Here is a 457818-nt window from a genome sequence, read left to right on the forward strand (position 1 = left end):
AGCCGCCGATTAACAACGAGCAGTTCCGGCGCGAACTCGACGATCTCGAGGAGCGATACGATGAGTGATACACAACGGTATCGACGAGAGAGTTTTAAACAACGTCGATGAGAGACAACAACCATGCCCCACATCTGTGATGACTGCGGTGAGGAATTCGATACGCTGTCTGGTCTTCGTCTGCACGAGTGTCCGGAAAAAGAATCTACCGGCGCCGAAGACATGTTCGAGGATCGGACAAAAGAGATCAGCAAACAGAGGCGCAAAACCGAGCGGCGAGTGAAACGGGCGGCCAGCGAGGAAATGACAGACGCTATAGAACAGGCACAGCAGGGCGACGAGATGGCCGTCTACCAGGCCCTCGCACAGTACGAACAGCGTCTCTCCGATGAGTGGTCACAGCACGAAGAGGGGGATTACTGGGGATTCCATCGAGTCTTCTTCGGCCCCGTAGTCGAGGGTCTCGAAACGATCGTTGATCGCGAAGGGTGGCCGTTTCTGCTCGATGTACTCGACGCCTACTGGCCCGAGGTCACGTACGACTTCGATACCTATTCCGAACACGAGGCGTTCGGTGGGGCGGAGCGGGGTGATTTCGATGAGTACCCACACGTCAGTCATGTGCTCGCAACTGTGACTGGCAAGCAACTAGTCCGGACGCGCCGTGCCGACGGTGTCGCGGCGATTCCCGCCGAAGCGCTCGATTATCTGCTGCTGTTCCATCGCCACCCTGGAGACACACAGCCCTGGATCGACTCGATGAGTTACGGCTGGGGGATCGGTCATCCCGACCACCCGTTCGAGGACTATATCGAAATGATCGTCGACGGCGAATACGAGATTTGGGCCGGCACGGCTATCGAACACGCCATACACGCCGATCAGCACGCCGCGACGACACTCCTCGAAGACCTGTTTGCGGCGGACGTCGTTTCGGACCCCGCACAGTTACTCCACATAGTCGGCACGATCGACCGTGGTTACTACCCTGATTCGAGTGACCACTGGGACTGGGAAACCCTGTACCCCGAGTTCCACGCGGACGGTTTCGACTGGGACCCCGCGGTTCGGGACCGACTGGAGTCCGTCGTCGTCGATTGTGGTCTCGCTCGACAGTTGCCGGACAACTGGGAGTTCACCGATATCGTTCTGTAAAAGTTTGAGTGTCTCGCCGGACATCTCCTCGGTATGAACGATGACACAGACTGGAACGGGATCGGCCCAGAAGACCTCCCGGAAGGTCTCGAGATCGATCCTGCCGAGTTCGAAGCGGTCTCCGAAGAGATGGCGGTTATCGACGACGCGATCGACGCACTCTCCGCCGAACAGATGGAGACAATCGAGGAAGTTCTGGAAGGGCTAGACGGCAAGGCGGTCGTTCCCGAGCGGGACGCGCTCTTCGCGGACCTCGATACGACGCCCGAAGAAACCCAGGAAGCCCTCGATATCCTCCTCACGGAACTGGAGGGGTCCGATATCGACCTCGGCGGGGGACCGGGCGACGACCATCCGGCGGTGCTGGATACCGAACAGGCCGAGCGCTTCCTCGAACTGTACGGTCGACTCCTCGTCTACGTCAACGATCGGTTCGACGTCGTCGTCGGAATCGACACCTACGAGGAGTTCAGCGAGGCGTTTCTGGACGAGATCTATCCGATCCGTGAACGGTTGTACGAGGGAGATGCCGAGGCGATCATCGCGGACTTTCTCGCCGAGAATCCCGCGGGGCTGTCCGAGTCCGAGTTAGAAGTGCTCAGAGGATGGCGTGATTACGAGTTCTGTGAGTTCGCCGCCGTCGTCGAACACCGCGAGGAGGATACCGTCTTCGTGGAACCCGAAGCGCCTCAAGCATTCGCCGTGACTGCGATCCACGACCCGTTCGAGCAGCAGTTCCCGGAGCCAGCGCTACCAGTGATACTGAACGACCTGGTGATGCTCCCGTTCGAGGGCGAAGTCGTCCCTGACGGGTGGCTGCTGTCCGAACCACTCGGTCCGATGATGCTCGACTTCCTCGATATGGACATCGAGACGGCGTACGGGGAGGCCAAACACAGTCACGGAATCGCCGAGTCACTCCCTCCAGGCGAAGGCTCGGCGACGAGTGACGCCGAACGCCTCCGCTTCTACACGAAAAACGAGGAGAACCGCGAACGCTTCGCCGACGAGATCGAACAACTCAGAAACCGGAGCGACGAACTGGCGGGAATCTACCACGAGCAGATGGGGAAGGCACAGGCACGACGACTCGGGCGCGAATTCCGCGATCTCGACCTGCGGGAAGCCCACGTCGCCATTTATGATGGACAAGTCGTCGCGACCGCACCCACCGAGGACGCACTCAAGGAGACGTTGTCTTCCATTATGCCCGAGGACGTCGTCGACCATCCCTATATTTATCACTACGATCCCTGATCTCGTCGAACGCTCGGTATCGGAAAGTATTGATACCGTCCTGACATACGGCCTCCTAATGAGCGATGTAGACCAGTACAAGACCTATCGGGAGATCGGAACACAACTGAACAGCGACATCCTCGAAGCGTACTCCGACCGCAAGCTGATCGTAGAAACTGCATCCGAACTGGACATCGAATTCGACGGGCCGAACCTGGCCTACGAGTTCGAGTCACAGATGCCAGCCCACTTCGAGTTCGCGCTGTACGAATACCGCCGGGACGGGGCCACTACGGCGGAGCGATACCTCGAAGCGGAACGCTGGGGGAGCGAAACCGAACGGGACATTCTCGAAGCCACCGTCGACGCCGATCCCTCGCTGTTCGAGGTCGAATCCATCAGCGACTCAGGCCCCCGTCTGACGGTAACCGACTTGCTGGACGACCGAGAAGAACGCGCGCTGTTGGATGTCAATCTCAGCCGAACCGCAGAGCCAGGGGTCGTGCTGTTTTTCAGACCCGTTCGCTACGACGAGTTCACAACGACCTCGGGCGTCTCGTTTCCGTTCCCCGGCGAGGAGAAAGAGCAACTGCTGGACGAGCACGGCCGCCGGATAGATCCTGACGCGTCGAAAGCGGTGTCCCGCCAGCGGTTCGTCGCGTTCCACGACCTGTATCGTGACCACGGCATCCACATCCAGTACCGGTGATCAACAATGAGCGAGCCAACAGACCGATTCGTCGTCGAGATTGGAACCGGAACGGTCGCGCACATCATCGATATGGACGCCGACCAAGACGAGACGGACTCTCGCTTCTCGCTCGGACTCAGTGGTCCCGGCGAGAAGATGTGTAGTCGAGGGAACCGCCATCCGGGAGACAAGCGAGTCCCGTTTGTGGAGTTTCTCTCCCATCATGACATCGACAAATCAGGATTCGAGGGCGATGCACCTGACGAGATCTGCTCGTACTGCTGGTCGAACACACGTGAAGCAGTGGGGAGAGAGCAGGATCCTGACGACCGATCAGAGCAGATCGGCACTGTCGGGTATCGCCTCCGGTGGAAGCAGAAAGGGCGTGCACGCGAGGAATGGTACGATATCGTCGTCAGACCGGAGACGACGATGGCGGAACTGGACAGACTCGTGTGTCGAATCTCCACGCTCGACGACTTCCACCTCCGGATGTACGGCCTCGAAGACGAATACCTGGATTCCAGTCTCAACGTGCTTCCCGACCACCAGTGCGAGGAGACGGGAGACCGGACATACACGAAAGCGAGTGAGATGACGATTGCTGACGTCGCCGAACGGGCCCGACTCCGAAAGGGCGACAGACTCAGTCTGGTCTATGACTTCGGGACGCCCTCACACTACTACTGCCTCGTCAAGGAAGTCTACGAACCAGACAGACTCGACGAGGTGCTCGACGGCGACGTAATCACGTCGACCGACACGGCTGCAATCGTCACGGAGAAACGACCGTGACACAGGAGACAGACCAAGAGCGGGACAAACGCATTCGAAGGGAGGTACTCACCGACGCCTACACCACAAGTGAGCGGGCAATCAGCTGGTGCTATCACCTCGAACGCGAGATGGGATTTCCGTTCCGGGCGCGGTGTATCGAGGAGCGAACGATCTCACCACTGCGCGAAGGGGAACAAGTGCCTGTCGTCGGAATGACGGACGAAGTCGTCAGCAGCAGCGAGATGTTCGTCCTCGTGGAGTGGGAGGACAGGGAGTTCGGCGTGCCGCTGTCACAGCTCGAAGTGCTCGACGTGGATCAGGACACTCGGGACGCAGTCGACGACTGGCACTACTGGAACGGCGACGGCGGCCGATTGGGCTGAGTGCCGATCAGTCGGGGTCTGTTTCGACCGGAGAGGCGTACTCCTCAGCCAGTTCGACTACGTCGTAAACGTGCATCCCAGTTTTGAACCACAGCACCCGATCTGCGGCGTCTCCGAAGTCCGCGTCGGAACAGTCCAGTCGTTTCGAGACAGCTAACACGAAGTTATCGGCCTCGACCTGCCGAATCTTCGCCAGTTTCGACCGCAGATACTCCGGCGTCCAGAACCCGACGATTTCCATGATCGCGCGCCGTCCGTCGGGATGTTCGATAGCGAAATCCGGGATCATCACTTCGGAGCCGAGGTCGAAGACGTCGTCTTCGCGCTGGAGGTCCCATTCGGTTGTCGCCCGATCCCACTTCCGGGCGAGCGTGCGCTCGACGTCGCTGTCGAACCGCTTTCCGGTGCTGTAGTGGGAGACGAGGCCATCGGTGTGGTCGAGCGTGAACTGATTGGTGTCTCTGGCCGACTCCTCGCCGATGATCTCGGCGCGCATTTCCCATCGGTCACACAGAGGGAGCGCGGGCAGGAAGTTGGCCATCCGAATGCCGTACTTCTGGGATTGCCGAAACAGGGAAACTGGCCCGTCGAGTTCGGCCTCGTAGCCCGCTGCCAGGTCGGTACTCGCGACGCGGGTCCCGTCCTCGTCGATGGGGTAGATCCGGTGCATCAATCCGAACAGCTTCAGATAGCTGAACACCGTTCCGAAGTTGTCCCACACCCGGATGTGCATCGTCGAGGCGTCGTAGAGCACGGCCTGTGCCAGTGCCAGATTGTAGCGAGCTAGCAACCAATCGACCGTCTGGTCGTGCTGGTCGTACGTCTGCTTGCTGTTCCCCGTGAGTTTCGTCGTTGTCGTCGTGGATGCCTGTCTGTCGTTGTCGTCACGCACCGACTGGTCGCCGAACCGAACCAGCCGTCTGTTGGCCGCCAGATCCGCGTACATACCCCGATAACACTCCTCGAGTGAGATTCCCAACTCGTCGGCGACCGCACTGTAGACTTCCAGTTTCTGGGTGTCTTCTCCGAGTGTGGGCTGGCGAACGATCGGGTAGCGATCGCTGGCTCGCTCGAACAGTCGCTGCCTGATCTCTCGTGGGTCAACAGCCGCCTGTTGCTCGAACTCACACTCGTCTCTGAGGAGTTTCGCCAACCCTTGGACGATCTTGTAGTCGGTATCGTCCACGGTCAGTTCGTCGATGGCGTCGTCCAGTTCTCCCTTCGGGTCACTGAGGTGGTCCTCGAACAGCGCGATCAACGTGGCCGCTGTCTCTCGGTACCGCTCGTCGGAGATATCGATGAACAGCGGGCGAACTTCACCATCACGTGTCCGCGACCGGGCGAGATCAGCCGTCAGCACTGCTACTCACCCCATCGCGTCGTCGCTGGGAAACGTATGTCTCCATCGTGTCGGTCGTGATGATCTCGTAGAGCCGTGCTGGGTGGCGGTCGTCGGTCGGGCGGAGGATGCGGCCGAGTCGTTGGGCGTACTGGCGTTTCGATGCGCTCCCGGAGAGGATGATACCGACATTGGCCGCTGGCACGTCGATACCCTCGTCGAGGACCTGCGAGGTGGCGAGCATCGAGTACTCGCCGCTGCGAAACCGATCGAGGATCTCGGTGCGTTCGTCGGTGTCGGTCTGGTGTGTGATACACGGGAGGATGAACTCCCGGGAGATGTCGTAGGCGAAGTCGTTGTTGGCGGTGAAGACGATAACACGGTCGTCGTGGTGGCGTTTGAGCAGAGTGTCGAGCGTATCGAGTTTCTTCGACGCCGTCCGGGCGATGCGCTCGGCCCGTTGCTTTGCGACGAGCGCACGTCGCCCCTGCCGGTCGTAAGACGTACGCTTGAGAAACTCGGCGTACCCCTGTTCGTTCCAGAGATCGAAGTCGTGACTGTCGACGTAATCCCGGTATATCTGGTACTCCTCGTCGTATTCAGTCCGTTCCGCTGGCGTGAGATCGACGGACATCTGGATGGTTTCGTACTCACTGAGAAACTCTCCGGCGAGGTTGTCAACATCTTCCTCGTAGACGACCGGCCCCATGCGGTCTTCGAGCAGTGCCTCTCGTCCGTCGGCGCGTTCGTAGGTCGCCGTTAGCCCGAGCCGGTAGGGTGCAATCGTCATCTCGGGAATCTGGAGGTACGTCTCGGCCGCCAAATGGTGGGTTTCGTCGGTGATGAGCAAGCCGAACCGGTCGCCGTACTCGTCGATATACCGGTAGGCGCTGTCGTAGGTAGTGACTGTGAGCGCGCCGATATCGTGACTCCCGCCACCGAGGACACCGACCTCGCCGGTGAGTTGCTCGCCGAACGCGTTGGTGAGCGTGGCGTGCCACTGGTTCATTAGATCGATCGTCGGGGTGACGACGAGCGCGCTGACGCCGGCGTCGGCGATCGCCTGCAATCCGAGGAACGTCTTCCCGCTGCCGGTCGGGAGGACGACTGTGCCCTGCCGGTCGTGCGCACGCCACGAGTCGAGTGCGGCCTGCTGATAGTCACGCGGTTCGATCTGGAGTGCAGGCGTCAGGGAGAGATCGGTGTACGCGCTGGCAGCGTCTTCGACCTCGTGGCTGAATCCGCTGTCGAGGGTGGCCTGGCTACCGCCATCGCTCCACTGCTCAGCCCACTCAAGGAGTGCCCGATATCGGTACGCTTGGGCGCGGTGCGTATCGACGCGGTCGTCCCACTCTGCGTGTGGAACTGTCTCGGGTGTATCGTAGAGCAAGAGCGTTCCGTCGTCGAATTCGATCCGCATTCGGTACGTGGACGCACGACCGTCAGACGATTCAATCTGTCGGGAGTTCCGTCGAGGGACATAGCGCCTGACAACAGCCAGTGAGAGACGGCGTCACGTTTTCGGGACGTACCATAGTAGACAAACACAAGACATGGACTACCCGACTCGAGACGAAATACGATCGCTCTGTACCGATCAGTCGTTCGAGCGCGGTGTCAACTATTACCACCAAGATCGGGTGCAGGAACTGGATATCGACGGCGACGAGATCAGAGCCACCGTTCGGGGATCCAACTACTACGATGTCGCGATCGACCTCGTAGACGATGCGGTCCGGTCGCGTTGCAGTTGCCCGTACGACTACGCGGGCGACTGCAAACACGTTGTCGCAGTTTTGCTCACCGTAGACGACCGAGACACTGAGACGGTGAGCGATCCCGAACCCGAGCGAGATGAAACAGTCGACGTCGAATCGCTGATCGAAGAGACGACACCCGTGGACCTCAGAGCGTTTCTGCTCGACATCGTTTCCGAGGATCGAGATATCCGCGACCGCTTTGTCGCATTCATTGGAGAAGACACCGGCAAGACCGTCTACGACTACAAACAGGAGATCGATCGACTGTTCGACGACGCTGTCAGCCGCCGAGGGATGGTCGAACACGACACGCACATCGACTTCTCGCAGTACACCGACCTCGCGGAGACACATCGAGAACGGGGCCACGTCGATACGGCGACAGGTATCTATCGAGCGGTTTCCGAGGCGATACGCGAGAATCTGGACCGGGTTGACGACAGCAGCGGCCACTACGGCCGTGAACTGGAGCGCGCTATCGAGTCGTATGCAGAGACGGTCGCAGAACAGGAGTTCGACCACGAGCGAAAGCAGCCGTCCATCCAGTATCTCTGTGCGGAGTTCGTCGGGGCAGACTACGGCTTCGCCAGCGACTACTATGACAACGCACTCCGAACGCTCTGCACGACGGACGCGGACCTCGAATACTGGCTGGAGCAACTCGACGCACACGTGTCCGGTGTCACGCTCGATGTAGTGCTGTCGGGAGAGTTGTCCTCGAAAGCGGACGTCCGACAAGATGTAACTGCGGACAGCGTCGATACATCCGACGGATCAGCGAGAGACGACGAGTCGACTGTCCACTCCGAGCGGACGGACGACGTTCTCTACGTATCCGATTTCACCGATGGTCCGCTCAGCACTGACGATTTCACTGGTGGAACGCTCGGCGTCGAACACTTGGCTGTTGGAACACTGCAATTCGAGTACTTCGTCGGTGACGCGTTCGAGAAGTTACGCGTCGATGAACCGACGACCGTCGAGAGACACACCGCTAGCGTCGAGCCGACCGAATCAGGAACGACTGACACGGAGATCTCGTCGTCACTCCAGAAGCGGCGGATATTCTCGACCTACGTCTACATCCTCGAGGAACTCGGCGACGAAGACGCCCTCTCGCAACTCTACGAGGAGATCTACCTCGAAAGCAAGCGCTTCTGCGAGGAGTACGCCCGACAACTGATCAACGAAGGTAAGCAAGCCCGTGCGATCCAAGTCATTGAAAACGGTATCCATACGTTCCGATCGGCTCGTGAGCTCCGTTGGCTCGCTGCCGACCTCTACGAAAACCGGGACATGGACGAGTACCGTGACACGCTGAAACAGTTGTTTCTTGACCACACGGAGTGGGCAGCGTACGATGACCTGAAGTCGGTCTGTGACGATCAGGAGTGGCAGTCGATCTACGAGGAATTCGAACAGCGCTTCCAGAGAGACGATCGAAAGGACCTCGTCGCGCTGTACGTCCACGACGACGACCTCGAAAAAGCGTTCGTCGAACTGAGAGAGAACACAAACCTCTCGTCAGTTCGCCAGTATCGTGATCCAGTCGCAACTACCGCGCCCGCCGAGTACTTCGAGCTCTACCGGGAACTGCTCGTCCCGTTTGCCGCCGGCGACACCGGCCGGCGACACTACCGAGACATCGCCGACCACTTAGAAGAGATGCGAGGGTTGGTCCCCGAAACCCGGTTCGAGGAGTTCGTCGATTTCCTCAAAGACAAACACTCGAACCGGCCAGCGTTCCTGGACGAACTGGAGAAAGCCGGGTTCTGATCCGCCTCGTGCATCCAATCGTTTCGCCGCGAATATTTATGCCAGATACCGGCCCCAAACGCGATAGATGGACGAGACACGGCACGACAATGCCATACCTACCACGGTACTACGAGATACGCGCGAACAGCGGCCTTGGACGTTCGACGGGTGTGCAGTCGAGACGCGAGATGTGACGCTCTCGACCGCCGATTACGCCGTCCCGGCTGCCTGTACGCACGACTCGAGCTCGGACACCTACCATCCGCGATTCGCGGTCGAACGCAAATCCGGAGACGACTTCCTCACCGCACTCACATGGGAACGGGACCGATTCACCTCCGAGCTACGGCGGGCAGCCGAGTGGCCACAGCCCCTCGCGGTCGTCGTGGAGACATCCTGGGAAACCCTCCTCCGGAACCGGGGCTGTATGTCGTGGCGAGACATCCATCCGAACCAGATGGTCGGCACCCTCTCAGCGTGGACTCGTCACTACAACGTTGCGTTCCGTTTCTTTGAGTCCCGACGACGTGCCGAACTGTGTGCGTTTCTCCTCCTCGTCCGCCACAGTCTACGACGGGAGCAAATCTGACATGACACTCACTCGGCCCAGAAGGTCCGCTGTCGATCTTCGATCTCTGCGAGAACCATCGACAGCACGTCACGCCACTCCACCGGATGTGACGCGTCGTCGCCGGGTGTCGGCGCGTCCGGACCCGGGTGGACGTTATCACGCGTGTTGTGGTCTGTGGGATGGCGATCGCACCGATGGTCGAACTCACCATCCCGGTGCTCTTCGTGGTAGTGCAGCGAGAAGTCCCCGTTCTCGAACCACACCACTTCCAGGCGAGCGCTCTGCACGCGCTGCGGATAGAACCCGGGATCGTACCGACAGACGACGCGATCCGGCGCGAATTCCGGCTGGCGTTCGACCCCTGTGAAGCGGTCGTCGGTGATGAATCGCTCTTCGATAGCGTTCAGGCGATCGAAATCGATCGGGGCACCGCTGACATCGTCGGTCGAACCGGCGTCGTCGCTTCCGCCACTCATGCGACAGTACGTCGATCGACAGTGCCGTCCGAGTCAGTCTGTAGCGCTCGTTCGAGCAACGTAATCCGACGGCGAGTCGTTTTCCACGCAGAGACATCCTGCCACACTGACTCGACAGACCGCCCAGTATCAGCTGCGTGGGTAGTGATAGCTACTGCATCCGGCGAGGCGACGCCAAACGTCTCAGCGAACGACTCGTCACGCTCTGCCGCATCGTCCAGAAACGCGAGGAGTTCGTCCTTATCGTACCTGTTCTGAAGTTTCTGGATACGCCGCCAGTTCAGGTACGCTTGGTTCCGCTCGTACGTCGCGGGAGAGTCGGTGACCCGCGTGACGATTCCCATGCGCTCGAACCACTCCAAGTACTCCCGAGCGGCGTCTACTCCGTGTCCCGCACGGTCGCCCACCTCACTCGCCGTCGCGGGACTATCGAGTCCGAGTACGGCGTCGAAGAAGTCGTCCCGTGTGCGGTCCCCGGAGACCAGCTCTTCGGGAGCGGCGAGCTCGTCGAAATCAGGCGCGTCCCAACGCTCGTCGGCGTCCGCCTTTAGTTCGGGGCGTGGATCTTCCATACCGGACGTACGCTCCACAGACGGAATAAATCTTCGTGAGCTTGGGATATTTCCAGAATTCGGTTCGGTAGGATAGACACCTACGTGATTTCACGTTCTATTTATCGAACTATCGAAAGGAAAGACTACACACCAAGACAATGTCGTCTTGGGCTTTAGGGTAGTGTGCTAGAGCCAAGGGCCGGATTTGAACCGGCGATGGGCGGCTCTGCAGGCCGCTGCGTTAGGCCGGACTCTGCCACCTTGGCGCAGTGGATATTCCGTGATCAGCCAAGTTATGGATTGTGGTCCGGCCCATTCCCCCTGGAAGGCGATGGGCGGCTGTCGCACGCGATGAAAGAGCGTGCGACGTCGACAGACGAACGAAGTGAGTCTGTCGGAACTGCAGGCCGCTGCGTTAGGCCGGACGCTGCCACCTTGGCGTAATTTCGTCTAGCCCGAGCGACCCAATAAACATAGCGGTCTGACTGCAACCCACCGCTACGACTCATCAAGCCCCCCACAAACAATACGAATTCAACCACATTGTTCAAAATATAATAACGTTCTTGACCGAATATCACGTAAACGGTCGTAATGACATCGAACAACCGATTGTTCGGACTGATCGACGCAGGGGACTGGCGACTGATTGCCCTCGGCACGGGCCTGGTGGTCGGAAGTCTCCTGTTGGCCGGGTGGTTCCTGACCACCGGTGACCTCCCGGGCGGATTCGCCACGCTGTTGTTGACTGTTTCGGGCGCGCTGTTCGTCGCGATCGGATCCTCCGAGTCCTCGCGACCGAGCGCTTGACCGTCAGCTGAATTCTCTCTGCATTGTTCTGGAGCACCCTGTAGCGTTGCCACTCTCGACAGCAACTCCGTGTATGAAATGCAAAAATCCCACCCGAGAGTGTTGTCACTCTCGGATGGGTTGAATGAAGTATGAATGGAGGCGGCGAACCGGATTTCCCAGAGACTCTCGTACTCCAGTACTCGCCGGAACGCAGGCGGGCTTAACTTCCGTGTTCGGAATGGGTACGGGTGTTGCCCCGCCGCTATGGCCGCCTTAACGCCGATCCGTGGAATCGAACCACGCGAGGCCAGCGATCGGTCGATGCACAGCCAGTGTACGTGCGATCCAGATTGCGCCTGGACGCGACTACGTCGCGTTCACATGCGGTATGAATGGTGGCTTCGGTCAGTTAGTTCTCGCGGGCTAAACACCTCGTTACCTCGGTGCGTACACCCCGAGTCTATCGAACTCGTCTTCTACGAGTGACCTCAGCGGTACCTCTTTTCCAGGTGGGTTTCCGGCTTAGATGCGTTCAGCCGTTACCCCGTGTGGCGTGGCTGCCCGGCAATGCTCTCTCGAACAACCGGTACACCAGTGGCCACCAACCGTAGTTCCTCTCGTACTATACGGTCGTTCCCGTCAGGTACCAAACACCCCCAATAGATAGCAGCCGACCTGTCTCACGACGGTCTAAACCCAGCTCACGACCTCCTTTAATAGGCGAACAACCTCACCCTTGCCCGCTTCTGCACGGGCAGGATGGAGGGAACCGACATCGAGGTAGCAAGCCACTCGGTCGATATGTGCTCTTGCGAGTGACGACTCTGTTATCCCTAGGGTAGCTTTTCTGTCATTCATTGCCCGCATCAAGCGGGCAAATGAGTTCGCTAGACCACGCTTTCACGTCAGCGTTCCTCGTTGGGAAGAACACTGTCAAGCCATCTTTTGCTCTTGCGCTCTTCTCCGGATCTCTGACCCGGATGAGATGGCCTTAGGGCGCGCTCGATATTCTTTCGAGCGCGTACCGCCCCAGTCAAACTGCCTGGCTATCGGTGTCCTCCTCCCGGAGTGAGGGTCACAGTCACTAACGGGTAGTATTTCAATGCTGACTCGGTGGCGTGCTGGCGCACGTACCTGTGTACCGTCTCCTACCTATTCTGCACATTAGCGACCATGTCCCAGCGACAGCCTGCAGTAAAGCTCCATAGGGTCTTCGCTTCCCCTTGGGGGTCTCCAGACTCCGCACTGGAAAGTACGGTTCACCGGGCTCAACGTTGGGACAGCGAGGCTCTGGTTAATCCATTCATGCAAGCCGCTACTGAAGCGGCAAGGTACTACGCTACCTTAAGAGGGTCATAGTTACCCCCGCCGTTGACGGGTCCTTCGTCCTATTGTACTAGGTGTTCAGATACCCGCACTGGGCAGGATTCAGTGACCGTACGAGTCCTTGCGGATTTGCGGTCACCTGTGTTGTTACTAGACAGTCCGAGCCTCCAAGTCACTGCGACCTGCTCGTTTCCCGAGCAGGTACCCCTTATCGCGAACTTACGGGGCTAAATTGCCGAATTCCCTAACGTCGATTGATCCCGACAGGCCTTGGCTTTCTCCGCCAGAGCACCTGTGTCGGTGCTGGGTACGAGCACCGTACTGTCTTTTCATGGGCCCCAGGTTGAACCAAATTGCTCTATCTCGCCGTTCGCCCGCTTCGTGCCATTACGGCTTCCACGAGTTTTGACGATTCGACCGGGCGAGTGCCCGGCTCGGTCTACCCCAAGGCGTCGACATTGAGTGTACGGTGGTACTGGAATATTAACCAGTTTCCCTTTTGATCCGCTCGAGTTGCGACGGATCTTAGGATCGACTAACCCTCGGCTGTCGAACAGTGCCGAGGAACCCTTGCTCTTCAGGCCGTCAGGATTCTAACCCGACTTTCGCTGCTACTACGGCCAGGATTTTCGTTTCTACGCGGTCCACACGAGTTCTCACCCGTGCTTCCACCCGCGCAGAACGCCAACCTACACAACCACCTTTTGACAGGTGTGGCCAGGTCTCGGTGGTGGATTTGAGCCCCGATCATTTTGGGCGCCTCAAACCTCGGCCGGTAAGCTGTTACGCTTTTCTTGGAGGATTGCTGCTTCTAAGCTCACCTCCCGGCTGTCTAGGGCTTGAGACCACCTTCGATCGCACTTAATCCACACTTGGGGACCTTAACCCAGCTCTGGGTTGTCTCCCTCATGGTACACAGGCTTACCCCGCATACCGGACTCCCCGCGTCGACGGCGTCCGTAGGTTCGGAGTTTGACAGCCGCGCCGACTCCTCTCGGAGGCGGACACGGCAATCGGTCGCTCTACCCCACGGACTACCTCAGCGGAGGTCATGCTTCGACATGTTTCGGTTGGAACCAGCTGTTGCCGGACTCGATGGGCCTTTCACCCCTACACGTAGATCACGGGAGGGTATTGTAAAACACCAACCCTAACAGACTTCCACGTAGCTTTCGCCACGCTTCATCTTGCCCACGCGTAGATCGTCCGGATTCGGGTCGTGCCCGTGTGACTCCCCGCCCTTGAAGACGGCGGCCCTCGTGCAAAGCACTGCGGCCATGTCGGTTTCCCTGTGCCTTCCCCGATGATCGGGTTAGACTCGCCACACAAGCACACTCCCTGGCTCGTTTTTCAAAACGTACGACTGAACACCGGCTTCCCTCGAGTCCTACTGTATCCTCGCGGATAGGTCGTTTATCGAGGGACCTTCTATGCCCAGTCGCTCTATCACCAACTGATTTGAGGCCCTATTTCGCCTCCCTTCTGAGGGTACTTTTCAGCGTTCGCTCACGCTACTTGTTCACTATCGGTCTCGGGACGTATTTAGTCTTAGCAGTAGATGCCTGCCAAATTCACGAGGGATTTCCAACCCCCGATACTCGGGAACTGGCGCACGTCGTACTTGACTTCGTTACGGGGCTGTCACCCTGTATCGCGCTCCGTTCCAGGAGACTTCAAAAAGACGTTCTGACGATGAGTGCCAGTCCGAACACCACATTGGCCGTAAGGCCTTCGGTTTGGACTGTATCGCGTTCACTCGCGGTTACTAACGACATCACATTCGTTTTCTCTTCCTGCCGGTACTGAGATGTTTCAGTTCCCGGCGTTCCCCATTGCGCAAGGCAATTGCGGTGAGGAGTTCCCATTCGGGTATCTCAGGTTCTTCGCCTCCGTGCGGCTCCCCTGAGCTTATCGCAGCTTGGCACGCCCTTCGTCGGCGCCCGAGCCGAGCCATCCACCAGCTGGTACAGCAGCCACGTCGAGTGTGAACTCGACGTAAACGCGTCCAGTGGACGCCTGGATCGCACGTACACACGGTATCATACACACGCCCGTCGGTGGCGGTGCGTGCATCAACCCTTCCCATCCGCGTTCACACGGGATGGTGCATCGGTCGTCCGTACCCGAATCGAACGCCGTCCCACACTTAAGGGGATCGGATTCGATCGGATACGAGCTATGGACCCACTGGGATTCGAACCCAGGGCATCCTCCTTGCAAAGGAGGCACTCTACCGCTGAGCTATGGGCCCTTCCGCCGTACAATGTCAGCCCTGGTAGTTCATAGGTGCCCAACTGGGGTGGCAGCGAGCGTGCAGGTGGGTCGGGGCAACGCCCCGATCCCGATCGTTAGGAGGTGATCCAGCCGCAGATTCCCCTACGGCTACCTTGTTACGACTTAAGCCCCCTTGCGGAGCCCAGATTCGACCGTCGCATGACGGCCTCATCCGGACCCCACTCGGGTGCTTTGACGGGCGGTGTGTGCAAGGAGCAGGGACGGATTCACCGCGCGCTTCTGACACGCGATTACTACCGAATCCAGCTTCATGAGGGCGGGTTTCAGCCCTCAATCCGAACTACGACCGGGTTTCGGGGATTAGCGCGTCCTCTCGGACTGGCGTCCCACTGTCCCGGCCATTGTAGCCCGCGTGTAGCCCAGCACATTCGGGGCATACTGACCTACCGTTGCCCGTTCCTTCCTCCGCTTTGGCAGCGGCAGTCCTCCTAGTGTACCCAGCCATCGCAAGATGCTGCTGGCAACTAAGAGTGCGGGTCTCGCTCGTTGCCTGACTTAACAGGACGCCTCACGGTACGAGCTGACGGCGGCCATGCACCTCCTCTCAATGGCTCCAGTAAGGTCATCAACCTGACTTTCACTGCACATTGTCGGTGCTGGTGAGATGTCCGGCGTTGAGTCCAATTAAACCGCAGGCTCCTCCGGTTGTAGTGCTCCCCCGCCAATTCCTTTAAGTTTCATCCTTGCAGACGTACTTCCCAGGCGGCTCGCTTCACGGCTTCCCTACGGCACAGCGCAGGCTCGTAGCCTGCGGCACACCTAGCGAGCATCGTTTACAGCTAGGACTACCCGGGTATCTAATCCGGTTCGAGACCCTAGCTTTCGTCCCTCACCGTCGGGTCCGTCTTTCTGAGGCGCTTTCGCCACCGGCGGTCCGTCCAGGATTACGGGATTTCACTCCTACCCCGGACGTACCCCTCAGATCTTCCGGCCCCAAGCCAGACAGTTTCCGCCGGACGTCCACGCGTTAAGCGCGTGGATTTCCCAACGGACTTGTCTGGCCGGCTACGGACGCTTTAGGCCCAATAATAGCGGCCATCACTCGGGCTGCCGGTATTACCGCGGCGGCTGGCACCGGTCTTGCCCAGCCCTTATTCCTGTACCACCTTACGGTACAGAAAAGCGAGGACTATATGCCCTCGCACTCGGAGTCCCCCTATCGCACTGTCGTGCAGTGTAAAGGTTTCGCGCCTGCTGCGCCCCGTAGGGCCCGGCATCTTGTCTCAGATACCGTCTCCAGGCTCTCACTCTCATGACCTGTACCGATTATGGGCACGGTGGGCCGTTACCCCACCGTCTACCTAATCGGCCGCAGCCACATCCTGTGGCGCCGCAACGTTTCCGACTCGCCGCACTCCAGCTGGCGAGTCGTATCGGATATTAGCCTCAGTTTCCCGAGGTTATCTCCGTCCACAGGGTAGTTTGGCCACGTGTTACTGAGCTATATGCCACGGGTCTGAACCCGTGCGACTAGCATGGCTAAATCGGACTCCGATAGCAATGGCCTCCGGCAGGATCAACCGGAATGTCTCCCCGGAATGGGGAGGGTTAGGCGGGATGACACCCCAAAGGGGTGTCGTCGCTATCGTAAGCACGTTCGCTGACACCCCAGTCGGGTGTCACCGAACTACCAGGGCTAACATCAGATCCCATCTATACGGCGGACCGCAGGGGTGGAATCCTCATGTCTTTCCGGACCCGAACATACACCGAGAGAGGGTATAAACCCTTCGAACCGGCGTGAGTCGAGACCGGGTGCGGCCGGGGCGATCCGTGCCCCGTCCGAACCACGTTCGTATTCAATCCGAAATGCCCTGTTACACTTAAGGGCATCGGATCGAATCGCACCACGCGAGTGGCGCGACGCGGCCGGAGGGGCGCCGTTCGCCCTTCGCCGCTGCGTATCTTCGAAGATGGGAAGTAATTACTTAAACCCGTCGAAGGAGACCCGCCACGTCATGCGATTACAAGCGGGTCGTGATGTCGTACCGTGACATGGAGGGAGGGCCTCGTCAGCAGACCCACAAACCCCACAGAACGCGGAGTACATGTTACGCGGGGAGGTAAATAGGTCATACAGGAGTCGCTCACGTGGCTGGCAACCGTTCGCGGACACGAGAAATATCACCCAGTCACCGAAGCCACTGCCGAGGTTCAAGGGGTGTTCTGACCAGAGGAAATGTCGCGCGGCCGGAGGTCGGGTGGTCATCCCGCGCCTGTTGCGTCAGGTCTCCCCGAGTGGAAGCCGCGCATCGGCGCTTGACTTGCAGGACAGTAGAGACTATCGACTCTCAACGACCGTCGAAAAGAGACTCTGCGGGATGGATAACCGCGTCAGATCTCCTCGAGATGTTCGACGCCCTGCTTGGAGACGTTACCCTTGGTGATCTCGCCCGGCATCCAGTCGGGCTTGTCCTCCGGGGCTTCCTCTTCCCAGGCCCACCCTTCGTAGACGTGGACCTTCTCCGTCCCCTTCTCGCGGAGTCGGATCGTCTCGGGGTCGGCCGCGTCCTCGCTCGGTGCGGGGTCCAGCCGCCGTGCGGCCTTCAACGCGGCCTGACGGGGTGTCCCACCAGAGAAGACACTCGTTTCGCTACCGTTCGATTCCCGCAACGCAAAGTTACGCTTGTCCGTATCACGTGCCATGGTTTTCGAGACTCCATGTCAACCCAGAACATGACACACTATAAAAATACCCCCCGATTCGGGGGGCAACTGCCACAAAATATTTATGAGAAGAAGTGACGGCTGGCGATATTCGGGCGAAAAACGGGCATTCGACCGACGAGACACGGTTCGCGCGCGCCGGGCGCCACGAAGGGACGGAAGGCACCGGCGAGCGGCGACGACAGGACAGGCACGGTAGGCTTAAGTGCGTGCTCCGGCCAACCACAGGTTAAGATACCGCGATGGTGCGAAAGAAGAAGCTCAGCCCGAGTGGCGCGAAGGACGAGGACGGGGAGTATCACAACGTCCACATCAACCTTCACGAGGACGAGTTGGCGGTCGCCGGGATGGAAATCGGCGACGAAGTGTTCGTCAGAGTTCGGGACAACAAGATTATCATTCAACAGGCAGATCAAGAGGATGTCGAGCACGACTTCTGAGTACCGTCGCGAGCCGGACGGGAGAGTCCGGTATCGACCACCATGAATCTATATAACACCACCAAGCCGCTGTTGTTCCAGCTATCCCCAGAGACTGCGCACGCGCTCGCGCACGAGGGACTGAAACTCGTCGACGGGACGCCGTTCGAGTCGGTACTCGAACGTGCGTTCGTCGTCGACGATGACCGCCTCTCGACGTCGGCGTTCGGGTGTGAGTTCCCGAACCCGATCGGCGTCGCGGCCGGCTTAGACAAGACGGCCGAGGCCCCGGGCGCACTGGGTGCACTCGGCTTCGGGCACGTCGAGGTTGGCGGCGTCACCGCCCAAGCCCAAGACGGGAACTCGCGCCCACGCGTGTTCAGGCTCGCAAAGGACGAAGCGATCATCAACCGGATGGGGCTCAACAATCCGGGCGCGGACGTCATCGGCGACCGCCTCGACCGCACCGACGTCTCGATCCCGGTCGGCGTCAACCTCGCCAAAACGGAAGACGTCCCGATGGACGAAGCTGCTGCGGACTACCGGTATACCTACGAACAGACAGCCGACGGTGGGGATTTCTTCGTGATCAACGTCTCCTGTCCCAACTCGCCGGGGATCAGGGAGTTACAGAACCGCGAATCCCTCGAAGAGATCTTCGGCACGCTGAAAGACGCCGGCGCAAACCCGCTCCTGGTGAAACTCTCGCCCGACCTGCCGGAGCCAGCAGTCGAGGAGACGTTAGAGCTCGTCGACGAATACGATCTCGACGGCGTGATCGCGACCAACACCACGACCGACCGGCCGGAGACGCTCGAGAGCCCGGACCGCGTCGAGGAGGGTGGCCTCTCGGGCAGACCCATCGAGGAGCAGGCGACCGAAATGGTTCGATTCGTCGCGCGCCGGACGGACGTCCCGGTCGTGGGCGTGGGCGGCGTCTTCACCGCGGCCGACGCCTACCGGAAGATCCGGGCGGGCGCGAGCCTGGTCCAGATCTACACCGGGTTCATCTTCCGCGGGCCGACGATCGCCCGGAACGTCAATCGCGGGCTCGCGACGCTGCTGGAACGTGATGGCTTCGACAGCGTCGAGGACGCAGTCGGTGCGGACCTCTGAGCAGGCAGTCTACCGGAATTCTTCGAGAAGCAGCGTCACCGCCAGTCAGCCGCTGAAACCGCGTCGTCGACGTCGACGGAGATCCACGTGGTCCCGATCTCCGGCCACTCGGCGTCGGCCGGGAACACCGTGAGGATCGACGGATCCTCACAGTCGTCGTAGGCCCGATCCAGGTCGCGATCCCGCTCGCGAGAGCTGGCTGGCAATGCGGGCGTCGCAGTGTCGTCGGTAGTCGACATCGTTGCTCGTCACAACCTAACGGTTGTTTCCTTATATATCGGATCGTACCGGAAATACTGGCGTCATCTCACAGAATTTTCGGACAAAGTAATACAACCCCGCCCAAATACAGGCTACAGAATTAAATTGTAATCCTAACACCCGTGCCAATGAGTATCCCACCACTGACCTCGGTTTTTCCATCAACATCGACACTTCTCGCGAAAAACGTGGTCCACGCGAGCGAAGCGAGTGTGGGCTCGGGAGTGTTTGCGCTCCCGGTGGCGAAAAAGCCGCCTACTGCAACGCCGCCAGAGTAAACTCGAACGCAACCACCGGCAGCTCCAAATCGTGCCCGACCACCTTTTTCCGCTCGAAGCAAAGCTTCTCGCGAAAAACGTGGGCGAAAAAGCCGCCTACCGCAACGCCGCCAGAGTAAACTCGAACGCAACCACCGGCAGCTCCAAATCGTGTTCGACGAGCACGGACGGGTGGAGTTCGCCGATCACGCCGACCACGTCGCCGTCGATCTCAACGGCGGCAGTCCGGCCGTCGATGAACGACGGGTGGTCGGTAGGTGGCGTCGCCAACTCGGCATCGAAGTCCGCCACCAGCGCCTGAAGGCGTGCCTTGGCGTCCTCGTAGGATACATCGTGACGCGCGAGCGCGCCCGCGACATGTCGCGCCTCGGCGACACCGGTGTTCACCTCGTCGTCGCGCTCCGCGACGAAGCCGACCTCCGCGAGGTCCTGGGGGTAGCGCCGGTGCGTGTTGTTCTCGAGGACCTGCATGATCGAGGGCAACAGCCACGTCCGGACGACGGTGTAGTCCTCGCTGTAGGGATTGCGGACTTCGACGGGGTCGCCACCGCCCAAGACGTCGGACCTCGGCCCGACCTTCATCCGGTCGTGGAGTTCCTCGGCACTCGTCAGATGGAAATTGAGGAGATCCTGGAAGCCAAACCCGACCAGCGCAGTCCTGACGGCCTCTTCGAGGCGAGCGCGCTCGTGGCGGCCGCCGATCGTCCCGACCGCGGGGTAGCGCGGGTCGAGATTGTTGAAGCCGTAGGCCCGCCCGACGTCGTCGATCACGTCGACGGGGTGGAGTACGTCGACGCGATACGGCGGGATCGTGACGTCGTAGGCTGGCGAACCGGCCGTCTCCGTGGGTTCTCCTGTTTCGTCTGCAATCTCGCCGTCCAGCCCGGACCGTTCGAGCAGGTCGATCACGTCCTCGGGTTCGAGTTCGATCCCCAGCGTGCGCTCGATCCGATCGTGGGCGACGGTCTTCGTCTTCGTCGAGAAATCGGGGCGGACGAGAGACTCGCGGTACTCCTCGGGTGGGCTCTCGTACTCGACGCGGACCGACTCGATCGTCCCACCGCGGGCGTCCAGGGCATAGCAGACAATCGACAGCATGTGGTCGATCGTCCACTGGTCGGTGCCGGTCATCTCGATGAAGAGGTCCCGCGACTCGGTCGAGACCTCCGTCCGGCGGCCGTTGACCACCGGCGGGAACGAGAACAGCCCGATCGAGTCGTAGATCGCGGGGACGGTGTCGTACTCGGCGACGAGGTCGGCGTACTCGGTGCCGATGTGGTGTTCGGAGAGGACCTCGCCGGGGGTCATCTCGGCGTCGCCCTCCAGGGGGACGAAGGTATCGCCGTCGCGGTCGATCCCGGTGTAGCGGACGCTCTTTTCGCCATCCCCACCCGCAGACGCCCCCTTGAGCATGGTGAGGTCGTGGACCCCGATCGCGCCCTTCGCCCGCTTGCGCCCCATCGTCGCGTGGAGTTTCTCCTGGAGCTGGATCAGCGAGTCCAGGGATGCCTCGTCGAGGTCCAGCCCGCGGACGACCGCGCCCGTGACGTAGGGGCGTTCCTCGGGCACGTCCTCGACGTGGATCGTCCAGTCGGCGTCGTTGGTCTTCGGGACGTATACGCCCCGATCGTCGCCGTACTGATACCGCAGCGACCGGGCGACCCCCTCGACGGAGAGGCGATCGAGGCGATCTGGTTCGAACTCGAATCGTAGTTCGCCCTCGTCGGTCTCGCCCTCGTACTCCAGGCCGAGTTCGAAGAGATCATCACGCAGGTCGTCGTCGCTTTTGTCGTCGTGGCCGGTCAGCGTGCGAAGTTCGTCAGTGTCAATGTCGACAGTGGGCATCAGTAACGCACCTCCTCGGTCCGCAAGTAGTCAAGATCGACCAGCGTGCCGTGGACGTCCCGGATGTCCTCGGCACCGGTGACGAGCATCATCAGCCGCTCTAACGCGAGTCCCCAGGCCATCACGTCACACTCGACGCCGAGGGGATCGAGCATCTCCGGCCGGAAGATCCCGGAGTTGCCGATCTCGACGACCTCGCCCGTGACCGGATGCTCACCGAACAGCTCGAAGCTGGGCTCCGTGTAGGGGTTGTAGGTCGGCTTGAACTCCAGGTCGGTGATCCCGAACTGCTCGTAGAACTCCGTGAACGTGCCCATCAGGTCCCGCACCGAGAGGTCCTCGGCCATCACCCACCCCTCGATCTGGAAGAACTCCAGGAGGTGGGTGGCGTCGATCTCGTCGTTGCGGTAGGCCTTCTCGACGGAGAAGAATCGCTGTGGCGGTTCGAGATCACCTTGCGCGATGCCGGCAAGGTGGCGGGCAGAGAGTGACGTGGTGTGGCCGCGCAGATCGACCTGGCGGGCCATCTCCTCGCCCCAGGGGGAGTGATACCCCTCGCCGTCGGGGCCAGCGCCCACGCGGTGGGCCGCCTCGACGTCCTCGCGGACCTCGTCAGGCAGATCGTCCATCGGTGGGACGTCCAGCGCGAACTGGTCCCAGTGCGTGCGCGCGGGGTGGTCCTGTGGCATGAACAGCGCGTCGTTGATCCAGAACTCCGCGTCGGCGTGGGGACCGTCCATCTCCTCGAATCCCGTCCCCACGAGAACCTCCTTGACGCGCTCGGCCATGCCGCGAAGCGGGTGCATCTTCCCGCCGTCGATGGCTTCGGCGTCGGCCTCGACGTTGTAGTCGGCGAATTCGACGTCCTCCCACTCCCCGCTGGTGAGGAGGTCCGGCGTGAGGCGATCGACTTCCTCGGCCTCCTCGATTCCGGCCATAAGTTCCGTCACGCCCGCGTCGGTGAGTTCGACCGACCGGACGGTACGCTCTGCGCGCTCGATCAACCCGCGGCGGTCGAGCTGGTCGAGGACGTCCTCGTCAGCAACGGGTTCGCCCGCAGCGAGGGCGTCGAGTGCGGCGGCTTCTACGTCGTCGTTCAGGTCAACGTCAGCTTCGGCAGTGATCTCGCCGGATTCGATCTCGCCGTAGCCCTTCCGGGCGAAGTTCGACAGCGCGATGTCGACGGCCTCGCCATCGAGATCGGCGGCTCCGACGACCTGTCCCATCGAGACGCCGCCTTCCTCGGCACCCTGCTCGACGGCAGCGGAGTAGAGGCGGTGTTCGGGCAAGCCAGCGTCGAGGTAGGACTCGCCCTCCGCGGTCAACGAGACGGATTCGTCGGTCGTCTCGGTGACGGCCACCAGCCCCTCGGCTTCGAGTTCGAACGCGGCGCGGGTGACGGCCGCCGTGTCCAGGCCGGTCTCCTCGCGTAGCTGTTCGACGGTGCGCCGGTCGTCTGCGCTCGCGGCCTCGACGACCGCGAGTTGGTCGCTCGGGAGTTCCATCAGTTGTTGTCGGAGTACCGTGTGTTGCTCGGATAACGGTTCCCAATTTCGCTCACACCGGAGCGTAACCTGCGACGTCGGTTTCGTCGGGGGGCGAAGCCGATCCCCGAGTCCACCGACAGTCAGGCTGCGATAAAAAAGCCGAACGCCCGACCGACTCGCGACTGGCTGGCGATCCACCGCAACTGGGCGTTCGGTGCCATATCCCTGATTGGCAAGCCGTGGCACAAAAACGTTCCGTCCACAGAACGGCCCCGTTCAGTCGTCCAGGGCGGTCTCCGGGCGGTACTCCCGGCTGATCGCCTTCCACTTGCCCGTCGAGAAGCGGTAGTAGTTACCCACTGCAGGGACGAGCGTCTCGCCGAGGAAGGCGACGTAGATGCCCCAGACGCCGATCGGGGTCGTCGCCCCCAGATACGCGGCGGGGATCGAGACGGCGAACACCCCGAGCGCCTGGTAGATGAACGGCCAGTTCGTGTCGCCACTGGCGTCTAAGGCCCCGGCGATGGTGCTGTTGACCCCCTGCGGGATGATCGCGATGGTGCCCGCAAAGACCATCCCGACCGCGATCGGGACCGCCCCGGCCTCGGTCCCGAACGCGACGACCGCCGGTCTGGCGAGGACGGCCACGACCGCCGCCGAGACGGCGTAGGTCGCGACCGCCATGAGGACGATCTCCCGACCGTAGACTGCGGCGGTCTCCTCGTCGTCCTCGCCGAGGTGCTGGCCGACGAGACTGGACGCCGCGAGGCCGAATCCCCAGCCGGGGACGTTCATCAACCCCCAGATCCGCCGAGCGACAGTGTAGGCTGCCAAGACGGTCGTCCCGAACATGCCGACGATGAACAGCATGGGGAAGCGGGCGACCGTCCAGGTCATGTTCCGACCGACGACGGGCGTCCCGATCGAGACGACGTCCGTGATGTCGTCCCAGTGAAAGTACGTCCCGCGCGGCGAGACCGACACCGGGAACGCACCGATTCCGGGGAGCCAGCCGGCGATCAGCCCGACGATGAACAGGCCGGTGACGAGGACGTTCGCCGCGACGGTGCCCCAGGCCGCACCGGCCACACCCATCCCGAGGCCGAAGATGAACACGCCGTTGAGCGCGATGTTGAGGACGGCACCGCCGCCACGGAGTATCATCGGGATCTGGGCGTCGTCGGCCCCGATGAGGACGCGGCTACCCACCAGGTTCAGCCCGGCGAATGGCACACCCAGGCCGAGGATCTGGAGGTACGTCGCGCCGTACTCGACGACCTGCGCGTCGCTGTTGAGCAGGCCGATGAGCCACTCGGGGAATAGCCAGAAGGCCGCGCCGATTGGCAGGGTCGCCGCGACGACGACCACGAAGCTCGACCGGACGGCCTGGCCCAGCTGGCCGAACTCCTCGGCACCGAATCGCTGGGAGACGAGCGCGATCGTCCCGGCGGCGAACCCGCCGCCGAACGCGAAGGCGAGCCCCCAGAACGGGCCGGCGAGACCGACACCGGAGATGGCGTCGTTGGCTACCAGCCCCGAGGCCGCCCCGACCATCGCGACGTCGGCAGCGTTCTTCGACATCCGGGCGATCCCGGTGACCACGCGTGGCCAGGAGAGATCCGTCGCTCGGCGTGCGCGGTCGGCGTCCATCAGTCCGAGGCGAGCGAGTGCCAGACCGATGAGGAGAATGACACCACGGACGGGATTCGCCCGGGAACCGGCGCGCTTGAGGGACTGGACGGCGCTATCGACTACCGACGGAAGGCGAGACACGAAGTAATAGATCGTAGTTCGTCCTCGGAAAAAGGTCTTCCCATCTGAACTGCAGACGAGATCGCTGGGACCGTTCAGCGCGCGCGATCGGAGTCGAAGTCGATGTCCAGCTCGTCGAGTCGATCGGCCCATTCCTCGCGTTTGTCCTGGTGCTCCTCGAGGAAGGATTCCATGAGTTCGGCGGCCTGCTCTTTACAGCCGCCACAGAGGCGCTCGCCGCCGGCACACTCCTCGTAGACTTCGGTGGCGAACTCGTCGTCGTCATCCGCGAGCAGGTAGGCGTAGAGTTCGTAGACCGGGCACTCGTCCGGCTTCCCGCCGAGTTCGCGCTGCTCCTCGGCGGTCTCGCGGCCACCCGTCGTCGCTGCCCGGACCTTGTCGTAGCCGTCTTCGGGATCGTCGAGCAGCGAAATGTGGCTCGCCGGGACGGACGAAGACATCTTCCCGCCGGTTAGCCCGGTCATGAAACGATGGTATATCGACGACGGCGGGAGGAAGCCGTACCCGCCGTGAGCGAGTTCGACCTCGCGGGCGAGTGCCGCGGCGGCCTCGTGATCCAGTTCGAAGGCGTCGATGTGCTCGTCGTAGACCCGCTTCTCGCCGTCAACCGCCTCGATGAGCGCCTCGAAGGCCTCCTCGGTCGCGTTGCGATCGAGAAAGCGGACGCGGGGGCGGAGTGGCTCCTTGCCAGCCTCCCGGAGCATCGTGATGACGCGATCCTTCGTCGTCGCGTCGACGTCCGTGGCGTCCCGATCCCGTTCGTTGTCGAGATACGTCGCAGCGTCGCCACACCGGATGGTCTCGCCGGGGTGCTGTTCGGAGAGTGTCTTGTAGGCTTCGGCGAGCAGGGCGCGCTCCTCGTCGTCGGTCTCGAAGGAGGCGTACGCCTCCGTGACGCCGAAGTAGCGCATCCGGGCGGCGACGTCGCGCGCCAGGCGCATGTGCGGGTCCTGGTCGGGGCCGACGGGAATGACGGTGGGTTGGGGTGCATCCAGTTGCGGGTAGAGGATGTCCGCGATCTGGGTGACGACGCTTTGCATGTGGCTGACGTCGGTCTCGCCGTCGAAGCCGTAGATCCCCTCGAACTCGGCGAAGCGGGCCTCCGCACCGAGTTCGAACGCCAGATCCTGGAGCTCGCGGTTCTCAGACTGCCGGTAGAGCGTCCCCGCCTCGGGGTCGAACCCGAGCGCGAGCAGCGAGAGGATGTAATCTCTGGCGTGCTCGTCGATCTCCTCCCACGTCAGCCCACGGGCGGCGTGGGCCTCCAGATCAGCGATGAGGCCGTAGGCGTCCCCGCCCTGGCGTTGATGCCAGATGATCTCGTCGAAGACGAGTTTGTGGCCGATGTGGGGGTCGCCGGTGGGCATAAAGCCCGAGAGGACGGCGAAGGGGTCGTCCTCTCGCATCGCGCGGGCGACCGGTCGGTAGTCACGGTGGCCGAAGATGACCCCGCGGCGCATCAGGTAGTGGGGGTCGGGCACCTCGGGCAGTACCTCGTCGAACGCCTCGATACCGAACTCCTCGAAGAGGTTGCGGTAATCGGAGACCGTCGAGGAGCCCCACGGGTCCAAGGTAGTGTCGTCGGCTCCCTCGGCCTGCGTCCCGCCGTCAGTGCGGAGTCGGGACGAAGCCTGTTCACGCCGTCGGTCGTCTGTCGATTCGTCGTCGGTGTGTGAATCTCGCGTCATTGGTGTCGTGTCTCGTGTGGTTGGTGCTCGAAGCCACCGGGTCGAAAAAGCGGAGGGAGCATCGCCCGCCGGGCGACGGGTTACGCCCGCCGGCCGGCGACGGCGACACTGTCCACTTCCCGGGGGTGCCAGCGACGGACATCGGGGGAAGTGGACGCCATGTGCGTACGTCTCCACCAGCAGGGTTTAATGGTTTTCTATCCGTCACGGCGTCAATCGAGCGACTTCGAGCCACTCGATTCGGGGCTCGCCGTCGGCCTCAGCCTCGGCCACCAGCGCGAACACCATCCGTTTCCGGACGCCGTGGGCCAGTCGCACGTCCAAGGCGAGGTCCCGCGGCGAGAACGCGTGGTCGGCTGGCAACACCCGAACGAGCAACTCGGAGTGCCCCAGCGAGTCGACGCTCTCGACGTCGGCGTAGGTACGGAAATCCGCGCCGAACTTGTAGCCCGTCTTGGGCACGACGCCACGCCCGCGGAGAGCCCGATAGACCGAAAGGCGGCGATCGAAGCGCTCGCCCTCGACCTCGCGGCCGCACTCGACGATCGCGTCCGCACCACCCTCGACATCGAGGACTCCTTGCCCAGCCAGTGCGGCAGCTTCGATCAGCGAAAGCTGGAGGGGCTCGGCCGTCTCGTCGTCGAGCGGCTGCCCGTAGAAGCCCTCGCGATACAGGGTGGCAGGCGGCTCCCAGACCAGGACTCGATCGCCCAGCAGGTCGGCCGCGACGCCGGTCGGCAGGTCAGTCGTCGTCGACCCACCGATGTCGGGATGGCTGGTTTCGAGGTAGGTGATCGCCGACTCCTCGTCGACGACCGCCAGGACGCTGTCCCCCAGCGTGGCCGCGGAGACAGCCGTTCGTTCACTGATGGCTCGGACGCGGTAGGCGACCGCCTCGTCCCAGGGCCCCTGCCCGCGGGGGTAGACCACGAAATCCGCGCCTGCGGGGTCGTCGACCCAGCCCTCGCGGGCGGGCGAAAGGTAGAACCCCCGATCCCGGAGGTCCTTGTAGACTAAGACGGCGATCTCCGAGACAGCGGCAGAAGAGAGGAGCGCCCGGAAGTCGAGTCCCTCGCCGCTTGTCGCGTCCCGGACGTGATCGACGTCACCACGGTAGAGGAGGTGGGCAGCCTCGACGGGTGCCAACACCAGCCCGCCGGCGTCGACGTGGCCGTACCCCCGTGAGTCGTAGAAACGCTCGCGGGCCTCGCTGTCGCCGCGGACCACGTCTCCCTCCAGGACCAGTTCCATAGTCTGACCAACCCACGGGCGGCCAAAGGCGCTACGATCGGCGCACGGGCACTGTCGGGCAGCCACTGCGGGCCGCCCCGTCACGACTCCGCCGGAAGGCCCCCCGAGTCGTCCCGCCAGGCCTCACAGGTCGCGTCGAGACATCGTCGCCCGCCAGCGGTCTCGAACAGCGGAAGGCCACAGGCACACTCGCCCACGACCACGCCGGCCGGGAACGCGAAGCCGGTGTCACACTCGGGGTAGTTCTCACAGCCCGCGAGCAGACCGCCGCGCCGGAGGATCCGGAGGTCACCGTCGCAGTTCGGACAGTCCCACTCGCGGTCGAAGACCTCGGCGACGGCGTCGTCCATGGACTCACACTCGCGATCGACACAGATCTCGAAGGCCCGGCCGCGCTCGACGTGCATCTTCGGGAGGCCACACTCACAGCGATGGTCGAGCACTTCCGCGTCGCCGGGCAGTCCGTATCGGGCGTCACAGCCCGTACAGGCGACGGCGTCGGTAACGCGGACGAGTGCGGCCCCGCAGTCCGGACACTCGCCGACCGGCGATCCCGCGGCGCTGGCCGGGTAGCGCCCGCTCGCGGTCTCGTCGTGGATATCGACAGTGAGTCGCTGGTCGCCGTCGGTCGCCGCGAGGTGTGTGCCGTCGATGGTCACCGTCTCGGCGCGCGTGAGCCACGCGACCGGCTGGTAGCCCTCGGCGTCGTGAACCAGGACCGTGTTGTCCGGTTTGACCACCACGAGGACCTGCCCGCGCTGTTCGTGCTCGCGGACGCGCGAGCCGTCGAAGGTGGTCGTACACTCTCCCGCGACGACGTGGATTCCGTCGTGCATACGCCCGTTGGTCGCGGTCTCCGGTATAAACGCGCGGCCGGAACGGGGTCACAGGAGAAGCCGACCGAAGGCGGTCCACAAACAGCGCCTTCCCGCGCCCGAAAGTTCGTGTTCCTCGCGTACCTGAAACAGGTATGCGCGGACGTGACGTGGTCGTGATCGCGGTCCTGCTGCTCGCCGGCTGTACGGGACTACCGGGCGGCCAGCCGGACGCCGGGACAGCCACGTCGCCAGGGTCTGGCGGTACTGCGGTAGAGATCTCGGCTGCGGAGACACCGGCGGCCCCTGCCGGCGAGAACTGGACGGTGACAGTCGTCGAGGTTATCGACGGCGACACGATGGACGTCAGGTTCGAGAACGGATCCACCGAGCGGATCCGGCTGCTCGGCGTGGACACGCCCGAGCCCGACGCCGAGGTGAACCCGGCCGAGTGGGACGGAATTCCGGACACGGAAGCCGGGCTGTCGTGGCTCCGTGACTGGGCCGAGAACGCGGGCGTGTTCGCCGAGCAACGACTGGCGGGCGAGGAAGTTCGTATCGTGACCGACGAGCTAGCGGGCCGCCGCGGCGGATACGGCCGACTGCTCGTCTACGTCGTGCTCGACGGCGATGTCTTCGGCCAGCAGTTACTCGAGGGCGGGTACGCACGACTCTACGAGACCGAGTTCGGGCTGTACGATCGGTTCGCAACAGCGGAGGGAAACGCGCAAGCCGCCGATCGCGGCGTCTGGGGCTTCGAGAAGTCGGCGTAGCCCACCGCCGGTGGACTCAGAGCAGGGCGGAGACAACCCCATGCTACGCTCCATTCGTTTATATACCAGAGTCAAGCCAGGGGGAGCCATGGCCACGAAGTACGACATCCAGGGAATCGAGTTGACCGACGACCGCTATACCGTCGTGCAGTCACTGATTCGCAACAGGTACCGGGCCGAGGACGAGCAGGGCAACGTTTTGGTTCGCGGCAAGCAGAAGCTGCTCAAATTGAAAGACGAGTTCCCGTTCGTTGGCCCGGACGGCGAGGCGGTGTTCACTGTCAAAGCGGGTGGGATCCTCGACGTCGCCGGCGACTACGTCCTCACTGACGCCCGGACCGGCGAGGAGATCGTCATCCTCGACAACGATTACTCGATCTTCCAGGACACGTGGAAGATCCGGGACGCGCGAACGGAAGCCAAGCTCGCGGAGATCAACTCCCGTGGCGCGATGGTGACCCTGGCACGGGCGTACGTCCCCTTCGGTGGCTGGATTCCACACAAGTACGAGATTACGGACCTCGACGGCGACCACGTCGGGCGGATCGAGGGGGAGTTGTCGCTGAAAGACCGATACGACATCGTTATCGACGACGCAAGCGACGTCCCGAAGGAGCCGATCGTCGCCGCCGCGATGGTCGTCGACGCGATCCAGAATCACTGAGAGTGGCGATCGGACCGCTCGGTTGACACCGAAGAGTGAGACCGAACCGCCACGGCTTTGTCTCGCCTGGCGAACGTCGAGGTATGACTGCAGTCCTCTGTGACATGGACGGCGTGATCGTCAGTTCCGAGGCCCACTGGAAACGCCACGAGAGCGAGGACATCTACCCGGCGACGGTCCCCGACCAGACGGTCCCGCCCGAAGAGACCACGGGCATGTACTACCGCGAGATCTACGACTACCTCGACGACAACTACGGCGCGGCGATCTCCCGCGAGGAGTTTCTCGAACTCTTCGAGGCAGCGGGCCGGCAGATCTACGGCGAGGAGGCCGAAATCGTCGCGGGCGTCCCCGAACTCCTTCGAGACGTTCGCGCCGACGGCAACAGCGTCTCGCTGGTGACCTCCTCGCCGCACCACTGGATCGACGTCGTGCTGGATCGTTTCGACCTCGAGGACGATTTCGACGCGATCGTCAGCGCGGCCGACGTCGAGCGCGGCAAACCGGCGGCCGACGTCTACGAGCGGGCGGCCGAACGTGCCGGCGAGGATCCCAGCGACTGCGTCGCCATCGAGGACTCGACGAACGGCGCGAGCGCGGCGAAAGCGGCGGGCGCGTTCACGATCGGCTTTACCGGCGTGCATAGCGACATCGACCGATCGATTCCCGATGTCGTCGCCGAGGACGTCGAGGAGTTGCGGGAACTGCTTCTGGAGCAGTTGTAGCAACCACATCGCCAAAGAGCCCTGCGGCCCATTTCTCGAGCGATGCCGGACCTCGAAGTCACCGTCGACGATCGGACACTCAAAGCCGAATGGCTCGAAGACAATCCCGACCTTCGGGAGGCGCTGGGCGACGTACTGCCTGTCGAGGGACAGGCTTCCCGGTGGGGTGACGAACTGTACTTCGACGCGAGTCTGGACGGTCAGCCGGAGACGACCAACGAGGAGGTTCCGGTCGGCACCATCGCCTACTGGGCGAGCGGTGAAGTGATCGCCCTGTTCTGGGGGCCGACGCCGGCGAGCACCGACGAGACGCCGAAAGCGGCAGCCCCGGTCGCGCCACTGGCGCGGATTGTGGACGTGAGTCCGTTGGCGGATCTCGACGGCGGGGCGACGGTGCGGATCGAGTCGGCAGCGTGACCCACTGCGTCGTCGCGATCACGCCACTGCGACCGTCCGCGTCTCGACGACCGGTTGGATCGGGCGTTCGGGAAACGCCACCTCGACGGCGAATTCGAGTTCGTCGGCGTCGCCGCCGAAGACGCCCACCGGGAGTGTCGCCTCGCCGAGATAGGTCTCCGTGCTCGTCATCTCGACGCCGTTGACGGTGACGCGAACGCCGGCCCGCGCCCCGCCGGCCGTGTTCCGGATCGTGACCTCGCACATCTCGTTCTCGCCGTGGGGGATCGAGTCGGGAAACGCTCCCCAGTCGATATCGATGACTGGCAGGTCGCGCGCACTGTCGAGGACGCGCTCGGCGACGCCCTCGCTCAACCCCGCGGCGACCAGGCCCTCGACGCCCGCTTCGACCACGTCGGCCGGGGTCGCCAGCCCCTCGGTGGCGAGTTTGCTCGCCCGACCGGAGCCGACGCCGTCGATCGCCGTCAGCCCGACCGCGTCGTCGCTGATGCCGTGTTCGACCCGGGCCTCGATCCGGCGGGCGAGATTCGCCGCGCGTGCGCCGTCGAACTCCGCGAGAAAGGCCTGGAGCGCAGCCAGGAGGCGGTTGGCGTTCTGGCGGATCACCCAGGCGTCGCTCTGGAGTTCCGAGGGGGTGGTCCCGCGCATGCTGGCCTCTAAGATCGCCAGCACCTTCCGCTGACCCGAATCGAGATCGACGTCGACGACGGTCTCCTGATCGGTTCGGTCGTCGCCCAGGACCGCGTGGACAGCGTCGCGTTCGTCGGTTCGGGCGCTGACGCTGTCAAACTCGCCGGCCCCCGCGACGGCCGAGAGTATGTCTCGCTCGGTGAGCTCGGCCTCGCCCGCGGCGTCGGCGAGATCGCCGAAGTGCCGGGCAGTATCCAGCCGGAGGTAAAACCGCGAGGCGAGGCGGCCAAGGGCGGTCGCCGAGACCCGGAGATCGTCGTCCATCTCGACGAACCCCCGATCGACGAGCCCACGCATCGTGGAACTGGCCTGCTCCCGAAGCGATCCCGCGGCGTCGTAGCGATCGGGAGCATTGTTCGCGCGCACGTAGTAGAACGTCGTCTCCAGCCAGTCGAGCACGTCGTCGAGATCCCGGATCGTCCCCATCGCGATCTCGGCATTGAGGTGTGAATCGAGGCTCTCGGCCAACCGGGACTCGATCTCCTTGCCGTCCCGGAGGAGTCGCCGGTACTTGTCGGCCTCGCTGCGGTCGGTGATCACCCAGGCGTACCCGTGCTCGTCGTAGCCCGGCCGGCCCGCCCGCCCGAGCATCTGGAGCACGTCCAGGGGACTCATGTCGACCTCGCCCTCCAGGGGGTCGTGCAATTTGGTATCACGGATCACGACACACCGGGCTGGCAGGTTGACGCCCCACGCGAGCGTCGACGTCGAGAAGAGGACGGCGAGTTTGCCCTCCCGGAACCACTGCTCGACCAGATTTTTGTCCTCCCGGGAGAGTCCGGCGTGGTGAAAGCCCACGCCGTCGAGCACCGACTGCCGGAGGGTGTTGTTGTTCAGTTCGGAGGCGTCGTTATGGAAGTCGTAATCGCCCCGGGCACCGATCGGGATGTCCCGTTCGGTGAGTTCGTCACGGGTCTTCTTGGCCGCCTGGACCGTGTCCTGCCGGGAGGCAACGAACACGAGGGACTGTCCGTCCTCCCGGAGGTGGGGCTCGACGAGATCGAGGGCTCGGTAGAGTCGGCGGTACTTGTCCGCGAAGGCGTTCTCGCCGTGGCTGTAGGTCTTGACGTCGGCGTTGAGGGGGACCGGTCGGTAGTCCTCGCCGAAGGCGAAGGTCGTCTCGGGCGGGGCCTCGAGCCACTCGGCGACGTCGTCGATGTTGGTCATCGTCGCCGAGAGGGCGACGATCCGGGGATCACAGAGTCTTCGAAGTCTGGAAATGGTGACTTCCAGCACACTCCCGCGGCGATCGGCGTCCAGCAGGTGAACCTCGTCGATGACCACGCAGTCGACGTCGGTGACGAAGCTGTAGCGGCTAGAGTCGTGCTTGCGGGTCGCCGAGTCGGCCTTCTCGGGGGTCATGACGAGGACGTCCGCGCGCTCGGCCCGCCGGGGGTTGAGGTCGCGCTCGCCGGTGACGACGTACACCGAGTAGCCCAGTTCCTCGAAGCGATCCCACTCGCTCTCCTTCTCGTTGGTGAGCGCGCGCAACGGAGCGAGAAACAGCGCCGTCCCGCCCCGATCGATGGTCTTCGCGATGGCGACCTCCGCGATCGCGGTCTTGCCACTGGCAGTCGGCGCGCTCACGACGACGTTCGCCTCGCGCTCGAGCAGTGCGGGCAGTGTCTCTGCCTGCATCGCGTTGAACGACTCGAATGGGAACGCCGATGCGAACTCGGGCAACACGTCGGCGACGGGCACCGTTTTTGGGCTCTCGACTGGCTCTGCCACGCGTAGGTTGGAGACGGGGCGGGCCGGGCATAGGCGTTTCTGTCGGCGACAGATCGTTCCGATCGACGACGCGATCCACGAGACCGATCGGTGAGACGGCCGAACGGTCCCCCTGCTTTATCCTGTCGGCGAGTGGATCTGGAAGTATGTACGACCAGATCCTCCTCCCGGTCGACGAGCAGACGGAAAACGCCGAGGTTCTCCATCACGCGGGCGAGATCGCCCACCGCTTCGACGCCGAGATCCGGCTGGTGCACGTCGCCGACACCGACGAGTACAGCGTCGCTCTCACCGACCAGGGGGTCGTCGACGGCCTGGTCCGTCGGGGCGAAGAGCTCGTCGCCGAGGCCGGTGAGACGTTCGAAACCCTGGGCGTCGAGTACAGTACCGACGTCGTCCAGGGCAGCCCGGCCGCGACGATCGTCGAGTACGCCAGCGAGTACGACTACGACCTGCTCGTGATGCCGACTCACGGCCGGGAAGGACTCTCGCACTTCCTGCTCGGCAGCGTCACCGAGAAGGTGGTCCGCCTCTCCAGTGTCCCGGTGCTCACCGCCCGAATGACCGAAGAAGACACGTTCGCGTTCCCCTACGAGCGCATCCTGCTGCCGACCGACACCAGCGACGCCTCGCGGCGCGCCGCAGAGCACGGCCTCGACCTCGCGGCGGCGATGGACGCCGCGGTCGACGTGCTCTCGGTGGTCGAGACCGCTGCGCTCGGGCCGGACGTCCAATCGAGCATGACGACCGGTGACTTCGATCAGGGTGCCCGCGAGGCGGTCTCGAACGTGGCCGCCATGGCCGAGAAGCGCGGCGTCGAGGCGACCACACACGTCGAAACCGGGTCGCCCGACGAGGAGATCCTCTCGGCCATCGACGACCAAGACTGCCAGGCCGTCGTCATGGGCACGACCGGTCGCCGCGGCGTCGACCGGATCCTACTGGGTAGCGTCGCCGAGAAGACCGTCCGGTCCGCGCCGGTGCCGGTCGTGACTGTTCGAAGTGAACAGGAGGAGTGAGTCGAGTTCGACGACGCGACGGACGCCAGCCGACGCGCTTTAAACTGCTGGCGGCAAGTTGACCACAATGGCAGCCTCGAACGACAAGGGCGACCGCCGCGAGCGCGAACTCGTCAACGAACTCGACGAGGCCGGCTTCGCCGTGATGCGTGCGCCCGCGAGCGGGTCGGCCACTGAACGCGAACTCCCGGACGTGCTGGCGGGCGACGGCGAGGACTTCTACGCCATCGAGGCCAAATCGAGCGCCGGCGATCCCATCTATCTCGACGGCGAGGAGGTCGAGGCGCTTTTGTTCTTCTCGCGGAACTTCGGCGCGCGCCCGCGGATCGGCGTGCGATTCGACCGCGAGGCGTGGTACTTCTTCCACCCAGCCGATCTGTATACGACCGATGGCGGTAACTACCGCGTCAAGCGTGAGACCGCCATCGCCGATGGAGTCGACTTCGCGGAACTCGTCGGTCACTCCGAGAAGGTCCGCCTCGACGAGGTGGGCGAGGACGACGGCCCCGATGCAGCGACGCTAGACGTCCTCGCCGCGTTCGAGCGCGGCGACCTCTCCCGGGAAGAAGCCGCCAAAATGCTCGAGTGATCGGCCGCCAGGCGAGTTCGGCGTTCTCCACCTGAAACGGAGGGGCGACGGCGCGCCCCCAACCGTCGAACGGCGGAGACGTGCCGGCGGTAACGCTTCGAAGCGCTTTTGGAGCGGCCAGCGGAACGAAGGGCAGAGACAATGGAGCGTCAAACCGCCCTCGAGGCCGCCGTGTCTATCGTCGTCGTCGTCGGGTTCATCGGTGTCCTGGCAGTGCTCACGACGATGTATTCGACCGACGGCAGTCTCGGACCGACTGGCGGGTACGCACTGGTCGCTGCACTGGTCGGATTTATCATCGTCATGTCCGGAGCGGGACTCGCTCTCACGCGCATGGATTCGGACGGCGGCGTGGACGAGTTGACTGCTGTAGGTGGGGACGACGCTGGTGACGATACTGACGACAACGCGGCCGGCGACGAGTCGAACTAGTCGTCCGCCTCGTCGCGCTCCCGCCAGTCGGTCATCTCCTCCTCGTCGGCGTCCTCGAGTTTTGCATCGTAGTAGCTCAGCGGATGTGAGATCTCCTCGCAGAGGTCGTCCATGTTGACGCAATCACCGTAGGACTGCATCGTTGCACACGACGGCGGAGAGTACTCCGTCGGCGACGTTTCCCCGCGGATGTGATCGGTCTGGTAGCGCGTCATCTCCTCGCCGAAACCCGGATTGACCTCGTAGAGGTCGACGATGTCGTCGGTCTCCATCCCGATCGACGCCAAAAAGGAGGTGATCGCAAATCTTGAGTGGTGAGCCAGATGTTCGCCCTTCTGGACCTGATCGAGCAGGGCCGTCATACACGGCGGGAACAGTTCGGGGACGACAGTGTCGATCTCCCGCGTCAGATCGAGTTCGTCCAGGCGTTCCTCGACAGCCGCGACGTCTTCTGCGAGCGCGTCGGCGATCGGTTCGGGGACGGAGAGCGGCAGTCCTTCAAAGATCCGCTCTTCGACGGCCTGCCGGAGGAGTTCGAGCAACTCCTCGCGATCGACCGGCACCCGGCCGTCGGCGAGCGACCGATTGACGAGTCGCCACCGCTCGCCGCGCTGACCTGCCGCGAGATCGAGATACGCCCCGATGGCGACAGTAAACCGATCCGCGTCGGCGAGACTGGCGGCGTCTCGGGCCTCGACAGCCGCTGTCAGTTCGAACTCCGAGAGCAACGTCCGCAGGTCCAGGCGCTGGCCGTCAGTCGAGCGAAAGTCGCCGGCCGAGAGGTCCGCGTCGAAGCGTTCGTGAGCGGTCGCGGCCTCCGCTCGGGCGTAGCGGTGAGTCAGCGCCGGCTGGTCGATCAGCGAGACGATGACGCGAGCCACCGGGTAGGAGAGTAACTCGACGCGCGTCCGGCGATGCGTCTCGCCGACACTCCCCTCGAACAGCGCCGACTCCACGCGCTCGCGACCGCGGTCGACGGCCGGGCCACGCTGGGAAACGACCGTGCCGAGGTCGACGTCGGCCGCCTCGACGGCCTGGCGGGACGCCTCGAGGAACGGATACCGGGCGTGAAGCGACTCCATCGACACGTCGATTGGACTGGCCGGGAATAAAGCCTCGGGACTGGCCGTCTCTCACTCGTACTTCGACTCGATCTCGCGGATGACCCGCTCGTCCTCGCCGCCGTCACTGATTGCGGCCGCGTATCGCCGGTAGTCGTCTCGACTCACTTCGACGACGCGGGACTCACCCTGGCGCGTCAGGCGGAGGCGAACCGTCCCGTGGGGGTCGTTGCGGACGTGGGAGTTCGCGAGCGTGGCGAAGACGAACCACAGCGCGAGTGCGCCGCCGAGGAAGTAGACGGCGGCAGTGGGAAACGCGAGAGAACTATCGGTTGCGGTCCAGTGGGCGGGGTAGGCGTACCAGAACAGCGCGACGCCGCCGACGGCGACGGCGGTCCCGAGGACGACCCCGAGTCGCTGGCGGCGACTCGACGGCAGCACGGCGACGACACCCAGGAACGTCCCCGGGACACCCACGCCGGCGATCACCCCGGCGACCCGGTAGGTCGCGACCGAATTCAGTCCGAACACGTCCGCGAGCGGGGTCGTGACGAGGGCGATCGCCACGACGACGGCGAGCGCGCCCGCGAGGAAGACGGCGATCCCGGCGTGAACCTGGCGCGGGCTCCGGTCACCCCACCGGGCATCGTCGTAGGCTTCGCCGAGACTCGGCATATGCGACCCGTCGGTCTCGACACACAAAACGATACGTCAGACGGACGCAAGACAGCAGGACTACCGTCGTCAGCATCGGTGACGCCATCGCACGGTCGGCACGCGCCGATGAGTGACGCCGTGGACGCGACGATCAGTCGCTCTGGACCCGGGGCGCGAGCATGTAGGTGACCGAGCCCTGTCCCTCGGCGATGTCGAAGTGCATCTTGACGGGGAACTCCTCGCCGAGTTCCATCCGCACCTCGGCGTCGTTCGGGATCGCCTTGTTCATGTCCTTGAGATAGTCGAGCGAGAACAACGAGCGGGCAGGGCCCGCAGTGAGGTCGATGAGGTCCTCACGACCGAGTTCGAGGTGGACGTCGTCGGTGTCGCCCTCCGCGTCGACGTAGAACAGTTCGTCGGTGTCGTCGACGCCCAGTGCGACGTGATCGCTGACCATGTCCGAGGCCGTCACGGCGCGGTCGACGTCCCGACCTTCGAGGACGATCTCCGAGGCGAGATCGAGGTCGGGCAGGTCGGGTTCCTGGCGGATCGAGTCGGGGTCGATCAGCGCGAGGGTATATTCGAGGCCGTCGATCGCGATCTCGAGCTTGCGGGTCTCCTCGTCGAGTTCGAGGTGGATGAGCTGGTCGGAATCGGCCATCCCCGCGATGTCCTGGAGTCGCGAGAGGTTGACGCCGATGACGCCGCCGTCGGTCTCGTAGGACTCGAAGGCGGCGGCCGACAGCGTCAGGTCGACCATGCCGACGTTGGCCGGATCGACGGCCCGGATCTCCAGGCCGTCGTCTTCGAGCCGCAGTTTACACTCCTCGACCAGCACGCTGACGGAGTCGAGTGCCGTCCCCAGCGTGTCCGCACTCACGATGGCGTTGAACATCTTGGAGCGAGGTACGACCGCATCCATTAAAAAGACTTCACGTTGCGGCGGCGACAATCGATAACGGCGATCGGTGACTTTCCACGCCGAGACCCGTCGTTGTTGGGACGGGTCTCCGGAAAAGCGACAACCGGGCGTCGACACACGCCCGAGCAATGCAGTATCATTTTTTGCCCCGGCCGTGAGGTCAACCCTGATGAGTGGACAGACTGAGATTCCGGACGGCTGGGAGCGTGGCTTCGTCGAGGCCAACGGCATCGAGTTGCACTACTGCCGGACGAACGGATCGGGGCCGCCCGTCGTCGTCTCTCATGGCTTCACCGACGACGGGTACTGTCGGCTCGACCTGGCCCGTGAACTCGGCGACGAGTTCGACGTCGTGCTGTACGACGCTCGCGGGCACGGCCGCTCGGCCGCCCCCGACGAGGGCTACGGCCCGTCCGAGCGAGCGGCGGACTTACTCGGATTGCTCGATACGCTCGGTCTCGAAGACCCCATCCTGTTCGGCCACTCCATGGGTGCCGACACGGTCACAAAGGCGGCGGCTACGCAACCGGACCGGCCGCGAGCCGTCGTTCTCGAAGATCCGGTCTGGATGCTCGAGGGAGTCAACGAAGTAATCGAGGAAGATCCAGGTGAGGATATCGCCGAGCAGATCGCGTGGTGGCGCGATCACAGCGTCGCGGAACTCCTCGAAGTCGATCCCATGTTCAGCGACCTCGCCGAGCGCGGACAGCCGGATCTCGCCCGCCGCGTGGCCGAAGCCAGACAGCGACTCAGACCCGAGATCGGTCGCGTGTCCGACGGGGAATTTGTCGATCCAATCGAGACCTACGGCGATATCGAGGCCCCGACGCTCATCCTGAAAGCCGACGCCGAGGAGGCCGAACGTCAGCGCGAAGGGGAGATCGCTGGCCACCTCCGGGACGGGCAAATCGTGCACATCGAGGACGCCGGACACTGCGTCTTCTGGGACGAGCGCGAGCGGGCGACCGAGGAGCTCCGGGCGTTCCTCGAGACGGTGTGACGAGCGTACTGTTCGGTCGATCTCGTTCGCTCCAGCAAGCCAGGCCGATGCCTCGCACTCCCGTATCTACGGGCGGAACAGGCCGAGGCAGTTCACAGGTCGAACGGTGTCAGTATCACTTCCGAGAATTCAGCGGAACGCTAATAGCTGCGGTATACCCATAGACAGACCAGGGAATGGATCTGTCCCTCGCGCTATCCACGATGGGAGCGGCGAAAGCCCTGTCAGCCGAACTCGCAATCGGGATGAGATGGCTGGTTCGGTTGGACGGGGCCGCGACATCACAAGCACTGAGTGTGGTCGTACTCGGCGGTCCGGCCCTGTTGATGGCTGGATATCTACACCGCCGCGCCGAGCGGTGGGACTGGAAGACAGTGGCGATATGGAGCGCTGGAGGGACGCTTGCAGGCGCTGGGCTGGGACTGTGGATCGTGGGCGGCGACACTGGTTCGTTCCTCGCAGTAGCACAGGCAGCTATCGGCGGTGGAGTAGCGGGCGGAGTGGCCGGCACGAAGATCAGCCAGACCAGGCAGGCCCTGGCAAGCGCCGACCGCGATCGACACCGGTGGAAAGCACTGTTCGAGCGGGCACCAACCGCGGTCGCAGACCTGTCTATCAGCGATAACGCGTTTTCGATCGTTGCCGTGAACGACGCGTTTCGGAATCACTTCCCGATCGATGGAAACTACGAAGGACAGCAATTCAGCGCTGTCGTCGACCTCGATGACGTCGACGCGGACATCCACACCGCCGCCGAGGCAGGGACGCCAGTCACGGACGAGTTTACCATATCGGCGTCTGGGGACACTCACTACTACCGTCTCCGACTGACTCCGTACCAGTACGACGGGACACGCCGTGCGTTTGCGATCATCACGGACGGGACCAATCTGAAGAGGACTGAAAAAGACCTCCAGACGGCCGTCGCCGAACTCTCCGAAAAGAACGACCGACTCGAACAGTTTGCGAGCGTCGTGAGTCACGACCTCCGGAACCCGCTGAACGTGGCAGCCGGGAATCTCGAACTCGTGGACGCTCCGGGCGACGAACAGCATCTCGAACGGGTCGCCTCTGCGCTCGATCGGATAGAGACCCTGATCGACGATCTACTCACGCTCGCTCGGGAAGGCAAATCTGTCGGCGACCTGAAACCGGTCGACCTCGATTCAGCGGCCACCCAGGCGTGGCGCTCCATCGATACGGGTGAGATGACCCTCAGTGTAGAGACTGCGACAACCATCCTGGCCGACGAAGACCGGTTCCAACAGCTGTTCGAGAATCTCTTCCGGAACGCGCGTGAACACGCCGGGAACGATGTCGCGGTCACTGTCGGCGATCTCGCGGACGGTGACGGGTTTTTCGTTGCCGACGACGGGCCAGGCATCCCCGCCGACGAACGCGAGAGTGTCTTCGAGCCCGGGAACTCGTCGAAATCGACCGGCACTGGCCTCGGCCTCGACATCGTCCGCTCTGTCGCTCGCGGCCACGACTGGCGTGTCGCGGTGACGGCGTCATCCCAGAGCGGCGCACGGTTCGAATTTCGGCACGTCCAGTATCCCTGACGGCTGGTGTTCCGGCGAGCGTTCCGTCACGGCGAGGCGGGAAGGCGGTGACCCTACGTGAGTGGGACGTCCACTGACAGAAACGGTTCTCCTGCCAATCAACCGCCAGTGTCATTGATCACCGCCTTGTGCGAGGAGTCATGGACGAAATCTGGGTTATCGCCGGCGGGGTGGGCCTCGTCGTCGCCATCGTGGCGGTCCTGTGGTTGGGCCGCTCGTCTGAGACGGCCGCCTCGCGGCAGGCACACGAGGCCGCCCAGAACCGGGAGCCACCGGTCGAGCTGGGCGAGAGCTACGAGTTCGGCGTCGTCGAGTTCACCGATCACCACTCCGGCGAGCGCATCGCCGTCGGCAAGGTCGAGGGATTCGTCCTGTTCACCGAGGACGTCCCGGCAGACGTCAGCCAGGGCGAGGTCATCCGCGCGAAAGTGCTCTCGTTCAACGAGGGCCGGACCTCGGCGGACGCGACGTTCGTCGAGAAAAGCTGACGGGCGCGATCGGACGCGACGAACGGGCTACCCACGAAGCGCTTTTGCGCCTTTCGAGAGGATCAGATACAGGACGGCGAACGGCAGGAGGGGCAAGAGTAGAAACAGGATCGGCAGCATGACGAGATAGCCGACCACGTTCATCTGCAGGTTGGGCCCTTCCGTCGTCAGCGGCGTGACCGTCCGGAGCGCCTCCTCGATGGCCCCGTCGTCCTCGGATGTGCTCATACCAGTCCTACGGTCAGAGTACCAATAAAAGGTCCGCACTCGATACAAGTGGCCGGTTGTCCCGCTCGAAGGTGGAACGGTCGGGCCCGAAAGGTTACCAGGAGACGACGGCCTCGCCCTCTGGGGCGTGTTCCTTGACGGTGAGCATCTCCTCGCGGGCAGACTGGCGAGTGTCGTGGGCCTCGACGCTCTCGGCGATCGCCGCGCCGTTCTCGTCGATGAGCCGCCAGATCCAGCCGTCGTCGCGCTGGGCGAACTCGAAGGAGACCTCGTCGATCTCGAGGATGCTCGCCGACTCGGTCGTCTTGCGGGCCGTCTCGATCGCGTCGTCGACCGCATCGCGGCTCTCGTAGCTGCCCGCACTCACCGCCCGCACCGTCTCGTCCTCGTCGATGAGTCGCCACCGCCAGACGCCGTCGCCGCCACCCGCCTCGCCGGCGGACTCGTCCGGGAGGTCGGCCGCGTAGGGCTCGAAGGCGAGGGTCTCGATGTCCAGCCGATCGGCGTCGCCGGCCTGAGCCTGGACCGTCTCGACGTCGTCGACGAGTCCCTCGTAGCGCTCGTAGGGCTGGGGACTCACAGCGAGGTCCGTCCGGTCGGCGTCGACGAGTCGCCACCGCCAGCCGTCTTCGCGGCGGTCGATCCAGACGACGCCGCGGCCGATGTCGAAGACGGGGGCGTCGGCCGCGTTCGAGAGGAGACGGTCGACGTCCGCCTCGGCGGCGGTCCGCGTCTCGTAGGTCCGCTCGCCGTCGGCGAGGAGGCTGCGATCCCGGTCGATGAGTCGCCAGTGATACCCGGCGTTCTGGCGAATCTGGACCGTGACCTCCCGCATCGTGTCGATTGCGGCGTCGGCTCCTGCCTCCCGGACGTTCGCAATCGCTGTGGTCACGTCGTCGTAGGTGGGATAGTCCTCGACGGACTCGGCGAGGATCGTGCCGTCGGTGTCGACCAGCCAGAAGCCCCAGGTCTCCTCGTCGCTGGTCAACTGGAAGGTCGCGTGTTCCATCGCCCGAACGGCCGCGTCGTCGACGTGCTCGATCAGGAACTCGACGGACTCACGGGCCAGCATGCGGGAGGGATACGACCGGGCACTCTCGGCGATGAGTTTGCCCCCCTCGTCGATGAGTCGCCAGGCGTACTCGCCGCCCTCACTCAGGTATATCTCGAAGGCGGCGGTCTCGATCTCCAAGACCTCCGCGTCGGGCGCGTTCTCCTTGAGTGTGCGCATCCCTTCCATGACTTCGCTTTTGTCCTCGTAGGACTCGCCGCTGTCGGCCATCACGATGCCGTCCTCGTCGATGAGCCGCCAGCGCCACTCGCCGTCGGACTCGTACTGCTGGAAGGCAGCTTGGTCGAACTCGATGAGGTCGGCGGCCAGGGCCTGCTCGCGAACGCGGTCGGCCGCCGCCTCGGCCGACTCCCGATCGTCGAATGGGACGGTACTGTCGGCCAGGACGTCCCGTTCGGCCGAGACCAGCCGCCAGTGCCACGCCTCGCCGCCGGGATAGACCTCGTAGTCGGCCCCCTCGAACTCGATCGTCTCGGTCGCTTCGAGGACAGACCGCGTGCGTTCGGCGCTCGCCGTGGCGTCGGCCTCGTCGATCGAGCGACCGTGCATGGTGGCGACGATCTCGTCGGCCCGGTCACGCAGTCGCCACGTCCACCCCGCCGCGGACGCGGATTCGGCACCGGCGTCCGACCAGCCGTCCGTTTCGTAGACTTCGAACCCGGGAGACCCGTGTTCGATGACGGCGGCCTCCGAAAGGTTCTCGGCGACGACGGTCGCGGCTGTCTCGGCGTCGCCCCGCGAATCGAAGGTCGCGTCGCTCGTCACCAACGTGTCGTCCTCGCTGTCGACGACCCGAAAGCGCCAGGCATCACCGTCGCCGAACAGTTCGATCGCGACCGTCTCGACGGTCAGGACACGCGGATCGTCGACCCCCGCGACGAAGCGGTCGATACTGTCCTCGGCAGCTGACTCCTCGCCGTAGTCGTCCGGCCCCACAGCCAGCGGCCGGTGACGTTCGTCGATGAGCCGCCAGTGCCAGCGGTCGCCCTCGTCACGGGAGACGTCGTAGGCGGCCCCCTGAATCTCGAGACGGCTGGCATCCGGCGTCTCCTCTTTCAGGAAGTTGACCGCGGACTCGATCGCGTCCCGGTCCGCGTAGGGGCCGTCGCTGGCCGCGACGATACTCCCCTCGGCCGTGACCAGCGACCACTCCCAGACACCCTCGGCCGTCCGGTACAGCCGGAACGCCGCCGTCGTGATGTCGAGTAGCCCGGCCCCCGCTATCTTCTCGCGCACGGTCTCGACTTCCATGCGCGCGTCGGTGTCCGTCGCGACGGTCGTGGCGGCCTGGCCGATCGCGTCGCGGCGGATCGTCCGCCAGGTCCAGTCGTTGGTCGGCGTCTCGTAGATCGTGAAGAATGCGTCCCGGGTGGCGTCACCCACGAGTATCGGTGCTTCCTCGGATCCGAGTCCCAGCTCGGGTTCGACCAGCAGCCCCTTCTCCCCGGTGACGATCGGAACGAGGATCGCGACGGCGACGAGGATCCCGATGCCCAGCGTGTACAGCGCGATGATTTCGGCGCTGTAGGACGGCCCGACCGTCCAGGCACCCGGATAGACTTGCGTGAAGGCGAAGATACTGAGGAAGGCGATCGCGAGGCCGAGCACGCTCGCCTGGGTGCCACGCCGGCGGACCGGCAGGAGCACGACGACGGCAAACAGCCCGAGTGCCAGCCCGATCGCCGAAAGCACGATCGCGATCTCCCGCACCTCGAAATTCCCCGGGAAGAAGAGTTGCTCGATCTGGAAGACGAACACACCGAGCAGTCCCGTGACACTCCCGAGAAGCAACAACCAATACCCGTAGACGTCACGTTTCGACTCCGGTTCCCCGATGTACCGGTGGTACAGTTCGACGAGTTTCTGGTCTCGAATGTCCCCGATTGCCATGAGTACATACCGTATATCCAAACAGGACTAAATAAATATACGACACCTTTCACGGGTGCACGGGTCGAAAAAGATCGTATCGTATATCGGGTAAACACACTGTATCAGAAAGAATGTAAAACGAACTATCGAACGTGAGACGGTGCTGTTGGACACCGGGCCGTAGTAGTCCGTCGACCGGACCACCGCAAGACGTGTTCCGAACAGCTATCGACGACGAGAAGCGAAAATACAGTGTCGGGACTGTGGCCCGATCAGTCACTCGGCGATGTCGATCGCCGGGCGGCCGGGTTCGGCCTTGCCGGCCAGGTCGTCAGGTGCGTCCTCGGCGGCCAACACAGTCACGTCGGCGTCGAACTCGCGTTCAATCAGCCAGGCGGCCCGCTCGAGGGCTGCAAGTTCCCGCTCGGGAGCCAGGAACGCCTCGACGTGGCCCCGGCCAGCCAGGTCCTTCGCGTAATCGGCCGCGTCCTCGCCATGTTGCTGGAGATCCTCGTTCTGCATGACGGCCGGGACGACGTTGTCAGCGTCGCGGGCGACGTCTGCGACTTCGTGCATCCACGCGGGGGCGAGCGCGAGCGTGATCGTCTCGGGATCCGCGATGCCGACCGTCTCGACGATGTCACGGACGTCCTCGCGGGTGTCCTCGATCAGGCGGCGTTCGAGGGCGTAGTCGGCGGGTGCCTCGCTGTCGGGCCAGGCGGCCTCGGCGAGTAAGCCCTCTCCGCCGAGTGCGTCCCAGATCTCCTCGCCGACGTGCGGTGCGACCGGCGCGAGCAGCTTCGTCGCGGCCAGGAGTCCGTCCTCGAAGGTCGCTGGATCGACAGCCGTGACCTCCCGATAGCGCCGGAGCAGCGAGACGAGTTCCCGGACCGCCTGCAGAGCGTGGTTGAACCGGAAGTCCTCGTACTCGGTCGTGGCGCGGGCTGCCGTCGCCGCGATCTCGCGGTCGACGTACTCGGCGATGGTGGTGTCACCACCGGTCGCGACGTCGCCCCGTGCATACTCGAGGGCGAGCGTGTAGAGACTCTGGAGGAAATCGTGGGCCGAGCGGACGCCTTCGGCGCTCCAGGCGAACTCCTTCTCGGGCTGGGCGGCCTCCATGATGAACAGTCGAGCCGTGTCCGCGCCGTACTCCTCGATGATCCGGGTCGGCGAGACGCCGTTGTCACGGCTCTTGGACATCTTGTTGCCGTCCTCGCCGAGCACCATGCCCTGATTAGTCAGGTTCTCGAAGGGTTCGCGGACGCCATCGAGCAGGTCCACGTCGTCGAGCACCTTCGTGAAGAACCGCGCGTAGATGAGGTGCATCGTCGCGTGTTCGATCCCGCCGACGTACTGGTCGACGGGCAGCCAGTCGCTGGCTCGCTCGCTGTCGAACGGCGCGTCTTCGAGGTCCGGCGAAGCGTATCGCAGGAAGTACCACGACGACCCGATGAAGGTGTCCATCGTGTCGGTCTCCCGGACGGCGTCGCCACCACACTCGGGACACTCGACGTGCTTCCACTCCTCGGCGGCGTCGAGGGGATTGCCGGTCGTGTGGACGAACTCGGGGAGTTCGACCGGCAAATCCTCCTCGGGGACGGGCACTGCGCCGCAGTCGTCACACCAGACCATCGGGATCGGCGTCCCCCAGTAGCGCTGCCGGGAGATGCCCCAGTCCCGCAGGTTGTACTCCGTGTGGTGCTCGCCGTCGAAGACCTCGACGAACCGATCGCGGGCCTCCGCGCTGGTGAGGCCGTCGAACTCGCCGCTGTTGACGAGGTGACCGTCTTCCGTGTAGGCTGCCTCCTGGACGTCCACGTCCGCTGGATCGACCTCGGCGTCCGCCGTGGGTTCGACGACCTGCTGGATCTCGATGTCGTGAGCCTGGGCGAACTCGTGGTCGCGGTCGTCGTGGGCCGGGACCGCATAGAGCGCGCCCGTCCCGATGTCGGTCAGCACGTAGTCGGCGACGTAGACCGGGATCTCCTCGCCCGTCGCCGGATTGATCGCGTACTCGCCGGTGAACACGCCCGAGGTCACGTCGAGGTCGTCCTCGTCGGCTTCCTCGGCCATCTCGACGTACTCGGCGACCTCGTCGTTGTCGTCGGCGATCTCCTGGGCGACGGGGTGGCCCGGCGCGAGCGAGAAGTACGTCGCGCCGTAGATGGTGTCCAAGCGTGTCGTGAAGATGTCGACCTCGCCGTAGCCGGGGATCTCGAAGGCGACGCTCGCGCCCTCCTGTTTGCCGATCCAGTTGCGCTGCATCTCCCGGACGTTGCTGGGCCAGCCGTCCAAGTCGTCCAAGGACTCGTAGAGTTCCTCGGCGTAATCGGTGATCGAGAGGAACCACTGGTCCATCTCGCGGGTCTCGATCGGCGTCTCACACCGCCAGCACACCTCGTCTTCGCCTTCGACCTGTTCGTCCGCCAGCACGGTCTCACACGAGGGACACCAGTTCAACTCGGAACCCTGGCGTTCGACAAGTCCTTCCTCGTGGAAGCGTTCGAACAGCCACTGGTTCCAGCGATAGTAGTCAGGATCACAGGTCGCGAGTTCCCGCTCCCAGTCGTAGCCAAAGCCCATCCGGGAGAGTTGCTCGCGCATCGAGTCGATGCAGGACAGCGTCCAGTCTCTGGGGTTGGTGTCGCGTTCCTCGGCGGCGTTCTCGGCGGGGAGCCCGAAGGAGTCCCACCCCATCGGGTGGAGGACCTCCTCGCCGCGCATGCGCTCGAAGCGGGCGAACGCGTCGGTGATCGTGTAGACGCGGACGTGACCCATGTGGAGGTTCCCCGACGTGTAGGGGAACATCGCCAGGACGTACGCCGGATCCTCGGCGTCGTCCGGGATGCGGAAGATGTCCGCCTCCGCCCATTCGTCCTGCCAGGCGGGTTCGATCTCCGTGTGATCGAACCCGTGATCGCGCTGATCGTGCTCTGTGGCCATCTTGGCCCCATCTGAGAGGGGGATACTGCTATACCTTTCTCTTCCGGGGTGGCTCCACATCGGGCGGAACGGACCAATCCAGCCAGGCCCTTCGAGGGAACGGTTATGCCGTCCGGGCACGTCACCACAGAGCGACCCTGGAACTACCCGATACAGCTACTGCGGCGATCGAGACGATCCGAGAGCACGCCGGCGTCGAGACTGTCTACGGCACATCGATCGAACGAGAGGGGCGGACTGTCGTCCCCGTGGCCAGCGTCGCCTACGGCTTCGGCGGTGGATTCGGCGAGGGATCGAGCGGCGACGCGAGCGGAGAAGACGGGAATACGTCGAGCGGTTCGGGCGGGGGCGGCGGGGGCGGCGTCGTCGCAAAACCAATCGGCGCATTAGAGATAACCGATGAACATACCCGTTTCGTCCGGTTCGACGATCGAAAGCGGCTATTCGGCGCGGCCGTCCTCGGCGGTGCAGTCGGGTGGCTACTCGGACGAGTGCGTGAGTGACTGGTGGGCATGTGAACGAATTTCGAGTGGAAACGAAGGGGTTGTGGGGGGATGGCTACTCCGAGCGACACGTGAGTGAAATCAGCTGGAACATCAGTCCGAATTCACAATATTTGCTTCCGCCCGGAGTGTGGCCGCTTCGATATTTCCGAACTCCGCCCGGCGATGGCAGGACGGACACAGGGAAACGACATTGTCGATGGTGTGGGCGTCTGTTTTCTCATGCCTATTTGATTTGACAAACGCTCGAACCGGGATGATATGGTGGACATCGGGATTCCGACCGAGACTTTCGGAGCCAATTCCACAGTGTACGCACTCGTATTCGTCGCGTTCGAGCGCTTCGCGGCGGACTGCGTTCCATCCCTGACCGTAGTTTCCGGTGTCACCACCTCGCCAGTTTGGATGACCATCACCGCTGAAAGCATCGGAGAGCCATTCGTGGCGACAGTCTGGACTACAGAGGGTCACTTCACTGTCCATCTCACTTGGATATCGTTCGACGGTCGTCCCGCAAACGTCACACGATACCGTCACTTTCCCACCGTTCCAGCGTGGATTAGCCGGTCCGTCGATGTCGGGCAATTCCCGCCATGAGACAGATTCGACGCAAGTACTGCATAGAACCCCTTCTTTCTCGGAGGAGTAGTACTCAAATTCCGTGCCACAGCTGTCGCAGGTCGTCGTCTCTTTGCCACCGGAGTAGTTCGGATTGTGTTCGCCTGCGAACGATATCGCCTTCGATCGACAGTCCTCCGAACAGTATTTTTTCTCGTACTCACAGTAAAACTGTTCGCCACATTCAGCACACTCTCGATTCGGCAATTGCTCACCGTGGCGACGACTGTGATGGACACCAAGACCACGCCTCGTTTCGAACACGCGTTCACACGTCGGACACTGAAATTCCTGCACAAGTACTGTGGCACCTCACCGAGTGATAAACGAGAGCCGTCAGCCTCAGATATAATTCACACTGTTAGATCGTGGAAATAAGGTCCGGGTGCGAGAATTGAACCCGCCTCTCAGCCTCCACAAGGCTGAAGGATAACCACTACCCCAACCCGGACACGCTGAGAGCAGTTTCATCTATCTCGCTGTCGTTCAAATACGTTACGACTCATTCGGGCGCTGTCACGCTGTCCCGACGTTCAGCCACTCCCGAGTGTGTAGACACGGAGACGCGAACCAGCCCGTGCCGAGACAAGCCCCGAGAGTCGGGTTCGATTCTCGCACCCGGACCTCGCGAGATCGTGAATTCCTGAGCGATCTCGATTTCTGCGAGCGGGGAGCGAAGTGACCCGCGAGCAGTCTGGGGCGAACAAACCACGAGCCGCAGAAATCCGCAGAGAATCGAATCCTGGCAGTCGCGCGCAACGCAATGAAGACGTCTCTATCCGGTTCGATTTCGAACCCAGCTGTTGGGAGATCGTACGTTTGTATTAGAATTCAGTAAATTTTTATACAGGGCAGAAAATTCATAGTTTGAAATGTCATTTCGGAAGGGTAGAGCGGTGGTGTGTCGGGCCGTCTCGCCGGTGATCGGCGTCATTTTGATGGTCGCTATTACCGTGATTCTAGCGGCCGTTATCGGCACGTTCGTGATGAACATGGGTCCATCGGAGTCCGGGCCCGACAACGCACGGCTGGAATTCGAAAACTCTACGGGGTGGCTCAGCATCGTCCACGACGGTGGAGAGGCCCTGTCCCTGTCGGAGTATAGAGTCGAAGTCGAGATGAGTACAGGAGGACTACACCAGGCAGGGATGGACGAACACTACAGCGGTAGCGAGATGACTGCCGGCGATCAATGGAACATTGATTATACGAGCAGCGTCTCTCCCCCAGACAAACACCTTGGTAGAACCGTCAATGTAGGCTCGATCAAGGAAGTTCGAATCATCTGGGAGTCGCCCAGTACCACCCAAACCCAGCTAGTCGACACCTGGTCACCGTAAGGAGTCCTGAGCAGCGATTCTCGGCGACCTGCCTCCGAGACGCTTTTGACCGATCACCACCACAGTTCGTCTATCGTGGCGATCACGGACAAGATCTACATCAAGAACCACCGCCAGCTCGTCTCCCAGCTGGAGACATCGTTCCCGAAGAGTGCCTTCGCCGGCGCGACGCTGGACGTTCTCTTTCACGGCGAGAACCTGGGCAAGCTCGACGACGCGACCCGGGACCGCGTGCTGGATTTCGCCGAGGACTTCATGGACTGTGACTGCCAGTCGGCCCCCCACTGTGGTCACCCAGAGGAGAAGTTCGTCCGCTACCTCCTGGAGTTGCGCGCCGACGGCCTCGGCCCGGACGCCATCGTCGACGTGATGGGCGACGACTACATGCTGTATGCCTATCCCGGCGACGTCCTCTCGTTTCTCGACGGCGCGGTCCGGACGCTGGAAGCCGTCGAATCACTGGCGGACGTCGAGGGAGAGACGGACGCGGCCAGGCAGGCTCAAAGCAGGCGCGAGCAGTTGCTGTAGCGGAGAAATTTAGACTGGCTCGTCGAACTCGCCGATCCGGTAGGCGGATTCCTCCTCCTCGTCGTCGCCGTCCAGATCCTCGAGCAGGACGATGTCCTCGCCGCCGTTGACCTCCTCCCGAAGCTTCGTCACGTAGCGTTTGTACTCCTCGAGTTGCTCCCGGAGGTGATCGGATTCGAGTTCGAGGCGCTCGTGCTCGCGGATGAACGACTTGGGGACCTCGACCTTGGGCGGGAAGCTCTCGTCGTCGCTCTCGGCCCCGCCGTTGAGTTTGTGCTCCGGGATGACTTCGACTTTCCCGCTGTGATCGACGAGCATGTCGACGTAATCCCGGAAGACCGCCGACAGCGAGATGTCTCGCTCCTCGGCGATCTCCCGGAGGGTCTCGAACTTCTCCTCGCTGACCCGAAAGGAGATGGTCTTGTTCTTGTTGCTCATTGTTGGCGGGAAATCGTCGGCCCACCTACTTAATTATTTGTCAGACGGTGGGAGCAAGTCAGAGGGGCTCAGACCTCGGGTTCGGCCGTCTCCTCCTCTAAGCTCTCTAAGGCCTCGACGACGAGCCGTCGGTAGTTCTCGACCGCCGGTTCGTACTCGTCGTGGGCCATCTGGACGTACTCGTCGGCCGCGTAGTCGTCCTGGGTCGGGTCAGCCTCCGCATAATTCTGGACGCGCTCGAGCGTCCGCTCGGCCGTCTCGACCACCCAGCGATTCCGGGTCGTCTCGTCGACCGGCGTGATCGACTCCGGCCGGATCGAGACGTTGACCTCGCCGTCGTCGGTCTCGTAGGTCCGTGGCTTGCCGACGATGGAGACGTACGCCGGCGGTTCGAGTTCCCGCAGCATCGAGGCGGCGTCGGGCTGGTACTGCCCGGCGTAGGCGAAGTAGGTGTCGCCGTTCGGGTCGACGATCCGCCCCTGCCAGTACTCGCTGTCCTCGCCGACGTCCTCGGTCTCGGTCAGGGTGCCGACGACGAAGACGCGATTGGCGCGCTCGCCCGTCGGCAAGAGGACGTACACCGGCGCACGGTCGTCGTCGCTCTCCTTGAACGTGTAGGTCGCGTCGTTGAACTCGCCCGCGAACACGCGATGGGCGACCTCTCGAGTCGGTGTGGCTGCCATTATATCGACCTCGCTTTGATCAGCGTCGCTTCAGGATCGACCGCCTCGGTCAGCGTCTCGACCTCGTCGGCCAGCAGGTACCGCCCGAAGGTCGGCCCCTCGACGCGGTAGTACCGCCCCATGATCGTCCCCTGCATCTCCTCGACGACGACGCTCGTATCCAGGGCGTCCATCGCCATGTCCTTGGCCTCCTCTAGAGCGATGCCAGTCAGTTCCTCGGTGGCTTCCTGATCGAAGATGACCTCGGTGACCTCCTCACCATCGTCGAGCACGCCCTTGATCCGGAGGTCGAACTCGCCCTCGACTTCGCCGTGTTCGGAACACCGGCCGTTCTGGAGGACGCGCGTACAGTCCTCCTCGGGACAGCGCTTGATGAGTCCGCTGCCGCTCTGGATGTCGACCAACGCGCCCTCGACCTCGAGGGCGTCGTCGCCGACCTCGATCTCCTCGTCAGTCTCCTCGATGACGGTCGTCCGGTTGAGTTTCACCGAGAACCGGCCCTGGTACTCGTCGGTGACGATATTCCGGAGATGGTAGGTCCCGCCCTCCGCGAGTTCGGGGAGATCGGATTTGGACCACTTGGTGAACTTGATCGTCCCGGTCTCGTCGCCCAGCAGGCCGACCTGGGCGACGGCGTCGCTCCGGGGCTCCCACAACTCGACGACCTTCGCCGTCATGTCGACCCACTCCTCGGGCGCGTCGACATCGGCGGCCTGGACGGTCTCGTTGCCGCCGCTCCCGCCGCCGATGTCCTCGCGATCCAGCCCCGCCTCGTCGAGGTAGGAGTTGGTGACGCTTCGACGGGCCTCACTGATCGGAACCTGGTACTCGTTGACCAGCGTGTCGAGGCGTTCCTCGACCGCCTCGACGGTCAGGTCTAGCTGGTCTGTGAACTGCTCGTGTATCTCTTCCGCGTGGGTATGCAAATCCGTCATAGCTGTGCTGTCTCCGCGTGTTTTCGATGGGAGACACCCGACAGTTGGTCGCCCTCCTATATAAAGTCGCGGCGACCGTGGCGGAAGTGAAACCTCCCGCAGCGAGGCGGACAGCGTTCGGTGCACGGCGAGAAGATTCATAGGCGGGGCGTCCACAGCCCAACCATGGCCGAGGACGGGCAGCGACTCCCGCGATTCCTGCGATCGAGCCTCGCGTCGGCCGGCCGGCAACTGGCCGAGGCCAGGCGCGCCTACGAGAACGCAAAGCAGACGGCCCGGACGGATCTCCCGCTCTCCGAGGACGGTCGCGCGCGGATCGTCTGCCGGCGACACGCCGAGCGGCGGGCCGTTCAGGTGCACGAAGACGGGCGACCCGAGTGCTTCGACGCCGAGCACCCTGACTGCCAGGGGTGCGCCGAGGACGTGCGGGCGGGGACCATCGAGACGTGGGAACCGAACGACTCGCGGTGACCGAACGGCTCGAAGCCCGGATGACTGCATCGCCTGCAGCCGTGGGTGGGCCATTATAAGGAGTGGCTGAATACGACGTGGTATGACAGCGGACGCGAGCGCGATCACTGCGAGGGGGCTCACCAAACGCTACGGGGCGACGATAGCAGTCGACGGACTAGACCTCGACGTGCCCGAGGGTGTCGTCTACGGTTTTCTGGGGCCCAACGGCGCGGGAAAGACCACGACGATGCGGATATTGACGGGGTTGATCGAACCGACGAGCGGCGACGGGTTCGTCGACGGCGTCCACTGTACCGACCGGGCGAGTCTCGTCGAGCATATCGGGCTGCTTCCGGAGGAACCACCGCTGTACCGGGAGTTGACCGGGCGCGAGCAGTTGCACTTCGCCGCGGATCTGCGGGATATTCCCTGGAACGCGGTCGAAGAGCGGGCACTCGACGTCGCCGAGTCTCTGGGCCTCCGGGCGGACCTCGATCGGCGGATCGACAGCTACTCCAAGGGGATGAAACAGAAGACGGCGTTCATCCAGGCCGTCGCCCACGACCCCGCCGTGGTCTTTCTCGACGAGCCGACCGCCGGTCTCGATCCGCGGGCGGCCAAGGCGCTTCGGGAGTTGATCGTCGACCTGGCAGCCAGCGAGACGACCGTGTTCCTCTCGACGCACATTCTCCCGGTCGTCGAGGAGATCGCGGATCGGGTGGGCGTCCTCTACGACGGCCGACTGGTCTCGGAAGGCTCGCCCGACGGCCTCGCCGCGGGAAGTGCTGACGGCGACGGTGACCTCGAAGACGCCTTCCTGGAGTTGACTGGCGATCCCGCGAGCGCCTGGCAATGACGGCCCAGGAACAATCGAGACGGGGAACCTGGCGAGCGGCGTGGACGCTCTCCCGGACGGAGTTGATCACGACGCTCCGGAACGTGCGTGGAAACGGCCGACAGCTCGTCGGTTTTGCCGTCATCGGCCTGATGGCGATCGGATTTCCGCTGGTGCTGTGGGAGCAGACGACCGGCTTCGGACGGGAACTCGCAGCCGGGACGTCGCCGGTCGGGACGCTCGCCGCGAGTTACCTCGGCGTCGCGTTCGCCGGCGGCTACGTCGGCTCCGTGGGCGGGTTCAACCAGTCCCGGGTCGGCGTGGTCGGCCCGCTGATTCGGACGTCGATCCCGCCGACAGCAGTGTCGATCGGTCGCTTCGTCACGCGGACGGTGGAGGGGTTGGCCGGGATCGTCCCGACCGGGCTCGTGTTGCTCGTGGGCGTCGGCGTCGGGGCTGGAAATCCAGTCGTTCCCGTGGTGATTGGCGTCGGAGCGCTGCCGCTTCTGGCGGCCGGCGTGATCGCCGGCCGGTTCGTCGGTGACGCCGTCCGGTACGTCAACGAGCGAGTGCAGCTATCGCTGTGGGTGCGTGCGGGGCTGTTCCTCGGTCTCACGATCGCCGCTTTCGTCGGAACGCAAGCAGTCTTGAATCCGATATTCGAGGAAGGGAGCACGTTCGGACCCGACTCTGTCGGGGCGATACTCCCCGGATCGCCGGTCCAGGCCTACGCGAATCTGGTACTCGCACCGCTGGGCGCGACAGTGGGGGGACTCGGCCTCGTCGTCGCCGGCGTTCTCGTCATCGTCGTGCCGGTGGGGTTCGTCGCCGTGATCCGCCTGGAGACACTACTGCTCGTCCGGAACGTCGGTGGCGACAGTGCGAGCGAGCGTGTCTCAGGGACACACAGCGTGCCCTGGCTGTTCGATCGCACGCCCTCGACACGCATCGCCTGGCGGTACCTGCTCCGGACGCGACGCGATCCGCGGACGCTCGCCCATCTCACGCCCGTTTTGTTCGGCGCGATGGGGATGAGTGGGACGGCACTCGAAGACCCCCACAGGCTGCTCTCGATCGGCCCGGCGGCGGCCGTCATCGCCGGGGCCATCCTCGCCGGTGGCGCGTACTGCCTCAATCCACTCGGCGACGACCGCGAGCAACTCCCGTTGCTGTTTTCGAGCACGTCGTCGGTCGCCCCGCTGCTCCGGGGACGGATGGTCGCCGGGATCGTGCTGGGGTTGGTCGTCGGGATCGGCGTCGGAACCCCGCTCGCGCTGCTGGAACACGAGCCGGCGTTCGTCGTCGGCCAGTCGGTGCTCGCCGTGGTGCTCGCCGTCGCTTCGACGGGGATCGCGCTCGGTCTGGGCGCGGCCGTCCCGAAGTTCGAACGCCGCGAGTACATGAACGTCGAGCGAGCCCACCCTTCGCTCGCGGTCACCATCGCCTTCTTCATGGGCGGGATACTCGTCGGCGCGATCGGGTTCGCGCTGCTGTGGGTCGGACTGACTCAGAATCTCGTCGGCGGGTTGCTTGCCCTCCTGGGGTATACAGCGGTCCTGGGTCTCGTCGCTGCCGGCGGGTACTGGTACGCAATCCGGCGGTTTCGAACGCTGACACTCGACGAGCTGTGAACACAAGCGGACACGGGACCCGAGGACCCCGTCCCGGAAGTTAAAATAGGGCACCCGGAGAAGCCGCGTGTATGCGTGGGTTCGTCTGGTTCTGGCTGTTCGCCCTGTCGGTCCTTGCAGCACTGAGTGCGATCGTCGTCCTGATCGTCGACTTCTTCTACCCGAACCCGCCGTGGGGCGGGATGCCGCCGATCGGCTACGTCGTGGCGATGGGCGTCGCCCTTATCGCCCTCGGCGTGATGCTCACCCTCTCGATGACCAGGCCCGACGGTCGGTGAGTGAACGGATGCGTTCTCAACTCCGCATCGACCCGCCGTCGATCGGGACGGCCGCGCCCGTCAGAAAGCTCGCCCGGGGACTGGACAGAAACGCCACGACGTCGCCGAGTTCCCGCGGCTCGCCAATGCGACCCATCGGAACGTCCGCCGCCCAGTCGTCGTACCCCTCCTCGTAGCTGTCGTACTCGCCACGATCGACAGCATCGTCGATCAACTCCTCGATGCGGGCCGTCTCGTGTGCGCCGGGTAGGACGGCGTTGACGCGCACGTCCGGCGCGAACTCCCGGGCCTGGGTTTTCATCAGCCCGATGACCGCCCGCCGGACCGCGTTCGAGAGCACGAGGTCGTCGATGACCTCCCGAACCGACCGGGACGTGATGTTGACGATCGAACCCGCGTCGCTCTCTTTGAGGTGCGGATAGGCGGCCCGCGTCGTCCGGACGGCGCTCATCACCAGCAGGTCGTAGGCGTCGTACCAGGCATCGTTCGGGGTATCGAGGAACGACCCGCTCGGCGGCCCGCCGGCGCTCGTGACCAGGTGATCCAGCCCGCCGAAGGTCTCGACAGTTTCCTCGACGAGCGCTTCGACGTGATCGGGGTCGGTGATGTCGGCTTCGATCGCCCGGACGTCGCCCGGTCCCGCCGCCGCAAGCTGTTTGCGGGCGGAATCAAGTCGGGATTCAGTTCGACCGCAGACGACGACGTCCGCGCCCTCCGCGGCGAGTGCCTCGGCGCTCGCGAGTCCGAGACCGCTGGTGGCGGCTGTCGCCAATGCGACGTTGCCTTCGAGTTGCAGATCCATACCCGGAAGTACGTCGCCGGGGAGAAAAGCGTCACGAGCGGGGGACTTGCCAGTCGACGGATTCCGACGGTACCAACAGCGATCGGTAGACAGTCCTTCGGACGGAGTCAGCTGCCCCAGAAGTTGTCGCGGCTCCCGAGTTCAGGACGCTCCGGCCCGTCGTCACGCTCGTCGTCGGCTTCCGATTCGTCCTCGTCGCTTGCTTCATCGGCGTTGTCGCCGTCCTCATCCTCGGACTCCTCGTCTTCGAGCGGGAGTCGCTCGACCTCCTCGGCCCGGGCGTGGTTCGAGTGGACAGTAGTCACGCGAACGCGGGCGCGAGCCTCGGGAAGTACCCCATCGATCAGAAGAATGAAGCCGTCCTCGGTTCGGCCGACACCGGCCCCGCTCTCGTGGATATCCTCGACGGTGACGACGACTTCCTCGCCGGGCTGGACCGGCTGGGATTTGAGGTCGGAGATCGGCTGGTTGTAGTGGTTGCACCACTCGGCCCCGCCGCGGTCGCCGTAGTGGGCACAGCCCATGCCCTGGATCCGCTCGTTGAATTCGGGGCAGTCCTCGGCGAGTGGACAGTTCGCCATGCTGAATCCGCGTAGTCGGCGGGTACGCAAAACGTTTGCGTCTGGCTCCAGCGATCCGCGTGCGGGTCGATCCCAGGTGACGGATTGGCTTACTCCCCGGACGTCGAGACGTCTTCGCCCGCGCCATCGGCGTCGATCGTCAGCGTCTGATCAGTCTCGATCGACTCGATCCCCTCGATCTCACAGATTTCCCCGACGTCAGATTGTGGCACGGAAACGGCCACTGTCTCGAACTCCAGGGTCTCCTCGAGCGTGCCGCCGGCGGCCTCGATCCGGTCGCGGATGGCGGTGACGTCGTCGGCCGCACGGACGAGCAGCGTAACCGATCCGTCTTCGGATGGGTGCTCACGGATCGACCGGACAGCCGGAGAGACGTACATACGCGAAGATCGGCAGGCCCGAGACTTAGGTTTCTCGCCCTTGCATCGCCGAAACCAGCCGTCGCCACAGCGATTAACTACGTCGGGGTCGTGACTCCATCGCATGGACGTTCGTGAGGCCGTCGAAGCCGACGCCGATACCCTGGCGGAACTGGCTGACTCGCCCGTGGACGTAATGCGAAATCTCGTGCACGACCGGACTGTTCGCGTCGCCGTCGATCCCGACACTGACGAGACTGAGGCCGACATTGAAGAGCACGAAGACGATTCCCGAGACGACGAATTGTCGTCGATCGTCGGATTCGTGAGCTTCGACGCTCGCGACGAGACCGTCCACATCACCCAGATCGCCGGCTCCGAGGCGGCGTGTGCTCGACTGCTCGAGGAACCGATCCGGTTCGCTCGCGGGGAGGCGATGGCCGTCGAACTGCTGGTGCCCGACGGAGAACGAGCCGTCCGGGAGGCCGCCGAGGCCGCCGACCTCGCCACGGCGGGGTCCGGCCCGCGGTTCTCCGGGCAGCCGACGACCCGCTATCGACTCGAACCTGAGTCCGACGCGACGTGAGTGCCTGACTGCAGTGACCTCCCGTCCGTCACATGAAGTCGCCGATCCCCGTCTGTTTGCTCGTATCGTCCTCGAAGACGCGCTTGATCGACCGATCCAGGATCTCCAGGCGCTGTTTGGTGTACTCCCGGGCCCCGAACTCCTCGGCCACGCGCGTGGCCGTATCGATGTACTTGTTGACCGACCCCTCGTGGACGGTCAGGTTCACGTCGCCGCCACACTCTCGGCAGGTGCCAGTGAGTGGCATCCGGCGGTACTTCTCACCACACTCCAGACACCGGACGTCCTGGCGAGAGAACGCTCGCAGGTTCCCGATCAGATCCGGCAGGAAGTGATACTCGATGATGCGCTCGGCGACGTCGGTCTCGTCGACCGCCCGAAGTTTCCGGGAGATCTCGAGCTGAGCGTCCATCTTGTCCTCCATCGATCCCAGCGTCTTGTACGCCGAGAGATCCGGCCCGAGGGCGATGTTGCTGGTGTCGTGGGTGTGGGCGAAGCCAGTGTATTCGTCCTCAGTGCCCAGGGTGTCCTCCGCGATCTTGACGTCGACCTCTTCGGGATGGGCCATCTCGCGGGTCGCCTCGTACAGTTCCAGGGGATACTCCTCGACGATGTCGATGTTGTGGGCCTCGTCGTCGATCTCGGCCGGGTCGATCCGGGAGGACATGACTAACGGTGCGTCCATCCGACCACCGCGTTGATTTGGCAGATATTTTACACTAAAATTCAAAAGTCCATCAAGCAGAAGCATTACACAGTCTTCATCTCCGTCACAGTTTCGGCGTTTCGCGGCGTGGAAATAGGGGTGTGCGTACCCCACCGCAGCCGAAGTAAACCCGATGACGCGGCCGACGGTCGCCGCGCTGGTGTGGGGTGCCATCCCGAAGACGAGTTCGCCGACGAGGTCGTCGCGATCCTCGAGTTCGTAGTAGGGCTCGAGACCGTAGTACGACTCGAGGAGGTCGTCGATGAAGTCCGCGGTCTTGAGCATGTGTTCGGCCGCGCCATCCGAGAGGACGACGTCCTGGACGTTGAGTTCGACCAGTTGATCGTCGTGGACGAGCGGATCGCCGCGGATGTCTTGCTCGTAGCCTAACTCGCGGAACTGCTCGACGGTGACGTCGAGTTCGGCCGGCCGGACCGAGGTGACCGGGAGGTCGGTCATGTCGTAGCGGACCGTCCCGTCCTTGAACGCGCTGATGTCGTGTTTGGCCCGGAGGACGCCCTTCTCCATCGGTTCGGGGGTCTTCTCCTCCGACGTGAGCCCCTTGACGCCCTTGAGCACGTCGAAGGCGACCTCGCGCTCGCCGACTGACTCCATCGCCTGCTGGTAGACCTCGCCGACGTCTATCGTCGTCGTCCGGGTCGGTGAAGCCAGCGTCTCACACCGCGGGCACTCGGCGCGGCCGGACTCGTCGGGTTCGACCTCGCGGTCGCAGTCCGGGCAGACGTAGACCGTCTCGGTGGTCCCGCCACAGTCGGGACATCGCGCCTGGTAGGTTTCGGTGGCGCAGTCGGTACACCGCCGGCGGCCCACTTCTAGATCGACCTCACCGGGTGCGTCACCCATTTCGTCGGCGTGACCCGCCGCCTTCGCGACGTCGCGCTGGTTGCCGCCCGCTTCGCCGATCGGGAACAGCGTGTGGACGGCCGGCGAGAGTTCCCGTTCCTCGGACTTTTCGGGGCGGCCCATCCGGTTGCCGATCCGGGTCGGAGCTCGCTCGCGGACGTCGAAGGGAGCGATCTCGTTGACGGCCTCGATGGCGTTGTCGCCATCGTCGTAGCCCCGGGCGCGTTCCGAGAGGTCCTCGATCGTCCACGTCCGCGAGAGGCCGTCCGCAAAGCCCAGCGTCTCGACGAGCGGTCGCCAGGTCGGGACGATGAGCGAGGCGTCTGTCTGGGTGTGTTCGACCAGCAGCGATTCGAGGGTCCGCGTGGCGGTCTCACTCCGCGGGAGGACGAGGTCGCCGGTCGTGGCGGTCTCGGTTGCCTCCTTCCCGGCCGGTGGCTCGGCCGCCGCACCGTCGCCGGTGACGATTTCGCCCTCGGCGATTGCGTCGGCCAGCGCGTCGATCGCCTCGACGCTCACGTCGTGATAGACGTAGGTGTATTTCGGGTGCAACGGGGCATCGTACTCTCTGGCCCACTCGAGGGCTTGCGCCGGCGTCGGATCGTCGAGGTCGATCTCGACGGAGTCTTCCATCGCCTGGACGTCCGCGCCGGCGGCCTCGAACTCCTGAATCCACCACTCGAGGGTGTAGGAGGCCGGCGCGAGCGGGTGGTTGTTCTCGACGAACTCGCCGTAGTTGACGAGATACTCGCCCAGATCGAGGACTTTCTCGACGCCGTTGCGGACTTCCTTGGCCTCCTCGGGGTCGTCGATCCGTCGAACGTCGCCGTTCGCGAGGCGAACCGTCGGTCCCTCGATAGTGTCGACGGGGACGACGCCCGCGGCCTTCCCCGGGCGCTCGGTCTTGATCTGGGTCCCGGTCGCGAGAAAGTCGTCGACGAGGTGCATCGTCGCCGGATGGACGCCTGCGGTCGCATTCCCGTGATTCCGTGCGCGGCCGTAGCGCAGTCGAAACCCACCCGATTCGCTCGGGTGCGAGAAGACCGGACGGCCCGCGATGAGGTCCCGAAGGTACTTCTTGGATGGGTCGGCTCGGGGTGGCCCCTCGGTTTCGTCTGGAGCGTCCTCGACGTCGTCGGGTTCGTCTGCGTCACTCGCGTCGGCCTCCTCGGGTTCGTCGTCTGTGTCTTCGCCGATCGTCCCGTCGATGAGAGCCTGGAGCCAGGGCCACTCGACGTCGTCGAGTTGGCGGGTGTAGCGTTGAATCTTGGGCGCTTTCAGGGCGATCCCTTCGGCCATGACCAGACACATCCCGCCCCGAGCGCTGTTGGAGTCGACGCGTTCGAGGTCCCGGTAGCCCGAAACCTCCTCGTCGCCGGTGGCCTCACCGTCGAGCATGATCGGCATGTTCTCGGCGATGTGGCGGGTCTCCTTGTCCTTGGGCGAGTACTGGAGGCCGGTGTCCTCGTCGTAGAGTTCGATCTCCTCGACGTAGCGGCCGATCTCCTCTTCCCGGGCGTGATACTCGTCGATGTCGAGCAGCGTCCGGGCGTAGTCGGCGACGAGTACGGAGAGTGCTTGAGCGGTGCCGCCGGCCGACCGGATCGGGCCGGCGTAGTAGACGTTGACGAACTGGGTGCCGTCGTCGTTGTCGAGGATCTCGACGCGGTCGATCCCCTCGATCGGCGCGGCGACGACCCCCTCCGTGAGGAGGGCGACGGCCGTCCGGACCGCGCCCTCGATCTTGCCCGCCTTCGTGTCGTAGTCGCCGACCGAACCCTCGACGAAGTCCTCGACGAGGGCGAGGGCGGCCTCCTCGCGGGACATTTCGCCCTCGAGATCACGGACGCGCTCGGCGACCCCGTCGATGCCGAGGATGTTCTCGACGCGGTCGGCCATGTCCTTGGCGACCGGGATCTCGACGTCGGTCGTCGGATCGCCGCCCCGCTCGCGCGCCTCGCGAGCGACGTCCATCGCCCGGTCGAGTTCGTCTTCCAGCCGCGCGAAGTAGCGTTCGTCTTCCTCGCGCATCTACAGCGCCCAGAGGTCACCGCCAGTCGTCTCGTCCGGAACCCGTTCGAGCGATTCCTCGAACGTCCGGACGTACAGTTCCCCGATGAAGGTCTCTCCCGCGTCGAGGTGGCCCGCGATCGCCGTCCCGTCCTCACGGGAGAGCACCGCGTGCGTGTGCGCGAAGGGTTCACCGTCGACGTCGAGCGAGATGTTCCCGACGCAGGCGGCGACCTCCAGCGGTTCGTCGAAGACCGTCTCGCGGTACGCCTCGTCGTCCTGATCGTAGTACCAGATCGCGGCGTCCTGAACGGTCCCCAGGCCGAAAAAGACAGCAGCCCCGATGCCCTCTCTGCGGGCGAACTCCTCTATCTGTCCGCGCCAGTCCGCGCCGTGGGTCATGCTGGCGACGAACTCCCGCGACCCGGTGAGTTCCCGATAGTCCATGTGCGTACCCACGGCGACGAAGACAAAAAGGATTGCTCACGGGTCTGGGGACGAACCGAAATCGGAGCGAACGCTGGCCCGGATAGTCAGTCCCGCCAGGTATCGGGGACCTGGATCTGGTAGCGGCCGTCCTCCTGGAGCGCGATGATGTACTCCTCGCGCTCGTAGAGCTCCATGAGGTTGAGTTCGTACTGGCCGGGTTCGACGATCCGAATCGACTCGAACTGGTCGTTGAGTTCCTCGCGAAGTTCGGAGAGATCAGGACGGTCCTCGGTCGCCGTCGGGTGCTCAGCCCGGGGCTCGTCACTGCCGTTCCCGGCGTTTCCTCCACTCGAACCGACGGCCACGTTCGAGGTGCGTGCCGAGTCCGGGAGTTCGTCGGGCGAGACGACGGCCGAACGGGCCGATGCCTGGGCTTCGTCCTCGAACCCGGCCGTTCGAACGGTGTCGCCGGGATTTGAGTCTGTCCGGGTTTCGGCACTGACACCGTCGCTCTCCGTGCCGCCGACGAATGATCCCCCTGTTTCGGGTCCCGGACCGCCAACGACTGATTCCTCTGTTTCGGGTCCCGGACCGCCAACGGCTGATTCCCCTGTTTCGGGTCGATCGGGAGGAGAGGTGGACGCGATGTTCCCATCGGTAGTCGCGTCCTCCTCGGCTTCGCTCGGCCACGACGAGAGGGGATCCGCCTCGTCGGGATCGACGCCCGGCGTGGGTTCGTCGCTCCCAATGAAGTTCTTGACCGTCTGGGCGGCGTTGCCGACGGTCCGAGCGACGGAATCGTCCGGTTCGGGTCGATCCGGCGGCTCCGCGTCGGGCGCTGACTCGGCGGACGCGGTGGCGTCGCCCGGGTGGTACTGGAAGGTATTGCCGCCACACTCCGGACACCCCGAGAGCATCTCGGTGGACCCGTCTTCGAAGACCGTGCCACACTCCGTACACTGGTGGGGCATTATTTCCGGGAGACGAGGGCGCTGATGAGCGTTTCGTCCTTGTGGAGCGTCTCGATCTGGTTGGCCGGCCCGATCACGGTGAGTTTCTTCGTCGACTCCTTGCCCATCAGTCGGTCGAGGAGGCTCTTGTCTTTGGCCTCTGACTGGGGGTAGGTCTCGATCTCGATCCCGTTGAACTCGTCCGGACTGATCTCGGTCATCGTCACCTCGATCAGGCGTGACTCCTCGTCGGGACTGAGTCCCTCCTCTAAGACGACGATGTTCCCGTCCCGGACGCCATCCAGGATCATCCGGATCTTCTCCATGCTGGCCATCCCCTCCATCCGCTGGCCGCTGATCAGATCGATCTGGACGCCGTCGCGTGGTTTGTTTGTGACTTCAGCCATCCTCGATCACCCGAAGTACTCCGCGATCTTGTCGTAGACCTCGTCCATATTGTCGCCTTCGAGTGCCGACAGTGGGACGGTCTCGTGCTGGGGAAAGGCGTTACTGATGCGCTTGACGCTCGAATCCTCGAGGTCGATCTTGTTGGCGAAGATCAACACCGGCAAGTCCTGACTCTCGATGATGCCGATCAGCATCGTATTGACCTGTGTGAAGGGGTCCTCGGCGGAGTCGAGGACGTAGATGACGCCGTCGACGTCCTCTCGAAGCCAGTGCATCGCCTCGGCGACGCCCTCGGTGGCTTCACGGGATCGACGGACGGCGTCGTCTTTCTCCATGTCGTGATCGAGGAACTCGGTGTAGTCGACCTTGGTCGTCACACCCGGTGTGTCGACGATGTCGATCTGGACCGACTTGCCGTCGCGTTCGATCTCGACGTTCTCCTTGCGGCGCGCGCGTCTGGTTTCGTGTGGAACGGCACTCTCCGGTCCGACCGCGTCGCCGGTCCAGTCCCGGGCGATCCGATTCGCCAGGGTGGTCTTGCCGGCGTTGGGCGGTCCGTAGATGCCGATGCGTTTCGGATCCTGTTCTGAGAACAGGCTCGAAGCGGCACGTGAAATGCTGTCTCTGAGTTCTGTGAGCAGGCCCATCCTATCCTCCCGCGCCCGAGCGAGTCGGGGCATCTGCGCGTAACACTTTCCCGAATTCACTTAACTGTACGTCAGACATATATAACGAATTCTGAACGAACGGACAATCCGACGGTGTCGATCCCGTCTGCTGAGGGTATCCGACAGCAAACCATTATGACTTGTAGTTATTTGTCTTCCCTACCCCCCACCCCTTCGTTTCAAGTGGAGCGACCCAGACCACCGGTGGAGACACGAGCCGATCGACTGGAAAGGCGGAATTCCGTGAGAATCGACGAACAGTCGAGCTCGGTCGCGATCCATTGTTCGCTGGAGAAAAGACAACAGAAATCTGAGAGATATTCAGTGTACAGCAGTATATAACGGATTATCGTGGCCACCTATTCGAGTGCGAAGGGGGCCAGTTGGAGACGACGGAGAACGAGAGATGGTCCAATTCGGCGGATAGATCCGCATTGGAAAATAACGCACACCGTTGGAACGATCGACATCAAACGTCTAGCTAGATCTAGTACTTTTGTTCTAGTCGTACGTAGTACTATTTACTACTAGACAGTATAGATTATCTCAATAAACGTTTTAGTTTCGTCGTACGGATACAGTTTCACCTAATGAGTTATAAAACCCTGTCATTCTAGACTATCGTCCCGCGTTGCTGAGACCCCCCACCCGGGTGTGCTGGCCGTTCCACTCGAAACGAAGGGGTGGGGGGTGGGGGCTCTCTCGTCGGAAGTCTCACTCGTGGGGTGTCTCTCATCGACTCGTTGATTCGATCGGTGGCTTCTGTTTCATTTTTCGAGATCGGTCGGGCCACTCCCTCTCTGTGGACGAGCCTCATCAAAGCTGCCGCATGACTGTTTACCTATTTCGTTCCCTGTTACTCTATTTCGTTTTCTGCATCCCTGTTACCCCATTTCGTTCCCTGTTACCCCATTTCGTTCTCTGCAACGATATGGCCGTGCGCTCATTCTTTACGATCGACTGGGCACAACCTGAACCGAAATTTTTAATAGCGTCTCACCCACCCGTTGTTCTGGTTCAACTGCACAGAGGACATCGTCTCGCATTCCGGTATTTCGACGCTACAGGCCGTTTTCGGCCAGTATTTCGGATCTGCGGGCGAATCTCCACCTGAAAGAAGGGGGATTGAAATCACATGCAAGGCACCGACGACGAATCCGAGACACACGCCGAGGACAGTGGAGACGGCGATGCAACCGGGTCGGTCGGGACCGGCCCGATCCCCGAGGAGTCAGCGTCACCATCCACCGACGCGGCTGCTCACACAGTCGATCAGCCAATCGACGATGCCGATAGCGAGGCTGATCCGGCCAGCCCCGGAAAATCTGGGTCAGTCGGTCCCGATCCTGGACCGGTTTCGGGTCAGGACGAGGACAGTCAGTCCGTCCCCGCCGTCGACCAGGACGAGGACAGTCAGTCCGTCCCCGCCGTCGAGGATGATGTCCCTATCGACGACGACTGGACGACACGCTCGTCGGATGCCTCGCTTGGCACGTCGGTCGAAGACACCCCGTCGAACGCGGCTGGCTCGATCGACGAGGATCTACTCGACGAAATCGTCTTCGAAGACGACGAAGACACCGACGAAGCCTCGCGTGGGCTCTTCGACGACCTCCTCAGCGGGGAGCCGATCTTCGAGAACAAGGAGGTCCTCCGACCTTCCTACACGCCACGGAAGCTTCCCCATCGCGAGGAACAGATCAACAACATGGCGACGATTCTCGTCGCCGCGCTCCGCGGAGACACACCCTCGAATATCCTCATCTACGGGAAGACAGGTACGGGCAAGACCGCGAGTGCGAAGTTCGTCAGCGAGGAACTCGAACGCACCTCCGAGAAGTACGAGGTGCCCTGTGACGTCGAGTACATCAACTGCGAGGTGACCGACACACAGTATCGTGTGCTCGCACAGCTCGCAAACACCTTCATCGAGAACAACGAAGACCACATCGAGAACCGCCTCGACGAACTCGAAGCACTGAAAGAACGCGCCGAGGACGATCCGAGCGCACTTGACGGGACGGAGTTCGCCACGCTTGAAGCCGTCGACGGCGAGATCGACTCCCTCGAGGCGGATCTGGACTCCTTCGAGACAGTCCCGATGACGGGGTGGCCGACCGACCGCGTCTACAGCACCTTCTTCGACGCCGTCGATTACACCGAACGCGTCGTCGTGATCATGCTCGACGAGATCGACAAACTCGTCGAGAAGAGCGGCGACGACACTCTCTACAATCTCTCGCGGATGAACAACGAACTCGAGAATTCACGGGTCTCGATCATCGGGATCTCCAACGACCTGAAGTTCACTGACTTTCTGGACCCCCGCGTCAAGTCCAGCCTCGGCGAGGAGGAGATCGTCTTCCCGCCGTACGACGCAAACCAGCTCCGGGACATCCTCCAGGCTCGCGCGGACGTCGCGTTCAAGGACGACGCGCTCTCGGAGGACGTCATCCCGCTGTGTGCGGCCTTTGCGGCCCAGGAGCATGGTGACGCGCGCCGGGCACTCGATCTCCTCCGGACGGCGGGCGAACTCGCCGAACGTGGTCAGATCGACCGTGTCGCCGAGGACCACGTCCGGCAGGCCCAGGAGAAGATCGAACTCGATCGGGTCGTCGAAGTCGTCCGCACCTTGCCCACCCAGAGCAAACTCGTTCTCTTCGCGATCATCCTCTTAGAGAAAAACGGCGTCCACAACATCAACACCGGCGAGGTGTACAACATCTACAAGCGTCTCTGTGAGGAGATCGACGCCGACGTCCTCACCCAGCGACGGGTCACCGACCTCATCTCCGAACTCGACATGCTCGGGATCGTCAACGCCGTCGTCGTCTCGAAGGGCCGCTACGGCCGCACCAAGGAGATCAGTCTCTCCGTTCCCCTAGACGAAACCGAGGCCGTGCTGCACTCGGATTCGCGACTCGGCGACATCGAGGACGTCCAGCCGTTCATTCAGGCCCGCTTCGATCAGTGACGATTCAGGGCGTGGCTGGCGCGGTGTCGCTGCTGTTGGTTGGCGCTGTCAGTCTGTCCCTGTCCGTTGCGTTCGTCGCTGTCACGTTCGTCGCTGTCACGTTCGTCGACCGGACTTCCCCCGAAAGCAGTCGCACCTGGCCGAGTCCCGGCACGCCGTATTCGGCGGTTCCGATCACCCACTCGGGCTTGACCGGCTCGCTGATACCCATGGCCTGATCGTATCGCTTGTTCGAGACCGTGTTGTCGCCCTTCGTGATGAACCCGGCGTTGGGGGCCGGACAGTTGGCGAGTTCCTCGCAGTTGTCCGCCCCACCAACGCCCGTTGAATCGGCCCGATCGTACCAGTTTTCGCCGTCCGCCACCCAGAACATCGCGCGGTGAATGATCGGCGTCGCCTCACCGTTGCCGTCTGGTTCGTAGATGACGACGTCACCGTAACCCTCGAACGTGCGGTAGCCGGTCTCCTCGCCGACTCGTGCCGGAACGACACCGGACTCTCCGATCGCTCCCGGTCCGGGGAAACGCTGTTCGTCCATCACGAAGACGAGATCGCCAGTGTCGATGTGTGGTTCCATACTCGCACTCTCGATCGCCACGAGCGGCGGCCACACGCCGCTGGTCGCGAACAACAGCGCGCCGATGAGGGCGACGATCACCACGCTACTCACGATGTCGAAGGCGTACTGCAGGACATGCTTCCATCTATCCCCGCCGTCACCCGAGGGCGATCGCGTCTGTGTGGGCTTTCGAACACCTGAATCGGGTGACATCGACGACTCCTGGTACTGGATGCCCTGTCGGCCCGGGTCCGCCGTTCGATCCGTCTGGTCGTCCGCTGGATCGACGTCTTCCCGCGGTGAGAACCGATCGGGGACGTGCTGATCGTCGTGTGTGGCGGGCGCTTTCCCCTCTCGTCCCGGAGACGACTGCTCCCGATCTGCGTGATTGTCGTGTCTGGCGGACTCATCGGCGCCATCCGGGACCGTCCCGTCCTCGACGTCGGCAGACTCGGCCGGGTCCTCCTCTCGATCGTGGCCATCGTCGACCGGCGCACGGTCGTCGCGCGGATCGCTCATCTACTCGCCTGTTCGCACTCGATGGTTACAACCTTTCCTTTCCCACCGGAGACACGAACTGGTCTCCTCCCCACAGAACGACCCTTCGCCGTGCAGCCATTCACTCACTCCCGTTTCGCGTCGACCGCCACCCTTTTGCTGGCGCACTTGCTGTAGACGTAGTGTGCCTCGCGAGACACCCGTTCGGATCGTCGACGAACTCGCGAGTCGGGGCTACAATACCGATCGTGAGGCAGTCACGCTGCTGGCAGACGCCCCAGATACGGACGCCGCCATCGAGCGTGCACTCGAAGCCGTCCCCGACGACGCGGTGAAACTCTCCGTCGAAGACGTCCGAGACGTCCTCGAAACCAATGCAGGGAATGTCGATCGTTCCCGTGGCAGATCTGATACTCATTCCTCGTCTGATTCGGGCGAGCGAGACCCCTCTGTTTCGAGTGGAGATCCGTCACTGGAATCCTCTCACGATCGTGGGGCCGTTCCACCTGAAACGGAGGGGGTCGAATCAGGTTCCGGGGATGGAAATCGCACACGGCGTGAGCGTGATCCGAGCGAGCCAGCCATCGCCGGCGACGTCACCGGTCGATCGACCGGTACCGGCGAGTACGAGGATTTCGTGGCGGTCTTCCGGGACCGCTACGAGAAACTGTCAGGGCAACTTCGCGGGCGGGTCAACCACCGACCGACGAGCGCTGTCGAGTCCATGCCCGGCGGGAGCGAGGCGGCGATCGTCGGCATGGTCGCCGACATCCGCTCGACGGCCAACGGCCACTGGTTGATCGACCTGGAAGACACCACCGGCACCTTCCCGGCGCTGGTGATGAAAGACCGGGACATGGCCGACCTGGTCGACGATCTGCTGTTCGACGAGGTGATCGCCGTCGAGGGGACGTTGGCCGACGACGGCGGGATCCTCTTCGCTGATTCGATCCACTTCCCGGACGTTCCCCGGACCTTCGAGCCCTCGACGGCCGATCGGGCGGTCAGCGCGGCGCTCATCAGCGACGTCCACGTCGGCAGCCAGGAGTTCGACGCCGACGCCTGGAACCGCTTTGCGGAATGGCTTCACACCCCAGAGGCCGACCGCGTCGAGTACCTCCTGCTCGCGGGCGACATGGTCGAGGGCGTCGGCATCTATCCCGACCAGGACGAGGAACTCGACATCGTCGACATCTACGACCAGTACGAGGCCTTCGCCGAGCATCTGAAGGCTGTCCCCGGCGACATGGAGATCGTGATGATCCCGGGCAACCACGACGCCGTCCGGCTGGCCGAACCCCAGCCGGCCTTCGACGAGGAGCTCCGGGAGATCATGTCGGCCCACGACGCACGGATCACCGGCAACCCCTCGACAGTCACGGTCGAGGGCGTCGACGTCCTCATGTACCACGGCGTCAGCCTGGACGAGGTGATCGCCGAACTCCCCGAGGACCACGCCAGCTACGATCATCCCGACCGGGCGATGGCCCAGTTACTCAAGAAGCGCCACATCGCGCCGCAGTTCGGCGGCCACACCCGGATCGCCCCCGAAGAGCGTGATTACCTCGTCATGGAGGACGTCCCCGACGTCTTCCACACCGGCCACGTCCACAAGCTGGGGTACGGCTCCTATCACAACGTACTGACCATCAATTCGGCATGCTGGCAGCAACAGACCAGCTTCCAGGAGAGCGTCAACATCGACCCCGACGTCGGGTACGCGCCGATCGTCCACCTCGACAAACTCGACGAGAGCGACGCCAGTGACTTCCTGACGATCCGGAGCTTCGGGTAGGTTTCGCCGCGACGCCCACGCCGTGGGTGGCTTTCGATACCGGCGAATCTCGACGCGTGTTTTCGACGCCGGCGAAAGAGAGTGAACGAACCGCACTTATACAATGACCCGCAGCGTAGCCACGATCGTCATGAGCGACGACGACCGCGGTTTCCACACTGACGCATTGCACGTCGGGCAGGAGGAGCCCGACCCGGCCACGGGCGCACGCGCGCCCCCGATCTATCAGACGACCAGCTACGTCTTCGAGGATAGCGAGGACGCCGCCGCCCAGTTCGCTCTGGAGAAGGAAGGCCACATCTACTCGCGGCTGATGAACCCGACCAATTCCATCCTCCAGCAGCGCCTCGCCAAACTCGAAGGCGGCGTCGGTGCCGTCGCCACGTCCTCGGGGATGGCCGCCTTGAATCTCGCGACCTTCCTGCTCGCGGACGTCGGCGACAACGTCGTCACCGCCTCCGCCCTCTACGGCGGGACCTACACCTACTACACGCACACGGCCCCGCGTCAGGGCGTCGAAGCCCGCTTCGTCGACACCCTCGATTACGACGCCTACGAGGAAGCCATCGACGACGACACCGCCTACGTCCACTTCGAGACGATCGGCAACCCCGCCCTCGTCACACCCGACATCGAGCGCATCGCCGACATCGCCCACGACCACGGCGTCCCGCTGTTCGTCGACAACACCTTCGCGACGCCGTCCCTCGCCAATCCGATCGAGCACGGCGCGGACCTGGTCTGGAACTCCACGACGAAGTGGATCCACGGCTCGGGCACGACCGTCGGCGGCATCCTCGTCGACGGCGGGAGCTTCCCGTGGGACGAGTACGCCGAGAAGTATCCCGAGATCGCCGGCGACAATCCCGCCTACCACGGCGTCAACTTCGAGGAGCGCTTCGGTGACGCCGCCTTCACCTACGCTGCGATCGCCCGCGGGCTGCGCGATCTCGGCAACCAGCAATCACCCTTCGACGCCTGGCAGACCATTCAGGGCCTGGAGACGCTGCCGATGCGGATGGAGCGCCACTCCGCGAACGCGATGGCCGTCGCGGAGTATCTCGAGGACCACCAGGACGTCGCCTGGGTCAACTACCCTGGCCTGGAGAGCCACGAGACTCACGAGGAAGCCAGCAAATACCTCGACGGCGGGTACGGCGGGATGATTACCTTCGGGCTGGAAGCCGGCTACGAGGCTGCCCGGGACACCGTCGAGTCGACCGAACTCGCCAGCCTGCTGGCGAACGTCGGCGACGCCAAGACGCTCATCATCCACCCCGCCTCGACGACCCACCAGCAACTCACCGACGACGAGAAGGCCGCCGCGGGCGTCACCGACGACATGGTCCGACTGTCGGTCGGCGTCGAGGATCCCGACGACATCATCGCCGATCTCGATCAGGCGATCACCTGGGCGACCCGATAACGCCGGTTTCGAGACGCCGGCTCTCGGGTGGCGGTGATAGCGCGTTATATTCTTTGAGAATCGCTGAACCGACTGTCCCCTGTCGGTTTTCGGACGTGACATCCCCCGATCGAATCCCGGATGGGAAAACATTACCTTCCGGCCCTCCCACTGGTGTGGTGTGACAGACACAGATACCCCACCGTATCTAGACGAGGCGCTGCCGGTCGATCGACGCGTCGAGGATCTCCTCTCCCGGATGACCGTCGAGGAGAAGGTCGCCCAGCTCGAGTCGGTCCCGCCGCGCTGGATGGACGTCGAGGACGAGAGCGAGATGACGGCCAAAGCCCAGTTGCTCGACGAGGACGGCAATATAAACGAGGACAACGCCCGCGAGCTACTGAGCGACAGCATCGGTCACCTCACCCGGATGGGCGGTGGCGGGAGTCTCGAACCCGAGACCGCCGCCCGAGTCACCGAGCGCGTCCAGGAGATCGCCATGGAGGAGTCCCGCTTCGACATCGCAGCGGTCCCTCACGAGGAGTGTCTCTCGGGGTACATGGGTCCGAAGGGGACGACGTACCCCCAGGGAATGGGCATCGCGAGCACCTGGGATCCCGAGCTGGTCGAGGGGATGTCCACCCAGATCCGCGAGCAGCTTCGTGCGATCGGCACCCACCACGCGCTCTCGCCGCTGTTCGACGTGGCGCGGGACCCGCGCTGGGGCCGCGTCGAGGAGACCTTCGGCGAGGACCCCTACCTCGTCGCCCGGATGGGGTCGGCGTTCGTCGACGGCCTCCAGGGCGACGATCCCGAGGAGGGCATCTCGGCGACGCTGAAACACTTCGCCGGCCACGCCATCAGCGAAGGTGGCAAGAACCGCTCGACCGTCCAGATCGGCGAACGGGAGTTCCGGGAAGTCCATCTGTTCCCCTTCGAGGCTGCGGTCAAGGAGACCGACGCCGACTCGGTCATGAACGCCTACCACGACGTCGACGGCGTCCCCTGCACCGCCGACGAGTGGCTCCTGACTGACGTCCTGCGCGGGGAGTGGGGCTTCGACGGGAACATCGTCTCCGACTACTTCAGCGTCCGCCTGCTGAAGGACGAACACCAGGTCGCCCCCACCTACTACGACGCCGCGATCCAGGCCCTCGAAGCCGGTCTCGACGTCGAACTCCCACAGATCAAGGCCTACCAGCATCTGCCCGAGGCCGTCGAGAACGGCGACGTCGCCGAGGAGACGATCGACACGGCCGTTCGACGCGTCCTCAAGCAGAAGATCGAGAAGGGACTCATCGGCGACACCGGCGTCGACCCCGACCGCGTCGAGGAGGCCTTCGGCCCGGAGAAGAACCGCGACTACGCGCGCAAACTCGCCCGCGAGTCGATCACGCTGTTGAAGAACGACGACGAGTTGCTCCCGCTCGAGGGCGAGGAGTCCGTCGCCGTGCTCGGGCCGAAGGCCGACGCGCCCTCGGGCCAGCTCGGCGACTACGCCTACGCCGCCCACTACCCCGAGGCGGAGGTCAACCGCGAGATCGTCACGCCGCTCGACTCGCTTCAGGATCGTCTCGGTGCGGACGCCGTCGAGTACGTCGAGGGCTGTACGACGACCGGGCCCGAGACCGACGACATCGAGTCGGCCGCCGCGGCCGCCGAAGACGCCGATGTCGCCGTCGCGTTCGTCGGCACGCGCTCGGCGATCGCCCTCTCGGACGACGACGAGGGGATCGAGCAAGTCCCTGACCTCCCAACGAGTGGCGAGGGTGCGGACGTCACCGACCTCGAACTGCCGGGCGTCCAGCAGAAACTCGTCGAGGCCGTCAACGGGACCGACACGCCGCTGGTGGTCGTTCAGGTCAGTGGCAAGCCCCACTCCATCGAGTGGATCGACCAGCACGTTCCCGCCGTACTCCACGCCTGGCTGCCGGGCGAGGAGGGTGGCAACGGCATCGCGGACGTCCTGCTCGGCGAGCACAATCCGAGTGGTCGGCTGCCGATCTCGATTCCGAAGGACGTCGGCCAGTTGCCGGTCTACTACTCGCGTCGACCCAACAGCCGCAACGAACGCCACGTCTACGTCGATTCGGACCCGCTGTATTCCTTCGGTCACGGCCTCTCCTACACCGACTTCGAGTACAGCGACGTCACCCTCGAAAGCGAAGAGATCGCAACGACTGGCACCATTGAGGCCAGCGTCACCGTCGAGAACGCCGGCGACGTCGCCGGCCACGAGGTCGTGCAGGTCTACACCCACCAGCGCTGGCCCTCCCAGGCCCGCCCGGTCCAGGAACTCCGCGCGTTCGAGCGCGTCCACCTCGAGCCCGGCGAGTCCGCGACCGTGAATTTCGAGATCTCGGCGACGCAACTCGCCTTCCACGACCGCGACATGAACCTGGTCGTCGAACCCGGCGAGTACGAACTCCGCGTCGGCGCTTCGGCCGCCGACATCGAGTCGACTGCCGACTTCGAGATCGTTGGTGAGCCACGCGAACTCGCCCGGAGCGCCCGCGCGTACTTCAGCGAGACCGAGGTCGAGTAACGCCGTCTGTCGACGGGACGCCGTCCCGTCTCGATCGCCTGTCGAGACGCTCTTTCTCGCAGCAATTAAACCGATGCCGGCCGAACGGTCGGGTATGAGCGATCAGGAACGTACCGATCTCCGTATGCCCGACGAAGACGAGGTCTTCGCCGTCGTTACCAACATGCTCGGGGCCAATCGCGTGAAGGTACGGTGTATGGACGGCGTCGAGCGGACCGCCCGAATCCCGGGCAAGATGCAAAAGCGCATCTGGATCCGCGAGGACGACGTCGTGCTGATCGAGCCCTGGGACTGGCAAGACGAGAAGGCCGACATCACCTGGCGCTACGAGAAACAGGAGGCCGATCAACTCCGCGAGGAGGGCCACATCCAGGAATCGTGATGGACCAGCCATGACGGTGGCAGCCCCACCGACCGACGGCAGTCAGTCCCTGTCCAGCACTGCTCGCACTGTTTTCGCGGGGCACTCATGACCGAGTTCGGCCTGATCGACGACGAGGGAGCCGAGACGCCCGGCGACGAGTTCGAGGAGATCGACGTCGAAGACACCGAGGCCGACCGGATCGCCCGCCGACGGGATCGGGAGTTCAGCGAGTTCCGCAAGCGCATCAAGAACACCGAGCAGTTCAAGGTCGAAGCGTCGGTCTTCGATGACGCGACCTTCGCCGCGCTGTACAAACTCGTCCAGGACGGCTACATCGAGGCCTTCGGGGCCCCGATTTCGACTGGAAAGGAGGCCAACGTCTACACGGCGCTGTCCGGATCACAGTCCCGGAGCGCCCCGGACGAGTCGAGTAGCCCTGATCGGCGGTCCGCCGAAAGTAAAGCGGCGGAGCCGCGGGACGACGACGAGACGGAGCCGCGAGAGAATGACGACGAGACAGAGCCACGGGACGACGGCGGCCGGGGAACGGAGGGCGGCCACGAGGTCGCCGTCAAGGTCTACCGGATCAACGCCAGCGACTTCAAGGACATGCGGGGGTATCTCGACGGCGATCCGCGCTTCGAGGGGATTGGCTCGGACAAGAAGAAGGTCGTCACCGCCTGGGTCCGCAAGGAGTTCGCCAACCTCAAACGGGCACAGCAGGCCGGCGTCCGCGTCCCCAATCCGATCGCCGTCGAGCGCAACGTCCTCGTGATGGAGTACATCGCGACTGATGCGGAGGGACGGGCGAAACGGCTCAACGAAGTCCACATCGAGAACCCGGAGACTGCCTTCGAGGTGCTTCGGGAGTACATGCGCCGGCTCCACGCCGCCGGGCTGGTTCACGGCGACCTCTCGGAGTACAACGTCGTCTTTCACGAGGGCGAGCTCGTGGTGATCGACCTCGGCCAGGCCGTGACGGTCCACTCGCCCAACGCCGAGGATTTCCTCCGGCGGGACTGTCAGAACGTCGCGAACTTCTTCGCCGGGCAGGGCGTCGAGGTGACTGCTGATGCGCTGTACGACTACGTTACTGACGATGAGCAGCAAGATGACGGTTCGTCCACAGCGTCGAAGGGCACCTGACGTCGGGGTCAACCGTACGGAAGCAAATTCGAAATTTGCCCTCGGGCTGGTTGTTGTTCACCCGTGGACGGATAACTGTACGTCAGTATCGTATTGAACGCACGCAGTCACCGTTCGGTCTACAAATTGGGTACAACGATCTCTTCGAGACGGATTTCGGGATTTCGTTTGTGAACTACTGCATCACCTATCACTCATATATCTATACCATAACTAAAATCACTCAGTCAATACAGTAATATAGAAAATACTATATTGTAGGTGAATAGTTTTCTTGGTTATGGGGGATAAATGCACTTCCCGGGGGGGGGGAGCGGTAGTCTTCGCAGTATTGATCGCCGCATCGATGGTCGTCTCGCCTGTACTGGCAAGCGACCCGGCTGCAACAAAGCTATCGGAGCATCAGTCATTCGATTCAATTTCTGACTCAGTCAGGGACGCCGACGGTGCGTTTACAGGGACAGAATACCCTTCACGGGGAGAAGAGAACGGAAAAAGTAACGGGAACGGGAATGGGGAATCTCCCGGGAACGGAGGGCCACCGGGGAAGGCCGGGGACAATTTCACCGGACCGGACAGTAATTTGACGATTCCAGCATATATCGAGAATACGACTGTCGAGAATCTCGAGGTGCTTTCTTCGCTGGAACAGCGGGCCTGGGTTCTGGCACAACTCGAAGATGTCGACCCGACGAACCGAAAGGAAGACCGACGATTGACGGACGCATTCAAGTCGATAAACGAGTCAGTGCGTTCCTATGCCGATTGGTCCAGAGTCGAAGCGTCCGACCTGTTCGGTTCAGATCGTTCGGCACTGCAAGCACTCCGGCACGTCGGGGCCGATTCGACCGTGTCCAACGCAACTACTGCACTCGTCTTGTCCGATTGGTCACTGGCAACACAGTCGATCGCAGACGCTGAGCACGTCTTTGAGGAGTTTGAGGACGAAATCGAGACGCCGGGACAGCGACGAAAGGCGGAACGACAGATCGAAAACGCAAAGCGTGCGCTGGATCGTGGAGATGAGCGACGTTCCGACGAGAAACACGGACACAATCGGGATCGCCAGGCGATCAAGCACTACGAACAGGCCTGGAAACATGCACAAAAGGCGATCGAAGCCGTCGATAGCGAGGTCGGTATCACCTTGTCCGTTTCAACCGGACAGCACGAACCCAACAACGAGACAATCACGTATCCGGTCAGGGGGACGATCTCGGCACCGTCCGCAACGGTCGAATCTGTCGAGATTTACGTCGATGGTGAGCGCCACAAGACCGTCAATGTCTCGACCTCGATGATGCCTGGCATTCCCGAGCGCTTCGAGACGGAACTCGAACTGGCAACGACCGAAGCGACAGTCACCGTGGTTGCGAGGGACGAGTCCAGTGGCGAAGAAGTGTCCGAGACGATCGCCCTCGACGCACCGGGATTCGCCGACGAAGTGTATGATATCGAACTCACGGATCCCGAAAGTGGCGCGGAAATATCTGTCACCGGTGAGGGAATCGTCAAAAGCGATTTCGTGGTCGATCCCGTCCCGGCTGAGGAAAATCGTTCGTTCTATGCTGGTCCGTTCATCCACATCCGGAACTTCTCCGATTTCGAGAGCGCGACTGTCGAGATGCCACTCGACGACGATGTCGATCCGTCCGATGGAACCCTCTCGGTGTACAAGTGGGATCAACACGACGAGAAGCCCTGGCACGCAGTCGGGACTGACGTTCACGTCGAAAACGGGACGGCCGTCGCGACGGTGGATTCGTTCTCGTATTTTTCGGTGTTCTGGGTGGACAACTGGAACGATGCCATCACGGACACGGTGAACCTCGCTGAACACCCCGAATACGTCGCAAACGAAACCGAGGGATCGATAGAACCGACCGATCTCGCGTTTGTCATCGACGAAAGCGGGAGTATGGGTGGCGCTCGTATCCAAGACGCCAAAGCCTCAGCCAAGCGCTTCGTCGGCGGTCTCTACGAGGACGATAGGGCCGCACTCGTCAGCTTCGCGGGAGGCGCGACACTCGGACAATCACTGACGACCGATCACGGAGCAGTAAACGCAAGTATCGACCAGTTGAATGCTGGCGGCGGGACCAATACCGGTGCTGGACTCCAGAAAGCAGTTGACGAGCTCACCAGTAATGGTGAGGGCGACACCCAGGAGATCATCCTGCTCGCGGACGGCGGAACCGGCCTGGGCCCGGACCCAGTTACAATTGCTCAGACCGCAGATGAGCATCGGATTACAATTAACACGATCGGAATGGGGACTGGAATCGACGCCCAGGAACTGACGAGTATCGCCGATGCGACCGGCGGCGAGTTCTATCAGGTCAGCGATTCCTCGGAACTTCCAGAGGTGTTCGACCGCGTTGAGTAAAACCGGATTTCGCTGGTCGATTCCGACGAAGATGGAATCTCGGACGCAGTCGAAGATATGGAGTTGGGGATGACTTTCGGTCGTCCCGGGATGGTCGGGAGGCCCCCAGAACTCGAGCCAGACAATCCACGTACGGCTGCTGAAGAATATGTCGACGGCGATGCTACCGAGTTCGAGCGGGTGACCTACGAAGACGATGGCGACCCGATGGTCACCGCGAAGATGATCGACGCGAGTGTCCATCCCGGGAGTGGCGAGTCGGTGCGGAAGGAAGCGATTCGCCTCGGCGTGACGATTCCATCGCGGATCGATGCCGAAACGAAGGAAAATGTGTTCCATCTTAGATGGGGTGAAAACAGGAACCCGTACGGCTCGGAGGGCAAAGATGGAGACGTAGCAACTGGGTATGCCGCGGTGCATCGCAAACACCATGTTCCAGCCGAGGGTGGGTGCTTCATTGGTTGCTGGGTTCCAGGCCAGTCAAAACATCCAGATTGGCTCCCAGATGAAGATGCGATCAAGGACGAGGATCAGAAACACATCCTTCTCGAAAATGTCGAAGTCCATCTTCATTATTCGCATGACGTAGCCACCGAGGATATTCCGACAGAGTACGAATTACAATTCAAGCCCGGCGATTCGTCACGCGACATCCATATGTACAATAATGTTGGAGGGATCGATAGAGATGAAATCATAACCCAAACTGATATCGTAGTATCTGCTCCAGATACGGGTGAAAACAATTACCAATGGGAAGAACTCGGTATTCTCGAAGCAAACTTTGATGTGTCTCAGGATAGTCCCATTTACTTCGAAGCAAGAGATGAAGACGGTACGATCACGATAGAATCCGATGAGCCATATCTCTACGAAAGCACGGTGAAAACTAGGTTCCAAGAAACGTACGATGAGGCGATGAACACATTGGAAACGGGGCTTATTATGGCCGCGGGCGGTGGGCCTCTGTCTTCAGTAACAACATCTGCGAATACGCTAATCGTAAGTGGTAGCTATGGGACGGCAGTTGGTGCGTTTGTCCTTGAGGAGGGAACGGGTCAACTTGTTAATATAGCGGGTGGAGAAAGTAAATACAGCATGTACCATTCCGCCATCTACAAAAACACGTCTACGGGATTCACTTGGACTATCTCAGACGGAGACCCTACTGGAGGAACCATGGATGTCACTGTTCAAATAGCTGGTATAGGCCCCTCTGTCGTCCGTGTGAACGACCCACTTACAGACGAACAAGGAGACTGATGAAGATATGAAGCTCCCACACCAGACAGCTCTCATTGTGGGGTTTGCCGCCATAATTGGGGGTCTCTTACTGATTAGTGTGGGTATTTTCGGCGGATCAGGCGTACAGCCGTCCGAAGTCAACACGAGTGCCGACCCAAATGAACTGGTCGTGTCGCAAAGCGGTCTAGAGTTTGCCTCTGGTACTCTCAATTGAGAGGTCACAGCTCATTGCTGTTTTGGTCGATCGCTGGAGCAGTTCATCAAGGAACGCCTGGTAGTGCTCTGGATCAGCGTACTTCACCAGCCGAAGCTGGAGTATCGCCTCTAATCCCTCCGTTGTCCAGCGCATCCACTGGTTCTTGCATCGCTTGCTGACTTCGCCCATCAGCCGTTCGACGGGGTTCGAGGTCCACGGCACCTCGAACCCCTCGACAGCCTGCTCGGCAAACGTCACGATCGACGGCACCCACCGCCGAAGATACCCCGCAGCCTTCTCTGACCCGTACTGATCCAACTGCCACGCTGTCTTCTCGATACGCTCGGTCGTTCGCGCGATCCGCTCGCGGATCGCCGCGAACTCCTCTTCCGGCCGGTGCTTGGCGACCGAATTCTTCAGATGGAACACCTCGTCGATCACCTCCGAGACGATCTCGTTTCGTCGATCCAAGGAGAACACGCCGTCGTCCCAGAGGTTGTAGTCCAGTGTTCGGCCGACGTGGACGAGATCAAGTTGGTGATTGCGATTTTCGTCGGTAAAGGCCGTGACCATACCCTCCTCAGCGTCACTGACGACCGTCGCGTCGTCAGTGACTGCGTCGATGTCGTCGAGGTCGGCGGCTGTCTCGTCCCAGTCAGCGTTGACCGAGAGATCCAGCAGGGAGCGGGACTCCTCGGCAGTATCTTTGCCGAGCGTGGCTTGGACGGAGTGGTACGAGCGGTCGTCGTCTTGACTGTGACACTTCGTGGCGTCAGGAATAACCGCATCAGCGTCTGTGTCAGCGACACAGTCTGGAAGGAACTGTTTGAGCTTGCTGCCGTATTCTCTGGCGCGGCGGTTGATCGTGGTCGGCGACGGCATCTCCGAGAGGATGCCGTCGCCGTGGTCAGCGGCGTCACGATAGCTGAGCGAGGTAGCGAGATCGACGCTCTTGGCCGCAATGTCCTGCTGATAACGGTTTTCTCCGTCGAAGCTAAGAACATCTTCGACGGGGCGGAAGTAGCTGGGTTCGTCGTGGTCAGCGGCGGTATCTTCGACGTAGTGAAGGTCGAATTCGTGCTCACCGGCGGTTGTGACGGCCGTGCGGGTATCGGTACCGGCGCGTTGGTAGCGCTGGTCACCGTTGCCGTGGGCGTGTTTTTCACCACAGAGCGCCTCGACGCGAGCCGCGTCGAGGCTCTCGACGAGTCCTTCGAGAAGAACTGATTCGATGTTCTGATCGGTGATGAACTCGGCAAGCGTGGCCAGCGGTATCGTTTTGTCGTCGTCGATGCTAACGGTCAACCGCACGTCGATTGTGGCGTGCATGGGGCACCTCTCGGAGTGGACACCAGAGGCGTCCCCTTCCTCAGGGGAGTCAGTTACTGAACTCTAGAGGACTTTGCGACACGACCAATGAACTGCTTGTCCAGACATTTGATCGCCTGGAAACAGTAGATTATCGACGGATTGTCTCATTTAACACAAGTGACTATACCAAAGTTGTCCCCCGGAGTTATTATGAGGTATCAAACAGCGATCAGCGGGCAAAAGCAGGAATGATTAATGGTACTGATGGATCCTTCGTCCCAAAGCACTACGAAAATGGCGCGATGGGATGGGGAGGTCCGAATTGGAGTCCAATCCTGAATTACGACGGATGGAACGGGCGCTTCACAGCCTTCACCCCGAAGGTAGATGAGCTCAGTGAAGCCAACGCGACGGTACGGAAGCGAAGCGCCGAGGAAATTATCGTTGCAATTCCAAATGCGATGTCGGTATCTCGCCCAGGGAACCCCCCAAACCGAAGTGAACGGTGGGTTTTCACGATTGATACCCAAACAGGAAATCTCATCGAGGATGAGTGGTGGATAACTCATCAGGATGGAAACCAAACAGTTGTCCGTAACGAATACGAGTACGGAATTACTATCGAGCGGCCCGAGAACATTCCGTTCAGCGTCGAAGAGTACTACTACCGGTTCCTCGCGATGGACCTCTATGAACAACTCGGACTAATCGCTGGAACGTTGTTGATCGTCGTCGGCTCTGTCGTCCTCTATCGGGAGCATCCACTCCATCGGAAACTGCGGTGAACTCCGGAACGAACCCGACAGGGCGGAGCAATCTTGGATCTATTCGCTGATGGCTGACACTGTCTCGCACGCAGCTTGCTATCAGTGAAACAGAAGGCATTTACTGTCTATGAACCGAGCGGATCGCATGAGTAGATTCATCGCCGAAACTCGACCCGGGCGACGCTTCCAGGCCATTTCTTGGGTAATCCTCGGCGTCGCTGCCATTGATTACGTTGGCATTATGGACGTGACCTCGATCAATGTGTATCTTTTTCTCTCAGGGGCGGCTACTATCGTTGCAGGAATTATCGATGCCCGTCTCACAGACGAGCACCGGATTACTGACAGCGATGGGTAGCGTGTGACACGACGGACAATGGTGGGGGACGCTCTTCAGCCGCTGATCGCCCGGGGACGACTCGCCGAACCGTAGTACAAATAAATTTGTATAACGGCAATCGTAGTTGTTTAGTGAGGGGCCGGCGAAGCGAGTGTTCGCATGGTCCAGCAGGTCCAAAAGCGCGACGGGACTGTGGAACCGTTCGATCGCTCGAAGATCGCGACCGCTATCCGGCAGGCGTTCGCGGCAGCCGAAACAGCGCCGGACACCGGGATCGACGCCCTGACCGATGCGGTGGTCGATCGCCTTGATTCCTCGGGCGGGACGGTGGCCGTCGAGACGATCCAGGACTGCGTCGAGCGGACGCTCGTCGAGGCTGATGAGTACGCGGCCGCCAAGCGCTACATCCTCTATCGCCACCGCCACGCCGAATTGCGTGATCTGGAAGGGCTCGTTGCAGGCAACAGTGGCGACCCAGCGGGGAACGACCAAGGCCCCATCGACGCCTACATCGAGCGGGAGGACTGGCGCGTCCGGGAGAACTCCAACATGGATTACTCCCTGCAGGGGCTGAACATCCACCTCACCGAGCGCACTATCGAGGACTACTGGCTCGAAAAGCGCTACAGCGACGAGGTGGCCGCGGCCCACGACGCGGGCGCGATCCACATCCACGACCTGGGCGTGCTGGGGCCCTACTGCGTCGGCTGGGATATCGAGGATGTCCTCCGGGAGGGCCTGAAGGGCGTCCGCGGGAAGGTCGAGTCCGCGCCCGCCAACCACTTCGACGTGGCGCTGATGCAACTCGTGAACTTCCTGTACACGCTGCAGGGCGAGGCCGCCGGCGCGCAGGCCCTCTCGAACTTCGACACCTACCTCGCGCCGTTCGTCCACGAAGACGACCTCGACTACGAGGAAGTGCGCCACCAGCTCCAGCAGTTCGTGTTCAACCTCAACGTCCCGACGCGGGTCGGCTTCCAGGCACCCTTCACCAACCTCTCGATGGACCTGACGGTGCCCGACCACCTCGCCGACAAGCCGGTCGTGATCGGCGGCGAACCCCGGGACTCGACCTACGCCGACTATCAGGACGAGGTGGACCTGATCAACCGCGCCTTCGCCGAGGTGATGCTGGAGGGCGACGCGAAAGGCCGGCCGTTCACGTTCCCGATTCCGACCTACTCGATCACCGAGGACTTCGAGTGGGACAACGAGACGCTCGATCCCGTCTGGGAGATGACCGCCAAATACGGCACGCCATACTTCTCGAACTTCGTCAACAGCGAGATGGACACCGGCGACGCCCGCTCGATGTGCTGTCGACTCCGCCTTGACAACCGCGAACTCGAATCCCGCGGCGGCGGGCTGTTCGGGTCGAACCCCCTGACGGGGTCGATCGGGGTCGTCACGATCAACCTGCCCCAGTTGGGCTACCGGGCCGACGACGAGAGCGAGTTTTTCGACCGACTCGAATCGCTGATGGACGTGGCAAAGCGGAGCCTGGAGACCAAACGCGACGTGCTGGAGCGCTACACCGAGCAGGGGCTATATCCCTACGCGAAGTTCTACCTCCGAAACGTCAGGGAGGCCCACGACAGCTACTGGGCGAATCACTTCTCGACGATCGGGCTGATCGGCACCCACGAGGCTATTCTCAATCTCCGTGGTCCGGAGTCGGGGATCGACACGGCCGAGGGGAAGGCCTTCGCCGAGGAGATCCTCGAATTCATGCGCGATCGGCTTCGGGAGTACCAGGCCGAGACCGGCCACATGTATAACCTGGAGGCGACGCCCGCGGAGGGGTCGTCCTATCGGCTGGCCCGCCAGGATCGCGAGCAGTTTTCGGACCTGGCCGTCCACGCCACCGACGGTCTCGGCGGCGACGAGCCGATCTACACCAACTCGACGCAGCTGCCATTCGGCGCGGAACCGGACCTCTTCGACGCGCTGGACCACCAGGACGATCTCCAGACGAAATACACGGGTGGCACGGTCTTTCATGGCTGGCTCGGCGAAGCAATGCCCGACGCCGAGTCGACCAAGCAACTGGTCAAAACCATCGCCGAGAACTACGAGTTGCCCTACTACACGCTGACGCCGACGTTCTCGGTGTGTCCGACCCACGGCCATCACAGCGGCGAGCACGAGACGTGCCCGGACTGCGGGGAATCCTGTGAGGTGTACTCCCGCGTCGTGGGGTATCTCCGGCCGACCGAGAACTGGAATCCCGGCAAGCAGGCCGAATTCGACGAGCGCGCGGACTTCCGGCCGAGCGTGGCGGACTGATGGAGTTCGGTGGCCTCCAGCGGACGACGCTGTCTGACTTCCCCGGGCGAGTCGCCTGTGCGGTTTTCACCGCGGGCTGCAATCTCCGGTGTCCGTACTGTCACAACCCCGAACTGATCGACGGTAATGTGGCCCCCTCGAACGATTCGGCGCTTCCCGAGGACGAGTTCTTCGCCGTGCTCGACGACCGGGAAGCCGTCATCGACGGCGTCGTCGTCACCGGCGGCGAGCCGACGCTGCACGCGGATTTGCCCCACTTCGTCAGCCGGATCACCGACCGCGGGCTCGACGTGAAACTTGACACGAACGGGACGCGGCCGGCTGTCCTTCGCGAGACGCTCGACACCGGTGGGGTCGAGTACGTCGCGATGGACCTCAAGACGACACCCGATCGCTACGGGGAACTCGGGGCCGACGCGGGCGAGGCCGTCGAACGGAGCGTCGAACTGATCCGTGCCACCGGGATCGATCACGAGTTCCGAACGACGTTCGACCCCGGCGTCGTCTCCGCCGCGGACTTCGAGACGCTGGGTGAGTTGGTCGGGGACAGCCGACTTGTCGTCCAGTCTGTCGACACCGCGACCGTTCTGTGCCCGGACCGCGTCCGGGAGACGCCGGTCGATCCGCTCGCGGCCATTGGCGATGCCGTCGGTGAGTGTCCCTCGCAGATCGACCACCGCGAGTGACAGCCGCCGCGGACGAGCCGTTTCTGGGGCCGCCACACATATAGTTTTGATTACAGATTCATGGCCCGATGAACTCACTCGAGATCACGCTCCCTAGTCGCGGGTGTGGCTCCCATCCTGACGAACGGCTTCTTCGTCGCGATCGAGTGGCCCTGACGTGCGCCCGCCAGTACACCGGAACGGAGTTCGTCGGAATGGTCACGGTGACGGATCTGCTGGAATCCGTGATGGGCGAGGTCGACGACCCGATCGACACACTGTACCTCTCTGGTCCCGAGGACAGCTGCGTCGCCGTCGAACAGTCTGGCGGTTCATTCTCGACGGGTGTTTTTCGGGCCAGTTCTGTGTCGTTCTCTCCACCGGTCAATAGCCCACTATAGCTCTCCTAGAAGGATCTTTGAGAATGCCACAGCTGTGGGATCTTGGGACCACGAGACGTGAACCGACTGTCCAGCGACTCGTTCGGCCCCAACCAGACACTCACATCCCTGCCATGACAGCGATCACTCACCCGACGATCGAGGCCGCACTTACCGAGATCGACGCGGAACGCGAGATCCTCGTGACCGAGCGCGAGGCGTTTCGATCCCTGATACGGCGCGTCAGCGAGGTCGCCGTCGAGACGCCACAGACCACGGCCACGGGGACCGCCGTGGCGACCACGATGCCGGTCCAGGCCCCCTCCTCGAGTCTGTCCGAGATCCGGACGGCCTATCGCGAGACGGTCATGGCCGTCCCCCACTATGAGTCCGAATACGGCGAATCGCTCCGGGAGAACCTCCGCGTCGAAGTCGGTGGGTCCCTCGCGGAGCAGCTTCTCGACGGCGATGCGCTCACCCGGCCGATCTACGACGCGTTCCTCGGGGCGGTCAGACGGGCGATGGACGAACGCCGACGCGTCAAGCAGTACGTCGAACGCGAACGGGACAACCTCCAGCGCTTCGACGCTGCACTCACCGAGATCGAATCGGCAGTGATCGAGGCTGGGGCGGAACTCACGTCCGCCTCGGGAACGCAGTCGCTGTCTCGTATCGACGCCAGACTGGCGACCCTTCAGTCGCGGTGTGAGGACCTCGCGACCGACCGTCAGCAACGCGTTCACGACCGTCCCGAGACGACATTCGACTGGATCGACGGACTCGGGATGTTCGAATATCTCTACGCCGACCTCGAGACGACGACGCCGGTCCTCTCTGCGATCGCGTCCTGTCTGGGGACGATCCGGGACCACCGACGACGCTGCCTGCGTTGATTCCTGGTCGGGCTCGTCCGGTCAATCCTCGACTGTGAGTGGCATCGACGCCAGCCGCGCCGCGCCGATCGAGGTGAGGCCACGGGCCGTCGTCGAGTCACGCGCTCGTCGATCGTGGGCGAGTTCGAGTCCGTCCTGTGTGGCGATCGGGACCAGCCTGACGTCCGTTCCAGTCGGCCCGACGTCGAGGAGGAGATACGACTGCGGGAACGAGCAGGTCGTCGGCGTCGCGATCTCCCGCACACCGCGATCGACGCCGGTCAGGGGGAGGTGGAAGTGGCCGGTAAGGACGAGCGACGCGTCGCCCTCGGCGAGGACGTCGACGAACGCTTCCGTCTCGCGCATCGTCGGCGGGATCGCCATGTCGTCGACGACGCGATCGCGGTGGCGACGAAGCTGCTCGGTCACCGAGGCGAGGTTGTGATGGACGACGATCAGCGGGTCGTCGGTCCGCTGTAGCTTCCCCGCGAGCCACTCGCGCTGGTCGGCGTCGACGTGGCCGTCGTGGGTGTCGGCGAGGCGATCGGCAGTCCCGGCGGAGTTCACCCCGAGCACGTCCAGTCCGCCCACCGCTTCGTGGAAGGGATAGGAGCCGGGGCCGAATCGGTCGGCGAAGTCCGCGACGGCGATCGCGTCGTGGTCGTCGCCGTCCTTCGGGACGTCGTGGTTTCCGGGGACCGCGTACAGCGGGACGTCGAGCGCCTCGAGGGCGTCCGCGACGGCGTCGGCGTTCCAAGCTTCACCGTCCTTCGTCAGGTCCCCCGGCGAGAGCACGGCGTCGACGTCTCTACTCGCGATGTCGTCGACCGCGGCTGTGAAGTGCTCGAGGGAGTGTTCGAACAGCTTCGAGGTCCCTTCCGCTCGCGTCGAGACGTGCGGGTCGGCGATCGCCGCCAGCCGAACGGGTTCCGGCGCGCTCGGCCGGTCGAGACGCGCCATCAGCGTCCCCCGCTTTCCGCCAGTTTCCGGGTCTCCGGAACGGAACTCGCCGCCAGTCATCCGTCCTCCGGGAAGAAATCCGTCGGGTCCGCGTGACGAAACGTCGCCAGGTGGGTTCCGTCGAGCAACCGGACGTGCGTGCGGAGTTCACCACGCTCGCGTGCCGCCTCGGCGAGTTCAGCGACCTGATCGAGGCCGACGGCCCCGGCGAGGACGACTCCCCGCTCGGTCTCCTCGTCCCGGAGTCGCGTGACGAGGTATAGCTCGCCCCCGGCGACGGTTCTGAACACCTCGTAGCGATCGAACGACCCGCCCTCGAGGAGTGCCGGGAGCCCCTCGCCGACACTGTCGGGGACAGTGTACACCAGCCCCGTGCGCGCCGCTGAGTCACCCAATTCGATCGCTGCGACGTGATCCGCTCGAACCTGGCAGACGTCCCACCCGTCCACCCGCAACGTCGCGGCCAACGCCGCGGCCTCTTCGCGGACGTGCTTCCAGACTGTTTTCTCACCGGCTGTCGTTGCTGACATCGCCTCACTTTTCGATCATATGTGTAAATATTTGCTGGAACAGCACCGTCTATATTCGGCTATATAGGCTTATAGGACGGAAATTGGCGATATTATGCGACTGTAGTTCTATTACCAAATTCCTTATGTTTGGGGAGTAAACTGGCGGTCGATGCCACGTGACACGACCCGCCGTGGGTTTTTGACCGCAGCCGGCGCAGGCGCGATGACTGCAGTCGCCGGCTGTGGCGCGAACAGCGAACCGACGGATCAGGACACGCCGGCCCAGAACGACCCCGGAGACGAATCGGCCGAGGAGACGCCGGAATCGACCGTCGATACGGACCACTCGACCGAAGAGGCCACCACCCACTCCGGTGGGGGAACGCTCCAGATGATGGCGGATGGGTCGGTCCAGACCCTCGACCCGATCAACGCGAAGGGGTCCGGTGCGGGCTACAACCAGTACAACCAGCAGCTCATGTACTTTCCGGACGGCCACTATCCGCCCGAACCCGCGCTCGCCACGGGCTATGAGGTCTCCGAGGACGGACTCACCTACACGTTCGACCTCCGTGAGGACGTCACGTTCCACGACGGCAGTGAGTTCACTGCCCAGGACGTCGTCTATTCTTACCGGCGACTCGCCGAGTCGCCCAATTCCCGGAACAAGGACGACATCGTCGGCGAGACGCTGACGATCGACCACGAGAAGGACGCGACGCTCTCGGAACCGACCGACGAGGAGACGCTCGAGGACGTCGTCCCCGGCAGTCTCGCCGTCGAGGCAGTCGACGACTACACCGTCGAGGTGACACTCGCCTCCCCCTTCGAGTACACGCTCTTCCAGATCGCGGGCGGCGCGTTCGCCATTCTCCCGGAGAACGCAGTCGGCGACATCGAGGGCTACGACGGCGAGTACGACTACAACGAGTTCTTCAGCACGCAAGGTGGCGGCCCCGCCTTCGCCGGAGCGGGCCCCTTTCGGGTCGACTCCTGGCAGAAGGGGAGCCAGATCACCCTCTCGGCGTTCGAGGACTACTACGGCGGCGAACCTGACCTCGACGCGATCACGTTCACCGTCGTCTCGAGCGGGAACACGCGCCTCCAGCGGTTCCAGAACGGGAACGCCGACATCCTCGAAAGTGTCCCGACAGCCTCGTTCAACCCTTCCCGCGTGACGATCGACCGCGAGGAGGGCAATCGCTCGCTCGGGTCCTACACGCTCGACGACGGGACCGAGGTCAACTACGGCGAGATCCCGGCACTCACGACGGAGTACATCGTCTTCAACACCCTGGCGGTTCCCCTCCCAGTCAGACGCGCGTTCGCGTACGCGATGAACCAGCACGACATTGCCGAGAACGTCTACAAAGGGATGGGCAAGCCGGGCTATCACATCGTGCCGCCGGCCGCCTATCCCACATTCGAGGACGGCCAGTCCGGCGAGGACGCCTACGACCGACACGCCGAGAACGGCTACGAATCCAATACCGACTTCGCCGCCGACGGCTACCCCTACGGCTACGGAGAGACCCAACTCGACGACGCTCGCCGGGTCATGGAGGAGGCAGGCTACGACGCGGGCAACCGCTACGAGGTCACCGCGACGACGATCACGGGCGACAGCGGGTACGAACAGGTGTTCACGCGACTCCAGGCGAAGCTCCGATCCGCCTACATCGACGTCGAGATCGAGGAGGCGGAGTTCGGCACGATCATCAGCCGCGCCATCTCCGGGGACATGGAAGTGTTCGGACTCGGCGACGGCATGGAGTACCCCGGCCCGCAGAACTTCCTCCGGTTTCTCCACGGCCAGAACCCGTCGAGTCAGTTCACGCGATGGGGGGCCGAGGACAGTTACGCGACCGAGGAGTACCGCCAGATCGCCCGGGAGGCCTGGGACGAAAACTACGCCGCCGAGGGGACGACACAGGCGGACCACAACGAGGCGTTCCAGACCGTCGAGGAGATGAACTGGGCGTCCGTCCAGGAACTGCCCTTCCTCCACCCGATGAGCCAGCGCTTCTGGCACGACGCGGTCGACGTCGAGATGTACGGCGTCATGGAGAACCAGGCCTTCGACGACACCTCGCTTGGGCGCTAATGGAGGCAACTTCGAGGGATGCACCGCTGGAACCCATGGCTTCGAACGCTGTGTCGCCCGCGGGCGATCGATCCCGGACGAGTCACGAGCAGGGTGAGTCCCGGTGAGTAGACTGGGCTATCTCGCCAAGCGCCTCGCGATGGCGATCCCGGTCGTCTGGCTCGGGACGACGATCACGTGGTTCGCCATCTTCATGGGGCCGATCGACCCGGCCAGCCGGTTGCTCAGCGAGGGCCAGACCCGCAACCCGGCCGCTTACGAGGCCGCCCAGACCCAGCTTGGATTGAACCAGCCGCCACTCCAGCACTACGTCGACTGGATGAGCAACCTGCTCACCTTCGACCTGGGCCAGACGTGGCTGCTGTACGAGGGCTCGAACGTCAACGCGCTCATTTTGGACTTCCTCCCGCGGACGCTGTGGCTCGGGCTGTGGTCGGTCCTGATCGCCGTGGCGATCGGCGTGCCACTCGGCTTTTACGCCGGGCTCCACTCGAACTCGCTGTCCGACTATCTCGCCTCTCTCGGCGGGATCGTCTGGCGGGCGATGCCGAACTTCTGGCTCGCGATCATGCTGCTTGCCGTCCTGAGTATCTCGCCGACACTGTTCGGATTCACGTTCCAGTGGGAGTCGCTGCTCGTGCCTCTCGACTCGATTTCGGGGAGCCCGGACATGTCCCGGATCTGGACCGTCGACGGGTTCCTGGCGGCGACCAAGAAAGTCCTCCCGGCGGCGCTGGTGCTCGGGTCGGCCTCGATGGGCAACGAGATGCGCATCGGCCGGACCGCGATGCTCGAAGTCCGAAACGAGGCCTACGTCGACTTCGCGAAGGCCAAGGGCGTCTCCGATCGCGTCCTGGTCTGGAAGCACATCTTCCGGAACGCGCTGGTCCCGCTGATCCCGATCATCACCAGCGAGGCCTTCCTGCTCATCGGCGGATCGGTACTCGTCGAAACTGTCTTCGGAATCAACGGTATCGGTTACCTGTTCTATCAGGCAGCTATCCAGGGCGACCTCCCGCTCGTCGGGACGCTGATGTACGTCTTCATACTCATGACTGTTGGCATCAACCTCGTTCAGGACGTACTGTATACGATCATCGACCCCCGCGTCGGCCTGGAGGGGTCCTGACGTGTCCGACGTCACCCCCTTCGAGGACCGGCGACTGTTCGGGACGCTCGGGGTCGACGCGACGGTGTCCGTGTGGCTGGTCGTCGGCGTCGTCCTCTTCGCCGTCGAGGCGGGCGCGGTCGCGAACTTCCTGACCGGCCTGCTCGCCGATTTCGTCGGGGCACTTCCGACGGCCGGCAGCGACGGATCGCTGCTATCGAGCGCCACCGCAGTCTTCGACGCCGCACAGCAACAGACGAACACGATCCCGACCGTGCTCTCGCGGGACGTCGTTCCGAACGCCGGCCACTGGAGCGGGAAGCGGTGGGTCGGAACCTTCCTCGGACTCTCTCCGGGCGTCTCCTGGGGGATTCGCGTCACGCTCGTCTACGCCTACGCGTTCACCTGGGTCGCCTGGGCCGGGTTCGGGTATCGGTACTACCGCCGGGAGATCAGAGTCGCCGACTGGACGCCACGGGACGACGTGATCGATCGGTTTCGGTCACATCGGTGGGGGGTGTTCGGCGCGCTCGTCGTGTTCATGTTCGTCGTCATGGCGGTCTTCGCGCCGACGCTCGGCCCGACGACCGTCGAGCAGAACATGCGCAACTCCTATTCCTACGAGGTCGACTACTGGGACGAAGAGACCGGTTCCGTCGAGTCGATCCTGGTCGGGGAGGCCAACCTCGACTCCCAGTCGACCGGCGACAGCTCGCGGGTGATGCCGATGACCTACGACGACTACGGGCGATTCCATCCCTTCGGGACGATGCCCAACGGCCGTGACCTCTTTACGTTCATCGCGGTCGGCTCGCGCATCTCGCTGGTGATCGGCCTCCTCTCGGTCGGCCTGAGTGCCCTCCTCGCCGTCTCGCTCGCGCTGATCGCCGCCTACTACAAGGGCCGGGTCGACCTCGGGACGGTCCTGATTTCAGACGGCGTGATGGCGATGCCACAACTACTCCTGTTGATCATGCTCACGACTGTCCTCGCCGACACGTGGATCGGCGAGGTTTACAGCGGCGGGTTCGTGCTCGCGCTCATCTTCGCCTTCACCGGGTGGACGTACATGTGGCGCTCGATCCGCGGGCCCGCCCTCCAGGTGTCCGAACGCGCCTGGATCGACGCCGCCCGGAGCTTCGGCCAGCGCCCCCGGACAATCATGCGCAAGCACATGCTGCCGTACGTCACGGGCTACGTCCTGATCTACGGCTCGATGACGCTCGGCGGGGCGATCATCTCGATCGCCGGGCTCTCGTATCTCGGCCTTGGGGTCGCGCCGCCGACCCCCGAGTGGGGCCGGGCGATCCAGCTCGGCCAGGACTACGTCACCACCGGCTCCTGGCACATCTCGCTGATCCCGGGACTGCTCATCACGCTCGTCGTCACCGGGTTCAACGCCCTCGGCGATGGCGTCCGGGACGCGATCGACCCACAGTCAGACAGTGCGACCGGCGCGGCGGCCGGCCGAGGTGGTGGCGCGTGAGTCGCGGTGCCCTCCCTGGCCAGACAGGGGGAGAGACCGCATCGACGTCTCGCGACCGTGAGCCGCTGTTGTCCGTCTCCGACCTCCGGACGGTCTTTTACACCGAACGCGAGACGATCCACGCCGTCGACGGGATCTCCTTCGACGTCCACCCCGGCGAGACGGTCGGCCTCGTCGGTGAATCGGGGTCGGGCAAGTCCGTGACGGCACGGTCGATTCTCGGCCTCGTCGACGAACCGGGCGTCATCGAGAGTGGGGAGATCCGATTCAAGGGCGAGGACCTGGTCGAGACCGGGTGGGACGACGCCCGCGGCGACCTCGCGATCGTCTTTCAGGACCCTGGCAACTCCCTCAATCCGGTCTACACGGTCGGTAATCAACTCAAAGAGGCCCTCTCGATCCACCAGGGGCTGACAGGGGCGGCGGCGACCGAGCGGGCGATCGAACTCCTCGAGGCTGTCGGGATTCCAGACGCCCCGCGCCGACTCGAGGAGTACCCCCACCAGTTCTCCGGCGGCATGGCCCAGCGCGCGGTCATCGCGATCGCGCTGGCGTGCGATCCCGACTTGCTGGTCTGTGACGAACCGACCACCGCGCTCGACGTGACCATCCAGGCCCAGATCCTCGATCTGCTGGCCGACCTTCAGCGCGAGGCGGACCTCGCGATCCTCTTTATCACCCACGACATGGGCGTCATCGAGGAGACGGCCGACCGGGTGAACGTGATCTACGCCGGCGATATCGTCGAGCGCGCGCCGACTGACCGTCTCTTTGCCGACCCCGAACATCCCTACACCGAAGCACTGTTGGAGAGTATTCCCGGACGAACGCCCCCAGAGAAGCGCCTGCCGACGATCGAAGGGGAGGTGCCGACGCCGAACGGCCCCGCCGAGGCCTGCCGGTTCGCGCCGCGGTGCCCACTGGCCGTCGAGGAGTGTCGGACGGCGGTTCCCGACCCCGTCGAAGTTTCGACCGGCGTCGATCACACTGCCGCGTGTGTCTTCGCCGGCGACGAGGGCGGGCAGACAGGAGGTGAAAACGAATGACCGCCTCGACCCCGTCCGGCGACGCGACCGCGGTCCCATCGGACGACTCGATGTCCGCATCGACGGCCGACGATCGCGACACCTTCCTCGACATCCTGGATCTCGAAACGCACTACACCGACGGGTCGCTGATCGGTGCCGATCCGCCCGTCCGGGCCGTCGACGGCGTCTCGCTGTCGATCCGGCGCGGCGAGACGCTCGGCCTCGTCGGCGAGAGCGGGTGTGGCAAGACCACACTCGGCCGGACGCTCGTGGGTCTTGAGTCCGCGACCGCCGGTTCCGTCGTCGTCGACGGCGAGGACGTGACCGACCTCTCCGGGAGCGACCTCCGGGCGTGGCAGCGCCGGGTCGGCGTGGTGTTCCAGGACCCCCAGGAGAGTCTCAACGACCGTCTGACGGTCGGCGAGATCGTCGCCGAGCCACTGGAAGCTCACGACTGGGGGACGCCAGCCGACCGCGAGGATCGCGTCTTCACGCTGCTCGAGCAGGTCGGACTCCGGGAGGAACACTTCTATCGCTACCCCCACCAGTTCTCGGGTGGTCAGCGCCAGCGCGTGGCCATCGCGCGGGCGCTCGCCCTCGAACCCGAGTTCCTCATCCTCGACGAACCCGTCTCGGCGCTCGATGTCTCCGTGCAGGCCCGCGTGATTAACCTCCTCGAGGAGCTTCAGGCCGAACTCGGGTTGACCTCTCTCTTCGTCGCCCACGACCTCTCGCTGGTGCGTCACATCGCCGACCGGGTCGCCGTCATGTACCTCGGGAACGTCCTCGAGGTCGGCTCGACCGACCGCGTCTTCGCGGACCCGGCCAATCCCTACACCCGTTCGCTCCTCTCGGCGATCCCCGGCTCGTCGAGTCCGGCCCCAGAGAGCCTCGAACGGGTCACGCTCAACGGGACGCCCCCCAATCCCCGGCATCCACCCGCAGGGTGTCCCTTCTCGACGCGCTGTCCGGCGAAGATCACGCCCGCTGACTACCCCGGCCTCTCCGCGGACGCGCTCGGGGCGATCGAGACGTTCCGTGACGTGTTACGAGAGCGCACTCGGGCCACGTCGGGGCTGTCGGACCGTCTTAAACGCCGCCTCGGTCGGTCGTCCGCTGACCGCGACCTCGACGTGATCGCCACAGAACTGTTCGACGACGTCGACCTCCCCACCTCCGCGCGGGCGGAGCTGGACCGCGCCATAGCGACTGCGGGAACGGACCCGGCTGCGGCCCTCGCCGTCCTCGAGGACGCCTTTGGCTCGGTCTGTGACCGCGAGTCGCCGGCCGCACACGCTGTCGACGACACCGGCCGACGGAGTCGGTGTCTCCGGCATCGTCCCGAGTACGACGACCCCCGGAGTGATCTGTCGTGACCGACATCCGGGGCAGCCCCGACGACGCGACGCCGACCGACCCCAACGAGACGCGACGCGGGAGTTCCATCCCACGCTCGGATCGGGTCGCCGTCGCCCGCGAGGCGGCCAGGGCCGGCGGGGCCGTCGCCATGGCCGGATTCCGGCGCGATCTCGACGTCGAAACCAAGACGGGCAAGACCGACCTGGTGACGCGGGCCGATCGTGAGGCCCAGGCCCGGATCGCGGCCGTCATCGGCGAGCGTTTCCCCCAGGAACCGTTCGTCGGCGAGGAGGCCGACGCCCGCGAGACTGTCCCCGAGCGGGGGCCGGCCTGGATCGCCGACCCGATCGACGGCACCAACAACTACGTCCGCGGGATGCGCGAGTGGGCGACCAGCGTCGCGTCGGTCCGGGACGGCGATCCCGTCGCGGCGGCGACCGCCCTCCCGGCGCTGGGTGATATCTACGTCGGGGGGCCGGGCGGCGTGACGCGAAACGGCCGGCCGATCGGGGTCAGCGAGACCGCAGACACCGACCGCTTCACCGTCGTCCCGACGATCTGGTGGCCCCGGGACCGCCGCGACGAGTACGCCCGGGCAGCCGAAGCCATCGTCACGCGATTCGGTGATCTCCTCCGGCTGAAGTCCGTCCAGGTCGCCCTCGCACTCGTGGCCGCTGGCTCGATCGAGGGCGTGCTCACGAACGTCGAGACCAACCCCTGGGACACCGTCGCCGGCGCGTATCTCGTCGAGCAGGCCGGCGGCACGGTCACCGACCTCGACGGCGAGCCCTGGCGACACGACTGCCGTGGACTCGTCGCGTCGAACGGCCAGGCCCACGAGGCGGTGCTCGCGGCCGCGAACGCGATCGATCCGCCGGCTGACGGGTCCGATCCCCCCTAGTATGTGGAATCACTCGCTCGACCCTGGCCGCGTTTCTTTAAGTGTCTCTGGTCACAAGGTGAGGATATAGACGGGGTTTCTGCGGGCGTCTTCGACCGGCGAGTGGTGAGTCCCCGGGTCTCAGTTCGCTCAGTCTGCCAGTCCTCGTTCCCTGGAAGCCGATCGATCGGGGGCACGTGCCCGGACCAGCGAATCGCCAGATAGCTCTGGGATCACTGCCCGACCGTTGACGTTCATCGCGTACGCCCGGACGTCCCGGCAACGGATCGCGTGCTTCTCGACGTAGTCTGGCCCTTTCGCCGTTTCGAGCTGGTCTCTGCAGCGTTCGATCTCGGTCTCGGTCGGCGGTATCTCGTCGAGATAGCGGCTGATGAGGGCCGCACCGACGTGATCCTCGACCGCGATCTCGCCCTGATAGCCCGCAGCCACGAGAGAGACGGGGTGCTCGCGTCGCCGGAGGAACCGGCCGATGGCTCGCGCGTTCAGCGGCGCGCCCACGAACACGTCGACGTCCTCGCCCCCGCGCTCGCGGAGCGTCGCCACGGTCCGGCCGCCGTTGGTCGAGGTCATGCTCACCGGCCGGCCCTCGACGTCGATGTCCTGGACGTAACTCGGCGAGTTGAAGAAGTCGTAGCCGTCCTCGGGGTCGTACTCCGCCGTGCGGCCGCCCCCGATGAGCGCGTCCGGGTGGCCGGCCCGGTAGTCGAACTCCTCGCCCCGTTCGTCGGGCACGTGAACGTGTGTTGCCCCCCGTGCCAGCAGTTCGATCACGGTGTTCGAGAAGTGCATCGTGTCGATGACGACGTACGCGCCCGGTTCCGGGTTCGCGGGGACGTCCTCACACCGTTCGATGAGGCGCTCGTCGAGTCGACTATGCGCTGTGTCTTCATGTACCATGCATTCGGTCTATGCCGACTTCGTGGCTGACGGTAAAAGGTGTATATATGAGTGCTACATAGCCCTCAGTAGCGATCTCGACCGGTATTCCGTCGGCTTGCCGGCCACGACCGAGCGACTGTCATTGCTGGTGGCGAGGATGGATCGCGGACTGGAGTCCGATCCGTTCGATCGCCCGGATGGCCGCATCGATTTGCTCCAGCTGATCGACCAGCCGGGCCAGGGAGGGATCGACGCCGTCGTCATGGCCTGAGTTGGATGCAATCTCCGTCCCGGTTTCGATCGGCGACAACTCGACATCCTGTCCCGCTGTGGCATCACCTTCGACAACGCGTTTCGTCGCCGCTTCGAGCGCGTCTCTGCGGGCTGTCAATAGCTCGGCCACCGTCCGGGCCTGCTCGGCTTCGGGTTCAACCGCCTCGATCACACGATCTAGTCGGATGATCCCCGTCGCGATCTGTTCAAGTCGGTCCGCAGCCCGGTGATACTGGGACAGCGCTACCCGATCGATCCCGAGTGCGTCGAGTTCGCCGAACGCGACGAGTGACCGATTGTAGTGGCGACGGATCAACGCGACCAGCCGCGTCACGTCCGCCATTCGATCACCGACCCGTCCGGACGTCTCCGTCTCGCCGGTCAGTGACTCGCGGACTGTTTCCTGCATCGTCGTGATGACCGAGACGGTTTGCTCTATCGATTGGCGAACCGACACCGCGGAGGCATCGAGCATCGCCCGGACCACGATCTCGTCCGCATCGGCCGCAAGGACTTCAGTGCCGACGAGGCGTCGTGCGATGGTGCGAGCGGCCCGGCGTTGCTCGTCGGTAAATGACTCCGTGGCCCGCAGCGTGATCTGCTCGAATCCAGTCTCGTATGCCCCCTGGATCGGTCGCTCGACGGCGTCGACGCTTGACTCCGTGACCGGCAGCGAGACCGACTCCAGCCCGTCTCCGTCCGTCTGTCGCCCGCGAACGATCAACGAGCCGTCGCGGTGGGTGTACAGTCGGACCGCCTCGCCCGTCTCCAGGCCCTCCTCGCGTGCCCACTCCTTGGGGACCGAGACCGTGAACGTCGACCCGCCGACCTTCTGGATCTTGCGGGTCTCCATCAGCCGCTCACCTCCTGAGCGGGGTCCATCAGTAGATCAACTCCGGATCACCCTCGACGGCGTACAGCGTCCGGGCGGCGATGTTGACCGCGTGGTCGCCGACGCGTTCGACGTCGCGGATCGTCAACAGTACGCTCGCGACGTCGTCGAGGACGGTTTCGAGTGCCCAGGCGTCGATCTCCGGATCGCGTTCCAGCAATTCCCGGGCCACTCGTTCGCTCGCACGTTGACACATCGCATCCAGGTCGTCGTCTCGCCCGGCGACCGTTCGGCAGGCCCCCGCGTCCTCGGTCTCGTAGGCCGAAAGCGCGTCTTCAAGCATGTCGGCCGCCGCCCGACCGATCCCGGAGATGTCGAGTTCCGGGAACGGGTCCGGACGACTCGACAGCGCGTACCGGGCGAGGTTGGTCGACAGATCGCCGACACGTTCGAGGTCGGTCGTGATCTTGAAGCTGGCGGCGACGAACCGGAGGTCGCCGGCGACCGGCTGTTCCAGCGCGAAGATGTCGATACAGTCGGCCTCGATGTCGAGGTACCGTCGGTTGACCGTCTCGTCACCCTCGATGACGTCCCGTGCGCGGTCGTCGTCGCCCTCAGTCAGTGCCGAGAGGGCGGCTTTCAGGCGTTCGAGGACGAGTTCGCCCATCTCGAGGACCGCCGTCCGGAGGTCGGCCAGTGCGTGACGGAACTCCTCTCGTGCCATCGGGTTCACCCGAACTTGCCGGTGATGTAGTCCTCGACGCGCTGGTGCTCGGGGTTCTCGAAGATCTTCTCGGTGTCGTCGTACTCGACGAGTTCGCCGCCGGTGAGGAAGACAGCCGTCGTATCCGAGATCCGGGCGGCCTGTTGCATGTTGTGAGTGACGATGACGACCGTGTACTCCTCGGCGAGCTCCTCGATGAGGTCCTCGATCTTCGAGGTCGCGATCGGGTCGAGCGCACTCGCGGGTTCGTCCATCAGGAGGACCTCCGGGTCGACCGCGATCGCGCGGGCAATACAGAGTCGCTGTTGCTGGCCGCCCGAGAGGTCCAGGGCCGATTCGTCGAGTTGGTCCTCGACCTCCTCGAACAGCGCCGCCCGTTTCAGTGCCGTCTCGACCTTCTCGTCCAGGTTCTCGGTCTCGTCCTGGATGCGCAGGCCGTAGGCGACGTTGTCGTAGATCGACTTGGGGAAGGGATTGGGATGCTGGAAGACCATCCCGATCTTCCGGCGCAGCGCGACCGGGTCGACGTCGTCGCCGTAGACGTTCGTCCCTTCGAGGGATAGTTCTCCGTCTATCGTCGCTGTGTCCACGAGGTCGTTCATCCGGTTGATCGACCGGAGGAAGGTGGACTTCCCACAGCCCGAGGGGCCGATGATCGCCGTCACCTGTTGGTTCGGGATCCCCAGGCTCACACTCTGGAGTGCCTGTTCGTCGCCGTAATAGACGCTCAGATCACGGGATTCGATGACCGGATGACCCGTCGTCACCGTGGGTCGATCAGTCGATTCCGTCTCGGACGTCTGGACCGTCGTTGCAATCGTCGGCGAATCGTGTTCACTCATGGTTGTCTCACGTCGATTACTTGTCTCGTTCGTAGCGATTCCGGACGACGACGGCCGTCGCGTTCATGACCAACATCAGGGCCAAGAGTACGATGGCGGTCGCCGGGACGACGCCGTGTCTGAACTCCGGCAACGCGCTGGACCTCGCCGCGAAGATCTGGAGGGGCAAGGCGGTCGCCGACGAGAACAGCCCCTCCGGTGGCGTGTACGTCGTCGTGGCCACTGCGATCATGATGAGTGGCGCTGTCTCGCCGATCGCACGCGCCAGCGCCAGAATCGTCCCGGTGAGGATGCCCGGCACCGCTTCCGGGAACACCACGTTCCGGAGCGTCTGCCAGCGGCTGGCTCCCATCCCGTAGGAGGCTTCCCGGATCGAGTCGGGCACGGCCCGGATCGCCTCCTGTGCGGAGACGACCACGATCGGGAGAATGAGGAGTCCGAGCGTCCCCGCAGCGGAGACGACGATCCCGGTTCCGAACCCGAGCGTCCGCCGGAAGAGGGCCAGCCCCAACAGTCCGTAGACGACAGAGGGAACGCCCGCGAGGTTCGAGATGTTCACCTCGAGCAGCGTCGCGAACCGGCCGCCCCACCCCGATTTCGGGGCGTACTCCTCGAGGTAGACGGCCGCGAAGATTCCGATCGGAAAGGCGAGGATCGCCATGAACCCGACGACCACGATCGAGCCGACCAGCTGGGGATAGACACCGGCTTCACTCGCCACCCGCCCGTGCCAGGACTCAAGTAGCAGTGTCGGCGTCAAATAGCTCTGGAGGCCGTCGATGGCGAGCTGTCGTTCGAGCCCGGCACCGACGAGTATGCCACCGATGAGGACGAACGGTCCGGCCACGCCGATTCGACCCTCCGGATCCGTGACGACCGTCGAGCCAACGACGTACCCGACCGGTATCACGAACGCCGAGAAGAGCACGACCGGGAACGACGGGTCGATCCCGACGCCGACCAGCCCACCGGCGAGCACCAGTGTACTCACGAGCGCAGCCGTCGCGGCGATCACCCCACGTCGGCGTGACCAGCGACGGGACACGACCGCACCGAGAATGCCGGCGACCGGGAATGTAGTAATTCCGACATACGCGAGCCACGGGGGTGCGATACCGACGAGTGGTCGAACGACGCCGTAGAGCAGGGCAGCGACAGCGAGACCCGCGACGCTCGCCAACGGGCTCGCGGGGCCGGTGTACGTCCGTTCGTCCGTGACGCGGCCGTAGACACCGACAAGTAGCGGTGGGATGGCACCGAACAGCAGGAAGACGAGCACGTCGTACGGGCTCACCGCGTCCGCGACGACGTACGTGACGAGGCTCACGGCCAGCGCCCCGAAGACGACGGCGAAGGCTTTCGCGTTCGCGCGCCCCACGGCCGGATGCCGTCTCGCGTACCACGTGAACGCGGCCGTCGGTGCGACGAGCGTCCCGAAGTACAGGAGGTACCACCGAGCCGACGCCGTCAGCGGCTGAAACGTGTCGAACGCGATGTAGCCGAACAGGACCAGCAGGGAGACGATGCCGACGAGCGTCGCACCCAGGAGTGTCGCCTCGAAGAGGGACCCCTTGAGCCGTCGCAGTCGCGTGCCGGTCGCCTGACGCAGCCGGCCGGCACCTTCGCTTTCGGCAGCCATCAGTCGTAGGCCTCCCTGAACCGACGGCGCACGAGTTCAGCCAGAATGTTCATCGTGAGTGTGATCGCGAACAGTGTCATGCCGAGCGCGAACATCGCTTCGTAGGTGGGTCCCGTCCCGAGCGAGTCCGCCCCGGCGATCTGTACCATCGCCGCCGTCATCGTCTGACTCGACTCGGCGAGGTTCTTGAGAACGTCCGGGTAATAGGGCATCTGCGGGCTCATCCCCATCGCCATCGTCACCGCCATCGTCTCCCCGATCGCCCGGGACAGCGCGAGGACGTACGAGGCGACGATGCCCGAGGTGGCCGAGGGGACGACGACCTTCGTCGAGACGTCGAACTTCGTCGATCCCAGTCCGTAGGCGGCCTCCCGAAGGCTGTCGGGAACCGCACTGAGTGCGTCTTCGCTGATCGAGGAGACCATCGGGATGATCATGATCCCGACGACGATGCTCGCCGAGAGCGCGTTGAACGTCCGCAACGACGGGACGACGAACGTGAACTCCGGGAGTGCGAAGACGTATCCCGACAGCACCGGGAGCCACTCGGGAACGGCGAGCAGCTCGATTCTCGACGGGATGATCGTGGCGTTGATCGGCAGAACGCTGTCGATCAGCGGTGTCACGTAGACGAGCGCCATGTACCCGTAGATGACCGTGGGGACGCCGGCGAGGACCTCGAGGGCCGGTTTCAGAACCGATCGCACGCGGTCGCTCGCGTACTCACTCAGGTAGATCGCCGCCGCCAGCCCGACCGGCAACGCGATGAGCGCCGAGCAGATGGTGACGATCAGCGTCCCGCTCACCAGGGGGAGGACGCCGTACTCACCGGCGATCTTCGGACTCCAGTTCGTGCCGGTGAAGAAGTCGATCGGCGAGATCTCGCTCCAGAACGTGAGTGCGTTCGCCGAGAGCGAGAGGATGATACCCACGGTCACGAGGATCGTGAGCACGGCACTCCCCGCGATCAGCCACCTGTAGAAGCGCTCCTTGCGGACCACGAATCGGTCCCGCTGGAGCGGATCAGACGTCGAATTCGGTTGGTTGCTCATGTATTGAGAATGGTGTCACCGGAATGGCTACGCCGGACCGATCCGTGGACTATCGAGTGAACTCGTAGTCGCCGGCGATGCCCGCTTCGAGGTTCGCGAGGTTGTTCTCGACCATCTCCTGGCTGGACGGGACGTAGCCGATGTCCTCGGCGATGTAGTCCTCGTCGGCCTCGTTGATGTAGAAGCGGATGTACTCCTGGAGGTGGGGCTTCTCCTGGAGCTTGTTCATGTTGGCGTAGAAGAACAGTGGACGGGCAAGCGGGTAGTTCCCGCTCTGTGCGCCTTCGAGGCTCGGCTCGATCGGGTCGCTGCCACCTTCGCTCAGACTGAGTGCCTTCACGGAGTCGGGATTGTTCGTGTAGTAGGCGAAGGGCAGATAGCCAAGCGCGTACTCGTTGCCAGCGACGCCTTGCGCGATCAGATTGTCTTCCTCAGTCCCTTCGAAGTCACTGCGGATCGGCTGGTCCGCCTCGGTCTCGCCGATGACCGACTCCGTGAAGTAGTCGTAGGTGCCCGAGGTGCTTGCCGGTCCGTAGAGATCGAACGGTTCGTCCGGCCAGTCGGAGTTGACGTCACTCCACAGTTCGGGCGCGGTGTCCGGCGACCAGATCTCTCCCAGGTCCTCTAAGGAGATCTCGTCGATCCAGTCGGCATCGTTGTTGACGACCACGGTCAGCGCGTCCTGGGCGATGTAGAATTCGACCGGTTCGATGCCGTTGTCACGGGAGCGCTGGAGTTCTTCGTCCTTGATCGGGCGACTCGCGTTGTTGATGTCGCTGTCGCCGGGGATGAAGACGTTGTTGAAGCCACCGCCACTGCCGTCGGGTGTGATGTTGAAGCCGACGCCGTCACCGTACTGCTCGTTCCACAGTCGGGACGTCTCCTGGGCGACCGGATACACCGTGCTGCTCCCCGAGATTCGGATGTCCCCCGAGAGGGACTCTCGGTCGACGTCTGTGCCGCTGTCGTCGCTGTTGTCGTTCCCGTATTCGTAGTCGCCGGCGATGCCCGCTTCGAGGTTCGCGAGGTTGTCCTCGACCATCTCCTGGCTGGACGGGACGTAGCCGATATCTTCGGCGATATAGTCCTCGTCAGCTTCGTTGATGTAGAAGCGGATGAACTCCTGAAGGTAAGTCTTCTCCTGGAGTTTGTTCATGTTAGCATAGAAGAACAGTGGACGGGCAAGCGGGTAGTTCCCGCTCTGTGCGCCTTCGAGGCTCGGTTCGACCGGGTCGCTGCCGCCCTCGCTGAGGCTGAGCGCTTTGACTGAGTCCGGATTGTTCGTGTAGTAGGCGAACGGGAGATACCCGAGAGCGTACTCGTTGCCCGCGACGCCCTGGGCGATCAGGTTGTCCTCTTCGGTTCCTTCGAAGTCACTCCGGATCGGCTGGTCCGCTTCAGTCTCACCGATGACTGCCTCGGTGAAGTAGTCGTAGGTACCCGACGTACTCGCCGGCCCGTAGAGGTCGAACGGTTCGTCCGGCCAGTCGGAGTTGACGTCACTCCACAGTTCGGGCGCGGTGTCCGGCGACCAGATCTCTCCTAGATCTTCCAGGGAGATCTCGTCGATAAAGTCGGCGTCGTTGTTGACGACCACGGTGAGTGCGTCCTGGGCGACGTAAAATTCGACCGGCTCGATGCCGTTGTCGCGGGAGCGCTGGAGTTCTTCGTCCTTGATCGGGCGACTCGCGTTGTTGATGTCGCTGTCGCCGGGAATGAAGACGTTGTTGAAGCCACCGCCGCTGCCGTCGGGCGTGATGTTGAAGCCGACGCCGTCGCCGTACTCCTCGTTCCACAGCCGCGAGACCTCCTGGGCGACCGGATACACCGTGCTGCTCCCCGAGATTCGGATGTCTCCCGAGAGGGACTCACGGTCGGCGGTCTCCCCATTTTCGGTGCCGTTTTGGCCGCCGTTTTCGTCGCCGTTCCCGCCCGAGTTGTTTCCGTCCTCGGTCGTGTCGCTCTCTCCGCTACACCCGGCCAGTGCCGTGGCCCCGAGTGCGCCGGCCGAGAGGATGAATTTCCGCCGTGATGCTTTGCCCGGACGCGTCGAATCTCGCGTCATCAACAGAACGGGCGGGAGATTTGACTAAAGGGGTTTATAATAGGTGTACGGCCTGCTATTGGGTGATACTGACCGATATGAGCCGCCTGGAGTGGTATAGTGGACTACTATGGTATATATAGACATTATATTGCCCCACGATCCGGCGAGTGTGGGGATATTCGAAACGACGGCCGCCCTCAGCTCACGCCAGCGGCCTCAGTGCCTGCAAGCAGCTAAATTTCGGCCAGCCGTCGCTCCATCTCACGCTCGACCCAGTCTTCGAGGGCCGCTGTCGGCCTGTCGACGTCTGGTGCCCACTCGTCGAAGAACCCGGACGTATCGAGGAAGGACACCGCTCCGTAGATGGCTTTCCAGTCGTCGAACCCCGCAGGGAGTGTCCCTGCCTGTTCGCGGTAGCCCGCTCGCAATGCGTCGAGAAGTTCGGTGGGGCTGTTCTCGCCGGGGTCGGCGAGTAACTGCTCCTGGGTCCGGCGGAGCTCCCGCACCGGGTCGCCGGCGTGGGCGTCCTCCCAGTCGATGAGCCCGGTCCCGTCCGCGCGCAGCAACGTGTTCCCTTGCGTGACGTCGCCGTGGACGAGGACTGCCGGTGCCGCCGCCGGTTCAGGGGATGACCGAGTCGAGCGCCGAGTGTGCCGACCCCAGAACTGTCTCTTCGAACTCCTCGTTGCCACACACCTCACACTCCTCGGGCGGGCCCTCGCGGACGTGGTTGACGATCGATCGCGTCTGGACGTTTCCACATTGGGTACATCGCCACTCTTTCGTCATACTTAACTATTTATCATGCAGTACCATTAGTCTTATTTCACGGATCAGTCATAATCCTAGAGGTGGGTGACTGATCGGGCATCTACTGCTCAAATACAGGGACGAATAGACCGGTTCGGACGCTACTCCCCACTTCCGGCGTATGCCGATCCCCAGCGTCGTTCGTTGTAGGTGCGCTGGCGATCGCTATCGAACTCCTGGCCGATCCGCTCGCGGAGTTGATCCTTGGCCGCGGCCTCGATCCGGGCGAGTTCGTCGGCCTTCGCGACGGCGACTGGCGGCCCCCGTTCGGCGGCGACGTCGGCGACGATCTGCATGGTGAGTCGCTCGCGGCGGTCGGCGTCCCGCGTCACGGCGTAGGGGGCCTCGATCCGGTAGACGAGTTCGTCACGGGGGTCGTACAGCGCGAAGAACGTGACTTCGTAGGCCTCGGGATCGCGTTCGCGCTCGACGCCGAGTGCGTCGCCGGCCGACGAGAGGACGCGGTCGGTCCCGATCCGGGAGCGAAACCAGTTGGTGAACGTGATGGCGTCGGTGCGCAACTCGTCGCCCTCGTACCGCGAGAGGACGTGTTCGAAGAAGGCGTTGTCGTTGGCCCACGGCGCGCCCGCCTTCGTCCGGAGCGCCCGCGTCAGGCCGTTGGCGGCGCTGTTCTTGACGAACCCGACGATCGGGACGTCGTCTTCGAGACCGGTCTCGACCAGCCTGACGTAGTTCTCGACGACGTCCCGCGGTTGCTGGTCGGATTCGAGCAGGTCGGCGAGTTCCGGGTGTCTATCGGCCCAGTTGAGCAGGCCAGTCGGGTAGATCGGTCCGTCGAGGATCAACAGATCCGATACCGCCTCGATATTGGCCCGAGCGTGGTGGCTCTCGGCGAGATACAGCGCGAGCGCGTGGACGACTGTCTGGGCATAGCGGTCGACACGCGGGACTTCGAGCAAGCGCTCGTGGGTGTAGCCCTCGTCGGTGCGGCCCCACTCGTCGTCGCCGAGGTCGACGGTCACGTCGTTGGTGTGGGCGCTGACGACGACCGTCCGCGAACGGTGGAGGTCCAGATCCGAGGGCACGCCGGCCATCGCCGCCTGGGCGACGTCGAGCACCAGCCCGTTCTTGAACGTCGTGGGGTTGATCGTCCCCGAATCCAACCCGTGCTGGGTGTCGAAGGGGCGCTCTTCGAGGGCGATATCTGGCAGCGGGGCCGCGCGTCGCCGTTGCTCGCCGAGCGGTTCGAGGATCACCTCGTCCTCGTAGTACAGGGGATCGAGAAACTCCGCCCAGGCGCGTTCGGCGAGGTCGTCGTGGTCGGTGTCGTCCATCCGCCCGCCGAGCCGACCGGCCAGCCGGGCGATGCCGTCGACGTGCACCGGATCGAGCGTCATGTCTCGACTTTCGCCGGACGTCATAAAAACCGTCGGGGGTCACGCCCGGCGAGCGATACCGGTCCGGCCACCGTCATGCTCGTCCCGCGATCACACCTCGGAGACGAGTGACGTGAAACCGGAGACTGACGAGCGTCGCGACGGTCGCCGCGCCCGCCAGGACGAGGTACAGCGACTGAACGCCGACGGTCCCGACCAGCCAGCCCGAGCCGAGTTCGCTCGCCGCCCGGCCGACGCCCATGCCGATCGAGGACAGCAGCGTCTGGGCGGTCGCCGCGAGGGCGACGGGCGCATAGCGGTGGGTCATGTTCACCGCGGCGTAGAAGAACAGCGCGACGCCCGATCCCGAGACGATCAGGACGCCGACGGCGAGGGCGGCCACCTGCGTCGTGCCGAGCACGAGATAGGCAAGCACCGTCGCGACGCCCCCGGCAGTCAGCAGCGTCCGGTTGTCGAAGTCCTGGGTCGACAGCCAGACGAACACGACGGCCTCGGTGAACGTCTTGATCAGCCACGCGATCCCCGTGATGCTATCCCCGCCGGTGAGTCGCCGGAGGTACACCGACAGGAACGCGTCGGCCCCGGCCATGGCTCCGGGGATGATGACGGCGATGACCAAAAGCAGGAGAAATCGCTGGTTGCCAAGCAGTTTGAGCGCGTCGCGTTTCAGGTCGGGCGAGATGTCCGCCCGGGGGTTCGGTAGTTTCCAGACGAGGACGGCGACGACGGCCATCCCGGCCGCATAGAGGTAGAAGATCGTCGAGAGCCCGAAGTACGGCGCGACCACGCCCAACGAGAGGCTCCCGATCCCGAACGCCAGACTCCCCGCGCCCCGGACCTGGCCGTAACTCAACCCCGCGGAGAGGACCATCGAGTTCGCGATCGGGACGATCGGAGCCCGGAAGACCGAGACCGCGAGCGTCGCGACGATCAGGAGGGGGAACTCCCACGGGACGTAGGCCGCCGCCGGGAAGAGGAAGACGGCCGCCCCGGAGACGAGCGCCGCCGTCAGCAGAATCTCGCGGGTCGCGCCGGTCCGGTCGGCGATCACGCCCCAGACGGGCTGGGCGAGGAGTCCGCCGGTGACGAGCAACGCGCCGATCAGCCCCATCTGTGACCCCGACAGGCCGATCTCGTCGAAGTAGGCGTTCCGGAAGGTCACCAGCCCGTTGAATGCCAGGAAGTACGTGAAGTAGATGGCGTGATAGCGATACTCGGTTCCCACGCTGTCGAGCACTTGCCGTACCGTCTGGACGCCGCGTCCGTCTGTCACGTTGGTGAACGACCTCTCAGTCCGCAACCTACGCGAAGTGGTCGTTTAGTGATTGCCATTCGTCGGGCGTGACGGACCCGACTCAGGCGAAGCCATCTGCGAAAATAATGTTATTTCTAGTAATGTCATCTCCGGTATACAAGATGTGAAGACTGCCCGGGTTCGCGGTCCAGATCGCTGTCTCGGAGTATTCGTCTGAAACATTTACCGAAATCTCGTATTTGATATCCCACACTGCTTTGGTATCGAAATCCTTCGTCTCGGCCGTCGCGAGTTCGACCGTCGATGCAAGACGGGGCTGATCCAAAATCCCCTCGTCTACAGCGGTGATGCTGACTGAGATCGAATGCTGCTCCTCGTCGAGGTTGTGCAGGTATACTCCGGTCGCACCGCGGGCCATCTCTGACCGCGGTGTCTCATCCGACTGCGTTGTAGTTGTGGCTGTGGTTGCAGGTTCGTCCGTACCCAGCCCGGCACAGCCCGACACGGCGGTGAGCACCGTCGCGACAGCAGAGCCAAGGAGGGTCCGTCTGTCGATATCCATGTCCAGATTCTAAGTCTCATATAAACTATAAAATTTTTTCTCCTCATAACGAATCATGCCCTGAGCAGGGGGTCACCTATAGCGCCGACAGAGCGAATCATTTGACGACCGATGACGCTTCAAGTCATTCACGATTGATAGACGCTAAATTCCTCTGCGAGCGACCGGACAGACGTGTATCTCCCCGCGACGATACCGGTAATATATGAAGAGATAAGAACGAGGAGTGTCGACACGTAGGTATGCAGGCAGGACTCATCATCCTCGACGGCTGGGGACTCAACGACGACGAGGACGCCCGCGACGCAGTCAAAGCCGCGGACACACCCAACTTCGACGCGTACTGGGACGCAGGCGCACACGACCGACTCGAGGTTTCGGGCCGGCGCGTCGGCCTGCCCGAGGGCCAGATGGGCAACAGCGAGGTCGGCCACCTCAACATCGGGGCCGGCCGCGTGGTCAAGCAGGATACCACTCGCATCACCGACGATATCGAGGACGGGAGCTTCTTCGAGAACAACAATCTCCTCGCCGCGATGGACTACGCGAAGGAACACGACGGGAAGGTTCACTTCATGGGCCTGGTCAGCGACGGCGGGGTCCACTCCCGGCAGACCCACCTCCACGCGCTCATCGAGATGGCGGCCGACAACGGTGTCGAGGCGGTCACCCACGCCTTCATGGACGGCCGTGACACCTCGCCGACCGGCGGCGCGGACTACCTCCGGGAACTCCAGGGCGTCATCGACGAGGAAGGGACCGGCGACGTCGCGACCGTGACCGGTCGGTATCATGCGATGGACCGCGACCAGAACTGGGAGCGCACCAAGAAGGCCTACGACGCCATCGTCGACCGCGAGGCCGAGTTCTCGGCCCCCGATCCCGTCACGGCCACCGAGGAGTCCTACGACCGGGACACGACCGACGAGTTCATCGAGCCGACGCTGATCGAGGGCGGCGCGGCGCTGGAAGACGGCGACGCCGTCATCTTCTTCAACTTTCGGTCGGACCGGGCCCGCCAGCTCACGCGGATGCTCAACTCGATCGACCCGGACTGGGAGTACGACCTCGAACCCCCGGAGACCCACTACGTGACGATGACGCAGTACGACGAGACGTTCGATCTCCCCGTCGCTTACCCGCCCAACCAGCCCGCGAACACGCTGGGTGAGGTCGTTTCGGAGGCGGGCGGCACGCAGTTGCGTCTCGCGGAATCCGAGAAGTACCCCCACGTCACCTACTTCCTCAACGGCGGTCGGGAGGTCAAGTTCGACGGCGAACTCCGCGAGATCGTCGAGAGCCCGGACGTGCCGACCTACGACGAACAGCCGGAGATGAGCGCCGAGGGCGTCACCGACACCGCGATCCAGTTTATCGAGAGTGACGATCCGGACCTGCTGGTCCTCAACTACGCGAACCCCGACATGGTCGGTCACACCGGCGATTTCGACGCGACCGTCGCGGCCGTCGAGGCCGTCGACGAACAGCTCGGTCGACTCGTCGATGCGATCCAGGCGGCCGGCGCTGACGTCCTCATCACCGCCGATCACGGCAACGCCGACGACCTCGGCACGATCGAGGATCCCCACACGGCACACACGCTCAACGACGTCCCGATCGTCTACCTCACGAACGAGGGCGACGAGGGCGGCCGGTCCGTTCGGGCGGGCGGTTCGCTGTGCGATATCGCGCCGACGCTGCTGGAACTCCTCGCTCTCGAGAAGCCCGCCGAGATGACCGGCGAGTCGCTGCTGGAGTAAGTCAGACCGGAACCGCGTCGGGGTCGTCGGCTTCGTCCGGCCCGATCTGGATGTCGATCTCGACGTGATCGTACCACACCGTCGGCTTCTTCGAGCGCCCGACCTCTTCGAGTTCGACGAGACCGAGTGCTTCGAGTTGATTCAGTGCCGTCGAGACGTTCTTGATGTCCCGGTCGACGAGCCGGGCTAGTTCACGAACGCTGTCGGGTTCCTGCGTTGCGATCGTCCGGACGAGTTCGAGGTTCTTCGCACTCAGGACTCGATCGAGTGCCTCCTCGTCCGGGAGACTGAGGACGTACTTGTCGTCGACTTGTTCGTCGGTTTCGAGTCGGCGGACATCCTCGACGGCCGCTTCGAAGAACGACGTTGTCGATTCGACTGTGATGTGAAGTGTGTTCGTGGTCATTGTTACGGGGATACGTGATCTGGGAGTTCAGTAATGAATTTCCGGAGCAGGGTCTCCACACCGGGGAAGTCTATTTCCTCCGTGTTGGATCCGACGTGTCGCTCGTGGACCCCGTGGTGGTTGTCGTATCGGCGGATTGGATCGTCACCGTTCTTTCGACCGTAGTGGAATGCATACTTGATACCCTCGGGAAACTTCTGGGATTCCGGAACGCGGAGCACGCGGATCCGGACGATCTCGTCGCCGAAATCCCGTCGCCGGTCCCGGATCACTTCGACGTCGACGTCGTCCATCGCCAATTGATGGTTGTTGCGCCATCAAAATAAGATTGTTGGTGAATAGACCATCAATAGTTGCAGATCGAAACAGAAACCGCCCGGCGACGTATCTAGACAGGATCCAAATCCGGCCTGAATCTCCCGACAGAGGTCGCCTTCCGGATCCCGTCCCCCGATGCCAGGAAGTTTATAGGCGTTCAGCGCCGATCATCGGCCACTATGAGACATCCAGGCCTGAAATTCAGGATGGCCGTCGTCGGGTCGATCCTGTTCGGTTTCTACGCCGTGGTGGCGCTCGCCCTGTATGCCGCCTTCGGCGGCGGGACCACCATCCTCGCGGTGATCTTGCTGGGCAGCGTCGGCTTCGTCGGCGTCCAGTACAAGGTCGGCAAGTGGGCCGCCCTCCGGAGCGTCGGGGCCGAGGACATGCCCGAGGACGACCCCCGATTCCGGGACATCCACCGTTCGATCGAGCGGATGAGTTCGGAGATGGGCATCGACAAGCCCCGCGTGATGGTCGCCGAGATGGGCGTCCCCAACGCCTTCGCCGTCGGCCGGAAGAAGGCGGGCATCGTGGTCGTCTCCGCCGAACTCATCCACATGCTCGACCACGAGGAGCTGGAGGGCGTCCTCGCCCACGAACTCGCCCACATCCGGAATCGCGACGTGGTGATGATGGTGATCGGCCAGGGGATCGCCTCGATCGTCGCGCTGGTCGCGCAGTTCGCCGTCCTCTTCGCCGGCGACAACGACCTTGGGGACCTCTTCATGGCGATGATCGTCGGGAACATCGTCCAGCTGATCGTCTCGATCTTCGTGATGGCGATCTCGCGCTATCGGGAGTACGTCGCCGACAGTGACGCCGCCGAGATCACGGGCGGTGAGCCGCTCGCGCGCGCACTCGAGAAGATCAACTCGGCCGATCACAGCCGGAGCCGGGTGGACGAACGGGCGAGCGCGCTCTGTATCGAGGGTGGATCACGTGGGCTCATGGCGAAGATCTTCTCGACGCACCCGCCGACCGAAAAGCGCATCCAGCGCCTGCGCGCCTGATCTTCGCGGTACTCGTCGGTTTCTGACGTCGATCACTCGAGCCGGACAGGGCCGTCTGCTGTCGGCTTATCACCTTCGAGTAGCCACGCGAAGACGGGCACGTACGCCAGCCAGGCGAGGAGATAGCCAGCCCCGACGAGGACGTTTCCTGCGCCCATGCCGCCGTAGATGCCGTCGACCGTCCCGATCAGGACCACGCCGACGGCGAGAAACGCGATCCCCGGCCGGTCGAGCCAATCGTACCCGACGCCGATCAGCGAGCCAAGGACGTAACAGAACGCATACCGGCCGGCCGCGACGAACGCGACGTTGATCCAGAAGACGATCCGGACCGGGACGAAGTCACTCTCCAGGCCGGCCAGCAGGAGTCGCACCATGCGGTAGAACTCCTCGCCGTGGGTCACCATGACGGCAGCGGTGAGGACGACCGTCAGCGCGCCGACGAGGCGGCCGGCGACGACGCCCACGCTGCCTGGATCAGTTCGATTGACCATCGATGTCGGTTCGGTCTGGACGGCCCCGCTACTCGAGCGTGACCGCCGTCCCGTAGGCGATGACCTCCGAGCCGCCGCTGGCGATCTGGGAACTCTCCATGCGGACGTTGACCACGGCGTCGGCATCCATCGAGCGGGCGTCCTCGGCCATCCGTTCTAAGGCCTCGTCGCGGGCGTCGGTCAGCAACTCGGAGTAAGCCTTCAACTCGCCGCCGGTGATGTTGCGGATGGACTGGGTGATATCCCGCCCGACGTTGCGGGCCTTGACGGTGTTACCACGGGCGATGCCGAGGGATTCGTCGATCTCTTCGCCGGGGACTGTTTCGGTGGTGACGAACTCCATACTCGGGCGTCTCGCGGTGCCCTACTAAAACTATGACCTGGACTTCACATCGGGAAGCGCCTGTCGCTCGCGGGAACCACGACTACAGAAACAGCGCCGGGATCGTCTGCCGGAAGATGTTCAGCGAGATCACGAACAACAGGGCGATCACGAACCAGTTGAACCGGCGCTCGTCGATCTCCAGCCGCCGGAGATAGGTCCCGACGAACAGCCCGACGAGCGTCACGACGGCGATGACCGAGCCCAGCCACAGCCGGTAGGGCGTCATGAGATCGGTGAACAGCGCCATCTGGAGGATCCGGACGGTGAAGATCGCACCCAGGACCATCGAGAGCCCGCCGATGTATCGCTCGGTGTCACGCTCGAAGGTGTGAAAGTAGGCGGGCAGCAGCGGCCCGAGATTCGCGACAGCGAGCAAGAATCCCTCCAGTGCGCCGGCGACGCTCATCGCCACGGGGTGGTGGGCCTTCTCGACGGTCACGAAGCCCTGGCCGAGCTGGAAGAGCACGTACCCGAAGACGATCACGCCGATCAGGAACGGCACCAGCGGGCCGGTCTCGACCGCATCGAGGACGGCCACGCCGACGATCGCACCGGCGATCGCCAGGGCGAGCAGGACCCACTCCTCGCGGACGAACGCCAGCCCGGTGTCGGTCTCGCCGACCTGGAACATGTTGAGCATCCACGGCGGGATCGCGAGCACGACCACCGCGAGCGTCGGGTCGATCACCGACGCGAAAATGGGGGTTGCGATCAGTGCGTACCCGAACCCGATCATGCCCTTGATCGCGCCGGCGAGGATCGCGACGCCGACGAAGAGGGCCAGGATCTCCGTCGAGACGTCCGACTGGAGACCGCTGGTCATTCCCTCGACGCCGGGGAAGAAGACAATCGAGCCCGCGATCACCGACAGTGTCGCCAGGGCCATGGTGACCTCCCGGTACCGGAAGGCACGGAGATGTTCGAGGAACGCTGCCGGATCGACGTGCGACTCGTTTGTAGTCATGGATATATTACGGAAGGGGAGCCACCCGGTTGGGGGTTGAGGCGACGGTAAGGGTCGCGTTGACATCGGTCGGCAGCAAACGCCGGAATATCCCTCGAACAGAGAAGAACACGCCGGTTTCGATAACTCCGGGCCAAGCAATCTGTCACAGATGCCGGCTATTTCTTCCTCGACTTTGACCGATCCCCGGTCTCTCGGAGTCGGGGGCGTTTTGTCGCTGGCGGTCGAACCATCTTCCAATGACTGATGACGAGCCTGACGTCCCAATCGTCTGTGAAGAGTGTGAGACCACTGCCGAAATTCCGCTGTCGGACCTGGCCGACCAACTCGAGGCGCACAACGAACGGATGCACGACGGCGAAGCGGTTGCCGAAGTCGATCCGGATGTGGCCGATCAGCTCGCGGATCTGATCGCCGACGAACTCGGGTTGCTCGACGGTTAGTTCCCGCCCTCGCCGGTCCGGAACGACAGATCCAGCGCGGCGGCGGAGTGAGTCAGCGATCCCATCGAGATCACGTCGACGCCAGTCTTCGCGTACGCGGGCACGGTTTCGATCGTGATTCCCCCGCTGGCTTCCGTGAGTACGGCGTCGTGACCTGCTTCTGCGAGTCGTTCGACTGCTCGCTCGCAATCCGCCGGTGACATATTGTCTAGCAACACGATGTCGGCCCCGGCCTCGGCGGCCCGCGGCGCGTCTTTCGGCTTCTCCACCTCGACTTCGACCTGCGTCGCGAAGGAGGTCTGCTCGGCGACGTGTTCGACTGCGCCTGCCAGCCCCATCTCGGCGACGTGGTTGTCCTTGACCATCGCCATGTGCGAGAGATCGAGTCGGTGGGTGTCGCCACCGCCCGCGACGACGGCACGCTTCTCCACCCCGCGCAGGCCGGGCGTCGTCTTTCGGGTCCCTGCAATTTCGACGTCCTCGTTCACCTCCAGTGCGGCTTCGACCGCCTCGCGGGTCTTGGTGGCGATCCCGCTGGCGTGGGCGGCGACGTTGACCGCCGGTCGTTCGCCGCGGAGCACGTCCCGCGTCGGTCCGGAGACGGTGAGCAGGACGTCACCCGGTTCGACCACTGTCCCCTCGCCGACAGCAGACTCGACCGGACAATCCAGATACTCGAAGACGGCTTCCGCTGCGTCGATCCCGGCCGCGACACCTTCCTCTTTGGCGACGAGTCGCCCATCGGTCCGCCCCGGCAGGTGGTTCGTCACGTCGTGGTGGCCCAGATCCTCGCGGAGCCAGGACTCGACGTCGCCGTCGGTGATCATGGCGTCTCGACGGTCGTCGTCTCGTTGTCGGCGTCCGTCCCGCCGTCGGCGTCCGTCCCGCCGTCGGTGACGAGGGTGTGCGTGCCGACGCTCTCGTCGTTTGCGGCCGCAGCGCGGGCGATCAGCAGGGCGACCACGCTCGCGTTCCGGAGTTCGTACAGCGACCGGGACGTGCGCGTCCGGGCGTAGGCGTCGACCTCGCCCTTGAGTCGCCGAAGGACGCCGAGTGCGCGGTCCAGTTCGTCGGGATCGCGCTCGATGCCGACGTACTCACCCATCACTCGCCGGAGTCGCGTGAACTTTTCGCGGGCGAACGAATCGGGCAGTGCCGGATCGCGGTCGTCCAGCACCGGGACGTCCATCGGTTTGGGTTCACGCCCGGGCGCGTCCTCACCGGCCCGGAGTCCCCAGACGAGTCCCTCGAGCAGGCTGGTGCTCGCCAGGCGATTGGCCCCGTGGACGCCGGTGTGAGCACACTCGCCGACGGCGTAGAGCCCGTCGAGCGAGGATCGCCCGCGATCGTCGACGCTGACCCCGCCACAGAGGAAGTGCTGGGCCGGCGTGACCGGGATCCCCGATTCCCAGTCGATCCCGCGCTGTTCGCACTGCTCGACGAGATCGGGAAACTTCCCCTCGAAGTCGATCTCCGAGACGTCGAGGACGACCTCGCCACTAACCTCACGCTCGTTTTTGACCGCCCGCGCGACTACGTCCCGCGGCGCGAGTTCGGCATCCTCGTCGTAGGCCGGCATGAACCGCTCGCCGTAGGCGTTCCGGAGGGTTGCACCTTCGCCGCGGACGGCCTCGCTGAGTAACAGCGACCCGTCGTCGTCGACGTAGACGGTGGGGTGGAACTGGACGAACTCCATGCCGTCGACGTCCGCGCCCGCCAGCGCCGCCATGGCGATCCCGTCGCCGGTCGAGCCGCTCGGGTTCGTCGAGTCGGGATAGAGGTCGCCGACGCCGCCGGTCGCCAGCACGGTCGCGCCGGCGAAGACCGGCCAGACGTCTCCGTCGGATTCGAGGTATGCGCCACGGACCTCCCCCTCTTGAGTAATGAGGTCCAGTGCGGCGGTATCGTCGAGCACCTGAATATCGGGGTGATCGTCGACGAACGCGAGGAAGCGTTCGAGGACGTACGAACCCGTCGAGGCGTCGACGTGCAGGATGCGATTCTCGTCGTGGGCGGCTTCCCGGCCGAAGTCGAAGGGTTCGTCTCCCGTCACCGCGTCGTCGCTGTCGCCTCCCGTATCGAACGGCACGGAAAGCGTCTCGACGAGCACGTCCCGGACGGCGTCGTTCGCGTTCTCGACCAGGACGTCCACGGCCTCGGGGTCGGCGGTTCCCGAAGACGCGTCGATGATATCCTGTTTGAACTGGTCGGGATCGTCCCGCGAAATGGCGATGCCGCCCTGGGCCCACCACGTCGAGGCGTCCTCGGGGCGGCGGGCTTTCGTCGCTAGCGTCACCTCTGCATCACCTCTCGCCGCGGCCAGCGCCGCCGCACAGCCGGCGATACCGCCACCGACGATCAGGACCTCGGTGGATTCTGTTCCCGTCATGCTTAGAGTTCGAGCATTCGATCGAGTGCGGTTTCCGCACGGTCCGCCGTCGCCGGATCGACGTCGATGACGTTCTGCTCGCGACCCTCGACCAACTCCTCGAGCACCCACAGCAGGTAGTTGGGGTCGATCTGGCGCATGGCGTTGCAGTCCATGCACGCGTCGCCACAGAGGGGGACGACATCGACCTCGGGATGCCACCGGTCGAGGTGGTTGGCGAGGTGGATCTCGGTCCCGATTGCCCAGGTCTCGCCCGGATCGGCGTTCTCGACTGCCTGCGTGATGTCGGCCGTCGAGCCGACGCGGTCCGCTGCCTCGACGACCTCGCGGCGACATTCGGGGTGGACGATCACGTTCGCGTCGGGATGGTCCTCGCGAACCTCTTCGACGTGTTCGGCCCTGAATCGCTCGTGGACCTGGCAGTACCCCTCCCAGAGGATGACCTCGCTCTCCCGAATCGCTTCCGGGTCGGTGTCGTCGGCCCACGGGTCCCAAACGAGCGTGTCGTCTTCGAGACCGAGGTCGTGGGCGGTGTTGGTCCCGAGGTGTTTGTCGGGGAGGAAGAGGACCTTCTCACCGCGCTCGAAGGCCCACTCGAAGGCGTCGGCGGCGTTCGAGGACGTACAGACTAGCCCGCCGTGCTCGGCACAGAAAGCCTTCAGATCGGCGTAGGAGTTCATGTAACAGATCGGGATCACGTCGTCTTCGGTCGCCGCCGTGAGTTTTTCCCACGCCGCATCGACCTGCAGCGCCTCGGCCATCCCGGCCATCGGGCAGGAGGCCTCCATGCTCGGGAGGATGACCTGCTGGTCGTCGTCGGTGATGATGTCCGCCGATTCGGCCATGAACGTCACGCCGCCGAAGATGACGTACTCGGCGTCGGAGTTGGCGGCCTCCCTGCTCAACTGGTAGGAGTCGCCGATGAAGTCGGCGTGCTCGACGATCTCCCGGCGCTGGTAGTTGTGGCCCAGGATGACGACGTCGTCACCGAGTGCATCCAGGGCTGATTCGATCCGTCGCTCCCGCTCCCCAGCAGCGAGATCCCGGTAGGCTAGGGGCAACTGCGAGAGGTTGTCGTATTTGAACAGGCTGAGGTCCGTATCCAGATCAGCCGTTTGCATGTCGGGCACAGTGTGTCACCGTGTGTTTCACACCTTCAGTACTGGATATCGAAAAAATTTTGCATTCAATGGGCTGATTGGACAGGTGGACTATCCAGTGATGGCCAATATATAGACTGCCGATCTATCATGTCGGCCGGCGCGCTCCAGACTCTCACTGCATGCCGAGCCCTGTCGAGAACACCCAGTAGAGGCCGTACCCGACGCCGACCGACGTCACGAGTGTGAGCAGCCAGAAGCTGACGGTGACGCCGATCTTCCGGCGGGAGACGCCCGCCGAGCCGGCTGCGAGCCCGCCGCCGATCACCCCCGAGATGACGATGTTGTTGAACGAGATCGGGATGCCCAGTGCAATGGCCAACTGCGCGATGATGAACCCCGGGACGAGCGCGGCGATCGATCGGCGAGCGCCGAGTTGTGCGTACTCCCTCGAAGTTGCCTGCAGGAGCCGGGGCGCACCCATCCACGCGCCGGCGAGGATCCCGACCGCACCCAGGCCCAGGAGGGTGATCGTCGGGAGGCCCAGATCGCTGACGAACAGCGTCTCGAGCGGGCCGGTCGCGAGGCCGACCTGGCTCCCACCGGAGGAGAAGGCGACCACGCTCCCCAGCGCCACCAGGAAGGTCCGGATCCCCCGTTCGGCCGAGGCCTGGGTCCGCCGACGGATCACGAGGAACCCGAGCGCGGCCAAGGCGACAGTGGCGGCTGCCCGGACGAGCGGGTCGGGCAGTCCGACGACCGACGACGCGAACCCCGCAAGCGAGTTCTGGGCGGCCTCGCCCGGGATGATCCCCAGTTCGATGTTCGCGACGATGCCCGAGACGACGGCCGCGAGCAACGGGACGCCGACTGTCTCGGGGATGTCGTCCCGCCGGAGGATGGTCGCGGTCCCGTAGGCGAGTCCCCCCGAAACCGGCGGTACCAGCACCCAGAACAGCCCGAGTTGCTGGTACTTCGCGATCGCGGGATCGCCGCCCAGCGACAGCCCCACGCCGACCATCGCGCCGGTCGTGGCGAAGGCGGCAGGGACTGGATACCCGGAATACACGCCAAAGGCCATGAACGCCGCCGCGGTCAGGAGTCCGGCCGTCGCCGCCAGGGGCGTGATCTGGACGCCCAGGATGAGGTCTCTGCCGACGGTCTCGGAGATCGAACCGCCCTGTAAGAGCGCGCCGAGCGCCGCGAGGACGCCGACCAGGAACGCCGCCCGCATCGTCGAGATGGCGTTGGCCCCGATCGCCGGCGCGAACGGCGGCGAGTTCGAGTTCGCCCCGAGTGCCCAGGCCATTCCCACGCACGTCAGCGTCGCCAGGACGGCGAGGAGCCAGAACGTCACCGCCACCGGAGATCTCCCTCCGGACTCGAACGAACGCTGATACTCACAGCCCCCTGCGTGACATTGTTATCGGAATTTCGACGCACGCACGTGTTAATGTTGTGCTGGTCTCGGAGTCTGTGGTTCTGTTGTGCTGGTCTCGGAGTCGGTAGATTCGGGGCTGCGGTGGTCACCGTCGGTATTGTTTTCAGGCATGCGGGTAAATCACACGCTATGGGCGATCGCGAGATCGACGTCTCGACGGCCGGCGAGAACATCGAGGGCGTCGAGCCCGAACCGGAACCCGAGTCGGTCACCGAGGAGACGACGACACACGACGAGGGCGTCGAGCTAGAGCGGACGATCGGACTCGTCGGCGGCCTCGCGATCGGCATCGGGACGATGATCGGCGCGGGCATCTTCGTCTTCCCTGGCCTCGCCGCCAACGAGGCGGGTCCGGCAGCGGCACTCTCGTTTGCGATCGGCGGCGTGATCGCGCTGCTGGTCGCACTGCCGGCCTCGGAACTCGCGACGGCGATGCCACGCAGCGGCGGCGGATACTACTTCATTTCCCGAAGCCTGGGCACGGCCGGCGGCGCGGTCGTCGGCCTGGGGCTGTGGCTGGGGCTGGTCTTCGCCGCGGCGTTCTACCTCGTCGGGCTGGGCCACTACGTCGTCGCCGTCTTCGCGGAGATCGGCGTCACCCTCTCGCTCGGTCCGGCCCCGCCTCACGTCGTTTTGGGACTGATCGCGGGGGCCGCTCTCACCGCACTCAGCGTCGCCGGGACCGAACGGACGGCAGCCCTCCAGAACGTGATTGTCGTCGTCCTGCTGGTCATCCTCACGAGCGTGCTCACCTACGGCGTCCTCGACGCGGTTGGCGTCTTCGGTCGCCAGACAGTCCCCGACACCTTCTTCTCGAAGGGCTATTTCCCGGTCCTCTCGACGGCCGCGTTGGTGTTCACGTCGTATCTCGGGTTCGCCCAAGTCGCGACGGTCGCCGGCGAGATCAAGCGCCCGAGCCGGAACCTGCCAGTCGCGATGGTCGGCTCGGTCGTCATCGTCACCGTCTTCTACGCGGTGACGATCCTCGTTGCGACCAGCCTCTTCGGGGCGGATCGCCTCGGGGCCTTCGGCGAGACGGCGATGGTCAACGTGGGCCGGGACCTGCTCGGGGTGCCCGGGGCCGTCCTGATCCTCGTCGCCGGCCTGCTGGCGACCTTTTCGAGCGCCAACGCCTCGATCCTGAGTGCCTCCCGATCGATCTACGCATTGAGCCGTGACGCCCTCCTCCCGAAGAAGGCAAGCGAAATCAACCTCCAATACGGCACGCCACACGTCGCCCTGGCGATGGCCGGCGGGCCGATCCTGGTGCTGGTGGCGACCGACAGCGTCGAGATCCTCGCGGAGGTGGCTTCCTTCCTCCATCTGGTGATGTACGCGCTGATCTGCGTCGCGTTGCTCGTCCTCAGGCGACGTGATCCGTCGTGGTACGACCCGGATTTCCGGATGCCCGGCGCGCCCGTCCTGCCGGTGATCGGCGCGGTCGCGAGCGTCGCACTGATCGCTTTCATGAATCTCGCCTCGATCGTTATCGGCGTCGTGATCATGGTGCTGTCCTACGGGTGGTACCGCTACTACGCCGACGACGTGCGACTCAAAGGTGACATCTGACATGACCCGACCATCAGTACTCGTCCCGATCCGCGTGCTCGAAGGTGAATCGCTCCCGGAGGGGGTCCCCGACCTCCTCTCGAACGCCCACGTCGTCCTGCTGGGGTATCACGTCGTCCCCGGCCAGACGGCCCCCGGCCAGGCCCGGATGCAGTTCGAGGAGAAGGCGCTGGCCCGTCTCGAGGAGTTCGAGACGGTGCTTGCCGACGCCGGCGCGGCCGTCGAACATCGGCTGGTGTTCACCCACGACGCCCAGCAGACGATCGACCGTCAGATCGAGGAGAACGACTGCCTCGCCGCGCTCGTTCCCCGTTCCCTGGGTGACCTCGAAGACGTGCTCGTCGCCGTCCGCGGCACCGTCGGTATCGACCGACTGGCCCGCGTCGTCGGTGGCCTGTTCTCCGATCGCGACATCGACGTGACGCTGTATCACGTGACCAGCGACGACGAGACTGACGCCGACGTGGACGTGCTGCTGGACGGGCTTGCCGACCGCCTGGCCGACGAGGACGTCGATCCAGACCGGATCAAGACGCGACTCGACCAGGACGTGAATCCGGTCGACGCGATCGTCGACCTCGCCGAATCCTACGATTGCGTTGTCATGGGCGAGTCCGACACGACGCTCGCGACGTTCGTCTTCGGGATGCCCGCCGATCAGGTCGCCGATACGTTCCTCGGGCCTGTCCTGGTCGTCCAGCGGGAACCGAGCGAGGAGTGACCACTCGGTCTCCAGTACCCATTCCTCTCCGGAACCAGTCTTATCCGCTGTGGCCCCTTTGTTTGCGCGATGGCTCCAACTACTGGGTCTGAGACCGACGGACCGGTCTGGTTCGTTACGGGTGCGAGCCGTGGTATGGGACGCGAATTCGCCAGGGCCGCCCTGGATGCGGGACACGCGGTCGTGGCCACCGGCCGGGACACCGACGCCGTGGCCGAGGCCGTCGGCGAGTCCGAGAACCTGCTAGTCGCGGAACTGGACGTCACGAAACTCGACGACGCCGAGTCAGCAGCGCAGGCGGCCGTGGATCGGTTCGGCCGGATCGACGTGCTGGTCAACAACGCCGGCATCTCTTATAAGGGCTTCTTCGAGGAGATGACCACCGAGGAGATCAAACACCAACTGGAGGTGAACTTCTTCGGACAGCTGTACGTCACCCGCGCAGTCCTCCCGGTCATGCGCGACCAGCGCTCGGGACACATCATCGCGATCTCGTCGGGCGCGGGGCTCTCCGGGTTCGGGTTCAGTTCGGCCTACGCCGCCTCGAAGCACGCGCTCGAAGGGTGGATGGACGCACTCCACGACGAGGTCGCGCCCGTCGGGATCGACACGACGATCGTCAATCCGGGGTGGTTCCGCACGACCCTCACGTCTGCGGAGTCGATGCCCTTCACCGAGCCCGCGATCGACGACTACGACGAGCGCCGCGCGGAACAGATGGAGTGGTGGAACGAACAGGGCGGCCAGCAGCCGAACGACCCGGCCAGGCTCGCCGAAGCGCTGGTCGAGATCGCCGGTGAAGACGACCCGCCGCGTCGGTTCATCGCCGGCGAGGACGCGATCGAACTCGCTGAGGAGACGATCGATCGGCTCCAGAACCAGATCGACGCCTACCGCGAACTCTCGACGTCGATGGCGTACGACGCCTAGTCGGCATTGCGTATATCGATATACGATTTATAACTGTCCGGACAGCCAACTGACGCCAAGCGGCGCGAACAGTAGCGTCAGCGGGACGACGATCCACACCTGGCCGGCCAGGACATTGTACTGTGCGATGGTCTCGCTCGGCGGCGTTCCTTCGAGGAATCCGACGAGAAACTCGAAACCGACGGTGAGTACGGTCCAGCTCGCGCCGACGGCCAGCAACTCCGCTTGCGTATAGTCGATCGGAGTGGTTCCGAAGTACAGGGCTGCCACCACGATGATCGCGACCACCAACATCGCGGTCGAAAGGACGTGGCCGGTGTACTCGCCGACGCGGTCGATCAGAACGGTCTCGCGGAACACGCCGTTGGCGACAGCGATCACTGCCATCACGATCCATCTTGATACAGCGAGGGAATCGCGCCCTTCCCGTGAGTGACGAGTGTTCTGACCTAGTCAGAACCGAGGAACGAACAGGGCTGGAGGGAATCGCGTACGCTCTATACAGCAATCCACCGGCTATCCCACAGCTGACTCCCCAGTGTTATTTCACTATATGAGTAACTTTTATACTTACTCAAATACATATGGATACTGTGGAGCTTCGACGTACTGCCGTCGTGAAACTTGACGTAGGTGACGAGAAACTTGACGTAGGTGACGATGCTCACCGCCTTCTCCAAGAGACGATAGAGCGCTTCAAACAGGCCGCTCAGATGGCTGCAGACGACGGATGGAACGGCACTGAAGACGGCTATATCGTCACGTCGAAAACTGAACTCCACGACCGGACATACGACGCAGTACGCGAAGCGACCGACGAACTCAACGCTGACCTCGTGTGTGCCGCGCGGAATCGGGCCGCCGACGCACTCGATTCCTGTGCCGAACAACGCAAAGACGGCGAGAATCCCTCGAAACCACAATTCACGTCGGATTCAGTCGTCTACAACCGCAACGCAATCACCTACTACGACGACTACGCCACGCTTGCCACTGTGGACGGCCGTATCGAAGCTGAGTATGTCCTCCCTGACGAAGACGTCCCACCGACGACATACTTCTGTAAAGAGTGGGAGAAACGCGAAGCGACGTTGCATCACCGTGACGGCGACTACTACCTCCACATCGCTGTCGTGAAAGAGACGGACACAGAGCCGGAAGATGCCGAGAACGGAACGGTTCTCGGCGTAGACTTGAATGTGGATGGACACCTTGCCGTCACTTCGAGTGGCGCGTTCATCGGCAACGCCGACTACCTCAACCACAAACGCCGAGAATACGAAAAGCGGCGTGGGAAGATGCAACAGGCAGGAACGCGGTCGGCCCACTTGACGATGCAATCACTCGGTGGGCGATTCGCCAACTGGAGCGAAGACTACCTCCACCGTGTCTCGAAGGGACTGGTACAGGAAGCTCTCGCCCACGACTGTACGCACATCGCGTTCGAGAAGCTGAAACATATCCGCAAACGTATCTCGAACGCGTCGAAGTTCCAGCAGTGGGCGTTCCGTCGTATCCAAGAGTACACCGAGTACAAAGCTGCTGAGTATGGTATCGCCGTCGAGAAGATCGCGCCACAGTACACCAGTCAACGGTGTAGCCACGTTGACTGTAGCTTCACGCACGACGACAACAGAGACAGCGACGAGTTCGAATGTCTAAAATGTGGGCGCGAGTACCACGCCGACTACAACGCCGCGAAGAACATCGCTCGGAAACTACTCCAGAACTGGCACAAGTCTGGGTCTGGAGGGGTAACCAGTCATCTTGCCCTGAAGTCGGGGACGTTGAACGTGAACGGCATTTACACGCCTACCACCGTTTAGTGGTCAGAACGGGAGTCCACCGACAAGCTCCGCCCTTCAGGGCGGAGAAGGTGACCACGATCCATAGTGCCAGGGGATAGACGAGGACGGACGCTCGGATCGATTCAGTGCTCAATGCCATGTCGCTTGCTACGACTGGCAAGAGCATAGCCGTATCGCGCGTGATGCTTGGTGCGTCTCGACGGTGCGCCGTGTGGGGGGATTCCCGGCGGGGTCATTGATCGAAATGCGACCCACGCCACAACCGATAAATCAAATACGACTATACTGAAGTGCGGTCTGTTGGCGGGCACTCCATACCTACCGTCTCGTATCGAAATCGAACCGTGCACCGCCCTCGCTCGACTCACCGACGGAAACCGTCCAGCCGTGTGCCTTTGCGATGTCTTCGACGATCGAGAGGCCAAAGCCCGTCCCGCCCTCGTTGGTGGTGACGCCGTGGTCGAACACGGATTCTCGATCCTCGGGTGGAATCCCGACACCGTCGTCCGCGACGTAGAACCCGCCATCCGCTCGCTTGCCGACGGTGATCGTCACGTCTTTGCCGCCGTATTCTACGGCGTCGTCGGACTGCGTCCGACTGCTCGAGGGACTCCGTCCCTCGCGGTCCTGACGAGCCTGTGAGTCAGGGCTCGTGGAACCATGTTCCACGGCGTTCCGGAAGAGGTTCTCGAACAGTTGACTCAACCGACCGGGGTCACCGGCGACGACTGGCACGTCGTCGGCGACGTCCACCGTCGCCTCGCTCGTGTCGACGTAGCCCCACGCTTCCCGTGCAACGGCCCCGAGGTCGATCTCCTCCGCGTCCTCGATCGTCGTTTCACCACGGGCGAGCGTCAGGAGGTCCTCGATGAGTCGTTCGATACGGGCGTGGGCAGACTCGACCTTCGTGAAGTGTTCCGGATCGCGCGTCTCGGCGGCCACTTCGAGAAAGCCCATCGCGACGGTGAGCGGGTTCCGGAGGTCGTGGGCCACGACGCTGGCGAACTGATCGAGGCGTTCGTTCTGACGCTTGAGTTCGGCTTCACGCTTTGCCCGCGCCAGGGATGCCTCGACAGTCGAACCGAGAATCCTGAACAGGTCGACGTCCGTCTCGGAGAACTTCTGGGTCGTCGGCGATCCGGTCGAGAGCAGGCCGTACTCGCCCAGTGGGACCTGGACCTCGCTTCGCATCTCCGTGTCCTCGTTGTAGCGTCCGGCCTGTTCGCTGACGTCGTCGAATACCTGCACTTCGCCGGATTCGAACGCGTCCCAGGCGAGGCTGTCTCCAGGCGTGAACCGCGGCGATTCACCGAAGAGTTCTCTCGCCTTTGACGTCTCGGTGATCGGGACGAGGGCGTGTTCCCGGTCGTCGTATGCCCAGATCGCGGTGGTCTCGAGTCCGAGGATTTCGACGGCAGCGTCGACAGCGAGATCTCCGATCTCCCCGGTGGACTGTGCGGCGCTGAGTTGCTGTGCGGTTCGCTGTAGCGACCGGAGACGGCTTTCGAGCTGTTTCTGCTCGGTGATGTCTTCGAGGACGGCGAGAATGCTCGTCACCTCACCGTCCGAATCCGAAATCGGCGCGACCGAGAGCAGCAGATCCAGTCGTCGTCCGTCCTTGGTTTCTCGCTGAATCTCCTTCCCCCGGATCGGGCTCCCCTCGAGTGCCGCCTGGCGATGGGCCTCGAACTCCGTCTGCCGGTCCTCGGGGACCATCGGGTTGAACTCTCCGATGACTTCCTCGCTCGACCAGCCGAACATCTCCTCTGCGCCTTTATTCCAGCGCAAGACATTTCCGTCGGCATCGATCTCCATGATCGTGAGCGGCGCTGCCTCGATGAGTCCCTCCAGGCGCTGGTTCGTCTGTTCGAGTGTGCGTTCCCGCCGTACTTGCTCGGTCACGTTTCGCGCGATCCCGACGATCCGGACGGTCTCGTCGTCGACGATGACCGGTGCCAGCGACGTCTCCCAGAATCGGGCGTCGGGGGCGACCATCAACTCCTCGCGGTAGGAGATCGGCTCACGTTGCTCGACGCACTCCCGGTAATTGGCATCGAGTTCCGCACCGCGTTCCTCGCCGAAGACGTCCCGCGGCGTCCTACCTGTGACTTCTTCGGTCGAAAGCCCTGTCTGGGTTTCATACCCCGGACTGAGCTGTGCAAACTGGAACGTGGGTTCCTGGCCCGTCGTGTCTACGTCGAGGAGGAAGATCGCGTCGCCGGAGGTATCGAGCAACGCGTCGTACTCCTCGGCGAGTTCCCGGTACTCCCGTTGCCGTTCCTTCCGTTCGGTTATCTCCTGGGAGAAGACAGTCAGGCCGTCCTCGTCGGGGAACACGCGGACGTCGACCCAGTACCCGAAGGGCTCGCCGACGTACTGTTCGAAGGAAACCGCTTCGCCGGTTTCCATCGCCGTCCGGTAGCGTTCTTCGAGTTCCGTCCCCACGATCGACGGGAACTCCTCCCAGAGCGTCTTGCCGACGACGGCGGCCGGCTCTCGACCCACGCGCTCGCCCATCTTCTCGTTCATGTATTCGATCCGCCAGTCGGTGTCCACGGCGTAGATCGCGTCGGTCGCCCGTTCGAGCGTCCGACGGAATCGGTCGCTCATCCGATCGGCGGCGGCCCGCTTTCTGGCGGCGTCCACCAGCGTCTCGATCCGCCGGGCCAGCAACTTGAACTTCTCCTGATTCGGCCGGATCGGAATGTAATCGGAGACGTCGGCCCGCGTCGCGCGGCTCGCGACTTCCTCGCTCCCTCGTCCGGTGAACAGGACGGTCGGGAGATCCTCGTCCGCCGCCTGGACTTCTTCGAGCAGGTCGATCCCGGTCCCAGCTGGGAGCGCGTAGGACGTCACCACGCAGTCGACAGCGATCGTCGCAAGTTGCTCCATCGCCGTCTCCGCGTCAGCCGCCGTCCGCACGTCGATATCTCCGAACCGTGACAGTTTCGTCCGGACCAGGTCCGCGAACGCACTGTCGTCGTTCACGTATAGCACCTCTATCGGTCCGGAAGCACTGTCGTCAAACCGAGCCATCCTACAGGGACTAGCCAGCGTGGCTATATGAATCGTTGGTAGCAGTCCTCGTTTTTTGCGACGGTGATCGCCGTGGTGTGTTCGCGTCCGACCACATCGAACCGTCGCCGTCTGCACTCGTCCGCTCGTCATCGAGCACTCATCACCGTCACTGGATCGAAGTCGCTGGTGGCTCGGTGACCATGCCGACGCTGGTGAACGAAAAGCGCGTCCCTTCGTCGCCGGTCTCGACCGTCCCGTCCCACCCGTGGCCGGAGACCACCCGCTCGACGATGAGCAGTCCCAGGCCACGGCGCTCGCTCCCGAAGGACCCGCCGAACAGCGAGTCGGCGATGGCTGGCGGGAGTCCTGGTCCGTCGTCGGCGACGACGAACCCCTCGTCAGTCCCCTCGACGGTTACCCGGACGCCCGGCTCGCAGTGTTCGTCGACGTTCCGAAAGAGGTTCTCGAACAACTGCTGAAGTCGGGACGCGTCGGCACGGATCGTCCGGTCGTTCTCCACGGCGAGTACTGCGGATTCCGGACCGACGGTCCGCCAGGCCCGCTGGGCGATCTCCGCCAGTGAGACCGGTTGACGCTCGCCGACATCGGCCCCCTCGCGGGCCAGCGAGAGCGTCTCCGTGATGAGGTGTTCCATCCGATCCAGGGAGTCGAGGACCGTCTGCAGGTGGGTCGCCTCGGGATCGGAGACGGATTCCGCGACGAGTTCCGTATACCCACGCGCGCCAGTCAGCGGGTTCCGCAAGTCGTGGGCAAGGACGCCCGCGAACTCAGTCAGGCGTTCGTTCTGTGCGTCGAGTGCCTGGTGGTGTTGTTCCCGTTCGATCTCGTAGCTGATCCACTGCGTGAGCAACTGGACGAACCGCCGCTCGTCGTGAGTGAAGTCCCGCTCCAGCGGGTGCTCACCCGAATAACAGAGGGTGCCGTACACCTCGCCGTCGACGACGACGGCATCGCCGATGTAACACTGCAACCCCGTCGCGTCGCGGGCGACGTCGTCGGTGTACGGGGAGTTCTCGGCGTCGGCGACTACGAGCATCTCGCGGTCGGCGACGACGTGGCGACACCACGTTTCCCCGAGTTCGTGGGTCGTCCCTGCCTCGTAGGTGCCACTTTCGATGGTCGAGTCGACGATCTCGTACTGGCCGGCACCCGTATACGACAGGACGCCGTATTCGAGGTCCAGCCGATCCCGTCCGAGCGTGATCGCTCGTTCGATCTTCTCGTCGAGGGAGGCGGACCGATCGGTGCCGAGTTCGAACAGATCACGAAAGTAATTCCGAGACGTTTCCCTGGCCATGCCCATTGGTGCCAGCCAACGGGGGAAAACGTTTGGTTGCGGAGGCACCGCGGAACCCCCGAACTACCGTTCCGTCAGCGTGGAACGCTCCCGTCACTCGTCGTCGGTCGAGAAGCCGCTGCGTTCCATCACGCCCCACGATTCGACGCCGCGGAGGTACTCCAAGAGGCCCCGCCAGGCGACGAGCGTCTTCCACTGTCTGTAGCCGAAGTTCTCGAGGACGCCGTACCACAGCAGGCGCAACACCTGCCACGGACTGTCGTAGCGGTTGAAACTCCAGACTTCGCTGAAGACGCCGAACCACGACAGGAAGACGCCGAACCCGGTCGTCAGGAGGAAGAACATGACCGCGAACTCGAGGTTGAGTGCCCCGAAGTACCACGCCACCGGGATCACGACGTACCCGAGCCCCTCGATGAGCGGCCCGATCGTCTCGGCAGCGACGAAAAACGGCATCACCAGCGTCCCGACGCGTCCGTACCGGGGATTGAACATCATGCTTCGGTTCGTGATCACCGTCTCGACCATCCCCCGGTACCACCGCCGGCGCTGCCGGCTGAGGACTCGGCGCGTGCTGGGGACTTCCGTCCAGGCGACCGGTTCCGGGACGAAATCGACCGTGTACTCCCGGTCCTGTTCGGTCAGGTGGCGGTGAAGGCGAACGACGATGTCGAAGTCCTCGGTGATGGTATCGTGTCGGTAGCCCCCGATCTCGCGGACGGTCTCCGTCTGGAAGAGCCCGAAGGCCCCCGAAATGAGGATGAGTCCATTGAGCCGGTTGAGCCCGAGCCGTCCGGAGTAGAAGGCACGCAAGTACTCCATGACCTGCAACCCGGGGAGTCCTGTCCCCGGAAGCGAGACGTCCGTGACGAGCCCGTCCTCGATCGTACACCCGTTGGCGACCCGGATGACGCCGCCGGCGGCGACAGCGGTCGTCGGTTCCTTCAGGAACGGCGTCACGAGGTCTAACAGCGCGTCCCGATCGATTATCGTGTCCGAGTCGACGGCACAGAAAAGCGGCATGTCCGTCAGCCAGATCCCCGCGTTGAGCGCGTCGCTCTTGCCGCCGTTGTCCTTGTCGAGGACGAGGAGTTCCTCGTACGTCGTCGACCGGTAGACGTCGTGAATGTCTGCGGCAGGGACGTCGAAGGGGATCTCCGCCTCGACGGTCGCCAGGTCGAACGTCTCGACGAGTCGGTCGAGTGTCGCGTCGGTCGACCCGTCGTTGACGACGACGACCTCGATATCCGGGTAGTTCAGTGCGAGCATCGATCGGACGCTCTCGACGATCGTGGTTTCCTCGTTGTATGCCGGCACCACGATCCCGATACCGGGGTAAAAGGGAGTACTGAACTTCCGGAACGGGGGGTTCCACCGCGATTCCCTGACGTCCTCTCGGAGTTCGAACAGCGCCAGAACGTGCAAGAACAGGTACCCGACGTTGATCAGCGCGTAATACCCCACGACGAACACGCCGAACGCGGCGAGTACCAGCAGAACCGCGTGGGCGATCGTGTGCATCTCAACTGTACACCCTGGTTCCGCGACGGGCGAGGTCGTTGTACTCGGCGTGTTCGAGGCTCCAGTCCCAGGCCCCTCCCAGGACGGCCGGCGTCTCGGGATCGATGCGGTCGCGGCGATCGACCAGCGCCGCCGTTCCACGCTCCATGGCTCGGGGATGTGTTTCGCTCACCAGCGCGTACAGGAGGATGCTCAGTGCTGACTGGTCCCCCCACGCCCCGAGCATCTCGTAGACGGCTCCCCGGACACGGGGTGACGGGTCCGCGATAGCCCGTTCGAGAAACGCCCGGTCCCGGACGGTTTCTCGCCAGCCAAAGCTCCCCAGTGCCCGCGCCGAGGCGGCTCGGATCGCTTCGTTTTCGGTCTCCAGGGCCGCGGTCAGCCACGAGAGGTCCTGGTCGCCGACGCTCGTCTCTAGCTGTGCACAGACTGCGAGGACTTGCGCGAGCAGCGGTTCGTTCCAGGTTCGATACGCCGCCGCGGCCGTCTCCAGCAGCGGTGTCGGGTTCGATCGCGAGACGCGGTAGAGCGTGTCCTGGCCGAACACGGTGAACTGCCCGTCGACGCCGTCTAAGAGTATCGAGACGCCTTCCCGCGCCCCCTCCAGCCGATCTGTCTCGGACAGCAGTGTCACGGTCGCCGCCCGCTCTCGCGGCGTCTCCGGTACGAAATCGGCTGCCAGATACGGCTCGGGATCGCCGAGCAACGTCAGCCAGGTCAGGGCGTCGAGACGCTCGAACTCGTCGCCAGCGTCGAGCTGGCGGCGTGCCCGGTCGGGAATCCCCAGGGCGACGCCCAGCCCCTGCAGTTGCGCTCTGTCTCCGCCGTCGAGTTCACGGAGAAACTCGTCGAGCAGCGATTCGGCGACCGTCAGTTCGGTCCCGGAGCGTCCCTCGACCCACGCTTCCCAGTCAGGATCGTCGGCAAAGAGTCCTTCGAGCATTTCTTCCCGGAGTCCGTCCTCGACGCGATCACGGCGGTCGTCAACGACCGATCGGTAGACCGACCAGCTGATGGTAACGTACAACGAGACGGCGAGCAACAGTCCGATCACGAGCGCGACCAGGACCAGGACGACGCTCAGCGGCACCTCGTACCCGAACACGCCGATGGCCCCCGCCATCACGACGTCACCTCGCGAGGCTCGCCCCCCGTCATCGGAGGTGTCGCTGCACGCGGGCCAGTAGCTCCGCGCTCCGGAACGGCTTCGAGATGTAATCGTCGACGCCCGCGTCGAACCCTTCGAGGACGTGCTCCTCCCGGCCGCGGGACGTGAGCATTATCACTGGCAGGTCGGGTGCAACGTTCAGTTCCGCGTTCCGCAGCATCCGAACGAGTCGCGTCCCGTTGAGGCGGGGCATCATGACGTCGACGACGAGCGCATCGGGTTCGTACGCGGTCGAGAGCAGATCAGCCGCCTCTTGCCCGTCCTCGCAGGCGCGAACCTCGTGCCCGGCCGCCTCGAAGCGGTGACGCAGGAGTTGCCGGATCGTCGTGTCGTCGTCGACGACGAGGATGTTTGCCGCCATCTACCCGACGTTGGGGCGGGCGTCCCAAATAAACCCCGCATCGACGCCCCCTCGCATCGTCGACACGCTAATGACGGTCCCTGCCCTGGCCCGACTGTGAACCGCCGTCGATTCCTGTCCGGTCTCGGTACTGCTGGTTTCGTCGGCGTCGCGGGGTGTCAGTCGACGGATCGGACGGCACCGTCTCTCCGGTATCGGGTCGGCGCTGACGGTTTCGAACGTCGGTCCGAGGGCGACGTCGAGGCACTCACGATCAGGGGCGTGAATCTCGGGATGGCGAAGCCGGGGTATTTCCCCGGCTCAGCCGCCATCGAACGGGCCGAGTACGATCGGTGGCTTTCGGCAATCGGTGAGATCGCAAATCTGGTCCGGACGTACACGATCCACCCGCCAGCTTTCTATCGCGCCCTCCGGGCCTACAACGACGATGCCCCGGAGCCGCTGTTGTTGTTGCAGGGGACGTGGGTCCCGACGGCTGACCTGCTCGAAGCCGGGGACGCTACCGCCCTCTCCCCGACGGTCGATCGGGAACTCCGCCGGACCGTCGAGGTCGTCCACGGGGACACGACACTCCCTGATCGCCCCGGACACGCGAGTGGCTCCTTCGACGCCGACGTCAGCGACGTCACGCTGGGGTACCTCTTCGGTATCGAGTGGCCACCGGAGGTGGTCGAGGCGACCGACGAAGCCGGTGCTGACGACGACTTCGAGGGATCGTTCGTTCGGACGACCGGTGGCTCCCCCTTCGAACAGTGGCTCGCCGGCCGGCTCGACACCCTCGCGACCCACGAGACCGACACCTATGGCGTCCAGCGCCCGCTGTCGTTCGTCAACTGGGTGACGACCGATCCGCTCTCTCACCCATACGAGCCGTTTCGGAACGAAGATCGAGTCAGCGTCGACCCCGACGCGATCGGTGCGACCGAGGACTTCGACGCGGGCACGTTCGCGTCCTATCACGCCTATCCGTACTACCCGGACCTGCTGAACGAGACACCGGAGTACGTCGAGTACACCGACCATCGCGGGGAGCCAAACAGCTACGCCGGATATCTGCATGACCTGATCGGCGCGACCGCTCAATCGGTGGTGATCGCCGAGTTCGGCGTCCCGAGTTCACGCGGGATCGCCCACCGCGACGTTCACGGACGCGATCAGGGTCGCCACACCGAGCGCGAGCAGGGCGAAATGGTGGCCGCGACGTATCAGGACATCCTCGCCGCGGACGCGGCGGGGGGCATCGCCTTCTCCTGGCAGGACGAGTGGTTCAAGCGCACCTGGAACCTCGACGCACGATCGGTCCCTGGACGACGACCCCACTGGTCGAACGTCGAAACCCCGGAACAGCGCTTTGGCCTCCTCGCGTTCGAATCGCCCGACGGGATCGCGCTCGATGGCTCTCCCGGGGACTGGGCCGACGCGACGGTGGCTCGACCCGCGGAATCGACCGACGCTCCCGACGAACGGACGCTGACGGGACTCCGTGTCTCCCACGATCTCGAAGGCCTCGCGATCCGTTTGGCGTTCGCATCGCTTCCCGACCCGATGCGATGGGACCGGACAGGCGCACTCGTGACGGTCGGACTGACGGGTCGCGAGCGGACGCTTCCGATCGGCTCTGGACTCACGTCGACGGCGGATTTCGTCGCCAACCTGGGCGGCCCGGACGAGTCGAGGCTGCTGGTCGAGTCCTCCTACGACGCGTTCGCCCGCGAGTTCGGGGGGAGCGCGGGACTCGATCTCGACGCGTATCGCGAGGGCCGCGCCGGGTTCGTCCCCGTGCGCGAACCGATCAACCTCGGGTATACCGTGCCGCCGACCGGCGAAGTCGTCCCCTTCGAGGCCGTCGAGACCGGACGACTCCGGTACGGGAACGGCAACCCCGACGCTCCGGACTACGACTCGCTGACCGACGTCCACGTCGACCCCGCAAACGACGTCGTGGAACTCCGCCTCCCGTGGCTCCTGCTCAACGTCGCCGATCCCTCGACGCGACAGCGAATCGCGACGGACTGGGACGCCGGGCTGGACGTGACTGACTTCGATGAGGTTCGCGTGGCCGCAGCGACCTACGATCCACGCGATGGGGAGACATCACCATCCGGGACGGGCGTCGATTCGGTTGCACACGCCCTCCCTGGGCGAGCCGGCACTCGCCTCGAAACGACGTCGTACTCCTGGCCGTCGTGGGACCGGCCCGCCTACGAGGAACGTCTCAAACAGTCCTACCACGTGCTCGATCGGACGAACTGGGGTGAGAACGAGTGACCCGTTCGGTGATCACTCCAGACGTCGACGTCAGGTTCGGCGTCTGAGCCGACCACGCACGAACGGCCGGACCGGCGTCACGCCGAGTTCGAAGCGATCCATCTCGACGACGTCGAAGGCGTCGTCGCCCGCGAATCGCGAGGCCGTGCGTCGCGTGAGGTGACATCCACCGGCGACGCGCTTCCAGGCCGGCGCGACGGCCGTCTGGACCCGTTCGCGCCACCCGTCGTCGGCGACGTGTTCGAGAAACCGGAACTCCCCGCCCGGGCGCAGGACTCGCCGGACTTCCGACAGTGCTCCCTCGACGTCGGGCACGGTGCAGAACACCATCGAGGACACCACGGCGTCGAAGTGATCGTCGGGGAACGGGAGGTCGGCCGCGCCGGCGTCGTGGAGTTCGACGCGCTCGCCGTCTTGGACCCGCTCACGCGCTCGCCGGCGCATGTGTCGGTCGGGTTCGGTGGCGTGGACCGTCGCCGCCTCGTCGAAATAGGGGAACATCGCGCCGGTACCCGCGCCGAGGTCCAGAACGGTCCCCGAGAGCCCCTTGGCGAGGTACTCCCGGTGGGGTTCGAGGATCGTCCGTTCGGCGTGGGCCATCGCCGGATCGTAGATCGCGGCGAACAGCGGGTGGGCCGGGTCGCTTTCGCTCATTACCAACAGTAGCGGATGCTTCGGGGTGGGTCTTGGTTTCCCGGCCGTTCTTGACTCCTCTCTACCCCGAACGATTTCACGCCTCGGCCCTCACTGGAACCATGGAGTGGCTCAACGAACCTCTCGACTGGCAGGAAGCCGACGACCGACTCACTCTCAGCGTCGACTCCGAAACCGATTGCTGGCGCGTGACGGCCCACGACTTCGTTCAGGACGACGCGCCCTTCTACTATCGCGAGGTCGCCGGTGATTTCACCGCTCGGGTGACCGTCACCGGCGCGTACGCCGACCAGTACGATCAGGCCGGGCTGATGGTCCGCGAGGACGAATCGACCTGGCTGAAGACCGGGATCGAGTACGTCGACGGGAGCCAGCAGGCCAGTACCGTCATCACTCGCGACTTTTCCGACTGGTCGGTCTCGCCGCTGGATGACGACCCCGAGTCCGTGTCCGTTCGCGTCGAACGGACCGGTGAGACCGTCGAGACGTTCATCTCCCGGGACGGCGAGTCTTTCCGGATGCTCCGTCAGGGGTATCTGACCGAGGCCGAGACGCTCTCTGTCGGGATGATGGCCGCAGCGCCGACTGGCGAGGGGTTCGACGTGACCTTCGAGGACTTTTCGGTCGAGTGAGCGTCGAAGATAACGCTCGTCGATGACGCTCTCCGAACAGCAACCGGTTGCTTTACTATCTGGAACCCACAGGTCACGGGTATGAACGGATTCACGGACCGATTCAGCGATCGACTCGAACCCCTGGGCGTCGCTGCGGGCGTCTTTCTCGTCGTGATGAGCCTGCTGACGGTCGTCGGGATGCCCTGGGCCACCAACGGGAGCATCGCGGTCTCGATCCTCCAGCTGCTGGGGATCGTCGGGACAGTCGCCATCGGTGTCGGGTTGGTGTGGCTCGTCCGAACCGAATAGAACAGGGTTGCGGTGGGGACAGCTATCCCTTTCTCGGGAGGAACGCGATCGCCACCAGCATCGCGGCTGCGAGCCCGCTGAGGAGCGTCACGCCCCAGAGGCCGTTGTGGCGCTCGGTGAAGTACTCCTGATCCGCAAGTTGCTGCTGGTAGGTCTCGTAGGCGTCCCCCCGTGGCAGGATCTGGACCTGCGAGGAGCCACTGAAGTGCGTGAAGTAGGGCTGGCCGGCGAGGGTGACATTCGCGCCCTCGGCGAAGCGGACGGTCTCTGTCCGGACGCCGTCCCACGCGAGCGTGACGCCGTCGGGCGTGACGGCGTGGATCGTCGTCTCGTTGCCCGCGTACTGGATCGTCTCGCCCTCCTCGAAGGTCGCGGTGTCCGGTTCTGGCAGGTACGCATCCAGCGGCGTCGTCGCGTTGTCTGCCCGGTGGACCACCGACTCGACGCCGTCGACCGTCACCGTCTCGTTGTACACTGACCCGTCACGGGCGAGTCGATCCTCGACGGCGAAGCGCTGGCTGAACGTGACCACGGACGGGTCGGTGGCGTTCTCGACGGCTACCAGGTACGGTTCGGCCCAGCCGAGGGTCACCCCGTCGGCGTCGATGGCCGTGACCGTCGTCTCGTTACCCTGGTAGGCGAGGTCGTCACCGACGGCAACGCTCTCGTTCACCGAGGCGTTCTCGACGTGGGTGAGCGTCGCCGTCGGTGGCTCGGCCGAGGTGTTGGTCTCGACCCGGTACGTGCCGTTCTCGTAGGCGAACGTCGAGCCATCGGCGAGCGTGCTCGACCAGCGCGCCCGCTGGCCGTCCCACTGTACTTCGAGTGGCGAGACGGTGGTATCGTTCTCGAGCGTCACGGTGAATACGGCGGATTCGTTCGTCCAGGAGAGCGCTCCGGAGTCGCTCCCGGCGTCGACGCTCTCGACCGTGTACGTCCGGTCGCCGACGTCGAGCGTCGCCCCGGCCGCGTATTCGTCGCCCGAAAGCGACACTGTCGGCTGTTCGGCGATGCCGACGAACGCGTATGCTCCAAGCCCCACGAGAATGAAAAACGCGGCATAGATCGCCGCAGCGCGTCGTTGCATACCTCCTCGGTCCGCGTGTGCGCCCAATAATGGTTTTGGCACCGGCCAATTGGGTCGATTCCGTCCGGCGGACGCTCCCCTGGCGGAACGACCGCTCTACGCAGGCCGGGAGCGAGGAAGCACCCGATGACGCCGCGGCGGCACCAGGAAGTTGCCCCGATGCGTCGTGAAGATGTACTCCAGGATGCCGTTGTTGACACGCTGGCGGATCGCCGGTTCGTCGGTCAGGTCGGTCCCGTTCATCGCCTCCCGGACCGCCTCGAACGCCGAGATACCCCGCTGGAGCGACGGGAAATGGAGGGCGGCGACGTCGCCGTCCGTCGACTCCACGTGGCGTCGCAACAGCCGGACGTTGCCCTCTCCGTCGCGGTTCGCGCGAGCGGCCTTCTGGGCGTGGCCGACCCGTCCGAACTCGCGAGCGTGTTCGCGGACATCTTCGATCATCGCCGGTGTGAGTCCGCTATCGTTGCCGAGATTCTTGCCGACGCCGTTGACGAGCGCGTTCTCGGCGTGGGCGGGACTGAACAGTCCGGCGACGCGTTGCTCGAAGTCCTTCTCGCCGTACCAGTCGTCGAGGCGCTGGCGAAGTCGGGCGACGTGCTTGGTCGTCCCGCCGGCGAAGGCCCCCTCCTCGATCGTGACGTAGTCCTCGGTGGCCTGATTCCCCCGAAAGCCGGCCTCGAAACCCATGAACAGCGGCGAAGCCTCCGGGACGGGATTGCCGTCCGGAATCCCCGCGACGTCCTGGCGCTCGGCCGGCATCCCGGGACCGACGAATCCCGACCGGCGATCGGCGACACGCATCGCGTCCGTGAGCGGCGCGTCGACGGTGACGCCGTTGGCTTCCTCGCGTTCCCCCGTCAGCGCCGCTTCAGCCGCCAGAATCACGTCGGCACGGTCGCTGGCGAGGTGCAGCAGGGCGTCCTGGGTGTCGAATGTCGGCTCCTCGAACGGTGAGAGCCGCCGTGGCGGCGGCAGGTCGATCCCCTCGGGCAGTGACGCGTCGAAGCGCTCGAAGTACGACGGCGAGTAGGCGATCGAATGGAGGAGCCCCTCGTTCGAGCGCTCGTAGGCCCGGTCGAGCGTCCGGAGGGCGTCCCGGACGACCCTGCGATCGGCCTCGGTCGGTGTCCCCTCGTGATCGAGGTTCAGGTACAGAAGCGACTGATGTCGGGGGAGTTTGACGTTCCCGTATTCGTCGGTCCGGACGCGGTCGTCCCAGGCGTGCTGGCGCTCGGGCAGCGACGCGGGGTCGTCGACGCCCGTCGGCACAGGGTCGTCGGTGACGTCGAGACACGCGCTCAGCGCGGCTACGCCGCCGGTGGCGACGGCGGCTTTGAGGAACTGCCGGCGATCGTAGTCTTCGAGCCGTTCCATCGAGTCCCTTTGGTGAGTCGGAGGCAAAACCGCGTCGGCCGCGGCGAACGGTGCGGTGGCTGCGGTGCTGTCTCGACATTTCAGCCGCGGCCTCACACCGACAGCGTCGCCGTCGGCACGTCGAAAAAGGCTGTCTCGTAGCCCTCGTGTCGGGCGACCTGTGGCGGCGTCTCGACCGCGATCGACAACTCGCCGGTGCTGTCGGGCAACGCTGTCCCGTAGTGGTATCCCAGATCAGGGTCGATTGTCCGGGTCAACTCCGCCTCGGCTATCGACTCGCCGTCGCGTTCGAGCCTCGCCGTCAGTCCCATCCGCGAGAGATGGTAGCCGTTGTACCGCGTCCGGGGCGAGACCGCGAGGTACGACTCTGCACCGTCGACGCCTGCGGGCGGTTCGACGACCGTCGCCACGTAGCGGACGTCGCCGGCCGAGGCTGTCGCCGTCTCGCCCGGCAACTCGTCGGGTTCGGCGGCGACACCGGTCGGCACGCTGTCCATCGACATCGGTTCGAGCGCGTCGCGTTCGCCGCCACGATCGAGTCGATCGAAGCGAATCTCCCGCATTTCACTCTCGTCGAAGGTGAACTCGAAGGTCGCCGTCGCTGGTTCGCCGAACCGGCCCGTGAACGCGCCCGTCGGACGACTCGCCGTCGCGCCGACGCGGACGGCCACCGCGTAGGTCTCGCCGTCTTCGAGGCCCGGGAAGTTCGCGCCGTGGTGGACGCCCATCGGCTGAGAGAGCATCGCGTAGATCGTCTCCTCGGTGACGAGCGATCCGTCCTGTGTGATCTCGACGGCGACGCCGACGTCCGGGAGAACTATCCCCGTCTCGGCATCCCAGACGGTCGCCATCAGGTGGATCGAGTCCGAATCCTCGATCGACGTCCGCTCGCGCACGTCGCCAGTGACTGTCCAGAACCGGTGGGGATAGCTGTAGGAGAGTGCGACGGCGTAGTCGCCGACGGTGTCCATGCCGACCATATCCATCCCCTCGGCGTGGCCAGGAACGTAGATCGCGTCGGGCCGATCGTCGAGCACCGGCGGGATGTCAATCGCTCGCGATTCCAGGGTGCCACACCCGGCGAGTGCGGCAACTCCTGCCGCCGATCCAGCCACGAGAAACGCCCGTCTGTTCACGGGCCACATTGGTGACGATCGACAAAACCGGTTGCGGTCCCGGCGGTCGCTACCGGGGCACGGAGAACTGTCGCCGCGGCTGCGTTCGGTTCACGCTGTCGATTCGACGATCGGTTCGGGGCGGACTACGTCTCGACAGTCCGGACACGTCGCGTACATCGCCTCGCCGTCGGTGCGCTCGTACCGGATGATGACGCGCTCGGGCGTGATTTCGGTCCCGCATCGCGGGCAACGGCCGACTGGACGGGTGTCTGCGTACATTGTACTGAAAGGGGAACGTGGAGCGTGTGCGGCGTGTGACCAGCGACGCTCCACCCCCATCTGGATCAGCGAGGAGTAAATAACCGATCCCCCCGGAGTGAAAGTGAAACTGCTGGACAGAAACGGTATCCGCTGAGATTCGTCGCGAAACTGGTTTCACGATCGCTGGCGAAGGGCCGCCAGTGACAGACGAACGCTACCGGACGCTCGCCGGCCCCGGCGAGTCGTCGTTTACGATCTCGGGTTCGGAGTTCATCGGCCACGCCCGACCGGCCGAGACCGTCGACGCCGCCGAGACGTTCGTCGAGGAGGTCCGTGCGGAGTACGACGACGCGACCCACAACGTCCCCGCCTACCGGGTGCGAGCCGATCCGCTCCGGGCGTGGGCCAGCGACGACGGCGAGCCCTCGGGGTCGGCGGGCAAGCCCGCGCTGAACGTTCTCGACGGCCAGGAACTGGAAAACGTGGTCGTCGTCGTGACGCGGTACTTCGGCGGGACGGAGTTGGGGGTCGGTGGCCTCGTGAGCGCCTACTCGCGGGCCGTCACGGAGGCAATCGACGACGCCGGCGTCCGGGAGGAGCGGCCACACGAACGCTTCGCGATCGAGGTCGAATACGACGATTCCGGGACGGTCCGGTCGATCCTGGAGAGCGAAGGCGTCGACTTCGAAGCCAGCTACGAGGCGCGGGTGCACTTCGTCGTGCGGGTCCCGACCGTCGAGTCGGCGGCGCTCCGGGATCGGATCGCGAGCGCGACCAGTGGGCGGGCGACGGTCGAGGAGTCCGTTGAGCAGTGATGTGATCTGGGTGCAGCGGGGAAACGCTCATCTATGACTGTTCTCTACTTATGAATAATGAGTGACTCAGAACAATCAGACAACTCTGAAAAAGAGGTCGTCGCGGTCACCAAACACGGCCAGGCGACCATTCCCAAGCGGTTCCGCGAGAAACTCGGGATCGACGCGCCTGGAAAAGTGCTCTTTCGGGAAACCGAGGACGGAACGGTGATCGTCGAAGACGTCCGTTCGCCGAGCGAGATGCGGGGGTTCGCCGCCCGCAGTGAAGCCTCGACCGAAAAGTCTGCGACCGAAATCCTTCGTGAGAAGCGTGAGCGCGACCGGAACGAACGTGATGCGGCGTTTCAATCGGAGGAGTGATGTCGGTCCCGGATCCCGTCGTCTTCGACGCTGAGCCGCTCGTTGCCCATGCTGAGGACGAACCCGGAAGCGACGTGGTCGAGACGTATCTCGATGCTGTCGCGGTCGAGGACGCGACCGGCTACGTCAGCCGCGTGAACCTCACGGAATTCCGGTATACGATCGCGAGGAAATACGATCGCCCCACTGCCGACGAGTATCTCGACTGGCTCACTGAGCTCGGGGTCGAGCCGGTCGACGTTGCGGCGGTGTGGACGGCGGCGGCTGAGTGCGTCCTCAGGCACAACCCGGCGCTTGGTGATGCCTTCGCGCTGGCGACCGCCGAACACCTCGACGGGACGCTGCTAGTTGGAGGGGATGACGACTACGACGGGGTCACGGATATACCGATAGAGCGGTTCCGCGATGGCGGCGTTTGAGCGGTGGACCGTTGCACAGCACCACTTACGTCGTCCGGAACGCGCGGTCGCCGGCGTCGCCCAGCCCAGGGACGATGTAGCCGTCGTCGTCGAGGTGGTCGTCGACCGCGACGGTCAGGAGTTCGACGTCGGGGAACTCCTCGCGGAGTCGATCGAGGCCCTCGGGTGCGCTGACTGCCGAGAGGACGATCACGCGCTCGGGGTCGACGCCGTCGAGGACTTCCTCGAGGACGGCACACATCGTCGACCCGGTCGCGAGCATCGGGTCGGCGAGGATAAGCGTGTCCTCGTCGTGGATCTCCGGCAGTTTCTTGTACTCGATGGAGATGTTGAATCGCCCCTCGCTGTCCATGCCCCCCTCCTCGTCGCGGCCGGCGGAGATGACGCCCTGCTTCGCGCGCGGGAAGGCCTTGAGCAACCCCTCGACGAACGGCGTCGCCGCCCGGAGGACGTTGACGATCACGACGTCGTCCATCTCGCCGACGCGCTCGCCCTCGGTCGTTGTGAGGGGCGTCTCGACGGTGACGGGTTCGCTCTCTAAGAGGCCGTCGACGATCTCGTAGCCACAGATCCGGCCGAGTTTCACGAGTCCCTTCCGGAAGGCGACCTGTTCAGTCTCGACGTCTCGCAGTCGTGTGAGCGTGTCCCGGGCCAGCGCGTGGGAGACGACCTTCGCGCGTTCGTGGTCTTCGATAGTCATCGTCGATACTGTCGCCAGCCCGCCTCAAAGGCGTTGATATTCATTGGCGTCGTGATCGCTGTGCGTCCGTCTCTGGCAGGGGTGAGACTCACACACGCCGATAAGGCTTATACACATCGGCCCCCAGGCATTCCACCAACGGGGGCGACGCGGAACGCGTCGTTCCCGAGATATCATGGACGAGAGCGTCTCCGGATTCAAAGTTCGCGGCGGCTGGGTCGACGTGGTCGAACACGGCGAGCGCATCACACGTGCGCTCCGGGAACTCGCCGACGAACACGACGTCGACGAGGATGCCTTAGCGGAGTTCGACGACTGGCGACCCAAGAGCCACGAGCGACTCGACGAGGACGTCAACGAAAAGACCGCCCAGCAGGCCCGTCTCGACGAGGGGAAGGGCGAGAAACAGGGCAAAGATCCCGACGACGACCTCCGGACGGCCGGCGAGAAACTCGCCGATTCGTATGAAAACTTAGACGAACCCGACGAGGCCGTCGACGCGTGGGGCGAGTCGATCGATTACGTCGCTCGCGCCGCCGATTCGGCCGGCCGGAAGGCGATCCGGGCGGTCGAGGATACAGTCTATCGCAACGTCATGACGCAGGTTGCTCCCTATTACTTCGACAACGACCTCATCAGCGCGAACCTCCGGCGCATCGACGGCGAGGACCCCGAGTACGTCTTCGAGGTCAACGTCAACGACGACGACCTCAAGATTCGCGTCTCGAACAAACTCGCCGATCTTGACCAGGAAGTCGACCGCTGGCACATCGACGCGCCGAAGGAGACTGATGCCTCCGCGGCTGCCGAGGGCGTCGAGGTTCCGGACGAGGACCGCGAGTGGACCGACTCGACGACGACGTGATCGTCGCGTCGCGGACTGATTCGAGCGCGCGACCGTAGAGTATTCCCTCGCCGAGACTGAACGCCACTCAATGGGACTTCTCGTCACGGTCGCGACGCTCGTCGTCGCCGCGCTGGCGGGGCTGTTCATGGCGTGGGCGATCGGTGCGGGCTCGTCGGGTTCGACTCCCTTTGCGCCTGCCGTCGGAGCCAACGCCATCTCGGTGATGCGGGCGGCCTTCGTCGTCGGCCTGCTCGGACTGGCGGGCGCGGTGCTCCAGGGTGCGAACGTCTCCGAGACGGTCGGGTCCGGACTTATTCTGTTCCCTGACGGCGGCGGATTGACTCCGGCCGCTTCGATCTTGCTGCTCCTCATCGCCGGCGGCCTGGTCGCCGTCGGCGTGTTCAGCGGCTACCCGATCGCGACGGCTTTTACGGTGACCGGCGCAGTCGTCGGTGTCGGGCTGGCGCTGGGGGGCCAGCCGGCCTGGGGAACCTATCAGGAGATCGTCGCGCTGTGGGTCGCGACGCCGTTTCTGGGCGGCGGGATCGCCTACGTCACCGCCCGGTGGCTCCAGAGCGGGGTCGGCGGCGAGAACCGTATCGTCGCCGCACTGGCCGCTCTCGTCGGCGTCATCGTCTCGAACGTCGAGTTCAGCGTCCTCGGGGAAGCCGGCGAGGGGGCGTCGATCGCGGTCGCCGTCTCGCGAGCGGCAGGTGACCCCGCGTTCGGCCCCGTGGCAGTGACCGTCGTCGTGGCCGGTCTGTCCGCCGGCGTCCTCTATCGATCCCTCCGGACCGACCGGGCGGCCGCCCAGCGACAGTTCTTGCTCGTCCTCGGCGGGTTGGTCGCCTTCTCGGCGGGCGGAAGTCAGGTCGGCCTCGCCGTCGGCCCCGTCCTCCCGGTCGTCGATCCCTACGACGTCCCGCTGCTCGCGGTGCTGTTCGGCGGCGGGCTCGGACTGCTCGCGGGTTCCTGGACCGGCGCGCCCCGGATGATCAAGGCGCTGAGCCAGGACTACTCCTCGCTGTCCCCGCGGCGGTCGATCGCGGCGCTGATCCCCGCGTTCGCGATCGCCCAGACGGCTGTCTTCTTCGGGATCCCGGTCTCGTTCAACGAGATCATGGTGAGTGCCATCGTTGGCAGCGGCTTCGCCGCCGGTGACGCGGGAATCAGCCGGGCGAAAATGGGCTACACTGTCCTGGCGTGGGTCGGCTCGCTCGCGCTCGCGCTGGCCGCCGGCTACGCTGGCTATACGTTGCTCGCGATGGTGTGACCGGGCCGACGGTCGCGACCTCAGTCTCCGCCGTCGTCGGTCTCCGGGGCGTCGTCCGCTTCGTCCGTCGCTTCGAGTGTGTCCGCCTCTTCCAGACGCGAGATGCGGGCCTTCATGATCCGGGTGTTCTCGACCTGTTCGACGTGAATCCGGACGCCCTCGTACTCGATGGACTCACCCTCCTCGACGAGTCGCCCGGCCCGGTTGAAGATGAACCCGGCGATGGTCTCGAACTCCTCGCCCTCCGGGAGGTCGATGTCGAGGGCCTCGTTGACCTCCTCGATGTTGACCTCGCCTTTGACGGTCACGGTGTCGTCGTCGACGAACTCGATGGGAACCTCTTCTTCGCCCTCTAAGATCTCGCCGACGATCTCCTCGGTGAGGTCCTCCATCGTCACGAGTCCCTCGGTGGTCCCGAACTCGTCGATGACGATTACCATGTGGAGGCGTTCGGCACGCATCTCGGCCAGCAGTTCGTCGACGTTCTTGCTCTCGGGGACGTGCAAGGTCGGCTCGATCACGGCGTCGAGGTCGGCATCCGCAGCGCCGCCGTAGTCGCGATCCCGGACGAGGTCCCTGATGTGGACGACGCCGATGACGTTGTCGAGGCTCCCCTCGTAGACCGGCAGGCGAGCGTGGCCGCTGTGGACACACTCAGTGATTGCCTCCTCGATCGTGGCGTCGGCGGAGATGGCATCCATGTCCAGCCGCGGCGTCATGACCTCTTTGGCGATCGTTCGGTTGAATCGGAGCGTCCGCTGGAGCATCTGGCGCTCCTCCTCGTCGAGGACGCCTTCTCGCTCGCCGGTCTGGATCATGTCCCTGATCTCCTCGCGTGTCACGTAGGATGTCTCGATGGCAGCGTCACTCCCGGTCGCCCACGTGATGACAGTCGTCATCTTATCGAAGAGGACGACCAACGGATACAACAGCCGCTCGGACCATTTCAGGGGCTTTGAGATGGACAGCGCCCACGATTCGGTGTTCTCGACGGCGTAACTCTTCGGGGCGATCTCGCCGAAGAGCAGTACCAGGGTTGTGATCCCGAAGGTACTGACGGCAACCGACTGGCTCCGGGTGAGATACTCGGCCAGCAGTCCCGTCGAGATCGAGGACATCGCGATGTTGACGATGTTGTTGCCGACCAGGATCGTCACGAGCAACTTGTGGGGATCGGCTTTCAACGACTGGAGCGTCTCCGCGCCAGGCATCCCGTCCTCGACTAAGACCTCGATCCGGTGAGCCGGCAGGGAGAACATCGCGATCTCCGAGGAGCTATAGAAGGCCGACAGACCGAGCAACACGAGTATCGTCACGCCGCCGAGGGCCGTGATAAGCTCGGTCGAAAGGCTCACGTCGAATACCGTTACCGCGAGGGGCCAGCTAGTTTCGATGGGGGCTGCTGCTACAGGATCCATCAGACGCCGAGACTTGCCAGCGCTCTAAATTAAGGCTTGTTATGTGTACTGGTAGCATGTGCCTGTCGTCGCCAGTGTCTCCGTTCGCCCACCGGCCGCCGCCGAAGGGCTTACACGGCGGTCATCGTTACTCCGAGTGTGAGCCACGATGTCAGGTGAGGATCGGCTGGCGGCGGCGACTGCCGTCGTCGAGGACGGTGGGTTGGTCGTCTACCCGACCGAGACCGTCTACGGGCTCGGCGCGGACGCCCTCGACCCGGATGCGGTCGAATCGGTCTTCGAAACCAAGCGACGGGATCGCGACGACCCGCTCTCGCTGGCAGTCCCGACCGTCGAGGCTGCACTCGAGTACGTCAGGCCCTCGACGACCGAGGAGCAATTCATGCGCGAATTCCTGCCGGGTCCGGTGACGGTCGTCCTCGAAGGGGCCGAGTCCGTCCCGGACGTCCTCACCGGCGGCCGCGAGCGGGTCGGCGTTCGCATTCCGGATCACGACCTCGCCCGGGACCTCCTCGAACGCACCGGGCCGCTGACGGCGACCAGCGCGAACGTCAGCGGTCGCCCGAGCGTGACCCACCTCACGGAACTGGACCCGGAGATTCGAACGGCTGCGGGCGCGATCCTCGACGGCGGCGAGACGCCCGGGACGGCGAGTACCGTCGTCGACGTGGGTCAGGGGACCATCCACCGTCGCGGCGCGGACGCCGACGCGGTCGCGGCGTGGCTCGACGCCCACTCACAGTAGCGACCGCAGCGACCGCGTCCGGACGCCACACTCCTCGCGGTACTCACAGGACTCACACTTGTTTTGGTTGGCCACACGCGGCGGCGGTCCGTCGAGCGTCTCGAGCGTTCGGAGCGCCGAGCGATAGGTCGCCCGCCGGTGAGCCGACAGTGGGACGCGTCGGACGATCCCGTGGACGGGATACTCCGCGAAGGCGACGGGAATCTCTCGCTCGCGTTCGTAGGCGAGCGCGAGCGCGGCGGCCACCAGCCGCACCGACTGAGGCTCCCAGACCCCGGTTTCCGGTGGAGCCCCGGTGAACACCAGCGACGGCGCGACCGGCTCCTCGAGCACCTTGTGTGCGATCCCGCGACAGTCTCGCCCCTCGAGCAGAACGTCACGACCAGCCGGGTCGACGAGCCCGTCCCAGGCGTCGAGGCTGGCCTTGACTCGGCTCAACCGCGAGCGAAACTGGGTCGGCGTCACGGCGATGGGTTCTTCCGAGAGGTCGGCCTCCAGCAGCCGCGGATACGCGAAGGCGAGGTCGCGCTTGGTCTTGACTTCGGGCGGCACCTCGACGTCGGTCGCGTCCTGCCGCCGGTAGTAGGACTTGCGCGGGCAGTACGCGGCGGTCGCCAGCTCACGGAAGGTGGGCACGCCCGGCTCTGGCTCCGGTCACCTATATAAACGCACGCGGCCAGCTACGCGCCCCGCCTCTCAAAACGAGACGTCTGTCTCGATGTCCGCCGCAGCCTCCTCGAGTCCGTCCTCGGTGGCGTCGGTGGTCAGCGGCTCGGCCAGGTCGGCGTCGGGGATCGCGTCCCGGTAGGCGCTCCGGAAGCGGTGGCTCACGCTTCTGGCTTCGTCTCGAGCCTCGGCGACCGCCCGGTAGTGCCTGACGGTTTCGAGACCGAGGTCGAACTCCTCGACGATCGCTTCGTTGTCACACTCGCGCAGACGGCGGCGAAAGTCGTCCCACGGGACGGGCGTGTCGGTGTCTGACTCCCGGAAGAGATGTACCTCCAGTCTGGCTTCGACGACCGTCTCCGCTTCGACGTCGAGGGTAGCGGCGAGGTCGGCGTCACTCTTCCCGCGATAGAAGCTCCGGACCAGCTCGACGCGTTGATCGTCGGACAGCGCTGTTTCGAAGCCAAACGTCTCCTCCAGGTCCTCGAGGATCTCCCGGAGTTTCCCATCGACGCGCTCGTCGTCGATCGGCGAGAGCGTCCCCCGCTCGTCCTCCTGGCGCTCGGTGACGGTGTCGGTTCCGGCGACTTCCTCGAAGAGTTCACGGAGTTCGTCTGTCTTCTCGCCCATTCGGACCTGCGTTTGGGCGTCGCGAGCAATGTAGGTGTCGGTCGACGTGACGGTTCGCGGGACAGCCCTACAGCGCCGCCGCCAGCGCCGGCGCGACGCTGACGTCGCTGATGACACGCTCGAGCGTGTCAGTCCCGTAGACGGATTCGGCACCGACGCGGGCGATCTTGCTGAGTGCGCCGGTCGCGAACACCGGGTGGACGCAGGTCGCGAAGATTCGCTCGGCGTCGCCATCGGCGACCACCGCGACAGAACCGGACATCGTCGAACCGGTGCCGACGACGTCGTCGACCACGACGACGTCACGGCCCGCGAGCGTCGTCTCGGTCGGTGCCGGACGTTCGCCGTCTGCCGGCTCGGTCAGATGATCGCTGTCGCCAGTGCCGTAGGCGTCCCGGACGCCCTCGGCCAGCGGGGCGGCCGCGGCGTCCGTCCCCAGAAACAGCGGGTCGGTGAGGTCTTCGGGCAGCGGTTCAGCCAGCCGCGGCGCGCCGTCGATCACTGTCGTCGGCACGTCGAAGAACGATTCGACGCCGTTCTCGTGTGGTGTGACTGTCAGCACGCGGTCGGTTCCGGTCGAGATCGCGCGCGCGGCGGCCCGCGTCGAGATGATCTCGCCGGGCTCGAAGGTCTGGTCCTGGCGCGCATATCCCATGTACGGCAGGACCGTGACGACTTCGTCGGCCCCGGCCTGGCGGGCGGCGTCCTGCAACTGGAGGAGTTCGATGTGGGCGTCACTCGAGACCGTCGAGGCGACGATGATCGCCCGCTCGTCGATCGGTTCGGTGACGGTGACGTGGAGTTCGCCGTCGGGAAAGCGCTTGGTCGTGGTCGCACCGAGCGATTCCCCGAGTTCGTCCGCGAGTCTCGCAGCGAGGGTCTGTGAGGCCGACCCGCTGAGGATCATATCTACTCTCAGGCGACGGGTCCTAAACCCGTTTTCGATCTCGCCGATTCGTCGCTCCACGGCGATCGGGCGTCCCTCACGCCTCGGCGACGGCGAGCCCGGAGACGTCCTCGAGCCCGAGCGATCGCGTTCGCCAGCCTTCTGCGCCGTCTTTAGCCGCCGCCGGATCGACCAGGATCGTCCCCGCCCCGGTGACTGCAACGATTCCGCCGGCGTAGCCGACATCGACGATCCGCTCGTCGATCGGTGATTCCCGGCGCGTCCACACGCCGTCGTCGTCGGTGCCACCCTCGTACTCGTAGAGCCCGGCCGCCCCGACCGCGTGGGCGCGTTCGCCGTCGGTCGCGATCGCCTGGACGTCCCCGGCCGTCTCCTGGATCCATTCACCGTCGACGTACCGATAGACGCCGTCGGCGTTCGCGGCCAGGACCGTCTCGCCCGCCGCGACGTCTCTGGCTGTCGGGAGTCCGGTGCCTTCGAGCCCGTCGTCGCCGACCCGATAGACACCGTCGCCGGCAGCCAGCCACCCGCCGTCGATGGCGTGGGCGTCCGCGACGCTACCGAGCGCTCGCCACTCTTCGGCTTCCTCGTCGAGTCGAGCGACCGCCCCGTCCGGGTCGGCCGCGATCACCCCGTCGCCAGATCCGACTGCGACAGCCGGACCGAAGTCGGTCGCCGCGAAGGATTCGCCGCCGTCGATGCTTCGATAGACGTCCTCGTCAGTTGCGATCAGTACCGAACCGTCACCGGTCGCGATGTCCCGGACGGCCCCGCGCCGGAGGAGCCTGAACCGGCCGACGCGGTCGTCGGAGACGGCCACGAGCGTCAGGCCGAGCGGCGACCCGACGTAGACGTCGGTCTTGGCCCGGCGGTCGGCGTAGATCCGGTCTTCTGCCATCTCGCCCATGTCGGAGAACCGGTCGGCGTCGGCAAACGTGTATCGACTGCGGCCTGGAAGCAGCTACCCCGAGAAGTCCCACTCACCAGTAGACGAGGTTCTCGGCTTCGGCCGGCTTTCCGACCACGTCGAGGACGCGCGCGTCGAAGAAGTCCCGGGTGTTGGCCGCCCGGACGAGGAGTGCGGTGTCCGCGCCGCTGCCGGTACCGGCGATCGAGAGCACGCGCGCACCGCTGTCGACCAGCCCGGCGTCACACGCCATCAAGGGGCTCTCCACGGCGACTTTCGTGCCTTGCCCGAACAGCCGGAGCACGTCGGCGATCACCTCGTGAGTCGAGTAGCCGCCGCGCTCGGCGATCGCCGACCCGACGTTGCTGAAGGCCATCGGCCCCACGAAGACGTCGCCGCCGGCGGCCTCGATCGCCTCGACGTGGTCGGCGTCGAGTTCCTGCTCGTTCTCCTCGTCGAAGCCGTACGAATGCCCGACGACCACGAGGTCTTCGCCGAAGCGCTCGGCTGCTTTCGCGCCTGTCTCGCCCGACGTTGAGGCGACACAGACGGCGTCGACGTCCTGATCTTCGGCGTACGTTTTCGCCCGGTCGAGTAACTCCTCGGTGTCTATCTCGTCTGTGCGGATCATCGTCCGGACCGTCTCGCGCCTGTTCGGAGTGCTTTTCGGCTCGTCAGCGACCGCTCTGCAAAAGGTCTGTTTCGCGTGGATCAACTGGACATTCGATTTCGTGTGCGTTCCGATCCGACACGTTCGATCACCTGTCTGTGGAGTCGTCGATAGCGCACCGCTGGCGGCCGCGTATGGCGGTATCAGGGGGTCACAGATATGTGTGGCATGGTACCGATGGTCGTTCGAGGCGAAACAGGGGGGTTCGCGACCGGTCGGGTCGCTGACGGGTGTCAGACGCATGGCTGACCCGGGGTGACCCGTGAGCGTCTCTCCGAGCCGAAAGGTTCAGAGACGTGGGGGGCGAGGGTGTGAGACGATGGGGCTACGCGATCGACTTCGTCGCGCGCTCCGGACGTTTCCGGCCGGGCTCGCCCGGTTGGGGCTGCTCGAGCGACAGCCGGCTACCGAGGCGCTGGACCTGGCCGCGCCGGTGATGGTGACCGGCGCGTTGCGGGTGCTGTTGCGGATGGCCGACTTCATGATGGTCGGCATCGCGCTCGGGGACGCCGCCATCGCCGGCCTGGAGTTCGGCTTTCAGTACTTCTTCATCGGCTTCGGGCTCTCGCTGGCGGTCACGAGCGGGACGATCAGTGTCGTCTCCCGATTGAAGGGGGCCGACCGTCACGCACGGGCAGACCTGGCGGTCAAACAGTCGCTGTGGCTGGCCCTGGCGATTTCGCTGCCGTTGACCGCCATCGCGTGGGTGTTCGCCGAGCCACTGGTCGGGCTGTTGACGGGCGATCCAGTGGCGATCGACCTCGGGGGGACGTACCTCCGACTCGTCATGCTCGCGTTGCCGTTCCGGTTTTTCAGTATGGTCGCCTCACGCGCGCTGGCCGGCGGCGCGGACACCGAGACGCCGATGTACGTCCGGCTGCTTACGCTGCCGACCAACATCGCACTCAACGCCGTCCTGATATTCGGGCTCGGTCCCGCCCCGCGGCTGGGGATCGCCGGCGCAGCCCTCGGGACGGTGATCGCCAACGCTGTCGCCGCGGCGGTCTTTTTCGGCCTTCTGGTCTCCGGGCGGTTCACCGTCGCACTCCGGCCCGGTGGCCGACAGGTCGATCTCGGCCTCGTCGCCGAGATCGTCCGCGTCGCCGCGCCACTTGCGGGGATGCGCCTCCTCCAGACGTTCGGCCGGTTTCCGTTCCTGTTTGTCCTGGGCGTGCTCGGGACGCCCGTGGTCGCCGCTTACGCCATCGGCCGGCGGGCGATCATGCTGGCGATGATGCCGGCCTGGGGGTATGCGACGGCGGCGAGCACCCTCGTCGGGCAGGCCATCGGCCGGGGCGAGGACAGCGAGGCGACGGGTTACGGCTGGCAGACGCTCCGAATCGCACTGGCGACCCAGCTTCCGGTGGCTGCCTTGCTCGTGATCGCCGCCCGTCCCATCGCGCTCGCCTTCGGCACCGAACACGTCGGACTGACAGTCACGTTCGTCCGGGTGTTCGGGCTCGCCGTCGCCGGCTTCTCGGTTTCACGGACGATGCGGGGGAGCCTGCGTGGCGCGGGCGACACGCGCTGGCCGCTCTACGGGACGACCCTCGGAACCTACGCCGTCCGGCTCCCGATCGCTGCCCTGGCGCTGCCGGCGGGCTACGCGATCACTGTCGCCGGCGTGTCGATCCCGATCGGGCTGGGACTCGGGCTCCCGGCCGTGTTCGTCGCCATCGTCGCCGACTTCTACGTCCGGGCCGTCGTCAATACCGGCCGCTTCCGGAGCGGAGCTTGGCAGGCTGTCGCCCGCCAGTCGGGTGTGGGTGCCGGCGACGATTGACCGCACCCCGGCTATTTTATGGGTTCCTGCTGTAGCGCCTCCTATGAGCACTGCAACGAAGATCGTCCTCGGTACGGTCGGCCTCTCGGCGCTCGGCGCGCTCGCCCTCATCGTGAACACCGCCCTGGCCGGTTGAGACGTCGCGAGAGTGGTCCGGAATCTCCGTGAGTCGCCGCCGTCGCACTCTCCGAAACGCGTGCTGTCTGGTCCTGAAACGTTCTTCTACGATTCTCCGAAAAACTGACTGCACATTCGGTATCGAACGCGGTCGTTACGTGTCTGTCGCGATTCCTCGTCGAATTTCGCACTGACAGAAAGACTTATATTGTGACGAGTGTCAACAATACTCATACGGAGGTGAGCCATCTACACACGAACGCCCGCTGAGTGCCGGTCCGTGCGGATGGCTCGTCAGGTCCGTCCCGCGGTCCGGCAGTCGATATGGCCGTTCCGTCCACCGAGTATCGAGCGCACTGCCACCTGCACGCCAATCGAGTCCTGTTCTGTCCCGGAACGGGCTGATGCCGTCTCCGAACCGGTGTCCCCCATCTCCGGCGAGCCTGTCTACTCGTGTCAGCTGGGGTTTTCCGCCTGTGAACTCTCGACTGCGTCGCTTGCAGCGAAGGGAGCGTTTTTAGGTGTGGTGGCACATCACACAGATATGGAATTCGTCATCGTGGGATTCGGTCGCGTGGGGATGCGAACCGCCCGGGTGTTGGCTGAGGAGGGCCACGACGTGACGATCGTCGAGGTCGACGCGACGAAGGCCGAGCGTGCGCGCGAGGAAGGGTTCGAGACTGTCCGCGGGGACTGCAACGACGAGGATGTCTTAGAAGCGGCCGGGATCGCCACCGCCGACGCCATCGCGGGGCTGACCGGCGACCTCAACGCCAACTTCGCGGCGTGTATGGTCGGGAAACACCACGGCGCGCGGACGGTGTTGCGCATCGACGAGGACTACCGCCAGGAACTCTACGAGAAGTACGCCAGCGACGTCGACGAGGTGATCTATCCCGAACGCCTCGGCGCGGCCGGCGCGAAGACGGCGCTGCTCGGCGGCGATTTCAACGTCCTGGCGGACCTGACTGAGGACCTCACGGTCGCTTCGATCCGGATTCCCGAGGGGTCGCCCGCCGTCGGGACTCGCGTGGTCACGCTCGATCTGCCGGGCGACGCCCAGGTGTACGCCCACGGTCGGGACGACGAACCGATGTCGATCCCGCTGCCGCGGGCGACGATTCAGGCCGGCGACCGGATCGCGATCACCGCTCCGCCGGACCGCGTCGCGGACGTCCGTGCCAGCCTCGCGGCTGCGGAATCGCCCGCCTGATTCGCCGGCTGTCGGCGTCACTCGACCGGACCGAAAATGGGTGCCCGGGCGCGCTGTGGGAGGATGGGAAAGAACGACGCGGTCGTCGGTGCGCGCCCACGAGGTGTGTAGCCGTCTCCACACTTAAAACTGCGTCAGACGACTGCACGACGGCGGTCTCTTTTGGCATCAGGCCCGGAGCGGTTCGCTCACTCCTCGACCTCGAGTTCGAACTGTTCGTGTTCGACAGCGGCGTTGAGGACGACGCTGGTGTTGGATTCGAGGATCTCCGGGTCGGTGAGTAAGCTCTTGATCTCGGCGTTCATGTCGTCTGTGTCGGCGAACTTCCCGATCGCGATGATATCGTAATCGCCGGTGACCTCGTAGACGCTGATCATCTGTTCGTGTTCGCGGAGACTGTCGGTGACGTCCGGGAGCGCACTCCCTTCGACCTTGAGCTGGAGGATCGCCGTCACGTCGTAGCCGATCTTGTCGTAGTCGACCTTCGGCGTATAGCCCTCGATGATCCCCTCCTCTTCGAGCGTCGAGAGGTGATTCGAGACGGTGGTCACCGAGACGTCGAGGTCGTCGGCGAGGCTGCGGAGACTCGCACGGCCGTCGTCGAGTAGCGCATTGATGAGCTTGCGGTCGAGATTTTCGTACGTCATTGGACTGAATCAGGCGTCCCTCCCATTAGAATTTTACGAACATCCAATTCCTGGCCGGGAGCGGAAGATTTGCGCAGATCGGCAGGGCTTTTATACCGGGCGCATTTCCTCCATGTGACGAGAAAGATGACAAACGAACAGGTCACCGACGGCGGCCTCTCCGCCGAGGCACAGGCGGTACTCGAGGAGATCGACGAACAGAACGTTGACTTCCTGCGGTTGCAGTTTACGGACATTCTGGGGACGGTCAAGAACGTCTCGATCACGGCCGACCAGGCCGAGAAGGCGTTCACTGAGGGAATCTATTTCGACGGCTCGTCGATCGACGGGTTCGTCCGGATCCAGGAGTCGGACATGCGTCTGGACCCCGACCCCTCGACGTTCTCGCTGCTCCCGTGGCGGACCAGCGAGGACAGTGCCGCAGCACGACTCATCTGTGACGTGATCAACACTTCGACCGGCGAACCCTTCGAGGGAGACCCGCGTGGCATTCTCAAGTCGGCTATCGATCGCGCCGACGAGATGGGCTACGAAGTCAACGTCGCGCCCGAACCCGAGTTCTTCCTCTTCGAGGAGGACGAGGACGGCCGCGCGACCACGAAAACCAACGACGTCGGTGGGTACTTCGATCTCGCGCCGAAGGACCTCGCGAGCGACGTCCGCCGAGATATCATCTTCGGACTGGAGGACATGGGCTTCGATATCGAGGCCTCCCACCACGAGGTCGCCGAGGGCCAACACGAGATCAACTTCACCTACGACGACGCGCTCTCGACGGCCGACAACGTCGCGACCTTCCGGTCGGTCGTCCGCGCGATCGCGGCCGAACACGACCTCCACGCCACGTTCATGCCCAAGCCCATCCCGCAGATCAACGGGTCAGGCATGCACACCCACATTTCGCTGTTCACCGCCGACGGCGAGAACGCCTTCCACGACGGCGAGGACGAGTTCAACCTGAGCGAGACGGCAAAGCAGTTCCTCGCAGGCATCCTCGAACACGCCCCCGCGATCACCGCCGTGACGAACCCGACCGTCAACAGCTACAAACGGCTGGTCCCGGGCTACGAGGCACCCGTCTACGTCGCGTGGTCGGACCGCAACCGCTCGGCGCTGATTCGCAAGCCTGCCGCGCGCGTTCCAGCCGCCAGCCGGATCGAGGCGCGGTTCCCCGACCCGTCCTCGAACCCGTATCTCGCCTTTGCCGCACTCATCCACGCCGGCCTCGACGGTATCGAGAGCGATCTCGACTGTCCCGACCCCGTCCGGGAGAACATCTACGAGTTCGACGAGGACAAACGCGAGGAGTACGGTATCGACACGCTGCCGGAGAACCTCGGTGAAGCCCTCGACGCCCTCGAAGACGACGAGGTCATCCTCGACGCCCTTGGCCCCCACACCGGCGGGAAGTTCCTCCAGGCTAAACGCCAGGAGCACAAGGAGTACCTCGTCGACGTTTCGCAGTGGGAACTCGATCGCTACCTCGAGAAGTTCTGATCTGTCAGATCTATATCTTTTCTATCCATCGCTGTCCGGCCACGATCGCCGCGCCGCCAGCCATCCCGACGAGCGCCACTGCCGACTCGATCGCTCCGGATCGACCAACTGTGGCGACTACGACCACAACCGCCCCGAGCAGCGTCGCCACCGCCGGCCCAGTCACGGCCAGGCCGTCTCGCTCGCGAGTCAGCTCCCAGCCCATCGCCGTCCCGAGGGCAACCCCGGCGACCAGCAGACTGTCTCGAGTCAGTCCAACGGCGATCGGCCCGGTGACACCGATCACGCCGGCGAGCGCGAACGCCCGCCGTGGCCGGCCGAGTAGGCCGACCGTGACGACCAGGTACGCCAGCCCCACGCCGATGCCCGCGAGGACTTCCTGCGGTCGGTGGACGCCGAGTGCGACCCGCGAGACGGCGATCGCGACCACGAGTCCGCTGGCGAGGGCGAGCCCCCGGTTGCGGTTCTCCCCCCGGACTGCCCACGCCAACCCCAGCCAGCCGACCGTCGCTGCCGTGGCGTGACCGCTCGGAAAGGCGTGGCCGCCCGGGCCGACGATCCAGGTGTACACCGGGACGACGACGTCGGGCATGCTGGCCAGCCCAGGAAGGTCGGCTGCGCCCGGCAACCGCGCGATCCCGAAGCCAGTCTTGAGCGCGGTCGAGAGGGCGAGCGCGCCCACGACGGCGGCGAAGGCGAGTGCGCTGCGGTCGGGATCGAACTGTCCGCCAATCCCCCGCGTCACGTCCCCGAACCAGTAGACTACGAAGCCCAGCCCGCCGATCACCAGCGGGTCGCCGAGCAGTGTCACCAGCGAGACGCCGAACCAGACCGCCCCCTCGAGTGCCGACACGGTCAGGAACGCCAGTCCCGCAGACGATCCAGTAGCCGACCCGGTGTTCCGATGGCTTTGAACGTCACGCCGACGAGCAACATCAACGCGTACAGGCCGAGCGTCGACAGCCAGATCACGAGCATCGCGAGGACGGCCCAGCCGCCGCCGAGAAAGTAGAAGGCCCCGAGCGTCATGGCCGTGCCGTACAGCAACACCAGATACGGCCCCCAGCCGTGGGCGTGCCCGCGACGGACGCGTCGACGGACGTACCGCCGGAGGTCACTCTCGACGCGCTCACGGTGGACTGTTCGGTCGTCGATCTCGTCCTCTAAACGCTCGATCTCTTCGCGGAGTTCCTCGATCTCTCCTGGCGCGTCCCCGCCCGGAGTGTCACCGCCCTGTGCGTCCGCGCCGTCGTCGCGATCGACAGCTGTCGCGTCCGTCGCGGCGTCCGGGGCGTCTGGTGGTTCGGTCTCGTCGTCGTCCGGCCCGTCCCCGGCCGTGCCGTCCGTCCCGGTCATTGGATGGCTGGCACTGGGATCGCCCGCAAGTTGTAGTTGCCGGTCCCGGTCGAGGAGCACCGCGTTGACGACTGCGCCCAGGAGGAGAATCTGTGCGCCGAAGTATAGCCATGTCACAAATAGCAGTGCGCCCGCGACGACGCCGTAGACGTCGATGGCAGCGTGGGCGGTATAGAACGTGAACAACACGCTCAGTACCGTCCACCCGACCGCCGCAGTGATCGCCCCCGGGAGGGCTGCCCGCAGGGAGACGGGGACGTCGGGGAAGACGGCATAGAGGGGCAACAGCGCCACGGAGAGGGCTGCTGTGAGGGCGACCGCGTCCGGCACGCCCGCGAGCGGGAGGGCGATCCGGCCGAACAGGAGGTGGCTCGCGACGACGGCGAGAACACCGATGCCGAGCGCGAAGAGCGCGAGAAGGGCGTTGCGGACCTGTTCGAGGAAGCTGTGGTCCTCGACAGTGTCGTAGACCGTCGCGAAGGCGGTATCCAGCCCACGAAACACCCGGAGTCCACTCCAGAGCAGTCCCACGACCCCGATCACTGTCGCCTCGCTTCGACCGCCGACACCCGCGATGGCGTCCTCTAGCAAGGACTGACCGCTCGGCGAGAGGACACTGGCGACGCCGGCGACGATCTGCTCGGCGAGTGCCTCACCGCCAAGCAACGTCCCGACGGCGACGACCAGGAGTGCAAGCGGGAAAATCGAGACGAACGCGTAGTAGGCCGTGGCGGCCGCGACGAAGGACAGTCGCGCCTCCCGGGTCTGGGCGAGAATCGCGCGACCCGTCCCGACGGGATCGCGGACGAGGTGTGTCATATCTTTCTCTGGGAGGGGGACGGACAAAACCGCTCCCCCGACGCGTGTGGTCGTCGCTCTCGACGTGGCCGGCGACCGGAACGGAAACTGTTACTTGCGGGCCTCCCGTCGCCATGGACATGCACCAGCGACTGGCCCGTCGCGTCCGACAACTCACCGGGACGGGGTTTCTCGCCGGCGTGCTGTTGATCGCGCTCGGCCTCGTGGGTCAGTCGGGCACGACGGCGCTCGGCCTCGGCCTCGTCGCGGTCGGCGCGCTCGCGTTCTCCTTCCGGCATCACTTCGCCGGGGTCGTCTCTCATCCCGCTGCCGACGCCTACCTCCGGTCGATTCCACCCGCGCCCCTGCTTGCGGGCGCGATCGTCCTCTGGTTTGTGGGCGCGTCGGCCGGCGAACTCCAGACTCTGGGTGGCGTCCTCGGGCTGCTCGCGCTCCTCAACCACCTCCTCCGACCGGTGTACGGTCTCGTGTATCGGGTACTTGGGCGGGTTTTTGGGTAACTTCGCCGTTCTACCCCACGCGTCGCTGCGAGCGGAATCGCTTTCGGTGTCAGACCGCAAGGTAACTCATGCGTAACTCGAACCGCGAGTGGGTGTTTGCACAGCGCCCGGAGGGCGAACCGGACATGGACAGTTTCGAACTCCGGGAGAGCGACGTCCCGGAGCCAAGACACGGCGAACTCCTCGTCCGCGTGCGGTATCTCTCCGTAGACCCCTACATGCGCGGGCGGATGCGCGACGCCGAATCGTACGCCGAACCGTGGGCGGTCGGCGAGACGATGGCGGGTGCTGTCGTCGGCGAAGTCGTCGAGAGCAAGGGGGACGCCTACGAGGCGGGCGACCTCGTCACCGGCAACGGGACGTGGGCCGACTACAGCGTCCTCGATGCCGACAGCGTCGCCCCCGTCGACCCCTCGGTCGCGGACCCGCCGGCGTCCCTCGGCGTCCTCGGCATGCCCGGCCGGACTGCGTACTTCGGGCTGCTTGAGGTCGGCGACCCCAACCCCGGTGACACCGTCGTTGTCTCCGGCGCTGCGGGTGCGGTCGGCTCCGTCGTCGGCCAGATCGCGAAACTCAGCGGCTGTCGCGTCGTCGGGTTTGCGGGCACCGACGAGAAGGTCGCGTGGCTCACCGACGACCTCGGTTTCGATGCGGCAATCAACTACAAGGCGGTCGACGACTACCGGGCGGCACTCGACGACGCCGCGCCCGACGGCGTCGATGTCTACTTCGACAACGTCGGCGGGCCGATCACCGACGCCGTGTTCACCAAGCTCAACCTCGACGCGCGCGTCGCCGTCTGCGGGCAGATCGCCCACTACAACGACGAGGGCGTGCCGACCGGCCCGCGGAAACTCCCCCAGCTCATTCCGGTGCGCGCAACGGTCCAGGGGTTGCTCGTCCAAGACTTCGCCACCCGATTCGAGGGAGCCACCGAACAACTCGGCGAGTGGGTCGCGTCCGGCGCGATCCGTCATCGCGAGACTGTCGTCGACGGACTCGACAACGCCCCAGAGGCGTTCCTCGGGCTGTTCTCCGGCGACAACATCGGCAAACAGGTCGTTGCCGTCGCCGACTCGACGAACTAGCCCCGCTGTCAGTCGATGTTTTCTGCCTCGCAGAGACACGTTCATTTGAATCAGCAACAGCCTTATATACTTATTTTACACTAAGGAATGATATGACTCGCCGAGTGAGTCGGCGTCACGTACTGCAAACGGCCACTGGGCTGGGATTCGGCACGATCGCCGGCTGTGTGGGCTTGGGGACTGAGAGCTCGGGTTCTACCGACGAGAACGACGATGAGACCACTGTTACCGACGAGAATGGGAATTCTACCACTGTTTCCGACGAGAGTGGTGGCGACGTGAAGTGGGAGTTCAGTGAGCCAGCCGGGAACGTGTTGTCGTCGCCGACGGTCATCGACGGGACCGTCTACGTCGGATCGATGGGGAACTCTGTTGAGAGTGCGGCGTTGTACGCGCTGGATGCGGTCTCCGGCGAGCGAGAATGGGCGTTCACCGAGTTATCGGAGTCGATCAAATCTTCGCCAGCGGTCGCGGCGGGGACGGTCTACATCGGATCGGGGCCGACGCTGTACGCGATCGATGCGGAGACTGGCGATCAGGAGTGGGCGTTCACCGAGCCACCACGCCAGATAGACGCATCGCCGACCGTCCGGGACGGAACTGTCTACGTCGGAACCTGGGGTTCGACGCTGTACGCGGTGGACGCGGCGACCGGCGAACGGGAGTGGGCGTTCACCGAGCCGTCTGGAGCCGTGAGATCGTCCGCGACGGTCGCGGCGGGAACCGTCTACGTCGGATCGTACGGGAATCGACAGGAGAATCACGAAGATGCGGCGTTGTACGCGGTGGATGCGGCGACGGGCGACCAGGAGTGGGCGTTCACCGAGCCGTCAGATTCCGTCGATTCATCGCCGACGGTCGTCGACGGGACCGTCTACGTCGGTTCCGATGACGGGACGGTGTACGCGGTGGATGGGGCGACGGGCGAGCGGGAGTGGGCGTTCACCGAGCCGTCTGGGGGCGTGTATTCATCGCCGACGGTCGTCGACGGGACCGTCTACGTCGGTTCCTATGACGGGACGTTGTACGCGGTGGATGGGGCGACGGGCGAGCGGGAGTGGGCATTCACCGGGGGGTTTCGCGAACTGTCGAGCGTCCCGTCATCGCCGACGGTCGTCGATGGGCTCGTCATTGTCGGCACCGCGGCCAAAACTGACGCCGAGTACACGTACCTGGGTGTGTTATACGGGGTGAATGCGGCCACGGGCGAGCGGGAGTGGGCGTTCGCCAAACCAGCAGCGGCGGTCAGCTCATCGCCGACAGTCGTCGATGGCATCGTCTACGTCGGTGGGCCGAGCCCAACGCCGTCGTCTGGCGGCGCGCCGATCGATGGCGTGGTATACGCCCTGGACGCGGGCGTCGACGGATCGAGCGAGGGATCCCGGGTGCGGCTGGGAACGCTCGGTCACCACGCGGTCGCCGCCGAGCGGTGACCCGGCCGGCTTCGCCTGGCGGTCAATGTGCGCTCACTGCACACTTTCAGTCTCCAAGGATCGCCGCCCGGATCTCGCTCACGTCGGCGGTCGTCTTGAACGTCGTCCCGCCGTAGTGTGTCCGTGAGGCTTTGTGACCGGCTTCCCGCAGCGCGTCGAGAAAGTCCTCCATCGCCACCGCGCTCTCGCCCCAGCGCTTCGTGAGTCGGTGCTGGTCGTAGTGGGTGGCCACGTCGAGTTCGTCGGCGAGCGTCTCCAGCAACTCCCGACCTTCCTCGGCGGTTCCCATCCTGTCGTCGACCTGTCTCCGGACGCGCTCGAGGAAGTCCGTGTCCTGTGTCGCCCCGAGCCACAGCGGGCCGGCGGTCTGGAGGTGCTGGCCACACTTCGGACATTCTTCGGGGGGATGGGCGATCAGGCCTCGCTCGCTCTCGCGATACAGACACTGCTGGCAGTGATGGACGTACCCGAGTTCGCCGATCGCGTCGTCGGCCGCGCGCGCACCGCGCTCGAGATCGAGATATGTCCGGACGTAGTGGTCGGTGGCGTGGGTGAGTGCCGGCCACGCGGCGATGTCGTAGCGGGCGGCGGTCCGAACCAGCGCACCCAGCAGGACCCGGACGCCCATCTCCGAATGGTACTCGGTGTTTCGCGGGACGGCGCTGTAGGAGCGGACGCCGCTCTCGAAGTGTGCGCCACACAGCGGCGCGAGGTCGGTCGCCGTCACCGCGAGCATCCGTCCGGCGCTCCGGAGGGCGGCGTCGACGAACGGGATCGGCGTGCCGAAGGGGTCCAGATCCACGATGTCGAACTGGCGTTCGTGCATGACGGCGTTGGCGTCCCGGTGGAGCACTTCGCCCTCGAGGTCGTTTCTCGCGAGATTCTCACGGCAGCGTTCGACCGCAGCCTCGTCGACGTCACATAGCGTCGCGTCGAAGCCGTTTGCGGCCGCCCGGACGCCGCGGATGCCGGTCGCTGCGGTGGCGTCGAGATACGTCTCGACCGGGTGGCCGTCCCGTTCTTCGACGCGCTCGCGGACGGCCCGGATCGCGGCCACCGTCAGATCGCGGTTGAGTTCCTGGACGGGGTTGAAAAACACCGACTCGCCGATCCCCTCGCCGTCCTGTTCGGGGACCTCGACCGTGACCCGTCCTTCGCGTTCGCGCATACCGACGCTGGGCCGCCCGTGAGGAAAAGCGCCTCGTTGTCGGATCGACCGCGGTGCTCGTCGCGGCCCGTCGTCTCACCGAACCTGTTTTGCCTCACCGCGACCAACCCCGGGCCGTGACGGCAGTCGACGAGTGGCGGGCCGCGCTTGCCGAGGCGGGAGAACTCTCACCCGAGGTCGTCGACCGCATCACCACCGTCCACGGCTCCCGTGGCGTTCGCGCCATCGAGGCCGTCGCCGAGGACCGCGTCAAGGAGTACGAGGACTTCACGGTGGTGGTCGGCCACAGCGACGAGTACGTCATCGAGGGCGTGGCCTGTACCTGCGAGGACGCCGCGTACAACCTCGATCCCGACGATCCCACCGACCTGTGCTGGCACGTTCTCGCGGTCCTGATCGCCCGCGAGATCGACGCGGTCGACCACCACGACATGTTCTACAGCGAGGTCAGGGACTTCTTGTGACCGTCGGCTTCTCCGGGTGGATTCGACAGCGATGTCGATCAAACCTGCGTTTGACGCTCGGGAAGACACTTTTCCGTCTAATTCGTTGTGACTGATATGGATCGACGCACCTTCCTCGCGACGACCGGATCGCTCGCAACGCTCGCCGTCACCGGCTGTCTCGATGGCGACGACGGATCGACGACCGAGACCGGTACTGGATCGCCCCCGGACACGCCGACTGACACGCCCACGGACACGCCGACTGATTCCCCCACCAAAACCCTGCAAAACGCCAGCTTCGAGTCGGAACTTGCGGGCTGGACGGTCGGCAAAGACCTGCCCGAGGATCCGAACAACGCCGGACAGCCGGTCGACTCGGACGTCCGCACGACGAACGAGGTCGCGGCCGACGGTGAGACGGCGCTCGCGCTCGAAATCGACGGGAGCGCCGACGACGGGACGGTCTGGGTGCAACAGAACGTCGATCTCTCGGCCGTCGATACGCTTTCGGTCGCCGGCTACCGCGACCAGGAATCGTTCAACGAGATCCTCAAGGTCGCCGCCTACGCCGGGCCGGTTCCGGAGCAGGACCTCACCGAGGCCGACTTCGACACGGCCGAACACCTCGCCGACCACGAGGGCTGGAAGCCCTACGAGTACCCCGTCGAGCACGACGGCGAGGGCCTGATCGCGGTCGGGGTCTCCATCGTCTGGGAGACGACGGCCGTCGGCGTCCTCGACGACGTTCGACTCGAGTGATTCGACTACGTCGCGACGTCGGCTCGCCAGCCGCTCAGACCAGCACGTCGACCGCGTAGCCACTGCCCCGGAGCGCTTCGAGCAGCGTCTCGACGTGCTCTGGCCCGCGCGTTTCGATGTCGAGGTCGACGACGGTGTCGTCCATCGCGATGTCCCGCGAGGCGCGGTCGTGCTCGATCGTGTAGATGTTCCCGCGCTCTTCGGAGATCACCTCGACAAGCTCCTCAAGTGCGCCCGGGCGATCTTCCAGGACTGTCCTGATCCGGAGATACCGGCCCGTCTCGATCAGCCCGCGCATCACGACCGTCGTCAGGACGTTGAGGTCGATGTTCCCGCCGCTGAGCACCGGGACGATCGTCTCGTCCTCCGCATAGTCGAAGGCCCCTTCGAGCAACGCGGCGACGGGGACCGCACCGGCCCCTTCGACGAGCGTCTTCGTCCGCTCTAGGAGCGTCGTCACCGCGACGGCGATCGCGGTGTCCGGGACCGTGACGACCTCGTCGACACGCTCGCGGATCACGTCGAATGGGCGCTCGCCGACCTTCCGCGTCGCGATACCGTCCGCGATCGTCTCGACACCCTCGCGCTCGACGATCTCGCCTGCCGCCAGCGATTGCGGGAGGCTCGCCGCGCCCTCGGCCTGGACGCCGATCACGCGGACGTCGTCGTCCCAGCCCTTGAGGGCGGTCGCGACGCCGGCGATGAGGCCGCCCCCGCCCACTGAGACGACCACCGTGTCCACGTCGGGGCAGTCCGCGGCGATCTCCAGGCCGAGGGTGCCCTGGCCGGCCATCACCATCTCGTCGTCGAAGGCCGGGACGTAGGTCCGGTCCTCCGCCGCGGCGATCTCGTGGGCGCGTTCGGCCGCGACGTCGTAGTCCTCGCCGTGGAGGACGACGTTGCCTCCGTAGCTTCGGGTGGCCTTCACCTTCGAGACGGGCGCGCGCTCGGGCATGACGATCGTCGAGTCGACGCCCATCCGGCTGGCCGCGAGCGCGACGCCCTGGGCGTGGTTGCCCGCGCTCGCCGCGACGACGCCGGCGGCCTGTTGGTCGTCGGTGAGCGTCGCGATCCGGTTGGTCGCCCCGCGGATCTTGAACGAGCCAGTCCGCTGGACGGTCTCGTACTTCGGACGGATGTCCGCGCCCGTCATCGCCGAGAGGGAGTACGATCGCTCCAGTGGGGTGTGGCGGGCGGTTTCGGCGACGCGATCGCGAGCCGCCAGCACGTCCTCGCGAGAGAGCATGTCGGAACTTGCGGCCGGACGGCCCTAACTGTGGCGGGCTGTTTCGGGCCCCACTGATCGCCGGGCCCACCAACGGTTCGAGGCTTACCGGGCCCACCAACAGTTCGAGGCTTACCGGGCCCACCAACAGTTCGAGGCTTACCGGGCCCACCAACGCTTTGAGGCTGGCGATCCACGGACAAGACGATGACTGAGCAACTCCAAAACGAGAGCGACACGTTCGACATCGGCGGCGAGACGGTCCACCGGCTCGGGTTCGGGGCGATGCGGCTGACCGGCGAGGACATCATCGGCCCGCCGGCCGACGAGGAGAACGCGACGGACGTGATCCGCCACGCGATCGATCTCGGCGTCGACTTCATCGACACCGCCGATTCGTACGGCCCGGGCGTCAGCGAGCGCCTGCTCGGCGAGGCCCTGACCGCCGAGGACGACGTCTTCGTGGCCTCCAAGGCCGGATTGCTTCGCCACCGCGACGGCGAGTGGACGCCTCACGGCGACCCCGAATACCTCCACAACCAGGTCCTGGCGAGTCTCGATCGGCTGCGAACCGATCAGATCGACCTCTATCAGTTCCACCGCCCGGACCCCGACGGCGACTTCGAGGACTCCGTCCAGGCCTTCGCCGAGATGAAGGATGCTGGCCAGATCGAACACGTCGGCCTCTCGAACGTCACCGTCGAGCAACTCGAGACGGCGATGGACATCGTCGACGTCGCGACGGTCCAGAACCAGTACAACGTCGGCCATCGCGAGGACGAGGCCGTCCTCGAGGCGTGTGAATCCTACGACGTCGGGTTCATCCCCTGGGGCCCGATGTACACGGTCGACGACGAGGGCGTCGCCGAGGTACTCGACGAGGTCGGAGCGGCCCACGACGCGACGCGTCGACAGATCGCGCTGGCGTGGTTGCTCGATCATTCAGACGTGATGCTCCCGATCCCCGGGACGTCGAGTGTCGAGCACCTGGAGGCGAACGTCGCTGCCACGACCATCGACCTGACCGACGAGGACCGCGCCGCCCTGGACGGGATCGATCCGCAATAAGCGATCTTACCGCTGGTCGATCCGGACGAACTCCCGGTCTTCCGGACCGACGTAGCGGGCTCGCGGGCGGATAAGGCGGTTGTCCTCCTGATATTCCAGCACGTGGGCGACCCAGCCACCGACGCGGCTCATCGCGAAGATGGGGGTATAGAGGTCGATCGGGATCCCCATCTGGTAGTACATCGACGCCGAGTAGAAGTCGACGTTCGGCGCGATGCCGGTCTCCTTGGCCATGAACTCCTCGATTGCGCGGCTGTAGGAGTACCACTTGAACTCGTCGGCGGCCTTGCCCAGCGCCTTGGACTTCGCGCCGAGGATCTTCGCCCGCGGGTCCTTCACGTCGTAGACCCGGTGGCCGAAGCCAGGGATGCGCTCGCCGGATTCGAGGGCCTCGCGGGCCCATTCGACGGCTGTGAGGTCGTGCTCGTCGATCTCCAGTAGCGTCCGCATCACGTTCTGGTTCGCGCCGCCGTGGAGATCGCCCTTCAGCGCGCCGATGGCGCTGGTGACCGAACTGTGCAGGTCCGACAGCGTCGAGGCCGTCACCATCGCGGCGAACGTCGAGGCGTTGATGCCGTGGTCGGCGTGGACCACCAGGGCCATGTCGAAGACGTCCGCGATGGTGTCCTCCGGCTCCTCGCCGTTGAGCATGTACAGGAAGTTCGCGGCGTGACTCAGGTCCGTCCGGGGTTCGATCGGTTCATCGCCGTCCCGGAGGCGCTTGTAGGCGGCAACGATAGTGGGCATCTTCGCGGTGATCCGCCGACCCTTTCGCTGGGTGATCTCGCCGTCCCCGGCCTCGCCCGTCGAGTCGTCCGGGTCGTAGGCCGACAGCATCGAGACGGCGGTCCGGAGGGCGGCCATCGGGTTCTCCTCCGCAGCAGCGAGTTCACGGACCGTCGAGAGCACTTCCTCCCGGACCGCCCGCTCCTCGGCCATCTTCGCCTCGAACGGTTCCAGCTCGGATTCAGTCGGGAGGTGGCCCTCCCAGAGGAGATACAGCACCTCTTCGAAGGACGTGTTCCGCGCGAGATCCTCGATCGCGTACCCCCGGTAGACGAGTCGGCCTGCCGACCCGTCGATGTCGCTCAGCGACGATTCGGCGACCAGCACTCCCTCCAGTCCCTTTCTGAGCTCTTCGGGCATACAATATACTGCCCTCCTTCAAGGAAAAGCATTACCGTTTTCAGGTTACGTTTTCCCGTACCTTCCGGACTGACACGAACAGATCCGGTCTGTCTATATTCTCCGGCGACTTTTAGACGATAGTCAATATCGAGATTCGTCGGCGGTCGACGACAGATTTCCTCTCCTGTCGGCAATACTTTTGGCCTGCGGTGTCGAACCGGCTACACATGGTCACGGGTGAGGACGTCACGTACGAACCGGTCAGCGTCAAGGACGTGCTGGCCGAGATGAAAGACACCGCCGAGTTGCTGATCGACCTCTCCTATTCGGCGGTGTTGCTCGGCAGCGACGAGATCGCCGAGGAAGTCCTCGCCCTCGAAGAGCGCATGGACGTCCTCCACCTCCGGGCGCGGATGAGCCTCCTCATGGCGGCCCGCAACCCCGAGGACGCCGAGGCGCTGGCCCCGGTGCTGGGCGTCGTCGGTGCGGCGGAGAAGATCAGCGATGCGGCGGGCGACATCGCGAAGGTCGTCATCGAGGACATCGGCCTGCCGGCGGCGATGCGGGCGACCCTGCCCGAGGCGGTCGAGACGCTGGTCCGGGCGACGGTCGAAGCCGACTCGGCGTACGCCGACCGGACGCTCGCCGATCTCAACCTCGAAACTGCGACCGGCGTGCGGATCATCGCAATCCGGCGGTCGGGCGAGTGGTTGCTCAATCCGACGGCCGAGACGACGCTCCGGTCGGGCGACGTCCTCCTCGCCAGGGGACCGGAGGACGGGATCGCCGAGGTCTACGCCGAAACGACCGGTGAAGGTTACGAACCGCCCGAACCGCACGAGAGCCACATCGACGATCTGGAGCGGGCGGTCGACTCGATCGTGCTGATGAAGAACATGAGCGAACTCGCCGTCGACCTGGCCTACGGCGCGATACTGTTCGACAGCCAGGACGTCGCCGAGGAGGTCCTGGAACTCGAAGCCGAGGTCGACGCCCTCCAGTCGCGCTTCGAGGCCTGGACGCTCCAGGCTGCCGGCCGCGTCGACGATCCGATCGCCCTCCGTGGGCTGGTCCACCTCGCGCGCTCGACGGAAGTCATCTCCGACGCCGCCTTAGAGATCAGTGAAGGCGTGCTTCGGGGACTGGGCACCCATCCCGTCGTCGAGGCGGCCATCGAGGCGAGCGACGAGGTGATCGTTCGGGAGACCGTCTCTCCGGACAGCGACCTCGACGGCGCGACGCTGGGCGACCGCGAGGTCAAGACCCGAACGGGCATGCGCGTGATCGCCGTCCGGCGACCGTCGACCCATCCGACCGGCAAGCACTCCACGGACTGGGAACTCTCGCCGGGGCCGGAGACGGCGATCGACGCTGGCGACGTGGTGATCGCGAAGGGAACTCGGAGTGGTGCGGAGCGACTGCGCGAGCTAGCTGGGGGAGACTGAGGCTACTGTTCTTTCTCGTCGTCGGCCGGGTCGTCCTCTGTGGCGTGTCTGTAGGCCTCAACTCCGACCAGAACCGTTGTCACGACGGCCCCGACTGTCATCGCGAGGACGGCAAGCAAAGAGAGGTACAGCACCTGCCCGAGCGCCGACGCGCGACCGAAGACGAACACGGCGTAGACGGCGATGGCGAAGACGATCCCCGTTGTGATCCCCCGTTTCGCGTGCTCGCGAACCCGAAGGGCTGCCAGGAGTTGCGCTTTCCCGTTCGATGCGTCTGACACGCCAGGGGATAGTCGGCCTGGGGACAAAGACCTCCGGGTTGCGGCGGTGTTCGGTTCTGATCACTCCACCAGTCGTTCGATCTCGGTCACGAGGACATCGCTCGCACCGATCTCTTTCAGCCGGCTGATCGTCTCGAAGACCGCCTGTTCGTCGACGACTGCATGGACCGCAACATCCTCCGTCCCGGCGATGTCCATCACCGTCGGTCCGCCCATCCCGGGCAGGACGTCCTTGACCTCCTCGAGCTGGGACTCGGGTGCGTTCATCATGAGGTAGCGCTTGTCCTCGGCCGACAGCACCGAGGACAGCGCCATCTCGATCTGCTTTACTTTGGGGTCGTCGGCGACGTCCTCGCGGGCGAACAGCCGGACGGAGCTTTCGAGGACGTCGTCGACGACTGCGAGGCGGTTCATCCGCAGGGTCGTGCCCGTCGAGGTGATGTCGACGATGCCGTCGGCGATGTCGACGTGCGGCGTGAGCTCGGTCGCCCCCGAAACTTCCGTGATCTCGGCGTCGACGCCAACGTCTTCGAGATAGTGTCGGGTCACGTTCGGGAACTCCGTCGCGACGGTGCCGCCCTCCAGGTCAGCGGGGTCGTCGATGTCTCCGTCCTCGGGGGCGGCCAGCACGAGTTTGCACTGGCCGTATTCCAGGTCGAGGAGGGAAACCAGGTTCTCGCGGTCGGCCTCCTGGGCCTGGTCGTAGCCGGTGATGCCGAGGTCGGCCGCGCCGTCGGAGACGTATTCGGGGATGTCCGCGGCGCGGGCGTACAGCACGGTCACGTCGTCGTCGACCGTCCGGGCGTAGAGCTGTCGGTCCGCGCCGTCGACGAGGTGGAGCCCGGCGCGTTCGAGCAATTCGACGCTCGGGTCGTGGAGCCGACCCTTGTTGGGCAGGGCGATGCGCATACCCACTCTCCGTGCGAGAGGCGCAATTGTCTTTCGGGACGTGTCGGCTCCCCGCTCCTCGGAAGGTACATTCATTACGCTGGCACCGGACTCTTTTTTCATGTGCCGGAGAGGTGAGTCGAGCCGCCGATGATCGACGGGTTGGCGATCGGTGGCCGGTACTGGTATCTGGCGATCTTCGGCCTCTCTGCGGTCGCCACGTTCGCCAGTGCGGTCCGGGCCAACCGGATCGCTGATGGCGACACCCGGCGGGGCCTGGTCGCTTTGCTCCTCACCAGCGGCGGGTGGGCGCTTACTCACGTCGCGTATCTGGCGACAGCCGACGAGCAACTCGGCGTGTTCCTCTATCAGATCGGCCTCGTCGTCGGATTGAGCACGATCGGCGGGTGGCTGTACTTCTGTTCGGCCTACACTGGCCGGACGCTCCACCGCGATCCACGGATTCGCCGGATCGTCGTTGGCGTCTTCCTCGCGATCGTTGCCGTGAAACTCACGAACAACGTTCACGGCCTGTACTTCACGAGCGAGGTCGTTTCGACGCCGTTCCCTCACGTCGCGATCACGAGCACCACCTTACACTGGACGGTCATGGGGGGAAGCTACGCGCTGGCGACGGTCGGGTACTTCATGCTCTACGAGCGATTTCGCCACGTCAGCCACGATTCGCGCCCGCTGTTGGTATTGCTCGGGCTGACAGCCCTGCCGGTCGGCTTCGACATCCTGGGGATGCTCGTTCCCGGACTGATGGAGATAACCTACGAACCAGTCGGCGTCGCGGCATTCGCCGTCGGGCTCTCGTTCGTCTACTTCGAGCGCTTCCGGACGATCCGGCTGGCCGGCGACCGGGACGATCCGGTGATCGTCCTCGATGCCGACGACCGCATCCAGGACTACAACCGGGCGGCGACGCAACTCGTGTCCGCGCTGGACGACCGTTCGGTCGTCGGCGACCGCTTCGCCGAGGTCGCCCCGAAGTGTGCGGAGAAACTCGTGGAGGACGATCCGCTCGTTACGGTCCACCGAGACGGCGAGACCCGGTACTACCGCGTGACTGAACAGGAGTTCTCGGCTTCTCAGGCTGATCTCGGGCGCGCCCTCGTCTTCACCGACGAGACCCATCGCGAACAGTACCGAAACGAACTCGAACGCCAGAACGACCGGCTGGATTCCTTCGCCAGCATGCTCAGCCACGACCTCCGCAACCCGCTGAACGTCGCTCAGGGTCGCCTCGAACTCGCCCGTGAGAAGGTCGACAACGAACACCTCGAGGCGGTCAACGACGCCCTCTCCCGCATCGAGACGCTCATCGAGGACGTCCTCCAGCTCGCCCGCCAGGGCCAGCCCGTCGAAGAGACTGACCGCGTGAGTCTCGGAGCGGTCGCTCGGGACGCCTGGGGGATGGTCGAGACGGCCGAGGCCGAACTGGTCGTCGAGACCGACCGCGACCTCGTCGCCGATCCGGACCGCCTCCAGCGGCTGTTCGAGAACCTCTTCCGGAATGCGATCGAACACGGCGGTGAGGACGTCACCGTCACTGTGGGCGCACTCGAGACACCGCAGGGTTTCTTCGTCGAAGACGACGGACGCGGCATCTCCCAGCAAGACCGTGAGCAGGTCTTCGAATCAGGTTACAGCACCGCGGAGGACGGCACCGGGTTCGGCCTCTCGATCGTCGAGCAGATCGTCGCCGCTCACGAGTGGACGATCGAGCTCGCAGACGTCGAAGTGGGGACTCGCTTCGAGATCCGGACGTGAGCGCGAGCCTTTCGGTGCATCGACGGGTGTCGGACGGGTGGCTGACGAACCTATTTGTCGATGCCGCCCCCCGATCCTGGATAATGAACGACGTCCTCTCGGATCTGGAGGAAGTGACCGTCGAGTTCGACGAGGAGACTCTCGAGGCGCTGGACGAGAAGGCCTTCCGGGATCACCGGGACAACCGCGAGGCCGCGATTCGAGATCTGCTGGATCAGTGGTTGAAAGAGCGCGAGGAGTGAACTGACACCTTCGGCGCTCCCTCAGGACCAACAGAACCCGCCACAGTCTTATTCGTCCCGCGAAAACCACACGCCATGAGCGACCTCCTCGTCACGGGCGGACAGGTTCTCCGTCCGGACATGACAGTCGAACGCGCGGACGTTCTCGTCGATCAGGACGCGGGCACGATCGAGGCCGTCGGCGATCCCGGCGGTGGCGACGACGAACTCGACGCCGCGGGCGGACTCGTCATCCCCGGACTCGTCAACACGCACACCCACGTCGCGATGACGCTGCTCCGTGGCCTGGCCGACGACAAGCCCCTCGACGCCTGGCTTCGGGAGGACATCTGGCCGGTCGAGGCCGAACTCACCCCTGAAGACATCCGCGTCGGTGCGGAACTCGGGTTGATCGAGATGATCAAGTCCGGGACGACGGCGTTGTCGGACATGTACTTCGCGGTCGAAGAGATCGCTCAAGCGGTCGAGCAGGCCGGCGTTCGGGCGCGGCTTGGCTACACCGCAGTCACTGTCGGCAAGGACGACGAGGGCGCGCGAGCGGACCTCGAACGGAGCCTCGAAGTGGCCCAGGAGTTCGACGGTGCGGCCGACGGTCGGATCCGGACGACGTTCCAGCCACACTCGCTGACGACAGTCGGCGAGCAGTTCCTCCGGGAGTTCGTCCCGCAGGCCAACGAGGCAGGCCTGGCGACGCATCTCCACGCCAACGAGACGCCCGACGAGGTCGGCCCGATCGTCGAGGAACACGGAGTGCGTCCACTCGCCTATGCTGAGGACCTCGGACTCCTCGCTGGCGAGACCTACGTCGCCCACGGCGTCCACGTCGACGACAGCGAAATCGAGTTGCTGGTCGAGACCGACACCGGCGTCGCCCACTGCCCGGCCTCGAACATGAAACTCGCCAGTGGGATGGCCCCGGTCCAGGACATGCTCGATGCCGGCGTCACCGTCGGGATCGGAACGGACGGTGCGGCCTCGAACAACGACCTGGACATGTTCGACGAGATGCGCGACGCGGCGATGCTCGGGAAACTCGCCGCCGAGGACGCCAGCGCCGTCGACGCGCCGACCGTCGTCGAGATGGCGACCGCGAACGGGGCGGACCTGCTCGGGTTCGACTCCGGCCGGATCGAACCCGGCGCGAACGCCGATCTGGCCGTTCTCAATCTCGACGTCCCGCACCTCACACCGGCCCACGATCTGGTCTCTCATCTCGCCTATGCCGCCCGCGGGAGCGACGTCCGCCACACCGTCGCCGACGGGCAGGTGCTCATGCGCGACCGCGAGGTGACCGTCTTCGACGAGGACCGCGTCCGCGAGGCGGCAGTCGACCACGCCGACGCGCTGGTCGAGCGGGCGATGTGACGACTCGCGACGCGAATATTTACATTTCCTGAGTATAGAATAAAACGTTGGAAAACGATAGTAAACAGTTTGAACGGATTTCGTCACGCCTCGATCGAATCGTATATCTCTCGAACGGAGTGAACAGCTGTCGGGGTATATTTGGGTCTGGCTCCGAGTAGCGAGTGCAATGAATCAGAAGCTCATCGCCGTCGCCCTGGCCGCGCTGATGGTCGCCTCGGCAGCTGCCCCTGCGCTGGCTGCCGACGGCGGCCTCGCGGTCTCGGTGACACAGGCCGGTAACGACGCGGACGTGACGATATCGGTGACTGACAACGGGACCGCCGTCCCGAACGCGACCGTCGACGTGAGCGTCGTCGTCGACGACCGCGACGACGGTCTCGACGAATCGGACGACCTGAACGAGACGGTCGAAGACGGCCTCAACGAGACAGAGGAGGACCTGAACGAGACGGTCGAAGACGGCCTCAACGAGACAGAGGAGGACCTGAACGAAACTGAAGAGGCTGAAGACGCGGACGAAGAGGCGGACGACACGTACGCGGGTAGTGGGACGTACACGACCGACGAGAACGGAACTGTTCTCCTCTCGGCCCCGGAGACCGAGGTGACTGTCGAGGTCACCGCCACGGTCGAGAACCGGACCGCGACGACGACTGCCGAACTCGAACCGGCCGAGGATGACGATTCCCAGGGGGCCTTCGGCCAGGAAGTGAGCGCATTCGTCCAGGAGATGCTCGCGAACGGCGCTGCCGGCCCCGGCTTCGGGCAGGCTGTCGCCGACTTCGTGACAGAGAACAACCCCGCTACCGACAACCGCCCCGACCACGCCGGCCCGCCCGCTCACGCTGGTCCACCCGCTGACGCCGGTCCGGGCATGAACGACGACGTGAACGAGACGGCCGACGATGGCGTCAACGAGACGGCCGACGATGGCGTCAACGAGACGGAGGACGACCGTCGTGGGCCGCCCGAACACACCGGTCCGGACGACAACGAGTCGGACGACCGCGGTCCGTCCCAGGCTGGCGACCAGGACCGTGTTCAGGACCGGGACGAGGACGCAGACCACGACCCCGACCGCGACCGGGACCGTAACGCAACGGACGAAGACGACGACGGCGATGTCGACGAAGGAGATGAAAACGAGAACGCGAATGGTGAAGGCGCGACGGACGATGACGATCGTCGGGGGCCGCCCGCACACGCCGGTCCGGACAGTAACGAATCCAACGATCGCGGACCGTCACAGGCGGGCGACCAGGATCGCGACCGCGATCCGGACGTGAACTCCGAGGACGAACCGGACCGCGATCGCGACAGTGACGAGGCCGACGAAGACGACGACCGTCGTGGGCCACCCGAACACGCCGGTCCGGACGACAACGAGTCCGACGACCGCGGCCCGTCCCAGGTTGGCGACCAGGACCGCGACCGTGATCAGGACCTGGACGAGGATCGGGAGCACGAACCCGACCGCGACCGTGATCGTGACGACGTAGACGAAGAGGACGAAGACAGCGAGAACCGGCGCGGGCCGCCCGCACACGCCGGCCCGGGTCGCTAACGACGCGACCGTTCACTCGCCGCCCCCGCGACGCCCCTCCTCCTTTTTCTCACTCGGCTATCCGGTGGACACTTCGGTAGCGTTTTCCCGCCGTGCCCCGCTAGTCCGGGACATGAGTCAGCCGATTACCGAGCGGGTCGACGATCCCGCTACCCTGGAGCAGTCCGGCCGCCGCAAGATCGACTGGGCGCGCGAGCACATGCCGATCGTGGCCGCCCTGCGCGAGGAGTTCGAGGACGAACAGCCGCTGGCGGGCCAGACGATCGGGATGGCGATGCACGTCGAAGCCACGACGGCGGTCCTGACCGAGACGCTGGCCGCCGGCGGGGCCGAGATTGCGATCACTGGTTGCAATCCTCTCTCGACGCACGACGACGTCAGCGTCGCGCTCGACGCCAACGACTCGATCACCTCCTACGCCGAGCGCGGCGTCGAGGACGAGGCCTACTACGGCGCGATCGACGCCGTCCTCTCTCACGAACCGACGATCACCATCGACGACGGTGCGGACCTCGTCTTCCGGGTCCACGAGGAGTACCCCGAACTCATCGACTCGATCGTCGGCGGCTGTGAGGAGACGACCACGGGTGTCCACCGCCTGCGGTCGATGGACGACGACGGCGCGCTGGAGTATCCGATGTTCGCCGTCAACGACACGCCGATGAAGCGGCTGTTCGACAACGTCCACGGGACGGGCGAGTCCAGCCTCGTCTCGATCGAACTCACGACGAACCTCTCGATCGCGGGCAAGACGGTCGTCGTCGGCGGCTACGGCCAGTGTGGGAAAGGCGTCGCGAAGAAGGCTCGTGGGATGAACGCCGACGTCGTCGTCACCGAGATCGAACCCCGGCGGGCCCTGGAGGCCCACATGGAAGGTTTCCGTGTGATGCCGATGGTCGAGGCCGCCGCGGAGGGCGACGTCTTCGTGACGACGACGGGCAACCGCGACGTCATCACGCGCGAGGCGTTCGAAGAGATGAAAGACGGCGCAGTGCTCGCAAACGCCGGCCACTTCGACGTCGAGATCAACCTCGAACAGCTCGAAGACATGGCCGAGAACGTCTTCGAGGCCCGGGACGGCGTTCGCGGGTACGAACTCCCGGACGGCCGCCAGCTGAACGTCCTGGCGGAAGGTCGCCTCGTCAACCTCGCTTCCCCGGTCGCGGAGGGTCACCCCGTCGAGGTCATGGACCAGAGCTTCGCGATCCAGGCCGTTTCGGCCCGAGAGATGGTCCAGAACGGTTCGGCGTACGGAGCCGGCGTCCACAACGTGCCCGACGAACTCGACCGGGAAGTCGCCGAGATCAAACTCGCCGCCGAGGGCGTCGCATTCGACGAGTTGACGCCCGAACAGCGCGAGTACATGGACGACTGGCAGCACGGAACCTAGGCCGGTCGGGCAAGAGTCAAGGGGCTACGTGGAGATTGTGAGACGTTGATGGATGCGGACAGTTCACTCGGAGAGTCAAGGGACGATGCGCCCGACGAACGGGTGACTCTACGTCTCACGAAGCTGTTTGTCCCGGGGTTCGTCCGGCGACGGTTCGCGGTGAAGTTCCTGCTAACGTTGCTCATCGTGGCAGCCATCGTCGCAGTGGTCGGTGGGGCTACGGTCCTCGAAGTCGAGGATCTGATTCAGGACGACGCCGAGGACCGACTCGAATCGACAGCGACTCTCCAGGCGGAGAACGTCGCGAAATGGGTTGCGACCATGCGCTCACAAACGCGCGTCGCCGCCTCCGCCGATGTCTACGCGACCGAGGATCCGACCGCCATTCGACGGGACCTCGAGTCGATCGCCACGGCCGGCAGCGAGAGCGTTCACGCCATTCATTACGTCAATTCTTCCGGGTCCGTCATCGCGAGTACCGACGCTTCGGTCGAAAACCAGACACCCCGAGCGATCAGTATTGCTGTCTCGGACCCAGTGACGGCCGTGTCTGACGATTCAGACGCACCGTCTCTCGCAATGTCCGAATCGGCCTACGAGGCCGACGCCGCGTTGCTGGTCGCGTTCGCGGCACCCGTCCGGGCGGGCGACGGCGTCGTGGTCGTCGTGGGGAACATCGGCCGGGACTTCGACAGACTCCACCGACAGCGTGACGCAGTCCGGACGCGAGTACTAAACGCAGAGGGAAAGGGTGTCCTCTCGCCGCGCCGGAACAACCCTTCGCCGGTCGCCGACACCGAGGCGTTCGCGGCCGCGATGAATGGCTCGTCGACGCTCGTCACACGGGAGACGGAAGTCGTCGCCTTCGCGCCGATCCCTGACGCTGCGTGGGTCGTGATGACGGCCTCGCCGACGAGTGAAGTCTACGCCGTCAGCCGGACCGTCGCGCGCAACGTCCTCGTCCTCGTGGGCGTGACCCTCGTGACTATCGTGGGGATCGCTGTCATCCTGGGCCGCCAGACTGTCCTGCCGCTGGTCCGCCTCCGCCGCCGGACTGAGGAGATGGCCACGGGAAATCTGACGGTCTCGTTGCGTTCGAACCGGGTGGACGAGATCGGCCAGCTCTACGGGTCGCTCGCGGACATGCGAGATTCGCTGCGTAGACAGATCGGAGAAGCCCAGGCAGCTCGAGCGGAGCTGCGCCGCCAGAACGAACGCTTAGCGGAGTTTGCGAGCACCGTGAGCCACGACCTCCGCAATCCCTTACAGGTCGCCCGTGGTAACGTCACGCTCTTGGAAGATGACCTCGCGGCCGCCGACGAGGGCGTTCGAGAGGAACTCGACAGCGTGGCGTCGGCGCTGGACCGCATGGAGACGATCATCGAGGACGTCCTCACGCTGGCTCGCGGCGGCGCGACGATCGAAGAGACCCAGCCCGTCGATCTGGAGACGGTCGCCCGCGAGGCGTGGGGAACAGTCGAGACCGACGCGGCGACGCTGATGGTCGAGGACGCGCCGACGATTGCGGCGGACCGGGACCGCCTCAAGCGGCTCCTCGAGAACCTCTTCCGTAACGCGGTCGAACACGCCGGCCCGGACGTGAATGTCGAAATCGGCGGGACCGCCGATGGGTTCTTCGTCGCCGATAACGGCCCGGGTATTCCACCCCAGGATCGCGAGGACGTCTTCAAGTACGGCTATACGACGGCCGAGTCTGGGACCGGACTGGGGCTGTCGATCGTCCGGACGATCGCAGAGGCCCACGGCTGGGAGGTCTACCTCGAGAGCGACGCCGGTGCCAGATTCGTGTTCACAGATGTCAACTCTGATTCTGAAGAGTGATCGATATACCGGTATTGAACCGTCTTTTCGCAAGGCTTTATCCCGGAGTATCACGAGATATAATCCGATGCGTCGCCGTACGTTCCTGAACGGAACCGTCGCGGCCACGACTGGCCTGGCCGGCTGTTTTGGCCTGTCGGACAGTCGCGAACGTACCACGAGCGAGTCCGGGCCGCCGCCCCTCCACGTCGAGGGGCGCTGGCTCGTCGATCCGGACGGCAGGCGCGTGGTGCTCCGTGGGGTGAACGTGCCCGACCCCTGGTGGGGAGATACCTACGCCGACTTACGCGGGAAGGGTTATTGGGAGACTCTCGGGCTTGCGACTGACGACGACGCTGGCTGGCACACCGACGTCGTTCGCGTCCCGGTCGAACCGCGCTCGATCCGGGAGGTCGGCATCGAGACGTTAGCCGAGGAGTACCTCGATCGCGTCGTCGAGACGACGCGTGAACGGGGCCGATACGTCATCATCGACTACCACGCGATCGAGCCCTACGACACCGAAACTATCGACGAGCGCATCCGCCGATTCTGGAACCACATCGGGCCGCGATACGCCGAGGAGGGTCACGTCCTCTATGAACTGTTCAACGAACCGACCGAACCACGCGGCGAGGGCCGAGACACCTGGCAGCGGTGGCGCGAGGTCGCCCAGCCGTGGGTCGATCTCTTGCGCGATCGAGCGCCTGAGACGCCGATCATCGTCGGGTCGCCCGCATGGTCGTCGATGGTACGGTTCGCCCCGGAGGAACCCTTCGAGGGTGAGAACCTGATCTACAGTGCTCACTTGTTCCCTTCGACGAATACGGAATTCTGGGAACCACAGTACGGCGACCCGTCCTTTGATGTCCCTGTGTTCATCGACGAGTGGGGATATATCGACGACGATCGCACCGGGATCGAGCCCCACATGATCGGCACGACGGACGGGTGGGGTCGGCCGTTCCGTACGTGGATTGACAGTCACCCGAACGTCAACTGGACCGCCTGGGTCTTCGACTCGGAGTGGATGCCGCGGATGTTCGACACCGAATGGAATCTGCTCGGCGGCAACGACTACATGGGGGTGTTTGCCAAGGAGTGGCTGGCCGACACCAGAGACAGCCATCCACTCGGACCCGATGAAGCGAATGAGCCGCCGTCCGCACCGTCGGTCGAAATCAGTGACGTCGGTCCGACGACCGCGACGATCACCTGGCAACACGAATCGGAAGGGGGTCAACCGGCCGCGCAGTTCCGGGTGACCGTGGCCGGTCGACAGCCACAGATCCTCCGGGGGGCGAGCGAGTCGGTGACCGTCAGAGGCCTTCGCCCGGCCGAGACCTCCGAGGTGACTGTCGTCGCCGTCGACGGCTACGGGAACCGCTCGCCGCCGGGCCGTGTCACGGTAGAGACGGCGAACGCCGCCGCGACGACTATTCCGGCTACGAATTCGTCCCCCTCGATCGACGGGGAACTGGGCGACACCTGGATCCGGACGACGCCATACGATCTCTCTACGTGGACGATCGAACCGACGGATTCGGTCGACCTCGCGGCTGAGTGGCGCGCACTCTGGGACGACACCGCGCTGTACCTCGGCGTCTCGGTCACAGACGAAGACATCGACACCGACGCCGATGAAGTCTGGCGCAACGACGCCGCCGAACTGTACCTCGACCTCGACAGCAGCCGGGAGGAGAGTTACGATGGGAACGACGATCTCCAACTCGTCTTTCCCCGGGACGGGGGCGTCCAGGCGGGCGCGAACTCGGCCCCTATCGCCGACGCCGTCCAGGTCGCGTCCGTCGAGGTCGAGGGCGGCTGGCGAGTCGAGACCGCCGTCCCGTGGGCGGCCTACGAAGTCGAGCCGTCCCCCGGCGACCGAATTGGATTCGACATCCACGTCATCGATGGCGGGGGCGAGTCCCGGAGCAAGCGATCCTGGGCCGCCGACTCCGACGTCGCCTGGGAGCATCCGCGGGCGTTCGGCATCGTCGAGCTTGGCACATCCGAATGACGGCACTGGGACGACACGACGGGTTCCGCTATCTTGGCCTGCTGGAGCGGCGAAAACACACCGGGGTGTGTCTGACGTGTGGGTCAAGATTGATACCACGTGCCGACATACTGGCTGGCAGATGGACGATCTGGATCGCTCGATCACTTTATTATACGTCGAAGACGACGATGACGCCGACGACGACCTGATTTCGTTTCTTCAGCGAGAACGTGAGCGGATTGGGGTCCTGTCAGTGGTGGGTGCGGAGACTGGTCTCGAGCGACTCGAAACAGCGTCCGTCGATTGTATCGTCAGCGAGTACCCACTCCCAGAGATGAACGGGCTCGAGTTCCTTGCGGCTGTCCGGGACCGATATGGCAATCTTCCGTTCATTCTCTACACTGACGAGGGGAGCGAAGCCGTCGCCAGTGCGGCTATCTCGGCTGGTGTTACCGACTACGTCAGGCGACAAGCTGGCCCGGCTCAGTACGAACGGCTGGCCGACCGAATCGAACAGGCCGTTCACAACCGCCAGGACGGCTCCCTGAACGACCAGTCGACGCTTCGAAGCAAAGCCAACCTCCTCGACCAGCTCTTCGAGCAACTCCCGGTGTCGCTGTACGTCAAAGACACGGAGGGCCGACACCTGTACATGAGTGACTACGACCTGTCTCCGGGGGATGCCATCGGGAAGACAGACCGGGAGGTCTACGGCGACGACGAGTTCGCTCGCGAGGCCGTTGCGGACGATAGACACGTCGTCGAGACGGGCGAACCGATCATCAACAAAGAGGAGTACAACGAAAACAACGGCGAGTGGACGCTCACCTCGAAAGTGCCGTGGTACGGCGAGGACGGCGAGATCAAGGGCCTCATCGGCGTCACCCGGTTCATCACCGAGAAAAAGGAGTACGAACGCGAGATCGAACGCAAGAACGAACGCCTGGAGAAGTTCGCCTCGGTCGTCTCTCACGACCTGCGAAATCCGCTGAACGTCGCGATCGGCAACGTCGACTTGCTTCGCCAGGAGTACGACGACAGCCGATTGGAACGGGTCGAGACTGCACTCGACCGGATGGACCAGTTGATCGCGGACATCCTCGAACTTGCCCGGCAGGGTCAGTCAGCGTTCGAAACCGAAGCCGTTTCCCTGCAGGCCCTCTCTCGAGGGGCCTGGGCGAACGTCGAAACCGACGGGGTCGAACTCGAAATCGCCGGTGATCTCTCGTTCCATGGCGACCACCAGCGCGTTGTCGAACTGTTCGAAAATATCTTCAGAAACGTCCGTGACCACGCCGGCCCAGGGACAATTACTGTCGGTCCACTGTCGGACGCGACGGGATTTTACGTCGCCGACGACGGGCCGGGAATCCCTGTGGGCGAGCGCGAGGACGTCTTCCAGCCTGGATTCACCACCGCGGAGAACGGGACTGGGTTCGGGTTGGCGATCGTCTCGGAGATCGCGGAGGGCCACGGCTGGGATATCGCTGTCGCCGAAAGCGAGTCCGGCGGCGCTCGCTTCGAGATCACTGGCGTCGAGTCGTGCTAGGTACTCCTTCGAGTAGGGGGCTTTCAGGCCTCGCCCTGCCCGTCGTACCACTCTACGAAGGCATCGATCGCTCGCCCGCGATGTGAGTGCTCGTTTTTCTCCTCGGGGTCCATCTCGGCGAATGTCCGGTCGTCGTACTCGAAGATGGGGTCGTAGCCGAACCCGCCGTCGCCCCGCGGGGCGACGATCGTCCCCTCGACGCGTCCCTCGAAGATCGCGACCGGTGGTTCGCCGTCCCGGACGGCGGGGGCGGAAGCGAACCCGGAGCCGTCGCAGTAGGCGATCACCGACCGGAACGCGGCGGCGTGGTCGTCCTCCGGCTCGGTCAGCCGCCAGACGCGCTCGATCCCGAGCGTGTCCTCGACGTACGCCGAGTACGGCCCGGGAAAGCCCGCGAATGCGTCGACGAACAGCCCGGAGTCCTCGACCATGACGGGCGCGCCGACCTCGCGGTAGGCCTCGCGTGCCCCGTGAGCGGCGATCGCGCCGAGGTCGGGACTCTGGATCTCCGGGTAGTCGTAAGTGAACTGCGTCACGTCGTCGTCGAGTGCTGCTCGGGCCTCTCGGACTTTGCCGTCGTTACCGGTCACGAAGCGGAGCATAGCCGTAGGGTCGTCCCCGGATTCAAAAGCGTCGTCGGTCTCGTGGTCGGCTCGTCACGCCCGCCCGGTGGCGGTCACTCTACCATGACTTCGACGGGTTCGCTGGACTCCTCGTCACCGTCCGCGTCGGCCTCGCTCTCGCCGGACTGTTGCTGGTACAGCAGGAGGCCGGCGACGCCCAGGACGATCCATGACCGCCAGTTCGCGAGGTTGAGCGTGTAGCCGATGCCGAACGGCTTCTTCGTGAGCATGCCCTCGCCGGGCTGCCAGTACGCCGAGAGAAGTCGCTTCATGCTCGGTCGCTCGAAGTTGTACGGGATGCCGAAGATTTCGCCCGTCTGCGGTTTCTCGGACATATGTGCCCGTACGACTGGATCCGTTAAGACGTTTGTCCCGCCCCCGACCGCGAGCTGTCGGTCGCCAGGGTTCTTAAGACGCTGGCCCGACAACCGTCACCCATGCGACGCTTCCGGATCGGCAGCGCGTTCGGGATCCCGATACAGCTGGATCTGACTTTCCTGCTCGTGCTCCCACTTTTCGCCTGGCTCATCGGCGCACAGGTCGGTCAGACGGCCGACTTGCTCAACGACGTCTGGGGGGCGGGCATCGACGGGGCGGCCCTCTCGACCGGACAGCTTCCCTGGCTTCTGGGAGTGACGGCTGCACTCGGGCTGTTCGCCGGCGTCGTCCTCCACGAACTCGGTCATTCGGTCGTGGCGATGCGCTATGGCTTTCCCATCTCCTCGATCACGCTGTGGCTGTTCGGGGGCATCGCCCAACTCGAGGAGATGCCCGAAGACTGGAAACAGGAACTGTTCATCGCGATCGCGGGACCGACTGTCAGCGTGGCGCTTGCGGGACTCTCCTACGCCGGATTCCTGCTCGTTCCGGCGGGCGACGCTGTCGGATTCGCCGCCGTGAAGTTCCTGTTGGGGTATCTCGCCTTGTTGAACTTCGCGCTGGCGATCTTCAACATGCTGCCCGGCTTTCCGATGGACGGCGGACGGGTTCTCCGGGCGCTGCTGGCCAGGAATCGTCCGTTCGCCCGGGCGACCCAGATCGCCGCGGAGGTCGGCAAACTCTTTGCGCTGTTGCTCGGCCTGTTCGGGCTGTTCGGCGGCGGTGGCCTCTTTCTGGTCGCGATCGCCTTCTTCATCTACATCGGGGCGTCCAGTGAGGCCCAGATGACGACGATGAAGGCCGCTTTCGAGGGCGTGACCGTCCGGGACGTGATGACGCCGGCCGATCGCGTCCAGACAGTCGATCCAGACCTCTCGGTCGCCGAACTCATGGAGCTCATGTTCCGGGAACGACACACCGGGTTCCCCGTCACCGAGAACGGCGCAGTCGTCGGGCTGGTTACGCTGGCTGACGCCCGCGCTGTCCGGGAGGTCGAACGCGAGGCCTTCCGCACTGACGAGGTGATGACCACGGATCTCCGCACGATCCATCCCGACGAGAACGCGATGACGGCCCTGACACAGATGCAGCAGGACAACATCGGTCGACTCCTCGTCATGGAGGACGGCGAGTTCGTCGGCTTGCTCACCCGCTCGGACCTGATGACGGCGCTTTCGATCATCAAGGAGAGCGGGCGTGACTCCGTACAGAGCGGGCGGGCGCTAAACGGCGGCGTCCCGACGACGATGGCCCGTGACCGCGATCGGGAGGCGAGTCAGGACGACCGACGGTTCGAGGATTGAGTGCCGTGGTGTCTGGTTCAGACGGGGAGTGAGATACTGCTCGCTGGTTCACCGCGCCGAGCGTCCCGAACGGTGAGTCGCGTCACTGTCCAGGTGACCGGGTCGATCGAGCGTTCGACGAGCCGGTTGATCCGCTCGTCGTTGCCACCGCGCGCGATCGTCACGTGCGGTGTGTACTCGTCGCCTTCCAGGCCCTCGACTGGGGAAAACAGGTCCACGAGTCGCTCGTGGAGCCGACGGAGTTCGGGACTCTCGACGGTCAGGTAAATGACGGGTGCGGGTCCGTTCGTCGGGTCGGCGAAGTAATCGACCCCGGTCACTTGCGCTTCGAAGGGGGGCTGGCCGGTCAGGTACTCCCGGACCTGGGCCTGTATACGCGGGACCGACCGGTCCTGGCCGAGTCGCTTGAGCACCAGCGTGTGTTCGCCGCGCGTTCGTTCCTGGGCCTGTGGCACATCGTGGGCTAACTCGCCCGCCAGCCGAGCGACTGCGGCGGGGACCGGGACGTTCAGACTGTACACGTATCTACTGGGGTCGGGATACGAAATAAGCGACTCGGTCGATCAGATCCGGTCGAGCAACCACAACACGATCAAAACGACGATGACCAATCCCAGCAGCGGCCGGAACGGACCGAGGAGCGACGCGAACAGCCCGAGGACTTCCGAAATGACCTCGATGACGATCCACACCAGGACCAATACGAGGACGAGCTTCAGCAGGTCTTCGACGTCGAGATTCATGATTCTCGATTCACAGGCGAGGTGTATAGGTGTTGTGGCGGATCTGGAGACCGTCTCCTGGCCCGGACCGGTCGAGCGCGTGAGGCCATACCACGCGAGAACGAACCCGGAAGATATTAGTAGCGCTTGCCGGATATTCCGGGGTACATGACGCCGATCTACCGGTCCGACGCGAGCGCTTCCGAGACCGGCGGGTCCGTCTCCCTGCTTCGACGCCGACGACCGGGCCGTTAGGCCCGAATACATTCCCTTTCTGACCGGTTTCGTCTCGTTTCATCGCCGCCCACCGTCGGGTTCCGGGGCGGTCATCTCTCACCCGACAGTCACACAACCATGACACAACCGACGACACAACAGGACGGAAACGGCACCGTCGCGCTCGCCTTCTCGGGCGGGCTCGACACCACAGTCTGCGTACCGCTGCTCAAGGAAGAATACGGCTACGACGACGTCATCGGCGTCACCGTCGACGTCGGCCAGCCCGACTACGAGTTTGAGGAGGCCGAGGAGACCGCCGAGGCACTCGGGCTGGAGCACTACGTCGTCGACGCACGTGAGGAGTTCGCCGACCTCTGCCTGCAGGCCGTCGAGGCCAACGCCGACTACCAGGGCTATCCGCTTGGAACCGCCCTCGCGCGGCCGGTCATCGCCGAGGCGATCGCCGACGTCGCCGAGGAACAGGGCTGTACCGCCTTAGCCCACGGTTGCACCGGGAAGGGTAACGACCAACTCCGCTTCGAGGCGGTCTGGCGCGACACCGCTCTGGACGTCATCGCGCCGATCCGCGAACTCGGACTCACCCGCGAGTGGGAGAACGAGTACGCCGAGGAGAAGGGCCTGCCCGTCGAGGGCGGGGCCGGCGGCCGCTACTCCATCGACACGAACCTCTGGAGTCGCTCGATCGAGGGCTCGGAACTCGAAGACCCTGCGACGATCCCCGAGGACGACATCTACCTCTGGACCGAGAATCCCTCCGGGAAGACGGCCGAACTCGTCGAAATCACCTTCGAGGACGGCACCGCCGTCGCTGTCGACGGCGAAGAACTCGGTTCGGTCGAGTTGATCGAAGCGCTCAACGAACGTGCCGGTGCCCACGGGATCGGCCGGACGGACATGATGGAAGACCGGATGCTCGGCCTGAAGGTCCGCGAGAACTACGAGCACCCGGCCGCGACGGTCCTGCTGACGGCCCACGAGGCCCTGGAGGGACTCGTCCTCACCGCCGAGGAGCGCCAGTTCAAGACCACGATCGACCAGCGCTGGTCCGAGAAGGCTTACGAGGGCCTGATCGACGCGCCGCTGATGAAGGACCTCGAAGGATTCATCGACGAAACCCAAACTCGCGTCACCGGGACGGTGACCGTCAAACTCGAAGGCGGCCACACCAGAGCCGTCTCGCGGGAATCCGACTACTCGGTCTACAGCGAGTCGGCGGCCTCCTTCAACGAGGAGGCCGTGACCGGCGGGATCACACAGGACGACGCCACGGGCGTCGCGAAGTATCACGGGTTCCAGTCGCGCCTGGCCAAGAGCGTGACCGAGTCACTCGCCGACGAGGAGTGAGCCATGACCGAGGAACCCACGGCGAACGGCGGGGGAAACGATCCGGCGGCCGGTGACAGCAACGGCGACGGAGACGGCAGTGACGACGGCAGCGAGGGCGTCGTCCGCCGGGAGCGCTTCAGCGGCGGCCCCGCCCGGGGGTTCCTCTCGTCGCTTGCCGCCGACGAGCGCATCTTCGCCGCCGACCTGGCGGTTGATCGCGCTCACGTCGTCATGCTCGAAGAACAGGGCATCGTCGACGAGGCGACAGCCGGCGAAATCCTGGCTGCCCTTGCGGACATCGAGGACGCCGGCCACCAGGCACTCCCGGATGGCGAGGACGTTCACGAGGCCATCGAGACGGCCGTGATCGACCGCGTCGGCCCCGACGGCGGCCGGATGCACACGGCCCGCTCGCGCAACGACGAGGTCGCGACCTGCATTCGCTACCGCCTGCGCGAGGACCTGCTTTCCGCGGTCGAGGCGACCCTCGAAGCGCGCGGCGCGCTGATCGAGACCGCCGAATCCGAGCGCGAGACGGTGATGCCGGGATTCACCCACCTCCAGCCCGCCCAGCCGACGACCGTCGCCCACTGGGCGCTGTCCTACGAGCGCGAGCTGGCTCGCGAGACGGATCGGCTGCTCGACGCCTACGACCGGACGAATCACTCGCCGCTGGGCGCGGCCGCCTTCGCGGGGACGCCCTTCGACGTCGACCGCGAGCGGACAGCCGACCTGCTGGGCTTCGACGGAACGATGGACAACGCAATGGACGCCGTCTCGGCGCGGGACTTCCTCGTCGAGTCGACCGCCGCGCTGGCGAGCCTTGCGACGACGCTGTCGGGACTCGCCGAGGATGTCGTGATCTACGCCAACAAGGGGTACGTCGAGGTCGACGACGCCTACGCCTCGACCTCTTCAATCATGCCCCAGAAGAAGAACCCCGACACGCTCGAACTCGTTCGCGCTCGCGCGGGCGACGCCGCGGCGGGGCTCAACGGCCTGCTGACCACACTCAAGGGGCTGCCGCGGGCGTACAACCGCGACCTCCAGCGCGCCGGCGGCCACGCCTGGCGGGCGATCGACGGCGTCAGCGAGGCGACCGAGGTCGCCGCCGGTGCGATCGCGACCGCCGAGTGGAACGACGCGGTGCTGGCCGACGCGGCTGGCGAGGGCTTTTCGACGGCGACGGGCGTCGCCGACGCGCTCGCGATGGCCGGTGTCCCGTTCCGGACGGCCCACGAGGTCGTCGCGAGCGCGGCCGAAGCCGCCGGCGACGACGTCGATTTCGAGACGCTCGAGGCCGCTGCGCGCGACACTCTCGGCGAATCGCTGTCGGCGTACGTCGACCGCGAGACGATCGAGTCGGCACTCGATCCCGTCGAAAGCGTCGCGAGTCGCGACTCGGCAGGGGGGCCGGCCCCCGAGGCGGTCGCCGAACAGATTGTGACCGCGCGGGACGACCACGCGGCCGATACCGACGCGCTGGACGAGCGCCGGACGGCGATCGACGACGCGGTCGCCGAGCTACAGGCGGAGGTACAGACGTATGTCTGAGACGGGCAAGACCACAGCGACGACGATCACACCGACCGGGACCACACAACACATGACTACGACACCGACGACCGCAGCGCGCCACCCGCCGACTGCCGGCGGGCCGGCACCAGCACCGACAGCCGCGATGACTGCCCGCTCTGGAGGTGCACCCGAATGAACGTCGCCATTCTCTACTCGCGCATCCGCCAGGACGAGAAACTCCTGCTCGAAGAGTTGCGCGAGCGCGACCACGAGGTCACGAAGATCGACGTGCGCAAGCAACGGTTCGGCCTCGACGAACCGCCCGAAGACTTCGAGGACGTCGACCTCGTGCTCGACCGGTGTCTGGCGACCAGCCGGAGCCTCTACGCGACGGAGTTCCTTTCCGCCTACGACATCCCGGTGATCAACAGCCACGAGACCGCAGAGACTTGCGCCGACAAGGTGACCAACAGCCTCGCGCTGAAGCAGGCCGGCGTCCCGACCCCGAAGACGGAGGTCGCCTTCACCAAGGATACCGCCCTCGAGATCATCGAGGACTTCGGGTACCCGTGCGTGCTCAAGCCCGTCATCGGGTCGTGGGGTCGCCTGATGGCCAAGATCGACACGAAGGACGCCGCCGAGGCGATCCTCGAACACAAGGCGACGCTCGGTCACTACGAGCACAAGGTCTTCTACGTCCAGGAGTTCGTCGAGAAACCCGGCCGTGACATTCGCGTGCTGGCGACCGACGGCGAGCCGATCGCGGCGATGGTCCGTTCGTCGGATCACTGGCTGACCAACGCCGCGAAAGGGGCCGAGACCGACGCCTTCGAACTCGACGACCGTGCCCGCGAACTCGTCGCCGAGGCCAGCGAAGCTGTCGGCGGCGGGCTGCTGGGCATTGATCTGATGGAAACAGGGGGATCGCGGAGCGATCCCCAGCAGTCGAGCGGGGAGCATAGCGACCCGCGAGACGGTGTGGACGACGAGACCGGTGAACCGACCGGCTACACCGTCCACGAGGTCAACCACACCGTCGAGTTCAAGGCGCTGAACGACGCCGTCGAGACGGACGTCCCCGGCCAGGTCGTCGACTGGCTAGAGACGAACGCGGAGGTGAGCGAGTGATGTCCGCGAGTGAAGGCGAACCAACCCTTTCTGCCTCCGTGGTCGGCGCGAGCGGCTTCACCGGCGGCGAACTCCTGCGACTACTCGCCGGCCACCCCGACTTCGAGATCGCCCAGGCCACGAGTCGCTCGAAGGCAAACAAGACGATCGGCCACGTCCATCCGAACCTCCGCGGCCTGGACCTGCGGTTCAGTTCGCCCGAGGATCTCGAATCCGTTGACGTCCTCTTTGCGGCGACGCCCCACGGCGTCTCGATGGAACATATCGACGCGTTTCAGGACGCCGCCGACACGGTAATCGACCTCTCGGCAGACTTCCGGCTGGATTCGGAAGCGCAGTACGACGCGTGGTACGACGGCCACAGCCGCCCGGAACTGCTGGCCGATGCCGAGTACGCACTCCCCGAGTTGAACCGCGAGAACCTGGCCGGGGCGGACCTGATCGCCTCGGGCGGTTGCAACGCCACGGCGACGATCCTCGGGTTGCTCCCGCTGTTCGAGAACGATGTCCTCTCGGGCGACGAGCAGATCGTCGTCGACGTGAAAGTGGGGTCCAGCGAGGGCGGGGCCGGCGGCGGCGAAGCGTCGAGCCATCCCGAGCGCTCGGGCGTCGTCCGGCCCTATGCCCCGACGGGTCACCGCCACGAGGCCGAAATCGAGCAGTTCCTCGGTGTCGATGTCTCCTTCACCGTCCACGCCGTGGAGATGATCCGCGGCGCGAGCGCGACCATCCACGTCTTCCCCGAGGAGCCGGTCTCGAAGGGCGATCTCTGGGGCGCTTACCGTGGGTCCTACGAAGAAGAACCGTTCGTCCGCATGGTCGCCGGCGGCGGTGGCGTCTATCGCTATCCGGAGCCGAAGGCCGTCGCGGGCTCGAACTACGCCGAGGTCGGCTTCGAACTCGACCCCGGGAACAAGCGCGTGGTCGTCTTCTCGGCCATCGACAACATGATGAAGGGGTCGGCCGGCCAGGCCGTTCACGCGGCCAACATCGCGCTCGGGCTGGAGGAGACGGCGGGCCTCGACTTCGCGGGGATGCACCCGGTGGGGTCGCCATGACGGGGGTGCATCTCGGATGACGGTGGTCGTCAAAGTCGGCGGCGCTCGTGCGGTCGACCCCGAGGGGGCGCTTGCGGACGTGGCCCAGCTGGTTGCGGACGGCGAGGACGTCGTGGTCGTCCACGGCGGCTCGACGAAAGTGGACGACACCCTCGAACGCATCGGGATCGAACCGGAGTACGTCGAGACGCCAAGCGGCGTCGTCGGGCGGTTCACCGACGAGGAGACGATGGAGGTCTTCGAGATGGCCTTTGGCCACCTCAACACGCAACTCGTCGCGGGGTTGCAGAGCCAGGGCGTCGACGCCGTCGGACTCAACGGTGTCGACGGGAAGCTTCTGGCCGGCCCCCGCAAGTCGGCGGTGCGCGTCCTCGAAGACGGCAAGCGCAAGATCAAGCGCGGCGATCACTCGGGGTCGATCGAGGAGGTCAACGAGAAGCTGCTGTATACGCTGTTAGACGATGGATACACACCGGTCGCCGGGCCGCCGATGGCGGGGCGCGAGGAACGAAGCGCCCCGGAGAATGCGAGTAGCGCGGAACGAAGTTCCGCGAACAGTCGAGCGGCGAAGCCGCGAGACGACGGTGACGGCCAGGAACCGCGAGCAGAGTGGCTCCCGGTCAACACCGACGCCGACCGCTCGGCGGCCGCTATCGCCGGGGCACTCGACGCGACGCTCGTCCTGCTGACGGACGTCGCGGGCGTCTACGCGGACCCCGACGATCCGGAGACGCTGATCGAGTCAGCCGAGACGGACGAGGAGTGGAATGCACTCCAGGACGCCGCCGAGGGGTTCATGGAACGGAAGGTCATGGCCGTCGAGGAGGCACTCGGCGAGGGGGCACCCGAAGTCGTGATCGCGGACGCGAACGCCGAGGAACCGATCAGTGCTGCCCTCGAAGGCAGTGGCACGCACGTGATGGAAACAGCAATCGAGACGGAGGATAAGTCATGAGCGGATTCGTATTCTCGGAGAAACCGATACAGATCGAGCGCGGTGACGGCGCTGTCGTCTACGACGACGCGGGCACAGAGTACCTGGACATGGGCGCGAGTTACGCCTGTGTCCCGCTGGGGCACAGTCACGAGGCCGTCGACACGGCTGCGAAAGAGCAGATCGACGATCTGACCTACGTTCAGGCGTCCTATCCAGTCGAGGCCCGGACGCGGCTGTACGATACACTCGCCGTGGCAGCGCCGGGCGACCTTGAGAACGTCTGGCTGTGTAATTCCGGGACGGAGGCCAACGAGGCGGCGCTGAAGTTCGCCCGGAGCGCGACCGGCGACTCGAAGATCGTCGCCACGATGCAGGGCTTTCACGGCCGGACGATGGGCGCGCTCGCGACGACCTGGAAGGACAAGTACAAGAAACCCTACGAGCCACTGATCGGCGACGTGGAGTTCGTGCCCTACGACGACAGCGAGGCCCTCGCCGACGCCGTCGACGACGAGACGGCGGCGGTCATCATGGAACCGATCCAGGGCGAGGGTGGGATCCACCCAGCGAGCGCCGAGTACCTCGAGTCGGCCCGCGAGATCACCGACGAGGCCGGCGCGGCGCTGATCTTCGATGAGGTCCAGACCGGCATGGGCCGGACGGGGACGCTGTGGGCCTGTGAGCAAAGCGGCGTCGTGCCGGACGTGCTCACGACGGCCAAGGGCCTGGCCAACGGCTTCCCGATGGGTGCGACGCTCGTCGCCGACTGGATCGCCGAGGACTACGGCTCTCACGCCTCGACGTTCTCCGGCGGGCCGGTCGTTTCGGCCGCCGCGGAAGCCACAGTCTCGACGCTTGTCGAAGACGACATTCCGAGTCACGCTGCCGACGTCGGCCAGTACCTTCGTGGGCAACTCCGCGAGGAACTCGGTGACAATGCCCGCGAGGTTCGCGGTGAGGGACTGATGATCGGCGTCGAGATCAAGCGCGGGGCCAATCGTGTGCTCAAAGAACTCGCCATGGATCACCAGGTGCTCGCGCTGCCGGCCGGTCGGACTGTGGTGCGGCTGCTCCCGCCGCTGATCGTCGACGAGGGCCAGGCCGACGCGGTCGTCGCGGCGCTGTCGGAGGCGATCGACTGATGAGCGCCGCCACTGACGCGCCGACTGGGGACGTCTCCGCCGCGGATGCACGCGAGTTGCTGATCGACCTGGTCGAGATCCCGTCGGTCTCGGGCGACGTCGAGGCGGCCACCGAGGCACTGGCGACGTTCTTCGAGGCGCACGACCGCGAGGTCTGGATCGACGACGTGGGCAACGTCCGTGCCCCCGCAAACGACAGTGTGCTCCTCACGTCTCACATCGACACTGTGCCGGGTGACATTCCCGTCCGCCTGGAAGAGAACGACGACGGCGAGACAGTCCTGTGGGGCCGCGGGAGCGTCGACGCGAAGGGACCGCTCGCGGCGATGGCCGCCGTGGCGGTCCGGACGGGGGCGAGCTTCGCCGGGGTCGTGGGCGAAGAAGTCGACTCGACCGGCGGCCGGTACCTTGTCGAGGACCGCGAGAGCGAGCCGGATGTGGTGATCAACGGCGAACCCTCCGGTTGGGACGGGATCACGCTGGGGTATCGCGGCCTGCTGGGTGGCACCTACGTCGCCACCAGCGAGTCCGGCCACTCCTCGCGGCCGGACAACAACGCGATTCAGGACGCTATCGATTGGTGGAACCGCGTCGAGGCCGAGTTCGCCAAGGACGAGTGGCACCCGGTCTTCGAGCGCGTGACCTGCAAACCCGTCGACATCGACGGCGGGATCAGCGGTGACGGGCTCTCGGTCGAGACGACGATGCGCGTGCAGTTGCGCGTCCCGCCGGAGTACACCACCGACGAGATCCGAGAGATGGCCGACGGTCATCTGACGAACGGCACTGTCAACTGGGACGACTGGGTCGAGCCGGTGATGATGAGTCCACGGACGAAGGTCGCCCGTGCGTTCCGTGCGGCGATCCGGAAACGCGGCGGCGATCCCCGCCTCCTGCGCAAGACCGGAACCAGCGACATGAACATCTACGCCGACGCCTGGGACGCCGAGATGGTGACCTACGGTCCTGGCGATTCGGACCTCGATCACGCCCCCGACGAACACCTGCCACTTGCCGAGTACGACCGCTCGGTGGCAGTCCTGGACGACGTGACGCGGACCCTCCTGGAGGAGCCATGACACGCAACGTACTCGATATCGACGACCTGACGAGCGAGGAACTGACGACCGTCCTCGACCGCGCAGCTGCCATCAAGGCCGGCGAGGAGGCGGGCAACCCCCTCGAAGACGAGACGCTGGCGATGATCTTCGAGAAGCCCTCGACCAGGACGCGTGTCTCCTTCGAGACCGGGATGACCCAGCTCGGCGGCCACGCCATCTTCCTCGGGCCGGACGACATCCACCTGGGGGACAGTGAGCCGGTCAAGGACACCGCGCGGGCGGTCTCGCGGTACGCCGACGCGATCATGGCGCGGCTGTTCGACCACGCTGACGCGGAGGAATTGGCCGAATACGCCACCGTGCCGGTCATCAACGGGTTGACCGACGACGCCCACCCCTGTCAGACGCTGGCCGACCTGCTCACGATCCGTGAGGAATACGGTGGGTTCGACACCGTCAGAGTCGCCTGGGTCGGCGACGGCAACAACGTCGCCCAGTCCTTTGTCCTCGGCGCGGCGATGGTCGGCCTCGATTTGACCGTCGCGACGCCGGAGGGCTACGAGATCGACGACGAAGTCTTGGAGCGGGCAGCCGAGTTAGGCACGGCCCCCGAGACGACGACGGACCCGGAAGCGGCCGTCGCGGACGCCGACGTGGTTTACACGGATGTCTTCGTCAGCATGGGTCAGGAGGACGAGCGCGCGGAGAAACTTGACGCCTTCGAGGGCTTTCAGGTTACGACCGACCTGCTGGGGGATCGGACGCTGATGCACTGCTTGCCGGCCCACCGCGGCGAGGAAGTCACCGACGCGGTCATCGAGAGCGACAACGCCATCGTCTGGGACCAGGCGGAGAACCGGCTGCACGCCCAGAATGGGTTACTGGTGTGGTTGGCCGAGCGATCGGAGTAAGCATACGCCGTCGAAGACGGCGTTTCTCTGTGAGCGAGCCTTTGGCTCGCGAGCAGGTCGTTTTTGGTCCAGCTTTTTGCGAGTCGGGTTCGCGAAGCGACCCCGACGAAGTAAAAAGGTGGTGGCGTGGATTCCGCGGCTTTTTTCCGGTGGGGCCCGTCGGAGCACACAATGACCCATCTGGAGATCACGCAGGACGAACCGGCCGAGGCGACCGACGGCGTCTGGCTGACCTGCATCGAGTGTGGCGAACATTTCCCGCCGTTCGAGGGGATCCGCTACACGTGCGACGAATGTGGGGGGCTGCTCGAAGTTCGATACGCCGACCTGCCGACCTTCGAGGACTTCGGCGACGACGAGTCGGCGTTTCACGGCGGCGTCTGGCGGTACAGCGACGCCCTCCCCTTCGACGAAGGTGTCTCGCTCCCGGAGGGCAACACCCCGCTGCACGACGTCCCGCGTCTCGAAGACGAGATCGGCGTCGAACGCCTGCGGGTCAAACACGAGGGGATGAACCCGACGGGGAGCTTCAAGGACCGCGGGATGACCGTCGGCGTCCGGGTCGCCCAGGAAATCGGCGTCGATCGGCTGGCCTGTGCCTCGACGGGCAACACCTCCGCCGCGCTGTCGGCCTACGGTTCCCGTGCCGGACTCGAGGTGCTCGTGCTCCTGCCGGCGGGGAAGGTCGCCGCCGGGAAGATCGCCCAGGCAAGCTTGCACGGCGCACGCATCCTGGAGGTCGACGGCAACTTCGATCGGTGTCTGGACATCGTCAAGGACCTGGCCGACCGCGGCGAGGCCTACTTGCTCAACTCGCTGAACCCCTTCCGGCTGGAGGGCCAGAAGACCATCGCCCTCGAGATCATGGAGCAGTTTCGTGCCGAGGAAGGCCAGTTCCCGGACCGGATCGTGTTGCCGGTCGGCAACGCGGGTAACACCGCTGCGCTGTACAAGGCCTTCCGCGAACTCGAAACGACGGGGGCGATCGACGAGAACCAGATTCCGAAGATCACGGGCGTCCAGGCCGCGGGGTCGGCCCCGTTGGTCGAGGCGATCGAGGAGGGCTGGGACCACATCGAGCGCTGGGACGACGTCGAGACCAAGGCGACAGCGATCCGGATCGGTAATCCGGTCAACGCGCCCAAAGCACTGCCGGGGGTCCGCGAGACCGGCGGGACGGCCGTCGCCGTCAGCGACGAGGAGATCACCGACGCCCAGCGATCCCTCGCCGAGGAGGGGGTCGGCGTCGAACCCGCCTCCGCTGCCTCGATCGCCGGCCTCCGAACACTCCGGGCGGAGGGCGTCGTGGGTGACGACGAGCAGGTGGTCTGTCTGACGACCGGCCATCTCCTGAAGGACCCCGACGCGGCCGCCGAAGCCGGAACCGATCCCGAACCGGTCCCCGCCGACACCGACGACGTCCTCGAACACCTGCGATCCTGACTGGCGTCGGATGGGGGAGCGGCGTGGCTACGTCTTGCACGGGACGGACGGACGTCTGCCGGCGTTTTTTCCGGACCAGACACCACTAGACTGTGCTATGTCAGATGATATCTATTCGCAGCCGACATCAGTCGATCGATCGCCGTCGTCGGGCCACTCCGTTGACGGGGCGGTGCGGGCCGGAGACGAGGCGGAACGGGGCCACATTGAACAGACGGATTCCGTCCGGTGGGCGCGTATTGATCGCGGTGGATCACCGATCGACGAGCCGTCTCCGACCCACCGGGCCGTCGCCGCCAGAGACCGCCTGTGGGATTCCTACCGGGGTGAGACGGAAGACGGGTGGTTCGTCTGGCGTGCTCCAGGCGATGACCAGGGTGGTGGGAGGGACTGATCCGGCAGTGCTGAACGGCTCTGCCGTCACTCGCGGGCGTTCTGCCCGTTGAGTTCGACGACGGTCGTCTCGAGAATCCGGTCGTCGTCGTTGAGCGCGGCCAGGACGTCTTCGCCTGGTTCGTCGTCTAAGTTGTACACCGACAGCGCCTCGCCACCGATGGCTTCTCGCGCGTTGAACATCCCGGCGATGTTGACGTCGAACTCGCCGAGGACCTGCCCGACGAAACCGATAACGCCGGGTTCGTCGGCGTTGCGGACGATCAGCATGTGGCCGTGGGGGATCGCCTCGACCCAGTAGCGGTCGATGCTGACGATGCGCGGTTCGCCGTCGGCGAACTGCGTGCCCTCGACGCTGAGTTCGTCCCCGCCGCCGCTGACGGTAACGGTCACCAGGTTCTGGAAGTCCGGGGCGTCTCGAATCGTCGAGACGTCGACATCGATGCCATGTCGGTCGGCGACGTGGCGGGCGTTGACCTGGTTTGCGTCCCAGCCCAGCGAGTCGAAGACGCCGGTGAGCCCGGCGGCCGTGATTGGTTCGACCGTCTCGGTGACGATATCTCCGGCGTACTCGATAGCGACAGTCTCGAGGTCGCCCTCGAACAGCTGGATCGCGATCCGGGCGACCGTCTCCGTCAGGTCGGCGTAGGGTTTGACGACCGGGTAGGCGTCCGGCGGGATCGACGGCACGTTGACGGCGTTCGCGACTGGCTGTCCGTCGAAGGCCGCGAGCACCTGCTCGGCGACACCCGTCGACTCTGCGTTCTCGGCAGCCGTTGTCTTGGCGACCGCGGGCGTGACGATGATGTCCTCGACGTCCCGGAGCGGACTGTCGTCGGCGAGCGGCGCTTCGGCGACGGCGTCGACGGCTGCGCCCTGGAGGTCGCCGTCCTCGACGGCACTCGCGAGCGCCGCTTCGTCGACCGCCTCGCCGTCCGACCCGTTGACGAGATAGCCGTCGCCGAGTGCGTCGAGTTCGTCTTCACCTAGCTCGATGTCTCCACCGTGGGTGTGTACCGAGAGGAAATCAGCCTGCTCGAGACAGGGTTCGAGATCGACGCTGTCGGCACCGATCTGTGCGATTCGTTCGCCGTCGGCGTCGGGTGCGTGGACGGCGACGTCGAGTCCGAGGTTGTCGAGCCGTTTCGCGACTTCCTGGCCAACGCTGTCGAACCCGACGAGTCCGGCGGTCTTGCCGTCGAGTTCCGAGCCGATGATGTCTCCTTTGGCCCACTCGCCGTCTTTCAGTCTGACGTGGCCCTGTGGGATGCCCCGGGCAGTCGCAAAGAGGAGGCCGATGATGTACTCGGCGACCGCCCGGACGTCGGCTTCCGGACCGTTGGCGACGATGACGCCGCGTTCGGTCGCTGTGGCGACGTCGATTCTCTCGACGTCGATCCCAGTCCGAGCGACGATCTGTAGGTCCGTTGCACGTTCGAACACGCCCGCGGGAACCGGCGTGTCCTCGTCGACGATCAACGCTGCCGCACCCTCGGCAGCGTCGGCCAGTTCGTCAGGGTCCGCCTCGACGGTCCGAACGTCGTGGCCTGCATCTGCAAGCGCCGCCAGTCCCGTCTCTTCGACGGAACCAGTCACTACGATCTCCATATTGGGGGTGACACTGCCGGTCGGCATAACGCTTGTTTTCTCTCGGCGAACCGGGAAGTCCTCGACTCGGACCCGACAGATCGAACCGTCCCGGACACCGGGGGTACTCACGTTGCCTCGACCGCCCCTCGCGGAAAAACAGTTTGTCGCCCTGACTCCTACCGCCAGGCGGACAGCGACGCGCTGTCCGCAAGCGGTACGGAGAGATACGCGTCGTCGCGGGTGACGTCGGCGATGACGAATACGGCCTCCTCGTCTCGCTCGACGGCGGCCATGACTTCACCGTCCACTGCAGCGTCTGCCGCGAGCGCGTCGGGCTCTTGCGACATACTATGTGAGTTGGTAACACTCATACATAAACGTGCCGAAAACCCACGAGGACGCGGGAATTTGTCTGACGCGTGACTGACGAGCGGACAGCTGGCTCGCTTGAGAGCCCACCGCCTGGATGTGTAAGGACTTAGTAGGAGGAACGTGGAGTGTTTTCCAGTATGAACGTCGCTGACGTCATGACGCCGCGAGACGAGGTCGTCACGGCCGAGTTGCCCGGCACCCGCGACGACGTCCTCGAGTACCTTCAGGAACGGCAATTCTCGTCCGTTCCGGTGATCAAACGGACCGATTCGGGCGAGGAGTGTCGTGGCCTCGTCACGCGGGACGCCTTGATCGAACATCCAGACGAAGACCAACTCGCGATCCTCGTCGAGGAGGTACCGACGACGACTTCCGGGACGAACCTGGCCAGCGTCGCGCGGACCATGGTCGAGACCGGTGAGCGCCGGATTCCGGTCGTCGACGGGGAATTCGAGGGGATCGTCACGGTGACGGACATCGTTCGCGCGATCGCCGAGGGCGGCGTCGACGACGGCGATCGGCCGGTCGGCGATCTGGCTCGACGGGACGTCAACTGCGTCTACGCCGGCGCGCCGCTGGGGGTCGCCGAACGCGAACTCTCCCACGCCGACGTCCCCTACGGCGTCGTGCTCGACGACGACGCCGAGGTCGCCGGCATTCTGACCGAGGTCGACGTGATCGACGTCGCCGAAGTGGTCGAGGGCGAGGCCGAGACAGGCGAGTCGATCGCCAACCAAGACGACGAGTGGATGTGGGAAGGGATCAAGGCCGTCGGGAACAGCTACATGCCGACCCGGAACGTCGTCTTCCCCGACGAGCCAGTCAGCGAGTACATGACGGGTGACCTCGTGACCGTCGGCAGTCGCCGGACCGCAAAGGAGACGGCCCAGCTGTTGATCCGTCACGACATCGAGCAGATCCCGCTGGTATCGGGTGACGACCTCGCGGGTATCGTCCGCGACATCGACGTGATCAAGGCGCTACGATGAGTGGGGTCAGCGCCGAGGCCCTGGTCGAACTCGCAAAGCGGCGGGGCTTTTTCCTCCAGTCCGCGGGTGCCTACGGCGGTGTCTCCGGGTTCTACACCTTCGGCCCGCAGGGTGCCGCCATGAAGCGAAACGTCGAGGACACCTGGCGTGAACGCTTCGCGATCCAGGAGGGCCACATGGAGGTCGACGCGCCGACGGTCCTGCCAGAACCCGTCTTCGAGGCCTCTGGCCACCTCGACGGTTTCGACGACATGCTCGTCGAGTGCCCCGAGTGCGGCCAGTCCCACCGGGCCGATCACATCGTCGAGGACGATCCCGACACCGGGATCGAGGAAGCCGAGTCGCTGGCCCCCGAACGCGTCGAGGAGGTCATCGCCGAGTACGAACTCGCGTGTCCGACCTGCGGGACCGGGCTCGCCGGCCAGGCCATCGAGCAGTTCAACCTCATGTTCGAGACGACGATTGGGCCGGGCTCGTCCTCGCCGGGGTATCTCCGGCCCGAAACCGCCCAGGGAATCTTCATCGAGTTCCCGCAACTCGCCGAGTACGCCCGCAACCAGCTCCCCTTCGGCGTCACCCAGATCGGCCGGGCCTACCGCAACGAGATCAGTCCCCGGAAGTCCCTGCTCCGCGTGCGGGAGTTCACCCAGGCCGAACTGGAGCTGTTCGTCGATCCCGACGCGGACGACGTTCCGGACCTTTCGGCGGTGGCCGACGTGACCGCACAGTTTTACTCCGCCGACGCCCAGGCCGAGGCCGACGGCGAACCCGTCGAGATGACTGTCGGTGAGGCGTTCGACGAGGGTGTCGTCGCCGACCCGTGGATCGCCTACTACCTGGGCGTCGCCGCCGAGTGGTACGCCGCCATCGGCGTCGACATGGATCGGTTCCGCTTTCGCCAGCACCGGCCGGGCGAACTCGCCCACTACTCCGAGGACTGCTGGGACGCCGAGGGCGAGGTCAGCGATCCGGGCGAAGACCCCGACTGGATCGAACTCGGCGGGTTCGCCTACCGCGCCGATTACGACCTCTCGAAACACGATGCCCATTCCGACGAGGACTTCACGGTCTTCAAACAGTACGACGAGCCGGTAAGTGTCGAAACGCCGACGGTCGATCCGGCGATGGGCTATCTCGGTCCCGAGTTCGGCGGTGCGGCGGGCAACGTCGCGGCGGCACTCGAAGCACTCGCCGAGGACGAACCCGACGCCTTCGACGGCGAGGACGTCACGGTCGACGTCGACGGTGAGTCATACACCGTGCCCGTCGAGAAAACGGGCTTCGCGATCGAGGAAGTCACCGAGTCCGGCGAGCACATCACCCCCCACGTCGTCGAGCCCTCGCTGGGGATCGACCGGGCGCTCTATACCGCGCTCGATCACGCCTATCGCGAGGACGAGGTCGACGGCGAGGAGCGGACCTACCTCGAACTCCCGCCGGAAGTCGCGCCGACTACCGTCGGCGTCTTCCCGCTCATGGACAAGGACGGCCTGGGCGAGCGCGCCCGCGAGATCGCCGCCGAGCTTCGGACGGCGGGCTTCTCGGTGGCCTACGACGACTCGGGGGCCATCGGCCGGCGGTACCGTCGCCAGGACGAGATCGGTACGCCGTACTGCGTGACCGTCGACTACGATACGCTCGAGGACGCCAGTGTGACGATCCGAGATCGTGATAGTACCGACCAGACCCGCGTCGCCGTTGCGGACCTCGACTCGACGATCGAGTCCCTCGTCGACGGCGAGACGACCTTCGACGAGCTCTGAAACCGTGGTCCCGGACGTTCTCGATCGGATCGACGACGAAGTCACCCGCCGGCTCGTCCACGCGAGCACGAGTGCGCTTCCGCTTGCCTACGTGTACGTCGCGGAGATCTCCTGGCGACACGTCCAGGCGTTTCTGGTCCTCGCGATGGTGGGCGCGCTCGGCCTCGAGATCGTCCGGCTGTACGTCGGCCTGGAGTGGTGGATCTTCGATCGGCTCACCAGGGAGTACGAACAGGAGAACCTCGCGGCGTACTTTCTGGGCGGGGTCGCGCTGACGCTGGTCGCGTTCGCCTTCCCGCCGCCGGGAGCCGACCCACTCTTTTCAAGCCCGATCGACCCCTCTCCGGTGGCAGTCCCGGCGATGCTCATGCTCACGATCGGCGACCCCTTCAGCGGCCTGCTCGGCGCTGGCGAACTCCGTTCTGTCAAGCAGACGTGGGTACTGCTGGCTACATTCGGCCTCACGACGCTCATCGCGAGCGCGTTCGTCCCGCCCGCTGGTGCGATCCTGGGTGGGCTGGCGGCGACCGCTGCTGACGGGGCCAAACCCGTCGTCCGGGGGTACGTCGTCGACGACAACCTCACGATCGCACCCGCCGCGGCCGTCACGATGTTTCTCGCGATCGAATACCTCCCGGCACTCCCGTTGTGACCGCGTTCCGTCCGCGAGCTCGCCGACGACACGCTTCACTTTCACCCTGGTACGAGAACGCTTAACCGCAATCGTCACGAATCAGCGGACAGATGGCGGCAACTGACGCGACTGCGGAGTCTATCGATCGCCCGCTCGTCGAGCCCGGGGTCTTAGAGCAGCGAAGCTACCAGACCAAACTGGCCGACGCCGCCGCGGCCGATCACACGCTGGTCTGTCTCCCCACCGGACTGGGCAAGACGGCGGTCAGCCTGCTGGTGACCGCCGAGCGCCTCCACGAAGTCGGCGGGAAGTCACTCTTGCTCGCGCCGACCAAACCGCTCGTCCAGCAACACGCCGACTTCTATCGCGAGGCTCTCACGATCGACGACGAGGAGATCGTCGTCTTTACCGGGGAGGTCCGGCCCGACGACCGCGCAGAGCTGTGGGAGTCGGCGACCGTCGTCGTCGCCACGCCCCAGGTCGTCGAGAACGACCTGCTGGGCTCGCGGATCGATCTCTCGCCGGTGACCCACTGCACCTTCGACGAGTGCCACCGCGCGAGCGGCGAGTACCCCTACACCTACATCGCCGAGCGCTATCACGAGGAGAGTGTGGACCCGCTCGTGACGGGCATGAGCGCCTCGCCCGGCGACGACGAGGAGGCCATCCTCCAGGTGTGTGACAACCTCGGCATCCGCGAGGTCGAGGTCATGACGAGCGAGGACGCCGATGTCGAGGCCTACACCCACAACACGAGCGTCAACTGGGAACGCGTCGAGCTGCCCGAACCGGTCGTCGAGATCCGCGACGCCCTCCAGGACGTCATCCACGACCGGATGACCCAACTCAAGGAACTCGGCGTGACGTCCTCGACTCAGGCCGACGTTTCCGAGCGCGAGATCCGGAAGATCCAGGCCAAGCTCCGGGAATTGATGGACAACGACCAATCTGAGGGCTACCAGGGGATGAGCCTGCTCGCCGAGGTCCGGAAGCTCCGGACGGCCGTGACCTACGCCGAGACCCAGAGCGTCGAGAGCCTGCGGCGGTACCTCGAACGTCTCCGGGAGGCCGCACGGTCCTCCGGAGCCTCGAAGGCCGATCAGCGACTCATCAGCGCGCCGAAAGTCCGGGAAGCCCGCCGGAAGGCCGAGGACTTCGACGACCTCCACCCGAAGTTCCGCCGGACCCGGATGCAGATCGCCGAGACGCTGGGCATCCACGACGGCGAGCGCGTGATTGTCTTCACCGAATCCCGGGACACCGCCGAGACCCTGACGGACTTTCTGGCCGAGCATTTCACCGTCGAGAAGTTCGTCGGCCAGAGCGACACCGACGGCAGCGACGGCATGACCCAGACCGAACAGCAGGAGACCCTAGAAGCCTTCCGGGCCGGCGAGTTCGAGGTGCTGGTCTCGACCAGCGTCGCCGAGGAGGGGCTGGACGTCCCCGAGGTCGATCTCGTCCTCTTCTACGAACCCGTCCCGACGGCCATCCGGTCGATCCAGCGCAAGGGCCGGACCGGTCGCCAGACCGAGGGGGCGGTCGTGGTCCTGATCGCCGAGGACACCCGCGACGAGGCCTACTTCTGGAAGGCCCGCCAGGACGAGAAGCGCATGGAGGAGGAACTCCGGACGCTGAAGGAGATGGCCGGCGACATCGAGAGCCACCTCCGCGAACAGATGGGGTTGGAGGGATACGAGGAGACGTCCCCGGAATCGGACGATACGACCGCTGGAAGTAACGCGGTGGAGGCGGTCGAGACGACTGACGACCCGGCAGACGCCGACGATGATGACGAGCAAACCGTTCAGGGAGCAGCCGATGGCGGTGAGGGCGACGGCCAGACCGGCTTGGACGCGTTCGCGGCGAGCGACGATGGCGTCACCGAGTCTCCGACGGGGGAAGCTGACGACCAGCCAGACCAGGACGAAGAAACGACGGTTGCGACGGCCGATGGCGAAGACACCATCGAGGTCGTCATCGACCAGCGCGAACTCGATGCCTCGATCGGGCGGGACCTCTCGCGTCGCGACGGGTTCGAGACACGCCTGGAGACGCTGGAGGTGGGCGACTACGTGCTCTCGGATCGCGTCGTCGTCGAGCGCAAGACGATTTCGGACTTCCTCGACACGCTGACGGGCGGCGATCGCTCGATGTTCGAGCAGGTCAAAGACGACGCCCGCTATTACGACCGGCCGGTCGTGATTCTGGAGGGCGACGGACTCTACGAGGAGCGCAACGTCCACCCCAACGCGATCCGCGGTGCGCTGGCGTCGCTGGCGGTCGACTTCGGCGCGAGCGTCCTCCGGACCGACGACGAGAGCGGGACGGCCGACCTTCTGGCGACGATCGCCACCCGAGAGCAGGAGACCGACGATCGGGAAATCAGTGTCCACGGCGAGAAGGGTTCGAAGACCCTGCCCGAACAACAGGAGTACGTCGTCGCCTCGATCGCCGACGTGGGGCCGGTCACTGCCCAGGCACTGCTCGAACACTTCGGCAGCGTCGAGGCGGTGATGACTGCCGGCGAGGCGGATCTCCTCGACGTCGAGGGTGTCGGCGCGGTCACCGCCGAGCGGATTCGAGAAGTAGTTGGCAGCGAGTACCAGCCGTAGACTCGCTTACGGTTTTGTGGCGGCGCTACGGAATGATCTCGGCGATGCGCTGTGGCTCACCGGACAGCGACGGCTCCGGATCGACCAACTGGAGCACCTCGTGGTCGGTCACGTCGGGGTAGGACTTGCCGACCGCGTCCTCGATCATCTCCTTGTCGAGGCGGAAGTCCGTCCCCTCGTAGACGACGTCGACGCCGGTTTCGTCGAAGGACAGAGCAGTCATACCCGGGAATTGCGCGCTGGCGAATATAAGCTTCTTGGAGAGTCGGGACGTCCTCGCCACACCGTCAGACACCCGTCAGACGCGTGCTGGGGGTTTAAGACGGTAGATTACACAGTTACGAACGTGCTGCGATCGACGCCGCTCGAGGAGCTGGTGATCCCCGACGGGACGACCGTCGAGGAGCACGACCTGGTCACCGACGGCGACGTGGTCGTCGGCGGCCAGAGCACCGTCGAGTTCGGCGTCCGGGGGAACACCGTCATCGCTGGCGAGCGCACCCGTTTCGGCGGCCACATCGAAGCCGAAGGCGACTGCCGACTCGACATGTGGTGTGACGTCGCCGCGGACGTCCTCGTCGGCGAGGACGCGTATCTGGGCGAGCGCGTCCACATCGGCGGCGAGTTGAAGGTCGCGGGGGATCTCGACATCGGCGACGACGTCGACATCGACGACGGCTTCGAGGCCAACGGCTGGATCGTCATCCGAAACCCGATGCCGACGATCGTCTTCCTCTTTGTCTACCTCAGCCACCTCTTGCGGATCGGCGAGGAGGACGCTGCCGAGGACGTCCTGGCGGCGGCCCTGGACGCCGACCGGGACGCCCAACCGCTACTCGTCCCCAGGGGGACCCACGTCAGCGACGACGCCTGGCGCGTCTCCGCGCCGGCCCGCATCGGCGACGACTGCCGACTCCACGGCAACCTCCGGGCCGAGTCACTCACGGTCGGCCGGGACACGATCGTCTTCGGCTCTCTCCGGGCGAAAGACGACCTCACGGTCGGGCGCGCGACCGAGATCAAAGGCGACGTGACCACCCGAAACGGGACCGTCTCGATCGGCCCCGGCGTCCACGTCTGGGGTGACGTCGCGGCCGAGAACGTCAGGCTCCACGAGAACGCCACGGTCGACGGGACGATCCGGGTGGCCGACGAGATGGAGATGCACACGGACAGCGTCCTCGACGACGCCGACGAGGCGGCCGAGGCGATGGCTGCGGTCGCTGCCGATCTCGACGAGACGGCCTTCGTCGACTCAGACGGTGCTCCCGATCGGGCAGCCGACGAACCCCCGGAAGACGAGGCGGATTCGTCTTCGTCATCGGACGAGGCGGGCTCGACTCCGTCCTCGGACGAGGCGGGCTCGGAGACTGTCTCTCCCGAGTCGTCGTCCGGCGAATAGCCGCTCGGACTCGGTGCGATCGACGTCTCGCCGAGTCGGTCTTTCTGCTGTCGGAGTTCCGTCGAAAAGAGTGCTCCCCTCTTCACCTCGTGTCGTCTCCCTACTCGGTCTCGTAGCGATCGAACAGGTTCGAGAGTTGCTGTGCGCGCATGCTGAGGGTCTTGGCGTTGACGTACATCTCCCCGAGCGCGAGGGTCTGTTCCTCGGCGACGGCGGCGACGCTCTCGGCTTCGTCCATGTTCTCGCGGCTGATCTCGGCGGCGCTGTCGGCGATGCTCGCGACCTCCTCGCTGGAGGCGGCCTGGTCGTCGGTCGCGTCGCTGATCTCCTTGATGCCGCTGGTGGTGTCCTGGACGTGATTGAGAACTGATTCCATCGCGTCGAGCCCCTCGGTCATCGTCTCCTGACCCTCGCTAACCGTCTCGCGCATCGTCTCCATCTCTTCGACTGTCTGGGTCGTCTGCTCCTGGATGTCGGTGATCAGGTCTTCGATCTCGCCGGTGGCGTCTTTGGTCTCCTCGGCTAAGCTCTTGACCTCGTCGGCGACGACGGTGAAGCCGTTGTTGTCGCCGTTGCTCGCGTGGGCGGCCTCGATCGAGGCGTTCAGCGCGAGGATGTTGGTCTGCTCGGCGATGTCGTCGATGAGATCGACGATCTGTCCGACTTCGTCCATCCGTTCGTCGAGGGTTTCGACAGTCTCGACGACGTGTTCGGTCTGGTCGTCGACTTCGTTCATGGCGTCGCTGACGTCGCGGGCGGCCTCGATACCTTCGACCGTCCGGCGCTCGGTCTGGTCGGCCTTCTCGGTGACTTCGTCCGAGGAGGCAGCGATTTCCTCTATCGTCGCCGACATCTCCCCCATCTCCTCGGAGATCTGGGTCACTTGCTCGTGTTGCTCGTGGAAGGCGTCGGCGATGTCCTGGATGCTCTCGGCCATGTTCTCGGACGCCTCCCGGACGGCCTCGGTCGCCGTCGAGACCTGTCCGCTGGAGTCGGCGACGTCGTCGCTGAACTCGTCGGCCGCCCGGATCGTCCGCTCGAAGGCGACGACCATCTCGTTGAATTCCGCGGCGAGGTCGTTGAGGTCCTCCGACTCGGTGTCTTCGCCGAGTCGGACCGTCAGGTCCCCGTCGCTGACGTCGCCGATCGACTGGGTGTACGCCCCCACGCGATCCCCAAGTCCACCGTCGTCGACGATGCGCGTCCCACCGTCCGGCGTCACCTTCGCTCGGGCCGGTGACGGCGGCGTCCCCATTCGAAGTGACTCGATCGTCCCGCGTGCGTCCGCGAGGTCACGCTCGAGAGCCGCGCGTTCGTCTTTCAGCCGAGAACGCTCGGCTTCGAGGGTAGCAACCTGGGATTCGAGCCCTGTCCGTGCCGACTGAAGCGACGCAATGGAACTCGAGATGTCGGTGAGGGCGAGCGCGAGCGCCGCGCCGGCGAGCACGAAGCTCCCACCGGCCAGGAACGGATACGCCGACGACGGCGCGACGAACGGCAACGCGGCCTGGACGACCGCGTGTGCCAGTTGGAATCCAAGCGCTACCCGCGTCTCTCGCGTGAGGGGGCGTGCCATGACTTATCCTTGATAGAAGACCCATAAATATCCTTCTACCGTAACTGACACACGACTGTGACTCGGGACAGAACTGACGGACAAAAAGACAGTAGGGCGGACGTCTCTCGGCGTCAGGCGTCGAGCTCGAGGTCCTCGGCGCGACCGTCGATCCACTCCTGAAGTTCTTCGATCGCTTCCTCGCCCTTCTCCTCGTCCTTGAAGAGGTGTTTGAACCGGCCCTGGTTTTCGAGCCACTCCCGGACCGGCTTGCGGTCGCGGATCTTATTTACGCTCGTGATCTCGCCGTCTTCCATCTCGAAGACCGGGAACAGTCCGGTCTCGACGGCAAGCTCGGCCATCTCGACCGTCTTCGAGGACTCGTAACTCCAGCCGACCGGACACGGGGCATAGACGTGCAGGAACTTCGGGCCGTCACGCGAGAGCGCCTCCTCGACCTTCTGCTTGAAGTCGTGGGGGTTCGAGATCGACGCGGTGGCGACGTACTCGACGCCGTGGGCCGCCGCGATCGAGGCCATGTCCTTCTTGTTGGTGTCGTTCCCGATCGACTCCTGGCCGGCGGGCGAGGTGGTCGTCGACGCGCCGAAGGGCGTCTGGCTCGAACGCTGGACGCCCGTGTTCATGTACGCCTCGTTGTCGTACATGATGTAGAGGACGTCGTGCCCGCGCTCCATCATGCCCGATAGCGCGCGAAAGCCGATGTCGGCGGTCGCGCCGTCGCCGCCGATGGCGATGATGTTGAGGTCGTCCTCGTCCTGGACGTCGAGGTGGTCAGGGTCACGGCGGTCGAAGGACTGGTAGGCCGCTTCGACGCCCGCAGCGACGCTCGCTGCGTTCTCGAAGATGTTGTGGATGTAGCTCGTCCCCCAGGAACTCTCGGGATAGGGGGTCGAGACGACCTCCATACAACCCGTGGCGTTGGTGACGATGGTGTTCTCACCGGCCGCTTCGGTGATGTACTTCATCGCCAGGGCGGGGCCACACCCGGCACACGCGCGGTGGCCCGGGTTCCAGAGTTCCTCGCCATGCTCGACCTCGTCGGTGTAGTCCTGATCCTGTAAGTCTGAACTCATTATTGGTCACCTCCCGTCTCGAGGAGTTCTTCACGGAGCTGTGGCCACGATTCCTGCTCGTCGAAGGTCATCGGGGCCGAGGCCTCCATAGTCTCCTCGATCATCGCGCCGATGCCCTCGGCAGTCACGTCACGACCGGCCATGCCGACGACGAAGCTCTTGATCGGCGGCTGGTACTCGGCGTGATACAGCGTGCCCTTGATCTCGCCGGCCAGCGCGGACTCGTAGCCGGGGGACATCTCCTTGGTCAGGACCCCGACGGCCTCGGCGTCACCGAGCGCATCGCGGATCTCCTCGGTCGGGAACGGCCGGTGGACGCGCGGGCGGACGAGCCCGACGTCGACGCCCTGCTCGCGGTACTCGTCGATGACGCCGCGGATCGTCCCCGCGATCGACCCCAGCGCGACCAGCAGGTAGTCGGCGTCCCCGTGGTAGGTGTCGAGCATGCCGTTGTACTCGGTGTAGTCCCGGCCGAAGACTTCCTTGAACTCCTCGACGGTCTTCGCCCAGACGTCCTTGGACTCCATCATCGCCGCCTGGATCTCGTAGCGGGCCTCAGTCCAGTGCTCCGGCCGGGCGTAGGCACCCATCGTCTTCGGGTCCGAGGGGTCGAGCGTGTATTCGGGGTCACGCGGCGGGAGGAACTCGTTGACTTCCGCCTCGGTCGGGATGTTCGCGGGTTCCTGCACGTGGGTCAGGATGAACCCGTCGAAGTTCGAGAGCACGGGCAGGTTGACCTGCTCGGCGACCCGAAAGCCCATCAGCACGTGGTCGATGGCCTCCTGGACGTCCTCGGCGTGGAACTGCAGCATCCCGCCGTCCCGTTCCGCGAAGGCGTCGGTGTGGTCGGCCCAGATCGACAGCGGGGCCGACAGCGACCGGTTGGCGACCGCCATCACGATCGGCAGGCGCATGCCCGCCGCCGTAAACAGCGGTTCGCTCATCAGTTTCAGCCCCTGGCTCGACGTCGCGGAGAACGCGCGAGCGCCGGCCGCCGACGCGCCGATACACGTCGAGGCGGCGTTGAACTCGCTGTCGACCTTGATGAACTCGCTGTCGAGTTTCCCGTCGGCGACGAGTTCCGAGAGCTTCTCGACGACGCCCGTCTGGGGCGTGATCGGGTACGCCGAGACGACGTCGGGGTCGGCGGCCATGACGCCCTTCGCCACGGCCGAGGTCCCCTTCATCACTTCCTGCTCGTCGGAGGGGTTGGGTTCAGCTTTTGCCATCGTTATTTCTCCTCCCGGATCATCTCGATCGCATCAGTCGGACAGACTTCCGCACAGATCCCACAGCCCTTGCAGTAGTCGAGATCGAACCCGTAGAAGTCCTCGCCTTCGACCGGCTTGGCCGCCTGGTCCGGACAATACGTATCGCACTGTCCACACCCGATGCAGGCGTCGACGTCGATGACGGGCTTGAACTGCCGCCAGGACCCCGTCTTGTTCGTGCGCGAGGTGTTCGGTTCCGCGACGGCACCGGTCGTGATCGTCAGGTTCTTGTATGGATCGTCTGTTTGACTCATGCTGATACCTCCGTGAAGGCGTCGTTGGTTGCGGCGACGTTCTGCTCGCCGATCTCGCCGCCGAACTTGCGGGTGATGACGGCTTCCATGCTGTCCTGGCCGAGCAGGCCGGTCGCGCCGGCGAAGGCCCCGAGCAGGGCCGTGTTCATGATCGGGCGACCGAGGTGTTCTAAGGCGATCTCGGTCGCGTCGACCGTGACGACCTCGGCCTCGGTCTCGAGATCGAGGTCGCCGGGATCGGCGTCGGTGTTGACCAGCACGAGGCCGTCCTCGTTGAGCCCGTCGGTGACGTCGACGTACTCGAGGAGGCTCGTGTCCTGGACGATGACGAAGTCGGGCTCGTCGACCTGGCTGCGATCCGTGATCTTCTCCTCGTCAAAGCGCGCGAACGCCTCGACGGGCGCGCCCCGTCGCTCGACGCCGAACGCCGGAAACGCCTGTGCCCACGTCCCTTCTTCGTGTGCTGCCTGTGCCAGTAGCTGTGCCAGCGTGACCGAACCCTGGCCGCCACGACCGTGAATGCGTATTTCTTCCATTGTGATCACCGTGATAGAGTGAAACCGAGCGTGCGATGGTGGGCTCCTGGCTGATCCCGTCCGCCGTGTCGTCGCACGTCGTCGGTCATCGGAGACTCCACCTACTACACTGTATGTAATACATTATAACTAAAGTATACCCCCAAAATTCGGGGTGTTTAAGGGCAGTACGTCCAGTTTTTCACGATTTACCCCGAACGTATGTAAGGGAACCGATTGTTCTAAATTATCTTTTGTTATAATTAAGCGACAGCTACGGGGCGGACTTCCGGGGTTGTGGAATCGGAACTGTCTCTCAGGCCCCGCCGCTCGCAAGCGCTTGCAGGTCTCGGAGCGACTCGACGACGTGTGTCGGGTCACCCTCGCCGGCGGGTCGATCGCCGTCCCGGACCAGCAGCGCCGAGTCTGCACCGCATCGATCGGCCGTCTCGACGTCCGAGAGCCGGTCGCCGACGAAGAGCGTCTCGGCCGGTTCGACCCCGAGTTTGTCGAGGGTCGACTCCAGGTAGTGGGGATCGGGCTTCATTCGATCGTAGCCGGCGAGCGTGGGCGTTCGGCCGCGGACGGCCCCAAAGGCCTCGCCCCAGTCGAAGTGCTCGCGGACGAACCGGACGGTGCCGTGGCGGTTGTTGCTCACGATTCCCAGCGTCGCGCTCTCGGCCAGCCGTGCGAGGACCTCGACGTCCTCGAAGGGTTCGCGCTCGCCGGCCGTGATCCGCTCGTTCTCGAGGACTGTCGAGGCGTGTTCGCGATAGCCCCAGAACGCCTCCGGTGGAAGTCCGTGCTGGTCACAGAACTGCCGGACTTCGCCGGTATCGTCCGGGTTGATCAGGTTCTCTGGGACGGCTTCAACGGTCACGTCGAAGTCAGCGAGTGTCTCCCGGGCGGCTTCACGGTAGACGGCGGGGGCTGTGTGATACCCCGTCAGGAGGACACCGTCCAGGTCGAAGACGATGGCGTCGTAGGACACGGATACCCCTCCTTCGGGCAACTCCCAGGTAGCTGTTGTGATTGCGGACCGGAGAGCCATGCTCGTGGGGCCGACACGACACCGTTCGCTACTGGCGAACAGTACCCCCGAGCCCCCAGCGATTCGACACGGCGGGGACCAGAACGTGCGCACGACGCCCCGACGAACGCCTCGCGTGACGACCACTCACCGCGCCGATCAGTCCGACGACGGGTCAGAATCGTCGTCGTCGAGTCCGAGTGCCGACTTGACCCTGTCTATGATCCCCGTGTCTGACATAGACATCCGTGGAGTATTTTACACCAGTTACTTATTATTTTCGTACACGACGAACTTCCGAGAGGTGTCGGGGGCGATCCGGCGACGGTCTTCGTTTCGTCAGCACGTCCCGCCGTTTCGAAGCAATACTGTCGCTGGCGTTCGCGCTATCGCCTTGCTCAGGACAGCAGGTCGACGATCGCGTCGTAGGCGGGCTTGCGGTCGTAACTGTCGTCCAGCAGGAGCGGGTCCTCGGTCAGCGTGTCGTCGAAGTGCGGGATCCAGGAGTGCTGGTCGGACACACCCCAGGCGACGATGGTGTCACAGCCGGCCTCGTTGGCCTTTTCGACGATCTCGCGGTAGTAGTCGGCCTGGACCGTCAGGTGGTCCTCTGGCGGGTCCTCAGCCGTGTAGGCGACGTCCATCTCGGTGATCTCGACCGCCAGGCCGAGGTCTTTGAAGCGCTCGATGTTCTCGGCGACCGAGTCGGGATCGACGGGGTCGTGCAGCGCGTGCAGCTGGAGGCCGACGCCGTCGATGGGGACGCCACGGTCGAGCATGCCCGAGACCAGCTCGTAGATCTCGTCGGACTTGTCGTTGATCCCGTCCGCGCCGTAGTCGTTGTAGAAGAGATCGGCTTCGGGGGCAGACTGATGGGCCCACCCGAAGGCTTTGTCGAGGTACTCCTCGCCGAAGGCCCGAAGCCAGGGCGTCTCGCGAAGTCCACCGTCGTCGGCGACGGCCTCGTTGACGACGTCCCAGGTGTCGACGTCGCCGGCGTATCGCCCGGCGACCGTGCGGACGTGGTCTTCGAGGAGGCGACGGAGTTCCCGGTCGGTGTACTGGAAGGGGACCAGCCACTCCGGCAGCTGGTTGTGCCAGACGAGCGTGTGCCCGCGGAAGTACATGTCGTGTTCGCGGGCGAACTCGGCGATCAGGTCGCCGTCCTCGAAGTCGTAGGTGTGTTCGTCGGGCCGCAGCGGCCCTATCTTCATGGCGTTCTCGGCCGTGACTGCGTTGTACTCCCGCAACGCGTCCCGGTACTGGAAGTCCTCCCGGATCGGGTCGGCTGCCGCCGCCGCGCCGATTCGAATGTCGTTGTCGTCTGCCACGTCTCGCAGGGTCGGTGCCATATCCGGAGCGTCGATCGTTCGCAGTATAAATGTGAGGATTTATATCTTCCAAAGTTGGTCCCCACCGGCACGACCGTCGTCTCTCTTCTCGGACGTTTACGGCGCGTAGGTACCTTCGAGGGTCGCCTCGTCGAGGACGTGGCCCTCGGTGGCGGCTTCGAAGTCGTCCTTCGTCGTCCCTGGCCCCAGCGACAGCGTCGTGTCCAGCGCGTACGCGACAAACCGGTACGTGTGACGGCCGTCCGGCGGGTTCGGGCCGCCGTAGCCGGGCTCGCCGAAGTCGTTGCGGCCCTCGGTGGCCTCTGTCTCGGTTGCGTCGTAGCCTTCGGGGATGGTCCCGACGTCGGCTGGGACGTTCCAGACGAGCCAGTGGTCCCAGATCTTCCCGGCGGGTTCGAGCGCGTCGGGGTCGTCCATCACGACCGCGAGTGACGCCGCGTCTTCGGGAACGCCCGCAACTGACAGCGGCGGATTGACGTTTCGTTCCGTGTAGCCGTACTCTCTCGGAATCGGTGCGCCGTCGTCGAACGCGGGGCTGGTGAGCGTGAACGCGACCATTGATTTCCTCCGGATTTGATCCCGACCGAACCGTCGCACCCGTCCCCCAATAAACCAACCGCCTGGACTACATGTTTGTCGGGATGGATACTGACCTGGCCCAGCTATGTTTGGGCCAGCCCTCTTTTGCCCACGTGGGAATGTTTTGTATCTGTATTCTTACTATTCTTCGGTGCAGTTGCGGTGTGTGGTCACATATCACGGCTCCTTGTGGTAATTATTGCCGTATCAGATCGCTCTGATAAGTTTCATATCCCTGGGGGACAGAGTTCCCTAGACATGGCGGGCCCCGCGAGTCGACGGTGGCCGTCACCCCCGGAGGGACTAACAAATGCGCAACGCCAAGATCGTCTGTACGCTCGGACCTGCATCGGAGACAAAAGAGGACATCAGAGCACTGGCCGAGGCCGGGATGTCGGTCGCCCGACTCAACGCCAGCCACGGCTCGCCCGAACACCGGCGCACGATGATCGACCGCATCCGCGAGGTCGACGCCGAGATGGACAAGTCACTCGCGGTCATGCACGACATCCCCGGGCCGGAGGTCCGGACGGCACCGATACGCGAGCCGATCGAACTCGAGGCCGATACCACGGTCCGATTTTATAAAGGCGACGACGCCACGCCCGAGGACGTCGGACTCTCGGTCGACATTTCGGTCGTCGAACCGGGCGACAGCGTCCTGCTCGACGACGGTCGCATCGAGACCACCGTCGAGAAGGTCGAGGACGGCGACGTCTACGCCCACGTCGAGAACGGCGGGGAACTCGGCGCGCGCAAGGGCGTCAACGTCCCCGGCGTCGAACTCGGGCTGCCGTTCCCGACCGAGCAGGACCGGACGGAACTCGAGGTCGCCGCAGAGAAGGAGGTCGACCTCGTCGCGGCGAGTTTCGTCCGCGACGGCGACGACGTCCGCAAGATCGAGGACTTCCTCGCCGAGGAGGGGACCGAAGTCCCCGTCGTCTCGAAGGTCGAGCGCAAGGGCGCTGTCGATAACCTAGACAGCATCATCGAGGCGTCCTACGGCGTGATGGTCGCCCGCGGGGACCTCGGTGTCGAACTGCCGCTCCAGGAGGTCCCGCTCTACCAGAAACGCATCATCCGAAAGTGTAACGAGGCAGGCGTGCCGGTCATCACGGCCACCGAGATGCTCGACTCCATGGAGGAGTCCCGGCGGCCGACGCGGGCGGAGTCTTCCGACGTGGCGAACGCCATCTTCGACGGGACCGACGCCGTCATGCTCTCCGGCGAGACGGCCATCGGTGAGCATCCGCCCCGCGTCGTCTCGACGATGGCCGACATCGTCAACGAGGTCGAACAGAGCGCGGAGTACGCCGAACTCCGCGACCAGCGCATTCCATCGTCCGATCAGACCCGGACGGACGCCCTCGCCCACGCGGCTCGGACGCTCGCCGACGACATCGACGCCACTGCGATCGTCGCCGCCAGCGAGTCGGGCTACACCGCCCTCCGGACCGCCAAGTTCCGTCCCGAGGTCCCGATCATCGCCTCGACGCCCAACGAGCGGGTCCGCAGACAACTCGCGCTCGCGCGTGGCATCTTCCCGACGACGGCTCCCTTTACGACGGAGGGTGCGGACGCGATCGTCCAGAACGCCGTCCAGTCCGCGCTGAAGACCGGCATCGCCGAGAGCGGCGACACCGTCGTGGTTATCTCCGGGATGATGACCGAACTCGAGGGGACCAGCACCTCGAACATGCTCAAGGTCCACCTGGCGGCCGAGTCCGTCGCCACCGGCCAGTCCGTCGTCGACGGCCTCGTGACGGGCCCGCTGGTGCGGACCACCGACGGCGACCTCGAGTCGGTCCCCGAAGGCGCGATTCTGGCGGTTCCCGAGGACTTCGACGGCGAGTTCCTGGGCGACCCCGAAACGCTCGGCGGCATCATCGACGCCCACACCGACCGACGAGGTCACGCGGTCACCGTCGGCCGTCGCCTCGACATTCCGACGGCGAGTCACATGACCGTTCCCGCGGACATCGAGGACGGCGCGACCGTGACGCTGGACGCCGAGCGCGGCGTCCTGTACAAGGGCCAGCTCGGCACCCTGGACGAGTAGCGACGGCGCGTTTCGATTCGCTCCCGGTCTGTGGTTTCGGCCGGCCGGCACGCTTTTTCGATTGCCCTGTGTCCCTGTCGAGTCCCTCGGCTTCAGTCGCGTCGCTCGAAACGCGTGCAGTTAAGTGGTCCAATGCCATTCGTGGACGTATATGGCCGTATACGCAGGTGTCGACCTCGGTGCGACGTACGTCCGTGCCGTCGTCGGTGACGAGACTGGTGAGGAGATCGGACGCGACAAGCGCGAGACGCCGCCCGGACCGACGGGTATCGCCGTGACGGAGGCGATCCTCGAGACGCTGCGTGCCGCGTGTGCGAACGCGGACGTCGATCCCACCGATCTCGAGGCTGTCGGAATCGGGTCGGTCGGACCGCTGGACCTCGCCGAGGGCGTCGTCGAGAACCCGGCGAACCTCCCGGACACGATCGAGACGATTCCACTCGTGGGGCCGATCGAGAACCTCACCGGCGCGACCGAGGTGCATCTCCACAACGACGCCAACGCCGGCGTGATCGGCGAGCGCTTCTACAGCGACCAGAACCCCGACGACATGGCCTATCTCACCATCTCGACAGGGATCGGGGCCGGCGTCTGCGTCGACGGGCACGTCCTCGCCGGCTGGGACGGCAACGCCGGTGAGATCGGTCACATGACCCTCGACCCGGAGGGGACGATGACGTGTGGGTGTGGCCAGGACGGCCACTGGGAGGCCTACGCCTCGGGGAACAACATCCCCCGGTACGCGAGAGAGTACTACCAGGCCGGCGACTGGGAGACGGACATGCCCGTGATGGACGCTGACTTCGGGGCTCCCGATCTCTTCGAGTACGCCGGTGCAGACGATTTCGCCGACGCCTTCATCGACCGCCTGGCGACGTTCAACGCGATGGGCGTCGCCAACATCGTCCAGGCGTACGCGCCGCTGGTGATCTACGTCGGTGGCGCAGTCGCCGAAAACAACCCCGAACTCGTCGTCGGGAAGATCCGCGAACGCCTCCCCGAGATGGTTTTCGGTAACATTCCGGAGCTCGAGATCACGACACTCGGCGACGACGTCGTGGTCAAAGGTGCACTCGCGAGTGCCCTCACACAGGGCACGGGCGACCGCGAGAAGCTCCGGGAGTGAGGGGCTTAGGACTCGTCGAGCAGCGGGGAGAGCGCGAGACGCCCGCCGCGACGATCACTAGCTCGCTGACTGGATATCGTACAGCTCCCGGAACACGAGCGTCGGAAACTGTGGTTCGAGGCGGCTCGGCGGGCGACCGTGGCCGGTCGTCTGTTCGGCGGTGACGCGATCGAAGACACCGGCGTCTGCGAGTTCGTAGAGGATTCGCTTGACGGTCCCGACCGAGAGGTCGACCCACTTCGAGTCTGCGATCGCCTCCGTGGTCGTGGTGACGGAGGATCGTCGATCGTCGTCGAGTTCCAGAAACGCCCGCAACACACGCTGTCGGTTCGACGGGAGTGCCAGAACGACGCCGAGCGACGTGCCGTCCCGAGGGACGGCGTCGATGCCCGCCGCGACGTCGTCATCTCGGATCTCCTGGACGCCGTCGTCGTCTGCGATGACTGCCGCACTGAACAGCGCTGCGAGCGCGTCGTGTGCGTTCCCACCCGCCCAGGCGGCGATCCGCCGGGTTTGATCGTACGCGAGGGCGTCCTGTGCGAGTCCGGACGAGCCGCGGGTCATCAGGACGTCGATCAACACCTGCTGGCCGTATCCGGGTATCTCGATCTCGGCGACGTCCCCCACTTCGTCGACGTCGCTCGGCGGGGTCCGACCGACCAGCACGGTCGAGAGCGTCCCGTCCAGTGCCTCCAGCGACGAGCGGACGGCCGCCGGCGAGAACTCGAATTCCTCGGCGTGATCCACCGCGATCACGGTCCCGACAGGTTCGGCAAGCGCCGACCGGAGTCGCGAGGTGAGCTCATCGGTACTGATTCCCCGCGTGGGCGCGTCTGCGTCGGTCAGGCCGTCGAGGACGCGACGATACAGCTGGAACTCGCTGTCGACCTCACGACCGTTCACGTAGACGAACTGCGGGAGCTCGACGCTCTGGGCTCGCGTCGTCGTCTGAATGGCCGTCTGTGGCTGGGTCGCCGGCGTCTCCAGTCGGGAAAACACCGCAGTGAGGACGGCCGATTTGCCGCTGCCTGGTGGCCCCCAGACGTAGACGTCCGACGGGAGTGACCCGTCGAAGGCGGGATCGAGATGGTCGAGGACGCGTTCGACGATCGGACCGCGGCCGATCGGCTCGGCGACGTGAGCGGCTGGGTTGAGGCGGTCGTAGTCGAGGACGAGCGCCTGGCTCGCCCCGCGCCGTCGGCGCCGTCTGATCCGTGTATCGATGTCCATAGCTCGGTACGCCGTTTCCGTACCGTTTCGGACCCCCGATAAAAACCGCTCCGGTTTGACGGGCGACCGAAACGCGTTCAGAGCGCGAGATAGCCCGCGTTCGGGAGGAGTCCCAACAGATAGAGCACGCCGACGAGGAGCATCATGATCGCGATGGCCATCGCCGGCGGGTCGACGTGCGTCCCGCCGTGCGCATAGAAGACCCGCTGGGTGAGTTCGCCGAAGAGTCCACTGAGGCCGCCGAAGACACCGGCTGCCAGCAGGACGAGTGGCTCGCTCGCGACGACCGGTGCCGCGACGACCGCGCCGACCGAGCCAACGAGCGTGATGTGATGGGTCACCGGGATCTTCTCGACGCCGAGGTTGAGAAACAGCAGACTCATCGCAGAGATCGCGTATCCCATGAAGACGCTGCCCGTCTCGAGCCAGATGAAGCCGCCGAGCACACCGCCGACGACGCCGATCACCGCGACGCCCGGCCACTCGTACTGGTGGGGAAGCCAGGGTTCGGTTGCCAGGCGAGTCTGTTCGACCCCGCCGTCCGTCCTCACTTCTTCCTCGCCCCGCTCGAACGGCGACATGTCGAGTAGCCCGGTGCCGGCCACGCGCCCGACGAGCGAGTAGCCAAAGGCCACGCGAGCCAGCACCGCGGTCGCCACGACCGACACCGCGATGCTGTCGGTCGGCAGTCCGAGCCCGCCCCCGACCCGGGAGATGACCATCCCGAGCGCGCCGAAGACCGCGCCGACGGCGAGGATGTCGGGTTTGGTCCCGAAGGCGTAGAGGATGTTCTTCCCGAAGTGGTAGTCCCACCCGTCGGGTTCCATCTCCGGGTAGCGCATGCCGGCGTAGGCCGAGGCGGCCACACCGCCGGCGAAGGCGATGTGCGGCCCGGTCACCATGCCGAAGCCGATCGTCCCCGTCACGCCGGTGGCGATGTCGCCCTGGATGGCTTCGAGACTCCCGAGGTTGCCCTCGAGGATCGCCAACCCTTCGCCGAGGAAGACGACGAAGCCGGTGAAGATGAACGCGGGCAGCGCCCCGATCGCCGCGCCGAAGGCCCCGCCCGCGAGCGCGGTGATGAGGAGGACGGCGAACTCCTCGACGCCGACGCCGACGACCGGGAGCGTCAGGATTGCCTGGACCATACTTATTCCTCTCGTGCCCACCCGAGCGAGCGCTCGACGGCGTCGTCCCAGCGACTGTACATCGCGTCAGCTTTCTCGGCATCGGCTTCGGGAGTGAACTGGCGATCGAGTTGCCAGTTGTCACGGAGTTCATCGAGTGACTCCCAGTAGCCGACGGCGAGGCCGGCGGCGTAGGCGGCTCCGAGCGCCGTCGTCTCGTCGACCTCCGGTCGTTCGATCTCGGTCTGGATGATGTCGCTCTGGAGCTGGGTCAGGAAGTTGTTCTTCACCGCCCCGCCGTCGACCTTGAGCGACGTCGTCTCGATGCCGGAGTCGGCCTCCATCGCCTCGGCGACGTCGCGGGTCAGATACCCGATCGATTCGAGCGTCGCGCGAACGATGTGTTCCTTCCGCGTGCCGCGCGTCATGCCGACGATCGTCCCGCGTGCGCGCCCGTCCCAGTGTGGTGCGCCGAGGCCGGTAAAGGCGGGCACCATGTAGACGCCGTCGGTCGAGTCGACCGACCGCGCGAGATCCGCGGTCTGGGCGGCGTTGTTGATGAGGTCGACGTCCTCGAGCCACTCGATCGCCGCCCCGGTGACGAAGATCGAGCCTTCCAGGGCGTACTGGACGGGTTCGCCCGATCGCTGGAAGCCGATCGTCGTGAGGAGGCCGTGATCTGATTCGACGGCGTCGGTGCCGGTGTTCATCAGGTAGAACGACCCGGTGCCGTAGGTGTTCTTCGCGTCACCCTCGTCGAAACAGGTCTGGCCGAACAGCGCGGCCTGCTGGTCACCGAGTGCGCCCGCGACGGGAATCTCCGCACCGAGAAAGCCCTCGGGGTCGGTGTGGCCGTAATACTGCTCGTCCGAGGACGGACGCACCTCGGGCAACATCTCCCGGGGCACGCCGAACTCCGAGAGGAGGTCGTCGTCCCACGCCAGGTCGTGGATGTTGTAAAGCATCGTCCGCGAGGCGTTCGTCACGTCCGTGACGTGGTTGCCCGTGAGATTGTAGACGAGCCAGGCGTCGGGCGTCCCGAGCAGGAGTTCGCCGGCCTCGGCCCGGTCGCGGAGGTCGGCCGCCCGGGAACTCTGCATCTTGAGCGGTTCGGCGTTCTCGAGCAACCACTCCGCCTTCGTCGCCGTGAAGTAGGCGTCGGCCTCCAGCCCGGTCTTTCCGCGGATCCACTCGATCTTCTCGGCGTCCTCTAGGGCTTCGACGCGGTCGGTCGTGCGCCGGTCCTGCCAGACCAGCGCGTTGTGGACCGGTTTCCCGGTGTCACGGTCCCAGACGATGGTCGTCTCGCGTTGATTGGTAATCCCGATCCCGTCGAGGTGGTCCGCGTCGATCCCGGCGTCCGCGAGGGCTTCGGTGACGACGTCTTTGGTGTTCTCCCAGATCTCGAGTGGATCGTGTTCGACCCACCCGGGCTCGGGGTAGTGCTGCTCGTGTTTCTCGTAGGCGTTCGCGACGACCTGCCCTTCGTGGTCGAAGACCATGAAGCGAGTTCCGGTCGTCCCCTGATCGATCGCGCCGATGTAGGTGTCTGTCATGGATGGTGCTGTGACGACGGCACTTTATTATTGCTAGTACCCGTCTGTCCGTATACAATAAGATCGACCATTATAAATTCATCGGTTATATGGGGTAAAACCGGAAATTACGGCCGGTTTTGGGTGGCCCAATAAGTTATTTATCGCCAGCCACGGTACCAAAGTAACAATAAAGTGTGTGGGGATCGTTGGCAGTGATATTGAATGACCGCTACATCACCACACGTGCTCGTTATCGGCGGTGGCTCGACGGGTGTCGGGATCGCCCGGGACGCCGCGATGCGGGGCTTCGACGTGACACTGGTCGAGAAGGGCAATCTCACCCACGGGACGACCGGGCGGATGCACGGCCTGCTCCACAGCGGTGGCCGGTACGCCGTCTCCGATCAGGCGAGCGCGCGCGAGTGCATCGAGGAGAACATGATCCTCCGGGACATCGCCACCCACTGCGTCGAGGACACGGGCGGGCTGTTCGTCAAGCGACCGGAGGACACCGAGGCGTACTACCAGGAAAAGTTGGCTGGGCTCCGGGAATGCTCGATTCCGGCAACCGAACTCACCGCCGAGGAGGCACGCCGGCGGGAGCCGTTTCTCGCGAGAGACATCGACAAAGCCATCGAGGTGCCCGACGCGGCGATCGACCCCTTCCGGCTGTGCGTGGCCAACGCAATTAGCGCACAGAATCACGGCGCTCGCATCGAGACGTTCTCGGAAGTGACCGACCTGCTGGTCGAGGACGGCGAGATCGTCGGCGCGGAGCTCACCCACGAGAGCGGCGAGGGAAAGCGGGTCCACGGCACTGAAGCGTCCGTCGAAGAGATCCGCGTCGACCACATTGTCAACGCAGCCGGGGCCTGGACGGGCGAGATCGCGGCGATGGCGGACATCGACGTGGCGGTCCGCCCTTCGAAGGGTGTGATGACCATCATGAACGTCCGGCAAGTCGACACGGTGATCAATCGGTGTCAGCCCAAGGGCGACGCCGACATCGTCGTCCCCCACGAGACGACGGCGATCCTCGGGACGACAGACGAGGAGGTGAGCGATCCCGCGGACTACCCGGAGGAAGCGTGGGAGGTCGATCTCATGATCGATGAACTGTCGAAACTCGTCCCGATCCTCGAAGACGCACGCACGATCCGCTCGTTCTGGGGCGTTCGCCCGCTCTATGAGCCCCCCGAGACCGGGACCGACGATCCGACGGACATCACGCGGGAGTTCTTCCTGCTCGATCACGACGAGCGCGACGGCGTTCCCGGGATGACGACCATCGTCGGCGGGAAACTCACGACCTATCGGCTGATGGCCGAGCAACTCGTCGATCACCTCGCCGAGAAATTCGGGATGGAGACGACCTGCCGGACGGCCGAGGAGCCACTCCCCGGCAGCGAGGACGCGGGCGTCATCGACGAGGCGATGGACGACTTCGGCCTGCGCTCGCCGGTCGCCAAACGGAGCGCCGAGCGTCTGGGCTCGCGAACGCAGGACGTCCTCGACACCGACGAACCGAACCCGGTCGTCTGTGGGTGTGAGGCGGTGACGCGCGCGGAGGTCAAAGACGCCATCGAGCAGTCCGGCACTGACCTCAACGCGGTCCGGATCCGCACGCGGGCCGGGATGGGCAACTGCCAGGGCGGCTTCTGTAGCCATCGGCTGGCGAACGAACTCCACCCCGAATTCGACGAGGGGCGCACACGGGCAGCGCTCGACGAACTCTACGAAGAGCGCTGGAAGGGTCAACGCCACGCACTCTGGGGCAGACAGCTCTCCCAGGCGATGATCACCTACGCCATGCACGCGCTGACGATGAACCGCGACCGCGATCCCGCCAGCGACGGCGGGTCGCTCGACTTCGGCGCGTTCGACTCCGGGCCGGCGAGCAGCCCCGACACGACCGACGACGGACGACCGGCGGACGGAACCGCAGACGTCGCCACCGACGGTGGCAGGGGTGATGGCCGTGGCGATTGACTCCGAGGTGCTCGTGATCGGCGGCGGGATCGCCGGGCTCTCTTCGGCCCTATCCGCGGCGCAAGCGGGGGCCGACGTCCGACTCGTCAGCGAGGCCGAGACGACCCTCCATCACGCCAGCGGGCTGCTCGACGTGCTCGGCTACCCGCCGAACGCCGACGTCGACGGGCCGGTAGTCGATCCGTTCGACGCCATCGGGGAGCTCCCCGAGACCCACCCGTACGCGATCGTCGGCGAGCAAGCCGTCCGTGATGGTCTGGCGATGATCGACGACGTGCTGGGCGAAGCCTATCACGGCAGCCACACCGACGCGAACGCCCTCGTTCCGACCCACGGCGGGACGGTCAAGCCCACGGCGCGGTATCCCACGAGCGTCGCGGCGGGACTCGCGAGCGACGATCGCGAGCTGTTGCTTGTCGACTTCGAGCGCCTCACCGGCTTCGACGCCGGCGTGGCCGCCGAACACCTGGAAGCCGCGGGGATCCCCGCCGAAACGAACGCCGCCACCGTCGAGTTTCCGATCGTCGTGCGCGACGACGCGAAGGTCACGCGGTACGCCCACCTGCTCGACGAGAACCCGACGGTCACGGTCGACGGCCGCGAGCAGCGCGTCAGAACTGCCCTCGCGGACGCGATCGAACCCCATCTCGGCGAGGCCGAGCGGGTCGGTTTCCCCGCCGTGCTGGGCGTCGACCATCCGGCGGAGATCCGGAACGAACTCGAAGACCGTCTCGGTGCGGCAGTCTTCGAGGTCCCGATGGGACCGCCAAGCATCCTCGGTGGCCGGCTCGAAGACCGCCTCTACGCCGCGCTCGACGACGCCGGCGGGGAGATCGAGGCCGGCGGCGGGCCGATCGTGGACTTCGACGCCGACGACGGAACGATTTCGGAGATATACATGGACCGATCGGGGAGTCGAATCCCCTACGCGGCCGAGCAGTACGTCCTCGCGACCGGGGACGTCGCCGGCGGCGGTATCGACGCCGATCGGGCGGGCGTCACCGAGCCGATCTTCGGCTGTGACGTGCCTCACCCGGAGGACCGCTACGAGTGGTTCGAGGGTGAGGCGTTCGGCGATCACGCGTTCGCCGAATTCGGGGTCGTCGTCGACGACGCGCTCCGGCCGGTCGGCGCGGAGGGCGACCCCGAGTTCCCGAACCTCCGGGCGGCGGGGGCCGTGATCGGCGGCTACGACTACCCCGCGGAAAAATCAGCGAGCGGCGTTTCGATCGCGACTGGCTACGCCGCCGGTCGGCGAGCGGCGAAGGAGGTCTAATCCAAATGAGTGATACACAACGAGACGGGACGGACGCCGAGGGCGCATCACTGACCAGCGAGGAGGGCTACGAACCACGCGACGTCTTTGGGACGACCACGGAGATGGACCTCCGGTCGGGGGCCGACAACTGCACGAAAGTCGGGACCTGCGACGCCGAGTGTCCAGTCGCCGAGGTCAACGACGACTTCCCCGGCCCGCAGTTCCAGGGGCCCGAACAGTGGCGACTCTCCTCAAAGGGAGATGTCGAGATCGACGACTCGATCACCGAGTGTTCGAACTGCCTGCAGTGTGACAGTGGCTGTCCCTCCGGCGTCCCCTTCAGCGAGATGCACAACACGGCGCGGGCGAAGTACGTCTTAGAAGAGCAATCCCTCTCGATCAAGAAGATCCGCAACCGGATTCTCGCTAACTACCGGACGTCGGCGTGGCTGGCCTCGAAGCTCCCCCGGACGGCGAACTTCTTCATGAACAACGGGGCGGTCCGGTGGGTGATGGAGAAGACCATGAAGATTCCGAGCGAGCGGGAGTTCCCGGAGTTCGCCACCCAGACGTTTCGGGAATGGTGGCGGGAACGGGGTGGCGCGCAGGTCCAAAGCGAGGAGAAGCGCGTCGCGTACTTCCACGGCTGCTACTCGAACTACAACACCACCGAGGTCGCGAAGGCGATGGTCCGGGTCTACGAGTCGCTGGGCTACGAGATCGTCGTCCCGAAACAGAAGTGCTCGGGGACGCCGATGTTCGCCAACGGGCGCGTCGACGACGCTCGGCGACACGCGAAAGTCAACGTCGAGCATCTCGGCGACGCGATCGAGGCGGGCTACGACGTGATCGCCACCTGCTCGTCGTGTTCGCTCGCGCTCCGCCAGGAGTACCCCGATCTGTTCGACCTCGACGGGATCGACGAACTCGCCGCTCACACCTACGACGCCATGGAGTACCTCCGGGTCCACGAGGATCTCGAATCCGAACTCGCCGGTGCACAAGCCGAAGACTTTCCCGACGTCGCCTACCACGCGCCGTGTCACTCCCGAAATCAGGGCCTCGGGCGACAGGCTGTCGAACTCTTCGAGGATGTCGAGGGCGTCACCGTGACCGACGTCGGCGACTCGTGTTCGGGCATTTCGGGCACCTACGGCTGGAAGGAAGAGAAGTACGAGACCTCGATGGAGATCGGCGAAGAGATGTTCGAACACATGGAGGATGCAGACGCCGAACACGGGATGACCGAGTGTCCGACCTGCTCGATGCAGATGGAACACGGGACGGGCTATGAGATTTCCCACCCGATGCAGTTGCTCGAACGGGTATTGACCTGAGCGAATCGGACTGGTATCTAAAAGCGGCAAGCAGATGAGCCGAAAACGGCCGGCGATTCAGCGGACGAGCGCGATTATCCGGTGTTCTTCATGCCGGCCGCGATGCCGTGGACCGTCAGCCGGAGCGCCCGGCGTTCGGTCTCGGTGAGGTGCGATTGGGCGAGCAGCCGGGTCTGGAGCAGGTTCAGCGGATCGACGTAGGGGTTCCGGCGCTCGAGGTTGTCCTCCATCCACGACCGCTTGAGGAGGGTCTCCCGCCCGGAGATCTCCTGGATGAGTTCGACGGAGTTCTCGTATTCGGTCCGGATCCGGGGGAAGAACCGCTCGCGGAGTTCCTCGTCGGCGAGGTCGGCGTACTCGGTGGCGATTTCCATGTCGGATTTGGCAAGCGCCATCCCGGCGTGATCGAGGATCGTCCCGAAGTACGGCCATTCCTCGTACATCTCCTGCAGCGTTTCTATGTCCCCGCCGTCGTCGAGGTAGCCCTGAATGCCCGTGGCGACGGAGTACCAGCCGGGGATGATACACCGGGCCTGCGTCCAGGAGAACACCCACGGGATCGATCGGAGGTCCTCGAGGCTCCGATCCTCCGTCCGGGAGGCCGGCCGCGAGCCCATGTTGAGGTTCTCGATGACCGTGATCGGGGTCGCCTGCTCGAAGTACTCGACGAACCCGTCGGTCTCCAAGAGGTCGCGGTACTCAGTGCTGGCGTGGTCGGCCGCCGTCTGGAAGGCGTCGATCCACTCCTCTGGGATGTCCTCGACGGGGTTTTCCATGGCGTTGTACCGCGCCAGCACCTGCGCGTTGAGCATCTGCTCTAAGTTGCGCTCGGCGACGTCGGGGTTGCCGTACTTCTCGGCGATGGCCTCACCTTGCTCGGTGAACTTGATCTGACCGTTGACCGTCTGGTTGGGCAGTGCGAGCATCGCCTCGTGCATCGGCATCCCGCCCCGGGAGATCGACCCGCCCCGGCCGTGGAACAGCCGGAGGGTGACGTCGTGGTCGTCACAGATGTCGGCCATTCGCTTCTGGTTGCGGTACAGTTCCCAGTTGGCCGCCAGATAGCCGTTCTCCTTCGAGGAGTCCGAATATCCGAGCAGGATCTCCTGGGTGTTGTTCCGGGCGTCTAAGGCCTGGCTGTAGGCCTCGTTCTCGAAGAGCGTGCTCAGCATCTCCCGGACGCGCGTGAGGGCGTACTCGCTCTCGAACAGCGGGACGATGTCGAACCCGCAGTAGCCCGGCAGGTCGACGATGCCGGCCTGATCGCCCAGGAAGAGAACCTCCAGTGCGTGAGAGGACTCCTCGAACCAGCTGATCGCGTAGGTGTCGATGGCGTCGACGCCGTACTCCCGCTGCCACTTGGCGGCCGAGGAGAACAGCGTCAGGACCTTCGCCGACTCCTCAGAGAGACCGTCTGTGTCGTCGATGTCGATGACCGGGTCGTCCTGGAGGATCGCCTCGGTCAGGAACTCGACGCGCTCGTCTTCGTCCATCGCGTCGTAGTCGATCCCCTCCCGATCGAGGGTCTCGATCAGCGCGTTCGTGTGCTTCCCGCGGTGGTCTCGGATGTCGAGGTTCGCCAGCGAGAACCCGAAGGTCTCGACCTTTCGGATCAGGGGCTGGACGTGTGCCTCGACGATGTCGTCGGCGTCGTTCTCCGCGAGACTTTCGGCGATGATCCGCAGGTCGGCAAGGAGTTCCTCGTCGTCGTCGTATGCGCCGGATCGGACGTCGTCGACGCGGAGGACACTCTCACGCATCAGTTTCAGCTTCTGACGGTAGGGCTCGTCGGGATAGCGCTCCTCGATCCCGTCGGCGACGCCGGGGAGGTCTGCCTTGTGCGCCTCGAAGTTTTCGACGAACCGCTCGTTGAGCTCTACGTTGTCGATGTCCTGACTCAGCACGCCCGAGAGGCTCTTGAGATCGTCCCGATACAGCTCGAGTACGACGCTTCGCTGGCGGTCGAGGGTTTCCTCGGTGACTTCGGGAGTGACGTAGGGGTTGCCGTCACGGTCGCTGCCGGCCCACGACCGGAACTCGTAGAGGTTCGGGACATCGACCTCGTCGTCGTAGGTCTCTGCGAGGGCGTGTTCGAGTTCGTCGTAGACCTCGCTGATGACGTCGAAGAGGCTGTTTTCGAGGTACCACTGGATGTTCAGCGTCTCGTCGGTCACGTCGGGACGGCGATCACGGACCTGTGGGGTCTGCCAGAGACTCGTCACTTCCGCCCGGAGTTCGCGTTTCTTCCGGCGTACCTCCCGGTCCGTGAGGCGGATCTGATCGAGGTCCTGGATGAGCTTCCCGACCGACCAGAGCTTGGCCTTGATCGTCTTGCGTCGCGCTTCAGTGGGATGAGCCGTAAAGGTCGGCTCGATCATGACGTCTTCGAGGATCTCCTCGACGGTGTCCGGCTCGACGCCCTCGGCCGAAAGCGTCTCGACAGCCTCCCCGACCGTGTCCGAGAGGTTCCCGTTTTGCAGACCGTCCCTGACCTCGCGGACCCGTTCGCGCTCCTCGGCCAAGTTGATCAGCTCGAAGTAGGTGGTAAAGGCCCTGGCGACGACGTCTTGCATCCCCGGCGAGAGCCGGTCGAGTTCGTCGTGAATCGGTTGACGGGTGTCGCCGTCCCCACGGCGGTAGGCGATCGCGTTGTTCCGGATCGTCTCGACGGTCTCGAAGGCCTCCGTCGAGTCCTGCGCTTCGATGACCGATCCCAGAAGCTCGCCCAGCTCGCGGACGTCCTGGGTGAGCTCTCTGCCGTGTAAAGTCATACCACTCTATGAACATTGGAACGGTATAACACTAGCGGAATTGGAAGAACGTCTCATCCACGACGGATAATCATTGAATACGCTGCAGTCGTTTGGTTTCGCCATCGAATTCATTACGATCTATCACCGTTATATCACGGTTCGGACTGTTCTGGTCGGCTCCGTCTCGGTCGGGACGGACAGTTATGTCTCGCGAGCCCGTCGTCCAGATATGCGCGAGCTGGTCTTTGCCCTGGCGTACAAGCCAGGGTGCAACGCCGTTGCGGACACCCTCGCCGAGCACCCCGGTGCGCGGATCCGGTCGCTGTCGCTGCACGCGACCGACGAGCGCCTCTGGCGAGTCGATCACGCCAGCGGGTCACCGGACGCCCTCGACGCCATCGCCGAGGCATTCCGGTCGTCGGATTACTACGCCGACTGTCTGGCCGACGGGGACTGCGGCGCGACTCAGACGACGGACGTGCTGGACCGTGACGAGGAGACGCTCGTGCTGTACTCCTACTGGGAGCGCAGTCCTGTCTGTGTCTCGGTACCCCATCTCGCCCTGGACCACCTCGGCGACGGGTTGCTGTTCGATACGCGCAACGAGGGCCGCCACTACACCTGGCGGATCATCCACTCGGGGACCGGCGACGTCGCGGCCTTCTTCGACGCGCTTGCGGCCGCTGTCGGGGACTGTGCCGAGATGGAGATGCTCCGGACGGGCGTGACGGCCGAGCCGGGCGCTGGCGTGGGTGCGGACCCAACGGGGCTCTCGGCCGAACAGGAAGCTGCCCTCCGGGCGGCTGTCGAACATGGCTACTACGAGAGCCCCCGCGAGGTCGACGTCAGCGAACTCGCCGATCACCTCGAGGTGCCCCGATCGACGCTGACCTACCGGCTGCGGCGTGCCGAGGAGTCTCTGGCGAAAGAGTACGTGGCAGGGGAGACCCGTTCGGAAACGTCGCCGAGTCGCGACAGATAGGCGGACACTGGCCTCTCTTTATATTGCCGGCTGTAAGTTCGTAAAGATATTCGCCACACCGGGGTGGCGAATTCCGTCAGTCTGTTACAGCCGGCAGTATTACTCGCCCCCACAGTACAACACCCTGCGACACTCTTCCGGACGATGTCTTCTCGCGGGAGAGGGTCGGCTACCGCCTCGAAATCAAGTTCGGAATTTATATGTGGTGTGGCTTTCAGGGCCAGCCATGAATCAGCGTCGACGGCAGTTTCTGACGGGAATCGGCGTATTCGGGATCGGGGTTCTGGCGGGCTGTGGTTCTGACTCCGGCAGCAACCCGGGGACAGACACCCCTTCGGCGACTCCATCGAACGCCTCCTCGGGCGGGACGCCAACACGCACCCCTTCGACGACGCTCACACCGGGCAATGCTCCAACGCCGAGTCCCACGGCGACAGACACATCGACGCCTGTGTCACCGACGACTGAAACCAACAAGCTCGCCGCCGGTGATGGCGGCGAGCATGATTCATTCGGTGATTCAGTGGCGGTGTCAGGGGACGGCTCCACCGCCATCATCGGGGCCGAGAGTGAGGGGGAGCCGAACGGGCGCGAAGCGGGCGCGGCCTACGTGTTTTCGCGGGACGGTGACTCCTGGACGCAGGAAGCGAAACTCGCGGCCGGTGACGGCAACAAACACCACTTCTTCGGCGATTCAGTCGCCGTCTCGGCTGACGGGTCAAGGGCCCTCATCGGCGCTTGGGGGTACAGTGATTCGAACGGTGACGATGTGGGTTCGGCGTACGTCTTTCGACGGAAAAACGGCTCGTGGCTCCAGGAAACGAAACTCGCGGCCAGTGACGGTGATGGCTCGGATCTCTTTGGCGCTGCCGTCGGAATAGCCGGTGACGGGACGACAGCCATCATCGGGGCACGAAAGGACCAGAACCCACACGGCGAGGGATCGGGCTCCGCATATGTGTTTTCCCGAGACGGCGAGTCCTGGACGGAAGACGCGAAAGTAATGGCCGGTGATGGCGACGAAGGCGATCAATTCGGACACTCAGTATCGATGTCACGCGATGGGTCGAGCGCCCTCGTGGGCGCACATTTCGATGCGGATCCACACGGGACAAACGCGGGCTCGGCGTACGTCTTCCGACGGGCAGACGGCTCCTGGACCCAGGCGGCGAAACTCGTCGCCGACGATGGCGATTCGTGGGATAATTTCGGCAGGGCAGTGTCACTGAGCGGTGATGGCGCAACTGCCATCGTCGGATCCAGTTACGACGAGGATCCCATCGGCGAGGGCGCAGGCTCGGCGTACGCCTTCCGCAGGGTGGACGGCACGTGGACACAGGAAGCGAAACTCACCGCGCCTGATGGCAATCCCGAGGACGAGTTCGCCACGTCAGTCGCCCTCTCGGCTGACGGCTCGAGTGTCATCATCGGGACTCCCAATGACGACACACCGAACGCGGAAAACACGGGTTCTGCGTACGCATTCACGAACGAAAACGGATCCTGGGCCCTGCAGGCGAGATTCGCGGCTGGTGACGGCGATGAAGTCGATGGACTCGGGCGGTCAGTCGCGGTGTCGAACGACGGCTCGACCGCGCTGCTCGGGGCTCCCGCCGACGATGACCCGAACGGCGAGTGGGCGGGCTCGGCATACGTTTTCTGAGGGCGTTCTCGTTTGACGCACCCCGATCTTGGAGTATTCCAAAAAAGGCTTATCGAACTGTCGCCCCTACGTCGAGGTAATGAGCGACGACGAGTCGAGACGGGACGCTGACGAGGCGATGGAGGGGACGGCTGGAACCGGAGACGGCCGGCAGATACAGCTTGCCGTCCCCGAGATGGACTGCCCGTCGTGTGCGAGCAAGGTCGACGGCAGCCTGGAACGCGTCGACGGTGTCACCGAGGTGTCGCTGTCGCCGACCAAGGGCGTCGCGACGGTCACCTTCGATCCGGCACGGACGAGCGAGGCCGACGTGATCGCCGCCATCGAGGGGGCGGGCTACGAGGTGCTCGACAGCGACGACGATGGCGACAGCGACGATGCCGGCGGTGAAACTACTGCGCCGGACATCGCGCCGCCGACGGAGATCTGGACCAACTCGCGCGCGATCAAGACCTGGATCGGCGCGGTCTTGCTGACGCTCGGGCTGGCCGTCGAGTTCGTGCTCACCGGCGGGAACGTCGAGATCGCCACTGTCCTCGACTATCCGATCGCCGTCGCGGACGGGCTGTTTCTGGTGGCGATCGCCGTCAGCGGCGCGCCGGTCGTCCGGAGCGGGATCTACTCGGCGCGGGCGCGGAGTCTGGACATCGACCTGCTGATGGGCGTTGCCATCCTCGCGGCGACGGGGATCGGCTATTTCGTCGAGGCCGCGACCCTGGCCGTGCTGTTCTCCATCGCCGAACTGCTGGAGGACTACGCGATGGACCGGGCGCGGGATTCCCTGCGGGAACTGATGGAGTTGTCCCCAGACGAGGCAACAGTTCGGCGGGAGGCCGCAGCGACCGACGGGAGTGAGGCCTCCGAACGAGCGAGCGGTGAAACCGCGAGCCGGAACGGGGACGAAGTGACTGTTCCGGCTGACGACGTCGAGATCGGCGAGACCGTCCTCGTCAGGCCCGGCGAGAAGATTCCCCTGGACGGTGTGGTCGTCGAGGGCGAGAGCGCGGTCGACGAGTCGCCGATCACCGGCGAGAGCGTGCCCGTCGAGAAGAGCGAGGGCGAGGAGGTCTTCGCCGGCTCGATCACCGCCGAGGGCTACCTGGAGGTCGAAGTCACCTCGACGGCGGGCGACTCGACGCTCTCGCGGATCATCGAACTCGTCCAGGACGCCGAGACGAACCGCACCGACAAAGAGCAGTTCGTCGACCGCTTTGCGGGCTACTACACGCCTGCTGTCGTCGTCCTGGCGATCCTGACCGCCGCCGTGCCGCCACTCCTGATCGCCGGGAGCGCGACGCTCGGCGTCGCCGGCTACGAGATCGTCCTGCCCGGGGACTGGCGAACGTGGTTCGTCCGCGGGTTGACGCTGCTGGTGATCGCCTGCCCGTGTGCGTTCGTGATCTCGACGCCCGTCTCGGTCGTCTCGGGGATCACCAGCGCCGCGAAGAACGGCGTCCTGATCAAGGGCGGCAACCACCTCGAGGCGATGGGCGAGGTCGACGCCGTCGCCCTGGACAAGACCGGGACGCTCACGAAGGGTGAACTCGCGGTCACGGACGTCGTCTCGTTCGGCGATCGCGAGACTGCAGACGTCCTTCGACACGCTGCCGCGCTGGAACGCCGCAGCGAGCACCCGATCGCGGCGGCGATCCTCGACCGTGCGGATCGCGCGGGGATCGAGGCGGTCCCTGAACCGACGAACTTCGAGACGCTCACGGGCAAGGGCGTCAGCGCGGCGTTCGACGGCGAGACGGTCTACGCCGGAGCCCCCGGCCTCTTTCGGGATCTCGGCGTCGAGATCGACGGCGTCGGCGACGCCGCGTCTCGCACGGACGGCGGATCGCTCACGGCCCGGTCGGTGGACTCGTCGGTGGGGGAGACGATCGCCGCCTTCGAACAGGCGGGCAAGACGATCGTCCTCGTGGGGACGGAGGCGGCGATCTGGGGTGCCCTCGCGGTCGCCGACGAGGTCCGTCCCGGTGCCCGGAGAGCAGTCGAGCGCCTTCACGACCTCGGCGTCGAAGACGTCGTGATGCTGACCGGCGACAACGAGGGGACGGCCCGGGCGATCGCCGCCGAGACCGGCGTCGACGACTACCGTGCGGAACTCCTTCCCGAGCAGAAAGTCGACGCCGTCGAGGCCTTACAGGCCACTCACGGCGAGGTCGCGATGGTCGGCGACGGTATCAACGACGCGCCGGCGCTGGCGAGCGCCGACGTGAGCGTCGCGATGGGTGCCGCCGGGACCGACACGGCCCTGGAGACGGCGGACATCGCACTCCTCGGCGACGACATCGGGAAACTGCCGTATCTCTATTCGCTGTCGAACCGGGCCGTCGGCGTGATCAGACAGAACATCTGGGCTAGCCTCGGGGTGAAGGCCCTGCTCGCGGTCGGCGTCCCGCTGGGGTACGTCAGCGTCGCGGTCGCCGTCGTGGTCGGCGATATGGGCATGAGCTTGGGCGTGACGGGCAACGCGATGCGGCTGGCCCGGATCGAGCCGGACCGTCTCGACGACTCTACGGCGTCCGAAGTCGAACGGTGACGACACTCCCGCGTGGGTCGTTCTCGGCGAAGGACAGCTGTCCGTCGGAGTACTGGACGATGAGGTGGACCAGCCACAGCCCGATGCCGCGACCGTGAAAGAGGGGTTCGATCTCGTGGTCGCCGGTCAGGACGGCCCGTTCCATCTCGGGGATTCCCGGCCCGTCGTCGGCGATACTGAGCTCGACGCCGTCGTCGATCTGCTCGAGGGTAACCGTCACCGACGGCTCGGGCGTGTCTGCGTGTGCCAGGGCGTTCTCGAGTAGCTCTTCGACCGCCCGGTCGAAGTGTGCGACCGCGAGGACGGGCTGGGTCGCCGGCAGATCGACTGTCAGGTCGGCGTCGGGATACCGCTCGCGCACGTCCGCGACTGCGTTCTCGACGACTCCGACGGCGTCGCACTCGACGACGGGTCGAGACTCCGCGAGGAAGCTCGTGATCTCCCGTTCCTTGGCCGCTGTGGCCTGGAGTTTCTCGCCCGTCTGGATGATACGTTCTGCACTCCATCGGGGGTCGTCAGTCTCTCCCTCGGCGATCGTCTCCGCGTTGCCCAGGATGACCGTCAGGGCATTGCTGAGGTTGTGTCTGAGAACCCGATCGATCGTCCGGATCTGGGTGACGCGAGCCTGCCGGTCGGAGACGTCCCTGATGAGTCCGATGAAGCCCGTGACCTCGCCCTCCCGGTCCCGGAGGTAGAAGACGTTCGTCTCGCCGGGGAACACCTGGCCGGACTGTTTCTCGTAGCGGACCGTCTGGACGAACGTCGGGTCGTCCATGTGCTGGCCCAGTGCCTCGTCCATCGACTCGCCCTCCTCGTCGCTCGCGTAGACGATACTGGTCGGCTCCCCTTCGATCTCAGCGAGGTCGTAGCCGAACAGCTCGGAAAACGCCGGGTTGCAGTCGACGATCCGGCGGTCGGTGTCGGCGACGAGAATGGCGTCTCTGATGCTGTCGAACAGCGATTCGTAGCGCTTGCGGGCCCGCCGGAGATCCTCGATCATCTCTTTGTGATCTGTGACGTCCCGCAGCGAGGCTCCGACGCCCTGGATCGCCCCGTCTTCGTCACGCAGCGGCCAGTAGCGAACGTCGAGTACGCGGTCGTCCTTCGAGTCGTGGGTCCGGGGTATCTCGAAGGACACCCGATCGCCCGCGAGTGCCTCCCGGACGTGAGGCTCGATCTGATCGAACTCCTCGCTGGTGAGTAACTGATCGAGGGACTGTCCGTGAACGCTCTCGGTTTCGATTCCGTGAAACGACCGATAGGCCTCGTTCCCAAAGAGGTACTGTAACTCCGTATCGACTGCCGCGAGTTGATCGTGTGAACTCTCGACGGCCTGCTTGTAGTGGGCGATCCGGCGCTCGCGTCGTTTGCGCTCGGTGATGTCTCGGACGATCGCGATTCGAAACTGTCGACCGTCGATCGTGACGTCGGACGCCGAGATTTCGACCGGGAACGTCGTCCCGTCCGCCCGGACGTGGCGCGTCTCGTAGTACTCTAACTCCCTGCCGGTCGGGGAATCCAGGAACGCCGTGAACTCGTCGCCGTCCTCGAACTCGGGATTGATCGCGGCGACGGACGTCCCGACGAGTGTCGACCGATCGTACCCGAGGACCTCACAGGCCGTCTCGTTGACGTCCGTGATCATTCCCGTCTCTGGATCCATGACGTAGACGCTATCGGTCGCTTCGTCGATCAGCCGCCGGAACAGCGTCCGATCGCGCTCACGTTCCTGGACCGTTTCAGCCAGCCGGGCAGCGACGACGCCAAAGCCGACGAACGCGACCAGCATCAGCGACCGGCTGTAGAGCTCGTGAACCGGGACGTCGGTCACCAGCAGTGCCAGAAACGACTGCTCGTAGAAGAAGACCGCATCGACGACGGCGTCGAATACCCAAACGCCGATCCCGAGCCCGATCGCGAGTAACAGGATCGTGCGTGGGCGATTCATGTGTGTCACTGACAAGCGGCACGGTCTTAATTCGACCGGCCGGAGCAATCGACGGTCAGAACGTCGGTCTTGCGCCAGCGTCGTCCTCGTCGATCGCGGTCGACGTCGTCACCGCGCCTCGGCGACGACGCGGGCCAGCGTTCGGGTCGCGGCCGCCGGGTCGTCAGCGCCCGTGATCTCGGTGATCACGGCGACGCCGTCCGCGCCCGCCTCGATCACCCTGGCGGCGTTCTCGCTCGTGACGCCGCCGATTCCGACGACGGGAATGTCGACGGCTGCGACGATATCGGCGAGTCGGTCGGTCCCGATGGCGTACTCGTCGTCGTCGATATCGTCCTTCGAGCCGGTGGCGTAGATCGCGCCGACGCCGAGGTAGTCCACACCGGCTCTCTCGGCGGCGCGTGCGTCTTCGACGAACGACACCGACCGGCCGACGATCGCCGCCTCGCCGAGGAGGTCGCGGGCGACCGCCACCGGCAGGTCCGTCTCGCCGAGGTGGACGCCGTCGGCGTCGAGCGCGAGCGCGAGGTCGAGGCGGTCGTTGACGATCAGGGGCACGCCGGCCTCGCGGGTCAGTTCGCGGACTTCCTGGCCGATCTCGTATCGCTCGCGTGCGGCGACGTCCTTTTCGCGGAGCTGGACGACGTCGACGCCGCCGTCGATCGCCCGCTGGACGACCTCGGGCGTCGAGCGCTCGCCCGAGAGCGACGATTGCGTGACGAGATAGACGTCCCAGTCGGTCATAGCGGTACCTGAGATCGCTATCGGTGAGTGCGTTGCGGTTCAGTCCCCGGCCTGGGCGCTTTCGTGAGCGCGCTCGACTATCTGGCGGAGGTCCTCGACGTCCGGCGCGTACGCGAGGTGCGTGTCACAGTCACAGTCCGAGGCCCCGATCCCGTCGATCGGCGTCGCCTCGGTCGCGATCGTCCGGGCGACTGGACATTCGACGTCTTCACCGACTGTCTTCAGGACGTCCGTTAGCGCTGTCTCGGGGTGGCCCAGGAGGTAATCGACGTGCCAGTGACGGACGTCCTGACCTCCCGAAGCGAGTTTGCGATGGCGGTCGATCCGGGCGAACCCGCCCGTCCCGAAGGCACTCCCGGTGTAGGCGTACCCGCCCGCCGCCAGATCGCGCTCGCCGGCCGCGCCGAACGTGATCGTCGTCGGCTCGCGGAGGGTGAGCAGAAGTGTGTAGGTCCCCTTCGCTGTCATATCCTGGCATTCGTCCGCTTTGTGGAAACGTTCGGCGATCGTTCCGTGGACAGCGTCGCCACATCCTCCACGTTTGTTCACAGCTGTTTTCACCGCGCGGGAACGGCCGTGGGTTCTTTTTGGTATACCTAACTTATGTCTACTTAGGTGAGACTAAATGAGCGAGGTACTGGCCGACGTGGGTTCGGGCGAGTCCGTCCGGCTAGTGGCGGTTCCGGACGGGGACACACGTGCACGGCTGTTACGACTGGGATTCCTGGACGGGGCCGTCGAGTGTCGCCACCACATCCGGAAGGGCCCGGTCATCGTCCGGCGCAACGGGACGGACCTCGCGCTGGGAGCGGACCTCGCTGCCGAGATCGAGATCGAACGGCCACGCGCGGAGGCCAGTGACTAGCCATGGAGGGGTGTCACGACGCCGGGTGTGACGCGAGCGAGATCGACGCCGACTCGACGCTCGCGCTCGTGGGGTGTCCGAACGTCGGCAAGAGCGTCGTCTTCGGTGAACTCGCCGAGCAGTACGTCGACGTCTCGAACTACCCGGGGACGACCGTCGACACCACTCTCGCTGAGTTCGGCGAGTACAAGCTGACGGATACGCCCGGCGTCTACGGCATCTCCGCGTTCAACGAGGAGGAGCGCGTCACCCGCGAGATCGTGCTGGAGGCCGACGCCGTCGTCAACGTCGTCGACGCGACCCACCTCGACCGCGATCTGTTTTTGACGCTCCAACTGCTCGACATGGGGGTCCCGACGGTCGTCGCGCTGAACATGATGGACGAGGCCGAAGCCGACGGGATCGACATCGACGTCGACGCCCTCGAAGACGCACTCGGCGTCCCTGTGGTTCCGACAGTCGCCATCGACGGTGAGGGCTTCGAGGACCTCCGTGAGCGGATTCCGGCGGCGACCGCACCTGAATCGACGGCCGTCGAGGACTACTACGACGAGTTGCCCGACGAACTCGACGCGACGCGTGCCGAGAAGACGCTGCTGGTCGAGGGCGACGAGCCACTCGCCCGTGCGGTCGACGTCGGCGGCGTGATGGCCGACGGTGGGTCGCCGGCCCTCGTCGAACCCGGCCTGCGCGAGGAGATCTACGGGGAGCGACGGTCCCGGGTCCAGTCGGTCGTCGACTCGGTCCAGGAGATCACCCGGACCGACGACTCCATCGCCGAGCGGGTCAGCGACCTGATGATCAACCCGCTGACCGGCACGCCGATCGCCCTGGCGACCCTCGGGCTGATCTACTACTTCATCGGTGACCTGGTCGCCCAGCGACTCGTGGACAAACTTGAGGTGGCGGTCCTCGGGGCTCACTACATTCCCGCCGTCGAGTCCTTCGTCGCCGGCGTGTTACCCGACGCTACCTGGGTCGAACCGATCGAGTTCCTCCTGCTCAACGACAACCTCGGCCTGTTGACGGTCACCGTCCAGTACCTCGTCGGTGCGCTGTTGCCACTGGTGGTCGCGTTCTACCTGGCGATCAGTCTCCTAGAGGACTCTGGCGTGCTCCCGCGGCTGGCCGTGTTGACCGACCGTGGGCTCAACCGGGTCGGGTTGAACGGCCGGGCGATCGTCCCGATGATCGTCGGCGTCGGCTGTGTCACGATGGCGATCATCACCACGCGGATGGTCGGCTCGAAACGCGAACGGACCATCTCGACGGCGCTGCTCGGACTGGCCGTGCCCTGTTCGGCCCAGCTGGGGGTCATCATGGGGCTGATCGCCAGCCTCGGGATGATCTGGTGGTTCGGCTATCTCGGCGTCCTGCTCGTGGTGCTCGGGGTCGCCGGTGTCTTCCTCGATCGCACCTTGCCGGGCCAGAGCGAGCCGCTCGTGGCTGAATTGCCGCGGATGCGTGCACCCCGCCCCGGGAACATCCTCCGGAAGACCTACAACCGCGCGAAGATGTTCCTCCGGGAGGCGATCCCGCTGTTCGCCGGGACGGCGCTCGCGATCTCCGCGCTCGATTACGTCGGCGGTCTCGACGCGATCAAGGCGGGACTGCGACCGCTGACCTCGCTGGTCGGGATGCCCGCCGACTTCGGGCAGGTACTCGTCCTCGGACTCATCCGCCGGGACTTCGCCGCCGCCGGGATGACCGACATGGCACTCTCGAGTGCGCAGGTCTTCGTCGGCCTCGTCGTCGTGACGCTGTTCGTCCCCTGCATCCTCTCGATGGTGATGATCCTCAAGGAACGGGACGCAAAGAGCGCACTCCTGATGTGGGTCGGTTCGTGGGTCGTCGCCTTCGGCGTCGGCGGGATCCTCGCGGCCACCTTCGGGGTGGTCGGGCTATGAAGTGTCCGACCTGCGAGTTCGAGTTCGAGCCGACCGGTGGCCTCCAGTGTCCCCGGTGTGGTTCCTCGGTCAGTTGTTCGACGACGACCTGTGCGGAGTGTGACGCCTGTTCGGGCATCGTCGAGCAACTCCGCCGGAAGGGCGTCGATCGGTTGCGTGCCGACGGCGGCACCGAGTAGGTCGGTTGGTTCCCGCCAGTAACGCGTCGGCTGACCGACTCTTTCTTCTGTCCGTGGTTCCATGGCCGTCTATGAGCCGCGTCGAGCGACCAGACCGCGGGAGTCCGACCACGACGCTCATCGGCGTGCTGGTGGTCGTCTTCCTCTTTCAGCGGCTGCTCGAAGTCTTCGGTGGGTCGCCCGTGGCGCTCGCGCTCGCCTGGCCGATCGCCGACCGCCCCTGGACGCTGCTGACGAGCGTGTTCGTCCACCGTCGGGTCTTCCATCTGGTCCCCAACGCCCTCGCACTCTTCGTGATCGGACTCGTTCTCGAACGCCGGACCGAACCCTGGCGGTTTTACGCCTTCTTCCTCGTCGTCGGGGCGGTCGCCGGGGCCATGGAAGTGACGGTCGCTCAGGCTCTCGGACGCCGCGTGGCTGTCCTCGGGGCCAGCGGCGCGGTCTTCGGTCTGTTCGGCTATCTCCTGGCCGGGAACCCGTTCACCGACGCCGTCGCCGACCGGATCAGTGTCGATCCACGCGTGGCGATCCTCGTCGTGATCGGCGTCGCCCTCGCGATCACGTGGCTGACGCGGGGTGAACGCGTCGCGCTGATCGCACACTTCACGGGGATCGTGCTCGGGTTGCTCGCCGGGCGGGCACACGTCCTTCGATCCAGTGAGTCGGGTGCCTCGTCGATCAGTGCGGACCGACGACGCCCCTGATCAGAACGTACAGTTGTCGGGGACGGTCGACTCGTGGAGGCGCGTGACGACTTCGTCGGCGACGGTCTCGAGATGATCGACGTCCTCGCGGTTGTACGAGACGAGGGTTTCGATGGCGGCTTCGTCCCCGTGCTGGTAGTCGTACCACAGCCGGACGGCGTCCTGCCCCGAGAGGTCCGGCCGGTCGCGCTCGATCCCGACGTCTTTCTCGATCTGCTTGAGTCCCCCCGTCAGATCGAGTCGCCGGCAGGGATACATCAGGTCGAGGTGTGGTCGTTCCAGGACACCGTCGAGGTCGAACGACTGCTGGAGGAAGGGCACGTCGAAGCGTTTCCCGTTGAACGAGACCAGCAGATCGGCGTCGGCGAAGGTCTCCCGGAGGCGGTCGGCGGTGAGGTCGCGGTCCTGGACGAAGGTCTTCGTCTCGCTGCCCTGCCGGACGCTGACGGTCGTCACGGCGTCGTGGCGCTGATCGAGGCCAGTGGTCTCGATGTCGAAGAAGGCTGCGCCGTCCTGGAAGGACTCGTAGAGTCGCCACTGGGCTTCGCTCGGGAACTGCCGACCGAAGTAATGGCTGTCACCTTCAGCCAGTCGCTCGCGGGCGTCGTCGATGAACGACTCGATGCGCTCGGCGGTGGTCGAACCGACGGCATCGGGGTGGAAATCGTCCCAGTGGGTAATTCCCTGCCGCCACAGCTTGCGCTCGGTCTGCTCGCCGACGCCCCTGATCGGAATGAAACTCTGCTCGACGCGCACGATACAATGAGTGGGACGTGGATGGTACTAAAGGTCGCGGTGCAGCGATGGGAGTGGCTGTATCGTCGCACTCACAGCGTCGCTCTGACGGCCTGGACGTATGCGTTCGAGCCCCAGCTTCGGTGCGGCGCGATCGTCTCGATCAGTGTTCGGGCTTGCTCGGGACGAAGATGTCCGTTCCGTGCGTAGTCCCGAAGTAATCTCGGGGTCGTGACGAGCGGTACGTCCTCGAGCAACGCGTGAACCCGCGCCAGGCTCTGGAATTCGTCAGTCAGTAACCCGTCCGCGCCGACCGCATTCGCCAGGACGATCCCGGCGATTTCCCCCTCATCGAGACCGTGGTCGGGTAGCTCGTCGGGCGTGCCAGTCCGATCGAGTGGGTCGAGGCGCGTGTAGTGATCGCTCGCGGCGAGGACGTTCGTCGCTGCCGCGGCGTGGATGTCGTCGTACCCTGCCATCTCGTGGAGTTCGCGTTCCACCTGTAGCGGGACGATCACTTCGGCCCCAGTGAGAATATACTGAAGCGGGTCTGGATCGACGGCCGTCTCGTAGTTCGCGTCGGCCTTCGGGATCGCGAGACTGACCAGCGCACAGGTGTCGGCGACGACGGTCTCCATCGGTGGCTACTCCGTGGGGTCGACTTCGACTGTCTCGCCGTCGTAGATATCGACGCTTTCGTCGGGTTCGGGCACGTCGAGGGGGTCGGATTCGAGGTCGGCCTTGAGTAACTCGAACGTGCGGGCGCGTTCGGCCCCGACGAGTGCCTCGACGAGGTCGCGGTCGATTCGGTCGTCGTAGTACGCCTCGGCCACGCGCTGCTGGAAGTCCTCGTCGTCCGTCCGCTCGTCGAGAAACTCTTGGAGTGCCTCGTTGATCACGTCGGTGCGGTCGGTGTCCATGATCTCCGCGAGCGCGTCCGCCCGCTCGACGAGGTCCTCTGGCGAGAGGAAGTGGACGCGTTTGTGGTCCGAGTCTGCAGCCATGTGTGCATGATATGCGCCCCACAAAATTAAATGTGTGCATGATCTGCTCATCAAATCCCCGCTGGAGAACTATCTGATTCGTCTTGGCTTTACTTTCACTGTGGTCTGAGAACTTTTTTCACCTTTCCCTATGATTTCAATGGCGGAATGTTGACAACCAAACGACGAGAGGTGGGGTGACGCGGGATGCGCGTACTCGCCCGGTTGCGGGCACGTACCGACGCAGCATACGACAACGCGTATCATCACAAGCTCCGCGGGCGACTCTGGGGCGCGCTTGAGGGAACCGAGTACGGGGACAGCCACGACGAGAACCGCCCGAAGGCGTTCACGTACTCGAATCCCTTTCCGCCGGGTGACATGGACGAGGGTGACGAGCGGACGTTACTGGTCGCCTCGCCGTACGAGGATCTGCTGGCCCACGTCGCCGCCGACCTGAAAGACGACCCCGAGTTGAACATCGGCGAGATGCCCTTCACCGTCGAGGAGCTCACGCCGCTCGCGCCCGATGTCGGCGAACCCGGAACGAGCGGAACCATTTCGACTGGAACCGGCGTGCTCGTTCGGATTCCACCCTGGCGCTTCGAAGAATACGGGATAGAGACGGAGCACGAGGAGGCGGAGTTCTGGCGCCCGGAACACACGATGGAACCGTTCCGCAATCAGATCGAGGCCAATCTGGATCAGAAGCACGACCTGTTCTGTCCGGATTACTTGCCCGGACCGAGTGAGGTCGACGGCGAGTTGTTCGACGGCTACGAACTGCTCAAGACCTTCGCGATTCCGGTGACGCCGACGACTGGCGAGACGGAGACGTGGGTGTTGAGCAAGTGGCGCTTCGAGTACACCGTTCGGGACGACGACCATCGGCGGCACCTGAACCTGCTGTTGGACGTGGGCATCGGCGAGCGAAATTCGCTCGGGTTCGGGTTCGTGAATATCGTCGACAAGACGGAACCGGGCGAGACAGAACTGGAGGGCGAGAATGCTTTCGCCTGAGGAGTTCCGCGAGGAGTACGACGACGAGGAGTTGGCTGCAGAATTACCCGACTCGCCGATTTCGTCGCTGCGGAGCATCCAGTACCTCTACGGGAAACTCTACACGCTCGGGACGCTCGGTGGCGGTCAGTATGCTCCGTACCTTACGCCGGACGCCGCCGGTGATCTTACCGACACCGATGATAGCCTGATCGTCGTCCGGATGGACGCTTCCAGCGATGAACCGTCGCTCGCCGATGACGACCAAGGACCGGTCTGGGTGACGCGGTACAGCGAGGATCTGGTCCAAAACGTCGCCCACTGCAAGTATCCGGCCGCTCGCGGGATCGACCATAGTATCACGCATCAGGCCGGGCAAAACAGCGACCCCGAGAAACTCGCCCGCTACTCGAAAGAGCGACTGACGAAGTGGGCCGTCGATGACGAAGTGCAAGACGTCGCTGATGAGCATGACGATGGCTGGATCATTGACGCGCTTGCCGCGCTCGGAGACGATGAAGATATCCTCGAATCGATCGACAGCGGTGTCACTGACGCACTCGGTGGCGAATCGACGACGGCTCTCCTGACTGTGCAGGTCAAGACGGAGCCGGATGGTGACTTTCGCTGGCCCGGGGAGATCGACGGGTTCATGGAGGCGATGCGACGGCGGAAGCTCTCGAAACTCGTCACGAAGAACAAAGCCGACGACTCCTCTGGCGAGGCGACGGATCTCGTCACTGGTGACGGAACACGCACTGTCGGGACGGCAGAGGATCCACAGAATTACTTCCTCGGCAAGCAGTTGGAGAAATTCCCCGGGCTTGACATCGAAGAAGCGTGGCGGTCACATCCGATCTCGGAGGACGCGGCGATCACGGTGATGAACGCCGAGACGTTCGTCGACGAGTGTTCGTATCGAACTTTCGGGGCCAAAGTGTACTACCTCCCGTATTTCCAGGGAGTTCCGACGCCAGATGGTGCGCGAGAGTTGTATGGGCTCCTCTACCACGCGACGAATGACGACGACATGACGCCCGTCGAGCGTGCGTATCAGGAGTTCCAGAATCGAGACATCGACTACGAGTTGCGTTTCTACGTCTCGGCCGTCATGCCGCATCAAATGTCGAGATACGACGTGTACGGCGAGACGATGAACGGTCGCCTGTTGTATCCGAAGACGTTGGCTGTCGAACACAACAACGTCGTCGGCAAAGCAACAGCGTTCAACTCGAAGACCGACCGGACGGCTCCGATACCGACACACGGTAACTGGGCTCTCCTAACTGGAGACGATCGGCGGCTTCACGCAGTCTCGACGGGGTGGTACTTCGGTGAGACGTTCGCGGAGCGGGACGATGACGAAGCGGCCGCTGACGATCCACGAATCGACGCACTGATCGCCGTACTGAGCGGCGACTCGATCGCCGTCGAGACGGTTCTTGAGGAGTACGTCGATCGGATCGACACGGACGAGAACGACGAGAACGTCGAGTCGTTCCCCTCGTTCCGCGTCGCCAGCCAGTTCGCGCAACTATGCGCTTTGGCGACCGATGAACTCGACCTGCTTTCGACGGACGATCCGGGGAGAGAACCGATCACGAAAGAACCGAACTACGAGGAATATTCCATGGAAACAGCAGCACAAATCCTGGCGACAGACGGAGGCAACCCCGCCGCGGAGAAGCTCGAGACGTTCATCGAAGATACTCCCGCGCTCGCCCACGATCCGGAGGCACCGCTCAACGACCAGCGCCGCGGCGCGTTCCTGCTCGGCGTCCTCATCGGCGAAGTCGGCGGGTACCAGAACTACAGCGAGGAGCGGTCGACGACGCTGATCGACCAGTATCCGGTGAAATCTATCACTCGGACGCGTATCAAGAAAGTCACGCAGGAAGCGATCGGCAAGACGATCACGTACACGCGAAACGAGGACCGAACAATCACGCTGTTCGAGCACGTCGTGGAACGACTCCGGGAAACGATCTTGCGACCCGACCCGGACGAGTGGGAGATCGAGACCGACGACCTCCGGTTCTACTATGCGCTCGGTGTAACGTACGGCATGAACGACCACCCTGACTGGGACCAGACTGAAACCGATACCGAGGAGGAACACTAACATGACTGCCAACACCGACATCGTCGAGAATCGCTCCGAGATCGTCTTCCTGTACGACGCCGTTGACGCGAACCCGAACGGCAATCCGCTGAGTGGCGCTGATCGACCGCGGATTGATCCACAGACCCAGCAGGCGATCGTCACCGACGTCCGCCTGAAGCGTTATCTTCGTGACCAACTCGATGACGACGGCCACGGCGTCTACATCCGGAATGTTCAAGAGGAGGGTGAACAGTACACGCGGGCCGATCTGCTCGAAGACCGACTCAAGGAGATCGAACCGGACAAACTCAATCTACCTGAAGAGGGTGATAAATTGCGTGCGAAGGTATTTGACGAGTTTCTCGACGAGAGTGCTGACGTCCGGTATTTCGGAGCGACGATGTCAGTCGACACGGACAACGTCTATGCGAAACACTTGCCGGATCACTTCACGGGACCGGTCCAGTTCTCCCCGGGGAAGACGATACACGCAGTCAACGAGAACGAGGAGTACGACAGCCTGACGAGCGTCATCGCCACCCAAGAAGGCAAAGAACAGGGCGGATTCGACCTCGACGACCACCGGATCCAGTATGGTCTGATCCGCTTTCACGGGCTCGTCGACGAGCACGGTGCCGAAGACACGAAGTTAAAGAGAGATGATGTGAAACGACTCGACACGCTCTGCTGGCGGGCGATCAAGAACCAGACGATCAGTCGGAGCAAAGTCGGTCAAGAGCCCCGGCTATACTGCCGCGTGGAGTATGCTGAGGAAAGCTTCCACATCGGCGGTCTCGACAAGGATCTCGAACTCGACGAGGACGAGTCCAAACCCGAAGAAGAACTCAGAAACGTGCGTGACGTCGTAGTCTCGGTCGACGACTTCGTCGACCGACTCGGCAGGGCAAGCGAGCAAATCGAACAGGTCCGTATGGTCGCGAGCGATGTCCTCCAAGTCTCATACGAGGGCGAAGTCGGTGGACCTGAACTGCTCTATGGAGCTCTCACGGACGAACTGGACGAAGAGACGGTCGACAAAGTGGACGTTTACGATGAGTACCAGCAAACCCTGGCCGACGCCGACGAGTGACCATGGCTCGACAATCGCTGGACGAGTCGGCGTCTGAAGCGTCAGGCCGTCCGGTGCCAGACCGGTGTCTGTCGCTCACCGTTCGCGGTCCGTGGGGCCACTTCAGGCGGGTCGAAGGCAACATCGTCAAACAGACGTACCGCATCATGCCCCGGACGACCGTCGCAGGGCTACTCGCGGCCGTGCTCGGCATCGGTCGCGACGAGTACTACGAGCTGTTCGGAGCCGAGCAATCAGCCATCGCGATCGAGCCGGTGCGGGAGCTACGAACCGTGAACATGCCGATGAACACGCTCTCGACCGCTGCTGGGGACTTGACCTCGCTCAACGGTCGAGGGAAGATCAGCATACAACTCCCCGATCCGACGAAGCTCCGTCAACAGCACAACTACGAGGTGCTGGTCGAACCGGCGTATCGGATCGACGTATCTCTGAGTGACGGCAATCGATTCGACGAACTCCAATCGATGCTGGCGGCCGGGAAATCCCATTACGTGCCAAGTCTCGGTCTCTCGGAACACCTCGCAGACATCGAATACCACGGCACGTTCGACGTCGAACCGATTGACCGGGCGAGTGACCAGTTCGAAGTCGATTCGGCGGTCCCCGGCGGATTCGACGACGTGATCATGGACGACGACCAGCGCTGTCAGATCGAAGAGTCACCGGCGTTCATGACGACTGATGCGGGTGGGAGAACAACGACCGCGTTCACGACGTACGCGTACAATCCCGACGCACGGTCGCTCACCGTCGCGGACGCCAACGCCGCTCGCGTCGGTGACCGAACGGTGGTGTTCGTCTGACGTGAGCCGCCCGTATTCACATCCGCCAGAGGACGGGCAAAAGGGAACGTATCTCCTTGATCACCTAGTCGACGTTGCGTCCCGCGTCGAGTACGTCGTTCCGGAAGACGCCGAGACGCCGTCCGGAGAGTCTCTCAGGTCCATCATCGAGACGCTGGGGTACGTCCACGACTTCGGAAAGGCGACGACGTATTTTCAGCAATATCTCGAAACCGGACGATCGCCCGACGAAGACAGGAGACTTCGTTATCACGCGCCGCTTGGCTCGTTCGCCGCGTACTACTCGCTCAAAGCACAGGGGTTCGACGCCGAAACCTGCCTCGCGGGATTCGTCGCGGTCGCGAAACACCACGGACAACTGCCGAACGTCGCGCAGTACGTCTTCGACAAGGCGCATGGAACGGACGGCAGAGACGAAGAGCATGCCATCCTCGCTAAGCAGATCAAAGATATTGACGCCGAAGCTGCCGGCCTCGCCCGTGACACGTTCGAAGAAGCCACTAACGGGATGGGATCGTGGGGCGCATTTCGTGATGAGTTCGTCGACCTGCTCGAAGATATCGAGACCCACGTTGCGACTCGCGGGATCGTTCCCGAACCCCGCGAAGATGCGCTATCGGGTGATTTCTACGGGTTCGTCCTCCAGTGTTGGGGATCGCTCGTCCTCGCAGACAAGACGAGTGCTGCCGGAGCACCGAACGACGATGGAACGTTCGCCGCTACCGAGCCATCCACGTCTCATCTCGACGAGTACGTGCAGCAACTCGAAGCGGATGTCAGGCAAGACGAAGACGGGACCCGTGACGAACGGCTGAACCACTATCGCTCACGCGCCCGTCGAGCTGTTCTGGACTCCATCTCGGAGTTCGAAGACCGAGACAGCGACGTCGCGACGCTCACGCTGCCGACCGGAATGGGGAAGACGCTCACGGGACTTTCGGCGGCGTTGCGCCTCCGTGACGACGCTGGGAAGGAGCGGGTCGTATACGCGCTGCCGTTCACGAGTATCATCGATCAGGTCGTCGAGGAACTCGAAACGATTTACGACACGGACGGGACCGGTCGGCTACTTACGGCTCACCACCATCTCGCGGAGACGACGGTGCGTGATGCGGTCGACGACGAACAGGCAGATCTCTCTGACGACGTCGCCGGAATGCTGGCTGAGAGCTGGCTTGCTGGGCTGACGGTTACGACGTTCGTCCAGCTGTTCGAGAGCCTGGCCGGGCCGCGAAACAGACAGTCGATGAAACTTCCCGCACTCCGTAATGCTGTTGTCTTGCTCGACGAACCGCAGAGCCTTCCGCTCGACTGGTGGAAACTCGTCCCGAGGCTCGTCGAGGTTCTGACTGAGCAGTACGACGCGACGGTGATCGCGATGACCGCGACCCAGCCGCGTCTGTTCGACGACGAGTTCGAACTCGTCGACGACCCGGACGCGTATTTCGACGACGTGCGTCGCGTGTCCTACGAACTCGATGATTCGACAGAACGATACATCGAATCGCAGAGCGAGCCGAAATCATACGCCGAAGCGGCAAGCCAACTACGTGAGGCCGTCGAATCAGGGGAGACGACGTTGGCCGTCTGTAACACGATCGATAGCGCGCGGACGCTCACCGAGCAAGTCGATAAGCAGGGATTTGTCGATGTCGGTGGCCTCTTCGAAGAGGAATTACAGCGCCAGGGGAGCGTCGGCGATGTCGATCCTGTGGTGCTCGCAGAGCGCGTCGAATCCAGGGATCGAGTTGCACTCCTTCATCTTTCGACTCGTCTTCGGCCCGCCGACAGACTCAGATTGATCGAGACTGTGAAGGAGCTTACCGCACGGGATCAGCCGACGGTCGCCGTCTCCACCCAACTCGTCGAAGCCGGTGTCGACATCAGTTTCGATCGCGTGTATCGTGATCTCGCACCGATCGACAGCATCGTCCAGGCGGCCGGGCGGTGTAATCGGTCGTTCGAGCGCGATCGGGGGATTGTGACTGTCTGGTGGCTCGATGCGCCGGCGGAACAGTCCAAGACACCGGCGGAAGCCGTTTACAATCGCTCCACAACGCTCCTCCCCACGGTCGCAGACACGCTCCAGCAAGTCCGAGACGAATCCGGCTCGCTCACCGAGAAGGACGTCGCTCGAACCGCTGTCGAACGGTATTTCGAGCGACTGCGCGAGGACAAAGACGTCGGCAAACAGGAGTGGGCCAACTGGGTTGACGATTCGATGGGCAAGGAACTGGGAGATATCTCGTTGATCGATCAACGGCGGTCCGCCGAGGTCGTCGTCGCCCGAACGGACGAGGAGCGGAAGGTATTCGAGCAGATCCACGAAGCACAGGAACGATACGACTACGCGGCGCTCGACGATCTGGTCGAAGAGACGAAACCACTTCGGATATCGGTTCCCTACTACCGAGAGGATAGCGATCGGGCAGAAGCGATCCGTGATCTCACTGTTCTCATCGAGGATCAGGGCGTCTATCAACTCGATGCGAGTCGCGAGAGTGCTAAGTTCGACGCGACGACTGGATTCGTCGCGGAGGCATCGAGCGTCGACCATCAGTTCCTGTGAACAATGACCGAGCACGACGTCGACCCTGTCGATCTCCTCCTCGAATCAGCACGCGACGAGGCTGTCGAGTCGTCGTTTCACGTCACTGGTGTGATGATGCAATATTATGAAGTCTGTGAGCGCGAGCTCTGGTTCGAAAGCAGGGACATCGAAATCGATCGAGAGAACCCGAACGTCGTCCGGGGCACGCACGTCGACGAGACGGCCTACGACGAGAAACGACGGAACCTGAGTATCGACGGCCGGATCGCGCCCGATTTACTCGACGATGGTCGTGTCGTCGAGGTGAAGCCGTCCTCGACGCTGGTCGAGCCGGCACGCCTCCAGTTGCTGTACTACCTCTGGTATCTCGACCGCGTTGTTGGCGTCGAAAAAGAAGGGGTCCTGGCTCACCCGACCGAACGAAAGCGTGAATCGGTCGAGTTGACCGAAGAAACTGCACAGCAAGTCGAGGACGCGATTCGCGGGATTTACGACGTGGTTCGAAGCGAGACGCCACCGCCCGCGACGGAAAAGCCGTTCTGTGAGTCGTGTGCGTACTACGACTTCTGCTGGAGCTGTTGATCCATGAACGATAACTACCACATCTTCTCGGACGGACGGGTCGAACGCCATAACGACACGGTACGGCTCGTCACCGAGGACGACGAGAAGAAGTACCTCCCGATCGAGAACGCCGAGGCGCTGTACCTCCACGGACAGATCGACTTCAACACGCGCGTGGTGTCGTTTCTCGACGATCACGGCGTCGCGATGCACGTCTTCGGCTGGAACGACTACTATTCGGGCTCGATCATGCCCGAGCGTGGCCAGACGTCAGGTCAGACGGTCGTCGAACAAGTTCGAGCCTACGACGACGAAACCCATCGTGGCAAAATCGCCCGTGAGATCGTGGAGGGAAGTATCCACAACATGCGAGCGAACGTCACCTATTACGACAACCGGGACTACGACCTCGGCGCGACACTCGAGTCATTCGATCGTCGACGTGACGAGATCCAGTCCGTGGCGTCAGTCGAGGAAGCAATGGGCGTCGAAGCGAGTGCGCGACGCGCCTACTACGCGATCTTCGATCAGATTCTGTCGGACGGCTTTGTCTTCGGTGGTCGAAAGTACAATCCGCCGAACAACAAGGTCAACAGCCTGATCTCGTTCGGCAACAGCCTGGTCTACGCGAATATCGTCTCGGCGATCCGGGCCACAGCCCTCGATCCGACGATCAGCTATCTTCACGAGCCTGGCGAACGACGGTACTCGCTCGCGCTAGATATCGCCGATCTGTTCAAACCGGTGCTGACGGATCGCGTCGTCTTCCGACTCGTGAATCGCGGGCAGTTGTCAGACGATGATTTCGATTCGGAGATGAACGCGTGTCTACTCACCGAGAGTGGCCGGGAGACGTTCTCGAAGGAGTTCGAACAGACGCTCGATCGGACGATCGAGCATCCGAACCTCAACCGGAAGGTCAGCTATCAGTATCTCCTGCGAGTCGAGGCGTACAAACTCAAGAAACATCTGCTGACCGGCGAGCCCTACGAGGCCTTCGAGCGGTGGTGGTAACGTGGTGTACGTCGTCGCCGTCTACGACGTCGAGGCCGACCGGACCCGGCTGTTCTTGAACTTCCTGCGTCGGTATCTGACACACGTTCAGAACTCGGTATTCGAAGGTGAGATCACGGACGGGGATCTCGAAGAAGTCAAGGGGCAACTAGATTCGATGCTGGAGCCCGGCGAATCGGTAATCGTCTACCGGATGAGTTCCGAACAGTACGTCTCGCGGACCGTCTACGGTGACGATCCGACGGAAGACAGCCAATTCCTATAGCGCAGTCATCGACCCCCCGTGTGTAGCGGGCTATTGACGGTCGACGAAAACACTAACACCTCTTGTCGTATAATACGCCCTATATGGCCCGATCTGGCCATGGTTTCAGACGGACCCTCGTGGGGTTGAAGCACCCGAACACATAAGTCATTGGGTGGAATAGTATCTTGTTTCAGACGGACCCTCGTGGGGTTGAAGCATCTTGAGCAATCTCGACAAAGCCGAAATTAACGAGTTTCAGACGGACCCTCGTGGGGTTGAAGCAATCAACTCAGTGGCATTGTATTGGCTTTTATTTGCGTTTCAGACGGACCCTCGTGGGGTTGAAGCACTCATCGCTCATCACCCACGTATTGCCACCGGCCCCGTTTCAGACGGACCCTCGTGGGGTTGAAGCTCGACGTACTCAACTTGGCTATGGTCTATGTCAGTCGTTTCAGACGGACCCTCGTGGGGTTGAAGCATCGGTAAGGATCGTACTCGGCCGGATCCGTTTCGTGTTTCAGACGGACCCTCGTGGGGTTGAAGCATCTGACTGACCGCGCTGTTGCCGACCGCCTCGTCGAGTTTCAGACGGACCCTCGTGGGGTTGAAGCGCCTTCACCGCCAGAGAGCACGAGGATGACGCCGAGTTTCAGACGGACCCTCGTGGGGTTGAAGCGACCGGCGTATGGTATCGCGTCGAAATTGATTGGGGAGTTTCAGACGGACCCTCGTGGGGTTGAAGCCGAGCCGTCGGTGATGGATCAAACGGATCTCGCGAAGTTTCAGACGGACCCTCGTGGGGTTGAAGCTACTTGTTCGATGACGGGGTTATTTGCGACGACTGGTTTCAGACGGACCCTCGTGGGGTTGAAGCGCGAGGTGTCCGGCGACGGCGTGATACACCTCAAGCGTTTCAGACGGACCCTCGTGGGGTTGAAGCTGCCTGCGCACTCCTCCCCTCTTGGGAGACCGTAAGTTTCAGACGGACCCTCGTGGGGTTGAAGCCAGGTATGGGTGAAGATAAAAAGATAGATAAGGAAGGTTTCAGACGGACCCTCGTGGGGTTGAAGCCCGTCCGCCGATATGCCCATTGATCGGATAAATTCGGTTTCAGACGGACCCTCGTGGGGTTGAAGCCGGGAGAAGAACGAACACGAGATCGCCAAGGTCCACGTTTCAGACGGACCCTCGTGGGGTTGAAGCTAAATATTTTCACTAAGATACGTATAGATAACGGGTTTCAGACGGACCCTCGTGGGGTTGAAGCGCTCTTCGCGCCACCCGTTAAAGTCTTGGTACGAAGCGTTTCAGACGGACCCTCGTGGGGTTGAAGCCTCAGGCGGTAGCTGCTCTTCGACAGTCGACTCGGTTTCAGACGGACCCTCGTGGGGTTGAAGCGTAGGTTGTAGCTAACGACACTACGATCAACTTTTAGTTTCAGACGGACCCTCGTGGGGTTGAAGCAGCCAAAGCATGACGACCACGACACATAGCCAACGGTTTCAGACGGACCCTCGTGGGGTTGAAGCAAACTCAACGTTAATCTGGTTTAATAAATCTATCAAGTTTCAGACGGACCCTCGTGGGGTTGAAGCGACACAATCCCCGAAGGCGACCTGTCGAAGTTGTGGGTTTCAGACGGACCCTCGTGGGGTTGAAGCGCTAACTTTTCCATTACGGACACGCCGCCGTCTTCGTGTTTCAGACGGACCCTCGTGGGGTTGAAGCCGAATTTCCCCGGTCATCCTGATAAGGGAGAATTGGTTTCAGACGGACCCTCGTGGGGTTGAAGCGACCGGGAAGCATGGGTCGAAGCTCAGGAAGAAAGGTTTCAGACGGACCCTCGTGGGGTTGAAGCCATAGGTGTTAGCCTCGGCTATTTGTACCACCGACGTTTCAGACGGACCCTCGTGGGGTTGAAGCGCTTTCCGTGCGTTTGAAGGTTTGACCCTCAAACTGGTTTCAGACGGACCCTCGTGGGGTTGAAGCAAGAACCGGAAGACGGCTATCGCCCGCTCGTACGAGTTTCAGACGGACCCTCGTGGGGTTGAAGCAACTCACCTTCGACCACATCGAGCTTCGACCATGCAGTTTCAGACGGACCCTCGTGGGGTTGAAGCCGACTGTGGAAGCCCCAGCACAGTCGTATGACCCGGTTTCAGACGGACCCTCGTGGGGTTGAAGCTTCCCGGCTGTCGCTGGACATGGTCGTTGTTTAGACGTTTCAGACGGACCCTCGTGGGGTTGAAGCCGGTGGTCCCTGAACGGATATGAACCGGCGTACCAGTTTCAGACGGACCCTCGTGGGGTTGAAGCCAGTAGTGCGATTGACGACGTGGTTAATCAGGTCGCGTTTCAGACGGACCCTCGTGGGGTTGAAGCCAGCGTCACGGTCGTTCAATACAAGCCGCGTGTTAGTTTCAGACGGACCCTCGTGGGGTTGAAGCAACAGGTGGGCTTCCAGTTCGTCCCTGATTACCGCCGGTTTCAGACGGACCCTCGTGGGGTTGAAGCCCCCATCCTTCCGCGAACTGAAGACACGGACGAACAGGTTTCAGACGGACCCTCGTGGGGTTGAAGCCGGGCCGGGCTCCCTGCTTATCTCTACGTATGGCCCGGTTTCAGACGGACCCTCGTGGGGTTGAAGCGTCCAGAATAATCTCATCCAGCCGGTCCTATCACGGTTTCAGACGGACCCTCGTGGGGTTGAAGCAAATTTTGCACCGCCGTAGTTATCGGGGTCGCTGCGTTTCAGACGGACCCTCGTGGGGTTGAAGCCGGTGATATGCTAATGGAACGTATCACCTTCCGCTTGTTTCAGACGGACCCTCGTGGGGTTGAAGCGGCAGTTCACCATCACCGGCGCAGTCAAGGCCGAAGGTTTCAGACGGACCCTCGTGGGGTTGAAGCTTTCCAAGGGATGCCACCACCAGCGCCGATGTATATGGTTTCAGACGGACCCTCGTGGGGTTGAAGCTGTGCGGAGTGTCGCCGGGCGTCGCTCGCCCACCCGGTTTCAGACGGACCCTCGTGGGGTTGAAGCGGTCGCGATGTCTTCGGTGTTCGTCGTCATTGTCTCGTTTCAGACGGACCCTCGTGGGGTTGAAGCCGGTCCTAAATCGGCGGCCGTGCTGTACTCCGAACCGGTTTCAGACGGACCCTCGTGGGGTTGAAGCTCGGCCCGCGAATGCGCGTCACTATCGACGACGACCGTTTCAGACGGACCCTCGTGGGGTTGAAGCTTCGCCCCCGACGGGTGCGACCCCGTCGTCGTCGGCAGTTTCAGACGGACCCTCGTGGGGTTGAAGCCTCGCGAGTGTGGTCATCTGTGTCGGATTCGCCAGCAGTTTCAGACGGACCCTCGTGGGGTTGAAGCAGATGGCCGAACACCTTGAGGATGTCCATCCGCGCGTTTCAGACGGACCCTCGTGGGGTTGAAGCGCTAGACAGCAGTCGATTTGGGCTATTTTGGCTAGTAGTTTCAGACGGACCCTCGTGGGGTTGAAGCCAAAATCACCCACCGACCGACCCACCCTGTACGGTCGTTTCAGACGGACCCTCGTGGGGTTGAAGCGTGGAACCAAGCCGTCGACGTATCTGATGGAAGCAGTTTCAGACGGACCCTCGTGGGGTTGAAGCACCCCGGTCGCATCGAGGTACGCCTGGAGCAACGGGTTTCAGACGGACCCTCGTGGGGTTGAAGCCCGGCCCGCCAGGACAGAACGACACCACCACACCCGGTTTCAGACGGACCCTCGTGGGGTTGAAGCTCAAGAAAACTGCAACCGAGATTGTAGCGAAAGCGGGTTTCAGACGGACCCTCGTGGGGTTGAAGCCTCGCGAAGTACGATGCCGAGTTTGAGGTGCCCGAGTTTCAGACGGACCCTCGTGGGGTTGAAGCCAGGCTCATGACGCGGGCGGCGGCGCGATCTACGAAGTTTCAGACGGACCCTCGTGGGGTTGAAGCCGGTACAACAGTGCCGTCTCACTCATGGACTCCAGTTTCAGACGGACCCTCGTGGGGTTGAAGCCGAGCAATTCGGGGAGGTCGGTGAGGCGTGATGTCGTTTCAGACGGACCCTCGTGGGGTTGAAGCCTCGAGCTGCTCGATCGTCTCGGCCGTGACCTTCGTGTTTCAGACGGACCCTCGTGGGGTTGAAGCGTCTTGCCGGCACAGGCGTTCAACGCCCGCCCGCGAGTTTCAGACGGACCCTCGTGGGGTTGAAGCGAGGAGCAGTACGACCCGAGCAGAGGCACCGTCCGGTTTCAGACGGACCCTCGTGGGGTTGAAGCCACAAGCTCCCGGGGCATGGCAACGACGTCGACGGGTTTCAGACGGACCCTCGTGGGGTTGAAGCGAGGACAGCGACCGCTGGGACGTCACGACGGTCGAGTTTCAGACGGACCCTCGTGGGGTTGAAGCACGGCCTCGTCGGGTTGGGACTCCGCACGCCCGTCCAGTTTCAGACGGACCCTCGTGGGGTTGAAGCTCCAGTGGGTCGTAATCGGCCTCGCCGCCCTGATCGGGTTTCAGACGGACCCTCGTGGGGTTGAAGCCACATGATGACGCGCTCCGCCGACTCGCGCGCGATTGTTTCAGACGGACCCTCGTGGGGTTGAAGCCGGATAGGCTGGCGGTTGCCACGTCGTCGGGCGATTGGTTTCAGACGGACCCTCGTGGGGTTGAAGCTCGGATCAGCGTTTTCAGGCTCGTTAAACACTCGCTGTTTCAGACGGACCCTCGTGGGGTTGAAGCCACGAGTCCGCCGGTCGATCCCGAATAGACAGTAGGTTTCAGACGGACCCTCGTGGGATTTGCCGACTACTGGCAAGATCACTTCTACGCGGTTTGCTCGGACCCTTGCGGTTTTGGAGAGACATTTAGATTACGAGAACAACGGGAGTTGGAGAGAGTTGACCCGATAGCCTACACGTCTTCGACTCGCCCGTCGCGCGCCGTCCACTCCCCACTGTCGAGCAGTGCCTCGAGCATCGGCCGAAGGTCGTCGTCGGCGACGCCGAAGAACTTCTCGCGGCCGACGGGCGTCCGGAATCGGACGATACACGTGTACGCAGTAGCTTCGAAGACCGTCAGCGAACTCCCAGTCGACGGATTATCGGCCGAAAAGAGCCGAGTCGCGTCCGCGTCCGTCACCCGCGTGCCGAGCTCCCAGCTCAGCGACTCGATCGCGGCCCGGTCGATTGGAAGGACCTCGGCGAGGTGCTTCCCGTCCCCGGAATCGGACTCCCCCTGTCGCGTCTCACGGGATGACATACCACTCCATATGCGACCTGCCCCCAAAAGTATCGCCATTCGCGCGCTCGACTGGGCTGTGCTAACGCGTGTCAGAACCAACAAGCCTATATACTGGTGTGGTATACCATGTCATGTATGGCGACCGCACCGAGCACCGACGACGTCATCGATCAGTTCTTGACCCGGCGTGGGCACGAAACGGACGCGGTCGGATGGGACGAAAGCTATAACAAGAAACAGTGCCCGGAGTGTGGTGGGCTCCACGACGCGACAGCCACGGAATGCTCGGTATGTGAGTGGTCGCCGGCTCGGAGCTAGGCGGTGGCCGGCGGGCGTGGTCCGCACTCGGCGTGGCTTCGCCCGTCTCCCAACATTTTTGAGCACTGCCGGAATACCCTCCTCCAGTGGAGGACGATCGCCCCATCGAAGAGGTGCTGGACACGATCGGCGACCAGCACGCCCGGCACGTGCTGGCGGCCGTCAGCCAGTCGCCGAAGTCGGCAAAGGAGTTGAGTGAGGAACTCGAGTTGTCGCTGCCGACCGTCTACCGTCGCCTCGAGATCTTAGAGGAGCACGACCTCGTCAGCGACCAGACGAGCGTCGCCGAGGACGGCAATCACTACAAAGTCTACGAGTCGAACTTCGAGAGTACGGTCATCAGGCTCGAGGACGACGAGTACCGGGTTCGCATCTATCGTTCGGAGAACCTGCCCGATCGCTTCGGCCAGCTCTGGGACGACCTCAATCTCGAGTGAGTCCCGGATCGCTTTCGCTGGCGTAACGCTCGTCGGGGCTCTTTGAGTACCTTGATATAGGACGCTTATCAATTGAGAGACGAGCATTATGGTCGACACTGTGGTGCAGTACGGACAGGGGGTCCTGGTGTTGTTGCGGCTCGTGCTCTTCGGGCTGACGCTGGGGATCACGCTCATCAGCTTCCAGGCCTACCAGAAGCGCCGGAGCGAACGACTCCAGTTTGCCTTCATCGGGTTCGCCTTCATCAGTATGGGGGTCGCCGTTAGCAACATCGTCTCACAGATGTTCGCCTCGCAGCCGGCGCCGCGCGTACGGCTGTTCTTCGACATGACCCAGACAGTACCGTTCATCATCGGCTTTGCCATGTTGTACGTCTCGCTGTATCGGTAGGGAGATCGAGGCGCTTTCGCGGCCAGGGAAAAGTCACGTCGCTTATGGGGGACCAGCCCTAGGTACTGTGCAATGACCGAATCGACGGCCCAGGTGACCCGCCTGTTCGGCGGGCCTGGCAGCGGGAAGACGACGGCGTTACTCGACCGGGTCGAGGAACTCTTAGAAGACGACGACGTAGACGTCCGGGACATCCTCGTCGTCTCGTATACGCGAGCGGCCGCCGCGGAGGTTCGTGAACGACTCGCCGACCGACTCGACGTCTCGCCGCGCTCGCTGAAGGGGAACGTCTGTACGATGCACGCCAAAGCCTACGAGCTGTTGAACCTCTCGCGGGGGGACGTCGTGGGCGAGTCAGACAAACAGGAGTTCGCCGAGGAGTACGGCATCGAGTACGAGGACCAGTACGAGGGTGGCCGACGGCGGACCGCGCGCTCGACGACGATCGGCAACAAGATCATCGCCACGAGCCAGTGGCTCCAGCGGACCAGTCGCGACGTCGCCGACTGGTACGACGTCCCCTTCAAGTGGAACGACGAGAAGGTCCGCCTGCCGCCCGAGATCGACGAGAACGCCCAGACGGGCAACAAGTACACGCCGACGTGGCCCAGCGACGACGATCGGATCGACGTCCCGGAGGTCATCCGCGCCTGGCGAGCGTACAAGGGTGAACACGGCCTCGTCGGGTTCGCCGACATGCTCGAACGCGTCAAGCAGCGCTCGCTGCTGCCCAGCGTCGATTACCTCGCGATCGACGAGTTCCAGGACATCACGACGCTGCAGTACGACGTCTACGAGGAATGGAAGGCCCACGTCGATCGCGCGCTCATCGCGGGCGACGACGACCAGGTCGTCTACGCCTGGCAGGGGGCCGACCCCAACCTGCTCTTAGAGGAGGAGGGCGAGGACGTCATCCTCGATACCTCCCATCGGCTCCCCTCGAAGATCCTCGAGGTCGTCCAGCGCGAGGTCACCCACATCGATCAGCGCCAGGAGAAGAACCTCTCGCCGCGCAAGCAGGGGGGCAACGTCGAGGCCGTTCGGAACCCCTCGATGCTCGATCTCGTCCGGAACGTCCGTGGGACCGTCGAGGAGGACGACGGCACCGTCATGGTGTTGTTCCGGGCGCGCTACCAGATGTTCCAGTTCATCGACGAGTTTATCGACGAGGGCATCCCCTTCCGGACGATGACCGATCAGCGGATGTGGACCGACCGCCTCACTGATTACGTCAACGGGATCGAGGCGCTCGCGGCGGACGAACCGTTGACGGCCTTGCAGGGCCGTCGTCTGGCGGACATGCTCGAAGACACGGCCTTCGGGACCGGCGAGCGTGACGACCTCTTCGACGACCTCGAAGACCGCCAGGAAGCAGCCGACACGGACGACCTCACCGAGATCGAGATCGAGCCTGATCTCATCCGCGACCACGCCCCGTTCCTCCCGGAACCGCCGGCCGCCGCCGACATGGTCCGGAAGGTCACCAGCTTTCAGGAACAGACCATCGACGCGTACTTCGCCGGCGACTACGAGGGCATGGACCCCGGGCGCGTTCGCCTCGGCACCATCCACAGCGCGAAGGGGCGGGAGGCCGATCACGTCTTCGTCGCGACCGACCTCACCGAGAAGGTCGTCGAGCAGATGGCCGCGACCGTCGAGCGCAACGGGATCGACGTCCCCGGCATCGACGAGTTCACCAAACACACGGATCCGGTGCCGACGCTGACCGACAACGAGCGCCGGGTCTTCTACGTCGGACTCTCTCGCGCCCGCGAGCGACTCGTCGTCCTCGAAAACCTCGTCAGCGGCGCGCCGACGCTGCCCATCGACGTCCTGTTGCACAACGAGCCCAGCGAGGACCCCGAGGCGGCGCTCGCGTCGATCCTCGGCGAGGAAGCTGCGGCCGTCCACTGATCCCAGCCCAAGCGATAGCCACGCTCGCTCACTCGTCGATCAACTGTCCGTCGAGGTAGTTTTCGACGTTGTCCCGCGTCGCCTGCGAGACTTTGACGAACGAGACGGCACGTTCGTCACCCACCCGGCGGTCCCGCTGGATTTCGAGTGTGATACCCATTTCCCGCAAGTGCGAGAGCAGTGCCTCGATCGCATCGGGGTCACCCCGGACGGTGTGGTCCTCGCCGACGGTCTCGCCGCGTTCGACCGCCCGGACGGCTTCGATCGCGGGCAGGAGGATCGCCTCCCCGAGTTCCTGGGCGCGCTGGCGGGACTCGCCGTTTGTTCGATCCAGCTCGACGGCCTGAAACACCTCCCTGAGGATCCGCGGGAAGACGAAATCTCGACCGTAGTCGAAGGGGAGCGAGAACGCGTGTTCCAGATCGGCTCGATGCGTCGCCGACGTGGTGTACTTCAGCTGCCGGGTACCGTCCATCGACTGCAACACGACCCCCTCTTTTCCCTCGCGGTCCAGGTCGCCGATCACCTCGCGGACGGCGTCGGTCGCCTCCGCCGGATCGTACTCGCCGAAATTGGGGACCATCGCCAGGTCGTGGCGCTCACAGAACTCCCGCCGTCGATCAACCGCCAGTGGTCGACCACTCTCCCGGTCGCGGATGTCGAACACCTCGAAAGCCGCGGACTCGACTTCGGGATACTCGTGTGGCGTGTATGGGTTCTCCGGGCCGATCAACTCGCCACAGAGCATCAGCCCGGGATGCGCTTCGAAGAACGAGTCGGGATCGAGCAGCTCTCTCACCTTGCTGGTGGTGTACGGACAGATATAGCCCCCGCGAGTGAACCCGAGGACGTCGCCGTCGATCCGGGCGACGCGGACGTTGTAGCCGTTGCGCTTCTCCTCGACCGTGAGCCGCCCGTCGAAGTGCTCGGCGATGCCCGGGTCGAGTACCAGCGTTCGCGGGATCGAGGGGAAGCCACGGACGACGCGCCCATCGACGATCGCCGTCCCGCGCTCGATCCCGTGGCGGGCGTCCGTGAGGTGGCGGTAGCGTCGTCCCTCGAAGACGGACGCGTCAAAGGCCCCGAGGATGTCCTCGCGGTCCTCGTCCGGGACGCCAAGCACGGTCGCCCAGTCGCGATCGTCGCCCATGGTGACACCTACGACACCCCGACCAATAGCTATGGGGGTCGATACCACACCGAACCGACGTCGTTGAAAACTGGGGCCGACGCTTACGCCGTCGCGGACTCGGCGTCCTCGCGGGCTTCCCGCTCGGCTTTCTCGGCTTCTTCCTTTTTGGACTTGATCTTCTTCATCCGGAAGATCTCCTCGCGTTCCTGCTCTTCGAGTTTCTGTTCGATGTAGTCCTGGCTCTCCCTGAGGTTGGGAAGCAGGGTGAACTCCAGAGCGTTGACCCGCCGCTTCGTGGTTTCGATCTCGTCGAGGAGTTCCTTCATCGCGGTCTCGACCTCGGCGGCGAGGATGATCTGCTCTAGGAGTTCCTCGTAGGCTTCGGCGACCTCGTCGATCCGGGCGCTCGTCCCGAGGACGCCGTAGCCGCGTTCGTCCAGACTCTTGCGCACCTTCGTCGATTCGATCTGGGGGACGACGACGCCCATGATGTTCTTCGACTGGGTGGTGATCTCGGGGTGTTCCTTGAGTGCCGCGGCCGCGCCACGCACCGTGACGTCGCCCTCCATCGCGCGGGCCATGTCGATGCGATCCTGGGCGCGGTCGTAGGTCTCCTCGAGGTCCGCACGGACGTTCTGGGCCTGGTCGAGGATGTCCATGAACTCCATGATGAGGCCGTCACGCTTCTGTTCGAGCGTGTCGTGGCCCCGTTCGGAGAGTTCGATCCGGTCCTCGATCTGCATGAGGTTCTTTCGGGTCGGCTTGACGTCCTGGGCCATTACCACCCGATAACCGAGCCACTCAGTTAACGCTTTTCAGTCTATGTGAGTTTGTGTTTGGATGCGCTACTGTCGGGGTCTCCGATGTTGAGAGCAGCATGAAAGCCCCGAGCCGTTCGAGTCGGGGGGCTCGTTGCGCGCTTCCCTCGCTTCGCTCGGTTCAGTGCTTACGTCGCCCGCCGTCCCCGAACGGCTCGCCCCTTTCAGTCCCACCCAGTAATGCCAGTGAAGAAGCCGAAAAAGGGGTGGGACTGAAAGGGGCGGCTGGCTCCGGGAAGACGGGCGACGAAAGGACCGCAACGAACGTAGTGAGTGAGGACCGCAGCGAGCCCCTCGACCGGAGCCAGCCGGGGCTTTCATGCTGTTCACAGTCGGGCCTGCGTACCGAAAGTCACCCACGCAATTCCTCACCAGAACTCTTGTTTCAGATCGATCCAGGTGACGATCACCACGTGAGGGAGCGTCAGGACGGCGATGCCCACGAGATAGACGCCGATCGCGCCGGCAAGCCCCTCGCTCGCTGGCGTCACGACGTACAGTGCCCACAACAGCCCGCCCGCGGCCACCGTCGTCGGCAGCGCCTCAACCGCCAGCCGACCGGCAGGCTTCAGCCACTCGCCAGCCGAAAGCGAAGACGCCGTCCGCCGATCCAGCAACCCTACCCGGACGATGTGGCGCAGGGAGTGCCACAGACAGAAGTAGATCCCCACAGCCAGGACTGGCTCGACGAGAAGGAAGAACGCCCACAACAGTGCCGTCTCGGTGGCGTCGAGTCGCCAGCCGGCCCCGTCCGCCTGCCCGTCCGCCAGCCGCCACCCGCGCCACAGCGTCAGCACGGTCACAAGTCCGAACCCCACCGCCACGGCCACCCGACCGCCGGGTTCGAACAGCCACGCCGACCCGATCGACCCGCCGAAGGGCTCGACGAAGGTTTCGAGGACGGCACGATACCGGTCGGGAAAGCCCACCAGCGGGACCGCCATCGGCAACCCGCCGCGGACCACCATCGTCAGCGCCTGCTGGGTGCGATCCTCGAGATGGCTCCCGCCGAAGGCGTCCCGGAGGACGAACAACTCGCCCTGGCCCCAGTGGAACCACGTCAGCGCGATGAACCCCACGGCGGCCGGGACGGGCACGACCACCCACGCCACGAGGTAGGCCCCACCCAGGACCGCATAGAGGACGCCGACGATCGCGAGTCCCCGGGCGTCGACCCGGCCGGACAGCGCTCTCGGAAGGGCCACGTAGTCCAGCGCGCCGTGGGGCAGGCCGAAGATCGCGACGCTGGCGACAAGCGGCAGGTAGCGGACGGACGCCGGCAGCGGGGCGAGGAGTGGCACGACGACGGCGAGTGCGACCAACGGCAGCCAACCGGCCCACCGGAGAAACGACCCGAGCCTGGCGGCTACCGCCCCGTCGATCCCGTCTCGGCTGGCCGTCGGGTGCACGCGTTGGAACTGGACGGCCGGGCGCAAAACCGTTGGGTCGACACTCCTCAGCTATCGCCGTCCGTCCGGCGATAATAGTACTTCGAGGCGTAGAAGGTGAGGACGGCCACGACCCACGTCGCCACGACCGGCGTCGTGATGGTCCCGCTGGTCGCGAACTGGTAGCCACCGATGGCGACCAGCAGAAGGATCGTCGCGAGAAACCCGTTCCGGGCGGCGCGAACAAGTGGGTCGGCGTTGGCCATCTGTGGGGACGTTCGAACAGTGGGCACTTACTCCCTGGGATCGATTCGGTATTCACTGATCGTTCTCGACCTCTCCGTATCGATCGTCCGGTGCTGTGGAGTCGATTTGGATCACAGTCACGGCTGTCCGTATTTATCAGCGAATCCAAATCCAATCTATCGTCTTCTCTCCACTATAATATAATAAGACATTTGTGTATTGTACTGGGATTTCTCATTTACATGTCGACGAATCGTGCAGAACCGACAATGTGGGGTCTACATAGAATTCGACCTGCTCATGCTCAACGCTCTTCTGGTATCGATAATTGGCGTCACGATTCGATGACACTCCCGTCCTTACACGAAAATGAAAGATAGAGAACACACCGATGAGTCGGTTGCTGTCTCGGTCTCGGGGTTGACAAAGACGTACACGGGCGAGGACGGCGACGTCATGGCAGTCGATGGTGTCTCCTTCGATATTCCGTCCGGCCAAGTCGTCGGCCTTCTCGGACCGAACGGGGCCGGAAAGACGACGACCGTCAAGGCAATTCTCGGATTGGTAACGCCGACATCCGGGACCGTATCCGTCCACGGCATTCCAGTCCACGAGGAGCGCTCGCGCGCGTACACACGGGTCAGTGCAGTTCTGGAAGGGGCTCGAAACGTCTACTGGCGGTTGACTGTTCGCGAGAACCTCGCGTTTTTCGCCGGGTTACAGGGAATCGATCCGAAGACGCGACGCGCCGAACACGACGACATCATCGAGACGCTCGGGCTGGAAGCGAAAGCGGACGAGCCCGTGCGTAACCTCTCGCGGGGGATGAAACAAAAGGTCGCGTTCGGCTGTACGCTCGCTCGCGAGACACCGACGCTCTTTCTCGACGAGCCGATGCTCGGACTCGACGTCACCACCACCCGCGACCTCGAGACGGAGATTCGCCGTCTCGCCCGGCAAGAAGACAAGACGATCGTGCTTACGAGTCACGATATGGACGTCATTCAAGCCGTCTGTGACCGCGTTATCGTTCTCGATGGCGGCAGGGTGATCGCGGACGACTCCGTCGAGAACCTCCTCGACGCCTTCGAAGCACAGACGTACCGCGTTCGTATCGACGGTGGCCCGGCGAAGGGGCTTCGAGAGACACTCGCCGAGCGCTTCCGGGTGTTAGATTGGGACACGGATACGGACACGACCACGTTCGAACTTGCACTCACAGACAGCGACGAGTTCTTTGCGTGTGTGAACGTTCTGGACGAGGCGAACGTCTCAGTCCAGACGTTCACCGAGATCGAACCTAATCTGGAGGACATTTTCGTCGACCTCGTTGAGACGACTGAAGCCCCACTTCTTGAGGTGCCACAATGAATCGGTATCTCGTCGTCGCAAAGGCGATTACTACCAAATCGGTCACGCTGTCCCGCCGTTACGCCGTGAATACCGCGATCAACTTCCTGACGTTGTACGTGTTCTTCGCACTCGTCTTCTTTGGCGGACGGTTCATCGCACCGGCGTTGCTCGAACAGTCGCTTGGCCCTCTCGTCGTGGGGTACTTTTTGGTCACGATGGCCGTAGCCGCGTACGCCGATCTGACACACGATTTAACTGACGAGGCACAGTGGGGGACCCTAGAGCAGTTGTCGATGTCGCCGATCGGATTCACCTGGGTCGTCGTCATCAAGACTGTCGTCAATCTCGCCGGAACCTTCCTCATGGGTGTCGTATTGCTCGCTCTCATGATAGTGACGACCGGCGTCTCACTGTCCATTCCGCCCCTTACTATCGCTGTCGTCGGGGGCCTGACGCTCGTCCCCGTCGTCGGACTCGGGTTTCTCTTCGGTGGCGGAGCACTCCTCTTCAACCAACTCGGGAAAGTGTTCTCACTCGTGCAGTTGTCCTTTTTCGGATTGCTTGCGCTGCCTGTCCAGGACGTCCCGGCGTTGAAATTCCTTCCCCTGGCGCTTGGTAGTCACTTGCTCCGGGAAGTTACGGTGGACCGCGTCGCACTTTGGGATCTCCCGCTCGTCGATATGGGCATTCTCGGGCTTACCGCAACGGCGTACGCCACTCTCGGTCTGATCGTATTTCGGTTTGCGGCGAGTAAAGCACGGGAACGTGGTGAACTCGGCCACTACTGATTTGAATGACCTGATCCTGCGGGTTCATCGGTCCGTGCGGACCGACCACTGGTCGATTTTCGAGATGCTCCAAAACAGTGAATCCGGCAAGCGCTGTCTTCAGTCGTCTGCCTCGGCGTAGGCCTCGCTCTCGCCAGCGTCGTAGTACTCCGCGATGAACTCCTCGTCGATCCGGTTGAGTTCCTCCTCGGGGAGCATCGAGAGCAGGTCCCAGGCGATGTCCAGCGTCTCCTCGATCGAGCGGGCGGTGTTGTAGCCCTGGTTGACGAACTCGCTCTCGAAGCGGTCGCCGAAGTCCAGATACTTGTTGTCACGCTCGGAGAGGGCCTCGCGACCGACGATGTTCACCAGGTCACGCAGGTCCTCGGCCTCGGCGTAGGCCGCGTACAGCTGTGACTGGACGTCGCCGTGGTCCTCGCGGGTCAGTCCCTCGCCGATCCCCTCGTCCATGAGCCGCGACAGCGAGGTCGGGACGTAGATCGGCGGCCGGACGCCCTGGCTGTTGAGGCCACGGTCGACGTAGATCTGTCCCTCGGTGATGTACCCGGTGAGGTCCGGGATCGGGTGGGTGTCGTCGTCGCTGGGCATCGTGAGGATCGGGATCTGGGTGATCGACCCCTCGACGCCCTCGATCCGACCCGCGCGTTCGTAGAGGTTCGCCAGGTCGGTGTACATGTACCCGGGGTAGCCCCGGCGACCCGGGACTTCCTCGCGGGCGGCCCCGATCTCCCGGAGGGCCTCACAGTAGTTGGTCATGTCCGTCATGATCGTCAGGACGTGATACCCCTTCTCGAAGGCCAGGTACTCCGCGGTGGTCAGCGCCAGCCGCGGCGTGATCGTCCGCTCGACCGCGGGGTCGTCTGCGAGGTTCATGAAGACGACCGAGCGTTCGAGTGCGCCGGTGCGCTCGAAGTCGTCCATGAACTCGTTGGCCTCCTCGGCGGTGATCCCCATCGCCGCGAAGATCACGGCGAACTCGCTGTCCTCGTCGTCGTCCTCTTCAGGCACCTCGGCCTGGCGGGCGATCTGGAGGGCGAGTTCGTTGTGGGGCAGCCCCGACCCGGAGAACAGCGGCAGCTTCTGGCCCCGGACGAGGGTGTTCATGCCGTCGATGGCGGAGATCCCCGTCTGGATGAACTCCCGGGGGTACTCCCGGGAGAAGGGATTGATCGCCGCGCCGACGATGTCCTGGCGCTCGTCGGGCACGATGTCCGGCCCGCCGTCGATCGGCCGGCCGGTCCCGTCCAGCACTCGGCCGAGCAGATCCTCGGTGACGGGCATCTTCATCGTCTCGCCGAGGAACCGGACCGAACTGTCCCGGTCGATCCCCTGCGTGCTCTCGAAGACCTGGATCGCGACGTGATCGCTGGTCGATTCGAGCACCTGCCCGCGGCGGGTGTCGCCGTCGCCGACCTCGATCTCGACGATCTCGTCGTAGCCGATCGGCTCGTCGGTCTCGACGAACACGAGCGGACCGCTGATCTCGGTGATCGTCTGATACTCTTTCATTGGTAGGTCCCCCTGAGTTGCTCCGCGATGTCGTCTTCGAGTTCGGCGACGAAGTCCTCGTATTCGGCGGTCGTGCCGATCCGGTTGAGCCGCGGCGCGGCGTCGATGTCCGTGATCTCGTCGACCGGCACGCCCGCGTCCAGCGCGTCGAAGGCCTCGTCGTTGAACGTCTTGATCGCCTGCATCATCCGGTAGGTCTTCGCGGGCTCACAGTAGGTGTCGACGTCGTGCAGGGCGTTCTGCTGGAGATAGGACTCCCGGATGTACCGGGCGACCTCGAGTGTCAACTGCTGGTCTGCCGGTAGCGCGTCCTGGCCGACCAGCTGGACGATCTCCTGGAGGTCGCTCTCCTCGTCGAGGACGTCGATGACCCACTGGCGGATCTCGGCCCAGTCGTCGGCGACCTCAGATTCGAACCACGGATCGAGCTGATCGCGATACAGCGAATAGGACTCGTCCCAGTTGATCGCCGGGAAGTGCCGCCTGTCAGCCAGGTCGGCGTCCAGCGCCCAGAAGGTCTTGACGATCCGCAGCGTGTTCTGGGTCACCGGCTCCGAGAAGTCACCGCCCGGCGGCGAGACTGCGCCGACCACGGTGACCGATCCCTCGGTGCCGTTGGCGTTCTGGTAGTAGCCGGCCCGCTCGTAGAACTCGCTGAGGCGAGCCCCGAGATAGGCGGGATACCCCTCCTCCCCGGGCATCTCCTCGAGTCGCGAGGAGATCTCTCGGAGGGCCTCGGCCCACCGCGAGGTGGAGTCGGCCATCAGCGCGACGTCGTAGCCCATGTCCCGGTAGTACTCGGCCATCGTGATGCCGGTGTACACCGACGATTCACGCGCCGCGACGGGCATGTTCGACGTGTTGGCGATCAGGCTCGTCCGGCTCATCAGCGGCTTGCCGGTCACCGGGTCCTCGAGTTCGGGGAAGTCTTCGATGACCTCGGTCATCTCGTTACCACGCTCGCCACACCCGACGTAGACGACGATGTCCGCGTCGGCCCACTTGGCGAGCTGGTGCTGGGTGACCGTCTTCCCGGAGCCGAAGGGCCCCGGAATCGCGGCCGTCCCACCCTTCGCGACGGGGAAGAGGCCGTCGAGGATACGCTGGCCCGTTACCAGCGGATCGGTCGGCGTCTCCTTGTCGCCGGCGGGCCGGGCCTGCCGGACCGGCCACTCCTGGCGCATCTGGATCTCCTCGCCGGAGTCGAGTTCGACGACCGTCTCCTCGACGGTGAAGTTGCCCTTCTTCGCCTCGACGACCTCGCCGCCGTCGGAGTCGGGCGGTACCATCACTTTGTGATCGATGCTCTCGGTCTCGGGAACGGTCCCGATGATGTCGCCGGCGGTGACTTCGTCACCTTCCGCGACCTCGGGGGTGAACTCCCAGGTCTTCTCCAGATCGATCCCCGGCGCGTCGACCCCGCGGTCTAAGAACGCCGAGTTCATCCGATCTTCGAGTCCTTCGAGGGGGCGCTGGACACCGTCGTAGATGTTGTCCAGCAGGCCGGGGCCGAGGTCGACCGATAGCGGTGCGCCCGTACTCTCGACGGGGCCGCCCGGCGCGACGCCGGAGGTCTCCTCGTAGACCTGAATCGTCGTCAGGTCTCCCTCGATCTCGATGATCTCTCCCATCAGGCCCTCCTCGCCGACGCGAACTACGTCGTTCATCCGGGCCTGCAGGCCCGTCGCCGTGACGACGGGACCGCTCACGCTCTCGATGACGCCGTCTTCACGGACGTCGGACGTTGTCGCTTGACTCATACGTTAGTCTTCCTCCATCAGGTCGATACCGACCGCTCGTTTGATCTGATCGCGCAGTCCACCACTCCCGGCTCCGCCGCCCAGCGTCACCAACACCGGATCGACGCTCGTTTCGAGACGTTCGCGGACGGACCGCGAGAGGACGTCGATGTCCGGGTCGTGCATCACGATGATGCCGACGTCGTCGTCTTCGAGCATCGAGGTGACTGCCTCCTCGACTTCCCCGGTCTCGGGGTCGTTCGGGATCGTGGCGAACTTCCGGATGCCAGCGAGTCTGAACCCGGTCGTGAAATCCGCACTGCCGATGACTGCGATCTCTTTGCTCATAACATCACCAGCTCCCGCTGGATCTCCTCGGGCGAGAGCCCGCTCTCGGTCCCGCGGGCGATCGCCCGGATGTTGTCGATCTCCCGTTCCTTCGCGAGGACGTACGAAAGCACGGCCGTAATCGACACTGGATACCGATAGGAGAGTCGATCGGCGTACTCGAGCAACGCCGCGTCGATGGCGTGCTCGAAGCCGATCAACTCCTCGGCCGAGTCCAGTGCGTCGAGTGCCGAGGAAAGATCGTCGCCGTACTGACTGTCCCGGATATGCTCGAGCAACTGCTCTTCGTTCTCGACGAGTTGGCGAACGTCCGTTGCGTCGAAGAGGTCTCCGCCCTCGATGTAATATTCGGCTGGGTCCATGTCCGCACCGCTGCGGACCAGCCGCAACGCGTTCCGGAGGTTCCGGAAGTCGATCTCCGCGCGCAGGAACTCGAGGTAGTAGCTGATCGCACTCCCCGTCTCACCAGTCTCTGGAAGTCCCGCGAGCAACTCTTCGTAGAACGTCCGGTCGACCGCGTTCTCCAGGGGAACCAGCAATTCCGTCTCTTCGAAATCGTCGAAGGCCGCCTCGAGGGGGTCGTGGAAGATCGTCCCCTCAAGCCCCTCGATGACGGCCTCGATCGACTCCGCGGTCGCCAGCTGGTCGAGTTCGGCCTCGGTAAGTTCGCCTGCCCGGATGAGGTCGGACTCGATGGCCTCGGCGTCCGCCCCGGAGTAGATGCCCCGGAGCACCGTCTTGACGTTCCAGGCGTCGAACTTCCGGAGGTACCTGGCGACGTAATCGTACAGTCGCCCTTCCGACCACGACAGCAGGTCCTCGAAGTGTTTTGCCATGTTCCGGGTCAGCGCGTACTCGATGAGGTCGACGCCGGAATGGCGCGAGCCCAGCGCGTTCATCTCGCGCTCGTACTCGCTTTCCTCCATGAACCGGGCTATCTCGCCGGTCCCCATCCGGACCAGCTTGCGGTAGTCGTCCTCGTCGAATAGCGAGGCCCGACGGGAGCGAACTCGAGCGACCACGTACTCGTAGTTGCTCTGTTCGCCGCCTCGATTCCTCGTGCGTGGACTCATTGCTCAGTGGTTCCGGTGTCGTCCTCAGGGACGTCGCCGTCGAGAGCTTCGACGTCTTCGAAGAGCCGCTCGCTGATCGAGCGGATTTCGTCCTCCCAGACGCCCTCGAGGATCGAATCGAACGTGTTGTTCACGCGGACGCGCGACGCGCTGCTCTCGACGACGACGCCGCCGAGACAGTCCCGCTCGCCGGCCAGGGTGGCGTCGTAGTCTGCGACGATCTCCTCGAGCAACGCGGCGTCTTCGGCACGCCCGTAGACGTCGACCGCTCCCTCGAACTCCTCGAGAGCGGACTCAAGCAGGTCCCGAGTCAACTCTTCGCGTCGCTCGCCGTCGAGGTTCGCGAGCTCCGATTCGACGCGTTCTCGAACCGTCTCGAGCACTTCCCGACGTGCCTCGAGGCGCTCCTGTTTGGCCTCTAGTTCGGCACTCGAGATCCGTCGCTCGCGCTCCTGGGCGATCTGCCGGTCGACCTCTCGCTCGCGTTCGGTTTTGATCTCCTCGGCGTCGCTCTCGGCGTCGGCGACGATCTCCTCGGCGTCGCTCTCGGCGGCCTGGGTGATCTCCTCGGCCTGCTCGCGGGCTTGCGCTTTGATGTCTTCGACGACCACTTCGAGGCTCATTGTGGTTCGCCCTCGATGTTAGACCAGGAAAATTGTCACGAGGACCAGAATCACCAGCGTCTCGGGGATGACAGTCAGGATCAGTCCCTGAACGAACAGGCTTTCGTCCTCCGCGATGGCCCCCATTGCGGCCGAACCGATTCCACGTTCGGCGTACCCCGAGCCGAGTGCCGCCAGCCCGACGGCGAGGGCAGCGAACGCGGTCGGTCCGAAGGCTGTACTAGTGCCGTCCTGCAGTACGACGGTTGCGAGTTCTGGTATCATGGTTGAATCTGTCCTGCGGTGTGCAGGGACGTCGGTTTCGAACGTTGTTGATTCGGTAGAGGTCGGTCATAAAGCTTCTCAAAATGCCACGCGCTCCCATGCTTTGCCGGTTCTACGACTTGAGCCGTTGGGCTTCTCTTCGAGTGCCGCCAAAATGTGCCAGTTTCGTGCCGCGATCCACCGATCTCAACGATAGCGAGGCGACTGCCTCCCCGTTACTCTTCGGCGGTGTACTCGCGCTCGTGACCGAAGGGGTGATAGGGCTTGCCGTTGCCCTCGTAGAACTTCCCGAAGAACTCGACGTACTCGAGACGAACGGCCTGGAGGCCGGCACTGGTCACGCCGAGAACGAGCACCACCACGTGGCCGATGACCAGAATCGCGAACCCGCCGACCAGCCCGGCGATCCCGGAGTGGAGTAATCCGCCCATCTCGACTGCCGTCACCTCGTGGCCGTGGGCCATCTCGCCGACTTCCGGCATGTGCGTGATCCCGAAGTGCCAGACCTCGTGTTCGCCTGTGCCGGTGATGTACCAGCCAAAGACCAGGGCGTTGACAACGAACGCCAGTCCGGCCTTCGCGAGCAGGACCGCCGCCAGCCGGGCGTACGACAGGACGTTGACTAGCACGTCGAGGAACTCGACGATCTCGACCGGGTCGGCGATCGCGAGCATCACGAACCCGATCGCGAACACGGCCATGCCGGCGAGCCCGACTTCGGTCGGCAGTCCGTTGAAACCGAGTTCGAGGACGACGGCTCCCTCGGCGATCGCTTCCCCGGTCGCCGGGTTGGTCATCCCCGGCGAGGCGAACAACTCGAAGATGAAATCGGGTTTCATCCCGGCGGCGGCCTTGCTGAAGATCGCCGCCCAGATCCCGAACATCATCGCGAGCCACGAGCCGTTCTCGAAGGTCGCCTCCCGGAGGCCGTGGGTGAGATCGTCGACGAACCCGATGGCGTAGCCCATCGTGAGGTGGACGAACCCGACCAGCAGGCTCACCACGAGCCAGAACAGGGCGTACTGGCTGTAGGCCGGCTGGAGTCCCTTGTGGACGGGCGGGCCGCCCATGCCGAGGGCCCCTTCCCAGAACAGACTCGTGATCTGATGGGTCCCGAAGACTTCGCCGTAGAGGAACCCGAACAACATCGTGAACAGCCCCGCCCAGATGGCGATTCCGCCCATGCTGCGAAGACCGCCGGGCTCGTTGCGTCGGTAGATTACCGCGCCGATCGCGAGATACAACAGCCCGTAGCCGAAGTCACCGATCATCAGCCCGAAGAAGGCCGGGAACGTCAACAGGAGCACGACCGTCGGGTCGAGTTCGTCGTAGTTCGGCACGCCGACGGCCGTCACGAACGCCTCGAAGGGCTGGGCGAACGTCGGGTTGTCCTGGACGATCGGCGGGCTGTCGTTGCCGAAGGCCAGGCTCCCGCCGTCGGTGGCGACGGCCTGCTCTCCCTCCTCGTCCGCCGTCGGGCCGTCGCCGCCACCGACCTGCTCGCGGTTGGTCGGATGGCCCTCTTCGTCGTAGTCGGCGCGTTCGAGTTCGTCGACGTCGACGTGCTCGCCGACAGCGTCTCTGAGCGCACTCTCGAAGCGGTCGAACTCCTCGGTTGGGATCCACCCTTCGGCGACGAAGGCGTTGCGCGTCGTCGCGAACGTCAACGGGGCCTCCCGCTTTTGAACCTCGATGGAGAGTTTCTCCTCGGCGGCCAACAGGAAGCCCGCGACGTCGAGTTTCAACTCCTCGAGTTCGTTCTCGACCGTCGAGAGCCGCGACTCGAGTTGTTGGCGGCGGTGTCTGAGTTCTTCGAGGTACGACGTGGGATCGCCTTCGCCTTCGGGAACGTCGACGGCCGCGAAGTCTGCCCCGACGAGGGCATCTTCGATGGCCTCGTCGTCGGCTGGGTAGGCGTAGGCTGCGAGCGCGGACCCCTCGACGAACACGTCGGCCTCGTCGAAGGCCTCGGCGGCCTCGAGTGTCTCCCGGACTGCGTCGGGATCGCCGTTCCCGACGGCGACCGACAGCGAATCGTAGCCGGAAAGCAGGTCCAGGTCGATCCCGAGCTCGACGAAGAACTCCATGCGCTCGATCTCCTCGGCGGCGTCGCGGAGGTCACTCCCGAGCGCGTCGCGCCGGTCGTCGAGTTCGTTGACCTCCTGGCGAATCTCCTCGAGTTCGTCTTCGAGGGCTTCGTCGGTGACCAGGCGGGTCGGCCCCGCGTCTTCGGGCGTCACGCCGAGGGTCGACTGGAGTGCGCGGACGGTCACCAGTTTGTCGGAGGCGTCGTCGGCTCCCTCGATGGGGTTGCCCGGATCGAACGCCTCGAAGGACCCGTCGTACTCGGTGATGTGCAGGATATCGAGGTCGTGGACAGCTTCGATGACGTCGGTCAGGACCGTTTTCGAGCCGGTCACCGAGACCCGGCTCATCCGCTCAGGTCTGAGCATGTACCGCCTCCTCGAACGCCTCGATGACGTCTTCGACGACGTCGTCGCTTCGCCGATCGGCCGCTGCCGTCAACCGTTCGCGGCGCTCACGACCCGCTTCGAGTATCTCTTCTCGTTTCTCTTCGATCTCCGCGCGCGCCTCGGCGAGCCGCTGCTCGGCGAGTTCCTCGGCGTCTTCGTGGGCTTGCTCGCGGATCTCCTCGGCCCGCTCGCGTGCCTCCTCGAGGCGCTGCGTTCGTTCCTCTTCGGCCGTGGCGACGATCTCTTCCGCCTCCCGCTCGGCCTCCTTGATCTGGTCGAGAACCTCGGGCCTGGGCATTTGTCAATCGTGACTTGCGAGAGCGCCTATATGGGCGTTGCGAAGTACTCACGCACTTTCGGCAATCGCTGCCCACTCCTCACGGGCCGGGAGCGCTCTCCGCCGCGATCCTGGGAGTTATGCCGACCAAGGCCCAATCCGGGTCAAATGGGCATCCTGGAAGACAAGTCGCGTGCACGGCTGTTTTATAAGTACCTCTCGCGGGTCTACGACCGCGTCAACCCGTTCATCTGGAACGAGCGGATGCGTACCGACGCGCTCGACCTCCTCGACATCGACGCCGACGATCGCGTCCTCGATGTCGGGTGTGGCACGGGGTTCGGCACCGAGGGCATCCTCGAACACACCGACGAGGTCTACGGGCTCGATCAGAGCCCCCACCAACTCGGGAAGGCCAGAGAGAAACTCGGTGATGACCCTGTCCAGTTCTGTCTGGGCGACGCCGAGCGCCTGCCGTTCGAATCCGACAGTTTCGACGTGGTCTGGTCGTCGGGTTCCATCGAGTACTGGCCGAACCCGGTCGACGCGCTCGAGGAGTGTCGGCGGGTCGCCCGCCCCGGCGGCCACGTCCTCGTCGTCGGCCCGAACTACCCTCGCTCCTCGATCTTCCAGAAACTCGCAGACGCTATCATGCTGTTCTACGACGAGGACGACGCCGATCGGATGTTCGCGGCGGCCGGCTTCGAGGACGTCGAACACGTCACGATGGGGCCGGGCTACAACCCCGAGATCGCGATCACGACCGTCGCGCGCGTGCCGGCCTGATCTCCCCTACGTCGCGGTCGTCTCGATTCTCGCGAGGACGTCGTCGCCTTCAGTGACCGTCACTGTCACTGTCTCCCCGTTCGCGATCAGTGGGTCGTTCGTGCTCGCGAGTTCGAGCGTCGCGGTCTCGCCGGCGGTCCAGTCGCCCGCTGTCCTGCTGTTGAACGGCCCAGTCGGCCCACTCGCGAATCCCGTCGCGGCGAAGAACGGCACCGGCGGCTGGTGATCGAGCGATTTGCCGTCGACCGCTATCGTGACGTCCAGTGCCCCGATGTCGATCGATCCGCCGCCCTCGTGGGTGACCGAAACGCGATCAGTGCCCGCGTCGGCACTCGCCGAGAGCCGGACGACCGTCCCGCGATCCGGTGGGGCACTCCCGAGAACCATCGTCCCGACGGTCGCGGCAAGCACGACTGTCAGTGCGACCATCACGACGACGCCGACGGCGGGCGAGACACCACGCTCGTCCATCCCGACGGACTGGCTTCGGTCTCGTATTTAAACTGTCAGCGCGTCTCGCCGGAGACTCACGCCCCGATCGTGATCGAGACGGTCGTTCCGTCAGGACGCCGGGCCGTGATCGTCCGCTCTGTGCCCGTCTCGAGCAGCCACAGGCGACTCCCGATCCTCGAGCGGTTCGCGGTTGCACCCCCGACGGTGATGTCGGCGATCACTTCCTCGCCGGTTGTGGCGTTTCGCACGGTGACCGCCCGCGGGCCGACAGCGGTCGCGTTCACCTCGATCAGGAGATCGTCGGTCGTGTTCGTCGCCACCGCCTCCGTCGGGAGACTCGACAGCTGGAGGCGCTGCACCTCGTAGAAGACGTTTTCCGTCCGGCCATCGAGGTACGTCTCGAGGTCGCCGTGGCTGTGGGTCAACCGGACGCCGTAGATCGGCGACTCGCCGAATCCGGTCACGCTCAGTCCAGAGACGAGGTTCCCGACGGCCCACGGATAGGCCTCTCTGGCGCGCTGGTAGGCCATCGAGAGCGGTGCTGTCTCGCCGTCTTCGAAGTTGTTGGCCCCGGACTCGGCTCGTTCACTCCAGAGTGTCGCCTCCCGAACGAACGTCCCGCCCTCGATCGTAGCGAAGACGGCCCCGGACTCACCGCACTCTATGCTGATCGCCTCCGGCGCGGCCGCCCCCCGAACGCTGTTCGTCAGCCGATCGGTGAGTGGCCCGTCCAGCGTGACTACCGCGCCGTCGATGCCAGCCAGCCGCCGGGTGGCACGTTCAGACAACGAGACCGCTGTCGACTCCTGGACGGTCGTCTCGACGACGCTCGCCCGCTCGTCGATCCCCTCTCCGGCTGCCTGAATCCGCGCGAGTTTCCGGAACAGCGCGTCACTTGTACTATCGCCGCGCGCGAACGACTGGATGGCTGCCTGTCGGTCCTCTCTGAGAGCTGTGGCCCGTGTCTCGAGGCGGTCGAGGGTGTCCGTGACGATCGCAAGCTTGGCTGACTCGTTCGGGGCGGACTCGAAGGCGTTCCTGAACGCTCCTGCGGTGAGGGCCGTCTGGACGCGTTGCTGGTCGCCGGCGAGTGCGCCCGATAGGTCGGCTGTGGCTCGCTGCCCCGTCGTCGTCGTGTCCGGGACTGCAAGCCGACCGACGGTGTCGTTCTCGACTGTCACCGACTGGAGGGGGTCGTTCTCGACTGTCGCGGCCAGCGCGGAACCTGCACCGACGACTGTCACCACCACGAGGAGGGCTGCGAGGAGCGCGACGGTGTACGGAAACCTGCGCATCGGATATGTGTTACAGAGCACGACACAAAAACCCATCTACATCCGGTTATGACGTGTGTCTGACGCCCTGAGACCGGCCGATATCTTTCATCCTCGCCGCTAACGTTTTATTTGTGGATGGAAAGGGTTTTGCACCCGGCACGTCGACACTGCAACGACATGTCCCCGCCCGTGCGAGTCGCCGCCGTGCTCCTCGCCCTCCTGGCGATAGTCGGGGGTAGCGCCGTCGTCGCAGCCCAGACGGGCAGTCCAGCCCCGGGGTCGACGGCGGACGTCTCGACCGCCGGGACCGTCAACACCTCGACCACGATGTGGATCGAACTCGGCGAAGGCGGGGACGCCCACTGGAACGTCTCGGTGGTCGCTACGTTGCCCGATGCGGACGCGGTCGACTCCTTCGAGGAACTCGCCGCGTCCTTCGAGGCCAACGAGAGCGACGTCCTCTCGCCGACGACCTTCAGGCGGTACGTCCGACTCGCGGACAACTCGACCAGCCGCGAGATGACACTGACCGACGTCGGCCGGGACGCCGTCGTGGTCAACGATACGGGCCGGCTGGAACTGTCGTTCACCTGGCGTAACTTCGGACTCCGTGAGGGATCGACGGTTCACGTCGCGGACGCGTTCACCGGCCCGGAGGGCCTGTGGCTCCAGGGGTTGAGCGCCGACCAGCGACTGGTCATCTCTGTCCCAGCGTCTTTTGACATCACGAGTGCGCCAAAGGGGTACACCAACCGGACGATCAGGTGGGAGGGCCCGGTCGAGTCGTTCCAACCGGGCGATTTCGAGATTACCTACAACGTCAACTTGCCGACGACGACTGACCCGGATCCGACGACCACGACGCCCTCCGGGCCGACGACCACGATGCCCTCCGGGCCGACGACCATCCAGCCGACGCCGTCGACGCCTTCGACGGGTGCCGGACCCACTCAGGACGGCGAGATTCCGTCGGCGGCGATTGTCATCGTCGTTGTCGTCCTCGCTGTGGTCGTCGTCTACCTCTTCCGGCACGGTGGCGATCTCCCGCACTCGGCGTCGTCCGACGATGCCGACGGAGCTGGCGAGACGGCTACCGACGAACCGTCCACGGACTCGGGGTCGAGCAGGTCGCCGACCGACGACGCGTCGACGTCGGAGACTGCGGAGGTAGGGACCGCCGCGACTGGCGTCGCTGCCGGCACGAGTGCGGATCCGGAGGCCGAGGCGAGCGATGACGCTCCGATCGACCGGGAGTTACTCAGCGACGAGGAGTACGTCGAGGCACTCCTCGAGCGCAACGGCGGCCGGATGAAGCAGGCGAACATCGTTTCGGAGACCGGGTGGTCGAACGCGAAGGTCTCCCAGTTGCTCTCGGCGATGGCCGAGGAGGATCGTATCGAGAAACTCCGCATCGGCCGGGAGAACCTGATCTCGTTCCCTGACGACGAAGACGGTGATGGCTGATCTATCATCCTCTCGTGGCAGTGATCGGGTGTTGCCGTCGAAACTCGACGACCTGCAGCGGTCGTCACGTACTTGTAAAACCGACACCTAGGGCGGACAATGGAATATCTGGAGCGCCGGCGGGACCTCGTCGAAACCCGGCTCGAAGACGTCCTGGCGTCGGTCGACCCGGCCGAGCTCTCTGGCGAACTCGAGGACGTCGTCCTGGCGGGCGGCAAGCGAGTCCGCCCGACAGTGTCGCTTTTGGTCTGTGAGGCGGTCGGTGGCGACCCCGAGGACGCGGTCGACTTCGCGGTCGGCGTCGAGCTCGTCCACAACGCGTCGCTGGTCGTGGACGACATCATCGACGAGTCCGACCGGCGACGTGGCTCGCCAAGTGCCTGGTCGGCCTTCGGCCACGGGCCGGCACTCATCGCCAGCGACGGGCTGATCGGCGAGGCGTTCGCGCTCTTTTCGACCGACGAACGCGCGATGCAGGCCGTCTCGGAGGCGATGGTCGAACTCGGTGAGGGCGAGGCGACCGAACTCGCGGCGATGCCCGACTCCGAGGACGCCTACCGACAGCTCGCCCGCCGGAAGACCGGCGCACTGTTCCGTGCGGCAGCCGAACTCGGAGCGATCGCGGCCGACGCCGACGCCCGGACAGTCGAGGCGTTCGGTCAGTACGCCCAACAGGTCGGCATCGCGTTTCAGATCCGCGACGACGTCCTCGACGCGACGGCCGACGCCGACCAGCTCGGCAAGCCCGCCGGCCACGACGCGGCGATGGACCGCCCCTCGATCGTCCAGGTGACGGACCTCTCGCCGGCAGAAGCGACTGAACGCGCCCGGAGTGAGGCCGACGCTGCCCTCGAGACGCTGGAGGCCGTCCCCGTCGAGGACGAACAGGCCGTCGAGTACCTCCGCGATCTGGCGAACTTCGTCGTCGAACGCGAACAGTAAGCTCCCGTTTCTGGCTTGTGCGCCCGGCCTAGAGCTTCCCGTTGAGAACCTTCGCTGCCGTGAGAACCGGGTCCCAGGTGGGGCCAAACGGTGGCGCATACGAGAGATCGAGGTACTCGACGTCTTCGACGGTCAACGCCGACTGGATCGCCGTCGCGATCGGATCGATCCGCTTGGCGACCCCTTCACGGCCGACCATGCTCGCGCCGAGGACGCGCCCGGAGTCGGCGTCACCGACCAGCGTGATCTCGATCTCCGAGCCGCCGGGATAGTAGTGGGCTCGTGAGGCCGACGTGATCGTCACCGACACCGGGTCGAAGCCGGCCGCCCGGAGTTCCTCGGCGTCGAGGATGCCCGTCCGGGCGACCTCGCGGTCGAACGCCTTGAGGACCGCCGTCCCGGCGATGTCGCCGACCGGCGTCGGGTCGCCGCCGACAGTCGCGCCGACGGCCCGGCCGGCGCGGTTGGCCGTCAGCGCCAGCGGGACGTGGGCCGGTTCGCCCGTCACGGCGTGGGTCATCTCGGCGCAATCGCCTGCTGCGTAGATCGCCTCCTCGTTCGTCCGGCCGTACTCGTCGGTCGCGATCGCGCCCGTCGGCCCGAGATCGATCCCTGCCTCCTCGGCCAGTTCGACGTTCGGGTCGACCCCCGCGGCGACCAGGACGGCGTCGACTGGTACGTCCCCGCTGTCAGTTCGAACTGCCTCGACGCTCCCGTCGCCGTCGATGGCTTCGACGCGGGTCCCGGTCCGGACGTCGACGCCGTTGTCTTCGAGTTCGTCTTCGACAGTCTCGGCACTCGAGGTCCCGAACGGCGGGAGGACGTGCTGGCGCATCTCGAAGAGTGTCACGTCGATATCCCGGCCCCGGAACGCCTCGGCCATCTCGATGCCGATGTAGCCGCCGCCGATGATGCCGATCCGGTCGTACTCGCCTGTCTCGACAGCCTCCTTGAGCTGCCGGCCCGCGTCCATCTCCTGGAGTGTGAAGACATCCGTCGCGTCGAGCCCGTCGATCGGCGGTTCGAGTGCGCCTGCGCCCGTCGCGATCAGGAGTTCGTCGTAGTCGATCGTGTATTCCTCGCCGTCGTCGGTCCCGACGGTGACGGCCGAGTCCTCGCGGTCGATCGCCGTCGCCTCGTGGCCGGTCCGGAGGTCGATGTCACGTTCCTCCCGGAAGCGGTCGGCGGGGATCGCGACTAAGTCCTCCAGCGAGTCGATCTCCCCCTTGACGTAGTAGGGGAGGCCACAGGCACCGTAGGACACCCACTCGCTGCGTTCGAGGACGACCACGTCCCGGTCTGGGGCCTCCCGCTTTGCCTTGCTGGCAGCACTCATTCCGGCGGCGTCGCCGCCGACGACGAGAAACGTCTCGGACATACCAGAACTTCGGTGTCACACGGGTAAAGAATTGTGGTGGTCGTACAACGTCGCTCCCGTCAGGTCATTCCCACGGCGCGTCCGGGCCGCCCTGCTCCGGCGGCTCCTCGTCGTCCGGTTCGTCCGCCTGTGACGGCAATTCCCGCTCCGGGACGTCTTCTTCCTCGTCGAATGGCCGGAGATTCTCTTCCATCACGGCCCGATAGTAGAGCGTCCAGAGGACGCCAAACACAAGCGACAGCGGTACGAGCTCCGTGTAATTCCCCATCTCGAAGGTGATAGCGATGAACCCGCCGGAGAGGACGACCCCCGAGTTGTACACGAAGATCGCGAGGTCTGTCCGGTCTACGTCCATGGACAGTACTGACAGGACTGTCCTCAAATGTGTGTCGGTCCCTGTCAATCGAAGGTGCCCTCCCACGGTCGTCTCGTCGATTAGTGGCTGTGTTCGTGGCCGACCGCCTCGCCGGGATAGGCTTTCTCGCCGGCCTCGACGGGCACGTCGAGCCAGTTCTCCATCGGGATCAGCGGGCACTCGTAGGCCTCGTTGTACGCACACGTCGGGTTGTACGCCTGGTTGAGGTCGAGTATCCAGGTCCCATCGGCCGTCTGGTGGCGGTCGGGTTCGAGGTCGAGATATCGGCCCGCTCCGTAGGTCTCCTCGTCGTTGGTCTCGTCGCGGAAGGGAACCCAGAAGCGATCCTCGCCCGAGGCCGGCTTGTACGCCTGGAGGGTGACCGACTCGCCGTCGATCTCGAAATTGAACTCGCCCCACCGGACGTACTCCTGGGATCCGTCGGCCGTCGTCTCGACGGTCACCGACTCCTTCTCGTCGTGTTCTTCCAGCGGGAGTTCGTACCGGTAGGCTGGGTCGACCGGGTAGTGATCCAGTCCCTCGAAGTCCGCGTGTCCGGGGAACGGCGACCGCGGATGCTCGGCGAAGTACGTCTCTTTTTCCGCTCGCTGCTCACGAATCCGTTCGGCGTAGTTCTCGTCTGTCATCGTCCGAAGAGTGGGCGCGCGGGCACATAACGGTATTGCGTTCGGATAACAACACCGGTCGGTCGGGGTCGCCCCTTCGCTCTGTCGACGGGAACACGGGGACGTCGCTACTGCTGGAGGCGACTCAGCCACTGCCCGATCCGACCTGAACTCCCCGTGATCAGGCGATCGGAGTTGAACACACGGATCGCGAGCCAGATCATGGCGACAGCGAAGATCGCCTCGTAGACGATCCCGCCGAACACCATCGTCGTATCGTTCAACAGGAGTCGTTTGGGTGCGATCGCGGGGTGGGTAAAGGGGATCGCGAGCAGGAGCGCCCGGATCGGCAGCGACAGCTGGGCGACGTCGGTGAACATCGTCGCGAACATCGGCACGATCGCCAGAATCGAGATGGGGAACAGCAACATCTGCGCGCCCTGACGGTCGCCGGCGAAGACGCCCAGAATGAGCGCCAGTGCCAGGACACCGACCAGCGAGAGGAACAGCGAGACGCCGACGATCGCGTAGTCAACCACCCCCAGGCTGAGTGCCGCACTCGCCGCGCCGTCGGTGAACGACGACTGGTAGTAGTAGATCGAGACGGTGTACAACGCCGCGCCGAGCAACCCGATCGAGGCGCTGCCGATGAGTTTGGCGGCGACGATCGTCGAGCGTTTGACCGGCATCGTCAGCAGGGTTTCGAGGGTCTTGTTCTCCTTTTCGGCCCCCATCGAGTTGATCACCATCTGGCCGGAGAAGATGATGACGAACATGATCACCACGGGAATGAAGATGAACTGCGTGGCGAAGCTTCCTGAGAGTGCCCCTGGCGAGGTGTTTTCGAGGGTCTTGTCCTCGAGATAGGTCGTGTACTCCGGCCGGATCGGGTTGAGCATCGCGGGCGTCGTCCCCGTGACGTTCAGCGTGAGGACGGTGCCCGCCCGCTGGATCTGCCCGTCGATCTGCGCCGAGGAGGTGATTCCCGAGAGGCTGAGTGAGCGAACGACCGAGTGGACGCCGACGCTGCCGGCCGTCCGCTCGCGTATCCGCTCGGTGAAGCCATCGGGGATGACGATCAACGCGTCACCACCCTCCCCGGATACCGTCTCGACCGCCGCCGATGGCTCGCCTGACTCGGCGTAGTAGACGACCGAGGCGTTCTGGGAGAGCGAGGCGTTGACGAGGTCGCCGTACTCACCGTCGTCCGCGTTGAGAATCCCGATCGAGGGCTGTTCGTCTACCCCGTCTTCGATCCCGCCGATCCCCTGGCCTAGCGCGACGAACATGACCGGGATCAGCAGGATCGGCAGGAGGTACCGCGGCCGGAGGAGCTCGCGGGTTTCCTTCCAGAGGAGCCGCAGGAAGTGGTTCATGCGACCGCCTCCAGGAAGGCCTCCTCTAGGTTCTCGACGCCGTAGCGTTCGACGAGTTCGGCGGGCGGCCCCTCGGCGACGATCTCGCCCTCGTTGAGCAACCCGATCCGGTCACAGAGGTACTCGACTTCGAGCATGTTGTGACTAGACAGGAGGACGCTCCGGTTGGCACCCGGGAACTGCTTGACGATCTCCCGGATCGCCCGGGCGTTCTCGACGTCCAGCCCCGACGTGGGCTCGTCCAGAATCGCCAGATCGGGCTCGGTCATGATCGTACTCGCAAGCAGGAGCTTGCGGGTCATCCCCTTTGAGTACTCGCTGGTCTTGCTCTCGATGCGATCGTCAAGATCGGCGATTTCGACACCTCGCTCGACGAGTTCGTCGGGATCGTCGCCGTAGAAGTCCGCGACGAATTCGAGGTACTGCCGACCGGTCAGGTTGTCGTACGAGCCGGCGTCCTCGGGGAGATACCGGATGCGCTTTCGGACCTCGTTGGGCTCGCTTTCGACGTCGGCACCGAAGACGCTCACGTCGCCGCTCCCGACGGTCAACAGCGTCGCGAGCGTCCGGAGCGTGGTGCTCTTGCCCGCGCCGTTGGGCCCGACGAGCCCGTAGATCTCGCCGGGTTCGACCGAAAAGGAGACGCCGCGGAGGGCCTGTACGTCGCCGTATCGCTTCGCCAGGTCGGAGACCGTCACAGCGGCTTGTGCCATCGCCGGCTACGACTCACCACTGTCAAATGATAATTTCGGTTTCGTCAGGTGACGCCGGTTGTGGCACCCGGCAGAGGGAAACCGGATCAGACGACGTCCGGTCGCACTCGAAATCGCTGGTAGCCGCCGTGAGACAGCTCGAGCGCGCCGAGCCACCAGTTCCAGCGTTCGATCAGGTCGGACTCCGCGGGCGCGTCGTCGAGGTTATCGAGGACGATCTCGACGGTCAGTGGCCCCTCGAAATCGTCGGCGTACTGTGCGGAGTCGGCCAGATCCGACGCCTGGCGGGCGACGATCCGGGCGGCCGCCGGCTCGGCGTCGAAGGCCTCGATCAATTGGGATTCGAGTTGCGTCCGGTCCACAGCGGGTGTTGACCGACCGGCGACTTCAACGACGCGAAATCCACTCGTCAGTCTCGGCCCGCGATTCGACGCTGTGCGGGCGTCACTCGTGGCCGACGATCGGCTGTGGCTCGTAGGGTTCCTCGAGGTACTCGACGTCCGATTCCGAGAGATCGATCTCCATGGCCTCGACGGCGTCCTCTAAGTGCTCGACGCTGGTCGTCCCGACGATGGGCGCAGTGACGTACTCGTTTTGATACTGCCAGGCTAGCGCGATCTGGGCCATCGTGACGCCGTACTCGTCGGCGAGTTCCTCGACGCGCTCGTTGATCTCGCGACCCCCGCCGCGAGTGTACTCGTCTGTCGGGTTGTGGAAGTTCTCGGGGTCGCCGCGTTCGGTCGCCTCGAGTTCGTCGATGGGGCGCGTCAGGAACCCCTGGCCGAGTGGTCCCCACGGGATGACGCCCATGTTCTCCTTCTCTGTCAGGGGGAGCATCTCGCGTTCCTCCTCGCGATAGGCCAGGTGGTAGTGGTTCTGCATCGTCTCGTAGCTCACGAGACCCTCACGCTCGCTGGTCCGGAGGCGCTCTGTCAGCTGGTGGGCGAACATCGAGGAGGTCCCGACGTGGCGGACCTTCCCCTCTCGAACAGCATCATCGAGTGCCCGCAGGGTCGTCTCCGGCGGGGTGTTGGGATCGACCCGGTGGGTCTGATACAGGTCGATCGTGTCCATGCCGAGTCGTTCCAGGCTCGCGTCGAGTTCTTGCTGGATCGTCTTCCGGGAGAGTCCCGACGCGTTGGGCGTGTCCTCACCGACGGGGAAGCGGACCTTCGTCGCGACGACCTGCTCGTCGCGGTCGTATTCCGAGAGGACGTCGCCCAGGATCTCCTCGCTCTCGCCCGCCGAGTAGGCGTTCGCGGTATCGAAGAAGTTCACGCCCAGGTCGATCGCCCGCTCGATGATCTCTCGGCTCTCGTCCTCGTCGAGCATCCAGGGCTCCTCACTGCCGAAGCTCATGGCCCCGAGACAGAGCTGACTGACTTCCATTCCGGTCGATCCGAGTGTGGTGTATTCCATGCTATCCGGCATACGAGCGGCCCCCTCAAATGGATTATGCCTGTGGAATTCTCTCTTCGCTCGTTCATCCGGGAACCATCGGACTATCACTCTCTGCCATGCATCCACCACTCAAGGTGAACGTTAAGTTGATTGGGGTCTTAGCTCCAGACGGTCATAGCATGCCTTCGAAACCCAATCCTTTCGACGAGATCGAGCGGATGTTCGACCGGATGAGCGACCAGTTCGAGGCCCTGGATCCGACCGAGGTCGCCGGGACGGTCGCCGGTTCGGCCGGCGGAATCACGGTCGACGTCGTCGACGAGGGAGACCGATTCGTCGTCACGGCCGACGTGCCGGGCTACGAGAGCGACGACATCGACGTGACGCTGCCGGACGCGACGACGCTACGGATCAGCGCCGAGCGTACCGACGCGACCGAGTCCGAGCACGGCGAGCCCGAGGAGGGCGTGTTCGTCCGGCGCGAGCGTCGCCGGACGGCGACGAGCCGGACTGTCTCGCTACCCGAACCCGTCGAAGAAGACGGAACCACCGCGAGCTATCAGCACGGCGTCCTCACGGTCGAACTCCCGAAAGAACGGCCGGCGGATGACGATGGTCACACGATCCCGATCGAGTGAGTGCGGTTCGACGCTGTGACGGCGACCGGCCCGGCCAATTCAGGGTTCCGGTGGCTCGCCGTCGTAGGCGTCCATGTCGGCGTAGAAGTTGAGCAATCCGAACTTGAGTTTCTCCGGCTCGACGTCGATCATCTCGCCGCGCTCGACCGGCGGGAAGGTGCCCCGGACGGCGTACTCCGGCGACTCGATTTCGGCTTTTTCGGTATAGCGCCGGTCGACCAGTACCCGCGCGCCGAAATCCGCCGGCGAGCGGACGACTCGGCCCATCGCCTGTCGAGTCTTGCGGATCGTCGGGATCTCGACGGCGTAGCGCCACCCGGCCTCCTCGGCGTCGAAGGTCGCGTCGTAGGCGTCCTGGACGGCGTCCATCCGATCGTCGAGGTAGGGATAGGGGACGCCGACGACCAGGACCGTCCGGGCGTCGTCGCCGTCGTAACTCACGCCCTCGCCGAGGGTGCCCCACAGCGAGGTGAAGAGGACGCCGTCGTCACCGTCGGTGAAGGTCTCGCGCAGTTCTTGGGCGCGGGTCCCCGGTTCGTCGAGGTATTTCGTCGCCTCGACGTCGACGGCGTCGTGGTAGCGCTCGGCCTCGCTGTAACTCGGGAAGAAGGCGAGGGTGTTCCCCGGCGTCAGCCGGACGGTGTCCTCGACGACGCTCGCCACGGTATCCTGGAGTTCGGGGTCGTCCCGCCGGCTGGAAAACAGCGACGGGACGTCGACGGCGTAGGTCCGGCGGCGCTCCTCGGGAAACTGGGGGCCGTAGGCCATCGTCTCCGGGTCCTCCAGGCCCAGGACGGCCTCGGTCACGTCGAAGGGGCGCAGGGTCGCACTCATCAGGACCGACGCGTAGAGATCGTCGAACAACGTTCGCGTCACGCGCTCGGGGATCGCCGTGTAGAGTTCCGCCCGACCGTAGAGGTCGCCGTTACCCTCTTCGCGGCGGACGCTCACGACGGGGTAGAGTCCGGTCTGCTCGCCGTCCTCGAACCACCCGTCGAAAAAGGTGGCTGCCTGGAGGGTGGGACACTCCTTGCGGACACTCGTCTCGCCGTCCTTGTAGGCGTCCTCGTACTGCTGGTCGAGGGCCTGCCCGAGCGCGACGGCCGCCTCCAGATCCTCGTGGACGCCCTGGCCGGTGTAATTTTGCAGGATCGAAAGCGTGAGGTCGTCTCGTCGGTCGTCGTTGTCGATTGCGAGGTCAGTCCATTCCTCGTCGACGGTCTCGCGCTCGCCGAACCCGAGTGCGTCATCGTACGTCTCCCGGAGGGCGGTCAGGATCGTTTCGAGGACGTTGCCCGCCGGGCCGGCGCGGGGGTCGTCCACGTCTTCGAGTTCCTCGAGTGCGCGTTCGAGCGTCGGCTCAGCCAGCGTCCGACGGGCGTGTTCGCGGGCCGCATCCTCGACGTTGTGGGCCTCGTCGAAGACCGCGATCACGTCCTCGGGGTCACGGCCGAGCCACCGGAAGAACTGCTCGCGGATGAACGGATCCAGCAGGTGATGGTAGTTACAGATGACCAGATCGACGCCGTCGATCCCCTCTTTCAGGAGCTCGTACCCACAGAGTCCCTGGCGTTCGGCGTACTCGTAGACCTGATCGGGCGTCCGAACGTCGTCGTACAGCCACGCGTAGAACTCGTCGGTATCGGTCGTGAGATTCCGATAGTAGTGGTCGCAGGTCGCCTGCTCCTCTTTGAGCGTCTCCACCTCCTCGGCGACCGACTCCAGTTCGTCCATGACCGCTGAGCGTGCTTCGGCAGCCTCGCTGTCCCCTTCTTGACTCGCGTCCAGGAGTTCTCGCTGGCGACGCTCGAGGTCTGCCTGTTCGGCCTCGCTGTCGACGAGATCGCGGGTCGTCTCCCGCAACGCCTGGCATTCCTCGTAGCCCACGTCGATGTGACACATCGACCCTTTCCCGCGGAAGACGGCCGCGCGGATGGGTTCCTGGCGAGTGATCGCCCGCGCATCTTCGACGAACTGGCGCATCTGCTGGTGGACGTTGGTCGTGATCACGACGGTCTTCTCCGTCCGGCGGGCGAACTCCAGGGCCGGCGTCAGGGCCGCGAGGGTCTTGCCCGTCCCCGTTGCGCCCTCCAGCAAGACGTCCGACCCCTCATCTAAGGCGTCGCCGATCCCCTCGATGGCCTCGCGCTGGTGGTCGTATGGCTCGTCGTAGGGAAAGAACCGCGCGTAGTCCGGGTCGGACGCCACGGGCAGTACTTGGTCGCTGGGGGCCAAAAGCGTTCGCTCGGGAGGGGGCCGATCCCGACGACAGCCTCCACACTTGTCTGGACTGACACGGAATTCGGTCGTCGGTACGGACCACCCTTCGCGACCACAGTTTATATTATCGTGAGTATATTACGTTCGCGTATGACCGAGGGGTTCGTGGACAGGGCGGACGAACTGGACTTCCTGCGTGACGCAGTCCGTTCGGACGGCTTCGAGTTGATCCTCCTGTATGGACGACGGAGAGTGGGGAAGACGGAACTAGCGAAGGCGGTCCTCGAAGAGCATGACGGGATCTACCACGTCGTCGTCGAGGAAGAAGGAAGCAAACAGCGGGAGAGCCTCGTCGCATCCATCTCACAATCCGTCTCGAGCTACACGCCGGCCGTGGCGGACTGGGAAGACGTCTTCGAGTGGTTCGTCTCCGTCGCCGACGGGGAAGTTCTGGTGATCGACGAGTTCCCGCGACTGATCGCGGAGGACGATTCGATCCCCTCGCGGTTTCAGAAGTTCGTCGACGAGTACCTGCAGACGACCGACATCACACTCATCCTGACCGGGTCTTCTATCGGGATGATGGAAGACCTGATGGCCTACGAGAACCCGCTCTATGGGAGACGGACGGGCCAGATCGACCTCCGGGCGTTTAGTTTCCGGGACGCCGTGCCGCTGTTGCCGGGCGAGTTTGAGGACCAGATACAGTTTTTCAGCGTATTCGGTGGAATTCCGTTCTATCTCGACCAGATCGATCCAGAGAAGGCGCTGATGGAGAACGTCCGGGATCGAATCTGTGATCGGAACGCGGTATTGAATCAGGAGCCACGAATGCTGGTGAAACAGGAGTTCAGAAGTCCAGCCCGATATCTGTCGATTCTCGAGTCCGTGGCCTCGGGAAAGACGAGACCGAAACGGATCGCCGACGACACCGACATCCCGCTTCAGAGTATCTCGAAGTACCTCGCCAAACTCGAGTCGATCCGCCTGCTGGAACACACGAAACCGGTCACGTCCAGAAACACGCGATCCCGGGACGGCATCTACACGCTCGGCGATCATTTCTTCGAATTCTGGTATCGGTTCATCTACCCGAACATGTCTGACGTCGTCCGTGATCCGGACGCATTCGTTGAGAGTCTCGACCTGCGTCAGTTCGTCGGGAGACAGTTTGAAGATATCTGTCGGGAAGTCATCGACGCTGAGGCGAACTACCCGAAGATCGGTAGCTGGTGGTACGAGGAGGACGAGATCGATGTCGTCGCGCTGGACGAGGATCGCGATCGCATTCTCTTTGGTGAGGCGAAGTGGCGATCGACGGAAGTCGGATCGAGTGAACTCGAGCGGTTGCGAGCCAAGTCGGAACGAGTCAGGTGGCGATCCGACCAGCGGGAGGAACGGTTTGCCCTGTTCTCGAAGCGTGGGTTCACTGACAACCTCCGGGAGGAAGCGGCCGACGGAGACGTCGCACTATACGATCTTGACCGGATCGAACGTGTCTTCACGGCTTCGAGATAAGGATGCTCTTGCCCGTTCGGGTCGAGAGATTGTCTCGACTGACTCGTGACTTGGTCGCTGGGGGCCAAAAGCGTTTGCTCGATGATGCCCGGCTGATGCTATCCGGCCAGCCAGATTATCAGCTACGATATTCTCGGCCGAACGCTTATTGAAGCACTCTAAGAACGGGAGACTATGGCAACGGAAGTGGTCGAAGAGGCGGACTGGTACCGAATCGAATACGACGACGATATCGACGCGCTCATCCACACCTGGACGATGTTTTCGAGCGGCGAGCAGTTCCGGGAGGGCGCGAACGCGCTGTACGAGGCTCTCAACGAATACGACGTCTCGAAGGAGATCATCGATACCCGGGAGGTCAAGGCACACGACGAGGAGGACAAGCAGTGGCTCCAGGAGGAGTGGATCCCGAAGATGGTCGAGGCCGGCATGGCGTACTCCGCGAACGTACACCGCGAGAGCGTCATCGCCGAGATGGACATGCAGGAGACCGTCGATCCACTCGAAGACCTCCCGTTCGAGAACATGATGACCGACGACATGGCCGAAGCCCGCGAGTGGCTCGCCGACCAGTAGACACGACGCGAGCCATCCTTCGGTTGCTGTTCCTAACCCGGACCCTTCACACGGAGTGGTGTCCGTCAGCTTCGGATCGTCCGACCAGTCGTGCTGTCGTCCCGGTAATTCCCTCAACGGCATCGAAGTCGTCGTCGAACGAATAGAGATACTCGACGTCCTGGCGCTGCATCGTGGCAACGATGATCGCGTCGGTCAGTGAAAGCCCATCATATGTTCGGAATATCGATCGACCTGCGTTGAAATCGGCCTTCGGCGTATACGACAGTTCGTAGCCACCGCTCTCCACCAATGCATCGAGCGTCTCAATCGCGATATCGTGGCCAGCACGCGTCTGTAGATAGTTGAGCACCTCTTCGAAGACGTTGCTGGGAACGTACGCAGTTGGCAACTCGTTTCGATCGATCGCACGTGAGATCGAACGCCCCCGATCGTGGTCTTGATCGTTCGATAGTCGGGCCGCAATGAGAACGTTCGAGTCGACAACGACCCGGGCCATTCGCTGTTTCACGACTTCCACAGAGCGGTTACGGTGACAGTCCACCGTAACTTGTCGCCGGCTTCGATGTCCGCACTGCGACGGACGGAAGCCGGTACGGTAACGGAACCCCTCCCGTTCACCGTCGTTTCGTCCTCGACTCCCCTGGACATACCAGTACGTATTCGCGACTGACAGTTGAATTTGCCTGCAAATCAGGGGTGCGCGAAGTACGCGACCAATTCGTCGTCCTCGCCGACATCCATCGGATCACTCGCCTCGGGAACCGCGTCGAGACGCGCAAAGCCGATACGAACGAACTGGACCATCTCCTCTTCTTCGTAGCCGAGCAGCCCCGGTTCGACGTGGCCGGTGACGTCACCGTCGGTCGTCCGGAGTCGGGCGGGGACACTCGTCGTCGCCGGCACCCAGTGGATCACGTCCACGTCGCCCTCACGAACGACGTCTATGTCGTCGTCGGTGTGCTCGAACGCCGCCTCGCCTGTCCGGCGGACACAGCCGTATCCCTTCAGCCAGACACGCTCTCCCTCCGGCGGCAGGTCGTCGTCTTCGACCAGTACCGCACCGCCGACCGGGATCGTTCGCTTGCCCCGTTCCTCGTGGTCGGGGTGGACCGGCGGCTGACCACGTTCGGGCCCACCCGAGAGGTCCATCTCGACGCCGTCCCGGACGAAGAAGGCCCGGTCGGCGTCGTCGTCGATCAACTCGCGGTTGGTCGCGTAGACGGCAGACATCGCCAGGTCGACGTTGCTAGTCGAGGTCCCGAGTTCGGCCATCGCGTCGACGATGGCTTCCCCGCGAATGCCCCGCAGCCGGAGGCTGGCGATCGTCGGGGCCCGTGGGTCGTCCCACCCGTCGAGGTCGCCGGCCTCGATGCGTTCCTTGATCGTCGAGGTCGACATCGGAACGTCGTAGGCCTCGACCTGCACGTGGCCCCAGTGGACGACCTCGGGGTACTCCCAGTCGAAGTAATCGTAGACGAATCCCTGGCGCTTTGCGGAGTCCTGGAGGTCGATTCCCCGGATGATGTGGGTGATCCCGGTGAGGTGGTCGTCGATTCCGCTCTGGAAGTCGAGCATGGGCCAGCACCGGTACTCGGCGGCTTCCTCGCGTGGATGTGGCGTGTCGATAAGCCGGAAGGCCACCCAGTCACGCAGCGCGGGGTTCTTGTGTTCGATGTCGGTCTTTACCCGCAGGACCATCTCGCCGGGGTCGTACTCGCCGTCGACCATCGCGTCGAACTCCTCGTGGACGGTCTCGGGGTCTTTCTCGCGGTGGGGGCAGGCCTCACCGTCGTTCTTCAGTTCGGAGAACGCCTCGCCGGGACACGAGCAGGTGTAGGCCCCGCCGAGGTCGATGAGGTCGCGGGCGTACCCGTAGTAGGTCTCCAGGCGGTCGCTGGCCTTCAGGACGCGGTTCGGCGTGAACCCGAGGTACTCGATCGCGTCGAGAATCTCGTCGTAGGCGTCGAGGTCCGGACGCTTGGTCTCGGGGTCGGTGTCGTCGAACCGACAGACGAAATACCCGTCGTAGCGGTCCTTGTACGATCCCACGACTGCGGCCATCCGCGCGTGGCCGATGTGCCAGGGACCGTTGGGATTGGGTGCGACGCGCATCCGGACCTCGTCGTAGTCCTCGACGTTGGGGAGGTCGGGCAGCGCCTGCTCGTCTGTTTCCTCCTCGGCGTCGAGTTCCTCGATGCGCTCGGGGGCGATCTCGTCGAGTCGCTCGCGTTTCTCGGCGGTCGACAGGTCGTTGACGCGTTCGACGACCGGTGCGATGACGCCGGGGATCTCGTCGCCGTGCTCCCGGAACTCCGGGTTCTCGCCCATCAACGGGCCCATGATGGCCCCGACCTGGGCGTCGCTGTCGTGTTTCAAGGCGTTGAACAGCGCGTCGGCCTCGGCGGCTTCCGCGACGCGCTCGCGAAGGTCTTCGTCCATGTCCGCTACTAATCGGTCTGGGGGATAAAACTCGGCCGATTGTGTGTGTTCGACAACAGCCGTTGGTTCAGTACTCGCGTTCGATCAGGAAGTCCGCGATACCCTCGAGCAGGTCACGCGCCTCGTTGTCGGGGAGAACTTCCAGATTCTCCTTGCCGTCCTGGATGAGACCCTCGGCCGTCTCGCGGGCGAAGTCGATGCTGCCGGCGTCCTCGAGTTCGGCGACGGCGTCGTCGATGGTCGCCTCGTCGACCGCCTCGACGTCGTCGGTCGGGACGAGCGACTCCACGTCGACGCCCTGGTGGCGGGCGTGGACGGTGATGATCGTCCGCTTGTTCTCGACGAGGTCGCTGCCGCGTTGCTTGCCGAGTTTCTCGCTGGGCGTCGTCAGGTCCAGCAGGTCGTCCTGGATCTGGAAGCCACGCCCGATGTTGAGTCCGTACTGATAGAGCGGATCGACGTAGTCGTCTTCGCCCATCAAAATGGCAGGAATGGACGCCGCGGCGGCGTACAGCACCGCAGTCTTGAGTTCGACCATCTCGAGGTAGTCCTCGGTCGTGACCGCCTCGACGGTCTCGAACTCGATGTCCATCGACTGGCCCTCACAGATCTGGGTACAGGTCGTCGCGAGTTCCGACAGCGCCCGGACGGACCGATCGCCGGTCGAGCCGGTCTCGAGCATGTTTTCGAAGGCCTTCGCGTAAAGCGTGTCACCGGCCAGAATCGCCGTCGAGAGGTCGAACTCTCGGTGGACCGCCGGAACCCCGCGACGCATGTCGTCGTCGTCCATGATGTCGTCGTGGATGAGCGTAAACGACTGGATGATCTCGATGCTCACCGCCGCGGACATCATGTCGATCGGTCCCTCCGCGGTCGGGAACTCCCGATACGGCTCGCTGCGCGTGGGGACGTCGGCGATGGACTCCGCGGCGAGCAACAGGATCGTCGGCCGGAGTCGCTTGCCGCCGGCGTCGAGCAAGTACCGCGAGGCTTCATACAGCTTCTTGGGTTCGACGACCGGGAGGTTCTCCGGGATGGCGTCGTTGACCTGCTCGCGTCGCCACTCGATGGCCTCCATGACCGCCCGCGAGTCGACAGTGTCCGTCATCGCAAACGGGTTATTCGACCAGCGTGATCACGTTACCGTTTCGCGTGACGTGGAGGTCCTCGCCGAGCTCGTAGCCCTCGCTCTCGGCGAGTTCGACGTACGGCGCGAACCCTTCCATGTTCTGGTGGGCCGGGATGAGATGGTCGGCCTCCAAGGCGTTGAGCATCTCGTAGTGGCCCTCGCGGTTGAGGTGACCCGAGACGTGGACCTCGTCGTAGATGCGTGCGCCCTGCATCTTCAGGAGCGTCTCGCTCTGATAGCGCTGGCCCTCGTTGGTCGGCTCCGGAATCACACGGGCCGAGAAGATGACCTTGTCGCCCTCCTCGAGTTCGTAGGGCGTGTCGCCCCGGCCCATCCGGGTGAGCATCGCGCGGGGCTCGCCCTGGTGGCCGGTCACGATCGGGAGGAAGTTCTCCTTGCCCTCGCTCATGATGCGCTTGAACGTCCGGTCGACGGACTTACGGTGGCCGTACATCCCCAGATCCTCGGGGAACTCGACGAAGTCGAGGCGTTCAGCCGTCCCGGAGTACTTCTCCATCGAGCGGCCCAGCAGGACGGGTTGACGACCGATATCGTCGGCGAACTCGACGAGACTCTTCACGCGGGCGATGTGGCTGGAGAACGTCGTGGCGACGATGCCGCCGTCGTAGTCCGCCATGCTGTACATGACGTCCTTGAGGTGGCGTCGCGCGACGGACTCGCTCGGGGTGCGCCCTTTCTTCTGGGCGTTCGTACAGTCCTCGATGTAACACAGGACACCTTCCTCGCCGATCTCACGGAACCGGTCCATGTCGATCGGATCGCCGAGGACCGGATCGTGGTCCATGCGCTTGTCCAGCCCGTAGACGATTGCGCCTTCGGGCGTGTGGAGGACGGGGTTGATCGCGTCGATGATCGAGTGGGTGACGTTGACGAACTCGAGTTCGACGCCGTCGTCGCCGATCCGGGTGCTCGCGCCGGCGTCCATCTTCACGAGATCGTTCTCGACGCCGAACTTCTCCTCGCCCTGGATCTGCTGTTTGACGAGTTCGATCGTAAATGGCGTCGCCATGATCGGCGCGTCGTAGCGGTGGGCGAGTTTGCTGATCGCGCCGATGTGGTCGAGGTGACCGTGGGTCGGCACGATGGCCTTGACGTCACCCTCGATCTCGCTCATGACGCGATCGTCGGGGATCGCACCCATGTCGATCAGATCTAAGCTGTGCATCCGCTCGGTCTCGACGTTGTCGTGAATCAGGACCTTCGAGAGGTTCAGGCCCATGTCGAAGATCACGACGTCCTCGCCCGCCCGCACCGCAGTCATCTGTCGTCCCACTTCCTCGTAGCCGCCGATGGTGGCAATCTCGATTTCCATAGTTGTCTCCGAGTGGGCCACCCGACGGAAGCCGCAACGGCCGACAGCACCGCACTGCCGATCGCGTCTGCAAGCGGTGTCGACCGCCGTCCGGAAAGACCGGACCGGCTGGGCGGCGAGCCAGCGTTCCTCCGCTGGCCCACGACCCGGGCGGCGACGTGGGCAACGAGTGCCCGACGCCGCCGCGACGATCGCGTTGACGTCCATCCGTCGGCCGCCGGGTCCGTTCGGGCGGCCGAGCGCTCGGTTATAGCCTGATATGTAGCGCGGCGGTAAAAACTGTGCGGGTTGGGATTAGCGCCGAAATTACAGCGGTTCGTCGTCGCTATCCGTAGAATCGCCGTCCGAATCGGCCTCGACGTCCGTCGCTTCCATGTCTTGCTCGTCGGCCGTTGCTTCCGTGGGATCCCCATCAGCCGTCCCCGTGAGTTTCTCAGCAGCCGTTGCTTCCTCGATGCCTCCCACGTCTTCGCGATCGTTCTCGACCGGATCGGGTTCGAAGTCGTCGGGCGCGAGTGGATCGTCGGCTGAATCGGTTGTCTCACGCCCCCTGCCTGCGGGGCCGGACGCGTCCTCGCTGGCGGTGCTCCTGTCCGTCGCGTCGATCGCGTCGTCGACCGGGCCGTCTGACGCAGTCGACGGACGATCGCCGGCCGGGACGCCCGATTCGCCGGCCGAGACGTCCGGTTCGTCGGCGACGTCCGCCGTCGGATCGTCCGATCCGATTTCGTCGGCACCGACCCAGTCGTCGGCCGACGACTCGACACGTTCTTCGCCAGCCCCGGTCTCGTCTTCCGGGGAGCGGTCCGTCGGATCTGTCGCGTGGGGCGGGACAGTCGACTCGTCCGATGGCGGCGTCTGGCTCGCGTCCGCCCCCTCCCCCTCGACCAGGTCGCGCTCGACTTCCCGCATCCAGTCCTCACCCCGGTCCGTGGCGTCGCTGCGTTCGTTCTCGTTCGGTTGTTCCGGGGCTGGGGCCTCGGCCGATCGCGATTCGGCTCGCTCCTGGGGCCGGGTAGGTTCGGCGTTGGCCGTAGTTGGCCCACGCCTGGCACGTCGCCGAGAGGCGAGACGCTCGGCGGGATCCGGAACGGGGTCGTCGGTCGAGTCGCCGTCGGATCGGTCACCGTCCGCGTCGTCGCCGGATCGGTCACCGTCCGCGTCGTCGCCCGCGGCCTCGACGCCGGTGGCGACGACGACCAGGACGATCGTGAAGAAGCCAGCCAGCAGGACCAGCGCGCCGACGGCGAGCAGTCCCGCGCCGACGACGAGGTTCACGCCGACGTCGGGTGCCGCCCCGCCGGGTGCCCAGTTCGGCACGTCCTCGAGGACGGCGAGTCCGCCACCGGCGACGGCCCCACCGACGACGGCGACGCCGAGGACGTACCCGAACAGTCGCGCCCAGTGACTCAGCGTCTGCTTGAGCGTGATCGTTGCCATGGCAGAGCCAACGCAAACCGGCGGGAAGTAAATTTCGGGGCGTCGCTCGGTGAGCGAACTGGCTTCCCAATCGGGCAGTGAGTCACTCGATCAGCGTGCCGGGATCCTCGCCGGCGAGAAATGCCGCCAGATCGTCGGGGCCGAAGATCGACGCCGGCGTCTCCAGGTCGAGCAAGGCTCGCACTTTCCCGGCCATGCCACCGGTGACGTCGGTCGCCTCGCTCTCACCGAGCGCGTCGGCGACGGCCGCGAAGTCCTCGATCCGGTCGATCACGGCCCCCGATTCGTCGAGGACGCCCGACACACCCGAACAGAGGCCGATCCGATCGGCCCCGAGCGAGCGCGCGAGCAGGACGACAATCTCGTCGCCGCTCAGGATCGTCGCGCCCGCGCCAGCCTGGACGACCACGTCACCGAAGAGGACGGGCACGAACCCCTCGCCTCGCAGGCGGTCGATCGCGCCCGTCGGCAGGGCCGTCTCGCCGTGTTCGTCCCTGGAGGCGACCGAGAACGGGTGGACCGGGAGGGCGGGCACGCCGGCGTCCTGCAACGCTTCGACGACGTGATCGTCGAGTCGGGCCATGGCGTCGTGGATGGCGTAGACGCCTGCCGCGTCGTGGGTCCCCGCCGTGGCGGTGACGCCGTGCGCCTCGGCGTGGTGGTGGCCGAAGCTCCCGCCGCCGTGGACGATCACGAGATCGTCGAGGTCGGCCGCCCCGATGGCGTCGGCTGCCGCGGTGAGCGCCTCCCGGTCGACGGTCTCGGGCGCGTCCTTCTCCGTGATGACGCTGCCCCCGAGTTTGAGGATCGTCGTCACGCGGGCTCACCCGTCCTGGTGACAGGGCCAGTCATGACTCTTCCACCCGAACGCCGTCGGTGTCGAGTTCGGCCCGGAAGGCGTGCTCGCAGCCGGGAGTATACCGGAGGGCGGTCTCGGTCCCGTCGGTGGCATCGAGCGCGACGATACAGCCGCCGCCGCCCGCGCCAGTGAGTTTCGCGCCGCGGGCGTCGGCGTCGCGGGCGGCCCAGACCATCGCGTCGAGCGACCGTGAGGAGACCCCGAGCGCCGACAGCAGTCCGTGGTTGAAGTCCATGAGTCGGCCGAGTTCGTCCAAATCTTCCTCGACGAGTGCGTCCTCGCCACGGCGGACGACGTCGCCGATCGCTTCGACGGTGTCGGCCGCGAAGTCGTACTCCTCGCGCAGTCCGCGGACGCCCGCGACGAGCGCGCCCGTATCACCGGAGCCCCCGTCGTAGCCGATCACGAACGGCAGGTTCGGGACGGCATCGAGTCGCCGGCAGTCCTCGCCCTCGACGCGGACGGCCCCGCCCATCGCCGAGCAGAAGGTGTCCGCCCGCGAGGCCTCCCCGTCCTGGACGGCGAGTTCGACCTGGTAGGCCCGGTCGGCGATCGCTTCGACGCCGAGTGGGTGGTCGAGTTCGCGGGTCGCGGCGTCGATCGCAGCGACCACGACCGCCGCCGAGGAACCGAGTCCAGCGCCGAGCGGGATCGCGCTGTCGATGTGGACGTCGAAGCCCGCCTCGGGGCGGTCGGCCGCGTCGCGAGCCTGCTCGATCGCCTCGTTGACGTAGCCCATCGCGGCCTCGAGCAGCGGTTGTTCGACGTCGACGTCGGGGGTTCCCGCCGTGTCACCGCTGTACTCGACCGTGAATCCGTCGAGCGTGAGATCGCCGGCGTGGACCCGGAGCGATGCGTCGTCCCGGCGCGTCGCCGTCACCGACGCGCGACGCTCGATCGCACAGGGGACGGCGGGTTCGCCGTAGACGACGGCGTGCTCGCCGAAGAGGTACACCTTGCCCGGAGCGCTCGAAGTGACCATGATAGGGCGTGAGACACCGACTGCAAAGGGCGTTCCGAACTCTCCGCTCAGCGGCCGGTTTCCCGGGACAGATACCGTCCGAGGAGCGCGCCGAGGACGCTCAGACCGACGCTGTAAAACAGGGAGATCACGAGCGCGACGATCCCGAGGACGCCGAAGACGGCAGTGATCGACCCTGCCGTCCCGAAAGCCGGCAGGAACGGGACGATGGTCGCCAACAGCATCAGGACGACCACCAGCGGGATCGCGGCGAGTACGCCCGAGAGGGTGCCGACCCGGATGGCAGCTGACTGGTCACCGCCCTGGAGGTACCCGGCGATGGACCCGCCGACGACGGGCGAGAATGGGAGAAACGTGAAGACGACCGTGACGACGGCGCCGATCACCGCGTTGAGCAGCGTATTGCCTTGGGCCATGCCACCAGGATCCGACAGCGACGGACAAGAAGGTTCCCCTCGCCGGAGTGTCCGACCTGCCGCCAGGCGGCGTCCGGGGCCACCGCGTCGATCAGTCGTCCTCGGTCATCTGTTCACCCAACCGGTGTCCGAAGCGGTAGCCGTGTCTCGAGAGTGCGTACAGCACGACGCTAGCGATCGCGACGACGACCAGCACGACCACCGCAGTCGGCCCCGACAGCGGAATGTTCCCGACGGTCACGACGACGCCGAAGAAGGCGAGAACTCCCGCCGTCCAGACCAGCAGTTTCCAGGTCTCCATGTCTGAGTCTTGGGCAACGAATCCTGTATAGGTATCGTCTTCGCTTGGCGGATCGACGGACACTTGCCCGTATCCCTATCTCTCTCGAGCCGATCGACGATACACCTGCCCGTACCCCTATGTCTTTCGAGCCCGTAGATTGTGTGTGGCTCCAACACTCGTCTACGACGACGACTGTGGCTTCTGTACGCGGGCTGCGGAATTCGTCGCCCGCCACGGAAGTGTCGAGATCGTCGGCTTCGCCGAGCTGTCGCCGTCACTTCGCGACCGGCTCCCGCCGGACTATCGCGAGTGTGCCCACCTCGTGACCGAGGAGGCGGTCTACTCGTGTGGCGAGTCGATCGAGCGCGCGCTCGCCGAAACAGCACTCGTCCCGGCTGCGCTGTTTGGCGTCTTTCGGGCGCTTCCGGGATACCCATCCCTCCGGGAATGGGGCTACCGCCGGATCGCGGAAAACCGCGGGACTATCGGTCGGTTGTTGCCGTAGTGCTGCCGTGGCTGACGGAAACACTCTCGACGAGCAGTGTCCCGGACCGTACCTTCTTGGCCATCGGCCCCCTCAGAGAGGGTATGGAACACGTGACAGTCGCCGGTACCGAGGTTCCCGCAGTCGGCATCGGCACCTGGCAGATGGAGCCCGAGACCGCCTACGACGCCGTCAGCGACGCCCTCGACGTCGGCTACCGACACGTCGACACCGCCCAGATCTACGAGAACGAGGCCGGCGTCGGCCGTGCGATCGCCGACGCCGACGTGGCTCGAGAGGCCCTCTTCCTCACGACGAAGGTCAACCCCCGCTACCGCTCGGTCGAGTCGATCGTCGCGAGCGTCGAGGACAGCCTCACGGCCCTCGACACCGACTACGTCGATCTACTGCTGATCCACTGGCCGAACCCCCTCGCCGACCTGGAGACGGTGATGGACGGGTTAAACGAGGCCGTCGATCGCGAGATGGCCCGCCACATCGGCGTGAGCAACTTCGGAAAGGATCGACTCGATCGTGCGCGAGACCTCTCCGAGGCACCGATCCTGACCGACCAGGTCCTGTTTCATCCGTGGTGGCCCCAGCGCGAGTTGCTCGCCTACTGCCAAGCGGAGGACGTCATGCTGACGGCCTACAGCCCGCTGGCCAACGGCGCGTTGCTGGACGACGCGCTGCTCGAAGAGATCGGCGAGCGCTACGGCAAGACCGGGCCGCAGGTCGCGATCCGGTGGGCAACTCAACACGAGAACGTCGCCACGATCCCGATGTCGACCTCCCGGGAGCACATCAAAGAGAACCTCGACGTCTTCGACTTCAAACTCACGCGCGCGGAACACGACCGCGTGACGCGGCCGTCGTACCTCCAGACCGGGAAGGCGCTGTTCGGGGGCATGCTCAGCGGCTAAGCGTCGTTCGACCGCGTCGTCGCCGGTCGCTTCGATAACATCGTCGTAGGCCCGTCGCTCGGCAGCATCCATCGCGTCAGTCCGTCGTAAGGCCGCCGTGAGTTCAGTATCCGAGAGAACATCGCGCTTCCAGGCTCTGAGGATCGACCGTGTGGTCGCGGGAGCGTCAGAGAGTTCCAGCAGCGCGGCCCTGCCGTTGGTTCCGAGCGATTCGAGGGCTTCGCGGCCCGTTTCGCCGGTCGCCCGCACGACGCGGGTGGCTTGCAGGCGGACGGGCTGGGACACCTCGCTCAAGCGGTTGGCTATCTGGCCCGTGTCGAGGTCAAACCATTCTCAAAGCGACAACAGTACCATCTAACCAAAAATAGGGGCATGTTTAGACGATAGTAAGAGCGGATAAATGTCTAACTTACTAGGAAGTGAAAGCGGGAAAGAGAAGTGTGCAAACAACCGTCTCCCGCTTCACGAGCAGGGTTGTGTCGCTCGCCAAAAAGGCCACCGGTGACCGCTCAGAACCAGCCGTTCAACGTGGTGAAGGTGGATTTGCCGACTGGGTGATTGTGGCGATACACGCACTCCGAGAGTTCAAATCCTCTTCGTACCGAGCCTACTCGATGAGTTGTCTCAGATGGCCGACGTAGTCGGAATACTAAACTTAGAACCCGCTGAGCTGCCTGATTTCACCACCGTTTGTGCTCGATACCAGGAGCTCAAAATGGCGGTTTGGCGGGCGCTCCACTGCCATTCAGCTGAGCTCGTCAAACCTGGCTCAGTTCATGCGATCGACGCAACCGGGTGATCGACAGGGAGCGAGCCGACACTACGCGAATCGAACGAATTACCGGTTCAAGACGGTGAAAACGACCGCACTCGTGGACTGTGAGAACAGTCTTGTTTTAGATATACACTGTTCGATGAGACAACCACTCGATACGCAGATCGGACCGCAGGTGCTCGAACGAAATTCTGAGCAAGTCGAAATACTCACCGCCGACAAAGGATACGATTCAGCCGAATTTCGTGAATATCTTCGGTCTCAGGACGTGAGGCCGGTGATCAAGCACCGCGAATTTTCGTCGCTTGATCGAGCACACAATGCGCGGCTCGACGACGAAATCTACGGTCAGCGAGTCGTCGTCGAGTCGATCTTCGCGGCGGTCAAGCAGCGATTTGGCGGAACGCTCCGAGCCAGAACTTGGTTTGGTCAGTTCCGTGAACTTGTGCTCAAAGCTGCCGTTTTCAATCTATGTTCAACGCTCAGCCACTAAAACGGGAGAATTTAACCCTCTAAACAAGCCCAAAAATAGTATATATTTCGAATTCATGTAATAAATATTTAATATATGTCGGAAGGAGCTATTTCATGAATTTTGTGTCTATTATTTCCCCTGTGTTTGGCTCGATCGTCACTCGGACTCCTGTCCAAGTATCAGCAATAAGTTTGCCGTCCTTTGTGTCGATATATACGTATGGGATATCGTCATCACCAGAATAGAGAGATTCAACTCTCCACTGACGTGAGCCATCCGTCCCAAATCCGATAATATTTCTATTGTTTACCTCGTCGTTTGGAACAGAAAGAATAACAGCTACAATATCATTTATGACGGCATGGTCGTCAATATTCTCGTCGAATTCATGCGTCTCCTGACCGATTTTAACCTGCGCTCCTTCGACTTGAATATCGGTCATACCGGGAGATCCTGTTCATTTACGAATCTCTCTGGGGAGAGTTTTTCTAGCAGTTCGTACTGAGTTGCTCCTTGTTTTCCGCCAAAATTTGCAGCAGTATCTCCAACTCTAATAGAAGTTCCTTCCGGAACGTCAACACTTGACACGTACGCTGGTTCATTCGGTAAAGAATACTTTTCTTTGATTTCAACAGGAGAAAGTCCCTCAATTTCATTCCGGTTTCGAAGCATCCAGGCACGAGCCTGGTTTTCTTCGCCATGAACTCGTGCGAAGTTCATATCTTTCTTTGCCTTAACATCCATCACAATAGTATCGTCGGTATAAGGATTCTCCATGCCTGAGTAGCGATCTTTATTGTTAACATTACTGGCTTCTCTGAATCGATTTATTCGTACATTATCGTCAATCTCTTCGACTCGATCGATGGCCTTTCGTACGTCACTGGTATCGATATCAGAAGATCCAGCCACGGTACCATGACTCGCCAGCTGTCTCATCTACAGCCAATCGGCGGAATGAGTCTTCATATCCTCCATCCAACTCATCGAGACGGCGCACCGCCCGATCCAGTTGCTCGAACGAATCGATCGCGTCACTGTCCGCCGCACGGGCGACTGCCGTTTGGAAGTCAATTGTCTCCCCGCCGTCAGTCATCGCTCTCCGTGCCGGCCCGTCACTCTTGGCCATCACTTCGACCGCGTCGTCGCCGGTCGCTTCGAGAACATCGTCGTAGGCGCGTCGCTCCGCAGCATCCATCGCGTCAGTCCGTCGCAAGGCCGCCGTGAGTTCATTCGTCGAGAGATCGCCGCGGTCCCAGGCACGAAGCGACGTTCGCACGGTCGCAGTCGCCTCGGAAAGTTCCAGCAACGCGGCCCTGCCGTCCCTTCCGAGCGATTCGAGGGCTTCGCGGCCCGTTTCGCCGGTCGTCCGCACGACGCGGGTGGCCTTCGAGGCCGACTTGTAGACGATCCCGTTGTCGTTGATCCACCGCAAGGTGTCCGAATCCATCTCGCGCAACTGCGCTGTCGTCTGCAGGCGGACGGGCTGGGACACCTCACTCAAGCGATTGGCTATCTGGCCAGTGTCGAGATCCGCGTTGGGAAGCCGGCCGTTGATCCGACCGGCAAGTGCCATCGTCTTCGTCGAGACGCCGGCCTTCAGCGACGTTTTCGCAGCTTCCAGCGCCCGCATCGCTTTGCCGATCCGCGTACTCGAGGAGGAAAGTCGACCGACGACAGCACTCGTTCCTTTGTCGCCGATGGCGGCAGACCCGATCATGCCCGTCGCGTACCCCAGATACCACGATTCTGCGAACGTCGATTCTTCACTCCCTTCGACGAAGGGGTTTATGCGTTGTTGGTTCGAGGCGACCTGGTTAGCCATCATGCCCGGCAACTTCGCCAAGACACTGGCGTTATTGGCGATGTAGCCAGCGACAGCCGCCATCTGTTTGGCACTCCCCTCCAGGTTTGTCGCGAGACTGTAAAAGTCAGTGACAGTCTGCTTCCCGGAGGTTTTCACACCCGAGCCAAAGCCCATCAGCTGAATCGCTTCCTGTCTCCCCACTCCGTACGGGAGCGGTGCATCGGCAGCTGCTTTCGCAATCTGTCCGAAGCCATCTGTCCCGTGGAACTTCTGGGATTGATTGTTCCAGAGCTGGTCGTATGCATTAACCTCGGCCACAGAACTCGTGAAGAAATACCCGGCACCGACCTGTATCACTTCGACAAAGCTGCGATTGACGTAGAACGAAATCTCTCTGCTGATTTCGGTTTCGCCGCGTCCCCAAACCCGTTTTTCTACCTCGCCACCCTTCATCAGATCGATCGCACCCAGGCCGCTCGCGTCCCTCGCCTGGAGTGCAACATCGTATTCAGTTCGACCATTCACGGCGGAGATTGACCGCACGGTGACCGAAGGGGGCGTATTCTCGTAGATCGCCGGGGCGTACTCGTCGGATTGGTCTCGCAAACGTAGTTCCGTATGATCCGAGAGCTTGTCACCATCGCTGTCGCGGTCTCTGGGATTGAGCCGATTGATCTGTTCAGCCAGATCGTCGACATCATCTTCGTCGGTGTCTTCGAGCAGTGGATCCGATGTGACTGCCTCGTGATCAAGGACATCATCCGCTGTGAGCGGATTGTCTTGCCGTTCCTCGTCGTAGGAGTCTGCCTGGTCAATCGATGACGCGATTGCCGTCTCCCACCCGTTGTATTCCTCCGGATCTGTCAACCCGTCGCCATCGCTATCGACTTTCGTCGGATCACTGTTGAGTTTTCGATACTCGACGTGGATCTCTTGCGTCGACCCATAATTGGGGTGGCCCCCATCAGTGACGGTCGAAACCGTGATGTTCTCGGAGATGAGAGGGCCGACTTCTTCCCCGTCAGGGATTCCATCACCGTCGGTGCCCGCGTCGTACGGATCGGTCTCGATCGTCTGATACCCGCCGTGGGCGTATCCGATCGGGATTCCCTCTTTTTCGAGTGTGTCGGGGAGTCCGTCACCGTCAGAATCCTGTGGGCCGACTTCCGCCGCAACTCTGGAGAAAACGTCCGGCAGGTCCGACGCGTCGTCGAGTTCTCCTGAATCCCAGTGTAGGAAATCACTCGAACTTCGCGAGCGTCTCGTCAATACGGGATTCGATGGTTTTGTGCTCGGTCGCCTCCCGTCCGTACTGGAAGTGCGACACGATCCGGTCACGCTCGTTAGGATCCAGCGACTCGGGGTCGAGACTGGCCAGCGCGTCGATTGCGGCCCGAGCGATAACTGGGTCGTCTGCTCTTACCTGCTCGCGGACGATGTCGATGAGGATTTCGGGATCGGCCTGCGAGAGGATCTCCAGGGCTGGGACTGCAACGGTCGGGTCTGATTCCAGTGCGACACCGACGATGTAGACGGACGCGCGCTCGTCTGGGTGTTCCCGAAGGACTTCGAGTCCCTCGCGAGCGATATCGTCATATTCGCGATTGAACAACTGTCGGTAGATCGTCTCGACGTACTCGTCGTCGTCATTCTCGAGGAGGTGGCGAACGAATGGACCGATCTCCCCGGTCTCCACGACGAACTCCAGCAGGCGATCCCGACTGCGACACTCCAGCAGGAACGTCTCGAGGTGCTCGCGATCGATCGTCGGCTGGTAGCCATCGAGAGAGTCGTTTTCCTGATAATGCTGTAAACGATGTTCTAGATCAGAGAGGCCCACAGACAGTGCGAGACACCGGCAATCATCTGCTTGATTTGTGGGAGAACCTTCACAAACCTTTTCGAAATAGGGTTGGAACCCACCGATAAACGCTCGTATTAGTTCGACTTTTGTCATTACCGCCTCCTCAAGAACTTCTTCGTTGGATCTCAGGACTTCTACGTGGACGGTTTCTTCGTCTCGCGGGCGAGTGACGAGGCGATGATGCCAGTCGTGAAACCGAATTAAAGAGGCCGATTCATCTGCAAAGACGTTCTGCAGTTCGTAAACAGTCCGGGTAATCTCTGCCACCGAACCCAAGAAATCGTCGTCTTCGTAGAGATTGGGTCCGTGTTATCGTCCTGCCGGGGTTCGATAACGACACTGAACGATTCTGGATCGGCAAATTCGATTGCGAGAGATGCGAGACTGGTCATAGATTATGGAGTCAGTTCTTGACTAGCTGACGGGGTTGTCAGGTGGCTATGCTGTTGACTGGGATTCGTAGGCAGAGGACCCGGAGTCATGCTTGGCTGGTTCGAATTACCGGCCTGGTTGTATGGCTTTTCCCATCGTGTCCATTCAGGTGAACTCCATTGTTCCCATTCACCAGTGTCCCAGTTCCATCGCCGTACTTCCGGTCCTTCTTTGGGATATGCTGAGGCGATCAAATCCCCTCCAGTTTCGATATTTAGTTTAGTGATCCCAGACCGTGGTTGGGAGAACGTGACGGTGAAACTGCCATCGGTCGTTGATGTTTCCTCGATTGCTTCCCGAAGGAGCGGAGCGATTTGATCTTGGCTAACTTCTGATGGGAGGTCCGCTTCGGGACCACCTCCTCTGGCAGAAGCTGTCTTCCCGGATGGGAAGAAGGTCGTCTGCTCGCCACTGGATTTGATTGCAGTCCCGCGGAAATGTCTGTCAAGGATATGATCGAAGCTGTCCTGCCCTGATTCAAGCCTGATGACCTTTCCGCCCTGGCTCTTCGCGATCATCTTAACCGACTGCAAATCCGTGTCTTCACTCATATCAAGAATATCCCGAGCAGTGAGACTATCACTCGCGAGGGCGTCCTTCCCATCCAGCGATTCCTTGTACGCGACCTCAGTGAGGATGTCTCGGTCAGCAGGGTCGAGTTCGATGGCACCGGCGAGTTTCCCACCACCGAGATCGTTCGCGAGTCGGGCGGCATACCCATCGGACGATTCGATGAACTCCGCTAACTGTGACATCGAGATGCCTTCAGCATCTATTGTCTGGTAACGGAGTTTCTTGACATTCTCCACACCGTCAACGAACTCGAGCACCACTGACTGGCTGACGGTGCTATCGCTCACTTCGGTACTGAGTTGGTGAATCTGGGCGTCGTCGAAGGTGGCGAGGAACTGACTGCCGCTGTCGGGTGATTCGACGACGAGACGCTTGCCGAATTGGCCCGTACTCGTCCCCCAGATGTCCTCCAGCTCATCGATCTGGTTGACCGCCTTCTGGACGACATCACTGCCAGCGTCACTGTCCGCGACCGCATCGGCGACGGTACGGTCGAACTGCACATCCAATTCGCCCGACCCGTCGGCCAGGATGTCCTGCGTGTCGGGGTCGGTCCGGCGAAGGAGCGTCTCCAAACGATCCCCGCGCAGGTGCCGCGCCAGCCGGAAGGCCTGCTCACCAACTCGATCGTAGAAGTGTTGAACGACTGCATCTGGTCGACCTCCGACAGACTGTCGACGATGTCAGCCTTTCGAGCGGTCGAGAGGTCCGATTTCAGGACGTCCTCGAAAGCGTCCTCGTCGAGCTTTCCGCTCACAGAGACGGCGTCGGGACCCTCGTGCTGGACAAGGTCGTCGAATGCAGCTCGGCCCTCCGCATCGAGACCGTCGTAGCGCCGGGTCGCCTTCCCGATGTCACTGGCATCGATATCACCGCGGACCCAGGCCTTCGTCAACTGCCGTTGAAGCCCGGCTTTGTCTCGCAATTTCAGCAACGCTGACCGTGCATCCTGCGTCAGTCGCGACAGCAATTGCTTGCCTTCCGCACCCGTCCGACGCAGGTAGACAAGGCCCCGCTGATACCGCTCTGAGTCGGGAGCCTCCACATTCCGGGTCAGCCACTCCATCACGTCGCCATCCCCGGTGTTCCGCGTCAGCTTCGCGATGCGGCGCTGTCTCGGGAGTGGCGTGTTCCGTAGTGTGTCGGCCGTCTGACCGACGATCTGCTTGGCGCGGCCATCCAGTTCGACATCCGAAACTCGCCGTCCGACGTTGAAATCGACGTCCGGCATCCGTCTGGCGATCTTCCCGCCGGTCCACATCGCGCTGCCGATGGTGACGCCCTTGATGGAGCGTTTCATCGTGTTGACCGACCGTAGCAAGGCAGCCATGTAGGGCATCCTGGCGGCCGCCTGGGCGGCCTTTGCTTCCGCAGCGACTGGCACGAGGAACGAGGCTGCATAGCCGCCGCTGTACCCCACGGCGAAGCTGTCGTGGTATTTTCTCCCCTCGTCAAAGGGGTTGAGCTGCTGGCGACGTTCCCCGTAGTGTTTCACCATGGCGGCCATCGCCCGCTCGCGCTTCTCCGACGACGTCGCCATTTGCGAGAGCTGGTTGAGCCCCTGAGCGGTCTTCTGGGCGGCTGGTCACCATTCGCTGGGATTCCCGATGACGGCCGCCGTCGTGATGGCGTCGTTCTTGAAGACGTTGACGCCCTGAGCAAGCCCGGAGGCGACCGAGAAGACTGCGGCTCCTCCTTCCGAAACGATGGGGATATCGGCGTTCGCGAACCCGGCAGCGCCCTTCCCGAAGTTGTTCGGTCCGAGGAACTTCTTCTTTGGCCCCTCGTTTCCATGGACGTCCGTCGCTTTGGCACGGGCGGTCGGCGGCTCTATCGTCGTCGCTGTCGGCCGTCCGCGGATCTGTGCCCGTCAAACAGCTACATGGTTCAGACGGGGACGCTAACCCAGCCCATACACAATTGAGACCAATTCCAATTATTTTATACGGGTGCGCGGCCAACTGTTATGGGAATGCATCGAGGTGACGCGAACACGACAATCCGGGCGTCGAACCGGCCGGACACAGGAGGCCGGTCGATCCGGACGCACTCCGGTATTCCTGCGACGCGAGGGGTGCGATGTTCACGGGCATAATCGAGGACGTCGGGACCGTCGAGGCCATTGACCGGCGGGCGAACGCGCTCGTCCTGACCCTCTCGACGGAACTGACCGACCTGGAACTCGGCGACAGCGTCGCGGTCAACGGCCCGTGTCTCACGGTCGTCGAAATCGACGAATCGGCGGAAACGTTCACCGTCGAGGTGACCCCCGAGACCTATCGGCGGACCAACCTTCGGGAGCTCCACCCAGGGAGTCCGGTCAACCTCGAGTCGGCGCTGCAGTTGAACGACGGCCTCGACGGCCACCTCGTGACGGGCCACATCGATGGGACCGGCGTCGTGACCGATCTCCGCCGCGAGGAGAAAGCCCGGATCTACTCGATCCGGCCGCCGGAGAAATTGTTGCCCTACCTCGCCGAGAAGGGATCGGTGGCGGTCGACGGCGTCAGTCTGACGGTCGTCGACGTCGATCGGACCTTCAGCGTCTCGATCACCGACTTCACAGAGGAGGAGACGATCCTCACGGAGACCGGCGTCGGCGACGAGGTCAACCTGGAGGTCGACGTGATCGCGCGGTACGTCGAGCGGTTGGCCGGGGAGGCGGACGGGGAGACGGACCTCATGGAGAAACTCGAAGAACTCAACCAATGACAGTCATCGAATCGGACCGGGATCGCTCGCGCTTCGACGACGTCGAGACGGCGATCGACGCGATCGAAAACGGCGAGATGGTCCTGCTGGTCGACGAGCAGAGTCGCGAAGACGAGGGCGATCTGTACGTGCCCGCCGAAGCGGTCACGCCCGAGCACGTCAACTTCATGCTCAAACACGGCCGCGGGCTGGTCTGTGCGCCGGTCGCCCCCGAGATCACCGAGGACCTGGGCCTCGAACAGATGGTTCCCGCTTCGGAGAACACCGAAGAGATGTCCACCCGCTTTACTGTCTCGGTTGACGCCGCCTCGACGGGGACGGGCATCTCGGCGTACGACCGCGCCGAGACGATCCAGGCACTGGTCGACCCGGCGACCGAACCGGGTGACCTCGACAAACCGGGGCATATCTTCCCCCTGGAGGCCAGAGCCGACGGCGTCCTCGACCGGGAGGGCCACACCGAGGCGGCGGTCGACCTCGCCAGAATCGCCGGCTACCGGCCGGGCGGCGTGATCTGCGAGGTCGTCGACGACGACGGCACGATGGCCCGGGAAGACCGCCTCATGGAGTTTGCAGACGAACACGACCTGCCGATCGTGACTGTTGCGGACGTCCTCGAATATCGTCACCTGACCGAGACGCTGGTCTCCCGGGAGGTCGACACTCGCCTGCCGACCGAGTTCGGCACCTTCGACATGTACGGCTATGACTACCGCGGCGAGACCCACGTCGCCCTGGTCAACTTCGAGGATGTCGATCCCGCGACCGACCGGCCGCTCGTCCGGATCCACTCGAAGTGTCTGACTGGCGACGCCCTGCACTCGCTGAAGTGCGATTGTGGGTTCCAGCTCGAAGAGACCATGCAGCGCATCAGCGAGGAGGGCGGCGTTCTGCTGTACCTCGATCAGGAGGGACGCGGGATCGGCCTGCTCAACAAGCTCAAGGCCTACGAGTTACAGGAACAGGGCTTCGATACCGTCGAGGCGAACGTCGAACTCGGGTTCGAACCCGACGAGCGCCGCTTCGACGCCGCCGCCCAGATGCTCAGAGACATCGGGCTGGACCGCGTGCGCCTGCTGACGAACAACCCGCGGAAGGCCGCCGCGCTCGAGCGGTTCGACTTCGACGTCGAGATCGACTCCTTACAGATCGAACCCAACCCCGAGAACGAGGCCTACCTCGAAACCAAAGCCGAAAAGCTCGATCATCAACTCGACGTGTTCACGTCGGACTGAGATCGCGCGGAAGACTATCCAAACCACGACACAACCATGACAGACTACGACATCACCGAACTCGAAGGCGAACTGGACGCGAGTGGACTGAGCGTCGGCATCGTCCTCAGCCGCTTCAACGACCTCATCACCGGGAAACTGTTCGATGGCGCACTCGACACGCTGATGCGTCACGGGGCCAGCGAAGACGACGTCACCGTCGCCCGCGTGCCAGGGTCCTTCGAGATCCCACAGGCAGCAAAGCGCATGGCCGAAACTGGCGAGTACGACGCCGTCATCGCCCTGGGGGCGGTCATCCGCGGGGAGACGCCACACTTCGAGTACGTCTCGAACGAAGCGACCAAGGGCGTCGCGAAGGCGACCCTGGACACCGACGTCCCGATCGCCTTCGGCGTCCTCACGACCGACACGACCGAGCAGGCCATCAACCGCGCGGGCGTCAAGCAAGGTAACAAGGGCAGCGAAGCCGCCGAGAGCGCCATCGAGATGGCGAATCTCCTCTCCGAGTTCTGAGCACTGCGACCGTTCTTTTCCTCGCGACCGCCAGGGACGACAGCCACAGCGGCAGTCTCACCACCACGGAGTTCTCGGGCAGAAACTATCTATTTCGCACCAGCAGACTTAAGAGTTAGATGCGTCTAAATCCGATATCAATGCAGACGGATGTCATGGAGGATTATCTCAAGGCGGTCTACCGGCTCGAACGCGAGGAGGGGCCGCCGGTCGGGACGTCGGCCATCGCCGACGCCCTCGACGTGACGCCCCCGACGGCCACGCGGATGCTCGAGAAGCTGGCCGAGGAGGCGTTGATCGAGCGCGAGAAGTACAGCGGCGTCGAATTGACCGACCACGGTCGAGCGATTGCACTGGAGACAGTGCGTCACCACCGACTGCTGGAGGCGTACCTCGTCGAGCATCTCGGCTACGAGTGGGAGGAGGTCCACGACGAGGCCGACTGTCTGGAACATCACATCAGCGAGTCCTTCGAGGAGCGTATCGCCGACTTGCTGGGCCATCCGCCGGTGGATCCGCACGGCGAGCCGATCCCGGGCGTCGACCTCGAACCGCCGGGAGACGCCGACACCCGTCCGCTCGCAGCGTGTGAACCCGGCGAGACGGTCGTGGTCGCGACCGTGCGTGATCGCGACGAGGAGACACTCCAGTATCTCGCCGAGAGCGGCATCGTCCCCGGGCGGGAGGTGACCGTGACCGAGGTGACGCCGGTCGACGTCTACGTGCTTGAACACGAGGCGGGGACCGAACATCTCTCGGCGGCGGTCGCCGAGTCAGTCTACGTCGAAGCCCCGGCGACAGCGGACGGATCTGTTTCCGAGGAGGTGCCCGGACTGTGAGCGAATACCTGGAAATCCTCGTGGTTGCCTTCGGGATGCAACTGGCGGTGTTGCCGGGCGAGAAAGTCCAGTTCATCATCGCCGGCCTCTCGACGCGATACCATCCGCTGGTCGTGGTCTCTGCAGCCGGGAGTGCCTTCGCCGGGTGGACGGCGCTCGAAATTGTCTTCGGGAACGCGCTGAAGAACGCCCTCCCGGAGATCTATTTGACCGCGTTCACGGCCGGGCTGTTCGTGCTCTTTGCCGCTCTGATGATCCGGTCGGCCCCGGAACCGAGCGCGTCGACGGCCGAGACCGACGGGGGCGTCACAGAATCGGTCGGTGAACTCGACGTTTCGCTTTTCGGCTACAAGGTCCCGGCATTGCTCGGCGGGTGGCTCCCGATCTTCACGATGATGGCCGCCGGCGAGTTCGGCGACAAGACCCAGCTCGTGACCATCGGGCTGGCAGCCGACTACGGTGCGACCTCGGCGATCTGGGCCGGCGAGATGCTGGCGATCATCCCGATCAGCCTCCTGAACGCGTACTTCTTCCACCGCTTCGCCCACCTGGTCAACCTCCGGAAGGCCCACTTCGGCGGCGCGGCGCTGTTTGGCTTTTTCGCCGCGGACAACGTCCTCCAGATCGTCGCGGGCGTCTCCGTCTGGGAACAGCTCGTCGGTGGGGCCAGCGAGCTCCTGCTTGCGGCGATCTGACAGCGCCGAAGTGCTACTGTTCAGTGGCCGTGTTCCCGACCGCTGGCGTTTCCCAGAAGCGTTATGCCTCCGCATTTCGTATGTTCTACATAACTGCTCAGCGGGCCGGGAACCCGGTCGAGCGGGCGAGAGTGAGCGTATACACATGACTCGATCCCGAATGGAACCGGCGGACGTATCGCTCGAAGAGCTCTCGGCGTCGATTACACGCACGGGCGGAAAGTACCTTTGTGGCCTGTTGCGGTGTTCGCTCGCGGAACGCGACCAGGTCGCGACGGGCGATCTCGCGGACTGTCTTGACGTCAGCCGCGCGAGTGTCACCGAGATGGTCGAGAAGTTCGGCGAGGGCGACCTCGTCGAGCACGAACACTACAAGGGGGCAACGCTCACGGACAGGGGTGAAGCGCTCGCCCGGCACCTGCTGTGGCGACGCTGCGTCACCGAACAGTTCTTCGAGGGCGAACTCGACCTCGACGTGGGCATCGAGAGTGCCTACCGCATCGGGTTCGAGTTCCCCGACGCCGGCGTCACTCGACTCGCCGAGATGATCGACCACCCCTGTGACCGGACGTGCCAGGCGACCGACCCCGAGGAGTGCGCCCAACTCACGATCGGGTCGGCGTGAGTCGTCCCGGCCGTCGTGATCGGGACGTAACGGACCTCCATATATTATTCTCGCCAATATCGGATAACGGACCGAGAGACATTCCTAAAACGTTTCGCCGCCTCTGAGCCCGCCATGAAATGTCAATGATGGCTACGTAATCGGGTAAAACGACCTGAAACAATCCGAAGGCTCGCAGGGTTATATGGGGACATCGCTCGATAAGTGAGACACGCGACGGTGTCCCCGATGTCAAACTCCAACCCCGCACTCGCCGACCGCACGCCGCCGACCGACGCACAGCCCGTCAAGCGTCACCTCCTCGGACCCGTCCAGGGCGTCGCGTTCTGGGCGGCGATCGCGTTACCGTTTCTCCAGGTTCCCCTCCTCTTGTCCGGGTTGGGCGAGTCGACGACGCTGCTCGCCTTCCTCGCCCTGCTCGCGATCAACGTCCTGGCGCTGTACGTCGGCCACACATACGGCCAAGATTGACAGTCTCGGCCGTCAGGTCTCGCCCTCCAGCCGGCCGCCGACCGTCTCGCGGATCGCGTCCCGTTTCAGCAGGACGAACCCGAGTAAGATGACGACGAACCCGCCAGCCGTCGCGATGTCGATGATTTCTCCCAGGAACAGAAAGCCCGTCAGCGCGGCGAAGACCGGCGCGACGTAGGAGACGAGGTTGATCTCGACCGGGCCGAGTCGGTCCAGCAGGTCGAAGTAGACCAGAAAGCCCAGCGCACTCGCGACCAGCGAGAGATAGCCGAGCGAGAGAACGGCACTCGGCGTCCACTCGATCGCGGCCGGGGACTCACCGAGTACCAGACTGAGGAGGTGCATGAGGAGAGCCCCGCCGACCATCGACCACCCCTCCATCGCCTCGATCGAGAGGTCGGCGTCGAGCCAGCGGGTGAGGACGCTCCCCAGCGCAAACGAGAGGGCCGCGCCGAAGACGAGAACCGGCCCGAGGACGTCACTCGAGAGGAGTCTGCCAGGTTCAGGACGGGCGATGACGACGACGCCGGCGAATCCCAGCCCGAGGCCGAGCACGCCGAGCGTCGAGAGGCGTTCCTCGGGGAGGGCGATCCGGGCGAACCCGGCAGTCAGCACCGGCGAGAGGCTGACGACGACCGCCGCAGTCGCGCTCGTCGTCTCGAGTTCGCCGACGAACAGCAGCGCGTGATACCCCGCGATCAACAGCGTCGCACCGACCGCGATCGCTGCCAGGTCACGCCGACTCTCGGGCAGCGGATCGGTGACGATAGCGGCGTATCCAAGGACGAGCACACCCGCGATATCGTACCGGAGGGCGGCGAACAGGACCGGCGGAATCGACGCGAGCCCGGCCTTGATCGCGACGAAGGCGCTCCCCCAGATCGCGCCCAGAGCCAGAAAGGCGACGGCGTTTCGATAGCGCACGGTCGGGATTGGCCCCTGAAGCACCTACGACTTTTCATCGCTACCGAGGGGGGACACCCCCACGCCACGTCTCGCGCTCGCTCGACAGTACTACTCGTTTCGCTCGTCGTCGAGCGCGGTGAGGAGATCCTGACGGGTGACGATCCCGACCAGTTCGCCGTCTTCGAGGACGGGCAGCCGGTTGATGTTCCGGGACGTATCGGCCAGCAGGCCGAGGAGTTCGTCCAGATCAGCGCCGGGGTCGACGGTCACGACGTCCTCGGTCATGACCGTGCTGACCGGTTTGCGGGCGCTTTTGACCATATCGATCCCGACATCGAGGTCGTCCCACGACAGGTCGAAGCCGTAGGTTCGACTCTCCAGGAATGGGGGGAACCCGATCGGAATCCACAGGACGCGATTCGAGGGCTGAAACATGTCGACGAGGTCCTCCTCGGTGACGACGCCGACGACGGTGCCGTCCTCGACGACCGGAAACCCATTGAACTCGGCGCGGGCGAGTCGGGTCAGGACCTCGCTGATCTCGTCGTCGGGAGCGACCGTCTCGACGTCTTCGGTCATCACATCGCGGGCACGGACCATAGCCCAGGTGACGCACCCGGCTGCCGTAGTCGTTGTGGTGGGTTGGCGTCCAGTCCGACGACGGAGCCAACAGGAAGCCTCATTACGGTGCCGTGACAGAAATCACACAATGGCCTCGACGTGGAAGCGCGACTTCGCCAGCGGACTGATCGTCATCACGCCGTTGCTCGTCACCGTGATGGTCCTGCTGTGGCTGTACAACCGCCTGGAGGGGATTCCAGTGCCGATCGAACCCGCACCGCTGCGAGTCGGGTTGACGATCGTCGTCTTCGTCCTGCTGGTGTTCGCTGTCGGGTATCTGATGCGAACCGCCGTCGGGTCGATCCTCGAGGACGCGATCGACGACCTCATGAACCAGCTGCCGGGGCTGCGCGTCGTCTACAACGCCTCGAAGATGGCTGCCGAAACTGCGCTCTCGGGCACCGACGAACTTCAAGCCCCCGTCAAACTCGAAGTCTGGGATGGTCTCCGGATGACCGCGTTTCTGACCGGCAAAACTACTGAAGACGGTCGGGACGTCCTCTTTTTGCCGACGGCACCCAACATCACGACGGGCTTCGTCGTCGAAGTCGATCCCGACCGGCACACGGAGATCGACGAGCGCGTCGAGGACGCCCTGACCCGTATTCTCAGCGCCGGCTTCGGCGAGAGTGACGAGCGATCGGTCGCGGTCGACGTCGAGGACGTCGTCAGCGAGGTTGAAGCGGAGAGCGGTGAGCCGGGCGACAGTGACTGAAGCCTGCGAAGCCGGTCTAGACGTACGTGAACCACTCCTCGCGGTCGCCGGACTCGATGACCTCGAAGAACGCTTCCTGGATCTCGTCGGTGACCGGCCCTTTCGTCCCCGAACCGATCTCGGTGTCGTCGACGCTCCGGATCGGCGTGACCTCCGCGGCCGTCCCCGAGAAGAACAACTCGTCGGCAGTGTAGAGTTCGCCACGCGAGATCGTCGCTTCGTCGTGGACGGTGTAGCCCAATTCCTCGGCGAGGTCGATCACCGTCCGGCGGGTGATCCCGTCGAGGTTCGACTCGGCGAGGCCGGGCGTGTAGATCTCGCCGTCCCGGACGAGAAAGAGGTTCTCACCCGGTCCCTCGGCGACCTGGCCTTCCTTGTTGAGCAACAGGGCCTCGGTATAGCCGTTCTCCTCGGCCTCTAAGCTCGCCAGCACGCTGTTGACGTACGGTCCCGTGGTCTTGGCGTTGGTCGGGATCTGGCTGGAAGCGTACTTCCGCCAGGAGGAGACCGCGACGTCGACGCCCTCCTCTAAGGCTTCCTCGCCGAGATACGCGCCCCACGGCCAGACGGCGATCGCGACCTTGACGGGGGCGTCACCGGGGTTCAGCCCGAGCATGTCGTAGCCGTAGAAGGCGATCGGGCGGATGTAACACGAGGGCAACTCCTCGCGCTCGATGAGTTCGAGCGTCGCCTCGGTGAGTTCCTCGCGGTCGAAGGGGATCTCCATCCCGTAGGGTTTGGCCGACTGATAGAGCCGATCGAGGTGTTCTTCCCACCGGAAGATCGCCGCGCCGTTGTCGGTGTCGTAGCTTCGGACGCCCTCGAAGACGCCCGTCCCGTAGTGCAGACCGTGGGTGAGGACGTGGACTTGCGCGTCCTCCCAGTCAACGAACTCCCCGTCCATCCAGATCGTTCCGACATCCATGTCGTCGAAGCTCATACTACCCCGAAAGGGAGCCTCCGTTAAGAGTGTTCACGGTTCGAGTGAGTCGGATACGATTGTCGGCCAGGAAGGCTGTCACGCGTCGCCAGTATCGTCGGGGACCACCGTGAACCCGAGCGTCCGGAAGTCGTCCCGGTCGAACGTGAAGACGTGCTCGACGTCGCGGTCGGACGCGAGGACGGCACTGGTGTGATCGACGAAGGAAATCTGTTGATCGTCGTACCGACCGAACTGTTCACACGTGCGATCGAAGGACCTTCCAGCCATCGGCAAGACATTAAAGGAGTCGGCCTCGCGGATCGTCGCGAGCGCGTTCACGGCCGGGCCGTGACCGACTTTTCGGAGCAGCAACGTCGCAAGCTCGGAGAGTACATACCGGCTCGTGAACAACGGATCGTACGCGAGTTCACCGGTTTGGACCCCGCGAAAGACGGTCCGTGCACGGTCGTGTTCGGTCGCACGCTCGTTGAAACGAGCAAAGAACGCGGCTGTGTCGATAAACAGCGGTCGCGGTGATGCAGACATGCTGGACTGCTATCCGTACAGGACATCGTCGATGTCAGTGGCGCTCATCTCTTCGCCGGCATAGGTCTCTGCTTCCCAGAACCCGTCGTCCGGGTCGACGTGTTGTACGTCGATCGCTTCCGCCGTGGCACTCCAGACCAGAGAACTCCCGATCTTCTTGTTGGTGACCTGCCCGTCATCCGCCAGCTTTCGAAGCCGTTGATCCGCGTTTTGGCGGGTTACGCCAACTTCCTCGGCGATCTCCGCCGTCCCGGCCGGCTCACGTTCGGCCACTGCCGCGAGGAACTCACGATCAGCATGATCGGGCCGGAATCGACCCTGTTCGTCTCGGTCATTTCGGCTCATACGTTCCTGTATGTTCAAGAATTACTTAACGCTTTGCTCGGTAGCAACCGGTGGTGTACTGATACTGCCGGCTGTAAGTTCGTAAAGATATACGCCACACCGAGGTGGCGAATTCCTTCAGTCTGTTACAGCCGGCAGTATGAACCCACGGCTGTAAAACGTTGTAGCACGGAGTGGGAATCCAAAACGTGGGTCCAAGCGATCACCGCTCGTGAACGTGAACCGTCACCACGTCGCCGTCTCCGACGTCGAGTTCGTCCCGGAGTTCGTCGGGCGCGATGATCTCGAGCTGGACGTCGTCGTAGTGAGTCCGCTCGGGCGTGACGACGTGGGCCTTCTCGTAGGTCGCGGCGTCGCTCTCGAGCGTGATCGGGTAACAGTAGGCTGGTCCGTAGGTCCGGTCGCCGTTCTCCCAGCCGTCGATCACGATCGGGTCGAGGGCATTCATCCGCGCCCGGGCACGGGCGCTGCGGTCGTCCAGACTGAGATTGAACGTGCCGGGGAAGGGTTCATACCCGAGTTTGTCGACGAACTGTCTATGATAGCCCGACAGCGAGACGTAATGGCGACCCTCGCCCATGCCGCTCTGGACCGCCCCCGACAGGGTGACGCCGATGCCGTGCTCGAAGATCCGCTGGTACTCGGCGTACTCCTCCTGGAGGAGGCGTTCGCCGTCGTCGGTGACCCGGACCCACTGGCCGTCGCTGACGATCTCCCGGGCGACGAGATCGGCGTCCTCCAGGCGCTGGAGGCGGCGCGAGGCAGTCTGGGTGGAGGCCTCGAGTTTCGACGCGAGGCCGGAGCCGGTGATCTTGGCGTCGCCGTCGACCGCGCCGGCCAGCGCCAGGAGTTTCAGCGTCGCGAGTTCGGCGTACCCGATCGAGTCGTCCGGGAGGTCTGCCATCGCCGCCGGATTGGACGGGATGACGGATAAACACACCGGGAGCGGTCCGGCGGGACGGTCGTCAGGTCACCGACCGCCCTTCGGCGTCCATCCGGCCGTCGTCCCCTGTTCCCAGAAGTCACTCTCGGGCGCGAGTTTCTCGACCCAGGTGTCTTCCTCCCGGGCGAGCATCGCGACGCGGGAATCGGCCGATTCCTTGATGACGTCGTGGTCGGGCAGGAACTCGCCGACGGCCTCGGTGAAGGACAGGACGTCGTCGTGATCGGGCATCGCCGACCGATCCAGCCGACCCCGGGAGTGGCCGACGTGCATGTAGGCCTTCAACTCGTAGAAGTCGACGTCCGCGCGATCGGCCATCGCGGCGTACCACGCCGGCCGGGCCATGTTGTCGCCGTCGATCAGCGTCGTCCGGAGGACCGTCCGGGTCTCGTCCTTCTCCGCGAGGACGTCGAGCGTATCGATCAATCGCTCCCAGGCGCCGTCGTCGACCGCCTTGACCACGTCGTCGAACGTCCGGCGGTCGGCGGCGTCGACGGAGACGTACAGCTGCGTGGGATCGCACTTCGCCAGCATCTCGGGATCGGTGCCGTTCGAGACGAGGAAGGTCGTAATCTCGCGGTCGTGAAAGGCCTCGATGAGTTCGGGCAGGTGGGGGTACAGCGTCGGCTCGCCGTCGAGGCTGATGGCGACGTGGCGGGGTTCCATCGCCTCCTCGAAGCGCTCTCGCGGGACCGCGTCGTTGCCGCCGTACCCCGAGAGGAGCTTGCGCTGGAGGGAAATCGAGGCGTCGACGACCGCCTCGGGGTCGTCCCACGCGACGTCGTCGAGTTCGTAGGTGTGGCCGGCGTGATCGCGCCAGCAGAAGACGCAGCGCTCGTTGCACCGGACGACGGGCGTCATCTGGATGCAGCGGTGCGAGCGAATACCGTAAAAGGCGTACTTGTAGCACCGGCCCTCGCCCTGGAGTGCGTTGTCGGTCCACCCGCAGGTCTGGGCCGCGGTGTGGCCCTCGCTGTGGTAGTCGGGGTCGGTGACCTGGCGAGTGTCTTCAGTCATTGCGGTTCGGTAGTCTATCGAGGCGCAAAAGCGTACGGAAAGCCACATTCCGGGGACGTGGTCCTCCTTTCGAGTGCCTTACCGGAGTTCGTCGACGAGCGCCGTGACTGCTTCGTCGACGATCCCGCTCTCCAGACGGCCCTGCCAGAAGTCGATGTCCTCACTGTCAATCGATTGGACGCCCCACGGGACGATCCGACTCGTCTCCGGTGTCCCACCACGAAGCCAACTATCTGCAGGAATCTCGATGAGTCCGTCCAGCCAGGACTTCGTGGTTAGCGTCACCGCGATGTACTGCTCGCCGTGAAACGGCCGCCCCTCGTGATTAGAGAGGACGAGCCACGGGCGAGCGGCTTCGTCGCGCTTGAACGGATCGTCACCGAAGACGACGTCACCCCGCTCGAAGATCGGGGCGTCACCCTCGTCGGTCACTGCTCGCTCTCCGTGCTCGGATGGGATTCGCTGGGAGCGTGCTCGCGCCACGAATCCTTCGCTTCTGTACCGAGCTGGTCGTTGAACAGGGCAGTCGCTCGCTCGTAGCCACTGTACCCGTCGAGTCGATCGGCATCGTCGGTCACCGCCCAGTAGGTCGCCTTGTGTTCGACGAGATCGCGGTCCTTCAACCGCGACAGCGCGGTACTGACAACACTCTTCTCGAGCCCGGTTTGAGAGGCGATTTCCTGGGCCTCGAACGCGCGGTCCTCGTGCGCAGCGAGGAATCCCAGGACTTGATCGGGGGCGGAGAGCCCCTCGAGTTCCTCCTCGCGTGTGTTCTCGAAGGTTTCCCGATCGATGGACATGATGATGGAAAATACGTCGTCGATTGTAAAGAGTGTTAGGAGTGAAATCCATGAAAATGTCGTTAGAGATGATGGGGAACTCTATATAGGTCCCTCCTACCATGGGACGGTTCAAGTCAAATCGTATAGGAAATGCGGGTTTCAACTGCTCTCGTCACAGTACACCGATCGGGTCATGCCGGGGTCGGCTCCGAGGACGGCGATCGGAAGTCCTCGATGTGGTCGTAATAATATGCCAGCGCCCGATGAACGTCCGCGAGCGTGAGATCGGGGTACAGTTGCGTGATCTCGTCGGGATCGTAGCCGCTGTGTTCGTACGCCGAGGCGATGTCCTTCACGCGGATCCCCGTCCCTTCGACCGTCGGCGTGCCATCACTGTGGTCGGAGTCTCGAACGATTCCCATACATGCTGATTGTACGCTCTGTAACTTCAACTTGCGGTTGCATGGAGCCAGTCTCCACAAAAGCACGCTGTTCTAGGTGTCGAGCGTGTCACTAGCCAGCAGACCCGTCCGCGCGCGTCAACGGAACGACCCTACTCGCCGATCGAGATCATGCCCTTGATCGCGTCATCGTCATCGCGGGCGCGCTCGAAGGCTTCCTGGACGTTCCCCAGCGGTTCGGTAAAGTCGGCGATCCACTCGATCTCGGCCGCGCCCTCGGCCAGCAGGTCGATCGCCGGGCCGTAGCGGTTGGCATCCCGGAACGAGCCAAGCACGTCGAGTTCGTTGGTGATGATCTCTAAGGCGTCGACCTCGACGGTCGCCTCGTCGGCGAGGCCGATCATGACGACCGTCCCGCCGCGGCGGGCCGCGTCGATCAACGCCTCGACGTCGGGTTCTGAGTCGGTCGCCTCGAAGACTACGTCGGCCCCGCGACCGTCGGTATAGTCCTCGACAGTGGCGGCGAAGTCACCCTCGCGGACGTTGACCGTCGCGTCCGCGCCGTGTGCTTCGGCGCGTTCGAGTTTGCTGTCGACGATGTCGCCGACGATGATATCCGTCGCGCCCGCCGCCTTGGCGGCCTCCATCGTGACCGAGCCGACGGTCCCGCCGCCCAGGATCGCGACGGTGTCGCCGTGGCCGACGCCGCCGCGTCGGGTCGCGTGGAGGCCGACCGCGAAGGGTTCACACAGCGCGCCCTCGACCTGGGAGACGTTGTCGGGGAGGGGGTGTGCGAGGTCGGCCGGCCAGGCGACGTACTCCGCGAACGCGCCGTCAAAGGGCGGCGTGGCCATGAAGTCGACGTTGGGACAGAGGTTGTACTCGCCGCGGCGACAGTGTTCGCAGGTGCCACAGACGATGCCCGGCTCGAGCGCGACTCGGTCGCCGACTTCGAGATCCTCGACGTCGTCGCCAACCTCGGCGATGACGCCGGCGCTCTCGTGTCCAAGGAGGAGTGGGTCCTCGACGACGTACTCGCCGATCTTGCCGTGCTCCCAGTAGTGGACGTCGGACTTGCAGATGCCGACGTCGGTCATCTCGACGAGTACCTCGTCGCTGTCGGACGTCGGTCGCTCACGATCCTCGAACTCGAAGGCCAGATCCTCGGTGAGAACTGCTGTCTGCATCAAGTATCGAGTCCGGCACCGACCCGTATAAAACCCCCGCAGGCCGTGGCCGTCCCGGCCGGTGGGAGAGACCCCAGCCAGGCCGGCGGCCCACGTTTCACGACGGAAGAGCGGCCCTGTGGCCATAGTTCGACCGGGCGAGTCCGTCATCCCTATATCCGGCGGTAAAAAAGCGAGGGTATGTACCTGTCATTTCGTTCGGCGGTCGCCGCGGCGATGGGCGACGCGCTCGCGGCGCTTGACTTGCCGGCTGAGGACCTCGGGATCGAACGCCCGCCGGAGGACGTCCCGGCGGTGCTGGCTTCCAGCGTGGCCTACCGGCTCGCTGGGGACGCTGGCGCACCGCCGCCCGAAGTCGCTGCGGATATCGCGAGCGAGATCGACCCGGACGACTACGAGTACGTGGGTGGCGTCCAGACCCAGGGAGCCTACGTCAACTTCCTGCCGAGCGATCGGTACTTCGAAGGGACGCTCGAAGCCGCCCAGGCCGACGAGTACGGCACACTCGACGCCACCGGCGACTCCGTGGTCGTCGAGCACACGAGCGCCAACCCGACCGGCCCGGTCCACGTCGGCCGGGCGCGCAATCCCATCGTCGGCGATGCCCTGGCTCGCGTGCTGGAATACGCCGGCAACGACGTCGAAGTCCACTACTACGTCAACGACGCCGGCCGCCAGATCGCCGTCTTCACCTGGGCCTACGAGACCTTCGACGAAAGTGACCTCTCCGAACCTGAACGTGATTCTCCGGAGTACGAGATGGTCCGGTACTACCGGGAAGCCAACGACTACTTCGAGGAGGCAAGCGAGGCCGACCGCGAGGCCGCCGAAGACGAGATCGGGGCGATCCTCCAGGGCCTGGAGGCGGGCGACGAGGCAACCTACGAGCGCGTGAGCGAGGTCGTCGACACCGTCCTGGGCGGAATGACCGAGACTCTCGAACGGCTGCCCGCCGAGTTCGACGAGTTCGTCAAGGAGACGCGGTTCATGCGTGACGGCTCGACCGACGACGTCGTCGATCGCCTCAAGGAACTCGACGCCGCCGTCTTCGAGGAGGATGCCTGGCAACTCGACCTGCCGGATTTCGAGAAGAACCTCGTCTTCCTCCGGTCGGACGGCACGTCGCTGTACACCACCCGGGACCTGGCCCACCACGAGTGGAAGTTCGACAACTTCGATCGGGCCGTGACGGTGCTCGGCGAGGACCACAAGCTCCAGGCCGATCAGCTCTCCTCGACGCTTTCGCTGCTCGGCCACGACACCGACCGGCTCCAGCAGGTCTTCTACTCGTGGGTCAACCTGCCAGAGGGCGGCATGAGCACTCGCGAGGGCACTGGCGTCGACCTCGACGACTTGCTCGACGAGGCGATCGACCGCGCCCGCGAGGAGGTCGAAGACCGCCTCGAGGATCGCCAGCGGAGTGACGACCTCGACGGCGCGGACGTCGAGCGGATCGCCCACCAGGTCGGGGTCGGGGCCGTCCGGTACGACGTCGTCGCCAAACAGCCCACGAAGGGCATCACCTTCGAGTGGGACCGGGCGCTGGACTTCGAGGCCCAGTCCGCGCCGTACGTTCAGTACGTCCACGCGCGGTGTTGTGGGATCATCGACGAGGGGAAAGACGCCGGCTACGAGGTGCCCGAGGCGGTCAGTGCGGAAACGCTCACGACCGACGAAGAGCGCGATCTGCTCCGTGAGATCGCCCGGTTCCCCGGGGTGATCGAGCAGGCCGCCGAGGAACTACGCCCCCACGTCGTCGCGACGTACACCCGCGATCTCGCGGAAGCGTTCAACGCCTTCTACCGGGAGTGTCCTGTGCTCGACGCCGACCCGGAGACTCGACGCGCTCGGCTGGCGCTGGTGGCCGCGGCACGGACGACGGTCGCCAACGCGCTCGACGCGCTCGGGGTCGAAGCACCGGATTCGATGTAGGCGGCTGTCGAGGCACCGGAGTCGATGGAAGCTGTGGTTCGCGAAAAGAGAGTATGGACTGAACGCACGCCTCAGCGGCCGAAAACACCGAAGACGCCGCCGGACCCTTCGTCGTCGGCTTCCTCATCCGCTTCGTCTTCTTCGTCGTCTTCGGGGAACCAGACGGTGTCCTGTTCGTCGATCGATCTGGCGGGTTCGCCGATGAGTACGTCCTCGAGAATCTCGCCGAGTCGGCGGTAGGCCTCCGCCGCGGGGCTGTCGGGCGAGTTGAGCACCAGCGGTTCGTCGGTCGTCGCCTCGGAGTCCTCGGGGACGATGGCGAGCAGATCCGCCCCGAGATCGCCGGCGACGAGTTCGACGTCGTCCGGGCCGGTCGCCCGCGTCAGGATCGACCCGACGACGTCGCCGTCGACGCGCTCGGCCAGCCCGGCCGTCTTGTTCGCGTCGCCGACCGCGACCGTGTCGGGCGTCGTGACCAGCAGGACGCTGTCGGCCAGCCCCAGCGGGACCGTGGCTTCGTGACTCAGCCCCGCGCCGGTGTCGATCAGGACGACGTCGTAGGCGTTGCTCAGCGTCTTGATGACCTTCCGGAGTTTCGCGGGATCGGCGTCGGCGAAAGCCTCTAAGCTCTGTTCGCCGGGAACGACCGTCAGTCCGCCCGGTGCTTCGGTCAGCGTGTCGCTGACAGCGGCGCGCTCGGCGAGCACCTCGTGGAGGCTGCTGTCGTACTCGACGTCGACCATCGCCGCGAGGTTCGCCATCCCGAGGTCGGCGTCGACCACGACGACGTCGTAGCCGGCGTCCTCGAGTACGACCCCGACGTTGACGGCCGTCGTTGTCTTGCCGACCCCGCCCTTGCCGCCTGCGACAGTGAAAACGTGCCCCGTCATTCGCTTGTCTCGATAGACACGAGGCAAGTATATAAAGCCCCGCGTCGAGGTGGGTGGATAATCGACGTGCGGTCTGGGCAGACACCAACCAGTGCCCCTCCTCGCCGGTCGAAACGCGGATATCCAGCGACCGATCGACACCCGCGGTCAAAGCATACTTACCGGTCATCCGACTAGAGAGGACTAATGAGTAGCCAGGAAGGCCACGGGGAACAGAGTGACCGCCAGAAATACGAGTTCCGGAAGGTGATCGAGGAACTCGAGGACTATCACGGCACCGGCACCCAGCTGGTGACCATCTACGTCCCCGACGACACGCTGATCAGCGATGTCGTCGCTCACGTCACCCAGGAACACAGCGAGGCGAGCAACATCAAGTCCAAGGACACCCGGACGAACGTCCAGGACGCCCTCAAGTCCATCAAGGACCGACTCCGGTACTACGACACCAAGCCGCCCGAGAACGGCGTCGTGCTGTTCTCCGGTGCGATCGACGCCGGCGGCGGCCAGACGGAGATGATCACACGAGTACTGGAGAGCCCACCACAGCCCATCCAGTCCTTCAGATATCACTGCGACTCCGATTTCCTGCTCGAACCGCTCGAAGGCATGCTCGAGGACAAGGGCCTGTTCGGCCTGATCGTCCTCGACCGCCGGGAGGCAAACGTCGGCTGGCTCCGGGGCAAACGCGTCGAGCCCGTCAAGTCCGCCTCCTCGCTCGTCCCGGGCAAACAACGCAAAGGTGGCCAGTCCGCCCAGCGGTTCGCCCGCCTGCGCCTGGAGGCGATCGACAACTTCTATCAGGAGGTCGCCGGCATGGCAAACGATCTCTTTGTTCCCGAGCGCCACGACCTCGATGGTATCCTCGTGGGCGGTCCCTCACCTACCAAAGACGAGTTCCTCGACGGCGATTACCTCCATCACGAGATCGGGGACATGGTCTTAGGGAAGTTCGACGTCGCCTATACCGACGAATCGGGCCTGCACGATCTCGTCGACGCCGCCGAGGCGGTCCTGGCCGAACGCGAGATGCTCCAGGACAAGCAGGTCATGGAGCGCTTCTTCAAAGAACTCCACGACGGCGATCTCGCGACCTACGGCTTCGGCCAGACCCGACAGAACCTCATGATGGGGTCGGTCGAGCAACTCCTGATCAGCGAGGACCTCCGGCAGGACGCCGTCACCTACGAGTGTCCGAACGGCCACGAGGAACACGAACTCGTCGGCCGCAACGCGGAGACGCCGGAACACACCTGTACGACCTGTGGCGAGACCGTCGAGACTGGCGAACGCGAGGACGCCATCGAGCACCTGATCTCGATCGCCGAGCAGCGCGGCACCGAGACGATCTTCGTCTCGACGGACTTCGAGAAGGGCGAACAGCTGTTGACGGCCTTTGGCGGCATTGCAGGGATTCTGCGGTACTCGACGGGCATCTGATCGGTGCTGCTTTCGAGAGTGAGTCGTGGGAAAATGCCGCCCCGGCACGGGGAATGCCGACACGGCGTCGAGATAACGCCAGTGGGTTGGGGATCGGTTGTCAAATGGCGTCTCGGGCGTTCGGTGCGGACGCAGGGATCTGCCTCCGCAACGATGCGTAGTAACTCGAAGTAATTATGTACGATACCCAACTGATTGGGTATCGCTGATCAGAGCAACTGTTCGAGTTGGCGACGTCGGCCCTGAAGGTCGACCGACGGCTCGACGCCGTCGGCGATCGACAGCCGGTCGATCACGAGCAGCGGGTCGACGCCCGCGCGTTCGACGTTCACGAGCAGCGCCGAGATCTCCTGGCGATAGATTGCGAGCGAGGAGAGCAATCCCACGACGAGTGCCATCGGGATCGCGGCCTCGGACTCGGCGGGGAAGGCGTCGGCAATCTGCCGGAAGTCCGGTGACTCTTCTGGCGGGTCGGTGACCGGCCTGAGCTCCAGACAGCGGGGACAGATTGTCGCGCCGGGCTCGTCGCCAGGGAGGTACTCCCGCAAGTCGGCTGGAACGGCGAACGCGAGCATCCGGGTACCACACTCCGGACAGTCCATACCGAACGTACGCAGACCCCGGCCAAAAAGGTACGCCGTGGGGTGACCACGCCCGTCGTGGCAGGGCAGCCGGGACGGCCAGCCGTCGCCGGAGCACATTTGAGGCCGGGGTGTAAAGTGTTCACTATGGCCGAACGTCCGCTGAAGCAGCGATTCGTCCTCGACACGTCGGTATTCATCACCCCGGAGATCCGGGAGGACGACGAGGACATCGAAGAGGCCGTCGACCGCCTGCTCGACCTCGTCGCGGAGGCGAAACTCGAACACAACATCTCGTGTTACATGCCGCCCTCGATCAACGACGAACTCACGACGATGCTCAGAGATCGGGACGTCAGCGCCGAGACGATCGCCAAACTCGACACCTGGGTCATCACCAAGAGCCCGGCCCAGTACGAACTCATGATCCCGGCCGAGATCGTCTACGGCTTCATCGACGAGATGAGCGAGCGGGTCAATCGAGGCCTTCGGGTTTCGGAGAAAGCCGTCCGCAAGGCCGAACAGTCTCGCGACGACTCGGAAACGGACAACGAACACATGAGCGAGGTCGATCAGGTCATCTCGGATCTCCGGGACGAGTACCGCCGGGCACTCAGACAGGGCGTGCTCGACTCCAGGGAGGACTTCGACCTGCTGATCCTCGCTCGCGAACTCGAGGCGGGTGTCGTCACCGAAGACACCGGTATCATCAACTGGGCCGAGGACTTCGGCCTGCGGTATCTGCGGGGACGGTCGTTCCCCTCGCTGCTCGAGGAGTATTTAGCGGCTGGCGAACGCATCGACTGAGCGATCGTCTCGCAGGCGGGCGGTTCTCGATTTGGAATTTGACACTCTCGGTTTCGGTCGGCGTATTATTTGCGAAAGTCATAATACCCGGAGGCCAGTGGCTCCAGTACCGACTACGCCATGGGACGCCATCACGCTATGTATCGGCTGACATACACGAACGCAGTCGTACCGGGAGATCGACTACAGCGGAGATTGCCCAGCCAGTCATGATCGTGGGCGTACCGACAGCGTCCGGCGACGAAGCCCGAGTTGCAGTGGTCCCCGGGGTCGCCGAGGATCTCCTCGAGGACGGCCACGAAGTCCTCGTCGAGGCGGGGGCCGGCGAGACTGCCGGGTTCGACGACGACGCGTATCGCGAGGCAGGCTGTGACGTCCTCGACGACCGGGCGGCGGTGTTCGATCGCGCCGACGTCATCTTCGAGGTGGAGGCGTTGGGCGCAATCGAGGACGGGGACGCCGAGGTGTATCGCGAGGGCCAGACCGTCATCGGGTTGCTCGGCCCCTACGAGGTCGACGACGACGTGCTGGAGACGCTGGCCGAACGACAGGTTAGCGCGTTCGCGCTCGAACTCATCCCGCGGATCAGTCGCGCCCAGAGCATGGACGCGCTGTCGTCGATGGCCAACCTCGCGGGCTACAAGGCGACGGTGCTGGCCGCGAGCGAACTCGACAAACTCGTGCCGATGCAGATGACCGCGGCGGGAACCGTCCAGCCCGCCGACGTCTTCGTCATCGGCGCTGGCGTCGCCGGCCTCCAAGCGATCACCACCGCCGACCGACTCGGGGCGTCGGTCAGGGCCTACGACATCCGGCCCGAGGCCGCCGAGGAGATCGAGAGCGTCGGGGCCGACTTCGTCGAACTCGACGTCCACGCCGACGACGCCGCAGACGAGGAAGGCCACGCCCAGGAGATGGACGAGGAGTTCTACCGGAAACAGCGCGCCCAACTCGGCGAGGAGGTCGCCGAGGCCGACGTCGTCATCACGACGGCGGCGATCCCGGGCGGACCGGCCCCCCGGCTCGTGACCGAGGAGGCCGTCGCCGCGATGGACCACGGCTCGGTCATCGTCGACCTGGCAGCCGACGGCGGCGGCAACTGCGACGTCACCGAGGCCGACGAACGAGTCGAGTACGAAGGAGTCACCGTCTTCGGCCCGACGAACCTGCCGTCGACGCTGCCCCGGACGGCGAGCGACCTCTATGCGAACAACCTCCGGAACCTCTTCGACCTCCTGGTCGAGGAGGGCGACCTCGCGATCGACACCGACGACGAGATCGTCGACGCGACGCTGCTCACTCACGACGGGACGGTGCGCGCGCCACACGAAGACGACGGAGAGACGGACGGAGACGATGAGACAGACGCCGGCGAGGGAGCCACGGACGCGGACGAGGCGAACGGGGACGGAACGGCCGACGAGAACGGGGACGGAACGGCCGACGAGAACGGGGACGACACCGACGACGCTGCCGACCGAGGGGACGATGCCGAAACGAATGGAGACACACAGGACTCACCGACAGACGGAGGGAACGATGCGTAAGTCACCGCACGAGCGAGGAAGACGGCAGACAGGAGGTGAACGGCCGTGAGTCTCGTCACCAACCTCACGCTGTTCGTGCTCGCGGCCTTCCTGGGCTACGAGATCATCACCCAGATCCCGACGAATCTCCACACACCGTTGATGTCCGGCGCGAACGCCATTTCGGGCATTACGCTGCTCGGCTCCGTGCTGGTCGCCGGGTCTGGCGAGACCACGCTAGCGACCGTCCTCGGCTTTCTGGCGGTCGTGATGGCGACGATCAACGTCGTCGGCGGGTATCTCGTGAGTCACTTCATGCTCGCGGAGTTCAACCAGGGTGGTCGCTGAGATGGCCGACGGTGTGCTCGGGAGTCTCCCGCCGGCGGCGATCGAACTCGCGTACCTGGTCGCGGCGGTCTTCTTTATCCAGGGATTGCGGGACATGACCCACCCGCGGACCGCCGAGCGGGGGAACAAACTCTCCGCCGGCGGGATGTTCCTGGCTGTCCTCGCGACGGTGCTTTACTTCGAGATCCTCTCGCCGCTGCTGTTGGCAGCAGCACTCCTGATCGGCGGGTCGGTCGGGGTGTGGCTCGCGGTCAGCGTCGAGACGACCGAGATGCCCCAGCTCGTCGGCCTGTTCAACGGGTTCGGCGGGGGTGCCTCGGCAGTCGTCGCCGGGGCCGAACTGGTCGACACCGTCGATCCGGCGACCACTGCGTCCCTGTCGGTCGATCTCACCGTCTCGGCGGCGATCGCCGGCATCATCGGGTCGGCAACGCTGTTCGGCAGCCTGATCGCAGCCGGCAAACTCCACGGGCTGGTCGGCGACCCACCCGTCAGCGGGAAGGCCGGCCAGGCACTCCAGGGCGTCTTCCTCGTCGGGGCCGTCGTCGCCGGCGGGTTCCTGGTGGTCCAGACCGGCCCGCTGGGCGGCGACCCGCTGTCGGCGTGGGTGCCGTCCTACTGGGTGCTCGTCCTCGGGGCGTCGCTGTTCGGTATCGTCCTGGTGTACCCGATCGGCGGCGCGGACATGCCGGTCGTGATCGCGCTGTTGAACTCGATGTCCGGGCTCGCAGCCGCCACCACTGGGTTCGTCCTGAACAACACAGCGCTGATCGTCGCCGGGACCCTGGTCGGCGCGGCCGGGCTCATCCTCACGTTCATCATGTGTGAGTCGATGAACCGCCCGTTGCTCGACGTCCTCTTCGGGACGATGGGGAGCGGGGGCGACGAAGACGTCGAGGACATCTACGAGGGGTCGATTACCGAGACCTCGCCCGAAGAGGTCGAGATGCTGCTCGAAGTGGCCGAACGCGTCGTTATCGTGCCGGGCTATGGCATGGCCGTCGCCCAGGCCCAACACGCCGTCGCGGAACTCGCCGAACTTCTGACTGAAGACGGCGTCGACGTCGAGTTCGGCATTCACCCGGTCGCCGGTCGGATGCCGGGTCACATGAACGCGCTGCTGGCCGAGGCCGATGTCGACTACGAGCAGATGCGGGAACTCGAGGAGATCAACCCGAAATTCTCCCAGACCGACCTCGTGATCGTCACCGGGGCCAACGACGTGGTCAACCCCTCGGCCAACGAGGACGAGAACAGCCCGATCGCGGGCATGCCGGTGCTGGAAGTCTGGGACGCCGGGTCCGTCGTCGTCAACAAACGCAGCCTGAGTTCCGGCTTCGCTGGCATTCCGAATCCGCTGTTCGCCAAGGACAACACGAGCATGCTCTTTGGCGACGCCCAGCAGTCGATGCAGGAACTCGTCAGCGCGTACAAGGAAAACCGGTAGCGCGATCGTTTTCACTTACCGATCGATCCCGCCGGCGATCGTCGAGGCGACCCGGGCGTTCGTCCGGTGATCGATCGCTTTTGTTTCGAATATTTCACGTGCACTCGCGAGGGCCGACTCGTCGCGTTCGAACGCGAGTCCCGGATACTCGACGGCGGTCAGGACAAGCGCTTCGGGGGTTGCCGGCGCAAGTCCCCCGGGACCCTCAACAGGGTCGCCCCCGAGTAGCCGGTCGATCCGGTCGAGCCCGGCCGCCCCACTGGCGACGGCGTCGACCACCGTGACTGCCCGCCGGACGAACTGTCTGGGGAACCCATCTGCACGGAGCGTGACGACCAGAAAGTCGCTGTCCCGGTGGATGTCGCCCGAGAGGTCCCGAACAGTGCCTGTCTCGTCGGGCGTGAAGTTGTGAAAATCGTGCTCGCCGTCGAGGGCGTCGAGTGCCTCTGTCGCCCGCGACAGCGAAGCGTCCGGGGCGTGGAGGTGATAGGTGTACTCGCGGGCGACGGCGTGGTGGGTGGCGTGGAAGTCGGCGAACGCGTCGGCACTCGCCCACGCCCGGACGTCGGCCGGCAGTTCGCTGTTGAGTGCTGCCGGGGTCAGCCACTCCGGACAGTCGAAAGCGACGGTCTGGGCGAGTGCGGAGACGCCGGCGTCCGTCCGTCCAGCGGCGGCGTAGCCGGGCGGCACGTCGTCGGCATCTCCGAGGACGTCGAGTGCCCGAAGGGCGTCGAGGATCGCGTCCGAGACGGTCCCAACGTCGGGCTGGCGCTGGAAGCCGTGGAAGGGGCGACCGTCGTAGGCGATGCGAAAGGCCCGTCTCGAAACGTCGGTCACGTCCCGAATTCGACGGGACAGGGCTTCGGACTTTCGGCGGCGTTCCGGGACACTTTTCGACGTTGGATGTCGAACACACGACTATGAACCTCGGGTTCGACCTCGACGGCGTCCTCCTGAATTCGGCAGCCGACCTCGCCTGGCTCGACCGTGGACTCGACAACGCCCTGGCCGAACTCGACATCGAACCCACTGAGTCCAACCGACGAAAACTCTATCCGGACGCCCTGGCCGACCTCGAAGCCGTCGCCGCCGAGTTCGACGTCGAGCCGGACCGGCTGTGGGCGACACGAACGCGACACTACACCGAGTCGAAAGTCACGGCCATCCAATCCGGCGAACTCACGCCCTTCGCAGACCTCGACGCCATTGACCGACTGACCGACGAGACGCTCTTCTGCGTGAGTAACTCCCCCCAGGACGTCGTCGAGTCGTTCCTCGAAACCACGGGCTACGACGAGGGGTTCGACGTGGCCGTCGGTCGCGGGCAGTCACGGGAAGCGCTCGACCGTCTCAAGCCCGATCCGGCCATGTTCGACCCGGTCGCCGACGCGCTTGGGGACGGTGCGTACGTCTACGTCGGGGATCGCGACAGCGACCGCGAATTCGCGGCCCGGACCGGCATGGGCTACGTCCATCTCGATCGCCGCGAGCGGACGCTCGCCGAGGCGGTCGAGACAATCAAGGGCGGGACGTGGGAGCAACCGGCGAACGCGTCGATTGATCTGTCGCCGTCGTCGGAATCGAGGTGAACTGTTTTGTCGGAGGCAGGTATATCCCCAGGCAGTGACCGACACTGACCGGCCGAGAATCCAGTCGCGATCCCGCCGACTGCTCGCGTATCTGGGGCACAACCGCGATCAGTTGATCGTCGACGCAACCGTCTTGCTGACGTGGATCGTCGTCTCGGCGGCCGTGTTCCGCTGGCTGGCGCTCCCACAGTGGGCCCACTATCTCGTCCTGTTCGTCGGCATCGCCGTCTACGCGAAACTCACCCCGGCGTGGGAGCGACCGTATCGCAGCCTTGACTGAGAGTGCGGGCTGCTCACACCGGCAACGGTGTGTGCCGCAACAGTGGCAACACCGTCGCCACGACCCATAGCAAGACCCCGAGGCGGACGTGACTCACCTGCTCGGGATCGCAACGTTCCGTCCGCGAACTCCCGGCGGCGATCAACCCGAGCGCGACCGCCAGCGTGCCACGGTAGACGAGCATCGAGAGCGAGAGATGTGACACACCCAGATACGAGTAATCGAGTAGCACGGCGGCCACGAACCCGAGCGACGCGCCGGCAAAGGCCCGCGAACGGTCGAGCGGCCGGGCGAGCAGATACGTCACGACCGGGAGCCCGACGAAGAGAACAGGATAGAGCCCAAAGGCGATCATCTTCGGTGACGTCGCGAGCGCTCCCTCGAGTTGGATACCGAGCACTCGGACCGAGAGCGTCACCGCCACGATGCCGGCGGCGAGGACGAGCGTCCGCATGTCAGCTGTCGGAAGGCGCTCGCGAAGCTGCCGGGTTCCGGTCTGGAAGCGTCCGGACACGGCAAACAGGAGCGCAACCGGGAGGAGAGACCCCACCGTCACACCCAGCTCACGGAAGTCGACGACGGTCATCCACCGGTCGACGGGCGACTGGCCCCCCTCGGTGGGGATCCGCCGTATTTCGAGGTCGTCCGGTCCGGCGACGAATTCGCGTTCGAGATGGGACTGTGCTTTGTCGACGCTCGTGACGACGTGTCTGCCCATGAACCAGTCCCAGTGTTCGTGATGGGCCTGCATCGCCGTCCACTCGCCGTCACCGCCGGGAGCCGTGTACGCCCGAACGTGATGGCGACTTCCGAGGTAGGTCCCGTCGTGGACCTGGTAGTCGGCAGTGAGCCACGTCCCGTTGCCCGGCGTGCCCTCACTCACGTAGGCGTAGCGTTTCGAGCCGGTCGCGAGGTCCCACTGGACCGTCGGCCCGGTCGCCACTGCGGCAGTCGGGTCCGTGGCGACGTCACGCTCGTCGGGATCTGTCTCGTTCCAGGTACTCCGACTCCCGGCGAGCAACTGGCGTCGAACACCGGCGGGTTCACCGTAGACGATGGCGTTGATCGCGAGCGTGGCCCGATCGAAGGCATGACCCGTGCTCGTATATGACCACAGCTGTTGATTACTGTCTTCGAGCGAGAGATACGTCGGCTCGACCGTGGACTCGCCGACGGCTTCCGTCACGACGAGCGAGCCCACCGCCCCAGCCAGGAGCACGGCTCCCAGGACGAGCAGTGCCGTCGCCGGACGGAGTTCGACCGCCATCGACGCGTTCTATGGTATCGACACCCAAAGAAGTGTTCGTCAGCGAACGGCCACCAGCGGACGGTGCCAGATCAGGCGAGGTCGTCGTACGTCGGCCGGTCGCGGTCGCCGGGGAAATCATCGACGGGAACCTGCACCTGATCGCCGCTTCCCATATCCTTGACCGTGATCTCGTCGTTCTCGAGGTCGCGCTCGCCGACGATGACGGCCGTCTCGGCGTTGATCGAGTCGGCGTAGTCGAGTTGCCCGCCGAAGGAGCGCCCGGAGACGTCAGTCTCGACGACGTGACCCGCCTCGCGCAACTCGCGAGCGATCCGCGCGGCGACTGGGCGTGTGTCGCCGACTTGCAGGACGTAGTAGTCCGTCGTGAGTTCCTCTTCGGGCCAGACGCCCGCGCGCTGGAGGAGGAGGGGCAGCGTCGAGTTCATCACGCCCGGCGCGACGCCGACTGCCGGGGTCGGTTGCCCGCCGAAGCTCTCGATGAGGTCGTCGTAGCGGCCACCGCCGAAGACGGCCCGAGACACGTCGCTGACGGAGTCGAAACACTCGAAGACGACGCCCGTGTAGTAGTCGAGGCCGCGGGCGGTCTCCAGGGAGATCGTCGTGTACTGTCGGACGCCGAAGTCCTCGGCGGCGTCGAGGACCGCCTCGAGGTTCGTCACGGCGTCGGCCACGCGATCGGTGCCCGCGAAATCGGTTAGCTCGGCGAGGTCGTCAGTCGCGAGGAGTTCGTCAAAGCGCTGCGCCTGCTCGTAAGAGAGGCCGGACTCGGTCAGCAGATCGTAGTACTCGGCCTCTTCGATCTTCGCGCTCTTGTCGACGGCCCGGATCGCGGCGCGCTGGTCGACGTCGGCGTCGAAGGCCTCCAGGAGGCCGCCGAGGATGTCCCGGTGGGAGACACGGAAGTCGAAATCGTCGGCGTCCAGCCCGAGGTTCGTCAGCGTGTCGGCGGCAAAGGCCAGAATTTCGGCGTCAGCTTCGGGTTCCTCGCTGCCGAAGATGTCGACGTTGGTCTGGTAGAACTCCCGGAAGCGACCCTGCTGGGGTTCCTCGTAGCGCCAGAAGGGGCGGGTGGAGTACCACTTGATCGGCTTTGCCAGGGCCTGCTGTTTCTCGACGACCATCCGGGCGACGGTGGGCGTGAGTTCGGGCGTCAGCGCCACGTCGCGACCGCCCTGGTCCTCGAAGCTGTAGAGGTCCTCGGTGATCTCCTCGCCGCTCTTCTCGACGTACATCCGCGTCTCCTCGATAGCGGGCGTCGCGATCTCGCGGAACCCGTAGCGGGCGGCGGTGTCCTCGACCGTGTCGATGACCTCACGGTGGGCCGCCATCTCCGCGGGGTAGAAGTCCCGAAACCCTTTGATACCGTCGTACATACCCCTGCGTTCGGCCAGCGGGCGTTTGAACCCTTCCTTCCGGTCGCGTCGGAGAATAGTGTTCAGAAACGCATCGTTGCGTAAATTCGGCCTTCGTCACTCATCTGTCCCGCCTTCGTACTCACCGTGGAAGTCACCCTTGAACATTGGCTGGCCTTCGAATTCGGGGCGATCTTCGTCGTCTGCATCCCGCCCACGCACGACCGACTGGACGTGCTCGGGAAAAATTTCGTAAATTGCGTCCTCGCCGTACTCATCCGCCATCACGGCTCTGAGCTCGTGCTCGTAGTCGCCCTTCGCCAGTTGTTCACTCGGCCCCGTCTCGATCCGGAGCAACTCACCAGCCAGATCGTCGATCGTCTCTCGACCGTAGCCGGCGAGTGGCGCGACGTACTGGACGCCGTGGCGATCTTCGAGACTCTGGGCAACGGATCGCGACACCGTCGGCGCGCGGTCGTCCCGCCGGGTCCCGTCGCCGACGGCGTCGAACCCGGCCTCGGCGACCGCCTCCAGCGTGGCCTCGTGGACTTCCTGGATACCGTTTCGAGGATAGCCATCGTGGACCATCCGCTCGACCGCGGTCTCGACGACGGCGCGGTCGAGTTCGATCGTCTCGTGAGCGAATCCGATTCTCTCAGCGGCCGCGCGGGCGTTCTCGGCGGCGTCGGTCACGCCGAACGTGGCCGTCACGAGCGTGACATCAAAGAAGGGGTCGGCGAGCAACGCCGCGAGCGCGGAGTCCTTCCCGCCGCTGAACGAGAGGCCGAGTTCCATCTACCGGCGTTTGATGTTGAAGCTCTTGGAGTCGGGCGTCAGCTCCCGGAGGAGTTCTTCCATCTTCTCGTCGTCGATCTTTCCCTGGATCCGCCCACTCTGGGCGATGGCGACGAGTTGACTCTCGACCTGCTCGGCGACGTCCGGTTTCGACATCTTGAGCGTGTTGAGTCGCTTGCGAGCGTCGTCGGTCAGGTGCTGACGGAGGACGGCCTTCTTCTGGGCGTCGGCACGCTGCTGGGCGGCCTCGCGGGGGTTACCGCCTCCCTCTTCGCCGGCTTGCTCGCGGAGCTGCTCCATTTTCTTCTCGCGGAGCTGTTCGAGTTCGTCGTCGGATGGCTCGCCACTCATGGTTGTGGGTTGTTGTCGAGTCGGGGGGAAAACGATTTCGCTACTCGGCGGCTTGCGTGGTCACCACACCGGCAGTGCCGACTTACGCGTAGCGTTCGAGTTCCGGTCGGTCGAGGTCTTCGAGGACGTCCTCGGCCGTCGAGTCGAGCAAGGCCTGGCCCTCGGCGGTGATGCGTCGGCCCTCGCCCTCGGCGGTCGAGACGTAGCCGGCCTCCTCGAGTTGCTGGAGCGCCGTCCGGATGATGTTGCGGCTCCCGTCGGACTGGTGTTTCGGGCGGACCTGATAGCGGTTGGTCCCCTGCTTGGTCCCGCCGTAGGCGGTCGCGAGCGCCCCGACGCCGACCGGGCTGTCGACGGCGACCTTCCGGAGGAGACTCGCGGCGCGAGTCTCCCAGAAGTCCGCCTGTTCGGGGGCGAGTTCGCGTCCGGTTCCGGTCGTGGTGAAAGTGAGCCACTCCGGCGCTTCGATCGCACTGTCCTCCGCGAGTTGCTCGGCCACGGCCTCGATGAGGTCCTCGGCCGGAACGTCGTAGAGCGTCGTCATTGACGTATCCTTCCCCGTGACGTCATTTAAGCGCATCGTTGTCCGGAAGGGCGTCTGGGCCGCGTTCACATGCGCACTCGGACGTGCAGCGGTCACGAGGACCGATAGCGTTCACCCAGAATGGCTGCCGTACTGCCCCCGATGAGGAGGGTGAGCCAGTACGTCGAGAGTCGGTAGATGACGACGCCAGCGCCGGCGACCGACGCCGAGAGCCCCGTCGTCGAGACGACCAGCGCGATGAAGGCGGCCTCGATCCCGCCGAGCCCGCCAGGCAGGGGCGTAATCGCCGCGATCGAGGCGACCGGGACCACGACGAGCGTCGCGACGAACGGGACGACGTGACCGAGCGAGAAAAGCGACAGCCACAGCGCCGTCGACAGCGACAACCACCCCGCCGTCGAGTACAGCGAGGCGACCAACAGCGTTCGACGACTCCCCGCGACCCGGTCGATCGCCGTGAAAAAGCCCTCGATGCGGTCTTCGATGACGTTGCTGTCCGGCGGCTCGATGCGGGGAAGCACGAAACTGACGCGACGGATCACCGGCGTCAGGAGGCCGACGACCACGCGTTCGATCTCGTAGCGATAGCGCCACCCGAGCAGTGCCGCACCCAGAAACGCTGCCGCAAGCAGCCCGACGGCAGCCGCCGCAAAATAGAGATTCTGATCCAGGTTGACCGACTCGACGGCGAAAGTCCCCAGCCCGATCGTCGCGAGTCCGATCGAGGGCACGAAGTGGAGCGTATCGACGCTCGCGATCGCGGCGAGACCGGTCTCGTACTCGCTGTCGGCAGCCTCCGAGACGAGCAACGCCGCGACAGGCTCACCGCCGGCCTGGCCGAACGGCGTGATGGCGTTCGAAAAGACTGCCGAAGAGAACACCAGGATCGCCGTGTGGGCGGGGACCGGCGAGTCGAGGGCACCCAGAACCGTGTGCAGGGACATCCCCCAACAGGACAGCCAGACGAACGTCATCGTCACCACGGCGAGGACGATCGGCAGCCGAGCACGCGAGAGGTGGCCGAGCAGGGCGTCGATACCGACGACCCAGAACAGCAACCCGAGCACGACGAGCGCGCCGGCGAACCCGGCGACGGTCGTCTTTCGATCGCCGTCCATGCCTGGGACTCACGAGAGGGGTCGCTTTGAACCCACCGGAACCGGGTCAGGACCACTTCGACCGGACGTGCCAGCGACCCACCCGTCCCAGCCGATCGCCGGGCGTATTACGGCCGGGAGCGAACCCGACCTATGGACGAGCGGAGCGCACTGGGACTCATCGCCGACCGGCTCGAACCCGCGGGCGACGACGCGGCGATCGTCGACGGATTGGTCGTCACGATCGACATGCTCCACGAGTCGACTGACTTCCCCGTCGGCACGACCCGATACACGGCCGGGTGGCGCGCCGTCGGGGCGTCGCTGTCGGACGTCGCCGCGATGGGGGCAGAGCCGACGGCGGCGGTCGCGGTCTACGGCGCGCCGACGTTCGACGGCGCGGAGATCACGGCGTTCGTCGACGGCGCGCGCGACGTCTGTGCGGCGGTCGACGGGGCCTACGTCGGCGGCGACTTAGACGAACACGAGGAGTTCACTGTCGCGACCGCCGCAGTCGGTCGGACGGACGATCCCGTGCTGCGCTCGGGTGCATCCCCCGGAGATATCGTCTGCGTGACCGGAACACTCGGCCGGAGTGCGGCCGCGCTCGGGCTGTTCGAGACCGGCGAGTACGAACGGGCAAACGACCTCTTCCGGTTCGAGCCGCGGGTCGGTGCCGGGCGCGCACTCGCCCCGTACGCGAGCGCGATGATGGATTCGAGCGACGGGCTCGCGCGGTCGCTCCACCAGCTCGCCGAAGCGAGCGACGTGGGCTTTGCCGTCGAGTCGCCGCTGCCGATCGACGAGGCGCTCGAAGAGGTCACCGCTCCCGAGGAACGCCAGGAAGTGGCTGTCTCCTTCGGTGAGGACTTCGAACTCGTGTGTACGATCCCACCCGAAAACCTCGACGCCGCGCGCGAAGCCTCGCCGACACGACTCACATCGATCGGTCGAGTAACGGCCGACGGCGAAATCACGCTCGACGGGGAGCCACTCGCGGATCGAGGATTTACTCACGGCGAGTCGGCCTGAGAAACGACCCAGGGTATCGCACTCAGACGTAGCCCAGCGACTCCAAGCGCTCTTCGACGTCGCCGTCGTCTGTAGTCGCTGTTCGCGTCTCGCCGCCGTGAATCTCACGGCGCTCCTCGAAGGGGAGTTCGACCCAGGGGACGGCAGTGAGTTCTTCGTCGGCGATCCCGGGCGGGTGTCCGTAGATGTCGATCGGCAGCGCCGAGACGCGCTCGCCGAAGAGGTTGCCGTGGTCGCTGGTGACGACGGTCTTGCCCGTGAGTTCGCCGACGAGACGCTGTACTTCGGGGAGGGCGACCTGAAGATTCTCCTCGTAGGCGTCCCAGACCTGTGCTTCGTCGGCCACGCCGGCGTCGAGACGCTCCCAGGCGGAGGGGTAGGCCCGGTCTTCGCGGCCGTCGAGGAACGAGCCCTGCGCGGCGAGATCTTCGCCCGTCGAGCCGATGAAGGGGTAGTGGGGTTGCATGTAGTGGACGACGAGTCGTTTCTCGGGATAGGCCTCGGCGATCGCGAGTGCGCGGTCGGTCACCGTCTCGGGCAGGACCGTGTCAGTGGCGTCGTCCCAGCCGTCCGTCCAGACGTGTTCGACGTGGGCGAAGTCGCCGCCGTGGTTGGCCACCTGCGGGCTCGCGGTCACGTAGACGGTGTCGGGGTGATCGCCGGCGAAGTTCTTCGAGAGAAAGTCGCTGGTGTGACTCGCGTTCGAGTTGACGCGCTCGGCCGCCACGGGAAAGGGGTTGTTCGCTTCGAAGACGTCGTACCGGCAGGCGTCGAGGACGACGAGCGTGTCCCAATCGCGATCGGCGAAGGAGATCGGCTCGTAGTCCTGGCGGACGAACGGCCTGACGAGCCGGGCCTTGAGTTCGCGTTTGAGGACGCTCGCCGTCGAGAACTCGCTGGGGAGCCACCGGCGGAACCCGGCGAGCGGTTCGGGGAGAGAGACCACGGGTATCGGGAGAATCTACCGCATGCCGAGGAAAAAGCGTATCGCGTTCGAGCCAGGATCGGGGAGAGCCCCACGCAATCGGCCACTCACGCCATCACGATCTCGATCGGGACCGGCATGAAACACAGCGCACCGGCCAGGAAGGTGAGCCCGGCGAGCGCGAGACGCTTGTTGCCGATCGAGCCTTCCCGGAGCGGTGTCGCCGAGCCGGCCCGGACCATCACCAGCGCGATCACGCCCCAGATCCCCCAGAGGATCGTCGACTGGGTGTACTCCGTCAGGAAGTACAGCCCGCCCGCCATCGCGAAGAGGACGCCGGGGACCGCCGCGGCGACCGTCTCCTGGCGTCGCCCAAGCGCGGCCCGGAGGATGTGCCCGCCGTCGAGTTGGCCGACCGGGATCAGGTTGAGGAAGGTCACGAACATGCCGACCCATCCGCCGAAGACGACCGGGTTGACGGCTTTCGTCGGGTCGTCGTACGTGAGCGGTTGGCCGACCAGCTCGGCGAGCAGCGTGAGCAGGGGCGGGTCGTTGAACTGGATCGACGCGGCCCCCTCTGCCGGTTGGGCGGCCGCGGCTGGGACCGAAATGGGATCGAGATGGAGTCCGACCACCGTCACGACGATCGTCGCGGCGAGGCCGGCCAACGGGCCGGCGACACCGATGTCGAAGAGGGCTTTTCGGGACGGGATCTGCCCACGCATCCGGATGATCGCACCCATCGTCCCGATCGGCGGTGGAACGGGGATGAAGTACGGAAGGCTCGCGTCGACACCGTGGTAGCGACTCAACACGTAGTGACCGAGTTCGTGCGTGGCGAGGACGCCGAGCACGGCGGCGGTGAACGGCCAGGCTTCGAGGAGGTTCAGGGGATCGCCGGCGAGGTCGATGTGATACCACCACGTGCCCGCGTATAGCGTCGTGGCGACCGTGAGGACGAACATCACGAGGTTGCCCCACGGGATTCCGTCGATTCCGACCGACTCCGGTTGGGCGACCAGTGCGTAGGGCGCGGGGCCGCCGTCGCCGTGACGCCGCGTTACCTCGACGTCGTACCCTCGCTGGGCGAACAGGGGCGTGACCTCCTTCGAGAGGGTGCCCGGCGGGATCAGTGGCTCGCCGACGAATTGGATCTCTTCACCGTCGCGTTCGACGCGATAGACGTGAAAGACCGACGAAAGCGCTCCGACGCCGGGAGGATCGCTCGACAGCTCCTCGGGTGACATCTACGCGTCTCTGAAGGGTTGGCGACGTAAAACACCGACGCCCGCGGGCAGGGGACCAGGTGATCGCGGGTGTGAAGCGATCTCCGCGTCAGGCGGGCTCGACGCGCCAGGTGGTCGCGCTCGTATACGACCACTTCTCGACGTCGAGATCGGGGGCCGAATCGCTGAGTTTGACCATGATCGCGCCGATCTCCTTCGGCGAGAGGCCGACCTCGTCGGCGATGAACTTGCTCTTGAAGTACATCTCACCGTCGTCGGCTTTGCGCTTCAAGAACGCGCGTAGCCGCTGTTCCTTGCTGGCAGTCGACTCCTCGCGTTCCGGGGAGGGCGTTGCTTTGGTGCTCATGTGAACCACTTCGCTCATCTCTATCCCCTGGAGGGGCATATAAGGGAGCGAACATTCGAGTCACTTCGTGCCGTTTCAGCCGTTTTGGGAGTTAAATCCGATATTTCACGACGTTTTGAGAGGGGCTGAAATATTTTATAAATAGATCTTAGAGATTATTTCTGAGTTCAGAAAAAGAATATAATAACCGGCGAGACAGCCGCGAGTCGCCGTCCCAGACCGGAGTGAGTGCGTCAGACGCGGCCGATCGTCGGTCGCGCGACGAGACGCACGGAACGCGCTTGACAACCCTTAAGAGCCAATCGGGGTTACGCCGACCCAATGAAAGTCGTCGTCTCTATCGGCGGAAGCGTGCTCGCGCCGGATCTGGACGCGGATCGCGTCGCTGGCTACGCCGACGCACTTGCGGACCTCGAGGCAGCCGGCCACGAGGTCGGCGTCGTCACCGGTGGTGGAACCGTCGCCCGGGAGTACATCGAGGCAGCCCGGGCACTCGACGCCAACGAGATGGAACTCGACCACATGGGGATCGCGGTGACGCGGTTGAACGCCCGACTCCTGATCGCAGCGCTCGGCGAACTCGCCGCGCCCGAGCCCTCGGAAACCTACGAGGAAGGCCGAGAAGCACTCAGACGCGGCGATGTCCCAGTCCTGGGCGGGACCGTCGCCGGCCAGACGACCGACGCCGTCAGCGCCGCCTTCGCCGAGTACGTCAACGCGGACCTGCTGGTGTACGCCACGAGCGTCCCGGGCGTCTTCGACGCCGACCCAGACGTCGACGCCGACGCGAGCAAATTCGAGACGCTCTCCGTGGGCGAACTCGTCGACGTGATCGCCGGCATCGAGATGAACGCCGGGTCCAACGCGCCGGTCGACCTGCTCGCGGCGAAACTCATCGAACGCTCGGGCATCCGGGCGATCGTCCTCGACGGCAGCGATCCACAGCGAGTCCGCGATGCGGTCGAAGACGACGTCCACGACGGGACCGAGATCGTCCCGAACGGGCAGGCGTGAGGCGTATACGATGAGATACATCATATACACCCCGAACGTAGCGGTGACCCGGAGATGACCGACGACAATCCATACGCCACGATCGAGGACGGAACGGCGACGTTCTGGGCCGACGCCGTCGCCGACGCGATCGAGGCGCGCGACCCCGACGACCCGATCGTGATCAAGGGCGGCGTCTCGCCCTCTGGCGTGCCCCACATCGGTCATCTGAACGAGATCGTCCGTGGGTACGTCGTCGCCGAAGTGCTTCGCGAGCGCGGCCACGAGGTCCGGCAGGTGTTCACCAGCGACGACACGGACCGCCTCCGGAAGATCCCCCGACGGCTCGCCGATCTGGAGTGGAACGTCGTCGGGCTTGGTGAGGTCGACGCCGGAGCGCTCGGCCGGAACCTGGGCAAGCCATACACGTCGGTTCCCGATCCCTTCGGATGCTGTGACTCGTATGGCGCGCACTTCACGACCCTGCTGGCGGAAAGTGCGGAGCTACTCGACGTCCCGATCGAGGTCGTCTCGAACACCGAGCGCTACGCCGAGGGCGACTTCGAGGACCTGACGCGCCACGTGCTGGCAAACCAGGAGCGCGCACGCGAGGTTCTCGGCGAGTACCAGGCGAGCGTCGACGACGACTACGTCCCCTTCCAGGTCGAATGTGCGTCCTGTGGCATCCTGACCGACGGGATCACCGACGTCGATCCGGCCGACGGCACCGTTACCTACGAGTGTCGGGACGTCAATGTGGGCGAGGAGACCATCGAAGGGTGTGGCCACGAGGGCGAGGTGAGCCTCCGCGAAGGGAAGCTTCCCTGGCGCTTCGAGTGGCCGGCACAGTGGGCGGTTCTGGGCGTGGACTTCGAGCCCTTCGGCAAGGACCACGCCGAAGGATCCTGGCCCTCCGGCGTCGACGTCGCCCGAAACGTCTTCGAGGTCGAGCCCCCGGTGCCGATGGTCTACGAGTGGTTCACCCTCGACGGCGAGGCGCTGTCCTCGTCGTCGGGCAACATCGTCACCGCCGCCGAAGTGCTGGAGCTCGTTGATCCGGCCGTGCTCAGGTATTTCTTCACCAAGGACCCGCGCAAACAGCGGGACTTCTCCATCGCCCACCTCGACCAGCTCGTCGAGGAGTTCGACCGGCTCGAAGCCGTCTACTTCGGCAGGGAAGACGCCGACGAGCAAGAGCGCGAACGCGCCGAGCGCGTCTACCCGATCGCGGTCGACGAACCGCGCGAGGAGCGGATTCGCATCCCCTACACGTTCGCCGCAGTGCTCGGGATGACCGACGACCCCGATCTCCGCGAGGAGATCGCCCGCCGCGAGGGCCACATCCCCGATGACGCCCCGGAGTGGGCGGTCGAGGAGGCGCTCGGGCGGGTCGATCGCGCCCGCGCGTGGGCGCGACGGACGGACAACGCGTTCAACTACGACCTCAAACGCGAGGAGTTGCCGGACGTGGACTTCGACACCGGAACGGGGGCCGCCCTCGACGACCTCGCGGAGTTCGTCGCAGCCGGCAACGACGGCGAGGCGATCCAGGCAAAGATCTACGAACTCGCCGACGAATACGACCTCGAAGTGAGTGAGTTTTTCGCGGCTGGCTATCGATTGCTGTTCGGGCTCGAGGAAGGACCCAAGCTCGGGCCGTTCCTGGCGAAACTCGATCAGGCGTTCGTCGTGGATCGGCTGCGACGCGACCGATAACGGTCGGTTAGACGTATCGTCACACGGGTCAGGTTCGTGTCGTCGCCGCCGGGTTGTGGAATGTGAATTCGTAACGCAATCCTCTTTGCGGGAGAGGGCATCCCCACACGTAATGGTCGATACGCTCACGCTGGTCCTCGCGGGCGTTCTTGCGTACTCCCTGGGAGCGATGGCCTTGCAGCGTCGCGGCTTTCTGCCATCCTTTCTCCACGTCTCGGGGCCGATCACCACGATCCATACCAAGCGTGGCCGGGCGTTTCTCGACTGGCTCGCCGGTCCCAAGCGGTTCTGGCGAGCTTTCGCGAACGTGGGGGTCGGATTCGCGTTGTTCGTCCTGGTCGGGATGTTCCTGACAGTCCTGTTTTCGGGATTCATGAGCCTCCAGCAACCGGGTGCGAACCCGATCCAGGAGCCGAAAAACGCCCTGGTCATCCCGGGCCTCAACGACTTCCTCCCGCCCGCGGCCGCGCCGGAGATCATCTTCGGGTTGCTCGTCGGCATGGTGGTTCACGAAGGGGGCCACGGCTTGCTCTGTCGGGTCGAAAACATCGACATCGACTCGATGGGCGTTGCCCTCCTGACGATCATCCCGCTGGGCGCGTTCGTCGAACCCGACGAGGAGAGTCGGGCCGAAGCCGACCGCGGCGCCCAGACCCGAATGTTCGCAGCCGGGGTGACCAACAACTTCGTCGTCACGGCGCTCGCCTTTCTCCTGCTCTTTGGCCCGGTCGCGGGCTCGATCCAGGCCGTCGGGGGCGTCGCCGTCGGCGGCACATTCCCGGGATCGCCGGCCGCCGACGCGTCCCTCGGGGAGGGTGACGTGATCACGGGGATCAATGGGACCGAAGTGACCAACCAGTCGACGCTGACCGACGCACTCGGGAACACCGAGAGCCGGACGGTCGCGATGTCCCTCCACGGCGGCGAGACCAAATATATTCAGCGGTCGGTGTTCGTCACCGTGGCCCTCCTCGAGGGGCCGCTTGCCGTCGATGAGGGCGACACGATCACGAGCGTCAACGGGACGAGTGTCCACACCGTCAGCGGGCTGGAAGAGGTCGTCGAGAACCGGTCGGTTGCGACACTCGAAACGGCCGATGGAAACCGGACGACCGGGCCGATCGGCGCGTACGTCAGCCGCGTCGCCGAGGACGGCCCCTTCGCCGAGGACGGCGGCCCGGCGGGCGAATCAGTCGTCATCACTCACTTCGATGGGGAGCGGATCGTCGGGCAGAGTCAACTCACCGAAGCGCTCGACGGGACTGCACCCGGCGACGAGGTCGACCTCGTCGCGTACGTCGACGGCGAACGCCGAACGTACACGGTCACGCTCGGGGAGAACCCACGTGACGACACCGGGTTTCTCGGCGTCGTCGGCATTCAGCCCGGGATCAGCGGCCTCGACGTCAACGACTTCGGCATCCAATCGTACCCCGCCGAGACCTACCTCGGCATCCTCGGCGGCGACGTCGGCCTGGACAGCTCGCTCGCCCAGCAGATCCTCTGGATCGTGACGCTACCCTTCGCGAGCGTGGTCAACCCCAACATCGCGTTCAACTTCGCCGGCTTCCTCGGGCCGATCGCTGACTTCTATACCATCCAGGGGCCGCTCGGCGGCCTCGGCGGCGGGGTGTTCGTCGCGGCGAACCTGCTGTTCTGGACTGCCTGGATCAACCTCAATCTCGCCGTGTTCAACCTGATCCCGCTGTTTCCGCTGGACGGCGGCCACTTGCTCCGGACGGGAACGGAAGCAATCGTGTCTCGAACACCGATCAACAAGCGCTGGGCTGTCCGCACCGTGACTGTCTCGGTCGGACTCGTGATGTTCGGAAGCCTCATGTTGATGTTGTTCGGCCCGCAGTTGCTTGCCTGAACGGTATTTAACTCTTTTCCCGACCTGCCGTCCCGGAAGGTCTGGATCGGGTAATAAGTACTACCGCCCGGTACGTGCTATTGCGAGGTTCCCGGTGAACACCGGCCCACCAAGGATTCGGTGCCTCTGACAGCGCCGGTCCTCCTTGCTTTCCCGTTGACCGCGACGGCCCACTGACCAAAGGTCCCCGACGTGACGGCCCTCCGGCGGATCCGTCGTGGTCGTGAATACTCTGGGACTCGATCCGAGTGTATGGACCTCCGACTCGCGAGAAGCGGTGGACCCGAAGCGAGCGAACCACCGCCGCAGCTGTCGCTGACCAGCGCGGCACGTCGCTCGTGCAGTCCGTCGTTCCGTAGATTCATACTTCTCGTCGTCATAGTTCCGATAGATGCGGCTCGACGACTATATCGAAGGCTTCGAGCGCGACGAGGCCGCCGAGAAGCGCCGCCTCGCCGAGGAGAAGTCCTATGCGATCACCGATCACCTCGAAGACGTCGAGCGACAGCTCGAGGAGACCCTCCAGGGCGACGCGCTCTTTGGCTCGACCGCGCCCGAGATCTTCGTCGGGCGCTCGGGCTACCCGAACGTCTCCTCCGGCGTGCTCTCGCCGGTCGCCGACGAGCAGGACCCCACCGACTTTGCGACCAGCGGCCAGTGGTACGCCAACGGCCTGGGGATCGAGGACGTCCTCCAGCGCCGGACGGGCCTGCTGAACTCCCAGCGCTCGGCGAAGGTGGACGTCAACGACGTCTGGGATGGGTTCGTCGGCACCCAGCGCGAGGTCGCGATCGCCGACCGGCCCGTCGATGTCGAGATCGGGCTGGACGGAACGCCCGATTTCGACCTGACCACTGACGACATCTCCACGCCCACGGGCCCGCGGGCGCGGGCGACCGAAGCCACGCTCGCCGAGAATCCTCACGTGCCACGCCCGGTCGAGAAGACCCTCGAGGACGACGACTGGCGCGCGGAGGGCGCGATGACCTACCTCTACCGGAAGGGCTTCGACGTCTACGATGTCAACACCATCCTCTCGGCGGGCGCGCTCGGACAGGGCCGAAACCGGCGACTCGTCCCGACGCGGTGGTCGATCACCGCCGTCGACGACACGGTCGGGCAGTATCTCCACGGGGGGATCCGCAACGCGAACACCATCGACGAGACCCAGGTCTGGTACAACGAATACATGGGCAATCGCTACTGGATCATCCTCACGCCGGGCGACTGGGAGTTCGAACTCGTCGAGATGAAAGCCCCCGAGAGCGTCTGGAACCCCCTCGGCGAGACCCACTACCTCGCCAGCGCCCACGAGGGCTACGGGGGGCGATCGAGTTACGTCGAGGAAACCGCCGGGGCGTACTACGCCTCGCGACTCGGCGTCCTTGAGCACCTCGTCGACATCGATCGACAGGCCAAGTGTCTCGTCCTTCGGGAGGTGACCGACGACTACTGGGCCCCGGTCGGCGTCTGGCAGGTCCGTGAGGGCGTCCGCAATGCTTTCGAGGATCCGGAGGGCCTCCCCGACACGCTTTCGGGCCGATACGGCGAGGCCGGAAGTTTCCGCGACGCCGTGACGAGCGTGACCGAGCAACTACCCGTGTCGCTGACGGCACTGCGCCGGAAGTCAGAGATGGTGGCCGGCCTTCAGGCGACGCTGTCTGACTTCTGAGACGGACGGGTGTGCGTTCGTGGCGACATTCGCTACCTCGGGGTTGGGAATTCCGTCAGGGAGGTACAGCCGACAGTATCGACAACAGTACTGTTCGTCAATTCATCGCTGATCCACACTGGGAATCTGGTCAAGGTGGATCGTCATTAGCTCCTCAAATGCTGAATGCGAATCTAGTGATTAGAGTCCGTCTAGAACGCAAGTCCGTTGCGGCCCCCGCTTTCATGATACTCCGTCGCGGTGTAGAGGCCGGTGGACTGATTGTAACATTCTCCGGTGTTTCGTCAATTCCGTCAGCATTATCTGGATCTTCACTCCCCCCTGTAGACTTCGTAGGCGTGCTCGCCGACTAGTCCTCCGATAGTTGGGATCGGCGCGTCGTCCGCCCAGCCGATCGAAAGCGTATGACTCAATTCCAACATTTTCAATCCGTTGTTGTTGCATTCGGAGCGGTCTCCGTCGGCCCTAATCCATTTGGGAGGAACTCTGCTGGCGGGAGATTCTCATCGCATCGGCGAGGCCTCCCGTCCCAAACCCGACTGAAGTCATCGTTTTCCTTCGCTCGTTGATCTTTGGTCCCGGTCCAATAGAGCAAGGCGATACTCACGTTTTTATCGCAGACAGATTCGTCGGCTGTAGCTGTGATTACAAATGGGAACGCATCTGTGTGAAGAACGGTGGATCTTGTACCTCCTCCAGTGATGTTTCCTATACTGTGAGACCGGATCAGTTCCCCTCGGTGATCGTATAAGATCATCTCAATATTGTGGAATGTCGCGCCCCAGAAACCGTTTTTTATGGAAAGCTCTACTTCCCATTCGGAGTTTGATTTCTTGACAAATGGATGGATGCTCAGCTCCCATTCTTTTCCAGGGGTCTCAACATCTCCATTGCTGAGACAACCGCCTCCGGCAACTAACAGACCGGACAACCACTGGAGGTAGTAACGACGATTCATATTAAGACTCGCGGGATGGGACTCCCTTGAGGTCAACTGTACTCAGTTCCTCGATACTAAAGTGTAGGAGTGGAATCGAGCCAGGATGACCGATATCGGTCGTATCGAACGCCGTTCCACGTTTCATGATACTCCACCACGGATAGGCAGAAGCAGTAATCCCTCGCTTGGGCAATGAGACGTTCTCGGGCGTGGGATCGATACTGCCGGCCCACTCTGGGTGGCCCATGTTCCCACTGTAGACTTCATACGCTTTCTGACCGACGAGATCGCCCAATCGGGAATCTTCGTGTCGTCGTTCCAGCCGACAGAGAGCAATATGTTGTACATGCTCAACACACTTGCACCTACCGCGCATCATTCTCAGCTGGGAGAAATTCTTTTGGGGGCAGCTCTTGATCACATTTTCGTCCGTCAAATACCCAGACATCTCTGGGATCGTCAAATTGATCACCCATCTGAGAACGATCCCCTTCCCAGTAGACTAATCCGATATTTACGTGTTCATTACAGGGGGATTCCTTTGCTTTCGCTGTGATCAAATATGGGAACGCTTCAGTGCTGAGTGCGACAGTTTTCTCACTGTCCACGGTCCCGACTTGCTGACTAATTAATTGTTCTCCCGACTTCCCAAAGAGGAGTATTTCGACATCGTGGAACGCAGATTCGAAAGAGTCGTTCTGGAGAGTGAGTTCTACTTCCCACGCTGAATCGTCAGCAAAAACATTGGGCCATATCATGAGATTCCACTGTTTTGCTGGCGTCTGCGTATTCGATGGCAATACACAGCCCGCCATCGGGAGAGATATGCAAAACAGACCACCGATTACCCGTCTGCGTCTCATATTATGAGTTACGTGAGGGAATCTCTTCGAAGTCAACTGTACTCAATTCCTCAATGCTAAAGTGTAATAGTGGGAATTGGTCCGGATGGCCAATTCTCCCGCTGTCGAACGCTTCTCCTCGCTTCATCACACTCCACCAGGGATACGTGGGGGTTGGGGTTGGATTCGGCAACGAGACGTTCTCGGGCGTGGGATCGATACCGCCGGCCCACTCCGGGTGGCCCAGGTTCCCACTGTAGACTTCGTAGGCGTGTTCGCCGACCAGTCCTCCGATCGTGGGGATCGGCGCGTCGTCCGCCCAGCCGATCGAGACCGCGTGACCGAGTTCGTGCATCCCTCGTTGCGTTTCACTCAGTACCATTGTCTAATTTTGTCGTGGCGTCGTCTGGTAGTAGCTGTTCTGGCGGCAGTTCCTCATCACAGCGACGGGGCCGCCCTTCCCAGACGCGTTCGAACTCGACGGATCCCTCTCCGCGCTGCTCACTTGTCCCATTCCAATAGGTCAGACCGATATGTACGTTCTCGTCACATGGAGACTCTCGAGCCCTTGCTGTAATGATATATGGGAATTGTTCCGTTTCGAGAGTTACATCTATCGTTCCAGAAAGACTCCCTATCGAGGAAGACTGCAGCAAGTCCCCATTTTCGTCGTACACTACTATTTCTAAATCATGAAATGTTATATCCCATCCAATCTCGCTTACGACTCGAATAGTTGTCCTAAAACCGTCACTAGTTCGACTCATGTCCTCCGGTAAAATACTGAGTCTCCATTCTTTCTCCGGCGTTTCATCGTCTCTATTAGTAACACAACCCGCAGTAAAGGTCACTGGTATAATGAACCACGTGAGTACTTCACGACGTAACATATCAATCTTCTTTTGAAGGGATCGCTTCGAAGTCAACCGTACTCAATTCTTCTAGGCTGAAATGTAATACTGGGATCTCGCCTGGATGTCTCACACCAGTGGTATCGAATGCCGGGCCGAATTTCATCAGACTCCACCATGGATACGTGGGTGACGCAACTGACGAGTTCGGCAACGAAACGTTCTCGGGCGTCGGATCGATACCGCCTGCCCGATTTGGCATGCCGATGTTCCCACTGTAGACTTCGTAGGCGTGCTCGCCGACCAGTCCTCCGATCGTGGGGATCGGCGCATCGTCCGCCCAGCCGATCGAAAACGCGTGGCCCAGTTCGTGCATTCCAACGGATTGGAGTCCGTGGAAGTCATTCTTGGAGAAGTCATCTCGTGCGATCATGATCCCGAAGCCGGTCTCGTAAGGCAACTGGTTGACGAGGGGGCCGTCCGGCGAACCGACGTGCATCGCCATGCCGGTGGCACCACTGAGAGACGTTCGTTCATCGATTTCCGAACTGGGCTCGTCCGGTTGATCGCCCAGTGACGTTCCCCAGAGCATGTGCAACGCGTCCGTATCGTTGTGGTACTCATCTTCGATCTTCCCGAGTTCCCATCTGTTGAGTTGGCTGGGATCGGTTTGGTTCATGGGAATATCCTCGGGGTCATAAATCCGTGTGCCCGGATCAGGTAGATATCCTGGATACTGGAACGTGATGTCCTCTCGGGTGAGTTCGTCGCTTTCGACGAACTCCAGATCAACCCCATACAGAGCGTAGTTCCGTTCGATCGCTTCGATGAGCGCCACGTTGTTCGTGTTGTTAATCTCGAACGGCGAGCCGTTCGCGGGCCAACTCTCGTTTCGGACGTAATCGACTTCGACCGTCAATTGGGTCTGTGCTTCGGGGGTTGATGCCTCGCTAGTCGGATCCGTATCCCAGTGCAATTCGCCGACGTGGACGTTCGAGTGATACTTCGGCCCGTTGTCGGTCAGCTGTGCACCCGGATCGTCGTCATCCACCTCGTGAATACCAACCTGCTCGTCGACGCGTTCGTCAGCACCGCTAGTGCCGTTGCCCGACTGTAAGTGCTCCCGATAGAGGATCACGTTGTCCGAATACCCGACACCGTGAACGCCGACCAGCCATTCATGGACCATCACTGTCAAAATATACATGAACACCCTGGCAGGCATCTTCAATATAGGGGAGTTGACACGTCTCGATAATCTGGACAGAGTGTCACATGCATTTCCCAGTCTCGTTGTGCCGTGGATAGGGGAACGGCGGATCGAGTTCTTCTAGTGGGCCCACAGTATAGGCGTATACCTGAGATTCGTTCTGCCAAACCCCAACATTCTGGTATATTTGGCCATACGTTCTGAATCGAGGATGGTCGATGACAATATATTTTGGAATAGATTGTGAACGAATAGACACTGTTTCGTGGTCGGTCGGTGTTTCGAAATCCCCGACGATGGTCGAATTGAGAACCGTTCCGTTCAAACCGTACAAGCACAACGTGACGTCGTGAAAGGTAGTGGGCTTGAGAGACTGATTTGGCGGCGCTTTGAAGCGAACTGTCCCGCGGTAGTAGAAGCCGGACTCGTTCGCATAATACGCTTCGATATCACCAAATCGGACATGCCCATCGACGGGTCCATCTTCGGTACCTGTTGTTGTAGTATTCGCGGTTTCTAGGGTACTGCATCCGGAAAATACACCACTTGTGATCAGTAGGATCACTATTGCAATTGTTTTCCTCATCGGTTTGTCGAATTTGTAGAGACTGTGAACAGTTCCTCGATGCTGAATCCTGTGTACGTTGTATTTGTTGGCGGAAGGAATATCCATGTTGAATGTCCACCACTCATCACACTCCATTCCTCTTTTGCTTGACCAAATCTATCGTAGACCTGCTCTGTAGTCGAATCTCTCCTTCCGCCACTATACACTTCTGTCCAGCAACAGTCGTCGTCGGCTTCGCCAGTCCGAAGGTGGTGGCCGATCTCGTGGACGGCAGTCTTCGTGGTGAGAACGCGCAAGCGTTCGCTCCGGTTGAGCGAGAACCGCGAGGGGACATCGCTCGGATTGTGCTCGTCAGTAAAGACGGCCAGCCAATGGGTATGCGTGCGATTACCTGAATGCCTGCGGACGCCACCGCCATACCGGGTGAGAGGACCGGTAGAATCGGGGCCAACGGCCATGTAAACGGCATCAGTTTGATGGAACTCATCGGACAGGTGATAAATATTTGACCTATTCCATGGTGGCGAATGATCGTAATAGGTGTGGCTACTCACTGGCCCGATTGTCGTCGTATCGTACCCTTCTAAATCGTCGTTGGTGACAGTATCCATATAGCGATCTTCGACGAAATCGATATTTATGCCATACAGCGCGTAGTTATCACTGATTGCTTCTCGCCACTCTTCGGATCGAACTGACTCCGGGACATCCTCGTGATAGTCGACTTCGATGCGGACCGTCGGGTCGGGCGTCTCGGCGGCTGACCCGTCGTTCGGATCGGTTCCCCACTGCAACTCGCCGACGTGAACGTTCGAATGGTCCGGCGTCCCGTCGCCATTGATGTCGGTACTGAGAGCCGAGGGGGCCGCTGAAGCGTTGTGGAAATCAACCTGTTGTTGAACGATTTCGTCGCCAGTGACGCCACCACCGTTTTGGAGGTTCTCCCGATACAGGATCACGTTATCCGAGTAGTTGACCCCATAGACGCCGATCCAGCCGTCCCAGTAGCCGTCATCGTCCGTGTCAGGATCCAATGGATCAGTATCGACCGACTCGTCTCGAGCAAGGGTCTGTCGATTGCCTTCGGTCAGATACCGTGCTTCCTGGCCGTCCGTGAGTCCATCGTCGTCGGTGTCGGGATCCCACGGATCCGTCCCGGTGGCGATCTCATCGCCGTTCGAGAAGAACGTATCCGAACGCGTCGTCCCATCTAAAGCGATAAATAGCAACCGCTCTCTGGCTTCCCGAGGCCCTAATCGATCATCCGATTCGAGGGGGATCGACCCGTTCGTGACGAAATCAAAATCCGCAGTCTTGTCCGTGTACGCCTCCTCGAGGGGCAACCCGACGTTGTGCTTTGCCGCCGAGGACGAGCCGTACCCGTCCTCGATCAATCGCTCGACACCACCCGCTATTCCATACGTCACGGGATCCCGTGGATCCGTATGCGTCTCTTCTTTCTCTTCGGCATCCGTCAGTCCGTCGCCGTCCGTATCTTTCAGCATGGGATTGGACGTGACGGTGATATTAGCGTCCGGATTCTCCTCGACACTGCCGGCCCACCGGTAGGGCTGGCCGCTCTCGTTGATCACCGAGATGTTCCAGCCGTCGGCCTCCGAGTTGTTGTCCAGAGAGACTTCCTCGTGATCCTCGAGACCATCACCGTCCGAATCGGCGAGCGTCGGATTGGATCGTAGCTCGAAGTACGAGACGATGTACTCGTGCTCGAGGTCGTTGACGACGAAGTCGATCGGGTATTCTCTGTACTCCTCGGCCTCTTCGCCGTCCGCGAGTTCGTCGCCGTCAGTGTGCTTGTCGGTCGCATTGGTCGGAAGCCGGCGGAGATCCGAGCCAGTGTGACCAATCGGCAGTCCGTTTTCTTCGAGGACATCCGGCAGTCCGTCGCCGTCGGTGTCTTTCGGCTCGACCTCTTCGGCGACCCGCGAGAAGACGTTCGGCAAGTCCGAGGCGTCGTCGACGTAATTGTACGTCCCATTGGTGATCGATGCGATATCCGAGAGTTTGTTCCCGTCGGCACCGCCGAACCCAATCGTGTGGATCGTGATATTCCGGTCGGCAGCCGTCCGTGCCTGAGCCCGGCCGCCCGAGCCCTGGCCGTCGGTCAACAGGATCGCGACCTTCGCTCGCGTGTTGTTGCTCGCACTCGCGAAGTGCTGGTTTGCCCGCGCGACGCCCGCGCCAATGTTCGTTCCACCGGCGGCGTCGAGGTTCTCGATCGTGACGTTGACCGCCCCGAAGTCCGTCGTCAACTGTTGGGCAACGTGGGCGTCGCCGTCGAAGTCAACGACGCCCGCCCGGTCGCCTGGAACGAGTGCGCCGACGAACTCTTTGGCCGCTTGCTTACGGAATTCCTGGGGATCGTTCCAGCCCATCGATCCTGAGGAGTCGATGATGAACTGGACGTCCACGGACTGGATCGTCTCCTCGCCGCCCGTCCCGTTCGACGGTCGCTCGGCGGTGACGTCGGTCGCCCAGTTCGAAATCGAGAAGACGGCAAAGGTCGAGAAGTGCTCTGTTTCGGCCGTCACTGTGTTGTTCTCGGCGTCGATCGTCGAGTTGATCGGGACGTAGAGTTGTTTCTCGGGGTCGTACGTGACGACTGCCAGATCCGACTCGTTGCTTGCGGCCGGCAGCGAATCGTCGTAGGAGATGGTGACGTTCGCCGATTCGAAGTCCTCCGTGGATTCGATCTCGACGATCTCCGAGACACTCATGTTCTCGACGCGGTCGCCCCCTGCGAAGCGCTCGGTCTCCTCGCCGACGGACACACCACCAGCCACGTTCCCCTCGCCAGTCAACTCGACATCGACGCCCAGACTCTCGTTGCCCGCCGTCGTCGTATACGTCTCGTTGCCGTCTTCGATACCGTCGTCGTCGGTGTCCGGATCGAGCGGATCCGTCTCGAACGGGTCGGTCGGTTCGACGCCATCGTCGAGGCCGTCGTCGTCAGTGTCGGCCTGCCACGGATCCGTCCCGTTGGCGAGTTCCTGGGGATCAGTCAGCCCGTCACCGTCGATGTCGGCATACTGGGGCGACGTCTCAGCGTCGTATTCCTCGGCGTTGGTCAAGCCATCGCCGTCGAGGTCCTCCTCGCCGTCAGGTGTACCGTCATCTGTGTCGGCGTCGAGTGGATCCGTCCCGATCACGAACTCCTCGAAGCCATCAGGTAGATCGTCACCGTCTGTATCAGCTTCGAGTGGATCCGTCCCGAGTTCCCGTTCTCGGATCGTCGACAACCCATCTCCGTCGAAGTCCTCGTTGCCGTCGGTCGTGCCATTGTTGGCCTCGTTCACCTCGGTCGACGGTGCATCGCTATCGGGATCCAGCGGATCCGTGCCCGTTACGTTCGCTTCGTAGGTGTCCGGGAGGCCATCACCGTCCAGGCGAAGCACCACCCTGCTCGCCTGGCTCTGCCCGGATGACGCATCACTGTTGCCGTTGTTTCTCTTCTTCTTGCCCTTCTGCTTGCCGTTGTTCGACTGCTGACCGTCGTCACTTTCGACAGCAGTGATTTCGATCGTGTTTACACGCTCGGAGAGGTTGATCGTTTTCGCGAAGGTTCCGTTGGCGTAGCCACGGCGAAGTGGGAGGTCGACTGTGCGGTCTTCGTTGACCGTCGCGGTCACGTTCACGGCGTCCAGCCCGGTCGGGTTCGTCACATTCCCAACCAACGTATACTGTGCCCGCTCGCTTCCATTGCGGATCGGATCCGCTCGCCGGGTGAGCGTCACCTCCGGACCGACCTCGCCATCGATCATTCGCAAGACAGTGTGGGCCTGGTTGACCGCCTGGCCGTACGTCCGGACGGCCCGTGCGGTCGTCCGAATCGACTGCGCGCCCGATTGCTCGCCAGCGCGATCGCGGATCCGCTCGGCGCGGGCGAGTTGCCGCCGAGCATTGTCGATGTGCGCTTCGACACTGTTGGTCTTTCCTGGGCCGAGGTCCGTTTCAGTCGCTGCGAAGGCATACTCGGCATCGCGGATGACTTGCCGAGCCGAGCGGTTGTCTGCTGTCGTCACTAATTCGACGATCTGGTCGAGTCGCTTGCTCTGATTCGTCCCGTCGAAGTCAGTCAGCGCTCGGAGCACTTCTGCATCGCGAATGAACGCGTGCTGGTCACCGATCCGTGTCGGATCCTGGTAAAACGCAAAGGAATCGTTCAGTCGCGAGCGAGCCCGTTCCTTAGCCGACTCGAGTTGGTTCGACGAGGCCGAGAAGTTCTCGATTCGCTCCATGGCCTGGGCTTTCAATATCACCGGCGGCCCGTCGGTCGGCTCCTCGAGCGCTGTCTCTCCATCCGACGGCGCATTCCCGGCGTTCTGTGCGGCCGTGTCGGCAGCCACTACTCCCGCCGGTAGCATCGAGATGACCATCAAAAGCGATGCGACGATTGCGAATAGTTGCCCCCATCCACCATTTAAGGACATATCTGCTGGAATTGCATACCGGGTTAAAATAATTTCTGGTAGATAACTTTCCACATTGATACCTACGACGCGATCACTGTCAATTACGACAGCATCACGTCGCCACGCCTGTTGGACAAACTCGGCTGCCGTCGTGCTTCAAAAGTGACTGACAAGCAGGAACTCGTAGGGGCCAAAATGCGGAATCTCTCCTGATCAGGCGGATCGGGACGCTGTCTCTGCACGTGGCCCCTCCATCACAGGGTATGAAATAACGCCCGGGGTATCGTTCCGACGACGCCCGGTGGTCCAACGGTGACTCGTGGAAAGCCGACAGTCCGGGGCCCATAGCGAGTCCCGACCCTTATTTGTCCGTCGGCGCGAACGCCGACCCATGACCGACGACACCGCCGAGGATCTCGGGGAGACCCTGGACCTGCGGGAGTACGAATCCACGGCACTGACCCAGTTGCTCACGCTCGGCCGGACGACCGCGCCGAACCTCGCCGAGGCGACGGGGATCCCACGCGCCCGGATCTACGACGTGCTCGAGACGCTGTCGAACGCCGGCTACGTCAAGGTGATCCCGGGGCGACCCAAGGAGTACGAGGCCAAACACCCCGAGACGATCCTCGAGCGGGCGATCGAGAACCGCCGACAGTCCTTCGAATCGGCCCGGGCCGAGATCGACTCGTTTCGCGACCGGTTCGTCACCGAGTTCGGGCCCGTCTACGAGCGGGCGGGCGAGGACGTCACCCCCACTGAGGACCTGTTTCACGTCGTCGACGTCGGCGAGGCGAGCGAGACCGAGACCCGACGACTCTACGGTGCGGCCGACGACGGGATCGACGTCATCACGAAGAGCTTTGCGTACTTCGAGTCGGTCCGCCCGGCGTTCGAAGCTGCTTACGATCGCGGCGTCCCGATCCGGGTCTTACTCCTCGATCCCGAGCATCTCTCGGCCGAGAACCGCCCCGTCCAGGCCGACATGATCGAGCGCCTCCGGGCGGACTTCCCGGACGTCGAGTTGCGCTACAGCGAGAAGCTCCTGCCCTGGCGCGGGACGATTGTCGACCCGAGCATGGACTACGAGACCGGTGAGGCGATCATGCTGGTCGAGGAGAAGGACGTTCCGCTGTCGATGCGACAGGCCGCCGTCACCGAGAACGGCTCCTTTGTCGCCGGGCTGGGCCGGTACTTCGAGTTGATCTGGGAGTACGACAGCCGGCCGGTGAGTGACGAGACAGACGGTTCGATCTGAACCGACGGCCCAAGGGTCGCCACGTCCCACAGAATCCACACCTACTTTTCTCCCCGGCGGCAACGACCGGCCATGAACCACGAGCGCTCCCGCGAGCTGTACGATCGCGCGCTATCGGTCGCCCCGGGCGGGGTCAACTCCTCCGTGCGGGCGATTCAACCGTATCCCTTCTTCGTCGAGAAGGGCGACGGCGGCCACGTCATCGACGCCGACGGCAACCGCTATCTGGACTTCGTGATGGGTTACGGGCCGCTCCTGCTCGGCCACGACCTGCCCGAACAGGTCCAGTCAGCGATCCAGCAGCGCGCCGCCGAGGGGCCGATGTACGGCGCGCCCACCGAGGTCGAGGTCGAACTCGCGGAGTTCGTCGCCCGCCACGTCCCGAGCGTCGAGATGGTTCGGTTCGTCAATTCGGGGACGGAGGCGACCGTCTCGGCCGTTCGCCTCGCTCGCGGGTACACCGGCCGGGACAAGATCGTCATCATGCAGGGCTCCTATCACGGCGCGCAGGAATCCACCCTCGTCGAGGGCGAGGGGACGCACACGAGCCCGTCGAGTCCCGGCATTCCCGAGAGCTTCGCCGAGCATACGATCACCGTCCCGTTCAACGACGAAGAATACGTCGAGGCCGTCTTCGAAGAACACGGCGACGAGATTGCGGCCGTCCTGACGGAGCCGATCCTCGGCAACCACGGCATCGTCCACCCCGTCGAGGGGTACCACGACACGCTGCGGGACCTCTGTGACGACTACGGCTCCCTCCTGATTTTCGACGAGGTGATCACCGGCTTCCGGGTCGGCGGTCCCCAGTGCGCCCAGGGCAAGTTCGGCATCGAACCCGACGTGACCACGTTCGGGAAGATCGTCGGCGGCGGGTTCCCGGTCGGTGCGATCGGTGGGAGAAGCGAGATCATCGAGCAGTTCACGCCCGCGGGCGAGGTCTTCCAGTCGGGCACCTTCTCGGGTCACCCGGTGACGATGGCCGCCGGCCTGGAGACGCTCCGGTACGCCGCCGAGAACGACGTCTGGGCGCAGGTGAACGATCTGGGAGCGCAAATGCGCGAGGGGCTGACCGACATCGTCGCGAATCGCGCCCCCGAGTACACCGTCGTCGGGTCGGACTCGATGTTCAAGGTGATCTTCACCCGCGACGGGGCGAGCGGCGAGAACCACTGTGGATCGGGGTGTCGCCAGCGCGAGTCCTGTCCGAGCTACGACGCCTGTCCGAAGAACGGGGCCGACGTGGATCGGGCCGAGACCGAGCGCTGGGAACGGCTGTTCTGGCCGGCGATGAAGGAGGAGGGCGTGTTCCTGACGCCCAACCAGTTCGAATCGCAGTTCGTCTCGGCGGCTCACACCGAGGAAGACATCGAGGAAGCGTTGGAAGCGTACAAGGAAGCGCTGTAGCGCGGCGTCTCCTTCCTCAAGCCCCGCCGTCATCGAGTCGTCGTTCGTCGCAATAGAACGGACGATTCAGTTCCGTCTGATTCACGATGGTGCAATGGAGGCCTCCGAAGTAATCAGCAGTCACCGGCGACTGTACCAGCGGGGTGCCGAGGTCGGACTCTACGACGAAGCGTGTGGGGAGCGCCTCGCCGAACTGTGGACCCAGAACCGGACAAAGACCTACTATCGGCTCGGAGTTGCCACCGAAGCACAAGCAAAGACGATGCACGATCTTGCCACCGCGATTCATAACGAGCTCGTCAATGCGAGTCGAGTCCAACACGAGTGTCTCTGTTAATCGATGTTCTCCGCAAGCTCTTGCCGAAAATAGTGACACAGCAGTATCTGTTTCAGAGTTGGTAGGCATAGCCGTGAAAGATACAGAGGATGAAGTCAGCATTGGTCTCTGTTTGTTTTGATTGGTGACACTGAATCAGTCGCTCACTGCGAGAATAAGTGAAGCTCCGAAAAACTCTTAAGCCAGAAAGTACTTTGATTCGATATGCCTCCCTCCGTATCCAATACAGAAAAATTGGTGTCATCACTTCATCGTGGTATTTTGGGGCTGTTACTCGGAATGTTCGGCTTGCTCGGTGTCGGTCTGGCGAAGAAACTCCTGATGGGTGACTACCTTCTTGGTACTGTGGGTGTGGTTCTTGCACTCGGGGCAGGTTACTGGATACTCTCGCTTTTTCAGGAAGGACTTCGTGAGCGATGAGTGCGCGCGCTCTATTCACCGCTGCGAGTTCTGACAGTCTTCATAGACGACAATTCACGGTGTACAACACTCAGAGGGTCAGTTTAGCAAAAGAAGACGAGTTAATTCATGAATTCAAAAACCAACAAATTTCTAATGCTGCCTCTGTCCAGTCATGATTGGTTATTTTCCATTTTCCTATCAAGCGTTCAATTAATCCTCGACCGCGAGTCTTCTCGACGATCAAGCGTACGCTCGGCGACGCCGTGCGTGCGCGAGCGTGGTTTCGTGAGTTCCGTGAAATTGTCCTGAACTGTGTTTTTCATAACATCAAACGAGCAGTGACACCATGAAATTACGTCACGTCCGGCGATTCACCACGGCCGTTCGGTCGCAAACCGACAGATAAGTTCAAACGTCGCCTCGATATCCTGTCGATAGTCATCGACATCAATGCCGTCGGTTTCGGGGTAAACCATCCTTACAAATTGAAAACCGGCTCGTCTGGTGAACTATCCTCAGTCGATCACATTGACAGCCGCGTAATCTCGTCAGATGACGCTAAATCAGATCGAACTGGTCGTGGAACATCTTCGAGGCGCTGGTGAGCGTGATCTTCGGGATGGACCGTCGCTGTCGGCGGCGGATTGCCGCCGACGCGACAGCGTCGCCACTCACGACGGCTGTCCGGATCGGTGGACAGCTACCGGAAGAACCGGTCGTCGAGTGGCTGGTTCGCTGGAACTGCCCTGCGCACACCAAGCGCTGTCCAGGCTGCCCGCAGCACCATCTCGCAGAACTCAGTGAACGACCACTGCCAGAGGCGGCGCCCCCCGCGGCGGGGCGCCGCCACGTACCTCCAGTGGAGATACCGCCAGCTGTTCTGGAGCAGCAGGCTCACGACAAACATCACCAGCCGTAGACCAGCGTCCTGAGAGCTGGTGAATGCGAGGCTCTGCTTGGCTAAGCGGTAACTCGACTCGATGCCGAAGCGCTTGCTGTAATGCTCTCGGGCATCCCGCGGCGTGTCGATAAACGGCGCGTCAGCGGCGTAGCCGTGACGCGCCACCCCGTGTTCGTCGTATCGGCCCTGCTGGTAGACGCAGTCGATGAACACGGGAAAGGTCACCTCGCCAACGAGATCGTGTTCGATCTCGCGGCTCCAGCCCCTGCTGAGTTCGTTTTGAATCGTCTCGCCCCACTTGACGATCGGCATCACGTAGGCGTAGTTGTGTGCGTACAGCAGTCCGAGACAGGTGCTGTTGTAGAATCCGTGATCGAGGTAGACGGCCTTGACGCCGAGGTCAAGGCCGTCAAGGAGTTCGAGGAACTCAGCGAGGACATCGCTGGTGGTGTCGCCAGCGACAAGCTGGCGCACCGCCAGTGTGTACCGCTTGTTGCGTACCCGCGCGTAGAGAGTCGCATACGCGTGAAACGTCGTTGTACCCCGCTTCGCCTCCGAGAAGTACAGCGCTTCTGTCTCGTCTTCGTCGCCGTAGTAGGGATCGAGGTGGAGGTCTGCGCAGACCTCCACCGGTCGATCTGGGAGTGTCTCAAGTGCATCTCGCTGCAAGAGCGTGTCTCCAACTACCTCAACAGTGTCAAGGTCGAACTGATCGGTGAGATGTCCCCGGACAGTGTTGGCGTGCGGTGAGTCGTCTGTCGTTTCGCAGACGTGGTTGATCGAGGTCCCGCCGGCGCTGGCGCCGGCGAGGACCTCATACAGCTTCTCCGTGGTGACTTCGACGTTTTCGCCGAGATCTATCGCAAGCTCCTCGTCAAGGCTGTTGACGACAAAATTAAGCAGGTGCTCTTCCTCTATCTCGTTGTCTGCTTCGGGTTCTTGCACATCCTCCCAAAGCAGACACTTCCTCTAACCCGATGTGATCGACTGAGTCTCGTTCACCCGGGCAGACCTGAACCGCCAGTAGGTGCGGTCGCCTTTCTTCTTGCTTCCGCGAGCTTTTGGAACTCGGACTCGGTAGTCGGTCGTGGCCAGCACCTCGCCGTCTCTGCTGATGTAGTGCGGCTGGTTATGCGCAGAGACGTAGGCTTTTGTCGAGGGGTGGACGGCGAAGATGGTGATTGCTGCATCCCGGATGAATCCACTTCCAGAGATGGGTGTACCTGCGGGGTGAATCGCTTTCGACCGCCCCATCCTGGGCAGGTCTCCGAGGTCGCCACGATTGCTTTCTGTGAGTTCTTCCGGCTTGCTAGCCGCTCGTAGAAGCGACTCAGATACTTATCGTTACAGGTGTGTACTGCATTGTGAGCAGGTTGGACGAGCAGCCACCGAACTCTTCCTGATACACGTTTCGAGATGCCACCCTCGATCCGCGAGTCCGGCGACTCGCGGATCACCGGGTTCAACCCAACGTAGCTGACGACCTCCTTACCACCGTCAAATCGGTCAATTTCGCCTAACTCCGCGTAGATTGTCAACGCCGTATAGTAACTCACGCCGGGAACCGTCATCAGCAGCTGAGTCTCTGAAGGAGACCCAGCGCGTTCTTCGATTGTCTTCTCAAGTTTCTGAATCTCCTCGGTAAGCGTCACAACCAACTCAAGATACGATTCCAGCAACGTGTCCCATGGTGTCGGGAGCGAGAGTTCCCGGAGTGATCAGCATAACCTCTGAACATCCGGAAGGAATGTCTCGATCCAGTCACTAGCGAAGCGTAGCCGATGATCGCGTCTCGCCCGTCGTCAAGCCAACCACGTCGATCTCGTGAATAATCGTACTCTGGAGTATGATACTTTGAAGTATGATACTTTGAAGTATGATACTCTAAAGTATCATCGTCACCTCAGCAGGTGGTGTTCAGATAAGAGATCCAAACTGGAGACAACGCACCGAAAGCCCTCGCGGGGCTCGACCGCTCCGGGACTCTCACGGCTCACTCCGTTCGCCGTTCGAGCGATCCGAGACGCTCACACAGTTCGCGTCTCGCGCTCGCTGCGCTCCGGTAGGTGCTTGCGTCGTCCGGGAGGGTTCGAGTGCAGTTCCGGGAACCCCGGCGAAGTAAGGACCGCAACGCAGTGAGGACCGCAACGAGCCGCGGAACTGGAACTGCACGAGGGCTTTCGGTGTCTGCATCCCAAGGGCCAGTGTTTGTCTGAACACCACCCTTAAGCAACTGCCAGACGCCCCGAGAGACAGACGCCGTCGCGACGGCCGGTCCGTCGCTCTTTTTGCTCCCACCGCCCTACCCGCCGTAACTCGCATGGACCCGGAGGACAACCGCCGGAGTTGGGCCGAGCGCGACGGCGCCTACTCGCCGGAGTACTACGCCCACATCGGCGAGAACGAGGTGAGCGAGACGCTCGCGACCGTCATCGAGTACTACGCGCCGGAGGACGCGAGCATCCTCGAGATCGGGTGTGGCTCGGGTCGCCACCTGGACCACTTACTCGGCGTCGGCTACAAGGACCTCGCCGGGATCGACATCAACGACGACTCCTTCGAGGTGATGGCCGAGGCGTACCCACGGCTCGCCGACACCGGGACGTTCCTCAGCGGCGCGATCGAAGATCATCTGCCGGATTTCCCAGACGACGCCTACGACGTGGTCTACTCGGTCGAGACGCTCCAGCACGTCCACCCCGACGACGAGTGGGTCTTCGAGGAACTGGTCCGGGTCACCGGCGATCTGCTGATCACGGCCGAGAACGAGGGCAACCGACCGAATCGCGGGCCCGATGCCGAGGACGTGAGCTACGTCGACGACGACTTCCCGCTGTATCACCGCGACTGGAAGGCCGTCTTCTCCGATCTGGGACTCGCCCAACTCCTCGTCGAGCGGACGAACCGCGACACGATACGGGTCTTTCGGGCCCCCTGACGTCGTTCGGTGGCTGGCCGGCGAAGCGGCCTACCGAATCATCGTCAGCAACATCTTGAACCGTTCGTCCGCCGCGACCGCGTGGGGCGTCTCGGCCGGGAAGACGATCGACTCGCCCGCCGCAAGTTCGTGGTCGGTCCCGTCGATCGTGACCTCGGCCGTGCCATCGAGCACCTGCAGGAGTGCCTCGTGGGGCGCGGTGTGCTCACTGATCGTCTGGCCCTCGTCGCAGGCAAAGACCGTCAGCGTCGCGGCCTCTCGGTCGACTAGCGTTCGACTTACGATCGCCCCGTCCTGGTAGTCCAGTAGGTCTTCGAGTTCGAGTACAGATCCCGCGAGGTCCGCGAGTTGGTTGTCGCTCATACCGACACTCGGGCCAGCCGACGCTTGGGGCTGGTGGCGAACATGTTCGGTCCAGATGAGCCGGCCGGGGCGATCGAGGCGAGGACGCGAACCGACACCGCTACGGGCTGGCCGAGCGAGTCTCAGTCCATGCGCGTCAGTGTCATCGGCGGGAGCAGCGTCGGCGACGAACGGTACGAACAGGCCCGCGAAGTCGGCCGGTTGCTGGCCGAGCGCGACTACGAGGTCGTCTGTGGCGGTCTCAGTGGGGTGATGGAGGCGGCGGCCCGGGGAGCGACGGAAGCAGGCGGGCACACGATCGGCATCCTCCCCGGCGAGGACCGCCAGGCGGCCAACGAGTATGTCGAGACGCCGATCGCCACGGGGCTGGGCAACGCACGCAACGCACTGGTCGTCGCCAACGGCGACGCGGCCATCGCGATCGACGGCTCGACGGGGACGCTCTCGGAGATCGCGCTGGCGCTCGACGCCGGGAAGCCGGTGGTCGGCCTGGATACGCACGACGTTGCGGGCGTCGAAGCTGTCGAAACGCCACGAGCGGCCGTCGAGTACGTCGAGTCAGCGCGGCAGTGACCGCTCTCACTCTACTGTAACCAGTCGACGAAGATCCCTTCGAGGAGCGTCTCGCGCTGGCGGCTGATGTACTGCGATTGCATCCCCCAGATCGCCTCGCCGAGCGGGACGCCCTCCCGGACCTGCCGACGAACGAAGTCGTGTTTGAACCGGGCCGGCGTCATCCGCCGGTCGAGGCGCTCACGCAGCGGTTTGATATATCGGTGCGCCTCGGCTGTCGAGAGTCCCCGCAACTCCAGCCCGTCGCGGGCGTGCTCGAAAAGATCGCCGTAGAGCTCGTCAGTGGCCGTCGTCTCACCACCGCCCGTGATCCAGGTCAGGTTGGCGTCCAATCCGTCGCGAGCGGCGGCGTAGAAGTTCTCACGCGCGCGCACCCAGTCGAGATCGCGCACGGGGTGTTCCCGACGCGGGAGACTCTCTAAGAGTCCAGCGAAGACGGCCGTAAAGGCGACGGCGTCACGGATCGTCGGCTGACCGGGCAACGGACGGAACTCGATGCGGGCGTTGGCCCCGGAGCGGGTTGCGCCGTCGAAGACTGGTCGGACCCACCGCCAGTAACTGCCGTGCTTGTGTCGAATGTGAGCGAAGCGATCGTCGAAGCGGCCGCCCGTCTCGACGTCCATCGGGACGATTAGCGGGTCGTCGACGATCCGGTCGATCGCTTCCTCGACGGAATCGAGATCACGGGGAAAGCGAACCTTCGGTTCGGCGTCGCTTCCCGCGGGCGGGTTGAGGACGGACTCGAAGATCCCGATCCGGTGTTCCATGTGGGCGTCGGCGACGATCTCGCGGTCGTGAGCGTCGTCGTAACACTCCGGCGGGAAGAACGGCGAGTTGACGCCAAGCGCGAGGAGGGGGCCGGCCACACGGAGGGCGTACCGGAAGCGTTCGGGGAGGTCAGGAGCGTGGGGAACCTGGTAGTGTGGCTGGATCGACGTAATGAGACTCTCGGGCATCACGGTATCGGCCTGCAAGGAGACGTGCGGGGCGTCCAGGCGGAATTCAGATGGATACGCCGTATTCGCCATCGCGTGATACCGGACGCTGTCGGACATGTTCGTCCCGATGCGGATCCCGTCCTGTTCGACAGAGTCGGTGAGATACTCGATAGCGGTCTCGCCATTGGGTGGGACCGTCCACAGGCCGTCGCTGACGAGCCTGATGTTCTCGGCTCCCGTCCGCTCGGTCGCCGGTGCGAGGTTGGCCTGAAGTTGTCGGGTTTGGCCCTCGATGCCGTACTCGTTCAGCGGCAGGGGGGCCGTCTGCATCTCGGCGTTGTGGAGGCCGAGTTCCTGCTCGAAGCCGATGCGTTCGAGCAGCTGTCGGGGGACGCGCCGGAGGGCATCCGTCCGGTCGTCGGCCGCGTAGAGTTCGAACTCCAGGCCGACGATCGCCTGGCTGTTGTCGAAGGTTCCGTCCCGGACTTCGGCTTTGAGGGCTGTGGCCTCTTCCTCGGCGCGCTCTTGAAATCGCTCACGATCGACGGCCAACGCCTCGCTGACCGCAGCGGCGAGTTCCGAGGCCGACATGCCCCGGGATTACGGTCGGGGTATCTTGAACGTGGTGGCTGGGTTATCTCGTCGTGACCACCGGCCGAAACAGCGCCGACATCGATTGCTCGCCGAAACTGGCGCCGTTTGCTGGTTGTCCCTCGACTGGGTGGCCCTCTCGGCGAAGCCAGTGGCTCACGTCTGGTGCGCACGCGGAAGGACAGACTGTTCGTCGTAGCTATCGGAGAGTCTCGCCGCCAGGCGGGAGTTCGGGAAGGCATTACCACTGAGAGCGGCCTTTTAGGGCTGTGAGCGGTACGAAAACGCGATGAGCCGACGTCAGCCAGTTGACGAGCGACCGTCGACGAGACGACCTCGCGGAGGGATCGATCGATGAGTGACACCGACAGAGAGGCCGACCACCTCGAGGACGTCGAGGACGGGTGTGGCTGTGCCGAAGTCTGGGAGCACCTCTCGGCGGAGCGCGACCGGACCAGCACGGATGAGTGAGCGGCGGCGGGACGCTTTTGGCAATCCAAACCCACCAACGAGTACGAATGAGTGACGAATCGGCGGAACCGGACGTCCCCACCGATCGGGAATCGCCGGTCGGCCAGCCGGTGATCAGAGGGGATCCGGAGGCGACGGGCGAACACGCGGATCGGGCTGTCGAGTTCGATCCGAACGACGAGGAGAGTCTCGAAGCGGCGGCGATCACGGTCCGCGCGTTCGTCGAGAACACCGTCGGCGACGAGGACAGCGTCTACATGCTCCGGGGGGCGGCCGCCTGTGCGGCGCTGGTCCGCGGGGTCGGGTCCTACAAGGCCGCTGCCGAGCGGGCCGGCGGCGAGACGACGGTCTCGTTCATCCGGAAGTGGGCCCGGGTACACGATCTCCCGCGGGCGATCCGCCGGCACGTCGCGAAAGGCGAGATCGCGCCGACGGCGGCCAAGCATATCGCCCGCGTGAGTGGCACGTCCCGGTTCTTGCTGGCGTTCGCGATCCTGGATCACGGACTGACCGTTCGGGAGGTTCGGTCCTTAGCGAGCGAAATCGCCGACGGGACCGATCCCGCGGTCGCGCTCGGCGAGGCGGGGTATCCCCTCGGCGAACTCACGATCAGGTTGCCCGTCGACGCCTACTGTAAACTCCGTCGGCGAGCCTCTCTGGAGGACGAAGCGCTAGGTTCGCTGATCGCTACGGCGCTGGCCGAGCACTACGACGCGGTCGAGGAGCCTGATCGGCGCCAACCGTAAGGACTTAGCCGACAACTCCCCCATAATCGAGTGAGGGCCGGTAGCTCAGTCAGGCAGAGCGTCTGGCTTTTAACCAGACGGTCATGGGTTCAATTCCCATCCGGCCCGCTATTGCGACGAACGGACGTGAGGAGCTATGCGGCCAAGGGAATCGAACCCTACCAGTGGCAGCCCGCGCAGCGTAGCGAGCAGGAACCTCTGGTTCCGGTTCAATTCTCACCGGCGACGATTGTCACCAAGTATTCGACCAGCAGCTGTCGAAGCGTGGACGACAGCGAAAAATGAGTGGTCGATGATCTACCCGGTAGCCCTAGACGGACTCGAAGGTCCAGAGCTGGTTGTCGCCGCCGTGCCAGTCGTACTGCTGGACGTTCGCGCCGTCCGACGTCGAGGAACTCTCGACCTCGACGGCCTTCTGGCTGTGGACGGGCTGGATGTGGTACTGGCCGCCGCCCTGGTCGTGGAGGTAGAAGCGTTGGTTGTCGCTACCGCCGTCCGAATACTGCTGGACGTTCGCGCCATTGTCCGTCGACTGGTTGGCGACGTCGAGTACCTTCCCGCTGTTGATGTTCTGGATGCGGAACTGGCCGCCGCCCGTGTCCTCGACATTCCACTGCTGGTTCTCGCCGCCCCAGTAGCTGTACTGCTGGACGTTCGCGCCATTGTCCGTCGACTGACCGGTCACGTCCATGCCCTTGGCGCTGTTGACGTTCTGGATGCTGTAGGTGCCGTTGGCTGGCGGATTCGAGGAACCACTCGTGCTGTCGGTCCCGTCGTCACTGCCGCCTCCGCCACCCGAGTCTCCGACTGTGACGCTGGAACTCCCGCTGGACTGGTAGCCCTCGGTGGCCAGGATCTGATAGTCGTGGGTACCGATGTCCATACCGTTGGACGCCCACGCGTCGAAGTGGTTACCGACGGAGATGGTGCCACTCTGGCGCGTGTTCTGCCGGACACTCCAGTACTGCGGGAAGGTGGCCGTGCCTTCGATCGAGGGTTTGTTTTCCCGGAGCGACTCGTAGATGTCGTAGGTCCCGCCGTCGGTGTTGACGGTCCCCCTGTAGTCGTGCTCGGGCCGGTAGGAGCCGTGATCCTCGATGATGTAGTACTCGACGAGCGGGTCCGTCGTCCATCCATAGAGACACAGATAGCCGTTGGAGCCCCCGTTGAAGGAAGCCGAATACTCGACGTTCCGGCGGCCGCCGGTCTCCCAGCCCTTGCCACACACGAAGTTGCCTGTATCCGACCAGTCGACGCTGTAACTGCCGCCCGACTCCAGGTTCATCTCGACCGTCCCCTCGGAATCGGTCCAGAACGAGTAGTAGTACCCGTCGTGGGTGCCGGTCTGGTTCGAGGTGATGGCCGCAGCCGGACTTGCCAGACTGCCGATGCCGAGGCCAGCCGCCGCAGTGGCGGCGGCCCCTTTCAGGTAGCTCCGGCGGTCGAGCTGGCCAAGTGGTTCGCTTTCGTTCGATTCGTCAACTGCCCCGTTGCGTACGTCCTCCGATTCGTATTGCCCCATTGTGCTATACCACATACATATGCCATACGTCCAGTTATATAAATCATTCTATTTCTATGATTGATCCAGGGGGAACGTGAAAATACGAATGCGTGCGGAGAGATTTCGCAGCGTCGCTCGGGGAGTCGGCGCGGACGCTCAGGAGATCGTGACGGTCACCTCGTCGGTGGTGGACGTCCCCTCGTTGTCGGTCGCGGTAAGGGAAACAGTGTAACTGCCGGCGGACTGGTAGCGCTCGTCGATGTACCAGCCGGTGCCGGTGACGCCGTTGCCCAGATCCCACTCGAGTGAGGTGATGTAGGAACCCGGACCAGTGGTGTCCGTGATGTTGAACTGGACCAGATCGCCGACGCTTGCCGACGTCGTGTTCGGGTCGATCTCCGCGACGAGACTCCCGGTGTCATTGCCATCGTCGCCGCCAGTGTCACCGCCGTCGTCACCACCGTTCCCGTCCAGCGAGAGGTCGAGGTAGTTGAGATCCCACCAGCTTTCGTCCATGGAAACGCGGATGACCTGCTGGCCTGCGTCGAGGGAGACCCCCGAGGTGGAGACGGTCTCCCAGGAATCCCAGCCACCAGTGGCACCGAAACTGAGGTCCCCGGAGACGTTTTGCCCGTTGACTTCGAGGTGGAACGAACCACCGCCGGAATCAGAAGCGACCAGCGCATCGAGCGTGTAATCGCCGGATTGCTGGACGTCGACGGTATACTCTACCCACTCGCCGGACTCGATGTAGCCGATCGAATACCCGGAGCCGGCAGAGTTCGAGGAGATGTCGACGCCCTCGCCAGTACGCATGGCACCGCCCTCGTTCTCGGCGGTATTGTCGCTGTAGGCGACGCCCGAGCCACCCTGATCGTACTCCTCGGCCTGGATCCGGCCGGGGACGGCGTGTGGGGTGCCGTTGTACGGCTGCTGGCTGCCAGTGTCACCGCCGGTGTCGCCGCCGTCGTCTCCACCGCCACCAGTATCGCCACCACCGCCGGACTCGCCGATGGTGACACTCGCGCTCCCGCTACTCTGGTAGCCCTCGGTCGCAAGAATCTGGTAGTCGTGGCTGCCCATGTTCAGCCCCACGCTCTCCCAGGCGTCGAAGTGGTTGCCAGTCGTGATCGTCCCGCTGGTCCGTGAGTTCTGCCGAATGGACCAGTACTGCGTGAACGTCGCCGTCCCCTCGATCGAGGGCTTCTCGACCCGTTCGGACGTGTAGATCTCGTACGTGGAGCCGTCTGTGGTGTGAGTCCCTTGATAGGAGTCACCCGGCTTGTAGCTCCCGTAGTCCTCGATGATGTAGTACTCCACCAGTGGGTCTGTCGTCCACCCGTACAAACACAGGTAGGAGTTACCCTGCGGGTTGTAATCGGCTGTATACTCGATGTCCCGGCGCGCACCGGTTTCCCAGCCTTTCCCACAGACGAAATTACCCGTATTCGACCAGTCGACGCTGTAACTCCCACCTGACTCCAGCGTCATTTCGACCGAGCCCTGGTCGTTGGTCCAGAACGAGTAGAAGTACCCGTCGTGCGTCCCCGTCTGATTCTCCGTGATGGCTGCGGCCGGACTCGCGAGGGATCCGACCCCAAGCCCTGTCGCGACGGTGGCCGCGGCCCCTTTGAGGTAGCTCCGACGGTCGAACTGTCCGAACAGGTCGTTCTCACTCGATTCCGCGTCGGGATTGCGATCCGAATCGTGTTTTCTCATAGTGTTTTACCAACAGACAGATACCCAGATTCTAACCATATAAATCATTCTATTTAGTCTGAATGACCAGACAGGACATATAGTTCGGCGAGTGGGTGGTGGTATCGGTTAGACAGCGGAGACGATCGACGCCAGGCGTTCGATCCCATCGAGAAGCCGCGGACTCGGCTGATTCAACAGCGAGTCGTCGATGACATGCACGGTCGCGTCGAGGTCCCACTCACGTTCGACTAGCGGCTGAGTCGACGGCTCGCCGGCCCCGCAGTGGTGGACGATCGCGACGGCTGGATCGGTCGCTTCGACGGTCTCCCGTTCGACCTCCCGGGAGCGTTCGCCGGGCTCGACGAACGGATAGCGGCCCCCGGCGACGCGGACGGCCTCGGGCACCCAGTTGCCGGCCGCCATCGGCGGATCGCCCCACTCCTCGCAGTAGACCACCGGCCGATCCTCACCGTCAGGTGTGCCAGCCCGGATCCGGTCGATCCGATCCCTGGCGCGTGCTTCGAGAGACTGCCCGCGGTCCGACAGCCCGATCGCGTCGCCGATCGTCCGGAAGGTCGTCAAGACGTCATCAAGCGTGACCGGTTCTGCGTGGGCCACGGTGAATCCACGGTCGCACAACTCCTCGCGCAGGTCGGCCTGGAGGTGATCGTTCGTGAGCACGAGGTCCGGATCGAGGTCGGCAAGTCGATCGAGATCAGGATTCAGCCAGCCGCCGAGGCGGGGGACGCCCTCGACTTCGCAATGGGCGGTGACGCCGACCAGCCGATCGCCCGCGTCGAGCGCCCGGACGATCGCGGTGGCACTCGGGGCCAGTGAGACGATTCGGTGCATGCACGTCCGTCCGGGCTCTGGGTATTAAAACGCCTGTCCGACAGTTTCGAGAGGCGCGACTCTCGCGGGCCGATTGGGACCCGATCAGTCCATCGAGAGCGTGATCGTCCCGTCGAAGTTCAGGATGATCTCCTGGGTGAGGTCACCGAACAGCGCCTTCCCGGTCGGTGAGCGCCGCTTGCCGGCGAGGAAGACGTGATCGACGCCGCGATCCTCGGCCACGTCGAAGACCGCCTCGGCCCGGTCGCCACGCTCTGCGATCTCCAGACGGACATCGTAGTCGCCGGGATCGTCGATGGCGTCTGCGATGAACGCCTCGACCTCCGCCTCGAAGCGGTGATCTGCCGGATCGACGAAGTCCTGCCTGTCGATGTCGCTCGTGACGTCGACGGAATCGACCGATTCGACGTCTTCGGGCGAGACCAGCCGTAACACGTCAAGCGGCGCGCTATGGCCCGCACTGTAGGCAGCCGCTTCCCGGAATAACTCTCGCTCTGTCTCGTTTGCCTCGAGTACGACGAACAACCCTCGCTCCATATCTGCTTATATAAGCGTCTCACTTATAAAATTAGGTCAGTGAGACCAGGTGCGGTGAAAGACTGTGGCGGCGAGACAGACAGCCCACTATCCCGCGTCACGTCGATGGGACAACGTCAGTCCGACGGTTCGAACTCGATCGTCTCGACGATCTCACGGAGTTCCGAATCGGGGAGGTCGCCGGCGACAGCAACGGTCTGTCCGTTCTCGGTCCAGGTGGCGACGGATCCGCCAGCCGCGAGCCCCGGAACGTCGACTTGCCCGGTGTCGAGTTCGGCGATAGCCACGGTACGCTCGCCCACGTCGGCAGTTTGGCCGTCACTTCTGAACGTCGAGAGGATCGCTGATTCGGACTGGAGGACGGTGATCGTCGTGCCGTCGGCGGCGTACTCGCCGACAGTCACGGAGACGGGACTGTCGAGGCTGCTCCCGCGCTGGAACGTCCAGTCGTCTCCGGGGACGGCGAGGGGACCGTCGACACTCGCTCGAAGGTCAGCCAGCGAGTCGGCGGTCGACTCACTCCCGAGAGCCGACGAGGCCATCGGCGGCTCGAAAGTGCTGTCGGCCGGGGATACGTCGAAGCGAGTCTCCATCTCGACGGTCACGGTGGCGTGAGACGTCGATAGCTGCTGTTTGCGGACGGCCGCGTCGTCGGTGGTCACCCACAGCCGGAGTTCCCCGTCGCGTTCAGGGGCCGAGACGGTCACGACGTGGACTTCCTGGCCGTCGAGCGTCGTGGTTTCGACGCGCTCGGCGGTCAGGTTCGTCTCGGCGAAGAGTGTCGAGACCGACCACTCGGCGGGATCGAACGAGACGTTCTCGACCGTCCAGTCGCCGTCGCCCGGCGGGTAACTCCAGTTGTGGGTCTGGAACTCGCTGCCGTTCCAGTCTTCGAAGGAGTGGTTCCCATTCCAGTCCTCGAAGAGGTCGCTGTCGTTCCACGCTTCGGAAAACTTGCTCTCGTTCCACTCGGCAAGGAGTTCAGTGTCGCTCCACGCGTCCTGGAAGGTACTCTCGTTCCATTTGGTCGGGAGGCCACTCTCGTTGATCGCCTCGCGGAACTGTTCGACTGACGCGTTGTCGAGGCCCTCGTCCCACGTCAGGTTGGCGTCCATCTCGGAGGCGAGCGCCTCCAACCCAGCCATCGAGACAGTGCCGTTCGAACTCACGAACGAGCCATTGCCGAGCGCGGAACTGTCTGAGACGACGAGCGGCGAGGCGAGTTCGGAACTCGAGAGCCACGACGTGGTCCCGTCGTAGCCGGCGAGGACGAACCCGTCGCCGTCAGAGACGTTGACGCGCATCCGACCGTCCGCCGTGGCGACGCTATCGACGGAGAACGTCCGAGTTGCGTCGTCTCCCTCGACGGTCACGGTCGCATCAACGACCGTCGAGTCGGCTGTTCGATACTGTTCCTCGACGTCGGCGAGGACAGCCTCGCCGGTCGGGTCGTCGTCGGCGACCACGAACCCGGCGGCGGCCGCGATCCCGACGACGCCGAGGACGAGCGCGGCCAGACCGGCGAGTCGGATCGCACCTCGCTGTGGTGATTCCATCACGATATATACGGGCCAGAGACCCTTAAACAGCGGGTCAGAGGGGACTCACAGCCCTGATCGAGGGTTCATGGGGATACAGCACGTAGGAACGCATCATGGACGAGGCGACGGAACCCGACGCGGTCGTGTCGCTCGATGACGTGCGCAAGGAGTACGACCTCGGCGGGACGGTGACAGCCCTCGACGGCGTCGATCTGACGCTGCCGGCCGGTTCCTACACTGCCGTCATGGGGCCCAGCGGCTCCGGGAAGAGCACGCTGTTGAACCTCATCGGCGCACTCGATACGCCCACGTCGGGGACCGTCACCGTCAACGGAACTGACGTCGGGACGCTCTCCGAGAGCGGACGAGCGCGACTCCGCGGCACTGAGATCGGGTTCGTCTTCCAGACGTTCAACCTGATGCCGCGGCTGAGTGCCGTCGAGAACGTCGAACTCCCGCTGGTGTTCGCCGAGTGGAATCGTCACGATCGAGGCGAGCGTGCCCGGGACCTCCTCGAACGCGTCGGCCTCGGTGATCGTCTCGATCACCTCCCACAGGAACTCAGCGGGGGTCAGCGCCAGCGGGTCGCGATCGCTCGTGCCCTGGCGGCCGACCCCGCGCTCGTGCTGGCCGACGAGCCGACCGGGAACGTCGACACCGAGACCGGCGAGGAGATCATGTCGCTGTTCGCCGACGCCCACGACCGGGGCAACACGATCCTGCTGGTGACGCACGAACGCCGGATCGCCGAGCACGCGGACCGCATCATCCACGTCAGAGACGGCGTCCGTGAGCGGACCGAGCACCTGGGAGGTGAGGCGTGATGGACTGGCGCGAAGGGGTCCGAATGGCAGTCCGAGCGATCGCGGGCCACCGGCTCAGATCGGCACTGACGGTGGTCGGGATTGTCATCGGCATCGCGACGGTGATCGCGTTCGCGAGTTTCGGGACGAGCGTCCAGACCGACGTCGTCGGCGAGTTCCAATCAACATCGGCGAGTGAGATCTACGTCGTCTCCGGCGGCGGGTTCCTCTCGGGCGGTGGGCCGCCCGGGAGTGACGGAGGGCTGACGAGTCCGGTCGTCACGACCTACGACCTCGAGCAGTTGCGGGGGATCGACGGCACGCGAGCCGTGATTCCCAGAGGGTCGGTCCCGATCTCGTCGCTGACCTACGCGAATCAGACGGTCACGCCCGGGAGTCTGACGGCGACGACGGCCGCGTCCTTCGACGGCGAGATCGTCGCGGGACGGACTTTCGAGTCCGGGACGAACGAGATCGTACTCAACGAGATCGCGGCCGCCCAGTTCGACGCGAACGTGACCGTCGGAGACACGATCGAGGTCGCTCGCGAGGGGACGACCTCGTTCACGGTCGTCGGGATCACCGCTGGGGCCCGCGGCGGGCTCTCGGAGTTCGCCCCGCCCGGCCCCGAGTTCTACGTTCCCGTCGATCCTCACTACCGGACCACCCAGGCGTCACCGACGCTCGGCGTCGATCAGCGGGCGTACTCCCAGGTGACGATCGTGGCCGACGCGGGCCGGGTCTCGGAGACGCGCGACGCGATCGAGACGTACATTCAGACCGAGTCGGACGCGATCCGGCTGGCCGGCGAGAACGGCCAGGTCACCGTTCAGTCGACCGAAGACGTCGTCGGCGGGATCCAGGCCGTCCTCCAGGACATCACGCGACTCATCACCGGGATCGGCGTGCTCGCGCTGATCGTCGGCGCGTTCGGGATCGCGAACATCATGCTCGTCAGCGTGACCGAGCGCACGCGGGAGATCGGGATCATGAAGTCGATGGGCGCGACCAACCGGGAGGTCCTCGGGCTGTTCATGACCGAGTCCGTGCTGTTGGGATCGCTGGGTGCCGTGATCGGCATCCCGCTGGGTCTGGGCGTCGGGTACGCCGGCGCAAGCTACGCCGACGTCGGGTTCACAATCCCCGTCGACTGGGTCGCCATCGCCATCGCGATGGGGATCACGATCGGCGTCGTCGCCGGGCTGTACCCGGCCTGGCGGGCCGCACGCGTCGATCCGATCGAGGCCCTGCGGTACGAGTGACTCCTGATCGGCAAATTCGACCGCGGAATACTTGACCGGGGGTCGCCTACGACGAGCCAATGGACGGGCCGCTGTGGACCGAGCGACACGCGCCGACGATCGATGAGTTGCCACAGCCCGAGGTCCGCGACCAGCTCCGCGGCGCGCTCGACGATCCGATGAACCTGCTGGTTCACGGCCCCGCCGGCGCTGGCAAGACCGCCGCAGTCCGGGCGTTCGCCCGTGAGGCCCACGCCGACGTCGAGGCCGACCTCGTCGTGATCAACGTCGCGGACTTCTTCGACCTGACCAAGAAGGAACTCGCGGCGGATCCCCGATTCGAGCGGTTCATCACGTCCAAGCGCCGCCGGGAGTCCTCGAAGGCCGATCTCATCAACCACGTCCTCAAAGAGGCCGCGAGTTACACGCCGGTCTCGGGGTCCTATAAGACGATCCTGCTCGACAACGCCGAGCGCATGCGCGAGGACTTCCAGCAGGCGCTCCGGCGAGTCATGGAGCAGTACTACGAGGCGACACAGTTCGCGATCGCCACCCGGCAGTCCTCGACGCTGATCCCGCCGATCCGCTCGCGGTGTTTTCCCGTGACGGTGCGTGCACCGACCCACGACGAGATCGAGACCGTCCTCCGGCGGATCGTCGAGGCCGAGGACGCCGACTACGACGACGAGGGCCTCGAGTTCGTCGCGGGGTACGCCGGCGGCGACCTGCGGAAGGCGATCCTTGGGGCCCAGACGACCTACGAGGAGGCGGGCGAGATCACGATGAACGCGGCCTACGAGGCGCTGGGCGAGGTCCGGACCGACGAGGCCGTCGAGGGGATGCTGTCCGCCGCCGAGGCGGGCGACGTCACCGACGCGCGATCGACGCTCGACGATCTGCTCGTCGACGAGGGCCACAGCGGCGTCGAGGTGCTCGAGGCGCTGCTGCGAGTAGGGCGCTCGCGATATTCCGGCGATCGCCTGGCGCGGCTGCATCGGGTCGCCGGCGAGATCGACCTCGACCTCGCGGAGGGGACCAACGATCGACTCCACCTCTCGCACTTCCTGGCTGAACTCGCCGCCGGGGAGTAGCCGACCGACGGCGAAGGAGACGAACTGGCCCGCGAAGTGGGTCGACGGACAGTGCATCGACTTCTTCGAAATCCTTATACACGCTTGTAGGGGACATATGAACAACGAACTATGGACATCGACATTATCGAGGAAGAGGAAAATCCGATGTTGCATCGGACCGACGTCCGATTCGAGGTCTCCCACGAGGAGGCGACGCCGTCGCGGCTCTCCGTCCGGGATTCACTGGCTGCGATGCTGAACAAAGACGCCGAGGAAGTCGTCGTCCACGAACTCGATACGACCTTCGGCATGCGCAAGACCGTCGGCTACGCGAAGGTCTACGACGACCCGGAGTTCGCGCGTGAGGTCGAACAGGACCACATGCTCGAGCGCAACAAGATCGTCGCCGAGGACGGCGACGCCGAGCCAGAGGAGGCCTGAGATGGCGCGTCACGAACTCTACAACGACGACGGCACGACCGACCGCGAGACCTGCCCGCGGTGTGGCGACGCGTTCCTCGCCGACCACGGCGACCGCACGCACTGCGGTCGGTGTGGCTACACCGAGTGGAACTGACGCGGGTCGACTGAACGCGCCGATCGAACCCGCCATCGAGAGACTTCTTTGTCCTCAGAAGGCACGCTTCTCGGGTTTTCGACCGCTAGCGAACGCTATGGCTGCTATTCTCACACAGTGGGAAATCGATCACTGTTCTTTGGGTGTGTCGCGGCAAGTATCCGCCGGAAGAGTATGTCAGAACTACAGGACGGCGTCGCGATCGTGACGGGCGGCAGTACCGGTATCGGTGCGGCAACAGCCAAGCGCTTCGCCGACGAAGGAGCGAGTGTCGTCGTCGCGGACGTCAACGTCGAAGACGGCGAAGACACGGTCGCCGAGATCGTCGATGCCGGCGGGGAGGCGACGTTCGTCGAGGTCGACGTCACCGACCCTGCCGAGGTCGAGGCGATGGTCGAAACGGCCGTCGACACCTACGGCGGGCTCGACTTCGCCGTCAACAACGCGGGGATCGAAGGCGAGAACGAACCCACGAGCGACCAGCCCCTCGACAACTGGGAGCAGGTTATCGACGTCAACCTGAAGGGCGTCTTCGTCGGCATGCAGGCCGAGATCGACGCGATGCTCGAGGACGGCGGTGGGGCGATCGTCAACATGTCCTCGATCGCGGGCCAGGTCGGGTTCCCCAACCTCACGCCGTACGTCGCGAGCAAGCACGGCGTGATCGGCCTGACCAAGACTGCCTCCCTGGAGTACAGCGAGGCGGGCGTCCGCGTCAACGCGATCTGTCCGGGCGTCATCGAGACACCGATGGTCGAGGCCACCGATCAGGCGAGCATCGAGCAGACGATCGCCGCGACGCCGATCGGGCGGCTGGGCGAACCGTCGGAGATCGGCGACGCTGCCGTCTGGCTGTGTTCGGAGGAGGCCTCCTTCGTCACTGGCGAATCGCTCGTCATCGACGGCGGGTACGTCTCCCAGTAGCGTTGCCGAGCGCCGCCGTTCGCGGCCACGGCGGCGTCCCGAACCGAAGTCGTCTTTTCGGTCGGTCACGGAGACCGGGTAGATCGAATGGTATCGACCGCGACAGCCGACGCGGACGCCAGACGCGTCCTCGGCATCGAGGGGACCGCCTGGGCCGCGAGCGCGGCCGTCTACGACGTCGAGGCCGACGACGTCACGATCGAGACGGACGCCTACGAACCCGACAGCGGCGGGATCCACCCGCGGGAAGCCGCCGAACACATGCGCGAGGCGATCCCGCAGGTCGTCGAGCAGGCGCTCGACATCGCTCGCGAGCAGGCCGCCGACGCGGGCGAAGACCCCGAGGAGTCGCCGGTCGACGCCGTCGCCTTCTCCCGCGGTCCGGGCCTCGGCCCCTGTCTGCGGATCGTCGCGACGGCCGCCCGAGCGCTGGCCCAGCGGCTTTCCGTCCCGCTGGTCGGCGTCAACCACATGGTCGCCCACTTGGAGATCGGTCGCCACCGCTCGGGCTTTTCCGCGCCGGTCTGTCTGAACGCCTCCGGCGCGAACGCCCACGTTCTGGGCTATCGCAACGGGCGGTATCGCGTCCTCGGGGAGACGATGGACACCGGCGTCGGCAACGCCATCGACAAGTTCACCCGCCACCTCGGGTGGTCCCACCCCGGCGGGCCGAAGGTCGAGCAGCGCGCGAGCGAGGGCGAGTACGTCGACCTCCCCTACGTCGTCAAGGGGATGGACTTCTCCTTCTCGGGAATCATGAGCGCCGCCAAGCAAGCGATTGACGATGGGGAGGCAGTAGAGGACGTCTGCTATTCCCTGCAGGAAAACATCTTCGCGATGCTGACGGAAGTCGCGGAGCGCGCCCTCTCGCTGACGGACGCCGACGAACTCGTCCTGGGCGGCGGCGTCGGCCAGAACGACCGCCTCCGGGAGATGCTCGGCAAGATGTGCGACCAGCGTGGGGCCGATTTCTTCGCACCCGAACCGCGCTTCCTGCGTGATAACGCGGGGATGATCGCCGTCCTCGGCGCGAAGATGTACGACACGGGCGAGACGATCCCCGTCGAGGACTCCCGGGTCCGGCCGGACTTCCGGCCCGACGAGGTGGTCGTCACCTGGCGGTCCGGCGAGGCCGTCGGTTCGTGGGGCGGGTCGAGCGACGACGGGACGGTCGGTGCCCGGGACGGCGGAGGGGCCGGTGAGACCGTCCAGGGGGCCGAAGCGACCGTCACTGTCGAGGACGGGCGCGTCAGGAAGGAGCGCCATCCACGGACCTACCGCCATCCGACGCTCGACGAGCGCCTCCGCACGGAGCGGACGCGCGAGGAAGCCCGACTCACGAGCGAAGCGCGCCGCGTCGGCGTCCCGACGCCGGTCGTCCACGACGTCGATCCGAAGGAGGGTGTCCTGGTGTTCGAGCGCGTGGGCGAGCGGGATCTCCGTGAGGATTTGACCATCGATCGGGTTCGGGACGTCGGGCGACACCTGGCGACGATCCACGACGCGGGGTTCGTCCACGGCGATCCGACGACGCGCAACGTCAGAGTTGCAGACGAACGAACGTTCCTCATCGACTTCGGACTGGGGTACTACACCGATCACGCCGAAGATCACGCGATGGACCTCCACGTCCTCGCCCAGTCGCTTGCCGGGACAGCCGACGATGCTGAACCCCTCCAGGAGGCCGCCGAAGACGCTTATCGCGACGCGAGCGAGCGGGGTGAGCAGGTCCTGGATCGACTTCGCGAGGTCGAGGGCCGGGGTCGGTATCAGTGAGGGTCCCCGGACGCTGTGCCGAGCGGGTGCTCCGCCGTCTCCGAGCGACTCAAGTACCGGCGTTGCCCTACGTAGGGTGTGTCCCAGCAGGTTACGCAGGTCGATACGCTGTTCCTCCACGAGGACGGCGAGGACTTTCAGGTGGTCGTCGGGCGCGACGGCGAGCGCGTCCTCGGCGGTCGCCTGGAGGTCAAAGAGACCGAGGCAGGCCCGCGACCGGCCCGCCTCCGGATCAAGCGAGGCAGCCAGGAAGACCTCCGCAGCCCCGATCAGTTCGTGGAACTCGCCCGCCGAGCGGGGCGAATCCGGGTTTCCGAGCAGACCTCTCCCCGCGGTCGTCGCGTCGTCCGCGAGCTGCTCGACGCCTACCAGCTGGAGGCGAAGGTCGTCCGGACCTGCCGGTACTGCGCGTCAGCCGGCAAATACTCGCCGATCACGAGCGAGACGGCGATCGACGCCGACGGCGAGGACATCTGCCCGGAATGCGCGATCGCGGAACTCGAACGCGAACTCGCCTACCACGGCGACGTGACCGGGACGGCCCGCGACCGGCTGGAAGAACTCCTGCTGGAGGTCCAGGACCTCGAGCGCATCGTCAACCTCCTCTCGGGCGAACTCGACCCAGAGTTGACGAAGTTCGACGAGATCAGCGCGACGGTCGACGACATCGATCTGGTGCCGACGGACTCGTTGAACCTCCACCCGGGGATGCAACAGAAGCTGGAATCGCAGTTCGACGAACTCCTGCCCGTCCAGAGCCTCGCCGTCGAGCACGGCGTCACCGACGGGCAAGACCAGCTGGTCGTCTCGGCGACGGCGACCGGCAAGACGCTGATCGGCGAGATGGCCGGCATCGACCGCGTGCTCAACGGGAAAGGGAAGCTGCTGTTTCTCGTGCCCCTCGTTGCGCTGGCGAACCAGAAGTACCAGGACTTCAAGGCTGAGTACGGCGACATCGCCGACGTGAGCCTCCGGGTCGGGTCGAGCCGGATCCGCGGCGACGGCGGCGGGTTCGATCCCAGCGCCGACATCATCGTCGGGACCTACGAGGGGATCGACCACGCGCTGCGGGTCGGCCACGACCTCGGGGACATCGGGACGGTCGTCATCGACGAGGTCCACACCCTCGGTGAGGGCGAGCGCGGCCACCGGCTGGACGGTCTCATCTCGCGACTGAAGTACTACTGCGAGGAGGGCGGGCAGACGGCGGCCCGATCGAGCCGCTCCGGTGGAGGCGATGAACGGGGCGGCTCACCTTCGAGCGCCCAGTCGGGCGACACCCAGTGGATCTACCTCTCGGCGACCGTGGGCAACCCGGGATCGCTCGCCGAATCCCTGTCGGCCAAACTCATCGAGTTCGAGGAACGCCCGGTTCCGATCGAGCGCCACGTCACCTTCGCCGACGACTACGAGAAGGTCGACATCGAGAACAAGCTCGTCAAGCGGGCCTTCGACACGAAATCCTCGAAGGGGTATCGCGGCCAGACGATCATCTTCACCAACTCCCGGCGGCGGTGTCACGAGATTTCCCGACGGCTGGAGTACTCTTCGGCCCCCTATCACGCCGGGCTGGACAACAAGCGCCGCGGCGAGGTCGAATCGCTGTTCGCCGATCAGGAGCTCTCGGCCGTGGTCACGACTGCGGCCCTCGCGGCGGGCGTCGACTTCCCGGCCTCCCAGGTCATCTTCGACTCGCTGGCGATGGGGATCGAGTGGCTGACCGTCCAGGAGTTCTCCCAGATGCTCGGGCGGGCTGGCCGGCCCGATTACCACGACAAGGGCACGGTGTATCTGCTGGTCGAACCCGACGGCGTCTATCACAACAGTCAGGAGATGACCGAAGACGAGGTCGCGTTCAAGCTGTTGAAGGGTGAGATGGAACCCGTCAGGAGTCGCTACGACGAGAGCGCGGCCGTCGAGGAGACACTGGCGAACGTCGTCGTCGGCGGGAGTGCCGCCAAGCGCCTCAACGACCGGATGCTCGGCGAAGTGCCGACCAAGCACGCCATCGGCAAGCTCCTGGAGTACGAGTTCATCGACGGGCTGGAACCGACGCCGCTGGGTCGGGCCGTCACGCGGCACTTCCTCTCGCCCGACCGGGCGTTCCTGTTGCTCGATGGCATCCGGAAGGGTAGAGATCCCTTCGACATCGTCGCCGAAGTCGAGTTCGCCGACGAAGAGCTGTGACGCCGCTCGGTGCACCGGTCTTCGACGGGCAAGGGTGTCGGCCTGACGACCAGAGATAAAAACTTTTGCGGGAGACAGGGCAAGGTTCGAACAATCCCCTCCATGCACAACCGAACACGGATCGGTGCCGTCCTCGCGGTCCTCGTCGCGATGAACGTCCTGTTCGTGGTGGCGATCCTGTGGGCGTACGGCGTCCTGCTGCCCGGGGTCGTCGCGGGCGCGATCGTCTTCGCACGTCACGGGACCGTACGTTTCGACCTCCTCCAGCTTCCCGTCTCGTGGTCGACTGTCGCCGTCCTCGTCGCCGGCTTCCTCGGGGCACAGCTGTACTACGGCTACAAGCGCGTCCTCGCACACACCCAGCGCGGGCGCGAGGACGCGGATCACGCTGTCGCGGGGATCGTCCGGCGGCTGGCGATGACGGCCGACATTCCCGAACCCGGTGTCCGGGTCGTCGACGCCGAGGAGCCGAGTTGCTATACGGTCGGCCGGTTCACCGACGCGACGATCGTGGTGACGACCGGATTGATCGAGCGACTCGACGCCGACGAACTCGCGGCCGTCCTCGCCCACGAAGTGGCCCACGTCGGAAACCGGGACGTGACGCTGATGACCGTCGCAACGCTGTTCTTAGAGATCGCCGAGCGAGCCTATCGTTCGGCACGACTCGCCCGCCGGGCGATCCAGTCGCCCGGTGACGTCTCCGTCCGTGGAAAGGTCGCCCTCTACTGGTTCCTCCCGCTGGTCGCGCTGACGTATGTCTTCGTCGCGCCGATCCTGTGGCTCTTCCCGACCGTCGCCGACTGGGCGACGCGAACGCTTTCCCACGCCCGGGAGTACGCCGCCGACGCCGCGGCCGCCCACATCACCGGCCGACCGCTGGCGCTGGCGACCGCGCTCTCCTCGCTGACAGAATCGGGCCATCACACGCCCGAGCGAGACTTGCGGACGGCCACGATGCAGGCGCTGTCGATCGTCCCGTCGCCGTTGATCGACAGTCGGGCAGTTCGATCAGTGCCGACGCCCGCCCGACCGCCGGACGACCGCGAGCGTCACGACCGCTTGCGGGCGTGGCTCGAGGGCGAAACGCCCGGGGTCGAGGCGGGTGAGCAACGCAGCGGCGCAACGGGACACACCCACCCGCCGGTCGGCGAGCGGATCCGCCGGTTACAGCAACTGGCCGCGGACGCCGAGCGGGAGGGTGGAACGGCTGAACGGAGGGGGAAGCGATGACGGACGCCCGCCGCGCGCTGTTCGCGCTGGGTGCCGTCGTCTGTCTGATCGTCGTCGCGAGTGCGCTCCCGGCCGCCGACCCGCGGCTCGATCCGCCCGGGACCGACGGCGGGGACGTCGTCGCCGGGCAGTGGGATGCGGGCGAGCGCAACACGACCGATCCCGCCCAGCAGGCAGCCGATGCCAGTACTGACGAACAGCCGAGCGACGACGAGACGGACACCGAACGCGATATCCAGGTCTCCGGGTCGCCGGTGCCGGGGACTCGCCTGACCGTCCGGACCGAGAGTCCCGATCCCTTCGACACGAACACGATCACCGTCGACGACGACGTAGTCGGCGACACCGATCCGTTCGGAAACCTCGATGTCCCCGTCCCCTACGCCGAGGAGATGACGATCGGTATCCGGGGCGAGGAAACGAGTCGAACGGTAGACATCGAGACGAACGCGACGATCTACGAGCAGTCCCCAGCGGTCCCGAACGGGACGCTGTCGATCACCGCCAGCGTCGAGACGGAGCCAGTCCCCGGCGCGGTCGTGACTGTCGACGGTGAGCGGGCCGGCTCGACGGACAGCGAGGGAGACGCAACGGTCCCGTTGCCGCCCTCGGCAGGACCCGTCGAGATCGGCGTCGAGCGGGGGCCAGTCACCGCCGAGCGGGTCGTGGACGTCCCCGACCCGACAGTCTCCTTCGCCACACCCATGCTGTTCCCCGGGTTCCCCGCGCACGTCGTCGTCTCGGCCGACGGCGCACCGGTCAGGGACGCACGCGTCGAGATCGGCGGTGAGTCGGCGGCCACGACTGGGGGCGACGGCAGGGCGATGGTCTGGTTGCCGGTCGAAGATTCGGCGACCGTGCGGGCGACAGTCGGGACGGAATCGGCGACGACGACGGTCGGCAACCTGTACTTCCGGCTGGCGGCCGTGGTCGTGATCGTCCCCGGACTCGTCATCGGCGGCGTCCTGACGTACCTCAAACTCGCCGCGCTCCGGCAGCGCCGCCGTGCCGAAGGCGTCGTCGCCGTCTTCGTCGGACTCGCGGGTGTCCTCGAAGGACTGTCCGGCGCGATCGGTCGCCTGCGCCGTTCGCTCGCCGACTGGCCCAAGGCCGTCGCGTCGATCGGCCGTCCGTCGCTGTCCGGACTCGGCGGGTGGCGCTTGCCCGCCCTCGGAACGGCCATCGCGATGCCGTCGCTGGGTGGGATCGCGGCGTCACTGCCGTCGTTCGGCTCGCTGCGAGACGCCGTCAGCGGCTCGCCAAACAACTCCAGCACATCGAGTTTGGGCCCCAATCGGCTCGTCGCGTGGCTCAACGGCGACGAGAGCGAGGAAGCCGACGACGCCGTCGAAGAGCCCACAGACACGGACGAGCCCGCCGTCTCGCTCACCCCGAGAGAGGAGATTCGGGCGGCCTGGCACGCGTTCGTCGACCGGCTCGACGTGGGCCGCCGCGAGACAGTAACGCCCGGGACGGTCGCTCGCCGGGCCATCAGAGACGGGTTCCCCGCCGACAGCGTCCGGCGACTCCTCGCGGTTGTGCGCGAAGTCGAGTACGGCGGGCGAGAGCCCTCACCCGATCGCGTCGCCAGCGCTCGGGCGGCGGCTGGCGATCTGATCACTTTCGAGGAGGACGAGGCGGACCCACCGAGAGCGGAGGACGGCTCGACAGGGGGGAGCGGGGAATGAGCGGTCTCGGGTCGCTACTCGACACGGTGGGCCGCTTTCGTCCCGAGAACCCGGAGCGCGTCGGCGTCGGCGTCGTCCTCGTCGGTGGGATTGCGGCCGTCCTGACGCTGCTCGTCGGGAGTTTCGTCGCTGTCTCGGGGACGTTGCTGGGCGTGTTACACTTCCTGGCAGTGTTGTTGCCGCTGATCGGGACGACCCTCGTTCTGGTGACGGCCTGGTGGGGGCTGAAAGGAGCGGTGACTGGGGAAACCCGACCCGACCCGCTGGTAGACGGTGAGCCGCCGGAACGTGGCAGCATTCGGTCGGTTCGAGACGTCTCCGCCGGGAATCCGATCGATCAGGCGGCGACCGACCGGTATCGCTGTCAGCGCGACGAGGCCGCGACGGACGTCCGGGGCCGATTGCGCGACGGGGCGATCCGGACGCTAGTCACGAGCAGCGGCCTCGGGCGGGCAGCCGCTCGGGACGCGATCCGGACGGGCGAGTGGACCGACGACCCTGTTGCGGCCGCATTTCTCTCGCCGACAGTCGCTCTGCCTCCCGCCGAACGACTCCGCGGCGCGATCGACCCGGGTGCAGCGTACACCCGCCGGGTTCGACGGACGCTCACGGCGATCGAGGCGTTCGGCGCGGCGACGCCAGCCGGATCAGAGCAGACACCGTCCGGCCCAGAGCGGTCCGCCGAGACGGCGGGGACCACGGCGGAGAGCGGCACAGACAGCACGAATGCAGCCGTTCAGGAGGGGGCGCGATGACCGGGCGCACGGTCGATCGGGTCGGGCGCTCCGAGTCGGCGTTCGCGGCGACGCTACTCGTCGCCGGCATCGGATTCGTCGCCGGGAGTCCATTCCTGATCGTCGCCGCGACGGTCCCGCTTTGGTATGCCGCCGCGAGCGTCATCGGCACCCGGGAAGACGCGGAAATTCGCGCCCACCGTGAGATGGTCCGCAATGGCGACGGTTGCGATAGCGACGGGACGGCGACACGCGAGGAGCCGCTCACCGGTGATCCGGGTGACGTCGTTGCCGTCCGGACGACCGTCGAGAACGTCGGCTCGGAGCCGATCGTCGACCTCCGGGCCGTCGACGGCGTCCCGACGGAACTCCCGGTCGTCGAGGGGACCCCCCGGGCCTGCGTGAGTCTCGACGCCGGCGAGACCGTGACCCTCGAGTACGACCTGGAACTCCAGCGCGGCGAGCACACCTTCGGTCCGGTGACCGCGCGGACGCTGGACCTCACCGGGAGCGTCGTCGAGACCTGGGACGTCGCGGCGACCGGCGCGGACGCACTCAGTTGTGAGCCGCCCATCGAGTCGGTGCCGCTGCGTGATGGGGCGAACGACTTCGCCGGCACGGTGCCGACCGACGACGGGGGCAGCGGCGTCGAGTTCTACGCCGTGCGAGACTACGAGCCGGGCGACGCCGTCGGCTCGATCGACTGGCGTCGCTACGCGCGGACGAGAGAGTTGACGACCGTCGAGTATCGCGCCGAGCGGGCGACCCGGATCGTCTGTCTCGTCGACGCACGGCGCAACCAGTTCCGCGGGGCGTCCCGGGACCGACTCGCCGCGGCCGAACTGTCAGTCGACGCCGCCGAACGAACTGTCGACACCCTCGTCGAGGCTGGCCACCCGACCGGGGTCGTCGCCGTCGCCGACGACGACCACGCCGCCGTCCCGCCGGGAACCGACTCGGGGACCCGGGAAGCCGCCGCGACGTTGCTCGAGTCGGCACGAGCGAGCGAGCGCCTCACCAACGGACGCTTCTGGCACTTCGGCGTCTCCACGGACCCGTTCGGGGAGATCGAACCCTCCCTTCCCGGTGAAGCACAGCTCTATCTGTTCTCGTCGTTCGTCGACGACAGGCCGGTCGAACTGGTCGAGCGCCTCCGGACCCGGGGATACACCGTTCGCGTCGTCTCGCCGGACCCGATCGACGACGACAGCCTCGAGAACCGGTTCGAGGCTCTCGTCCGCCGGACCCGCCTCGCCCGTGCCCGGTCTGCGGGGGCCCGCGTCGTCGACTGGGGCCGGACGCGACCGCTCGGAGTCGTCCTGCAGAACGCGATCAGTGGGGTGAGAACACGATGACGGCACGACACGATCGGGACGGGGACCACACGACAGTTACCCTGGATCCCCGGATTCCGGAACCGATCACCGCGGCGGTCGTGATCGCCGGGATCGCCGGCGTGCTGTCGCTTGCTGTTCACGACGCCCTCGCGATTCCAGGGGCAGTGCTCGGCATCGGGCTCGTCGTCGGAGTGGCCGGACTCACGGGCTCGTACTGGCGGATCGGGCTCACGACGGGATTGTTCGTCGCGATCGCCGGGAGTAGCGTCGGGCTGGTCGGTGTCGGCGTGACGGGAGCGGACCCGATGGCCGGTGTCCTGGCACTGGTGGCGATCGTGATCGGCGCTGGGGTCGGGCTGCTCACCGTCGACGGACTCACGCCACAGTCGGTCGGGCGCGGGGGAGTGGCAGCGATGTACGGCGCGGTCGCCGCGACGGTCTGGGCGACGGTGGGATTCGCCGTCGAGACGGTCGGCGGGATCGGGGCGGCGGTGTCGGAACTGGTGTGGCTCGGCGGGACGGGCAGCCTCGGTCTCAGAGTCTCGATCGTCCTCGCCGCACTCGCAGTCGCGGCGAGTGCGTTCGCGATCCCGCCCGCCGCGCTCACTCGCCCGGAGACCCTCGGGCGGTATCGGACGGTCAGACGCCAGGCTACTGTCGCGCTCACGCTCGTCGCAGTGGTCCTCGCCGGCGGGGCGTCCGTGAGTCGGTACGTCCCCGTGATGGCTGACGTCGTTGGGGCCCTCGCCGGGAGCGCCGTCGTTCGCGTGGCCCTCGCGGTCACGATCGCGACCGGGACCGCACTCGCGGCGGTCGGGGCGGTCCTCAGGCAGATGTGGTCGCGAGCGAGCACGCCGCCGAACTTCGCCGTGCCGATGCTCGCAGGCGCGCTCCTCGGCGTCGGCGGCTTCGTCGCCCTCGCAGTCTGGTTCGGCGTCGCGACGGGGGACGTGCTCTCCGTTCTGGTGGGTACTGCCCTGGTCCTGAGTGTCGGCGGCAGCTTCGCGTGGGCCCACGGTGTCGAACGTACCGACGATAGGGCGGGCGCGGCGCTCTCCGCCGCGGCGACGATCGCCGTCGCGATCGCGCTGGGGATCGGCGGGCTCGTGACCGGTGCGGACGTCGAACTCGAACGCGGGTTCAGCGTGGCGACCGCACTCGAAGCGACCGCAGCGCTGGCCCTGTTCGCCACGGCCGCGTTCGTCACCGACGTCGGCAAGTACGGTCGAACCCTCGGCTGGGACGTCGGTCGCGACGGAGCCAGGCCCCTCCCGCAGTTCGTCCGCGTGGGCTGGAGTGGGGCGATCGTCGTCGTGGGGTTCGTGGTCGCGACCATCGGGTTCGTCGCCGCGGCGCTGTTCGCACCTGTCCTCTCGGCCCCGGCGATGCTGGCCGTGGTTCTCGCGCTCGGGGCGATCCTGCTCGGAAGCTGGCTACTGTTCGCCTGATGAACGAGCCCTCGGAAGCTGGCTACTGTTCGGCCGGGAACTCCTCCATCGCCGGCACCGAGACGCGATCGAGGACCGACTCGATGATGGCCCGTCGGGAGACGCCTTCGACACTGGCCTCCGGGGTCAGGACGAGCCGGTGGGCGAGGACGGGCGGCGCGATCCGGCTGACGTCGTCGGGGACGACGAATTCGCGGCCGTCGAGGACGGCCCGGGCGCGAGCGGCCTCGAACAGCCGCTGGACGCCACGCGGGGAGACGCCGACCTCGACGCGGCCGTCCTCACGGGTCGCCCGACAGAGGTCGGCGATGTAGTCCCGAACTGGATCCTCGACAGTGATCGTCTCGGCTTCCCCCTGGAAGTCGAGGACGGCCGTCCGATCCACGACGCGATCGACCGTCGGGTCCGGGTGGTCGCGATCCGCGCGGCGGTCGATCAACTCGCGGGTTCCATCGGCGTCGGGGTAGCCAAGCGAGGTCTTGATCATGAAGCGGTCGCGCTGGGCCTCGGGGAGTTCGAAGGTCCCCTCCTGTTCGACGGGGTTCTGGGTCGCGATGACGACGAAGGGCTCCGGGAGGACGTGGGTTTCGCCGTCGACCGTGACCTGGCCTTCCGCCATCGCCTCGAGCAGCGCGGACTGAGTCTTCGGCGGCGCGCGGTTGATCTCGTCGGCGAGGACGACGTTCGCGAACACCGGGCCGGGGGTGAAGTGGAACTCCTCGGCTCCCTCTTCGAAGATGTACGACCCGGTGATGTCGGCGGGCATCAGGTCGGGCGTGAACTGAATCCGGGAGAACTCAAGGCCCAGCGCCGTCGCGAACGATCGCGCGGTCAGCGTCTTGCCCGTTCCGGGGACGTCTTCTAAGAGGACGTGGCCGCGGGCGAGAATGGCGGTCGTGATCTCTTCGAGGACCGTCGGGTCGGCGATGACGGCCGATCGGATCTCGTCGATGACCGTCTGGACCGTCTCTGCGGTGTCGGGGACTCCCATGCGTGTGTCGCCTCGCCACATCGACATAAAGTTCCTGATTGCGAACACGATTCCCGGCGGCGTGCTGGCGATGGAGACGACCGGATGGCGAACAGTGTCTGGTCGAAGGCAGGTGGGCCAGAGGTGGCTTTTTGTCCACAGGCGACTGTGTGACGGACGTGCTAGGTGGGCTGGACCCCGGGATGGTGATCGTCTTCGCGATCATCCTGGGGGCGCTGGTGTTGTTCGCGACCGAGGCCGTCCCGGTCGACGTCACGGCCATCGGGATCATGCTCTCGCTGCTGGTCGTCGAGCCGGTCTCGACGATGCTCGTCGAGTGGGGCGTCCTCGAGTCGGCCGTGTACGTCCTGCGCGCGCCGGGCAGCGAGGTGACGGCCGTCGAACGGGGCCTCTCGGGGTTCGCCAGCGTCGCGACGATCACCGTGCTGGCGATGTTCATCCTCAGCGCAGGCGTGCGACGGACCGGCGTGATCCAGATCCTCGGCCGGAAGGTCGGGGCGTTCACCGGCGAGGACGAGACCCGGCAACTTGGCGCGACGATCGGGATCGTGAGCCCGATCTCCGGGTTCATCAACAACACCGCCGCGGTCGCGATCCTGTTGCCGATGGTCACCGATCTCGCCGAGAAGGGCAAGACCTCGCCCTCGAAGCTCCTCCTGCCGCTGTCGTACGCCTCGATGTTCGGCGGGACGCTCACACTGATCGGGACCTCGACGAACATCCTCGCCAGCGACCTCTCGGCCCGGCTCGGTCGCGATCTCGGTATCCCGGAACTCCACGCGTTCTCGATGTTCGAGTTTACCCACCTCGGCGCGATCATGATGGTCGTCGGGGTGGTGTACCTCATGACGATCGGGCGGCGGCTGGTTCCCGCCCGGATCAAACCCGCCGACGACCTCACGAGCGAGTACGAGATGGCCGAGTACCTGACCGAGGTCGTCGTCCGGCCGGACTCGCCGGTCGTCGGCCAGCGCGTCGGCGAGGCCCTGGAAGGCACGGAGTTCGACGTCGACGTCGTCCAGTTGATCCGCGAGGACGCGATCTTTCTGGAACCACTCGGGGGAAAAGTCATCCAGGCCAGCGACGTCTTCGCGCTCCGGACCGACCGTGATACCCTCGTCGAGTTGATGGACGTCGAGGGGTTCGACCTGCTGGGGGACGTGGCCCTCACGGATGCAGATCTCGAGGCCCCCGAGGAAGGCCACAACCTGGTCGAGGTCGTCGTCGCCCCCGGATCGTTCCTGGTCGGCGAGACGCTCGCGAGCGTCAACTTCCGGCAGCGCTACGATACGACGGTGCTGGCCCTGCGACGCGGCGGCGACGTCATCCGCGATCGGATGGACCGGACGCGACTCCGGGTGGGCGACACCCTGCTCGTCCAGGGGGCGACCGACAGCATCGACCGACTCAACAACAACCGCCACTTCATCGTGGCACAGGAGGTCGATCGTCCGGACTACCGCGAATCGAGGATCCCCGTCGCCGTCGGGATCGTCGCCGCCGTCGTGGGCGTGGCGGCGCTGACGCCGATCAACATCGCCGTGGCGGCGCTGGCGGGCGCGCTCGGGATGGTTCTCACCGGCTGTCTGAAACCCGCCGAGATGTACGACGCCGTCGAGTGGGACGTCATCTTCCTGCTCGCGGGTGTGATCCCGCTCGGGATCGCCCTGGAGGTGACCGGCGGCGCGGCGCTGCTCGCCGACGGCATCGTCGCCGTTGCCCCCTCGCTGCCGCCGATCGTCGTCCTCGGGTTGCTGTACGTCGTGACGGCGCTGCTGACGAACGTCATCTCGAACAACGCGAGCGTGGTGTTGATGATTCCAGTCGCCGCCGAAGCGGCCGTGACCCTCGGGGCCAACCCCTTCTCGTTCGTGCTGTCGGTGACTTTCGCCGCCTCGACGGCGTTCATGACGCCCATCGGCTACCAGACGAACCTCTTCGTCTACGGGCCCGGCGGCTACGAGTTCATGGACTACGTCAAGGCCGGTGCACCGCTCCAGGCGATCTTCGCCGTCGTCACGACGCTCGGAATCGCCGTCTTCTGGGGCGTGTGATGGCTACCAGGAGCGTCGCTCGATTGTCAGCGGACGCCCTCGAGTCCCGCGATCGTGTCCGAAAAAGGCCGGGACGGTGAGCGCCTGCTTGTCCTCAGTAGATCGACCGGAACAGCGCGAGGACGTCGCCGGCGTCGACTGCACCGTCGTCGTCGAAGTCGAAGGTGTCGACGTTGTTCTGGACGGCTGCGCTATGGCGGTTGTTCAACAGCGTCCGGACGTCGGTGACGTCGACCGCGCCGTCGCCGTCGACGTCTTCGGCCAGGCCGTCTCCGTCGTGGTCTTCGGAGACGTCAGGGCCGAGTGCGGGACCGGCATCGACCGCGAGCGTCGCGTCGGCGGCGAGGACCGAATCGTCGTGGCCGTTACGGACCGCGTCGACCTCGCTGTCGGCGTAGTGACCGTAGACTGTCACGGCGTCACTCGACGCCGAGAGGCTCTCCAGGGCTCCCGTCTCGACCGTGACGGTGAGCTGGCCGTCGGAAAGTGTGGCGTCGGCGACGGCGACCGTCTCGGAGTCCTCGTTCATGACGGTGAACGTCGACTCGTTGATCGACTCGACTGCCTCGGGAACGTCGTAGGTGAGGGTCGTCATCTCGCCCTCGGACGCGATCGACGGGTCGTCGAGGGATCGGGTGACGCGTCGGATCCGGTCCTCCTCGGGCGGCGAGATCGTGCCGCGTTCCTCGATGTAGTTCACGACCGCGGTCCCATAGAGGGTGTAATCTTCATCGACCGTCGGGAGGGAAGCGAGGGAGTCCCAGCCGGCCATGTAGGAGTTGACCGTGACGTCGTAGGTCTCGTCCATCGCGATCGGTTCGCCGTCGACGTAGACGTCACCGATCGCCGGAGAGGCCTTCGGCTGGTCGAGGAACTCGTAGGTTACACCGCCGACCTGCAACTGGGGCTGGCTGCCGTAGTTGTCGGTTGGCGGCGTGACCTGGCTGTCCAGCAGGTCGAGGAGTTGCTGGCCCGTCATCTCCTTCGTGACGAGCGTGTTACCGAACGGCAGCGAGGTGTAGACGTCGTTGTAGGTGATATTACCCTCGTCGATCACGAAATTGCCGCGGATGCCGCCCGCGTTGGTCACCGCGACGTCGGCACCGGTCTGTTCGACGAACGCGTCGCCGATGATCCGGCCCCAGTTCGTGTCGTCGGCGTAGTTCCCGCTGGTCGAGTCGAGCGCTTCGGTGGTCTCGCCGGCGACCTGCGAGAGGTCCTCGGCGAACCCGCGCTGGACGACCTCGTCGGCCGACTCGTTCATCGACCAGTTGCCCTCGCCGAGGTTGTAGCGACGACCGTCGGTGAAGCCGACGCCGTCCTCGGTGACGGTGAGGTTGACCTCGCCGAGGAACTCGGCGTTGGCACCCGCCTCGACGATGACCGACCCGGAGGTGACTTCGGGACCGTAGGTGACCTCGTCGTCACCGGAGACGATCACGTCGATGTTGTCGGTGTTGTTCGCGAGTTCGCGTGACTCGGGAATCCCGATGTGAGACAGTGCCACGACGACGTCGACGTTCTCCTCTTCCTCTAGGGTCTCGGCGACCTGCTGGCCGGCCGTCGAGAAGTCAGTGACTTCGTAGCCCTTCTCCTCGAAGTCGACGGCTGTCTTCGGCATGACGGCGTCGTCGACCAGCCCCATGATACCGATCTTCACGCCGTCGCGGGTGACGGTCGTGTAGTTCTGCGTGCCGGGAATGTTCCCGCCGTCCTCGGCGCGGATGTTGGCGACGAGCCACGGGAACTCAGAGGCGTCACTGAAGTTCCCGACCTCCGCGAAGCCGTAGTCGAGGTCGTGGTTGCCGATGGCCTCGGCGGCCGGGTTCAGGACGTTCAACACGTCGACCGGGACGCGCCACTCAGAGACCGCCGAGAGGGAACTCGGGCTGACCTCGTCCCCGCCGCCCACGACGAGCGTCGGGTTGTCGAGTGCCGCCTTGCGGTCGTTGATCGCGCCGACGAGCGTCGCCATCGACTCGTTGCTCGCCATCGCCGTCTGAATGTCGTTGTACTGGACGATCGTCAGGTTGGTCCCGTCACCGGGATCGACTGACTCGTTGAGTTCGACCGGCTCGGCCGTCGGGGCGTCGGCCGCGACGGCTCCCGGAACCACAGCCACGGCGACGGCCGCCAGGGCCATCGCCGCGACGACGACCAGCGCAGCTGTTCGCCTCCCGTTCGACTCGGTCTCCCTTTTTAATAGCATTGCAATATAAGTAATACCCCGTCATATATATAATTGTTTTTGTGAGTGATTCTGAACAGCTTGTCAATAGGCTCCCTGTAGCGGTTTTACTCGACTTCAGGCGTACTCTCTCCGGTGTCACAAGGAGACATATCGACGAGTATACGACGCTATTTATATATCTATATTGTGCATATACTCCGGACGAGGTGAAAGCGATCGAGACAGAGCCCAGCCCGACGAGAACGGAACGCAGGTCACTCATACTGCCGGCTGTAAGTTCGTAAAGATATTCGCCACACCGGGGTGGCGAATTCCGTCAGTCTGTTACAGCCGGCAGTATCAGAGTCCGGCGAGGACCAATGCGGGGACGAACGCGACGTCAAGTACCGACAGCAGGATCACCAGAACTGCGCCCGGGAGTCCGCCGAGGGCGACCACCAGCAGCGCCAGTGGCGTCACCGCCACTTCCAGACCGAGGACGATCTCGGCGACCAGAAACACGAGGAGTCCGATCACCGCGTTCCAGACGAACGGTTTGACCACTTTGACGATCCAGTACGCGCCGAGAACGACGCCGAGGACGATCAGCAGCGCCGCGACTTCGATACCTGTTACCATATGCCCATTTCTCGGGGAGCGTGTATGTGTTTTCTGGCCAGTGGGATCGGGATGGGGATTGAACGGTAGGGCTGTTGGTGGAAACAGCGTGAAAGCCCCGAACTGTTCGAGTCGGGGGACCGCGACTGCGCTCCGCACTCCGTTGTGGTGCTTGTCGGGTCCGCCTTCCTCGAACAGTTCGCCCCTTTCAGTCCCACCCGCGTCTCCTGTTCGGGCAGCCGATTCAAATGGGGCTTTCACGTTGTCTGTGGTTGTCTTGACTTCGCAATATTACGAACGAAACGCTTTACCTCGCGTCGTCGTAACGTGTTGGTACGGGACCGTGGGGTAGCTTGGTATCCTTGCGGCCTTGGGTGCCGTTGACCGCGGTTCAAATCCGCGCGGTCCCATGCTTCTGCGAGGAACGGACGTGACGAGCGAAGCATGCAATAGCGAGGATTTGAACCCTGGCAGTCGCAGCGCGAACGGCGCGAGGTCGCGAAGCGACCTCGATTGGCCGAACGGCGAAGCCGTGAGGCAGTGAGCGACCGTCTGCCTCTGGTTCACAATCCGCGCGGTCCCACTGCCACCTTTTTACTGCGAAGGGTTTCCTCGGTCGCCTTCGGCGACCTGCGGGAACCCCTCTTGCAAAAAGCTGGGCCAAAAACAGCTCGGCGCTCATTTCATTCGCGCCGAGTGAAACGCGCTCGCTTCGCTCGCGCGCATCCTCACTCAAAACTAATCCAGTCGTCGACGCCCTCGTCGCGAGCGATACCCTTCACTGACCGGGCGTGTGGGATCGAAGCGTTCCCCTCCGAGAAGTCGATCGCGTCTTTCTACGCTTCGGAGAGTCCGATTTGTCCGGCCGATGCCAGCGACGGCTTCGAGAGTTGGCTCGATCAGGGGACCGGAGCCATCGTCTTTCTGCCGGCTGAGTGATCGGCGAAACACCTACAACCCTGTATAATTGAATTATACATATGGGAAGCACAATCCGCGTTTCCGACAACACGAAAGAGCTTCTCAACCGGCTCAAGCAGGAGGACGAAACGTACGATGAGTTGCTCTCGCGACTCGCCCGCGAAAGCGATACGATGAATCCTGGCGTCTGGGACGAAGACCAGGTAGACGCCGCTCGTGAGGTTCTCAAGCAGTCCCGGAAGAGTTTCGAGCCTCACCGATGAGTTTTCTCGATACGTCCGTCATCATCGACTACTTGGGCGATGTCGACGACGTAGTCGCGTTCGTTGACGATCAGGATACACTTCTTACCTCGAGTATCTGCGTCTTCGAAGTGCTCGTCGGCGAGGTCCACGCGCCCGGTCCGACCGACATCTACCAGCGACGCCAGGACTTCGGCCGCGTGCAGGCCATAGAGTTCACCGAGACTGTCGCGATCGAGGCGGTGCGATTGCAACAGAAGATGATGGCAGACGGAGTACAACTGTCCCCCCGGGATATGATGATCGCTGCAACGGCACGCTCGACGGGAGCCGAGTTGGTCGTCGCCGATTCGGACTTCCATGTCGATCCCCTCCGGGAGTACATGAACGTCCGCGATTTGCGCTCGGAGTAGTGTCCGGTTCTCGGCACATTACCGGACGGAATGAACCTCGACGACGGAAAGACAGTCTGGCCGTCTCAGGAAGAAGTCGACCGTCTCCTCGACGCCGTCGACGACGCTGTGACAGGCGTCGCGATGTGCCTCGGCGTGCGGTGTGGCCTCCGGACCGAGGAGATCGTCTTCCTCCTCATGGTCGTCGCCCTCTTGTTGGTAGCGCGCCCGGGATTCCGATAGAACCCGTCGCCGTCCGCCGAGTGGATCGGGCAGTCTCACAACCGAGTGGCGGGGAATGGCGGCGTAACACTCTTAGACCCATATATCCCAATATATTGTATGGTCAAAACCATTCGCGTTTCCGAAGAGTACCACGAGTGGCTCAGCGCCCACAAGAAAAGCGACGAGACGATGGAAGAGACGTTGCGCCGGATGACGCGCGGCCCGCACCCGAGCGACGTTGCCGGTCTCCTGACCGAGGACGAAGCCGAGGACGCCAAAGCGGCGGTGGATCGCCTCCGCGGGCGTGACCGCGGCCGCCTCGAGGCCGCCCGTAGTGCCTTCGAACACGAGGACACCGGCGAATGATCATCGATTCCTCGTATCTCTTCGATCTGATGGCGGAGGACCCGGCTGCGTTTTCGAAGGGCGCGGAACTCGTCGAGAAGGGTGAAATGCAGTGGTTGCCGACCCCCGTCGTCGCCGAAGCCTACTACTGCGTCGGGACGGTTCGTAGCGATACCACCGAGCAAGCGGTTCGCAATCGACTCCTCGGATACCCACGGATCGATGTCGACGAAGAGATCGCGCGAAAAGCCGGCGAGTTGCTCGCGGCGGCAGACGACCACGTGGGTGGGGACGCCGGCGTCGGCCCGAACGACGCGTACATCGCCGCGATGGCGGACGTCCTCGACGACGCAGTCCTGACGGACAACGTCGAAGACTTCGAGGCGTTGGGTGTGCCAGTCGAAACCTACTGACCCGGTGTGGGCGGCGATCGGAGATCCCTGGCCGCAGGCGAACAGCGATCAAAGACAGAGCTCAGCATCCGATTAGTGAAATTCCCGGGACAAAACGAACCTCGACCACTACCCGCGCAAACCCAAACGATAGGTGAGACGGGCACCGACATCTCGGTATGAGAAGCGACGTGAACCGGGGCGATCGACCGACCGACGACAGCGAGCCATGATCGTCGCCGACCTCCACGTCCACACGACGCGATCCGACGGCACCCTCCCACCTGAGGCCGTCAGCGACGCCGCTCGGGCAGTCGACCTCGAGGCGGTCGCCGTGACCGACCACGACCGCCTCCCGCCCGTCGACGCGCCGGTCGTCGAGCGCGACGGCGTGACCGTGATCGCCGGGATCGAACTCCGGGTGACGACCGGCGAGCAACGGCTGGATCTCCTCGGCTTTGGCGTCGATCCGACGCCCGAGCTTCGCGCCGAGACCGACCGCCTCCAGGCCGACCGCATCGAGCGCGCCCGGCAGATCGTCGACTGCGTCGAGGACCGCCTCGGCGTCGACCTGGACCTCGAAATGCACGACGGCATCGGCCGGCCACACATCGCGCGGGCGATCGCAGAGAGTTCCGCCCCTTACGACGCCCAGAGCGCGTTCGAGGCCCTCATCGGGACGGACAGACCCTGCTACGTCGCCCGGGACCTCCCCGCCTTCGAGCGCGGTCGGGCACTCCTCGCGGACGCGGCGGCGCTCGTCGGTCTGGCCCATCCCCTCCGATACGACGATCCGGAGGGCGCGCTGGCCCACGCCGCGGACCTCGACGCGGTCGAACGCAACTATCCCTACGACGGCGCGGTCGATATGACATCAGTCGAGGACGTGATCGCGACCCACGACCTCCTCGCGACGGGCGGAAGCGACGCTCACGGGGAGACCCTCGGGAAGGCCGGGCTGGAACGGGACGCGTACGAGCGCGTGCAGACAGCCCTCGGGGACGGATCTGCCGAGTCCTGACACTGGCGTCACTGGGCCGTCAACGGCGATCGTCTGCCGTCCGTCGGACGAGAACGGTGGGTTCAATGCCGCGGCCCACGTAGATGCAGGTATGCAGTGTCACTACTGCGATCGGGACGCGGACGTCGCGGTCGAGAAAGACGGCGTCACGGTGGGTCTCTGTGAGGATCACTTCCGCGAGCGGATGTCGGAACTGGCCGACAGCGAGTGGCTCGAAGGTGTCAGCGACGACCTCGACGTCGAAGGCATCGAGTGAGCGCCGCCGTGCCCGAATTTCGAACGGTCTCCAGACCAAGTCGGACTGGATCGCTACCTGTGCTCGTCACTTCTCTAGGGTGTGTTCTTCCAGCCACGCGAGCAACTCGTCGGAGACGGCCCCGCTCTCGCTGAGGAAAAAGAGATGCCCGCCCTCGACCCGGCGATGCTCCCCGCGCGGAAGCTCTTCGGCCAGCCGGGCCGTCGCCGCAGGGTCGACCACGGCGTCGTCGGTGCCACTCATCACGAGCGCCGGCGTCGTGATCTCGTAGAGATCCTCGAGATCGGCTCCGAGCCACGCCGCCTGCTGGTCACGAAAGCGCGCCGGTTCGGCGTCGTCTGTCGATCGCCACTCGGCGATCTGCTCGATCGTTTCTGGATGGGCTGTCGGGACGCCGGGACCGAAGGCAAGGTCGAGCGAGTCTCGCAGGGCGTCAGGGTCCTCGGTTGGCGCAGCCAGGGCCGAGAGAGCGTCCTCGTCGACGGCCGCGCCGGGGGCCGTCCCGAGGAGCGTGAGGCTCGCAACCCGATCGTGCCGACGGGCGTACTCCAGTGCGATCGCGCCGCCCAGTCCCGCGCCGACGAGGTGGACGCGCCGCGAGCCGACGGCGGAGACGACCGTCTCCAGATCGGCGACGAGCGTCGAGAGCGCATAGGGGCCGGCAGGCGTGTCGGACTCGCCAGTCCCGCGCAGGTCCCAGACGACGGCCTCGTAGGGGCCGGCGACGGCGGCGTGCTGGTAACTCCAGAGCCACGCGCCGAACCCGATGTCGTTGACGAAGACGACAGTCGGGCCGGAACCGGTCACGTCGTACCGAAGGGTCACGCCGTCGCGATCGACTGTCGGCATAGTCGAGTGGTGCGAGCGCCCGCTCAAAGGGCTACCGGTGACGACCGCGTGATTGCGGGGACCACCGAAGCTAAAACCCCTCGTGTCCAATCCGGCGGTAATGGGGATTGCAGCGTTTATCGACGCCGTCGAGGACCAGCAGAAGACGGTGACTGTCCTCAACCGTGAGTCGGTCGATCCGCTCTATCGCATGCTTGAAGGGATGTTCGACGACGACAGCGTCACCGTCACCGAGAGCCAGGACCCCGACGCACCGGGCGACGTCGTCCTCCTCCGTGACGAACAGACGGGGTCGCTGGCGATCTCACAGCTGGGCGAGATCAGCGAGACGCTGTTGCTCGTCAACTCCGATCTGTACGTGACCGGGACCGTTCCCTTGGCGGAGGTCGAGACGCCGGAAGTCGTGGCTCACCTCTCTGACGTCACCTTCACCGTCGCGGACAAACAGAAGTTCCTGCTGATCCACATCTCGCGACACATCGAATCGCTGGCCCTCGAGACAGACGACGGCGTCCTTCACTCCTCGTTCCAGCGCCTCTCGCGCATCCACGACGAACGCGGGACGCTGAGAGCCTACGAGACACTCGCGAATTCGGGCGTCGGCGTCCACGTCTACGGCGTCGACGACTGGGAGCCACCGGGCTTCGCCGACCGCCTCTCGGTCCACGCCGGCGACACTCCGGAACTCCGGGACTCGTGGTTCGTCGTCCACGACGGCGGTGGCGACGAGCGTCGGATGGCCGCCCTCGTCGCCGAGGAGATCGGCCCGAACGAGTATCGGGGCTACTGGACGTTCGAGCCGGGATTGGTGAAAGAGATCCTCGCGTACCTCGAATCCACGTATTAGCCCACGCCGAGTGCAACTGAGCCGCGTGCGACGACGACAGCTCTGAAGGGACGAAAGGGAAGAATTCGGGGGACACCGTCTGCGTATTCGAACTCCGGGGGAGGAGTTCAGGGTGCCTCTGACAGTTCGATGGGGGATGCGGGCCGGCGTGCCGACCCAGTCGCTGATTGTGGACCAGCACTTGTAAAAGGGTGAGACAATTTACTCAGCGTGAATAAACCCATCTGCCCGGCTGACGCCGTCGCCGTCAGGTGTCCGAGGTACTCGCGACCTGCCGCAACACGTCGGGAGCCGCTTCGAGGGCCGGCTCGAGGGCGTCTCCGTCCGGGCCGCCACCCTGGGCGAAGTCCGGCGGGCCGCCGCCCCCACCGCCGACGCGTTCGGCGAGGTCGCTCACGACTGCACCGGCGTCGACACCGGTGCCCTCGGGTGCCGCCACGACGAACTGCGCGCCGTCGAGCCCGGAGCCGACGACGGCGACCGACCCGTCCTCGGAAATGGCGTTGGCGGTCGCCCGCAACTCGTCCATCTCGCCGTCGACCCGCTGAATCACGGCTGTCGTCCCGTCGAGGTCGACTTCTTCGCCCGCACTCCCGCCCGAGGCGCGCACTTCGGCGAGTTCCGCCTGGAGTTGCTCGATCTCCTTGCCGCGTTCCTTCCACTCGGCGAAGAAGCGCTCGGCCGTCTCCGGGACGTCCGCCGGGTCGACGTCGAAGGCCGCGGCCGCCGCATAGAGGGCGTCTTCGGTCTCCTGGCTCGCCTCGATGGCTGCCTCGCCGGCCGAGAAGGTGAACCGGACGACGCCGTCCTGAATGCGCTCGGTCGAGCGAATCTTGATCGCCCCGACTTCACCCGTTCGCGAGACGTGAGTCCCACCGCAGGCCTGGACGTCGTCTTCGACGTGGATGAGCCGGATCTGCTCGCCGGCCGGGATCCCGCCCTGATAGAGGTCGAAGCCGTACTCGGCCTCGGCCTCGTGACGGTCTGGCCACTCCTGGGTGACGGCGGCGTTGTCGGTGACGATGTCGTTTGCCACGCGTTCGATCTCCTTGACCTCCTCGCGGGACACTGGCTGGTAGTGGCGGACGTCGATCCGTGCCGAATCAGTCCCCTTCTGTGCACCGGCCTGGCGGATGTGCTCGCCCAGGACCTCTCGGGCGGCGTGGACGACGATGTGGGTCGCGGTGTGGTGGGCCATGAGTCGCCGTCGCCGCCCGCCGTCGACCTGTCCGCGAACGAAGTCTCCGGTCCCCGGATCGGTGTCGGTCCGGTGGAGGACGACGCCGTTCCGGATCTGGACGTCGGTCACGTCGACCGTCGTCTCGTCCGTGGCGAGCGTGCCGTGATCCGCGGGCTGGCCGCCACCTTCCGGGTAGAACATCGTCTGATCGAGCACCACGTCGTAACCGTCCTCGCGCTCGAGGACGTCGAGGACGACCGCCTCGAACTCGGTGCGAGTCTGGTCGTCGTAGTAGAGTTTCTCGGTGTCGGGGAGCTCGGCGAGTCGCTCCTCGGCGTCGGTCTCCTCGTCCGAGCCGGCGCTCTCGGCGTCCTCGTGGCGCTCGGCGACCAGCGAGTAGAAGTCCTCCGGCGTCTCGACCTCGACGCCGCGGTCGGCGGCGATCTCCTCGACCGTCTCGGCCTGGATGCCGTGGCTGTCGTAGAGTTCGACGAGTTCCGCGGTGGGGATCGCCTCGCCGCTGTCTGCGTACTCCTCGGCCAGCTGCTCGACGCGTCGATGCCCACGGTCGAGGGTCTCGCGGTACTTCTCTACCTCGGTGCGGACGATGTCCCGGATCGTGTCGCGGTTCTCGTAACCCAAGCGCTCGGCCTGCATGTCGACGAGTTCGTCCATCGGCGCGTCGACGCCGACCTCGTCGACCAGGCGTTTCGTCCGCCGGAGGACCATCCGCGCGAGATAGCCCGTCCCGACGTTGCTCGGGACGATCCCGTCCCCGAGCATGTACGAGAGCGTCCGGGAGTGATCGGCGATGGCGTAGATGGATTCGAGGGGTTCGACCAACTCGCGGAGTCGGTCGGTCTCGACGCCGATCTCCGCGGCGATGTCGTCACGGGCCGCCTCGACGTCCTCGGCCTCGTCGATGTCCATCCGACCGGCGAGTTTCGCGGCCTGGTGGACGATCGCCTCCTCGTCGGGAGTATGATCGATCCCCGCGTTGTCCGTCAGGAACTCGATCATCTCGGGGTAGACGGCCTCGTAGACCGTGGGTGTGCCCTGGGAGACCCACGTCCAGCGCTCGAGCCCGTAGCCCGTGTCGACGATGTAGGTGTCCATCGGGCTGTAGGTGTTGCCGTCTTTCATCTCGTAGTCCCCGTCGGGATCCTGTTCGAACTGCATGAACACGAGCGTCGCCAGCTCGGCCCCACGGTAGATGACCTCGAAGGCCGGCCCGGCGTTGCCGCCGCCGACCCAGGGGTCCTCGATCAACGTGACTTCTTCGGGGTCGGCCCCGAGTGCCTCGAACAGCTCCATCGCGTAAGCGACGGTCTCCTCCTTCCAGTAGACCTCGCCCTCGTAGGCGTACTCGCCCTCGGCGTCCTCGCGGGCGTTAAAGGCGTGGTGGGCCATCATCTCGAAGGCCATCGTGTGTCGCCCGGTCACGCCGACGTTGTCGATGTCCTGCATCCGGATACAGGGCTGGCTGACCGCCAGCGGATTGGCTGGCGGCGGGGTCTCGCCGCTCGTCACCAGCGGCTGGAAGTCGTAGATCGACGCCTGGGTGAGCAGGACGTCCTCACGCCAGCGGTTGGCCGCGACGGGATAGGGGTCGATGCGTTCGTGACCGCGCTCCTCGAAGAACGAGAGGAACGCCTCACGCATCTCGCCGAGGTCGAAGTCCTCGTCGAATCCCGGATTGTCGATGAAGCTGTACTCGTCACAGGGAGGCTCGCCACAGGTCTCCCGCGTCTCGTCGAGCGTCCAGAAGTGATCCCCACACTCCACACACTCCTTGCGATGGAACCCGCGCTCCGCGAAGTACTCGAGCCGGTATTCCTCCTCGAGATCGCTCATTCGTTGGCTGTATTGTGGCCCGTCCGGCCCTAAATCAGTTCCGAAGGGGCTGTTCGGGCTGGTGAGGGTGTCCTGGGGCCGAAAACGTGCGTTCCGGCCGCGTCACTGTCTCGCCCAGTGCCGATTCGAGGCCGGCGTGATCGAACGGGTGTGAGACACACGGAGACGCCCGGTTTGGCTATTTGACGGGCGTTAACAACCATCTCGCAACGCGCGCCATGGCAGCCCCGAGCAGGTCAAAGACGTGCAGCGAGAACGCCCAGAGCAACACGCCGACCGGAACTGCGAGCAACGCTTCCGAGAGCGAGTTCAGGTGCCACCACGGGCCGAACTGCAGGATCGTCAGCCCGTCGTAATGCAGCGGCGCAGTCACCAGCGCCAGCGACAGCGCGGTGAGCGTCACGGCGACCGAAAACTGGAGGAGGCCAACCGGAAAGCGGGCCAGCACGAAGACACACGACCGCCACGTCTGCTCGTCGGTGCACGCATTTCGGACGTGGGCGAGCGGCGCTGTCGTCGGAGCCGTGGCAAGCGCCGGCGGCGACTCCACCGTCACGTCGAGGAGGGAGACAGCCAGACGGCGCTCGACGCTCGCGACACCACGGACGAACATGACCGTTCCGGCGAGGATCACGATGCCGACGAGCAGGATCGAAAGCGCGAGCCCGAGCGAGACACCGATCACGACGCCGAGAAGCGAGACGACACCGAGCGGAAATCCCAGGGCGTGATACGCGAGCCGTTTGTACGGCCCGGGGTGGAAGACGATACCGAGACCGTCGTCGGAGACGGAGAGGGACCTGATATCGAGGGCGGACATCGACAGAGATGTCAGAAGCGCGGACGAAAAAACTATCGGAATATCCGCATCTATCCGAGTGTTTCCGGCTGAGTCCGTTTTCCGGCAAAAATATCTGAATGCGCGAGATCAGATTCCTGTCACTCCCGGCCGTCGAGTGCGAGCGATGCGAGCAGTGCTTCGAGCTGGATCCGTTCGCTCGCGCCCTCGGTGATGCGGTAGTCGGCCTCGCCGACGCGATCGAGGACGCGGACCGCCGCCGCATCGGAGAGGTCGAACTCCCAGACGGTGCGGTGAAGCTGGTCGATGATGTCGCCGCCGGCGATCCCCTCCTCGGTCAGCAGGGTGTCGAGACGCGAGCGAGCGGCGGTGAAGTCGCCGTCGAGGGCGAAGTCGACCATCTCGTGGATGTCCTCGGGTCGGGCCGTCGAGGTGATCTCGAAGACCGCTTCCTCGTCGACCGTATCGCCCGACATCGAGGCGGCCTGAAGGCCGTTGATCGCCTTGCGCATGTCACCGCCGGCGACGTAGACTAAGGCCTCGATCCCGTCGTCGGTGACGTCGATGGCCTCCTCGCCGGCGATCTGACGGACCTGTGCTTCGACGGCCTCGTCGGCGAGCGGCGAGAACCGGAAGACGGCACACCGGGACTGGATCGGGTCGATGATCTGACTGGAGTAGTTACACGAGAGGATGAACCGGACGTTGTTCGAGAACTGCTCCATCGTCCGGCGAAGCGCTGACTGAGCGTCCGAGGTGTTGTGGGTCAAGATCCCATTGGCGAGCATGAAGTTCGGCGTCCCCTCCATGCTGATATTGTACGCCTTGCCACGATGACTGTATTCGATATTTTGGATCGTAACCGTTTCGACGGACTCCAGTCCACCGTCGGTCACGAGAGCAGGTTCGAATTCGTCTCTCTCGTAGTGTTCGTGGTGTGGCAGTTCGCCGTCCCCAACAACGACAAACGTGTACTCCTCACCGTACGTTTCCAGAAATTCCTTCACCTTCTCGGTCTGTCCCCACAGCTTGGCGACGCCTTTGACCTCCACGACAGTGTCGCCGATGAGGAAATCGGGATGGAACACTGACTCGGAGAGCTCAAACTCCGGTTCGTACTCGTATTCGACGCCAGCATCCTGCAACGCCTTCGCGACTTCGTACTCCCAGTCGGATCGGACGAGATGGCCGAGTTCATCGCTGTGTCTGATGTTCCCACCCGTCGGTTCGTGACCTTTGAGGGCTTCCGAGACTTTCTGAGCTACCTCGGGGTCCCGCATCGGGTTGTTATCGCCGGTGATGTCACAGACAGGATACTCGCAATTCTCGGTGGCTTTCTCGATCAGTTTTTGTTTCTCATCCTCATCCAGATCGTCCCACCACTCGGACATCGACCGGCTGATGTCCGCTTTTACCGTCTCGGGATCGGCCTCGACAACCCATTCGTCCCAGGACGTTCCTGACCGTTTCTCGCTAAGATTGTCACAGAAGCGTTCGATGCTTTCTTCGTCCATTTCCCAGACAGAAACGCCGTGGAAATCATCGCCGTAGTTCGGGTTGTCTTCACCTTCAAGTCTCCCGTCGGAGAGCTTCTCAACGATTTTCTCGCGTCGTTCCGCGGACCACTCCGTCCCATACATGGGATTGCCCTCACCCTGCATCTCACGACTGTGTCTCTCGTCCTTGCAGGAAACCGAACAGAACCGTCCCGCGGTCCAGTCACCACAGGATTCACACCGCGAAACGCCGATGTCGTCTTTGAAATCAGCTATCTCGTCACCCGGCTCCAGTTCCTGTAGCTCTTTCTCGACGAGTTTCCCACCTTCATCGACCACGAAAAACGGATGCGAGAGGCTCGCCTGGATGGTCCGTCCATCCGCAAGTTCGAGTTCAAAGAAATCCGCGATGCCGGAGTCGACACGGTGTCCCTTGTCGGATTGGACCTCGCTGGTCTCGAAATCGACGGATGGAATCGGTTCTCCGTCTTCTGCTACGTCTTCGATGTTTTTCACCTCTGGCTTCGACGGATACCCCGTTACAACCTCGGTTCCAGGCGGCACGCACAGTGCGTCGGCCTCGTCGAGGAATATAATTCGGTAATCGTAGCCGCCAAAAGAAGTGCGCGCGAAGCTCTTGACGCGGTCGCGGACGACGTCTATCCCGCGTTCGTCACTCGCGTTGAGTTCGAGGAAGTTCTCCTCCCAGTCCTCGCCGTAGAGTTCCCGCGCGATGGCGGTGGCGGCGGTCGTCTTGCCGACGCCGGCCGGCCCGGCGAACAGCATGTGGCTGAGGTCGTTGCGTGAGACGTAGCTGCCCAGTCGTTCGACGATGGCCTCGTGGCCCGCGATGTCTTCGAGGGTTTGGGGGCGGTACTTCTCGATCCAGACCTCCTGTCGACCCGCCCGGGTTGACTCGGCCTCGCTCATGGGCGAAGGGAAGTGGTGTGGTGGCATAAAGGCGGGGATGGCGAGGCCGAACGAAGTGAGGCCTCGGAATTGCGAGCGGGGAACGAAGTGACCCGCGAGCAGCGAGAGCGAAGCCGCACGAAGTGAGACCTCGAAAAAAATCGAACGGCGAGTGAAACGAGCCGTGAGCAGCGAGGGCAAGCAGTGAGTGGATGGTACCCCGAAGGGCTCATGTCCACGCACGCGAACGGACGGATATGGAGGTCACGGTAGAGTTAGTCGGCGAGGCCACGCGCGAACTCGACGTCGAGCCCGGGGCGACCTACGGCGAGTTGCTCGCGGACTTCGACGTGAGCCCACACGAGGTGTCGGTACTCGTCGACGACCGGCCAGTCCCAGAGGACCAGCCAGTCGACGCCGAACACGTCCGCGTCGTCCGGCTCATCAAGGGTGGCTGATGGCGATTCGCAGAGCGCGGGCTACCGATCTCGTCGACGTGTTGAACGTCCTCGACGGGGCCGATCTGGCGACCGACCACGATCGGGTCCAGACGGCTATCGAGCGGGGGGACGTCTTCGTCGCTGTGCCGGACGAGGGGCAGGACGATTCGCCTGTCGTCGGTGCGCTGGTGCTCGACGGTGACGAGATCGCGAACATCGCGGTACGTCGACGACGCCGGGATCTAGGGATCGGGACCGCGCTCGTCGAGCGAGCGATGCGAGACCGTGATCGACTCGTCGCCGAATTCGACGCAGGCGTAGAGCCGTTTTACGAATCGCTGGGGTTCGACGTCAAGAGAGAGGATGACGCTCGGTATCGTGGTGTGTGGCTGTCGAGTGACAGTCGGTAGGTGGAGGGGCGCTCGGAGACGGTACAGTTTAGTTCGCGGACGGGAAAAGCGGGGACGAGGGCCCGTATCTCAGTCTGGTTAGAGAGAGCGGCTCATAACCGCTTCGTCCTTGGTTCAAATCCGAGCGGGCCCATCCAGATTTTGCAGGTTTTGTGGCCGACGATATCAATGGGTAGAAAGTGTTTATCGGCGGTTCTGTGATTTTGAGCAGTGAAACGGATCGGTGGTTCGGGTAGAGTCCAACCATGCGATGGAAGGATACGGCTGCAGTCGTGCGATTTTGAATGGTCGAAGGGTGTTTTCATGACTTGTCAGTGTCATTCATCATTCGGACATTTCAGAACGGTAGATTGGATATTTCAAATGAGCGCGGTACTCCGAGAGAGCTCGCATCATCAAGGAGTACGTGTTTACCCCGAGGTCTCGACAGCCGGCACAGCGTGAGCCCGTGAGATCATTTCATTGTTGCTGACGACTCGACGAAGCTCTTCGTATGGATTGCGTCCCTGCTGGCGCCACGTCGCCAGCAGGGACAAGACCGTCTCGTGAACGAACATTCCTCGTTCATTACGGAGCGTTCCGATGATTTTCCGGAGAACTACTGGCTCCCGAAGCGCGTTCTCTGCGGCATTGTTTGTCGGAGAGACCGCTGGCTCACCGACGAAGGTGAGCCAGTGGTCGAGACCTCCTTCGATCTTCCCGAGCAGTGTTGCCACTGGTCCGTCGGGTACTGACCGGTCAATCAGCGATTCAAGCTCTCTTCGCGCCACACGCTGGAGGTTTGCTCTCTCACGAGGACTTGGGTCGCTCTCCAGCCGGGCCTGGAGAGCGACGTATACCTGTCTGAGAGCCTGGTAGATCGGTTCACCTTCCGCCTGCTTTTCCGCGGCGTCTTCAGCCTCTCGAAGAATGTGCGCCCAGCACCGCTGGAGGTTGCTGCTGAAAGCTGGGTACGCCGTCCACCCGTCACAGACCACCGTTCCCGCGAAGTCCTCGCCGAGGACTTCCGCGGGAACATCACTTCCACGACTCTCCCTGACCGCGTACAACGTATGTTGGACGGTCTGAAACGTCCAAATCCATGCCTGTTCACCGTCGCGTTTGATGCCTGTCTCGTCGATGTGAACCACGTCAGCATCCAGAATCTCTTGACGGATCTGCTCGTACTCACAGCGACCGGCGCGTGCAGCGCGCTCGGTCGCGTGCCACGCGGATGCACCCGAGAGTTCGAGTCCGTGTAGTTGCTCGAAGCGATCAGCGATCTTCCGGTAAGGAAGGCGGTGATCGTACCGTGACAGAGCTGATTGAGCGATGACGTTCACCCCGAACTGCCCCTCATCGGGGCAGTCGGGGTGAGCCGCAACTGTCTCTGTTCCACAGGAATCGCACTGGTAGTAGTGGCGGTTGTACCGGGTGATCTCTGGGGGCTGCGGATCAGGGATCTCCTCGACGAGTCGGGGGCTGACGCCCACCGACTCGTCGAAGTGGTCGCCACACTCGGGACAACGGTCACAGGTGACTTCGATTTCTTCGTCGGGATCAGCTGTAGAACGCCACTCCGGATCGTGACCGTCTTTCCGACCGGGAGTGCCACCGTCAGTTCGGAGATCGTCGTCTTCGTCATCTTGCGAGGTCGGGGACTCGTCGGTCCCCGACCGTCGCTTGCTGGGTGGAGTGTGCGGATTCTCGTATTTGCGAAGACGTGTTTCGAGTTCTTCGATCCGCTCGTCTTTCTCTTGTAACTTCTCTCGAAGCTGTGCGTTCTCTTGTTCAACCTCTTCGACTCGTTGTTCAAGTTGTAAAAACCGGGAGAACAACTCCTCTTTGGTGAGATTATCTCTGTTCAAAGATCCCACCTTCCAGTACAGACAGCAGAGGCAACGGGATGGGCTCCACGACGGAGCCCATCCCTGAGGATCATCACGAACCTCTGCTGCCAGTTCATACAGCCCAACTTATGCGCCTCCTATGAGACAGCATCGAAATCAGTTCGGGCTAAACACATACATCAAGGACAAAGATGGGTCGCACGAAGGCGATTGATGAGATCAAGACAGTGCTCTGGACTTGAAATTGTAGTTCCCGACGATCCCAGAGATGTGAGCGGCGACAGTGAACTTTTGCAGCATCATCTAAACACGACTGAAGGGAACAGACCGGTTCTTTCGTGCAACACGATTACCGACTTGCGCTGAACTTAGCAAACTTCGACGACTGCCGGAAAGTAGTCCAGGGGAGAATATATACGGGTAAATTGAGACGATTGTGGCATGGGTGCATCAGACTGGGCCGGCCGAATGTGCGATCAACTTGAGGGGAAGTTCGATATTTGTGATGACCGTGCGTTACGGGTGACGACGCTCGTTCGCCTTCTTCGGGGCGAAGGGTACGAAAACGTCTTCGGTGAACATGGCGGTGAACGCTGGGCCCGCCACAAGGAACTATTGATCGACCGGCTTGACGAATCCCTCGAAGACCAACCTGGCGACACGATAGAAGCACGCTGGAATAATCTGATGGATGAACTAGACTGCCAAAACCGAGCAGAAAATGGGGTATATCTTATCCCATGGGATGAACACGACGCTGACGACTGGCAAGATCCGGGCCTTACGGACTCTTGGCCAGAGTAGCTGAAACTGATCCTTGCTTCGGAGACCTTATGATCCAATTGGATCAGAACCAGACTCTCATATATTCGTAAGGGCGTTCCCTACCACTAGTGCGACTCCTGATGCAGCGATACCCAAAGCCAGTAATCCATAATTCGCGATCGGGTTCGCCGCTCGGGCGACGTCGTAGGAGTAGTGGTCGTCACGAACCGGTGCGAATGGTTCGACTCCCATCGGCGTGAGAGCGTCTGCAGCGATGTGTGAGAGGATCGTGACTGTCCCGACCAGTAACCCGAACACGCCGAGACCGATCGCCGCGAGAATGCCGTCACTTGAGCCAATTGCGAGACCAATGAGGCCGAGCGCGATCCCGACGAGAGCGGCGAACCAGACGGTATGGGTGATTCCGCGATGGGTGATACCGGGGACTCGCTGGTCGTAATCCGGAACCATGGCGAGGAGACCGGCCCCGACTGCTCCGGCCATTGCGGCCCCCTCGAACTCCACGACGAAGATAACGAATCCTACCGGGGCGTAGGCGAGCGACGCGGCGCCGATGTGTCCCTCTCGATGCATGGGTCCTAGACCGACGCGTCGATGTCCTTTGACGCGAGCGTTCGCCCAAGCAAGGAGAGGTCCTCGCGAGACTCAAGCTGTTCGAGCCACCGATTGGGAAGCGACTCCTTGCCGAATCGAGCGCCGGCGACGGCTCCTGCGACGGCACCGATGGTATCCGAATCGCCACCGCGGTTTACAGCCGACACGATCGCTTCTTCGGCTGAGTCGGCTGCCAGCGCATCGTAAAGTGCCGTTTGGAGTGTGTGGACGACATAGCCACTCGTTTCGAGATCGGAATCGTCGATTAGATCAGGTACTAGTCGGAGCGATTCGACGAGCTCATCCGGTGCGTCTTCGTCGACTTGGGCCAGTGCGTCGGCGAGTGGATCCTCCTCGCCGCGGAGATACCCGGCGATCGTCGCATTCAGAATAGCGCACCCGTACTGGCACCGCGGGTCGTAATGCGTGATCGCCGAGGATTGCTTGCTCACTCGTTGTAGCGTGTCTGGATCGTCAGCGAAGGCGATCGCATTGGGAGAACACCGCATCACGCTGCCGTTCCCGGCGTTCGAGCCTTCAGATCGATGTTGCCAGACCTCCTGACCAGCTGAGCGCCAGTCCGTTCCATGACTGTATTCTCTGAGTGCATCGGCGGTCATCAACCCGATATCGAACGGGTCGGTTTCGAACCATTCCAGAAACCGGTTAGCGATATCCTGACCGTCAAAGCGCTCGTTCTCGACGAGACTCCGGGCAATACACAACGCCATCTCGGTATCGTCCGTGACTGTCCCCGCAGACTTGCCGTGTGACCCGTTCGCCAGCATCTCCGTCACGGTGCCGTACTGTCGATCGATCTCGTCACCGGATTTGAATTCGAGTGGGCGGCCGAGTGCGTCACCAGCTGCCAGCCCAAGGAGGATACCTTCGGCAGCATTGGATGATACCATACGTGCCACTAAATTCTCCGCCATCGTAAATTTCGGTGACCGTCATTACATTTGTGCTCCGTTGGGAGGGTCGTTTCTCGAGGTACAGTCCTATTTCGGAGGGAGATTTATGATTCCAGCCTTGGTCATCGGGTCTAACGATGCCGGACTATCCAGATCTGGACGAGATGGATGATTTGTGGCCGGACAACGGGTTCGCGGTTATCATCGAGGACGAAATGAAACCACCTGATAGCGAGGATTTTGTCAATGTCCTTGGGGAATTTGAAGAGCCAGATCTCGACCTTCCACCACCTCGAACGGGCTATTCGTATTGGGTCAACGATGCTGACGGAAATTCCTATACCCGCGAAGAGTGGCAAGAGTACAAGAAAACCTGATCAGGAGACAGCATACTATGCATCTCGACAAAGATCGACTCCAAACGCTCGCTGACCGGATTGCTAAACACGACCTGACAGAAAGACATCGACAGAGTACCCAGAATACCTATGAAACGGTGTTTGGGATCGAGACGACACCAGAAGCAGGCAGAGAACATTTGGATCTGATATTCAAGCGAGTAATCAAAGCCCGCGCGACGCCGCTGAGTCGGGAGCAGTATCATGATGTCGTCAACAAAGTCTCTCCGGAGAAAATCATCCAGCAGGACACGCATCGAGAGGCATTTGATACGCTCCGCTCTCACCATCATATCGCTCAGAAGATTGCGAACGAATTTCTTCGACAAGTTGTCGATGTCTTCGGCATTCGACGAACGGAGTGGCGTGACCAATTAGATGTAGCGTTGGATACCAATGTCATCCAGGCATTGGTCAAAACGGGTGCGATCGTCGTGGACAAGACGGAGCAAGACCGAGGTCCGACACAGATTGTGAATTTGAATCCCGAGAGTGATCCCGACAAGCGTATCGGCTATCAGGAAATACAGCGTGCCATGGGTGACGCTGCCGAACAAGCTGGATTTGCCCGGATTGTCTTTGATGAACTCTGGCTCGAAAATCGAGAATTCATCGTTGATTCTCTTCTTCAGTCAGAAAGTATATTTGAAAATCTCAACCTGATCCGATTCGGAGCATAGAAACAAGCTTCAGGTTCGGTGGTTCATTTCGTAACAGTCGCCAAGGAGAATGGGCATTGCACCGTAGTATTCCAGTGTTTCCCTTAGTGATTGGTACTGGGTTGAGATTAGTTCGCTCATTGCCTCCCCCGCTTTCCGGATATGCTCGTTTCGATTCCCTGCCCCAAAGTCGTACTCCGCGTGCTTCTTGTATTCGTGTAGAAGCTTTTCGACTTGGAGATCGGGGACTCTGGTGTCTGAAGTGATAATCGGTGCATTCGTTACCTGAGTCCTCTCTCGCTTTTTCTCTGTGAGGGTGTAATAGTGATATTCACCGTCGCGCTCTACGACTCTCAACCCATTCTTCGCTATTTGGGGGTTCATCCACATAATTTCGCCTTGAAAGTCTCCACCTGTGTATTCGGCTACGAATACCTCTCTCAGCCAGATTGTTAGCTGTTGAGGATCGACTTCAGCCCAGTCCCGAGATATATTTGAAAGCATTTTCTCCATCTCAGGAGACTCCTTGACCTCGTCTACATAGGCCCTTTTCTCCGAACGGATCTCTTGGATCTTCTCGGTTATGTTTTCAAGAAGTTGATTGAGATCGTGCGGTGCTTCTTCATCTAAATGGTTTTTCAAAAAATGATCTTTCAACGTAGTCGAGACTTCATCTGGGTAGGGTCTGAAACCATAACCTGCGAGCTCAGCAACAAGTGATTCGGTACCACCGTCGACACCAAGCGGTGAGGAGGCCCTGTAAGATGGCAGGTTATTGAGCCAAGGTTCCAGAACTTGTTCACGAATGTCGTTCGTATGCCGTATCCTAACCCTGGTCCGGATATCCTTTCTCAAGGTCCAGTAGGTTGCGCCTGCTATCGAGAGTGTAGCTAATATCCCGCCGATGGTGAGGACGGTTTCTAGAGATACCATCTATGTGACTCCTGTTCTTTCCGTGGCGATTAGAAGCTTGTTCACAAAATACACCTCAACTGAACAGCTCTCATCATCACTTGGAATTATATTAGGTTTGTTGTGGCGACGTGATTTCTGTGCGACCACGTTGAAGATGCTTCCCTCCAAACTCCTAGGTATGTGTGGCCGAAACTCGCTCTTCATCGACCAGGCTGACTTCGAGGCCCGCTTCGATGCCGAGATCGTCGCGGACGGCGGGTACACACCCCGATACAACATCCCTCCTGGCGACGACCTACAATCATCACGAACGAAGGCTCCGACGAGATCGTCGCTGACCACCTCGACTCCCTCCACCACGAGGCGTTCTTCGTGGTCTCAACGACGTTCGAGGTGACCGCCCATCGGACGCTGTGGTTCGGCCTCCAGTACGACTCGGAGACGGTCGAACAGAGAGAAACAGTCGGGAACGGCGCGCTTGCGACGCTGCGCTGGTACGACGGCGAGACAATACCTAAAACGAAAGCTTGCGGAGCGAGTCGGAGACCGACAGGAGCTGCTAATTCCGACCGGAGAATCATCCTTCGAGAAGGCGAGCCTGAACCACTCCTAGGTCGATCTGCTTCGTGGCAGCTGCTGATTTTCAGGGGCCGGGATGGGTGAGCCCCGCTGTAGGCTCGTGATAGGGCGCGTGGCACTCCCACCAGTTCGTTGGATCGGAAACCTGAAGAGACAACCAACTGACCTTAGGTTAGCGTGGGAAGCCGACGACAACAGTCGTGGAAGGATATCACTTCTGGGCCGGGAAGGCAGGGTTTCAACAAAGCCTCTCGGCCACAACCATTCGTCACTGGAGAGTGTTCCCAAGTGGCCCAAACTCGAGAGGCATAGCAGGCAGTTCTCGGCTCGGCTTCCGTTCCTCTTCGAGATTGACGGTGAAGGCGAGGTAGATGAGTGCTGCTCGGGTTTTCCGCAGCATAGTGACTGCTTTCGTCTCAAATTCGTCTCGGACCATCTTCGTCGCTAATTCATCCGTGAAATCACCCTCTGATCGCTCTGTTGTCTCCCACGCCGTGAGTTTCACATACCGGTGCTCTACACCATTCCGAAGTTCAGTGAGCTCTCGGCCCGCCAAATCCAGTGAGTTCTCTATCCGTAGCGAATCATCTCGCAAGTCCTTACTCAGCCAGTAAAGTCCTCGAAGCGGCAGGTTTGCCCGGCCTGAAAATTGCTCTTGCAGGGTTCTTCCGTGCCGGTTCTGGAACCAGATGTCGGTAAATGAAACGTCCTCCGTATCGCGGCCACATTCGAAATAGTAGTTGATGAACTGCGCGATCTTATCGAACAGAGAGTACGCTGTCCGGAGAGCAATCTTCAGCTGTTCACCGTACACAGAGTGAACGGGGTAATCCAGCGTATTCGTCAGATGGACGTTCGCATCCCCGAAGTGTGGCCCGTCAGGGTGACTACCCTGGTACAGCAGATATCGGGCAGTCACGAATTCCTCGACCAAGTGATTCCATAACCCCAGACAGGTTACGATTCGTTCCGTCCGTGCGTCCTGTAGCTGGCCCAGATGGAGCGTATCTTGAGCAGCAATCGGCTCGTCCGTTACATCATTCAGCGTGTTCAGGAAGAGACGATGCTGGAGACACCACCGCCGATACGCTCGCTCCTCGTCGCTATCCCCGAGGTCACTCTCCTCGAAGTCAAGAATCTCATCAGACGGGGGCGGAGACTCGAGTTCGGCTGTGATTCGGGTTTGATACCGCTCGAACTGTTGGACCGTGTTCTCAGGCGAGAGACCTACGAAGCGGTCCATCTTGGCCTTCTTTAGTTCATCGTATGCTTTCTTCAGCAGAATTTCTCGATGCCCGTTGTCGTAGTCATACCTTCCGTATGTGTAGAAACCGATGCCGCGTTGGCCCCGGGCAGGGAAGAAGTACGGTTGGCGGATTAACGCCTCATTCCAGAAGTCAAACGCCTCGACGAACCGCCCGATGGTCGAATACAGATTTCCTAGGTTCGTGAACGACCGCCACTGTTCTAGGGGCGAGAGTTCGTCGACGGTATCTTCTTGAATTGCGAGGCGATAGTGCCGGATTGCGTGTTCCCGGTCGGTATTCTCCCAGAGCCATTCGTTACCCCGGTCGGCCTCCAAGGACATTCGGTTCGAATATGCTGTGCCGAGCCGGTAGTGCAACATTCCGCGGAGCTCGGCATCAAGCGAGGACGGGTCCAAGTCTTTGGCGAGGTCAATCCCTGCGGAGATCGCGATTCGACTGTCGATGTCGGCGCCGTGGTCAACGAGCCAGCCGATAGCCCTGAGCTGATTCCATGGTGAGAGATTCTTGACTGACTCGACCATCTTCAAGCGGTCGATGACCTCCTTCCGATACTCGGGAAGCAGAGCTTGGAGTGACCGGACCTCTAAAGCTGTCAGACGAGACGTTTGCTCTGCTTTCACGGTAAACAGTCGGGAGTAGGGTGGCCGTATATTCGATACATGTGCTCCGGGTTCGCTGCCTCGAGGGTGTAGTTGATGTCTTCGATCAGCGTTAACTTGTTCTCCTCGTACCAGCCGTCACGGGTTAGGTGTTTTCGGTCCATTACTCGACGTTCTGTCTCTCCGACAACGGTTCAGCGACAATCGGAGAATCCTCAATCCGTTCCTCCGCCTGGTCAAAATCATCCCTACACGAGTACACGAAACGGTTTGATCGGGTAACCTGCAAATCTCGTTGGAACACCACATTTTCACGGTTGTCCTTCTCCCACACCTCCGGCATATCAGGGTAGACACTGGTCTCGATGATAGCCAGCATCACCCAAGGCGTCAACGGAAAATACACCTGCACACCTCGATTCATCAATCCCAGCTCACCGTAAGGCCCGAAATACAGCTCATTATGCCGCACAACCGGGAAGTCGGACGTATAGTACGGGAGATCAGAATTGTTCAAGAACAAGTGCCACTCCAACTTCATCAACATATCTCCGAACTGGCCGCCGGTTTCTTTGATCAAATCATTCTGCATCTCCCGCAAGGTGTCATCCTTCTTCGTCTCATCAATCTCCTCCTTCAATTCTTCCGCCATATTCTCCCGGCCAACCTGCTCCTCAATGCCCTCAATCATTCCCTGGATAGACGATCGCTCGCCGCGTGTCCTGATCATCTGAACACCGAGGAACTCAGCAACAGTCTCCTTCTCATCCTCTGATAGAACAGACAACGACTCGTTCTCTACTATTTTATCGTATGGATTCGTTACCCGACCCTCTAAATCCTCCAGAAATTCCTCCATCTCCGGCTCCAACTTCGTCTTCGGATCGTAGAAGAAATTCTCCGTCGCTGTATTCCTTACACTCGTCTCGAAACTGCGTTTGTTCTGTTTGTCGAAACAGTAGACAGAATCACCATCCGGCTTGGTAGAGAATCTACGGAGATGCAACCGGGGCACGTAGTGCTGAGAAACCTTCTCATCTCTCATACCTGGAGAACAACCGGCCAACCGTCATAAAATCTACCGTAAATCTAGGTTCCTACTCTTCGTCGTCGTGGATCTCAGCGTCAACATCCTCAATGCTTTCTTACCGTGGACAGCGATTTTCCTGATCCAATCCTCTGCAGTCACACTCCAAGAGTACTCATCCATGCGATCACGGAGATCTTTCGTGGCCCCCATCACTGTGGTTTTGAAAAAGCGTTTATCCAGATTGCTTGTAATGCAAGAGTATGAGAGACAACTTGGATTTTACAGAAGCTCTCAAACGGGTTCTACCAGACGCTTACCATGAAGACGCTGACGTTGTAGAAGGCCACGACGACGAAATAAGCAAGTTCCTCGGCCCTGCACTTCGGACGAAGCTCAGGCGAGATATGATTCAACGAGATCTCGAACCGGCCACGGAATCAACTGTGGAACTCTCGGAATTGGACTGGGAACCAGAGCTTTCCAGCGACGGAACAGATCTAGAAGATATCGTTGTCCGCCGGTACGTACCCATGGAAAAGTTTCTGTCGCTGCTGGAGAGCGGACTATGGTTCAGCCGGATCGACAACTTCGCTGACCCATTTGAAGGAATCGTCTCTGGAGAAACCATACGCAGGCGATGGGATACATGGTACTACTCCGAGTCAGAAGGCGACCCAGCACCATACGACGTGAAGGACTACGGTAAGGCCAAGGACGAGATTATTCGAAAACAGACCTTTGCATCCTGCTGGCGGTGGGGAGGAGAAGAATCCCGAGTGTTCTGGGATGCATACATTGGCGAAGACGAAGGCCTCGCTATCGAAACTACACTCGACAACCTACTCTCCGTGATCGAGGACACGGACCAAAAAATCGTAGTAGGGAAAGTGAACTACGAAGAATACCGAGGTGGCAGAGACCAGTTCGCTAACGACCATCTCGCCAGGGTATTCCACAAGCGGAAGGGCTTCGAGGACGAACAGGAGCTCCGTCTTGTAACCAGAGAACAGGTTGAGGACATCGATTACGACTGCAACGAGGGCAGGAACTTCTCGGTAGACGTATCCGCCAAACCAGGCCTTAACATAGAAGTAAATCCCTCGGAACTGATTGATGGAATAATACTGGCCCCTGGAACATCGGACTGGGTTATCGACACCATTACAGACCGGCTAAACATTGAAGACCTTGAAGTCAACCTCTTAAGATCATACCTCGATATCGATCCCTATAAGATACCGCCGGAACAGGTTGAATCCTTCATGAACAGCAGGAGAAACGAGCTGCTGGACACTGATTTAGAGGAGTACCGTCGAATCGACTACTACGATAATAATCAATCCCAGTGACCGGTCTCCTGATCCAACGTCTTCGTATCAGGCACTTGCTCGCCCTCGGAGTGCTCAAAGAGATGGTAGCTGAGCCGGCGTTAACACCGACCCCGCTCAGATGATGCCGCCGATGACGAGTAGTCCGACAACAAGCAGCACCGACGCGACAACGCTTCCCCCGGCCAGCCACTTGTTCTCCATCGCCTTCTCGTGAAGCGGCATATCGGCGTACTCCTCGCGGAACGCTTCGAGGTTCTCTTCGTCGTAGAAGTACTTCGTCTTCAGCGCGAACCGTTCCGTCACCGCACAGCCCGTACATATCGGCTCACCTTCCAGCCTCTCCGTTTTGATGTGACTGGAGCAGGCGATGACCGCGCAGTTCGGACAGTACGTATACGTCTCACTGATGCCGCTCATGTCACAGTGGATGCACTGATGGATGGCGTCCTCGGCGGTCACTCTTGACGGGCCTGCCGGGTAGTACTCGTAGGGATAGGTGTGCGCCTGGATGTCGGTAGTGTCCGGAATCTCGGGGAGGTACACTGGTTCGATCGACTGGACGGAGATGTCCGAGCGGTTCGGCTCACAAGTCTTGTTGTATGTGACGTTGTTGTCCCCGGTGTAGGTGACCGTCGTCGTGTGGTGCTGCTGGAGCCGCTCGACGGCCCACTCCTTGTACTCCGTTTGGGTTTGTCCGAGCCGGCTCTCCTCGTCGTCGTCGAATACCTCTCCGAATTGCTCGGCATCGAGGTCGACCGTCGCGTGGGGGTTCTCCGTGACCAACGTCGCGACATCCTCGTCGAGGACCTGTAGCTGCCCGCGTTCGGCGTGGGCAACGAATCGCGTCCAGTCGTTGATCCGGTGGATGACGCCCACCGACGTCTCGAAGACGGGGTTCGTGTCCGCGGTGACCGCGACCATTACATCGTACTCGGTGATGGAAACAACGAGTGGCTGATGGTTCTCTTCAGCCAGGGCGACCAACGACTTCATCGAACCCCCCGAGGGGGAGTACTGATGGAGACGCTTCGACTGGCGCGAGCCACCCCCCACTCGTCGAACGAGTTTTCGAGGCTCTCGAGAAAATCGGGCCCGAACTGGAGCGGTACAACGATCGGGAAGGGCTCTCTGGTGATGCTGATCAACCGTTGATACAGATTATAGAGGAGACTCGCCCTCCTCTTCCGGCGGGGACGTTAGCATTGCATCGAGGAGGGCTGGTTTGAGTTGCTCCAGCTTCGTGAACACCTCGCCGTTTGAGATGTACTCCACTGATTCAGGGATCACCACATCGTGGCTCTCACAACCAGCGCGCGGGCCGAAAAATAGCAACCTTGCGTTCGTTGTTGAACGAGCATATCCCTCCAGCTTTGTCAGTTTGTCATTCAGCTCATCAGCGTCCGTTTCATGGGTTACCTGCGCGACAATACTAATTTCCCCTGGATGGCTCCGACCGAGAATGTCGATATCGCGCAATTCGCTACCGGGTGGAAGGTTTTCACCGATGCTATACAGCTGAAGGAAGTGCGTGTACTCCTGTCGAAGATATTCGAGACAAACCGTTTCGAGTTGCCCCGGTGCCAAGAAGCATGCTTTTTCTTCAGCGCTAGCCTGATTTCCCAAGATCCCGGTAAGGGTGGTGGCGCCGTTATACGCTGCTCGTAGGTATTTCATATTCCCGTTGTCCCAAGTACCCAGTGCTCCCCGAGGGAGTTTAGCCGAAAGAACCGGGTAGTCACGATACCAGACCCACCGAGAGTCCACAAGTTGAAGCCCAGTATAGACATATCCGTCGTCTATATCATCGATATTTTGGAAGAGTTCATAGAGGGGACTGGAAGACTCTTCAGCACGGGTAAGAACCTCCGACTCACTTGTACCGACTGGTACCTCTAGATGTCCCACACATTCTGACCCTCGGCATCCAATCAATAGTAAGTGGGCCTGAGAGCTGTCATCTGGCTGCCTGACAGTCCCAATCTTCATACCACCTTTAAGATTTAGACTGCCAGAACCGTAGTCGGCACCCACGAGAGCCCCAGATTCCGCCCAGTCTTTGAGGTCCTCTATTTTATTACCGAGTTTTCGATAATTCTCCGTTCCAGTTTCCTCGTACCGTCCCGCACATTCGTCGGGATCTGTGGTAATCGGAGTATTTGAATAGTGAACAGCAATCAGGTCATCTTGATACATGTCTTCAATAGCCTCTGCTATGCAGTTGATTCTGTGCCGTATATACACAGTATCAAGTTCTTCGGTCATGGTCTGAAGGTGATTCGGCGTGTCCTAATCCTTTCGTTTATGGATCAGTTAAGGATCGTGAATCGAACCTTTGCGACCAAGATGAATTAACCAACAACCAATCCATATGGTTTGGATGTTGGTTAAGTTGAGTTTTAATGCGCCCGGAAGAGGGGCGCAGGGCGCGGGACGATGCAGTCGTAAGTCGACGGAGGTTCCTCAACTGAGTTGACCAAGATGAAAGATCCAGAGTCCAGAACCATCTTCTTTGGCGGTGACGGACGTACTGACACCGAACTACCCGAGTGGTACCGAGAGCGTCATGGAGATCCAGACCCCGTGACCTTCGCCGAGGCAATTCGTGATCTCTCGCAGGCAGCCGAGACGACCGTGGCGTACCAAAATCTGTACACCGACGAGTGGGGCGAGGTGGAGTGGTTCAACGCACTCGTCGAGCCAAGTCGAACTCGGGAGCAGGCCCGAGATGAGGACACGGAGGCGGACCCGTTGTTCCACGTTCTCACAGCAGTTACGCGATCATCAACCCGGTCAACGTCTACGAGCCTCGGGAGGAGATCCTCCGCGAGGAGAGCATCGACGGGACGCCACGACCTCTTTCGATGTCGTGCAGCGTGATGCCGTCATCTAGTGACGGCAACAGGTTTGCGTCCGTGGCCGGATCGGATTGATCAGCAAGGGCCTAATTACGGTCAGCGCCCTGTGTCGGCTGGTTCACCGCCAATCGGTTCAACACATGCGTGTTCCCCATACTCGACTAGAGGTTCACATTCCCAATAAGCCACGGCATGGCGCTTCCGCGTTCAGGAAAGACTTGATTTCCTCCAATCCCAGTACAGTCCCGAGTAGTCTCTGTTTGTATCCAGTTTCCGAGAATAGTTCCTGAATTCAGTGATCTCCGTGTTCTACCTCTAGCCCATATTGCTGGCGATGTGTTGGTAAATACTTTACAACTGAAATACATCCATATCCGGCCGGAAGGTCGGGCTACCTAGTTATCGGACCTCTTCCGGTTGTAACCCTAATCGGGGCTGGAGCCTCCGATCTCGCCCACACTGACTCTGGCCGCCAATAAGAGGCGTCAACCATTCGATGGACTTGTGTTCATATCCCACAATGTGGGAGAGGTTGTGTAGACTATCCCTCGGCAGGGAGGGACGCAATACCGCCCGCCAATTCGGGGTCAGGCAGATTATAGGGGTTAGAGGACCGGCCATCCTATCTCCCAACTCTAGTTTAAATACATAATCTTCCGGACGTAGCACAAGCTATAAGACAAATTCCTGGGAAATGGCACCATGGTTGAGGTTACGGGTATCGGCGTTTATAGCTGTGTGAAAACGGAGGGTGACAATAGTCCCGATCCTTCAACTGTAGGCGTTCTCCGCGATGAAGATCTCAACGCTGACGCCGGCGCTGAGGCCTCCCGTATCTGTGAAGAACTTATAGATACGGCACTTGATAAGAAATACGGGGATTCGAAAAGCGCCCGAAACCACCGGTTCAGCGCCGAGGCCGAGGTGGGGCGAACCGATGATGGCGAATCTGTTATCGAAGTGCTCGAGGAGATCAGAAACGATGGGGATATCGAACGATACAGCGAGTACATCGCCGACTGGTACATCACCGAAATTCAATCTCGCTCCGACCTGATCATCGTCGCACCGTTTGAAGAACATGACCGAGATTTCGTGGCGGTGATCAAGACACCGTTCCTACCCGATGCACACGAGATCGATACCGACGAAATGTTCGTAGAGCACGAGCGGATTATCCGGGAAGAAACAGACAAGAGCATCATCTACCCCTTCTATGACGAGTTCGAGAATGAATCTGACTCTGAGCAGGCGCACGTCTATCAACGGGACGGCAGCCAACACTACGCGAAATACTGGTGGCGGTTCCTCCGGCTCGAAGAAGAGAAGCACCCAGACGAACTCGTCGAGGGCTCTATCAGCCAGCGGATGGATGGCGAAGCTGGAGAGTTCGACTCGTTAGATGGCTTCATTGACTTCGCGGCAGAGGAGTTCGACGACGAGGTCGGGCAAGAGGCGACAGTCTCTATCGAGATCGCGAACACTTCCTTCCAGATCCCGCTGAGTGAATTCCAACAGCAGGAAAACGTCAAACTGGCGAAAGAGGGTAATACGTACTACGTCGTTCTATCAGGGACACAGCCACAGATGACGGTTGGATCCGGTAGGAACAAGCGCAGCGTGTTCGACGAAATCGACGACCTGCCTCGCCCTAGCGATCTCTTCTAACTGGGTATGCCTTCTGACCTTACTGAAGTACTGCAGCTGGTCCGGTCTCTCGAGTCCGAGGGCGAGGGAGAAACCACCCTGACCGACATCGGATTCACCGTAACAGCATCGGATCTTGACAGAGACAAACTCTTCGATGTGATTGAGGCCGTCCACACTCACCCGGAGTGGTTTACTGATTTCGAGCTCCGAACCGATAGCCCGACGATTCGACTCTTTGGAAAAAGTGGGACGGGCGTCGTGACGCACAGTGATGGATTCGAAGAACTCGCCGAATTAGACTTATCTACCAACCACGACCGGTCCGAGCGAGGGTTCAATAACTACCGTGATTCAAATATCGAGCGAGCAGTCGAGTTCGTTCACACACTCGTCGACGGTCTCCACACCAATGACGGTCACAGCGTCACGCTAACCGGAATTGTTGATAAATCGACTATTGAAGATGAGCTGATCTCGACGTTTCCGAGCGTCCTTCAGAGTGAGATCGACGTGTTCCTCTGGCCCGATCCAGACACGCTTGGCCAGTGGGTGGAGAGCAAGTCGATAGCTGATGTAATTGATGCGTTCTTTGCGTTCGAGAAACTGCCGGTATTCGTCTTTGAAAGCAGTTTTAGCTCTATTTTCGATGCTTCGGTTGTCACCACATTAGAGGATGTAGACGAGTTGGAGGGTCAGGAACTCGCTGATAGCCGTGACCAGTATCAGGAAGCCATGCAGCGGGCCCGTAAGAGCACCGTTTGGCACGATGACCTGTCTCCAGTTCCTCCTGCTGCTGTCATCCCGGTCCGAGACGTGATTCCTGGCTTCCAGCCCGTGCTGGTGTACAGCATTTACGGGGTGTTCTCATCGGCAGTCGAAGTAAAGAACGGAGCGATAGAGTTCACCGTCACCTCAGAGCCGACGACCTTTACAAAACAGGTGGACCCTCACGATGCGAGCCGCGACCACGATTTAGCCGAAATCGAAGGACTCGTACGTGCATACGAGATCTACGCGGAACACGAAGACAAAGCAGCGTTCCGGGATTTTTGGCGACTCGCGATAGCCAACACCTGCGACGATCTGCTCGATTTGCCGGAACACGTTGAGGAGGTACGGGAGTACTACGAGGATCTGCAGGTAGATGCTATTGAAGAGAACTTCGACGATTTGAGCGACGCAATCCAGCAGATTAACTCCTTCATGACCGGGCTGACGAGTCGTGTCTCCAATGCGGCCACACAGCTCTCCCGGCAGATCCAGACGCTGTTGTTCACGCTCATCGGGACCATCGTGGCGAACCTCTTTCTCGTTCTCCGCTGGAACAACGTGACCTATGTACCACCGTTCAGCCTGTTCATCGTCGTTGTTCTGGTCGGGATCTATTTCCCGTTAATCCAGGATCGAATCGAAGACCTGACTGGACTTCGGGAAGAGGTTAAGAAGGACTACGAGATGTATGAGGCCGAAATCCGCCGTTTTAGCGAGCAGATATTCGACTTCGAGGAGTTGGAGGGGCGGAAGGACTCCTATATTTGTATGGCGAAAAAGAAAGAAAAGTGGGCGCAGGAGCGACTAGCCCTGATATTCCGGTTACTGATGGTTACGTGGGCTGGGCTAGCTATCTGGTCCTTTGTTGGTTACCCGGTTGCCAGTATGCAGACTACCGTAGGCGCTGCATCCTTGATCGGCTTGATCGGTATCTGGCAGTACCACGGTGAAAAGGAGTATTTCGACTACCAGTACATGATTGGGTGCGTAACGGCTGGATTCGGTGTGTTGGGGCTACGCTTCCTGGTTGAAACGTCACTCTGGACCTTCTAACGAGTTCCAGATAGATGACGCTGTTGAGCCTCGGCTTGTCGAGTTACAACTGTTCGGGGAACCAAAGCCGAAGTTCGCCTTCAGCGATGTCCGGCTCCGATGCATGCACCAAGTCCTGCAACGCCCGGCCTTCCTGGTCAGCGGCCTCATAGGAGTCGTCGCCGAGGTCGCCACGGATCGTTTCCTCGTCGGCCGACACTGGCTCCGTATCCCCAGCGGTGTCGCGCAGCTGTGATGCTGCATCCCCCTAGACATCACCGTCGCGTGGATCTTACTCTCCGCGATGTAGTCGACCAGCGGCTCAAAGACATCTTTCCCGCTGTGCTCGTCGTATTGCTCTTCCACCAGTCCCCGGCTCGGCGTCACCGTCCGGAACTGTTCGATCGAAAGCCCCGCTTCCATGACGCAGCGAAACACCTCGCTGGTCAAGTCACGCTCCACCACGTCCGGCTTCACCAGCAGCCGAGACCGTTCGGGGATATCATTGTTACGGGCTCCAAAACGTAGAAATTCTGGCTAGTGCTAAAATAGTGACCGAATTGCTTCCGGAATAACTCAATTTGATGATCCCATAACCACCCCATTACGATAATGTCCGGCGATTTTGTTTGTGAAAGCATCGTCCTTCCGGGAACTTCCGGAAAACCCTCTAATTCTGGAAAGTGCCTCTACTCTGCAGCTGGAAGTTGGGATAACCAGTTCAGGACAGTTTGCTCTGCATCGTCGATATCTGAGACCGAGTTCGTCCCACCGAGGAGATTTTTCACACTCTCACTCGTTACAGCTGGTTCTACAACCGTCGCTTGTTTGGCTTCGGCGACCTGACTACTTCGGGTAACAGACGATCCACTCTCTCCACGCTGACCACAGACGAACTCCACATTATCGACTTCTGCTGGAGCTGCTTCGCGGACGAGCGCTTCGAATAGTGGATCTCCAGGTAGGAGCAGCCGAATCGACGGGAACTGCTCAGCAATCTCTGGGTTGAACGTCACAACAACACCGCTACCCCCTCCAAGCTCTGCCTGAGCTGTCTCTCCGAGCGAATCCGGCATTGCTACTGCATCTTCCTCCGGCAGTTCCAGAACGTATGCATCGTCGACGATATCTTCGAAGTCGTCGGCGCGGTCATGGTTCCGGAGGGCGGTAAACGACCATTCTGTCTCTTCGAGGCGGTCGCTTTGCGTAAGTTGTGTCTCGATCGTCTCTAAGCTCACCAACGGTTCATACGACCGATCACCGGTCCCGATCTCATCGAATGCGGGATAGCAATAGGGTTCCCACCCGTCAAGTCCGGAACTCTCGATTATCGCCTCTCTCGTCGATACCTCTTCTGGCTCACCTGCTAGCCCGGTCTCCTCGGCATTCTCCTGGGCACGTTTTGCCCGTGAGTCCGCTTCTTCGACGACTTGCTCACTTGCATCTCTGGTGTCATCTGACCCGGAACTACCCATAACGGCGTCTTTGATGTCCTGCTCGATGCTGTTCAGTACCGGACGCATCGGTCCAACCACGTTCTCGAACAGCTGTAGCCGTCCCTCCAGTTCCTCGTAGATGTCGCCGTCGATGCTGTCCTTGTAGGCGTAGTTGATGACCTTCACGACCTCGTTCTTCTGGCCAATACGGTCGATTCGACCGATGCGTTGTTCAACCCGCATCGGATTCCACGGCAAATCGAAATTGATCAGCGCATCCGCAGTTTGGAGGTTTAACCCCTCACTCGCGCTATCTGTACAGATCAGGATATTGGTATCCCCGTCAGTGAAATCGCGCTTGATCGCCTCTTTACCGACGTTCACCCACTCTCCGGTTGTTTCGTCGTACTGCATCCCGCCACCACCACTGTACGTACCGACGTTTGGATGCGTGTCTGTCAGCGTCTCACGGATATGCTCGAGGGTGTCGTGATACTGCGTGAAGATGATAATGTTATCACGGGCGCTTTGACGGAGTGAGCGAATGTCGCGGCGCAGCTGCGCTACCTTCGGGTCGGTGTGGGCTTGCCTGAGATCGTCCACGAACTCTTGGAGGGCCGTCCGCTCCGCCTGAATCACGTCGGCGGCACCACGACTACTTGGCTGATAGGCGTCGAGGGACGCTTGGCCGATCGCCTCGTCGATGGTCGCCTCCGTCACTCCGGCGTCCCTACTAAGCTCGGAGACTTCCTCGGTCATGTCCTCAACCTTCTCGTCGAGCTTCTCCATCCGGCGCTGGAGGCTCTGCTTGATGGCGTGGAGACTGCTCGTCAGGCGTTGACGATACGTAGTCATCACGAAGCCCAACGCGAGCTTCTCCTTCCCCGTCAGGACTTTCTGCGATTGCTTATACGTCTCATCAATATACTGCTCCACCTGATCGTACAGCGGGGCTGCGTCACCCAGCTCGATACGTTTTGTCTCGACATCCCGAGTCGGAACCGTATCGTCGAGGAGCCCCAGATCCTGACACTGCTCCAAGACCGCTCGAGTATTCCGGAAGATGCGGGACTGAACCGGTGTCGCCCACTGAGAAGCTTCCACAAGTGCGCTCCACTCCGTTGGCCCACAGTCGAAAATGAGCGAGCGAGGATCGTCAAAGCGAGGGGAGGTTTCGCGCACGCCGACGAGTTTCTCGAGGGCTTTCCGCTGTTGAATTGACTCCGTGTCCGTCGCCTCGACTAGCGCCTTCGCCTGCTCGTCGTAGCCGGGATTCGACGTGAGATGTTCGTGAATGAGTTTCCCGAACCGTTCAATTCTCGGTCGGCCTTCGTCCTCCTCCAGATCGAGCTCTTTCTGGAACTGTTGGAGAACCTGTTGCTGTCCATCGGCTATATTCTGATAGCGAGAGCCGACGGTACTGAGGCTATCTTCGAGTGCTTGCCGTGTTTCGAAGAACTCGACGAATCGGTCCTTGTCGTCCCAACCCTCTGGAAGATCGCACAGTCGAAGGAGATCGTAGAGCTCGCCAACATTCAGCTGCATGGGCGTCGCTGTGAGAGCGTAGAGACACCGGGAGGCCTCTTCGGCCTGTCCGAGCAGGTCGTAGAGTTTCGTCTCCTCGCGAGCACTGTGTGCCTCGTCGACGACCGTGAGATCCCACACACTCTCGTCGGTGCGTGGAGCGACGTGTTCCTGATTACCCTCGCGGCGGGCGGTATGCCACGACTCGATTACGACGGTTAGCTCATCTCTCTCTGTAACGAACGAACCAATCGGCGTGTTCTCCCATGCGTCGGCGTCCACCGCTCCGGATGTGGGGATACGGTGATCCTCCGTGTCTCCGAGAGGACCGATCATGTAATCGCCGTCGTAGGATCGTTCGTGATAGTAGGCGTGGATATTGAAGCGGTCGAGGAGTTCGTTCTGCCACTGCTGTACCAACCCTGCAGGAACCAGAAACAGCGCCTGCTCAGCCTCTCCGACCTGCATCAGCCGTGAGAGGGTCAGGCCTGCTTCGATGGTTTTGCCGAGGCCCACCTCGTCACAGAACAGGAGGTTGTTCGGGTAGATACTGACTGCTGTATCGGAGATCGTTCGCTGATGGGGCCAGGGGGTGACAGTACTGATTTCCTCTGCGAGATGGATTCCTCCCGGTGTGCGTCCGGCGACCGAGACGACGCCAGCGGTATCGTCTTCGGGCACCGTCGTCTGGGGATCGTGATTCTGGACCCGCTCGACGTGTTCCTCGAGTGTTCCATCGGTGTCCTTCCAGTCGATGAGGTCTTGGCGTGCAGCTTCGTCGAGCTCGAAGACATCGACGGAGGGGTGGAAGCCGTTCCAGAGTGCGTTGAACGTCGAGACGTCTTCCTCGACATACTTCGCCTCGCCGCGGCTCCAGGAGCGATGAACTTTGAAGCGTTCGTAGTTGTACTGCCACGCACTGAGCGTCTCGTTGATGCTCCCCTCGAAGCTGATCTTGTTGCCCTCGCGATCGACACCGATGCCGAGCTTCGGGTGGAAGAGTCCGTCACCGCCTTTGGGGTCGCCGACCTTGATTTGGAGGTCGCCGCGATCGAGGAGGGTCGCGATGATGGTGAGCTGGGACTCAACCCACGGTTCGAGGGGTTCATCTGCGTCAGGGAACATCGCTCCCTTCTCGCGTTTCTGGAGATCGGCTCCAGCGATGACACGTACTGTTCCATCAGTCTCGAGGAGGGAGTCAACCCCTTCGAGAGCGTGCGCCAGACTACGCAGACTCAGATAGCCGGCGAGCCGGTCGTAGCGGATAACCTCGTTGAGGAATGGCCGGTAGAACGTCTCCATGAGCGTCCGGTTGGTCCGGAATTCGCTCTCGTACACCGGCTCCCACGAGACGTTCCTGAGGGTCATTATTGGTGATCGCTGAGCTCGGTCTGCCCCTCTTTCGTCATATCGATATGACTGAGGTTGATGTCAAGGTAATCGCCGGTCTCACCAGAGACGAGATTAACAAGAGTTTCACGCATATCAGATTCAGCGGGGAGCACTTCTAGTAGCGCGGTAACTGTCACCTCAAACTCCCGATTGGACTTGAGGTTTCGATCCGAGAGCCACTGCCAAGCTGCGCGCGCTCCCTCCCGCTCGTAGACGTGGATGGCTGAGTGGACAGCATCAATGTTGTAGGTAAACCGTGTGTCAGTCGGGTTTACCGGGTACTTCCGAGAGGACGGATTATCTGCGCTGTCGCTCTTCAGCATGACGATATCTTGGACACGATCAGTGTGGTCCTTTAGCTGGATGTCTTTGCCGCTCTTACCCCAGATTTTTGTTGAACGCTTGATGTTGTCAATATCGACGTTGGCAGCCACGCCCAGCTGTCGCGCCTCATCGTAGGGGATCGTGTCGTTCTCGTATATGAGCCAGGAGAGGATGTACCAGCGCGAAAGCGAGTCAATCTGTTCAATACCGTCCGTCTTGAGGAACCGCTCTGCGAGGACGCCAGTGACCGCCTCTCGGGCCTGACTCAGCGCCTCCCGGGGCCGGATCTCCTCGCCCTTCTTGTTCACGACGGGATACTCCTCGGCGTACTTCTGGAGCGTCGGGCCGTAGGCGGCGATGGCCGTGTCCGTCTTCGAGATGTTGTAGCCTGAATCGAGGATTTCCTCGGCTTGGTCCCGGGCCGCCTGTCGGATGTCGTCCTGGACCTCCTCCCAGAGCGTCCGTGAAGGGGATTGGGCCTCCTCTTTCCGAGCGACGAGGAAGATGGAACTGTCGGCGCTGGCCTTGCCTTGGACGCCGATCCGGTCGGACATCTCCGTCTTGATGGGGTGGGTGGCGGTGATGGTGAACCCCGCACTGATGAGCGCAGAGGTGAGGGTGTCCCACGCGTCCATCTCCCGGTGGGTGAACATGACGGTCATCACACCGCCGGGGCTGAGGAGTTCTTGCACTTCTGCGAAGATCTCCTCCATCTTGCTCTCGTAGTGTTGGTCTGCGAGATCGTCCTTCGACTGCTCGTCGTCGGCGATCTCCTCAAACCGGTACGGGTTCGCCACCGCTTCGTTGTCTTTGTCGGTGAGGTTCGATCCGTAAATCTCGGGGTGGACATCCTCCAGATACTCCTTCTGGATGACGTAGAACACGTCCGAGAGTTCCGCGTACATGATACTGCTGTAGTACGGCGGATCCACGATTGCTGCATCTACGCTTCCCGGCTCCCAGTGAGAGGTCAGATCGGCAGCATCCGAAGAGAGCACATCAGCCGGCTCCATGTCAGTCACGTAAGAAACGAGGGTCTCATAAGAATCGATAACATGGTCGGAGTGCTTCCGATATCCTCGCCGTGGTGCAGACAAGTTGTTGTCCACAGACATTTTCTTCAGAATGAGGTTATTATCGGTGAAGAGGTGGCTACCGTAGCCGAATAGGTCTCGCCACTGGTTCAGTCGAGTGTTGTAGTTCATAGACCGGCTCGCAGACAGAGTGAGTACTGTTAGGAGGGCATTTGCCGTCTCATCATCGTACTCACTACGAATCTCTGGTTTGAACTGCTCGAATGATTTATAAAATTCGTACTGGACTACGAGTTGCCGAGGGGTGAATATGTCTCGCCATTCTTCCATTCCATAACTACTGGGATCACTGATCCGGCTACTCACGTCAACCGGCTCACTCAGGAAGGTTAGAAGGTCAAAGTCAGATTCAACTCGCTCGGCTGCCTTTGCCATCCCCTGTTCATCAAGTTCGTTCCCTGCTCTATATTTGCGCTCTCCTGTGGCTGTTTCGTAGTTTACTCCGTATATGCTGAATTCGAAGTCTTGACTTTTGATCTTCTGCTGTACGCTTTCCTGTTGGTTGATGACCCCACAGTAAGGACACTCGGCACTTTCTCCTCGAAGAGGACCTTCATCAGGATCAAATCCGTCTGGAGAACTTTCTGCCCGAGAATACGTATAGCGAACTGCTCCATCTTCGTATACTGGTACTGTAACATCTCCACCGTCGGAGTCCTTGTTCAGCCACCACTTCGAGACGAGTGGGATCTCCCCTCCACAGGAATCACACTGGATGATGTACGTGAGGGCGGAGTTCAGGATCTGCCGGTCCGGCTCCTCCGTCGGGTAGTATGGCTCGATGTTCTCCTTGGCTGTCTCGTGGATCTTGTCTCGCCACTCCCGGATATCCGGGTCGAGTGAGCCGACCTTCGGCGCATACTCCAACCCCGCTTTCAGGATGAGCGACGGGACGGGGTTCAGTTCGTTGGCCTTCGCCGGGAGGCCATAGCGGATCGCCTCGAAGGGGATGATGCCTCGGCCAGCAGTTGGGTCAAGGATCGTCGGTAACTCCCCGCCCCAAGCCTCCCGGAGCGTTCCCTGCAGCTTCTCTATCTCCGCCTTCGTGGGGGACTGCGTGTTGGGGTTCGGATAGCCGTAGTGGTCGTCGAGGGTGCCGCTCCCCTTCTCCTCGGTGAACTTGTTCTCGACGAACTCTGCGAGACCGCTGTCGAGTTCCTTCGGCCCGATCTTCATCAGCCGGAGGAGTTCGTCGGAGTCGATCTCACCTGGATACACCGATGCGAGAACGGCAAGCCGGACTGCCGGCGTCGGCCGGGCGGCAAACCACTTGTGGAGGCTCCGGAGGGAGTGGTAGCGCCCTGACTCCATGTCTTTCTGGCTCTCGATGTCGATTGCATTCAAGGGTAGCTTCGACTCGATGGCGACGGTATCTGGTACACCCTCTTCGTCGGTGAATGATTGCTCAGACATTGGTTTATTAGATATGATCGGCGAGTAAGACGCGAAGTGCTTTCGTACCGCTTGGGGAGGACGGTGAACGAGCCTTGGCGTGCCAGTAGTAGCATTCACCCAGACTCATCTGGTCGATTCCCTTTGCGACTTCACGGAGACGGTCTCGGCGTCGCATCGGCTTCATCGCACGGAACGCGATCGAAAGCCGAACACCGGCCGCTTCGGGGAGACTCACGCTTGCTGGATCTCCTGTACAGACGGTCTCGGGATCAATACTCAGCTCACGGAAGGTGGATTCGATGAGAAAACTCACCTCGTTGAACGCCCCGCCGCGTAACGTCGCGATACGAATCGCACACCAGTCATCCCAATCGTACGCTGCGTCCTCTGCTCCGGGGAGTTCGGACGGAGAACGGTCGCCGATAATGGCCTCCTCCAGTTCACGTACTGAGACGCTTACTGCTTTTTGCACTCTCTCGAACCGTTCTCGTCGAGCCGTCGCGATATCACGGGGTGCCAGCTCGTAGAGTGTGATTTCGTGCTGGTCGTCGACCCGATCACGCGTCAACACGAACGTCGGCCGATTCCCGTACGCGCCGGTGGTGAAGGCGAACGAATTTCCCTCGGCGATGCCCTGGCTCATACTTGGGTCACCTCGCTGGATTCGATCACACGGATCTGCGTGTGCATCGTGACGGTGAATGCGTTGTCGACAGCGAGCAGTTCGTCGAGCGAATCGAACATTTCCGAATAAATTCGTTCGTCATCCTTTTTGAACTCGATGGCGAACTCTGCTTCAGCGGTTCGACCACCATCCGGGTTCGCGAGGTCCTCAGGTTCCATATTGAACCGGAGGTGATTCGCGAAGACGTCCGGGCGTCCCTCGAAATCGACCTCAAACTCCGATTTCGATTCAGCACCGTCGTTGGCTTCATAATCGAAGTCCATCGTGGTGTCTTCCGCGAAATCATCTGAGTTGCTGAGTTTGTTCGCAGTGAACCACGCGCCCTTCCACGCATCGGCCCCGTTCAGATGGATCCAGACGCCTTCGACGATGGGCGTCAGTTCGTCAGGGTGTCCGTCGTATTCCTCACGAGCGCTAGTGAGCTCATCTGCGATGTCAGCCCGCATTTCCTGCAGGGCCCGAGAGACGTGTGCAGGCTCAGAGGTGCGAACTTCGAGGAGTTTACTGAACGGCTCAGGTTCGTCATCGCCACCTGAACTGCCGCCGCTACTACCGCCAGTCTCCTCATCATCGTCGTCAGTAGTCTCGTCCTCTTGCTCTTCGTCTTCGTCAGGTTCCTCCCAGTCGATTTCACTCCCGACGTCGTCGACCAGCTCATCGAGCGAGGTGTAGAGTGTGTGCGACTGCGAGAGCTTCACGTCCTGATAGCTGAGCCCCGTGTGCAGATTCTTCGCGTCGTCGAGTTCGTGATCGGTTGCCGTGAGCGCCGTCTCGGGCGTGTAGTACCCGGTCTTCTGCTCCTCGTCCCAGTAGGCGTACCCATCTTCACGGACGAGCTGGGCGATCGTCTTTCGCAGTGGGATGGGTGACAGGAGAATCTCCGCATCCTGGCGCTTCCCGAACTGTTCTTCGATTGCTCTCGTCGTCATCGAGGTCGAGCCGACGTTCCAGATCGTCGCCTCGAACCAGTCAACACCGTAGGCGTCCTCTCCTTCGGGGATGATCGCGCCTGCTTCATCGAGCTTCTCGATGACACTCTGATGGATGGTGCTGTCGGTGGTGACGTTCCGATGAGCCAGACCATCTCCAGTCGGGAAGTAGAGATGCGTATACGCCTTTTTGATGTCCTGATCGAGCGTGCCCTTCGCGCTATCAAGGCGTTCACCGAGCTTGTCCTGCTGTTCGGTGTTGAGCTCGTACTGGTCGCCGAGGTTATTCTGGATGTGTTTGATGGCAGCGACGCGCTCTGCGGTCCGCTTCGCGTCGGATACGTCGTTCGCGCTCGCCGCGAGGAAGACGACGTTGTTCTTGAACACCCGTGGCGTCTTCTGTCCGCCACTCGACGATGCTGTATTCTTGAACAGCGTTTGGATTGCCTCGGGGACGGTCTCGTAGTCCGTGATGGTGACCGTATCGAAGTCCATCACGCACAGATGCGCTTCGTCGGCCGTATCCGGGATCTCGTGTGGTTCTTCCGGTCCGACAATCACATTCAGACTACCCTGACCGAGCGCCTCGTCGAGGGCTTCCTCGAGATGCCGTCGGGCGAGCCCGTCTTGCAGTTGCTCGACGACGGAATCGATGAGTTTCGTGAGGTTCGGCTCTGACTTGAACTGGATCTTCTCACCGTTGTCTCCGTGCAGGTAGAAACACGCAGACCGACGTCCCTCTCCAAGGAGGTTATTGAGAGCGTCGTCGTAGTGCGCAAGTTCGACTTCGGTGTTGGCAATCGCGTGTCGAAGAGGCCGGCGTGTAGTGCCGCGCCCGTCGGCGCCCTTCACGATGCTTTTCCAGAGGATTGCCGTCGTCAGATGTGTTCCGAGTGGAGGGTGTCCGTTCTTGACCCAATTCCGGTCTTCTTCCTCTGCGTTCGCCGTGCCATCTTCCGAGAAGATGTCGGCTTTGATTGCGGCCTCGAAGTCCATGTCGACCGACGAGAACAGCCGGAGAAGCGTCGAACGAACGTCCCCATCGGAGGGATGCATATCGAACAGACGAACGAAATGGCGTTCTTGGTAGTCGCTCTGGTGCTGCCAGAGGCGGTAGACTGCGCGGGAGAGGAGCTTGAGCGCACCACGAGTGCGCTGGAACGACGGGAGGGAGTCCAGCTCCTCTGTGAGTGTATCGATGACCGTCGGATGAATCGGGTAGCTGTCTTCGAGGCGGTCTCGGTGTTCCGGGTTCGTCGCACTGTCGGGGAAGGAGTCACGATCACCCGTGTAGAGGGACATATAGGCATCAACAGTCGCATCGCGCCCATCTTCCGCGACGCTCTCGAACAAGCGGTGTCGCAGGACGGCGGCAATCTCGTTGTCCTCCGTCGGCGTGATGGAGCCCTCGACACGGTCGCTGATACTGTTGAACTCAGAGATGGTCTCGGAGACGAGACCACGGACGTCTTCGGCTTGGTCGGCGAAGGCGGTGTCCGCGATACTGAGGACAACAGTGACCTTGTCGTTGTTCTGCGTCGCGGACAGCAGCGACATCAGGAAGGTATTCGTCTGCTTCGCGAGCGTCGAATCCCCGATTTCGACAGCGGCAGCTTGCTCGAGATATGCGGCAATCTCGTCGATGAGGATGAGCGATGGATTGTCGTTCCGCTCGAAGAGCCGCTCGAGTTTGGTTGTTCCTGGAGGCGTTCGGTTCTCGTCGTTTTCGCGGAGGAACTCGTAGCCTTCCCGTCCGAACAGCTGGTAGGCCATTTCGCCCCACATCGTCTTCGTCGCGGGGGCGTCAGGGTCGTCGTAGTTTGAGCGAGCGTCCTCGGCGTCGACGTGTGTGCCCACGAAGACGGCTGAGTTGACGTCGAGACCGAGTGCAGCGGCGTCAGTATACTCATCGGCGATGTCTTGGTCGAGGATGAAGTCAGACAGATCGGGGACAGCACTCGGCGATTCTGCGAGGTGATACGCGGCAATCTGGTTGTGGGTTTTCCCGCCACCGAAGCTGGTGTCGAGTCGGAGAATGCCGTTCGTGCCGGTGTAGTCGTCGTTATGTGCGCCGACGAAACGGGTTGCGAGACGCGTGAGAAGCTCCTGCAGACCGCTAGTGGGGTAGGTTTTCTCGAAGAAGAGTCGAGGGTCCGCGTAGACATCAGGAGCGTCGTCGCTGTGGGCGACGTCCGCGAGGCTAGCCGCGAATTGGTCCTCAGCGAGTTCACCGGTGAGAACGTCCTGTCGAGGTTCGCAGGAGTCGAAAATACTCGGCGGGCGATTCGTCGTGCCGGTGGTTGTGGGCGTATCGCTCATTCGTTTGTCGAGGTGGTTTCGTTGGTGCGTTCTTTGAGGAGCGTCTTGATTACTGAATCGAGGGACGTGTGGTCTTCCTCGTCCTTGATCTCCTCTAGCTGTTCTTTCGTCCAGTCCTGTACCCGTATCATCGGCATAATTGTATCACGAAATGTCCGGTCCCCTGAGTTTCGCGCACAGTAGGTTATCACGATGTATACAGACAGTAGACTTAGTCATTTGGTATATTAAAGATGAGTAGAGTGCAACAAGCCTGAGGTTCGACTATGATACTGTCCCTCTGGCCAATCTCACATTCAATCCCGAGCTATTAGCCATCTCTTTGTAGCTCCAATTAGACTCGGACAATATGCCGAAGCCAGATATTGAAGTCCTCGACGACGGCGACGCTTATCCATATTCATCGCATATCAGCGTAGACGGTACAGAACTCAAGCTGGGCGATCTTCTCCTCATGTTTGATTCTCCCGACGACACTGGTGTCAGCATTTTCGAGCGTGTCTATGGGTTTACTTGGCCGGGAGTTATCACTCACGTCGTTGATCGGCCGGTTCCTGCTGAGTTCCACAATTTCGAGGACTTTGCTTCGGATCTCGACAGCGGGAAGATTGCGGTCGCCAGCAAACGCGAACAAACGAGCTTCTTCGTCGACGAAGACACCGTCCGCACTATCACCCTCTACCGATACCAGTACCAGGGCGGATGGCAGCCGATTGTGATTGATGAGCGACGAGATCCACTTGAGAACACACCCTTCAATGAATCAATTACTCTCTGTGAGGATGGAGAGCAGGTAATTGAAGAACTACTCGGGACGAGTTCCCCTGAGGAGGAGCAGGAGGCTCAGCATATCCGCGACTTTCTGTGGTCTGCTGGCTATCAGCTAGACTCAATTCCTAATTCGGATGGCTCTCCAGATTGACCCGTTCGAACGCTTCGGTCTCGCCAACCTTACGCTCCAGTAGCGAGGCGAGGTTGTCGTTCGCGGTAGCGAATATGATCTGTCGATCTCCCCGGACTGCAAGTTCAATCACGAGATTGAAGAACGATAGCGTATTGAGCTCGTCCAAGTGAGCGAACGGTTCGTCTAGCAGCATCAGCGGCGGCGCAGAGTCGTGTGCCAGGTTGTTGGTGACAAATATAGCCAACACGAGTGCCGTCCGCTGCCCAGAACTCATCTCATCTATTCCTACTACCTCCCCACTTTCTCGCCGAACGACCTGAAGTTCTTTGTTGTCGTCAGTGAGTTCGACGCGCTTGAAGTCGTAGGGGCGCTGGAATACTTTGAACAGTATCGTGACTATCTCGGTATACTCTCCGAGCACCTTGTCGAGACTCTTCTCAACTCCCACGAACGTTTCCCAGAGGTGCTTTCGCGCCACCTCCAATTGTTCAATACGATCTTTCAGACGGTCAATCTTCTCTGCCTTTGTGTCAATTTCGTCTGATAGCTTCGAGGCTGGCTTTGATTCGGCGGCTTCCGCCGCCTCTTCGACTGCAAACTCAATCGTCCGAAGGTCAGACTTGACCGCGGGGCTGGCATCGAGCAGTTCTTCCGGCCATTGATTTTCCAGAACGTCAAGTCCCTGCTGAACGGCCGACAGTCGATCCTCACAGTCGTCGATCTGTCGCTGTATCTCTGTACCGGGATCGAAGTCACGCATCTCCGAAGTTTGCTCTGCGATGCCGCTTTCGATCTCATCTATTACGCTTGATAGTACCACATCAGCCGAACGGTTGTAGACCGTCTGGTCCTGTGTTAGACTAGCAATGGCCTCCACCGTCTCAGGAGTCGTCTTGGGAGACAGGGTTCCCTCTTCACCGTCCGCCACGAAACCGAACAGCCGCGGGACGTCGTCGAGGCCACACAGTTGGTTCCTGTACCGACGGATGTCGTCGTTAATGGCCGCCAGGTTGCCACTCTCGACTACCTCTAGCGCCTGGTCAACATTCTCCAGCGACTCAATAAGGCTCTCCGGAACACCGCCCGCGTCGTGTGTGTGTTCGGGCTCTTCGCGTGTCCGGATGTCCTCGGCAGACTGTTCGACGTAACAGGCTGGGCAGTGTTGAACGTCTTCATCGTCGGTGATCTCGAGGTACTCCTCCGTATCCGTGCGGATCTGCTCACGGAGTTCTCTCCGACGTTCCTCAAGATCACCGAGCTCTACTAGTCGGTCGCGGGTTTTCTCCAAATCTTCGTGCTGTTCACGTAGTGCCGACTCGAAAATCGCATACCACGGCTCGGCGGACTGTATAGACTCGACCTCGTTAATTTTGAGATCCGTCTCTTCGATTCCCCGGACGAGTCGCCGTATATCCTCGCAGCTGATTCCATTGGCAACGAAGAGGAGTCCAGTGAAGAACGTCGAAAACGGCAGTTCTACGGTGTCCTCGGACTTAGCTTGTTTCGCGACCTTGACGACCCGTCGACGCTCGTCTTTCAGATCCCGGATATTGTTGAGATCCTTCCTTTGCTGATTGAGAAGGTCCACCTCGTCGTTCAGTCTCGACCGTAGGTCGCGGGTAGTCTCCCAGGCCAGATCTGACACCGTAGCGTCGAGTGCTCTCTCAAGCTGTTCGAACCGTCGCATCCAGTCTCGCCACCGAGAGATCCGATCACTTGGCGGCACCTCATCTTCATGTTCGCCTTCGTTCTCGACGAGCGCAGACGCTGCCGACGAAAGGTCGCGTCGGGCGCTTCCGAGCGTCGAGAGTGCTTTTTTCACCTCGTTTCGCCGGCCTTGGAGTTTGTCTCGTTCCGCTTCGACCTCTTCGATATCTTCTTCCGCATCCTCGATTTTCCCGTCGAGCAGGTCTAGAAGCTTGTCCTTCTCTTTCGTGGCATACGCGAGATCTTCGCCGTAGAGGAAGTTCCTAAATACTCGCTCGATCTCCAAGTTGGTCGACGGTTCGAGCAGTCGCGTCGTCTCGCCGGCCTCGTGATAGTTGACCCGGTAGAACTCGACGTGCCGTCTCGCTGGCCCTTGCGGCCGGAACCCGAACCAGTCGGCGATTCTATTGTTGATTGACTTCGAATCCATAGGAAGCGGTTCGTCATCATCCTCTAGCGTGACACTCAGCCCGTCGTAGGAGTCGACACGCTCGTCGTCACGTCGGGTCTGACCGACGAGTCCCATCGTGATCCCGTCGAGTATGCTCGTCTTCCCGCTCCCATTACGGCCGTATAGGAGTGTGAATTGCGACGCCTCAAGCTCCCGTCTGGACGCGTCTTTTCGGAAGTCTCCCAGTTCGACAGTGTTGACTGCCGATGGACGATCGTTGGTCGTCGGTGACGCCGACTGGACGTGAATGTCTCCGACATCATCGATATCAATTTCTAACAGTCGTTCGAACTTCTGGTCAATACTGGTCTTCTGATCGAACAAGAACCCCAGACCGTTGCCGGTCACCCGCTGGATGAGTGCATGGCGCCCGAATTCGTCGTTCACCTCGGATAGTGCCCTACGGCTGTGCTCCAGCGGCCGGAGGAACTCCTCTAGCGATTCGCAGGGGACACACCGCCGGATGGCGAATTTCGTCTTTCTCTCAAATTTGCGGCGAAACTCGGTGTCAGGCTTACTCTCGTCCTCGTAGACCCAGAAAAGCTGAATGTTCCATTGGTTCGGCGTATCGTCGTCGTAGAACTCCAATTCAAGCTGTCGTGTGTCTATATCCAGTAGCGTCTCCCAGTCGTGATCGTTATCACCCAGCAGTCGCACGAACAACACCTCGTCATCGAACCCTTGTTCCCGAGTCCGTTCTATTCGATACAGCGGACCCGGGCTCTCTATACCTTCCGGCTCGTCAGCGCTGTCTTCCCTCGGTTGGACTGTAGTTAACTCTCCAGCCTCTTCCAGCTCTGCGGGGATATCGGTCATCGGTTCACCTCTACAAATTTGACTTGCGAACCACTCGCAGTGACGTCTTCTGGTTCAACCTTGCCATTTGTCACGTCCTCTAGTCCGTCTATTCCCTTCAATTGAGTGTCAGCAGCCGATACCATCAAGACAAGCGGTTTGAAATTCCTCTGTTCCTGATGGATCCATAACTTGGCGATGTCAGTGAGGCGTTGTCGACGTGTCCCAGCCGTCGGATCGTCAAGCCGCGAAAGCGAAATATCGACGCCACGTTCACCATTGTCGGTTGCATTAATCGGGATATCTAATGGTCCACATCGGCCCGCTGGGTCAACGGAACGACCATACCCCTCGCTGGCCGCTTGGAATGTCTCTAGGAGTCGTCTCGAATTCTTTTCCACACTGTTACCGCGGCGGTGTTCGTGAACCGCGAACGAATGCCCCAGTTCCTCATCTCCGTTCCCTTGGAGATTCTTGAGTGCCGCCAGCGGCACGTCCCACCTCGTATCGAGACCGTCCATCTCGTCTACCTCGAGGCGCCAGAGTGTGACCGCAGTGACTATCTCCGCGTCACGTGGCATGTCGGGAAGTTGTCTCTGCCGTTCCAATCGACTGCAGTTTGAGCACTCCTGACAGTCGCAGTTGTCGCAGACCTCACACCCGCACTCGTCTATCCCTCCCGGAGGTTCGTCATACGCGGATCCGCCCCAGGTGAATGTACTCAGTATCTGTGGTTCTGGTCGGCGTGCCTGAGCTGGAGCGGAGCTGTTCCCTTCTCGTCGTACACGCAGTTTGCTCACCCCGTCGTCCACCAGCGTCCAGACGTATTCAGCGTGGTTAGACAAGCTCGCTCCGTGCAAACCTGCGTTGTTGTATGTTCTGTCGTAGTTTACGAGTGACGACCACTCTTGCGCCTTCTGATATACACCTGAATACCCCCACTGTACTTCGTCCTCGTCGACACCTGGGACGTTTCCCCAGTTGGCACAAACGTACGTTACGTCATTCCTGTTATTGAATATACGCGAGCGGAAGTCGGTCCACTCGGGGTGAAACGGCTCCGGGTTACACTGTGGATGTACAACGATGTTGCCTCTCTGTGCGTAAGTGATTACTTGATCCCGAAGATCTTCATTCAGTAGGTCTGAACAAGTCCAGACGACGATTCCAGGACCGCTCGACGGACCGAAGTGATGTATCCGGCTGCCTAATGCGAGGTTGTCGGCCTCGTTAGGGTTGGCCCCTTCGCTCATCGGGTATGTCTTGTACTGGATTACGATTATCGGATCGTCGACACCATCAAGCGCATCGGCACGCAGCGGGATTATAGTCGGGGTGACGAACTCTTTGCCGGGTTCGTCCGGTAGGTCCTCTCCAATCACGCGGAAGTCTTCGTTTAGGTTTTCGAGTGTCTCCCGCATCTCTTCGATTTCTACTGGACGACAGCCCAGGACAAATAATGGGCTCTCGTTGGCGAACAGTTCGTTGTGGTCCCTCACCCAATCCACACTGTAACTCCACTCGGGAGCAACCGCGAGGTCGCAGCTATTCGCCAGACTCAGGAACGACTCTGCCCTCTGTTTCGCCTCTCTCGGGCTGGGGAGTGATTGAATATCTTCGACGACGGTCCCTGGCTGCCATAGTGCGATGTCTTTCTCGCGACTGTCCTCGAAAATAGAATATGTACTCCTCTGAAATTCCCCGGCGATCCTGTCGACCGAATGAATATCATCGCCGTCCGGCATCTTAAGAACAATTAGAATCTACGTACTTAAACTGTCTGTACAATATTACCCAAACTGTCGTCTCTGGCCTGCCTCGATTTACGACGGTCCCGCAATCGTTGGCTAATCTCATATCGCCGCGGATGTCGGTATGCAACTCTGAATTGTCTCGTATGTTTCAGGAAGTCGAACATCAACCCCACCAACAAAGAAGAATTTGAATGAGATCAGAGTAGAATTCTATGATCGACCACTATACACCGTAATTCCACTTTCACTACGAATGGGGAACTAATATACGGTCTGGTGTACGACAATCAACAAGCAACGCTGCCGGAGGTACCTAATGCATATCCCAGAAGGACAATACAATCTCAAGGAGTTCTGCCGAGTGATTTTCGACTCGCCAGAGCGTGTCCTCGATGGGTACCACGGTCAGCGCATCAAATCTTTCCTCTATCTCTCTGACGACGGCTGGCGCGACTACCTTGACGACCACTACGAGACTGAGGAACTTGGCGGTATCACAAAGTTCGTCGGAGAGTATAGGAACCGAAAGGGTGCGGAGCAGCCGGCCAAATTCTACGTTGGCCAGTACAAAGACGACCTTCAGATGGTGTTGACTGCTGAAACTGAGGAAGCGATTAGGCAGGCGCTCCGTCCGGTTTCGGAGCACAGCGATAGCTTGTCGCCGATGCCGATTATGACTGAGGACTTCCAGACGATGAACGAAATCGTCCTCAGTACCTACGATGATATGCGGATTTCCGAATTTAAATCAAAGCGAGTGCCAAGCCTTGCTGACGCTCGGACGCGACCGGACGTTGACCGGGAAATCGAATACAAGGGCGCTGATGGTCGGGATCGATTGGATGAATTCCGTGACGAGTATGGCGTTGTTCCGACCCGAATTCAGTACGAGCACGAGAATGTCTCGATTCGAATCGACACGTCCGGTAAATTCACGCTCGAAAGCGTCAACAAAGAGAGCTTCAATATCCTGTTTGACCTGCTGAGCGAGGTCGTGGTGAATGTGCTTGAGCTGCTGGATGTAGCAAATCAGATTAAGTTTGAGAAGCGGGAGGTGGTGCCGGGAAACTTGAAAGTACAAGTGCCGGAGGTGAGTTCTGGTGAGATAGATTTTGATCAGCAAGTGTCGTTGATGCAGGCTGAGAATTTTATCAAGGGCACAAAGAACAGTGATGACCTGAATTTCAGCTTTACTGATGTCACCAAGCAGGCTGGATCGCTCGACTTCTCTGCCCAGGTTACTGACGAGAACCGAGGCTCCCTATTCAATGTGAGTGCCACCGAAGAGTCGATGCGTATCGTGCCGAAGCACGACTGCTCGTTCCCGTCTCTCGTCGAATTCTATCTAGCTGTAATACAGCTGTTAGATGGAGGCGCCGAAATGCGACTATACGAGTCTCAGTCAGCAGCCTAACGTATGACGAATGTTGACCCTCCTGAATCGGTGCCTGAGGGTCAAGAAACAAAGTATCGCGGGCTCTACGGCAAGTGTGTCGAGCATAAGCTCGAAGGGTTCCCTGAGCAGTCCAAGAGTGAAACCCTGCGTGAGGAAATTAATGTTCAACGGCAACATCGAAAGCTCATCAGTTACTCTATTTTCCCGTTCGTACAGGGGCGTCCGGCTGGCTACAAGTTCTTCACCGCCGAACCGCTAGAGGAACTTGGCGTTCCAAACTTCGATTTCCTATTGTGGAACTTGGATGGGAAGGTGATTTTCGGTGAGGCCAAGTCTTCGGTCCCGGCGAGCGCCGATAATGTGGTGAATCAACTTGAGGAGCGCAAAGAGATTGCAGAAAACCACAAAGAGCACATCGAAGAGGAGTACCTTGGAAGCGAGATCGACCATATGGAGTTCGTTGTTTCTACGTACGTCAATCACGGCGACAAAATCGCGAAGGCCATTATTGAGGAGGGGGCCGAGTTCATTACTTGGGTCGTGGACGCCCACCACGACGAGCTGTGGATTCGCCAAGCCCGCCCAACCTCTTTCCCGGATAACTTGGAGGCTGACGATCCGGATGCGATGCTTCAGGAACTAGACCGCCGACATACGCACGATGTGTCAGCGCTGAACGGAGAGCTAGACCGAGTTACCACGAGTTTTGGCCAGGCAGATGTTCTACCAACCGCAATTATTGTCGATCAACTGCGAGTCGTAGTACAGGCACGTCGGGTCGAAGGACGACATCCTTGTGTTGATCGTGCAGATATCGAATCATACGTCTCGAGCAGTTCACTGAACTACCCTGAGGAACGGGTGACGGACATTGTAGATAACCTGATTGAGTCGGGTAAACGCATTAATTTCCTCTCTGAGTGGGACGACGAACGTGCTGATTTGAAGGTGGTATCGAACTATACGGCTAAAGACGATCTGGAGCAGGTTCTTGAGGATAAGTGGGTTGATTGGCGAATAGAGGATCTGAAAGATGACCTCCGTAAAGAATGTGAAGAGCGAATTACTGCTGAGTTGGGCAGACAGAAGCAGCTCAACGAATTCGGTGTGGGCCTTCCAGCGGAGGAATCGGAAGACGAGTCTTCGTAACCACTTCTGGGTAGAGAATTTTGACCCGGCCTCTGCTGGTAATCCGGGTGATAGTATTGCGAAAGTCGAGCGTGGCTATGTAGTGTTTGTCCCCAATATCGCCGGTAGCGATCCATAAGTACACTAATTAGTACCCTCTGGGGTTTGTCATTGTTCTCGGTAAAACACTGGTACTGAGAAGGCTTCGTTCGAGCTAATCTGATGGAGGTGGTTCTGAAAGTAACGCCTTTTCCACTCGTTCAAAATGGGACAGTCTTCCAAAGCCGAAATTCAATCTATGACAGAGAACCCAATTGACGTACTGGACGATCTGGCCGACCAGGTCGCCGAAGAATTCGAGGCTTATAGACAGCCGGACGAATTCAAAGACGTATCGCTTGTCATCGACAACAACGATCCAGACCGACCTACACTAATCGTACACGTCGATAGAGAGGAGGCCGATACGCTCGCCGATGAGATCGAAGCCTTCCTAGAGGAACGGGGTGCTCGAACTCAGCGTGAACGGCACTCGGACACAGATGTCCGGGTGCTAGCGACCGTCGACTGAGTTCTCAGCCCTTTCCCATTTATTTGGCCGCTTCCGGTAAGCCGCTCCTAAGCTGTCAGTCTCGCCAAGAGTGAAGTGAGACCGATATCTTGGTAGGGAGTGTTCGATGGATTCAACGCTTCTCACCGGTCCGAAACACGCCCGATTGGAACGACGGGCATTTCAGCGGGCTGATGACATCGCAACCGATTCGCTGGGGAGTATTCTCTACATAACGCGGAACGATGCTCGCCGGAGTATGGTCGAGGACCGCTGGACCGCGTCCCACGAACCCCTCCGTCTTCGTGCCGAGACGCTCGACGGGGTCGTTCGAGAGTGGTACGAGGAGCTCCACGGTCCGGTTCAGCCCCTCTCCGGGCAGCTGAACCGCCGGTTGGCGGAGTACGCGCTTGACAGAACGACAGCCGAAACAGATGGCGCTCTCGCGGGCGAACCCGCCTCAGCCGTTCTCGCTGATTCGTTCAGTAGCCGTTTCTCACTCTTCGATGACGCCGGCGTCGGGACTGCCGACGCACTGGCGGCGGAGTTCGAGGGCTCAGCCCTCGATGACCGTATCGCGGCAGCTACTGTCGACGCGTACCGCCACTATCAGAACCTCCATGCTGACTACGTTGATGAGTGGGTCCGTACCCGGGGAGAGATGTTCGACGCCGTCGCAACGGCGGAGCAGTCACTATCGGCGCTCTCCCCGGAACTGGATGTCGTCATCCTTTCCGGGTATCACGAGTTCCGCCCTGTCGAACGCCGCTTCATCGAACGCCTCGTCGACGAACTTCCGATGATTGCACTGCTGCCGCTCCACCAGGATGGTCGGAGCGGAGTCGACGCCGTCGCGGAAGATGCCCTGGAGGTCTACGAAGCACTTGACTTTGAGACAGTAGAACTCGAGCCCGTCGACGAGTCAGGGCGGGCCTTTGGAACGATTACCGAGTCGCTCTACCGCCCGAATTCGGATACTGTCCCTTCTCCAGACACTCTGCGATGGCGTGAACTCCCGACACCTGAGCGCGAGATTCGCTTCGTCGCTCGCGAGCTCCGAACCGAGTTGGCCGATGGCCGTGACCCCGATGACTTGGCCGTCGTCGTTCCGGGAACTGAGGCCTATTCGGGGTACGTCGAGGACATGTTCGATACGTTCGACATCCCGCACGTCACGACCGGCGCCTCACAGCTGAACCGGACGTTCACCGGGAGCGTCGTCCACGATCTCCTAAACCTCGCCGAACCGGATCCGCGGGCCGAGGACCTCACGTCCCTGCTGGCAAATCCATTGGTCGACATCGTCGACACCGACCAAGCCAACGCTGTCACGGCAGTTGCTCGCCGGCGTGATACTGTTTCTGTGTCACCCCTACTCGATGACGTCGACGACGAAGCGGCGGCACTGATCGAGGAGCTGCTGGCCACGCTAGAGGCGCTCCGAACAGGCGACGTCGAGGACGCAACCAAGACGCTCCGTCGACTGTTGGACGACCGGTTCGACCTGGAAGCAGCAACGGAGGACTACGCCAGCGGTGCCGAGCAAGCCGTCGAACAGCGGGCCTACGACATCGTGGACGAGGTCCTTTCCTCGTTCGAGTCGCTGGCGGCGGTCAATAGCGACCTTTCCCCGTTGGCCCTCTTCACCCGTGCGTTCGATGGCGTGCCGATCCGGGTTCCACAGCGCGCTGCTGGCGGCCACGTTGAGGTGATGGGGCTGCTCGACGCTCGGATGCGCTCGTTCGAGAAGGTGTTCCTCGTGGGATTGGCGAGCGAGCACTTCCCCGTGACGCGGGAACGCCCGGCCTTCTTCGAGGAGATGACCGACGCCCACCCACGGTTCGACACTGGCGACGAGCGCCTCCGGGGGCGCTATCTTTTCGCAACTCTGTTCGCGAACGTCGACGAACTTACGATCACCACACCGGAGACGGGCGACGACGAGTCCGCCGTCGTCCGGTCGCCGGTCCTCGACGAACTCCAGCGCGTGACCGGTATCGAATCCGAAGACGGCGTCGACGACCGCGTGGGCTCCCGCGAGGACCTGCAGCGGCACGTCGCCGCTACGGCTGACCGGCGTGCGGCAGTCAGCCGCGCCGGCGACCGGGGCGATCTCTCCCCCGAGCAGACCAAGCGCACGGATCGGGGACTCCGCTGTGCGGCCAACAGGGGAACGGCTGGCCTCTCCGACCACGACGGTGTGTTGGACCCCGAGACCATCGCGGAAGTCTATCCTCCGTCAGAGCGAGAACCCTACAGCGCGAGTCGAATCGAGCGATACGTCGAGTGCGGGTTCAAGTTCTACGCAGACGAAGTACTCGGAATCGAGGACCCCGACGACGTCGAGGTCGTCCCCACGCCCCTCGAAACCGGGTCGTACGTTCACGATGTCCTCGAACGGTTTTTCGTGGATCTGCAGGACGAAACCGAAGACGGTGTTGATATCACCGAGTTCGACCGGGACTACCTGGCGACGCACCTTCGCGAGGTTGCCGTCGAGGAACTCCAAGACACTGACTTCGAGTACGACAGCCTGTTCTACGAGCGGTGGAAGGCGGAGCTGTTCGCAGGTCTCGGTGACGATGAGAGCCCACCGTACGAGGCCGGGATCAAACCCCACGACGCACCGGAACAGGGATTGTTCGCTACGTTCCTCGACAACGAACTCTCCCGAGACGGCGCCGCCCGCCCACATCTGTTCGAAGCCCCGTTCGGCGAGGGGCTGCCCGACTCGGATGCTGGACCGTTCACGGTTGAGCGGCCGGACGGCTCAACCGTCTCGATTCGTGGTTACATCGACCGCATCGACGTGAGTCGGGACGGCAAGCAATCGACGCTCACGCTCTACGACTATAAGACTGGTCGAGCACCGTATATGACGAAGACGACCGGCGGCACGAAGTTCCAGCTCCCCATCTATCTGCTTGCTTCCGCCGATGTCGTCGACGGCGATCTGTTCGAGGAGGGGTCGCTCTCGGCGACGTACTATCAGGTACGACCGCCCAACGACCTCAAGATCCCACGCGGTGTCGAGTCGAAGTTCGATTCCGAGACCGAACTCCGTCGGTTCCTGAACGAGGTCGTTCCAGAGTGGTTGGGCCAGATCGACGAGGCGATCGGCAACGGTCGGTTCCACACGACGCTTCTGTCCGCCCGCGAAGCGAACTGCCGGTTTTGTGACTACCGTCGGGCATGCGATGTCCGCCACCACCGCAAGCGGGAGTTCGTGAATAATGTTCGCGATGACGACGTCGCGTACGTTCCGCTCCGTGTGCGTGACGACGAGGATCTCGAGGCGGTGATGCACGATGACTGAGGAACCCGAAGAGATTCAGCTCACAGAGGAACAGGAGGACGCGCTTGTCCAGGGCCGAAACGTCGCGATCACTGCCGGCGCCGGGACGGGGAAGACAACGACGCTTACCGAGCGGTACGTGACGATACTGGCCGAGAACCCGTCACTCACGCCGGAGAATATCGTCACGATCACTTTCACGCGAAAGGCCGCTGCCGAACTAACTGAGCGCGTTCGGGCGGAGGTGTACGACCGGCTCGAGGCCGTCGACTCTCCGGAGGCCTATCACCGCTGGCGAAACATTCTCGATGATCTGGAGGACGGCTACGTCCACACGATTCACGCTTTCTGTACCCGGCTCTTGCGAGAACGGGCTGTCGAGGCTCCGGTCCCGCTCGGCTTCGACGTGCTCGACGAAGACGGCGCCGCGACACTCCAACGCGAAGTCGTGACGGAGTTCCTCGAACGCAACCAGGACGATGATGACGTGGAGCTCCTTGCCCAGCTCTGGAGTCGCGACCAGTTGGTCGATGTACTCGCTGGATTACTCGATGAACGCCCACAGAGCGAGTCCGTTCTCGAGGCGTGGCGTGACGCCGAGATCGACGACTACGTCGATATCTGTTGGGAGGTCGTTTGTGATCTCGATGTTGCCGACGCCCGACAGACGCTGTATGCGGACGGACTCCTCGAGCAGCTACGCACGGTCGCGGGCCGCGTTGACCGCGAGGAAACTATTGCTGACGCGGACGGCCTTTGGGCCTACCAGACCTTCACCGAGGTCGCGACGACACTCCCTGAGGAACCTGAAGATAGCGATCCCCGCGACTGTCAGCGGGCAATCCTCGACCTCTATGAGGCCTGTGAGAAGAAAAACGGCGGCCTGTACAGCAGTTCGGGGTACGTCGTCGGCGATCGGGACGAGTGGGATGAGTACGGTGATGTCTACGATGATCTGAAGGATGCCATCGACGCGGTCATCGCGGCCGTCGAACCGCACGCGGATACGGTCGAGACGACGCCGGGGGAACTGGAAGCGAATAGCGCTCACTACGCGCTCGCCCTGATGCGTGTTTTCGACGATGTCCTCGCTGCCTACGCCGACGAGAAAGAGCGCCGCGATACGCTCGACTTCCCCGACGTGATCGAGACGACCCTCGAGTTCCTGCGAGCCAACGATACGGTCACGGAGCGGTTTCAAGACCAGTTTGCGGCCGTGATGGTCGACGAGTTCCAGGACACGGACCCGCGACAGTGGGAGTTAGTCAAGCTCCTCACCGGCGTCGACGAGCAGACAGCGTCGAACGTCTTTCTGGTCGGCGACGAGAAGCAGAGTATCTACGGATTCCGTGGGGCCGACGTGACGACATTTGGGGCGGCGAGAGCGGAACTCCAGGCCGTCAACGAAGCCCGTGGGGTCGACAACGTCCCCGACAGAGAGGCCGAGAGTCCGACGGCGCTCGAACTCTCCGGGAACTTCCGGACACTGGACGAGCCGTTATCGTTCCTGAACGAGCTCTTCGAGTACCTGTTCAAGCCAGAGGGAGACATCCACGAACCCTACGAAGCGCCACCGCAGGAGTTGACCACGCAACGCGACCGTGTCGAGGACATCGAGGGACTGACCGGGAGTGTCGAGTATCTCGCTGTGCCCGACGACGCCGATATGGCAGCGGAACTCTTCGGCGACGATCATCCGGTCGCCGAAGGCGCGCTCGATCACACCATCGAAGCAGAGGCGCAAGCGCTCGCTGCTCGTTTGACCCACCTGTTCGACGATCCGCCGCAAGTTCAAGATCCCGATACGGAAGTTCATCGCGACGCTACTCCCGACGACACGGCAATCCTCCTCCGCCGGCGAACTCATCTAGATCGGTATCAGCGCGCCCTCGAGGAGTACGACATCCCTTACACTGTCGTCGGTGGCGTCGGGTTCTACGATACGCCTGAGGTCCAGGCGCTCACGAATCTGCTTCGGGTACTCGGTGACCCACAAGACGATGTCTCTCTCTATGGGGTGCTTCGGTCGCCGCTGTTCGGATTCACCGATGACCGCCTCGCACCAGCTGTCGCAGAGGCCGATTCAGTGTGGGATGCGCTCGCCGAGACGGACTATCCACAGCTCGCGGATGCCTTCGACCTCCTCACGACGTGGCGGACGCTTAGTGGCTGCGCGACGCCGTCTGAGGATGGCGTCCTTCCGTGGAACCGCTTGTTGTCCCGAGTGATCGACGACACGGGGTATCTGGCGAGCGTGAGTGCTGACGAACGCGGCCAGCAGGCCGTCGCGAACGTCGAGAAGTTCCGCGACCAAGTCCGTACTTGGAGCGAAAACGGTGTTCACACAGCTGCCGGGTTGCTCCACCGGATCGACCGCCAAGCCGAGATCGACCCTCGTGAGGGGGAGGCAGATATTCCGGGTGACGCTGAGGGGGTCCGGATTATGACGATCCATTCTGCGAAAGGACTCGAGTTTCCGATCGTCACCGTCCCCGATCTCGGGAGTGACCTCAACTTCGGTCGCTCCGTTGATGACCATGGCTACGTTCGACTTGTGGAGGGAACTGATAACGCGCCCCCTCTGCCGGCGGTCGGTGGGCCAAATCCGAGCGATGCGTTCTCGATTGAGAAGACAGCCTTTCACGAGTATGCTGACCGGCAGTCACTGGCCCGAGAGCGTGCGGAGTCGAAACGCCTCCTCTATGTAGCCTGTACACGGACACGAGATCACCTCCTTCTCTGCGGCACTCACGACATCGAAGTCGACGAGTCTGGCGCCATCGAGCTCGGAGAGCCAGCAACCTTCGACAACGCAGACCGGTGGCGAGACTGGCTACAGCCAGCTCTCCTAGACGAAGTCCTCGTCGCCGAGGCGATTCGTGACGGACAGGCTCGTAGCGAGTTGGGTGGGGCCAGCTATACCGTTCGTAGCCCACCGCGACCAGTAGACTGTCACACCGACGACGCCACTGTTGATGCAGCGCCGGAAATCTCGATTTCTTCGCCCCTGACGCAGGCGTCAGCGAAACGGATCGCGGCCACGACGCTGGTGAATGCGGTTGCGGATGCGTCTTCAGGCGGTCACAGTTACTCCCAGTCCGAGGAGACAGTTGGCCTAAGCCCTACGACATTTGGGACGGTTGTCCACCGGATCAATGAACTTCGCCCACCGAGAGACGACTGGCCGAAGCTGATTCGGCGTCTGAGTCAGATGGCCGGTGAAGAGCCAACGGAATCCGACCTCCGTGATGCTATCGATCACGCCGGTGATGCGGTCAAATTTGTGGATGAGGTTGAGGCCGATGCCAACCTCCAAGCGGTCTATAACGAGTATTCTGTTATCGCCAGGATTGGTAAGTCGCGAATCGTCGGTGATATCGACCGACTACTCGTTACGCCAAATGCCTTCCACATTATCGATTACAAAACGAACGATCTCTCATCGACGACATCGGATGAGCTAGCAGAACACTATCGACCACAAATGCTCGCGTATGCTCTTGCGCTCCTTCAGCATGACCAAAACCGTGACGTGCGAGCTTCACTCCGATTTACTGACGATGGCGTAGAAGAGCGATTTAATTGGACGTCGGATCAGATGTCCGAAATTGAATCTGAACTTCGACCAATGATGGACCTAGTGGAGTAGTCCGCAACCTCAAGTGAGAGAGTGAGTGAGTTCCCACTCGTCTTGTAGAACTCTTTCTTTGTTGTCAGTCCCACCGTCAGTAAGGAGGCCGACATGATATAAGTGGTACTTGAACTGAAAGTGAATCCCTGATTTGTACACTGTCGGGTCAGTTAGAGCGTTCTGGTCAATGTCACCGTCCGCAGTGAGGACGTCATCACGCCGGGATTGGATAGTGTCCACCAGCCTGGACAAAGCGACTGGCCCAGTGCTTGCCCCCGATATGTGCCACGAACCGTCGTTAGGGTGGGTTTGTGCCAGCGTTGATGCTGTCCACTGATTCTTCGTCGAGTGCCTGTCTCCACAGGAGGTGAACTGCCCTGGCAACGAGATCAATCCGATTTGCCTCGATACAAGAGGGTTCGACATCTTCATCGTCGTTTGACGCGTTCGGTGGCGGATGAAAGTGCCGGTCATCAGATGGTGTCGAAAACTCGTGCGGGTGGATATCCCAGCGAAGGTTTCGCTCGGACGTATCCGAGTAGTGAATGTTGTAGTCCCCTACTGTCGTCCATCGGACAGTGAATGTCGTCTCCTCAGTATCCCCGATACCGTACGGGATGGTAAGCCGGAGCTCTCGGGGATCAAGTCGATCATCAATCGCGCCAGCGGCCATCGGTTCGAGAGACACGAACGCATCGCGGAACGCGTCGAGTTTCGCCACGTCGATCGATCCTCGTAGCGCGTGAGACTCACCCTCTCCACTCTCAAATTGCATCAAACTGCCTCCGCCACCCCGGAAACGTCTTCGACGCTACTGAGTGCGAGTGCCACCTCGGCGAACGCGAGGTTTCGCCGCGTCGTTCGCCATTCCATGAGTGTCTCCGGGTCGATATCCGCGTGAGCCCGAACAGCGCCATCGGGCGAGTCCGCGTTGAACCGCTCGCCGTACTCACGAAGCTGTTCGCGCATCTCCAGGACGCGTGTCGAGAGCGTATCGACATCCGTCTCGTCAAGGATACGCCGCGCCTGTTCGAGTGCGAGTGAATCGTTCGCCCGTCGATACAGCGTGGCCTTCGAGTCAGGCGAGGCTGTCTCCGTCACGTAGCCGTGTTCGACCAGCGAGCGAAGGTGCTTGCGAGCCGTCTGCTCCGACGTGAGGGATTTCTCCGCGACGGTCGCTGCAGTCATGGGATCGTACGCTGTGCGCATCACGGACCGCACGCGGTCGAAGGGAGTGGTATCACGTTTCCAGTCCTCCTTGGCGCGCTCGTTCACATTCTCGAATGTTGGAGCGGAGTCTGGCATGGGTGGGCGTACGATACGTGAGAATATCACTCTTTGGGAGGATATAATAATCTGGGCAGGTAACAGCCTCCGCGCCGTCGTCGGGCTACTCGCGACTACCTGAGGAAGCTTCGTCCCCACTCCGTTCACAGCACGAAGAATATCACTCCCAGAGCGTCTCAATCCGCTCTTCGAGATAATCCAAGACGAGGCGGCACACCTCACGATGGTCGTTCGGCCACTCAGCGTCCTGGGCCTCAGTACGACTGGCTACTGGTGGTAGATGGAAATGATCTCGCGAATTGTGGACGTTCGGATGGCGATCCCATCGGTACTGCCAGGTCTCCCCGTCTCGTTGTTCCTGATAGTAGATGTTGAAGCCGTCATTGCGGTACCAACGGATCTCAAAGCGGGCCGAAGCGTGACTCGGATAGTAGTCACTCGATAATTCGACGCGCAGGTGGAGCTTTTCGTCCTCCAGAATACGAGCGGCGTCGATCTGCCGACTACCCAGAAATCGAGACCGCATCTGTTGCAAGACTGCCCGATCGATCGGCGCGGGACTTGTGCCGTCCTCCACTGGTACCATCGTCAGCTGTGAGACTGCGCCGTTGAGCTGGTGACTTTCCGTCGAGCGCGTTCATGCAGGCGGCGCTCCTCGACGACAGTGGCCCAATCACTGAGGTCCACGTACACGTCATCGACATTGTCCGCGTCGAACGCGAGCACGTCGACGTCAGCAGGTGAGTCAACGTTGTACTCGTCACGGTACGATTCGAGCTGATCGGTGAGTTCTGAGACGCGAGCCTGTAACTCGTCGACGGTGTGTTCCCGCGCGAGTTCGTTCACTCGCCGCCACTCGAAATAGTCGTCATTGCGCTCGTACCTCATCGGCCGGCCCTCGTGGCGGATGACGATCCCGAGATCGGCGTAAAAGGAAAGATGCGCCCGCGCTGCATCCTCCGAGCAGTCCGCTCGCTCAGAGATTTCCGCCGCCGTCATCGGTTCTCGTGCATGGAGGACCGCCCCGTAGACGCGCTGCTTCGTGTCCGCGTCTTCAAACGGCCGGTCAAAGGGCGGCGGGCCGTCGGCGCGGGAACTTTCTGCCATACATCGTCCCACGCACTAAAAATACATATTTCTTGCTGTGGACGATATATTTCGGACTGTCGTTCAGTTGTGATTGAGTCGGTTGTCGTACTCATCGAGCTGAAATGATGTTTACCCCCTCAAACATCACAGTACGCGCTGGCCAATCAGTTGTCTTGAACCTCTAGTTCCTCCGCTTCAACGTCCCCATGCAAAAATCGCTCACCAAAGTCCGTAATCTGGTAATTGGAAGCGTCGACTCTCTGAATAAGGCCAGCATCTGCGAGCATTCGGCATCGATTAGACACGTATTTGCCGGTGTAATCGATGTTTGCAGCGATTACAGCGGGAGATGCCACGATCTCTTTCTCCTGTAGAAACTCCAAGATTCGCTCGTCAGCTTGCGTCATCCACTCTACGCGAGGGCGCATCTGGCCCTGAGTTGGTGAAATAACACCCTAAGAGGGGGTGCAAATACGGTTATAGCCGCGTATTTAGTATATTCCAACCGTAGATTTTTACGGTTTCGTGCTAACAAATCTCGTATGGCAAGTGAATCATCTTCGGAGAAGCCGAGGCACGCTAAACAGAGCCAGAGGAACATATCTGTGAAAACGATCCGGAGTGGATGCTGTCCGTGACGACAATTGAGGACTTTCTTTCGGCTCTTTACCATGCACTCCGGGCAGCTCGGCGACGATACGTGATCCAGTTTCTCCAAGAAAGCGATGAGGTTACCCATACCACCAGGGACCTGGCGCGAAAGATTGCGAGTCTTGAGCAGGACGTGCCCGCGGATCAGGCTACAGGCGAACCGTATCGGAACGCGTACAACGCACTTTCCCAGACGCATCTTCCAACACTATCGGACGCGGGCATCATCGTCTATGACTCCGAGCGACAAACGGTCTGCCGAGGGACGAACTTCCAAATCGCCGCAGTTCTTCTCGATGCGAACACGCCGACAGTAGACCTGTTCCAGTCACTCCTGGAAGAGATGAGCGACGATGGAGACCGGTGACCACAATGAGCGATTGAGTAAGTTGGCTAGTGACATCTTAGGAACCAACGATGACCCACTACACCGGTCATCAAGCACATCATGGCTATAGAACAACCACGCATATCAAATCGCGAAAATCCGTCGATCAGCGGCCTTCTCAATGAGATCTCGGCAGATCGATTCCAGGACTGGTACCGCGAGCGACAGCACAGACAGAACATCGAGAACGGGACGCCCTACTTCAACGGACCAGATCACGTTCCCGACCCGGAACGACACAGTCCGAGCTCGCTTCTCCAGTGCCACCGGAAGGTATTCTATCGTCAGTGTAACGCACCGGCGGAACAACCAGATCCAGATGGAATTTTCTGGTTCGGATCGCGTTTCGAGGAGGATATCGTCTTCCCTTTCCTCGACCGCGCGGTCACGGACCCGAACACCTACGTCCGAAACACGATGTGGATCGACATCTCTATCGAGACAGATGCCGGCGAGGTGAGGGTCAAGGGGGCCACGGATCCAGTCATCGTCGACGAGGACTCTGTCCCCATTCTCCCGATAGAAGTCAAGACGAAGTCATCACTCGATCACGTGGATTCTCCCAATCGTCACCATCGTGCGCAGGTACACGCGTACCTCGTCGGTCTCTCCGAGAAGTACGATGTCGACCTTCGCGATGCCGCTATCCTCTACGGTGGCCGAAAGTCGATGGACCTCAAGGTATTCCACGTCGAATTCGACGACGATTTCTGGGAAGACGTGGTCCTCGAGTGGGCCCGTGAGCATACTCAGTACAGACTCGACGACGAGTTACCGCCCGCGGCACCCGAGTACGACTGGGAGTGTGAGTTCTGTGACTACCGCGAGCGGTGTGGGAAAGGGGAAACGGAGACTGACGGTATCGGACCGGAGGGCTTCCTTCCCCTTTACGACGAATATCCACGAGAGAGCGTCGTCGAGTATCTGGAAGCCAATCAGGACGCAAAGCTGACTCCCACGCTCGCACACGCACATCCGGATCTGGCAGAAAGCTACGGAAGCCACGAGTGGCACTGTCCAGGGTGTGGTACCACGAAAGCCGTGGAGTCGATCGACTGGGTCGGCGATGTTGATCAGGCACCCGCCTGTAAGGAGTGCGGATCAAACGGTATCTTGGCCACGCTTTCGGGGCCAATGCCAGACGATCAGACTCGTTCAGGAGGTGGTAGAGATGTCTGAAAACGATCCGTGGGGCGCCATGCAAAGTACATCAGGGACGAGCACCGTTCGCTGTCCCGCGTGTGACTCGACTGAAGTCGATAGGTCGATCGAAGGACTCGATCCGTTCTGTCAGGAATGCGGGGCCGTCGTATCCGCCCCAATTGAGTTTGACGAAGCACTGACTGATTTTGAACCAGACAGAGATGCTCGTGAAAGCTGGTCAGAAAATCACCGGGTCACGAACAGTACAGAGTACCAGATTGCACGTGCTTTCGAGTACTTAGAGGAGTTGGGGAGTCGTTTAGACGTTCCGACCTCCACTCGAGAGAGGGCAGCGGAAATCTACGCCGACGGTGCAACTGAGACGCTCACCGACGGTCGCTCTATGGAGCTCTTCGTCACAGCATGTGTCACCGTCGCTGGACAGGAGAGCGAGAACCCGATTCCGGCCAGCCGGATAGCTGACATTGCCGACGTCGATTCGGATTCTCTTCGTCGCATCTGCCGTGTACTCCGGCAAGACTTGGATTATGGAAGTCAACCAAGTCCACCGCGGACGTACCTTGGTGGCCTCGCCCGAGATCTCGAAATCCACAAAGCGACGGTATCCGTAGCCGAAGAATTACTCGAGGCCGTACCTGCGAAACAACTCTGCGGGAAACATCCAGGAGCATTCGCAGGAGCCGCACTCTACCTCGCTGCGGAAGGAGCGATCACACAGCGTGAGATCGCGACTGCCACGGGAGTGACGACTGAGACGATTCGACTCAGAGTAAAGGACTGTCGGGAAGCCGCTAATGGCCGACTAGCCTCGGATCAGCCAGGACAAGACGAGAAGAAATCATGAACCAGAGTTTTGCGCCCGTCACCACCGTGCCCCGTGACGTTCGCGATATGGACGGCGAAGATCGACCACAGCAGAGAGCGGCGATCTACGCGCGGACATCAACGACAAAACAGCAACTCGGATACTCGATAGACGAACAGGTCCGACAATGCGTCGACCGTTGTCGAGCACTTGACTGGACAGTGGCATTCGTGTACCGCGACGAGGCAATGAGCGGGAAAGATACGGATCGGCCGATGTTCCAGGAGATGTTGACCCGGGCGAAGCACGGGCAAATTGACGTGGTGGTGTTCTGGAAGATCGATCGGTTCTCGCGGAGCATTATGCACGCTGTCCAGCTCGAGAAGGAGTTCCAAGAATGGGGTGTCGCTCTCCACAGCGTCACCGAACAAATCGATACGACAACGCCTTCGGGACAGTTCAATTTCCGGAATCTAGCCAACACCGCGGAGTTCGAACGGGAAATGATCCGGCAGCGGACCAAGATGGGACACGCAGCACGGGCGATGGAAGGCAAATGGCCCAATGCGTCTCCACCACTCGGGTATGAGGCTACCCCTGACGGGAGATTACAGATCGTTGAGTCTGAAGCCTCTATTGTTCGAAGAATCTTCAAACGATACGTTGAGATAAAATCGATGGCAGATGTCGCCGAAGAACTAAACGAACAGGAATCCGGCCATCGGTCTTGGACTACAGCATCTCTGAGCACGACCCTGCGAAACCAGTTATATATCGGCAGATATTCGGTAGGAGATATCGAGCGGAAAGAGGAGTCGTATCGGATCGTTTCTGATGATCTCTTCGATGAGGCCAGATCAATTAGAACGCGATTTAGTGGGGACGAAAGTCATAGTCGAACCAGAATGAGGGACAAACGAAAGACAAATCGTGTCGAACGAATCCTTGAGCAATATCGAGACTGGATAAATTAACGCAGAACTGACTGTATCCAACCCCCTCTTACGTAATATACCAACTAATTGTCTTCGGATTGGTCCCTTAGTTGGTCCATCTCAGTCTGCTTGGGGAACATGCGCTGTCGCCCACAATCCGGGCATACGTAGTTGCGGCCGGTGTAGGTATCCGATTCACGGAGTCCGTTCTTCATCATTTCCGCGTCACATTCTGGACATCGGATCTGGATGGCGTCGCTACAATCAACTACGGCTTCTGCTCCGTACTCGCTGACTAACGATTCTACATCTTCCCCTTCGTCTTCCTTGGCAAAAGCGTGGTACTCCCCAACTTCTCTTAGCTTCTCAAGGGCTTTTTCACGAGTTTCATCGCTGATGATCCGTAGCGACCTGTCGATGACTGTCGTCTCTTCTTTAGAGTCGTCGTTACGGGTGTAATCAACATATGCTGTGGTTGGCTTGCCGACGTAGAGAGGGCGCTCAAGTGTATTCCGGAGTCGACGCCGGCCGAACTCTTCGGGTAGTAGGGGTGTTTTTTCGAGTGTTTCGACGAAGGGGCGAGATATATCAGATTTTATAAAGTTATCGAACAGTTCCTGAACGATGCCGATCTCGGTTACTTCTGTCGAGATCCAGTCATCGGCCTCATTTTCTTTGTATCCGACGGGGACATATTCAAATGCGGAGTACCAGTTCTTCTCGACGAAATTTCTAGCCCGTCCAGCTTCTGCTCTTCGAGCCTGCGTCTCAACTGTCGACTGCGAAGCCAACGCGCGATTTACCACATAGCTCAGGTCTTGATATTGCGAGACGTCGAGAACATCTCTCGCTTCGTTTGAAATGATTTCGATACTATGGTCCGTTTGAAGCTCATAAATGTAGTAGAGGGTCTCGACTGCGTGCCGCCCGATCCGATCCAGCTCGTCTACGATCACATATGAGATGCGTTCGTTTTTAGCTTCTTTCCTGAGCTTCCGTATACCCTCGCGCTCAAAGTCAGTGCCTGACTCAGCCGCATCAGTGATCGTATTCACCAATTCAAGCCCACGTTCTTCTGCCTCTTGTGTCGCCCAATTCTTTTGATCCTTTAAACTTCGTCCGTTCCTCACTTGCTTTTTGCTACTGACTCGAACGTAAGCGAGTGCGCCGTCACTACTGGTTTCTTCGCTCGATGTTTGTCCTTTCATCTTCGACACTTCCACGAGAGGTTGAGAATACATAAGTTGCTAGCATAGGGAATATGATAGTAGTGATTTTTAGTAAAAGTTCCATCACTTCCATATAGTGCTAATAGAGCCTCAAAGTGAGAAAAATGCAGCACGAGATAAAATATTTGTAAATACCAAATTGATGTCTAATATAACGTGATTCGAAGTATGATTTGACTAATGCCGGAAAAGAAAATCGGAGGTTTAGACTCTAACATACGTTGTACTGGCGAATAAGTAAATGTTTTGCTTACCTTAGGTAAGTCCTTTTAAGCAATCTGTACAGAAACCATGACTTCCGTTTACTGTTTACACGCTGCCGTTCGAACATCATACCTGGTTCAAGGCTGCTGTACAGGCCGTATTAGTAACAAAGCTAGTCAATAGGATCTCAACACAGAACCCCCTTAAATATTTTGATAGGACATATACTATTGAATATAATATTTCTTATTATAAACCGAAGCTTGAGGGTCCCCATCTCTCTAGATATCCTATCCTTGCAAGGAGTGGTCGAAGAAATCCGGTCTCACGAAAGATATATTTACGGACAAATATCGTGGCTAAGCGCTCAGTAGCGAGTCGGACGAATCGAGGGGCCAGGCCGGGGCAATACTCCGGTCATCAACCAACACATCTCTTCCCCTATTTTTGGGTTTTTAGCCAGTTAACAGGCCATTATCGCGGAAATTGGGGGTGGGGAAGTTGAACCGCCGAGATCCCGACCGATCTGGCGCGCGCGCTCAAGACGGCCTACATGAGACACTGGACAGCTATCTTGATAGCATCTCCATTACGGTTCCAGTTACGACTTACCGATCGCACAAGTCCCAGTTATCTACGTTCTACGAGTGGTACGATAGACAGACAGGCAGTGCAAAAGTCACTGAGTGCGACATTGTCGTCCAATTCGCTCAGTATCTCTTTTCTGAGCCGGGATGTTCCACGAGCACGATCCGTGGGTATATCTCAACCGTAGCAAACGCGCTCGCTCACCACCATGAACGTGATCCAGAGATACTAACATACGAAATCGCTTCGGCGCTATGTGCCTCGCCAGAGTCAGAACTTCAGGGGCTGGGTCATCAGATCGTCGATGGATCCAAAAATGAAGACGAACAGAATCGGGTACCACGCTTCCTTACCAATCTTCGACAGCGTCACTTCGGAACCCGTACGCACGCTTACGTCGAGCTCCTTGTGGACACAAAAGGTCGGCCCGAGCAAATTCGACAAATCGATCTCGCAGATATTGACCTCGAGCGCAGTTCTGTGAATGTAGGTGTTCCCGACACCCACCTAGTGAGTGCAGCCGGATTGGTTACCGAACGCGTTACTCGCCTCACTGCCACGACAGTTGACGCCGTAGAAACGTACATCGAATACGAGCGCCCCGATGTTGGCGACGACAATGAACGGCCAGTTTTCTCAACACACCAGGGGCGCGTGAATCCCGCTACTTTGCGTCGCTCGATCAAGCAGATAAATGGGAACAGTTCACCTGAATCGGCCGATGAATCGCGACCAGTCGTTCCCCATGAAATCTGGCAGTACGCGATGTCCACGATTCTCGAACAACGATGACAGAATCCATAGCCGACGTCCTGGCAGACGTCAACGATCCAGAAACGGTCGAGAAAGTGCTCAAACTGTCCCAAAGCGATCGCACTGCCGATGGACAGACCGATCCATCGGAGATGCCGACCCTTCAGGAACTCTACGACCGGTACCTCGCACGGAGACGTGACCGGAGCCCGGCGACGAGAGCCCAGTATCGTCGGACACTTCCAAAGTTCATCGAATTCGCCAAAAACGAGGGCGTCACCACACCAGCAGGTATTTCGACTTCGCTGATCGACGCGTACGTCGATCAACTCCAGGAGCAGTACGATACCGACTCGACGATCCTCACCTATACGAAGAACGTCCGCAGTTGGCTGCGGTGGCTCAACAGGCGCGATCAGTGTGAGGACGCAGTCTACCAGATCCTCGACGAGGACGAACTCGGACTCAATCCGCGGGCCCGTGACGAAGCACTCCCGGTAGGGGAGGCAAACACCATTCTCGGGAAACTTCGTCGCCAGCGGCGTGGCTCACTGAAGCACGCGCTTCTCGAACTGCTCTGGAACGCCGGCTTGCGTCTCGGCGGTGCGCACTCGCTAGATATCCGGGACTTCGATCCCGCCAACAGCGAGGTCCGGCTGAGACATCGGCCTCAAAGTGGGACCCGACTAAAGAACGGGAGTGAAGACGAGAACACGGCTGGGGACGGCGAACGCAACGTCGCACTCTGCGATCAGGCCGTGGAAGCCATCGAGTGGTATCTCGATCACGAACGTCCAAACGTGACGGACGAATTTGGCCGAGAACCGCTGTTTGCAACGACCCACGGGCGCGCAACTCGATCGACACTCCGTCGTCGGGTCTACGAGGCGACGAGCTGCCGCTGGCGATCAGATAGTTCCGCAGACTGCTCCTGCGATGGAAGCTGTGATCCCGATTCGGACATCTGCGATTACTCTTACTACCCACATGCGATCCGTCGTGGCGCGATCGTCCGCCATCTCAGCGGGGGTCTCCAACCCGCGATCGCAAGCGAGCGGTTCGACGTTTCGATCAAGACGATCCGGAAGCACTACGATCCGCGAACAAAGCGTAGGCGGAAGGAAGATCGATCAAACGCGGTCAAGAGTGCGTGGAAGGGCTGACTCTCACAGAATACGTCAGCCAGTCAGTCCTCTCGATCCGTTTCGTGAGACTCGCGGTTCCACTCGCCGCGTCGGGATGGCGGATAGATGTGTCCTCGACGAACCCACCGAGCATACAATTCAAGCATTCGTGCTGCCGCATCCCTGCTGGCACCGTCGTACTGAGCCACCGAGAGTCCTTCTTCGATATTCGACCTGAGTGCCACGAGCTCATCGTTTTCAAGTATTTCAGGGCTGCTATCACAATCGCTCCTATTGTCACCGGTCCCGACGGCCGGTGGTGTCTCCCACTCGAAGAGAGCGACAACCTCGTTGAGACGTTGTTTGACTCGCTCAGTGTACTGATGGGCTCGTTCGATATCGTCTCTGTCCGGCCGCTCTCCGCGCTCCAACGGAGTCGCGACGTCGGAAGCCGGATCTACCAGATTGCGCATGTGGCTCGACGAGTCGTCGCCTGGATACGCGAGAGCAGCTGCTAATTGCTCACAGGCGAGCGATGTCGCGCGCTCCCTATCGACCGGCGCGTCCGTCACAGGCACACCCCCCAGTCTGTCGCGGCTTGATTCCGAGAAAGGCGACCTCTACCGACTTCCAGGAACTGGTCGTTGAACGCATGCGGTCATCCCATTGGCTCGATACGATACTCGCGGCGGAATCCTGAAGTCCGCTAGCTTCGTTAGCTGGCATGCTTCGTGTGCTCCACGAAGCGCGGGGTCGGTGCCTCGACACCGGCCTCATTTCAGAGTTCCCGCGCCTCACATTGTTCAAATGCTGCCTAGGGGTATATAAATTAGAGTCGAATGTTGCGGCTAACGACCTGTTGATTGACTCCTGTTGAACTGAATAGAAACCGTATTGGAACGTT

General features: G+C 63.2%; 416 protein-coding genes, 6 tRNA genes, 3 rRNA genes, 10 pseudogenes and 1 CRISPR repeat array (1 of these 436 cut by a window edge). Of the genes and pseudogenes, 213 read left to right on the forward strand and 222 right to left on the reverse strand.

The genetic code is table 11. The features are described from left to right. The 6 genes from HTIA_RS06730 to HTIA_RS06755 form a co-directional block, all read left to right on the forward strand. Window positions 1-68, forward strand: the 3' end of a protein-coding gene (locus HTIA_RS06730) for an SWIM zinc finger family protein (protein ID WP_008526197.1). 733 nt of this gene lie to the left of the window's left edge; the window shows 68 of its 801 coding nt (coding positions 734-801); its start codon lies off the left edge, out of view; its stop codon occupies window positions 66-68. 235 nt (window positions 69-303) lie between these two features. Next, on the forward strand, window positions 304-1155 hold the full coding sequence (locus tag HTIA_RS06735) for a hypothetical protein (protein ID WP_148290937.1): 852 nt from the start codon (window positions 304-306) through the stop codon (window positions 1153-1155). 33 nt (window positions 1156-1188) lie between these two features. Then, window positions 1189-2412 carry a hypothetical protein gene (locus tag HTIA_RS17010; RefSeq protein WP_008526195.1) on the forward strand — a complete coding sequence of 408 codons (1224 nt, stop codon included), beginning with the start codon at window positions 1189-1191 and terminating at the stop codon, window positions 2410-2412. A gap of 58 nt (window positions 2413-2470) precedes the next feature. Next, window positions 2471-3103, forward strand: a complete 633-nt coding sequence (locus HTIA_RS06745) for a hypothetical protein (RefSeq protein ID WP_008526194.1) — start codon at window positions 2471-2473, stop codon at window positions 3101-3103. 6 nt (window positions 3104-3109) lie between these two features. Further along, on the forward strand, window positions 3110-3880 hold the full coding sequence (locus HTIA_RS06750; RefSeq protein WP_008526193.1) for a hypothetical protein: 771 nt from the start codon (window positions 3110-3112) through the stop codon (window positions 3878-3880). Next, on the forward strand, window positions 3877-4245 hold the full coding sequence (locus HTIA_RS06755; protein WP_008526191.1) for a calcium-binding protein: 369 nt from the start codon (window positions 3877-3879) through the stop codon (window positions 4243-4245). The genes HTIA_RS06750 and HTIA_RS06755 overlap by 4 nt, the downstream gene beginning before the upstream one ends. 7 nt (window positions 4246-4252) lie before the next feature. Here HTIA_RS06755 and HTIA_RS06760 read toward each other — a convergent pair whose 3' ends face one another. Together HTIA_RS06760 and HTIA_RS06765 are read right to left on the reverse strand one after the other, a co-directional pair. Beyond that, complete coding sequence (locus HTIA_RS06760; RefSeq protein ID WP_008526189.1) at window positions 4253-5605, reverse strand: DUF790 family protein; 1353 nt, start codon at window positions 5603-5605, stop codon at window positions 4253-4255. Next, window positions 5592-7004 carry a DEAD/DEAH box helicase gene (locus HTIA_RS06765; protein ID WP_008526186.1) on the reverse strand — a complete coding sequence of 471 codons (1413 nt, stop codon included), beginning with the start codon at window positions 7002-7004 and terminating at the stop codon, window positions 5592-5594. The genes HTIA_RS06760 and HTIA_RS06765 overlap by 14 nt, the downstream gene beginning before the upstream one ends. A gap of 133 nt (window positions 7005-7137) precedes the next feature. Between HTIA_RS06765 and HTIA_RS06770 the strand changes: the two genes are divergently transcribed. Both HTIA_RS06770 and HTIA_RS06775 read left to right on the forward strand, forming a co-directional pair. Then, window positions 7138-9120: an SWIM zinc finger family protein gene (locus tag HTIA_RS06770; protein ID WP_008526184.1), complete on the forward strand. Its 1983-nt coding sequence runs from the start codon at window positions 7138-7140 to the stop codon at window positions 9118-9120. Window positions 9121-9187: 67 nt separating this feature from the next. Further along, window positions 9188-9691 (forward strand): ERCC4 domain-containing protein, encoded by a 504-nt coding sequence (locus HTIA_RS06775; RefSeq protein ID WP_008526183.1) that lies wholly within the window; start codon window positions 9188-9190, stop codon window positions 9689-9691. An 8-nt stretch (window positions 9692-9699) separates the two neighbouring features. On the opposite strand, the gene HTIA_RS06780 is transcribed toward HTIA_RS06775, so the two are convergent. The 3 genes from HTIA_RS06780 to HTIA_RS06790 form a co-directional block, all read right to left on the reverse strand. Further along, on the reverse strand, window positions 9700-10149 hold the full coding sequence (locus HTIA_RS06780; RefSeq protein ID WP_008526182.1) for a hypothetical protein: 450 nt from the start codon (window positions 10147-10149) through the stop codon (window positions 9700-9702). After that, entirely contained in the window at window positions 10146-10721 is a 576-nt protein-coding gene (locus tag HTIA_RS06785) for a DUF7342 family protein (protein WP_008526181.1), read from the reverse strand. The genes HTIA_RS06780 and HTIA_RS06785 overlap by 4 nt, the downstream gene beginning before the upstream one ends. Before the next feature lie 172 nt (window positions 10722-10893). After that, window positions 10894-10969: transfer RNA gene (locus tag HTIA_RS06790), tRNA-Cys, on the reverse strand. Between the two features lie 328 nt (window positions 10970-11297). Between HTIA_RS06790 and HTIA_RS06795 the strand changes: the two genes are divergently transcribed. Next, window positions 11298-11513: a hypothetical protein gene (locus tag HTIA_RS06795; protein WP_008526180.1), complete on the forward strand. Its 216-nt coding sequence runs from the start codon at window positions 11298-11300 to the stop codon at window positions 11511-11513. Between the two features lie 136 nt (window positions 11514-11649). Here the strand turns inward: HTIA_RS06795 and rrf are convergent. The 5 genes from rrf to HTIA_RS06820 form a co-directional block, all read right to left on the reverse strand. Beyond that, a 5S ribosomal RNA gene (gene rrf, locus HTIA_RS06800) occupies window positions 11650-11771 on the reverse strand. Window positions 11772-11885: 114 nt separating this feature from the next. Next, window positions 11886-14803 (reverse strand): 23S ribosomal RNA (locus tag HTIA_RS06805). A gap of 197 nt (window positions 14804-15000) precedes the next feature. Next, window positions 15001-15072 (reverse strand) — tRNA-Ala (locus HTIA_RS06810). Between the two features lie 99 nt (window positions 15073-15171). Then, window positions 15172-16643, reverse strand: a 16S ribosomal RNA gene (locus tag HTIA_RS06815). Together the 16S, 23S and 5S rRNA genes with 1 tRNA gene alongside form the textbook arrangement of a ribosomal RNA operon. Window positions 16644-17450: 807 nt before the next feature. After that, window positions 17451-17762 carry a non-histone chromosomal MC1 family protein gene (locus HTIA_RS06820; RefSeq protein ID WP_008526179.1) on the reverse strand — a complete coding sequence of 104 codons (312 nt, stop codon included), beginning with the start codon at window positions 17760-17762 and terminating at the stop codon, window positions 17451-17453. A gap of 263 nt (window positions 17763-18025) precedes the next feature. Here HTIA_RS06820 and HTIA_RS06825 point away from each other — a divergent pair, with 263 nt between their 5' ends. Together HTIA_RS06825 and HTIA_RS06830 are read left to right on the forward strand one after the other, a co-directional pair. Next, window positions 18026-18223, forward strand: a complete 198-nt coding sequence (locus HTIA_RS06825) for a hypothetical protein (RefSeq protein WP_008526178.1) — start codon at window positions 18026-18028, stop codon at window positions 18221-18223. Between the two features lie 42 nt (window positions 18224-18265). Continuing rightward, window positions 18266-19318: a quinone-dependent dihydroorotate dehydrogenase gene (locus HTIA_RS06830; protein WP_008526177.1), complete on the forward strand. Its 1053-nt coding sequence runs from the start codon at window positions 18266-18268 to the stop codon at window positions 19316-19318. 35 nt (window positions 19319-19353) lie between these two features. Here the strand turns inward: HTIA_RS06830 and HTIA_RS06835 are convergent, their stop codons facing one another. The 7 genes from HTIA_RS06835 to HTIA_RS06865 all read right to left on the reverse strand — a co-directional run bounded on the left by HTIA_RS06835 (window position 19354) and on the right by HTIA_RS06865 (window position 28737). After that, entirely contained in the window at window positions 19354-19557 is a 204-nt protein-coding gene (locus HTIA_RS06835) for a DUF7511 domain-containing protein (protein ID WP_008526175.1), read from the reverse strand. Window positions 19558-19953: 396 nt separating this feature from the next. Beyond that, window positions 19954-21702 carry a phenylalanine--tRNA ligase subunit beta gene (pheT, locus tag HTIA_RS06840; protein ID WP_008526173.1) on the reverse strand — a complete coding sequence of 583 codons (1749 nt, stop codon included), beginning with the start codon at window positions 21700-21702 and terminating at the stop codon, window positions 19954-19956. Further along, a complete protein-coding gene (gene pheS, locus HTIA_RS06845; protein ID WP_008526172.1) occupies window positions 21702-23207 on the reverse strand; it encodes a phenylalanine--tRNA ligase subunit alpha in 1506 nt (501 codons plus the stop codon). Before pheS ends, pheT begins: the two co-directional genes overlap by 1 nt. A gap of 258 nt (window positions 23208-23465) precedes the next feature. Next, window positions 23466-24962, reverse strand: coding sequence for an MATE family efflux transporter (locus HTIA_RS06850; RefSeq protein ID WP_008526170.1), 1497 nt, complete (start codon window positions 24960-24962; stop codon window positions 23466-23468). A 74-nt stretch (window positions 24963-25036) separates the two neighbouring features. Then, window positions 25037-26650 (reverse strand): tryptophan--tRNA ligase, encoded by a 1614-nt coding sequence (locus tag HTIA_RS06855; protein ID WP_008526168.1) that lies wholly within the window; start codon window positions 26648-26650, stop codon window positions 25037-25039. 204 nt (window positions 26651-26854) lie between these two features. Then, window positions 26855-27901: a tRNA-intron lyase gene (gene endA / locus HTIA_RS06860; RefSeq protein WP_008526166.1), complete on the reverse strand. Its 1047-nt coding sequence runs from the start codon at window positions 27899-27901 to the stop codon at window positions 26855-26857. A gap of 80 nt (window positions 27902-27981) precedes the next feature. Continuing rightward, window positions 27982-28737 (reverse strand): endonuclease NucS domain-containing protein, encoded by a 756-nt coding sequence (locus tag HTIA_RS06865; RefSeq protein ID WP_008526165.1) that lies wholly within the window; start codon window positions 28735-28737, stop codon window positions 27982-27984. Window positions 28738-28871: 134 nt separating this feature from the next. On the opposite strand from HTIA_RS06865, the gene HTIA_RS06870 reads away from it, so the two are divergent. The 4 genes from HTIA_RS06870 to HTIA_RS06885 all read left to right on the forward strand — a co-directional run bounded on the left by HTIA_RS06870 (window position 28872) and on the right by HTIA_RS06885 (window position 31295). Continuing rightward, window positions 28872-29489 (forward strand): thermonuclease family protein, encoded by a 618-nt coding sequence (locus HTIA_RS06870; RefSeq protein WP_008526164.1) that lies wholly within the window; start codon window positions 28872-28874, stop codon window positions 29487-29489. Window positions 29490-29577: 88 nt separating this feature from the next. Continuing rightward, window positions 29578-30153: an LURP-one-related/scramblase family protein gene (locus tag HTIA_RS06875; RefSeq protein ID WP_008526163.1), complete on the forward strand. Its 576-nt coding sequence runs from the start codon at window positions 29578-29580 to the stop codon at window positions 30151-30153. Window positions 30154-30236: 83 nt separating this feature from the next. Continuing rightward, a complete protein-coding gene (locus HTIA_RS06880; protein ID WP_008526162.1) occupies window positions 30237-30878 on the forward strand; it encodes an HAD family hydrolase in 642 nt (213 codons plus the stop codon). 42 nt (window positions 30879-30920) lie between these two features. Beyond that, window positions 30921-31295, forward strand: coding sequence for a cyclophilin-like fold protein (locus HTIA_RS06885; RefSeq protein WP_008526161.1), 375 nt, complete (start codon window positions 30921-30923; stop codon window positions 31293-31295). An 18-nt stretch (window positions 31296-31313) separates the two neighbouring features. On the opposite strand, the gene HTIA_RS06890 is transcribed toward HTIA_RS06885, so the two are convergent. Further along, window positions 31314-33686, reverse strand: coding sequence for a DEAD/DEAH box helicase (locus HTIA_RS06890; protein ID WP_008526160.1), 2373 nt, complete (start codon window positions 33684-33686; stop codon window positions 31314-31316). A gap of 176 nt (window positions 33687-33862) precedes the next feature. Between HTIA_RS06890 and HTIA_RS06895 the strand changes: the two genes are divergently transcribed. The 3 genes from HTIA_RS06895 to HTIA_RS06905 all read left to right on the forward strand — a co-directional run bounded on the left by HTIA_RS06895 (window position 33863) and on the right by HTIA_RS06905 (window position 35756). After that, complete coding sequence (locus HTIA_RS06895) at window positions 33863-34735, forward strand: universal stress protein (protein WP_008526159.1); 873 nt, start codon at window positions 33863-33865, stop codon at window positions 34733-34735. Window positions 34736-34802: 67 nt separating this feature from the next. Continuing rightward, window positions 34803-35324 (forward strand): Holliday junction resolvase Hjc, encoded by a 522-nt coding sequence (gene hjc / locus HTIA_RS06900; RefSeq protein WP_008526158.1) that lies wholly within the window; start codon window positions 34803-34805, stop codon window positions 35322-35324. Window positions 35325-35465: 141 nt separating this feature from the next. Continuing rightward, window positions 35466-35756, forward strand: a complete 291-nt coding sequence (locus HTIA_RS06905; RefSeq protein ID WP_008526157.1) for a DUF7472 family protein — start codon at window positions 35466-35468, stop codon at window positions 35754-35756. Here HTIA_RS06905 and priL read toward each other — a convergent pair. The 3 genes from priL to HTIA_RS06920 form a co-directional block, all read right to left on the reverse strand. Further along, complete coding sequence (gene priL, locus HTIA_RS06910; protein WP_008526156.1) at window positions 35753-36838, reverse strand: DNA primase regulatory subunit PriL; 1086 nt, start codon at window positions 36836-36838, stop codon at window positions 35753-35755. The genes HTIA_RS06905 and priL overlap by 4 nt on opposite strands. Window positions 36839-36889: 51 nt before the next feature. Next, window positions 36890-37492 (reverse strand): DUF7139 domain-containing protein, encoded by a 603-nt coding sequence (locus HTIA_RS06915; protein WP_008526154.1) that lies wholly within the window; start codon window positions 37490-37492, stop codon window positions 36890-36892. Between the two features lie 133 nt (window positions 37493-37625). Next, the gene (locus tag HTIA_RS06920; protein ID WP_008526152.1) at window positions 37626-38369 is read right to left on the reverse strand and encodes a DNA polymerase sliding clamp; all 744 of its coding nucleotides are present in this window, start codon (window positions 38367-38369) and stop codon (window positions 37626-37628) included. Window positions 38370-38565: 196 nt separating this feature from the next. On the opposite strand from HTIA_RS06920, the gene HTIA_RS06925 reads away from it, so the two are divergent. From HTIA_RS06925 to HTIA_RS06935, 3 genes are all read left to right on the forward strand, one after another. Beyond that, window positions 38566-39396: an alpha/beta fold hydrolase gene (locus HTIA_RS06925; RefSeq protein WP_008526150.1), complete on the forward strand. Its 831-nt coding sequence runs from the start codon at window positions 38566-38568 to the stop codon at window positions 39394-39396. A gap of 176 nt (window positions 39397-39572) precedes the next feature. Then, a complete protein-coding gene (locus HTIA_RS06930; protein ID WP_008526148.1) occupies window positions 39573-40958 on the forward strand; it encodes a sensor histidine kinase in 1386 nt (461 codons plus the stop codon). A gap of 140 nt (window positions 40959-41098) precedes the next feature. Then, complete coding sequence (locus HTIA_RS06935) at window positions 41099-41446, forward strand: hypothetical protein (RefSeq protein WP_008526146.1); 348 nt, start codon at window positions 41099-41101, stop codon at window positions 41444-41446. A gap of 27 nt (window positions 41447-41473) precedes the next feature. Here the strand turns inward: HTIA_RS06935 and HTIA_RS06940 are convergent, their stop codons facing one another. From HTIA_RS06940 to leuS, 3 genes are all read right to left on the reverse strand, one after another. After that, window positions 41474-41674, reverse strand: coding sequence for a DUF7535 family protein (locus tag HTIA_RS06940; RefSeq protein WP_008526144.1), 201 nt, complete (start codon window positions 41672-41674; stop codon window positions 41474-41476). A 94-nt stretch (window positions 41675-41768) separates the two neighbouring features. Beyond that, on the reverse strand, window positions 41769-44636 hold the full coding sequence (locus HTIA_RS06945) for a DUF1508 domain-containing protein (RefSeq protein ID WP_008526142.1): 2868 nt from the start codon (window positions 44634-44636) through the stop codon (window positions 41769-41771). Window positions 44637-44894: 258 nt separating this feature from the next. Then, the gene (gene leuS / locus HTIA_RS06950; RefSeq protein ID WP_008526140.1) at window positions 44895-47564 is read right to left on the reverse strand and encodes a leucine--tRNA ligase; all 2670 of its coding nucleotides are present in this window, start codon (window positions 47562-47564) and stop codon (window positions 44895-44897) included. A 218-nt stretch (window positions 47565-47782) separates the two neighbouring features. Here leuS and HTIA_RS06955 point away from each other — a divergent pair, with 218 nt between their 5' ends. Beyond that, window positions 47783-48067 carry a spore germination protein GerW family protein gene (locus tag HTIA_RS06955; protein ID WP_275040298.1) on the forward strand — a complete coding sequence of 95 codons (285 nt, stop codon included), beginning with the start codon at window positions 47783-47785 and terminating at the stop codon, window positions 48065-48067. Window positions 48068-48160: 93 nt separating this feature from the next. Here the strand turns inward: HTIA_RS06955 and HTIA_RS17130 are convergent, their stop codons facing one another. Then, a complete protein-coding gene (locus HTIA_RS17130) occupies window positions 48161-48550 on the reverse strand; it encodes an HNH endonuclease (protein WP_242401910.1) in 390 nt (129 codons plus the stop codon). A 514-nt stretch (window positions 48551-49064) separates the two neighbouring features. Then, window positions 49065-49136 (reverse strand) — tRNA-His (locus HTIA_RS06965). Window positions 49137-49557: 421 nt separating this feature from the next. Between HTIA_RS06965 and HTIA_RS06970 the strand changes: the two genes are divergently transcribed. Next, window positions 49558-50025 (forward strand): type IV pilin, encoded by a 468-nt coding sequence (locus HTIA_RS06970; RefSeq protein ID WP_008526131.1) that lies wholly within the window; start codon window positions 49558-49560, stop codon window positions 50023-50025. A gap of 75 nt (window positions 50026-50100) precedes the next feature. Next, the gene (locus tag HTIA_RS06975; protein ID WP_008526129.1) at window positions 50101-50553 is read left to right on the forward strand and encodes a DUF5814 domain-containing protein; all 453 of its coding nucleotides are present in this window, start codon (window positions 50101-50103) and stop codon (window positions 50551-50553) included. Between the two features lie 9 nt (window positions 50554-50562). On the opposite strand, the gene HTIA_RS06980 is transcribed toward HTIA_RS06975, so the two are convergent. From HTIA_RS06980 to HTIA_RS06990, 3 genes are all read right to left on the reverse strand, one after another. Then, on the reverse strand, window positions 50563-50991 hold the full coding sequence (locus HTIA_RS06980) for a ribbon-helix-helix protein, CopG family (protein ID WP_008526127.1): 429 nt from the start codon (window positions 50989-50991) through the stop codon (window positions 50563-50565). Window positions 50992-51059: 68 nt separating this feature from the next. After that, window positions 51060-51674: an RPA family protein gene (locus tag HTIA_RS06985; RefSeq protein WP_008526125.1), complete on the reverse strand. Its 615-nt coding sequence runs from the start codon at window positions 51672-51674 to the stop codon at window positions 51060-51062. Further along, window positions 51674-52609, reverse strand: a complete 936-nt coding sequence (locus HTIA_RS06990) for a replication protein A (protein ID WP_008526124.1) — start codon at window positions 52607-52609, stop codon at window positions 51674-51676. The genes HTIA_RS06985 and HTIA_RS06990 overlap by 1 nt, the downstream gene beginning before the upstream one ends. A gap of 165 nt (window positions 52610-52774) precedes the next feature. Between HTIA_RS06990 and HTIA_RS06995 the strand changes: the two genes are divergently transcribed. The 4 genes from HTIA_RS06995 to HTIA_RS07010 all read left to right on the forward strand — a co-directional run bounded on the left by HTIA_RS06995 (window position 52775) and on the right by HTIA_RS07010 (window position 55806). Beyond that, window positions 52775-53080: a DUF7091 family protein gene (locus HTIA_RS06995; RefSeq protein WP_008526122.1), complete on the forward strand. Its 306-nt coding sequence runs from the start codon at window positions 52775-52777 to the stop codon at window positions 53078-53080. 82 nt (window positions 53081-53162) lie between these two features. Beyond that, complete coding sequence (locus tag HTIA_RS07000; protein ID WP_008526121.1) at window positions 53163-53918, forward strand: ABC transporter ATP-binding protein; 756 nt, start codon at window positions 53163-53165, stop codon at window positions 53916-53918. Beyond that, on the forward strand, window positions 53915-55528 hold the full coding sequence (locus HTIA_RS07005) for a hypothetical protein (protein WP_008526119.1): 1614 nt from the start codon (window positions 53915-53917) through the stop codon (window positions 55526-55528). Before HTIA_RS07000 ends, HTIA_RS07005 begins: the two co-directional genes overlap by 4 nt. Window positions 55529-55599: 71 nt before the next feature. Then, window positions 55600-55806 carry a hypothetical protein gene (locus HTIA_RS07010; RefSeq protein WP_008526118.1) on the forward strand — a complete coding sequence of 69 codons (207 nt, stop codon included), beginning with the start codon at window positions 55600-55602 and terminating at the stop codon, window positions 55804-55806. A 16-nt stretch (window positions 55807-55822) separates the two neighbouring features. Here the strand turns inward: HTIA_RS07010 and HTIA_RS07015 are convergent, their stop codons facing one another. The 3 genes from HTIA_RS07015 to HTIA_RS07025 all read right to left on the reverse strand — a co-directional run bounded on the left by HTIA_RS07015 (window position 55823) and on the right by HTIA_RS07025 (window position 57569). Continuing rightward, window positions 55823-56608 carry an SDR family oxidoreductase gene (locus tag HTIA_RS07015; RefSeq protein ID WP_008526117.1) on the reverse strand — a complete coding sequence of 262 codons (786 nt, stop codon included), beginning with the start codon at window positions 56606-56608 and terminating at the stop codon, window positions 55823-55825. A 107-nt stretch (window positions 56609-56715) separates the two neighbouring features. Then, on the reverse strand, window positions 56716-57189 hold the full coding sequence (locus tag HTIA_RS07020) for a TRAM domain-containing protein (RefSeq protein ID WP_008526116.1): 474 nt from the start codon (window positions 57187-57189) through the stop codon (window positions 56716-56718). 89 nt (window positions 57190-57278) lie between these two features. Next, complete coding sequence (locus HTIA_RS07025; RefSeq protein ID WP_008526115.1) at window positions 57279-57569, reverse strand: hypothetical protein; 291 nt, start codon at window positions 57567-57569, stop codon at window positions 57279-57281. Window positions 57570-57672: 103 nt separating this feature from the next. On the opposite strand from HTIA_RS07025, the gene HTIA_RS07030 reads away from it, so the two are divergent. Further along, entirely contained in the window at window positions 57673-58134 is a 462-nt protein-coding gene (locus HTIA_RS07030) for a hypothetical protein (RefSeq protein ID WP_008526114.1), read from the forward strand. A gap of 28 nt (window positions 58135-58162) precedes the next feature. Here the strand turns inward: HTIA_RS07030 and HTIA_RS07035 are convergent, their stop codons facing one another. From HTIA_RS07035 to HTIA_RS07055, 5 genes are all read right to left on the reverse strand, one after another. Then, window positions 58163-61735: a DNA polymerase II large subunit gene (locus tag HTIA_RS07035; protein ID WP_008526113.1), complete on the reverse strand. Its 3573-nt coding sequence runs from the start codon at window positions 61733-61735 to the stop codon at window positions 58163-58165. Continuing rightward, entirely contained in the window at window positions 61736-62161 is a 426-nt protein-coding gene (locus HTIA_RS07040) for a PPC domain-containing DNA-binding protein (protein ID WP_008526112.1), read from the reverse strand. Between the two features lie 86 nt (window positions 62162-62247). After that, entirely contained in the window at window positions 62248-63114 is an 867-nt protein-coding gene (locus HTIA_RS07045) for an OapC/ArvC family zinc-ribbon domain-containing protein (RefSeq protein WP_008526111.1), read from the reverse strand. Beyond that, window positions 63114-63500, reverse strand: coding sequence for a DUF2073 domain-containing protein (locus HTIA_RS07050; RefSeq protein ID WP_008526110.1), 387 nt, complete (start codon window positions 63498-63500; stop codon window positions 63114-63116). Before HTIA_RS07050 ends, HTIA_RS07045 begins: the two co-directional genes overlap by 1 nt. Window positions 63501-63506: 6 nt before the next feature. Further along, on the reverse strand, window positions 63507-64148 hold the full coding sequence (locus tag HTIA_RS07055) for a GTP-binding protein (RefSeq protein WP_008526109.1): 642 nt from the start codon (window positions 64146-64148) through the stop codon (window positions 63507-63509). Between the two features lie 1156 nt (window positions 64149-65304). Between HTIA_RS07055 and HTIA_RS07060 the strand changes: the two genes are divergently transcribed. Continuing rightward, the gene (locus tag HTIA_RS07060; RefSeq protein WP_008526108.1) at window positions 65305-67143 is read left to right on the forward strand and encodes a Cdc6/Cdc18 family protein; all 1839 of its coding nucleotides are present in this window, start codon (window positions 65305-65307) and stop codon (window positions 67141-67143) included. Between the two features lie 4 nt (window positions 67144-67147). On the opposite strand, the gene HTIA_RS17350 is transcribed toward HTIA_RS07060, so the two are convergent. Further along, window positions 67148-67915: a S26 family signal peptidase gene (locus tag HTIA_RS17350; protein ID WP_394324558.1), complete on the reverse strand. Its 768-nt coding sequence runs from the start codon at window positions 67913-67915 to the stop codon at window positions 67148-67150. A gap of 469 nt (window positions 67916-68384) precedes the next feature. Between HTIA_RS17350 and HTIA_RS07070 the strand changes: the two genes are divergently transcribed. From HTIA_RS07070 to HTIA_RS07100, 7 genes are all read left to right on the forward strand, one after another. Continuing rightward, window positions 68385-69995 (forward strand): DNA-directed DNA polymerase II small subunit, encoded by a 1611-nt coding sequence (locus HTIA_RS07070; protein ID WP_008526104.1) that lies wholly within the window; start codon window positions 68385-68387, stop codon window positions 69993-69995. 130 nt (window positions 69996-70125) lie between these two features. Then, entirely contained in the window at window positions 70126-71421 is a 1296-nt protein-coding gene (locus HTIA_RS07075; protein WP_008526102.1) for an O-acetylhomoserine aminocarboxypropyltransferase/cysteine synthase family protein, read from the forward strand. 238 nt (window positions 71422-71659) lie between these two features. After that, the gene (locus HTIA_RS07080; RefSeq protein WP_044951004.1) at window positions 71660-73945 is read left to right on the forward strand and encodes a glycoside hydrolase family 3 N-terminal domain-containing protein; all 2286 of its coding nucleotides are present in this window, start codon (window positions 71660-71662) and stop codon (window positions 73943-73945) included. 94 nt (window positions 73946-74039) lie between these two features. Next, the gene (gene eif1A / locus HTIA_RS07085) at window positions 74040-74327 is read left to right on the forward strand and encodes a translation initiation factor eIF-1A (RefSeq protein ID WP_008526098.1); all 288 of its coding nucleotides are present in this window, start codon (window positions 74040-74042) and stop codon (window positions 74325-74327) included. 87 nt (window positions 74328-74414) lie between these two features. After that, window positions 74415-75455: a serine protein kinase RIO gene (locus HTIA_RS07090; protein WP_008526096.1), complete on the forward strand. Its 1041-nt coding sequence runs from the start codon at window positions 74415-74417 to the stop codon at window positions 75453-75455. Between the two features lie 631 nt (window positions 75456-76086). Further along, a complete protein-coding gene (locus tag HTIA_RS07095; protein WP_158413119.1) occupies window positions 76087-77841 on the forward strand; it encodes a vWA domain-containing protein in 1755 nt (584 codons plus the stop codon). A gap of 180 nt (window positions 77842-78021) precedes the next feature. Then, window positions 78022-79104: a hypothetical protein gene (locus tag HTIA_RS07100; RefSeq protein ID WP_148290938.1), complete on the forward strand. Its 1083-nt coding sequence runs from the start codon at window positions 78022-78024 to the stop codon at window positions 79102-79104. A 166-nt stretch (window positions 79105-79270) separates the two neighbouring features. Here the strand turns inward: HTIA_RS07100 and HTIA_RS07105 are convergent, their stop codons facing one another. Next, on the reverse strand, window positions 79271-80611 hold the full coding sequence (locus tag HTIA_RS07105; RefSeq protein ID WP_008524214.1) for an ISH6 family transposase: 1341 nt from the start codon (window positions 80609-80611) through the stop codon (window positions 79271-79273). A gap of 230 nt (window positions 80612-80841) precedes the next feature. Between HTIA_RS07105 and HTIA_RS16325 the strand changes: the two genes are divergently transcribed. The 6 genes from HTIA_RS16325 to HTIA_RS15445 all read left to right on the forward strand — a co-directional run bounded on the left by HTIA_RS16325 (window position 80842) and on the right by HTIA_RS15445 (window position 85924). Next, window positions 80842-81378: a hypothetical protein gene (locus tag HTIA_RS16325; RefSeq protein ID WP_021029622.1), complete on the forward strand. Its 537-nt coding sequence runs from the start codon at window positions 80842-80844 to the stop codon at window positions 81376-81378. A 127-nt stretch (window positions 81379-81505) separates the two neighbouring features. Next, the gene (locus HTIA_RS07115; RefSeq protein WP_008525833.1) at window positions 81506-81718 is read left to right on the forward strand and encodes a hypothetical protein; all 213 of its coding nucleotides are present in this window, start codon (window positions 81506-81508) and stop codon (window positions 81716-81718) included. Between the two features lie 141 nt (window positions 81719-81859). Continuing rightward, on the forward strand, window positions 81860-83986 hold the full coding sequence (locus HTIA_RS07120; protein WP_008525834.1) for a ribonucleoside triphosphate reductase: 2127 nt from the start codon (window positions 81860-81862) through the stop codon (window positions 83984-83986). Then, on the forward strand, window positions 83986-84672 hold the full coding sequence (locus tag HTIA_RS07125; RefSeq protein ID WP_008525835.1) for an anaerobic ribonucleoside-triphosphate reductase activating protein: 687 nt from the start codon (window positions 83986-83988) through the stop codon (window positions 84670-84672). Before HTIA_RS07120 ends, HTIA_RS07125 begins: the two co-directional genes overlap by 1 nt. A 68-nt stretch (window positions 84673-84740) precedes the next feature. Further along, window positions 84741-85052, forward strand: coding sequence for a hypothetical protein (locus HTIA_RS07130; RefSeq protein ID WP_008525836.1), 312 nt, complete (start codon window positions 84741-84743; stop codon window positions 85050-85052). Window positions 85053-85165: 113 nt separating this feature from the next. Next, complete coding sequence (locus HTIA_RS15445) at window positions 85166-85924, forward strand: DUF7260 family protein (protein WP_008525837.1); 759 nt, start codon at window positions 85166-85168, stop codon at window positions 85922-85924. Between the two features lie 21 nt (window positions 85925-85945). On the opposite strand, the gene HTIA_RS07140 is transcribed toward HTIA_RS15445, so the two are convergent. Continuing rightward, complete coding sequence (locus HTIA_RS07140) at window positions 85946-86923, reverse strand: metallophosphoesterase family protein (protein WP_020936192.1); 978 nt, start codon at window positions 86921-86923, stop codon at window positions 85946-85948. Beyond that, a complete protein-coding gene (locus HTIA_RS07145) occupies window positions 86920-87393 on the reverse strand; it encodes a DUF7529 family protein (protein ID WP_008525839.1) in 474 nt (157 codons plus the stop codon). Before HTIA_RS07145 ends, HTIA_RS07140 begins: the two co-directional genes overlap by 4 nt. 151 nt (window positions 87394-87544) lie before the next feature. On the opposite strand from HTIA_RS07145, the gene HTIA_RS07150 reads away from it, so the two are divergent. The 6 genes from HTIA_RS07150 (at window position 87545) to HTIA_RS07175 (ending at window position 95361) form a co-directional block, all read left to right on the forward strand. Then, the gene (locus HTIA_RS07150; RefSeq protein WP_020936193.1) at window positions 87545-89479 is read left to right on the forward strand and encodes an ABC transporter substrate-binding protein; all 1935 of its coding nucleotides are present in this window, start codon (window positions 87545-87547) and stop codon (window positions 89477-89479) included. A gap of 103 nt (window positions 89480-89582) precedes the next feature. Continuing rightward, complete coding sequence (locus HTIA_RS07155) at window positions 89583-90608, forward strand: ABC transporter permease (RefSeq protein WP_008525841.1); 1026 nt, start codon at window positions 89583-89585, stop codon at window positions 90606-90608. 1 nt (window position 90609) lies between these two features. Next, window positions 90610-92073: an ABC transporter permease gene (locus HTIA_RS07160; protein ID WP_008525842.1), complete on the forward strand. Its 1464-nt coding sequence runs from the start codon at window positions 90610-90612 to the stop codon at window positions 92071-92073. Further along, window positions 92070-93119, forward strand: coding sequence for an ABC transporter ATP-binding protein (locus HTIA_RS07165; protein WP_008525844.1), 1050 nt, complete (start codon window positions 92070-92072; stop codon window positions 93117-93119). Before HTIA_RS07160 ends, HTIA_RS07165 begins: the two co-directional genes overlap by 4 nt. Before the next feature lie 50 nt (window positions 93120-93169). Further along, window positions 93170-94477: an ABC transporter ATP-binding protein gene (locus HTIA_RS07170; protein WP_044951015.1), complete on the forward strand. Its 1308-nt coding sequence runs from the start codon at window positions 93170-93172 to the stop codon at window positions 94475-94477. Beyond that, complete coding sequence (locus HTIA_RS07175; protein WP_008525846.1) at window positions 94474-95361, forward strand: inositol monophosphatase family protein; 888 nt, start codon at window positions 94474-94476, stop codon at window positions 95359-95361. Before HTIA_RS07170 ends, HTIA_RS07175 begins: the two co-directional genes overlap by 4 nt. Window positions 95362-95490: 129 nt before the next feature. Here HTIA_RS07175 and HTIA_RS07180 read toward each other — a convergent pair whose 3' ends face one another. The 12 genes from HTIA_RS07180 to HTIA_RS07230 all read right to left on the reverse strand — a co-directional run bounded on the left by HTIA_RS07180 (window position 95491) and on the right by HTIA_RS07230 (window position 107634). Continuing rightward, window positions 95491-96258, reverse strand: a complete 768-nt coding sequence (locus tag HTIA_RS07180; RefSeq protein ID WP_008525847.1) for a 2-phosphosulfolactate phosphatase — start codon at window positions 96256-96258, stop codon at window positions 95491-95493. A 121-nt stretch (window positions 96259-96379) separates the two neighbouring features. Then, window positions 96380-97366 (reverse strand): AbrB/MazE/SpoVT family DNA-binding domain-containing protein, encoded by a 987-nt coding sequence (locus tag HTIA_RS07185; RefSeq protein WP_008525848.1) that lies wholly within the window; start codon window positions 97364-97366, stop codon window positions 96380-96382. Window positions 97367-97394: 28 nt separating this feature from the next. Beyond that, window positions 97395-98069 carry a phosphate signaling complex protein PhoU gene (gene phoU, locus HTIA_RS07190; RefSeq protein WP_008525849.1) on the reverse strand — a complete coding sequence of 225 codons (675 nt, stop codon included), beginning with the start codon at window positions 98067-98069 and terminating at the stop codon, window positions 97395-97397. A gap of 5 nt (window positions 98070-98074) precedes the next feature. Continuing rightward, a complete protein-coding gene (gene pstB / locus HTIA_RS07195; RefSeq protein WP_008525850.1) occupies window positions 98075-98911 on the reverse strand; it encodes a phosphate ABC transporter ATP-binding protein PstB in 837 nt (278 codons plus the stop codon). A 16-nt stretch (window positions 98912-98927) separates the two neighbouring features. Beyond that, the gene (gene pstA / locus HTIA_RS07200) at window positions 98928-100550 is read right to left on the reverse strand and encodes a phosphate ABC transporter permease PstA (protein WP_008525851.1); all 1623 of its coding nucleotides are present in this window, start codon (window positions 100548-100550) and stop codon (window positions 98928-98930) included. Further along, on the reverse strand, window positions 100550-101602 hold the full coding sequence (gene pstC, locus HTIA_RS07205) for a phosphate ABC transporter permease subunit PstC (RefSeq protein ID WP_008525853.1): 1053 nt from the start codon (window positions 101600-101602) through the stop codon (window positions 100550-100552). Before pstC ends, pstA begins: the two co-directional genes overlap by 1 nt. Before the next feature lie 49 nt (window positions 101603-101651). Continuing rightward, window positions 101652-103667: a PstS family phosphate ABC transporter substrate-binding protein gene (locus HTIA_RS17015; protein ID WP_008525854.1), complete on the reverse strand. Its 2016-nt coding sequence runs from the start codon at window positions 103665-103667 to the stop codon at window positions 101652-101654. A gap of 215 nt (window positions 103668-103882) precedes the next feature. Then, window positions 103883-104350: a phosphotransferase family protein gene (locus HTIA_RS07215; protein WP_338041983.1), complete on the reverse strand. Its 468-nt coding sequence runs from the start codon at window positions 104348-104350 to the stop codon at window positions 103883-103885. Next, window positions 104271-104438 (reverse strand): hypothetical protein, encoded by a 168-nt coding sequence (locus tag HTIA_RS16630; RefSeq protein WP_008525856.1) that lies wholly within the window; start codon window positions 104436-104438, stop codon window positions 104271-104273. Before HTIA_RS16630 ends, HTIA_RS07215 begins: the two co-directional genes overlap by 80 nt. Window positions 104439-104560: 122 nt before the next feature. Next, complete coding sequence (locus HTIA_RS07220; RefSeq protein WP_021029625.1) at window positions 104561-105817, reverse strand: DNA double-strand break repair nuclease NurA; 1257 nt, start codon at window positions 105815-105817, stop codon at window positions 104561-104563. Between the two features lie 73 nt (window positions 105818-105890). Continuing rightward, entirely contained in the window at window positions 105891-107090 is a 1200-nt protein-coding gene (locus tag HTIA_RS07225) for an MFS transporter (protein ID WP_008525858.1), read from the reverse strand. 82 nt (window positions 107091-107172) lie between these two features. Further along, the gene (locus tag HTIA_RS07230) at window positions 107173-107634 is read right to left on the reverse strand and encodes a hypothetical protein (RefSeq protein ID WP_008525859.1); all 462 of its coding nucleotides are present in this window, start codon (window positions 107632-107634) and stop codon (window positions 107173-107175) included. A 242-nt stretch (window positions 107635-107876) separates the two neighbouring features. On the opposite strand from HTIA_RS07230, the gene gpmI reads away from it, so the two are divergent. Then, complete coding sequence (gpmI, locus tag HTIA_RS07235) at window positions 107877-109394, forward strand: 2,3-bisphosphoglycerate-independent phosphoglycerate mutase (RefSeq protein WP_008525860.1); 1518 nt, start codon at window positions 107877-107879, stop codon at window positions 109392-109394. 1 nt (window position 109395) lies between these two features. Here gpmI and HTIA_RS07240 read toward each other — a convergent pair whose 3' ends face one another. Both HTIA_RS07240 and HTIA_RS07245 read right to left on the reverse strand, forming a co-directional pair. Next, window positions 109396-109800 (reverse strand): HVO_A0114 family putative DNA-binding protein, encoded by a 405-nt coding sequence (locus tag HTIA_RS07240; protein ID WP_008525862.1) that lies wholly within the window; start codon window positions 109798-109800, stop codon window positions 109396-109398. Between the two features lie 2 nt (window positions 109801-109802). Continuing rightward, window positions 109803-110093 carry a toxin-antitoxin system TumE family protein gene (locus tag HTIA_RS07245; protein ID WP_008525863.1) on the reverse strand — a complete coding sequence of 97 codons (291 nt, stop codon included), beginning with the start codon at window positions 110091-110093 and terminating at the stop codon, window positions 109803-109805. Window positions 110094-110324: 231 nt separating this feature from the next. On the opposite strand from HTIA_RS07245, the gene HTIA_RS07250 reads away from it, so the two are divergent. Next, window positions 110325-111131, forward strand: coding sequence for a M48 family metallopeptidase (locus HTIA_RS07250; protein ID WP_008525864.1), 807 nt, complete (start codon window positions 110325-110327; stop codon window positions 111129-111131). Between the two features lie 32 nt (window positions 111132-111163). Here the strand turns inward: HTIA_RS07250 and HTIA_RS07255 are convergent, their stop codons facing one another. The 3 genes from HTIA_RS07255 to HTIA_RS07265 form a co-directional block, all read right to left on the reverse strand. Then, window positions 111164-111625: a hypothetical protein gene (locus HTIA_RS07255; protein ID WP_008525865.1), complete on the reverse strand. Its 462-nt coding sequence runs from the start codon at window positions 111623-111625 to the stop codon at window positions 111164-111166. Between the two features lie 28 nt (window positions 111626-111653). Next, on the reverse strand, window positions 111654-111968 hold the full coding sequence (locus tag HTIA_RS07260) for a YbjQ family protein (RefSeq protein ID WP_008525866.1): 315 nt from the start codon (window positions 111966-111968) through the stop codon (window positions 111654-111656). Window positions 111969-112050: 82 nt separating this feature from the next. After that, window positions 112051-112974 (reverse strand): sulfite exporter TauE/SafE family protein, encoded by a 924-nt coding sequence (locus HTIA_RS07265; RefSeq protein ID WP_008525867.1) that lies wholly within the window; start codon window positions 112972-112974, stop codon window positions 112051-112053. Between the two features lie 239 nt (window positions 112975-113213). Between HTIA_RS07265 and HTIA_RS07270 the strand changes: the two genes are divergently transcribed. Beyond that, window positions 113214-113417, forward strand: coding sequence for a hypothetical protein (locus tag HTIA_RS07270; RefSeq protein ID WP_008525868.1), 204 nt, complete (start codon window positions 113214-113216; stop codon window positions 113415-113417). Here the strand turns inward: HTIA_RS07270 and nadC are convergent. The 4 genes from nadC to HTIA_RS07290 form a co-directional block, all read right to left on the reverse strand. Further along, window positions 113414-114244, reverse strand: a complete 831-nt coding sequence (gene nadC, locus HTIA_RS07275) for a carboxylating nicotinate-nucleotide diphosphorylase (protein WP_008525869.1) — start codon at window positions 114242-114244, stop codon at window positions 113414-113416. The two genes, HTIA_RS07270 and nadC, sit on opposite strands and share 4 nt — an antisense overlap. Continuing rightward, complete coding sequence (locus tag HTIA_RS07280) at window positions 114241-115806, reverse strand: L-aspartate oxidase (RefSeq protein WP_008526824.1); 1566 nt, start codon at window positions 115804-115806, stop codon at window positions 114241-114243. Before HTIA_RS07280 ends, nadC begins: the two co-directional genes overlap by 4 nt. 2 nt (window positions 115807-115808) lie before the next feature. After that, a complete protein-coding gene (gene nadA / locus HTIA_RS07285; protein WP_020936195.1) occupies window positions 115809-116927 on the reverse strand; it encodes a quinolinate synthase NadA in 1119 nt (372 codons plus the stop codon). A 154-nt stretch (window positions 116928-117081) separates the two neighbouring features. After that, window positions 117082-118215: an inorganic phosphate transporter gene (locus HTIA_RS07290; protein WP_044951022.1), complete on the reverse strand. Its 1134-nt coding sequence runs from the start codon at window positions 118213-118215 to the stop codon at window positions 117082-117084. Between the two features lie 261 nt (window positions 118216-118476). Between HTIA_RS07290 and HTIA_RS07295 the strand changes: the two genes are divergently transcribed. From HTIA_RS07295 to HTIA_RS07305, 3 genes are all read left to right on the forward strand, one after another. Continuing rightward, window positions 118477-119916, forward strand: a complete 1440-nt coding sequence (locus tag HTIA_RS07295) for an APC family permease (protein ID WP_008526821.1) — start codon at window positions 118477-118479, stop codon at window positions 119914-119916. Between the two features lies 1 nt (window position 119917). Continuing rightward, window positions 119918-120637, forward strand: coding sequence for a universal stress protein (locus tag HTIA_RS07300; protein WP_008526819.1), 720 nt, complete (start codon window positions 119918-119920; stop codon window positions 120635-120637). Window positions 120638-120706: 69 nt separating this feature from the next. Continuing rightward, a complete protein-coding gene (locus HTIA_RS07305; RefSeq protein ID WP_021029626.1) occupies window positions 120707-121567 on the forward strand; it encodes an SDR family NAD(P)-dependent oxidoreductase in 861 nt (286 codons plus the stop codon). A 27-nt stretch (window positions 121568-121594) separates the two neighbouring features. On the opposite strand, the gene HTIA_RS07310 is transcribed toward HTIA_RS07305, so the two are convergent. Then, window positions 121595-121954: a hypothetical protein gene (locus tag HTIA_RS07310; protein ID WP_020936196.1), complete on the reverse strand. Its 360-nt coding sequence runs from the start codon at window positions 121952-121954 to the stop codon at window positions 121595-121597. A 197-nt stretch (window positions 121955-122151) separates the two neighbouring features. Here HTIA_RS07310 and HTIA_RS07315 point away from each other — a divergent pair, with 197 nt between their 5' ends. Beyond that, window positions 122152-123393, forward strand: a complete 1242-nt coding sequence (locus HTIA_RS07315) for an RNA-guided endonuclease InsQ/TnpB family protein (RefSeq protein ID WP_008528732.1) — start codon at window positions 122152-122154, stop codon at window positions 123391-123393. A gap of 300 nt (window positions 123394-123693) precedes the next feature. Here the strand turns inward: HTIA_RS07315 and HTIA_RS07320 are convergent, their stop codons facing one another. The 5 genes from HTIA_RS07320 to HTIA_RS07340 all read right to left on the reverse strand — a co-directional run bounded on the left by HTIA_RS07320 (window position 123694) and on the right by HTIA_RS07340 (window position 130761). Next, window positions 123694-126411: a hybrid sensor histidine kinase/response regulator gene (locus tag HTIA_RS07320; RefSeq protein ID WP_021029643.1), complete on the reverse strand. Its 2718-nt coding sequence runs from the start codon at window positions 126409-126411 to the stop codon at window positions 123694-123696. A 148-nt stretch (window positions 126412-126559) separates the two neighbouring features. Next, window positions 126560-127711: a sensor histidine kinase gene (locus tag HTIA_RS07325; RefSeq protein WP_008527799.1), complete on the reverse strand. Its 1152-nt coding sequence runs from the start codon at window positions 127709-127711 to the stop codon at window positions 126560-126562. Between the two features lie 93 nt (window positions 127712-127804). Continuing rightward, a complete protein-coding gene (locus HTIA_RS07330) occupies window positions 127805-129232 on the reverse strand; it encodes a glycosyltransferase family 2 protein (RefSeq protein WP_008527797.1) in 1428 nt (475 codons plus the stop codon). A gap of 1 nt (window position 129233) precedes the next feature. After that, window positions 129234-130355: a HEAT repeat domain-containing protein gene (locus tag HTIA_RS07335; RefSeq protein ID WP_008527795.1), complete on the reverse strand. Its 1122-nt coding sequence runs from the start codon at window positions 130353-130355 to the stop codon at window positions 129234-129236. Between the two features lie 31 nt (window positions 130356-130386). Further along, entirely contained in the window at window positions 130387-130761 is a 375-nt protein-coding gene (locus tag HTIA_RS07340) for a response regulator transcription factor (protein WP_008527794.1), read from the reverse strand. Window positions 130762-130857: 96 nt separating this feature from the next. Between HTIA_RS07340 and HTIA_RS07345 the strand changes: the two genes are divergently transcribed. Beyond that, the gene (locus tag HTIA_RS07345; protein ID WP_008527793.1) at window positions 130858-133029 is read left to right on the forward strand and encodes a hypothetical protein; all 2172 of its coding nucleotides are present in this window, start codon (window positions 130858-130860) and stop codon (window positions 133027-133029) included. 30 nt (window positions 133030-133059) lie between these two features. Here HTIA_RS07345 and HTIA_RS07350 read toward each other — a convergent pair whose 3' ends face one another. Beyond that, a complete protein-coding gene (locus HTIA_RS07350) occupies window positions 133060-133683 on the reverse strand; it encodes a class I SAM-dependent methyltransferase (protein ID WP_008527792.1) in 624 nt (207 codons plus the stop codon). A 101-nt stretch (window positions 133684-133784) separates the two neighbouring features. Between HTIA_RS07350 and HTIA_RS07355 the strand changes: the two genes are divergently transcribed. Both HTIA_RS07355 and HTIA_RS07360 read left to right on the forward strand, forming a co-directional pair. Continuing rightward, window positions 133785-134315 carry a DUF1349 domain-containing protein gene (locus tag HTIA_RS07355; protein WP_008527791.1) on the forward strand — a complete coding sequence of 177 codons (531 nt, stop codon included), beginning with the start codon at window positions 133785-133787 and terminating at the stop codon, window positions 134313-134315. An 81-nt stretch (window positions 134316-134396) separates the two neighbouring features. Continuing rightward, complete coding sequence (locus HTIA_RS07360) at window positions 134397-134606, forward strand: hypothetical protein (RefSeq protein ID WP_008527790.1); 210 nt, start codon at window positions 134397-134399, stop codon at window positions 134604-134606. A gap of 22 nt (window positions 134607-134628) precedes the next feature. Here the strand turns inward: HTIA_RS07360 and HTIA_RS07365 are convergent, their stop codons facing one another. The 4 genes from HTIA_RS07365 to HTIA_RS16815 form a co-directional block, all read right to left on the reverse strand. Continuing rightward, on the reverse strand, window positions 134629-135693 hold the full coding sequence (locus HTIA_RS07365; RefSeq protein WP_008527789.1) for a hypothetical protein: 1065 nt from the start codon (window positions 135691-135693) through the stop codon (window positions 134629-134631). Window positions 135694-135789: 96 nt separating this feature from the next. Then, complete coding sequence (locus HTIA_RS07370) at window positions 135790-137070, reverse strand: DUF7405 family protein (RefSeq protein ID WP_008527788.1); 1281 nt, start codon at window positions 137068-137070, stop codon at window positions 135790-135792. Window positions 137071-137162: 92 nt separating this feature from the next. Further along, a complete protein-coding gene (locus HTIA_RS07375) occupies window positions 137163-138215 on the reverse strand; it encodes a DUF7350 domain-containing protein (protein WP_008527787.1) in 1053 nt (350 codons plus the stop codon). 81 nt (window positions 138216-138296) lie between these two features. Continuing rightward, a complete protein-coding gene (locus HTIA_RS16815; RefSeq protein ID WP_008527786.1) occupies window positions 138297-138467 on the reverse strand; it encodes a DUF7837 family putative zinc-binding protein in 171 nt (56 codons plus the stop codon). 182 nt (window positions 138468-138649) lie between these two features. Here HTIA_RS16815 and HTIA_RS07380 point away from each other — a divergent pair, with 182 nt between their 5' ends. The 3 genes from HTIA_RS07380 to HTIA_RS07390 are packed head-to-tail and all read left to right on the forward strand — an operon-like array spanning window position 138650 to window position 140043. Continuing rightward, window positions 138650-139264, forward strand: a complete 615-nt coding sequence (locus HTIA_RS07380; protein WP_008527784.1) for an IMPACT family protein — start codon at window positions 138650-138652, stop codon at window positions 139262-139264. 57 nt (window positions 139265-139321) lie between these two features. Next, window positions 139322-139624, forward strand: coding sequence for an AbrB/MazE/SpoVT family DNA-binding domain-containing protein (locus HTIA_RS07385; protein ID WP_008527782.1), 303 nt, complete (start codon window positions 139322-139324; stop codon window positions 139622-139624). After that, the gene (locus tag HTIA_RS07390; protein ID WP_008527780.1) at window positions 139624-140043 is read left to right on the forward strand and encodes a PIN domain-containing protein; all 420 of its coding nucleotides are present in this window, start codon (window positions 139624-139626) and stop codon (window positions 140041-140043) included. Before HTIA_RS07385 ends, HTIA_RS07390 begins: the two co-directional genes overlap by 1 nt. 25 nt (window positions 140044-140068) lie before the next feature. On the opposite strand, the gene upp is transcribed toward HTIA_RS07390, so the two are convergent. Beyond that, the gene (gene upp, locus HTIA_RS07395; protein ID WP_008527778.1) at window positions 140069-140743 is read right to left on the reverse strand and encodes a uracil phosphoribosyltransferase; all 675 of its coding nucleotides are present in this window, start codon (window positions 140741-140743) and stop codon (window positions 140069-140071) included. Between the two features lie 175 nt (window positions 140744-140918). On the opposite strand from upp, the gene HTIA_RS07400 reads away from it, so the two are divergent. Then, window positions 140919-141608 carry a DUF5828 family protein gene (locus HTIA_RS07400; RefSeq protein WP_008527776.1) on the forward strand — a complete coding sequence of 230 codons (690 nt, stop codon included), beginning with the start codon at window positions 140919-140921 and terminating at the stop codon, window positions 141606-141608. A gap of 70 nt (window positions 141609-141678) precedes the next feature. Further along, complete coding sequence (locus HTIA_RS07405) at window positions 141679-142863, forward strand: inorganic phosphate transporter (protein WP_008527774.1); 1185 nt, start codon at window positions 141679-141681, stop codon at window positions 142861-142863. A 20-nt stretch (window positions 142864-142883) separates the two neighbouring features. On the opposite strand, the gene HTIA_RS07410 is transcribed toward HTIA_RS07405, so the two are convergent. Next, a complete protein-coding gene (locus tag HTIA_RS07410) occupies window positions 142884-144281 on the reverse strand; it encodes a hemolysin family protein (RefSeq protein ID WP_020936200.1) in 1398 nt (465 codons plus the stop codon). Window positions 144282-144429: 148 nt separating this feature from the next. On the opposite strand from HTIA_RS07410, the gene HTIA_RS07415 reads away from it, so the two are divergent. Then, window positions 144430-145026: an L-threonylcarbamoyladenylate synthase gene (locus HTIA_RS07415; RefSeq protein WP_020936201.1), complete on the forward strand. Its 597-nt coding sequence runs from the start codon at window positions 144430-144432 to the stop codon at window positions 145024-145026. On the opposite strand, the gene HTIA_RS07420 is transcribed toward HTIA_RS07415, so the two are convergent. From HTIA_RS07420 to HTIA_RS07440, 5 genes are all read right to left on the reverse strand, one after another. Next, entirely contained in the window at window positions 145018-145662 is a 645-nt protein-coding gene (locus tag HTIA_RS07420; protein ID WP_020936202.1) for a CRISPR-associated protein Cas4, read from the reverse strand. The genes HTIA_RS07415 and HTIA_RS07420 overlap by 9 nt on opposite strands. 60 nt (window positions 145663-145722) lie before the next feature. Beyond that, window positions 145723-146322: a hypothetical protein gene (locus tag HTIA_RS07425; protein WP_008527769.1), complete on the reverse strand. Its 600-nt coding sequence runs from the start codon at window positions 146320-146322 to the stop codon at window positions 145723-145725. Between the two features lie 67 nt (window positions 146323-146389). After that, window positions 146390-147229, reverse strand: a complete 840-nt coding sequence (gene prs, locus HTIA_RS07430; protein WP_008527767.1) for a ribose-phosphate diphosphokinase — start codon at window positions 147227-147229, stop codon at window positions 146390-146392. Window positions 147230-147305: 76 nt separating this feature from the next. Continuing rightward, the gene (locus HTIA_RS07435; protein WP_008527765.1) at window positions 147306-148136 is read right to left on the reverse strand and encodes an HVO_0234 family beta-propeller protein; all 831 of its coding nucleotides are present in this window, start codon (window positions 148134-148136) and stop codon (window positions 147306-147308) included. Between the two features lie 73 nt (window positions 148137-148209). Beyond that, window positions 148210-148767, reverse strand: a complete 558-nt coding sequence (locus HTIA_RS07440) for a pyruvate kinase alpha/beta domain-containing protein (protein WP_020936203.1) — start codon at window positions 148765-148767, stop codon at window positions 148210-148212. A 358-nt stretch (window positions 148768-149125) separates the two neighbouring features. On the opposite strand from HTIA_RS07440, the gene HTIA_RS07445 reads away from it, so the two are divergent. From HTIA_RS07445 to HTIA_RS07450, 3 genes are all read left to right on the forward strand, one after another. Next, on the forward strand, window positions 149126-150589 hold the full coding sequence (locus HTIA_RS07445) for an MATE family efflux transporter (protein ID WP_008527761.1): 1464 nt from the start codon (window positions 149126-149128) through the stop codon (window positions 150587-150589). 43 nt (window positions 150590-150632) lie between these two features. Continuing rightward, the gene (locus tag HTIA_RS17510; RefSeq protein WP_008527760.1) at window positions 150633-150725 is read left to right on the forward strand and encodes a hypothetical protein; all 93 of its coding nucleotides are present in this window, start codon (window positions 150633-150635) and stop codon (window positions 150723-150725) included. 525 nt (window positions 150726-151250) lie between these two features. Beyond that, window positions 151251-151919: a potassium channel family protein gene (locus tag HTIA_RS07450; protein WP_008527759.1), complete on the forward strand. Its 669-nt coding sequence runs from the start codon at window positions 151251-151253 to the stop codon at window positions 151917-151919. A gap of 188 nt (window positions 151920-152107) precedes the next feature. Here the strand turns inward: HTIA_RS07450 and lrp are convergent, their stop codons facing one another. Beyond that, complete coding sequence (lrp, locus tag HTIA_RS07455) at window positions 152108-152566, reverse strand: HTH-type transcriptional regulator Lrp (RefSeq protein ID WP_008527758.1); 459 nt, start codon at window positions 152564-152566, stop codon at window positions 152108-152110. 126 nt (window positions 152567-152692) lie between these two features. Here lrp and glnA point away from each other — a divergent pair, with 126 nt between their 5' ends. Then, window positions 152693-154063 (forward strand): type I glutamate--ammonia ligase, encoded by a 1371-nt coding sequence (gene glnA, locus HTIA_RS07460; protein WP_008527757.1) that lies wholly within the window; start codon window positions 152693-152695, stop codon window positions 154061-154063. 10 nt (window positions 154064-154073) lie between these two features. Here the strand turns inward: glnA and HTIA_RS07465 are convergent, their stop codons facing one another. Next, window positions 154074-154916, reverse strand: a complete 843-nt coding sequence (locus tag HTIA_RS07465; protein ID WP_008527756.1) for a phosphatase PAP2 family protein — start codon at window positions 154914-154916, stop codon at window positions 154074-154076. A gap of 2 nt (window positions 154917-154918) precedes the next feature. After that, window positions 154919-156238, reverse strand: coding sequence for a YihY/virulence factor BrkB family protein (locus HTIA_RS07470; RefSeq protein WP_008527755.1), 1320 nt, complete (start codon window positions 156236-156238; stop codon window positions 154919-154921). A 119-nt stretch (window positions 156239-156357) separates the two neighbouring features. On the opposite strand from HTIA_RS07470, the gene HTIA_RS07475 reads away from it, so the two are divergent. The 3 genes from HTIA_RS07475 to HTIA_RS07485 all read left to right on the forward strand — a co-directional run bounded on the left by HTIA_RS07475 (window position 156358) and on the right by HTIA_RS07485 (window position 159259). Continuing rightward, window positions 156358-156738, forward strand: coding sequence for a hypothetical protein (locus HTIA_RS07475; protein ID WP_148290941.1), 381 nt, complete (start codon window positions 156358-156360; stop codon window positions 156736-156738). A gap of 68 nt (window positions 156739-156806) precedes the next feature. Then, window positions 156807-157826 carry an NADP-dependent oxidoreductase gene (locus tag HTIA_RS07480; protein ID WP_008527753.1) on the forward strand — a complete coding sequence of 340 codons (1020 nt, stop codon included), beginning with the start codon at window positions 156807-156809 and terminating at the stop codon, window positions 157824-157826. Window positions 157827-157918: 92 nt separating this feature from the next. Continuing rightward, a complete protein-coding gene (locus HTIA_RS07485; RefSeq protein WP_044950745.1) occupies window positions 157919-159259 on the forward strand; it encodes an outer membrane protein assembly factor BamB family protein in 1341 nt (446 codons plus the stop codon). Between the two features lie 46 nt (window positions 159260-159305). Here the strand turns inward: HTIA_RS07485 and HTIA_RS07490 are convergent, their stop codons facing one another. Beyond that, entirely contained in the window at window positions 159306-160427 is a 1122-nt protein-coding gene (locus tag HTIA_RS07490; protein WP_008527751.1) for a tRNA (guanine(26)-N(2))-dimethyltransferase, read from the reverse strand. 116 nt (window positions 160428-160543) lie between these two features. Here HTIA_RS07490 and HTIA_RS07495 point away from each other — a divergent pair, with 116 nt between their 5' ends. Both HTIA_RS07495 and HTIA_RS07500 read left to right on the forward strand, forming a co-directional pair. After that, a complete protein-coding gene (locus HTIA_RS07495) occupies window positions 160544-160891 on the forward strand; it encodes an SWIM zinc finger family protein (protein WP_020936206.1) in 348 nt (115 codons plus the stop codon). Window positions 160892-160987: 96 nt separating this feature from the next. Continuing rightward, a complete protein-coding gene (locus HTIA_RS07500) occupies window positions 160988-161632 on the forward strand; it encodes a hypothetical protein (RefSeq protein ID WP_008527749.1) in 645 nt (214 codons plus the stop codon). 34 nt (window positions 161633-161666) lie between these two features. Here HTIA_RS07500 and ilvA read toward each other — a convergent pair whose 3' ends face one another. Then, window positions 161667-162878 (reverse strand): threonine ammonia-lyase, encoded by a 1212-nt coding sequence (gene ilvA, locus HTIA_RS07505; protein ID WP_020936207.1) that lies wholly within the window; start codon window positions 162876-162878, stop codon window positions 161667-161669. Between the two features lie 186 nt (window positions 162879-163064). Here ilvA and HTIA_RS07510 point away from each other — a divergent pair, with 186 nt between their 5' ends. Then, the gene (locus HTIA_RS07510) at window positions 163065-163925 is read left to right on the forward strand and encodes an aldo/keto reductase (protein WP_008527745.1); all 861 of its coding nucleotides are present in this window, start codon (window positions 163065-163067) and stop codon (window positions 163923-163925) included. 6 nt (window positions 163926-163931) lie between these two features. On the opposite strand, the gene citZ is transcribed toward HTIA_RS07510, so the two are convergent. Continuing rightward, window positions 163932-165071 carry a citrate synthase gene (gene citZ, locus HTIA_RS07515; RefSeq protein WP_008527742.1) on the reverse strand — a complete coding sequence of 380 codons (1140 nt, stop codon included), beginning with the start codon at window positions 165069-165071 and terminating at the stop codon, window positions 163932-163934. Window positions 165072-165280: 209 nt separating this feature from the next. Here citZ and HTIA_RS07520 point away from each other — a divergent pair, with 209 nt between their 5' ends. After that, on the forward strand, window positions 165281-166498 hold the full coding sequence (locus HTIA_RS07520) for a potassium channel family protein (protein ID WP_008527741.1): 1218 nt from the start codon (window positions 165281-165283) through the stop codon (window positions 166496-166498). Window positions 166499-166500: 2 nt separating this feature from the next. On the opposite strand, the gene HTIA_RS07525 is transcribed toward HTIA_RS07520, so the two are convergent. After that, complete coding sequence (locus tag HTIA_RS07525) at window positions 166501-166779, reverse strand: DUF7536 family protein (protein ID WP_008527740.1); 279 nt, start codon at window positions 166777-166779, stop codon at window positions 166501-166503. Window positions 166780-166839: 60 nt separating this feature from the next. Then, complete coding sequence (gene hisG, locus HTIA_RS07530; RefSeq protein WP_008527739.1) at window positions 166840-167688, reverse strand: ATP phosphoribosyltransferase; 849 nt, start codon at window positions 167686-167688, stop codon at window positions 166840-166842. A gap of 129 nt (window positions 167689-167817) precedes the next feature. On the opposite strand from hisG, the gene HTIA_RS07535 reads away from it, so the two are divergent. The 8 genes from HTIA_RS07535 (at window position 167818) to HTIA_RS07565 (ending at window position 179379) form a co-directional block, all read left to right on the forward strand. Next, window positions 167818-169443, forward strand: coding sequence for a sensor histidine kinase (locus HTIA_RS07535; RefSeq protein WP_008527738.1), 1626 nt, complete (start codon window positions 167818-167820; stop codon window positions 169441-169443). Window positions 169444-169526: 83 nt separating this feature from the next. Then, window positions 169527-169685, forward strand: coding sequence for a ribbon-helix-helix protein, CopG family (locus HTIA_RS15570; RefSeq protein ID WP_008527737.1), 159 nt, complete (start codon window positions 169527-169529; stop codon window positions 169683-169685). A gap of 75 nt (window positions 169686-169760) precedes the next feature. Then, window positions 169761-171050: an amidohydrolase gene (locus HTIA_RS07540; RefSeq protein ID WP_008527736.1), complete on the forward strand. Its 1290-nt coding sequence runs from the start codon at window positions 169761-169763 to the stop codon at window positions 171048-171050. Window positions 171051-171219: 169 nt separating this feature from the next. Then, window positions 171220-172617 (forward strand): hypothetical protein, encoded by a 1398-nt coding sequence (locus tag HTIA_RS15455; RefSeq protein WP_020936208.1) that lies wholly within the window; start codon window positions 171220-171222, stop codon window positions 172615-172617. Window positions 172618-172729: 112 nt separating this feature from the next. After that, entirely contained in the window at window positions 172730-174007 is a 1278-nt protein-coding gene (locus tag HTIA_RS07550; protein ID WP_008527734.1) for an adenosylhomocysteinase, read from the forward strand. A gap of 48 nt (window positions 174008-174055) precedes the next feature. Next, window positions 174056-175849: a HAMP domain-containing sensor histidine kinase gene (locus HTIA_RS07555; protein ID WP_008527733.1), complete on the forward strand. Its 1794-nt coding sequence runs from the start codon at window positions 174056-174058 to the stop codon at window positions 175847-175849. A gap of 67 nt (window positions 175850-175916) precedes the next feature. Next, the gene (locus HTIA_RS07560) at window positions 175917-177848 is read left to right on the forward strand and encodes a sugar-binding protein (protein ID WP_008527732.1); all 1932 of its coding nucleotides are present in this window, start codon (window positions 175917-175919) and stop codon (window positions 177846-177848) included. Between the two features lie 121 nt (window positions 177849-177969). Beyond that, the gene (locus HTIA_RS07565) at window positions 177970-179379 is read left to right on the forward strand and encodes a receiver/sensor box histidine kinase (protein WP_008527731.1); all 1410 of its coding nucleotides are present in this window, start codon (window positions 177970-177972) and stop codon (window positions 179377-179379) included. A 23-nt stretch (window positions 179380-179402) separates the two neighbouring features. Here the strand turns inward: HTIA_RS07565 and rdgB are convergent, their stop codons facing one another. Continuing rightward, window positions 179403-179981: an RdgB/HAM1 family non-canonical purine NTP pyrophosphatase gene (rdgB, locus tag HTIA_RS07570; protein WP_008527730.1), complete on the reverse strand. Its 579-nt coding sequence runs from the start codon at window positions 179979-179981 to the stop codon at window positions 179403-179405. A 74-nt stretch (window positions 179982-180055) separates the two neighbouring features. Beyond that, window positions 180056-180337, reverse strand: a complete 282-nt coding sequence (locus HTIA_RS07575) for a DUF5808 domain-containing protein (protein ID WP_008527729.1) — start codon at window positions 180335-180337, stop codon at window positions 180056-180058. A 102-nt stretch (window positions 180338-180439) separates the two neighbouring features. Here HTIA_RS07575 and HTIA_RS07580 point away from each other — a divergent pair, with 102 nt between their 5' ends. Further along, on the forward strand, window positions 180440-181684 hold the full coding sequence (locus HTIA_RS07580) for a CBS domain-containing protein (RefSeq protein ID WP_008527728.1): 1245 nt from the start codon (window positions 180440-180442) through the stop codon (window positions 181682-181684). A 17-nt stretch (window positions 181685-181701) separates the two neighbouring features. Here the strand turns inward: HTIA_RS07580 and HTIA_RS07585 are convergent, their stop codons facing one another. Next, the gene (locus HTIA_RS07585) at window positions 181702-182205 is read right to left on the reverse strand and encodes a 2'-5' RNA ligase family protein (RefSeq protein WP_008527727.1); all 504 of its coding nucleotides are present in this window, start codon (window positions 182203-182205) and stop codon (window positions 181702-181704) included. A 42-nt stretch (window positions 182206-182247) separates the two neighbouring features. Then, window positions 182248-182427 carry a DUF7554 family protein gene (locus HTIA_RS07590; RefSeq protein ID WP_008527726.1) on the reverse strand — a complete coding sequence of 60 codons (180 nt, stop codon included), beginning with the start codon at window positions 182425-182427 and terminating at the stop codon, window positions 182248-182250. Between the two features lie 333 nt (window positions 182428-182760). Between HTIA_RS07590 and HTIA_RS07595 the strand changes: the two genes are divergently transcribed. The 11 genes from HTIA_RS07595 to HTIA_RS07640 all read left to right on the forward strand — a co-directional run bounded on the left by HTIA_RS07595 (window position 182761) and on the right by HTIA_RS07640 (window position 193564). After that, on the forward strand, window positions 182761-183990 hold the full coding sequence (locus tag HTIA_RS07595; RefSeq protein ID WP_008527724.1) for an argininosuccinate synthase: 1230 nt from the start codon (window positions 182761-182763) through the stop codon (window positions 183988-183990). A gap of 3 nt (window positions 183991-183993) precedes the next feature. After that, the gene (gene argH, locus HTIA_RS07600; RefSeq protein WP_020936210.1) at window positions 183994-185526 is read left to right on the forward strand and encodes an argininosuccinate lyase; all 1533 of its coding nucleotides are present in this window, start codon (window positions 183994-183996) and stop codon (window positions 185524-185526) included. After that, window positions 185519-185686, forward strand: a complete 168-nt coding sequence (locus tag HTIA_RS16635) for a hypothetical protein (protein ID WP_020936211.1) — start codon at window positions 185519-185521, stop codon at window positions 185684-185686. Before argH ends, HTIA_RS16635 begins: the two co-directional genes overlap by 8 nt. After that, window positions 185683-186618 carry a RimK family alpha-L-glutamate ligase gene (locus HTIA_RS07605; protein ID WP_008527723.1) on the forward strand — a complete coding sequence of 312 codons (936 nt, stop codon included), beginning with the start codon at window positions 185683-185685 and terminating at the stop codon, window positions 186616-186618. The genes HTIA_RS16635 and HTIA_RS07605 overlap by 4 nt, the downstream gene beginning before the upstream one ends. Beyond that, entirely contained in the window at window positions 186618-187676 is a 1059-nt protein-coding gene (argC, locus tag HTIA_RS07610) for an N-acetyl-gamma-glutamyl-phosphate reductase (protein WP_008527721.1), read from the forward strand. Before HTIA_RS07605 ends, argC begins: the two co-directional genes overlap by 1 nt. Before the next feature lie 16 nt (window positions 187677-187692). Beyond that, on the forward strand, window positions 187693-188631 hold the full coding sequence (locus HTIA_RS07615; protein WP_008527719.1) for an acetylglutamate/acetylaminoadipate kinase: 939 nt from the start codon (window positions 187693-187695) through the stop codon (window positions 188629-188631). Continuing rightward, a complete protein-coding gene (locus tag HTIA_RS07620) occupies window positions 188628-189755 on the forward strand; it encodes an aspartate aminotransferase family protein (protein WP_008527716.1) in 1128 nt (375 codons plus the stop codon). The genes HTIA_RS07615 and HTIA_RS07620 overlap by 4 nt, the downstream gene beginning before the upstream one ends. Next, entirely contained in the window at window positions 189755-190834 is a 1080-nt protein-coding gene (locus HTIA_RS07625; RefSeq protein WP_008527714.1) for a [LysW]-lysine hydrolase, read from the forward strand. Before HTIA_RS07620 ends, HTIA_RS07625 begins: the two co-directional genes overlap by 1 nt. Further along, on the forward strand, window positions 190831-191727 hold the full coding sequence (gene argF / locus HTIA_RS07630) for an ornithine carbamoyltransferase (RefSeq protein ID WP_008527713.1): 897 nt from the start codon (window positions 190831-190833) through the stop codon (window positions 191725-191727). Before HTIA_RS07625 ends, argF begins: the two co-directional genes overlap by 4 nt. A 171-nt stretch (window positions 191728-191898) precedes the next feature. Further along, on the forward strand, window positions 191899-193170 hold the full coding sequence (gene thrC, locus HTIA_RS07635) for a threonine synthase (protein WP_008527712.1): 1272 nt from the start codon (window positions 191899-191901) through the stop codon (window positions 193168-193170). 97 nt (window positions 193171-193267) lie between these two features. After that, window positions 193268-193564: a hypothetical protein gene (locus HTIA_RS07640; protein WP_008527711.1), complete on the forward strand. Its 297-nt coding sequence runs from the start codon at window positions 193268-193270 to the stop codon at window positions 193562-193564. A gap of 26 nt (window positions 193565-193590) precedes the next feature. On the opposite strand, the gene HTIA_RS07645 is transcribed toward HTIA_RS07640, so the two are convergent. Together HTIA_RS07645 and HTIA_RS16820 are read right to left on the reverse strand one after the other, a co-directional pair. Beyond that, window positions 193591-195171 (reverse strand): NAD(P)-dependent oxidoreductase, encoded by a 1581-nt coding sequence (locus HTIA_RS07645; protein WP_008527710.1) that lies wholly within the window; start codon window positions 195169-195171, stop codon window positions 193591-193593. Window positions 195172-195329: 158 nt separating this feature from the next. After that, the gene (locus HTIA_RS16820) at window positions 195330-195500 is read right to left on the reverse strand and encodes a DUF7556 family protein (RefSeq protein WP_008527709.1); all 171 of its coding nucleotides are present in this window, start codon (window positions 195498-195500) and stop codon (window positions 195330-195332) included. 162 nt (window positions 195501-195662) lie between these two features. Here HTIA_RS16820 and HTIA_RS07650 point away from each other — a divergent pair, with 162 nt between their 5' ends. The 4 genes from HTIA_RS07650 (at window position 195663) to HTIA_RS07665 (ending at window position 201526) form a co-directional block, all read left to right on the forward strand. Next, complete coding sequence (locus HTIA_RS07650) at window positions 195663-196514, forward strand: CBS domain-containing protein (RefSeq protein WP_008527708.1); 852 nt, start codon at window positions 195663-195665, stop codon at window positions 196512-196514. Next, window positions 196511-198277, forward strand: a complete 1767-nt coding sequence (glyS, locus tag HTIA_RS07655; protein WP_008527707.1) for a glycine--tRNA ligase — start codon at window positions 196511-196513, stop codon at window positions 198275-198277. Before HTIA_RS07650 ends, glyS begins: the two co-directional genes overlap by 4 nt. Window positions 198278-198305: 28 nt before the next feature. Then, on the forward strand, window positions 198306-198929 hold the full coding sequence (locus HTIA_RS07660; RefSeq protein WP_044951038.1) for a diacylglycerol/polyprenol kinase family protein: 624 nt from the start codon (window positions 198306-198308) through the stop codon (window positions 198927-198929). A 92-nt stretch (window positions 198930-199021) separates the two neighbouring features. Then, window positions 199022-201526, forward strand: a complete 2505-nt coding sequence (locus HTIA_RS07665; RefSeq protein ID WP_008527705.1) for a DEAD/DEAH box helicase — start codon at window positions 199022-199024, stop codon at window positions 201524-201526. 25 nt (window positions 201527-201551) lie between these two features. Here the strand turns inward: HTIA_RS07665 and HTIA_RS07670 are convergent, their stop codons facing one another. Then, window positions 201552-201749: a DUF5800 family protein gene (locus HTIA_RS07670; RefSeq protein ID WP_008527703.1), complete on the reverse strand. Its 198-nt coding sequence runs from the start codon at window positions 201747-201749 to the stop codon at window positions 201552-201554. Window positions 201750-201872: 123 nt separating this feature from the next. On the opposite strand from HTIA_RS07670, the gene HTIA_RS07675 reads away from it, so the two are divergent. Beyond that, window positions 201873-202928, forward strand: coding sequence for a polymer-forming cytoskeletal protein (locus tag HTIA_RS07675; RefSeq protein ID WP_008527701.1), 1056 nt, complete (start codon window positions 201873-201875; stop codon window positions 202926-202928). A gap of 100 nt (window positions 202929-203028) precedes the next feature. Here HTIA_RS07675 and HTIA_RS07680 read toward each other — a convergent pair whose 3' ends face one another. The 8 genes from HTIA_RS07680 to HTIA_RS07715 form a co-directional block, all read right to left on the reverse strand. Beyond that, window positions 203029-204504, reverse strand: coding sequence for a methyl-accepting chemotaxis protein (locus HTIA_RS07680; RefSeq protein ID WP_008527699.1), 1476 nt, complete (start codon window positions 204502-204504; stop codon window positions 203029-203031). 113 nt (window positions 204505-204617) lie between these two features. Next, on the reverse strand, window positions 204618-205577 hold the full coding sequence (locus HTIA_RS07685; RefSeq protein WP_008527697.1) for a thiamine pyrophosphate-dependent enzyme: 960 nt from the start codon (window positions 205575-205577) through the stop codon (window positions 204618-204620). Continuing rightward, window positions 205577-206806, reverse strand: coding sequence for a pyruvate ferredoxin oxidoreductase (locus tag HTIA_RS07690; protein ID WP_008527696.1), 1230 nt, complete (start codon window positions 206804-206806; stop codon window positions 205577-205579). Before HTIA_RS07690 ends, HTIA_RS07685 begins: the two co-directional genes overlap by 1 nt. A gap of 2 nt (window positions 206807-206808) precedes the next feature. Next, on the reverse strand, window positions 206809-207102 hold the full coding sequence (locus tag HTIA_RS07695; RefSeq protein WP_008527695.1) for a 4Fe-4S binding protein: 294 nt from the start codon (window positions 207100-207102) through the stop codon (window positions 206809-206811). Then, the gene (locus HTIA_RS07700) at window positions 207099-207638 is read right to left on the reverse strand and encodes a pyruvate ferredoxin oxidoreductase subunit gamma (protein ID WP_008527694.1); all 540 of its coding nucleotides are present in this window, start codon (window positions 207636-207638) and stop codon (window positions 207099-207101) included. The genes HTIA_RS07695 and HTIA_RS07700 overlap by 4 nt, the downstream gene beginning before the upstream one ends. 295 nt (window positions 207639-207933) lie before the next feature. Next, on the reverse strand, window positions 207934-208608 hold the full coding sequence (locus HTIA_RS07705; protein WP_008527693.1) for an HAD family hydrolase: 675 nt from the start codon (window positions 208606-208608) through the stop codon (window positions 207934-207936). A gap of 437 nt (window positions 208609-209045) precedes the next feature. Continuing rightward, entirely contained in the window at window positions 209046-209999 is a 954-nt protein-coding gene (locus HTIA_RS07710) for an endo-1,4-beta-xylanase (protein WP_008527692.1), read from the reverse strand. A 96-nt stretch (window positions 210000-210095) separates the two neighbouring features. Beyond that, window positions 210096-210557, reverse strand: coding sequence for a YbhB/YbcL family Raf kinase inhibitor-like protein (locus HTIA_RS07715; protein WP_008527691.1), 462 nt, complete (start codon window positions 210555-210557; stop codon window positions 210096-210098). Between the two features lie 331 nt (window positions 210558-210888). Between HTIA_RS07715 and pyk the strand changes: the two genes are divergently transcribed. Both pyk and HTIA_RS07725 read left to right on the forward strand, forming a co-directional pair. Next, on the forward strand, window positions 210889-212637 hold the full coding sequence (gene pyk, locus HTIA_RS07720; RefSeq protein ID WP_008527690.1) for a pyruvate kinase: 1749 nt from the start codon (window positions 210889-210891) through the stop codon (window positions 212635-212637). Between the two features lie 151 nt (window positions 212638-212788). Then, window positions 212789-213763 carry an ROK family protein gene (locus HTIA_RS07725; RefSeq protein ID WP_008527688.1) on the forward strand — a complete coding sequence of 325 codons (975 nt, stop codon included), beginning with the start codon at window positions 212789-212791 and terminating at the stop codon, window positions 213761-213763. 57 nt (window positions 213764-213820) lie between these two features. Here the strand turns inward: HTIA_RS07725 and HTIA_RS07730 are convergent, their stop codons facing one another. From HTIA_RS07730 to glpK, 3 genes are all read right to left on the reverse strand, one after another. After that, window positions 213821-214993, reverse strand: a complete 1173-nt coding sequence (locus HTIA_RS07730) for a Cdc6/Cdc18 family protein (protein ID WP_008527686.1) — start codon at window positions 214991-214993, stop codon at window positions 213821-213823. Window positions 214994-215070: 77 nt separating this feature from the next. Further along, window positions 215071-216141, reverse strand: a complete 1071-nt coding sequence (locus tag HTIA_RS07735; protein ID WP_008527685.1) for a hypothetical protein — start codon at window positions 216139-216141, stop codon at window positions 215071-215073. 2 nt (window positions 216142-216143) lie between these two features. Continuing rightward, window positions 216144-217676, reverse strand: a complete 1533-nt coding sequence (gene glpK, locus HTIA_RS07740) for a glycerol kinase GlpK (RefSeq protein WP_008527684.1) — start codon at window positions 217674-217676, stop codon at window positions 216144-216146. 204 nt (window positions 217677-217880) lie between these two features. Here glpK and glpA point away from each other — a divergent pair, with 204 nt between their 5' ends. The 3 genes from glpA to HTIA_RS07755 are packed head-to-tail and all read left to right on the forward strand — an operon-like array spanning window position 217881 to window position 222242. Further along, window positions 217881-219647: an anaerobic glycerol-3-phosphate dehydrogenase subunit GlpA gene (gene glpA / locus HTIA_RS07745; RefSeq protein ID WP_020936215.1), complete on the forward strand. Its 1767-nt coding sequence runs from the start codon at window positions 217881-217883 to the stop codon at window positions 219645-219647. Next, window positions 219631-220923 carry a glycerol-3-phosphate dehydrogenase subunit GlpB gene (gene glpB / locus HTIA_RS07750; RefSeq protein WP_008527682.1) on the forward strand — a complete coding sequence of 431 codons (1293 nt, stop codon included), beginning with the start codon at window positions 219631-219633 and terminating at the stop codon, window positions 220921-220923. The genes glpA and glpB overlap by 17 nt, the downstream gene beginning before the upstream one ends. A gap of 5 nt (window positions 220924-220928) precedes the next feature. Further along, entirely contained in the window at window positions 220929-222242 is a 1314-nt protein-coding gene (locus tag HTIA_RS07755; RefSeq protein WP_008527681.1) for an anaerobic glycerol-3-phosphate dehydrogenase subunit C, read from the forward strand. Window positions 222243-222316: 74 nt separating this feature from the next. Here the strand turns inward: HTIA_RS07755 and ppc are convergent, their stop codons facing one another. Beyond that, window positions 222317-225013 carry a phosphoenolpyruvate carboxylase gene (gene ppc, locus HTIA_RS07760; protein WP_008527680.1) on the reverse strand — a complete coding sequence of 899 codons (2697 nt, stop codon included), beginning with the start codon at window positions 225011-225013 and terminating at the stop codon, window positions 222317-222319. A 211-nt stretch (window positions 225014-225224) separates the two neighbouring features. Here ppc and HTIA_RS07765 point away from each other — a divergent pair, with 211 nt between their 5' ends. From HTIA_RS07765 to HTIA_RS07775, 3 genes are all read left to right on the forward strand, one after another. Further along, on the forward strand, window positions 225225-225977 hold the full coding sequence (locus HTIA_RS07765) for a helix-turn-helix domain-containing protein (protein WP_020936217.1): 753 nt from the start codon (window positions 225225-225227) through the stop codon (window positions 225975-225977). Window positions 225978-226203: 226 nt separating this feature from the next. Further along, window positions 226204-227640, forward strand: a complete 1437-nt coding sequence (locus HTIA_RS07770; RefSeq protein WP_021029442.1) for an FG-GAP repeat protein — start codon at window positions 226204-226206, stop codon at window positions 227638-227640. A 79-nt stretch (window positions 227641-227719) separates the two neighbouring features. Further along, the gene (locus HTIA_RS07775; protein WP_008527677.1) at window positions 227720-230185 is read left to right on the forward strand and encodes a heavy metal translocating P-type ATPase; all 2466 of its coding nucleotides are present in this window, start codon (window positions 227720-227722) and stop codon (window positions 230183-230185) included. Here HTIA_RS07775 and HTIA_RS07780 read toward each other — a convergent pair. The 3 genes from HTIA_RS07780 to HTIA_RS07790 all read right to left on the reverse strand — a co-directional run bounded on the left by HTIA_RS07780 (window position 230160) and on the right by HTIA_RS07790 (window position 233345). Next, window positions 230160-232133 carry a PAS domain S-box protein gene (locus tag HTIA_RS07780; RefSeq protein ID WP_008527676.1) on the reverse strand — a complete coding sequence of 658 codons (1974 nt, stop codon included), beginning with the start codon at window positions 232131-232133 and terminating at the stop codon, window positions 230160-230162. The genes HTIA_RS07775 and HTIA_RS07780 overlap by 26 nt on opposite strands. Before the next feature lie 108 nt (window positions 232134-232241). Further along, window positions 232242-232877, reverse strand: a complete 636-nt coding sequence (gene thiE, locus HTIA_RS07785; RefSeq protein ID WP_008527675.1) for a thiamine phosphate synthase — start codon at window positions 232875-232877, stop codon at window positions 232242-232244. A gap of 39 nt (window positions 232878-232916) precedes the next feature. Next, window positions 232917-233345: a GIY-YIG nuclease family protein gene (locus HTIA_RS07790; protein ID WP_008524867.1), complete on the reverse strand. Its 429-nt coding sequence runs from the start codon at window positions 233343-233345 to the stop codon at window positions 232917-232919. A 157-nt stretch (window positions 233346-233502) separates the two neighbouring features. Between HTIA_RS07790 and HTIA_RS07795 the strand changes: the two genes are divergently transcribed. From HTIA_RS07795 to HTIA_RS07810, 4 genes are all read left to right on the forward strand, one after another. Further along, window positions 233503-233742 (forward strand): FeoA family protein, encoded by a 240-nt coding sequence (locus tag HTIA_RS07795; protein ID WP_008524866.1) that lies wholly within the window; start codon window positions 233503-233505, stop codon window positions 233740-233742. A gap of 2 nt (window positions 233743-233744) precedes the next feature. Then, window positions 233745-235649 (forward strand): ferrous iron transport protein B, encoded by a 1905-nt coding sequence (feoB, locus tag HTIA_RS07800; protein ID WP_008524865.1) that lies wholly within the window; start codon window positions 233745-233747, stop codon window positions 235647-235649. Then, window positions 235646-235828, forward strand: a complete 183-nt coding sequence (locus HTIA_RS07805; protein ID WP_008524864.1) for a hypothetical protein — start codon at window positions 235646-235648, stop codon at window positions 235826-235828. Before feoB ends, HTIA_RS07805 begins: the two co-directional genes overlap by 4 nt. Window positions 235829-235899: 71 nt before the next feature. Beyond that, window positions 235900-236532, forward strand: coding sequence for a rhomboid family intramembrane serine protease (locus tag HTIA_RS07810; protein ID WP_008524863.1), 633 nt, complete (start codon window positions 235900-235902; stop codon window positions 236530-236532). On the opposite strand, the gene HTIA_RS07815 is transcribed toward HTIA_RS07810, so the two are convergent. From HTIA_RS07815 to HTIA_RS07825, 3 genes are all read right to left on the reverse strand, one after another. After that, a complete protein-coding gene (locus HTIA_RS07815; RefSeq protein WP_008524862.1) occupies window positions 236533-237288 on the reverse strand; it encodes a ribonuclease H-like domain-containing protein in 756 nt (251 codons plus the stop codon). A gap of 71 nt (window positions 237289-237359) precedes the next feature. Beyond that, on the reverse strand, window positions 237360-237905 hold the full coding sequence (locus HTIA_RS07820; RefSeq protein ID WP_008524861.1) for a hypothetical protein: 546 nt from the start codon (window positions 237903-237905) through the stop codon (window positions 237360-237362). Between the two features lie 6 nt (window positions 237906-237911). Then, window positions 237912-238271 carry a ribbon-helix-helix domain-containing protein gene (locus HTIA_RS07825; protein ID WP_008524860.1) on the reverse strand — a complete coding sequence of 120 codons (360 nt, stop codon included), beginning with the start codon at window positions 238269-238271 and terminating at the stop codon, window positions 237912-237914. Window positions 238272-238457: 186 nt separating this feature from the next. Between HTIA_RS07825 and cas6 the strand changes: the two genes are divergently transcribed. Genes cas6 through cas2 form a run of 8 tightly spaced genes read left to right on the forward strand, consistent with a single transcriptional unit; the run spans window position 238458 to window position 247643 of the window. Then, window positions 238458-239270 carry a CRISPR-associated endoribonuclease Cas6 gene (gene cas6, locus HTIA_RS07830; protein WP_008524857.1) on the forward strand — a complete coding sequence of 271 codons (813 nt, stop codon included), beginning with the start codon at window positions 238458-238460 and terminating at the stop codon, window positions 239268-239270. Then, complete coding sequence (cas8b, locus tag HTIA_RS07835; RefSeq protein WP_008524855.1) at window positions 239257-241371, forward strand: type I-B CRISPR-associated protein Cas8b/Csh1; 2115 nt, start codon at window positions 239257-239259, stop codon at window positions 241369-241371. Before cas6 ends, cas8b begins: the two co-directional genes overlap by 14 nt. A 1-nt stretch (window position 241372) precedes the next feature. Next, window positions 241373-242443 (forward strand): type I-B CRISPR-associated protein Cas7/Csh2, encoded by a 1071-nt coding sequence (gene cas7b, locus HTIA_RS07840; protein ID WP_008524853.1) that lies wholly within the window; start codon window positions 241373-241375, stop codon window positions 242441-242443. Between the two features lie 2 nt (window positions 242444-242445). Then, window positions 242446-243249: a type I-B CRISPR-associated protein Cas5b gene (gene cas5b, locus HTIA_RS07845; RefSeq protein WP_008524852.1), complete on the forward strand. Its 804-nt coding sequence runs from the start codon at window positions 242446-242448 to the stop codon at window positions 243247-243249. 1 nt (window position 243250) lies between these two features. Beyond that, window positions 243251-245818 carry a CRISPR-associated endonuclease Cas3'' gene (locus HTIA_RS07850; protein WP_020936219.1) on the forward strand — a complete coding sequence of 856 codons (2568 nt, stop codon included), beginning with the start codon at window positions 243251-243253 and terminating at the stop codon, window positions 245816-245818. A gap of 3 nt (window positions 245819-245821) precedes the next feature. Continuing rightward, entirely contained in the window at window positions 245822-246382 is a 561-nt protein-coding gene (gene cas4 / locus HTIA_RS07855; protein WP_008524850.1) for a CRISPR-associated protein Cas4, read from the forward strand. 3 nt (window positions 246383-246385) lie between these two features. After that, window positions 246386-247378 (forward strand): type I-B CRISPR-associated endonuclease Cas1b, encoded by a 993-nt coding sequence (cas1b, locus tag HTIA_RS07860; protein WP_008524849.1) that lies wholly within the window; start codon window positions 246386-246388, stop codon window positions 247376-247378. Window position 247379: 1 nt separating this feature from the next. After that, a complete protein-coding gene (cas2, locus tag HTIA_RS07865) occupies window positions 247380-247643 on the forward strand; it encodes a CRISPR-associated endonuclease Cas2 (protein ID WP_021029443.1) in 264 nt (87 codons plus the stop codon). Window positions 247644-247745: 102 nt separating this feature from the next. After that, a CRISPR array of direct repeats spans window positions 247746-252449; the repeat unit is 30 nt; unit sequence GTTTCAGACGGACCCTCGTGGGGTTGAAGC. A gap of 106 nt (window positions 252450-252555) precedes the next feature. Here the strand turns inward: cas2 and HTIA_RS07870 are convergent. Beyond that, window positions 252556-252903, reverse strand: coding sequence for a hypothetical protein (locus HTIA_RS07870; protein ID WP_008527665.1), 348 nt, complete (start codon window positions 252901-252903; stop codon window positions 252556-252558). A 117-nt stretch (window positions 252904-253020) separates the two neighbouring features. Between HTIA_RS07870 and HTIA_RS17140 the strand changes: the two genes are divergently transcribed. The 4 genes from HTIA_RS17140 to HTIA_RS07890 all read left to right on the forward strand — a co-directional run bounded on the left by HTIA_RS17140 (window position 253021) and on the right by HTIA_RS07890 (window position 255945). Beyond that, on the forward strand, window positions 253021-253203 hold the full coding sequence (locus tag HTIA_RS17140) for an HVO_0416 family zinc finger protein (protein ID WP_008527664.1): 183 nt from the start codon (window positions 253021-253023) through the stop codon (window positions 253201-253203). 86 nt (window positions 253204-253289) lie between these two features. Continuing rightward, window positions 253290-253640, forward strand: a complete 351-nt coding sequence (locus HTIA_RS07880; RefSeq protein ID WP_008527663.1) for an ArsR/SmtB family transcription factor — start codon at window positions 253290-253292, stop codon at window positions 253638-253640. A gap of 88 nt (window positions 253641-253728) precedes the next feature. Beyond that, window positions 253729-254031 carry a DUF7521 family protein gene (locus tag HTIA_RS07885; RefSeq protein WP_008527662.1) on the forward strand — a complete coding sequence of 101 codons (303 nt, stop codon included), beginning with the start codon at window positions 253729-253731 and terminating at the stop codon, window positions 254029-254031. 72 nt (window positions 254032-254103) lie between these two features. Further along, entirely contained in the window at window positions 254104-255945 is a 1842-nt protein-coding gene (locus HTIA_RS07890; protein WP_008528640.1) for a UvrD-helicase domain-containing protein, read from the forward strand. 28 nt (window positions 255946-255973) lie between these two features. Here HTIA_RS07890 and HTIA_RS07895 read toward each other — a convergent pair whose 3' ends face one another. From HTIA_RS07895 to HTIA_RS07910, 4 genes are all read right to left on the reverse strand, one after another. After that, window positions 255974-257095 carry an RNA ligase gene (locus HTIA_RS07895; protein WP_008527655.1) on the reverse strand — a complete coding sequence of 374 codons (1122 nt, stop codon included), beginning with the start codon at window positions 257093-257095 and terminating at the stop codon, window positions 255974-255976. A gap of 83 nt (window positions 257096-257178) precedes the next feature. After that, window positions 257179-257856 carry a V-type ATP synthase subunit D gene (locus tag HTIA_RS07900; protein WP_008527653.1) on the reverse strand — a complete coding sequence of 226 codons (678 nt, stop codon included), beginning with the start codon at window positions 257854-257856 and terminating at the stop codon, window positions 257179-257181. A gap of 407 nt (window positions 257857-258263) precedes the next feature. After that, window positions 258264-259304 (reverse strand): Brp/Blh family beta-carotene 15,15'-dioxygenase, encoded by a 1041-nt coding sequence (locus HTIA_RS07905; RefSeq protein WP_021029653.1) that lies wholly within the window; start codon window positions 259302-259304, stop codon window positions 258264-258266. Between the two features lie 47 nt (window positions 259305-259351). Then, entirely contained in the window at window positions 259352-259549 is a 198-nt protein-coding gene (locus tag HTIA_RS07910; protein WP_008527644.1) for a hypothetical protein, read from the reverse strand. A 349-nt stretch (window positions 259550-259898) separates the two neighbouring features. Between HTIA_RS07910 and HTIA_RS07915 the strand changes: the two genes are divergently transcribed. Continuing rightward, a complete protein-coding gene (locus HTIA_RS07915) occupies window positions 259899-260900 on the forward strand; it encodes an ABC transporter ATP-binding protein (protein ID WP_008527643.1) in 1002 nt (333 codons plus the stop codon). Continuing rightward, on the forward strand, window positions 260897-261670 hold the full coding sequence (locus HTIA_RS07920) for a hypothetical protein (RefSeq protein ID WP_008527642.1): 774 nt from the start codon (window positions 260897-260899) through the stop codon (window positions 261668-261670). Before HTIA_RS07915 ends, HTIA_RS07920 begins: the two co-directional genes overlap by 4 nt. 99 nt (window positions 261671-261769) lie before the next feature. Here the strand turns inward: HTIA_RS07920 and HTIA_RS07925 are convergent, their stop codons facing one another. The 8 genes from HTIA_RS07925 to ahaH form a co-directional block, all read right to left on the reverse strand. Next, window positions 261770-263179, reverse strand: coding sequence for a V-type ATP synthase subunit B (locus HTIA_RS07925; RefSeq protein WP_020936222.1), 1410 nt, complete (start codon window positions 263177-263179; stop codon window positions 261770-261772). Then, window positions 263176-264939 (reverse strand): ATP synthase subunit A, encoded by a 1764-nt coding sequence (locus HTIA_RS07930; protein WP_008527640.1) that lies wholly within the window; start codon window positions 264937-264939, stop codon window positions 263176-263178. The genes HTIA_RS07925 and HTIA_RS07930 overlap by 4 nt, the downstream gene beginning before the upstream one ends. Before the next feature lie 3 nt (window positions 264940-264942). Beyond that, the gene (locus HTIA_RS07935; protein WP_008527639.1) at window positions 264943-265266 is read right to left on the reverse strand and encodes a V-type ATP synthase subunit F; all 324 of its coding nucleotides are present in this window, start codon (window positions 265264-265266) and stop codon (window positions 264943-264945) included. Next, window positions 265263-266339, reverse strand: coding sequence for a V-type ATP synthase subunit C (locus HTIA_RS07940; protein WP_008527638.1), 1077 nt, complete (start codon window positions 266337-266339; stop codon window positions 265263-265265). The genes HTIA_RS07935 and HTIA_RS07940 overlap by 4 nt, the downstream gene beginning before the upstream one ends. Beyond that, window positions 266336-266962, reverse strand: a complete 627-nt coding sequence (locus HTIA_RS07945; protein ID WP_008527637.1) for a V-type ATP synthase subunit E — start codon at window positions 266960-266962, stop codon at window positions 266336-266338. Before HTIA_RS07945 ends, HTIA_RS07940 begins: the two co-directional genes overlap by 4 nt. Window positions 266963-266980: 18 nt before the next feature. Continuing rightward, a complete protein-coding gene (locus HTIA_RS07950) occupies window positions 266981-267226 on the reverse strand; it encodes a hypothetical protein (RefSeq protein WP_008527636.1) in 246 nt (81 codons plus the stop codon). Between the two features lie 215 nt (window positions 267227-267441). After that, the gene (locus HTIA_RS07955; RefSeq protein WP_008527635.1) at window positions 267442-269679 is read right to left on the reverse strand and encodes a V-type ATP synthase subunit I; all 2238 of its coding nucleotides are present in this window, start codon (window positions 269677-269679) and stop codon (window positions 267442-267444) included. Beyond that, complete coding sequence (gene ahaH, locus HTIA_RS07960; protein ID WP_008527634.1) at window positions 269666-269998, reverse strand: ATP synthase archaeal subunit H; 333 nt, start codon at window positions 269996-269998, stop codon at window positions 269666-269668. The genes HTIA_RS07955 and ahaH overlap by 14 nt, the downstream gene beginning before the upstream one ends. A gap of 147 nt (window positions 269999-270145) precedes the next feature. Here ahaH and HTIA_RS07965 point away from each other — a divergent pair, with 147 nt between their 5' ends. Then, the gene (locus tag HTIA_RS07965; RefSeq protein WP_020936223.1) at window positions 270146-270763 is read left to right on the forward strand and encodes a methyltransferase domain-containing protein; all 618 of its coding nucleotides are present in this window, start codon (window positions 270146-270148) and stop codon (window positions 270761-270763) included. A 6-nt stretch (window positions 270764-270769) separates the two neighbouring features. Here the strand turns inward: HTIA_RS07965 and HTIA_RS07970 are convergent, their stop codons facing one another. Both HTIA_RS07970 and HTIA_RS07975 read right to left on the reverse strand, forming a co-directional pair. Then, window positions 270770-271234, reverse strand: coding sequence for a type IV pilin (locus tag HTIA_RS07970; RefSeq protein ID WP_008527632.1), 465 nt, complete (start codon window positions 271232-271234; stop codon window positions 270770-270772). Window positions 271235-271290: 56 nt separating this feature from the next. After that, the gene (locus HTIA_RS07975; protein ID WP_008527630.1) at window positions 271291-272511 is read right to left on the reverse strand and encodes a DUF7094 domain-containing protein; all 1221 of its coding nucleotides are present in this window, start codon (window positions 272509-272511) and stop codon (window positions 271291-271293) included. A 159-nt stretch (window positions 272512-272670) separates the two neighbouring features. Between HTIA_RS07975 and HTIA_RS07980 the strand changes: the two genes are divergently transcribed. Beyond that, window positions 272671-273957: a helix-turn-helix transcriptional regulator gene (locus HTIA_RS07980; RefSeq protein ID WP_008527628.1), complete on the forward strand. Its 1287-nt coding sequence runs from the start codon at window positions 272671-272673 to the stop codon at window positions 273955-273957. Window positions 273958-274056: 99 nt separating this feature from the next. Next, window positions 274057-274899 carry a polyprenyl synthetase family protein gene (locus HTIA_RS07985; protein WP_008527627.1) on the forward strand — a complete coding sequence of 281 codons (843 nt, stop codon included), beginning with the start codon at window positions 274057-274059 and terminating at the stop codon, window positions 274897-274899. Window positions 274900-274927: 28 nt separating this feature from the next. Here the strand turns inward: HTIA_RS07985 and HTIA_RS07990 are convergent, their stop codons facing one another. From HTIA_RS07990 to HTIA_RS08020, 7 genes are all read right to left on the reverse strand, one after another. Continuing rightward, window positions 274928-276277 carry an FAD-dependent oxidoreductase gene (locus HTIA_RS07990; protein WP_008527626.1) on the reverse strand — a complete coding sequence of 450 codons (1350 nt, stop codon included), beginning with the start codon at window positions 276275-276277 and terminating at the stop codon, window positions 274928-274930. A 64-nt stretch (window positions 276278-276341) separates the two neighbouring features. Continuing rightward, on the reverse strand, window positions 276342-276632 hold the full coding sequence (locus tag HTIA_RS07995; RefSeq protein ID WP_008527625.1) for a hypothetical protein: 291 nt from the start codon (window positions 276630-276632) through the stop codon (window positions 276342-276344). An 80-nt stretch (window positions 276633-276712) separates the two neighbouring features. Next, window positions 276713-277279, reverse strand: coding sequence for a DUF1684 domain-containing protein (locus tag HTIA_RS08000; RefSeq protein ID WP_020936226.1), 567 nt, complete (start codon window positions 277277-277279; stop codon window positions 276713-276715). 107 nt (window positions 277280-277386) lie between these two features. After that, window positions 277387-278634, reverse strand: coding sequence for an ABC transporter permease (locus HTIA_RS08005; RefSeq protein WP_008527623.1), 1248 nt, complete (start codon window positions 278632-278634; stop codon window positions 277387-277389). Continuing rightward, window positions 278631-279347: an ABC transporter ATP-binding protein gene (locus HTIA_RS08010; protein WP_008527622.1), complete on the reverse strand. Its 717-nt coding sequence runs from the start codon at window positions 279345-279347 to the stop codon at window positions 278631-278633. Before HTIA_RS08010 ends, HTIA_RS08005 begins: the two co-directional genes overlap by 4 nt. An 86-nt stretch (window positions 279348-279433) precedes the next feature. Beyond that, window positions 279434-279709 (reverse strand): hypothetical protein, encoded by a 276-nt coding sequence (locus tag HTIA_RS08015; protein WP_008527621.1) that lies wholly within the window; start codon window positions 279707-279709, stop codon window positions 279434-279436. 82 nt (window positions 279710-279791) lie between these two features. Beyond that, window positions 279792-280766, reverse strand: a complete 975-nt coding sequence (locus tag HTIA_RS08020; protein WP_008527620.1) for an aldo/keto reductase — start codon at window positions 280764-280766, stop codon at window positions 279792-279794. A gap of 161 nt (window positions 280767-280927) precedes the next feature. Between HTIA_RS08020 and HTIA_RS08025 the strand changes: the two genes are divergently transcribed. Then, a complete protein-coding gene (locus HTIA_RS08025; RefSeq protein WP_008527618.1) occupies window positions 280928-281386 on the forward strand; it encodes an Hsp20/alpha crystallin family protein in 459 nt (152 codons plus the stop codon). 39 nt (window positions 281387-281425) lie between these two features. Here the strand turns inward: HTIA_RS08025 and HTIA_RS08030 are convergent, their stop codons facing one another. Continuing rightward, on the reverse strand, window positions 281426-283594 hold the full coding sequence (locus HTIA_RS08030; protein ID WP_008527616.1) for an ATP-dependent DNA helicase: 2169 nt from the start codon (window positions 283592-283594) through the stop codon (window positions 281426-281428). Between the two features lie 162 nt (window positions 283595-283756). On the opposite strand from HTIA_RS08030, the gene HTIA_RS08035 reads away from it, so the two are divergent. Continuing rightward, window positions 283757-285124 (forward strand): ATP-binding protein, encoded by a 1368-nt coding sequence (locus HTIA_RS08035; protein ID WP_008527615.1) that lies wholly within the window; start codon window positions 283757-283759, stop codon window positions 285122-285124. Between the two features lie 174 nt (window positions 285125-285298). Then, window positions 285299-285700: a hypothetical protein gene (locus tag HTIA_RS08040; protein ID WP_008527614.1), complete on the forward strand. Its 402-nt coding sequence runs from the start codon at window positions 285299-285301 to the stop codon at window positions 285698-285700. A 46-nt stretch (window positions 285701-285746) separates the two neighbouring features. Here the strand turns inward: HTIA_RS08040 and HTIA_RS08045 are convergent, their stop codons facing one another. From HTIA_RS08045 to HTIA_RS08090, 10 genes are all read right to left on the reverse strand, one after another. Beyond that, window positions 285747-286199, reverse strand: coding sequence for a type II toxin-antitoxin system VapC family toxin (locus tag HTIA_RS08045; protein WP_008527613.1), 453 nt, complete (start codon window positions 286197-286199; stop codon window positions 285747-285749). An 8-nt stretch (window positions 286200-286207) separates the two neighbouring features. Then, a complete protein-coding gene (locus HTIA_RS17415; RefSeq protein WP_394324555.1) occupies window positions 286208-286351 on the reverse strand; it encodes an AbrB/MazE/SpoVT family DNA-binding domain-containing protein in 144 nt (47 codons plus the stop codon). Window positions 286352-286393: 42 nt separating this feature from the next. Continuing rightward, window positions 286394-288142, reverse strand: coding sequence for a glutamate--tRNA ligase (locus HTIA_RS08050; RefSeq protein WP_008527612.1), 1749 nt, complete (start codon window positions 288140-288142; stop codon window positions 286394-286396). Between the two features lie 67 nt (window positions 288143-288209). Then, window positions 288210-289250, reverse strand: a complete 1041-nt coding sequence (gene idsA3, locus HTIA_RS08055) for a geranylfarnesyl diphosphate synthase (protein ID WP_008527611.1) — start codon at window positions 289248-289250, stop codon at window positions 288210-288212. Window positions 289251-289260: 10 nt separating this feature from the next. After that, window positions 289261-290604, reverse strand: coding sequence for a ribonuclease J (locus HTIA_RS08060; protein ID WP_008527610.1), 1344 nt, complete (start codon window positions 290602-290604; stop codon window positions 289261-289263). Window positions 290605-290910: 306 nt separating this feature from the next. After that, window positions 290911-292044 carry a putative sodium/potassium/calcium exchanger gene (locus tag HTIA_RS08070; RefSeq protein ID WP_020936229.1) on the reverse strand — a complete coding sequence of 378 codons (1134 nt, stop codon included), beginning with the start codon at window positions 292042-292044 and terminating at the stop codon, window positions 290911-290913. An 82-nt stretch (window positions 292045-292126) separates the two neighbouring features. Then, window positions 292127-292861 (reverse strand): isopentenyl phosphate kinase, encoded by a 735-nt coding sequence (locus tag HTIA_RS08075; protein ID WP_008527605.1) that lies wholly within the window; start codon window positions 292859-292861, stop codon window positions 292127-292129. 31 nt (window positions 292862-292892) lie between these two features. Then, complete coding sequence (gene mvk, locus HTIA_RS08080) at window positions 292893-293885, reverse strand: mevalonate kinase (protein WP_020936230.1); 993 nt, start codon at window positions 293883-293885, stop codon at window positions 292893-292895. 47 nt (window positions 293886-293932) lie between these two features. Next, window positions 293933-294301 carry a DUF5518 domain-containing protein gene (locus HTIA_RS08085; protein ID WP_008527602.1) on the reverse strand — a complete coding sequence of 123 codons (369 nt, stop codon included), beginning with the start codon at window positions 294299-294301 and terminating at the stop codon, window positions 293933-293935. A 91-nt stretch (window positions 294302-294392) separates the two neighbouring features. Further along, a complete protein-coding gene (locus tag HTIA_RS08090) occupies window positions 294393-294602 on the reverse strand; it encodes a hypothetical protein (protein WP_020936231.1) in 210 nt (69 codons plus the stop codon). 145 nt (window positions 294603-294747) lie between these two features. Here HTIA_RS08090 and HTIA_RS08095 point away from each other — a divergent pair, with 145 nt between their 5' ends. From HTIA_RS08095 to HTIA_RS08105, 3 genes and pseudogenes are all read left to right on the forward strand, one after another. Further along, complete coding sequence (locus HTIA_RS08095) at window positions 294748-295089, forward strand: thiol-disulfide oxidoreductase DCC family protein (protein ID WP_008527600.1); 342 nt, start codon at window positions 294748-294750, stop codon at window positions 295087-295089. 83 nt (window positions 295090-295172) lie between these two features. Next, entirely contained in the window at window positions 295173-295991 is an 819-nt protein-coding gene (locus HTIA_RS08100) for an aldo/keto reductase (RefSeq protein ID WP_020936232.1), read from the forward strand. A 440-nt stretch (window positions 295992-296431) separates the two neighbouring features. Continuing rightward, window positions 296432-297259: pseudogene (locus tag HTIA_RS08105) on the forward strand (IS5 family transposase). Between the two features lie 88 nt (window positions 297260-297347). On the opposite strand, the gene HTIA_RS08110 reads toward HTIA_RS08105, so the two are convergent. The 5 genes from HTIA_RS08110 to HTIA_RS08135 all read right to left on the reverse strand — a co-directional run bounded on the left by HTIA_RS08110 (window position 297348) and on the right by HTIA_RS08135 (window position 303457). Further along, window positions 297348-297683, reverse strand: coding sequence for a hypothetical protein (locus tag HTIA_RS08110; protein WP_008527597.1), 336 nt, complete (start codon window positions 297681-297683; stop codon window positions 297348-297350). Next, on the reverse strand, window positions 297680-298153 hold the full coding sequence (locus HTIA_RS16330; RefSeq protein ID WP_158413120.1) for a hypothetical protein: 474 nt from the start codon (window positions 298151-298153) through the stop codon (window positions 297680-297682). Before HTIA_RS16330 ends, HTIA_RS08110 begins: the two co-directional genes overlap by 4 nt. Next, on the reverse strand, window positions 298137-300317 hold the full coding sequence (locus HTIA_RS08120; RefSeq protein ID WP_008527592.1) for a hypothetical protein: 2181 nt from the start codon (window positions 300315-300317) through the stop codon (window positions 298137-298139). The genes HTIA_RS16330 and HTIA_RS08120 overlap by 17 nt, the downstream gene beginning before the upstream one ends. Continuing rightward, complete coding sequence (locus HTIA_RS08125) at window positions 300289-300888, reverse strand: HEAT repeat domain-containing protein (protein ID WP_008527591.1); 600 nt, start codon at window positions 300886-300888, stop codon at window positions 300289-300291. The genes HTIA_RS08120 and HTIA_RS08125 overlap by 29 nt, the downstream gene beginning before the upstream one ends. A gap of 1312 nt (window positions 300889-302200) precedes the next feature. Beyond that, window positions 302201-303457 carry a hypothetical protein gene (locus tag HTIA_RS08135; RefSeq protein WP_008527587.1) on the reverse strand — a complete coding sequence of 419 codons (1257 nt, stop codon included), beginning with the start codon at window positions 303455-303457 and terminating at the stop codon, window positions 302201-302203. A gap of 539 nt (window positions 303458-303996) precedes the next feature. Between HTIA_RS08135 and HTIA_RS08140 the strand changes: the two genes are divergently transcribed. The 7 genes from HTIA_RS08140 (at window position 303997) to HTIA_RS08170 (ending at window position 309007) form a co-directional block, all read left to right on the forward strand. Then, window positions 303997-304629 carry a riboflavin synthase gene (locus HTIA_RS08140; protein WP_008527586.1) on the forward strand — a complete coding sequence of 211 codons (633 nt, stop codon included), beginning with the start codon at window positions 303997-303999 and terminating at the stop codon, window positions 304627-304629. Then, window positions 304626-305864, forward strand: coding sequence for a bifunctional 3,4-dihydroxy-2-butanone-4-phosphate synthase/GTP cyclohydrolase II (locus HTIA_RS08145; protein ID WP_008527585.1), 1239 nt, complete (start codon window positions 304626-304628; stop codon window positions 305862-305864). The genes HTIA_RS08140 and HTIA_RS08145 overlap by 4 nt, the downstream gene beginning before the upstream one ends. Before the next feature lie 36 nt (window positions 305865-305900). Then, window positions 305901-306377: a 6,7-dimethyl-8-ribityllumazine synthase gene (gene ribH / locus HTIA_RS08150; protein ID WP_008527584.1), complete on the forward strand. Its 477-nt coding sequence runs from the start codon at window positions 305901-305903 to the stop codon at window positions 306375-306377. Window positions 306378-306517: 140 nt separating this feature from the next. Next, entirely contained in the window at window positions 306518-307216 is a 699-nt protein-coding gene (locus tag HTIA_RS08155) for a metal-dependent transcriptional regulator (protein ID WP_008527583.1), read from the forward strand. Beyond that, window positions 307213-307911 carry a TMEM165/GDT1 family protein gene (locus HTIA_RS08160; RefSeq protein ID WP_008527582.1) on the forward strand — a complete coding sequence of 233 codons (699 nt, stop codon included), beginning with the start codon at window positions 307213-307215 and terminating at the stop codon, window positions 307909-307911. The genes HTIA_RS08155 and HTIA_RS08160 overlap by 4 nt, the downstream gene beginning before the upstream one ends. 145 nt (window positions 307912-308056) lie before the next feature. Next, the gene (locus HTIA_RS08165; protein WP_044950751.1) at window positions 308057-308536 is read left to right on the forward strand and encodes a metal-dependent transcriptional regulator; all 480 of its coding nucleotides are present in this window, start codon (window positions 308057-308059) and stop codon (window positions 308534-308536) included. Window positions 308537-308764: 228 nt separating this feature from the next. Continuing rightward, a complete protein-coding gene (locus tag HTIA_RS08170) occupies window positions 308765-309007 on the forward strand; it encodes a hypothetical protein (RefSeq protein ID WP_008527580.1) in 243 nt (80 codons plus the stop codon). A gap of 12 nt (window positions 309008-309019) precedes the next feature. On the opposite strand, the gene HTIA_RS08175 is transcribed toward HTIA_RS08170, so the two are convergent. Together HTIA_RS08175 and HTIA_RS08180 are read right to left on the reverse strand one after the other, a co-directional pair. After that, on the reverse strand, window positions 309020-309931 hold the full coding sequence (locus HTIA_RS08175; RefSeq protein WP_008527578.1) for a DMT family transporter: 912 nt from the start codon (window positions 309929-309931) through the stop codon (window positions 309020-309022). A gap of 90 nt (window positions 309932-310021) precedes the next feature. After that, the gene (locus tag HTIA_RS08180; RefSeq protein WP_008527577.1) at window positions 310022-310513 is read right to left on the reverse strand and encodes a CBS domain-containing protein; all 492 of its coding nucleotides are present in this window, start codon (window positions 310511-310513) and stop codon (window positions 310022-310024) included. Window positions 310514-310622: 109 nt separating this feature from the next. On the opposite strand from HTIA_RS08180, the gene HTIA_RS08185 reads away from it, so the two are divergent. Beyond that, window positions 310623-311249: a DUF502 domain-containing protein gene (locus HTIA_RS08185; RefSeq protein ID WP_008527575.1), complete on the forward strand. Its 627-nt coding sequence runs from the start codon at window positions 310623-310625 to the stop codon at window positions 311247-311249. Window positions 311250-311265: 16 nt separating this feature from the next. On the opposite strand, the gene HTIA_RS08190 is transcribed toward HTIA_RS08185, so the two are convergent. The 9 genes from HTIA_RS08190 to HTIA_RS08230 all read right to left on the reverse strand — a co-directional run bounded on the left by HTIA_RS08190 (window position 311266) and on the right by HTIA_RS08230 (window position 317392). After that, the gene (locus tag HTIA_RS08190) at window positions 311266-312189 is read right to left on the reverse strand and encodes a branched-chain amino acid transaminase (RefSeq protein WP_008527574.1); all 924 of its coding nucleotides are present in this window, start codon (window positions 312187-312189) and stop codon (window positions 311266-311268) included. 78 nt (window positions 312190-312267) lie between these two features. Beyond that, complete coding sequence (locus tag HTIA_RS08195; protein WP_008527573.1) at window positions 312268-312717, reverse strand: type II toxin-antitoxin system VapC family toxin; 450 nt, start codon at window positions 312715-312717, stop codon at window positions 312268-312270. Between the two features lie 9 nt (window positions 312718-312726). Continuing rightward, on the reverse strand, window positions 312727-313062 hold the full coding sequence (locus HTIA_RS08200) for a winged helix-turn-helix domain-containing protein (protein WP_008527572.1): 336 nt from the start codon (window positions 313060-313062) through the stop codon (window positions 312727-312729). A 202-nt stretch (window positions 313063-313264) separates the two neighbouring features. Beyond that, a complete protein-coding gene (locus tag HTIA_RS08205; protein ID WP_008527571.1) occupies window positions 313265-313966 on the reverse strand; it encodes a DUF120 domain-containing protein in 702 nt (233 codons plus the stop codon). 66 nt (window positions 313967-314032) lie between these two features. Next, window positions 314033-315022 (reverse strand): 4-demethylwyosine synthase TYW1, encoded by a 990-nt coding sequence (twy1, locus tag HTIA_RS08210; RefSeq protein WP_008527570.1) that lies wholly within the window; start codon window positions 315020-315022, stop codon window positions 314033-314035. 78 nt (window positions 315023-315100) lie between these two features. Continuing rightward, window positions 315101-315454, reverse strand: a complete 354-nt coding sequence (locus HTIA_RS08215; RefSeq protein WP_008527569.1) for a type II toxin-antitoxin system PemK/MazF family toxin — start codon at window positions 315452-315454, stop codon at window positions 315101-315103. Then, window positions 315451-315822, reverse strand: a complete 372-nt coding sequence (locus HTIA_RS08220) for a MarR family transcriptional regulator (RefSeq protein ID WP_008527568.1) — start codon at window positions 315820-315822, stop codon at window positions 315451-315453. Before HTIA_RS08220 ends, HTIA_RS08215 begins: the two co-directional genes overlap by 4 nt. A 173-nt stretch (window positions 315823-315995) precedes the next feature. After that, window positions 315996-316226, reverse strand: coding sequence for a DUF433 domain-containing protein (locus HTIA_RS08225; RefSeq protein WP_008527567.1), 231 nt, complete (start codon window positions 316224-316226; stop codon window positions 315996-315998). A 131-nt stretch (window positions 316227-316357) separates the two neighbouring features. Continuing rightward, window positions 316358-317392 (reverse strand): NAD(P)-dependent alcohol dehydrogenase, encoded by a 1035-nt coding sequence (locus HTIA_RS08230; RefSeq protein WP_008527566.1) that lies wholly within the window; start codon window positions 317390-317392, stop codon window positions 316358-316360. 180 nt (window positions 317393-317572) lie between these two features. Between HTIA_RS08230 and argS the strand changes: the two genes are divergently transcribed. Further along, complete coding sequence (gene argS, locus HTIA_RS08235) at window positions 317573-319324, forward strand: arginine--tRNA ligase (RefSeq protein WP_008527565.1); 1752 nt, start codon at window positions 317573-317575, stop codon at window positions 319322-319324. Between the two features lie 71 nt (window positions 319325-319395). Here argS and HTIA_RS08240 read toward each other — a convergent pair whose 3' ends face one another. Continuing rightward, window positions 319396-320214, reverse strand: a complete 819-nt coding sequence (locus HTIA_RS08240) for a MinD/ParA family ATP-binding protein (RefSeq protein WP_008527564.1) — start codon at window positions 320212-320214, stop codon at window positions 319396-319398. Between the two features lie 186 nt (window positions 320215-320400). Here HTIA_RS08240 and prf1 point away from each other — a divergent pair, with 186 nt between their 5' ends. After that, the gene (gene prf1 / locus HTIA_RS08245; protein ID WP_008527563.1) at window positions 320401-321654 is read left to right on the forward strand and encodes a peptide chain release factor aRF-1; all 1254 of its coding nucleotides are present in this window, start codon (window positions 320401-320403) and stop codon (window positions 321652-321654) included. Window positions 321655-321863: 209 nt separating this feature from the next. Here prf1 and HTIA_RS08250 read toward each other — a convergent pair whose 3' ends face one another. Further along, a complete protein-coding gene (locus HTIA_RS08250) occupies window positions 321864-322256 on the reverse strand; it encodes a DUF6276 family protein (RefSeq protein WP_020936236.1) in 393 nt (130 codons plus the stop codon). 126 nt (window positions 322257-322382) lie between these two features. On the opposite strand from HTIA_RS08250, the gene HTIA_RS08255 reads away from it, so the two are divergent. From HTIA_RS08255 to HTIA_RS08270, 4 genes are all read left to right on the forward strand, one after another. Further along, the gene (locus HTIA_RS08255; protein WP_008527561.1) at window positions 322383-323042 is read left to right on the forward strand and encodes an RNA ligase partner protein; all 660 of its coding nucleotides are present in this window, start codon (window positions 322383-322385) and stop codon (window positions 323040-323042) included. Window positions 323043-323251: 209 nt separating this feature from the next. Continuing rightward, window positions 323252-324589, forward strand: a complete 1338-nt coding sequence (locus HTIA_RS08260) for a Re/Si-specific NAD(P)(+) transhydrogenase subunit alpha (protein ID WP_008527560.1) — start codon at window positions 323252-323254, stop codon at window positions 324587-324589. A gap of 45 nt (window positions 324590-324634) precedes the next feature. Continuing rightward, window positions 324635-324916: an NAD(P) transhydrogenase subunit alpha gene (locus HTIA_RS08265; RefSeq protein ID WP_008527559.1), complete on the forward strand. Its 282-nt coding sequence runs from the start codon at window positions 324635-324637 to the stop codon at window positions 324914-324916. Window position 324917: 1 nt separating this feature from the next. Continuing rightward, window positions 324918-326363 (forward strand): NAD(P)(+) transhydrogenase (Re/Si-specific) subunit beta, encoded by a 1446-nt coding sequence (locus HTIA_RS08270; protein ID WP_020936238.1) that lies wholly within the window; start codon window positions 324918-324920, stop codon window positions 326361-326363. Between the two features lie 15 nt (window positions 326364-326378). On the opposite strand, the gene truA is transcribed toward HTIA_RS08270, so the two are convergent. Beyond that, on the reverse strand, window positions 326379-327200 hold the full coding sequence (gene truA, locus HTIA_RS08275) for a tRNA pseudouridine(38-40) synthase TruA (protein WP_008527557.1): 822 nt from the start codon (window positions 327198-327200) through the stop codon (window positions 326379-326381). An 83-nt stretch (window positions 327201-327283) separates the two neighbouring features. On the opposite strand from truA, the gene HTIA_RS08280 reads away from it, so the two are divergent. Next, a complete protein-coding gene (locus HTIA_RS08280) occupies window positions 327284-327952 on the forward strand; it encodes an HAD family hydrolase (protein WP_008527556.1) in 669 nt (222 codons plus the stop codon). A 34-nt stretch (window positions 327953-327986) separates the two neighbouring features. After that, the gene (locus HTIA_RS08285; RefSeq protein WP_008527555.1) at window positions 327987-328232 is read left to right on the forward strand and encodes a hypothetical protein; all 246 of its coding nucleotides are present in this window, start codon (window positions 327987-327989) and stop codon (window positions 328230-328232) included. 13 nt (window positions 328233-328245) lie between these two features. Here the strand turns inward: HTIA_RS08285 and HTIA_RS08290 are convergent, their stop codons facing one another. The 6 genes from HTIA_RS08290 to HTIA_RS08315 form a co-directional block, all read right to left on the reverse strand. Beyond that, the gene (locus HTIA_RS08290; RefSeq protein ID WP_008527554.1) at window positions 328246-329499 is read right to left on the reverse strand and encodes a hypothetical protein; all 1254 of its coding nucleotides are present in this window, start codon (window positions 329497-329499) and stop codon (window positions 328246-328248) included. A 71-nt stretch (window positions 329500-329570) separates the two neighbouring features. Further along, window positions 329571-330875 carry a histidine--tRNA ligase gene (gene hisS, locus HTIA_RS08295; protein WP_008527553.1) on the reverse strand — a complete coding sequence of 435 codons (1305 nt, stop codon included), beginning with the start codon at window positions 330873-330875 and terminating at the stop codon, window positions 329571-329573. A 96-nt stretch (window positions 330876-330971) separates the two neighbouring features. Continuing rightward, on the reverse strand, window positions 330972-331649 hold the full coding sequence (locus tag HTIA_RS08300; protein ID WP_008527552.1) for a DUF7411 family protein: 678 nt from the start codon (window positions 331647-331649) through the stop codon (window positions 330972-330974). Then, a complete protein-coding gene (locus HTIA_RS08305; RefSeq protein ID WP_008527551.1) occupies window positions 331650-332000 on the reverse strand; it encodes a DNA-binding protein in 351 nt (116 codons plus the stop codon). It abuts the gene before it with no gap. Between the two features lie 82 nt (window positions 332001-332082). Beyond that, on the reverse strand, window positions 332083-332544 hold the full coding sequence (locus HTIA_RS08310) for a 30S ribosomal protein S19e (protein ID WP_008527550.1): 462 nt from the start codon (window positions 332542-332544) through the stop codon (window positions 332083-332085). A gap of 92 nt (window positions 332545-332636) precedes the next feature. Continuing rightward, window positions 332637-333662, reverse strand: a complete 1026-nt coding sequence (locus HTIA_RS08315) for a lysylphosphatidylglycerol synthase transmembrane domain-containing protein (RefSeq protein WP_008527549.1) — start codon at window positions 333660-333662, stop codon at window positions 332637-332639. 132 nt (window positions 333663-333794) lie between these two features. Between HTIA_RS08315 and thiL the strand changes: the two genes are divergently transcribed. After that, entirely contained in the window at window positions 333795-334673 is an 879-nt protein-coding gene (thiL, locus tag HTIA_RS08320; protein WP_008527548.1) for a thiamine-phosphate kinase, read from the forward strand. A 22-nt stretch (window positions 334674-334695) separates the two neighbouring features. Here thiL and HTIA_RS08325 read toward each other — a convergent pair whose 3' ends face one another. The 3 genes from HTIA_RS08325 to HTIA_RS08335 all read right to left on the reverse strand — a co-directional run bounded on the left by HTIA_RS08325 (window position 334696) and on the right by HTIA_RS08335 (window position 337191). Next, the gene (locus tag HTIA_RS08325) at window positions 334696-335619 is read right to left on the reverse strand and encodes a hypothetical protein (RefSeq protein ID WP_008525967.1); all 924 of its coding nucleotides are present in this window, start codon (window positions 335617-335619) and stop codon (window positions 334696-334698) included. An 86-nt stretch (window positions 335620-335705) separates the two neighbouring features. Beyond that, the gene (locus HTIA_RS08330) at window positions 335706-336845 is read right to left on the reverse strand and encodes a site-2 protease family protein (protein WP_008525969.1); all 1140 of its coding nucleotides are present in this window, start codon (window positions 336843-336845) and stop codon (window positions 335706-335708) included. Window positions 336846-336933: 88 nt separating this feature from the next. Further along, window positions 336934-337191 carry a DUF7123 family protein gene (locus tag HTIA_RS08335; RefSeq protein WP_008525970.1) on the reverse strand — a complete coding sequence of 86 codons (258 nt, stop codon included), beginning with the start codon at window positions 337189-337191 and terminating at the stop codon, window positions 336934-336936. A gap of 321 nt (window positions 337192-337512) precedes the next feature. On the opposite strand from HTIA_RS08335, the gene pyrH reads away from it, so the two are divergent. The 4 genes from pyrH (at window position 337513) to nreA (ending at window position 343445) form a co-directional block, all read left to right on the forward strand. Further along, the gene (pyrH, locus tag HTIA_RS08340; RefSeq protein ID WP_008525971.1) at window positions 337513-338205 is read left to right on the forward strand and encodes a UMP kinase; all 693 of its coding nucleotides are present in this window, start codon (window positions 337513-337515) and stop codon (window positions 338203-338205) included. A 54-nt stretch (window positions 338206-338259) separates the two neighbouring features. Beyond that, window positions 338260-339900, forward strand: a complete 1641-nt coding sequence (lysS, locus tag HTIA_RS08345; protein ID WP_008525972.1) for a lysine--tRNA ligase — start codon at window positions 338260-338262, stop codon at window positions 339898-339900. 112 nt (window positions 339901-340012) lie between these two features. Then, window positions 340013-341773, forward strand: a complete 1761-nt coding sequence (locus tag HTIA_RS08350) for a site-2 protease family protein (RefSeq protein WP_008525973.1) — start codon at window positions 340013-340015, stop codon at window positions 341771-341773. A gap of 391 nt (window positions 341774-342164) precedes the next feature. Further along, entirely contained in the window at window positions 342165-343445 is a 1281-nt protein-coding gene (nreA, locus tag HTIA_RS08355) for a DNA repair protein NreA (RefSeq protein WP_008525975.1), read from the forward strand. Window positions 343446-343869: 424 nt separating this feature from the next. On the opposite strand, the gene HTIA_RS16335 is transcribed toward nreA, so the two are convergent. The 6 genes from HTIA_RS16335 to HTIA_RS08370 all read right to left on the reverse strand — a co-directional run bounded on the left by HTIA_RS16335 (window position 343870) and on the right by HTIA_RS08370 (window position 352304). Beyond that, a complete protein-coding gene (locus HTIA_RS16335) occupies window positions 343870-344403 on the reverse strand; it encodes a hypothetical protein (protein ID WP_148290943.1) in 534 nt (177 codons plus the stop codon). A gap of 347 nt (window positions 344404-344750) precedes the next feature. Further along, window positions 344751-345185, reverse strand: coding sequence for a hypothetical protein (locus HTIA_RS15830; protein WP_148290944.1), 435 nt, complete (start codon window positions 345183-345185; stop codon window positions 344751-344753). Window positions 345186-345249: 64 nt separating this feature from the next. Then, window positions 345250-345609 carry a hypothetical protein gene (locus HTIA_RS08360; RefSeq protein WP_021029526.1) on the reverse strand — a complete coding sequence of 120 codons (360 nt, stop codon included), beginning with the start codon at window positions 345607-345609 and terminating at the stop codon, window positions 345250-345252. A 509-nt stretch (window positions 345610-346118) separates the two neighbouring features. Beyond that, entirely contained in the window at window positions 346119-347285 is a 1167-nt protein-coding gene (locus HTIA_RS17145) for a hypothetical protein (protein WP_242401899.1), read from the reverse strand. Window positions 347286-347349: 64 nt separating this feature from the next. Further along, the gene (locus tag HTIA_RS16345) at window positions 347350-347874 is read right to left on the reverse strand and encodes a hypothetical protein (protein WP_021029528.1); all 525 of its coding nucleotides are present in this window, start codon (window positions 347872-347874) and stop codon (window positions 347350-347352) included. Then, window positions 347871-352304, reverse strand: a complete 4434-nt coding sequence (locus HTIA_RS08370) for a VWA domain-containing protein (protein ID WP_021029529.1) — start codon at window positions 352302-352304, stop codon at window positions 347871-347873. The genes HTIA_RS16345 and HTIA_RS08370 overlap by 4 nt, the downstream gene beginning before the upstream one ends. A gap of 373 nt (window positions 352305-352677) precedes the next feature. Here HTIA_RS08370 and HTIA_RS08375 point away from each other — a divergent pair, with 373 nt between their 5' ends. The 5 genes and pseudogenes from HTIA_RS08375 to HTIA_RS16350 all read left to right on the forward strand — a co-directional run. Continuing rightward, window positions 352678-353544, forward strand: coding sequence for a TrmB family transcriptional regulator (locus HTIA_RS08375; RefSeq protein ID WP_008525981.1), 867 nt, complete (start codon window positions 352678-352680; stop codon window positions 353542-353544). Window positions 353545-353616: 72 nt separating this feature from the next. Next, on the forward strand, window positions 353617-354951 hold the full coding sequence (gene hemL / locus HTIA_RS08380) for a glutamate-1-semialdehyde 2,1-aminomutase (protein WP_008525982.1): 1335 nt from the start codon (window positions 353617-353619) through the stop codon (window positions 354949-354951). Between the two features lie 94 nt (window positions 354952-355045). Further along, window positions 355046-355288, forward strand: coding sequence for a hypothetical protein (locus HTIA_RS08385; RefSeq protein ID WP_008525983.1), 243 nt, complete (start codon window positions 355046-355048; stop codon window positions 355286-355288). A 204-nt stretch (window positions 355289-355492) separates the two neighbouring features. Then, window positions 355493-355708 carry a hypothetical protein gene (locus HTIA_RS08390; RefSeq protein ID WP_021029530.1) on the forward strand — a complete coding sequence of 72 codons (216 nt, stop codon included), beginning with the start codon at window positions 355493-355495 and terminating at the stop codon, window positions 355706-355708. A gap of 209 nt (window positions 355709-355917) precedes the next feature. After that, window positions 355918-356040: pseudogene (locus HTIA_RS16350) on the forward strand (IS5/IS1182 family transposase); the annotation flags it as partial. A gap of 350 nt (window positions 356041-356390) precedes the next feature. On the opposite strand, the gene HTIA_RS08395 reads toward HTIA_RS16350, so the two are convergent. Continuing rightward, window positions 356391-357536, reverse strand: coding sequence for an ISH3 family transposase (locus HTIA_RS08395; protein WP_020936243.1), 1146 nt, complete (start codon window positions 357534-357536; stop codon window positions 356391-356393). A 323-nt stretch (window positions 357537-357859) separates the two neighbouring features. Then, window positions 357860-358306, reverse strand: a pseudogene (locus HTIA_RS15845) (transposase); the annotation flags it as partial. 605 nt (window positions 358307-358911) lie between these two features. On the opposite strand from HTIA_RS15845, the gene HTIA_RS08400 reads away from it, so the two are divergent. Then, window positions 358912-359529, forward strand: coding sequence for a class I SAM-dependent methyltransferase (locus HTIA_RS08400; protein ID WP_008524278.1), 618 nt, complete (start codon window positions 358912-358914; stop codon window positions 359527-359529). A gap of 30 nt (window positions 359530-359559) precedes the next feature. Here HTIA_RS08400 and HTIA_RS08405 read toward each other — a convergent pair whose 3' ends face one another. Further along, complete coding sequence (locus tag HTIA_RS08405; RefSeq protein WP_008524279.1) at window positions 359560-359892, reverse strand: cupin domain-containing protein; 333 nt, start codon at window positions 359890-359892, stop codon at window positions 359560-359562. A 129-nt stretch (window positions 359893-360021) separates the two neighbouring features. Between HTIA_RS08405 and HTIA_RS08410 the strand changes: the two genes are divergently transcribed. Beyond that, on the forward strand, window positions 360022-360465 hold the full coding sequence (locus HTIA_RS08410; RefSeq protein WP_020936244.1) for a TIGR00725 family protein: 444 nt from the start codon (window positions 360022-360024) through the stop codon (window positions 360463-360465). Between the two features lie 11 nt (window positions 360466-360476). On the opposite strand, the gene HTIA_RS08415 is transcribed toward HTIA_RS08410, so the two are convergent. Next, on the reverse strand, window positions 360477-361994 hold the full coding sequence (locus HTIA_RS08415; protein ID WP_008524283.1) for a glutamate--cysteine ligase family protein: 1518 nt from the start codon (window positions 361992-361994) through the stop codon (window positions 360477-360479). A gap of 518 nt (window positions 361995-362512) precedes the next feature. Here HTIA_RS08415 and HTIA_RS08420 point away from each other — a divergent pair. Both HTIA_RS08420 and HTIA_RS08425 read left to right on the forward strand, forming a co-directional pair. Continuing rightward, entirely contained in the window at window positions 362513-363211 is a 699-nt protein-coding gene (locus tag HTIA_RS08420) for a DUF7119 family protein (protein ID WP_008524287.1), read from the forward strand. 34 nt (window positions 363212-363245) lie between these two features. After that, a tRNA-Lys gene (locus HTIA_RS08425) sits at window positions 363246-363319 on the forward strand. Window positions 363320-363521: 202 nt separating this feature from the next. Here the strand turns inward: HTIA_RS08425 and HTIA_RS17290 are convergent. From HTIA_RS17290 to HTIA_RS08450, 5 genes are all read right to left on the reverse strand, one after another. Then, window positions 363522-364733 carry a glycoside hydrolase family 11 protein gene (locus tag HTIA_RS17290; RefSeq protein WP_020936245.1) on the reverse strand — a complete coding sequence of 404 codons (1212 nt, stop codon included), beginning with the start codon at window positions 364731-364733 and terminating at the stop codon, window positions 363522-363524. A 138-nt stretch (window positions 364734-364871) separates the two neighbouring features. Beyond that, a complete protein-coding gene (locus HTIA_RS08435; RefSeq protein WP_008524290.1) occupies window positions 364872-366434 on the reverse strand; it encodes a glycoside hydrolase family 11 protein in 1563 nt (520 codons plus the stop codon). Between the two features lie 108 nt (window positions 366435-366542). Beyond that, entirely contained in the window at window positions 366543-367268 is a 726-nt protein-coding gene (locus HTIA_RS08440) for a helical backbone metal receptor (RefSeq protein ID WP_008524291.1), read from the reverse strand. 84 nt (window positions 367269-367352) lie between these two features. Then, window positions 367353-367805 carry a universal stress protein gene (locus HTIA_RS08445; protein WP_008524292.1) on the reverse strand — a complete coding sequence of 151 codons (453 nt, stop codon included), beginning with the start codon at window positions 367803-367805 and terminating at the stop codon, window positions 367353-367355. A 116-nt stretch (window positions 367806-367921) separates the two neighbouring features. Beyond that, window positions 367922-369361: a hypothetical protein gene (locus tag HTIA_RS08450; RefSeq protein WP_008524293.1), complete on the reverse strand. Its 1440-nt coding sequence runs from the start codon at window positions 369359-369361 to the stop codon at window positions 367922-367924. A 98-nt stretch (window positions 369362-369459) separates the two neighbouring features. Between HTIA_RS08450 and HTIA_RS08455 the strand changes: the two genes are divergently transcribed. The 13 genes from HTIA_RS08455 to HTIA_RS08515 all read left to right on the forward strand — a co-directional run bounded on the left by HTIA_RS08455 (window position 369460) and on the right by HTIA_RS08515 (window position 384367). Next, window positions 369460-370170 carry an ABC transporter ATP-binding protein gene (locus HTIA_RS08455; protein WP_008524294.1) on the forward strand — a complete coding sequence of 237 codons (711 nt, stop codon included), beginning with the start codon at window positions 369460-369462 and terminating at the stop codon, window positions 370168-370170. Next, the gene (locus HTIA_RS08460) at window positions 370170-371411 is read left to right on the forward strand and encodes an ABC transporter permease (RefSeq protein WP_008524295.1); all 1242 of its coding nucleotides are present in this window, start codon (window positions 370170-370172) and stop codon (window positions 371409-371411) included. The genes HTIA_RS08455 and HTIA_RS08460 overlap by 1 nt, the downstream gene beginning before the upstream one ends. 59 nt (window positions 371412-371470) lie before the next feature. Then, window positions 371471-372481 (forward strand): AAA family ATPase, encoded by a 1011-nt coding sequence (locus HTIA_RS08465; RefSeq protein WP_008524297.1) that lies wholly within the window; start codon window positions 371471-371473, stop codon window positions 372479-372481. A 111-nt stretch (window positions 372482-372592) separates the two neighbouring features. Further along, on the forward strand, window positions 372593-372904 hold the full coding sequence (locus tag HTIA_RS08470) for a 30S ribosomal protein S24e (protein ID WP_008524299.1): 312 nt from the start codon (window positions 372593-372595) through the stop codon (window positions 372902-372904). A 1-nt stretch (window position 372905) separates the two neighbouring features. Further along, window positions 372906-373040, forward strand: a complete 135-nt coding sequence (locus HTIA_RS08475; protein WP_008524300.1) for a 30S ribosomal protein S27ae — start codon at window positions 372906-372908, stop codon at window positions 373038-373040. A 174-nt stretch (window positions 373041-373214) separates the two neighbouring features. After that, the gene (locus HTIA_RS08480; RefSeq protein WP_008524302.1) at window positions 373215-373964 is read left to right on the forward strand and encodes an SDR family NAD(P)-dependent oxidoreductase; all 750 of its coding nucleotides are present in this window, start codon (window positions 373215-373217) and stop codon (window positions 373962-373964) included. A gap of 87 nt (window positions 373965-374051) precedes the next feature. Continuing rightward, window positions 374052-375740, forward strand: coding sequence for a bifunctional N(6)-L-threonylcarbamoyladenine synthase/serine/threonine protein kinase (locus HTIA_RS08485; protein WP_008524303.1), 1689 nt, complete (start codon window positions 374052-374054; stop codon window positions 375738-375740). 78 nt (window positions 375741-375818) lie between these two features. Continuing rightward, entirely contained in the window at window positions 375819-377927 is a 2109-nt protein-coding gene (locus HTIA_RS08490) for a DEAD/DEAH box helicase (RefSeq protein WP_008524304.1), read from the forward strand. Window positions 377928-378029: 102 nt separating this feature from the next. Continuing rightward, window positions 378030-379160, forward strand: coding sequence for a M48 family metalloprotease (locus HTIA_RS08495; protein ID WP_008524305.1), 1131 nt, complete (start codon window positions 378030-378032; stop codon window positions 379158-379160). After that, window positions 379157-380848 (forward strand): DUF4129 domain-containing protein, encoded by a 1692-nt coding sequence (locus tag HTIA_RS08500; protein WP_008524306.1) that lies wholly within the window; start codon window positions 379157-379159, stop codon window positions 380846-380848. The genes HTIA_RS08495 and HTIA_RS08500 overlap by 4 nt, the downstream gene beginning before the upstream one ends. Beyond that, complete coding sequence (locus HTIA_RS08505) at window positions 380845-381603, forward strand: DUF7269 family protein (protein ID WP_008524307.1); 759 nt, start codon at window positions 380845-380847, stop codon at window positions 381601-381603. Before HTIA_RS08500 ends, HTIA_RS08505 begins: the two co-directional genes overlap by 4 nt. Then, window positions 381600-382937, forward strand: coding sequence for a DUF58 domain-containing protein (locus tag HTIA_RS08510; RefSeq protein WP_008524308.1), 1338 nt, complete (start codon window positions 381600-381602; stop codon window positions 382935-382937). Before HTIA_RS08505 ends, HTIA_RS08510 begins: the two co-directional genes overlap by 4 nt. Further along, entirely contained in the window at window positions 382934-384367 is a 1434-nt protein-coding gene (locus HTIA_RS08515; protein ID WP_008524309.1) for a hypothetical protein, read from the forward strand. The genes HTIA_RS08510 and HTIA_RS08515 overlap by 4 nt, the downstream gene beginning before the upstream one ends. A 22-nt stretch (window positions 384368-384389) precedes the next feature. Here the strand turns inward: HTIA_RS08515 and HTIA_RS08520 are convergent, their stop codons facing one another. Then, window positions 384390-385358 (reverse strand): AAA family ATPase, encoded by a 969-nt coding sequence (locus HTIA_RS08520; protein WP_008524311.1) that lies wholly within the window; start codon window positions 385356-385358, stop codon window positions 384390-384392. Window positions 385359-385540: 182 nt separating this feature from the next. Between HTIA_RS08520 and HTIA_RS08525 the strand changes: the two genes are divergently transcribed. Then, complete coding sequence (locus HTIA_RS08525) at window positions 385541-387412, forward strand: SLC13 family permease (RefSeq protein ID WP_008524313.1); 1872 nt, start codon at window positions 385541-385543, stop codon at window positions 387410-387412. A 94-nt stretch (window positions 387413-387506) separates the two neighbouring features. Here the strand turns inward: HTIA_RS08525 and HTIA_RS08530 are convergent, their stop codons facing one another. Beyond that, a complete protein-coding gene (locus tag HTIA_RS08530) occupies window positions 387507-389621 on the reverse strand; it encodes a bifunctional metallophosphatase/5'-nucleotidase (RefSeq protein ID WP_020936246.1) in 2115 nt (704 codons plus the stop codon). A 321-nt stretch (window positions 389622-389942) separates the two neighbouring features. Continuing rightward, the gene (locus HTIA_RS08535; protein ID WP_008524315.1) at window positions 389943-390221 is read right to left on the reverse strand and encodes a pro-sigmaK processing inhibitor BofA family protein; all 279 of its coding nucleotides are present in this window, start codon (window positions 390219-390221) and stop codon (window positions 389943-389945) included. Window positions 390222-390537: 316 nt separating this feature from the next. Here HTIA_RS08535 and HTIA_RS08540 point away from each other — a divergent pair. The 8 genes from HTIA_RS08540 (at window position 390538) to HTIA_RS16830 (ending at window position 393994) form a co-directional block, all read left to right on the forward strand. Next, a tRNA-Pro gene (locus HTIA_RS08540) sits at window positions 390538-390610 on the forward strand. Between the two features lie 570 nt (window positions 390611-391180). Beyond that, the gene (locus tag HTIA_RS08545) at window positions 391181-391384 is read left to right on the forward strand and encodes a DUF7557 family protein (protein ID WP_008524316.1); all 204 of its coding nucleotides are present in this window, start codon (window positions 391181-391183) and stop codon (window positions 391382-391384) included. Next, the gene (locus HTIA_RS08550) at window positions 391381-391776 is read left to right on the forward strand and encodes a PIN domain-containing protein (RefSeq protein WP_008524317.1); all 396 of its coding nucleotides are present in this window, start codon (window positions 391381-391383) and stop codon (window positions 391774-391776) included. Before HTIA_RS08545 ends, HTIA_RS08550 begins: the two co-directional genes overlap by 4 nt. Before the next feature lie 30 nt (window positions 391777-391806). Further along, window positions 391807-391998 (forward strand): hypothetical protein, encoded by a 192-nt coding sequence (locus tag HTIA_RS08555; RefSeq protein WP_008524318.1) that lies wholly within the window; start codon window positions 391807-391809, stop codon window positions 391996-391998. Window positions 391999-392097: 99 nt separating this feature from the next. After that, window positions 392098-392346 carry a hypothetical protein gene (locus tag HTIA_RS08560; protein WP_008524319.1) on the forward strand — a complete coding sequence of 83 codons (249 nt, stop codon included), beginning with the start codon at window positions 392098-392100 and terminating at the stop codon, window positions 392344-392346. Beyond that, on the forward strand, window positions 392343-392738 hold the full coding sequence (locus tag HTIA_RS08565; RefSeq protein ID WP_008524320.1) for a PIN domain-containing protein: 396 nt from the start codon (window positions 392343-392345) through the stop codon (window positions 392736-392738). Before HTIA_RS08560 ends, HTIA_RS08565 begins: the two co-directional genes overlap by 4 nt. A 208-nt stretch (window positions 392739-392946) precedes the next feature. Next, window positions 392947-393738, forward strand: a complete 792-nt coding sequence (locus HTIA_RS08570; protein WP_008524321.1) for a PHP domain-containing protein — start codon at window positions 392947-392949, stop codon at window positions 393736-393738. 91 nt (window positions 393739-393829) lie between these two features. After that, window positions 393830-393994: a DUF6757 family protein gene (locus HTIA_RS16830; RefSeq protein ID WP_008524323.1), complete on the forward strand. Its 165-nt coding sequence runs from the start codon at window positions 393830-393832 to the stop codon at window positions 393992-393994. Between the two features lie 66 nt (window positions 393995-394060). Here the strand turns inward: HTIA_RS16830 and HTIA_RS08575 are convergent, their stop codons facing one another. After that, entirely contained in the window at window positions 394061-394843 is a 783-nt protein-coding gene (locus HTIA_RS08575; RefSeq protein ID WP_008524335.1) for an alpha/beta fold hydrolase, read from the reverse strand. 100 nt (window positions 394844-394943) lie between these two features. Here HTIA_RS08575 and HTIA_RS08580 point away from each other — a divergent pair, with 100 nt between their 5' ends. Continuing rightward, window positions 394944-395690: a DICT sensory domain-containing protein gene (locus tag HTIA_RS08580; RefSeq protein WP_008524336.1), complete on the forward strand. Its 747-nt coding sequence runs from the start codon at window positions 394944-394946 to the stop codon at window positions 395688-395690. A gap of 247 nt (window positions 395691-395937) precedes the next feature. On the opposite strand, the gene alaS is transcribed toward HTIA_RS08580, so the two are convergent. From alaS to HTIA_RS17420, 3 genes are all read right to left on the reverse strand, one after another. Next, window positions 395938-398724 carry an alanine--tRNA ligase gene (gene alaS / locus HTIA_RS08585; RefSeq protein WP_044950757.1) on the reverse strand — a complete coding sequence of 929 codons (2787 nt, stop codon included), beginning with the start codon at window positions 398722-398724 and terminating at the stop codon, window positions 395938-395940. Between the two features lie 178 nt (window positions 398725-398902). After that, window positions 398903-399544, reverse strand: coding sequence for a sensor domain-containing protein (locus HTIA_RS08590; protein WP_008524345.1), 642 nt, complete (start codon window positions 399542-399544; stop codon window positions 398903-398905). Between the two features lie 119 nt (window positions 399545-399663). After that, a complete protein-coding gene (locus tag HTIA_RS17420) occupies window positions 399664-401949 on the reverse strand; it encodes a replication factor C small subunit (protein WP_008524346.1) in 2286 nt (761 codons plus the stop codon). 236 nt (window positions 401950-402185) lie between these two features. On the opposite strand from HTIA_RS17420, the gene samp2 reads away from it, so the two are divergent. From samp2 to HTIA_RS08610, 3 genes are all read left to right on the forward strand, one after another. Then, entirely contained in the window at window positions 402186-402386 is a 201-nt protein-coding gene (samp2, locus tag HTIA_RS08600) for a ubiquitin-like small modifier protein SAMP2 (protein ID WP_008524348.1), read from the forward strand. Beyond that, entirely contained in the window at window positions 402386-402778 is a 393-nt protein-coding gene (locus tag HTIA_RS08605; protein ID WP_008524351.1) for a GNAT family N-acetyltransferase, read from the forward strand. The genes samp2 and HTIA_RS08605 overlap by 1 nt, the downstream gene beginning before the upstream one ends. Window positions 402779-402836: 58 nt before the next feature. After that, window positions 402837-402911: transfer RNA gene (locus tag HTIA_RS08610), tRNA-Ile, on the forward strand. A gap of 277 nt (window positions 402912-403188) precedes the next feature. On the opposite strand, the gene tnpC is transcribed toward HTIA_RS08610, so the two are convergent. Beyond that, window positions 403189-404634 carry an IS66 family transposase gene (tnpC, locus tag HTIA_RS08615; protein ID WP_008528725.1) on the reverse strand — a complete coding sequence of 482 codons (1446 nt, stop codon included), beginning with the start codon at window positions 404632-404634 and terminating at the stop codon, window positions 403189-403191. 414 nt (window positions 404635-405048) lie between these two features. Here tnpC and HTIA_RS08620 point away from each other — a divergent pair, with 414 nt between their 5' ends. Beyond that, window positions 405049-405411, forward strand: coding sequence for a hypothetical protein (locus tag HTIA_RS08620; protein ID WP_008524456.1), 363 nt, complete (start codon window positions 405049-405051; stop codon window positions 405409-405411). Window positions 405412-405468: 57 nt separating this feature from the next. Here HTIA_RS08620 and HTIA_RS08625 read toward each other — a convergent pair whose 3' ends face one another. Together HTIA_RS08625 and HTIA_RS08630 are read right to left on the reverse strand one after the other, a co-directional pair. Further along, window positions 405469-405966: a metal-dependent hydrolase gene (locus tag HTIA_RS08625; RefSeq protein WP_008524458.1), complete on the reverse strand. Its 498-nt coding sequence runs from the start codon at window positions 405964-405966 to the stop codon at window positions 405469-405471. A 5-nt stretch (window positions 405967-405971) separates the two neighbouring features. Continuing rightward, window positions 405972-406898, reverse strand: a complete 927-nt coding sequence (locus HTIA_RS08630) for an ADP-ribosylglycohydrolase family protein (protein ID WP_008524459.1) — start codon at window positions 406896-406898, stop codon at window positions 405972-405974. A gap of 140 nt (window positions 406899-407038) precedes the next feature. Between HTIA_RS08630 and HTIA_RS08635 the strand changes: the two genes are divergently transcribed. Both HTIA_RS08635 and HTIA_RS08640 read left to right on the forward strand, forming a co-directional pair. Continuing rightward, complete coding sequence (locus HTIA_RS08635; RefSeq protein WP_008524460.1) at window positions 407039-407278, forward strand: hypothetical protein; 240 nt, start codon at window positions 407039-407041, stop codon at window positions 407276-407278. A gap of 17 nt (window positions 407279-407295) precedes the next feature. Beyond that, window positions 407296-407979 carry a hypothetical protein gene (locus tag HTIA_RS08640; RefSeq protein WP_008524461.1) on the forward strand — a complete coding sequence of 228 codons (684 nt, stop codon included), beginning with the start codon at window positions 407296-407298 and terminating at the stop codon, window positions 407977-407979. 9 nt (window positions 407980-407988) lie between these two features. On the opposite strand, the gene HTIA_RS08645 is transcribed toward HTIA_RS08640, so the two are convergent. Further along, on the reverse strand, window positions 407989-408891 hold the full coding sequence (locus tag HTIA_RS08645; RefSeq protein WP_008524462.1) for a hypothetical protein: 903 nt from the start codon (window positions 408889-408891) through the stop codon (window positions 407989-407991). Between the two features lie 160 nt (window positions 408892-409051). Here HTIA_RS08645 and HTIA_RS17425 point away from each other — a divergent pair. Together HTIA_RS17425 and HTIA_RS17430 are read left to right on the forward strand one after the other, a co-directional pair. Beyond that, window positions 409052-409215: pseudogene (locus HTIA_RS17425) on the forward strand (SOS response-associated peptidase family protein); the annotation flags it as partial. After that, a pseudogene (locus tag HTIA_RS17430) lies at window positions 409195-409486 on the forward strand (DUF6735 family protein); the annotation flags it as partial. The pseudogenes HTIA_RS17425 and HTIA_RS17430, both read left to right, overlap by 21 nt. 234 nt (window positions 409487-409720) lie before the next feature. On the opposite strand, the gene HTIA_RS08650 reads toward HTIA_RS17430, so the two are convergent. From HTIA_RS08650 to HTIA_RS08655, 3 genes are read right to left on the reverse strand one after another with little or no spacing between them, the layout of a single operon-like run. After that, the gene (locus tag HTIA_RS08650; protein ID WP_008524463.1) at window positions 409721-411340 is read right to left on the reverse strand and encodes an LA2681 family HEPN domain-containing protein; all 1620 of its coding nucleotides are present in this window, start codon (window positions 411338-411340) and stop codon (window positions 409721-409723) included. Further along, window positions 411337-411483: a hypothetical protein gene (locus HTIA_RS16640; protein WP_008524464.1), complete on the reverse strand. Its 147-nt coding sequence runs from the start codon at window positions 411481-411483 to the stop codon at window positions 411337-411339. Before HTIA_RS16640 ends, HTIA_RS08650 begins: the two co-directional genes overlap by 4 nt. Continuing rightward, window positions 411483-412364 carry a DUF4238 domain-containing protein gene (locus HTIA_RS08655; protein ID WP_008524465.1) on the reverse strand — a complete coding sequence of 294 codons (882 nt, stop codon included), beginning with the start codon at window positions 412362-412364 and terminating at the stop codon, window positions 411483-411485. The genes HTIA_RS16640 and HTIA_RS08655 overlap by 1 nt, the downstream gene beginning before the upstream one ends. Window positions 412365-412609: 245 nt before the next feature. Here HTIA_RS08655 and HTIA_RS08660 point away from each other — a divergent pair, with 245 nt between their 5' ends. Continuing rightward, window positions 412610-413698, forward strand: a complete 1089-nt coding sequence (locus HTIA_RS08660; RefSeq protein WP_008524466.1) for a hypothetical protein — start codon at window positions 412610-412612, stop codon at window positions 413696-413698. Between the two features lie 96 nt (window positions 413699-413794). On the opposite strand, the pseudogene HTIA_RS17175 reads toward HTIA_RS08660, so the two are convergent. Together HTIA_RS17175 and HTIA_RS08670 are read right to left on the reverse strand one after the other, a co-directional pair. Beyond that, window positions 413795-414601: pseudogene (locus HTIA_RS17175) on the reverse strand (restriction endonuclease); the annotation flags it as partial. A gap of 237 nt (window positions 414602-414838) precedes the next feature. Then, window positions 414839-415942, reverse strand: a complete 1104-nt coding sequence (locus tag HTIA_RS08670; RefSeq protein ID WP_008524470.1) for a hypothetical protein — start codon at window positions 415940-415942, stop codon at window positions 414839-414841. A gap of 216 nt (window positions 415943-416158) precedes the next feature. Here HTIA_RS08670 and HTIA_RS17025 point away from each other — a divergent pair. Then, window positions 416159-416529, forward strand: a pseudogene (locus tag HTIA_RS17025) (hypothetical protein); the annotation flags it as partial. Here HTIA_RS17025 and HTIA_RS17435 read toward each other — a convergent pair. After that, window positions 416508-416690: pseudogene (locus tag HTIA_RS17435) on the reverse strand (hypothetical protein); the annotation flags it as partial. The pseudogenes HTIA_RS17025 and HTIA_RS17435 sit on opposite strands and share 22 nt — an antisense overlap. 547 nt (window positions 416691-417237) lie before the next feature. On the opposite strand from HTIA_RS17435, the gene HTIA_RS08680 reads away from it, so the two are divergent. Then, the gene (locus tag HTIA_RS08680) at window positions 417238-418203 is read left to right on the forward strand and encodes a hypothetical protein (protein WP_021029445.1); all 966 of its coding nucleotides are present in this window, start codon (window positions 417238-417240) and stop codon (window positions 418201-418203) included. A 6-nt stretch (window positions 418204-418209) separates the two neighbouring features. Further along, complete coding sequence (locus HTIA_RS15460) at window positions 418210-420009, forward strand: hypothetical protein (RefSeq protein ID WP_008524474.1); 1800 nt, start codon at window positions 418210-418212, stop codon at window positions 420007-420009. Window positions 420010-420052: 43 nt separating this feature from the next. Here the strand turns inward: HTIA_RS15460 and HTIA_RS17295 are convergent. The 7 genes and pseudogenes from HTIA_RS17295 to HTIA_RS16835 form a co-directional block, all read right to left on the reverse strand. Further along, window positions 420053-420241: pseudogene (locus HTIA_RS17295) on the reverse strand (nucleoside-diphosphate kinase); the annotation flags it as partial. A 26-nt stretch (window positions 420242-420267) separates the two neighbouring features. Further along, window positions 420268-420489, reverse strand: a pseudogene (locus tag HTIA_RS17440) (nucleoside-diphosphate kinase); the annotation flags it as partial. 188 nt (window positions 420490-420677) lie between these two features. Then, window positions 420678-424286, reverse strand: coding sequence for a DEAD/DEAH box helicase (locus HTIA_RS08700; RefSeq protein WP_020936257.1), 3609 nt, complete (start codon window positions 424284-424286; stop codon window positions 420678-420680). Window positions 424287-424315: 29 nt separating this feature from the next. Then, window positions 424316-427171, reverse strand: a complete 2856-nt coding sequence (locus HTIA_RS08705; RefSeq protein ID WP_008524481.1) for a DUF1156 domain-containing protein — start codon at window positions 427169-427171, stop codon at window positions 424316-424318. A gap of 7 nt (window positions 427172-427178) precedes the next feature. After that, a complete protein-coding gene (locus tag HTIA_RS08710) occupies window positions 427179-427796 on the reverse strand; it encodes a DUF7680 family protein (RefSeq protein ID WP_008524483.1) in 618 nt (205 codons plus the stop codon). Beyond that, window positions 427793-431086: an ATP-binding protein gene (locus HTIA_RS08715; protein WP_008524485.1), complete on the reverse strand. Its 3294-nt coding sequence runs from the start codon at window positions 431084-431086 to the stop codon at window positions 427793-427795. Before HTIA_RS08715 ends, HTIA_RS08710 begins: the two co-directional genes overlap by 4 nt. Then, window positions 431083-431223 (reverse strand): hypothetical protein, encoded by a 141-nt coding sequence (locus tag HTIA_RS16835; RefSeq protein WP_008524486.1) that lies wholly within the window; start codon window positions 431221-431223, stop codon window positions 431083-431085. Before HTIA_RS16835 ends, HTIA_RS08715 begins: the two co-directional genes overlap by 4 nt. Window positions 431224-431435: 212 nt before the next feature. Here HTIA_RS16835 and HTIA_RS08720 point away from each other — a divergent pair, with 212 nt between their 5' ends. After that, entirely contained in the window at window positions 431436-432008 is a 573-nt protein-coding gene (locus HTIA_RS08720) for a hypothetical protein (RefSeq protein WP_008524488.1), read from the forward strand. On the opposite strand, the gene HTIA_RS08725 is transcribed toward HTIA_RS08720, so the two are convergent. Both HTIA_RS08725 and HTIA_RS08730 read right to left on the reverse strand, forming a co-directional pair. Continuing rightward, window positions 431983-434964, reverse strand: coding sequence for an AAA family ATPase (locus HTIA_RS08725; RefSeq protein WP_008524490.1), 2982 nt, complete (start codon window positions 434962-434964; stop codon window positions 431983-431985). The genes HTIA_RS08720 and HTIA_RS08725 overlap by 26 nt on opposite strands. Then, on the reverse strand, window positions 434961-436688 hold the full coding sequence (locus HTIA_RS08730; RefSeq protein ID WP_008524493.1) for a hypothetical protein: 1728 nt from the start codon (window positions 436686-436688) through the stop codon (window positions 434961-434963). The genes HTIA_RS08725 and HTIA_RS08730 overlap by 4 nt, the downstream gene beginning before the upstream one ends. A 325-nt stretch (window positions 436689-437013) precedes the next feature. Here HTIA_RS08730 and HTIA_RS08735 point away from each other — a divergent pair, with 325 nt between their 5' ends. The 5 genes from HTIA_RS08735 (at window position 437014) to HTIA_RS08755 (ending at window position 446715) form a co-directional block, all read left to right on the forward strand. Further along, window positions 437014-438111, forward strand: coding sequence for a hypothetical protein (locus tag HTIA_RS08735; RefSeq protein WP_008524494.1), 1098 nt, complete (start codon window positions 437014-437016; stop codon window positions 438109-438111). Between the two features lie 3 nt (window positions 438112-438114). Beyond that, window positions 438115-439242, forward strand: a complete 1128-nt coding sequence (locus tag HTIA_RS08740; protein WP_008524496.1) for a hypothetical protein — start codon at window positions 438115-438117, stop codon at window positions 439240-439242. Window positions 439243-439519: 277 nt separating this feature from the next. Beyond that, window positions 439520-439792 (forward strand): hypothetical protein, encoded by a 273-nt coding sequence (locus tag HTIA_RS08745; protein WP_008524498.1) that lies wholly within the window; start codon window positions 439520-439522, stop codon window positions 439790-439792. A 238-nt stretch (window positions 439793-440030) separates the two neighbouring features. Continuing rightward, on the forward strand, window positions 440031-443087 hold the full coding sequence (locus HTIA_RS08750; RefSeq protein WP_008524500.1) for a PD-(D/E)XK nuclease family protein: 3057 nt from the start codon (window positions 440031-440033) through the stop codon (window positions 443085-443087). Then, window positions 443080-446715, forward strand: coding sequence for a UvrD-helicase domain-containing protein (locus HTIA_RS08755; protein ID WP_008524501.1), 3636 nt, complete (start codon window positions 443080-443082; stop codon window positions 446713-446715). The genes HTIA_RS08750 and HTIA_RS08755 overlap by 8 nt, the downstream gene beginning before the upstream one ends. Window positions 446716-446995: 280 nt before the next feature. Here HTIA_RS08755 and HTIA_RS08765 read toward each other — a convergent pair whose 3' ends face one another. The 5 genes from HTIA_RS08765 to HTIA_RS08785 all read right to left on the reverse strand — a co-directional run bounded on the left by HTIA_RS08765 (window position 446996) and on the right by HTIA_RS08785 (window position 449501). Further along, window positions 446996-447418: a hypothetical protein gene (locus tag HTIA_RS08765; protein WP_198408531.1), complete on the reverse strand. Its 423-nt coding sequence runs from the start codon at window positions 447416-447418 to the stop codon at window positions 446996-446998. Between the two features lie 53 nt (window positions 447419-447471). After that, complete coding sequence (locus tag HTIA_RS08770) at window positions 447472-448002, reverse strand: DUF7342 family protein (RefSeq protein ID WP_021029448.1); 531 nt, start codon at window positions 448000-448002, stop codon at window positions 447472-447474. Window positions 448003-448144: 142 nt separating this feature from the next. Beyond that, entirely contained in the window at window positions 448145-448510 is a 366-nt protein-coding gene (locus tag HTIA_RS08775; RefSeq protein ID WP_173399596.1) for a hypothetical protein, read from the reverse strand. Between the two features lie 62 nt (window positions 448511-448572). After that, a complete protein-coding gene (locus tag HTIA_RS08780; protein WP_008524507.1) occupies window positions 448573-449091 on the reverse strand; it encodes a DUF7342 family protein in 519 nt (172 codons plus the stop codon). 146 nt (window positions 449092-449237) lie between these two features. After that, entirely contained in the window at window positions 449238-449501 is a 264-nt protein-coding gene (locus tag HTIA_RS08785) for a hypothetical protein (protein ID WP_008524508.1), read from the reverse strand. Window positions 449502-449698: 197 nt separating this feature from the next. On the opposite strand from HTIA_RS08785, the gene HTIA_RS16955 reads away from it, so the two are divergent. From HTIA_RS16955 to HTIA_RS08800, 4 genes are all read left to right on the forward strand, one after another. Continuing rightward, the gene (locus HTIA_RS16955) at window positions 449699-450091 is read left to right on the forward strand and encodes a DUF7344 domain-containing protein (protein WP_008524509.1); all 393 of its coding nucleotides are present in this window, start codon (window positions 449699-449701) and stop codon (window positions 450089-450091) included. Window positions 450092-450172: 81 nt separating this feature from the next. Next, window positions 450173-451291 carry a CRISPR-associated protein Cas4 gene (locus HTIA_RS08795; protein WP_008524510.1) on the forward strand — a complete coding sequence of 373 codons (1119 nt, stop codon included), beginning with the start codon at window positions 450173-450175 and terminating at the stop codon, window positions 451289-451291. Then, a complete protein-coding gene (locus HTIA_RS15880; protein WP_158413122.1) occupies window positions 451284-452120 on the forward strand; it encodes a transcription initiation factor IIB family protein in 837 nt (278 codons plus the stop codon). The genes HTIA_RS08795 and HTIA_RS15880 overlap by 8 nt, the downstream gene beginning before the upstream one ends. Beyond that, window positions 452117-453055, forward strand: a complete 939-nt coding sequence (locus HTIA_RS08800) for a recombinase family protein (RefSeq protein ID WP_008524512.1) — start codon at window positions 452117-452119, stop codon at window positions 453053-453055. Before HTIA_RS15880 ends, HTIA_RS08800 begins: the two co-directional genes overlap by 4 nt. 44 nt (window positions 453056-453099) lie before the next feature. Here HTIA_RS08800 and HTIA_RS08805 read toward each other — a convergent pair whose 3' ends face one another. Beyond that, on the reverse strand, window positions 453100-454257 hold the full coding sequence (locus HTIA_RS08805; protein WP_079980321.1) for a recombinase family protein: 1158 nt from the start codon (window positions 454255-454257) through the stop codon (window positions 453100-453102). Window positions 454258-454941: 684 nt separating this feature from the next. Here HTIA_RS08805 and HTIA_RS17445 point away from each other — a divergent pair. Together HTIA_RS17445 and HTIA_RS08815 are read left to right on the forward strand one after the other, a co-directional pair. Then, entirely contained in the window at window positions 454942-455829 is an 888-nt protein-coding gene (locus HTIA_RS17445) for a tyrosine-type recombinase/integrase (RefSeq protein ID WP_394324556.1), read from the forward strand. Next, window positions 455826-456953, forward strand: coding sequence for a tyrosine-type recombinase/integrase (locus HTIA_RS08815; protein WP_008524518.1), 1128 nt, complete (start codon window positions 455826-455828; stop codon window positions 456951-456953). Before HTIA_RS17445 ends, HTIA_RS08815 begins: the two co-directional genes overlap by 4 nt. A 23-nt stretch (window positions 456954-456976) precedes the next feature. Here the strand turns inward: HTIA_RS08815 and HTIA_RS16365 are convergent, their stop codons facing one another. Next, window positions 456977-457486, reverse strand: a complete 510-nt coding sequence (locus HTIA_RS16365; protein ID WP_148290947.1) for a hypothetical protein — start codon at window positions 457484-457486, stop codon at window positions 456977-456979. Window positions 457487-457818: the final 332 nt, after the last annotated feature.

The sequence above is a fragment of the Halorhabdus tiamatea SARL4B genome (genome assembly GCF_000470655.1).
GTDB classification, from domain to species: Archaea; Halobacteriota; Halobacteria; order Halobacteriales; family Haloarculaceae; genus Halorhabdus; species Halorhabdus tiamatea.

Bases quoted from the DNA above. Each gene is read 5' to 3' on its own strand.
- HTIA_RS07385 (WP_008527782.1), top strand. From the start codon at position 139,322: ATGAGTGACTCAGAACAATCAGACAACTCTGAAAAAGAGGTCGTCGCG.
- HTIA_RS07040 (WP_008526112.1), bottom strand. From the start codon at position 62,161: ATGGACTATCGGGAACTCACCGGGTCGCGGGAGTTCGTCGCCAGCATG.
- feoB (WP_008524865.1), top strand. From the start codon at position 233,745: ATGGAGGGGTGTCACGACGCCGGGTGTGACGCGAGCGAGATCGACGCC.
- HTIA_RS08635 (WP_008524460.1), top strand. From the start codon at position 407,039: ATGCCGGACTATCCAGATCTGGACGAGATGGATGATTTGTGGCCGGAC.
- HTIA_RS06775 (WP_008526183.1), top strand. From the start codon at position 9,188: ATGGACGAGACACGGCACGACAATGCCATACCTACCACGGTACTACGA.
- HTIA_RS07950 (WP_008527636.1), bottom strand. From the start codon at position 267,226: ATGATACCAGAACTCGCAACCGTCGTACTGCAGGACGGCACTAGTACA.
- HTIA_RS07390 (WP_008527780.1), top strand. From the start codon at position 139,624: ATGTCGGTCCCGGATCCCGTCGTCTTCGACGCTGAGCCGCTCGTTGCC.
- HTIA_RS07425 (WP_008527769.1), bottom strand. From the start codon at position 146,322: ATGGGCGAGAAGACAGACGAACTCCGTGAACTCTTCGAGGAAGTCGCC.
- HTIA_RS08775 (WP_173399596.1), bottom strand. From the start codon at position 448,510: ATGCGGTCTCGATTTCTGGGTAGTCGGCAGATCGACGCCGCTCGTATT.
- cas6 (WP_008524857.1), top strand. From the start codon at position 238,458: ATGCGCGTACTCGCCCGGTTGCGGGCACGTACCGACGCAGCATACGAC.
- HTIA_RS08715 (WP_008524485.1), bottom strand. From the start codon at position 431,086: ATGAGCGATACGCCCACAACCACCGGCACGACGAATCGCCCGCCGAGT.
- HTIA_RS08465 (WP_008524297.1), top strand. From the start codon at position 371,471: ATGGACGGGCCGCTGTGGACCGAGCGACACGCGCCGACGATCGATGAG.
- argC (WP_008527721.1), top strand. From the start codon at position 186,618: ATGTCCGCGAGTGAAGGCGAACCAACCCTTTCTGCCTCCGTGGTCGGC.
- HTIA_RS08145 (WP_008527585.1), top strand. From the start codon at position 304,626: ATGACAGTCATCGAATCGGACCGGGATCGCTCGCGCTTCGACGACGTC.
- HTIA_RS06895 (WP_008526159.1), top strand. From the start codon at position 33,863: ATGTACGACCAGATCCTCCTCCCGGTCGACGAGCAGACGGAAAACGCC.
- HTIA_RS16640 (WP_008524464.1), bottom strand. From the start codon at position 411,483: ATGGACCGAAAACACCTAACCCGTGACGGCTGGTACGAGGAGAACAAG.
- nadA (WP_020936195.1), bottom strand. From the start codon at position 116,927: ATGCAAACGGCTGATCTGGATACGGACCTCAGCCTGTTCAAATACGAC.
- HTIA_RS07025 (WP_008526115.1), bottom strand. From the start codon at position 57,569: ATGTACGTCTCTCCGGCTGTCCGGTCGATCCGTGAGCACCCATCCGAA.
- HTIA_RS08800 (WP_008524512.1), top strand. From the start codon at position 452,117: ATGAACCAGAGTTTTGCGCCCGTCACCACCGTGCCCCGTGACGTTCGC.
- HTIA_RS08500 (WP_008524306.1), top strand. From the start codon at position 379,157: ATGACGGACGCCCGCCGCGCGCTGTTCGCGCTGGGTGCCGTCGTCTGT.
- HTIA_RS07605 (WP_008527723.1), top strand. From the start codon at position 185,683: ATGAACGTCGCCATTCTCTACTCGCGCATCCGCCAGGACGAGAAACTC.
- HTIA_RS08390 (WP_021029530.1), top strand. From the start codon at position 355,493: ATGCCTCCCTCCGTATCCAATACAGAAAAATTGGTGTCATCACTTCAT.
- HTIA_RS08335 (WP_008525970.1), bottom strand. From the start codon at position 337,191: ATGAGCACCAAAGCAACGCCCTCCCCGGAACGCGAGGAGTCGACTGCC.
- pstB (WP_008525850.1), bottom strand. From the start codon at position 98,911: ATGAGTGAACACGATTCGCCGACGATTGCAACGACGGTCCAGACGTCC.
- HTIA_RS08660 (WP_008524466.1), top strand. From the start codon at position 412,610: ATGAGAGACAACTTGGATTTTACAGAAGCTCTCAAACGGGTTCTACCA.
- HTIA_RS08135 (WP_008527587.1), bottom strand. From the start codon at position 303,457: ATGGCGACGTCGTCGGAGAAGCGCGAGCGGGCGATGGCCGCCATGGTG.
- pheS (WP_008526172.1), bottom strand. From the start codon at position 23,207: ATGGAACTCCCGAGCGACCAACTCGCGGTCGTCGAGGCCGCGAGCGCA.
- HTIA_RS07820 (WP_008524861.1), bottom strand. From the start codon at position 237,905: ATGGAGACCGTCGTCGCCGACACCTGTGCGCTGGTCAGTCTCGCGATC.
- HTIA_RS07550 (WP_008527734.1), top strand. From the start codon at position 172,730: ATGAGTCAGCCGATTACCGAGCGGGTCGACGATCCCGCTACCCTGGAG.
- HTIA_RS08725 (WP_008524490.1), bottom strand. From the start codon at position 434,964: ATGACCGATATCCCCGCAGAGCTGGAAGAGGCTGGAGAGTTAACTACA.
- HTIA_RS07990 (WP_008527626.1), bottom strand. From the start codon at position 276,277: ATGTCCGAGACGTTTCTCGTCGTCGGCGGCGACGCCGCCGGAATGAGT.
- HTIA_RS08720 (WP_008524488.1), top strand. From the start codon at position 431,436: ATGCCGAAGCCAGATATTGAAGTCCTCGACGACGGCGACGCTTATCCA.
- HTIA_RS07250 (WP_008525864.1), top strand. From the start codon at position 110,325: ATGGCCGTCGTCGGGTCGATCCTGTTCGGTTTCTACGCCGTGGTGGCG.
- HTIA_RS07310 (WP_020936196.1), bottom strand. From the start codon at position 121,954: ATGGCAGTGATCGCTGTCGCCAACGGCGTGTTCCGCGAGACCGTTCTG.
- HTIA_RS07185 (WP_008525848.1), bottom strand. From the start codon at position 97,366: ATGGAGACCCGCAAGATCCAGAAGGTCGGCGGGTCGACGTTCACGGTC.
- HTIA_RS07970 (WP_008527632.1), bottom strand. From the start codon at position 271,234: ATGGACGAGCGTGGTGTCTCGCCCGCCGTCGGCGTCGTCGTGATGGTC.
- HTIA_RS07365 (WP_008527789.1), bottom strand. From the start codon at position 135,693: ATGCAACGACGCGCTGCGGCGATCTATGCCGCGTTTTTCATTCTCGTG.
- HTIA_RS07360 (WP_008527790.1), top strand. From the start codon at position 134,397: ATGAACGGATTCACGGACCGATTCAGCGATCGACTCGAACCCCTGGGC.
- upp (WP_008527778.1), bottom strand. From the start codon at position 140,743: ATGACTATCGAAGACCACGAACGCGCGAAGGTCGTCTCCCACGCGCTG.
- HTIA_RS08455 (WP_008524294.1), top strand. From the start codon at position 369,460: ATGGACGAGGCGACGGAACCCGACGCGGTCGTGTCGCTCGATGACGTG.
- HTIA_RS08110 (WP_008527597.1), bottom strand. From the start codon at position 297,683: ATGACCGATATTCAAGTCGAAGGAGCGCAGGTTAAAATCGGTCAGGAG.
- HTIA_RS07375 (WP_008527787.1), bottom strand. From the start codon at position 138,215: ATGTGGCCCGTGAACAGACGGGCGTTTCTCGTGGCTGGATCGGCGGCA.
- samp2 (WP_008524348.1), top strand. From the start codon at position 402,186: ATGGAGGTCACGGTAGAGTTAGTCGGCGAGGCCACGCGCGAACTCGAC.
- HTIA_RS08225 (WP_008527567.1), bottom strand. From the start codon at position 316,226: ATGGGAATCGTTCGAGACTCCGACCACAGTGATGGCACGCCGACGGTC.
- HTIA_RS07150 (WP_020936193.1), top strand. From the start codon at position 87,545: ATGCCACGTGACACGACCCGCCGTGGGTTTTTGACCGCAGCCGGCGCA.
- HTIA_RS07280 (WP_008526824.1), bottom strand. From the start codon at position 115,806: ATGACGGGAACAGAATCCACCGAGGTCCTGATCGTCGGTGGCGGTATC.
- HTIA_RS17350 (WP_394324558.1), bottom strand. From the start codon at position 67,915: ATGTCACCCGATTCAGGTGTTCGAAAGCCCACACAGACGCGATCGCCC.
- HTIA_RS08525 (WP_008524313.1), top strand. From the start codon at position 385,541: ATGGTGATCGTCTTCGCGATCATCCTGGGGGCGCTGGTGTTGTTCGCG.
- HTIA_RS07520 (WP_008527741.1), top strand. From the start codon at position 165,281: ATGGTCACGGGTGAGGACGTCACGTACGAACCGGTCAGCGTCAAGGAC.
- HTIA_RS08750 (WP_008524500.1), top strand. From the start codon at position 440,031: ATGGTCGAGGACCGCTGGACCGCGTCCCACGAACCCCTCCGTCTTCGT.
- HTIA_RS08795 (WP_008524510.1), top strand. From the start codon at position 450,173: ATGGCTATAGAACAACCACGCATATCAAATCGCGAAAATCCGTCGATC.
- HTIA_RS07575 (WP_008527729.1), bottom strand. From the start codon at position 180,337: ATGTCCGAGAAACCGCAGACGGGCGAAATCTTCGGCATCCCGTACAAC.
- HTIA_RS07710 (WP_008527692.1), bottom strand. From the start codon at position 209,999: ATGGCACCGACCCTGCGAGACGTGGCAGACGACAACGACATTCGAATC.
- argF (WP_008527713.1), top strand. From the start codon at position 190,831: ATGACACGCAACGTACTCGATATCGACGACCTGACGAGCGAGGAACTG.
- HTIA_RS07895 (WP_008527655.1), bottom strand. From the start codon at position 257,095: ATGGGCGACGATCGCGACTGGGCGACCGTGCTTGGCGTCCCGGACGAG.
- HTIA_RS08220 (WP_008527568.1), bottom strand. From the start codon at position 315,822: ATGTCCATCGATCGGGAAACCTTCGAGAACACACGCGAGGAGGAACTC.
- HTIA_RS08815 (WP_008524518.1), top strand. From the start codon at position 455,826: ATGACAGAATCCATAGCCGACGTCCTGGCAGACGTCAACGATCCAGAA.
- HTIA_RS08480 (WP_008524302.1), top strand. From the start codon at position 373,215: ATGTCAGAACTACAGGACGGCGTCGCGATCGTGACGGGCGGCAGTACC.
- HTIA_RS16325 (WP_021029622.1), top strand. From the start codon at position 80,842: ATGATTAATGGTACTGATGGATCCTTCGTCCCAAAGCACTACGAAAAT.
- HTIA_RS06750 (WP_008526193.1), top strand. From the start codon at position 3,110: ATGAGCGAGCCAACAGACCGATTCGTCGTCGAGATTGGAACCGGAACG.
- HTIA_RS08625 (WP_008524458.1), bottom strand. From the start codon at position 405,966: ATGCATCGAGAGGGACACATCGGCGCCGCGTCGCTCGCCTACGCCCCG.
- HTIA_RS08590 (WP_008524345.1), bottom strand. From the start codon at position 399,544: ATGTCCGCCCTCGATATCAGGTCCCTCTCCGTCTCCGACGACGGTCTC.
- HTIA_RS08060 (WP_008527610.1), bottom strand. From the start codon at position 290,604: ATGGAAATCGAGATTGCCACCATCGGCGGCTACGAGGAAGTGGGACGA.
- HTIA_RS08485 (WP_008524303.1), top strand. From the start codon at position 374,052: ATGGTATCGACCGCGACAGCCGACGCGGACGCCAGACGCGTCCTCGGC.
- thrC (WP_008527712.1), top strand. From the start codon at position 191,899: ATGACCCATCTGGAGATCACGCAGGACGAACCGGCCGAGGCGACCGAC.
- HTIA_RS07680 (WP_008527699.1), bottom strand. From the start codon at position 204,504: ATGGCACGCCCCCTCACGCGAGAGACGCGGGTAGCGCTTGGATTCCAA.
- HTIA_RS07565 (WP_008527731.1), top strand. From the start codon at position 177,970: ATGGACGATCTGGATCGCTCGATCACTTTATTATACGTCGAAGACGAC.
- HTIA_RS16815 (WP_008527786.1), bottom strand. From the start codon at position 138,467: ATGTACGCAGACACCCGTCCAGTCGGCCGTTGCCCGCGATGCGGGACC.
- HTIA_RS08535 (WP_008524315.1), bottom strand. From the start codon at position 390,221: ATGGTAACAGGTATCGAAGTCGCGGCGCTGCTGATCGTCCTCGGCGTC.
- HTIA_RS07555 (WP_008527733.1), top strand. From the start codon at position 174,056: ATGGATGCGGACAGTTCACTCGGAGAGTCAAGGGACGATGCGCCCGAC.
- priL (WP_008526156.1), bottom strand. From the start codon at position 36,838: ATGGAGTCGCTTCACGCCCGGTATCCGTTCCTCGAGGCGTCCCGCCAG.
- HTIA_RS08020 (WP_008527620.1), bottom strand. From the start codon at position 280,766: ATGGAATACACCACACTCGGATCGACCGGAATGGAAGTCAGTCAGCTC.
- HTIA_RS07265 (WP_008525867.1), bottom strand. From the start codon at position 112,974: ATGACTACAAACGAGTCGCACGTCGATCCGGCAGCGTTCCTCGAACAT.
- HTIA_RS06780 (WP_008526182.1), bottom strand. From the start codon at position 10,149: ATGAGTGGCGGAAGCGACGACGCCGGTTCGACCGACGATGTCAGCGGT.
- HTIA_RS06825 (WP_008526178.1), top strand. From the start codon at position 18,026: ATGGTGCGAAAGAAGAAGCTCAGCCCGAGTGGCGCGAAGGACGAGGAC.
- HTIA_RS06770 (WP_008526184.1), top strand. From the start codon at position 7,138: ATGGACTACCCGACTCGAGACGAAATACGATCGCTCTGTACCGATCAG.
- HTIA_RS07220 (WP_021029625.1), bottom strand. From the start codon at position 105,817: ATGACGCTCGATCCGGTGCACGTCGACGGCATCGCCCGGCTGGCCGGT.
- HTIA_RS15460 (WP_008524474.1), top strand. From the start codon at position 418,210: ATGCCTTCTGACCTTACTGAAGTACTGCAGCTGGTCCGGTCTCTCGAG.
- HTIA_RS08270 (WP_020936238.1), top strand. From the start codon at position 324,918: ATGGCCGACGGTGTGCTCGGGAGTCTCCCGCCGGCGGCGATCGAACTC.
- gpmI (WP_008525860.1), top strand. From the start codon at position 107,877: ATGCAGGCAGGACTCATCATCCTCGACGGCTGGGGACTCAACGACGAC.
- HTIA_RS08330 (WP_008525969.1), bottom strand. From the start codon at position 336,845: ATGTCACCCGAGGAGCTGTCGAGCGATCCTCCCGGCGTCGGAGCGCTT.
- HTIA_RS07640 (WP_008527711.1), top strand. From the start codon at position 193,268: ATGTCAGATGATATCTATTCGCAGCCGACATCAGTCGATCGATCGCCG.
- HTIA_RS07650 (WP_008527708.1), top strand. From the start codon at position 195,663: ATGAACGTCGCTGACGTCATGACGCCGCGAGACGAGGTCGTCACGGCC.
- cas7b (WP_008524853.1), top strand. From the start codon at position 241,373: ATGACTGCCAACACCGACATCGTCGAGAATCGCTCCGAGATCGTCTTC.
- mvk (WP_020936230.1), bottom strand. From the start codon at position 293,885: ATGGTCACTTCGAGCGCTCCGGGCAAGGTGTACCTCTTCGGCGAGCAC.
- HTIA_RS17130 (WP_242401910.1), bottom strand. From the start codon at position 48,550: ATGGACAGTGAAGTGACCCTCTGTAGTCCAGACTGTCGCCACGAATGG.
- HTIA_RS08045 (WP_008527613.1), bottom strand. From the start codon at position 286,199: ATGGCCCGGGTCGTTGTCGACTCGAACGTTCTCATTGCGGCCCGACTA.
- HTIA_RS07080 (WP_044951004.1), top strand. From the start codon at position 71,660: ATGACCGTCGAGGAGAAGGTCGCCCAGCTCGAGTCGGTCCCGCCGCGC.
- HTIA_RS16630 (WP_008525856.1), bottom strand. From the start codon at position 104,438: ATGACGAAAGAGTGGCGATGTACCCAATGTGGAAACGTCCAGACGCGA.
- HTIA_RS17415 (WP_394324555.1), bottom strand. From the start codon at position 286,351: ATGTCCAGGGGAGTCGAGGACGAAACGACGGTGAACGGGAGGGGTTCC.
- HTIA_RS08310 (WP_008527550.1), bottom strand. From the start codon at position 332,544: ATGACGACGCTCTACGACGTTCCGGCCGAGGACCTCATCGAGGCCGTG.
- HTIA_RS08100 (WP_020936232.1), top strand. From the start codon at position 295,173: ATGGAACACGTGACAGTCGCCGGTACCGAGGTTCCCGCAGTCGGCATC.
- HTIA_RS08420 (WP_008524287.1), top strand. From the start codon at position 362,513: ATGAGTGACGAATCGGCGGAACCGGACGTCCCCACCGATCGGGAATCG.
- HTIA_RS08400 (WP_008524278.1), top strand. From the start codon at position 358,912: ATGGACCCGGAGGACAACCGCCGGAGTTGGGCCGAGCGCGACGGCGCC.
- thiL (WP_008527548.1), top strand. From the start codon at position 333,795: ATGGACGAGCGGAGCGCACTGGGACTCATCGCCGACCGGCTCGAACCC.
- HTIA_RS07320 (WP_021029643.1), bottom strand. From the start codon at position 126,411: ATGGCTCGGTTTGACGACAGTGCTTCCGGACCGATAGAGGTGCTATAC.
- HTIA_RS08140 (WP_008527586.1), top strand. From the start codon at position 303,997: ATGTTCACGGGCATAATCGAGGACGTCGGGACCGTCGAGGCCATTGAC.
- HTIA_RS07475 (WP_148290941.1), top strand. From the start codon at position 156,358: ATGCACCAGCGACTGGCCCGTCGCGTCCGACAACTCACCGGGACGGGG.
- HTIA_RS16835 (WP_008524486.1), bottom strand. From the start codon at position 431,223: ATGCCGATGATACGGGTACAGGACTGGACGAAAGAACAGCTAGAGGAG.
- HTIA_RS07445 (WP_008527761.1), top strand. From the start codon at position 149,126: ATGGGGCTACGCGATCGACTTCGTCGCGCGCTCCGGACGTTTCCGGCC.
- HTIA_RS08165 (WP_044950751.1), top strand. From the start codon at position 308,057: ATGACTCGATCCCGAATGGAACCGGCGGACGTATCGCTCGAAGAGCTC.
- HTIA_RS07935 (WP_008527639.1), bottom strand. From the start codon at position 265,266: ATGAGCAAAGAGATCGCAGTCATCGGCAGTGCGGATTTCACGACCGGG.
- HTIA_RS08290 (WP_008527554.1), bottom strand. From the start codon at position 329,499: ATGGCGGTCGAACTCCGTCCGGCGACGGCACTGCTCGTCCTGGGAGCC.
- HTIA_RS07075 (WP_008526102.1), top strand. From the start codon at position 70,126: ATGAGCGACGACGACCGCGGTTTCCACACTGACGCATTGCACGTCGGG.
- HTIA_RS07485 (WP_044950745.1), top strand. From the start codon at position 157,919: ATGACTCGCCGAGTGAGTCGGCGTCACGTACTGCAAACGGCCACTGGG.
- HTIA_RS07540 (WP_008527736.1), top strand. From the start codon at position 169,761: ATGAGCGACCTCCTCGTCACGGGCGGACAGGTTCTCCGTCCGGACATG.
- HTIA_RS08740 (WP_008524496.1), top strand. From the start codon at position 438,115: ATGACGAATGTTGACCCTCCTGAATCGGTGCCTGAGGGTCAAGAAACA.
- ilvA (WP_020936207.1), bottom strand. From the start codon at position 162,878: ATGCTCTCTCGCGAGGACGTGCTGGCGGCTCGCGATCGCGTCGCCGAA.
- HTIA_RS08710 (WP_008524483.1), bottom strand. From the start codon at position 427,796: ATGAGCCAGGGCATCGCCGAGGGAAATTCGTTCGCCTTCACCACCGGC.
- HTIA_RS06875 (WP_008526163.1), top strand. From the start codon at position 29,578: ATGGCCACGAAGTACGACATCCAGGGAATCGAGTTGACCGACGACCGC.
- hisG (WP_008527739.1), bottom strand. From the start codon at position 167,688: ATGCGCATCGCCCTGCCCAACAAGGGTCGGCTCCACGACCCGAGCGTC.
- HTIA_RS06940 (WP_008526144.1), bottom strand. From the start codon at position 41,674: ATGAGCACATCCGAGGACGACGGGGCCATCGAGGAGGCGCTCCGGACG.
- argS (WP_008527565.1), top strand. From the start codon at position 317,573: ATGTACCTGTCATTTCGTTCGGCGGTCGCCGCGGCGATGGGCGACGCG.
- HTIA_RS07005 (WP_008526119.1), top strand. From the start codon at position 53,915: ATGACGGCCCAGGAACAATCGAGACGGGGAACCTGGCGAGCGGCGTGG.
- HTIA_RS07725 (WP_008527688.1), top strand. From the start codon at position 212,789: ATGGCCGTATACGCAGGTGTCGACCTCGGTGCGACGTACGTCCGTGCC.
- HTIA_RS07055 (WP_008526109.1), bottom strand. From the start codon at position 64,148: ATGGGCCTGCTCACAGAACTCAGAGACAGCATTTCACGTGCCGCTTCG.
- HTIA_RS07510 (WP_008527745.1), top strand. From the start codon at position 163,065: ATGACTGAGCAACTCCAAAACGAGAGCGACACGTTCGACATCGGCGGC.
- HTIA_RS16830 (WP_008524323.1), top strand. From the start codon at position 393,830: ATGCAGTGTCACTACTGCGATCGGGACGCGGACGTCGCGGTCGAGAAA.
- HTIA_RS08680 (WP_021029445.1), top strand. From the start codon at position 417,238: ATGGTTGAGGTTACGGGTATCGGCGTTTATAGCTGTGTGAAAACGGAG.
- HTIA_RS07775 (WP_008527677.1), top strand. From the start codon at position 227,720: ATGAGCGACGACGAGTCGAGACGGGACGCTGACGAGGCGATGGAGGGG.
- hemL (WP_008525982.1), top strand. From the start codon at position 353,617: ATGAACCACGAGCGCTCCCGCGAGCTGTACGATCGCGCGCTATCGGTC.
- HTIA_RS06930 (WP_008526148.1), top strand. From the start codon at position 39,573: ATGGATCTGTCCCTCGCGCTATCCACGATGGGAGCGGCGAAAGCCCTG.
- HTIA_RS07985 (WP_008527627.1), top strand. From the start codon at position 274,057: ATGGAATATCTGGAGCGCCGGCGGGACCTCGTCGAAACCCGGCTCGAA.
- HTIA_RS06820 (WP_008526179.1), bottom strand. From the start codon at position 17,762: ATGGCACGTGATACGGACAAGCGTAACTTTGCGTTGCGGGAATCGAAC.
- cas5b (WP_008524852.1), top strand. From the start codon at position 242,446: ATGGCTCGACAATCGCTGGACGAGTCGGCGTCTGAAGCGTCAGGCCGT.
- HTIA_RS07735 (WP_008527685.1), bottom strand. From the start codon at position 216,141: ATGGTCCAGGCAATCCTGACGCTCCCGGTCGTCGGCGTCGGCGTCGAG.
- HTIA_RS07450 (WP_008527759.1), top strand. From the start codon at position 151,251: ATGGAATTCGTCATCGTGGGATTCGGTCGCGTGGGGATGCGAACCGCC.
- twy1 (WP_008527570.1), bottom strand. From the start codon at position 315,022: ATGACTGAAGACACTCGCCAGGTCACCGACCCCGACTACCACAGCGAG.
- HTIA_RS06880 (WP_008526162.1), top strand. From the start codon at position 30,237: ATGACTGCAGTCCTCTGTGACATGGACGGCGTGATCGTCAGTTCCGAG.
- HTIA_RS06945 (WP_008526142.1), bottom strand. From the start codon at position 44,636: ATGGCAATCGGGGACATTCGAGACCAGAAACTCGTCGAACTGTACCAC.
- HTIA_RS07580 (WP_008527728.1), top strand. From the start codon at position 180,440: ATGCGACGCTTCCGGATCGGCAGCGCGTTCGGGATCCCGATACAGCTG.
- HTIA_RS07805 (WP_008524864.1), top strand. From the start codon at position 235,646: ATGAAGTGTCCGACCTGCGAGTTCGAGTTCGAGCCGACCGGTGGCCTC.
- rdgB (WP_008527730.1), bottom strand. From the start codon at position 179,981: ATGCTCCGCTTCGTGACCGGTAACGACGGCAAAGTCCGAGAGGCCCGA.
- HTIA_RS08755 (WP_008524501.1), top strand. From the start codon at position 443,080: ATGACTGAGGAACCCGAAGAGATTCAGCTCACAGAGGAACAGGAGGAC.
- HTIA_RS08510 (WP_008524308.1), top strand. From the start codon at position 381,600: ATGACCGGGCGCACGGTCGATCGGGTCGGGCGCTCCGAGTCGGCGTTC.
- HTIA_RS08735 (WP_008524494.1), top strand. From the start codon at position 437,014: ATGCATATCCCAGAAGGACAATACAATCTCAAGGAGTTCTGCCGAGTG.
- HTIA_RS07315 (WP_008528732.1), top strand. From the start codon at position 122,152: ATGGATACTGTGGAGCTTCGACGTACTGCCGTCGTGAAACTTGACGTA.
- hjc (WP_008526158.1), top strand. From the start codon at position 34,803: ATGGCAGCCTCGAACGACAAGGGCGACCGCCGCGAGCGCGAACTCGTC.
- HTIA_RS08255 (WP_008527561.1), top strand. From the start codon at position 322,383: ATGGCCGAACGTCCGCTGAAGCAGCGATTCGTCCTCGACACGTCGGTA.
- HTIA_RS06980 (WP_008526127.1), bottom strand. From the start codon at position 50,991: ATGAGCAACAAGAACAAGACCATCTCCTTTCGGGTCAGCGAGGAGAAG.
- HTIA_RS08010 (WP_008527622.1), bottom strand. From the start codon at position 279,347: ATGGCACAAGCCGCTGTGACGGTCTCCGACCTGGCGAAGCGATACGGC.
- HTIA_RS08730 (WP_008524493.1), bottom strand. From the start codon at position 436,688: ATGCCGGACGGCGATGATATTCATTCGGTCGACAGGATCGCCGGGGAA.
- HTIA_RS07825 (WP_008524860.1), bottom strand. From the start codon at position 238,271: ATGGCTGCAGACTCGGACCACAAACGCGTCCACTTCCTCTCGCCAGAG.
- lrp (WP_008527758.1), bottom strand. From the start codon at position 152,566: ATGACGTACGAAAATCTCGACCGCAAGCTCATCAATGCGCTACTCGAC.
- pstC (WP_008525853.1), bottom strand. From the start codon at position 101,602: ATGAGCAACCAACCGAATTCGACGTCTGATCCGCTCCAGCGGGACCGA.
- HTIA_RS08570 (WP_008524321.1), top strand. From the start codon at position 392,947: ATGATCGTCGCCGACCTCCACGTCCACACGACGCGATCCGACGGCACC.
- HTIA_RS06915 (WP_008526154.1), bottom strand. From the start codon at position 37,492: ATGCCGAGTCTCGGCGAAGCCTACGACGATGCCCGGTGGGGTGACCGG.
- HTIA_RS07925 (WP_020936222.1), bottom strand. From the start codon at position 263,179: ATGAAAGAGTATCAGACGATCACCGAGATCAGCGGTCCGCTCGTGTTC.
- HTIA_RS07945 (WP_008527637.1), bottom strand. From the start codon at position 266,962: ATGAGCCTCGAAGTGGTCGTCGAAGACATCAAAGCGCAAGCCCGCGAG.
- HTIA_RS07145 (WP_008525839.1), bottom strand. From the start codon at position 87,393: ATGTCAGCAACGACAGCCGGTGAGAAAACAGTCTGGAAGCACGTCCGC.
- ppc (WP_008527680.1), bottom strand. From the start codon at position 225,013: ATGACTTTACACGGCAGAGAGCTCACCCAGGACGTCCGCGAGCTGGGC.
- HTIA_RS07695 (WP_008527695.1), bottom strand. From the start codon at position 207,102: ATGAGTCAAACAGACGATCCATACAAGAACCTGACGATCACGACCGGT.
- HTIA_RS16820 (WP_008527709.1), bottom strand. From the start codon at position 195,500: ATGTCGCAAGAGCCCGACGCGCTCGCGGCAGACGCTGCAGTGGACGGT.
- HTIA_RS07685 (WP_008527697.1), bottom strand. From the start codon at position 205,577: ATGAGTTCAGACTTACAGGATCAGGACTACACCGACGAGGTCGAGCAT.
- HTIA_RS16955 (WP_008524509.1), top strand. From the start codon at position 449,699: ATGCTGTCCGTGACGACAATTGAGGACTTTCTTTCGGCTCTTTACCAT.
- prf1 (WP_008527563.1), top strand. From the start codon at position 320,401: ATGAGTAGCCAGGAAGGCCACGGGGAACAGAGTGACCGCCAGAAATAC.
- HTIA_RS07500 (WP_008527749.1), top strand. From the start codon at position 160,988: ATGGATCGACGCACCTTCCTCGCGACGACCGGATCGCTCGCAACGCTC.
- HTIA_RS06865 (WP_008526165.1), bottom strand. From the start codon at position 28,737: ATGCACGACGGAATCCACGTCGTCGCGGGAGAGTGTACGACCACCTTC.
- HTIA_RS07595 (WP_008527724.1), top strand. From the start codon at position 182,761: ATGACACAACCGACGACACAACAGGACGGAAACGGCACCGTCGCGCTC.
- HTIA_RS07180 (WP_008525847.1), bottom strand. From the start codon at position 96,258: ATGGTACATGAAGACACAGCGCATAGTCGACTCGACGAGCGCCTCATC.
- argH (WP_020936210.1), top strand. From the start codon at position 183,994: ATGACCGAGGAACCCACGGCGAACGGCGGGGGAAACGATCCGGCGGCC.
- HTIA_RS08040 (WP_008527614.1), top strand. From the start codon at position 285,299: ATGGCAACGGAAGTGGTCGAAGAGGCGGACTGGTACCGAATCGAATAC.
- HTIA_RS06830 (WP_008526177.1), top strand. From the start codon at position 18,266: ATGAATCTATATAACACCACCAAGCCGCTGTTGTTCCAGCTATCCCCA.
- HTIA_RS07350 (WP_008527792.1), bottom strand. From the start codon at position 133,683: ATGAGCGAAAGCGACCCGGCCCACCCGCTGTTCGCCGCGATCTACGAT.
- HTIA_RS07130 (WP_008525836.1), top strand. From the start codon at position 84,741: ATGAACTCACTCGAGATCACGCTCCCTAGTCGCGGGTGTGGCTCCCAT.
- glpB (WP_008527682.1), top strand. From the start codon at position 219,631: ATGGCCGTGGCGATTGACTCCGAGGTGCTCGTGATCGGCGGCGGGATC.
- cas4 (WP_008524850.1), top strand. From the start codon at position 245,822: ATGACCGAGCACGACGTCGACCCTGTCGATCTCCTCCTCGAATCAGCA.
- HTIA_RS08445 (WP_008524292.1), bottom strand. From the start codon at position 367,805: ATGGAGCGAGGGTTGTTCGTCGTACTCGAGGCAAACGAGACAGAGCGA.
- HTIA_RS07715 (WP_008527691.1), bottom strand. From the start codon at position 210,557: ATGGTCGCGTTCACGCTCACCAGCCCCGCGTTCGACGACGGCGCACCG.
- cas1b (WP_008524849.1), top strand. From the start codon at position 246,386: ATGAACGATAACTACCACATCTTCTCGGACGGACGGGTCGAACGCCAT.
- HTIA_RS08785 (WP_008524508.1), bottom strand. From the start codon at position 449,501: ATGCGCCCTCGCGTAGAGTGGATGACGCAAGCTGACGAGCGAATCTTG.
- HTIA_RS06745 (WP_008526194.1), top strand. From the start codon at position 2,471: ATGAGCGATGTAGACCAGTACAAGACCTATCGGGAGATCGGAACACAA.
- HTIA_RS08670 (WP_008524470.1), bottom strand. From the start codon at position 415,942: ATGACCGAAGAACTTGATACTGTGTATATACGGCACAGAATCAACTGC.
- HTIA_RS07060 (WP_008526108.1), top strand. From the start codon at position 65,305: ATGCAAGGCACCGACGACGAATCCGAGACACACGCCGAGGACAGTGGA.
- HTIA_RS08805 (WP_079980321.1), bottom strand. From the start codon at position 454,257: ATGTATTCTCAACCTCTCGTGGAAGTGTCGAAGATGAAAGGACAAACA.
- HTIA_RS08655 (WP_008524465.1), bottom strand. From the start codon at position 412,364: ATGAGAGATGAGAAGGTTTCTCAGCACTACGTGCCCCGGTTGCATCTC.
- HTIA_RS08260 (WP_008527560.1), top strand. From the start codon at position 323,252: ATGATCGTGGGCGTACCGACAGCGTCCGGCGACGAAGCCCGAGTTGCA.
- nadC (WP_008525869.1), bottom strand. From the start codon at position 114,244: ATGATCACCGACGGCGACGTCGAGTCCTGGCTCCGCGAGGATCTGGGC.
- HTIA_RS06925 (WP_008526150.1), top strand. From the start codon at position 38,566: ATGAGTGGACAGACTGAGATTCCGGACGGCTGGGAGCGTGGCTTCGTC.
- HTIA_RS07035 (WP_008526113.1), bottom strand. From the start codon at position 61,735: ATGCGCGAGGAAGACGAACGCTACTTCGCGCGGCTGGAAGACGAACTC.
- HTIA_RS08415 (WP_008524283.1), bottom strand. From the start codon at position 361,994: ATGTCGGCCTCGGAACTCGCCGCTGCGGTCAGCGAGGCGTTGGCCGTC.
- glpK (WP_008527684.1), bottom strand. From the start codon at position 217,676: ATGACAGACACCTACATCGGCGCGATCGATCAGGGGACGACCGGAACT.
- HTIA_RS08305 (WP_008527551.1), bottom strand. From the start codon at position 332,000: ATGAGTGGCGAGCCATCCGACGACGAACTCGAACAGCTCCGCGAGAAG.
- HTIA_RS08070 (WP_020936229.1), bottom strand. From the start codon at position 292,044: ATGGCAACGATCACGCTCAAGCAGACGCTGAGTCACTGGGCGCGACTG.
- HTIA_RS06785 (WP_008526181.1), bottom strand. From the start codon at position 10,721: ATGGAAGATCCACGCCCCGAACTAAAGGCGGACGCCGACGAGCGTTGG.
- HTIA_RS08435 (WP_008524290.1), bottom strand. From the start codon at position 366,434: ATGAGAAAACACGATTCGGATCGCAATCCCGACGCGGAATCGAGTGAG.
- HTIA_RS08630 (WP_008524459.1), bottom strand. From the start codon at position 406,898: ATGGTATCATCCAATGCTGCCGAAGGTATCCTCCTTGGGCTGGCAGCT.
- HTIA_RS08170 (WP_008527580.1), top strand. From the start codon at position 308,765: ATGTCAAACTCCAACCCCGCACTCGCCGACCGCACGCCGCCGACCGAC.
- HTIA_RS08350 (WP_008525973.1), top strand. From the start codon at position 340,013: ATGGTCGATACGCTCACGCTGGTCCTCGCGGGCGTTCTTGCGTACTCC.
- HTIA_RS08475 (WP_008524300.1), top strand. From the start codon at position 372,906: ATGGCGCGTCACGAACTCTACAACGACGACGGCACGACCGACCGCGAG.
- HTIA_RS08515 (WP_008524309.1), top strand. From the start codon at position 382,934: ATGACGGCACGACACGATCGGGACGGGGACCACACGACAGTTACCCTG.
- HTIA_RS06990 (WP_008526124.1), bottom strand. From the start codon at position 52,609: ATGACGGATTTGCATACCCACGCGGAAGAGATACACGAGCAGTTCACA.
- HTIA_RS07440 (WP_020936203.1), bottom strand. From the start codon at position 148,767: ATGATCCGCACAGACGAGATAGACACCGAGGAGTTACTCGACCGGGCG.
- HTIA_RS08605 (WP_008524351.1), top strand. From the start codon at position 402,386: ATGGCGATTCGCAGAGCGCGGGCTACCGATCTCGTCGACGTGTTGAAC.
- HTIA_RS08240 (WP_008527564.1), bottom strand. From the start codon at position 320,214: ATGACGGGGCACGTTTTCACTGTCGCAGGCGGCAAGGGCGGGGTCGGC.
- HTIA_RS08195 (WP_008527573.1), bottom strand. From the start codon at position 312,717: ATGTCTGCATCACCGCGACCGCTGTTTATCGACACAGCCGCGTTCTTT.
- HTIA_RS07535 (WP_008527738.1), top strand. From the start codon at position 167,818: ATGATCGACGGGTTGGCGATCGGTGGCCGGTACTGGTATCTGGCGATC.
- HTIA_RS07120 (WP_008525834.1), top strand. From the start codon at position 81,860: ATGGTCCAGCAGGTCCAAAAGCGCGACGGGACTGTGGAACCGTTCGAT.
- HTIA_RS07910 (WP_008527644.1), bottom strand. From the start codon at position 259,549: ATGGCCAACGCCGACCCACTTGTTCGCGCCGCCCGGAACGGGTTTCTC.
- HTIA_RS07870 (WP_008527665.1), bottom strand. From the start codon at position 252,903: ATGTCATCCCGTGAGACGCGACAGGGGGAGTCCGATTCCGGGGACGGG.
- HTIA_RS08470 (WP_008524299.1), top strand. From the start codon at position 372,593: ATGGACATCGACATTATCGAGGAAGAGGAAAATCCGATGTTGCATCGG.
- eif1A (WP_008526098.1), top strand. From the start codon at position 74,040: ATGAGCGATCAGGAACGTACCGATCTCCGTATGCCCGACGAAGACGAG.
- HTIA_RS17010 (WP_008526195.1), top strand. From the start codon at position 1,189: ATGAACGATGACACAGACTGGAACGGGATCGGCCCAGAAGACCTCCCG.
- HTIA_RS07625 (WP_008527714.1), top strand. From the start codon at position 189,755: ATGAGCGCCGCCACTGACGCGCCGACTGGGGACGTCTCCGCCGCGGAT.
- HTIA_RS08190 (WP_008527574.1), bottom strand. From the start codon at position 312,189: ATGAGCTTCGACGACATGGATGTCGGAACGATCTGGATGGACGGGGAG.
- HTIA_RS07015 (WP_008526117.1), bottom strand. From the start codon at position 56,608: ATGGATCTGCAACTCGAAGGCAACGTCGCATTGGCGACAGCCGCCACC.
- HTIA_RS07665 (WP_008527705.1), top strand. From the start codon at position 199,022: ATGGCGGCAACTGACGCGACTGCGGAGTCTATCGATCGCCCGCTCGTC.
- HTIA_RS15570 (WP_008527737.1), top strand. From the start codon at position 169,527: ATGAACGACGTCCTCTCGGATCTGGAGGAAGTGACCGTCGAGTTCGAC.
- glyS (WP_008527707.1), top strand. From the start codon at position 196,511: ATGAGTGGGGTCAGCGCCGAGGCCCTGGTCGAACTCGCAAAGCGGCGG.
- HTIA_RS07410 (WP_020936200.1), bottom strand. From the start codon at position 144,281: ATGGATCCTGTAGCAGCAGCCCCCATCGAAACTAGCTGGCCCCTCGCG.
- HTIA_RS07730 (WP_008527686.1), bottom strand. From the start codon at position 214,993: ATGGACATCGATACACGGATCAGACGGCGCCGACGGCGCGGGGCGAGC.
- HTIA_RS07995 (WP_008527625.1), bottom strand. From the start codon at position 276,632: ATGGACGTAGACCGGACAGACCTCGCGATCTTCGTGTACAACTCGGGG.
- HTIA_RS07480 (WP_008527753.1), top strand. From the start codon at position 156,807: ATGCGTAACTCGAACCGCGAGTGGGTGTTTGCACAGCGCCCGGAGGGC.
- HTIA_RS08280 (WP_008527556.1), top strand. From the start codon at position 327,284: ATGAACCTCGGGTTCGACCTCGACGGCGTCCTCCTGAATTCGGCAGCC.
- phoU (WP_008525849.1), bottom strand. From the start codon at position 98,069: ATGGCACGAGAGGAGTTCCGTCACGCACTGGCCGACCTCCGGACGGCG.
- HTIA_RS07435 (WP_008527765.1), bottom strand. From the start codon at position 148,136: ATGGGCGAGATGGCAGAAGACCGGATCTACGCCGACCGCCGGGCCAAG.
- idsA3 (WP_008527611.1), bottom strand. From the start codon at position 289,250: ATGACGGACACTGTCGACTCGCGGGCGGTCATGGAGGCCATCGAGTGG.
- pyk (WP_008527690.1), top strand. From the start codon at position 210,889: ATGCGCAACGCCAAGATCGTCTGTACGCTCGGACCTGCATCGGAGACA.
- HTIA_RS08300 (WP_008527552.1), bottom strand. From the start codon at position 331,649: ATGGAACTCGGCCTCTCGTTCAGCGGCGGGAAGGACTCCGCGCTCGCG.
- HTIA_RS07300 (WP_008526819.1), top strand. From the start codon at position 119,918: ATGACCCGACCATCAGTACTCGTCCCGATCCGCGTGCTCGAAGGTGAA.
- HTIA_RS07020 (WP_008526116.1), bottom strand. From the start codon at position 57,189: ATGGCGAACTGTCCACTCGCCGAGGACTGCCCCGAATTCAACGAGCGG.
- HTIA_RS07560 (WP_008527732.1), top strand. From the start codon at position 175,917: ATGCGTCGCCGTACGTTCCTGAACGGAACCGTCGCGGCCACGACTGGC.
- HTIA_RS06995 (WP_008526122.1), top strand. From the start codon at position 52,775: ATGGCCGAGGACGGGCAGCGACTCCCGCGATTCCTGCGATCGAGCCTC.
- HTIA_RS08555 (WP_008524318.1), top strand. From the start codon at position 391,807: ATGAACCTCGACGACGGAAAGACAGTCTGGCCGTCTCAGGAAGAAGTC.
- HTIA_RS07755 (WP_008527681.1), top strand. From the start codon at position 220,929: ATGAGTGATACACAACGAGACGGGACGGACGCCGAGGGCGCATCACTG.
- HTIA_RS07615 (WP_008527719.1), top strand. From the start codon at position 187,693: ATGACGGTGGTCGTCAAAGTCGGCGGCGCTCGTGCGGTCGACCCCGAG.
- glnA (WP_008527757.1), top strand. From the start codon at position 152,693: ATGACAAACGAACAGGTCACCGACGGCGGCCTCTCCGCCGAGGCACAG.
- HTIA_RS08530 (WP_020936246.1), bottom strand. From the start codon at position 389,621: ATGCTATTAAAAAGGGAGACCGAGTCGAACGGGAGGCGAACAGCTGCG.
- HTIA_RS08580 (WP_008524336.1), top strand. From the start codon at position 394,944: ATGGGGATTGCAGCGTTTATCGACGCCGTCGAGGACCAGCAGAAGACG.
- HTIA_RS08185 (WP_008527575.1), top strand. From the start codon at position 310,623: ATGGCCTCGACGTGGAAGCGCGACTTCGCCAGCGGACTGATCGTCATC.
- prs (WP_008527767.1), bottom strand. From the start codon at position 147,229: ATGATCCTCAGCGGGTCGGCCTCACAGACCCTCGCTGCGAGACTCGCG.
- HTIA_RS06855 (WP_008526168.1), bottom strand. From the start codon at position 26,650: ATGACGCGAGATTCACACACCGACGACGAATCGACAGACGACCGACGG.
- hisS (WP_008527553.1), bottom strand. From the start codon at position 330,875: ATGTACGACGGTATCAAAGGGTTTCGGGACTTCTACCCCGCGGAGATG.
- thiE (WP_008527675.1), bottom strand. From the start codon at position 232,877: ATGACCGACTGGGACGTCTATCTCGTCACGCAATCGTCGCTCTCGGGC.
- HTIA_RS07965 (WP_020936223.1), top strand. From the start codon at position 270,146: ATGGGCATCCTGGAAGACAAGTCGCGTGCACGGCTGTTTTATAAGTAC.
- HTIA_RS07790 (WP_008524867.1), bottom strand. From the start codon at position 233,345: ATGACAGCGAAGGGGACCTACACACTTCTGCTCACCCTCCGCGAGCCG.
- HTIA_RS17420 (WP_008524346.1), bottom strand. From the start codon at position 401,949: ATGAGCGAGGCCGAGTCAACCCGGGCGGGTCGACAGGAGGTCTGGATC.
- HTIA_RS07045 (WP_008526111.1), bottom strand. From the start codon at position 63,114: ATGCCCCACCAGTGTACGGAGTGTGGCACGGTCTTCGAAGACGGGTCC.
- lysS (WP_008525972.1), top strand. From the start codon at position 338,260: ATGACCGACGACAATCCATACGCCACGATCGAGGACGGAACGGCGACG.
- HTIA_RS07890 (WP_008528640.1), top strand. From the start codon at position 254,104: ATGACCGAATCGACGGCCCAGGTGACCCGCCTGTTCGGCGGGCCTGGC.
- HTIA_RS08085 (WP_008527602.1), bottom strand. From the start codon at position 294,301: ATGGCCCAAGGCAATACGCTGCTCAACGCGGTGATCGGCGCCGTCGTC.
- glpA (WP_020936215.1), top strand. From the start codon at position 217,881: ATGACCGCTACATCACCACACGTGCTCGTTATCGGCGGTGGCTCGACG.
- HTIA_RS08770 (WP_021029448.1), bottom strand. From the start codon at position 448,002: ATGCCAGACTCCGCTCCAACATTCGAGAATGTGAACGAGCGCGCCAAG.
- HTIA_RS07415 (WP_020936201.1), top strand. From the start codon at position 144,430: ATGTCAGGTGAGGATCGGCTGGCGGCGGCGACTGCCGTCGTCGAGGAC.
- HTIA_RS07105 (WP_008524214.1), bottom strand. From the start codon at position 80,611: ATGCACGCCACAATCGACGTGCGGTTGACCGTTAGCATCGACGACGAC.
- HTIA_RS06765 (WP_008526186.1), bottom strand. From the start codon at position 7,004: ATGCGGATCGAATTCGACGACGGAACGCTCTTGCTCTACGATACACCC.
- HTIA_RS07885 (WP_008527662.1), top strand. From the start codon at position 253,729: ATGGTCGACACTGTGGTGCAGTACGGACAGGGGGTCCTGGTGTTGTTG.
- HTIA_RS07355 (WP_008527791.1), top strand. From the start codon at position 133,785: ATGGAGTGGCTCAACGAACCTCTCGACTGGCAGGAAGCCGACGACCGA.
- HTIA_RS08035 (WP_008527615.1), top strand. From the start codon at position 283,757: ATGACCGAGGGGTTCGTGGACAGGGCGGACGAACTGGACTTCCTGCGT.
- HTIA_RS08050 (WP_008527612.1), bottom strand. From the start codon at position 288,142: ATGGACGAAGACCTTCGCGAGCGCGTCGCGGAAGCCGCCGAGGCCGAC.
- HTIA_RS08180 (WP_008527577.1), bottom strand. From the start codon at position 310,513: ATGGTCCGTGCCCGCGATGTGATGACCGAAGACGTCGAGACGGTCGCT.
- HTIA_RS07090 (WP_008526096.1), top strand. From the start codon at position 74,415: ATGACCGAGTTCGGCCTGATCGACGACGAGGGAGCCGAGACGCCCGGC.
- HTIA_RS07975 (WP_008527630.1), bottom strand. From the start codon at position 272,511: ATGCGCAGGTTTCCGTACACCGTCGCGCTCCTCGCAGCCCTCCTCGTG.
- HTIA_RS08705 (WP_008524481.1), bottom strand. From the start codon at position 427,171: ATGTCTGAGCAATCATTCACCGACGAAGAGGGTGTACCAGATACCGTC.
- nreA (WP_008525975.1), top strand. From the start codon at position 342,165: ATGCGGCTCGACGACTATATCGAAGGCTTCGAGCGCGACGAGGCCGCC.
- HTIA_RS06985 (WP_008526125.1), bottom strand. From the start codon at position 51,674: ATGGCAGCCACACCGACTCGAGAGGTCGCCCATCGCGTGTTCGCGGGC.
- HTIA_RS07325 (WP_008527799.1), bottom strand. From the start codon at position 127,711: ATGGCCAGGGAAACGTCTCGGAATTACTTTCGTGATCTGTTCGAACTC.
- HTIA_RS17510 (WP_008527760.1), top strand. From the start codon at position 150,633: ATGAGCACTGCAACGAAGATCGTCCTCGGTACGGTCGGCCTCTCGGCG.
- HTIA_RS08230 (WP_008527566.1), bottom strand. From the start codon at position 317,392: ATGCAGACAGCAGTTCTCACCGAGGATCTGGCCTTCGAGTTCGAGGAT.
- HTIA_RS07645 (WP_008527710.1), bottom strand. From the start codon at position 195,171: ATGGAGATCGTAGTGACTGGTTCCGTCGAAGAGACGGGACTGGCGGCG.
- HTIA_RS07795 (WP_008524866.1), top strand. From the start codon at position 233,503: ATGAGCGAGGTACTGGCCGACGTGGGTTCGGGCGAGTCCGTCCGGCTA.
- HTIA_RS08370 (WP_021029529.1), bottom strand. From the start codon at position 352,304: ATGTCCTTAAATGGTGGATGGGGGCAACTATTCGCAATCGTCGCATCG.
- HTIA_RS07470 (WP_008527755.1), bottom strand. From the start codon at position 156,238: ATGACACACCTCGTCCGCGATCCCGTCGGGACGGGTCGCGCGATTCTC.
- HTIA_RS07290 (WP_044951022.1), bottom strand. From the start codon at position 118,215: ATGGCCTGGGCACTCGGGGCGAACTCGAACTCGCCGCCGTTCGCGCCG.
- alaS (WP_044950757.1), bottom strand. From the start codon at position 398,724: ATGAGCGATCTCGAGGAGGAATACCGGCTCGAGTACTTCGCGGAGCGC.
- HTIA_RS08520 (WP_008524311.1), bottom strand. From the start codon at position 385,358: ATGGGAGTCCCCGACACCGCAGAGACGGTCCAGACGGTCATCGACGAG.
- HTIA_RS07050 (WP_008526110.1), bottom strand. From the start codon at position 63,500: ATGGCTGAAGTCACAAACAAACCACGCGACGGCGTCCAGATCGATCTG.
- HTIA_RS15455 (WP_020936208.1), top strand. From the start codon at position 171,220: ATGAATCAGAAGCTCATCGCCGTCGCCCTGGCCGCGCTGATGGTCGCC.
- HTIA_RS07340 (WP_008527794.1), bottom strand. From the start codon at position 130,761: ATGGCGGCAAACATCCTCGTCGTCGACGACGACACGACGATCCGGCAA.
- pyrH (WP_008525971.1), top strand. From the start codon at position 337,513: ATGAAAGTCGTCGTCTCTATCGGCGGAAGCGTGCTCGCGCCGGATCTG.
- HTIA_RS07920 (WP_008527642.1), top strand. From the start codon at position 260,897: ATGAATCGGTATCTCGTCGTCGCAAAGGCGATTACTACCAAATCGGTC.
- HTIA_RS08155 (WP_008527583.1), top strand. From the start codon at position 306,518: ATGCAGACGGATGTCATGGAGGATTATCTCAAGGCGGTCTACCGGCTC.
- HTIA_RS07240 (WP_008525862.1), bottom strand. From the start codon at position 109,800: ATGACCACGAACACACTTCACATCACAGTCGAATCGACAACGTCGTTC.
- HTIA_RS06835 (WP_008526175.1), bottom strand. From the start codon at position 19,557: ATGTCGACTACCGACGACACTGCGACGCCCGCATTGCCAGCCAGCTCT.
- HTIA_RS07765 (WP_020936217.1), top strand. From the start codon at position 225,225: ATGCGCGAGCTGGTCTTTGCCCTGGCGTACAAGCCAGGGTGCAACGCC.
- HTIA_RS08000 (WP_020936226.1), bottom strand. From the start codon at position 277,279: ATGACAGACGAGAACTACGCCGAACGGATTCGTGAGCAGCGAGCGGAA.
- HTIA_RS07370 (WP_008527788.1), bottom strand. From the start codon at position 137,070: ATGGAACGGCTCGAAGACTACGATCGCCGGCAGTTCCTCAAAGCCGCC.
- HTIA_RS08200 (WP_008527572.1), bottom strand. From the start codon at position 313,062: ATGAGCCGAAATGACCGAGACGAACAGGGTCGATTCCGGCCCGATCAT.
- HTIA_RS17140 (WP_008527664.1), top strand. From the start codon at position 253,021: ATGGCGACCGCACCGAGCACCGACGACGTCATCGATCAGTTCTTGACC.
- endA (WP_008526166.1), bottom strand. From the start codon at position 27,901: ATGGAACTGGTCCTGGAGGGAGACGTGGTCCGCGGCGACAGCGAGGCC.
- HTIA_RS07115 (WP_008525833.1), top strand. From the start codon at position 81,506: ATGAGTAGATTCATCGCCGAAACTCGACCCGGGCGACGCTTCCAGGCC.
- HTIA_RS08360 (WP_021029526.1), bottom strand. From the start codon at position 345,609: ATGGTACTGAGTGAAACGCAACGAGGGATGCACGAACTCGGTCACGCG.
- HTIA_RS16335 (WP_148290943.1), bottom strand. From the start codon at position 344,403: ATGAATCGTCGTTACTACCTCCAGTGGTTGTCCGGTCTGTTAGTTGCC.
- HTIA_RS08025 (WP_008527618.1), top strand. From the start codon at position 280,928: ATGCCTTCGAAACCCAATCCTTTCGACGAGATCGAGCGGATGTTCGAC.
- HTIA_RS08505 (WP_008524307.1), top strand. From the start codon at position 380,845: ATGAGCGGTCTCGGGTCGCTACTCGACACGGTGGGCCGCTTTCGTCCC.
- HTIA_RS08460 (WP_008524295.1), top strand. From the start codon at position 370,170: ATGGACTGGCGCGAAGGGGTCCGAATGGCAGTCCGAGCGATCGCGGGC.
- HTIA_RS07940 (WP_008527638.1), bottom strand. From the start codon at position 266,339: ATGAGTCCACGCACGAGGAATCGAGGCGGCGAACAGAGCAACTACGAG.
- cas8b (WP_008524855.1), top strand. From the start codon at position 239,257: ATGCTTTCGCCTGAGGAGTTCCGCGAGGAGTACGACGACGAGGAGTTG.
- HTIA_RS07980 (WP_008527628.1), top strand. From the start codon at position 272,671: ATGTCCCCGCCCGTGCGAGTCGCCGCCGTGCTCCTCGCCCTCCTGGCG.
- HTIA_RS08410 (WP_020936244.1), top strand. From the start codon at position 360,022: ATGCGCGTCAGTGTCATCGGCGGGAGCAGCGTCGGCGACGAACGGTAC.
- HTIA_RS07670 (WP_008527703.1), bottom strand. From the start codon at position 201,749: ATGACTGCTCTGTCCTTCGACGAAACCGGCGTCGACGTCGTCTACGAG.
- pheT (WP_008526173.1), bottom strand. From the start codon at position 21,702: ATGCCCACTGTCGACATTGACACTGACGAACTTCGCACGCTGACCGGC.
- HTIA_RS08645 (WP_008524462.1), bottom strand. From the start codon at position 408,891: ATGGTATCTCTAGAAACCGTCCTCACCATCGGCGGGATATTAGCTACA.
- HTIA_RS07620 (WP_008527716.1), top strand. From the start codon at position 188,628: ATGAGCGGATTCGTATTCTCGGAGAAACCGATACAGATCGAGCGCGGT.
- HTIA_RS08575 (WP_008524335.1), bottom strand. From the start codon at position 394,843: ATGCCGACAGTCGATCGCGACGGCGTGACCCTTCGGTACGACGTGACC.
- HTIA_RS08450 (WP_008524293.1), bottom strand. From the start codon at position 369,361: ATGGAATCACCACAGCGAGGTGCGATCCGACTCGCCGGTCTGGCCGCG.
- citZ (WP_008527742.1), bottom strand. From the start codon at position 165,071: ATGCCCGAAGAGCTCAGAAAGGGACTGGAGGGAGTGCTGGTCGCCGAA.
- HTIA_RS08545 (WP_008524316.1), top strand. From the start codon at position 391,181: ATGGGAAGCACAATCCGCGTTTCCGACAACACGAAAGAGCTTCTCAAC.
- leuS (WP_008526140.1), bottom strand. From the start codon at position 47,564: ATGGCCACAGAGCACGATCAGCGCGATCACGGGTTCGATCACACGGAG.
- HTIA_RS07490 (WP_008527751.1), bottom strand. From the start codon at position 160,427: ATGCGCGAACGCGAAGGACGGGTCACGGTCGAGGTCCCCGAACAGGAC.
- HTIA_RS07930 (WP_008527640.1), bottom strand. From the start codon at position 264,939: ATGAGTCAAGCGACAACGTCCGACGTCCGTGAAGACGGCGTCATCGAG.
- HTIA_RS17290 (WP_020936245.1), bottom strand. From the start codon at position 364,733: ATGGGGCAATACGAATCGGAGGACGTACGCAACGGGGCAGTTGACGAA.
- HTIA_RS08405 (WP_008524279.1), bottom strand. From the start codon at position 359,892: ATGAGCGACAACCAACTCGCGGACCTCGCGGGATCTGTACTCGAACTC.
- HTIA_RS06795 (WP_008526180.1), top strand. From the start codon at position 11,298: ATGACATCGAACAACCGATTGTTCGGACTGATCGACGCAGGGGACTGG.
- HTIA_RS07305 (WP_021029626.1), top strand. From the start codon at position 120,707: ATGGCTCCAACTACTGGGTCTGAGACCGACGGACCGGTCTGGTTCGTT.
- HTIA_RS08005 (WP_008527623.1), bottom strand. From the start codon at position 278,634: ATGAACCACTTCCTGCGGCTCCTCTGGAAGGAAACCCGCGAGCTCCTC.
- HTIA_RS06870 (WP_008526164.1), top strand. From the start codon at position 28,872: ATGCGCGGACGTGACGTGGTCGTGATCGCGGTCCTGCTGCTCGCCGGC.
- HTIA_RS08565 (WP_008524320.1), top strand. From the start codon at position 392,343: ATGATCATCGATTCCTCGTATCTCTTCGATCTGATGGCGGAGGACCCG.
- HTIA_RS07255 (WP_008525865.1), bottom strand. From the start codon at position 111,625: ATGGTCAATCGAACTGATCCAGGCAGCGTGGGCGTCGTCGCCGGCCGC.
- HTIA_RS06935 (WP_008526146.1), top strand. From the start codon at position 41,099: ATGGACGAAATCTGGGTTATCGCCGGCGGGGTGGGCCTCGTCGTCGCC.
- HTIA_RS15880 (WP_158413122.1), top strand. From the start codon at position 451,284: ATGTCTGAAAACGATCCGTGGGGCGCCATGCAAAGTACATCAGGGACG.
- HTIA_RS06885 (WP_008526161.1), top strand. From the start codon at position 30,921: ATGCCGGACCTCGAAGTCACCGTCGACGATCGGACACTCAAAGCCGAA.
- HTIA_RS07270 (WP_008525868.1), top strand. From the start codon at position 113,214: ATGACTGATGACGAGCCTGACGTCCCAATCGTCTGTGAAGAGTGTGAG.
- pstA (WP_008525851.1), bottom strand. From the start codon at position 100,550: ATGGCTGCCGAAAGCGAAGGTGCCGGCCGGCTGCGTCAGGCGACCGGC.
- HTIA_RS07170 (WP_044951015.1), top strand. From the start codon at position 93,170: ATGTCCGCATCGACGGCCGACGATCGCGACACCTTCCTCGACATCCTG.
- HTIA_RS08205 (WP_008527571.1), bottom strand. From the start codon at position 313,966: ATGGCAGACCTCCCGGACGACTCGATCGGGTACGCCGAACTCGCGACG.
- HTIA_RS16345 (WP_021029528.1), bottom strand. From the start codon at position 347,874: ATGAGGAAAACAATTGCAATAGTGATCCTACTGATCACAAGTGGTGTA.
- HTIA_RS07810 (WP_008524863.1), top strand. From the start codon at position 235,900: ATGAGCCGCGTCGAGCGACCAGACCGCGGGAGTCCGACCACGACGCTC.
- HTIA_RS07330 (WP_008527797.1), bottom strand. From the start codon at position 129,232: ATGCACACGATCGCCCACGCGGTTCTGCTGGTACTCGCCGCGTTCGGC.
- HTIA_RS17015 (WP_008525854.1), bottom strand. From the start codon at position 103,667: ATGACGCGAGATTCGACGCGTCCGGGCAAAGCATCACGGCGGAAATTC.
- HTIA_RS07335 (WP_008527795.1), bottom strand. From the start codon at position 130,355: ATGGCGGGGGCCATCGGCGTGTTCGGGTACGAGGTGCCGCTGAGCGTC.
- HTIA_RS15445 (WP_008525837.1), top strand. From the start codon at position 85,166: ATGACAGCGATCACTCACCCGACGATCGAGGCCGCACTTACCGAGATC.
- HTIA_RS06905 (WP_008526157.1), top strand. From the start codon at position 35,466: ATGGAGCGTCAAACCGCCCTCGAGGCCGCCGTGTCTATCGTCGTCGTC.
- HTIA_RS07000 (WP_008526121.1), top strand. From the start codon at position 53,163: ATGACAGCGGACGCGAGCGCGATCACTGCGAGGGGGCTCACCAAACGC.
- HTIA_RS07260 (WP_008525866.1), bottom strand. From the start codon at position 111,968: ATGGAGTTCGTCACCACCGAAACAGTCCCCGGCGAAGAGATCGACGAA.
- HTIA_RS06970 (WP_008526131.1), top strand. From the start codon at position 49,558: ATGTCATTTCGGAAGGGTAGAGCGGTGGTGTGTCGGGCCGTCTCGCCG.
- HTIA_RS06920 (WP_008526152.1), bottom strand. From the start codon at position 38,369: ATGTTCAACGCCATCGTGAGTGCGGACACGCTGGGGACGGCACTCGAC.
- HTIA_RS08560 (WP_008524319.1), top strand. From the start codon at position 392,098: ATGGTCAAAACCATTCGCGTTTCCGAAGAGTACCACGAGTGGCTCAGC.
- HTIA_RS08375 (WP_008525981.1), top strand. From the start codon at position 352,678: ATGACCGACGACACCGCCGAGGATCTCGGGGAGACCCTGGACCTGCGG.
- HTIA_RS07770 (WP_021029442.1), top strand. From the start codon at position 226,204: ATGAATCAGCGTCGACGGCAGTTTCTGACGGGAATCGGCGTATTCGGG.
- ribH (WP_008527584.1), top strand. From the start codon at position 305,901: ATGACAGACTACGACATCACCGAACTCGAAGGCGAACTGGACGCGAGT.
- HTIA_RS08620 (WP_008524456.1), top strand. From the start codon at position 405,049: ATGGGTGCATCAGACTGGGCCGGCCGAATGTGCGATCAACTTGAGGGG.
- HTIA_RS08495 (WP_008524305.1), top strand. From the start codon at position 378,030: ATGCACAACCGAACACGGATCGGTGCCGTCCTCGCGGTCCTCGTCGCG.
- HTIA_RS07245 (WP_008525863.1), bottom strand. From the start codon at position 110,093: ATGGACGACGTCGACGTCGAAGTGATCCGGGACCGGCGACGGGATTTC.
- HTIA_RS07140 (WP_020936192.1), bottom strand. From the start codon at position 86,923: ATGACTGGCGGCGAGTTCCGTTCCGGAGACCCGGAAACTGGCGGAAAG.
- HTIA_RS08315 (WP_008527549.1), bottom strand. From the start codon at position 333,662: ATGGACGGCGATCGAAAGACGACCGTCGCCGGGTTCGCCGGCGCGCTC.
- HTIA_RS08780 (WP_008524507.1), bottom strand. From the start codon at position 449,091: ATGGCAGAAAGTTCCCGCGCCGACGGCCCGCCGCCCTTTGACCGGCCG.
- HTIA_RS08090 (WP_020936231.1), bottom strand. From the start codon at position 294,602: ATGGAGACCTGGAAACTGCTGGTCTGGACGGCGGGAGTTCTCGCCTTC.
- HTIA_RS17145 (WP_242401899.1), bottom strand. From the start codon at position 347,285: ATGTATATTTTGACAGTGATGGTCCATGAATGGCTGGTCGGCGTTCAC.
- HTIA_RS07030 (WP_008526114.1), top strand. From the start codon at position 57,673: ATGGACGTTCGTGAGGCCGTCGAAGCCGACGCCGATACCCTGGCGGAA.
- HTIA_RS07690 (WP_008527696.1), bottom strand. From the start codon at position 206,806: ATGGCAAAAGCTGAACCCAACCCCTCCGACGAGCAGGAAGTGATGAAG.
- ahaH (WP_008527634.1), bottom strand. From the start codon at position 269,998: ATGCCCAGGCCCGAGGTTCTCGACCAGATCAAGGAGGCCGAGCGGGAG.
- HTIA_RS08440 (WP_008524291.1), bottom strand. From the start codon at position 367,268: ATGCACCGAATCGTCTCACTGGCCCCGAGTGCCACCGCGATCGTCCGG.
- HTIA_RS07125 (WP_008525835.1), top strand. From the start codon at position 83,986: ATGGAGTTCGGTGGCCTCCAGCGGACGACGCTGTCTGACTTCCCCGGG.
- HTIA_RS07405 (WP_008527774.1), top strand. From the start codon at position 141,679: ATGGGACTTCTCGTCACGGTCGCGACGCTCGTCGTCGCCGCGCTGGCG.
- HTIA_RS07915 (WP_008527643.1), top strand. From the start codon at position 259,899: ATGAAAGATAGAGAACACACCGATGAGTCGGTTGCTGTCTCGGTCTCG.
- HTIA_RS07010 (WP_008526118.1), top strand. From the start codon at position 55,600: ATGCGTGGGTTCGTCTGGTTCTGGCTGTTCGCCCTGTCGGTCCTTGCA.
- HTIA_RS08640 (WP_008524461.1), top strand. From the start codon at position 407,296: ATGCATCTCGACAAAGATCGACTCCAAACGCTCGCTGACCGGATTGCT.
- HTIA_RS07590 (WP_008527726.1), bottom strand. From the start codon at position 182,427: ATGAATCTCGACGTCGAAGACCTGCTGAAGCTCGTCCTCGTATTGGTC.
- HTIA_RS08550 (WP_008524317.1), top strand. From the start codon at position 391,381: ATGAGTTTTCTCGATACGTCCGTCATCATCGACTACTTGGGCGATGTC.
- HTIA_RS16635 (WP_020936211.1), top strand. From the start codon at position 185,519: ATGTCTGAGACGGGCAAGACCACAGCGACGACGATCACACCGACCGGG.
- HTIA_RS07900 (WP_008527653.1), bottom strand. From the start codon at position 257,856: ATGGCCCAGGACGTCAAGCCGACCCGAAAGAACCTCATGCAGATCGAG.
- HTIA_RS07230 (WP_008525859.1), bottom strand. From the start codon at position 107,634: ATGGATATCGACAGACGGACCCTCCTTGGCTCTGCTGTCGCGACGGTG.
- HTIA_RS07780 (WP_008527676.1), bottom strand. From the start codon at position 232,133: ATGAATCGCCCACGCACGATCCTGTTACTCGCGATCGGGCTCGGGATC.
- HTIA_RS07295 (WP_008526821.1), top strand. From the start codon at position 118,477: ATGGGCGATCGCGAGATCGACGTCTCGACGGCCGGCGAGAACATCGAG.
- HTIA_RS07955 (WP_008527635.1), bottom strand. From the start codon at position 269,679: ATGCTCAGACCTGAGCGGATGAGCCGGGTCTCGGTGACCGGCTCGAAA.
- HTIA_RS08385 (WP_008525983.1), top strand. From the start codon at position 355,046: ATGGAGGCCTCCGAAGTAATCAGCAGTCACCGGCGACTGTACCAGCGG.
- HTIA_RS07700 (WP_008527694.1), bottom strand. From the start codon at position 207,638: ATGGAAGAAATACGCATTCACGGTCGTGGCGGCCAGGGTTCGGTCACG.
- HTIA_RS06735 (WP_148290937.1), top strand. From the start codon at position 304: ATGACAGACGCTATAGAACAGGCACAGCAGGGCGACGAGATGGCCGTC.
- HTIA_RS08745 (WP_008524498.1), top strand. From the start codon at position 439,520: ATGACAGAGAACCCAATTGACGTACTGGACGATCTGGCCGACCAGGTC.
- HTIA_RS08250 (WP_020936236.1), bottom strand. From the start codon at position 322,256: ATGGACTGTCCGGAGTGTGGTACCCGGATGCTCGCGTTCGCCGTTCCA.
- HTIA_RS07400 (WP_008527776.1), top strand. From the start codon at position 140,919: ATGGACGAGAGCGTCTCCGGATTCAAAGTTCGCGGCGGCTGGGTCGAC.